Here is a 461373-nt window from a genome sequence, read left to right as displayed (position 1 = left end):
CACTTTTTCGGAGTAAGCCCGAGCCAGGCCAGCGCGTCGCGCCCGGCGGCGCGGCCGCTGCCGAAGCAGGCGGTGAGCAGGTAACCGCCGGTCGGCGCCTCCCAGTCGACCATTTCCCCCGCCACGAACACGCCGGGCAGCGCGCGCAGCATGGTGCTGTCCGGCGCCAGTGCGTCGAAGCGCACCCCGCCCGCGCTGCTGATCGCCTCGTCGATCGGGCGCGGGCGGCGCAGCACCAGCGGCAGCGCCTTGAGCGCGGCCGCCAGCCGGTCCGGATCGGCGTAATCCTGTTTCGACAGGCATTCGTGCAGCAGTCCGGCCTTGACACCCTTGATTCCCAGGCGGCCCTGCAGGTGGCTCGACATCGAGCGCGAGCCGCGCGGCCGCGCCACTTCGCGCGCGACCCGCGCGGGGTCGAGGTCGGGCAGCAGGTCGAGCCAGATGGTGGCGCTGCCGTCGCGGGCGATCTGGTCGCGCAGCGGCGCCGAGACGGCATACACCAGGCTGCCCTCGATTCCCGTTTGGGTGACCACGAACTGGCCCTGGCGCTTGTCGAGCGTGCCGTCAAGCCCGCGCCAGCCGATGGCGACCGTGGTCAGGGGCGCGCCCGCATGCCTGTCGCTGAAGTGCGCGCTCCAGTCGACGTCGAAGCCGCAGTTGGACGGTAGCAAGGGCGCCACCTCCACCGCCTTGTCGGCCAGCAGCGGCACCCAGGCGCCGTCCGAACCCAGCCTGGCCCAGCTGGCGCCGCCCAGGGCCAGCACGGTCGCATCGGCTTCTACCCCGATCTCGCCCTCGGGCGCGGCGATGCGCAGGCGCCCGTCCTGCCAGCCCAGCCAGCGATGCCGCATGTGAAAGCGCACCCCGGCTTCACGCAGCCGGTGCAGCCAGGCGCGCAACAGCGGCGCCGCCTTCATTTCGCACGGAAACACCCGCCCAGAACTGCCGACGAAGGTCTCGATGCCAAGGCCATGGATCCAGTCGCGCAGCGCCTGCGGCCCGAAATCGGCCAGCCAGCGCGCGACCTCGGGTTCGCGCGCACCGTAGCGCCGGAGGAAGGCCGGCAGCGGCTCGGAGTGCGTGATGTTCATGCCGCCCTTCCCGGCCAGCAGGAACTTGCGGCCGCTGGATGCCATGGCGTCGTAGACGTCCACCTGCACGCCGCCGGCGGCCAGGGTTTCGGCCGCCATCAGGCCGGCGGGGCCGCCGCCGATCACGGAGACGCGGTGGGGTTGGCTGGGCTGCTGGGTCATCGGGAATGGGTGCATGCGGCGAACGGGAAGGAGCGGCATTGTAGTCGAGTTTGCGCCCTGCATAAAAATGCAGGGACGATGTAAAGGGAGCTTGACATGTCTAGTTTCCTTGACTACGATGTCAAGCATACTTTACTTCACGGAGGATGTCATGCACGAAAAACGGGTCGGCAAGGCGTACATGCGCGAGCTGATGGGCGCGCTGGCGCTGTACACGGTGCTGCTGCTCGCCGCCATCCGCTGGGGGCGTCCGATGGGCGAGGGCCTGGGGCGCACCCTGGTCTTGCTGTCGCCGATGATCGGCTTTGCGCTGGCGCTGTGGGCCATCGCGCGTCACTTCGGCCGGATCGACGAATACGTGCGCATGCGCCTGCTGGAAAACGTCGCCCTGGCCGCCGCCATCACCGCCGGCCTGACCTTCAGTTACGGGTTCCTCGAGACCGCCGGCTACCCGAAACTGTCGATGTTCGTCGTGTGGTGCGTGCTGTGCGGCGCCACCGCCCTGGTGCAACTGGTGCGCAAGCTGCTCGACCGATGAACAACCACATCAGAACCCTGCGCGCCGGGCGCGGGTGGAGCCAGGCCGAGCTGGCCGAGATGCTCGACGTGTCGCGCCAGAGCGTCAACGCGATCGAGACCGGCCGCTACGACCCGAGCCTGCCCCTTGCTTTCGCCATTTCCAGACTGTTCCAGTTACCGATCGAATCGATCTTCACCCCCGACCAGGAGCCAGCATGAAAGCGTCCTCGAAGTTCGCCGCGGCATTTGCCGCAGCATTTGCCTCAGTATTCGCCGCAGCCCTTCCCGGCGCCGCCCCGGCCTTCGCCGCCGAGGCGGCGCCGCAGGGTCAGGCCCGGCAGGCGCCCAACCGCTTCGCCGCCGCGCCCGCGCCCGCCGAACGCTTCGAGATCGGGGGCATGCTGGTCGAGCGCCACGGCAGCGGCGCGCGCGCCCTGGTCCTGATCCCGGGCCTGTCCACCGGCGGCTGGGTGTGGCAGCAGATGGTGCGCGACTTCGCACCGACCCACAGCGTGTACGTGGTCACCCTGCCCGGCTTCGACGGCCGTCCGGCCGTCGACGGCGACCCGTTCGAGGCCAGTCGCGCCGCGCTGGCCGGCTTGATCTCCGCGCGCAAGCTGGCCAAGCCGGTGCTGGTCGGGCACAGCCTCGGCGGCACCCTGGCGCTCGCCCTGGCCGAGCAGCTCCCGGAGCGCATCGGCGGCGTGGTCAGCATCGACGGCCTGCCGGTCATGCCGCGCACCGAGGACACGCCCCCGGCACAGCGCGCGGCGCTGGCCGAATCGATGCGCCAGCGCATGGCGGCCATGAACGGCGCGGCCTTCGCCGCCCAGCAGCAGCAATACATGCGCAGCATCGGCATGGTCGACATGGGCCGCGCCGACGATGCGGCGCGGCTGACCGCGCGCAGCGATCCGGCTGCCGTCGCCGCCTATGTCGGCGCGGTGCTGGCGCGCGACCTGCGCCCGCAGCTGTCCGCCATTCGCGCGCCGGTGCTGGTGCTGGCGCCCTATTACGCGCCCGACGCCGCGGCCCTGAACAACATGCGCGCAGCCGACAAGCTTGCGTATTATCGGGAGCTGATGGCGGGAACGCCGCGCCTGGAGGTCGAAGCGATCGACAAGGCCCGCCATTTCGCCATGATCGACCAGCCGGAGGCGGTGGCGGATGCCGTCCGCCGTTTCCTCGAGCAGCTGTAGACCCTGGGAGCATGCGATGCAAAGACTGATCTACTGGAGCGGCCAGTACCTGCTGGCGGCAAGCTCGATGTTCGCCCTCCTGGCGTCCGTCGACGTGTTCCTGCGCGGCGAAGCCTTCGCGACCGGCTGGCGCGAATCGCTGGCCTGGTCGGTGGTGTCGGCCGCCATCTTCATCGGCTCGCGCTACTACCGCGCCGAACGCGGCGCCCGGTGCGCGATGTGCCGGCATCCGGACCCGAAAGGATAATCAAGCCTCCTCCAGACTGCATCAAGACGGCGTCGGGGCGGCGGGCCCATACTCCCGCCCTGACGTTGGACTATGTGCCAAATCTATAAGATTCTGCTTGACAATAGATATGGCAGGAATATTCTTGTACCCGCTACAACGAACGATGGCCTCCCGCTCGACGAGGCGGCCACGATTCGCGAAGGCAGTCCGTTTCAACATCTTGGAGGATGTGTATGTCGGTAATGAACAGGACAGCGATGTCCCGTAGGACGATGCTGGGCGCAATCGCGACCAGCCCCCTCTGGATGCAGTCCGCATGGGCGCAGCCAGACAACCTGAAGATCTCTCACCAGTTCCCCAGCGGCAGCATCGCCGAAGGCGATTTCCGTGACCGCTTGTGCCGCATGTTCGCGGCCGACGTCGAACGGCGCACCCGCGGCGGACTGAAATTCACGATCTATCCCGACTCGCGCCTGATGGCCCCGAACGCCCAGATCGGGGCGCTGCGCAGCGGCGGCCTGGACCTGGCCCTGGTGCCGCTGTCGTATGCCGGCGCGGAAGCCCCGGAAGCGAACATCGGCCTGATGCCGGGCCTGGTCACCTCCTACGAGCAAGGCTACGCGTGGAAGAACGCCCCGGTCGGGCGCGAGCTGACCCGCATCCTGCTCGAGCAGGGCCTGGTGGTGGTGAGCTGGATCTGGCAGGCCGGCGGCGTCGCCTCGCGCGGCAAGCCGATCCTGCACCCCGAAGACGTGGCGGGGCTGAAGGTGCGCGGCGGTTCGCACGAGATGGACCGGCTGCTGGCGGACGCCGGCGCCACCGTGGTCAACATGCCGTCCAACGAGATCCAGGCGGCCATGAAGAGCGGCGCGCTCGACGCGGCCCTGACCTCGTCGACCTCGCTGATTTCGTTCCGCCTGCAGGAAGCGAGCCGCGCCCTGACCACGGCGCGCGGCGGCGCCTACTGGTTCATGTTCGAGCCCCTGATGATGTCGCGCACCGTGTTCGACCGCATGAGCAAGCCACAGCAGGCCGCGATCATGGCGGTCGGCGCCGGGCTGGAAGCCTTCGCGCTGAACGCCGCCCGTGCGGACGACGCCAACGTGGCCGCCCTGTACCGGTCGACCGGCGCCCAGATTGTCGACATGAACGGCGACGCCCTGCGCCAGTGGCAGGCACTCGCGCGCACCAGCGCCTGGCGCGAGTACGGCGAACGCAGCGCCAACTGCGCCAGGCTGCTGGAACTGGCCGAGCAGTCGATCGCGATGATCTGAACGCGCTGCCCGCGGCGGTGATCGGGTCCGGCGGCCAGGCTCTCCCGCCGCCGGCCCTAGCCGCCCGTCACGGGCGGAAAGAAGGCCACCTCGACACCATCGCTCACCTCGGTGTCGGGCCCGCACATCACCTGCCGGCAGGCCGTGCGCACGGCGCGCTCCGGGCCCAGCGCCTCGGCCCACGCGCCGCCGCGGGCGACCAGCGCTGCGCGCACCGCGGCCACCGTCGTCACGTCTTCCGGCAACGCCAGGCTTTCCTGTCCGGTGCCGACCTGTTCGCGCACCGAGGCGAAATAGCGCAATGTAATCTTCATGGCAATCCTAATGCTGGAGTTCGGCGAAGGGAATGAAGCGCACCAGATCGCCTTCCTGGATGGGCTGACCCGGCGGATTGTCGACCAGCCCATCGCCCCAGACCGTCGAGGTCAGCACGCCCGAGCCCTGGTTCGGGAACAGGTCGAGCCCACCGTCCGCGTTGACCCGCACGCGCAGGAACTCGTTGCGGCGGTCGGCCTTCGGCAAGGCGAAGTCGGCGCGCATCATGTAGGCGCGCGGCGCCAGCTGGCCGCGCGCGCCCTGCAGGCGCAGCAGGAAAGGCCGCACGAACAGCAGGAAGGTGACGAAGCTCGACACCGGATTGCCCGGCAGGCCGATGAAGAACGCGGAGCCGCTCATGTGCTCGACTGCGTGTCCCAGGTCGCGCCGGACTTCGCCGAAGGCCAGCGGCTTGCCCGGCTTGACCGCGATCTGCCACAGGTCCAGGCGCCCTTCGGCCTCGACCGCGGGCTTGATATGGTCTTCTTCGCCGACCGAGACGCCGCCCGAGGTGATGATCAGGTCGTGATCGCGGGCCGCCTCGCGCAGCGTGGCGCGGGTGGCGTCCAGGGAATCGGGCACGATGCCGTAGTCGGTGAACGCGCAGCCGAAGTTCTCCAGCAGGCCGCGCAAGGTGAAGCGGTTCGAGTTGTAGATGGCGCCCGGCGCCAGCGGCTCGCCCGGCATGGCCAGCTCGTCGCCGGTGAAGAACACCGCGACGCGCAGCCGGCGCGCCACCTTCAGCGTGGCCAGGCCCACCGAGGCGGCCAGCCCCAGTTCCTGGCTGCGCAGGCGGGTGCCGGCCGGCAGGATCACCGCGCCGGCCGCGACATCCTCGCCGGTCCGGCGGATCCATTCGCCCGGACGCGGCGCATGGCGCACCGTGACGCTGTCGCCCAGCGCCTCGCACTGCTCCTGCATCACGACCGCATCGGCGCCCGGCGGAATCAGGGCGCCGGTGAAGATGCGGGCGGCGGTGCCGGGCGCCAGTGGCGCGCCGACACTGCCCGCCGGGATGCGCTGGGCCACGCGCAGGGTGGCGCCGCCGCTCGCGCAGTCCGCCGCGCGCACCGCGTAGCCGTCCATCTGGGTGTTGTCGGCGGAAGGCACGTCGATGCTGGCGCGCTGGTCTTCGGCCAGCACCCGGCCGTTCGCTTCCAGGGTCGGGACCGTTTCGACGTCCGTGACGGGGCGCGCCGCGTCGAGCAGTCGGGACAGCGCATCAGGCACGGAGAGCATCGGCGGCTTCATCGCGTGACCCTTCATAGTCCGGTGTGCTCCGCGATATAGGCCTTCATGGCGTCCACGTCGGGGCGCATGACGACGAAGCGCTGCGGCAGCGACTCGATGTCCTCGAAGCCGGCCGGACGCTCGGCGTCCGTGCCCAGCGCTTCCAGGATGGTCTCGTTGAACTTGGCGGCCAGCGCGGTTTCCAGCACGATCATCGGCACACCCGGCCGCATGTGTTCGCGTGCGACCTTGACGCCGTCGGCGGTGTGGGTGTCGATGGTGATGCCGTAGTCGTCGAACACGTCGCGGATGGTCGCCAGCCGATCCTGGTGGGTCGACTTGCCCGACGCGAAGCCGTACTGGCCCACCAGTTTCCACTCGTCGCCATCGCTGCCGGGCGCGCCCGACAGGTCGAAACCGCCATGGGTATCGACCTTGCGGAAGAGCAGACGGGTGCGCTCGGCGTCGCGGCCCACCAGCTCGTACACGAAGCGCTCGAAGTTCGAGGCCTTCGAGATGTCCATCGAGGGGCTGCTGGTGTGGTAGGTTTCAACAGGCTTGCGCACCCGGTACACGCCGGTGCGGAAGAATTCGTCGAGCACGTCGTTCTCGTTGGTGGCCGCCACCAGCTGGTCGATCGGCAGGCCCATCATGCGGGCGATGTGGCCGGCGCAGATGTTGCCGAAGTTCCCCGACGGGACGGTGAACGAGACTTTCTGGGTGTTGTCCGTCGTGGCCGCCAGGTAGCCGCGGAAGTAGTACACCACCTGGGCCACGACGCGCGCCCAGTTGATCGAGTTGACGGTGCCGATCTTGTGGCGGGCCTTGAACGCCAGGTCGTTCGAGACCGCCTTGACCAGGTCCTGGCAGTCGTCGAATACGCCTTCGACGGCGATGTTGAAGATGTTCGGGTCCTGCAGGCTGAACATCTGCGCGGTCTGGAAGGCGCTCATCTTCTTGTGCGGCGACAGCATGAACACGCGCACGCCGCGCTTGCCGCGCATCGCGTATTCGGCGGCGCTGCCGGTATCGCCCGAGGTGGCGCCGAAGATGTTCAGGGCGTCGTCGTTCTTCGCCAGCGCGTACTCGAACAGGTTGCCGAGCAACTGCATGGCCATGTCCTTGAAGGCCAGGGTCGGACCGTTCGACAGGGCCTGCAGGATCAGCTTGCCTCCTTCGTTCTCTTCGAGGACGCGCAGCGGGGTGATGTCGGCCGCCGCTTCGCCCGCGCGGGCGTTGCGGTAGACGTCAAGCGTGTAGGTCTTCGCGCACAGGGCGCGCAGGTCCTCGTCCGGGATGTCGGTGGCAAACTTGCGCAGGATTTCATAGGCCAGATCGGCATAGGAGAGCGTGCGCCAGGCGTCGAGTTCGGCGCCGCTGACCTGCGGGTATTGTTCCGGCAGATACAGGCCGCCGTCCGGGGCCAGGCCCGCCAGCAGGATGTCGGAAAAACGCTGGGGATTGCGTGCTGCGGACGCGCTCGTCGCGCGGGTGGAGACGTAATGCATACGGGTAGAGATCCGGTTGGGGCCAAAGTTGAACTTTTATTATAGCTCCCGAAGCGGATTGTATGCTGTGGTGTAAAAAAACGAGGGGCCGGGAAGCGCATGGCTCCCGGCCGGGTCCACTCAGCAGGCGGCGTGGTTGACGGTGACCACGTGGACAGCCAGTCCGCCCAGCGAGGTCTCCTTGTACTTCACCTGCATGTCGGCCCCGGTCTGGCGCATGGTCTCGATCACGTTGTCGAGGCTGACGAAGTGGGTGCCGTCGCCCTTGATCGCCAGCGAGGCCGCGGTGATCGCCTTGATCGCGCCCATGCCATTGCGCTCGATGCAGGGGATCTGCACCAGGCCGCCGATCGGGTCGCAGGTCATGCCGAGATGGTGCTCGATGCCGATCTCCGCCGCGTTCTCGATGCGCTCGTTGGAGCCGCCCAGTGCCGCCACCAGCCCGGCCGCCGCCATCGCGCAGGCCACCCCGACCTCGCCCTGGCAGCCGACCTCGGCGCCCGAGATCGAGGCGTTCTTCTTGCACAGCATGCCGATCGCGGCCGAGCTCAGGAGGAAGTCGCGAATGCCTTTTGCCGGGTCGCTCGGGCGGCAATCCTCCGCGTAGTAGCGCAGCACCGCCGGGATGATTCCCGCCGCGCCATTGGTCGGCGCCGTCACCACGCGCCCGCCGGCGGCGTTTTCTTCGTTCACGGCCATCGCATACAAGGTCACATGGTGCGTCGCATCATGCGGCAGCTCGTTGACGCGCTTGCCTTCGACGCAGTGCGCCTGCTTCCACAGCTTGGCGGCGCGGCGCTTGACGTTCAGGCCGCCCGGCAGCTGGCCGTCGGTGGCCAAGCCGTGGGCGATACAGTCGCGCATGACCTGCCAGATGCGGTCCAGGCCCGCGTCCAGCTCCGCCTCGCTCATGCGCGCCAGCTCGTTCGCGCGCAGCATGTGGGGAATCGAGAGGCCGTGCTCGCGGCCCTGCGCCAGCAATTCGCTCATGGTGCTGAACGGGTAAGGCACCTGCACCGAGGGCGCCTCGAGCGCGCGCTGCTGGCTCTCGCCGGCCGCGGTGATGAAGCCGCCGCCCACCGAGTAATAGATGCGCTCGATGATGCTGCCATCGCGCAGCTGCAGCACGAACTTCATGCCGTTCGGATGCTCCGGCAGGGTCGACTGCTTGTGCCACACCAGGCCGCTGCGGTACTGGAAGGGCACTTCCTGCGTGCCCAGCAGCTTCAGGCTGCCGTCCATCTCGGCTTCGGCCAGCCTGTCCTCGACGGTATCCGGATCGACGTCCTGTGGGGTTTCGCCCATCAGGCCCAGGATCACCGCCTTGTCGGTCGCGTGGCCGACGCCGGTCAGGGCCAGCGAACCGTACAGGTGCGCCTCGACACCGACCGCTTCGTCCAGCGCGCCGCACTCCAGCAGAAAGCGGCGCGCCGCCACCATCGGTCCCACGGTGTGGGAGCTCGACGGCCCGATACCGATCTTGAACAGATCAAAAACGCTCATGTCCATCGTTGTCTCGACTATTCTGGTTTTTTATTGTGTGTTGATGGGTACGGCGGGGCGAACTCAGGCTGCCACGCCCACGTCGATATTCTTCAGCATGCTGTCGACCATCTCGTCCAGCTTGACGCGCGCCTGCCAGCCCCAGTCCGCGCTGGCGCGGCTGTCGTCCAGGCTCTTCGGCCACGAGTCGGCGATCTGCTGGCGGCTGTCCGGCTTGTAGGCGATCTCGAATTCCGGCACCGCCTTCTGGATGGCGGCGGCCAGTTCGCGCGGGTTGAAGGACACGCCGGCCACGTTGTACGAGGAACGGATCGCGACCTTATCGGCGGGCGCGTCCATCAGTTCGATGGTGGCGCGGATCGCGTCCGGCATGTAGATCATCGGCAGCGTGGTTTCCGGGCCCAGGAAGCATTCGTAGGTCTCGCCCTTGAGCGCCGAGTGGAAGATGGCGATCGCGTAGTCGGTGGTGCCGCCGCCCGGAGGCGACTTGAAGCTGATGATGCCCGGGTAGCGGATCGAGCGCACATCCACGCCATACTTGCTGTGGTAGTACTCGCACAGGCGCTCGCCGGCCAGCTTGCTGATGCCGTAGATGGTGGTCGGATCCATGACCGTGTACTGCGCCGTGTTCTCGGCCGGGGTGTTCGGACCGAAGGCGGCGATCGACGAGGGCCAGAACACCTTCAGCGGCTTGCCGGCCTCGAGACGCTCGCGCGCCACCTCGAGGATGTTCAGCAGGCCATCCATGTTCAGGGTCCAGGCCTTGAGCGGCGCCTTTTCGCCGGTGGCCGACAACAGGGCGGCCAGCTGGTAGACCTGGGTGATGCCCTCGGCATCGATCAGTTGCGCGAGGCGATCCTTGTCCAGCACGTCGAGCTGGGTGTAGCGCGCGGCGCCGTAGACGTTGTTGGCGCCGATGTCCGAGGCCAGCACATTGTCCTGGCCGTGCTGCGCCGCCAGGGCGGTGACCAGCTCGCTGCCGATCTGGCCGTTGGCGCCGATGATGAGGATGCGTTCCATGTGTGTTCCGATCTTTCTTGTTATTCGATTCGATTAGGTGTTCTTCAGGATGCCCAGCTCGCGGCCGGCCTGCTCGAAGGCGCGCAGCACGGTGTCGAGCTGTTCGCGGGTGTGGGCGGCCGACAGCTGGACACGGACGCGTGCCTGGCCCATCGGCACCACCGGATAGAAGAAGCCCGACAGCAGTACGCCCAGTTCGAACATGCGGGCAGCGAATTTCTGGGCGACCGGCGCCTCGAACAGCATCACCGGCACCACCGGGTGGGTGCCCGGCTTGATGGTGAAGCCGATCCGCTCGATCTCCTGGCGGAAGTAGGCGGTGTTCTCCATCAGGCGGTCGCGCAGCTCGGTCGAGGCCGAGATGCGGTCCAGCACCGCCAGGCTGGCGCCGGCGATCATCGGCGCCAGGGTGTTCGAGAACAGGTAGGGACGCGACTTCTGGCGCAGGGTCTCGATGACTTCGCGGCGGCCCGAGGTGAAGCCGCCCATGGCGCCGCCCAGGGCCTTGCCCAGGGTGCCGGTGATGATGTCGATCTTGCCCATCACGCCGCAGTGCTCGTGGGTGCCGCGCCCGGTCTTGCCCATGAAGCCCGAGGCGTGCGACTCGTCGATCATGGTCAGGGCGCCGTATTGCTCGGCCAGCGCGACGATCTTGTCGAGCTGGGCGATGGTGCCGTCCATCGAGAACACGCCGTCGGTGACGATGATCTTGTGGCGCTTGCCGGCGTCACGTGCGGCGATCAGCTGCTTTTCCAGGTCGGCCATGTCGTTGTTGGCGTAGCGGTAGCGCGCGGCCTTGCACAGGCGTACGCCGTCGATGATCGAGGCGTGGTTCAGGGCGTCGGAGATGATCGCGTCGTTCTCGTCGAACAGCGGCTCGAACACGCCGCCGTTGGCATCGAAAGCCGCGGCGTACAGGATCGTGTCCTCGGTGCCGAGGAAGCTGGAGAGCTTCTGCTCCAGTTGCTTGTGCACGGTCTGGGTGCCGCAGATGAAACGCACCGACGACAGGCCGTAGCCGTATTTTTCCAGCGCCGCGGCCGCGGCCGTTGACGTCTGCTCGTCGCCGGACAGGCCCAGGTAGTTGTTGGCGCACATATTGATGAGCGTGCGGCCGTCCTGCGCGGTGACGATCGCGCCCTGGCGCGACGTGAGCACGCGCTCGGGCTTGAACAGTCCTTCGCTGCGCAGCGTCTCGAGTTTCGAATGGAGGCCGCTATAGAATGCTTGGTCGCTCATGTGTCCCTACTCCCTGGTGGTCTGGTCCAAGCATCGTGGCTTGACCGGCGGTTGGCGAATGTCGTATCGTTGGACTCGTTCGATTCATGAAACCGTGTTCGCTATGTCGAACGAAAATTCAATATATTGAATCTTACCCCCAGCTAATGAACTTGGCAAGCCGCAGGGCCTTACTTAAGCAATGACCAAAACTCTAACAAATAATGCCCCGCCCGAAGTTGGCGCCACGCTACAGCGCCTGCGTCTGGCGCGCGGCCTGACGCTGGAAGATCTGTCGCGTATCGCGGGGGTGTCCAAGTCGATGCTATCCCAGATCGAGCGCGAGAAGGCCAATCCGACCATCGCCATCACCTGGCGCCTGGCGAATGCGCTGGGCGTCGAGATCGGCGAACTGCTGTCGTCCGAAGTCCGGGCGGTGGAGCTGATCCGCGTGCTGGACGCACACGAGACCCCGACCCTGCCCGGCGCCCACGCCGGCTACTCGCTGCGCATCCTGGGGCCGATGGACCTGGCCGGCAAGTACGAGTGGTACGAACTGACGCTGGCGCCCGGAGGGGAACTGAAATCGCAGGCCCATGATCCGGGCACGAGCGAGCACCTGACGGTCATCAGCGGCGCGATCGAGCTCGAAGTCGGCAGCGAGCGGCGCCGCGTCAAGCATGGCGCCACGGCGCGCTATCCGGCCGACGTGGCGCACGCGATCCGCAATGCCGGCAAGGTGGAGGCCAGAGCCCTGATGGTGGTGGTACACCGCTGAGCGTCACCGGCGCCGCCCATCTGTCAGGTAAAAACAACAAGCCACACAAAGCCTGTGACAATTCTCCTTGGGAAACTTATCATTCCCAATTGAAAGTTTCAGTGGCACTGACCGTTCTGGTGCTGCCCACCGCATCCACCTCATGAACACTGTCAACGATCTCGCCGGGTGGCGCCAGCGCATTTTTTCATCCCTGCTGGCAGTCGTCCTGGTGGTCGGGGTGCTGGCCACCATCCCCCTGCTTCCTTACCTGATCGACCAGGGCATGTGGCCAGTCGTGGTGGCCGATATCGTCGCACTGGTATGGATCTTCGTCATCTGGCGCCTCGATCACATCGCCTACACGACCCGGGTGCTGAATTTCCTGGGCGTAGTCTACGCGCTCTCGATCATCCTGATGCTCTCGGTCGGCGCGGCCAGCCTCAGCTACCTGCTGGGGCCGCCGGTCATCGCGGCGGTCATGCTGAATACGCGTCCCGCCATGCTGGCGCTCGCTCTCGGTGTCGCCACCCTGCTTGCGCTGGCCGGAACCGGCCAGGTCAGCCTCGCCGTGCCCGGACTCGAGCAACAGCCGTTCAAGGGCGCGCTGGTGGCGACCATGAACATGGCCGGCCTCGGGACGATGCTGGTGCTGACCTGCAGCACCCTGGTCAAGGGCCTGTCGCGCTCGCTCACGGATGCGCGCGGAACCGCCGCTTCCCTCGCGCTCAGCGAAGCCAGTCTGCGGGAACTCAACAGCGAACTCGAACTGACCTCGGCGGCCGTGTCGCGCCTGAACGACCTCGTGGTCATCGCGCGCGCGGTGGGCGGCGACGCACCGACCCAGCCGATCACCTTCGCCAACGATGCCTTTTTGCGGCGCACCGGCTACGCGCGCAGCGAGATTGTCGGGCGCGGCCTGCGCACGCTGCTGGGCCCGGACAGCGAGCAGGCGGCGATCGAGAAGATCGATGCGGCCATGGCGCAGGTCCAGCCGTGCACCGCGGAACTGGTCGTCTATGCCAAGGACGAATCGCCGTTCTGGATCGAGCTCGACATGGTGCCGTTCTCGCGCAAGGGCGAGCGCGCCAGTCACTGGGTCGTGGTCGGGCGCGACATCACCGAGCGCCGCAACGCCGCCGACGCGATTCACCGGCTGGCCTACTACGACGTGCTGACCGGCCTGCCGAACCGTCGCCTGCTGATGGAGCGGCTGGCGAGCATGGTCGATACGGCGCACGCCGGACGCGGGCTCGGCGCAGTGTTGTACATCGACCTCGACGACTTCAAGAAGGTCAACGATGCGCGCGGCCACGCCACCGGCGACGCCCTGCTGGAACTGGTCGGCACGCGCCTGGCGCGCGTCGCGCGCGCGCACGATACCGTGGCGCGGCTCGGCGGTGACGAATTCGTCGTGCTGCTGGCCGGCCTCGGCACGGATGCGCCGGCGGCCACGCGCCACGCGCTGGCGCTGGCGCACGACCTGCGCGAGACGCTGACCAGGGCGGTCGAGATCGATGGGCAGACCTATTATGTATCGTCGAGCATCGGCATCGCGCTGCCCCTGCGTGCCGGCCAGACCGCGCCGGACCTGCTGCGCGAAGCCGACACCGCCATGTACCGTGCCAAGGCCGATGGCCGCAACGGCGTGGCGCTGTTCGAGACGTCGATGCTGGCCGTCGCCCAGCGCAAACTGGCGCTCGAACGCGACCTGGCGCTGGCGCTGGAAAATGGCGCGCTGGCGGTCCACCTGCAGTTGCAGGTGGACCACCGTGCAATGCCGTCGGGAGCGGAGGTGCTGCTGCGCTGGCAGCGCGCGGACGGCAGCTTCGTTGCGCCCGACGTGTTCATTCCGGTCGCCGAATCCAGCGGCCTGATCGTCCCGCTGGGGCGCTGGGTGCTGCGCGAGGCCTGCCGCGCCTGGCGTGTCCTGGATGCGGCAGGCCATGCGCTGCCGCTGTCCGTGAACGTCAGCCCGCTGCAGTTCAACCAGCCCGACTTCGTGGAGGATGTGCGCGCCGTGCTGCACGAGACCGGCGCGCCGCCGCAGCAGTTCATTTTCGAAGTGACCGAAGGCCTGCTGATCACGGACGTCGGCCAGACCATCGACCGCATGCGCGAACTCGCGGCGCTCGGCATCCGCTTCTCGATCGACGACTTCGGCACCGGCTACTCGAATCTCGCCTATCTGAAGAAGATGCCCCTGTATGAGTTAAAGATCGACAAGAGCTTCATGCGCGACACCCCGAACGACGCCAACGGCACCGCGATCGTGCAGTCGATCCTGGCGATGGCGAACCACCTTGGCTTGCGGGTGGTCGCCGAAGGTATCGAACAACCGGAACAGGCGCGCTTTCTGGCGGAACACGGCCAGCCCTGCATGCAAGGCTACCTGTTCCACCGGCCGGTGCCGCTCGGGCAACTGCTCGAGCGGCTGGCCGGCGCGCCTCAGGGCCTGGCGGCCTTCGCCGGCTGATCCATCTCCAGCTCGCGCGCCAGGAAGCCCCAGCGATCCGCCACTTCCTCGATCAGCTTGGTGGTCGGCTTGCCCGCGCCGTGGCCCGCCTTGGTGTCGATGCGGATCAGGATCGGGGCGGCGCCGGCCTGCGCCGCCTGGGCCGCCGCCGCGAACTTGAAGCTGTGTGCCGGGACCACACGGTCGTCGTGGTCGGCCGTGCTCACCATGGTGGCCGGATAGCAGGTGCCGGCCTTCAGGTTGTGCAGCGGCGAATACTTGACCAGGGCCTTGAACTCGTCCGGATTCTCCGACGAACCGTAGTCCGAGGTCCAGGCCCAGCCGATTGTGAACTTGTGGAAGCGTAGCATGTCCATGACGCCCACGGCGGGCAGCGCCGCGGCGAACAGCTCCGGACGCTGGGTCATGGCCGCGCCCACCAGCAGGCCGCCGTTGGAGCCGCCGCCGATCGCCAGCTTGCGCGGCGAGCTCACCTTGTTCGCCACCAGCCATTCGGCAGCGCCGATGAAGTCGTCGAACACGTTCTGCTTCCGCAGCTTGGTGCCGGCCTGGTGCCAGGCTTCGCCGTATTCGCCGCCGCCGCGCAGGTTGGCCACCACGTAGACGCCGCCCATCTCCATCCAGGCCAGGTTGGCCGGCGAGAAGCTCGGGGTCAGCGCGATGTTGAAGCCGCCGTAGCCGTACAGGTAGGTCGGGTTCTGGCCGTCCAGGGTCAAGCCTTTCTTCGACACGATGAACATCGGGACCCTGGTGCCGTCCTTGCTGGTGAAGAACTGCTGGCGGGTTTCGTAGTTTGCCGGGTCGAAGTCCACCTTCGGCTGGCGGAACACGGTGCTCTGGCCGGTCTCCAGGTTCAGGCGGTAGATGGTGGTCGGGGTGGTGAAGCCGGTGAAGGAGTAGAAGGTTTCGGCTTCATTGCGCTTGCCCGACAGGCCGCCCACGGTGCCGATGCCGGGCAGTTTCACTTCGCGCACGGGTTTGCCCTTCAGGTCGTGCACGCGCACGACGCTCCTGGCGTCCTTCAGGTACTCGAGCACGAGCTGGTCGTTGATGATGTCGGCGCCGGCCAGGGTGTCGCCGCTTTCGGCGACGATCTCCTTCCAGTTGGCTTCAAGCGGCTTGTCCACGTCGATCGCGACGATGCGCTTCTTCGGGGCCTTGCGGTCGGTGCTGAAGTAGAACACGCTGCCGATGTTGTCGATGAACTCGTAACCCGCGTCGAAGTTGTCGATCAGGTCGACCACCTTGGCATCGGGCCTGGACAGGTCCTTGTACGAAATGCGGTACTTCGGCGCGGTGCCTTTCGTGGTGGTGATGATCAGGTAGCGGCCATCGTCGGTGGTGCTGGCGCCGAAGCCCCATTCCTTCTGGTCCGGACGGTCGTACACCAGGGTGTCGGCGCTTTGCGGGGTGCCGATGCGGTGGTAGTACAGCTTCTGGAAGTAGTTCACGTCGGCCAGCTTGGTCGCTTCCTTCGGCTCGTCGTAGCGGCTGTAGAAGAAGCCCTTGCCGTCCTTGGTCCAGGCGGTGCTCGAGAACTTGACCCACTTGATGTGGTCCGGGAGGTCCTTGCCGGTCTCGATGTCGCGCACGCGGATCTCGTTCCAGTCCGAGCCCGAGGCGGCGGTGCTGTAGGCCAGCAGCTTGCCGTCCGGGCTGACTTCCATGCCGGCCAGGGCCACGGTGCCATCAACGGACATGGTGTTCGGGTCGAGCAGCACACGCGGCTGGCCGCCCAGGTCTTTCAGGGTGTACAGCACCGACTGGTTCTGCAGGCCGTCGTTGCGGGTGTAGAAGTAACGCCCGCCTTCCTTGCCCGGCACGCTGTAACGCTCGTAGTTCCACAACTGCGTCAGGCGCTCGCGGATCGCGGCGCGCTGCGGGATCTGGGCCAGGTAGGCCTGGGTCACCTGGTTCTGGGCGGTCACCCATTCCTTGGTCGCGGCGCTGTTCGCGTCCTCGAGCCAGCGATAGGGGTCGGCCACCGTGGTGCCGTGGTAGTTGTCGGTCTGGTCGACCTTCTTCGATACCGGGTAGGTGAGCGAAGGTCCGTTAGCCGGGCAGCTTTGTGCCAGCGCCGTGTTGGCGCCGAAGGCTGCGGCCAGCAGGGCGACGAGCGTTGCGTGTCTCAGGGTCATGTCGTTCTCGTTCGTTGTAATGATGGATGCGTCATGGGCGCGGTGTGCGCCGGCGGCCATCATAGCGCGAATTGCCGGGCTGGCAAATGCAGCGCGGCCCCGTCAATACGGAGAGGTGACGCGGGACGGCCGGCCTGCATTTGCGCCCCGGCCGGCCCCGCTGCGCCGGCATGGAGAACGACGGGTTCGCAGCCTAGGATGCCGAATCCTGGCGTGCCGCGCCCCGCCCCTGGGCCTGCCGCTGGCGCCGGGCCCGTACCCGGACGGCCAGCGCCCGCGCCCAGGGTCCGCCGCTTGCCCCCAGGCGCCTGGCGACGCCACTGCGCGCGCGGCGCTCTTCTTCCGTGCCAGGGCGGCCGTCTTGGCCGCCACTGGCGGCCAAGACCATCCACATGTAGGCGCGCAGCGGATCGCGCTCGACGCCGCGGCCGCTGCTCACCATGCCGCCCAGGTTGTACTGGGCCAATGCATGGCCCTGCTCGGCCGCCTGCCGGTACCAGTAGGTGGCGAGCATGTCGTCGGGGGGCACACCCTGGCCGTTGGCGTACAGGACGCCGAGGTTGTTCTGGGCGCTGGCGTCGCCCTGCTGGGCCGCGCGCCGGTACCATTCGGCGGCGCGGGCCTCGTCGCGCGGGACGCCGTCGCCCTTGGCATACATGACGCCCAGGCTGAACTGGGCGTTGGCCGCGCCCCCCTCGGCGGCGCGCAGGTAGCATTCGAGCGCGCGCGCGGGGTCGGGGCCGCTGCCGGACCCGACCCCGCGCCCGGTGGTGTACATGACGCCGGCGCAGTACTGTGCCTGGACATGTCCGCGCGCCGCGGCGCGCAGGAACCACTCGAGGGCGCGCTCGTCGTCGCCGGAGCCATGACCGGCTGCCAGCAGCGTGCCCAGCGCATACTGGGCCTCGGTGTCGTCCTGCACGGCGGCGCGCTGCAGCCAGGCGACGGCGCGCGCCGGGTCCGCCGGCACGCCCTGCCCGTTGGCATAGGCCAGGCCGAGAAAGCGCTGCGCGGCCGCGATGCCCTGCGCCGCGGCCTCGCGGAACCAGCAGAGCGCCTGCGCGTCGTCGGCCTCGACACCGTCGCCGCGGCGGTACATGAGGGCGAGATTGAGCTGGGCGGGGCCGTGGCCCTGGCGCGCGGCCTTGCGGAACCAGGCCATGGCCAGCGGATGGCTGACCGGCGCGCCCACGCCCAGCAGGTAGCATTCGCCGAGCAGGTTCTGGGCGCTGGCCAGCCCCTGTTCGGCGGCCCGGTAGAACCAGCCGAAGGCGGCCTCGTGCGACTGCGGCACGCCACGCCCCTTGCGGTAGAGCTGGCCCAGGTTCTGCTGGGCGGCCGGATCGCCCTGGGTGGCGGCGCGGCCGAACCAGCGCGCCGCCAGTTCGTCGCTGCGCGGCGCGCCGCGGCCGTTGCAGTACATGGCGCCGAGATGGTTCTGGGCGGCGGCCAGGCCCTTGCGGGCCGCCCGCTGCATCCATTTGAAGGCGCGCACCTCGTCGCGCTCGACGGCCTCGCCGTGTTTGTAGAGCAGCCCGAGGTTGAACTGTGCGTAGGGATCGCCGCGTTCGGCGGCGGGCAGGAACCACTGGAAGACTTCGACCCCATCACGGGCAGCATTCTGGCGATTCATTCCTACCCCCTCGCGGCCCACGGCAGCATTCGACAAGGCGGGCGCAGGATCGCCCGCCGTTGTTAAAATTTTAAGGAGAGCGACCCGCTTGTGGTTTGCGTCCGCACAATCGTGGGGACGCCCCGCGCCTACAAAGACGTGGTATTGGGGCGTATCGCCGCGCGCGGACCGGCGGCGTACACGAGCATGGCGAGCACGGCCAGGCACCAGACGATCAGCGCGCCCGACGGCAGGTCGAGCAGCACCGACATTACCAGGCCGAGGCCGTAGCCGCCGATCCCGACCAGGTAGGCGCAGGGCAGCTTGCGCCGCTCCGGGTAGTGGCGCACCGCCAGGCTGGGGACGATCAGGCTGGCGAACACAAGGTAGACGCCGACCAGCTGCACCGACGCGGTCACGGCCAGCGCAAACAGCAGGTAGAAGCCGAGCCGGCCCAGGCGCTCGCTGTACAGCGCCAGCAACACCAGGATCAGCACCGCGCCCAGGGCCGGCATGGCCAGCTGGCCATAGTTCACCCACAGGATTTGCCCGGCCAGCAGGTCCTGCATGTGCTCGCCGCCATGCGGGTTGTGCGCCACCAGCAGCAGGCCGGCAGTCGCGGCCAGCACGAACAGCACGCCGATCTGCGCTTCCTGGACATCGGGCCAGCGTTTCTCGGTCCAGGTCAGCAGCAAGGCGCCGAGCACGGCCGCCGCGCCGGCCGCCAGCTGCACGGTCCAGCCGGCCGGGTCGAGCCCGGCGGCGCCGGCCACGATCACGCCCAGCGCGGCGATCTGCGCGATCGCCAGATCGATGAAGACGATGCCGCGCCGCAGCACCTGGGCGCCGAGCGGGATGTGGGTGGCGAGCACCAGCAGGCCGGCAAGGAAGGCCGGCACCACGATCATGAAGTCGAAGCCTGCCATGCTTATTTCGCCGTTCCGCCGTTGGCTGCCGTCAGGCGCGCGATGGTGGCGTCGAACAGCGCGAACAGGTTGCCCGACTCGGCGTCGGCGCCGACGGTGTACGGCACCACGACCGCCGGGATGCCGGCCCGTCCGGACAGCCAGTTCGAGGCGCGCGGGTCCTGGTAGGCCGCGCGCAGCACCATCTTCGCCGGTTTACCCTGCAACTGCTGCAGCAGGCCGCCCAGGTGGGCCGCGCTCGGCTCGACGCCGGGCTTGGATTCCAGCGTGCCCACCGAGCGCATGCCCAGCCAGTTCAGCAGGTAGCTCATGTTCTTGTGGTGCTCGACCACGCCGGCGCCGCGCAGCGGCGCCCCGGCCAGCTCCCACTTGCGCATCGCCGCGTTCCAGCGCGCCGAGAAGTCGGCCTGGCGCGCCTGGTAGAAGGCGGCATTGGCGGGGTCGATCTCGCCCAGGCGCTTGGCCAGCGCGGTACTGACCAGGGCGATGTTATGCGGGTTCAGGTGCACGTGCGGATTGCCATAGGCGTGCACGTCGCCCTCGGCGCGGTCGAGCCGGCTCGGCACGTCCAGGCGCGGCACCATGCTGCCTGCCTCGAAATGGCCGGGACGGCCGCGCTCGATCTTGTCGTTGCCCGACTGCTGGACCAGCAGCGGCAGCCAGCCGGCTTCCAGGTCGAGGCCGGTGCACACCAGCAGGTCGGCGTTGCGGGTGCGGGCGATCAGGCCGGGGCGCGCTTCGACGTGGTGCGGATCCTGCAGCGCGGTGGTGGCGCTGGAGGCCTTGACCTTGTCGCCGCCCAGTTCCTGCACGAGCGCCTGCCATTCGGGTTCGCAGGCCAGCACGTTGATGGCGGCCTGGGCGCCGGTGGCGCACAGGAGGCCGGCAGCAGCGAGGATGCCGGCAAGGAGGGGTCGATGGATGCGGGTCATGGCTGGCTCCTCAGAAGTTGTGGGCGGCGTGGGCGCCGATACTCATGATGTATTGCAGGTAGAGCTGCTGGTCGCTGGCCTCGGGGCGCGACTTGTCGCGCGCGATCTGCAGCCGCAGGCGCGAGAACTCCGATGGGCTGTAGTCGACCATCAGGCTGGTGCGGCGCGGATCGTAGGCGGCCAGCGAAGCCAGGCCCGCCGCGCCCGGGATGCCCCCGTCGACCAGGTCGATGCGGGGGGTGCCGCTGGAGAGGCGGTCGTAGCGCAGGCCGGTGCGCCAGTTCGGGGCGAACTGGTAGACCCCCTGCAGGTACCAGCCCGACTGGCGACTGCGGTAGCCGCCCTGCTCGTCCATGACGGCCAGGCTTCCACGCTCGCGGCGCTGCATCCACTCGCCCTGCAGCTTGAAGTTGCGCTGGGTGGCATTGCCGTCCGGCGCCCATTTCCAGACCGCGTCCGCGATCACCACCTGCGAGCGGCCGCTGAAGGCGGCCGGGATGGCATCGTCATCGCCCGGCGCCGCGAGCCCGCGCTCGCTGGCCCGGGTGCGCAGATAGGACAGCCCGGCGCGCCAGCTCGAGGACACGCCGATGTCGCCGCCCGCGTGCGCGAACACGGTCGAGGCGCCCACGCCATTCTTGTTGCGGTCGTTGCCCGGGAAGTTGCGGCCGCTGGCCGCCTCCAGGCCGAATTCGAGGAAGGTGTCGAGCGGCGCCAGCCAACGGCCCTGGATACCGTCCGGCTTGTACTGGCCGCCGAAAAAGGCCTGGTAGGCGAACGGCGCATCCACGAAATCCCAGGTATGCGCGTGCTGGCTGTTGAGGTAACCGATGCCCGACATGAAGCGGCCCGCCTTGACGTTCAGTCCATTGCCGAGCGCGCGGGTGCGAATGTAGGCTTCCTCGACCTCGATCTCGTTCTCGCCGGTGATGGCGAAGGTGGCCTGGCCGGCGAAGTTCGGGTCGATGTTGGACGAGATGGTCATCTCGGATTCGCCCAGGTTGAAGCTGCGCGCGCCGGGGCCGACTTCGCCCTCGGGCGGCACGAAGCCCTGGAAACGGTAGTCGCCCGGGTCCTTCGACAGGTTCGACAGGGTGCCGCCGAGCACCAGCGAGATCGCCGGGTTGAAGGCATTCGCGCCGGTCGCCGCGACGGCCGGGGCGGCCGGCGCCGCAGCGGCCGCCGGCGGGGCGGTGTCGGCCGTCTGCACCGCGGCGGCGGCGTTCTGGGCCTGCGCCACGGCGGCCTGCGCTTCCTGCAGGCGCTGCTCGAGGGACGCCAGGCGGGCTTCGTAGCTGGCCTTCATTTCCTGGATCTGGGCGCGGATGGCGGCCAGTTCCCTGTCGTTGGCCGCAGGATCGGCGGCAGGGGTGGAAGGGGTGGAAGTGGCGGCGTGGGGGCCGGCACAGGCGGCAGCCAGCGCCGCCGTCAATACGGTCTTCTTCAACATGCGGATAGGTCCTGTTCGGATGGGGATGGACGAGCCGCGCCGGCAGCCAGGCTGCGCGACGGTCTCGATCGGGCCGGGTCTATCCGAGGACGGGGGGAGCGCGCGAGTCGAAGGCGCGCGCCTGCCGGATGTGCGACGCCTGCGCGCCGGCATCCAGGGCCGGCACGTCCGCCAGCGCGGGCGGCACCCACTGGCGCGGGGTAGTGGGAAGGGGGCTGGCCAGTTGCGCGAGGCCCAGGCACTGGGCGCAGCCGCGGTCTTGCGCGAAGGCGCTGGACAGCTCCGCGTCGTTCGGCGCGGTCTGGAAGACCGGGCCGCCGAGCTGGCTGGTCCAGTGGCTGAGCGCGTGCGCCATCGCCATCTGCTGCGACAGCAGCAGAACGAGCGACAGGAGCACGCGGGTCAGCATGCAGAACGCGGCACGGCGGATCATGATGCCCGCATTCTAATGCTTAAGTAACAGCTGTGTCAGCCTTTTTGCGCGCCGCACGGGCCGCCGGCGGTTCAGGCGGCGGCCCTGCGTTCGCGTTCCAGGCTCGCATACTTGTCCAGGAACACCGGGACCTTGGCCGCGGCCAGCTTGTTGACCGACACCAGCAGGTCCGGCGCGACCTGCGGCAGGCCATGGGTGCTGCCGAGGTGGCGCGCCGCGTGCAGCAGCACGTGGGCGGCGACTTCGGCATCGGCCTCGGCCCGGTGGGCGGCGCCGCGAAACGCGATGCCGAGGCGGCTCGACAGGTTGCCGAGCTTGTAGCTGGGCAGGCCCGGGAACAGGCGCCGCGACAGCTTCAGCGAGCACACCAGTCCACAATGCCCGGTCGGGCGCCCGATGCGCCAGCCCTCGGCCTTCAGGAACTTCTCGTCGAAGCTGGCGTTATGGGCCGACAGCATGTCGCCGCCGATGAAGTCGAGCAGCTCGGCCACCACCGTCTGGCTCGGCGGCGCGGTATCGACCATCTCCTGGGTGATGCCGGTCAGCCCGGTGATGAAGGACGGAACACGCACGCCGCAGTTCACCAGCGAGACGTAGCGCTCGCGGATCTCGCCGCCGACGATGCGCAGCGCCGCCACCTCGGTGATGCGGTCGCCCATCTCGGGCGACAGGCCGGTGGTCTCGAAGTCGAGCATCACGATCGGGCGTTCAAACACACTCATGTCTTGTCCTTGCTGGCGTCATGCGCCGAGGTTAACCGAACTTGCGCAGCGCGTCGAGCGCCAGGCCGGCGCCGATGCTGCCGAACAGGTCGCCCTCGACCTTTTGCGCGCGCGGCACCAGCGCCCCGATGCGCTCGCGCAGCAGCGACACGCCGCTCGAGCCGCCGGTGAAGAACACCGTGTCCACCGCATCCGGCGCCACGCCGGCGTCCGAAAACAGGCGCAGCACGGTGGCGCCGACCTGATCGACCAGTTGCGCGATCGCGGCCTCGAAGCCTTCGCGCGTGACCACCAGCGATTCCGGCGGTGCCAGGCGGTCGAGCTCCATGTTCACCGTCGGGCTGCCGGACAAGCCGATCTTGGCCGCTTCGACCTGGATCGCCAGCCAGTGCCCGGCGCGCTCGTCGATCAGGTTCTGCAGGCGCAGCAGCTTGCCCGGCTCGGCCGCATCGCGCACCAGGTCGGCCAGCTGGGCGATGTTCTTGCGGCTGTAAGCCTGGTTGATGGTATGCCAGGTGGCCAGGTTGAAGTAGTAGCTCGACGGGATCGCCGCGCCCGACAGCAGCGTGCTGCCGTAGCCGAGCAGCGGCATCACGCTCGCCAGGCTCAGGTACTTGTCGAAGTCGGTGCCGCCGATGTGCACGCCGCCGTTGGCCAGGATGTCGTCGCGCCGTTCGGTGCGGCCCGCGCGCTCGGGGCCGAGGCGCACCAGCGAGAAGTCGGAGGTGCCGCCGCCGATGTCGGCGATCAGGACCAGCTCCTCGCGCGCGATCCGCGACTCGTAATCGAAGGCGGCGGCGATCGGCTCGTACTGGAACGAGATCTCGCGGAATCCGACCGATCGCGCGACTTCTTCCAGCGTGTCCTGGGCGCGGCGGTCGGCCTGCGGGTCGTCGTCGATGAAGAACACCGGACGGCCGAACACGGCGCTGCCGAACTCGCGGCCCGCCTGGCCTTCGGCGCGGCGCTTGACCTCGCCGATGAACTGGCCCAGCAGGGCCTTGAACGGCAGCGCCCGCCCGCCCACCTCGGTCTGGCCGTCGATCAGGCTGGTGCCGAGCAGGCTTTTCAGGGAGCGCATCAGGCGCCCCTCGTAGCCTTCCAGGTATTCGGCCAGCGCGGCGCGGCCATACGTGACCTGCTCGTCGTCGGCGTTGAAGAACACGACCGAAGGCAGGGTCGCCTTGCCGTCTTCGAGGGAGAGCAAGGCCTTGGCGCCGGCCTGCGCGGCGGTGCCGGGCAACCAGCCGACGGTGGAATTGGACGTGCCGAAATCAAGGCCGCATGCGTTCGCCATAGGGAGCTTATCAATGGGAGGGGGCGGTATGGTAACAGATTACGGACGGCATGAAACATGCGGGCGATGCCTTTTTCCGACGTGTGGCAAACTGCTACACATTGGTATTGACAGCACCTCGGGATACGATGGCGACCACGGACACCCCGCCGTTCGACTGGCTGATGAAGCGTAACTGCTCGCTGACGCCACGCCAGGCACTGCTCGTCTATGCGCTGCTGAGCACGGCCACGCTCGCCATCGCGCTGGTGTTCACCCTGCGCGGCGCCTGGATGGTGCTCGCCTTTGCCCTCGTCGAAACCTCGGCGGTGGGCGCCGCCCTGCTCCACTACAGCCGGCACGCGCTCGACCACGAACGAATCCGGCTCGGCGACGGCTGCCTGCTGGTCGAGCGCGCGGACGGCGCGCGCCGCACCCAGTTCCGGCTCGATCCAGGCCATGCCCGGGTCAGCCTCGCGGACGCCGGCATGCGCACCCTGGTCCTGATCGAGGCGCGCGGCGAGCGGGTCGAGATCGGGCGCTATCTGACACCCTGCGCGCGTCTCGAACTGGTGCGTGCCCTGCGCGCCGCCCTGCGCGGCGCCTCCCTCCTCTATCCCGCCGCCCGGCATCCCCTGTAAGCAAGTTCTTACACAAGCACGGCAATTGTACCGATGTGGCGCGCGCCGCCAATGTGGATAATGCTGCAGTTAATTGCGTGACAACGAATGCAGCCGGATTGCAACGTACAACGCTGCCTATAACAATAAACAGGATTACCGATTACATGAGCATTACCCCCCAAGCCGGCGCCGTCGTGGTGCACGGCGGCGTCGGCGCGCCGACGGCCAACGAGGACGGCTGCGTGCTGGCAGCCCGGCGCGCGCTGGCGCAGCTGGAAGCCAACGGCGACGCCCTCGACGCCGCCATCATCGCGGTCACCACGCTCGAGGACGACGGCCGCTTCAACGCCGGCGCCGGCGCCACGCTCGGACTGGACGGCGAAACCATCGAGATGGATGCTTCGATCATGGACACCCGCGGGCGCCTCGGCGCGGTGGCCTGCGTACGCGACGTCAGGAGCCCGGTCAAGCTGGCGCGCGCGGTCGCCGATACCCCGCATGTGATGCTGGCCGGCGAAGGCGCGCAGCGCTTCGCCCGTTCGATCGGGATGCCCGGCGCCGCGCCGGTGTCGGAGCGCCAGCGCGCCGAACACCGCACCCTGATGGGGGAACTGGCGGGTTCGGTGCCGGTCATGCCGGGCATCGACAACCGCCTGTTCGATCGCTTCTGGAACTACAAGACTCCCCTGCGGCTGCCCAAGTCGAGCGCCTGCGACACCGTCGGCGCAGTGGTGCGCGGCGCCGACGGCCACTTCGCGGTGGCCTGCTCCACCGGCGGCTCGGCGCCGTCCCTGCTGGGACGCGTGGGCGACAGCCCGATCATCGGCAGCGGCTTCTACGCCGGCGCGCTGGGCGCGATCGCCGCCAGCGGCATCGGCGAGCACATCGTGCGTCACCTGCTGGCGCGCACCGTGTACGGCTGGATCGAGCAAGGCATGGCGCTCGAGGACGCGCTGCGGCGCGGCATCGGTCTGTTCGACGAGGGCGTGGGCGTGGGCCTGATCGGCGTCACCCGGCACGAATCCGCCGCCTGTTCCAACCAGGGCATGCCCTACACGAAAATGACCCAGCGATGAGCGAACAACTACGCAACGGCCACCTCGTCATCATCGGCGGCAGCGAGGACCGCAAGCACGACATGGAAATCCTGACCCGCTTCGTCGAACTGGCGGGCGGCAAGGATGCCCACATCGTGGTGATCACGGCCGCCAGCCAGGTCGCGGACCAGATGTGGGAGGTGTACGACCAGGCCTTCGGCACGCTCGGCGTGGAACGCCGCAGCCACCTCCTGATCCGCAGCCGCCAGGACGCCAACAGCGCGGAATTCGTGCGCCAGGTCGACGCCGCCACCGGCATCTTCATGACCGGCGGCGACCAGAAGCGCCTGCTGGCCCTGATCGGCGGCAGCGCGCTCGACGCCGCCATGCACGTCGCGCTGAAAGTGCGCGGCGCAACCATCGGCGGCACCAGCGCCGGCGCCTCGGCCATGTCGGGCCACATGCTGGCCCAGGGCCGCGCCGAGACCCTGCCCGAGAAGGGCTCGGTGAGCCTGGGCGCCGGCCTCGGCTTCCTGCACCGCGTGGTCATCGACCAGCACTTTTCGGAACGCCAGCGGTTGTCGCGCCTGTTGACCGTGGTGGCACAGAACCCCTACCTGCAAGGCATCGGCATCGACGAGGACACCGCGCTGGTGGTCGACATCGGCGTCGGCATCGAAGTGCTCGGCCAGGGCGCCGTCACCATCGTCGACGGCCGCGCCATGATCACCAACGTGGCCGACATCAAGGACCACATGACGCCGGAACTGATCGACGTGCGCCTGCACCTGCTCCCGGGCGGCAGCAGCTACCAGCTGCCCGGCGCGCACGCCGAACCCGGCCAGGGCCTGCCGCCCCCGCTGCTCGATTTTTTGGAAAATGTAACGAAACGGAACCCCATTTCATGAAAATCAAGGAAAAACGCCTGTTGCGCGGCCCCAATCTGTACGCTGCCAGCCCCTGCCTGATGGCGCTCATCGATGACGGCGCCGCCAAGGCGCCAGGTTTCGCGGCGCGCCTGTTCGCCCTGCTGCCGGAACTGACGCCCGACGCGGCCGTGCGCCTGGCCGACGACGCCCTGCTGGTCGAGGCGGTCGAACCGGTCGTGATGGAACTGCAGCGCCTGGCCGGCGCTCCCGGCGACTTCGGCGTCACCCTGGCGGTCGCCGGCGCGCCACGCAGCCGGCGCGTGGTCTGCGGCTATGCCACCGAGCAGGTGGCCGAGGCAGCCTTGCGCGTAGCCCTCGACCTGGTCCACGCAGCCGCCGACGAGCGTGCCTTCGACCTGGCCGGCGCCCTGGAGGGCCTGCGCGAGACCGTCGCGGACTACGCCATCGGCACCAGCACCAACGCCGTGGTCCAGGCCGCGCTGCGGCGCGGCATCCCGGCGCTGCGCCTGACCGATGACGCCAACCTGTTCCAGCTCGGCTGGGGCAGCCGCCAGAAGCGCCTGCAGGCGACCATCACCGGCGCCACCAATTCGATCGCGGTGGGCATCGCCAGCGACAAGCAGCTGACCAAGGCGCTGCTCGAGGTGGCCGGCGTCCCGGTACCCGGCGGGTCCACCGTGAGCACCGAGCAGGACGCGCTGCGCGCTGCCCGCCGCCTGTCCGGCCCGGTCACGGTCAAGCCGCTGGACGGCAACCAGGGCAAGGGCGTGACCACCAACTGCGCGACGCCCGACGAAGTCGCGCGCGCCTTCGCGCACGCCCGCAAGTACGGCCGCAAGATCATCGTGGAAGAACACCTGGAAGGCCGCGACTACCGGGTCCTGGTGACCGGCCGCAAGGTCGCGGCCGCCTCCTGGCGCCGCCCGCCCTGCGTGACCGGCGACGGCCGGTCGACCATTCGCGAGCTGGTCGAGATCGAAAACCGCAATCCGGCGCGCGGCGAAGGCCATACCAACATCCTGACCAAGATCCCGATGGATGCGCTGGCCGCGGAAACCCTTGCCAGGCAGGGCCATGACTTCGACACCGTGCTGCCGGGCGGCGTCATGGCCGACCTGCGCGGCAACGCCAACCTGTCCACCGGCGGGACCGCCGAGGACGTGACCGACCTGCTGCCGGAAGAAACCCGCGACATCTGCATCCGCGCCGCGCGCACCATCGGCCTGGACATCGCCGGCATCGACATCGTTTGCCAGGATATTTCGAAGCCCCTGCGCGAACAGGGCGGCGGCATCATCGAAGTCAACGCCGCGCCCGGCATCCGCATGCATCAGTACCCGAGCCGCGGCACCCCGGTCGACGCCGGCGCCGCCATCGTCGACGCCCTGTTCGGCGACTGCGACGGGCGCATCCCGACCGTGGCCATCACCGGCACCAACGGCAAGACCACCACTTCCCTGCTGATCGCCCACGCCACCCGCCTGGCCGGCCTGCATACCGGGGTCACCACCACCGAGGGAGTGTACATCGACGGCGTGCTCGCTACCCGCGGCGACTGCACCGGCTACCGCTCCGCGCGCAGCGTGCTTTCCAGCCCCGAGGTCGACTTCGCGGTGCTGGAGACGGCGCGCGGCGGCATTCTCAAGCGCGGCCTGGCCTACGACCGGGTCGACGTGTCGGTGGTGCTGAACGTTTCGAGCGACCACCTGGGCCTGGACGGCGTCGAGACACTCGACGACCTGGCGAAAGTCAAGGCGGTGGTGGCGGCACGCGCCTCGCGCGCGGTCGTGCTCAACGCCGAAGACGACTATTGCGTGGCGATGAGCACGGGCCTGCGCGAGGGCGTGGAAGTGATCTACTTCTCGCTCGATCCGGAAAACACCGTGCTGCTGCGCCATCTCGAAAACGGCGGCCGCGCGGTCTACCTGCAGGACCAGACCCTGGTGGTGGCCAACGGCGCCCGTCACGAAGCCTTGCTGGACGCGCGCGAGATGCCGGTCTCGCTGGGCGGCGCGGCGCGCTACAACATCGCCAACGCGCTGGCCGCTGCCGCGGCACTCAGCGCGCACGGTTTCGGCAACCCCGAGATCGCCGACGGCCTGCGCAGCTTCGTGTCCGACGCCAAGCACAATCCGATGCGCTCGAACGTGTTCGACGTGGACGGCGTGACCGTGATCGTCGACTACGCCCACAACTGCGCCGCCTATGCCGCGCTGGCCGAAAGCGCGCGCGCCATGACCGCCGGCCGCCTGGTGGGCGTGGTGGCGGCGCCGGGCGACCGCCGCGACGCCGACCTGATCGACATCGGCCGGATCTGCGCGGCCGGATTCGACGACCTGGTCGTGTACGAGACCGAGAACCGCGGCCGCCCCGACGGCGAGACCGCATCGTTGCTGGTGCGCGGCGCCAGGCTGGGCAAGCTGGGCGACGATTCGCTCACCGTGGTGCCGGCCTCCCACAAGGCGATCCGCCACGGCCTGTCGCTGTGCCGCCCGGGAGACGTGCTGGTATTCGGCTGCAGCAGCACGCTGTCGGAACTGCTCGACGCGATCCGCCCCGACAAACCGGAACTGGCGCGCAAGATCGAAGCGGAAGCGATCTGAGCGACTGTCATCCTTGACGCGAAAACGCCCCATCGGGGCGTTTTCGCTTAAGCCTTCCTTAAACAGCCGGGCAGGCGGGGACGAATCGGCGGATCTTTTGCATTTCGTTACAATTTGGCATTTTCATGTCAGTTCTCTACTGTTACCTTGCTCATCCGTAACCAGGTCCGCTCCTCACGACAGCGGACCGGCTCGAATATCGGAAGGAAAAGGTATGCAGAAAGTCGTCGCCGTACTCCTGGCCGGCATCGTTGCCGCCGGCACCGCATGCGCCGAACCGGTGCGCAGCGCGCCGCGGGCCTATGCAGGCGTGGGCGTCTCCGGTGTCGACTACGTCGGCGCCGCCACCCGGGCCAGCCCCAAGGTCTTCGCCGGATTCCAGCTCAGGCCGCAGCTCGCCATCGAAGGCGGCGCCCTGGACTTCAGGAACGGCTATGGCATGTACATTGCCGTGAAACCCAGCCTTCCCTTGAGCGAGAAGCTGTCGGTCTACGGCAAGGTCGGCGTGGCCCAGACCCGTCGCCCGTCCCTGCCCCCGGCGCCTTCCGCCGGCATCGGCAACAAGAGCAAGACCGGCGCCTACGGCGCCTTCGGCCTGCAGTATTCGATCAGCCCGAATACCGCCATCAGCGTCGAGTACGAGCGTCTTCCCAAAGAGAAGCCGGATGTCCTCAAGCCGAACGTCTGGACCCTGGCGCTGCAGTTCCTGTTCTGATCGATCCACGAAAAAAGCGGCCCGCGGGCCGCTCTTGATCACGCCGGCCCGGCTTACACCTGCGCCGCCACCAGGTCGGCACTTTCCGGATCGTCGACCCGCAACGCATCGACGAACACCTGCAGCGAAGAGCCGCAGGCGAACACCAGCACGTCGCCCGGACGGCACAGGCTCAGCCCGTGGCGGATCGCCTCGCCGACCTCGATCACCCGGTGCAGCGTGTCGCCCATGCCCGCCGCCTCCTGCGCGCCCTCGAGGATCAGGTCGACCGCCTCCCCCACTTCGCGCCCGCGGCTCTGGGACTCGTACACCACCAATTCGTCGAAGCGTTCGCCGCACACCCGTCCGACCTCGCGCAGGTCTTCGTCGCGGCGGTCGCCCGGCGCGGTGACGATCCCGACCAGCTGGGCCGGCAGCAGGGCGCGCGCCATCTCGGCCATGGCCTTGTAGGCCGCCGGATTGTGCGCGTAGTCGACGATCACGGTCACGCCGCGAATGTCGAACATGTTCGTGCGCAGCGGATTGGTGCGGCCGTTCGACACGAAGGTCGACAGGCCGGTGGCGATCTGGATGTTGGTGAAGCCGGTGGCCATCAGGGCCGCCGCGGCGGCCAGGCTGTTGGCGATGTTGAAGCGGGCGCGCCCGCCGAAGGCCACCGGCATGCTCTCGACCCGCAGCAGTTCCTGGTGCAGGTGGCCGTCCGCCACCACCACCGCATTGTCCTGCAGGTAGACGCCGCGCCCGCCTTCTTCCAGGTGGCTCAGGAACACCGGGTTTTCGGGGTCCATCGAGAAGTACACGATCTCCGCTTCCGGCTTGGCGCGGCGCCCCATGGCCACGCACAGCGGGTCCTCGGCATTGAGCACCAGCGCCCTGGCGGCGGCGCTGGCGACCACCGCTTTCACCTGGGCCAGGTCTTCCACCGTGTCGACACCGTCCAGGCCGAGGTGGTCGGCCGCGACGTTGAGCACCACGCCGACTTCGCAGCGGTCGAATGCCAGGCCGCGCTTGAGGATGCCGCCCCGTGCCGTCTCGAGCACCGCCACCTCGACGTCGGGCGAGCCGAGCACGGTGCGCGCCGACCAGTAGCCGGTGCAGTCGCCCTTGGCGACCTGCTTGCCGTCGATGAACACGCCTTCGGTGGTGGTCACGCCGGCGACCTTGCCGGCCATGCGCACCGTGTGTCCGATCAGCAGCGTGGTCGTGGTCTTGCCGTTGGTGCCGGTAATCGCGATCAGCGGAATGCGGCCGTCCGACTCGCCCATCAGTCCCTGCACGATGGCGTCGCCCGCGTCGACCGGCGCGCCTCTGCTCGGGTGCTCGTGCATGCGGATGCCGGGCGCCGCATTGACCTCGATGATCGCGCCGCCCTGGGCATCGAGTGGCAGCGCGATGTCGCGGCAGACGATGTCGATGCCGGCCACGTCCAGGCCGATCTTGCCCGCCGCCCGCACGCACAGCCTGCGGGTCGATTCGGGCAGCAAGGCGGTCACGTCCTCGGCGGTGCCGCCGGTGGACAGGTTGGCGTTCCCGCGCAGTTCGGCCGGGACCCCGACCGGGAGCACGCTGTCGAAGTCGAAGCCCTGCTTGCGCAGCACGTCCAGGGCATGCTCGTCGAGCGCGATCCTGGTGAGGATGTTGCTGTGGCCGGCGCCGCGCGCCGGCTGGTCGTTCTCGCGCGCGACCAGCTCGCGGACGGTGGCGACGCCGTCGCCCACCACATGGGCCGGTCGCCGCAAGGACGCCGCGGCCACCTTGCCGCCCGCCACCAGCACCCGGTAGTCGCGGCCCTCGACGAAGCGTTCGACGATCACGCGGCGGCCGTGCTGGCGCGCGAACGCGAAGGCGCGCGCCACCTCCTCCGGCGCGCGGCAGTCGACCGTGACGCCCTTGCCCTGGTTGCCGTCGAGCGGCTTGAGCGTCACCGCCCCCTGCATGCGGGCGGCCACGCGCTGCGCGTCATCCAGGGTGGTCACGACCGCGCCTTGGGGAACCGGCACCCCGGCTTCCGCCAGCAGGGTCTTGGTGAGCTGCTTGTCGCCCGCGATCTTGACCGCGATGAAGCTGGTGTCGCCGGTGGTGGTGGCCTGCAGGCGCTTCTGCTTCACGCCCCAGCCCAGCAGGAACAGGTTGGCGTCCTCGGTGATGCGCTGGGTCGGGATGCCGCGTTCGTGGGCCGCGGCCAGCACCGCCGCGGTGCTGGTGCCGATGGCATGGCGCGCGGCGACCGCGCCCAGCTGTTCCAGGCGCGGGGCCAGGTCGAAGGCTTCGCCGCGCGCCAGCGCGGTGACCAGGTCGACCGCCAGCTCGAAGGCCGGCTGTACCACTTTTTCGGACTGGTAGGCGCAGACGATACGGAATACGCCGGGACGGCCGGCGACCGGCCGGGTGCGGCCATAGCTCGCCGGCGACGCCGCCCCATGCGCGGCCCGGGCCTGCAGGTCGAGTGTGACCTGCTCGATCACCCGGCCGAGATAGGTACCCTCGCGCAGGCGCTGGGCGAAACCGCCGCGCTGGCCGAGCGGCAGCAGTTGGCCTGCCAGCGAAGGCAAGGCGCCGAGCAGGGCGTCGTTAAAACCGGGGATGTCTTTCGAAGAAATGCCGTACAGCTCCTGCAAGTCGATCACGCTCAGCAGGCAGGGGGAATCGGCGTGGACGTTCGGTCCGCGCAGGAAGCGTTGTTCCAGGATTTGCACGTAATGATCCTTGTTGTCGTAAGGGACGTGCCGGGTAGCAACCCGGCACGCGGAAATACCGTATGCGGCGCGCGGGCCGCCCGCGTCAGGCGTCGAACAGGCGGGTGTACATGCGGGTCGCCATCAGGCCCACCGCCGTGTGGTGGACCTCAGGCGACATCAGGCCGCCCAGCAGTTCCATCGCCTGCTGCTTGCCGGCGGCCGCCGCCACCTGCTCCTCGAGCAGCCGCAGTTCGTTGTCCGGCGCCTCCAGCCGCGGATGACGGCGGATCAGGCCGCGCTCCGGGAAGTGCGCACTGCGCTCGACCTGCGCGCCGAGATTGTCCAGGGTGCGCTGGCGCGCGCGCCAGGTCAGCACGCGCGGCCCCTCGGCGCGTCCGCCGTCCGGGGTCGAGGTGATCCAGTCGCGCAGCACCTGCTGCTCGTAGGCGCTGAAGACGCCGAACATCTCGGCCTTCTCGCCGTGCACCAGGCGCCAGAAGCGGCTGTTCTCGACCGCTTCGCCGCGCTTGATCCAGCCGGCCGTTTCCAGCGCGGACAGGAAGTCCGGGACCGCGGCCGGGTTGCCCAGCCAGTCGTTGACCGAACGGCCGGCCACGCGGCAGTAATCGGAGTGCATGTTCCGGCCGACGCTGCTCTTGGCCGCGAGGATGTCCACCAGCTCGGCCTGCAGGTCGAACTCGGCGATGCACGAGTTGGTGCCGGCACCGATGTCGTTCAGGCGATAGCCGTCCAGCACGCGGCGGTAGAAGGCCTCGCGGTCGCCCACCCGCGGCATCAGGTGCTGCAGGGCCTGCACCGCCTTCTGGGCGTGGCCGCTGGCGGCGTTGTCGACCGTGACGTGCAGCGTGAAATAGTAGGGATCGATCCCGAATTCGTTCAGCTCGTACGAGGTGATCAGCAGGTGCAGCGGCAGTTGCTCGTAGCCGAGGTTGTAGCCGATGACTTCCGGCAGGAAGTGCTCGGTATGGTGGCCGAGCGCCAGCTGGATCGCACCCTGCACGAAGTGCTCGTCGCTCAGGCTTTCCCAGCCTTCGCAGCCGTGGGTGGCCAGCAGCTTGCGATAGATCGTGACGTGGTTCTTGCTTGGCGCCCCCTCGCCCAGCTCCTCGATATAGGTCTTGATCAGCTCGTGGTAGGCCGGGTTGTCCCAGTGCTTCAGCAGGCCGTAGAGCCAGGCGCCGTCCACCAGCTTGGTGGGCGCGGCCGCCTTGATGAAGTACAGGGCATGGGCGCGGCACGAAAAGTAGCGGCGCGGGGCGCCGTTCTTGCGCGCGGCCAGGTATTCGCGGTATTGCTGGCCGACCGCGTCGGTGCGCTCCTCGACCCAGGCCGACAGTTCGGCCGGGTTGGCCGGCAGGTCGGCGGGAAGCGCCTGCACGGCGGCGATCTGGTCGGCGAGGTAGGCGCGGGCCGCGTCGGCGTGCGCGCCGGGGTGGTCGTACAGCGAAAAATACAGGCGCTTCGAACGCTCCCGGGTGGCGGAAGCGCTGGGCGCGGTGGCGGTGGCGGTGGCGGATTCGGCCAGCAGCATTGAATTCATGGTCTCGGATCGTATTATTAGTCTGGTAGGACGATGCCGACATTATCCGGGCCCGTCCAGTTCCGTAGAATCGGTAACGGCCCTGTGCGCATGTAAGAAAGGGATTACAAAATTACAATAGTGGGACAGGAATGGTTCATCCGTACGGTGCAGCATGCGGCAGTGCGCACCTGGCGCCGCGCCGATGCCCGGCGCCCCTAGAGGCGCGCCCCGAGCGCGGCGTCGGCCACCAGCAGGCCGCCGGACAGGCGCACCGGCACCGCGCCCCTTGCCAGCATGCGCGTGATGGCGCGGTCGCCGTCGCCCGGCGCCAGCTCGACCGCGCGCGTCGCCTCCAGCACCAGCAGCACCTCGAAGCCGGCCTCGATGCCGTCGAGCACGGTGTTGAGGACGCAGTAGTCGGTGGCCAGGCCGCAGACCGCCAGCCGGACGATCCCGTCGGCCAGCATGGCGCGCGCCAGGCCGGTGCCGCCGAAGGCCGAGTAGGCGTCCTCGGTCGCGCTGCCGGCCTTGGATATCACGATCGCCTCGTCCGGCAGGCGCAGCGCGGCGCTGAAGGCCGCGCCTGGGGAGTGCGCCACGCAGTGCGGCGGCCAGGGCCCGCCCTGCCCGGAGAACGAGCAGTGGTCCTCCGGGTGCCAGTCGCGCGAGGCGTAGATGGGCAGGCCGCGGCCGTGGTACAGGTCGACCAGCGCGTTGACCGGGGCGACGACCAGGTCGCCGCGCGGCACCGCCAGGCTGCCGCCGGGGAGGAAGTCGTTCTGCATGTCGACGATCAGCAGGGCGTCGCCCTTGCCGAGCACGATGGCGCTCATGGAAACGGTCTCCGTGAAAACTGAAAAGCCACCCATCGCGGGCAAGCGCGGGCAAGCTCGGGAGGCCAGCTTAACATGTCGCGCGGATTGGCCGCGCCCATGAAAAACGCCCGGCCACCTTGCGGTGCCGGGCGTGTCGACGCTGCCGTCGGCGTGGGCTTACTGCTTGTTCAGCAGCGAGCGCTGGCGCGCATACATGAAGTACACCACCAGGCCGATCGCAATCCAGACCACGAAGGCCACCCAGGTGTGCCAGCTCAGGAAGGACATCAGGGTCAGGCAGAACACCACGGCCAGCGCCGGGATCACCGGCACGCCCGGGCAGCGGAAGGCGCGCGGCAGGTCGGGACGCTTCTTGCGCAGGATGATCACGGCCACCGACACCAGCGAGAACGCGGCCAGGGTGCCGATGTTGACCAGTTCGGCCAGCACGCCGAGCGGGACCAGCGCGGCGAGGATGCCGAACACGATGCCGACCAGCCAGGTGGCGAAATACGGCGTGCCGTACTTCGGGTGCACTTCCGACAGCTTGGCCGGCAGCAGGCCGTCACGCGACATCGCGAACAGGATGCGGGTCTGGCCGTAGGCCATCACCAGCATCACGGTGCTCATGCCCAGGATCGCGGCCAGGTCGACGAAGCCGGCGACCCAGTCCTGCCCGGCGTACTGCAGGGCCAGCGACACCGGGTGGTCCACGCCCTTGAAGTTCATGAATGGCACGATGCCGGTCATGATGGCGGCAACGATCACGTACAGCACGGTGCAGACGGCCAGCGAGCCGAGGATGCCGATCGGCAGATCCTTGGACGGGTTCTTGACTTCCTCGGCCGCCGAGGTGACGGCGTCGAAGCCGATGAAGGCGAAGAACACCAGGGCGGCGGCGCTCATGACGCTACCGAAGCCGAAGGGCATGAAGGGCTGCCAGTTGTCGGGCTTGACGTAATTCACGCCGACCACGATGAACAGGATCACGACGCTGGTCTTGATGATCACCATGACGTTGTTCAGGCGCGCCGATTCGCGCACGCCCATCGACAGGATCCAGGTCAGCAACATCATGATCAGGAAGGCGGGCAGGTTGAACAGGGTGTCCACGCCCGGCTGGGCGCCCGGGGCCGCGCGCAGGGCCTCGGGCAGCACCAGGCCGAAGCCGCCCATCAGCGACTGGAAGTAGCCCGACCAGCCCACCGCGACGGTCGAGGTGGCGAGGCCATACTCGAGCAGCAGGTCCCAGCCGATCATCCAGGCGACGATCTCGCCCAGCGTGAAGTAGCTGTAGGTGTAGATCGAACCGGCCACCGGCACGCTCGAAGCGAATTCGGCGTAGCAGAGCGCGGCAAAGCCGCAGGCGAAGGCGGCGATGATGAAGGAGAGCGTCAGGGCCGGGCCGGCGGTGACGGCGCCGGTACCGGTGAGCACGAAGATACCGGTACCGATGATGGCGCCGATGCCCATCATGACCAGGTCGAGCGGACCCAGCACTTTCTTGAGGCCGCCCGGCTTCTGGGCCGCTGCGACCATCGTGTCGAGATTCTTGGTTCTGAAAAGACTCACTACTTGTTCTCCAATCAATAAATAGTATGGTTCCGCGTCTTTTATTGGCCGCTGCATGGTATGCCGCGGTAGCGCCTTGTCATCCGGTCGGTCGACCGCATGCCTGACCCGTGAACCGTCTGTCGCCTTGCTTGCCGCAGCCTGCTTTCTGCCGTTGACCGGTCTCTGCAAGCTACAGACCTGACATTATCACCAGATTGTTGTCCGGAATCAAAGTAAAGTGATGAAACTCGACTAATTCCTTTGCTTCAATCGAAAAACCACGGCCGTTGCGTATTTACCCGAGCCCGCTTCGACGCTTGCACCGATGCTTGATTTCCATAGATCAACGGAACATAATCGAAGTGTTGCCGCACGGAAGCGGCGTCGAGCCGCCGGCCTCCCTGCCGCCCCTGACCTCTTTGCAGCCAGCCGAGCACGATGACCATTCCCCAGGCATCCCGATCGTCCATGCCCGGCTGGCGCAAGGCCCTCGCGGCCTCGCTGCTGGCGCTGGCATCGGCGGGCGCGGTTCCGGATGCGATTGCCGCAGGCGAGGCTGCGGGACATGCGGACGCGGCGCAGCAACGCCTGCTGGAACTGGGCAAGCTGGCAGAACGCAGCAATCCCCGGGCGCGCAGCCTGCTGCTGGAGCAGGAAGCCGCCTTCACCGGAAACGCCCCCTATGCCGCGCAGGTCGGCTACCTGCGCCTGCTGCGGCGCATCCACAGCGATGCCGGCCAGCTGGGCGAGGCCTATGCGGTGGACGAGCGCATCATCGGCCTTGCCGCCGCCCGCCAGGACGCGCTGCAGGTGGCGCTGGCCAGCCTCGGACGGGTTCACAAGCGTCTCAACGACAACGACCCGGCCGCCGCGATGGCCCTGCTGGAATCCCTGAACAGCGAGTACCGCGCGCTGGGCAGTACCGAATTCGAGGCGAATGCGGAACTGGCCTATGGGGCGATCTACAACACCACCGGACAGCACGACCGGGCGCTCGGCCATTACCTGCGCGCCCTGGAACTGGTCCAGCGCCATCCGGCGCTGTGGAGTCCGCGCGAAGCCGACCTGCGCCTGGCGCTGGCGCGACTGTACGTCAACGGCGGCGACGCCGGCAAGGCGCTCGACACCACCCGTGCCTACCGCGCGGCCCATGCCGGCGCTGCGGACGAGGCCATTGCGCCGCGGGTCGAAGCCCTGATGCACTTCCTGGACGGACGCGCCTACGTCTTGCTCAAGCAATTGCCGCAGGCGCACGCCGCCTTCGACCGTGCGCTGGCGCTGGCGCGCAGGCACGACCTGCGCTGGATCGAGGCCAACGTGCTGGGCAACGTCTCGGATGCCTTCCTGAGGGGCCGGCGCTACCGGGAAGCCGAGCGCGCCGCGCGCTCCGCGGTCGCGCTGTCCGAACAGGTAAGCGACCAGAGCGTCATCCAGATGGTCTACGCCAACCTGGGCTTCGCCCTGTTCGGCCAGGGCCGCATGGCGGAAGGCACGGTCCATATCGACCGCACCACGCAGGAACTGCGCAAGGCCGGCGCCATGCTGGCGGTCTCGAACATCCTGGCCGAGAAGAGCGAGGCGCTGGAACACGCCGGCCTGCACCGCCAGGCGCTGCAGACCGTGCGCGAGCGCGAGCAGATCCAGGAGACGCTGGCGGTGGAGAGCCGCAACAAGGCCTTCGCCGCACTGCAGGAGCAATTCAACGCCAAGGAGCGTGCCGCCCAGATCGAGCGCCTGCGCCAGGAAAACGCCGTCAAGGACGCAGAGATCCACAACCGCAACCTGCGCCTGGCGCTGGCCTCGCTCGGCGCCTTGCTGGCCCTGGTGCTGTCCGGCTTCGTGTTCATGCTGTACCGGAAATCGCAGGCCAGCGGCCGCCGCCTGGCCGAACTCAACGCCGAACTGGCGCACCGTTCGGCCCACGACCCGCTCACCGGCCTGTACAACCGCCGCTCGTTCGTCGACCGGATGCGCGAGCGCCGGCCGGCCACCGGCGCCGGCGACTGCTTCACCCTGCTCGACATCGATCACTTCAAACGCATCAACGACCAGCATGGGCACGCCGCCGGCGACGCGGTGCTGGTCGAGGTGGGCCGCCGCCTGAACGAGGTCGTGCGCGAATCGGACATGGTGCTGCGCTGGGGTGGCGAGGAGTTCCTGGTGTATTCGCAAGGCGTCGACGACGCCCAGCGTCCCCTGCTGGTACAGCGCATCCTGAACGCGATCGCGGCGGCGCCGGTGGTGCTGGACGACGGCAGCGCGCTGCACGTGAGCGCCACCGCCGGCGCGGTCTCGCTGCAGCCCGGCGCGGGCGAAGCCTTCGGCTGGGAGCAGGCGATCGCACTGGCCGACCGCGCGCTCTACAAGGGCAAGGAAACCGGGCGCAACCGCGGCCTGATCGTGGAAGGCGTGGAAGGCGTGGAAGGTGTCGAGGGCGGCGCCGGCCGCGCCGCCGGCCAGGGCAGCGGCGAGCAAGGCAGGCTCCGGCTGCACCTGGTGCTGCCGGACATGCGCCTGCAAGCGGCCCAATAGGCCGGGCCGGCGCGGCCGGTCGCGGGCGCGCGACGATTCAGGCCAGGTTGCGGCCGTGCGCGGTGCGCCGCGCCATGCCGGTCACCGCCTGCAGCAGCACCGCCGGCCGCAGCGGCTTGGCCAGGTAGTCGTCGAATCCCGCTTCCAGCGCGCGCTGCTGGTCTTCGCGGCGCGAAAAGGCCGTCAGGGCGATCGCCGGCAACTGCGCCAGGGCGCTGCCGTGCCGGGCGCGGATGCGCCTGATCAGCTCGCAACCATCCACCACGGGCATGCCGATATCGCTGATCAGGAGGTCGGGCAGCTGGCGCTCGGCCAGGTGCAGCGCGTCTTCGGCGTTCATGGCGGTCAGGATCCGGGCGCCGGTCTCGGACAGCACCTGCCGCACCAGTTCGAGGCAGTCGGGTTCGTCGTCGACCACCAGCACCGCCAGGCCGGCCAGGCTGCCCGCGCGCGGCGCGCCGTCCTCGACCGGACCGCTGGCCGCCGGCGTCGGCGCCGGCACTGCGCCGTCCGGCCGGATCGGCAGGTGCACGGTGAAGGTGGCGCCGCGCCCGACCCCGCCGCTCGCCACCGTGATCGTGCCGCCCTGCAGCTCGACCAGCTGGCGCGCGATGGCCAGGCCCAGCCCCAGCCCGCCGTGGCGCCGCGCGGACGAGGAGTCGGCCTGGCGGAAGCGGTCGAACACGTAGGGCAGGAATTCGGGTTCGATCCCGATGCCGGAGTCGGCGACGTCGATCGCCACTGCCATGCCCTCGCGCCGCACGCTGACCGCGACACGCCCGCCCGGCTCGGTGAACTTGATTGCGTTCGAGACCAGGTTGGTCATCACCTGCTGCATGCGGCCCGGGTCGCCCAGCACCGGGCCGGCGTCGTAGTCGACCTCCGCCACCAGCCGGATCTGGCGGCCGATGGCCGCCGGGCGCGCGGTCTCCAGCGCGGCGTTGACGAACTCCGCCGGCGGCACCACTTTTGGTTCCACCCGGATCTTGCCGGCGATCAGGCGGCTCATGTCCAGCATGTCCTCGATCAGCTGCGACTGGGCGCGCGCGTTGCGTTCGATGGTTTCCAGGCCGCGGTGCAGCATCGCCTCGTCGCGCGCGCCCTGCAGCAGCAGTTGCGACCAGCCCAGCATGGCATTGAGCGGCGTGCGCAATTCGTGCGACAGGGTGGCCAGGAACTCGTCCTTCAGCTGGCTCAGGTGCTCGGCCTCGACCCGCGCCTTCTGTTCGCGCAGGTAGAGTTCCTGGCGCTCGGCCGCCGTCTCCAGCGAGGCCGCCAGGCTGCGGTTGCGCGCTGCGAGCCGCGCGTCGAACACCGCGGCCAGCAGCGCGATGCCGAGCACCGCGAAGGCTGCCACCGCGACCAGGATCGCCAGGTGGTCCTGGTTGACGCCATTGCCGGCCGCACGGCATACGCTGCCGGCCTCGATGCGGGCGGCAGCCATGCCGGTGTAGTGCATGCCGGCGATCGCAGCGCCCATGACGGTCGCGGCGCCCAGCTGGAGCAGGCGCGGGTGCCCCACCCTCTGGCTGAGCTTGAAGCCGATCCAGAGCGCGCCGGCCGAGGCGCCGATCGCGATCGCGACCGACAGCAGGAACAGCCAGGGATCATAGGTGACCGGCGGATCCATGCGCATGCCGGCCATGCCGGTGTAGTGCATCGCATTGATGCCGAGCCCCATCAGGAGCGCGCCCCAGGCCAGGTGGCGCCCGCTCGGCAGGCGGTGCCGTAGTTGCCACAGGGCCAGGCCGGAGACCAGCACCGGCAGCAGCCAGGAGACGAAGGTGATCACGGGGTCGTAGGCGAGCGGGAGCGGCAGGCGGAAGGCCAGCATGCCGATGAAGTGCATCGCCCAGATGCCGCTGCCCATCGCAAAGGCGCCGCCGGCCATCCAGGCGCGCCGGGCCAGGCCTTGCGCTTGCCTCACCCGCATCGCCAGGCTCAGGGCGGTGTAGGAGGCAAAGATCGCGGCCAGGATCGAGAGCAGCACCAGGCTTGGTTCGTAATGGCCGATCAACATGGGGTCGTGGATTCCTTGGTGTCCGCGGCAGGGCCCGGATGGCGCTGTCGGCTCTGCAGGGCCGGGCGCGGGCCATGCCGCCCGCGCGGTCGCTCCGTCAATTACTCTGGAGCAATTCTACAGGATCGGCGCCGGCCTGGCGCACGCGTGGGTCCGCCGTGCGAAGCGCGGATCGCGGCTCAGGCCGGGCCCGCGATCGGCGCGTCGCCGTGCACCAGCACGCGGTCGCGCCCGCCGCGCTTGGCGGCGTACAGGGCCTGGTCGGCGGCCTCGATCAGGGGCCCCGCTGCGTCCAGCCCTTCGTTGTCGAACGCCGCCACGCCAATGCTCAGGGTCACGTGGGGCCGCGCCGCCGCCGGCGCGTGCGGCAGCTTCAGGCCGGCCACGTGTTCGCGGATCGCATTGGCATGGGCGCGCGCCTGCCCCGCCGTGGTATCGGGCAGGATCGCCGCGAATTCTTCGCCGCCGTAGCGCGCCGCCACGTCGGCCGGGCGCTTGCACATGGCGGCCAGCGCCTGCGCCACCGTGGTCAGGCAGGCGTCGCCCTCCTGGTGGCCGAAGTGGTCGTTGTAGGCCTTGAAGGAATCGATGTCCATCAGCAGCAGCGACAGCGCGCTGCCGTTGCGCTGGGCGCGCCGCAGTTCACGCTCGAGCGCGACGTCGAAGTGGCGGCGGTTGGCGATCCCGGTCAGGCCGTCGACGTAGGAACGTGCGCGTAGCGCCTCGGCGTGGTCGAGCAGGCGCCGTTCGCGGTCGACGGTGCCGCTGACGTCGCGGATCTCGACCAGGCAGAAACGTTCGCCGTCTTCGCTGAAGGGCGTGACGCTGACCGCCTGTTCGATGCGGGCGCCGTCGAAGCTGCCGGCCTCGCGCAAGGGGAACGGCGCCCGGCCGGCGGACGCCGGGATGGTCGTGGCGATGTCCTCGGCAAGCGCCGCCAGCACTGCCGACTCGACCCGCGAGCCGCGCAATTCGGGGAACACCTCGAACAGCGGCCGCTCGCACACCCGGGCGGCGGCGTAGCCGGAGCGCGGCACCATCCAGCCGTTCCACAGTACGATCTCCTGGCCGGCGTCGAGCACGACCAGGCCGCAGTCGACCAGCTTGAGAACGCGCGCGGCAAAGGCGCCGGCGGCGCCGGCAGGTTCGGTGTTGGAGTTCATCGCCCGGCAAATATGATGTCAGAAAGAAACTACCAATCATACCCGAGTTTGCCCTGCCGATGGCCCCCGGCGGGTTCGCACCTGCCGGGGCGGCCGAACGGCGCTTGCCCCCCCCTCTCGAGGCAGGCCCTGCCGGCGCCTGCGTCAACGGCGCAATGTGCAAAAAGTGTGTGCGCGTGATTTTTCGTGAGCCTTGGCGCATGCCTTTCCAGCTACGATCAGGTCTTCGGTGCGGTCCGCAGGGCCGCCGGCGAGACTTGACATGGGCGAACGGAAGGAACAATCGATGGCTGGCAAAATGATGGACGAAGAATTCGGTGTCGACGCGGACGGTATCGGCGCGGTCGTGGAGGCGCCGTCGCAGCACGCGCCCTGGCCGGCAGCGCCGCACGAACTACGCCGCCTGCGTATCCGCAAACGCGAAAGCCAGGAGAAATTCTGGAGCCGCTTCGGGGTCACCCAGTCGAGCGGCAGCCGCTTCGAAACCGGCGTGCTGATCCCGCCGCCGGTCGCGATCCTCCTGCGCCTGTATGTCAACGGCGCCCTGAACGACGACGACCTGCACGGCTGAGACCACGGCTGAGACTACGGCTGAGACCCGCACGGCCGCGCCCGGCGCGCGCCCGCGCGCTTGCAAGACCGCGGCCACTCCGGCATTGCTTCCGGTTTTCTGAAGTAATGCTTCTGAATTCTTCGCTTTTCCCGGAACACCGGGTGCATTATCCTTATGCATGAGCAGACGCGGCCACGCAGCCGCGGGCTTGCACTCCTGCCGCTATCGATCAACGCACACCGGAACCATGAAACGTATCGTCCTCCTCGTCGCCACCAACCTCGCCATCATGCTGGTGCTGGGCATCTCGGCCAGCCTGTTGGGCGTCAACCGCTTCCTCGGCGCGAATGGCCTGGATCTCGGCGCGCTGCTGGCCTTTGCCGGCCTGATCGGTTTCGGCGGCGCCTTCATCTCGCTCCTGATCAGCAAACCGATGGCCAAGTGGTCGACCGGTGCGCGTGTGATCCGGCAGCCGTCGAACCAGACCGAAGCCTGGCTGCTGGCCACGGTCGCCGCCCAGGCCCGGCATGCCGGCATCGCCATGCCCGAGGTCGCGGTGTATGAGGGCGAACCAAACGCCTTCGCCACCGGCGCCTCGAAGAACGCCGCGCTGGTCGCGGTCTCCACGGGCCTGCTGTCGGCGATGAGGCAGGACGAAGTCGAAGCGGTGCTGGCGCATGAAGTCGCGCACATCGCCAACGGCGACATGGTCACGCTGACCCTGATCCAGGGCGTGGTGAATACCTTCGTGATCTTCCTGGCGCGCCTGGTCGCCTATGCGGTCGACAGCTTCCTGCGCAAGGACGAGGAGCACGCCAGCGGCCCAGGCATCGCCTATACCGTCACGGCGATCGCCTGCGACATCCTGTTCGGCATCCTGGCCAGCATCATCGTGGCCTGGTTCTCGCGCCAGCGCGAGTACCGCGCCGACCGCGGCGCCGCCACCATCCTGGGCACGCCGCGCCCGATGATCGATGCGCTGGCGCGCCTGGGCGGCTTCCAGCCGGGCGAACTGCCGAAGAACATGGCCGCGGCGGGCATTGCCGGCGGCCGCATGATGTCGCTGTTCAGCAGCCACCCGTCGTGCGAGGAGCGCATCGCCGCCCTCCGGCACGCCGCCGTGCCCGCCTAACCCCAGGAGCCCGGCCAGGATGCGCTACTCGTCTCTCGTGTTGCCGGTGCTGTTCGCGGCCGCGCTGGCGCTGCTGCTGCAGCACTTCCTCGGCTCGCTGGCCTGGGCCGGCCTGCTGGCGGTCATCACCTGGCCCTTGCACCAGCACCTGCAGGCACGCGGCCTGCCGCGCGCCGCCAGCGCGGGGCTGCTGGTCGCGTTGCTGATCCTGTGCTTCCTCGGCCCTTCGCTGCTGCTGGTGAAAGCGCTCGGCAACGAACTGGTCGGCCTGCAGCGTTTGCTGACCGAACTCAATGAAGTCGGCGTGCCGGCGCCGGCCTGGCTGGCCACCGTCCCCTTGGTGTCGGAACGCATCCTGGCCTGGTGGACCGAGCACCTCGCCGTACCCGGCGGACTGAACGCACTGATCCAGACCACCCTGGGCGACGTCATGCCGCACCTGACCGGCGCGGCGCGGTTCTGGGGTTCGGTGATCCTCGCCAATGCGCTATACCTGTTCCTCACCCTGCTGACCCTGTTCGTGCTCTACCTGCACGGCCCGGCGGTGGTGCATTACGTCGACAGCGCCGGCAGCCGCCTGCTGCCGGCCCAGTACGGCAAGCTGCGCCGCATCCTGCCGCTGTCGGTACGCGGCACCGCGCTCGGGCTGTGCTCGATCGCCCTGCTCGAAGGAATCGTGCTGGGCCTGGCGTATTACATCGCCGGCGCACCGGCACCCGCGATGCTGGGCGTGCTGACCGGCTACCTGGCCCTGATCCCCGGCGGCGCGCCGCTGTCCTTCACCATGGTTTCGCTGCTCCTGCTCGGCCAGGGCAATGCCGGCGCCGCGCTCGGCCTGTTCGTCTGGGGCGCGGTGGAACTGTTCATGGTCGACAAGTTCATCCGGCCCAAGCTGATCGGGCACCGGGTCAACCTGCCCTTCCTCGCCGTGCTGTTCGGCCTGCTCGGCGGCGTGTCGACACTCGGGGTGATCGGCCTGTTCGTGGGCCCCTTCATGATGGCCGTGCTGTTCAGCTGGTTGCGCGCGGAGCAGGATATCCCGGTCAAGCCGTAAAGGCGCAATCGTGCGTCAGGGAAATTGCACGTTCGTAATAATGCAATTTTTGGAGACGCCGATGAAACTCGCATCCCTGATCGCTGCCGCGGCCTGCCTGCTGGTGCCGCTCACCGGCCACGCCGGCGTCGTGTACCAATGGCGCCCGCTGGACGGGAACCCGCCGCTGGACTTCGCGCTGAAACTGGAATTCACCCGACAAGCCGTCGACAGCGGCAGCTTCAGCTTCCAACTGCCCTACATGGACAGCGCGCCCTCCTATCCGGAGCTGGGCCTGGTAGCGTTCCAGTACGCCTTCCCCGGCATGGGCATGCCGATGGATTACCGGCCGCAGGAGCAGCAGTTCCGGTCTGGCCTGGGCATGCTGGACATGGAACTGCGCTTCGAAGCCGGCGGCTACCTGAGCGGCTGGATCCACGCGAACGACCAGAACAGCCACATCATGCTGCAATCCTCGGGCGCGCTGTTCACGGTGCTGGACGCCAACAGCGACGAAGGCATGGAAGGCGCCGGCTGCGGCTGGACCACGGGCCTGCCGTGCAGCGGCGCGACCGGGTTCTTGCAGGGAGTGCAGCAGCAGAACGGGCAGGCGGTACCCGAACCGCGGACCCTGGCCCTGTTCGGCCTGGGGATCCTCGGTTTGTTCGGCAGCCGCCGCCTGCGCCGGGCCGTGGCGTCCTGAGCGCGCGATCGACGGCAAAAAGGCCCGCAACGTTTCCGCTGCGGGCCTTTTCATATTCTGGTGGGAAGTGCAAGTTTCGAACTTGCGACCCCTGCAGTGTGAATGCAGTGCTCTACCCCTGAGCTAACCTCCCGATGGCCTGTATTATGCCTTAATTATTGAGATTCATCAATATCCCGCGAAACGGCCAGCGAGGAAGATCCCGCCGCCGCACCCGCACGCCGCGAGCATCCTCGGGCAAGCCGCCGGCGCACGTCTGAGATAGATCAACTCGACAGGCAGCTCCCGGCGCATTCTGGGCAAAGATCAATCAATCGGGGGATGACCATGAAGATCCGCCAGCATGCATGCTTACTACCCTTGCTCGCCGCACTTGCCTGCCCCGCATTCGCGTCACCCGTCCCCGCGGCGCCCCCGGCCGCTCCCGCCTATTCGGTGACCTTCCTGCCGTCGGGCTTCACGGCCTCGGACATGAACAATGCCGGGCAGATCGTCGGCAATACGCAAGAGAACCAGGCCTGGATCTGGAGCGACGAGGGCATCGTCAACCTGAGCCTCCTCACGCCGGGCGTGCAGGCCACCGCGATCAATAATCGCGGCGAGGCGGCGGGCTACTTCAGCTATCCCGATGCGAGCGCTTTCATTTATTCCCAAGGGCAAATACGCGACATCGGGCGCCCGGATGGCCTGAATTACGCCATCCCGCATGCCATCAATGACCGGGGCGAAGTTGCCGGTACTGCCGGTAATTTTCCGGGAGACAGCTCACGCGCCTTCTTGTACAGCGGCGGCACCATGACGGCCATCGGGACCTTCGGCGGCGACCAGGGCGACGCCTACGGCTTGAACAAGCAAGGCCAGGTGGTGGGCGCCACCGCCCTGCCCGCAGTCGACGCGCCACGCGGCGAGCCGCGCGCCTTTCTCTACCGGGACGGCAGCTTGCGCCAGCTGTTCGGCCCCGGCGGCGAGCCGCTGGGCGTCGTGTACGACATCAACGATGCCGGCACGCTCGCGCTCAGTCCGGTCGGCACGGCGCGCGGGATCAACAATGACGGGAACATCGTGGGCAACTTCGGCCGCTTCGATTCGGACCTCACGCATGCATTCCTGTATGCCGATGGCAGCACCATCGACCTGAACGACCTGATCGTTCCCGAACCCGGCTGGACGGTGACCGAGGCCGAAGACATCAACGATGCCGGCCAGATCCTGGGCACGGCCTGCTTTGGCTCGACGCAAGACTGCCGCTCGATCCGGCTCGACCTGATCCCCGCCATCCCGGAGCCGCGCAGCGCGGCGATGCTGCTCGCCGGCCTCGCCGGCCTTGGCGCGCTGCGGCGCCTGCGCGGCCGGTCCGGGCCGGGCCGGTCCGGGCCGGCAGCATCCTGTTCCAGCTTGGCGGTCCCGGGCGGGTCATGGCGGACATGGTGCGCCGTCCCGCTCCAGGCTTGGTGGGCCGGGCGACTCCTTCGTGCGAAGGGAACGCCATCGGCATAGGGGACGGCCCTGAGGGCCGCTCCCCTGCCACACCACCCGGCATGCGGGTCCGCACCGGGCGGTTCGAGTAGTTGAGGTCAAGACAGGCGAGGTACACCGAGTCGGTCGAAATAGCCGATAGTCATCACTGTTTTGAGTAACCTATCGCTGTTGTGCCACCAGCGGCGGCTGTTCGCCGCTACGTGCCTCGCTGCCGACGGCCAAGCCCCAAGTTTAAGGAGCTCCCGATACATGGTGCTTCCGCGCTTCCAGTGCTTGAGCTGGATAGCCCGCAGCCTGTGCCGCAACCATTCATCGAGTCCGCGCCATACCTTTGGGGTTTGCGCCAACTGGAAGTACCCTTTCCAACCCAGCATATAGGAACGAAGTCCCTGCACCACATCCGGCATGCTACGCCCACCAGATCGGCGGGTTAGCTCCCTGATGCGTTGTTTAAACGCTTGCAACGGCTTTTCCGCCACCTTGCGTTTGACTTCGCCCCCACGCCCCACCCACAGGCTGTAGCCGAGGAACTTGCGGCCAAAGACGCTGGCCACGGCGCTCTTGCCTTCGTTGACCACGAGGTGCAGTCTGGCATAGCAGCGCCGCAGCAGCCTCATCACCCGCTGGCCCGCACGCACGCTACGAACATAGACGTTCGCGTCGTCGGCGTAGCGCGCAAAGCGATGGCCGCGCCGTTCCAGTTCCTTGTCCACTTCATCGAGCATGACGTTGGCAAGCAGCGGACTCAATGGACCGCCTTGCGGCGTTCCTTCGTTCCGTTCCTGTACTACACCATGCTCCATGATGCCGCTGTTCAGATAGGCACGGACCAGCCGGATCACTCCAGCGTCGTCGATGCGTTTCTTCAAGCGGTCGATCAGGATGTCATGGTTGACCCGGTCGAAGAACTTCGACAGGTCCACGTCCACCACGATTCTCAGCCCGGACTGGACGTATGCCTGAGCGGCTAATACCGCATCCTGCGCACGCCTGCCCGGTCGGAAGCCGTAGCTATGCTCGCTGAAAGTGGGATCAAGGATCGGTTGCAGCACCTGTAATAGTGCTTGCTGGATCAGCCGATCCGTCACCGTCGGGATGCCAAGCTCGCGCTCGCCACCGTCGGGCTTCGGAATCGTCACCCGACGTACCGGACTGGGCCGGTACGTCCCTGCCAACAGTTGTTCTCGTATGTGAGGCCACTCGGTTGCCAGCAGACGCGAGGTCTGGTCAATGTCCAGTCCATCCACGCCAGCCGCTCCCTTGTTGGCACGCACACGCTTGAACGCCCGCCGCAGGTTCTCTGTCGTCAGCGCCGCTTGCAGCAACGCTGACCCCGTGCCTCCGGTTGCATGCCGCGGGCAGAACGCTTCGTCGCTGAAAGCATCGAGCATGGCTTCACCTTGCCCTACGGCTTCCCGCCCCGCGTTTGCGGGCATCTGACGCTGTGCCTTCTGCATCGACATATCGGATTCACTCCTACTCGTTCGGTCCTTCGTCGGCGGAGTCGAGCCTTCCCAGCGCTACCTCCAACTACTATGACCTCTGCTGAGACCCCGCTCCGATTTTTTTTTCGTCGCCCTTTCAGGCACAAGGCGGGGCGTCCCCAGGTAAGGGCCGCACTCCTTCATCACACAACCGCCGCATCTACGCCACCTCTCCTTGACCACAAGAGCTTTGCGGTTCATGGCCCGCTCGCCCTGATCGGCAACGCCTTCTATGCGATTCGTGTTCCTCGGCTCATGATTTACGATCCACGCTTCCTTCCCACACTCGGTTACCCTCATGCAGTTGCGCTTCACTTCGCTCACTGTGGTCAGCTCGCGGCAGGACTTTCACCCGCAGGAGTGCGCCCATGCTGGGCGCACATCGGCATAGGGGACGGCCCTGAGGGCCGCTCCCCTGCCACACCACCCGGCATGCGGGTCCGCACCGGGCGGTTCGAGTAGTTGAGGTCAAGACAGGCGAGGTACACCGAGTCGGTCGAAATAGCCGATAGTCATCACTGTTTTGAGTAACCTATCGCTGTTGTGCCACCAGCGGCGGCTGTTCGCCGCTACGTGCCTCGCTGCCGACGGCCAAGCCCCAAGTTTAAGGAGCTCCCGATACATGGTGCTTCCGCGCTTCCAGTGCTTGAGCTGGATAGCCCGCAGCCTGTGCCGCAACCATTCATCGAGTCCGCGCCATACCTTTGGGGTTTGCGCCAACTGGAAGTACCCTTTCCAACCCAGCATATAGGAACGAAGTCCCTGCACCACATCCGGCATGCTACGCCCACCAGATCGGCGGGTTAGCTCCCTGATGCGTTGTTTAAACGCTTGCAACGGCTTTTCCGCCACCTTGCGTTTGACTTCGCCCCCACGCCCCACCCACAGGCTGTAGCCGAGGAACTTGCGGCCAAAGACGCTGGCCACGGCGCTCTTGCCTTCGTTGACCACGAGGTGCAGTCTGGCATAGCAGCGCCGCAGCAGCCTCATCACCCGCTGGCCCGCACGCACGCTACGAACATAGACGTTCGCGTCGTCGGCGTAGCGCGCAAAGCGATGGCCGCGCCGTTCCAGTTCCTTGTCCACTTCATCGAGCATGACGTTGGCAAGCAGCGGACTCAATGGACCGCCTTGCGGCGTTCCTTCGTTCCGTTCCTGTACTACACCATGCTCCATGATGCCGCTGTTCAGATAGGCACGGACCAGCCGGATCACTCCAGCGTCGTCGATGCGTTTCTTCAAGCGGTCGATCAGGATGTCATGGTTGACCCGGTCGAAGAACTTCGACAGGTCCACGTCCACCACGATTCTCAGCCCGGACTGGACGTATGCCTGAGCGGCTAATACCGCATCCTGCGCACGCCTGCCCGGTCGGAAGCCGTAGCTATGCTCGCTGAAAGTGGGATCAAGGATCGGTTGCACCACCTGTAATAGTGCTTGCTGGATCAGCCGATCCGTCACCGTCGGGATGCCAAGCTCGCGCTCGCCACCGTCGGGCTTCGGAATCGTCACCCGACGTACCGGACTGGGCCGGTACGTCCCTGCCAACAGTTGTTCTCGTATGTGAGGCCACTCGGTTGCCAGCAGACGCGAGGTCTGGTCAATGTCCAGTCCATCCACGCCAGCCGCTCCCTTGTTGGCACGCACACGCTTGAACGCCCGCCGCAGGTTCTCTGTCGTCAGCGCCGCTTGCAGCAACGCTGACCCCGTGCCTCCGGTTGCATGCCGCGGGCAGAACGCTTCGTCGCTGAAAGCATCGAGCATGGCTTCACCTTGCCCTACGGCTTCCCGCCCCGCGTTTGCGGGCATCTGACGCTGTGCCTTCTGCATCGACATATCGGATTCACTCCTACTCGTTCGGTCCTTCGTCGGCGGAGTCGAGCCTTCCCAGCGCTACCTCCAACTACTATGACCTCTGCTGAGACCCCGCTCCGATTTTTTTTTCGTCGCCCTTTCAGGCACAAGGCGGGGCGTCCCCAGGTAAGGGCCGCACTCCTTCATCACACAACCGCCGCATCTACGCCACCTCTCCTTGACCACAAGAGCTTTGCGGTTCATGGCCCGCTCGCCCTGATCGGCAACGCCTTCTATGCGATTCGTGTTCCTCGGCTCATGATTTACGATCCACGCTTCCTTCCCACACTCGGTTACCCTCATGCAGTTGCGCTTCACTTCGCTCACTGTGGTCAGCTCGCGGCAGGACTTTCACCCGCAGGAGTGCGCCCATGCTGGGCGCACCATGAAAAAAGGCCAGCAGATAGCTGGCCTTTCGAATCTGGTGGGAAGTGCAAGTTTCGAACTTGCGACCCCTGCAGTGTGAATGCAGTGCTCTACCCCTGAGCTAACCTCCCGAAGCGAGGCGTATTATGCCACAGAATCACCCCGCCGTCACCTCGGCGGGAGAATAATTCCGCCAGATGCAGCTGCCCTTCACATTCTTGTCCAGGCCGGCCAGCACGTCCGCATGCGCGGCGAGTTCCTCATCGTTTGCCGCGAGTACGATGATGTCGCCCAGCGGGCCGGCATCCTGCAGTTCGCCGCCAGCGCTCGCCTCTACCGCGACATCCATGGTCAGCGAGTTCTGCCCGCGCGTCATGGCCAGATACACGTCCGCCAGCAGTTCCGAGTCGAGCAATGCGCCGTGCAGCTTGCGGTGCGCGTTCGAGATGTCGTAGCGGTCGCATAAGGCGTCGAGCGAGTTGCGCTTGCCCGGATGGAGCTCCTTGGCCTGCACCAGGGTGTCGATCACGCCGGCACAGGAGTCGGTAAAGGGCGGCAGGCCGAGGCGCTGGAATTCGTGGTTCAGGAAGCCGAGGTCGAAGGGCGCATTGTGGATGATCAGCTCGGCACCCTGAACGAATGCGCGCAGCTCCTCGGCGATCTCATGGAATTTTGGCTTGTCGCTCAGGAACTCGGTCGTCAGGCCGTGCACCGCCAGCGCCGCTTCGTCCGAGTCGCGCTCCGGGTTGATATAGCAGTGAAAATTATTCCCGGTCAGCTTGCGGTTGAAGATCTCGACGCAGCCGACCTCGATGATGCGGTCGCCCGTGCGGGGATTCAGGCCGGTGGTTTCGGTATCGAGGACGATCTGGCGCATGGGACGTGACGATTGAGTTGAGGCGAGCCGAAGTATAGCAAACCCGCGCCGGCCCCGGCCGCGGCGCACGCAGTATGTCGCTTATCGGCGTACCGATGCCGCGCCGCGGTTCGCCAGCACGTCGGCGCGTTCGTTACCCGGATGGCCGTTATGGCCACGCACCCAGCGCCACTCGACCGCGTGCTGCTGCTGCGCCAGGTCGAGCGCCTTCCACAGGTCGTCGTTCTTCACCGGTTCCCTGGCCGAGGTCTTCCAGCCACGCGCCTTCCAGCCATGGATCCATTCGGAGATGCCCTTCTGCACGTACTGGCTGTCGGTGTGCAGCACGACCTCGCACGGACGGTTCAGTACGCCGAGCGCCTCGATCACGGCGCGCAGTTCCATGCGGTTGTTGGTGGTGTTCGGCTCGCCTCCGAAGATTTCTTTTTCGTGGCCGTTGGAGACCAGCAGCGCGCCCCAGCCGCCTGTGCCGGGATTGCCCTTGCAGGCGCCGTCGGTGAAGATTTCCACCTTGTTTGGATTGGTTTGTGCGTCGCTCATTCTCTGTTCGCCGCGGGCACAGCCTGTGCCCGCTTGTTCGTTTTCTTGTTCCATGCAGGTCCGATGATGTGCATGCCCTTGACCCGCTTGATGGCGTGGACCACGTACACGGCGCCCAGGTAGGGCCACCAGCGCCGGCCGGCCGACTCCATCATCGAGAACCGGCTCAACCAATGGGCTGTCCGGCACGGCGGCGCGTAGCAGCCGAAATGGCTGCGGCTGACGCCGAGATTCAGCAATTTTAACCAGTCCTTCAGGCGCGGCATAGAGATGAACTCGCCGGATGCGGGCAAATAGCCGTTGCGCGTGACCTTGCCCACGCCCTGGCGCATGCCCCACAGGCTGGCCGGGTTGAAACCGCAGATGATCACCTGCCCTTCCGGAATCAGGACCCGCTCGACCTCGCGCAGCACCTGGTGCGGCTCGGCCGCGAACTCGAGCACGTGCGGCAGCACCACCAGGTCGATGCTGTGCGAGGCGAAGGGCAGTTCCGCGAAGTCGAGCGCCACCGCGATCTGCTTGCCGCTGGCGGCGAACGCCAGCTCGTTGGCAGTCGAGGTGCGGGTGGCGGCCTGCCACTTGTTGGGCATGCGGCTGGCCGCCAGCGCGTCGAGCTGGGGCACGCCGATCTGGAGCGCGTTGAAACCGAAGATGTCGGCCGTCAGTTCGTCGAGGCAAGCCTGTTCGAAGGCGCGCACGTAGGCGCCCGCCGGCGATTGCAGCCAGTGGTCGAGCGCTATAATGGATTTTTCCGATGCCGCGCTGTCCATACCAGCCATTCTGCCTTTCTAATTTTCCACCACAATGTCCATCACGATCGCACCATGACAAGCAAACAGCCACGCGACCTGTCGGTCCTGACCGTTCCCGCATTTAACGACAATTACTTGTGGCTGATCCATGACGGCGTCCATGCGGCGGTGGTCGACCCGGGCGATGCCGGCCCGGTCCGCGCCGCACTCGCCGAACACCATCTTACCCTGACTGCCATTCTACTCACCCATCACCATGCTGACCACATTGGCGGCGTGCCGTCCCTGCTGGCGCAAGAAGGCGCAGGGCGGGCCCTGCCCGTGTTCGGGCCGCGCCATGACGGAATCGCCGGCATCACCCATGCGCTGGGCGAAGGCGAGCACCTGGTCGTGCCCGGACTGGACCTGGAGCTCGCGGTGCTCGATGTGCCGGGCCATACCCTGGGACACATTGCCTACGTGCGCCGCACGCCCGGCGCGCACTGGCTGTTCTGCGGCGACACCCTGTTCGCCGGCGGCTGCGGCCGCTTGTTCGAAGGCAGCCCGGCCCAGATGGCGGACTCGCTCGCCAAGCTGGCGGCGCTGCCGGACGATACGCTGGTGTACTGCGCACATGAATATACGGTGGCGAACCTGCGGTTTGCGCAGGCGGTCGAGCCGGACAACCAGGGCCTGGCCTTGCGCATGCAGGATGCGAGCACCAGGCGCGGCACGCATCTGCCGACGGTGCCGTCGACCATTGGGCTGGAGCGCGGGACCAATCCGTTCCTGCGTTACACCGAGCCGGCAATCGTGAAGAGCCTGGTGCAGGCCGGCAGGCTCCAGGAAGGCGCATCGCCGCTGGAGGCGTTCGCCGCGCTGCGCGCGTGGAAGAACGTGTTTTGACGCGCTGCCCTTGATGCGCGCAGGGTGGACCGGGCCACGAAAGGCGGCCCTGCCGTCCGCGCGTTCACATGATCAATGCAGACGCGGCATGGTTCGCACGGGCAAGTGGAGCGCGCGGTCGGCGAAGCCGGCTACGCGCCCCGGACCACCCTGCCAATCAGATTTCTTCGTACAGCGGCAGGGTCAGGAACTCGGCGAACGTCTCCGAGGTCGACATCTGCTCGAAGATCTCGGCAGCGCGCGCGTAGCTCGGGTTGTCGCCGTTGGGCGCGTCGAGCTTCACCTTGGCCAGCTCTTCCGGAATCATGGCGCGCACCATCTCGGCCGTCACCTTGCGGCCATCTTCCAGCACGCCTTTCGGCGAGCGGATCCACTGCCATACCTGCGAGCGGCTGATCTCGGCCGTCGCCGCATCTTCCATCAGGTTGTGGATCGGCACGCAGCCATTGCCGGCCAGCCAGGCGCCCAGGTAGTGGATGCCGACGTTGATGTTGTAGCGCAGGCCGGCTTCCGTGATCGGGGCTTCCGGCTTGAAGTCGAGCAGCTCGCGGGCGCTCACCTCCACGTCCGGGCGCTGCTTGTCGATCTGGTTGGGTTTGTCGCCCAGCACCTTCACGAATTCGGTCATGGCCAGGTCGACCAGGCCCGGGTGGGCCACCCAGCCGCCGTCGTAGCCATCCTGCGCGTCGCGCGCCTTGTCGCTGCGCACGCCGCCCATCGCCACCTCGTTTTTCTCCGGATCGCTCTTGATCGGGATCAGGGCCGACATGCCGCCGATGGCCGGCGCACCGCGCTTGTGGCAGGTCTTGAGCAGCAGTAGCGCGTAAGCCCGCATGAAGGGCGCGGTCATGGTCACCTTGGCGCGGTCGGCCAGGCAGAAGTCCTTGTCCAGCTTGAACTTCTTGATGCACGAGAAGATGTAGTCCCAACGGCCGGCGTTCAGGCCGGCGCTGTGCTCGCGCAGTTCGTACAGGATCTCGTCCATTTCGAAGGCGGCCAGGATGGTCTCGATCAGCACGGTCGCCCGGATGGTGCCGCGCGGCAGGCCGAGCTCTTCCTGGGTCATCACGAAGATGTCGTTCCACAGGCGCGCTTCCAGGTGCGATTCCATCTTCGGCAGGTAGAAATAGGGGCCGGCGCCACGCGCCAGCTGCTCTTTTGCGTTATGGAACATGAACAGCGCAAAATCGAAGATGCCGCCGGAGACGCGCTTGCCGTCCACCAGCACGTGCTTTTCGTCCAGGTGCCAGCCGCGCGGACGCACCACCAGGGTGGCCACCTTGTCGTTCAGGCGGTAGGTCTTGCCGTTCTGCTCGAGCGAAATGGTTCGGCGGACGGCATCGATCATGTTGCGCTGACCGGTGATCTGGTTGTCCCAGTTCGGCGTGTTCGAATCCTCGAAGTCGGTCATGTAGCTGTCGGCGCCGGAGTTGAGCGCATTGATGACCATCTTGCGCTCGACCGGGCCGGTGATTTCGACCCGGCGGCACGCCAATGCCGGCGGGATCGGGGCGATCTTCCAGTCTCCGCTGCGAATATGCGCGGTCTCTGGCAGGAAATCCGGGCGCTCGCCCGCATCCAGGCGGCGCGCGCGTTCTGCTCGGGCGGCCAGCAATTCCTGGCGGCGCGGCTCGAAGGCGCGCGACAGCCTGGCAACGAGTGCGAGGGCCTCCGGAGTGAGAATCTGCTCGTAGCCGGGTTTGATCTCGGCGGTGATCCGCATGCCGTCGGGGGTGGCGATCGTCATTGTTTAACTCCTGTAAGTGAAAAATCCGGTGCGCGCCGGCGCCCCAGGGGACGCCTTGGCGTTTGTCATGGCATCAAGTATATTCACTTCCAGATAGCTAAACGATACATTTTCTCACTACATCTGTGCGTTTTTGTATCAAATCGAGGAAGGAAGCGGATGGACAAGTTCAGGCAGATCTCGACCTTTGTCGAGGTGGTGGCGCGCGGCAGCCTGTCGGCGGCGGCGCGGGCGGAGGGCATCGCGCCGGCCATGATCGGCCGCCGTCTCGATGCGCTGGAAGCCCGGCTCGGCGTCAAGCTGCTGCAGCGGACCACCCGGCGCCTGGTGCTCACCGACGAAGGCGCCGTCTTTCTCGAGGATTGCCAACGCATCCTCACCGAACTCGAAGACGCGGAAGCGGCCGCGGCCGAGCGCAGCGCTCGCGCCACCGGCCATCTGTTGGTCTCGGCGCCGGCCGGCTTCGGGCGCCAGCACGTGGCGCCGCTGCTGCCCTCCTTCCTGGCCGAGCACCAGGAGCTGAGCGTCAACCTGAACCTGACCGACCGCCTGGTGGACGTGGTCGGCGAAGCTGTGGACGTGGCAATCCGCATCGCCAGCCTGAACGATTCCAGCCTGGTCGGCACCAAGCTGGCGGACAACCACCGCGTGGTGGTCGGCAGCCCCGCCTACCTGAAGCGCCACGGGACGCCGCGCAGCCTGGCCGACCTGGCCAGGCACAATTGCCTTGCCATCAGCAGCGAAGGCAGCCAGCGCGGCTGGACCTTTCTCGACAAGGGCAAGCCGGTCACCCTCAAGCTGGGCGGCAACATGGAATGCAATGATGGCGCGGTGCTGCACGCGTGGGCGCTGGCCGGCAAGGGATTGGCCTGGCGATCGATGTGGGAGGTCGGGGCCCAGATCGCGGCGGGGGAATTGTGCACGGTACTCGATGACTTTGCCGCGCCGGGCAATGACATCCATGCCGTCTTTGCGCAGCGCCAGCACCTGCCCTTGCGGATCCGTGCTTTCGTCGATTTCCTGCGGCGCAGCTATGCGCAACCGGACTACTGGCGGGTTTGAAGCCGATGCGGGCGGCCTGGGCCGGGAAGAGGCGTGCTGTACAGACAAAAATACAGGCAAAAAAAATCCCCGGCGATCCGGGGATTTTTTACCATCGCTGGAGAGCGATTACAGCGGCTGGATGTTCGCGGCCTGCTTGCCCTTCGGGCCGGTGGTCACGTCGAACGAAACGCGCTGGTTCTCTTGCAGCGATTTGAAGCCGTTGCTCTGGATAGCCGAGAAGTGAGCGAACAGATCTTCGCCGCCTTCGTCCGGGGTGATGAAGCCAAAGCCCTTCGAATCATTGAACCATTTTACGATGCCAGTTGCCATTACAATTTCCTATTTCAGTTAAGTGGACTTGCGTCCGTTTAAGATCGTTTGAAGAAGCAAGAAAGGAATGACAGACTAACTGCACTACTACCTACAACCCAACGATCCCGTATTATACCGAATAAAAACGGAGAGACACGCACTTCGCAAAATAAAAAAGCGGGTATCTGCAACATTCCCCATAAAAATTCCTGTGTTCAACTTTTATGGAGGTGTTTTTGAATCGGCACTGGACAAAATATAAGGCAAGGAGTCAGAGCAAATTTGCGCGGCATCAAACGATTCCACGATGATTTCTTGCGATCTGGCATTACTGCCGCGGCAAATGCGGGCTAGGCAACGCGCGACGCTCAGCCCAGGCCGCGTGGATCGCGGCGCGCGGCCTCGACGAACTGGCCGAGTTCGCCCACCCAGGCGGCCCAGTTGACGGCGGCGACGGCGTCGAAGGTTTGCAGCACGCGCAGGCGCTGCTCGAGCGCACGGGCATGCTGGCCGAGGCCGCGGTAGCCGAAGGTGACGGCCGAACCCGCCAGCGTATGCAGCATCGCCTGCAGTTCGTCGGCAGCCAGCGCCGGCGCCGCCGGATCGAGCCGCGCACCGAGCGCCCTCAGGCGCTCGAGAGTGGCCGGCAAGCCGCTGTCGAAGCTGGCGTTGGCCGAGGCCAGGCGCGAGAAGAACTGCTGGTCGGCGGCGTGCATGGTATCCCCTTCCGGTGCGCCTGCCTTACTTGGTGCCGAAGATGCGATCGCCCGCATCGCCCAGGCCCGGCACGATGTAGGCGTCTTCGTTCAGGTGCGAGTCGAGCGAGGCGACGAACACCTTCACGTCGGGATGCGACTTCTGGAACACCTCGATGCCTTCCGGCGCCGCCACCAGCGCCAGGAACAGGATCTGCTCGCTCGCCACGCCGCGTTTTTTCAGCACATCGACGGCATGCACCGCCGAGTTGCCGGTGGCGATCATCGGGTCGCACAGGATGAAGGTACGCTCGTTGGTATCCGGCAGGCGCACCAGGTACTCCACCGGCTCGTGGGTTTCCGGGTCGCGGAACACGCCGATGTGGCCGACGCGCGCCGAGGGCACCAGCTCCAGCAGGCCGTCGCTCATGCCGATGCCGGCACGCAGGATCGGCACGATCGCCAGCTTCTTGCCGGCGATGACCGGCGCCTCGACGGTCACCAGCGGCGTCTGCACGGTGCGGGTGGTCAGCGGCAGGTCGCGCGTGATTTCGTACCCCATCAAGAGCGTGATCTCGCGCAGCAGCTCGCGGAAGGTGCGCGTGGAGGTGTCGTGCTCGCGCATGTGCGACAGCTTGTGCTGGATGAGCGGGTGATTCAGGATGAAGAGATTGGGAAAGCGCGGGTCTTGTTTCATGGTCGGTATCAAACGAATGGGGTGTGAAGCATCGACCGCCATTATCCCAGCCGCGCCGCCGTTTGTCCTTTTTTTCTGCGCATTTCGACAAGAAATCGCCGGCCGCGCCGTTTTCAGTCCTGCAGCGCCCGCGCCAGGATCGCCGCGCAGTCGCTGCCCGCCGGCAGCCGGCCGAAGGCGCCGCCCGGCTCGCGCACGATACGCGAGGCGACGAAGGCCTCGGCCACGTAGCCGGGCGCATGGCGCAGCAGCAGCGCGCCCTGCACCGCCAGCACCAGGCGCTCCGCCAGCCGGCGCGCGCCGCCTTCATCCTGCACCAGCACCGGCAGCTCGTCCAGCAGGCGGCCGGCGAAGTCGGCGAAGCGCGCATCCAGCGCGGCCGCCGGCTGCAGCTCGGCGGCCAGTGCCGCCCGCGCCTCCGGCAGCGACTTGCCGAGCGCGCGCAGCACATCCAGGCACATGACGTTGCCCGAACCTTCCCAGATCGAGTTGACCGGAAATTCACGGTACAGGCGCGCCAGCGGGCCGTCCTCGACATAGCCGTTGCCGCCCATGACTTCCATGGCCTCGGCGCCGAAGGCCGGGCCGCGCTTGCAGATCCAGTACTTGCCGGCCGGGGTCAGGATCCGGCCCAGCAGGGCCTGGGCCGGATCGGCCGCCTCGTCGAAGCAGCGCGCCAGGCGCAGCGCGAAGGCGGTGGCGGCCTCGGACTCGAGCGCGAGGTCGGCCAGCACGTTGCGCATCAGGGGCTGCTCGCTGAGCAAGCGCCCGAAGGCGCTGCGCCCGCGCGCATGGTGCAGCGCATGGCACAGTGCGGCGCGCATGATGCCGGCGCTGCCCAGCACGCAATCGAGCCGGGTATGGCCGCCCATCTCCAGGATGGTCGGGATCCCGCGGCCGGGCGCTCCGATCATCCACCCGACCGCGTCCTGGAACTCGACCTCGGACGAGGCGTTGGAACGGTTGCCCAGCTTGTCCTTCAGGCGCTGCACCCGGATCGCGTTGCGGCTGCCGTCGGGCAGGAAGCGCGGAACGAAGAAGCAGCTCAGGCGCTCCGGCGCGACGGCAGCGGTGCCGAGGTCCTGCGTTTGCGCCAGGATCAGGTGCGCGTCCGCCTGCGGCACCGAAAAGAACCATTTGTGGCCGACGATGCGCCAGGCGCCCTCGCCGGCGGGTCCGAAGCGGGCCTGGGCCTCGGCCGCCGGCAGCGGCGCGGCGCGGGTGGTATTCGCACGCACGTCGCTGCCGCCCTGCTTCTCGGTCATGCCCATCCCGACCAGTGCGCCGCGCTTCTGCGCGAGCGGCAGCGAACGCGGATCGTACTCGTTCGACAGGATCTTCGGCAGCCATTCGGCCGCCAGCGCCGGCGCGCGGCGCAGGGCCGGCACCGACGCAAACGTCATCGTCACCGGGCACTGGGCGCCGTTCTCCACCTGCCCGAACAGCAGGTACCGGGCGGCGCGCGCCACCTGGGCGCCGGGCCGCGGCTCCGTCCACGGCGACGAGTGGGCGCCGGCCCCGATCATCAGGGCCATGAGCTGGTGCCAGGCCGGATGGAATTCGATCTCGTCGATGCGGTTCCCCATGCGGTCGTGACTCAGCAGGCGCGGTCCATGGACATTCGCGAGGCGCGCCAGTTCGAGGGTGTCCGCGCGGCCCAGCTCGGCCCCGAGCCTGTCCAGGCCGGCGAAGGCCCAGCCCCCACCCTCCCGTTCGAGGGCCTCGCTCAGGGCGGCGTCGCAGCGGAACAGATTCACGTCCGCAAACGGCGCGGCCTGGTTCAGCACTTCATGCGTGTCGAAAGGGTTCATTTTTTCGCTCTCACAACCGTGATGGACGTCGAGGTGCAGCAAAGATCCTGCCGGGTGTTGCAACTAAGCATCAACCTGCGACGCGAAGCCTCCAAGTCACAAGCACCAATTTGCTTCGGAGCAATAATCGGCGACAATGGTGAAATACGTATGACTTGTCTGGGCAGCAAGAACGCTAACGCAAAGGCCGAAGCAACGCAAGCCCGCTGCTCCAGCACAAATCTCTTGCAAAGACAGGAGGAACGGCGCCGGCGCTTGTGTTTTTTTAATGCCTTTCAGAATCTTTCAATGCTACAGTCGCCATTGGTTTGGTAGACTTGCATGGTTTACACGTGGCCTCGCAGCGCGTGCCAGCAACAAGAAGGCAGACATCCAAGAATGCACACCAGTTCCACCGCCGCCAAGGTCCAGCCGCGCAAGCAGCCGCCCACGCTGCTCGACAGCCTGCTCGACGCGGCCGGCGACATCGTGTTCCGTGTCACCCTGGGTGGCCAGATCCGTGCCGCCAGTCGCCGAGCGCTGACCCTCACCGGCGTCGAAGCCGGCGGCCGGCCGCTGGTATCGCTGGTCCACGATGTCGACCAGGCGGCGCTGCGCAATGCCATCGGCAGCGCCGGCGCCAGCGGCGACCCGGTGATCATCGAAGCACGCTTGCGCTGCAGCGAGCGCGACATCTGGTTCGAACTGCGCATCGCCCCGATCGCCTCCGGCGACGATGCCCCGCTGCTGGTGGTCGGCCGCGACATGTCGGCCCAGCACGCCACCGAGGAACGGCTGCGCCACATGGCCACCCACGACGCCCTCACCGAACTGCCGAACCGGCTGCTGCTGTCGGACCGCATTCGCATGGTGATCGCCAATGCGCGCCGCTCCGGGCAGGGCTTCGCGGTCGCCACCGTCGGCCTGGACGGCTTCAAGAAAGTCAACGACGGCCTCGGCCACGGGATCGGCGATGCGGTGCTGCGCATGGCCGCCGGACGCCTGCGCCGCACCCTGCGCGACAGCGACACCCTGGCCAGGGTCGGCGGCGACGAGTTCGTGGCGGTCCTGCCCGGCTCCGCCACCGAAGCGCAGATCAAGCTCGTCACCGGGCGCCTGATGGCGGCGCTGCAGTCGCCGTTCGAGATCGACGGCCACACGATCTACCTGGGCGGCTCGATCGGGGTCGCGCTCTATCCGGAACATGCCGAGGACGAAGTGCGCCTGGTGACCCTGGCCGACACCGCCATGTCGCGCGCGAAGGAAACCGGCAAGGCGCGCGCGGTCACCTACAGCCCGCGCGACCAGGGCCCGCCCGAGCACGACATCTCGCTCGAAGCGGCGATGTTCAACGCCGTGCGCGAGGGCGAATTCCAGCTCTACTACCAGCCGATCGTCAATGCGCGCAGCCGTACCATCGAGGGCTTCGAAACCCTGATGCGCTGGAAGCATCCGACGCTGGGCATGGTGCCGCCGGTGCGCTTCATCCCGATCGCCGAGACCAATGGCCTGATCAACCTGCTGGGCGCCTGGGCGCTGAAGGCGGCCTGCATGCAGATCCGCCAGTTCGAGGAAGTGGCCGGACGCGAGCTGTATATCTCGGTCAACATCAGTCCGCGCCAGTTCAGGAGCGACAAGTTCCTGACGGTGCTCGACGATGCGCTGGCGCTGTCCGGCACCGCGGGCAGCAAGCTGGTGCTCGAGATCACCGAAGGCACGCTGATGGTCGATCCGGCGCATGCCGAGTCGGTGCTGGGCAAGATGGCCGAGCGCGGCGCCCGCATCGCCATCGACGACTTCGGCACCGGCTATTCGAGCCTGGCGTACCTGAAGCGCTTCCCGATCTCGGTGCTGAAGGTCGACCGCGCATTCGTCAAGGACCTGCCGGACGCCGAAAAGGACGCCGCGATCTGCAACGCGGTACTCGACCTGGCCAAGCACCTCGGCCTGTCGGTGGTGGCCGAGGGCGTCGAAACCGAGGCGCAACTGGCCTGGCTCGACCAGTTGGGCTGCCATTACGTGCAAGGCTACCTGACCGGCAAACCCATGCCCGCCCATGTCGCGATCGCGGCCCTGACCGAAAACCTCTACACTGAATTACTCCCGGCCGACTCCCGGACGGTCACACCATGACGACACCATCCGACACCGTCCGCTCGCACCTGGCCGAAGCCACCCTTTCCCTGCTGTGGGAGCGTATCCGCCGGCAGGGTGACATGCCCGGCTTCACCAAGGCCATCAACGCCATCCTCGCCTCGATGCGCGGCGAGGACGAACGCGAGTTCTCGATGACCCAGACCGTGCTGTCGGACCCGGTCCTGACGCAGAAGGTGCTGCGCCTGGCCAACAGCGGCATGTACTCGGCCTTCGGCCAGCGCATCAACACGGTGTCGAAGGCGGTGCTGGTGCTCGGCACCGAAGCCATCGGCCACCTGGCGCTGGGCCTGAAGCTGATCGAGGAGCTGGCCAAGTCGACCCCGGACACCGAGACCGCCCACATCGAGATGGAAAAGGCGGTGCTGGCGGGGATGGTGGCCCAGCAGGTGGCGGCCAGCGCCGTGTCGCGCGACCCCGAGGAAGCGGTGGTCTGCTCGATCCTGCACTCGCTCGGCCGCATGATGATCACCTTCTACATGCCGGAGCGCTGGCTCCAGTTGCGCGAGGCGGCCGGCGAAGGCCGTGAAGAACGCGCGGCCGAAGCGCTGCTGGGCCTGCCGTTGGAGGCGATCGGGCGCGCCACCGCCGAACACTGGGGGCTGCCGCGCAACCTGATCGCCGGCATGCGCAGCGTCGAACCGGGCGAGCGCGGCGACGGCTTCAGCCACGACGACTGGCTGGCCGCGCTGGGCACCATGTCGACCCAGGCCGCCGAGGCCTTGTGGCATGACGAGGACGGTGCCGCCGCCCGGGTCGGCGCGCTGGCGGAGAGCTTCGCGCCGATGCTCGGCGTGGAAGCGGCTGGCCTGCTCGGTGCCATCGACAAGGCGCGCGCGACCGCCGCCTCCGACCTCAGCATCGCCCCGCTGGCCAAGCCGGCCGAGAAGCGCGCCAGGCTGGCGGCCGCGACCCGCAAGCGCATGGCCGGCAACAAGGTCATGATGAGCGGCGTGGCCGACATGCGCGACGCCGGCCTGAATGCGACGCCAGGCCAGATGATGTCGATGGCGCTCGAGACCATGCACAAGGGCCTGTCCTTCACCCGCTCCTTCGCGTTCCTCAGGAATCGCCGCGAAGGCCGCTATGCCGCGCGCCTGGGCCTGGGAGAAGACAGCAAGGCCCTGCTGCCGAACCTGGCGTTCGACGACGGCTACGAGCCCAACGTATTCCATGCCGCGCTGGGCAGCGACCGCGTGATCTTCATCGAGAATGCGCGCGACGCCAAGTTCGCGGCCAAGCTGCCGGGCTGGTGGAAAGACAGCCTGGGCCAGGCGCGCTGCTTCGTCGTGGTTCCGCTGTGCGCGCACGGGCAACCGGCCGGATTCATCTACGGCGAATGGGACGACAGCTTCCCCTCGGTGGTGTTGAGCCAGACCGAGTTCTCGCTGCTGAACGACCTGCGCGGGCTGGTGGTGCGCACGGTGGAGCGGCGCCACCAGGTGGAAGCGGTGGTGACGCGGGTGTAAGCGCCGCACAGCCCCGCCACCCTGACCCGATCCCGGCCTGCGCCGGGATCGGCGCATTTACCCCAGCTTCGGCGTCCCGACCTGAACATCGCCGCATTGCGCGCGATGCATCAGCGCATGGTCGATCAGCACCAGCGCCAGCATCGCCTCGGCGATCGGCGTCGCGCGGATGCCCACGCAGGGATCGTGCCGGCCGAAGGTCTCGACCATCACCGGCTTGCCGTCCCTGTCGATCGAGCGGCGCGGCGTACGGATCGACGAGGTTGGCTTGATCGCGATCGACACGGTGATATCCTGTCCGGTCGAGATCCCGCCCAGCACCCCACCCGCGTTGTTGCCGACGAAGCCGCCGGGAGTGAGTTCGTCACCGTGTTCCGATCCTTTTTGCGCCACCGACGCGAAGCCGGCACCGATCTCCACGCCCTTGACCGCGTTAATCCCCATCATCGCGTGGGCGATATCGGCATCGAGCTTGTCGTAGATCGGCTGGCCCCACCCTACCGGCACCCCGCGCGCCACCACGTCGATGCGCGCGCCGATCGAGTCGCCGGCGCGGCGCAGCTCGTCCATCGCGGCTTCCATGCGCGCCAGCAGCGCGGCGTCGGCGGTGGCGGCGAAGAAGGGATTGGCGTGCACGTGCTCGAAGGACTGGAACGGCACGGCGATGTCGCCCAGTTGGGCCATGCAGCCGAAGAATTCGGTGCCGTGTTGCTCGCGCAGCCATTTCCTGGCCACGGCGCCGGCGCCGACCACCGGCGCGGTCAGGCGCGCCGACGAGCGGCCGCCGCCGCGCGGGTCGCGCACGCCGTACTTGTGCCAGTAGGTATAGTCGGCGTGCCCCGGACGGAAGGAATCGAGGATGTTGCCGTAATCCTTGCTGCGCTGGTCCTCGTTCTGGATCAGCAGCGCGATCGGCGTGCCGGTGGTGACGCCCTGGTACACCCCCGACAGGATCTGCACCCGGTCCGCCTCCTGGCGCTGCGTGACGTGACGCGAGGTGCCCGGCTTGCGCCGGTCGAGTTCGGGCTGAATGTCGGCTTCGCTGAGGGCCATGCCGGGCGGGCAGCCGTCGATGACGCAGCCGATGGCCGGGCCGTGCGATTCGCCAAAAGTGGTTACGGAGAACAGCTTGCCAAAGGAGTTACCGGACATGTGGATCTGTGGTGAGAATAGTGGATTTGCCATTCTACCAGCCTGGCCGTCAAGACGAAGGACACCCCCACCGTCGCATTCTCGTCAAATAGTTGCCGTATGGATACATATTGCTCCTGGAACCCGGTTTTGCCCCTTACATATTGGCAATTCCATATATACTGGACACATCACAAGCCCGGCCAACCTGGAGATGTAGCGCATGTCTGTCCCGATGCCACCGACGGAAACGAGCGACGACCGCGACGACCTCGTCTTCGTCGACGAAGTCGAGGCGTCCGCGTCCGCGGCCTCCCGGGCCGCCTGGCGCATCCTGGTGGTGGATGACGATGCCGACGTGCATTCGACCACCACCTTCGCCCTGAAGAACGTCGAGATGCAGGGCCGTCCGCTCGAATTCCTGCATGCCTACTCGTCGCACGAGGCGCGCGCGCTGCTCGAACGCGAAACCGACATCGCCGTGCTGCTGCTGGACGTGGTGATGGAGCGCCCCGACGCCGGCCTGCAGCTGGTGCGCCAGATTCGCGAGGAGCTGGGCATGATCGAGCTGCGCATCATCCTGCGCACCGGCCAGCCGGGCTATGCGCCGGAACTCGACGCCATCCGCGGCTACGACATCAACGACTACCGCACCAAGTCCGAACTCACCCGCACCAAGCTGTACACCGCGGTGGCCGCGGCGGTGCGCTCCTACCAGCAACTGCGTGCCCTCGACGCCAGCCGCGCCGGCCTCGAACGCATCGTCTCGGCCGGCGCCCAGCTGATGGCCCTGCATGGGGTGCGCGACGTCGCGCAGGGGGTGCTGCAGCAGGCCGCGACCCTGCTCGGCCAGGCGCCGGCCGGCGTGCTGTGCGTGCGCGACAGCGGCCAGGGCAGGCCCGACGTCCTGCACGTGGTCGCCGCCGCGGGCGAGCATGCGGTTCTTGCGGGGGCCGAGTTGAGCCCGCAGCGCCATGCGCCGCTGGCGGCGCTGGCCGGACGCACCCTGGATACGTGCGCGAGCGCGGAGGCCGACGGCTGGCTGTCGCTGCACTTCCCGGGCAAGGCCGGGCGCGACTTCGCCGCCTGCATTCCGTTCGCGCGCAGCGTCGGCGACATCGAGCGCCGCCTGCTCGACGTGTTCGCCAGCGTGGTGGCGGTGGGCCTGGACAATGTGGAACTCGTCACGCACCTGAACCAGGCCGCCTTCCGCGACGGACTGACCGGCCTGCCGAACCGCACCCGCCTGATCGAGCTGCTCGACGCCATGCTCGCCGGCCCCGGACGCAGCGCGGCCACCCTGGCCCTGGTCGATCTCGATCACTTCGCCGAGACCAACGACGCGCTCGGCCACCATTTCGGCGACCTGCTGCTGGCGGCGGTCGGCAAGCGCCTCAAGTCGCGACTCGACCCGCAGCTCGAGGTGGCGCGCATCGGCGGCGACATCTTCTGCGTGCTGGGCGACGCAGCCGCGGTGCAGCCGGCCGCGATCCAGGCATTGTTCCGCGTTCCCTTCCACATCGACGGCCAGGATGTGCAGGTGTCGAGCACGCTCGGCCTGGTGCGACTCGGGGAGCACGACGGCAGCGGCGCGGATGCGCTCAAGGATGCCGACATCGCCCTCAAGCGCGCCAAGTCGCAGCAGCGCGCCGGCCACTTCTATTTCTCGCGCAGCATGGGCGTCGAGATTCGCGAGCGGGTACGCATGATGCACGCCTTGCGCAGCGGCTTCCAGCGTGGCGAACTGTTCCTGGCCTACCAGCCGCAGGTCGACCTGGCCTCGAACCGCGCCTTCGGGGCCGAGGCGCTGCTGCGCTGGCGCACCGAGGACGGCCGCCTGATCGGCCCGGACCGCTTCATTCCGATCGCCGAGTATTCGGGCCTGATCGTCGACATCGGCGAATGGGTGCTGCGCCAGGCGCTGGCCGAGCTGGTGCGCCTGCGCGCCGCCGGGCACCGCGCGTTCACGATGTCGGTGAACGTCTCGCAGGTGCAGTTCCGCCATCCGCAGTTCGTGGACATGCTGCGCCGTGCGCTGGACGCGACCCTCGCGCCGCCCGAATTCGTGGAGCTGGAGATCACCGAGTCGATGGCGATGGAAGACCCGGCGCTGCTGGTCGAGAAGCTGGCCCAGGTCAAGGGCACCGGCGTGTCGATCGCGATCGACGATTTCGGCACCGGCTTTTCTTCGCTGTCGCACCTGCAGCGCCTGCAGGTCGACCGTCTCAAGATCGACCGCACCTTCGTGACCGAGATCACCGGTTCGGCGCGCGGCAGCAGCATCGCGGAAATGGTGATCCAGCTGGGCCGCAACCTGGGCCTGTCGGTGATCGCCGAAGGGGTCGAGGACGAGCGCCAGGCACACATCCTGCGTTCGCTGGGCTGTCCGCTGGCGCAGGGCTTCCTGTTCTCGCGGCCGCTGGCGCCGGAAGCGCTGCTGGAATGGTTGGGGAACCAGGGGCTGACCGAAGCGGCTTGAACCGGGCGGCGTGATCCGCGCGGCGCGATCCAGGCCGAGGGCGGCCGGCTTTGCCGGCTGCGCGCCCCCCCTGCCCGATCAGTCTTCGGCGACCTGCTCGGCCGGCCAGTCGCGGATATACGCTTTCAGCATCCGGTTCTCGAAGCTCTGCGCTTCGAGCACCGCCTTGGCCACGTCGTAGAACGAGATCACGCCCAGCAGGGTGCGGGCATTCATCACCGGCAGGTAGCGTGCATGCTTTTCCAGCATGATGCGGCGCACCTCGTTGACTTCGGTGTCCGGGGTGACCGTGATCGGGCTGTCGTCCATGACCTTGCGCACGGTGCCGTTGCCGAGCGCCCCGCCCTGGGCATGCAGTTCCTTGATCACTTCGCGGAAGGTCAGCATGCCGACCAGGTCGCCGTATTCCATGACGACCAGCGAGCCGATGTCCTTTTCCGCCATGGTCGCAGCCGCCTGTAGCAGGGGCATGTCCGGCGTGACGGTATAGAGGATTTCGCCCTTCACCTGCAGGATCTCGGAGACTTTCATGGTGGCCACCCCGTCCGGTTGGTTTGTGAGTGCAGCAATATTTGTATAACGCATAACGCCGACTGTAGCCGATGCCCGGCAAAAAATCCAGCATTGCCCCCATCCCGTGCGGCGCAATGTTGCGAAAGCATAAATTGAGGCGCTGTCCGCGTTAACGATGGATGAGGCCTGAACTGCTGAGCCCCTCCTTGGTGACAGCGCCCGAATTAATGCTAGGATCGCGGCCATCGCGCCCGCATGGCGCATTTCGTGAAGCAGTCAAGAAGATGAGCGGTCCACACTATCCCGGCTTCGACACACTGGCCCTGCACGCCGGCAGCGCCCCCGACCCGGCCACCGGCGCACGCGCCACGCCGATCCATTTCACCTCCTCGTTCGCGTTCCGCGATTCGGACCATGCGGCGGCGCTGTTCAACATGGAGCGCGCCGGCCACGTCTATTCGCGCATCTCGAATCCGACCAACGCGGTGCTGGAGGAGCGCATCGCCGCGCTGGAAGGCGGGGTGGCGGGCATCGCCACCGCCAGCGGCCAGGCCGCGATGCACCTGGGCCTGGCCACCATCGCCGGCGCGGGCAGCCACATCGTCGCCTCCAGCGCGCTGTACGGCGGCGCCCACAACCTGCTGCACTACACCCTGAGCCGCTTCGGCATCGAGACCACGTTCGTCAACCCGCGCGAGCTCGACGCCTGGCGCGCCGCGATCCGCCCGAACACCAAGCTGCTGTTCGGCGAGACCCTCGGCAACCCGGGCCTGGACGTCCTGGATATCCCGCGCATCGCCGCCCTCGCGCACGAGCACGACCTGCCGCTGATGGTCGACGCCACCTTCACCACACCCTGGCTGCAGCGCCCCTTCGATCTCGGCGCCGACCTGCTGTTCCACTCGGCCACCAAGTTCCTGTGCGGTCACGGCACCGCGATCGGCGGCCTGCTGGTCGACGGCGGCACCTTCGACTGGGACGCCGCGCACGCGCGCAGCGGCCGCTTCCCGGAACTGTGCGAGCCCTACGAGGGCTTCCACGGCATGGTGTTCGCCGAAGAGTCGACCGTGGCCCCGTTCGCGCTGCGCGCGCGCCGCGAAGGCCTGCGCGATTTCGGCGCGGCGATGAGCCCGCACAATGCCTTCGCCATCCTGCAGGGCATCGAGACCCTCGGCCTGCGCATGGAGCGCCATGTCGCCAACACCCGGCGCGTGGTCGACTTCCTGGTGGCGCACCCGGCGGTCGAATCGGTGTCCTATCCCGAACTCGACACGCACCCCGACCACCTGCTCGCGCGCGCACTGCTGCCGAAGGGCTGCGGCGCCGTGTTCACCTTTACCCTGAAGGGCGACCGCGCCGCCGGCCGCCGCTTCGCCGACAGCCTGCAGGTGTTCTCGCACCTGGCCAACGTGGGCGATGCGAAGTCGCTGGTGATCCATCCGGCCTCGACGACGCATTTCCGCGTGCCCGCCGAGCAGCTGGCCGCGTCCGGCATCGGCGAAGGAACGATGCGCCTGTCGGTCGGACTGGAGGATCCGGACGACCTGATCGACGACCTGAAGCGCGGGCTCAAGATTGCCCTGAAAGGAGCCTGAGATGCAGTTCACTATCAACGGCGACAGCGCCTACGCCTACACCGGCGGCAAGCGCGTCGACCCGCGCCTGCCGGCGATCGTGCTGATCCATGGCGCGCAGAACGACCATTCGGTCTGGGCCCTGCAAAGCCGCTACCTGGCGCACCACGGCCACGCCGTGCTGGCGCTCGACCTGCCCGGTCATGGACGCAGCGGCGGCCCGGCCCTGGCCAGCGTGGAAGAGATGGCGGACTGGGTCCTGGCGGTGCTGGCGGCGGCCGGCGTGCGCCATGCCGTCCTGGCCGGCCACAGCATGGGGTCGCTGATCGCGCTCGAGGCCAGCCGGCGCGCCCCCGACACGGTCGCCGGCCTGGCCCTGCTCGGCACCACCTACCCGATGAAGGTGTCGGACGCCCTGCTCGAGACCGCGCGCAGCGACGAACAGGCCGCGATCGACATGGTCAACATCTGGTCGCACTCCTCGATCGCGCACAAGCCCTCCTGCCCCGGCCCGGGCTTTTCGGTGATGGGCGGCGCGCGGCGCCTGATGCAACGGATTTCGGCGCGCAACCCGGCGCAGCTGTTCCACACCGACTTCACCGCCTGCAACAGCTATGCGAACGGCGAAGTGGCCGCGCGCGCGGTGCGCTGCCCCACCCTGTTCGTGCTCGGCAGGCACGACATGATGACGCCGCCCCGTTCGACGAAACTGCTGCAGGGCGCCATCGGGCATGCCGAGATCGTCCACGTCGACGCCGGCCACCAGATGATGGCCGAGGCGCCCGACGCGGTGCTGGACGCCCTTGCCGCCTTCGCCGCATCGATTCCCCATCCGGCCGTCCAGGAGACGCCATGACGACCCGGTTCGCCAGCTTCGCGGAGTTCTATCCCTACTACCTGTCCCAGCACGCCGACCGGCGCTGCCGCCGCGCGCACTTCATCGGCACCTCGTCGGCGATCGCGGCGATCGCCCAGTACATCGACAGCCTGAACGCCTGGTGGCTGCTGTTCGCCCTCGTCAGCGGCTACGGCGGCGCCTGGATCGGGCACTTTTTCTACGAGAAGAACAGGCCGACCTCGTTCTCCCGGCCCTGGTGGTCGTTCCGCGCCGACTGGATCATGTACTGGCAGATGCTGACCGGCAAGCTCAGCTGGTAAGACCGGCTCTCAACGCGGCGCAGTCCCGGGCGCCGCCTCGCGGTCGTGACCCGATTCCATTGCCCGGGTCGACGCAGCGCTGGCGAAATGCTCGGCCAGGGTCTGCCCCAGCCCGCCTTCGACGGCGGCTTCGACCTGCCGCGCCAGCGTCGCGGCGTCGAGCGCGAGCGGGGTGGCCGGCGCCGCCTCGCCGGCCGCGCCGGCATCGAACACGAACAAGCGGTACACGTCGGCCAGTGTGAGCCTGCCGGGATCGGCCAGCAGCACCCAGTTCTCCCCGCTGCCGCGCCCGCCACGGCCCCAACGCGCCCGCGCCGGCAGCTCATCCTGCACCATCCCCGCCCAGCCGGCCGCCACCATTTTCTCGAGCAGCATCGTCATTTCGTCATGGCCGATGCGCGTATGCGCCTGGATCGCCGCCGAGGGGACCAGGGCCGACCCGGTCAGCTGCATGCTGTCATGCAGCACCTTCAGCACCCCCATCGCATCCACGAACGCGCTGCCCGGCGTCGGCTGGTGCTTCCAGCGCTCGTACTTCACCACCGGCAGCGCGGCGGTCAGCACGGCGCCCATCAGCGTGATCAGCCAGGACAGGTAGGTCCAGAGCAGGAACAGCGGCAGCGCGGCCAGGGCCCCGTAGATCATGGAGTAGGTCGGGAACTGGCGGATGTACAGGGCGAAGCCGCGTTTGGCGATCTCGAAGGCGACCGCCGCCGCCATTCCGCCCCACAGCGCGTCGCGCCAGTGGACGCGGCGGTTCGGCACCGCCATGTAGAGCATGGTATAGGCGCCCGTGGTCAGCGCGACCGACACCAGCGTGTAGAACAGCGCGCCGAAGAAGGGCAGCGATTCGGCCAGGCCGCCGGTGGCGCTGAACAGTTCGGTGGTGGCGCTGAGCGACAGGCCGAACAGGATCGGCCCGAGCGTGATCAGGGCCCAGTAGACCAGTACCCGCTGCGCCCAGGGGCGTGGGCGGCGCACGCCCCAGATCTGGTTGAAGGCGCGCTCGATCATGACCATCATGGTGGTGGTGGTCATCAAGAGCACCACGCCGCCCAGTGCCGACAAGCCCTTGGCCTTGCTGGCGAACTGGTTCAGGTTGGCGCTGATCGTATTGGCGATGGCCTTCGGCATCAGGGTCTGCACGAACCAGATGTCGAGCGTCGTGCGCAGCTGGTCGAACACCGGAAAGACGGTCAGGACCGCCAGCACGATGGTCAGCAAGGGCACCACGGCCAGGGTCGTGGTGAAGGTCAGGCTGCCCGCCACCTGCGGCAGCCTGACCTCGCGCAGGCGGCGGCGCGCGAAGCGCAGCAGATCGCCGGCTTCGTCCGGCGTCAGGCCGCGGGCGCGGTCCACGCCGGTAGCCAGCATGTCGCCCGCACTGCGCGACAGGGAATGTACGGTTCTGGAGAGCATGCGAGAGTACGATTCGCCCCATCAAAGGGCATGTCATTTGAGCAAAGCGCCCTATAATACCAACGATGAAGCCGACCCTGACTCTTCTTGTGTTGTACTACTCGCGCCACGGCGCCACCCGCAAACTGGCCGAACTGGTCGCCCAGGGCATCGAGAGCGTGCCCGGGACCGAGGCGCGCCTGCGCACCGTGCCCGCAGTCTCCACCGTCGCCGAGGCCACCGCGCCGGACATTCCGACCGAAGGCGCCCCCTACGTCGAACTGGACGACCTGCGCGAATGCACCGGCCTGGCGCTGGGCTCCCCTACCCGTTTCGGCAACATGGCGGCGAGCGTCAAGTACTTCCTCGACGGCACCGCCGCCGACTGGGTCAACGGCACGCTGTCGGGCAAGCCGGCGGTGGTGTTCACCTCCACCGGCAGCCTGCACGGCGGCCAGGAATCGACCTTGCTGTCGATGATGCTCCCATTATTACACCATGGCATGCTCGTGATGGGCTTGCCCTACTCGCACCCCGAACTCATGAACACCGCCAGCGGCGGCAGCCCCTACGGCGCCTCGCACTGGGCCGGCGCCGACGGCAAGCGCGGCCTCAGCGAGGACGAGCGCGTGCTCGCCGTCGCGCTGGGCAAACGCCTGGCGCTGGCGGCGCTCAAACTGCACGGAATGCAATGATGGATACCGCAAAAGTCTTTCATGCCGGCGCGATCGCGAGCCTGATCTGGCTGATCGGCTGGCTCGTGGCCTGGGAAGTGTTCGTGGCGCCGCTGCACCCGGGCGGCTCGCTGCTCGCGCTCAAGGCCTTGCCACTGCTGCTGCCGCTGCGCGGCGTGATAAAGCGCGACCTGTACACACTGCAATGGTCGTCGATGGTGATCCTGGTCTATTTTGCCGAGGGCGTGGTGCGGGCCTGGGCCGACACGGTCGAAGCCTCGCGCATCATGGCGCTCGGCGAAGTGGTGCTGGTGGTGGTCTACTACGCCTGCGCACTGCTGTTCCTGCATCCGTACAAGAAAGAAGCCAAGCGCCTGGCCAAGGAACTGCTCGACAAGGTCAAAGTGCCGCATGACTGAGCTGCCGTCCTCCGGCGACCTGCTGGCCCGGCTCGGCGCCATCGTCGGGCCGGGCCACCTGGTCACGGACGGCGCCGAGATGGCGCCCTTTCTTACCGACTGGCGCGGCCGCTTCACCGGGCGCGCGCGCGCCGTGGTGCTGCCCGCCGACGCGCCGGAAGTGGCGCGCGTGGTCGAGGCCTGCGCCGCGGCGCGCGTGCCCATCGTGCCGCAGGGCGGCCGCACCGGCCTGGTGCTCGGCAGCGTGCCGGATGCCAGCGGCGCCGCCGTCGTGCTGTCGCTGCGGCGCCTGAACCGCATCCGCCAGATCGATCCCGCCAACCGCACCATGACCGTCGACGCCGGCTGCATCCTGGCCGACGTCCAGCAGGCGGCCCTGGAAGCCGGCATGCTGTTCCCGCTCGCGCTGGCCAGCGAGGGCAGTTGCACCATTGGCGGCAATCTCGCCAGCAATGCCGGCGGCACCGCCGTGCTGCGCTACGGAAACGCACGCGAGCTTTGCCTGGGCCTGGAAGTGGTGACCGCCCAGGGCAAGCTGTGGGACGGCTTGCGCGGGCTGCGCAAGGACAACACGGGCTACGCCCTGCGCGAGCTGTTCATCGGCGCCGAAGGCACGCTCGGGGTCATCACCGCCGCCGTGCTCCAGCTCTACCCGCAGCCCAGGGCGGTCCTGACCGCGCTGGCGGCGCTGGACTCGCCGCAGGGCGCGCTGGCGCTGCTGGGGCTGATGCAGGAGCGCTGCGGCGCGGCCCTCACCGGCTTCGAGCTGATGTCCGACTTCTGCCTGCGCCTGGTCAACAGCCACTTTCCCGAGGTGCCGCGCCCGTTTGCCGCGCGCTACCCCCAGTATGCGCTGATCGAAGTGTCGAGCAATGAATCCGAAGACCATGCCGCCGACCTGGTCGAGTCCGCCATTGGCGCGGCGCTGGACGCCGGCATCGCGCTCGACGCCGTGCTGGCCAGCTCCGCAAGCCAGTCGATCGGCCTGTGGAAATTGCGCGAGCACATTCCGCTGGCGCAGGCCGCGGCCGGCAAGAACATCAAGCACGACATCTCGCTGCCGGTTTCGCACATTCCCGAATTCATCGAGCGCACCGATGCGGCGCTGCAGGCGGCTTTCCCCGGCTGCCAGGTCGTGTGCTTCGGGCATCTGGGCGATGGCAATTTGCACTACAACATCGCGCCACCGGAGAGCATTGCGCACGACAGTTTCCTGGCGCACCAGGACGCGGTGAACCGCATCGTGCACGACAGCGTCGCCTCCCTGCGCGGCTCGATCTCGGCCGAACACGGCATCGGCGCCCTCAAGCGCGACGAACTGGCGCGCTACAAGGACGCCGTCGAACTGGACATGATGCGTGCCCTCAAGGCCGCGCTGGACCCGCTCGGCATTATGAACCCTGGCAAAATTCTATGAACAGGGAGACAACATGCTGAAACAGATTTCCGTGATCCTGCTCTGCCTCGCGGGCCTTGGCCCCCTTGCCTGCCGGAGCGCAGCGGCGCAGACGGTCTACAAGTGCACCGAGGACGGCAAGATCAGCTACCACGACCGGCCCTGCGGCCCGCACGCGATACCGCTGGCGGTGCAGCCGCGCGACGTGGCCCCGGCCGAGGCGGTGGCGCGCCTGGAGCGCGAACGCGCGCTGCTGCAGGAAATCGAAGACGCGCGCACCGACCAGGACCGGCGCGACGCACGCCAGGCGCGCGAGAACGAACGTGCGCAGCGCGCCGCCGCCGCCCGGCAGCGCCGCTGCGACAAGCTGCGCCTGCAGCAGAAGTGGCTCGACGAAGACGCCGCGCGCGCAGGACGCGGTGGTGGCGACGCTGGCGACGGCGGCGCGCGGGCACGTACCAAGGCGAGGCGCCAGGCCGAGGTGCTGGCGGTGGAATGCCCGGCCTGAAGCCCGACTCCCCTGCGCGCTTCCCCACGCTGGCCCGCTGGCTGCTGTTCGGCGAGTGGCGCGCCCATCCGGTGCGCGCGCTGCTGGCGATCGCCGCCATCGCGGTCGGCGTCGCCATGGGCTTCGCCATCCACCTGATCAATGCCGCCGCCTTCAACGAATTCTCGGCGGCCGTCAAGAGCCTGTCGGGCCAGGCCGACCTGCAGGTCGCCGGACGCGAGCCCCTGTTCGACGAATCCGTTTACGGTCGCCTGGCGGCGCTGCCAGAGGTGGCGGTGGCGGCGCCGGTGCTGGAACTCTCGGCCGGCCTGGCGGACGACCGGGGCGCGCTGCGCATCGTCGGCATCGACGCCTTCCGCGCCGGCTTCATCTCGCCCGACCTGACCGGCGCGCCGCAAGAAGGCCGCCTGATGGACGTGCTGGCCGACGACGCGATCTTCCTGTCGCCGGCCGCGCAAAGCTGGCTCGGCAAGCGTGCGGGCGACAGCGTGGCGCTGCGCGCCGGCACCGGCGAGCTGCTGCTGCGCGTGGCCGGCCCGGTCCAGCGCGCCCGGGCCGGCCAGCGCATCGCCGTGATGGACATCGGCGCCATGCAGTGGCGCTTCCGGCAACTGGGGCGCCTCTCGCGCGTCGACCTGAAGCTGCGCGACGGCGTCGACCGCGCGGCCTTCCGGCGCTCGCTGACGGCGGACCTGGAGCGCGCCTTCCCGGGCCGCTTCACGGTGCGCCAGCCGGACGACGGCGACCAGGAACAACGCAACGCCAACCTGAGCCGGGCCTACCGCGTCAACCTGACCGTGCTGGCCCTGGTGGCCCTGTTCACCGGCGCCTTCCTGGTGTTCTCGACCCAGGCCTTGTCCGTGATGCGACGGCGCAGCCAGTTCGCGCTGCTGCGCGTGCTCGGGCTGGAGCGCGGCCACCTGCTGCGCCAGGTGCTGCTCGAGGGCGCCAGCCTGGGCCTGGCGGGCTCGCTGCTCGGGATCGTGGGCGGCTATGCGCTGGCCGCGCTGGCGCTGCGCTACTTCGGCGGCGACCTCGGCGCCGGCTACTTCCCGGGCATCCGCCCGCAGGTCCAGTTCACGCCGCTGGCCGCCGGCGTGTTCTTCGTGCTCGGCCTGGGGGTGGCGCTGCTCGGCTGCCTGGTCCCGGCCCTGGAGGCGGCGCGCGCGCGCCCGGCGGTGGCGATCAAGTCCGGCGCCGACGAAGCCGCGCTGGCGCGCCTGGCGCGAATATGGCCCTCGCTATCGTGCCTGGCGCTGGCGGGCATGCTGGCCTTCGCCCCGCCGCTATTCGAGCTGCCGCTGCTCGGCTACTGCTCGATCGCGCTGCTCCTGATCGGCGGCATCGGCCTGATGCCGCGCCTGGCGGCGGAATCGTTCCGGCGCATGGAGCGCGCGCTGCTGCGCCGGCGCCGGGTCCATCCCGTGCTCACGCTGGCCCTGGCGCGGCTGGCCAATGCGCCGGGCCAGGCCTCGATCGCGCTGGGCGGCGTGCTGGCCAGCTTCAGCCTGATGGTCGCGATGGGCATCATGGTGGCCAGCTTCCGGGTGTCGGTGGACGACTGGATGGGCCACATCCTGCCGGCCGACCTGTACGTCCGGACCACAAGCGGCGGCAACACCGGATTCCTCACTCCCGAGCAGCAGACCGCACTGCGCGCGCTGCCGGGCGTGGCCCAGGCCCACTTCCTGCGCACGCGCCCGGTATCGCTCCTGCCATCGCGCCCGAACGTGGTCGTGATCGCGCGCGATATCGACCCGCGCGACCCGGGCCGCTTGCTCTACCTGGTCGGCGACAGTGCGCCGGTCCCGTCCGGCGCCCGCCCCGCCTGGGTCTCGGAAGCACTGCTCGACCTGTATGGCGCGCGGGTCGGCGCCACGATCACGCTGCCGCTGGGCGGCGCCCGGACGCCCTTCTTCGTCGCCGGCGTGTGGCGCGACTACGCCAACCAGGCCGGTTCGGTCGTGATCCGCCTGCAGGACTACCGCGCCATCACCGGCGAGGCCGAGGTCACCGATGCCGCCCTGTTCGCGGCCCGCGGCAGCAGTGCGCAGCAGCTCGAGCAAGCCGTGCGCGCCCTTCCCTTCGGCAAGGCACTGCGGACCATGTCGGCCGGCGAGATCCGCGCCATGAGCCTGAAGATCTTCGACCGCAGCTTCGCGGTCACCTATCTGCTGGAGGCGATCGCCATCGCGATCGGCCTGTCGGGCGTGGCCGCCAGCTTTTCGGCGCAGACGCTGGCGCGCGCCAGGGAATTCGGCATGCTGCGCCACGTCGGCGTCACGCGCGGCCAGGTGCTGGGCATCCTCGCCTTCGAAGGCGGCTTGCTTACCCTGCTCGGCGTGGCCTGCGGCTTCGCGCTGGGGCTGGTCATCAGCCTGATCCTGGTTTATGTTGTGAATCCCCAGTCCTTCCACTGGACGATGCAACTGCATCTGCCCTGGACGCTGCTGGGGAGCGTCGCTTGCGTGCTGGTCGCCGCTTCGGTGGCGACCGCGCTGGTGTCGGGACGCTATGCGCTATCGGGTGGTCCGGTACGCGCGGTCAGGGAGGATTGGTAATGCGCGCTGCGCGATCGTGTCTGTGTTTGCTGTTCTTGCTGTCGTTGCTGTTGTGCCGGTCGGTCCATGCCGAACCGCCCGAGTTCGCCCCGGTGGTGCCCGGCACGACGCTGTCGTTCCCACGCGATTTCGGCGCCCATCCGGAGTTTCGCACCGAGTGGTGGTACGTCACCGGCTGGGTCGAGACGCCGGACGGCAAGCCGCTCGGCTTCCAGGTGACGTTTTTCCGCAGTCGCACCGAGCACGACCCGCGCAACCCGAGCGCCTTTGCGCCGCGCCAGCTGGTGATCGGCCACGCCGCCCTGTCCGACCCGGCGCTCGGACGCCTGGTGCACGACCAGCGCAGCGCGCGCGAAGGCTTCGGCCTGGCCTGGGCCCGCACCGGCAACACCGACCTGAAGCTGGACGACTGGCGCATGGTGCGCGAGGCCGCGGGCAAGGACGAAGGCAGCTACCGCGTGACGATCCGCTCGAGCGAACTGACGCTGGAACTGCGCCTGCAGCCAACCCAGGCGGTGCTGGTGCAGGGCGAAGGCGGCTATTCGCGCAAGGGCGGCAGCCCGCAGCATGCCAGCCACTATTACAGCGAACCGCAGCTCAAGGTGAGCGGCAAGGTGGGCCGCGCCGGCAGCACCCCGGTCGCCGTCACCGGCAGCGCCTGGCTCGATCACGAATGGTCGAGCGAAGCGCTGGAGCCGGACGCCACGGGCTGGGACTGGATCGGCGTGAACCTCGACGACGGCGGCGCGCTGATGGCTTTCCAGGTCCGCAGCAAGCAAGGTGGTAAACTATGGGCGCACGCGACCTTGCGCGACGCGGCGGGCAAGGTGACCCGCTACCCGCCCGACCAGGTCGGTTTCACGCCCACCGCGCGCTGGCGGTCGCCGCGCACCGGCGCCGAATATCCGGTGGCGACGACCGTCACCACGGGTGCGCAGCGCTGGCAGCTGACGCCGCTGCAGCAAGACCAGGAACTCGACTCGCGGCGCTCGACCGGCGCGGTGTACTGGGAAGGCGCGGTGACGGTCAGCCGCGCCGGCAAGCGGCTGGGCCGCGGCTACCTGGAAATGACCGGCTACGTGCGCCCGATGAAGCTTTGAATACCCAAGAAACAGCAATAAGAACCCCAACCGAGACGATGACCTCCCGCTCCACCGGCACCCCCGACACCGCCCCTACCGCAGACACCAAGCCATCCCGCCAAGGCAGCCTGGCGGCCCTGAAGGGCTTGCTCCCCTTCCTGCGGCCCTACCGCCGCCAGTTCGTCTTCGCCGGCATCGCCCTGCTGTTCGCAGCCGGCGCGACCCTGGCGATCCCGGCGGCCTTCAAGCAGATGATCGACCACGGTTTCGGGGGCGGCGCCGGCAGCCAGAGCATCCAGAACGTGAACGCCACCTTCCTGGCCCTGTTCGGCGTGGCCGCGGTGCTGGCCGTGGCCACCGCGGCGCGCTTCTTCATGGTGTCCTGGCTGGGCGAGCGCGTCACCGCCGACATCCGCGCCGCGGTCTATCGCCACGTGGTGCACCAGAGTCCCGAGTTCTTCGAGACCACCCGCACCGGCGAAGTACTGTCGCGCCTGACCACCGACACCACCCTGATCCAGAGCGTGGTGGGCACCAGCATCTCGCTGGCCCTGCGCAATACCCTGCTGTTCGCCGGCGGCCTGGTGATGCTGTTCGTGACCAGCCCCAAGCTCACCGCCATCATCCTCGGCCTGCTGGTGCTGGTGGTGCTGCCGATCGTGATGTTCGGGCGGCGCGTGCGCCAGCTCTCGCGCGACTCGCAGGACCGCATCGCCGACGCCTCGGCGCTGGCCGGCGAAATCCTCAACGCCATGCCCACCGTGCAGGCCTTCACCCACGAAGGAATCGAAGCCGGCCGCTTCCAGCACTCGGTCGACGGCGCCTTCCAGACCGCGATCCGGCGCATCCGGGCGCGCGCCACCCTGACCATGCTGGCCATCGTGCTGGTGTTCGGCGCCATCGTATTCGTGCTCTGGCTCGGCGCCCATGCGGTGCTTCGCGGGACCATGAGCGGCGGCGACCTCGGACAATTCATCCTGTACGCGGCGATCGTGGCCGGTTCGATCGGCGCGCTGTCGGAAGTGATGGGCGAAGCCCAGCGCGCCGCCGGCGCCACCGAACGCCTGCTGGAACTGCTGGCGGCCCGCTCCGACATCCAGGACCCGGCGCGTCCGCAGCCGCTCCCGCCACGCACCGGCAACGGCGCCCGCGTCAGCCTGCAGGACGTCAGCTTCAGCTACCCTTCGCGGCTCGATAGCGCGGCGCTGGCGCACCTCAAGCTCGACATCGCGGCCGGCGAAACCGTGGCCCTGGTCGGCCCCTCCGGCGCCGGCAAGACCACCCTGTTCCAGCTGCTGCTGCGCTTCTACGACCCGCAGGCCGGCAGCATCCGCCTGGAGGGCATCGACATCCGCGACCTGGCCCTGCACACGCTGCGCGACGCGATCGGCATCGTGCCCCAGGACACCATCATCTTCTCGAGCAGCGCGCTGGAGAACATCCGCTATGGCCGCCCCGAGGCCAGCGACGACGAAGTGATTGCGGCCGCGAAGATGGCCGCCGCCCACGAGTTCATCGAGCGCCTGCCGCAGGGCTACGGCTCGTTCCTGGGCGAGCGCGGCGTGCGCCTGTCGGGCGGCCAGCGCCAGCGCATCGCGATCGCCCGCGCCCTGCTCAAGAACCCGCCCCTGCTGCTGCTCGACGAAGCCACCAGCGCGCTGGACGCCGAGTCGGAGCGCCTGGTGCAGCGCGCGCTGGAGGCGGCGCTGGTGGGGCGCACCACCATCATCATCGCCCACCGCCTGGCCACCGTGCAGCGCGCCGACCGCATCGTCGTGCTGGACGATGGACGCGTGGCGGAGTCCGGCACGCACGCCTCGCTGGTGGCGCAGGGCGGCGTCTACGCCAAGCTGGCGGCCTTGCAGTTCCAGGCGCCGGTGCCGCTCGAGCAGCTATCCTGACCGGACCCATGCCGCGCGCGGCACGGCCTTGGTGTTGTGGCAACGCATCAAATTCGACAAATTTTTGACAACAGTTGTTGCCACAATGAAATAGTGAACGGTATGATCGGCTCCCCTCGACCCGTCACTATTTCATGAACAATAACAATCGCAAGGCCGCCGGCTGGACCCTCGGCACCCGCATCAGCGCCATCACCTTCGCCCTGATGGGCGCCACGATTGCCGCCCTGCTGGTGGTGATCACGATGGCGATTTCCTCGATGCTCGAAGAACGCGCCGCCCAGAGCGTGTCCAAGGAGCTGCGCAGCGTCGCCAACACGGTCGAGATGTACAACCGGGGTGCGAGCGCGCAGGCCCTCGGTTTCGGCAAAATCCTCAAGTCGGCGCTGAGCGGCAGCCTGGCGCTGGACCCGGCCGCGCCGGTCGAGATCGACGGCAAGGCCACGCCCGCTCTCCTGCTCGACGGCAGGCTGCTGAACCTCGATGCGGACGTGCCCGACCGCTTCAGCGCGCAGACCGGCGGGCTCGCCACCATTTTCGTCGCCGACGGCGACGATTTCACGAGCGTGAGCAGTTCGGTGAAGAAGGAGGGCGGCGCACGCGCCGTCGGCGCCGCCCTCGACCGCGCCAGCCCGGCCTACGCCGCCCTGCGCGCCGGGCGCGACTGGACCGGCCCGGCCTCCCTGTCCGGCAGGCAGACCATCGCCCATTACCAACTGCTGTCCGACGGCGCCGGCAAGGTGGTGGGGGCGCTGCAGGCGGCGGTCGACATCGGCGCCGACCTGGCCGTGCTGAAGGACCGCATCCGCGCCATGAGCGTGGGCGACACCGGCTACTTCTACGTGCTCGACGCAACGCCCGGCAAGGCGGCGGGCACGCTGATCGTGCACCCGGCCAAGGAGGGCAGCAACATCGCCGAGAGCAAGGACGCCGGCGGCCGCTTCTTCATCAAGGAGATCCTCGCGAAAAAGGACGGCAGCATCCGCTACGACTGGCAGAACCCGGGCGAAGCCGCGCCGCGCGAGAAGTTCGTGGTCTATACCCACATCGCGGACTGGAACTGGATCGTCGCCGGCGGCACCTACCTGGACGAGATCACGGCGGCTGCAAGCAGCCTGCGCAACCGCTTCATCGGCTTCGGCCTGCTGGCGCTGGGCGTGCTGGCCGGCGTGCTGTACGCAACCATGCGCGTCAAGGTCTCGCGTCCGCTGGCCGAAGTACGCGACGTGGCCCGGCGGATCGCCGAGGGCGACCTGAGCGCGAAGGTGGCGAGCACCCGCCGCGACGAGATCGGCCTGCTGAACGAGGCCATCAATACCATCGGCGCCGGCCTGTCCGCGGTGGTGGGCAAGGTGCGCGAAGGCGCCGAGCAGATCGCCAACGCCTCGCAGGAAATTTCGGCCGGCAACCTCGACCTGTGCCAGCGTACCGAGGAACAGGCCGCCAGCCTGGCCGGCACGGCCTCCATGATGGACCAGCTCACCGCCACCGTGCGCCGGAATGCCGACCATGCGCGCCAGGCCAACCAGCTCGCGCTCGGCGCCTCGACCGTCGCCGAGAAGAGCGGCGCCACCGTGGCCCAGGTGATCGAGCGCATGGACGCCATCACCCAGTCCTCGCGCAAGATCTCCGACATCACCGGCGTCATCGACGGCATCGCCTTCCAGACCAATATCCTGGCGCTGAACGCGGCCGTCGAAGCGGCGCGCGCCGGCGAACAGGGGCGCGGCTTCGCCGTCGTCGCCAGCGAGGTGCGCGGCCTGGCCCAGCGCTGCGCTGCGGCGGCCAGGGAAATCAAGGTCCTGATCGCCACCTCCAACGACGAGGTGGACGCCGGCAGCAAGCTGGTGGCCGAAGCGGGCCTGACCATGAACGAGGTGCTCTCCAGCGTGGCGCGCGTGACCGATATCATGTCCGACATCACCGCCGCCAGCCAGGAGCAGAGCAGCGGCATCGAGCACGTCAACCGCTCGGTCGGCGAGATGGACGAGGCGACCCAGCAGAACGCCGCCCTGGTCGAGCAGGCCAGCGCCGCCGCGCAGGCGATGCAGGACCAGGCCGCCGCGCTGGCGCGTGCCGTGCGCCTGTTCCGACTGGCCGATGCCGGCACCGCGATCGCGGCGCCGCAGGCGCCGGCGAGCCGCCTGGCGCTGGGCGCGCCCTGATGCTCGGGGCCTGGCTCGCACGGCAGGGGGTTTGGTGTACAGTGGCGGGCTTGCACGGGAGCCCCACTTGAACGACACCGCCTTGCAGCGCAGCTGCCACACCGTATTTCCCGGCCACCGCGCCCGGCCGCCGGCCGAACTGTTTGCCGCCATGGCGGCATGGTGCGAGGCGCGCGGCGTCGAGCACGACGTCTACTGCAGCGGCGCCCTGCTGCAGGAATTCGAGGCCAAGGTCGCGCGCCTGCTGGGCATGGAGGCCGCGGTGTTCTGCATCAGCGGCACCATGGCCCAGGTCACGGCCCTGCGCCTGGCCTGCCAGGACCGCGCACGCGACCTGGTCGCCCTGCATCCGACCTCGCACATCTTCGTGCACGAGCGCTCCAATTACCAGTTGCTGGGCCACTTCAAGGCGCTCCGGGCGGGCGACCCCTACCGTCCGTGGAGCGTGGCCGACCTGGCCGCGATTCCCGACCGCCTGGGCGCGGTGGGCCTGGAGCTGCCGCTGCGCGAGATCGGCGGCCAGCTGTCGCCCTGGGACGAGCTGGAAGCGATCAAGGCCCACTGCCGGGCGCGCGGCGCCCACCTGCACATGGACGGTGCGCGCCTGTGGGAAGCCGCCACCGGCTACGGCAAGCCGCTGCACGAGGTGGCGGCCGGCTTCGATTCGGTCTACGTCTCGCTCTACAAGGGCATCGGCGGCCTGGGCGGCGCCATGCTGGCCGGCACGCGCGAATTCGTGGACCGCGCGGCCGAGTGGTTCCGGCGCGAAGGCGGCAACGTGATCCACCGCTCGCCCTACGCGGTCGCGGCCGCGATGCAGTTCGACGCGCGCCTTGCGGCGATGCCGGACTACCTGCGCCGTACCCGGTTCCTGTACCAGGCGCTGGCCGCGCATCCGATCATCCGCGTCAACCCGGGCGCGCCGCAGGCCAATATGCTGCACCTGCACCTGCCGGTGACGCCGGAACGCGCGCTGGCGATCCGCCGCGCGCTGGCCGAGCAGCACGGCATCTGGATCTTCAACCGCATCGCCAGTGCCGCCCTCCCCGGCACCAGTTACTTCGAGCTGTACGTGGGAGACAACCTGGTGCGTGCGACGGACAAGCAGGTGCACGCGGCGCTCGCGCTGTTCGCGCGGGCCCTGGCCGCGCCGGGCGACCAGGGCCTGTCCGACTAATTTCCGCTCGCGACAAGGACATGCTCGTCATGGCCCGGTCGGCATCCCGTGCCCGCTGCAAGTCAGACCGCCCCTAGCCGGCGGCATCCGGCGGCAGGGCCGCGTACCACGCGGCGTAGGGCGTATTCTTCGCCATCCGCCGGTTGAAGTCGGGCGCGCCGTCGGTCCACCACACCGGGCCGCGCTCGCCCAGCCCCCGCTTGGCGGCATCGACCGCCGCGCGCGCGGCGCGCTCCGCGTCGGGGTCGCCCGCACGCCGGGCGGCGCCGACCTGCCGGCGCGCCGCCATCAGCGCGTCCACCAGCGCCTGCCGCTGCTGCGGCGCGAGCGCCGGATTACTGGTGCGCCAGAGGCGGCCGGCGACGACGAAGTAGCGGCCGTCCGGCGTGGCCGGATATGTCGTGGAAGTCGTCATGGGCCGACTATACCCGAGCACCGGGCGCGCCATCGCACGCCTGTGCCGGCGAACCGGCATGGCCGCTGCCCATCGGCGCGCTCTCGGTTACAATGTCAGACTGTCACCCATTGTCATTCGTAATGCGCCAATACCTCGATTTCATGCGCCATGTGCAAGAACATGGCGCGGTCAAGACCGACCGCACCGGTACCGGCACCCTGTCGGTGTTCGGCCACCAGATGCGTTTCGACCTGCAGCAGGGCTTCCCCCTGCTCACCACCAAGAAGGTCCATCTGAGGTCCATCATCCATGAGCTGATCTGGTTCCTGCAAGGCTCGACCAATATCGCCTACCTGAAGCAGAACGGGGTCAGCATCTGGGACGAATGGGCCGATGCCGACGGCAATCTCGGTCCGATCTACGGCTACCAGTGGCGCAGCTGGCCGACGCCCGATGGCGGCCATATCGACCAGATCACGCAGGTGCTGGACCAGATCCGCAACACGCCGGACTCGCGCCGCATGGTGGTATCAAGCTGGAACGTGGCCGACCTGCCCGACATGAAGCTGCCGCCCTGCCATGCCCTGTTCCAGTTCTACGTGGCCGACGGCAAGCTGTCCTGCCAGCTGTACCAGCGCAGCGCCGACATCTTCCTGGGCGTGCCCTTCAATATCGCCTCGTACGCGATCCTGACCCACATGATGGCGCAGCAGGCCGGGCTGGAAGTAGGAGAATTCATCTGGACCGGCGGCGACTGCCACCTGTACAGCAACCACCTGGAGCAGGTCGCGCTGCAGCTCTCGCGCACGCCGAAGGCGCTGCCGCGGCTGCGCATCAAGCGCAAGCCGGATTCGCTGTTCGACTACCGCTTCGAGGATTTCGAGGTGGTCGGCTACGATCCGGAACCCGCGATCAAGGCGCCGGTGGCCGTTTGAATGCTCTGCAAAAGCGCATATCGCTTGACATTGCGCTTACGAAGCGACAACATTTCGGATCGAGAATCATAAGCTCCACAGGATGGACAAACTAATGCGCCCCCACAACACTGAATTCGTCTGTTACATGGTGGCCCGTTGAAGCCGCAACTAACTCTGGTAGTAGCGTTCGACGCACAACGTGGTATTGGCATCAACAATCAGATGCCGTGGTATCTCCCGGAAGACTTAGCACACTTCAAACGCGTAACGATCGACCGCCCCATTTTGATGGGGCGAAGAACCTTCGATTCGCTAGGCAAACCATTGCCTAAGCGCCGAAACATCGTTATTACGAGAAATCCACATTGGTCACACGAGGGCGCAGAGGCAGCAGGCTCGTTAGAAGCAGCCTTCGAGATGCTCAATGGTCAAGATGCTAGCATCATCGGCGGCGGACAAATATTTGCCGAATCGATGGCGATTGCGGATCGGATGATCGTGACTGAGATTGACCATGTTTATGAATGCGACACATTTTTCCCAAAAATCGATCCGAATGAGTGGACCGAAACTGCCCGGGATCCCCATTTCTCCGAAAAGAACGGCTACAAGTACACTTTCGTGACCTATATCCGTAAGGAGCGCTGACCCGATGACGGACCAGGCGATTCGCACCCCCGGCACCCGGGGCGGGGACGGCTTCGCCGGCAAGGTGGCGGTGCTGATCGCCATCCTGGCCACGCTCGGCACCATGTTCGGCTTCATCGGCAGCGCCGCCCACAACAATGCCGCCCTGTACAAGAGTAATGCGGCGATCGACAAGACCAGCGCCGCCAATGCCTGGGGCCATTACCAGGCCAAGACCAGCCGCCAGAACCTGGCCGAGCTCGGCGCCAGCCTGCCGGGCGTGGACCAGACCCACTACCGCGAGGAAATCCAGCGCTACGGCATCGAGAAGGAAACGATCCGCAAGGAGGCCGAGCGCTTCGAGGCCGCCTCGGCCGAATGGAATGCCCGGTCCGAGCGGGAGCTGCACCGGCACCGCCAGTGGGCGGCCGCTTCGGTCGCCCAACAGGTCGCCATCTCGCTGGCCGCGATCACCCTGCTGGCGCGCCGCACCTGGCTGCTGACCCTGACCAGCGCCGTGGCCGCGTTCGGCATCACGCTCGCCTTTTTCGCGGCGATCCAGGCCGATCCGATGCCGTTCTCGGCCGGCCCCCTGGCGGCGGCAGTCGGTGCCGCTGCCCTGACCGAGGCCTTCCGGCGGGTCGGCCGCCGGCTGGGCAAGTAGCTGCGCCGGCGGGAGGGCGCCAGCTAGAGTGCGCCAACAATTGCGCGCACTGGTTACCCTTCGGATAGGGCTTGCGAATAAAGCCTTAAAAAAACTGCACCGGCGCGCGTAATTTCTGCGAAAATCCGTTTCCTCTTTTTCCCGGTGCCGTGGCCGGCGCACAAGCCCATCCGGGCTGCGCGCTTCCGCGGCGCTTCGCTTTGGAGCTGTCCATGAAATTTCGTTTCCCCATCGTCATCATCGACGAGGACTTCCGTTCCGAGAACACCTCCGGTCTCGGCATTCGCGCGCTTGCGGCCGCGATGGAGCAGGAAGGCATGGAGGTGCTCGGCCTGACCAGCTACGGCGACCTGTCCCAGTTCGCCCAGCAGCAGTCGCGCGCCTCCGCGTTCGTCCTGTCCATCGACGACGAGGAATTCGGCGGCGGCTCGGCCGAGGAAACCGATTTCGCGCTGACCCGCCTGCGCGCCTTCGTGCAGGAGATCCGTCACAAGAACGCGAACATCCCGATCTACATCTACGGCGAGACCCGCACCAGCCGCCATATCCCGAACGACATCCTGAAGGAGCTGCACGGCTTCATCCACATGTTCGAGGACACCCCGGAGTTCGTGGCGCGCCACATCATCCGCGAAGCGAAGGCCTACCTGGACAGCCTGGCGCCGCCCTTCTTCCGCGCGCTGGTCAACTACGCCTATGACGGCTCCTACTCGTGGCACTGCCCGGGCCACTCGGGCGGTGTCGCCTTTTTGAAGAGCCCGGTGGGCCAGATGTTCCACCAGTTCTTCGGCGAGAACATGTTGCGCGCCGACGTCTGCAACGCGGTCGAGGAACTCGGCCAGCTGCTCGACCACACCGGCCCGGTGGCCAAGTCCGAGCGCAACGCCGCCCGTATCTACAACGCCGACCACTGCTATTTCGTGACCAACGGCACCTCGACCTCGAACAAGATGGTCTGGCACAGCACAGTGGCGCCGGGCGACATCGTGGTGGTCGACCGCAACTGTCACAAGTCGATCCTGCACTCGATCATCATGTGCGGCGCGATTCCCGTATTCCTGATGCCGACCCGGAACAACCTCGGCATCATCGGCCCGATTCCGCTGGAAGAGTTCACCCCGGAGTCGATCGCCCGCAAGATCGAAGCCAATCCGTTCGCGCGCGAAGCCGTGAACAAGAAGCCGCGCATCCTCACCATCACCCAGTCGACCTACGACGGCGTGGTGTACAACGTCGAGACCCTGCGCGAAATGCTGGACGGTAAGATCGACACCCTGCACTTCGACGAAGCCTGGCTGCCGCACGCTGCCTTCCACAGCTTCTACCAGAACATGCACGCGATCGGCGAGAACCGCCCGCGCGCCAAGCAGTCGATGATCTTCTCGACCCAGTCGACCCACAAGTTGCTGGCCGGCCTGTCACAGGCCTCGCAGGTGCTGGTGCGCGAATCCGAGACCGTCAAGCTGGACCAGGACGCCTTCAACGAGGCCTACCTGATGCACACCTCGACCTCGCCCCAGTACTCGATCATCGCGTCCTGCGACGTCGCCGCCGCCATGATGGAAGCGCCGGGCGGCACCGCCCTGGTCGAGGAGTCGATCCTGGAAGCGCTGGACTTCCGCCGCGCCATGAAGAAGGTCGACGCCGAGTTCGGCGACGACTGGTGGTTCAAGGTCTGGGGCCCGGACGTGCCGTCGGAAGAAGGCATCGGCGAGCAGAAGGACTGGATGATCCATGCCGAGGACGACTGGCACGGCTTCGGCAAGCTGGCGCCGGGCTTCAACATGCTCGACCCGATCAAGTCGACCATCGTGACCCCGGGCCTGTCGCTGGACGGCCAGTTCGGCGAGACCGGCATCCCGGCCTCGATCGTCACCAAGTACCTGGCCGAGCACGGCGTGATCATCGAGAAGTGCGGCCTGTACTCCTTCTTCATCATGTTCACGATCGGCATCACCAAGGGCCGCTGGAACACCCTGGTGACGGCGCTGCAGCAGTTCAAGGACGACTACGACCGCAACAAGCCGATGTGGCAGGTGATGCCGCAGTTCGCCTCGGCCAACCCGCGCTACGAGACCCGCGGCCTGCGCGACCTGTGCACCGAGATCCACCGCTTCTACAAGCAGTACGACGTGGCGCGCCTGACCACCGAGATGTACCTGTCGGACATGGTCCCGGCCATGAAGCCGTCGGACGCCTTCGCCAAGATGGCGCACCGCCAGATCGAGCGCGTCGCCATCGACGAGCTGGAAGGCCGCATCACCGCGATCCTCTTGACGCCTTACCCGCCGGGCATCCCGCTCCTGATCCCGGGCGAGCGCTTCAACCGGACCATCGTCGACTACCTGCGCTTCGCACGCGACTTCAACGAGCGCTTCCCGGGCTTCGAGACCGACGTGCACGGGCTGGTCAAGCGCGAGGTGGACGGCAAGCGTGGCTACTTCGTGGATTGCGTGATGCAGGACGCGTAACCGGACGGCTTGAAGCACGAAAAAAAGGGGCGCAAGCCCCTTTTTTTACGTCCGATGCTAGCGGCGCTTGAGTTCGACCGGGGCCGGTGCTGCCGACGCGCGCGCGTCACGCAGCTCGCGCCGCGCATGGGTGATGACGCTGCAGGCGGCCGACAGCCCGAGCAGGCCCATGACGGTGGCCACCGCCAGGTCCGGCAGGCCGCTGCCGGTCTGGAACACGGCAAGCGCGGCCAGCATCACGGCCAGGTTGCCGATCGCATCGTTGCGGGTGCACAGCCACACCGAGCGCATGTTGGCGTCGCCCTTGCGGTAGGCGAACAGCAGCGCGGCGACGACGCAGTTGGCCGCCAGGGCCGAGAAGCCGATCCAGCCCATCGTATGCGCCTGCGGCACGGTGCCGGTGCGCAGGTGCCAGAAGGCGCTGGCGAGCACGAACAGCCCATAGCCGCCCATGGTCCCTCCCTTGACCAGTGCGGTGCGCGAGCGCCAGACCGGCGCCAGGGCCAGCACGAACAGGGAAATGCCGTAGTTGGCCGCGTCGCCCAGGAAGTCGACCGCGTCGGCCAGCAGCGAGACCGAACCCGCGCCAAGTCCGCCGACGATCTCGACGCAGAACATCAGCGCGTTGACCCACAGCGCGATCCACAGGATGCGCCGGTAACGGGGATCGACGGGCGGCTTACCGGAAGCGCAGCCGCCGCCGCAGCAGTCAGACATGGTTTAGCCTATCAACATGATTCATTTTTGACAGGCTAGCACGAAAAACTGAATCAGGTCTTTGGCAGCGTGACGCCAACCTGGCCCTGGTACTTGCCGCCGCGGTCCTTGTAGGAGGTCTCGCAGACTTCGTCGGATTCGAAAAACAGCACCTGGGCGCAGCCCTCGCCGGCGTAGATCTTGGCCGGCAGCGGGGTGGTGTTCGAGAACTCGAGGGTCACGTAGCCTTCCCATTCCGGCTCGAAGGGGGTGACGTTGACGATGATGCCGCAGCGTGCATAGGTCGACTTGCCGAGGCAGACGGTCAGCACGTTGCGCGGGATGCGGAAGTATTCGATGGTGCGGGCCAGCGCGAACGAATTCGGCGGAATGATGCAGACATCGCTCTTCACGTCGACGAAGGAATTCGAATCGAAGTTCTTGGGATCGACGATGGTGCTGTTAATGTTGGTGAACACCTTGAACTCGTCGGCACAGCGAATATCGTAACCGTACGACGAAGTACCGAAGGAAATGATTCGGCGACCATCCGATTCGCGCACCTGCTGCGGCGAGAAAGGTTCGATCATTCCGTGCTGTTCCGCCATGCGGCGGATCCATTTGTCGCTCTTGATAGCCATCGTGGACATTCCAAAAAATCAATCCTGCGATTTTACGCTAAACGGTGGCCGCCGGCACCGTCTCGAGATGGGGAAGCAGACGCCCGATCATGGCGTGGGTCAGCCGCGCGGTTTCCTCGGGCTTTTCCAGCGGATACAGGTGGCCGCCCTCGATCATCACCAGGTTCTCTCCGACCAGCCGGCGGGTGGCGTCCAGGCCGGCCTGGCGCAGCTCTTCCGAGGTGGTGCCGGCGATGAAGCCGATCGGCAGCGGAAAGGGCTCGCGCAGGATCGCGCCCATGTGGTGCGGCAGCGTGTTGTAGATGCGGGTTTCGACCTCGCGGTCGAAACGCAGCTGCACGCCCTCGGGGTGCGGGTGCAGGCCGTGCTCGAGGTAATCGTCGAGCGCGCCCGGCGCCCAGGCCTGGAACATCGGCTTGGCGATGAAGTGCTGGTAGGCCGCGGCCCGGTCCGGCCAGACGTTGCGGCGCCGCTCGGAAAACCGCGCCGGCGAAAAGCGCGATCCCAGGCCGCGCCGCTTCACCAGCTTCCACAGGAAGGCGCGCCAGCCGGCCACCACCGGCGAATCGAGCATCACCACGCAGCGCGCCAGGTCGGGGCGCTGCTTGGCCGCCATCATGCTCAGCATCCCGCCCAGCGAGTGTCCCACCAGGATCGGCGGCTCCGGGTACGCTTCCAGATGGTGGATGAGTTCATCCACCAGGGCGTGCCAGCCGTCGCCCACCGGGAAACGCGGATCGTGGCCGAACATGTCGTGGGCGCGCACCTCGTAGTGCTCGCCCAGGGCGTGCAGCAGACGCTTGTAGGTCCCGCCGGGGTAACTGTTCCCGTGGGAGAAATGCAGCAGGGGTTTGCTCATGGGCGCAGAATGACTGATGGCTTGAATGGCGAGGCCCCATTGTAATGAAATGGAAGCGCTGCGCGCCCTGTTTAGAGGGGAATGCCTACACCACCTGCGCCAGCCGCGCCTGCGGGCCGTCCACGGCGCGGCGCGGCCGGTGTAAAGTCAGGTAAATCCCGGCCCCGCCCGCCAGCCACGCGGGCCACGGTTTGCTATCCTGCGTGCCATGAACCATGTTTTGCTGATCGACGACGACGTCGAACTCGTCGGAATGTTTTCCGAATACCTCGAACGCGAAGGATTTCGCACCACCTGCGTCCACAACGGCCTCGACGGCGCCCGCGAGGCGCTGCGCGGCGACTACGCGATCGCCGTGCTGGATGTGATGATGCCGCGCACGAACGGCATCGACGCCCTGCGCCAGATCCGCGCGGACAGCCGCATCCCGGTCCTGATGCTGACCGCGCGCGGCGACGACGCCGACCGCATCCTGGGCCTGGAACTGGGCGCCGACGACTACGTCGCCAAGCCCTGCACGCCGCGCGAGCTGACCGCCCGCGTGCGCGCCATCCTGCGCCGCACCCAGGCCCCTGCAGGCGCCGGCCCTGCGGCCGTGCTCGCAATCGGCAAGCTCGGCATGTACCCGGAACAGCGCCGCGCGACCTGGGACGGCGCGCCGCTGGAACTGACCAGCACCGAATTCAACCTGCTCGAGGTGCTGGCCCGTCACGCCGGACGCGCCGTCAGCAAGAACGCGCTGTCGGAACAGGGCCTGGGCCGGCCGCTGGCGCGCTTCGACCGCAACATCGACGTTCACCTGAGCAGCCTGCGCCAGAAGCTCGGCCTGCTCGCGGACGGCCGCTCGCCGCTGCAGACGATCTACCGGCAGGGTTACCAGCTGATCCGGGAGTAGCATGGGTCGCCTGTTCTGGAAGTTCTTCCTGTGCATCCTGCTGGCCCAGCTGGCCGCCACCATCGGTATCGGCGGCGCCTTCTGGCTGCGCGACCGTGCCCGCAGCCAGGCGGCCGAACTCGATACCGGCCCGCCGGCCTACATCGCACTGGACGCCGCCGCGGCCACCCTCGAATACGGCGGCCTGGCCGCCCTGCGCGGCATGCTGGGCAAGCTGCAACGCCCCCAGGTCTTCGTCCAGGACAGCCAGGGCCGCGAACTGCTGGGCCGCCCGGTACCGGCCGAACTGCTGGCCGAAGTACGGCGCCAGCAGGCCTCCGGCGAAGCGCGCCGCGGGATGCGCGAGCTTGCCGGCCCCGGCGGCGAAACCTATACCGCCTTCGTACGCCGTCCTTCGCGCGGCATAGCGCCCGGCGCCGGCCCCGGCGGACAAGCCGGCACCGACCGCGCCGGCGCGCCCCCTCCCGGCGCGGGCCGCGGCAGGCGGGTCGGCCAGGCGGCCGGCATCGTGGCGGCCACGCTCGCCAGCCTGCTGTTCGCCGCCCTGCTGGCCTGGTACTTCTCGCGTCCGATCCGCGCGCTGCGCGGCGCCTTCGAGGCGGCGGCGGCCGGCGACCTGGCGCCGCGCTTCGCCGCGGCGGGCCGCGCCGGCGACGAGCTGAGCGACCTGGGACGCGATTTCGACCGCATGAGCGCGCAGCTGCGCGCCCTGATGGACGGCCAGCGCCGCCTGCTGCACGACGTCTCGCACGAGCTGCGCTCGCCGCTGGCGCGCCTGCAGGCAGCGGTTGGCCTGGCGCACCAGCAACCGGAGAAAATCGGCTCCTCGCTCGACCGCATCGAGCGCGAGAGCATACGCATGGACAAACTGGTGGGCGAACTGCTGACGCTGTCGCGCCTTGAAGCCGCGCGCCCACTGGGCCGGCGCGAGCAGCTCGACCTGAGCGAACTGGCCGACGAGATTGCCGCCGATGCGCGCTTTGAGGCCGGACCCGCGGCCGGACCCGCGGCCGGTCCCGAGGCCGGACCGGATGCGCCCCGCATCAGCGTCGAGGCGCCGGGCGCGATCTACGTGCAGGGCGACCCCGACCTGCTCTGGAGCGCGCTGGAGAATGTGGTGCGCAACGCGGTGCGCCACGGCGGCAGCGGCGGCGCGGTGCGGATCGTGCTGCATGCGGACGCCGAATGGGCCCACGTCGACGTGCTCGACCGCGGCCCCGGCATCGCGCCCGCCGACCTGGGCGCGGTATTCCAGCCCTTCTACCGCGCCAACGCCGGCAATGTCGACGGCCAGGGCCTGGGACTGGCGATCGCCCAGCGCGTGCTGGCGGCGCACGGCGGCAGCATCGCGGCAAGCAACCGCGACGAAGGCGGCCTGCAGGTGAGGCTCAGCCTGCCCCGGCACGCCTGAGCCCTAGCGGCCGTGCCAGTAGCGGCGCTGCTCGACGCGGTATTCGCTCAGCGCCAGCCCGGGGCCGAAGCGCAGCGTGACCGCGCCGGCCTGGTCGGTGCGCAGGCGGCGGATGCCCAGGCTGCCATAGCGCGCATAGACCTCCTGCTTCGGGTGGCGATAGCGGTTGCGATGGCCCACCTGGAAGATGCCGACCGTGGGCTCGACCGCCGCCAGGAAGGCTGCCGTGGACGAGGTGCCGCTGCCGTGGTGCGGCGCCAGCAGGACATCGGCGCGCAGGCGGCCGGCCGCCCGTTCCAGCAGTTGCGCCTCCTGCGCCGCTTCGATGTCGGCCGCCAGCAGCATGGCACGGCCGGCGGCGCTCACGCGCAGCACGCAACTGCGTGCATTCGCCTTCAGGCCCACCTCGGCATACGATTGCGCCGGCGGCCCCAGCATCTCGAAGCGCACGCCGTCCCAGCGCCAGGCCTGCCCCGCCGCGCAGCGGCTGTGGCGCCGCGCGGCGCGCACCGCCGGGTGGCCGCCGGGTAGCGAGGAATGCAGCTGCGCGACCTCGACGCCGGCCAGCACGGTGCGCGCGCCGCCGGCATGATCGACGTCGCTGTGCGAGATCACCAGGCCATCGAGCGCGCCGATACCGCGCCCGCGCAGGTAGGGCAGCAGGATGCGCCCGGCCGCGTCGGCGCCCGGCCCATATTGCGGCCCGGCGTCGTACAGCAGCCGGTGGCGCTGCGTCTCGACCAGCAGGGCCATGCCCTGCCCCACGTCGAAGGCGGTGACGGTGAAGCCGCCGGCCGCGGGCGCGCCGGGCAGCTGGGTCAGCATCGGCGCCCACGCCGCCAGGCCGGCCCAGCGCCGCGGCCAACCGCGCGGCGCCAGCATCCAGGCGGTGCCGGCCAGCGCCAGCGCGAACACCCAGGGCTGCGGCGCCGGCGCATGCAGGACCGCGAGCGGGCTGGCGGCCAGCACCGTCAGGCCCGCGGCCAGCCACTCGATCCCCAGGTGGGCCAGGCCCAGCACCCACCCGGCCAGCGGCGCCGGCAGCAAGGCGCCCAGCAGGGCCAGCGGCGTCACCACCAGGCTGACCACGGGAATCGCGACCGCATTCGCAAGCGGGCTGGCCAGCGATACCTGCGCGAACAGGAACATCGTCAGCGGGACCAGGCCGACGGTCACGGCGTACTGCGTGTGCGCCGCCGTCCCCAGGCTGCGGCGCCAGCCGGCCGGCCCCGGTATCCGTCCCATGTTCGCATACAGGATCACCGCCACCGCGCCGAAGGACAGCCAGAAACCGGCGCCCAGCACCGCCCAGGGATCGATCAGCAGCACGACCAGCAACGCCAGGCACAGCATGTGCGACAGCGTCACGACCCGCCCGCACCAGAGCGCGGCCGCCACCACCGCCAGCATGTAGAAGGTGCGCTGGGCCGGCACGCCGAAGCCGGCCAGCAGCACGTACAGCAAGCCCACCAGCGCACCGCCCAGGGCCGCCGCCTTCTGGGCCGGCAGGCGCAGCGGCAAGGCGGCGCCGTCGACGAAGCAGGAGCGGCGCCACAGGAAGGACACTCCCCACGCCGCCAGGCCCGCCAGCATCGTGATGTGCAGGCCCGAGATCGAGACCAGGTGGCTGATGCCGGTGCGGTTGAAGACGTCCCAATCCGACTGCGGGATGCCGCGCTGGTCGCCGATCACCAGCGCCACGATCACCCCGGCATAGCGCTTGCCCGCGAGCTGCGCGAACATGTGGCGGCGCAAGCCGGCCCGGGCCCGTTCGACCACGTGCGTGAAGCGCGGCACGAAGGCGTCGAGACGGCGGTTGCGCGCCCCGGCCGGCCGCACGTAGCCGGTGGCGCGCACGCCCTGCTCGAGCAGCCAGGCCTCGTGGTCGAAGCCGTAGGGGTTGGCATTGCCGTGCGGCCGCTGCAGGCGCACCAGCAGCTGCCAGCGTTCGCCGGGCTGCACGGCTTGCGCCGTCTCCTTGCCGCTGCCACGGCCGCCGTACCACGAGAGCGCAATGCGCCGCGGAACGGCGGCATCGGGCGTCAGTATGCTCTCGACGCGCAGGTTGAAGCGCGTGCCGCCCTCGAATTCGTGCGGCAGGCTGTCGACCGTGCCGACGATGGCGACGTCCTTGCCTTCCTGCTCGCGCGGCAGCGCGTCGGCCAGCGCCAGCTGCGCCATCCAGGCCGCCCACACCGCGCCGAGGATGGCGGCAGCGATCACGACCGCGATGTGGCGGCGCAGCGCGCACAGCGCCAGCGCGAGCACCAGCGCGCCAGCCAGCATGTGCGGCGCCGGCAAGTCCGCGCGCGTCTGCAGCCAGCATATCCCGGCAAGGAAAGCGAGGATGGCGCAGCGCATGGTGGCGGCGCTGGGCTACGCCGGCTGCGCGTCGCTGACGATCTGGCAGTCGCTGGACTGGTCGGCAATCAGGCGGGCCGGCGGCGAGCAGGCGCAGATGCACAGGTCCTCGCTCAGCGCACACTCCTTGCCTTCGGACTGCTCAAACAGGCGCGGCATGACGCACCCGATCACGCCCTCTTCGCCACATGCGCGACAATCGACCGGATCGCCCTCGCGCGCGAGCGCCACGCCATCAAGGCTGGTGAAGCTGCTGGAAGCCCTGACGATGCCGTCGGCGGTGGTCCTGGCGCCGTCGCGGATGGTATAGCGCTTGTGGCTCACGCGTGCTCTCCTTCAAGGGCAAGGGAAAGCTGGAATGTAGCTGAGCTGGGCTGGCTGGGTTTGCGGCTGCGCAGATCAATGAACATGAACTCGACATCCGGGTGACGTGGCAACCGGGCGAACATCATGATTTGCTCGCGCTGCTTCGCGCGAAGTGGATCGCGGACATAGACGCGATCCATGCAGAATCCCGGCTCGGTAGGAGTATGGTTTGCTGGGTTCGCTACAAGCTGATTAACCAGCGCGTGCAGGTCCTCGATGAAGTCGGGATCCCTGTCTTCAAAGAACAAGTCGATGCTGATGCCATGGCCGTGCACGAGGGCTTCCGTCGTGATGCCTTCATAGCGATAGCGCTCCACCCCACCCAGACCGTTGCCCTGAGTTCCTTCTTCCACCGTCCGGCTATGTATGAAGATCTTTCCAACGAGACCACTGCTGGTCTTGACCTCCCTTACTGCCTCCAGGTTTTTACTGCCACCGAGGTAGTCTGGCTTAGCCTTGATCTGCAGCTCACGGTCTGCAACACGCTTCAAAAAATCCTGCGCGGTTTCGCTGAACGGCGCGATATCGAAGCCATCGATGCGCGCCTGTCTCAGTTCAATCTCCGCCTCGTCCGGCACGTCAATCAAGAACCTGCCGACGCAAACTGTTTTCAGTTTGTTGGTGAGACGGGTTACCGCTTGCTTGTCGCGTTCGACGCCAATGCTCCACGCTCTCGCGAAACTCGCGATAACAACTAAGAATAGCGCTGTCACCAATCCGATCTTGAGCAAGGGTCTCCTGCTGACTCGTCAATGCTAAGTTGCAGACGACAGGAATTTTCCTGCGGCTGGCATAACTGAGACTTCACGTCTGTCGGGCTGGCGGCGAAAGATCGAGGGGACTAACGGCGCTGTCATGCTCTGTTCCACCAGGCGCGTCGGCGAGCCGTACCAGCCGCCATGTACTACGACGTTGAATTGCCTGCGGGGCATTTGATGAATGGCCAAAAATTCCCGGAGCGACAGTGAAAGTGGCCGGCGGAAGCAAGCTACCCTGGGCAAACCAGCGCGTTCCGTCTAGTGCATGAGATTCCTCACAACGCCACCACCCGCTGGCCGGACATGGGACGCCAGTAGAGGAAAAGCTGCCAATCGCGAGTCCATTATCATGACCGCTGTCGGACATAGCAATCGAGGCCGTCGTGCCATAAGCTGCCGATGCTTTCGCCAGTGGCAAAGGCGACGCCTGCCTTTTGCGCGCGCGGTGGTCGACCAATTTCCAGGCCGTCGGCGTCTTTGACTCGAAACTGGGCTGGAGGCCTCGCATCTTGTCCCATAAGGTCCGAGGAGGTAGCAACAACGCCTGCGGCATACGGTCCCCCTTCTTGAAGTATTGCCGACGCCCACCCATGATCCCGATGTTCTCGCGCCCGTCCATGCACTCCCACCAACCGCTCTCTGGACACGTATCTCTCGCAAGCGCTTGGCTTCCAATAGGAGTTCTCTTCGTATCGACCGACTGAACCGCCAAGCGCTCTGCGGGGCGTAAGCGAAAACTGGAAAGGACGGTATCCCAGAGGCAGGTTGCTGCATTCTCGGAAAGGGACGATGGCACTGGGCCGTGCTCGTTGTAACCGGTGTCCATTCTGAACACAATGTGTGGGGCCAACACATTATTCTCCGTCCCATTCACTTCCCACCAAAAGCTGTACACGACGGCATCGTTGTTCTCAACGAATCGCTCGACCAGTTCTTCTCCCTCGATGCCACCGATGGTCCGCTTGTCAGCACGCAAACGGGCTACACGGTTCTTTTCCTCAACGCTGAGCCGCGTATCCGACTCGGCCCCTCGCTCGAGAAGCCCTTGCCGGTCCGGCTCAGTGCCGGCTGCCAGCATGATTTTAAAAACAACATCCGGGCGATCCGGGAGCCACGCTGCCATCATGATTTCTTCGCGCTGTTCCGCACCTAGCGGATCGAGAAAATAAGCGCGGTCGATACAAAATCCTGGCTCGGCAGGAACCCGGTCATCCGGATTTGGAACCAACTGTGCGATCAATTTCGCAAGCTTGTCAATGGTCTCCGGATCATGATTGGGCGCAGAAAAATCAATGCTGATTCCATTGCCATGAACCAGCGCCTCAACCGAAACGCTTTCGTAACGGTAGCGCTCTACAGTCAAACCGTCTGAAGACTGTCCCTCACTCACATCCCTGCTGTGAACAAAAACTTGGCCCTTCATTCCATGATCGTTCTGCACCTCCCTGAATGATTCCAAGTTTTTATGACCGCCTGGTCTGTCTGGAGCGGCTTCCAGCTGCGTCTTACGCGCTACGACTCTCTTCTGAAACTCATCCTCGGTCTCGTCAAAGACGGCAATGTCAAATCCACCAACGCGCGGCTGGTGAAAAGCGTACTGTGCCTCTGCCGGCACATCGAGCAAAAACCTCCCGACGCAAACGGTCTTCATCTTCTCGGTCATTTTCGCCACCTCATGCTTGTCCCGTCTGGCGCCTGTGTCCCAGGTGCTCGCCAAACCCGCGATAACAACCCCGGCCAGCATAACTGCCAGCCCGGTCCGAAACAGGCGCCTCACGACGTCTCCTGGACAATCTTCGCGATCAGGCGAAGCGTCAACACAAGTATGTCGTTATTCTTATACGACTCTTGGTGGTCGAATCCCTGTGCTGCAAAAGCTTGTTTGACCTTTCCGGTGGGGCCGGCGCCGGACTGATGTGGCACAGTCCCGTCACCGCGTGTATCCTGCACATCTGGTTCAAACTTTAGCTCTGTCTTACCCTCGAGCATGACGCGTCGGCTCTTGCCGAAAGGCTGTTCAAGCATCTGCGCAGTAGAAATATTCGAGGTAGTGAGTGCCGTAGCCGAGTTGCCCCATTGCCGCGCAACCCATCGTACCTGCCCGAAAGACAACTTTCCGCGGTCGTCTCCATAGAAGACATAGGTGTTTGGATGATAGTAATCCCCGAGAGACCGGTGGAATTTCTCAGCCACGTCAATCGCATCCGTGATTGCTTTTAGCGCTAGCTTCTGCGTTTGGTATTTCTTCGCGGGGTCAGCGAAACGTGGGTCGATGAGCCGGTACCAGCGCCGCATATCACGGTACAAATCGTATGGGTTCGGTGCAATTGAATTTGGTAGCTTAAGGTAATCGGTCGCTACCTCTTCATGGGGCTTGATCAGCCCTTTCGCGTCATGATTTGGCGGATGTACTGGTCCATGCACTTTGACTACACGAACGTGGAGCCATGGCCCAGGATATAAATGGTTTGGAAGCAGTTCGAGTGCGCCAGGGGAAGTTGCGAGAACAGGCGTTGTCTTTTCAGGGGTATCACCGAGAATCTTTGCAGTGACATAGCCCTTAATGTCTTCCTGCACACCATTGCTCGGGCTAAATGACTCAGTTCCGCACGCCATCCTGCGGTATGCCGCCGGTGCGCCAAAGGCAGGCATCACACCATGGATCACTCCGGCAACTTTTTCAGGAATTCTTTTCGCGCAGGCTCTCGCGACTAGCCCACCCATCGAATGCGTCACAAGAATGACTTTCTCACACTGCCTCTTCGACTTGCGCCATGAGTCAATGATTTCTGTAATGCGTTGCTCAAGCAATTTCGACGAAATTTCGCAGTCGTCCAACCAGTTATATCCGACGCAATACACTGGATAGTATCGCTTCGCATGCTTCTCCAAATGCGCAACGGTCAGCGGTGACATATCGCGAACACCCCACTTGCGTGGGTCGTACCGCATGGCCTCTTTCCAGTGCGATTTGACGAAACGACGATCCGTCTTTTCATCGGTTTCAAAGGTCTGATTCAGCTGGGTTTGTAGTACGGATAGCAGTAGCCCATAGGACCCGGCGTGGACCTCGCCCCAACCACGTCCGCGCAGTTCGGCTTCAGTCAAGATATAGCCGTCTTCGCTTTCTGGTACGGTGATGAGGCCGCGCTCATCCACTTCCAAGGAAGCACGATCGAACAATTTTTGACGATCCCGCGGCGACAGCTTGTCCCAATTTTTTAATTCGCGCAGTGCGGATGGATTATCGTTTGGTGGACGCCATGCGATCGCTCCTGGAGACAAAATCTCGTTCCGCTCATCGTTCAGTCTTCCTAAACGGGGTTTGAGTTTGGCACGCAGATTGGTGCCCATTACACCGGGCACGACAATGACAGGAATGACAGAATTGGGGGGAATAAGCCCGAGGCCGCGAATCGTATATTCCGCGGAAGACATATAGGACTGCACCTCCCAACCACCATGCGGCAGGGGGACGAGCGAAGGCAAAGGCCTGGTCGGTTCACGCATGACGGTTCCCGACAGCTTAGTTAGACGATGGAAGAAGCTCGAATCGCACCGGGCCCAGCGTATCGCTCAGCACGAGCGCAGTACGGCCGTGTTCGTCGCTGACGCCCTCGACCGTCCTCCCATCGCTGAGGTGGGCAATATAATTCTGGAATGGAATTGGTTCCCGCGTTTGGAGATGGCGCAGGACAAGTCTTTCCGTTGTCTTCAGGGAGCTCCTGGCAAAGTCCGGCGCGCTCGGGTCGCCGCTGCCAGGTCCGCCGCGGGTGAGGCTGCTGGCCTTGATGACGTGGGCACCGGCGCTTTGCTGCGTGATCGTGTCATGCGCCCAGTCTGTCTTCGCGCCCTGCGAGATGATCCGGACCGTGGGCGCCTCGATGTGGATCGCTTCCGCCGAGATCAGGCTGATCTTGCCCGAGGACTTGATCTCGACGGCGCCCTGGTGGGCCTCGAGCAGGATATTGCCTTTCCCGGCCACGAGCTTGATGCCCAGGGCCTGGGCGAAGGCGCTGATGCCGCGCGCGGCGCGCAGGAAGATGTTGCGGCCCGCCGAGGTACGCGCGTCGCCCCCGCTGACCACGTCGACCTGGCTTTCGGAACCGAGCGCCACATTGTCCCCGCTGGCCAGCACGATGCCGGCCGGGGCGGTCACGGCCACCATCGGGTCGCCGCCCTTCTCGCCCGGGGCCACGTTGCTGCCCCCATCCCAGCGCCGCAGCTTGTCCGACAGGTCGGCCAGGCGTTTGCCGCTCGGTTCGTCCTCGGTATGCTGTTCCGCCAGCCTGGCGATTTCGTCCGCGATGCTCTGCATCAGTTCGGCCAAGCCGACCAGGCCGGCGCGCGCCAGATGGTTTCCCTGCGCCGCCGGCGCGGCTTCGGCGCTCAGGAGCACGCCTTCCTTGCCGCGGATCGCCACGCTGTGGTCGCTGCGCAGCTCGGCCCCCTCCCCGCGCGGCGCGGCCGTGCCATTCGCCTTGGGTTGCGTCAGCCAGCCCAGGTTGAGCTGTGCGGCGCCGTGGTCGCTCGCCAGCTGGGCGCTGATCTCGCCGCGGGTGTCGTCGAAGCACAGCTGGTTGCCGCGCGCGCCGCCGATCTCGCGGGTGCGGGTGCCGGACAGGTAACGATTGCCCGGCAGGGCGCCGGCGCTGCTCAGGGCGGGCGGCTCTCCGCGCTGGTTGAACACCTGCGCCAGGACCACCGGGCGGTCGGGGTCGCCGCCGAGAAAGGCCACCAGGACTTCGCTGCCGACGCGCGGCAGCGAGAGCGTGCCGCACTGCTGGTTGGCGCCGGGACCGGCCCCGGCCCAGTTGGAAGCCACCCGCACCCAGGCCGAATCGGCCGGGGTGTCCGAGGCTCCGGCGCCGTGCGCATGTTTGTGGTCGGCCGGCCGCATGCCCGGAAAGCGGATCTTCACCCGGCCCAGCGCGTCGCAATGCACCTCTTCGCCCGGCGGGCCGGTGACGATCGCGCTTTGCAGCTGCGGATGCGGCAGGTCGCTGCGCGGATCGAATGCCGGCACCAGCGGGATGCCGCGCCGTACCGCATCGAAGCGCATCTTGACGCGCACGCCGTCGCCGCCCACCGGGTGCGCGTTCGGCGCCAGCAGCGCGTCCTGCGGAAGGTAAGGTCCCATGAGGCGGCGCACCCGCGCCGACAGGTCGGCCGGCAGGTTGTTTTCCGCTTCCAGCCAGACGGCGGTGACGACGAAATCGCGCTCGGCTTCCGGGTGGCTGTCGATTTCGGGATGGCCTTCGAGGGTGAAGTATTCGCCGGCGCACAGGTCGCGCACGCTGCCTTCGCCGTGGAAGCACTTGGTGTCGAATTCGTGCCGGTTCATGCGCACCTGGCCGAGCCGCCAGTGATCTTCGACATCGTTGCCGGCGTGCGGCATCTCGACCAGGTAGTCGTCCAGCGTGGCGGCCAGCGCGTTGCCGCTGCGGCCCTGGTCGGCCATGCTGCGCGCGGTGGTGCTCATGAACTGGCTGCCCGACGGGTTGCGATAGTCCCAGCTGTGGCGCGTGATGCTGCCCGGCTGCAGGCGGCGCGCCGCGCACCAGGAAACGACCGTGTCGCGCTCTTCGGTGGCGTCATCGCGGTGGTAGCGCACGCATCCTGCGGCACTGCGCGGCAGGCAGGCCGGATCGGAGAACAGCACCAGCGTGTGCACCGGCGTATCGTCCGGCTCCTGTTCGGCGGCCCCGGCGCGGGCGCGGCCCGGCCGGAAATGCCAGGCGATGCCACGCCGCTTGAGCAGGCGGCGCACGAAGGCGGCGTCGGACTCGTTGTATTGCATGGTCTGCTCGCGCGGCGGGTACAGGCGCATGTCGAACAGCGGGTCGAGCTCGTAGTCGAAGGCGCTGGCCATGACGCCGTTGGCGTGGCGCCATTCGTCGAACAGCACCTGGACGATCTCGAGTTCGTTCTGGTAGCGGAACACGCGGCTGTTGACCCGCTTCTCCATCACGGACAGGGCATCGCGCAGCACCACCTGGTAGACCGCCAGGCCGCCGTCGTGGTCGCCGGCGCGCGCTTCGGCGACGATGCCGCAGATGCTGCGCAGCTGGCCACGATCGGTCACCAGCTGGAGTTCGGCCGGGAGGGCGATGAGTTCCTTGAGCGGGAGGCGCGGGGTATCGGCGACGCAGGTGACCAGGTATTCGAAACCGCCACAGACCGATTCGTGCCCCTGCACCCGCTGCGGCAGCAGCAGTTCGTCGGCCAGGTGGTCGGCATGGCCCAGGCGCAGCCGGATCGGCCGGTGGGCGGTCGTCAGCGATTTCTCGTGCCGCAGCATCTGCAGGAATTCGCTCGCGCTATCCATTCACTCTCCGTGGTATCGATGCTGCGATCGCAGCGAAGAATGCATATTGGCAGAAGGGTTTGCGCGCGGCATTGCGGCCCGTCACGGGGTCCCTGTTGAACTTCGCGCTACCGCCACGGTCACGAGCAGGCACCCCGGCCGCCGCGCCCGGGGCTTAGCAAGCAAACAAGCCAGGAAACCACCAAGCCGAGCGCTTTAGTGGCAATCCACTAACTGGCGGACTAGTTCGCTTACCGGCTAAGCCAGCGCATGGCCCGCCAGGCGCGGAATCGCCGCCAGCGTATTCCGGTGCACGGCCGCCCTCACCTCGTCCACGCCGATTCCGCGCAGTTCGGCCAGGGCGGCGCCGATTGCCGGCAGCTGCTCGGGCGTATTGCGCCCCGGGTGGATCCACGCGGGTGCGATGTCGGGCGAATCGGTCTCCAGCACGATGGCGTCCAGCGGCAGCCCGGTGGCCAGGCGCCGGATCTGCAGTGCCCGGGTGAAGGTCATGGCGCCGCCAAAACCCAGGTGGAAACCCAGGTCGATGAAGTTCTGCGCCTGCTGGAAGCTGCCGTTGAAGGCGTGTGCGATGCCGGCCGGTGGACGAATCTGGCGCAGGTGTTTCAGCACCTGGTCCTGCGAGCGGCGCACGTGCAGCATCACGGGCAGCCCGAAGTCGCGGGCGATGCGCAGCTGGGCGCGCAGGAAGCGTTCCTGCTTCTCGCGCATCGCCGGCTCGCACAGCATGGGAATGAAGAAATCGAGGCCGATCTCGCCGACCCCGACGAAGTTCGGGTCGCCCAGCGCCGCCTCCACCGCGGCGCGCAGTACTTCCAGGTCTTCGTCGCGCGCCTGCGGCACGCAGATCGGGTGGATGCCGAGCGCATACACCACGTTCGGCGCCTGCGCCGCCAGCTCGGCCACGGCCCCGAAATTGCCGCGTTCGACCGCCATCGCCACGATCTGCGACACGCCTGCCCGGCCGGCCTGCGCGGCGACCGTCAGCGACTGGCTCCCGAACTCATGGGCGTCGAGGTGGCAATGGGTATCGATCCACATACCGGGACTAGGCCTGCACCGCCTGCAAGCCGTGCTCGGTGAGGCGGAACACGCGGTCGCAGCGGCGCGCCAGTTCCATGTCGTGGGTGACGATGACGAACGCCGTGCCGAGGGTGCGCGACAGTTCCAGCATCAGGTCGAAGATCGACTGCGCGGTGCTGTGGTCGAGGTTCCCGGTCGGTTCGTCGGCCAGCACGCAGGCCGGTTCGGTGACCAGGGCACGCGCCAGCGCCACCCGCTGGCGTTCGCCGCCGGACAGTTCACCGGGACGGTGCACCACGCGCTTGCCCAGGCCGACGCGGCCCAGGATCGCCTCGGCCTTCTTCAATGCCGAATCGCGCGCCTCGCGCCGGATCATCAGCGGCATCAGGACATTGTCGAGCGCCGAGAATTCGGGCAGCAGGTGGTGGAACTGGTAGACGAAGCCGAGCGACGAGTTGCGCAGTTCGCCGCGCCGGGTTTCGGACAGGGTGGCGAAATCCTCGCCCAGCAGGGTCACGGCGCCGGTCGAGGGCGTATCCAGCCCGCCCAGCAGGTGCAGCAGCGTCGACTTGCCCGAGCCCGATGCGCCGACGATCGCCACCCGCTCGCCTCGGTAGATGGCGAAGTCGACGCCGTCCAGGACCTGGACGCTGTAGTCGCCCTGCTTGAAGGTCTTGCCCAGGCCGCGGCAGGACAGCACCGGCGCGCCGGACGTGTTGAGTGGTTTATTCATAACGCAGCGCCTCCGCAGGTTTTACGCGCGACGCCGCCCAGCTCGGGTACAGGGTCGCAGCAAACGCCAGCAGCACGGACACGCCGCCGATCTTGAAAACGTCCGGCCAGCGCAGGTCGGACGGCACCGCGCTGATCAGGTAGATATCTTTCGACAAGAACTGCACTCCCAGCAAATGTTCGATAAAGGGGACGATGACGTCGATGTTCAGCGCCACCAGCACGCCGCCGCCGACGCCCAGGATGGTGCCGAGGATGCCGACCAGGGCGCCCTGCACCATGAAGATCTTTTGAATCGAGCGCGGCGAGGCGCCCAGGGTGCGCAGGATCGCGATGTCGGCCTGCTTGTCGGTCACCGTCATCACCAGCGTGGACACCAGGTTGAAGGCGGCCACCGCGATGATCAGGGTGAGGATGATGAACATCATCTTCTTCTCGGTCTGTACGGCGGCGAACCAGTTGGCGTTGAGCTTGGACCAGTCGCGCATCTCCAGGTCGCCCGACATCGACTGCTTGAGTTCCGCGGCCACGCCGGGGGCCTGGTGCATGTCGGCGATGCGCAGGCGCAAGCCCATCGGCGCGCTCAGGCGCTCCATGCGCTCGGCATCTTCCACGTGGATGAAGGACAAGGCCGCGTCGAAGTCCATGTGGCCGGCCTCGAAGATGCCGGTCACCGTGAAGCTGCGGCTGCGCGGCAGCAGGCCGGCCGGGGTGATCTGCCCTTTCGCCAGCAGCATGGTGACCTTGTCGCCGATGCCCACGTTCAGCGCGCGCGCCAGCGCATGGCCCAGCACGATGTTGAAGGAGCCCGGCTTGAGCGAGTCCAGGCTGCCCTGGTGGATCTGCCTGGCGATGTCGGACACCTTCGGCTCCTCGGACGGCAGGATGCCGCGAATGACCGAAGGGCGCATCACGCCCTGGCCCTCGAGCAGGCCCTGGGTCTCGACGAAGGGCGCGACGCCGCGCACCGCCGGGTTGGCCAAGGCCTGCCGGCCGGCCGCGCGCCAGTCGGGCATGCTGCCGCTCTCGTCGAATACCTCGATGTGGGCCAGCACCGACAGCATGCGGTCGGTGACTTCCTTCTGGAAGCCGTTCATCACCGACAGGACGATGATCAGGGCGGCCACGCCGAGCGCGATGCCGGACACCGAGATCAGCGAGATGAAGGAAATGAAGCTGTTGCGGCCGCTGCGCTTGCCGGCGCGCGTATAGCGCAGGCCGACCAGCCATTCGTACGGCAAATTCCGGGTAAGTCTCATGCGCGTTGTCGTTGTTGCACGAGGCCGCAGTGTGCCATACCAGGCGCATCCGCGGCGACGAAGTTGGAAATGGGTTGGTCCATACGCCTCATTCGTACCTGAGCGCCTCGGCCGGCTTCACGCGCGCGGCCGACCAGCTCGGGTACAGGGTCGCCAGGAAGGCCAGCAGAACGGCCACGCCGCCGATCCAGCCGACGTCGCCCCAGCGCAGTTGCGACGGGATCTCGCTGATCAGGTACACCTCCTGCGACAGGAACTGTACCTGGAAGCTGCGCTCGATGAAGGGCACGATGACATCGATGTTGAGCGCCACCGCCACCCCCAGGCCCACGCCCAGCACGGCGCCGAGCACGCCGACCAGCGTGCCCTGCACCATGAAGATGGTCATGACCGAACGCGGCGAGGCGCCCAGGGTGCGCAGGATGGCGATGTCCGACTGCTTGTCGCGCACCGTCATGACCAGGGTCGACACCAGGTTGAAGGCCGCCACCGCCACGATCATGGTCAGGATGATGAACATCATGCGCTTCTGCGATTCCACGGCCGCGAACCAGATCGCGTTGACCTTCGACCAGTCGCGGACGTAGAGCTCGCCCGACATGCTGCGCTGCAGCTCGGCGGCTACCTGCGGGGCCCGTTGCATGTCGGCCAGGCGCAGCCGGATGCCGGCGGGCGCACCGACGCCGGCCAGCTGCTCGGCGTCCTGGATGTTGGCAAAGGCCAGGGTCGAGTCGAATTCGAAGTGCCCGGCCTCGAAGATGCCGGCCACGGTCAGTGGGCGGGTACGCGGCAGGGCGCCGCTGCCGCCGGACGCCATCTGCCCCGGCGCCTGTCCCTGCGGCGGAATCGAGGCCATCAGCAGCGTCACGCGGTCGCCCACCCCCACGTCGAGCGACTTGGCCAGCGCGCGCCCGATCACCACTTTGTAGGAGCCGGGCTGCAGGGCGTCGAAACGTCCTTCGCGCATCTGTTCGGCCACGCTCGATACCTTGACCTCCTGGGCCGGATCGATGCCGCGCAACAGCACCGGCTTCATGACGCCGTCGCTCAGCAGCATGGCCTGGGTCTCGGCGAAGGGTGCGGCGGCGCGCACTTCGGGGTTGCGCAAGGCTTCCTGGGCGGCATTGCGCCAGCCGGGCATCTCGCCGCGCACGTCGAACACCTCGACATGGGCCAGCACCGACAGCATGCGCGCGGTCACCTCTTTCTGGAACCCGTTCATCACCGACAGCACCACGATCAGGGCCGCGACGCCGAGCGCGATGCCCGCCACCGAGGCCATCGAGATGAAGGAGATGAAGCTGTTGCGCCCGCTGCGCTTGCCGGCGCGGGTGTAGCGCAGTCCGACCTGCCATTCGTAGGGCAGCTTGTGGGTGATGCTCATGAAATCAGTAAATGTGCATTATTGGTTTGCCAACTCGACAGTTTGCCAGACATCGGACTTTTATGGCGCAAAAGAAAGCAAGCCGCGCGCGGCGATGCTCGGGCACGGGGTCGGGCAAGGGGTCGGGCACGCTTGGGGCAAACACCGGGCGAACACCGGGCGAACCGGGTGCACGACCGTTCGCTCACTCCGGATTTGCCCTAGAATAGCGGTATGTCGCACATTACGCTTGTCCTGCCCCACCTGCTGCCGCTCCCCGAATTCGCGCCCGACCTGGTCCGCGCCCTGCAGGCTCCGGGGCTGGCCTCCCTGACCACCCGTACCAGTGCGCACGCGCGCAGCGCGGCGGTCGATACCAGCCACGCCCTGCCGCACGAGCAATGGCTGGTGCGCAGCCTCGGGCTGGCGCCGGATGGGCGGCCGGCCTTCGCGGCGGCCGCCATGCGCGGCTTCGGGCTCGATCCGGCCGACGGCACCTGGTTCATCGTCAACCCGGCCCACATCCAGATCGCGCGCAGCCATTCGATGATGGCCGACCTGCGCCATCTGGGCTTGCGCGCCGATGAAGGGCGCGCCCTGTACGAGGCCGCGCGCCCGCTGTGCGAGGAAGTCGGCCACCCGCTGCTGTATGGCGACGCCCAGACCTGGTTCCTGCGCGCCGACGACTGGACCGGCATCGAACCGGCCACCCCGGACGCCGTGGCCGGCATGGACCTGAGCGACTTCGTCCCGCGCGGCAAGCAGGCCTTGCCCTTGCGGCGGCTGCAGAACGAGGTGCAGATGCTGTGGCACAGCCACCCGGTGAATGCCGCGCGCGAAGAACACCGCCTGCCGGCCGTGAACACGTTCTGGCTGTGGGGCGCCGCCGGCGCTGCGCCGCGCGCCGCCGCGGCGCTGACCGGCATCGGGGTGCCGGGCTGGGTGCGCGGCCTGTCCAGCCGCACGCTCGATTCGCTCGAAGGTATCGACGCCGTGCTCGCGCAGGATGGCATCGTCATGGTCGGCAGCCTGGCCGAAGCGGCGATCGCCGCCGACTGGGGCACCTGGGTGCAGGGGGTCCAGCAACTGGAACACCAGCTGTTCGCGCCGCTGCACGCGGCGCTGGTGCAGGGACGCATCAAGGAGCTCAAGCTGGTGCTGAGCAGCCGCGAGGCCCTTGCCGAATTCACCACGACCGCCATGGCGCAGCGCAAGTTCTGGCGCCGGCCGACACTCGAACGACTTACCTGAATACGACCTTGAGCACCACCAATCACACCAAGACGCGCATCACCACCCGCCCCTGCCCCTGGCGCACCTCCGAGATGCTGCGACAGGGCGGCGTGCATCCGGTGCTGGCGCGCATCTACGCGGCGCGCGGCCTACTCGACGTGCGCGAGCTCTCGAGCGAGCTGGCGGCCCTGGTGCCGCCCAGCGGCCTGAAACACATCGACAGCGCCGCCGTATTCCTGGCCGACGCCATCGCGGCCGGCAAGCGCATGACCATCGTCGCCGACTACGACTGCGACGGCGCCACCGCCTGCGCGGTCGCGCTGCGCGGCCTGCGCATGATGGGGGCCGGCGTCGACTACATCGTGCCGAACCGCTTCGAATATGGCTATGGCCTCACGCCCGAGATCGTCGAACTGACCGCGCGGGAAAAATCGCCCGACATCATCATCACGGTCGACAACGGCATCGCCAGCATCGACGGCGTGCTGGAAGCCAACCGGCGCGGCATCGACGTGGTGGTCACCGACCACCACTTGCCGGGCGACGCGCTGCCGCCGGCGCGCGTGATCGTCAACCCGAACCAGCCCGAGTGCGGCTTCCCGAGCAAGCACCTGGCCGGCGTCGGCGTGGTGTTCTACGTGCTGCTGGCGCTGCGCGCCGAGCTGCGCCGGCGCGGCGTGTTCGACGCCCAGACCCAGCCCAAGCTCGACAGCCTGCTCGACCTGGTGGCGCTGGGCACGGTGGCCGACGTGGTGCGCCTGGATGCCAATAACCGGATCCTGGTCGCCCAGGGCATCAAGCGCATGCGCGCGGGCCGCATGCATGCCGGCGTGGCCGCCCTGTTCCGGGTGGCCGGCCGCGAGGCGCGCTCGGCTTCTCCGTTCGACCTCGGCTTCGCGCTGGGTCCGCGCCTGAACGCCGCCGGGCGCCTGGAAGACATGTCGCTCGGCATCGAATGCCTGGTGACCGACGACGTCGGCCGCGCCTGGGCGATCGCCCAGCAGCTCAACGAGATCAACCTCAAGCGGCGCGAGATCGAGGCCGAGATGCAGGACACCGCCCTGCTTCACCTGGACAGCTTCGAGCCCTCGGACGCAAGCACCATCAGCGTGTTCGACGCGGGCTGGCACCAGGGCGTGATCGGCATCGTCGCCTCGCGCCTGAAAGAAAAGTTCTACCGCCCGACGATCACTTTCGCGCCGGGCAGCGAAGGCTGGATCAAGGGCTCGGGCCGCTCGATCCCGGGCTTTCACCTGCGCGACGCGCTCGACCTGGTGTCCAAGCGCGTGCCGGGCCTGATCGACAAGTTCGGCGGCCACGCCATGGCGGCCGGCCTGAGCATCCGCGCCGAGCACTTCGACAGTTTCCAGCAGGCCTTCGAGGCGGTCGGCCAGGCCTGGCTGACCGAAGCGCAACTGGAGCGCATCATCGAGACCGACGGCCCGCTCGAGGACGAGTACTACTCGACCCAGTTCATCGAGCAGATGGACGGCCAGGTCTGGGGCCAGGGTTTCGCGCCGCCGGTGTTCTGCGACGAGTTCCGCGTGGTGAGCCAGCGCATTTTGAAGGAGCGCCACCTCAAGCTGTTATTGGAAAAGAACGGGCGCCGCTATGATGCGATCTGGTTCGGGCACACCGATAGCCTGCCGGAGCGGGCGCGCGTGGCCTTCCGGCTCGACGCCAACGAGTACAACGGCGTGACCAAGGTGCAGTTACTCGTCGAGCACGCAGAACCAGTCTAGGGTGGGCGGGTGGTGCCGAGCGATGCTCGGAACTGTCTCTACTTTTTCGGCTGTGGCGGCACGAAATCCGAGCCGCGGTCGAACACCACTTCCCACTGCCCCGGCGCCTTCAGGCGCCAGATCGAATTGAAGCGGCCGATGCGCTGGCCGGCTGCGTTGTAGACCGGCCCGCCGCTATAGGCCAGCGTGCCCGACTCCACCACTTCCACCTGTTCCGGCTCCCACGAGAACGGCGCCTGCGGCTTGTCGTAGAACTGGCGCCAGCCCCTGGCGATGGCCTGCTTGCCGCGCAGCGGGCCGTCGACCCCGAAGAAGATCGCCTCGTCCGCGATGAAGCGCGTGAAACCCTCGAAGTCGCGCGCCTTCATGGTGGCGGCGAAGGCGCGCTCGGATGCCATCACCTGCTGCTTCAACTCGCTGTTGGAATCGCGGGCAAGCGTCCCCGAACCGGCTGCCGTGGCGGCCAGCATCAGGCATGCGGAAATGAGAGAAAGCGAACGCAGACGCATCGTGAAAGCTCCCTGGGTGTTTTCTGTATGGCAAGACTGCGAATTCTGTCACGGGTCCACACCGCTGACAACCGGTCCTTGCAATCAATCCGAAATCGGAGTATAACGACTCCAGTTACGGAGATTCGCCATGAGCCTCGCCTACGCCTACCCAAAGAGCCGATTCGAACCGGCAGTACTGGTCGACCTGAATTCCCGGGCCGAGCGCGAGCGCCTGTCGCGCTCGGCCCTGCTCGGTTTTTTCAAGCTGGCAGCGAGCTGGGGCGTACGCGACGACGATGCGCGCGAACTGCTCGGCGGCCTGTCCTCATCCACCTGGTACGACTGGAAGAAGCATCCCGACCGGGTGCTGGAGGTCGACCGCATCACGCGCGTGTCCTACCTGCTCGGCATCTACAAGGCCCTGCACATCCTGTACGGCGACAAGCTCGCCGACCAATGGGTGCATCTTCCCAACACCAATCCGGTCTTCGCCGGCCGCACGCCGCTGGCCTATATGCTGGCCGGCGGCCTGATCGCCATGCAGACGGTACGCAAGCTCCTGGATGCGCGCCGCGGAGGTCTCTGACCTTGCCCCTGCACACCATCACCCTGTTGCGCCAGTACGATACCTGCCGCCTGATTCCCTCCCGCTTCGCCGACGTCGAGGATTCCGTGCTCGCCCCGCTGGCCGAGAACAATGAGGTCTTGCGCGACCTGTTCGACCTCGACAACGCGACCAACGAGCGCCTGCGCGGCGAATCCGGCATGCTGCCGGGCATCGGCATGGACGAACTGGTGTTCGGCGTACCCAACTTCCGCATCATCAATGCGGCCTACACCTATGCGCGCCCGGAAGGCAGCCGCTTCAACGACGGCGAACGCGGCGCCTGGTACTGCGCCTTCGCGGCCGAGACCGCGCTCAGCGAGGTCATCTTCCACAAGACCGTCGAATATGCCGAGATCCAGCGTTTCGACGACAGCGTGAGCTACCAGATGCTGCTGGCCGATTTCAGCGCCGGCTTTCACGACCTGCGCGGCCACGATGCCTACCAGTCCTGCCTCGATCCGGACAGCTACATCGCCTCGCAGGCCTTGGCGGCCGAGCTGCTGGAGCAGGGCTCGATGGGCGTCATCTACCCGAGCGTGCGCGATCCGAACGGCACCTGCCTGGCCTGCTTCCGTCCGGCACTGGTGGGCAATGTGCGCAAGGCCCAGACCTATCGGTTAACATGGGCGGGCTCGCCGCAACCGGCGGTCGAGATCCTCTAGATTTGTATAGCGTATGAAAACCAATCCCGAAAAAGACACCGAACTGCACGACAAGATCAACCGCGAAACCGGCCGCATCCAATGGAGCGAGCTGGCCCGCCATTTCGCCAGCGGTTCGGTGATCTACGTGAGCGAGGAACTCGACCTGATCGACGTCGCCCTGCGCGTCGCGCACGACGACAAGGAGCGCATCGCGCAGTGGATGGCGGCGGGCAGCGTCGCCAAGGTCAGCGACGTGCAGGCGGCAAGCTGGCTGGCAAGCGACGCGACCCTGTGGGCGTCGGTGGTGAGCCCCTTCGTGCTGGTGCAGCCGGAGAAGAAGCAGCTGCACTGAGCCCTGGCCCGGGCTAATCGGGCGCCCCGCTTCAAGAACCGGTCCTATAATTTCCCCGGGTTGAATTCTCAAGGGAGACTTGCTTCCCGCCTAGACGACCGGCACCGATTCCCGCAGCGCTATCGGAGGCGCCGCCCGTCTGGCGACCAGCGCTGGATTCGACTCACGGCGCCCGCAGCTGCCAGGCTGCTGATCACGAAGCGCGTCGATCGTTGAGGAGCTTACCTGCATGGCACGAGGATTCCATGGTGTGGCACGGCTGGCGCTGACGTGCGCGGCGCTGACCGGATTCGGTGTGGCGCTGTTCAATTATTTCACGCCGATGACCGGCGTCACCGGAACGATTGGCGCCCTGGTGGTCGTTGTGTCGACCCTGTTGCTGGCCTTGCTCGGCTTCGTCCTGATGCGCAGGCCTACCGGCAGCCCGCGGCCCGTGCTCATCCTCGCCCTGTTGATCGCGCTCGGCACGCTCGCGGCAGCCTGGCTGCTGCATGAATTCTGGTTGCTTGCCGCCATGGCGGTCGCCCTGCTGGCGCTGGCGGTCGATCTGGCGAGTGGCTCAGGCAGGCATCCGGTCAAGACCGTCGCCTCGCTGTTGCTCGTGCCGACCCTGTGCCTCGGCCTCTCCCTCGCCGCCATCGGCCGCCTGCCCGCTGCGACGGCGCAGGAGGACGTGGCCCGCGATCATGCTCACGACTCGCCGCGGCAACAGGCATTGGCACCGGCCAAGCCGGTCTGGAACAGCTTCCACGGCCAATCGGGCGCGCAGAAATACTCACCGCTGTCGCAGATCGACAGCGCGAACGTCGGCCGGCTGGCGCTGGCCTGGCAGTACCGTACCGGGGATGTCTCCGACGGCAGCGGTGACAAGCCGCCGACCGTCTGGTCGGCCACGCCTGTCTACGCCAACGAGACCCTGTACATCGGCACGCCCTTCTACCGGATCATCGCCCTCGATCCGGCGACCGGCAAGGAGCGTTGGCGCTTCGACACCCACTCGACCCTGAAGGCGCTCACGCAGCCCGCGCTGAAGACCCGCGGCGTCGCCTACTGGGAAGCCCGGCATCCGGTCGCAGGCCAGGCCTGCCAGAAGACCGTCTATGTCGGCTCGATGGATGCGAGGCTGTTTGCCGTCGATGCCGACACCGGAAAGCCCTGCCCCGACTTTGCCGACCACGGCGTGCTCAACGTCAACAAATGGAACGGCATCCATGATGCCTGGCCGCTGTCGGTGCTCCAGCCGCCCACCGTGGCGGGCGACCACCTGATCATCGGCTGGGCCGGCAAGGACTGGGCGCTGGCCGAGGCGCCGCCGGGCAGGGTCTTCTCGGTCAATGCGCGCACCGGCAAACTGGAGTGGGTGCTGAACCTCCTGCCCGACGATATCGTCAAGCACAGCGGCACTGCCAACGTCTGGACCGCGATGTCGGTCGACGAGCAGCTTGGGCTGGTCTACCTGCCGGTGTCGTCGCCGTCGCCCAACTACTGGGGTGGCAATCGCGCCGGACCCGCCCCGCTGGCGACCTCCACCACCGCTGTCGACATCGACACCGGCAAGGTGGTGTGGTCGCGCCAATGGGTACACCACGACCTGTGGGACTACGACATCAATTCGGCGCCGACGCTGATGGACATCACGGTCGACGGCAAGACCATCCCGGCCCTGATGCAGGCCACCAAGATGGGCTACCTGTTCGTCGTCGACCGCAAGACCGGCCAGGATGTCTGGCCGATCGAGGAGCGCCCGGTCCCAAGGGGCAAGGTGCCAGGCGAGGTGTACGCCGGCACCCAGCCAGTCCCTACCCGACCCGCGCCGCTGCTGGACCAGTCCCACAAGCCGAAGGTCTGGTGGCTTGCCGACATGGTCGGCTTCGGCCAGTGTTCGCGCCTGTTCGACGCGATGCGATACGACGGCATGTACACGCCGCCGACCGTCGGGGATGGGGGCACGCTGGGCTACCCGTTCAGCGCCGGCGCCGTTCAGTGGGGCGGCGTCGCTTTCGATCCGCGCAGCCAGACCGCGATCGTCAACACCTCGCATCTCGTGCAGCAACTCAAGCTGCTGCCGCGCGACACCTACGAGAACGTGGCCAAGGGCTCCGGCGCCGAGCAGGGCTACTATCCGCAGAAGGGTGCACCGTTCGGCGTCATGCTGAAAAACGCGGTCAACTGGCTCGGCATGCCATGCTGGGAACCACCCTACGGCGAACTTGTGTCGATCGACATGAAGACCGGCTCGATCAACTGGCGCCATCCCGTCGGCGCGTCCCAGCAGTACGGCTTCTACATGCCGGAGAGCTGGGGCTCGCCGACCATCGGCGGCCCGGCCGTCACCGCGGGTGGCCTGATCTTCATCGGTGCCTCGATGGATGCGAAGGTGCGGGCCTATTCGCTGGCGACGGGCAAGGAGTTGTGGTCCGACCTGGTCGCGGCGCCAGTGGTAGCGAATCCGGCGGTGTACGAACACAAGGGCCGTCAGTACGTCGCCTTCGTGGCCGGCGGCAATCCGATCATCAAGGACCAGGTGGGCGACCAGCTGGCGGTGTATGCACTGCCGGATTGAGCGCCAGCTCGCCGCACCACGCTGTTGCGCTCTTGCGCAATCGCTAGCGCTAGCGCATGCCCTGACCCCGGTGCGTCAACGCGTGCGCCGCCCTGCGAAAGTACTGCGCGGCCTGCGCCGGATCCTGCTCCATCATGCCCAGCTGCTGCCAGGCCTCCGGGTAATCCATCTGCGCCGCCTGCTCCAGCCAGCGGCGCGCGGCCGCCTCGTCCTTCGGCACGCCCTCGCCCTCCAGCAGCATGCTCGCCAGCAGGAACATCGCCTCCGGCGTCCCGCGCGCGGCGGCCACGCCCAGCCAGTGCGCGGCGAGCGGGGCGTCGCCGTTGGCCCGGTAGCTCTGGGCGCGGCGCAGGGCCACATCGCCCTCGTCGCCGTGCTGGGCCAGCGCCGGCTGGACCATCATGAGCGCGGCCAGCGCCGCCGCAAGCAGGCGCTTCATTGCGACAGGTCGATCGCGTACAGGGCCATGCCCTTGCCGCGTCCGTCGTCCGGCGCGAGCTGGCGCACATTGTGCAGCCCGGCCTCGTGCGCCAGGTCGATCATGCCGGGCGCCGACGAGAACACCACTGGACCGGCGGTCTTGACGGGCGCGAAGCGCCAGCTGCGCGCCGAGGCGTTGGCGGCGCGGGTCAGGCGCCTGGCGTCGCGAATGTAGCCGATCATCACCTCGCGGTTGTTGTCCGGCGAAGCGATCACGGTCTTGCTGCCGTCCAGGCCCGGGAAGTGGCCGCCGCCGCTGGCGCGGTAGTTGTTGGTCGCGACCAGGAATTCCTGCGCAGGCAGAACCGGCTGGCCGCGCCAGCTCAGCTTGCTGACGCGTTCGCCCGGCGCACGGGTGAGGTCGATCTGGTACGACACCTCGGGCGAGGTCACGGTGTCGAAGTTGTAGCTGGCCACCGCCAGGTTGACCAGCTGCTGCGGCTCGGTCTTGGCCGGGTCGATGGTGTTGAAGCGCTGCGCCGCCTTCTCCAGCCAGGCCTTCAGTTCGGCGCCGTTCACCTTCACCGCGTACAGCGCGTTCGGGTACAGGTACAGGTCGGCGGCATTGTTCAGCGCCAGGTCGCCCGCCTTCACGTCGGTATAGTCGGCCGGGCCGGCGATGCCGCTCTTGAACGGCGCCGTCACCGACAGCACCGGCAAGTCCTTGTACTGCGGCAGGTTGGCGGCCACGAAACGGCGCACGTACGCGGTCTGGGCCTGGTTGACCAGCTGCAGGGCCGAGATGTCGCCGACGTCGGCGAAATAGCTCGACATGCGGAACTCGGTCGCGCCGACCGGCGTCTTCACATAGCGGATGGTCGCTTCATGTTCTTCCTTCACCAGCGCCATCACGCCCGGGTCGGCGTCGACATACGACTTGGCGCCAGTCTGGGCGGCGCGCGCCTCGACCCGGGTCTTGTCCTGTTCCACGGTCCAGCGCTTGCCGTCGTGCTTCAGGTGCAGCTGGACGACGCCCAGGTGCTTGCCCCACAGGTTGGCCATCACCGTGGGCACTCCGTGCACCAGGCCCCTGGCCTTGTCGACACCCGGCAGATTGAACTGGGGCGCGCTGCTGTCCGCACTCGGGAACAACTGGTGCGCGTGGCCCAGCAGCATGGCGTCGATGCCGGCCACCTTGGCCAGGTGCCAGTTGGCGTTTTCCATCGCCGGCGAGTACGGCGCGCCATCGAGGCCGCCATGCGAGATCGCGATCACCAGGTCGGCGCCCTTGCGCTTCATCTCCGGCACGTACTTTTGCGCGGCCTCCACCACGCCGGTGGTGAACACGCGCCCTTCCAGCCAGCGCTTGTCCCATTCCATGATGGTCGGCGGCGTGAAGCCGATGATCCCGACCCGCACGGTCGCCTTCACCGCCTTGCCGGTGGCGTCGCGCGCCTCGACCTGCTTGTCGATGATGGCGTAGGGGCTGAACAGCGGTTGCTTCGTTCTGGCGCTGTAGACGTTGGCCAGCACCATCGGGAAGGCCGGGCCGGCGCAGCGCTTCGGCTGCTCGGTGCCGGCGCCGCGGAAGCGGCTGCCGGTGACCTGGCCGAGGTAGTCCAGGCCGTAGTTGAATTCGTGGTTGCCGATCCCGGCGCCGTCGTAGCGCAGCCGGTTCATGATCTTGTAGATGCCGAGCGTCTGCCCGCAGTCCACGCGCCTGACCTGGGCCTGGTAGTCGGCCAGCGCCGTGCCCTGGATGGTGTCGCCATTGTCGAGCAGGAGCGTGTTCGGGAATTCCTGGCGCGCCTGCCGAATGAGCGTGGCGGTGCGGTCCAGGCCGTGCGAGGGTTCGGGCGCCAGCTTGTAGTAGTCGTAGCCGACCAGGTTCGAATGCAGGTCGGTCGTCTCCAGCACGGCCAGCAGGGCGGTGGTGCCGGCGGCAGGCGGCTTGGCCGCGAAGGACGGCGCGGTGAACAGCGCCGGGGCGAGCGCGATGCAAATTTGGTAACGCAAGTGGATGGCCATGGGCGAGGAAGGGAACGGAACCGGGGGATGATATGCCAGCCCGGGGCGCCGGAGCAAGAACTGGACGCTGAAGGCGCGGCCCGGACGCCGGCACGCGCCGGCCTGGGGTATAATCGAAGGTTCGATTCAACCTATCAAGAGACTGCCCAGACCATGGAAGCTGAACGCATCAACGCCATCTCCGCCCTGCTGAACGACCTGACCAGCCGTGAAGCCGAACTTCGGAGGTATCTTTGACTTCGATCGCAAGTCGGAGAAACTAGAACAGGTCAACCAGGAACTCGAAGACCCCGCCGTCTGGAACGACCAGAAGCGGGCGCAGGACCTCGGCAAGGAAAAGAAGGCGCTGGAAGCGGTCGTGCTGACGCTCGAGAAAGCGAAGTCCGACCTGCTTGATTCCACCGACCTGTTCGAGATGGCCAAGGAAGAAGGCGACCACGGCACCCTGGAGTCGATCGGCAGCGACGCCGAAGCGATCCAGAAGACCATCGAGGCGATGGAATTCCGCCGGATGTTCAGCAACCCGATGGACCACGCCAACTGCTTCATCGACATCCAGGCCGGCGCCGGCGGCACCGAAGCCCAGGACTGGGCCTCGATGCTGCTGCGCCAGTACCTGCGCTATTGCGAACGCAAGGGCTTCAAGGCCGAGATCCTGGAACAGTCCGAGGGCGAGGTCGCGGGCATCAAGACCGCCACCATCAAGGTCGACGGCGAATACGCCTATGGCCACCTGCGCACCGAGACCGGCGTGCACCGCCTGGTGCGCAAGTCGCCGTTCGACTCGGCCAACGGGCGCCATACCTCGTTCACCTCGCTGTTCGTGTACCCGGAAGTGGACGATTCGATCGAGATCGAGATCAACCCGGCCGACGTGCGCATCGATACCTACCGCGCATCCGGCGCCGGCGGCCAGCACATCAACAAGACCGACTCCGCGGTGCGCCTGACGCACGGCCCGTCGGGCATCGTGGTGCAGTGCCAGAACGACCGCTCGCAGCATCGCAACAAGGCCGAGGCATGGGACATGCTGCGCGCCAAGCTGTACGAGCTCGAGCTGCGCAACCGCATGAGCGAGCAGCAGAAGCTCGAAGACTCCAAGACCGACGTCGGCTGGGGCCACCAGATCCGCTCGTACGTGCTGGACCAGTCGCGCATCAAGGACCTGCGTACCGGCTTCGAGACCGGCAACACCAAGAACGTGCTGGACGGCGACCTGGACGACTTCATCTCGGCTTCGCTGAAGCAGGGCGTATAAATGACGCGTGCCCAACAGGCCTTCGTGTTCGACATGGACGGCACCATCGTCGACAACATGGCCTTCCACACGGATTCGTGGATCACCTTCTTCGCGCGCCGCGGCCAGTCACTCGACCCGGACGAATTCTTCCGGGCCACGGCCGGCCGCCAGGGTGGCGAGATCATGCGCGCCTACCTGGGCGAGGGGCTCGGCGATGAGGAAGTCGCCCAGCTCAACCACGAGAAGGAATCGGTCTACCGCGAGCTGTACGGGCCGCACCGCAAGCCGGTCGACGGCTTCGAGGAACTGCTCGCACAGGCCAAGGCGCACGGCGTGAAGCTGGCGGTCGGCACCGCGGCGCCGCCGGCCAACGTCGCGTTCACCCTCGACGGCCTGGATTTGCGCCGCCATTTCGATGCGATCGTCGGCGCCGGCGATGTCGCGCGCGGCAAGCCGCACCCGGACGTGTTCCTGAAGGCGGCGCAGCTGTGTGGCGCGGCGCCTGCCGACTGCATCGTGTTCGAGGACGCGCCGTTGGGCGTGGAAGCGGCGCGCCGCGCCGGCATGCGCTGCATCGTCCTGACCACCACCCTGCCCGCTGCCGCGTTTGCCGAATTCGACAACGTCATCGCCATCGTGCGCGACTTCTCGGAACTCAAGGCCGAACTGCTGTTCGCCTGAGCTCATCAAAACAAGCCAACAAGAACTGCCTATCCAATCATGACTACGGAAAATCAAGACCAGTCGCCCGTCGCGGCGCATGACGAAAACAAGATCATGGCCGAGCGCCGCGCCAAGCTGGCCGCGCTGCGCCAGCAGGGCAACCCCTTCCCGAACGACTTCGTCCCGCAGCACAAGGCGGCCGACCTGGTCGAGACCTACGGCGGCAAGAGCCGCGAGGAGCTGGAAGCCGAACCGGTGAACGTGGTGCTGGCCGGGCGCATGATGCTGCGCCGCGAAGCCGGCAAGAAGGCCGCCTTTGCCACCCTGCAGGACAGCTCGGGCCCGGCGGCGTCGGGCCGCATCCAGATCTACGTCACGCTCGACAATGCCGGCCTGGAAGCGATGGAAGCCCTGCACCACTACGACCTGGGCGACATCCTGGGCGTCGAAGGCGTTCTTTTCAAGACCAAGACCGATGAATTGACGGTCAAGGTCAGCAAGCTGCGCCTGATCGCGAAATCGCTGCGCCCGCTGCCGGACAAGTTCCACGGCCTGGCCGACCAGGAGACCAAGTACCGCCAGCGCTACGTCGACCTGATCATGAACGAAGAGACGCGCCGCACCTTCAAGGCGCGTACCGCCGCGATGTCCTCGATGCGCCGCTTCATGGAAGAACACGGCTTCATGGAAGTCGAGACCCCGATGCTGCACCCGATCCCGGGCGGCGCCGCGGCCAAGCCCTTCGTTACCCACCACAACGCGCTGGACATGGAAATGTACCTGCGCATCGCGCCCGAGCTGTACCTGAAGCGCCTGGTGGTGGGCGGCTTCGACCGCGTGTTCGAGATCAACCGCAACTTCCGCAACGAAGGCGTGTCGGTCCGTCACAACCCGGAATTCACGATGATGGAATTCTACGCGGCCTACACCGACTACAAGTGGATCATGGACTTCACCGAGGGGGTGATCCGCCAGGCCGCGGTCGACGCCCACGGCAGCGCCGTGTTGAGCTATGGCGGCCGCGAGCTGGACCTGTCCAAGCCCTTCCAGCGCCTGACCATCGTCGAAGCGATCGACAAGTACGCGCCGGGCTACACGCCCGAGCAGCTGAACTCGATGGACTTCCTGAAGCAGGAACTCCTGAAGTTCGGCGTCAAGCCTTTTGCCACCTCCGGCCTGGGCGCGCTGCAACTGGCCCTGTTCGAAGAGACCGCCGAAGCGCTGCTGTGGGAGCCGACCTTCATCATCGACTACCCGGTGGAAGTCTCGCCGCTGGCCCGCGCCTCGGACGCGCGCGAAGGCATCACCGAGCGCTTCGAACTGTTCATGGTCGGCCGCGAGATCGCCAACGGCTTCTCGGAGCTGAACGATCCGGAAGACCAGGCTGCGCGCTTCCTGTCGCAGGTGGCCGCCAAGGACGCGGGTGACGACGAGGCGATGTTCTACGACGCCGACTACATCCGCGCGCTGGAATACGGCATGCCACCGGCCGGCGGCTGCGGCATCGGCATCGACCGCCTGATGATGCTGATCACCGATTCGCCCAACATCCGCGACGTGCTGCTGTTCCCGCACCTGCGCAAGGAAGACTGAGCGTTGACATGCTCGAGAAAAAAGCGGCCTCGGCCGCTTTTTTTGTAGGGTGGTCGGCTTCGCCGACCGCGCGTTCAACGCATGTTCGAATAAACGCGCTGTCACATCGCACGCAAGATCTGGACGCGCGGACGGCAGAGCCGTCCACCCTACGGATTCATTGAACGATGGTGTAGCAAGGCGTATAGGCCTTGCCCGGCAACTTCATGCGGCTATGCTCCACGAACGAGGCCAGCAGCGCATCCATCGGCTCCATGATCGCGCTCTCGCCCTGGATCTCGTACTTGCCGTATTGCTCGATCGCGCGGATCCCCTCTTCCTTCACGTTGCCGGCCACGATGCCCGAGAAGGCCCGGCGCAGGTGCGCCGCCAGCATGTGCGATTCCTGGCCGCGGTGCAGTTTCAGGTTGCGCATGTTCTCGTGGGTCGGACGGAAGGGCTTCTGGAATTCCGGGTCGATCTTGAGGCGCCAGTTGAAGTAGTAGGCGTCGCTGTGCGCCTTGCGGAATTCGCGCACTTCCTTGATGCCCGCATACATTTCCTTGGCCACCGCTTCCGGATCGTCGATGATGATCTTGTAGCGCTTCTGGGCTTGCGCTCCCAGGGTCAGGCCGATGAACTGGTCGATCTGCTCGAAATAGGCGCGCGCCGTGGCCGGGCCGGTGAAGATCAGCGGGAACGGCACTTCGGCGTTCTCGGGATGCAGCAGGATACCCAGGATGTACAGGATTTCCTCGGCGGTGCCGGCGCCGCCCGGGAACACGATGATGCCGTGGCCGGTGCGCACGAAGGCTTCCAGGCGCTTCTCGATGTCCGGCATGATCACCAGGTCGCTGACGATCGGGTTGGGCGACTCGGCCGCGATGATGCCCGGCTCCGAAATGCCGAGATAGCGCCCGCCGGCGATGCGCTGCTTGGAATGGCCGATCGCGGCGCCCTTCATCGGGCCCTTCATCGCGCCCGGTCCGCAGCCGGTGCAGATGTCCAGCTCGCGCAGGCCGAGCGCGTAGCCGACTTCCTTGGTGTAGGTGTACTCGACCCGGTTGATCGAGTGCCCGCCCCAGCACACGACCAGGTTCGGATTGCGCTGCGCCTGCAGCACGTTGGCGTTGCGCAGGATATGGAACACCGCGTCGGTTATGCCTTCCGGGCGGTTCAAATCGAATTTGGGGTTGTCGGTGACTTCGAAATGCACGTAGACGATATCGCGCAGCACCGAGAACAGGTGCTCGTGGATACCGCGGATCATCTTGCCGTCGACGAAGGCAATCGCGGGGGCGCTGCGGATGTCGAGCTTGATGCCACGCTCGCGCTGCAGGATGCTGATCTCGAAATCGCGGTAGCGTTCCAGCAGTTCCTTGCCGTCGTCGATCGAGCTGCCGGTATTGAGCACGGCCAGCGCGCATTTACGGAATATGTCGTACAGGCCGCTCTTGCTGGTGTCGAGCAGCTTGGCGACTTCGGCTTTCGACAGGACTTCGAGGCGGCCTTCCGGAGAAATAAGGACATCGACAACTTCATGGGTCATGGTTTTGTTTTCCCTTTCAATCGGTAATACGTATTGGCCTGTTTGCCAATATACGCCAAAGTGCAACATTTTGCGCCCCGATTCGGGCATGCCACGCGCTGCCGCGCCGCTCGCGCCAACGTCAATACCACAAGCCGAAAAAGTTCGCTTGCGATGAGCGATTTACACTAAAATGCGTGCCTAATGGAATTTCCGGCATACAGATATTCCAATAAAAACCATCGATTCAAACACTATCTTCGGGAGGAACCGCATGAGCGGTGCAGCTACTTCAGCCAAGGGAGACGTTCCGGAATTCAGGCAGATCATGGGCCATCCAGCACCGCTGTGGATGCTCTTCATGACCGAATTCTGGGAGCGCTTCGCTTTCTACGGCATTCGTTGGGCCCTGGTGCTCTACATCGTCGCCCAGTTCTACGGCGGTGACGCGGTCGGCCAGGCGGACGCCAACCTGACCTACGGTTCCTACCTCGCACTGGTGTATGCCGGCGCAGTCTTCGGGGGCTACATCGCCGACCGCGTGATCGGCTACCAGCGCTCGATCCTGGTCGGCGCCGTCTTCATGGCGGCAGGCCTGTTCATGATCACGCTGCCCAACCAGGACATCTTCAAGCTCGGACTGGCGACCATCATCGTCGGCAACGGCATGTTCAAGCCGAACATCTCGGCCATGGTCGGCCAGCTGTATTCGCTGCACGACACGCGCCGCGATTCGGGCTTCACCATCTTCTACATGGGCATCAATGCCGGCGCATTCTTCGCGCCGATCGTGACCGGCGAACTGGCGCAGTGGCTCAGCGATGGCACCGTGCCCGCCTACAAGGCGGTGTTCTTCGCATCCGGCCTCGGCATGCTGTTCGCCCTGGTGTGGTTCTACATCGGCCGCAAGCAGCTCAAAGGCATCGGCGCGCCGGTCGGCGAGCTGGCCAGTCCGAAGCGCCTGATCGGCGTGGTGATCGGCTCGCTGCTGGTGATCCCCGGCGTCTACCTGCTGCTGCAGGCCGGCGCCGGCAGCCTGCAGGCGGTGCTGAGCGTCCTGTTCGTCGTCCTGGCCCTGATGCTGATCATCGAAGGCATCCGCGAAGGCAAGGTCGCGCGCGACAAGACCATCGCCATGATGATCATCTTCTTCTTCAACGTCCTGTTCTGGTGCTTCTTCGAACAGGCCGGCAGCTCGTTCACCTTCCTGGCCGACCAGATCGTGAACCGCAACATCCTCGGATGGGAGATGCCGGTCGCGTACTTCCAGTCCGTGAATTCGGTGGCGATCATCGTGTTCGCGCCGATCATCGCCGCGATCTGGGTCACCCTCGGCAAGCGCGACGCCAACCCATCGATCCCGCGCAAGTTCGGCCTCGGCATCATCTTCAACGGCCTGGCCTTCGGCCTGCTGATGTACGCGCTGTCGAACCTGATCGACCCGGTCGGCCAGATTCCGGCCTGGACCCTGCTAGCCGTGTACACCATCCAGTCGATCGGTGAACTGTGCCTGTCGCCGATCGGCCTGTCGATGGTCACCAAGCTGGCCCCGACCCGCCTGGTGGGCCTGGGCATGGGCGGCTGGTTCCTGTCGACCGGTATCGGCAACAACCTGTCCGGCATCTTCGCCTCGCACGTGTCGGGCGAGACCGGCATGTCGGTGACCTCGGCGCTGGACGGCTACACCTTCGGCTTCTGGATCCTGCTGGGCGGCGGCGTGCTGCTGTTCCTGCTGGCCCCGCTCATCCAGAAGCTGATGCACGGCGTGAAGTAAACGTCGAACCCTCAGCCTCGAACGCTTCATGTGCAACGGCGGCCCGCGGGCCGCCGTTTTCATTTGCAGGAACGGCTCAGCGCCGGTCCAGGGTCGACTCCATCTCGGCCATCTCCGCCACCATCCAGTCGCGAAAGCGCCGCACCTTGAGCATGTGCTCCTTGCGCGGGTTGGCCAGGAAGCGATAACCGCTTTCGAAACGCGCGCTGCGGCAGGCGATCTGGCGCAGCGCGCCGGCCTGGATATCCTCGAAGGCGATCCCGTAGGGCACCAGCGCCACGCCATGCCCCGCCACCGCCGCCTGCACCAGCACACCCCAGTGCGTGTACGCGCGCGAGAAGTCGTACTTGCCCTTCAGCGCCCGGTTCACGTTCAGCAACTGCAGCCAGGCTTCCGGCGACTGGACCACCAGCAGGTGATGCTGCGGCAGGTCCGCCAGGCCCAGGGCCTGCTGGTCCGGCGCCAGCAGTTCCGGGCTGTACACCGGCACCAGGCGTTCGCGGAACAGCACCGCCGGATCGCCGTCGGCGACCGGACCGTAGCGGATCGCGACGTCGGTGCTGTCGGCCTGCAGGTCCACCGGCGCGTCGTTGGAGTCGATCCGGATGTCCAGTTCCGGATACAGCTTGGTGAAGCGGTGCATGCGCGGCACCAGCCACTTGATCGCGAACGAGTGCGTGGTCGAGATGCGCAGCACCGCTTCCTCGTCGCCGCGCTGCAGTGCGGCGACCTTGGCCCGCAGCTCGGCCAGCATGCGGCCGGTGGCGACGGCCAGCTCCTGGCCCTTCTCGGTCAGCGAGATATGGCGCGGATGGCGCACGAACAGCGCGAAGCCGACATTCTCCTCGAGCTGCTTCACCTGCAGGCTCACCGCCGCCGGCGTCTTGTGCAGCTCGCGCGCGGCCAGCTTGAAGCTGCCCCAGCGCGCGGCGCACTCGAAGTCGATCAATCCGGACAGGCTGCGCAAGGGTTTCATGCCGCCTCCATGCGTAAGTTTTTCTTATTCAACGTCTGTACTTTTTCTCGGTTGATGGATTTTGCTGCTTTGCAGAAAATATACTCGATCCACTAAGGAAAAGTCATGGCAAAGAATGTGTTGGTGATCGGCGGAACCCGGTATTTCGGCAAACTCCTGGTCCAGCGCCTGCTGCGTGCAGGCCACCGCGTGAGCATTGCCACCCGGGGCTATGCGCCGGATCCTTTCGGCGAACGCTTCGGCGGGCGGTTCTCGCGCATCCGCGTCGACCGCCGCAACGAGCATGCGATGCGCAATGCATTTCGCGGCCAGGCGTTCGACCTCGTGTTCGACCAGATGTGCTATTCGCCGCTGGACGCCGCGATCTCGACCCGCGTCTTCGCCGGCAAGGTGGGGCGCTACGTGATGACCTCGACCATCGACGCCTACCGCCAGGTGGCGGCGCGCGCGCTAGCCTTGCGCGAAAGCGACCTGCCCGTGCAGGCGCAGCGCATCGATACCGCCTACCCCTGGCACGACCCGGCGCGCGCCGTCGAGTGCTACGTGGCGGGCAAGGTCCAGGCCGAGGCCTACCTGGAGCGTGACGGCAGCCTGCCGCTGGCGACCGTGCGCCTGGCCCACGTGCTGGGCGGCCCCGAGGATTTCACCGGGCGCCTGGCGCACTATGTCGACCTGGTGCGCATGCGCGGCACGCTGCGCTATGCGAACGCCGCCGCCCGGGTCTCGTTCATGGAAGCCCAGGAAGCGGCCGACTTCCTGCTGTGGGCCGGCATGCAGGATTTCCGCGGCCCGGTCAATGCGGCATCCGATGGCGCGCTGTCGGCGGTCGACCTGCACGCGCGCGTGGCCGCGGTGCTCGACGAGCCGCCGCGCAGCGCGAAAGTGCCGGCGCAAGCGCCGGGCGTGCTCTCGCCCTTCGACTTCGCCGCGCCCCTGGCGCTCGACACCGCGCGCGCCAAGGCGCTCGGCTACCGCTTCGGCCATACCGACGACTGGCTGGACGACGCGATCCGGCATCACGACCTGGCCTTCGTCTGAACCAGGATGGACAAGAAAATGGCCCGGAATCGCATTGAATCCCGGGCCATTCTGGTGTTACGCCTTCGTGCTTACTTCTTTATCTTCTCGCGCGCCACCCAGTACAGCAGCAGGACGATCGCGGCATACGGGATCAGGGTCAGCAGGTTCGAATCCGGCCCGGCGAAGAACGGGTTCGAGGCCTCGGCCCAGCGCGCCACGCGGGTGTCGAAGTCGGTCAGCACGCCGGCCGTGATGGCGATGATGATGCCGGCCAGCGCGCCGCCCGCGATGTAGCCCGAGGCCAGCAGCGTGCCCGAACTGCGGTCGCCGGCGGCCTGGCGCTCTTCCTCGTTCAGGTCCTGGTACTGGGGCAGCCGGTTGTTGCGGCGGTCCGCCACCCAGCGCACCATGCCGCCCACCGCGATCGGCAAGGTCGACACCAGCGGCAGGTAGACGCCCACCGAGAAGGCCAGCGCGTGCACGCCGGCCATCTCCAGCACCACCGAGATCATCACGCCGAACAGCACCAGGGTCCAGGGCAGCTGCTGGTCGAGGATGCCCTTGATGATGTAGGACATCAAGACCGCCTTGGGCGCGTCGTACTTCTTCACTTCGGTGCCGTCCGGGCGCAGCTTGTGGGTGCCGTTGATGCCCGGGTCGACCAGGTAGGCCAGCTGGCCGCCGTCGGCCACCAGGTACTTGCCGGCCGGGCCGCCGTCGAGGTCGGTCTTCTGCCATACCTTGTAGGTCTTGCCGTCGGTTTCCGCCTGCGGGCCCTGCAGCTGCGCGGTATCGGTCAGTTGCGCGTACTGTTGCGCGTCCAGGCGCAGGCCAGGGGCGACCTGGGCCGCCGGCACGTACACGGTGCCCGCTTCGTTCAGCTTGAGCAGGATCGGGCCGAGGATCAGGGCCGAGGCCAGGGCGCCGCACAGGATCGCGTACTGCTGCAGGCGCGGAGTCGAGCCGACCAGGTAGCCGGTCTTCAGGTCTTGCGAGGTGGTGCCGGCATTGCTGGCGGCGATGCAGACGATGGCGCCGACCGACAGCGCGGTGACGTAGTAGCGCCCCCCGGTCCAGCCCATCAGCAGGAAGATCAGGCAAGTGAACAGCAGCGTGGCCACCGCCATGCCCGAGATCGGGTTCGACGAGGAGCCGACTTCGCCGGTCAGGCGCGAAGACACGGTGGCGAACAGGAAACCGAACACCAGGATCAGCAGCGCGCCCAGCAGGTTCATGTGCAGGGGCGTGGCCACCGTGATCACCGCGATGATGGCCAGGCAGCCGATCATGACCCATTTGAGCGGAATGTCCTGCTCGGTGCGCGGGACCTTGCGCGCCGCGGCCTTGCCGTCCGCGCCTTTGCCGGCCGCACCCTTGCCGAAGCCCGACAGGCCGGCGCTGAGGCCCTTCCAGATGGTCGGCAACGAGCGCACCAGCGAGATCAGCCCGCCCGCAGCGACCGCGCCCGCGCCGATATAGAGCACGTAGGCGTTGCGGATGTCGTCCGGTCCCATGTCGCGGATCAGGGTGGTCGCCGGCGCCAGCGGCACCGTGAGCAGTTCGCCGAAGAAGCTGATCATCGGGATCAGGAGCAGGTAGGACAGCACCCCGCCGGCCGCCATCGTGAAGGCGATGCGCGGGCCGATGATGTAGCCGACGCCGAGCAGCTCGGGCGAGACTTCGGCGCCGGCCGAGCCGCCCTTGAGCGGATAGCCGAATTCGAAGTTCACGTAGTCGCGCCAGCCCTTGAGGGACACGCTCAGGGTCTTGTACAGCAGGCCGATGCCGAAGCCGCCGAAGATCAGCATGGCGCGCCGGCGCGCGTCGCGGGCGGCGTCGGAGCCGTCTTCGCGCGCTTCGCCGGCGGCGGCGCGCGAGGTCTCGGTGGCGGCGGCCTTGAGCACCTCGGCGCAGGCCGTGCCTTCCGGGTATTTCAGTTCGCGGTGGGCCTCGACGATCATGGTGCGGCGCATCGGGATCATCATCAGGATGCCCAGCAGGCCGCCCAGCACGCCCACCAGCATCACGCGCGAGATCTCCAGGTCGAAGCCGAGGATCATGATGGCCGGCATGGTCACGCCCAGGCCGAAGGCCAGCGATTCGCCGGCCGAACCGGCGGTCTGGGTGATGCTGTTCTCGAGGATGGTCGATTCGCGCGCCCCGAACTTCTTCGCGGTGTGGAACAGGGTGATGGCGATGACCGCCACCGGGATCGAGGCGCTGACGGTGAGGCCGACCTTCAGCACCAGGTACAGCGAGGAGGCGCCGAACACCATGCCCAGCACCGTGCCCATGATGAGGGCGCGCAGCGTCATTTCGGGCAATTCCGCGTTGGCGGGGATGTAGGGCTTGAAGCCGGTCGCGCTGGAATCGGCGGGCGAATCGTAAGGCATGGAGGGTCCTTTGAGATGCATACTTTGGCAGAGCTTAAGGCGAGACTATCGCATATGCCGAAATGGAAGGAAAGCAGTTTGGGGGGTTAGAATGCGCGGATACGATGCGCCGCATGCGCCGTCAATACCGCAATCCATCGAGAGTAAGGCAGTGACCCAGTCCAACCAGCCCGCCAAGCGCCCGCGCCGCCTGCGCATGTTCCTGTTCTTCACGCTCGCCGCACTGGTCGCCCTGGCGGCCGGCGTCGCCATCTACGCCATGACGGTGATCCTGCCGAACGTGCCCAGGATCGACGCCGTGCTCGACTACCAGCCCAAGATCCCGCTGCGCGTATATACGGCCGACCAGCACCTGATCGGCGAATTCGGCGTCGAGCGGCGCGACTTCGTCACCATCGACAAGATCCCCGACCGCATGAAGCAGGCCCTGCTCGCCATCGAGGATGCGCATTTCTACCAGCACCAGGGCATCGACTGGCGCGGCGCCGCGCGCGCGGTCGTCAACAACCTGCGCGAAGGCTTCGGCGCCGGCGGCGCCTCGACCATCACGATGCAGGTGGCGCGCAACTTCTTCCTGTCGAAGGACAAGGTCCTGTCGCGCAAGCTGACCGAGATCGCCCTCGCCTACCGCATCGAAGACGCCTTGAGCAAGGACCAGATCCTCGAGCTCTACATGAACCAGGTCTACCTCGGCAACCGCTCCTACGGTTTTTCGAGCGCCGCGCGCAGCTACTTCGGCAAGTCGCTCGACCAACTGACGCTGGCCGAGACCGCGATGTTGGCCGGCCTGCCGCAGAACCCGTCGCGCCACAACCCGATCGCCAACCCGAAACGCGCGCAGCAGCGCCAGCACACCGTGCTCAGGCGGCTCCACGAGCTCGGACAGATCGGCGAAGCGGAATACCGCCAGGCCCTGGCCGAACCGCTGCGCATCCGGCGCGGCGGCCAGGTCTTCGATACCAAGGCCGACTACGTGGCGGAACTGGCGCGCCAGGCCGTCTTTGCGCAGTTCGGCGAGCAGGCCTACGAACGCGGCATCGTGGTCACCACCACCATCCTCAAGGCGGAACAGGACGCCGCCTATGAATCGGTGCGCCGTAACGTGCTCGATTACGACCAGCGCCACGGCTACCGCGGTCCGGAAGCGCGCATCGCCCTGCCGCAGGACCCGGCCGAGCGCGACGAAGCCGTCATCGAAGCCCTGCAGAAGCGTCCCGCCAGCGAGGGCCTGGTGCCGGCCGTCGTGCTGGCCGCTTCGGCGCGACAGGTGCGCGTCGAGACGGCCGGCGGCGACGACATCACCATCGAGGGCGCCGGCCTGAAGTTCGCCGCGCGCGGCCTGGCGGCCAATGCGAAGGACGCCTTGCGCATCGCGCCCGGCGCCGTGGTGCGCATCAGCCGGCGCGGCACGGACGGACAGGACGGCTGGGCCATCGTCCAGCTGCCGCAGGTGGCGGCGGCCTTCGTGGCGATCGACGCCGACACCGGCGCCTACCACGCGCTGGTGGGCGGCTTCGACTACAACCTGCAGAAGTTCAACCACGTCACCCAGGCCTGGCGCCAGCCGGGATCCGCGATCAAGCCGTTCGTCTATTCGGCGGCGCTCGAGAAGGGATATTCGCCGGGCACCCGCATCCTCGACGAGCCGCTCGACATGCCGGGCGAAAACGCCGGCGCGACCTGGTCGCCCCAGAACGACGATGGCGCGTTCGACGGGCCGATCACGATGCGCTACTCGCTGGCGCACTCGAAGAACGTCACCACCGTGCGCCTGATCCGCGCCCTCGGCGTCGACTACGCCCACGACTACCTGGACCGCTTCGGCTTCGATCTGGCGCGCCATCCGAAGAACCTGACACTGGCGCTGGGCACGGGCGCGGTCACGCCGCTGCAGATGGCGGGCGCCTATGCGGTGTTCGCCAACGGCGGCTACCGCGTCAAGCCCTACCTGATCGCCCAGATCCGCGATGGCAACGGCGTCATCATCCAGGACAACAAACCGCCCGCGCGCCAGGACAGCGATCGCGTGCTGGACGCGCGCAACGCGTTCGTGCTCGATTCCATGCTGCGCGACGTCACCCGCTACGGCACCGGCGCGGCTTCGGTGAAGCAGCTCGGCCGCATCGACATCGCCGGCAAGACCGGCACCACCAGCGACGCCATCGACGGCTGGTTCGCCGGCTACGGCGGCAAGGTGGTGGCGGTGGCCTGGATGGGCTACGACGAACCGCGCTCTCTGGGCGGGCGCGAGTTCGGCGCCACGCTGGCGCTGCCGATCTGGATCGATTACATGCGGGTGGCGCTCGGCCCGGTGCCGCCGCAGGAAGAGCAGCTGGAGCCGGAAGGCGTCGTGCGCGAGTATGACGACTGGGTGTTCGAGGAGTACATGGACCGCCCCGACCTGCGCTTGATCGACATCGACCCCTGGCAGGACATGCCCCCGGTGCAGGTCGAACCGGTCGAGGGCGACCCGGCCTTGGCGCCGCCGCCACCGCCACCGCCGCCGCCGCCGCCTTCCTCGGTCTGGTTCTGATCCGGCAGGGCCTCAGTCGGCGCTGTCGATGATCCAGTCCGACAGCTTGCCGTTGGCCTGGCGCGGCAAGGCGGCGCCGAACGACCAGGCCATCGGCCGCTCGGGGGCCGGCAGGCGCTCGCCGATCCATGCACCCAGTTCCGCGCGCAGTGCCGCGGCCGCCGCGCCACCCTCGGCCGGCACGTCGCCGCGGGGCACCACGAAGGCCTTCAGGCGCACGCCTTCGTCGGGCCGCATGGGGCGCACCACGACATCCTCGACCTGCGGGTGGGTGCGCAGTACGTCCGCGACGTAGGCGGGGAAGACATTGACGCCGCCGACCTGCACCGCGTGGTCGATCCGGCCGGCAGGACGGAACCGGTCGGGGGCGCTCCAGGCCAGCCGGTCCTGCAAGGGATAGGCGGCGCGGCTGCCATCGGCGTGACGCCGCACCAGGCTGCAGGCTTGCGCGCCCGCTTCCCAGTACCGGAACAGCTGGTAGTCGGCCGCCGGGTCGTCGCGCCAGCCGACGCCGGCCGTTTCCGAGCTGCCGTAGACCTGCACCAGCCGCGCCACGCCGGCCGCGCGCACGGCGTGCGCCACCTCGTCCGGGCACGGCGCCGTCGAGCTGACGCCGGTCAGGTGCGCGGCCAGGCCGCCCGGCGCGCACGCCGCCAGCGGGGCGAAGGCGCGCCAGAAATCGGGGAACCCCACCACCAGGTCGCCCGGCTGAAGCCGGCCTGCCACCGCCCCGGGCGTCATGCCGCGCAGGTCGACCACCGCGTCGTGGCCAGGCCCGAACCCGAGCGCGTGCGGCAGCAAGACCGTGAACAGGAAGCCGTAAATATGGTGCGATGGAACCAGGCTGACGATCCGGCGCGTGCCGGGAACCAGGGCCGCCAGCGCCTCCGCCTCCTGCCACAGCGCGCCCAGCGCGTGGCTGCAGGTCTTGGGCGCACCCGAACTACCGGAGGTGCGGAAGCGCATCACGCCGCTGCCCTGGTCGAGCCCGGACGCCGCCGCCGCGAGCCAGGCGTTCAGGCGCGGGGCGGCCAGCACCCGTTCCTGGCCGATGCAGCCGATGCCGAGCACCTGTTCCATTGCGGTTGCCAGGCCCAGCAGTTCGAGCGAATCGGCGCCGAGCTCGGCCGCGAGATCGAGGCCGGGCGGCCATGGCAGCGGGCGGCGGGCCAGCCCGGGGCGCATCAGCGCCAGTTCGCCGGCGAGCAGGTCGGACAGGACACGCAACAGGGTCGGGCGGTGCGACCACCAGCGCAGGTCGCGGTCGGGTGCAAGAGTTGTACTGACAGTCATGAGGAGCATCGCGGAAACAGGCGCTGATGGTGCCGGTGCCGCCGGACGCTGTCAAGCCTGCGGAAAAAACATGCCGAATGTGCTATTCGACAACGCAAAGTGTCAAGGAATAAGCGCGCACAATTGACAAGCGTACTGGCGGCATGTCAACATCAATTTCCTCAAATCAACTTACGCGCATCGACGCCGGATCCCGTACCATGACCGCCCCTACCCTGTCGTTTTCGACCGCCGACCTGGCTTCGCATCTCGACGCCTGCTCCCCGGAGCAGCTCGACCAGCTCGACTTTGGTGTGATCGGTTTCGATACCGACAATAATGTGCAGCGCTACAACGCCTTCGAATCGCAGGCCGCCGGGCTGTCGCCGCAGCGCGTGCTCGGCCAGCCGCTGTTCACCAACGTGGCGCCCTGCCTGAACAACTTCATGGTTGCGCAGCGTTTCGAGGATGCGCTGGACGAAGGCGGCGCGCTGGACGACACCATCGATTATGTCCTGACCCTGCGCATGCGTCCGGTCAAGGTGGCCCTGCGCCTCCTGGCCAGCCCGAACGGCGCGAGCCGCTACGTGCTGGTCCAGCGCCAGCCGCGCTGAGCCCCGTGAGCGCGAAGGCCGACGTGAAGGCAAGCGAGCAGGTGGACGAGATCGGGCAACTGCGCGCCGAGCACGAAGCGCTGATGCAGTTCCTGTACCTGGCGCCGGTCGGCCTGGTGCAGGCCGACATCGACGGACGCATCGTGATGATGAATCCGATCTCGGCCCAGCTCCTGATGCCGCTGTCGCGCGACGCCAACCTGGACAACCTGTTCACCGCGCTCGAGAACGTGGCGCCCGAACTGCGTCACCTGTGCGGCGCCTACGCGCGCCCGTCCGGCAAGATCTGCGACGGTCTGCATGTGCACCTGAACGCCGGCGCCGCCGCCCGCAAGGCGCCGCAGATCCTGGCGCTCACCCTGCTCAAGCTCGACGCCCGCCGCATCATGGCGGTGATCGACGACGTCACCCTCCAGGTGCGGCGCGAGCGCCAGCTGCGCCAGAACGATGCGTGGTTCAACGCCATCCTGACCGGCATCACCGACTACGCCCTCGCCGGCCTGGACGCGCGCGGCACGATCACCGAGTGGAACCCGAGCATCGGCCGCGTCACCGGCTTCGGCCAGGAAGCCGTGGGCCAGCCGTATTCCATCTTCTACCCGCCGGACGCGATCACGCCCGAACACGTGCTGGACCGCCTGGGCGACGCCGAGCGCGACGGCTGGAGCCTGGACGAAGGCAAGCGCGTGCGCGCCGACGGCAGCGCTTTCTGGGGCAGCGTCCTGATCGCTCCGCTGAACGAACGGGCCGCCGAGGAAGCGCGCGGAGCGGCCGGCTGCGCCGAACCGGAAGGTCCGGCCTATTGCCTGATCCTGCGCGACATCACCGACAAGCGCGAAGCCAGCGATCGGCGCCGCCGCGAAGCCTTCGGCGACTACCTGACCGGCCTGGCCAACCGCCGCGCCTTCTTCGAAGCGGCCGAGCAGGAGCTGGGGCGCAGCAGGATGCTGCCGCGCCCGACCGCCGTCATCGCGTTCGACGCCGACCACTTCAAGGCCATCAACGATCGCCACGGTCACCCGGGCGGGGACGCCGTGCTGCAGCACCTGGCCGCGCTGCTGGGCGAGACCTTCCGCGAGGTCGACGTGGTCGCCCGCATAGGCGGCGAGGAGTTCGCGGTGCTGCTGCCGTCCACCGACCTGCCGCGCGCGGCGGTGGTGGCCGAACGCCTGCGCGCCGCGGTGGCATCGGAAGTCGTCCACTTCGACGGCGAACGGATCCGCTACACCGTCAGCGCCGGCGTGGCCAGCCTCGACGATGGCATGGGCGGCATCGACCTGCTGTTGCGGCACGCCGACCAGGCCCTGTACGCGGCCAAGCGCGCCGGCCGCAACCGCGTCGAACGCTGGCGTCCCGAACTGGCATCCAGCCCTGTCCACCAACCGGAAGCAAACGAAGGAGAACCCGATGTCGCCTGATCCAAGCGACGCCTACGAAGCGCTGGTGCAGTTCCTGTACCGCGCACCGATCGGGCTGGCCCAGATCGCATCCGACGGCACGGTCGACATGCTCAATCCGATGGCCTCGAACCTCCTGATGCCGGTGGCCCGCGGCGCCGGCCTGGACAACCTGTTCGACGTGCTGGCGCCGATCGCGCCGCAGTTGCCGCAGCTTGCCGCCGAGTTCGTCGAGACCTCGGGCGTCGTGTGCGAAGGGCTGCGCGCCACCCTGCCGCCGACGCTGACCGCGCCCGGCAGCCCGCAGGTGCTGGCCATCAGCCTGATGAAGCTCGACAGCGAGCGCCTGATGGCGGTGGTCACCGACGCCACGCTCGAGGTCCAGCGCGAGCAGGAAACCCTGCTGCGCCGGCTGCGCAACGCCGCCCGGACCGATGCGCTCACCCGCATGCCGAACCGCGAGGCGGTGCGCGAACAGCTCCAGCACCTGGTCGCGCGGCCGCTCTCGAGCGGTGAGTTTGCCGTGCTGTTCATGAATTGCGACCGCTTTCGCCGCATCAACGACACCCTGGGCCAGGCCGCCGGCGACGAGCTGCTGGTGCAGATCGCCGACCGCATCCGCGGTGCGCTGCGCCCGCCGAGCGACCACATCGACACCGTCGCGGCAAGCGGCCAGCTGGCCGCGCGCGTGGGTGGCGACGAATTCGTGGTGGTGCTGGACGGAATGCGCAAGCGCGACGACGCCGAGCGCGTCGCGGTCCGTATCCTCGACGCGCTGGCCCGGCCCTACCGGGTGCAGGGCCACGAAGTCGTGTGCGGCACCAGCCTGGGACTGGTGTGGGGCGCCGATGCCGTGCATGGCGGCGCGCGCGACGCCGACGAGATCCTGCGCGACGCCGGCATCGCCATGGTCGAGGCCAAGCGCGCCGGCGGCGCGCGCCAACTGGTGTTCGAGACCAGCATGCGCGAACGCGCGGCACGCCGTGCCGACATCGAAGCCGAGCTGCGCCAGGCGCTGATCGAGGAACAGCTGTTCGTCGTATACCAGCCGGTGGTCGGCCTGCTGCCCGACGGCGGCACCGACCACGCCGCCGGCGTCGAGGCGCTGGTGCGCTGGCGCCATCCGGTGCGCGGCATCGTGCCGCCGGTCGAATTCATTACCGTCGCCGAAGAGTGCGGTCTGATCGGCGCGCTCGGTGACTTCGTGCTCGAGCGTTCCTGCCGCGACTTCATGGAATGGCGCGCGCGGCTGGGAGACGGCGCGCCGCGCCTGATCGCGGTCAACCTGTCGCGCGCCCAGCTCGGCCAGCCCGGCTGGATCGACAGCGTGCGCCGCGTGCTGCAGCTCACCGGCATCCGCCCGGACCAGCTGCAGCTCGAAGTCACCGAAAGCCTGGCGGCACAGGACCAGGGCATCCAGCAGCGCCTGCACGAACTCAAGGCCATGGGCATCCAGCTTGCGCTCGACGATTTCGGCACCGGTTATTCTTCGCTGTCGAGCCTGCACCTGCTGCCGGTGGACACGGTCAAGATCGACCGCTCCTTCGTTTGCCAGGCAGATACCAGTCACCACCACCGCGTGCTGATCGAGGCCACCGTCAAGGTGGCGCAGAGCCTGGGCATGAAGACCGTCGCCGAAGGGATCGAGACCGAGTCGCAGGCCGACATCGTGCGCGCCCAGCACTGCGCCAAGGGCCAGGGTTACTTCTATAGCCGTCCTCTGCCGTCCGACGAGCTGCTGGCGTGGCTGGCAAGCCACGAACAGGTCACGACCTGAGCCGCTCGGCGGCAATCCCCCGCTTGCGCCGACGACGCCGCTTCCGTATGCGGTGGCCGGGCCGCGCGCGCGCCGCGCAGTATGTACGCACCCTCCTACACCGACTGACGCTTTGTTCCTATTTCACGCACGCCACGCACCTCGCATGATGATCCGACCCATCCACACCGAGGAGAATACGAATGAACAAGCTCAACACCGTTTTATTGGGCGGCATCATGGCGCTGTCGCTGGCAGCCTGCAACACCACCGGTACCGATACCGAGTCCAGCATGTCCGGCTCCAGCGCCGGCTCGTCGATGGACGCGGGCAGCATGGGCACCACCGGCACCGGCAGCTCGAGCGCTTCCGGCAACATCGGTACCAGCACCACCAGCGGCTCCGGCCAGAGCGGCATGAATACCGGCACCACCAATCCGCCGGCCACGACCACGCCGCCGCCCTCGGGCAACGGCCAGTAAGCGGCCCGCCCTCCGGCGCATGCCTTGCTGCGCGCCGCCAGCCTGATCCTGCCGACCATGCATGACTGGCTTGCGCGCCTGTTCGGCAATCGATCGCGTCCGCGGACCACGGCGCCTCTTCCCGCGTCGGATCAGGCAAGACCAGGCGTCGCCACCGCGGCCCCCGCCCCCGACCTGGAGCAGGACCCGGACCTGGATCTGGACCTGGCGTTCTATCGCTGGCTCGGGGGCGTCACCGCACATGCCGGCGCCGCACCCGAGCGATTGATCCTGGACGAACTGGCGCGGCTTGCGCGCCAGCCCGACGCCGCCGCCGAGCTGGTGCCGCGCGTGCCCGCCGTGATCCCGCAACTGCTGCGCAGCCTGCGCGACGACGCCATGTCGGCGACCGAACTCGCGCGCCAGGTCGCGCAGGACGTGACCCTGGTCGCCGAAGTCATCCGCGAGGTCAACAGCCCCTATTACCGGCCCAGCGCGCCGGTCCGCAACATCGAAGGCGCGCTGATGCTGCTCGGCCAGAACGGCTTGCGGATGCTGCTGGCGCGCGTGGCCTTCCGTCCGGTGATCAGCGCCCAGGCCGGCCGACTGGCGCGCCAGGCCGCGCCCCAGGTCTGGAGTCAGTCCGAGAAATGCGCCCTGGCCGCCGCGCTGGCGGCGCCGGCACTGGGAGCGAACCCGTTCGAAGCCTACCTCGCGGGACTCATGCAGAACGTCGGGCTGATCGTCGCCTTCCGCCTGGCCGACCAGGTCGCCGGTGCCGCCCCGCTGCCCTCGTCGGACGGCTTCGCGCAGGCGCTGCTCGACGGCGCCCGCACGCTGTCGGCGCGGATCGCGCTGCTGTGGGACTTGCCACCGGCGGTCGGCCAGGCTATTGAGCAGGCCGGCCAGGCGGATCCGACGCCGCTGGCGGCGGCGCTGCACGAGGGCGACCGGCTGGCCAAGCTGCGGGTGCTGGCCGACGCCGGCGCCGAAGACGCGCAGGCGCTGGCGGCGACGCTGGCCGGCAGCCGGCGGCGCATCTACGACCAGTTGCAGACCTGAGGGGCACCTGAGGGGCCACCCCGCCCGGGTCGGGAAAATGCCGCGTTGTCGATCGCACGCCTGGCCTGGCCGTTCGGGCGGCATGCGCGTGCGCGCCGCACACGACCGAGGCGTCCCGCCCGGCGTGGACATGGCCATTCGACTATAATTGGCAGTCACCGTTGCGAACGTCCCTGCGCGCTCAATGCCTTTCGATCTCAAGAAAAACCTCCCCAAGCCCGGTACCCGATTTTCCCTGCCGGCCATGCATGGTTCGGGCGACGCCTATGCGCTCGCCAGCGCCGCACTTGCCCTGAAGGCCAGGCAGCAGATGCTCACCGTCGTCGTGGCCAATGCCAGCGACGGCCAGCGCCTGCTCGACGAGATTCCCTGGTTCGCCGACGGCAAACTGGCCTGCCACCTGCTGCCGGACTGGGAGACCCTGCCCTACGACGCGTTCTCGCCGCACCAGGACCTGGTCTCGGAACGCCTGGCGACCCTGCACGAGATCCGCAACGGCCAGTGCGACGTGCTGCTGGTGCCGGCCACCACGGCACTGGTGCGGCTGGCCCCGCCCTCGTTCCTGGCGGCCTACACCTTCTTCTTCCGGCAGGGCGAGCGCCTGGACGAAGGCAAGCTGAAGGCCCAGCTGACACTGGCCGGTTACACCCATGTGTCGCAGGTGATGTCGCCGGGCGAATACTCGGTGCGTGGCGGCCTGATCGACCTGTTCCCGATGGGCTCCGCCCTGCCTTACCGCCTCGACCTGTTCGGCGACGAGATCGAGTCGATCCGCACCTTCGACGCCGACACCCAGCGCTCGCTGTACCCGGTGAGAGAGGTGCGCCTGCTGCCGGGGCGCGAGTTCCCGATGGACGAGGCCGCGCGCACCGCCTTCCGCGGCCGCTGGCGCGAGCGCTTCGAGGGCGACCCGTCGCGCTCGCCCATCTACCGCGACATCGGCAACGGCATCGCCGCGGCCGGCATCGAGTACTACCTGCCGCTGTTCTTCGACGAGACGGCCACGCTGTTCGACTACCTGCCGCAAGACGCCGCCCTGGCCCTGGTGGGCGACATCGAAGCGGCCATCCAGCGCTTCTGGCTCGACACCGAATCGCGCTACAAATTCCTCAAGAGCGACCGCGAGCGTCCGATCCTCGAGCCGCGCGAACTGTTCCTCGGCGCCGAGGCTTTCTTCACCTGCGCCAAGCCGCACGGCCGCTGGACCATCGGCAGGGATCCGTCGCTACCGGCCTCCGAGCTGTCGGCGCCGATCCCGGACATCGCGGTCAACCGCCGCCTGGACGACCCGCTGACGAACCTGCGCGCCTACCTGGCGCACCAGGACGCGCGCGTGATGATCTGCGCCGATTCGGCCGGCCGCCGCGAAACCCTGCAGCAGTACTTCCACGAGTACCGGCTCGAGCCGGCGCCGGTGGAGGGCTTCGAAGGATTCCGCGCGAGCCCCGCCAGGCTGGCGCTCGGCGTGGCGCCGCTGCAGGCCGGGTTCGAACTGAGCGAGGACGGCGCCGGCCACCTGGTCTTCATCACCGAAACCGAGCTGTATGCGGGTTCGGGGCGCCGCGCAGGCAAAAAGAAGCAGGAAGCCACCAGCCAGGTCGAATCGATGGTGCGCGACCTGTCCGAGCTGAAGATCGGCGACCCGGTGGTCCACATCAACCATGGCATCGGCCGCTACATGGGCCTGGAGAGCCTCGACCTGGGCGAAGGCGAGACCGAGTTCCTGCACCTGGAATACGCCAAGGAGACCAAGCTGTATGTTCCCGTGTCCCAGTTGCACGTCATCTCGCGCTACTCCGGCACCTCGCCCGAGGACGCGCCGCTGCACGCGCTCGGTTCGGGACAGTGGGACAAGGCCAAGCGCAAGGCTGCCGAGCAGGTGCGCGACACCGCCGCCGAACTCCTCAACCTGTACGCGCGCCGTGCGGCGCGCCAGGGCCACGCCTTCGAATACTCCAGCATCGACTACGAGAACTTCGCCGGCAGCTTCGGCTTCGACGAGACCCCGGACCAGGCCGAGGCGATCCACAATGTCATCAAGGACATGACCTCGGGCCGCCCCATGGACCGCCTGGTGTGCGGCGACGTCGGCTTCGGCAAGACCGAGGTGGCCTTGCGCGCGGCCTTCATCGCGGTCATGGGCGGCAAGCAGGTCGCGATCCTGGCGCCCACCACACTGCTGGCCGAGCAGCACGCCCAGACCTTCGCCGACCGCTTCGCCGACTGGCCGGTGAAGATCGCCGAGCTGTCGCGCTTCCGGACCGGCAAGGAAATCAACAACGCCATCAAGGGCATGGCCGACGGCACGCTCGACATCGTGATCGGCACCCACAAGCTGCTCTCGCCGGACGTCAAGTTCACGCGCCTGGGCCTGGTGATCATCGACGAGGAGCACCGCTTCGGCGTGCGCCAGAAGGAAGCACTGAAGGCGCTGCGCGCCGAGGTCGACGTGCTGACCCTGACCGCGACCCCGATCCCGCGCACCCTCGGCATGGCGCTCGAGGGCCTGCGCGACTTCTCGATCATCGCCACCGCGCCGCAGAAACGCCTGGCGATCAAGACCTTTGTGCGCAGCGAGGACGCTTCCGTGATCCGCGAGGCCGTTCTCCGCGAACTGAAACGCGGCGGCCAGATCTACTTCCTGCACAACGAGGTCGAGACCATCGAGAACCGCCGCGCCATGCTGCAGGAGCTGTTGCCGGAAGCGCGCATCGGCGTGGCCCACGGCCAGATGCACGAGCGCGACCTTGAAAAAGTGATGCGCGACTTCGTGGCGCAGCGCTTCAACATCCTGCTGTGCACCACCATCATCGAGACCGGCATCGACGTGCCGACCGCGAACACCATCATCATGCACCGCGCCGACCGCTTCGGCCTGGCCCAGCTGCACCAGCTGCGCGGCCGCGTGGGCCGTTCGCACCACCAGGCCTATGCCTACCTCCTGGTGAGCGACGTCAGCGGCCTGACCAAGCAGGCGCAACGCCGCCTGGACGCGATCCAAGCGATGGAGGAATTGGGCAGCGGCTTCTACCTGGCCATGCACGACCTGGAAATCCGCGGCGCCGGCGAAGTGCTGGGCGAGAACCAGTCGGGCGAGATGCTCGAAGTCGGCTTCCAGCTGTATTCCGACATGCTCAATGAAGCGGTGCGTTCGCTCAAGGCCGGCAAGGAACCCGACCTGGCCGCGCCATTGTCGACCACCACCGAGATCAACCTGCACGTGCCGGCCCTGCTGCCCTCCGATTACTGCGGCGACGTGCACGAGCGCCTGTCGATCTACAAGCGCCTGGCCAACTGCGAAAGCCAGGACAAGATCGACGCCATGCAGGAAGAACTGATCGACCGCTTCGGCAAGCCCACCGAGCCGGTGAAGGCGCTGATCGAGACCCACCGCCTGCGCATTGCCGCCAAGTCGGTCGGCATCGTCAAGATCGACGCGCATGACGAGGCGGCCAACCTGCAGTTCATGGAAAAGCCGCCGATCGACCCGATCAAGATCATCACCCTGATCCAGAAGAACCGCCACATCAAGCTGGCCGGCCAGGACAAGCTGCGCATCAGCGCCAGCATGCCCGACCTGGCGGCGCGCGTGACGCAGCTGAAACAGACCATCAAACTACTGCTCGCTTGAGCCTTCACCCATGTCCATGAACCTGGTGCTCCAGGGGCCGCAGGCCTCGCTTGATTCGCTCGATCGACTCGCCGCGCTCGCCGGCGCCGCCCGCGTGGTGCGCCTCGGCCACCACGCCCTGCGCTGCGAGGATGTGCCGTTCTCGGCCGAACTGAAGGCCCGCATCGATGCCGCCGCTTTCGACGCGCAAGTCGATGCCTGCTTCATCGAGGCCGGCCGCACGCTGCGTGACTTCGGCCTGGTGGCGATGGACATGGACTCGACCCTGATCACCATCGAATGCATCGACGAGATCGCCGACATGCAGGGCCTGAAGCCCCAGGTGGCCGAGATCACCGAGGCCGCCATGCGCGGCGAACTCGATTTCGCCGCCAGCCTGACGCGCCGCGTGGCCCTGCTCGAAGGGCTCGACGCCGGCGCCCTGCAGCGCGTCTACGACGAACGCCTGCGCATCTCGCCGGGCGGCGAGGCGATGCTGCAAGCGGTGCAGGCGGCCGGCCTGAAGACGCTGCTGGTATCGGGCGGCTTCAGCTTCTTCACCGAGCGCCTGCAACAGCGCCTGTCGCTCGACGTCACCCACGCCAACCTGCTGGAAGTGGCGAACGGCAAGCTGACCGGCCGCGTGCTGGGCGGCATTGTCGACGCGGAAGAAAAGAGGCGCACCGTGGAGCGTGTGTGCGCGCAATTCGGCCTCGCACCGCGCCAGGCCATCGTGATGGGCGACGGCGCCAACGACCTGCGGATGATGGGCATCGCCGGCCTGTCGGTGGCCTTCCGCGCCAAGCCGGTGGTGCGCGCCCAGGCGTCGGTGGCGCTGAATTTCTCCGGCCTCGATGGCTTGCTCAATATCCTCCAGTAACTTGTTGCTGCGCCCGTGTTTGAAAGCACAATGCACAGCGCCGCGCCTGGATTGACGGGCGCTATGCGAAATTTGATGCTCGGGCGAACCATCAATTTTTCCCAAAGTTTCATCTGTTCCAAAAGTTCGGTGCTGAAGTGCGACGCAGCGCAAAAGCCGTGACACGCACGATTGGATGAGCAGCGCGGCTGGTCTATGGTTGATGCTGCGGCCGCGCCGCGGCTGCACCTCATCGACAGGAGCATGCCATGTCTATTCCGGCCTTCCGCACGTCGCACCCGCCCCTTTCCCCTTCTCATGATCTAACGAGCAAAGTCGCAGTACCCACCCGGGGTCGGCGGCGCTTCCTGCGCGGACTTCCCGCCCTCGCCGGCGCGCTCGCCCTGGCGCCGCACGCCGCCTCCGCCCAGTCATGGCGCGGCGAGGGCTGGTGCGCGACCTGGGGCTGCGCCCCGGCCGGGCCGCCGCCCGCGGCCGGCACCATGAGTTTGGGCGGACAGACGCTGCGCATGATCGTGCGTACCAGCATCGGCGGCAATCGCGTACGCGTGCGCCTGACCAACGAGATGGGCAGCACGCCGCTGGTCATCGGGTCGGCCCAGGTGGGCCTGCGCAGCAGCGGCCAGGCCGTCGTGGCCGGCTCCAGCCACGCGCTGAGCTTCGGCGGACGCAGTTCGGTCACGATCCAGCCAGGCTCGCCGACCGTGTCGGACCCGGTGTACTTCCAGGTGCCGCCCTTCGCCGACCTGGCGATCAGCCTGTATTTCCCGGGCACCGCCACGGCCACCACGATCCACCGCGATTCCTGGCAGACCAACTACGTGTCGACCTCGGGCAACTTCACGGCGAATACCACGTTCAGCCTGTCGCGCAGCATCGCCTCCTGGCCTTTCCTGAGCGAAGTGGACGTCGACGGTGGCGCGCCCTGCGTGGTCGTCATCGGCGACTCGCTCACCGACGGCCAGGGCAGCACCGGGAACCAGAACCGGCGCTGGCCGGACTATCTGGCGCGCCGGCTGCAGGCCGAACTGGGTACGGCTGGCCGCATCGGCGTCGTCAACCGCGGCATCGCCGGCAACCGTCTTCTGCTGGACGACGCCAATGCCCTGCTGGCCGGCCGCGACGTGCTGGAACGCTTCGACCGCGACGTGCTGGCGACGCCAGGCATCCGCGCCGTGATCGTGGCGATCGGCATCAACGACATCGTGTACGCGTCCGGCGCCACGCTGAGCGACATGCGCGACGACCTGGTGGCCGGCTACCGCCAGCTGATCGCGCGGGCGCATGGCCGCGGCATCCCGGTGCTGGGCGCGACGCTGCCGCCGATGGCGGGCTTCGTGTATTACACGGCGGCGCGCGAATCGGTCCGCCAGGCCACCAACAACTGGCTGCGCACCGCGGACGAGTTCGATGCGCTGATCGACTGGGACCGGGTGCTGCGCGACCCGGCCTCGCCGACGCGGATCAACCCGGCCTATAACAGCCGGGACTGGCTGCATCCGAACGATGCGGGTTACCAGGCGCTGGCGCAAGCGGTTCCGCTGGGAGAACTGAGCGCGCTGCTGGTCTAGGCGCCGGGTCGGCGAAGCTGCGCGACCCATATGTCTGACGGACTCTGAACCCCGGCAGGCCGCGATGGCCTGCCATGCCGCCTGGCAAAACCGAGTCGACGCTGCCTCTTTGAACTGGATCGTCGAGCCGGACTGGCGGCAGGGGGCAAGGCCCCCCCATGCGACGGTCGTGGCCAGGTTTGAACGACTCCACAGCCGCTTGGAACATCCGGAAACCGGATGCGCTTGCGCATTGCCGTGCGAGCGCGACACAGACGCCGCGCCAGAAGTCGGTTCCGCCAGAGACGTTTTCTCATTAAAATGCTCGGCTCTTCAGGAGAACTATGACACGGCATATTCCTTACCTAGACGGCTGGCGCGGACTGGCCATCGCCTGTCTGTTGGCCGGGCACTTTTTCCCGATTCCCGGCATGAATTTGGGGACGATCGGCGTTGCGCTGTTTTTCGTCCTGTCCGGACTATTGATGAGCCGAGTGCTGTTCCTTCAGAACATGAATATCGGCGTGTTTTATCGCAGACGCATCGCCCGGGTCTTCCCCTCGGTGGCCGTTTACCTGACTGCGGTGACAGGTCTGTATCTTGCAATGGGCCTGGAATTCGACGCTGCTGAGTTGCTGACGGCTCTCACTTTCACCAACAACTATTTCGTGACGGACCACTGGACCATGCCATTCGGGCACATCTGGTCCCTGAGTGTCGAAGAACACTCGTACGTGATCCTGTCCCTGGCAGCGCTTTGGTGCAGATCGAAAGGCGGCAGGGGAATTGCCGCTGTCGGGCTGATTCTTGCGTTCAGCCTTGCATCCATCGCCATCTATGCGATTTTCTTCGACGAGGGCTCGTCCCATTTCACCTTGAGAACGGAGGTAGCCTCGTTCGGCATATTCGCTTCAGGATTCCTGATGCTCTTGTCCGCGCACCGGCGCATCCGCCTCGAGAACGAATGGATTGCGCCGCTCGCCCTGGCCGTCGGTATCGGGTGTCACTGGTGGAGCATCCCCGCTGCGGTGAAAATCGGTATCGGGTGGGGAGCCCTGGCGATATCGATCAATACGATGCAGTATGCCGTGACCCGGTTCGCTCGCTTCTTCGAACTCGTGTGGCTGCGAAAACTGGGACTGTATTCGTTCTCCCTATATCTCTGGCAACAGCCGTTTTATCAGCTTTACCGCCATCATGGGTTGCACCCTGGCCTTGGACTGATGCTGTCCCTGGGCGCCGGATACGCCGCTTTTCACCTGGTCGAACATCCCTTGCGCAGCTACCTGAACACCCATTGGCGGGCGCAGCCCGCTACGGCTGTCACACCCGATTGTCGGATAGCTCGTCCAGACGGTGCCCGCGCGGATGGCGTCAAGGCCACGCATCCACGAGACCTGGGGCCTTGTCGGGCTGAAGGACTGTAACAAGCTGTAATACCCTGCGGCACGTGGACCAGGTTTTCTTATGATGCTTGAATCAGGAGGAGCGCCATGAAGAAACTTATCATTGTGACCGCATCGCTGGCCATGCTGGCCGGCTGCGCAGCGCCGGGGCCGAACTATTACGGCAGCCAGGCCTATCCCGGCTCGGGCGACCAGGGCCAGTGGCAGGTGGTATCGGTAACGCCGGTGCCGCTCGGTACCGGCGCGCGCGCCGCCGCCGACGGCTCGGCCGGCGCCACCACCTACAGCGCGGCGCCGGTGGTGGTGCAGCAACGCCCGGTATATGTGCAGCAGCCGGTGTATGGACCGCCACCGGTCTATGTGCAGGAACCGGTGTACCAGCCACGCTACTACTACCCGCCGGTCTCGATCGGGCTGGGCTTCAACTTCGGGCGCGGCTGGGGCCACCACCGCGGCTGGGGAGGCCATGTCGGCACACGCTTTCCGTATCGCCACCGTCGCTAGGCCGCCCGCGGCGAAAACGACGAGGCCGGCATCGCTGCCGGCCTTTTTTACACCCGTCGCCGGGCTGGCGCGGATCAGTGGCCGTGGTGCTGCTTCTCGTACTCGTCGGCCTCGGCCTTGGTGGCGTGGACGATGCCGTCCGGATGTTCCGGCGGGGTGTACAGGGTGTACAGGCGCATCGGCTCGGACTGCGAGGTATTGATGACGTTGTGCTCGGTGCCGGCCGGGATCACGACCGCGACCCCGTCTTCCAGCTTGTGTTCTTCGCCGTCCAGGATGGCCACGCCCTCGCCCGCTTCGACACGGATGAACTGGTCATGGCCTTCGTGGTGTTCCATGCCGATTTCCTCGCCCGGCTGCAGGGTCATGATGACGAGCTGGCTGCGGGCGGTGGTGTAAAGCACTTCGCGGAAATTGTTGCCCTCGAGGGTCTTCTGTTCGATGTTGATGCTGTAGCCGGACATTGCTGTTCTCCCGAAACGAAACACGCGGCTGTTGCCGCCTCGACCACATTGTATAAGAGTTAAGCGAAACGCGCGCGCAGTGCCGCCGTCTAGCGCGAACCGAACAGGTCGTGCGCGTCCAGCAGCGCATAGGCAATCTCGGGCCGCTCGCCCAGGCGGCGGCGCAGCGCGGCCGGCACCGACTGGCGCGCCTTCTTGCACAGGCCCGGTTTCTCTTCCAGCACCACGATGATGCCGCGCACCGTGCGCACCTCGTTCGGGCCCGGCTCGACGCGTAGTTCGGTGCCCAGGTTCTTGCGGATCAGCGCCTGCACGTGCCGCAGGTCTTCGTAGCTGTCGATGCGCGCGATGCGCTCGACCAGCTTCTGCTCCTGCTGGCGGGTCAGCGCGAGCGGCCGGTGGTCGGCCTGCGGGTCGGCCATGACACGCTCGCGCTCGCACACGCAGGCGCCCGGGGGGCACTCGGTGCGAATCGGAAAAGGAAACGGCGAAAGGGGTTCGCTCACGCTGTCACGCCAGGGAGTCAGGGGTCGGCGGCAATTCTACATCAGCCGGCGCAGCCGCCACGCCCTCCAGCATGGCGCACATGCGCGCATGGTGCGAGCCCTTCCAGTACACCCGGCCGCAGGCGTCGCAGGTGGTGAATGCGGTGTGGGTGGCGGCCACGCGCGGCGGCAGGCGCGCCAGCACCTCGGCTTTCGCAACCGGACGCAGCGGCAGGTTGCAGTGCAGGCACAGTGTGAACGGCCGCATCGCCGCGCCCAGGCGCAGGCGCGCGAACAGCTCGCGCAGTTGCTCGGCAGGGTCGATGGCATGCAGGTAGCAGCCCAGCTCGACGGTCCGGCGCTTGAGCAGCTCGCGGTCGCGGGTGAGCAGCACCCGCCCTTCCTGTTGCGCGATGCGGGCGATCTCGTCGTCGTGGTAATGGTTGGCGTACAGCGTGTCGTAGCCGGCCATGCGCAGCAGCCGCGCCAGCCCGCCCAGGTGGGCGTCGGCGACAAACCGGGCAGGTCCCGGCGGCCACGCGCGCAGGCGCTGCAGCGGGCGGACGTCGAGCAGGCCGAAGGCCGGATAGACCGCGACCCGGTCGTTCTCGCGCAGCAGATGTTCGAAGCCGCTCGAGGCGCCGTTCACCAGCACCAGCTCGACCTCGGTGTGGGGCACGCCCAGCGCCTCGATCATGTGCTTGACGCTCGCTGCGCGCGCGCAGGACATGCTGAACTCGCGGCCGCGCCGGGCGCGCGGCAGGAACTCGCCCAAGCCGTCGTAGAAGCGGAAGCTGGCCGTCACCATGGTGGCGCCAGTATCGCAGCTTCGTCGAGCGCGCGCGCGCCAGGACCGTGCAGCAGCTGCAGCGCGTTCGGCACCGCCTCGAACGCGGCCGTATTGTCGAAGATGCACCAGCAGTCGCGCCCGGCTGCGGTGGACTGCGCCAGTACCCGGCGCACCGATTCGACGTACTCCGGCGAGTAAGGCGAGTAGTAGATGCGTGGCGCGCCGTGCAAGCGCACGTAGACCGTCTCCAAGCTGGTCGGCACGTGCGGGCCCGGCTGGCCGGCGGCCGGGTCGGCGATCACGCGCGCGACCCGGCTTTCCGTCAACAGCGCGGTGGCGGCCTCCGAGAACCAGCTCGGATGGCGCGCCTCGAAGGCCAGCGCGCAGCCGAACACGTCATGCAGGCGGCCGAACAAGGCCCGCGCCGACGCATCGACGAAACCGAACTTCGGCGGCAGCTGCACCAGCACGCAGCCCAGCTTCGTGCCCAGCTCGCCGGCCTCGGCGGCAAACTGCAGCAAGTGCCCTTCCACGTTCTCCATGCGCGCATCGTGCGTGATGGCGCGCGGCAGCTTCACCGAGAAACGGAAATCGGCGGGCACGCAGGCCGCCCACTTGGCATAGGTTGCCGCCCGGTGCGGACGGTAGAAGGACGAGTTGATTTCCACCGCGGGGAACACGGCGGCGTAGCGCTCCAGGTGGCTGCCGGCGACGGGAAAGTGCGCGGCCTCGGCCTTCGGCAGGCTCCAGCCCGCGCACCCGACCAGCAGGCGGCCGGGTGCGCCGGGGAGATTGCCGGGGTGATTGCTAGCATCATCGCTCATCGGTCATCGGTCTGGCGAAAAGTACAATATCTTGATTCTACGGAATGCCCGCCGGCGGCGGCGCAGCACTGGGCCGCGCCTGCGGGTCGGCGCTGATCGGCTTACAATGGACGGGTACCCGTTGAATGGAGGAGAACCCGATGAGCGACCCGATCCACGTCGTCTGCCCGCACTGCGATGCCGTCAACCGGCTCGACCAGGCGCGCCTGCGCGACGCGCCGGTATGCGGCAAATGTTCGCAGGCCCTGTTCGCCGGCCGCCCGCTGGAGGTCGACAGCGCGCGTTTCAGCAAGCACGTGGCGCGCAACGACATCCCGGTGCTGGTCGATTTCTGGGCCGAGTGGTGCGGCCCCTGCAAGATGATGGCGCCCCACTTCGCGCAGGCGGCGCAGCGGCTCGAGCCGGCGGTGCGCCTGCTCAAGGTCGACACCGAACGCAGCCAGGACCTGGCGGCGCAATTCAGCATCCGCAGCATTCCGACCCTGGCCCTGTTCCGCGGCGGTCGGGAGATTGCACGCCAGGCCGGCGCCATGGATGCGGGCCGCCTGGTGGCCTGGGTCGAATCGCAGCTGGGACCGCGTTGACGAGCCGGACTTGAAGAACCCGGGTCCGGCCTCATGTTGACAATACGGCAGCACACGCTGCTACAATGCGTCGCGTACGGGGCGTTCCCGTGTTCTCATCGAGGAGAAAACTGATGTCGCAAGACCTGGTAATGGATCGCGGGACCGAAGACGCCAAGCAGTTCGCGCGCATCCTGTATGTCGCCCACGCCCTGACCTTCCTGTTCTCGGCCGGCATGCTGTCGATCCTGGTGCTGATCGTCAACTACGTGAAGCGTCCGGAGACCCAGGGCACCATCGTCTATTCGCACCACAGCTGGATGATCCGCTCGTTCTGGTGGTACCTGGCATGGTCGATCGTGGCGTGGGTGATCGCGGTCACCATCATCGGCATTCCGGTTGCCCTGCTGGTGTGGGGCGTGGCCTGGCTGTGGGCGGCCTACCGCATCATCCGCGGCTTCCTGGACCTGAACAGCAACCGGGCGATGCCGGGCTGAGGCCGGCGGGCGCGCCGCCCGTCCGCGTCGAGGCCAGGCAAGGCCAGCCAAGGCCAGCAAGGACAAAGGGACGTTCGCAGCGATGCGACCGTCCCTTTTGCCATACGGCGCGCGCCTTGCTACCTGATTCTTCAGCGGTTCATTCGCGTAGCCGTGGTGGACGCCGACCACGAACGCCCTGCCGTCGCCGGCCGGGCCGACCACACCACGGTTCACCCTAGAGCTTCGTGAGCGCCTGCTCGATGTCGGCGAGCAGGTCGGCCGTGTCTTCCAGGCCGATATTGAAGCGCACCAGCACGCCCTCTTCCTGCCAGTGGCTGCGGATCGCGCGGATCCGGTAAGGCATCACCAGGCTGTTCGGGCCGCCCCAGCTGTAGCCGATGCCGAACAGGCGCAGTGCATCGACGAAGCGGTCGGTCTGTTGTTCGGTATAACGTGGGTCGAACAGCACCGAGAACAGGCCGCCCGCGCCCTTGAAATCGCGTTTCCAATGGGCGTGGCCCGGGCAGTCCTCGAAGGCCGGGTGCAGCACCCTGGCGATTTCGGGGCGGGCCTTGAGCCAGGCCGCCACCGTGCGCGCGCCCGCGTCATGGGCCTCGAAACGCAGCTTCATGCTGGGCAGCCCGCGCATCACCAGGTAGGCGTCGTCGGCGCCCACGCCCAGGCCCAGGCGCATGTGGGCCTGCGCCAGCCGCTCGTTCAGTGCGCGATCCCGGGTGATCACGGCGCCCATCAACAGGTCGGCGCCGCCCGACTGGTACTTGGTCAGTGCGTGCATGACGATGTCGGCGCCGACATCGAAGCCGCGCAGCGCCAGGCCGGCCGACCAGGTGTTGTCGAGCGCGACCGGCACGCCCTTGTCCTTCGCCGCCTGGCAGATCGCGGGCAGGTCCGCCACTTCCATCGATACCGAACCGGGCGCCTCGGCCCAGACCAGCTTCGTGTTCGGCTGGATCAGCTCGGCAATGCCGCTACCGATCATCGGATCGTAGAAACGCGCGCTCACGCCGAAATCCCGCGCCAGCCAGCGGCCCAGTTCGCGGTTGGGGTTGTAGACGTTCTCGGGCAGCAGCACGTCGTCGCCGCTTGCCAGCAACGCGAAGTTGACCATCGCGATCGCCGCCAGGCCCGAGGGCGCGAGCAGGCAGTGCCGGCCGCCCTCGATCTGCGCCAGGCGCGCTTCCAGCGTGAAGGTGGTGGGGGTGCCGTGCAGTCCGTAGGTGTAGCCCGTCTTGTCCTTCCACTGCCCCGCGCGCATCGCGGCCACGTTCTCGAACAGGACCGTGGAGGCGCGGTGCACGGCCGGGGGAAAGGCATCGAAGCCGGCCGGCGCCTCGTAGTCGCTGTGGATCAGGGAGGTCTGGACCGTCTTCGTCATGTGCATGCGCTTTCTCGAAAAACTCAGGCCACGGTGGCCCACAGGTCGTGGGCGTCGGCCTTGGTGATCACCACGTCGATGAACTGGCCCACGGCCGGCTTGGCCTTGCCCGGCACCAGGGCGCGCCTGATGTGCACCACACCGTCGATTTCCGGGGCATCGGCCGCACTGCGCCCGATCGCCTCGCGCGGGCCGACCTCGTCGACCAGCACGCGCATGGTCTTGCCGACCTTGGCCTGCATGCGCTTGAGCGAAATCTCTTCCTGCAGCAGCATGACGCGCGCGCGGCGTTCCTCGCGGACGCTTTCCGGCACCGGGTTGTCCAGCGCGTTGGCGGTCGCGCCCTCGACCGGCGAATAGGCGAAGCAGCCCAGGCGGTCGATCTGCGCCTCGCGCAGGAAGTCCAGCAGGTATTCGAATTCTTCTTCGGTCTCGCCCGGGAAGCCGGCAATGAAGGTCGAGCGGATGGTCAGGTCCGGATTCATCTTGCGCCATGCCAGGATGCGGTCGAGGTTCTTCTCGCCGCTGGCCGGGCGCTTCATGCGCTTCAGGACATCCGGGTGCGCGTGCTGCATCGGGATGTCGAGGTAAGGCAGCACGTGGCCGTCGCCCATCAGCGGAATCACCGCGTCGACGTGCGGATACGGGTAGACGTAGTGCATGCGCACCCAGGCGTCGTACTGGCGCGCCATCTTGCCCAGTTCCTCGGTCAGCTGGGTCATGTGGGTCCGGACCGGGCGGCCGTTCCAGAACCCGAGGCGGAACTTGACGTCGACGCCGTAGGCGCTGGTGTCCTGCGAAATGACGAGCAGTTCCTTGACGCCGGCCTTGAACAGGTTCTCGGCTTCCTGCAGCACCTCGTGGATCGGGCGCGATACCAGGTCGCCGCGCATCGACGGGATGATGCAGAAGCTGCAGCGGTGGTTGCAGCCTTCCGAGATCTTCAGGTAGGCGTAGTGCTTCGGGGTCAGCTTGACGCCGTGGTCGGGCACCAGGTCGATGAAGGGATCGTGCGGCTTGGGCAGGTGCAGGTGGACCGATTCCATCACCTCGGTGACGGCGTGCGGGCCGGTCACGGCCAGCACCTTCGGGTGCACCTTGGTGATGATGTCGTCGCCCGCGGCATCCTTCTTGGCGCCCAGGCAGCCGGTGACGATGACCTTGCCGTTCTCGGCCAGCGCTTCGCCGATCGCGTCGAGCGATTCCTGCACCGCGGCGTCGATGAAGCCGCAGGTGTTGACGATCACGAGATCGGCGCCGTCATAGGAATTGGCGGTCTGGTAGCCCTCGGCGCGCAGCTGGGTCAGGATCTGCTCGGAATCGACCAGCGCCTTCGGACAGCCGAGCGACACGAAGCCGACTTTCGGCGCGACCAGGCCGGCGGCCGGGCTCGGAATGACGAGCGATGGGACGGGATCGGCGACGGCTGCGGCGGTATCGGCGGAGGCGACAGGAATACGGCGAAGTTCGGTCATGGGCGGACGACAAGGAATCTGGGCAATCCGCGATTGTACCCGAACCGGGTGTGCCGGTGGAACCGAGGGAGCGACTTGCCGGCCCGGGGCTGGGCCGGCGCGTGTCTCGGAAAAACGACTGCTTGCTTGAATGCTTACTTCTTGTCGGTCGGCGGGGTCATGCCCGGGAACGGGAAGGCGCCGAACATCGCCTTGCTCTGGCTCTGCATCTGCTCCTGCATCTGCAGGAACAGGTTCTTCGACTGGTCGATGTAGTTGTTCATCATGCCCTGCATCATCGGGCCCTGGACGTTCATGAACTGGGTCCACATCTCTGGACTGAACGGCTTGCCTTCGAGGGCGCCGGCCGCGTTACTGGTGAACTTGTTCTGGATATCGGTGAAGGCCTGCACGTTCTTTTCCAGGTAGGAGCCCATCATGCCCTGCATCGCATGGCCGTAGTAACGGATGATCTGGGCCAGCACCGAGCTGGAGAACATGGGAACGCCGTTGGCTTCTTCTTCCAGGATGATCTGGAGCAAAATGCTGCGGGTCAGGTCTTCGTTGCTCTTGGCGTCCACCACGGTAAATTCGTCGGCATCGAGCACCAACTGCTTCACGTCGGTCAGGGTGATGTAGGAACTGGTCTGGGTATCGTACAGACGGCGGTTCGGATATTTCTTGATCAGGCGTTCAGCACTCTTCTTTGCACTACTCATTTCATGTCTCATCGTTGTGCGTTGCGGCAGCGTCGGCCGCACGCTATTCTTCTTGATTGGTCACCAAAAAAACCGGCCGCTGGGCCGTTCCCTCCAGCAGTGCGATCGCATTGCCTTGCCTTGCCTTGCGGGACGGACAAGCCCACACCTTACCACGAGCCGCGCGCAGGTGCAGCAATTATTAGACTACAAACTTCCGTGGTGAATTTGATATGACCGGAGGGTAGAACCGGTAGGGTGGACAGGTTTTCTGCCCACGCGTTCAGCTGACGGATACTTTGCCGAAGTGCATCGACTGTCTGAACGCGTGGGCGGAACACCCGCCCACCCTACGGACGACGCGCGCGGCTTATTCCGCGCGCGCCTTGACGTAGCGGCCCGGCGCCGGCTCGATCGCACGGTACTTCCCGTTGCCGAACGCCGTCGGCGCCGGCTGGTCCGCCCCGCCGTTCTCGGCCAGGAAGCTGGCCCATTCCGGCCACCAGCTGCCCTTCTGTTCCAGCGCGCCGGCGAACCAGGCCTCGGCCGTCTTCGGGCGCGACTTGCCGCCCTTGTCGTTGGTCCAGTAGCTGCGCTTGTTCTTCGAGGTCGGGTTGATCACGCCCGCGATGTGGCCGGAGGCGCCCAGCACGTAGCGGTTGGCCTTCGGGTTCCCGGGGTTGAGCAGGTTCATCGAGGCGAACGCCGCTTCCCAGGGCACGATGTGGTCTTCCTTCGAGCCGTACAGGAAGACCGGGCAGTCGATCTTGCCCAGGTCCACCGGCACCCCGCACACGCTGAGCGCGCCCGGCACTTTCAGCTTGTTCTCCAGGTAGGTATTGCGCAGGTACCAGCAGAACATCGGGCCCGGCAGGTTGGTGCTGTCGGCGTTCCAGTACAGCAGGTCGAAGGCCGGCGGCTCCTTGCCCTTGAGGTAGTTCTGCTGCACGTAGTTCCACACCAGGTCGTTCGGGCGCAGGGCCGAGAAGGTGGTGGCCAGGTCGCGGCCCGGCATCAGCCCCCCGCCGCCGAGGCTCTGCTCGCGCAGCGCCACCTGGGTTTCGTCGACGAAGACCTCGAGCACGCCGGTGTCCTGGAAGTCGAGCAGCGTGGTCAGGAGCGACAGGCTGGCGGCCGGCTGCTGGCCGCGCGCCGCCAGCACCGCGAGCGCGGTGGCGGCGATGGTGCCGCCCACGCAGAAACCGAACACATGGCTCTTGTCCTGCCCGCTGATCTCGCGCACCACCTCGATCGCCTTGATCGCCCCGAGTTCGACGTAATCGTCCCAGCGCACATTGCCCATTGCGCGGTCGGGATTGCGCCAGGAAACCATGAACACGGTATTGCCCTGCTCCACCACGTAGCGCACCAGCGAGTTCTCCGGCTGCAGGTCGAGGATGTAGAACTTGTTGATGCAGGGCGGAATCATCAGGAGCGGCACCGCCTTCACGCTCGGGGTCGCCGGGGTGTACTGGATCAGCTGGAACAGCTCGTTCTCGAACACCACCTGGCCCGGCGTGCCGCCCACGTTGCGGCCGACTTCGAAGGCCGACTCGTCGGACTGCGAGATGCGGCCCTTCTGCAGATCGGCCAGCATGTTGGCCAGGCCCTTGGCCAGGCTTTCGCCCTTGGTCTCGATCAGCTTCTTCTGCGCTTCCGGGTTGGTGGCGAAGAAATTGGCCGGCGACATGGCATCGACCATCTGCTGGACCGCGAAGCGGATCTTCTGGCGCTCGCGCGGCGCCGCCTCGACGGCGTCGGCCAGGGCCAGCAGAAATTCGGCATTGAGCAGGTAGGACGCGGCCGAGAAGGCGGACATCGGGTTCTCGCGCCACTCGGTGCTGGAAAAGCGCCGGTCGTGGAGTTCCGGCGACTTGCCGCTGACGAAGTCCTGCCACAGCTGGCCGGCCTTCCTGAGGTAATCGCCGCGCAGGCTTTCCAGCCTGGCCGGGGCAATGCCGGCGCCGACGTCCTTGAGGATGCCGGCCAGGGGGTTGGCGCCGGCTTGCGGCATCATGGCCGGCATCGTCATCCAGCCCTGCCAGATGCTCGGGTCGGTGAACTGGGTCATCCAGGAGGCGGCAAAAGCTTGGGGGTCAGGCATGTTCATGTCAGCATCCGTTGTTTAGAATCGGGGTCTACAACCTTGGAGAAAAGCATGTGGATCGTCGCCGTTGCCTGGATTTACGTGGTCGCCCTGATGGCAGCGACCGAACCGACCATCGTGCACGGCCTGATGACGTTCATGTTCTATTGCGCCCTGCCATTATCCATTGTTTTCTATCTGACAGGGTCAAAACGGCGACGCGCGCGCCGCGCAGCGCAGGCGCGCAGCAAGGCTGCCGGGGCGCCCGCGGGGGAGCCCGCAGCGAAGCCGGCCCCGGGCGGCGATGGTGTGGAACAGCGGTGAAGCAACTCGGCATTGTGATCCGCCGCCACAGCGCTTATTTGATCCAGATCAGACTCGCCTGGCGGCCGGTGACCCGGTCGCGCCGGTACGAATAGAAGCGCTGGGGCGCCGAGAAGGTGCACATGCCGCCGCCATGCACGCGGGTGATCCCCTCGCGTGCCAGCATCAACCGCGCCAGCGCGAAGATATCGGCCCAAAATTTTACCGGTTGGTCAAATTTCGGTCTGAACGCGGCCAGGGTCGCCGCGCCCGGCAACGCGGCCATGAAGGCCGCGCGCACATCCTCGCCCACTTCGAAGGCGTCCGGCCCGATTGCCGGCCCCATCCAGGCCGTGATCTCGCCCGCGCCGGCGGCGCGCATGGCGCGCACGGTCTGGCCCAGCACGCCGCCGGCCAGTCCGCGCCAGCCGGCGTGGGCCGCGCCCACCACCTTGCCGTCGAGATCGGCAAACAGCACCGGCAGGCAGTCGGCCGTCAGGATCGCGCACACGGGGCCGGCCCGCGTGGCGATGCTGGCGTCGCCGGTACGCACCGGCTGGTCGGGGCCGACGCTGCCGGCATCGACCACATCGGCGCCATGCACCTGGGCGATCCAGGCCGGACGGCCCGGCAAATACGCCTGCAGGCGCGCGCGGTTGCGCCGCACGGCCTCGGGATCGTCGCCGCAATGCATGCCCAGGTTCAGGCCGCCACCACCCTTGCCGTCGTCGTAGGCCCCCTGACTACAGCCGCCATCGCGGCCGGTCGCCAGCGCGCCGACTTGCGCGGGCAGGTCCGGCCAGTCCGGCCATACCAGGGCGGCGGCGTCCATCATGCCGCGCTGCCGTCGCCGTCGTCGTCATCGCCGGGCTCGGCGATGCCGGCCCTGGCGATCAGCTCGGCGAAGTCGGCGGCCAGCGGCACCGTCCATTCGCAGGGCTCGCCCGTGCCCGGGTGCACCAGGCCGAGACGGCGGGCCTGCAGGGCCTGGCGGTGGAACACCGGCACCAGGTGCTGCTTGCCATAGACCGAATCGCCCACCAGCGCAAAGCCCAGGTGCTGCATGTGCACACGAATCTGGTGGGTGCGGCCGGTCTCCAGGCTGCAGCGCACCAGCGACACCGGGCGGCGGTCCAGGGTACCGACGGCGACGCGCTTGAAGTGGGTGATGGCCGGCTTGGCGAAGGGGCTCGACGAGACCGCCATCTTGACCCGGTCCTTCGGATGGCGTCCCATCGGCGAATCGATGGTGCCGCGCGCTTGCGGCGTGCCCCACACCAGCGCGAAGTATTCGCGCTTGACGGTGCGCGCCTGCAGTTGGCGCACCAGGTCGGTCTGGGCGGCCAGGGTCTTGCCGACCACCATCAGGCCGCTGGTGTCCTTGTCGAGACGGTGCACGATGCCGGCGCGCGGCACGCCCACCAGTTGCGGGCAATGGTGCAGCAAGCCGTTGAGCAAGGTGCCCGACCAGTTGCCGGCGCCCGGGTGGACCACCAGCCCGGCCGGCTTGTTGACGACCAGGATGTCCTCGTCTTCGTGGACGATTTCCAGCGCCATGGGCTCGGGCGTGAAGGCGGTGTCTTCCGGCGCGGCCTGGGGTTCGATGAGCACGGTCTCGTCGCCGTAGGCGGTGTCCTTGCCGCGCGCCGGCTTGCCGTCGACCTTGACGAAGCCGCCTTCGAACCAGAGCTGCAGGCGGCTGCGCGAGAACTGCGGCACCAGGCCGGCGATCACCTTGTCGAGGCGCTGGCCGCAGGCCTCGGGGTCCAGGTGCAGGGTGATCGGCGACAGGTCGGTCTTGGCGTCGAGCTCGAACCCGGCCTCCATATCGTCATCTAAATCGGAGTCGAGAGGCATTTCCGCCGAATTCGGCGCAGGAGTTAATATCACGTGAGTCCCATCGGCTATAATCAGCCGTTCGTTGAATCTAGGTAAAACTTTCTTGCAAAGAGCTATGCAAAAAAAATTGTCTGTGTTGGTCGCCGCTTGCGCGTTCGTCGGTCTGTCCGCTTGCAGCATCTTGCCGAAAGCCGGCGACGACACCAAAAATTGGTCAGCGGAGAAATTATACGCTGAGGCACGCGATGAGATGAACGGCGGCCACTATGAAGCGGCGATCAAGCTGTTCGAACGGCTCGAATCGAACTATCCGTTCGGCACCTATGCCGCGCAAGCGCAGATGGAAATTGCGTACGCCCATTACAAGGCCCAGGACCAGGCCGAGGCGCTGGCCGCGGTCGAGCGTTTCATCAAGCTGCACCCGAATCATCCGCAGGTCGACTACATGTATTACCTGCGCGGCCTGATCAACTTCAACGACCAACTCGGTTTCCTGAGCTTCATCTATTCGCAGGACCCGACCGAACGCGACCCGCGGGCCACCCGCGAAGCCTTTGCCGCGTTCAAGGTCCTGGTCGACAAGTTCCCGAACAGCAAGTACCGCGACGATGCGGTCGCGCGCATGAACTACCTGGTCAATGCCATGGCCCAGTACGAAGTGCACGTGGCGAATTATTACTACCGCCGCGGCGCCTACCTGGCGGCGCTGAACCGCGCCCAGTTGGCGGTGCAGGACTACACCGACGCCCCGGCGCGCGAAGAAGCGCTGTACCTCATGATGCGCAGCTACGACAAGCTCGGCATGCCGGTGCTGCGCGACGATACCCAGCGCGTGCTGGTGCTGAACTACCCGAACAGCCGCTTCCTGAACCCGGACGCCCAGGGCGACGCCCCATGGTGGCGCTTCTGGTCGAAGTCGGGCCCGAAGGCCGCACCGAAAGACGCGCTGTAAGTGCCGCAGGCGGCGCGGCATGGCCGCGCCGCGCCATCGTCCGGCTTGTCGCCTCAGGCGGCCAGTTTGCGGCGGAACACCCAGTTGTGCTGGCTTGATGCCGCCGCATCGTAGGCGTAGCCGTCGACGTCGAAGTCCTTGAGCCGCTCCGGATCGCGGATCGCGTGCTGCGCCGCGTAGCGCGCCATCATGCCGCGGGCGCGCTTGGCAAAGAACGAGATGATCTTGTACTTGCCGTTTTTCCAGTCTTCGAACTGCGGCGTGATCACCGGCGCGGCCAGCAGTGTCGGCTTCACCGACTTGAAGTATTCCTCCGACGCCAGGTTGACCAGGGCCGGCGCTTTCAGCTCCAGGAGCTGGGCATTGAGCGCGTCGGTCACGCGCTCGCCCCAGAAGGCATACAGGTTGTTGCCGCGGCCGTTCTTCAGGCGCGTGCCCATTTCCAGGCGGTACGGGTGCATGCGGTCCAGCGGCCGCAGCAGACCGTACAGGCCCGACAGGATGCGCAGGTGGCGCTGGGCATAGGCAAGGGCCTCCGGCGCCAGCGTGCGCGCATCCAGGCCGGCATACACGTCGCCGTTGAACGACATGATCGCCTGGCGCGCCTCGGCGTGGTCTTCGCTCCAGTGCGCATAACGCGACACGTTGAGCATGGCCAGGCTGTCCGACAGGTCCATCAGCTCGGCGACCTGGCCTGGCGAATAGGTCCGCAGCACCGCGATCAGTTCGGCGGCGCGCGGGATGAAGTCCGGGGTGGTGTGCGTGGTGGTGGTGCTGGGGGATTCGAGGTCGAGGGATTTGGCGGGCGACAGGACAATCAGCATCGTTTCAGACAGCTTTGCAAAGTTAACTACAGAAAAATTTCCCGCATGATACCCGCTTTTACCCCGGACCCCGGCAAACCCGTCGTCATCGACACCAATGTCTGCCTCGACCTGTTCGTGTTCCGCGACCCGCGCTGGGCGCCGCTGCTGGCGGCGCTGGAATCGGGCGAGCTTGCCGCCGTGACGCGCGCCGATTGCCGCGACGAATACCGCGTGGTCCTGCACTACCCGCATCTGCCGCTCGACGAGGCCACCCGCGCCGAGGCCGCGGCGCGTTTCGACGCCCTGCTGACGGTAGTCGCCCCGGATCCGAAGCAGGTCCGCCTGCCGGTCTGCACCGACCGCGACGACCAGAAGTTCCTGGAGATCGCGCGCGACGCCGGCGCCGATGTCCTGATCACCAAGGACAAGGCCCTGCTCAAGCTGGGCCGGCGCACCGCGCGAGAAGGGCTGTTCAGGATCATGGTTCCCGAAGCCTGGCTCAAGGCCATGCAAGCGCCGCGCTAGAATGCAGCACCGAAGCATCCATTGAAACCATGAGCACTCCCGCATTGCGCACCCGCCTGCCCGCCGTGGGCACCACCATCTTCACCCGGATGTCGCAACTCGCCCTCGAGCACGGCGCCGTCAACCTGGGCCAGGGCTTTCCCGATTTCGGCTGCGATCCCCGACTGGTCGAACTGGTCGACGAGGCCATGCGCGCCGGCCACAACCAGTATCCCCCCATGAGCGGCGTGCCGGCCCTGCGCGCGGCGATCGCCGCCAAGATCGCCGCGCTCTACGGCCGCAGCTACGACGACGCCACCGAGATCACGGTCACCAGCGGCGCCTCGCAGGCGATCCAGTCGGCCATCCTGTGCAGCGTGCACCCGGGCGACGAGGTAATCGTGATCGAGCCGGCCTACGACTGCTACCTGCCCGCGATCGCGCTGGCGGGCGGGGTGCCGGTGCCGGTGCCGATGCGGGTCGACGAGCACGGCTACAGCGTGCCCTGGGAACGGGTGGCGGCCGCCGTCACGCCGCGCACCCGCATGATCGTGGTGAACTCGCCGCACAACCCGACCGGCTCGATCCTGCGCGCCGCCGACCTGGACGCGCTGGCCGCGATCGTCGACGGCAGCGAGATCCTGATCCTGTCGGACGAGGTGTACGAGCACATGGTCTTCGACGGCGAAGCGCACGCCTCGGTGGCGCGCGAGCCGCGGCTGGCCGAGCGCGCCTTCCTGATCTCGAGCTTCGGCAAGACCTACCACGTGACCGGCTGGAAGGTGGGCTATGTCGCCGCCCCGGCGCCGCTCATGGCGGAGTTCCGCAAGGTCCACCAGTACAATGTGTTCACGGTGAACACGCCGATGCAGCACGCGATCGCCGCCTACATGGCCGACCCGCGGCCCTGTCTCGAACTGCCGGCCTTCTACCAGAAAAAGCGCGACCTGTTCCGCGACGGCCTGGCCGGCTCGCGTTTCACGCTGCTGCCGGCGGACGGCACCTACTTCCAGTGCGTGCGCTATGGCGCGATCTCGGCGCTGCCGGAGGCGGAATTCGCCGAGTGGCTGACGGTGGAGGCGAAGGTGGCGGCGATTCCGGTGTCGGCCTTCTACAGCCGGCCGACCGAGTCGGGCGTGGTGCGTTTCTGCTTCGCGAAGCGGGACGAGACGCTGGAACAGGCGCTGGAGACCCTGCGCCGGCTGTGAACGCGGCTGCCGCGACGGGACCGGGCCCGCCGCGGACGCATCATCGCATCATCGCGCCAGCTGCTTGAGCTTGCGCTCGACGAAGCCCTGCAAGTCCGCGGACAGGCTGCCGCTGTCGAGCGCCCGCTGGTAGGCCGCGGCCGCTTCCTGCGAACGCTTCTCGGCTTGCAGGGAAATGCCCAGGCCCATCCACCACACCCCGTTCCGGGGCGCGAGCCGCAGCGCCGCCAGGTACTGCTCGACCGCTTCGCCGTGACGCTCCTCGCGCTGCAGCGCGCCGGCCAGGAAACCGCGGTAGTCGGCATTGCCCGACGCATACGGCAAGCTGCGCAGCAGGGTGTCCAGGCCCGGACTGCCACGCTCGAGCTGCAGGCGGGCCAACAGCATGGCCATCGCAGGTTGGGCCGGATCCAGCGCGAGCGCGGCGCCCAGTTGCCGGATTGCCTCATCCGGACGCTTCGCTTCGATCAACAGGCTGACCAGGGTCTGGCGCGCGCTTTCGTGACGCGGGTTGGCGCGCAGGGCCTGCTCCAGGCCGGCGATCGCCTCGCTCACCCGGCCGTCGTCGAGGCTGGCGAGCGCGCGCCGGTAGGCGTTGTCGGCACGCTGCACATCGGTCACGCTGCGTCCCTTCGCCGGCTTGCCGGCCGCCGGCGTTGCGGCGACCTTGGGCTGGACCTTGGGCTGGACCTTGGGCTGGACCTTGGGCTGGACCTGGGGCTGGACCCTGGGCGCAGGCGCGCGGGCGGGCCGGCGCGCCGGTTCGGCCGCTGCGGTGCGCGCGGTGAGCGGCGCAGTGATCGGTGCGGTGAGCGGCGCAGTGAGCGGCTCTGCCAGCGGCTCGGACTCGGCCGCAAGCTGCGGCGCGGGCGGCGGCGCGGACGGTGTCTGCGCCGCGTCCGGCTGCGTGGCCGCTTCCTCGGAAAGGGCTGGCGCCGGCGCTGGCGCAAGCACGGGCGCCTGCGCGGCCGCGGGCGTCTCAAGCGTTTGCGGCGCGCCCGCCAGTCCTCCGCCGGCAATGCTCACCGGTACTTCGGCTGGCGCAGCCGGGGCCGGGGCCGGACCCCGCTCCATCTTCCACGCCAGGTAGCCGGCCCCACCCAGCATCACGGCCAGCGCGCCGAGCAGGCCAGCGCGCAGCCACGGGAAGGCGCGCTCCGGCGGCGGCACCGGTTTGATTTCGGGCGACACCGCGGCCGGACCGGGCTGGCCGCCGCGCGCGTCGAGGTCCTGCAGCATCTTGTTGATGAGGCTCATCGTACGAAGGCCCACGCCATGCCGGCCACGGCGCCCGCCAGCGCGCCTCCGACCGCCAACCCGGGCCACATGCGCCGCTTCGCACCGACCGTATCCAGCGCCGCAGTGATGACATGGGCGCTGCTCACCTGCTGCTTGCCCTGCCCGAAGGCCAGCATCAGCGACTTGTGCGCCAGGATGTTCACCAGGCGCGGCACCCCGCCGCTGCTCTTGTACAGCCGCCGGATCGCGGCGTGCGAGAACAGCCGCGCGCCGCTGAAGCCGGCCACGCGCAGGCGGTGCGCCACGTAGTAATCCAGGTCGTCGCGGCCGAGCGGCCCCAGGTGATAGTGAAAGGTAATGCGCTGGGCCAGCTGACGGATCTGCTCGAGCGCCAGCTTGCGGTTCAGTTCCGGCTGTCCGAACAGCACGATCTGCAGCAGCTTGCGCTTCTCGGTTTCCAGGTTGGTCAGCAGGCGCAGCGCCTCCAGGCTTTCCACCGGAATCGCCTGCGCCTCGTCCAGGCACAACACGACCTGCAGGCCGCGCCCGGCGAGCTCGAGCAGACGATGGTTGATCGCCTTGAGCAGCTGGTGCTGGTCGACATCGCGTTCGAGTTCGACTTCCAGCTCGTCGGCCAGGGCCAGCATCAGGGTACGCGGCTCCAGGTAGGGATTCGGGATGTAGGCGGTGACGACACCCTCGCCGAGGGTCGCCATGAACTTGCGGCACAGCAGCGTCTTGCCGGTGCCGACTTCGCCGGTGATCTTGATGAAGCCTTCGCCGCCGCGCGCCGCCACCAGCAGGGTGTTGAGCGCCTCCTGCGAGCGCGGACTACCGAAGAAGAAGCTGGTGTCCGGCGTGATCCCGAACGGCAGTTCGCGCAGGCCGAAATGTGCCGCGTACATTACCTGCGCTCCGAGCGCGTGATGCCCTGCCCCGCCGGGTTCAGGCGATCGATGCGGCGCGTGGTGTCGAGCAGGTCCTGGCTCCAGTCGTTGGCGCCCTCGACGATCGTCGGCTTGATCAGCACCACCAGTTCGCGCTTCTGGTTGACCCGGTTCTTGTTGCGGAACAGGGCCCCCAGCACCGGCAGCCTGTCGGCGCCGGGCAGCTGGTCGGTGTCGCCGCTCGAGGCCTGGCGCATCAGGCCGCCGATCGCGACCACGCGGCCGTTCTGCCCGCGCACGATGCTGTCCAGTTCCGACGTGCTCGATGCCGCCAGGGGCAGGTTCAGGGTGCCGGCGCTGCCCAGGTCGACGCCCTTGTTCACGGTCGTCACCTGGCTCACCGACGGGTGCACGTGCAGCAGGATGTTGCCCTTGTCGTCGATCTGCGGCGTCACGTCCAGCACCACGCCCGAGAAGAAGGGCTGCAGGGTGACGCTCGGCGTGATGGTGTTGCCGGTCGTGGTGCTGTTGGTGGTGGTGGTCACGCCGGTGACGAAGAACTCGTCGGTACCGATCTTGAGCACGGCCTTCTGGTTGTTCACCGCCGCGATGCGCGGGCTGGACAGCACGTGGACCGTGCCCTGCGACTCCAGGAAGGAAATCAGGGCCGCGAAGTTATTGGTCTGGAAGGCGAAACCGAACAGCGATCCGGCCGCCGTGGCGGCCTGCGACAGCGAGAATCCGGTGCTGGCCTGCAGGCCGCTGCCGTTGGCGATGACGGCCGGCTGCCCGCCTTCGTACGGCAGCGGCGCCAGGTTGGCGCCCGGCGAGATCATGCCGCCCGAGACGCGATTGGCGTGCGAACTGCGGAACGAAGCGAACGTGGCCCAGTTGATGCCGCTCTGGAAGCGGTCGTTCAGCTCGACCTCCAGGATCTTCGCCTCCAGGATGACCTGGCGGTCCACCGACAGTTGGGTCGCCTTCAGGTACATGTCGACATTGCGCAGCTCGTCGGGCATGGCGCGGATCACCAGCACGCCGGACTGCGGGCTGACCACCACGCTGCGCCCGCCCTCCTTCGAGCCGACGATGGCGTCGATCGCGGCCTTCAGGTCGGCCCAGAAATCGTTCAGCGAGGTCGTGCTGACGTCGGTGCTCTCCAGCTGTACCGCGTTGCCGCCGTTCTGGTTGCCGCCGTTGTTCGGCCCGTTCTGGTTGTTCTGGACGTTCTGGTTGTTCTGGTTGTTGCCGTCGTTGCCATTGCGGTTGGCGTCGGCCACCGACGTCGAGCTCACGCGCAGGTTCGAGCTGCCGCGACGCTGGGCCGTCAGGTAGTTCACATGAAACATCCGCGTCTGCATCGTCAAGGGACGAATCGTGATGCGGGCGCCGTCGATCTTGTAGTCGTAGCCGTACATTTCCTTGACCGCTTCGAGGGTCTCGGCCAGGGTCACGTCCTTCAGGTTGGCGCTGATGCTGCCGCTGACCTCGGGGTGCACCAGCATGTTGTAGCGGGTGCCGGCCACGATCGAGCGGAAGAACTGCTGCGCCGGGACGTTGTTGAACGACACATTGAAGCGTTCCTCGAGCGCCGGCCGGGCCTTGGGCAGCTGGGTGGCCAGGGCGCTCGCCGGCGGCAGCAAGGCCTTGGCGACGGCGTCGTCCAGCGCCGGGGCCGCAGCCGGCTGGCTGTTGGCGTTTGCCAGTTCGCGCCCGATCGCGTCATAGGTGTCGGTGTTGCGGGCGGTCTGGCAAGCGGCCAGCAGCATGGCAAAGGCAGGGATCAGGAAGGATGTCCGCATGGTGTCTCCGTCAGTTGGCGCGCGCGATGCCGCTGCCCGCCGGTTCGGCCGGCGCCGGTTCCAGGCGCAGCACCTGGCGCTCGCGTCCGCGTACCAGCACGACCTCGGACGGGCGCATGCGCGCCACGCGCGCGCCCTTGAACATGTCGCCGAGGCGGACGGTCTCGCCATCGATCACGGCCACCTGGCGTCCACCCGCGCGCGGCGCGATCAGTACCGATTGCAGGCGCGGCAAGCCATCTCCGGCGCTGCCGGTCGCATCGAGCGGGGCGCCCAGCGACGCCGGCGGGCGGGTCGGATCGGGCAATGCCTGCGCGAAGGCGGGCCGGGCGAAGGGCGTGGTCAGCATCAGGGCTGCCAGGGCGGTTGCGGTCAGTGTCTTCACAGCTTCATCCAATTCCGGTCCAGGCTCAGGGTGTAGAGCGTCAGCGTCAGGCGGGAGGCCGGATATTCCTCCACCTCGAGTTGCGCCTTGCCCCAGAACAGCCGGGTCGGCATCGCTTCGAGCGCGCTCATGTAGTCGACCATGTCGAGATAGTTGCCGCGCACGGTGACTTCGACACCGTGGCGATACAGCAGGTCGGCCGCTTTGCCGGCAGCGGCCGGCGGCAGGCTGCCGGAATCGGCCGGCGCCACCGCGGCGGCGGCGGGGTCCGGCGGCGCTCCGGCGCCCTGGCCGGCGACGGTCTCCACCGGCAGGGTACGCATCGATACCAGTTGCAGGCGGCCGTTGGCGCGCAGGATCGCATCGACCAGCGGCGCCATGCGCTCCGGTGCGACCAGGCCGTCCTGCATCGCCAGCAAGGCGTCGCCGATGGTCGCCGACTCCTGCTCGACCCGCGCCAGGCGCGCGCGCGCGGCCGCATCCGGATCGACCTGGTAGGCCGCGACCTTGGCCACGATCTCGGCGTCGATGCCCATCATGTCGTTGCGTTGCTGGAGGATCTGTTCGAGCAGCGCTTCCTGCTCGCGGTAGATCGGCGCAAGCGCCAGCTGGTAGCCGGCAAAGGCGCACACCGCCACCGCCGCGGCAAACCCCAGCGCCTGTTCGCGCAGGGTCAGCGCGTCGATACGCGCGGCAAGCTGACGCAGGCGCTGCTTCATGGCTGCGGCGCCTCCGCCACGGACTGCAGGCTGAACTCGACGTAGGGCGCCGGCGCGGGCAGCGCCTTGCCGTCGGCGCCGGTCACCTGGACCGGCTCGGCCTGGCCGATCTGCAGGCTTGCAAAGGACTTGCCCTGCATCAGCGGCTCCTGGGTCAGGCGATTGATATAGGCGGGCACCAGCTTCGGATCGAGCGTCCGACCCCTGATGCCGATATTGCTGCCGGCGACCGTCACGCCGGTCAGCCACAGGCCGGGCACACCCTGGCGCGCCAGGGCCCGGAAGTAGCCGGCGTAACCATTGACGTCGCCCAGCTCGCCACGCTCGAGTACGCCGGATACGTGGCGCAGGGCGGCCAGGCGCACGTCGGCCTGCGCGATCTCGGCGTCCAGCTCCGCGCTCTTGGTACGCGGGGCGAACTCGGTAGTCACCGTCGCCAGGCGCGCCTGCTTGCGCGCCAGGCTGTCGGCCCCGGACTCGGCCTCTTGCCGCATGCGGGTGGTGCGCATGTCCAGGCCGACGGCCAGCACCGCCATCCCGGCCGCCAGCACCAGCAGGGCAAGGCCCATCATCGGCGCGCTCAGCAACTTCTTCTGGGGTTGGAAGGCCGGGTTGAACAGGTTGATCTGCTGCGGCGGCGGCATCGTCGACAGGTCGCTCATGCGCTCCGCTCCGTCCGCAATGCCGCGCCGAGGGCCAGGAAGAAACGCTGCTGCAGCGCCTTGTCGGCCAGCTCGGGCGTGCGTGCCAGGTCGAACACCGTGCCCAGGTCGAGGCTGTCGACCGGCATGTAGAGGTTACTCGAGAGATATTCCTCCAGGCCCTCGACGGTCGATGGCGCCAGGACCAGCTTCGACACGCTGACAAAGGAAAACTGGCGCTCGAAGTGATCCAGCGAACGCTGCAATTCCAGGGTGATGCGGTCGAAGCCCGCGTGCTTGCGCTCGTGGTCGGTATCGAGCAGCTGGTCGAGGGTGAGATCGAACCGGCGCGACAGGTAGAGCTGGCCGCGGTACGAGACCGTCAGCAAGCCGCCGTCGTCGCCGAACGAGAGCATGGCGACGCCGCGCCCTTCCGGTTCGAGCATGGCCGAGATGTTGCGTTGGGCCATTTCGGGGATATCGATCACCTGCAGCTCGACCTTGGCGTCGAGGAACAGCTTCTGGCGCGGGCGGATCACGCTATTGCGCGCGGCGACGGCGAATACCGACTGCTGGGCGCGTCCTTGCGCGGCGGCGTCCAGCGGGATGTCGAGCACGTCGACCGTGGCATCGGTCACCGGGAAATCGAGAATGTCTTTCAGGCGCCACTTGATCGCCGTACGCAGTTCTTCCTGCGGCACATTGGGCGCCTCGACACTGATCACCTGGTACTCGCCGCCACCGAGCAGGGTCGCGCAGCGATACTGCTCGGCATGGCCCTCGCGTCCGGCCTTTTCCAGCACGCCGGCATCGGGCTGCCCCGGAAGGAAATGCGCAAAGCGGACCAGCGGCTTGTCCTGGCCGGGCTTGACGCACGCGGCAGCCAGTCCATCGCGCTGCACGGCAATGGCCAACCACCCATCCTTCTTCTTGGCTTTTCTAAAAAAACGCATCAAGCAGCATCAGTCCTGTCGTCGCGGCAACGAAAATCATGCAAAGACTTGATTATATTCAAGAGTTGCCCAGCTGGACCAAAAAAAGGCGGGGCAAACGATGAAAATGCGGCTTTTATCGCGCTTCGAATCGGATTCTGTTGTCAGTACATCTCACGGACATAGATCACGGGGCTGCGGTAAGCGCCGATCGTGACCTGGCCGAAGGTGCTCGGCAGCCAGTCGACTCCCACCAGCCGGATCCGCACCCGCCCGGATTGCCCCGCCCCCACCGGCGCCAGCACCAGGCGCGCAGCCCCGTCGCTCAGTGCCAGCGGGCCGGCGCCGGCCGCCTTGACCACTGCCGTATTGCAGTTGTCGGGCGCCACCGCGCCCTTCAGGAGGAGCGTATTGCGGCAGTCGGTGAACCGGGCCTGGCCGGCGTCCAGCAGGCTGGCATGCGAGAACGCGGTATTGTTTTCCCAGTTGCGTCCGTTCCAGTACTGCGCCTGCAGCGGTACCGGCGTGCGCAGCAGTTCCGACCCGATCAGGCTCGCGATCGACAGGCGGCCGTTGACGACCATGACGCCGCCCTCCTCCGACTGCGTCGCGTCGCTTTGCACGGTGCTGATCGTGAGCGGGCTTCCCAGGCGATTGTCCGGGGCGGTGGCGCGCAGGTAAACGGCGGTCGGCGCCAGCCAGGCGCTGCGGGCGGCGCCGGCGTCGTACGGCGTTCCCAGGCCGAACTTCATGGACCGGGTGCTGGCATTGGCGGCGCTGCCCACGGCGGCCGCCAGTCCCGGCGTGATCCGCCCGGCGAACGGGGCGCCGGTGCCGGGGGCGTCCACCGCCGCCAGCGTCAGTGCCGGCACCAGCGACGGGAAGCGGGTGTGGTCGAAGTTGGCGAGCCTGCGGCCGCTTTCATCGTGCGCGGCAACGGTGACGTCGAAGGGCTGGTTCGCGTACACCGCTCCCTTCACCTTGGCCAGTCCGACGATCGGACAGTTCATCCGCGTCAGGCAGGGGAAGCCGGCCAGGTCGCCGTCTTCCGGCCCCGGGCCGGTATAGGTCGAGAAATAGGCCGGATAGACGCGCCCCACCGTTTGGGTGCCGACTGCGCCGGCGCTCGCCCCCAGGTAAAGGCCGTCCTCGAGGCCGACCGTCAGGGCGAAGCTGCCGATGTCGCTCCAGTAGAACGCGTTGCCGGTGTAGGCGCCGCGGTCCGGATAGCTGCCTTCCAGCGGCGGGTTCTCGGCGGCCGTGGCGGTGCCGGCCGGCGTATCGATGCGGGCGATGCTGTTGACCAGCAGCGCGCGGCGCCCACCCTCTTCCCGGCCGAAGTTCGGCACGGCGTGACGATCCCGCACCCCGGCCGCGTTGGTGTACACGGCCGACAGCGCCTCGACCCCGATCGTGAACCTCTCGCCGGCGCGCACGAAGCCCTGCTGCGCCAGGCCGACCGCGCCCGGGTTGGCCTGGCCCTGGGCGTTCCGGATGGTCAGGCGGAACGACTCGGGCACCGAGACGAACTGCACGAAGTCGACGATGCCGGTGTCGGTCCGCGCGTACAGCTTGATCGCGCCCACGTCGCCGTAGCGGAAACTGAGCTTCATCGAGATCTCGTTCGGGGCGAAGTTGGCATTGACGCGCTTCCAGGCCGAGGTCGAGGTGCCGACCGTGGCGTCGTTCCCGCACAGCGCAAGCTCGACGCCGCCGTAATACGCCTTGATCTTGTCGTCGGCGTAGCTGGACGGATTGACGCAGCCGAGCGCCAGGTCGAGTTTCACGGTCGACGACTGCGAGCTGCTCAAGGCCTTGGCCTTGTTGGCGCCATCGACGGTGGTCAGGAAGATCGTCGCCGTGCTCCCGGCCACCACCGGGCCGGCGAACAGCGGACAGATGCCTGGGCCGGGGCCGGGCGCCACCAATTCCCCGGCGCCGCATGCGCGCTCCGTGTATTCGTACGAGATCCCTCCCGCGCCGCCGACGGTCGCCGTATCGCTGGCCTGGTCGTTGGCGGTGGCGGGATCGTTATTCCCCGTCACGGTCACCGTGGTCGTCTTGCTGCCGCTTGCGCCGGAGGCCACCACCGCATTCAGGGTCAGCACCGCCTTGCCGCCCTTGTTGATGGCGCCGGTGTAGGTGCAGGTCGCGCTGCCGCCCGAGCCGCTGCAATTCCAGTTGGCGCCACTGAACGAGGCGTAGGACATCCCGCTCGGCAAGCTCAGGGTGAGCCTGGTCGGACCCGGTTCGACGCCAGGCCCATTGTTCGTGACCGTCACGGTGTAGCTGGCGGACGAGTTGGCGCGCAATTCGTTATTGCGCACCAGCGCGACCGACAGGTCGGCCGCCGGCGAACTGGGCACGGCCAGCACCGCCGTGTTGAGCAGCACCAGGTCGCCCCCGGTACGAAACACGGCCGCGACCGAGCTCAGTCCCGCCGGCCAGCCGGTGAGGCTGTAGGTGTCGTAATCGATGCCCTTGGAATACAGGTCGGCATTGACGCTGCTCCTGGAGTTGAAATTATTGCCTGAGGGTGCATAGACGGACTGGTTCAGCGCCACGTTATGGAAGCTCAGCGACTCGCCGCCTTGCGCGATGTCCGAGTCACCTTCCCAGACCAGGTGGCCGAACCTGCCCACGGCCGACGGCGTGACATTCGGCGGCACCTCGAAGTTGCTCATGACGAGCCGCTGCTCGCTGTTGAGCAAGGCGCGGAAACCCTCGTAGAGGTTGAGGGTGCGGTAGATCTCGTCGCGATGCGAGTACACCACCACCAGCGCGAAGCCGCCCAGCACGGCGCTGCGGCTGCACCAGGGATTGCCTGTCGCGACCTGCAGGCCCGAGAATCGATAGGTCCCCGCGCCCTTGTCTCTGACCTGCGCGGTGACGTCGGCGGCGACCGAGAAATAGTCGAAGCCGCCGCCGATCGTGGCCGAGGTGTAGCTGCGGCCGGCGTCGCCCGTCACCGCCCTGCCGTTCATGATGACCGAACTGTCCGTCGCCCCCGACCCGGCCCAGTACAGGTGCGCCGACACCACCGTCGCATCCGTCGGCAGGCTCAGGCTGGCGCTCTGGGTCACGTTGTCCGCACTCACCGCGCAAGGACTCGCGTTCGAGGCGCGGTCGCGGATGGTGACCTGGGTCCCGGCGAAATTCACATTGCCCGAAAAGCTCTTGTACAGGTAGACCGGGGTGTCGGCCGAGGCCCGGGGCGCCGCGCCCAGGGTCGAGATAAGCGTCGCGATCAGGGTCGCCGCGAGCGCCGGGCGGGCAAGCAGCCTCATAGCAGCACCTCCAGCCGGCGCCGCACGAAATCGGGGCCGCCGCCCAGGGCGGCGCTGGTGCAGACGCCGCCGACCGGCGCGTTGCAGGCGACCGCCACGATGCGCCAGCGCGTGGTGTTCGCAGTGCTGCCGGCGGCATCAAGCGGTCCGTCGACCTGGGTGCAGGTGACGCTCACCGTGAAGCGCGCCAGCGCGCTGTCGGCCGGCAGCGCGAAGCTCTGGTTCGGGCAGGCATTGTTGCGCAGGCGCTGGTACAAGCCCCATTCGATACCGGCCCGCGCGGCCTGGTAGGCGCGCGCGCCGTCCAGGTCCAGGCTGGAGCTGGCCTGCTGTACGCTGGAGATGCGGACGGCGGCCACGGCCAGGCCCGCCAGCACGACCAGCAGGAAGATGGCGGTGACGAGTCCGACACCGGCACAACGGCGCACACGGCGCGGATGGAATGGGTTGGTCTTCATGGCGTATTGTCGACATGCACCTGGTGTACCAGGCGCAACACGCTGTTCACGCCGCCGCTGCGCACGCGCAGCGGCAGGTTCAGGACGATCAGGCCGCTGCGCCGGCTGGCGTCGCTTCCGTACTGGAAGATGCCGCCGCAGGCATCCACGCGGGTGGCGATACTCGCCTGGCGCGCGCCGCCCTGGGGCGGCGCGGATTGCAGCGCGGCGATCGGGTAATCCCAGTGGCGCACCAGCGCCAGGCCGCCGTCGGCCATGGGCGCGCAACGGTAGGTCACCGGCGTGGTCACCACCTGGAAGCGCCGGCCCGGCGAGGGCATGGGCACCGACTGGCGCGCGAAGGGGTTGTCCTCGAGCGTCACCAGGGGAATGTCCGGGTTGCCCAGGTCGACCCCGCTCACGCGGGCGATGTTGATGTCGAAGCCATTGGCGGCGTCGATCCCGCCCCGGTAGCGATAGGCGTCCGAGGGCGGGATGCCCTCCCCCAGGTTGTACACCACGATGTAGTTCCCGACCTGGATCGGCTGCATGGTGCCGCCGATGACCGCGAACTGGCGCTGGCCGGGGTCGTCGAAGTCGAGCGGCGGCAGGCCGGGCACGTCGTCCTCGACCGCGAGGTAGCGCCCCCCGGTCGAGGTGAGCAGGAATTCGATGGCGCTGCCGTCGCCGCTGACGCGGACGCTGTTGGGCAGGGCCAGGCGCAGGTCGCGCGCGATGCGGCGCAGCGCCAGGTCGGCTTCGTCCGAGGCCGCCGCGCGCTCCGCGCTGTCGACGTAGCCCTGGACCGGCGCGCGGATGAACACGGCGACGATGGCGCCGATGATGCCGATGATGACGATCACCAGGATCGCCTCGACCAGCGTGAAGCCGCCTGCGCGGCGGGCCCGGGTCGGCGCGCGCAGCGGCATCATGGGAAATTCGGCGCGTAGCGCGTGCGGTAGCCGTCGAGCACCACGGCCTCGCCGCCGTAGCGCACTTCGACCCGGATGCGCAGCGCGTCGGCGTCGGCCGCGCCGGCGTTGGGAACGGCGATGCCGCCGAGCGCTTGCGGCGTCACCGTGACCGTGGCGCTGTAGCCGCCCAGGTTCATCGGCGTGCCGTTGGCGTCGGCCAGCCGGCCCTGGGCGTCGTTGAAGCTGTTCGCGGCCTTGCCGGCTGCGCTCACGTAGTCGTTGATGTTGTCGTAGGGGCGGCTGCCTCCCGCCTCCGGCCCCCAGTTCTCGGGCACGTCGCATTCGGCGCTGCCCGTCACCGTGTCGTCGCCGGCCCGGCCGGCGCTGGGGTCGCAGAACGTGAAACGCGCCAGGCGGACTTCCTCGAGCAGGCCTTCGGCGATCATCAGGGCCTGCTTGCGGCGCAGCGGGTCCGCACTTGCCTTGGTGGTGAGGCTGAGGACACCGATGATGCCGGCCAGCGCCACCCCGACGATCAGGATGAACATGATCAGTTCGATCAGGGTCAGGCCGGACTGGCGTCCGGCGCGCGGCGGCCTAGCGTACATAGCCGGTTTCCGGCTCGACCGACACGCTGTGGCGCTCGCCCTGGCCGGTGACGGTCATGGCGAGGCCGCCGAAGCTGCCGCTGGTGGCGATTGGACGCCCGAGGGCGTCGAAACCGAATTCGGTCATCGGGACCGACAGCGAGATCTGCACGCCATCGGGCAGGCCGAGGCAGTACCAGCGCTCGTCGCCGCACCGGGTGGCGGACGCCGGGTCGCCCACGTTGCCGCCGGGGGCGACGACGCGGCCGAGGAGAGGACAGCCGCCGTGCGGCTGCGTGGCGCACAGCGCGACGCGCTGGCCGCCGAGCAGGACGTAGACCGGGGAATTGCGCGCGATGGCCAGCTTCTGGCCGTAGCGCAGCAGCGCCCGGGTCTGGTCGGCGAAGGCGGCGGCGTCGAAGCCGCCGCGGTCGAAGAAGCGCCCCGCCGCGATGGCGCCGAGGATGCCGATGAGGACCATCACGATGACCAGTTCGACCATCGTGAAGCCGCGCGCCCGGCGTGCCGGACGCGAGCGGAATCGGTTCGAAAGGAGGATCAAACGGGCTCGATCGGGATTTCGCCGGGCATGACGCGGTGGGACAGCCATGCCGTTGGCAACTAGCTGGCCAGGATTACTCGCACTTGGTCACGTCGAGCTTGACGAGCGGCGCCACGGCGGCGGTCGCGGGCGTGTAGGTCACCTTGCAGGTCTGCCTTGCCGCGGTCGGGATCTTGAGCGGGGAAATCGTCAGCACACCACCTGCGGTGCTGATGGTGTAGTCCTCCGCCTTCAGGCCGGCGGCAGTGGCGAAGGCGGCCGATGCGCTCGGATAGCCGTTGGTGATGGCGACGGTGGTGCCTTCGACCTTGATGCTGTTCACGCTCGAATCCAGCAGCCACTTGGCATGGAAGACCGCCGCCGAGGAATTGAGCGAACCCTGGGCGGCCTTGAGCGACGCGGCGCGCGCATCGGCGCCGAGGCTGGCGAACTTCGGCAGCGCGGTAGCGGCCAGGATGCCCAGGATGACGATCACGACGATCAGTTCGATCAGGGTGAAGCCGCCCTGCGCGCTTTTGCTGGAATAATTTTTCATGTAGTTCTCTCCGAAGAAATGGCGCGGGTTCGGCCCGCAGTCTCAAGGTTGGGTTCCGGCCCCGACTTCGTCGATGACCAGGGCCCCGTGGTATCCGCTCCGCGCATCGCTGGCGGCCGGGTTATTTGAACGGGACAATTCTACCTTGAACTTCAGCAATTTAGATGTCCCAGAAGAAAAAGTGTCGCTACTTAACAAATAATTGACGGTGCGATCGGTCCGGTCGAAAAACCAGCCGCCGCGGCGCAGCGTCGCCAGGTCCGGCGAGCTGTACTCGCCGAGATAGTTGGCGGGCAGCCTGGCGAGCCAGGTCATCGGATTCTGTTGCGCCAGGGCCTCGAGCGCCTCTTGCCCCTCGGTCATGCCGAGTTGCGTCGCGCGCGCCGCCAGCGCGGTGCGCAAAGCCCCGACCACGTGGTAGGCAAGGGTGCGCTCCGATGCCGTGCGCCACTCGAGCAGCCGGCCCAGCAGCATACCCGCCAACAATGCGACCACGACGGCGCACACGGCAAATTCGAAGCGGGTCGCCCCACGGGCGCGGGCCGGCAGCATCCTCAGCCTCCGTGCAGGGCAGCCTTGCCCAGGTCCCAGATCGGCAGGAAGATGCCGAGCGCCAGCACCAGCACCATCACGCCCAGGAAGGTGATCAGGATCGGTTCGATCTGGCTCGACAGCGTCTTGAGCTCGTAGTCGACCTCGCGCTCGTACATCTGCGCGATCTCGTCCATCAGCTCGTCGAGCGAGCCGGATTCCTCGCCTACCGCGATCATCTGCAGCACGATCGGGGTGAACACATTGGCGGCGGTCGAGGTGCGCAGGATGCTCTCGCCGCGTTCCACGCCGTCGCGCATGCCTTCGATGCGCGCGCTCAGGTAGGCGTTGTCGGCGGTCTGCGAGACCACCGTCAGCGCCTGCACGATCGGCACCCCGCTGCGGGTCGAGAGCGCGAAACTGCGCGCGAAGCGCGCCATGGTCGCCTTGTGGATGATCTTGCCCGCGATCGGCAGACGCAGTTTATGCCTGTCCCAGGCCATCCTTCCCCCGGGCGTGCCGACCCAGGCGCGAAAGCCGAACACGGCCCCTAGCGCCATGGCCAGCATGGCGGGCCAGTAGGCGACCGTGAAGTTCGAGCTCGCCAGCAGGAGCCGGGTCATCAAGGGCAGCTCGGCATTGAAGGTCTTGAACACCGAGGCGAACTGGGGAATCACGAACACGTTGACGATGACCATGGCGATCGCCATCGCGATCACCACGAAGCTCGGATAGCGCAGCGCGGTCTTGACCCGCTCGCGCATGTCGCGGTCGAACTCGAGGTGGTCGAACAAGCGCAGGAAGACCTCTTCCAGGCGGCCGGTCATCTCCCCCACCCTCACCATCGACAGGTAGAAGGTGTTGAAGACCTTCGGATGGCGCCCCATCGCGCTCGACAGCTCGCGGCCGGCGTCGAGCGACTCGCGCAGGTCCTTGATCACCTTGCCGAAGGATTTGTTGATGCTCGATTCCTGCAGGCCGGCCAGGCCGCGCATGATCGGCACCCCGGACTTGAGCAGGGTATAGATCTGGCGGCTGAACAGCTGCACGTCGATCGAGGTGATCTTCTTTTCGTTCAGGCGCGCCAGCAGTCCATCGGCGCCTTCTTTCGCGCCCGGTCCCTTGCGGCTGGGGTTGATCTCGACCGGCGTGGCGCCGCTGCCGAACAGCTGGTCGGCGATGGCGCCGCTGTCGGCGCCTTCCAGGATGCCCTGCAGCAGTTCGCCGGCGGCGTTGCGCGCCTTGTAGGAAAAATAGGGCATCAGTCGTCTTGCTGGTTGCTGATCCGCATCGCCTCGGCGATGGTGGTACGGCCCTGCACCGCCAGGCTCACGCCGTGCCGGCGCAAGGTCTCGCCGCCCATCTCGGCGTGCGCCACCTTCAGGAAGTGGGCCGGGTCCGGATGGTTGGCGGCATCGGTGACGGCGCGCGTCATCTCGAGCAGCTCGTAGACGCCGGTACGGCCGCGGAAACCGGTGCCGTTACAGTGCGAGCAGCCCTTTCCGTGGAAGAACGGGGTGCTGGCCGCATGCTCGCCCAGCTCGGCGCGCAGCCAGTTCACCTCGGCCGGCGTCGGCCGGCAGGGCGTGGCGCAGCTTTCGCAGATCACGCGCACCAGGCGCTGGGCCAGCACCGCCTGCAGCGAACCGCCCACCATGTAGCGCGGCACCCCCATGTCCATCAGGCGCAGCGGGGTCGAGGCGGCGTCGTTGGTGTGCAGGGTCGACAGCACCAGGTGGCCGGTCATCGCGGCGCGCAGGCCGATCTGGGCGGTTTCCTGGTCGCGCATCTCGCCGACCAGCACGATGTCCGGGTCCTGGCGCAGCGCGGAGCGCAGCACGCGCGCGAACGAGAGCTCGATCTTGTCGTTCACCTGCACCTGGTTGATGCCTTTCAGGCGGTATTCGACCGGGTCCTCGACCGTGATCAGCTTCTTCTCGACCGAGTTCAGCTCGGCCAGCGCGCTGTACAGGGTGGTGGTCTTGCCGCTGCCGGTGGGGCCGGTCACCAGCACCAGGCCGTTCGGCCGCTGCACCAGGGCGCGGAAGCGCTCGACGATGCGGGGCGGCATGCCGATCGCGTCCAGGCGCAGCGTGGTGCCGCCCTGGTTCAGCAGACGCATGACCACCGACTCGCCGTACTGGGTCGGCATGGTCGAGATACGCACGTCGATGCGCTGGTTGCGCACCTTGACCGCGAAGCGGCCGTCCTGCGGCAGGCGCTTCTCGGAGATGTCGAGATCGGCCATGAGCTTGAGGCGCAGCGCCAGCGGGGTGGCCACCTTGATGTCGGCCTCGGTCTGCAGGTGCAGCACGCCGTCGATCCGGAAGCGGATCTGCAGGCGCCCGTCCTGCGGCTCGATGTGGATGTCCGAGGCGCGCACCTGGGCCGCGTCGTCGAACACCGACTGCAGCAGCTTGACGATCGGCGCCTCTTCCAGGCCGGGGTTGGCGGCCAGCGCCCCGAAGTCGATCGAGGTGTCGCCCAGGTCCTGCTCGACCTCGCGCGCGAAATCGGTGATCTGGTCGGTGCGGCGGTAGATGCGGTCGATCGCGCCCAGAACCTCGGTCTCGTTGACCACCGCCAGCTCGACGGTCTTCTTGAGCAGGCGCGCGATCTCGTCGTAGCCGAACAGGTCGGTCGGGTCGGAGACCCCCACCAGCAGGGTCTCGCGGCGATCTTCCAGCACCAGCGCGCGGAAGCGCCGCGCGGCGGTTTCCGGCAGCAGGCGCACCAGCTCGGCGTTGATGTTGTAGAACTTGAGGTTGATGTACGGAATGTTCATCTGGCGCGCCAGCGCGCCGGAAATCTGCTCTTCGGTGACGAAGCCGCTTTCGACGAACACCCGCCCCAGCTTGCGCCCGGTGCGCTTCTGGTCCGCCAGCGCCTGGTTCAGCTGCTCTTCCGACAGCAGCTTCTGCTGGATCAGCACCTCGCCCAGACGAATTTTTTCCGGCCTTGCCATGAACATCCCTTTTTTTTATCTTGCAACGAACATTTTATGCCAGATCAGCCGGAAATTGACTGCTGGAATTAACTGCCAGAGGGCAAAGTGTCGCCGTTTCGCCTCGCCGGCATGGCATCGCGTGTAAGATGGCCAACAAAACCGAGGAGGAGTCCCGATGGATGCAAGCCACCCGGGGGCGCTGCGCCGCCGCATCTACCTGATGCGGCACGGCAGCGTCACCTATTTCGACGACGCCGGCCGCCCTTTCCTGCCCGAGTCGGTGGCCCTGAACCCGGCCGGCCAGGCCCAGGCCGATTGCGCCGGCCACGCCTTTCGCGCGGCCGGGGTGCGCTTCGACCGCGTCATCACCTCGACCCTGCCGCGCACGGTGGAGACCGCGCGCCGGGTGCTGGCCGCGAGCGGCCAGGACATCGCCAGCGAGGCATGGCCGGAACTGCATGAAATCCGCGGCGGGCGCCTGTCCGCCATTCCGGTGCAGGACCTGCGGCGCGCCTTCACCGGCGCCTTCGAAGGCATGGTCGACGAAGACCAGCGCTTCCTGGGCGGCGAATCGGTCGGCGACATGATGGACCGGGTCCATCCGGCCATCGCACGCCTGCGCGCCGCGAGCGACTGGGAGACCGTGCTGCTGGTGCTGCACGGCGGCGTCAACTGCGCGATCCTGTCGCTGGCGCTGGCCGGGCAAAGCCGTGGGCGGCGCCCGTTCCTGGGCGGCCTGTCGCAGGCCGCGGGCTGCATCAACGCGCTCGACGTGGGGACGGCGCCGCACGACTGGGTGGTGCGCTTCGTCAACTATGTACCGCCCGGCCCGCTGCAGCCCGAGGCCCGCGCCACCACCATGGAACAGCTGTTCGACCAATACCGGCGGGGACGCTGAGACCGATGCGTCCGCCGGACGCCCTCACCCGCAAAGAAATAGCACGCTCGTGCGTTTGCGGTCTAGAATAGACGATCAACATCATCAGGGAGACGCGATGTACGAAGAAATGATGGGCACCAAGGAGGTGTCGGAACGCCAGCGCTTCGACACCGAAGCCCTGGGCGCCTGGCTCGCCGCAAACGTCGAGGGCTACCCCAGCGGCCCGCTCGCCGTCGAGCAGTTCAAGGGCGGCCAGTCCAACCCGACCTTCCGCCTGAGCGTGGGGGGCAGCCGTTACGTCCTGCGCACCAAGCCCGGCCCGGCCGCGAAACTGCTGCCCTCGGCCCATGCCATCGACCGCGAGTTCCGCGTCATGTCGGCGCTGCACGGCGCCGGCTTCCCGGTGCCGCGCCAGTACGCCCTGTGCCTGGACGAGGCCATCATCGGCCGCGCCTTCTACGTAATGGAATGCGTCGAGGGCCGGGTGCTGTGGGACCAGTCGCTGCCCGGCATGTCGCCGCAGGAGCGCGCCGCCATCTACGACGAGCAGAACCGCGTGATCGCGCGGCTGCACACGATCGACCATGCGCGCATCGGGCTGGGCGACTACGGCAAGCCGGGCAATTACTTTGCCCGCCAGATCGAGCGCTGGACCAGGCAGTACCAGGCTTCCGTCACCGAACCGATCCCGGAAATGGAGCGCCTGATCGAGTGGCTGCCGCAGCACATCCCGCCCGGCGACGACACCGCCATCGTGCATGGCGACTACCGCCTGGACAACATGATCTTCCACCCCACCGAGCCGCGCATCCTGGCGGTGCTGGACTGGGAGCTGTCGACCCTCGGCCATCCGGCCGCCGATTTTTCCTACCACTGCATGAGCTGGCACATTCCGCCGGGGCGCTTCCGCGGCATCGCCGGCCTGGACCTGGCCGCGCTCGGCATTCCGTCGATGGAGGAATACGTGGCGCGCTATGGCGAACGCACCGGCAGGCATATCCCGCTGGAAGACTTCGACTTCTACCTGGCCTACAACATGTTCCGCCTGGCCGGCATCATGCAGGGAATCATGAAGCGCTACGTCGACGGCACCGCCGCGAGCGCGCAAGCCCTGGAGAACGGCAAGGCGGCGCGGCCGATGGCCGAGATGGCCTGGCAGTTCGCTACCCGCAGCCGCGCTTGATCCTGTCTCCCACCACCCGCACAACAAGGATACCCCATGGATTTCGCCTATTCGGAGCGCTGCCAGGAACTGCAGGCGCGCCTGCTCGCCTTCATGGCCGATCACATCTACCCCAACGAACACGCGTTCGAGCAAGAGATCGCGGCCAATGCGCGCGAGCGCGGAACCCGCTGGCTGCCGCTCGAACTGATCGAAGGCCTCAAGCCGCTGGCGCGCGAGGCCGGCCTGTGGAATTTGTTCCTGCCGCGCTCGCGCCGCGCGCCGGAAGGCCTGTCGAACCTGGATTACGCGCCGCTGTGCGAGATCATGGGCCGGGTGCCCTGGGCGCCTGAGGTGTTCAACTGCTCGGCGCCCGACACCGGCAACATGGAGACGCTGGAGCGCTACGCTTCGGAAGACATCAAGCGCGACTGGCTCGAGCCGCTGCTGCGCGGCGAGATCCGCTCGGCCTTCGCCATGACCGAACCGGAGGTCGCCTCCTCGGACGCGACCAACATCGCCACCCGCATCGAGCGCGACGGCGACGACTACCTCATCAACGGCCGCAAGTGGTGGATTTCCGGCGCCGGCGACCCGCGCTGCAAGGTTTTCATCGTGATGGGCAAGACCGATCCGCAAGCCGCGCGCCACCAGCAGCAATCGATGATCGTGGTGCCGGCAGACACCCCGGGCATCACGATCGTGCGCCCGTTGCCGGTGTTCGGCTACGACGACGCGCCGCACGGCCACTGCGAGATCCTGTTCGAGAATGTGCGGGTGCCGGCGGCCAATCTGCTGCTGGGTGAAGGACGCGGCTTCGAGATCGCCCAGGGCCGCCTGGGACCGGGCCGCATCCACCATTGCATGCGCGCGATCGGCGTGGCCGAGCGCGCGCTGGAACTGATGTGCCGGCGGCTGGAAAGCCGCGTCGCCTTCGGCCGCAAGCTGTCCGAGCAGGGCGTCTGGCGCGAACGCATCGCCGAAAGCCGCATCCGGATCGACACCGCGCGCCTGCTGACCCTGAAAACCGCCTACATGATGGACACGGTCGGGAACAAGGTGGCGCAGGCCGAGATCGCGATGATCAAGGTGCTGGCCCCGACCGTGGCCCAGGACGTGCTGGACTGGGCGATCCAGGCCCACGGCGCGGCCGGGGTGTCGGACGCATTCCCGCTGGCCTACCAGTGGGCCGCCAACCGTACGCTGCGCCTGGCGGACGGTCCGGACGAGGTGCACCGCAATGCACTGGCCAAGCTGGAACTGGCCAAGTACGCATCGCGTTGAAACGTAGGGTGGTCGGCAGCGCCGACCACCCGACAAAAACTCAGGCGTAGGCGCGCACCAGGAATTCAGCCGCACACACCGGCTTGCCGTCTCCCCCTTCCGGCTCGACGCTCACATTCCATGTGAGCTGCACCCCGCCAGCGATCGGATCGCAGGCCGCCAGCGTCCAGCGTCCGCGCACCCGCCTGCCGGCCGGCAGCGGCCCCGGGAAACGCACCCGGTTCAGCCCATAGTTCAGCCCCATGCGCATGCCGTCGATGCGCAGCGCGCTCTCCAGCATCGCGGGCAGCAGCGACAGGGTCAGGAAGCCGTGCGCCACCGGCGCCCCGAAGGGCGATTCGCGTGCGCAGCGCTGCGGGTCGACGTGGATCCACTGCCGGTCTTCGGTGGCCTCGGCAAAGGCATCGATGCGCTCCTGGCCGACGGCGAACCAGTCCGAGATTGCCACCTCGGTCCCGACCAGCCGCGGCAGCTCGGCGAATGCGATCTGTTCAGGCATCGAGGCCTCCCGCGGGACGCTTCCCGAACATGCCCATGCCCTCGATGGTGCAGATGTCCTGGCCGTGCTGGTTGATGGCGATCCAGGTCGACCACACGACGCCGCGGTCGGGCTTGGAGTTCGAGGCCTTGACCGCGGTGGTGAGGTAGCGCACCCGGATGGTGTCGCCGGCGCGCAGCGGCAGCAGCCAGCGCACGCCGTCCAGGCCGGGCGAACCCATGCTCGACGCCGAGCACATCATCCCATCGACCACCATGCGCATCATCAGGCTGCAGGTGTGCCAGCCGCTGGCGATCACCCCGCCATAGATCGAGGGGCCGGCGGCCTCGCGGTCGACGTGAAAGGGCTGCGGGTCGAACTGCCGCGCGAAGGCGATGATCTCCTCCTCGCTCACCGTGCGCTCGCCCAGGTCGATCTCCTGGCCCGGGTGAAAATCTTCGAAATACCAATGACGCGTCATGTTCGCTCCTTCACGCGGCCTGCTGGAAGCCCGGCTGCGCCATGAAGCGCGCCAGGTGGTGGTCGCGGTCGCCCAGGGTCAGCTCGATCATCGACAGGCGCTTGAAGTAGTGCGCGGCCGCCAGTTCGTCGGTGACGCCCATGCCGCCGTGCAGTTGCACCGCCCCCTGCCCGATGAAGCGCGCCGCCTGGCCGACGCGGTACTTGGCCGCGGAGACCACCCGGCGGCGCTCCGCCGCATCGGCGCCGTCGAGCTTCACGGCGGCCAGCATCGCCATCGAGCGCGCCTGCTCCAGGTGGATGAACATATCCGCCATCCGGTGCTGCAGGGCCTGGAACTTGCCGATCGGGACACCGAACTGCTGGCGCGTCTTGAGGTAGTCGAGCGTGGCCTCGAACAGCGCTTCCATCGCGCCCAGGGCTTCGGCGCACAGCAGGCCGGCGCCGTAGTCCGCCGCGGCGTCCAGGATGTCCCAGCCGGCGCCGGCCGCGCCGATCAGGGCCGAGGCCGGCAGCGCCACGCCGTCCAGGCGCAGGGTGGCCGCGCGCTGCCCGTCAAGGCTGCGGTAGCCCGTCACCTGCACGCCGGGCGCATCGTGCGGCAGCGCGAACAGGCTGATCCCGGCCTCGTCGCGCTGGCCGCCGGCACTGCGCGCCGACACGATCAGCACGCCGGCATCCTGCCCGTACACCACCGCGACTTTCTCGCCGCTCAGGCGCCAGCCCTCGCCCGCCTGCTCGGCGCGCAGCGCGATGTCGTGCAAGGCATGGCGCGCCTGGCGCTCGCCCAGCGCGCAGGCCAGTTTCAGGTCGCCGGCCGCCACCCGCTCGAGCAGCGCCGCATGGCCGCCGCCCAACTTGAGGAACTGCGCGCCCAGCACGGTGGCGAAATACGGTTCCAGCACCAATCCTCGGCCGAGCTCGCGCATGACGACGAACAGGTCGACGGCGCCGCCGTCGAAACCGCCCTGCGCTTCCGGCACCGGCAGCGCCGTCATGCCCAGTTCGGCCAGCGTGGCCCAGGCCTGGCTGGCGCTGCCCGCTTCGGATCGGAGCATGGCGCGGCGCTGTTCGAAGCTGTAGTCGCGCGCGATCCAGCGCTTGAGCGCATCGGCGAACTGGACCTGTTCGGGGTTGAAGTCGACATTCATCGGGATTCTCCTTACAGCCCCAGGATCATCTGGGAAATGATGTTGCGCTGGATCTCGTTCGAGCCCCCGTAGATGGAGGTCTTGCGGTAGTTGAAGTAGTAGGACGCGAGCGGCGCGGCATCGTCGTCGCCGCCGATGCCGTGCTCCTGCTCGCCCTCCAGGTAGGCCGCATCGAAGGCCAGGGCGAGCGGGCCGGCCGCTTCCAGCATCAGTTCGGTGAGTGCCTGCTGGATATCGGTGCCGCGCACCTTGAGTACCGATGCTTCCGGGCCCGGCGCCGCTTTTGCACCTTCCCTGGCCTGGGCCAGTACGCGCAGCACCGTCGTCTCGAGGGCCATCAGTTCGATCTCCAGGTCGGCGACCTTGGCGGCGAACAGCGGGTCTTCCAGCAAGGGGCGGCCGTTGTTCTGCTCGCGCCGCGCCAGGCGCTTCAGGAAGGCCAGTTCGCGCTTGCTGCGCCCGACGGCCGCGATGCCGGTGCGCTCATGGCCCAGCAGGTACTTGGCATAGGTCCAGCCGCGGTTTTCCTGGCCCACCAGGTTGGCGGCGGGTACCCGCACGTTGTCGAAGAAGACTTCGTTCACCTCGTGGTCTTCGTCGAGCATGATGATCGGCCGCACCGTCACGCCCGGCGCGTGCATGTCGATCAGCAGGAAGGAAATGCCCTCCTGCTTGCGCACGGACGGATCGGTGCGCACCAGGCAGAAGATCATGTCGGCGTGCTGGGCCAGCGTGGTCCAGGTCTTCTGGCCGTTGACGATGTAGTGTTCGCCGTCCGCGTCGACCCCGCGTACGGCGCTGGTCTTGAGCGAAGCCAGGTCGGAGCCCGCACCGGGTTCCGAATAGCCCTGGCACCACCAGTCCTCGCAGGACAGGATGCGCGGCAAGAAGTGGTCTTTCTGCTGCTGGTTGCCGAAGGCCATGATGACCGGGGCGACCATGTCGATACCGAAAGGCATCACACGCGGCGTGCCGGCGCGGGCGCATTCCTCCTCGAAGATGTGGCGTTGCACCGGGCTCCAGCCCGTGCCGCCGAACTCGACCGGCCAACCGGGCGCCACCCAGCCCTGTTTGGCGAGGATCTTGTGCCAGCGAACGAAATCGTCCTTGCTCAGCCGCAGGTGCTTGAGCACCTTGGCCTGCAAATCCTTGGGCAGATGGGAATCGAGGAAGGCGCGGACCTGGTCGCGAAAGGCCAGGTCCTCGTCCGAGTAGTGCAGGTCCATGTGGTCTCCTTGTGATTGCCGCCTTAAAAAGCACGGTCGTTCACAAGGATTGTACCCGACAGTTTTGCCGCCTGCTCGGGATTTGCAAGCGCGCATGCAGGGCGCATGGCGCGCCCTGCCGTGGTGATCAGCGCTGGCGGCGGCGGCCGATGGCGCCGGCGCCCACCATGCCCAGCAGCATCAGTGCAATGCTCGACGGTTCCGGCACTTCGGCTGCCGGCGCGACCACTTGACCGATCGGCACGCCGTTGTCGCCAGGCGTGGTCGATTCGATCGGGAGGAACACTGGCGGCGTCTGGCCATTGCCGTTGGATGCGCCGCCGCTCGATCCGTTGCCGCTCGAACCGTTGCCGCCCGAAGCGGCGCCGGTGTTGCCCGACATGCCGCCCGAACCGCCGGTGGAGCCGGTCTGGTTGCCGCCGCCCGACATCACCGGGGCCTTGGCCATCCCGTCCGAAATCACCGCGCCATCGACCGAACCGACGACCGACTTGCCCGGGCCCAAGGTCGCGGCAAGGATGCCGTGACCGGAAGCCAGCAGGTAGTTCGCCTCGATACCGTGCTGGAAGAACAAGGTGGTCTGGCCATTGACGTTGCCGACGTTGCCAGACACCTTACCCATCAACACGTCCATCAGGTTGGCGTCGGCGCCGGCGCTACGGCCCACACCGCCCACCAGGTTGAGATTGCCTTGCAGGACGCCCGAACCGAGCACGTCGGTACCGTTACCGGCGGTCCATCCGGAGACGAAATTTGCCTGGGTTGTCGGCTGGGAAGGGATGGTGTCCGCATGGGCAGCACCTGCACTGGCGAGCAACGCAGCGATCACGAGGCGGCGAATTGTCATGGCGATAACTCCTAAGGTGATATGAAATTGTTGTTTTTACAACCGTGGAGTTATGCTATCACAACTATAAAAAAGACAATGTTTTAGGCGAACTCAACCGTGCGCGGGGTATGAAACTAAGAAATTTACTCAGAATGAAGTAGGAATGATCCTACTGGAGGACTGGAGAAGACCGGGAATCCCGGGTTCGGAGCTTGTATTTTAAATAATTTGCGCCGGTGGAGCCGCACAGGACGGCAGGCGCCGTCGCGACTTGCCGGGCATGAGGATTGAACTGCCGAGCTGCTTGCCGGTCGAACGGCTGGTCGCGGCGCCAAACGACATGGCCGGGCCGTGCATCTGCACGACCCGGCCATTCAGGCGCCCGGCGCCATGGGCGCCCCCAGACTTAATCGCCGCTGCGTGGCGTCGCCATGTACGGCATGGCGCGCGAGGCCATCCGGGTATCGGTACGCAACATGCCCACTTCGTCGGCCAGGATATTGGCCGCTTCCTGCAGCAGGATGTCCTTGGCGTCCTTGGCCGCCTTTTCGGCCGCCAGCTCCGCCGCCAGGTCGCGCTCGTCGTATTGCAGGCCATCGTCCTGGCGCGGCGCGCCGCGCACCGACGTCACCGCCTTGGCCGGCTTGGTCGGCGCCGGCACCTTGCCGCGCGCTTCCTTGCCCGCCGGACCGGCAGCCGGCTCGTCGGTACTGATGCCGCTGGCGCCTGCGAGGCGCGCTTCGCGCAGCTTGGCGCGGGCCTCCTGGGCGTCGCGCTCCTTGCGGCGCACGGTCTCGTTCAGCGAGATCGCGTTTTCCTTGCGGATCTTCAGCACCTCGGCGATGTCTTCCTGCAGGAACTGGAATTCCTTGTCCTTGGCGATGCGGGCCTCGTGACGCTTCTGCAGCGGACCGATCAGCTCCTTGAGGTCGCCGGCAGGCGCGTAGTTGGCCGGCTTGATGGCCACCCACGGCAGCGCGTTGTCATACGAGGATTCGCCGAAGCTGTCGAGGTCGGCCAGGACCGGCAACTTGATGTCGGGCGTCACGCCGCGCAGCTGGGTGGTGCCGCCGTTGATGCGGAAGAACTGGGCGATGGTCATCTTCAGTTCGCCGTAGCGCACCTTCTCGGCCGGCGAGAAGCGATCCAGGTCGATCAGGGTCTGGACGGTGCCCTTGCCGAAACTCGGCTCGCCGATCACCAGGCCGCGGCCATAATCCTGCACCGCCGCGGCGAAGATCTCCGATGCCGATGCCGACCCACGGTTGATCAGCACGCCCATCGGGCCGTCCCAGGCCAGGCCGGCCTGCTGGTCGGATTCGACTTCGATGCGGCCCTGCGCGTCGCGCTGCTGCACCACCGGCCCCTTGTCGATGAACAGGCCGGTGAGTTCGATGGCTTCGGTCAGCGAACCGCCACCGTTGTTACGCAGGTCGATCAGGACGTTGTCCACCTTCTCTTTCTTGAGTTCGGCAAGGATGCGGGCCACGTCGCGGGTGGCGCTGCGGTAGTCCTTGTCGCCGCGGCGGCGGGCCTCGAAGTCGAGGTAGAAGGTCGGCAGCGAGATCACGCCGACGCGGCGCTTGACGCCGCCATCCTTGACTTCGATGATCGATTTCTTGGCGGCCTGCTCTTCCATGCTGATCTTCTTGCGCACCATGCTCACGGTGACATGCTTGGCGTCGGGCCCGGCGTCGCCCGGCAGCACGTCGAGGCGCACGGTGCTGCCTTTTTCGCCGCGCACCAGCTGGACCACGTCGTCGATGCGCCAGCCCAGTACGTCCGTGAACGCACCGTTGCCCTGCGCCACGCCGACGATGCGGTCGCCCACCTTCAGCTTGCCCGACAGCGCGGCCGGGCTGCCCGGGACGATTTCGCGGATGACCGTGTATTCGTCGCGCGACTGCAGCACCGCGCCGATGCCTTCCAGCGACAGGCGCATGGCGATGTCGAAGTTGTCGGCCGAACGCGGGCCGAGGTAGTTGGTGTGCGGCTCGATTGCGGTCGCGTACGCGTTCATGAACATCTGGAACACGTCTTCGTTGTTCAGCTTGCGGATACGGCCGACATAGTTGTCGTAGCGCTTGTCGAGGGTCTCGCGGATGGCCTTCTCGTCCTTGCCGGCCAGCTTCAGGCGCAGCCAGTCGTTCTTGACACGCTTGCGCCAGAGTTCGCGGATCTCGTCCTCGCTCTTGGCCCAGGGCGATTTTTCGCGGTCGAGCTCGATCGACTCGTCGAGGGCGAAGTCGGGACGGGTCTTGAGCAGCTGGCGCGCGTAGTTCATGCGCTCGGTGAAGCGCTGCTGGTAGAGGTTGTAGATGGCAAACGGAACGGTGAGGTTCTCGCTGTTGATCGCATCGTCCATCTTGGTGCGCATCGGGGCGAAGCCGTCGACGTCGGCCTGGGTGAAGTACAGCTTCTCGCTGTCGAGCGTTTCAAAGTACTTGTCGAAGATCTTGACCGACATGGCGTCGTCGAGCGGCACCGCCTTGTAGTGATAGCGGCCGAGCACGCGCGAGGCCCACAGCGCCGCCTGGGTCTGCTCGGCGAGCGGCTTGAGCTGCAGGTTGGCGGCGGCCGAGCCGGCGCCGGCGCCGACTGCCTTGGCCGGCGCGAGGGCGGCAAGCGCAGGCACTTTTTCGGGCTGGGCAGTCACCACGTGGGCGGACATCGCGAAGGCCATTGCGGCCATGATCAGGTGGTGCTTCTTCATTCGTCGTCTCTCCGAAACGGAAATTCTGTGCTTCAGCGCGACCGCGAGGCAGGCCGGTCAATACGCCCTTTGCGGGCCATTCTACAGGAAGCTGGGGGAAGGCAGAGCCGGCATCTGCGCATTTTCGCCCGACAATTAAGGCTGGCATAAGCCAGGCGTTCACCCTTTGACAAGCTGGAGCAGTTCGACGCGGTAAAAGGTGATCAGGCCGGCAAGCAGGAGCACCGGGATCCAGGGCCAGGAGCGCGCGGTCAGGCGCCAGTCCACCGGCGAGGGCCAGAACGACAGGAATTGCGGAGCCAGCAACAAGGCCAGCGCCAGGTCGAGCGGCTCGAACACCAGGCCATGGCGGGTGCGCCACCAGGCGGCGGCAAACGGCAGTGCGAGCACCAGCAGCGGCGCCAGCGCGCTCGGCGCGGCGTTGTACCAGCGCAGGTTGGCGAAGGTGACCGAGCCGAGCTCCCAGTTGTGGCCCTTGCCGCTGCCGCGGGCTTGTTTGATGCGCTTCGGAATCACGCTCAGGCCGACCGGTTCGGCATTGGTCAGCAGGCCGACCGAGAAATGCGCCAGCTCGTGGCACAGGGTGCCGGCGGCGGTAAATACGAAAAAGAGCGGATGCGCACCCGCGCCGATCCACAGCAGCAGCGCCAGCGCCGCCGAGGGCAGCAGGTACAGGAGGATGTCGCTCATCCGGATCAGCTGCGCCTCAGTCCTGCCGCGCCGCTCAGCGGGCGTAGAAGCAGCGGCCGCAGGCCTGGCGGTAGCTTTCGTTGCCGCCGATGCTGACCTGTTCGCCCTCGCGGATGCGGCGGCCCTCGCAATCGACCCGGATGTTCATGGTCGCCTTCTTGCCGCAGCTGCAGATGTTCTTGATTTCCTCGATGTCGTCGGCCAGGGCCAGCAGGTAGGCCGAACCCGGGAACGGTTGGCCGCGGAAATCGCTGCGCAAGCCGTAGCAGATGACCGGAATGCCGCGCACCTGGGCCACCTGGTGCAATTGTCCAACCTGGACGGTGGTCAGGAACTGGGCCTCGTCGACCAGGATGCAGGCCACCGGCGGTGCGCTGGCAAGAAAATCGGTCTGGCTATCGAACAGGTCGACCTGGCGCTGCGGGCCCAGGCGCGAGGTGATCCTGCCGACGCCGTAACGGTCGTCGATCGCCGCCGTGTAGAGCTTGACCTGCTGGCCCTGCTCTTCGTAGTTGTGCGCCACCTGCAACAGGGAGGTCGATTTGCCGGCGTTCATCGCCGAATACCTGAAATAGAGTTTTGCCACGGCACTGCCCTGAACTGCGGTTGTCGACACGGGTCGAGATGAAGAATTGCAGGATTATAACAAGCACCCCGCCCACGGCACCAGCGCCCCGGCGCCCCTCAGCCCGGGTGCGGGCGCGCCGGATTGCCGGCCACACGCGCGCCGTCCGGCACGTCGTGCGTGACCACGCTGCCGGCGCCGACCACGGCCTCGTCGCCGATGCGCACGCCCGGCAGGATGATGGCGCCGCCGCCGATCCAGGCGTTGCGGCCGATCGTGACCGGGCGCCCGGATTCCAGGCCGCTGCGGCGCAGTTCCGGGTCGAGCGGATGCTCGGCGGTGTAGATCTGCACCGCCGGACCGATGCGGGTATCGTCGCCGATCGTCACCGGCGCCACATCGAGGACGATGCAGTTGAAATTGACGAATACGCGGCTGCCAAGCCGGATGTTCCAGCCGTAGTCGCAATGGAAGGGCGGGCGCACGATGCTGCCCTCGCCCAGCGCCCCCAGGCGCTCGGCCAGCAGGGTGCGCCACACCGACGCGGGCTGTCCCAGTGCGGCGTTGTAGCGCGCCAGCCAGGCCGCGGCGAGGCTTTGCTCGGCCACCAGTTCGGGGTCGCTCGCGTGGTAGGGTTCGCCCGCCAGCATCCTGTGCCGCTCGCTCATGCGCATGTCGGTTCTTCCTACATTCCCGGGTGGTACTTGCGCTCCAGCTGCTGCTCGATGTCTTCCTTGTAGAACAGCACGTCCTTGAACTCGCCGCGGCTGTACATTTCCGCCTGGTCGGCAAAGTGCTTCGAGGCCGGGTTGTTGCTGTTGCCACCCGCAAGGATACTCTTGGCGCGCACGCGCGGGCCGAATTCCACCACCGCGACGAAGCTGTTGCCACGGTCGCCGTAGATGCGCTTGGTCTTTTGCTTGGCCACCATACCGAACGAGGCCAGCGAACCCCAGTTGGCCGACGCGAAGCCCACCGGCCAGCTCGGCTTGCCGTCGTCGTACTGCTGCTCGACCTCGCCGCTGGCGCGCTGGAAGCGGTTGATCTCGCCCCACGGGGTCTGCCAGCTGCCGAAGTCGGCGTCGAGCTTGCTCGATGCCCGCTGCAGCGACGCCAGGCGCTCGTCCGCATTCAGGCTGCCGGTGATGAAATCGACCACCGGCGTGCCCTGGGCGCGGGCGCGCGGCGCATGCTGGGCCACCATGTCCTGGGCCCAGTAGATGGCCAGCGAGGTCGGCTTGGAGTCCACGCCGGAGCGCAGGTCCCAGCCGCGCAGGCTGGCCACCTGGGCCGCCAGGGCCGCCTTGCGCGGGTCGCCCGCCGCCAGGGCGTCGTAGTCCTGCAGCAGCTGCGGCAGCAGCGGCTCGAAGGCGGTCAGGTAGCTGTCGTAGGCGGCCGCGATCAGGCTGTCGAGGGTGAAGCCGCGGGCATCCTTCAGGACCCGCTCGGCGTGGCGGCCGCGCGCGTTCTCCGGCAGCGACCACATGTAGGCCGGATAGTCCTGGCGCTTCGGGCTGCTCGCGCCGGAAGCGCTGAACGGCCAGTTGTTGGTATTCGAGATGTAGCCGCTGGCCGGGTTGAACAGCGTGATGGTGTCCGGGATGGCGTGCAGGCCCTGCCATTCGGTGGCGGGCGTGCTGCCGTCCACCGGCCTGGACCAGTCGAAGCGCGGGTCGCGCTTCGGAATGAAGTTGCCGTGGAAGTAGGCGATGTTGCCCTGCGCGTCGGCATACACCGTATTGTTCGACGAGTTGGTGCGCAGTTGCATCGCCTTGTAGAAGGCGGCGTAGTCGCGCGCCTTGGTGCGGGTGTAGGACTGCGTAAGCGCCTTGAGCGGCTCGTCCATCATCTTCACGGCCACCCACTTGCCGCCCTGCTCGCGCACCACCGGGCCGTGGTGGGTGAAGTAGGCCGTGACCGTGCGGCTGGCCATGGCGCCGGACGGGGTCTTGTAGGGCAGCGTGATCGGCCTTGCCCGCATCGGCCGCAAGCCATCGCCGTACCGGTAGAAGAATTTGCCGTCCCGCTCGACCACGGTCTCGAGGTATTCGTCGATGACGTCGCCGCCGCCCGAGGTATGCATCCAGCCGGCCTTGTCGTTGAAACCCTGGTAGATGAAGAACTGGCCCCAGGTCACGGCGCCGTAGGCATTCAGGCCCTGCTCGCTGACCATGTGCACTTCGGGCCGGAAGTAGAACGAGGTGTGCGGGTTAATCAGCAGCAGCGCATTCCCGGAACGCGACAGCCTGGGCGCGATTGCGAAGCCGTTCGAGCCGCGCGGCTCGGCATCGAAACCCTTGTCCAGGGCCGCCACCTTGTCTGCCATCGTTGCCTGGGGGCGCTTGCCGTAGAAGCGCGCCAGGTCCTTCAGGTCGATCGATTCGATATCGCCGCCGATGCTGCCCTCGCTGAAGCTCAGCGCCATCCAGGGCTCGAAACGGGTGATCAGCTTCGGCTTCACTTCCGGGTGGGTATGCAGGTAGTAGTTCAGGCCGTCGGCAAAGCCGACCATCAGCGCTTTCAGCCAGGCCGGGCTGGCGGCGTACTTGGCCTGCATGTCGGAAGGCTGGATGTACATCTTCATGCGCAGGTCGCGCCAGAGTTCCTGCTCGCCCTCGACCTCGGCCAGGCGGCCCATCGCATTGATGTAGTTGAGCTCGACCCGGTTGAAGTCGTCCTCGGCCTGCGCGTACAGCAGGCCGAACACGGCATCGGCGTCGCTCTTGCCGAACACGTGCGGGATGCCCCACTTGTCGCGCATGATCGTCACCCGCTGCGCCGTCTTCTTCCAGCGCGCCAGGTCGGACGCGGCCGGGGCCTGCCGGTCAGCCTGCGCCTGCGCCGGCGGCGCCGGTGCGGCGATGGCCGGTGCGGCGCCGAGAGCGCAGGCCAGGAAGGCCGGCAGGAGGATGCGGGTGCTCGTCATGCGATGTCTCCTTGTGCTGGTACTTGGGTAGCTGTTGATCGTGCTTACTGGGTGACGCCGGCGTGGACCAGGCGCTGCTTGAGCACTTCGTTCTCGGTCAACAAGGTCGCCACGCGGTCCTTCAGCGAGGCGATCTCGGCGCGCGCCGCCGCCAGCTCGTCGGCCGGGTCGCCCGCGACCGTCTCTTTCTTCGGGCGGGTGGCCATCTTCTGCTCGCGCACCTGGCGCGCGGCCTGCTGCAATTCCTTGCGTCCGCCGGCGACAGCGGCCTTCTGTACCTCTTCCGGCAGCTGGGCCACGTTGGCGGCCGCATTGATCGAGATCGCGCCGGTGCGCACCGCCTCGCGCAGCTCGGGCGTGGCGGCCTTCTGGATGCGTTCGATCTGGCTGATGGTATTGGCCGACACGCGCGCGGCCTTGGCCACGTCTTCGCGGGTGTTCCAGGGCGGCGGCGGGCGCGAATCGAGGTCGTCGGCTTCCGGCTCGGGCGGCGCCGATGCCAGCGCCTCGGCCATGCGGGCGGTGACGATCTCTTTCTTCTTGAGCGCCAGCACGCCGCGCTGGAAGTCCGACACGCTGCGGCGCGCCAGGTGGTTGTCGATCATCCACAGCATCACGTCGTCGATCGACGCGAAGTTGTTGTTGTGCACGGTACGGAAAGGAATCCCGTGCTTCTGGCAGATCTCGTAGCGGTTATGGCCGTCGATCAGGGTGTCGCGCCACAGCACCAGCGCGTCGCGGCAGCCCTCGGCCAGCAGGCTGCGCTCGAGCGCGGCGTATTCGATGTCGGTCAGTGGGTCGACGAAGGCGCGCAGTTCGTCATTGATAGTGATGTTCAATTCTTGTCCTCATGCTACGGCGGGAAGGGGGTACGCCGCCGTTCGGCATGCTACACCATACCGGCGGCACGACCAATGGATGAGTGCATGGATCGAAGCCCGGCACGCTCGGCTGCCCTGCGTTTGCTCATCCGCTGGGCTGCGCTTGCGCAGGCCATTCTTGTCAAAAAGGTATTTACTGAATACTAAGCTTGTCTGATTGATCAGCCACGCCAGGCAGCGCGTCTCGACCGAACCGTCATGCAAGGAGTTGGATCATGCCCAATCAATGCACTGCACCGTATCGTCACCTCGCCAGGATGGCCGCCACCGTCCTGCTCGTCGTTCCCGCCCTGGTCGGATGCGCGACCGGCCGTGGTCCCTCCTCGGCGGCGCCGGACCTGGCCGGCTGGGCGGAGCCTTGCGCCGAACAGCGGAGCAAGATCAGGCTCGAGCGACTCGACAAGCACGCGATGCAGGCCGCCATGGCGGACGGCATCAGCACCGGCCTGGCAATCTCGAGCGGCGCGCTCGAGCTGAATCCGCTGATCGCGACCTCGCCGGCCGGGCTGATTGCGCTCACCGGCGCCAAGATCGGCCTGGTGAAACTCGCCGACAAGCTGCCGGAAGACGAGAAACGGCTGGTCATCAAGACCTCGGGCGCGCTGTGGAGTGGCGCCGCCGTCAACAACCCGGCGGTCTTGCTGTCGGCCTCGCCGCCGGTCGCGATCGCCGCCGGTGTGGTGGCCGGCGTGCTGTGGTGGCGCCATAGCACCCGGGTGTACGAGGGGGCGGATCGGGAGATCGCGGCGCGCAGCGAAGCGCCGCCGGCAAATCCGCACAGGGGCACGGTAGCGGTGGTCGCGGCGGCGCACTGACGAAGCAGCGACACTGGACACCTGGGCCGACATAGCCATCGCGGAAACAGCAGGATAGCAGGGGGATGACTGCCTTGATTTCGGCACATGCCGCAGGGGGCATGCACCTTGTGCCCGGAGCCGGTAGCGTTAACTCTGCAAATTCAACAGGTTGCAGAGGGAGCTGCCAAAAAAATGCCAGAAAATTCCGCCACCGATTTGGCCTATTGGGAGGCGCTTTATCAGCGCGAGCGCTACAGGGAGCCGATCAGGGAATTAAGCGCCGGAGTCGACCGGCACTTCCAGTGGGATTGCGCCAATAGCACTCAGAAGATTCCCATCAAATGGCTTGAGCATTATGCACGATGCTTTCACTTTAGCGACGATGAAATTCGGGCAGCGCGCACGGCCTCGAGTATGCCGCAGGCGAGCGGGGTCTATTTTCTATTCCGCGGCGACGTGTGCATCTACGTTGGACAGAGCCAAAACTTCGCTGCTCGAGCTGAGCAGCATGAACGCAATGGGTTCGAGTGGACTTCGCACACGTACATCGAAGTGCCGAAGTTTCACGCGCCGGCGGTCGAGGCCTACTACATTCGTCGCCTGAGTCCTCCGCTGAACGGCTACATTCCGCGGCTGAGCACCTACTTCGACATCGTTAAGAAGCTCGGCTTGGACCGAGCCTCCTGATCAGGCCTGCAAGCTTTCCGCCCACCGGACTACCTCGCGGGCCTTGTAGAGCGGATGCCCGGTGCCGTTCGCCGTCTGGATGCGGATCGGCTTCGGGAAGCTCGGCAAACATAGAATCTTGTCTCGCACTGTGCTATGGGACCGCTTCAGGTAGGCCGCGATGTGCGACGCATCCCAGAGGTCGAACTCGATCGGGATCACCTTCTCGCTGAGCTTCTGCAGGATCGCGCTCAAGATTTCCTTCTCACTCATTGCCTTTCTCCTTTCCTATCACTTCCGTATTCTCGTGCACACACCCCGCGCATCGCGGATCCGGCGTTGTCTTCGTATATTGGCACTCGGTCGTCATCAAGAACGGCACGGCGACCATGCGCCGGCGACCGGCCGCGGCTTGTTGTGGCAGCCGTTGAGGGTCATGCCTGGCCTCCCTTGCCGCACCGCTCCCAAATACGCCCGAACCAGAAGCCGATGCCGAAGATCGCGAACACGATGCCGCCGATGAACAGCGATTCCATTACGCGCTCCCTTCTGCTGCATTGCCTGGATGAGCAACCATTGCGGCGTCGATCATCATGCGCAAGCCGAGCAATTCGTCTTCCTCAGTCGGCTCGTCGCGTCCACTATGTTTCGCAAAATGGATGGCGTATTGGTGCTTATCCCACTTGACGCCGACGAACCCGTCAATATCGCGCATGAGGAACTGAAGACGCGCCGCATCCCGCGCTTCCTCTCCCTGCCGCTCATCGCGCTTGGCCCACACGACATGCTCGTAGGGCACGTCTTTGCGCGTGTTGTCTACCCACTTGCCGTCGATGACACGCTCGCGGCTGATGGTAAGAGGCCGAGTGCGGCAGCGGCGCTCCCCAACGAAGTCCACATGGAATGCGGCATGGATCGGGGCGCTCTGGTCGAGCGTCAGCAGGTTGCGCACCATGTCGCCCACGGTCTTGATCGGTCCCCATCCCTCTCCCTGCCTTTGTGTTGAGGGAGAAGAACGGCGAGCCATCTTGAAGCCGGTCCAGTAATCCTCGATTGCCTCGGCTAAGTAACGCCCATCGGGCCAGCGGTCCAGTGCGTCACGCGGGGCATCAAGTTTGCGGATTTCGGCTTCAAACTCGGCGCGCAGCTCGCGCTCTTGGTGGTCATCCATTGGCAGACTCCTGTGCTACGCGCTCGAAGTGGAAGACCACAGCGGCGCCGGTTTCAACGATCAGCCCGTACGACTTGGCGAGCCGGTAGATGGGGTGGTATTGGTTCAGCGAATTCACATGCCCAGCGAGCCAGTTGCGCCAACCTTCCAACGTCATGCTGTGCTTGCTGATGTTGCATGGAGCGCATGCCGGCATGAAGTTGTCTAGGCGGTTGCTCTCGGGCCGATGGAATTCCCCGCTGGCGATCAAGCCCTTGCCGCTTACGAACTTCAACTTGCGTTCGCAGGGCTCGAAGTGATCCGCATGGAACCGCTCACCAAGCTCGCAGCCGCAGTAGGCGCACCGGCCGCCGAACTTGGCGCGCAGATCGGTGCGCTGCGCCTTCGTCAGCCTCATTTCCACTCTCCCTTATTAGATGCAGCAAGAGCAGCGCGCTCGACCGTGAAGCCGTCAGGGTTGATTCCAGCGTCGAGGCAAATCTTGTGCGCGCTGTTGCTACCTGTGGCGAACAGCTCGGACGCAAATTCCCTGTTCGTCATAGTCCTGACAAGTCGGATGGGCTGCTCGGTGATGCGTCGCGCGTTCGCCATGAGGTACCAGTCCTCACGGTGGCCGTGCGCATCATCCTTTGCAGGCAGAGCGCAGCAGGATGCAATGGCAGCGCGGGCGTAGTCCTGCATCTGCGCTTTGCTAAACGCTGGGTAGCTATGATCGGCGTAGGTGCAGGCTGGGCGTGGCAGTTCCGGCAGTTCTGGCAATGCCTGTACTGGCTCATTCGGTGCAGCAGGGGATTGTGCTGCGCCCCCGGCGAACGACAGAATGCACCAGCCGTCAGCGAGGCCGTAGCCGGTCTGGATGTGGCTGACCGTGCGCGTGGTGGTGCGGCCAGTGTATTCAAGCGGCGCGCCTGCCTTGATTTCCGCCCCGGTGTGCGTGGTTTCGCGCAGCAGCAGCGTGTCGCCAACGGCAAAGCCACGATCATCGAAGCGGATTTCGTGGGTCTTCGCGCCAGCCAGGACAGCGGCAAATACTGCTGGGTCGGTTTTGAGTTCGTGCATGGCGTGTCCGGTCAGTTCGCTATTCAGTGTGCTAGTCATGCTGCGCCGCCTTTCTTCCTGCATTGTTCATATGCGCGCTTTGCCTGCGCTTTCTTTTTGGCTTCATCGCGGCTGTTTGCCTCAACCTGCCACACTTCGCACGCGGCATAGTCGGGATCGTTCGGCTTGCCGCCCGTGCTCCACTCCCCGCTTGGGAATCGCGCTACTGTCCAGAGCATCACGCGCCCTCCCTGGTGGGCTGGATAGGGGCAGATGCAGACTTGAGGGCGGTGTCGATGTGAGCGACAAGATCCTCATACGAGACAAATTTGCTGTTGCGCGCTTTGCCGGCGTAGAACTGGATCGCCAGCGCGCGGAACTCGGGCGTGTCTATGCTCGGCACTTCCTTGGGGGAGTGCTGGGCGAGCGTGGCGCGTAGTTCGTCCATCACGTCGATCAGCGCGCATTTGACTTGCAAGTCGCGCTCGCCTTCGATCTGCTTCTGCATGGCCTTCACTTGCTCTACGATGCAGGCCCGCGCAGGCACCACCCAAAACGGGAACGGTTCGCCATCAGCACACATCGCGTGGGCAGTCTCTTCATCTCGGAACGCAACAGATGTGTGCTCGCCATTCACGACGGCAACAGCCACCCATCCATCAGGCTTGCTCGGCACTTCTGCACCGGAATGAGTGGCAAGAGCTGCGCGCCACGAGTCCAGCATGCAGTTCGCTTCCTTGGCGTAGTATGCGAATTCGCCCTCTGCGTAGAAGCCGCTGAACGTGTCGTCAGGGTAGCCGGCACGCTTCATCGCCGCCTCAAACATCGCCCGCTCGTCGCCCACCACTCCCGCTACTGGCTTGGCCTGTGCTCGGGTGAGTTCGTACTGCATCGCGCTCAAGACGTTGGCGGTCGCTCCGTCGTCGCGCGCCAAATCGAAGTCTTCGCCCTTCAAGCTGCTCGACAAGAGTCCGAGATAGAACTCGCGCGCACCGGTGACGATCTTGCGCACCACTGCTTCCGGCACTCCTGCTGCATTGTTCTTGGTGTCCATGTCTTATCCTTTCTTTGCGAGAGCTGCGCGGTCGAGACGTTCAATGTCGGCTAGGATGAGTGCGCCAGCCCGCACGAGGTTGCTACGGCGGTCACGCGGCTTCCACCAACTTGCATCCCAAGGCCAGAAGCGCAGGTAATCGCCCACGTTGCCAACCGGCTCGGTGTGTAGGGCATAGCACGCTGCTGCCGCTGCCATTTGACCCGCGCTGTGCTCATCATCGTGATCTGGCGTCCAGCCTTCGACTTCGATCTGGCGGCGGCGCTCGGCCAGCACATCAATCGCGGCCTGCTCCTGCTGCTGTACTGGATGCGCGTACGGAAGCATTGCCTCGATCTGCTCAGTGGTCGCCGCATCAGGGTCGCACAGCACATCGAGAATATGAGCAGGGCAACCAGCCGCGCCTGCGATCTGATACGCATACGCGATAATCGTCAGCAGCTTCTCCGGGTCTGGATGTGATGGAGATGCGGCAGTAGGGGCAGATTGGGACTTGAGATCGAGAACTGCGCGAGCGATTCCCGGCTCTCCTTTTTCTGTAACGAGTTTTGCGGCTGCATCGAGCGCTTGATTTTTCACGCTCTCAAAGGTCACGGATGGTTGATGTTTTAGCTTGCGAATTTCTCGCGCCGCGACGCCTCCAACCATGTAGACGCTAGCCGCTTCCTCCAGTGCTGCATCGCGTGCCTCGTCGGGCTGGCTGATAGTGGTGGCGAGAGCCGAGAGCTGGTCGGCGTGCTCCAGTGCCAAGTCGGCGGCGTCATGGCGCGCGTCGCGGTGACCTTCCTTGTAAAGCAAGCGGCTGGCTTCGTTTGGGAACGAGTCATCCTTGCGGCGGCAGGGGATGTTCATAATCGCGCTCGGCAGGTCCAGCACTGAGGCGGGCTTGCTGGTAGTAGGAGCGGCAGACTTGAGGACTTCGCCCACCAACGCGTCCGACAGGTCGTAGACGCGCTGCTCACCCAAACTGGTAGCGCTGGTGATGATCGAAACGAACTTCATTTTCAGCGCGCGGGCGTCGGGCAGTGCAGCAGGGGCGGCACGGGTGTAGACAGGCTGGCACTTGCCGTTGTTGCCCTTGGCGATTTCCCGCGCCGCCAGTTCCGTGCGGTAGATGTTCCCCGATTTATTGCCTGCGTAAGTCACTAGCCACGCTACCGGCTTCGCCTCTTCTGCTGGTGCTGCGCTGAGAAGGGCGGCGACGTCGTTGTAGCCCACCCATGGGCCTTCGCGCGTCGGGCGCATGCCTTCGTCGCTCATGTACCAGCGGGTCAGGCTCGTCAGGTCTGCCGATGCCTTATTTACAGAGCCGGATTCGCTCCAGTCGAGCGGCTGGTCGGGGAGCTTGTCGGTAATGCGGCGATCTTGGGTCATGCTGCCTCCTTGTGTTCTTGGTTTGCGGGGCCGAACAGGGCCGCGATAAGTGGGTCTCGTGGGATGCCGATCTGTACTGCCTTGTGGATGCCGCGCTTCGGAGCGATCATTTCGTCCAAGCCCGGGTCGTGCGACGGCAGCGCAGGGTCGGCGCCCAGGGCCCACAACGCCGGCCTGATGCCCGGCTCGCTGACGACGCGGATCATGCGCAGGTTCACGTGCATGTGCGTCAGATAGGTGCGCAGCGTGGCGCGGTTGCCTGGCAGGCCTTCGAACAGGTCGCCGACCGGCTTCGGGCCGTCCTGCAGGCGTGCTTCATACGTCTCGATTGCGGTGTCGCGCGCGGCGATCTGCTCGAAGCGGCTTGGGCGATATCCGGCGGCGGATGGGCGTCCTTTGGTATTCATGCTGCAGCCCCTTCCCTCTTCTCAAACTCGACGCCCTGATGAGCACCGAAGGCAAAAATAAGTTCGATCAACTCCGAAAACTCGGCCTTGCTGTACGTCCTGGTGCGCTCGCCGAACACGACGAAGCCACCGTCAAGCCCGGGCGCCGAGCGCTGTTTACGCAGGGATGCGGTGAGCAGGTCCTTCCAGTCGTCGGCCGACAGCTTCACGCCGTACCACACAACCTGGTCGGCTAGCTTCTGCAGCAGTGGCCACATGAGGGCGTTCTGCTCCAGGCTGCGGGTCGGCTCGGCCACGGTGACGCAGTAGCCGGCCGGCGCCGCGGCGATGCACTGGATTGCGTTCTGGCGAGCCTGGTCGTGGGCGAGGATGAACGTGCGTTTCATGGTCAGAGCGGGACGTCGTCCAGTTGAACTGCGGCGCCGCCGTTGGTCTTCTCGAAGTAAGGCGCGCCGTTGAGCTCCAGGTGCAGCGAGTCAAAGCCGGTCTTTATCTCGTCGAGCTTGTAGCTCTCGACTTCACGCCAGGCCGTCGTCTGGAAGTGCTTCTTCAGCAGGGCGATGACCTTTTCCTTGCCATCCTGCGAGCGGCCCGAGATTCCGTGCTCGGTCATCAGGTTCTGGATTTTCTCCAGGTAGATTTGCCGCTGCTCTTCGCGGTACTTCCAGTCGTGCGCGCTGCCGAGCTCCGGAATGATCCCGTCGCTGTTGCGGCTGGTGTCGACGCCCAGCTGCGCGCCGCCCAGGTTCAGCAGCTCGATGTGCGGCAGGAAGTCGCGGAAGGTCGGGTTGACGAACTCGCTCCCGTCGATGACGTTGAAGCGCTCCTTCAGGATGTAGGCCCGGCGGATCTGGCGCTTGGTCTCGAACTCCATCTGGCGCTCCATCAACACGAGGATGGACGGCTCGTAGCCGGTCTCGGTCTCGGCCTTCATCTTCACGCCGGTCTTCTCAAGCTCCTTCTTGCCGTTCTCTTCGTTCTGGAAGAAGTCGTACTCATAGCCCATGCGGCCGCACATGATGATGTGCAGGGCCGAGTTCACGTAGACGTCGGTGAAACGGCGCCATTCACTCTTGAGGAAGGCCCAATCTTGAAACTCGAGGCCGCGGCGACGGTTGCGCTTGCGGGCGTACGACTCCGTGAACTCCGTCCAGAAGTGCGTGATCGAGTCAATTAGCAGCAGGCTGCCGTTGCGCTCCGCCTCCTGCACCGCCGGCACCAGGTCAGCAAAGGCGCGGGTCTTCGCCTGCATCATCTTGATGCCCGCCTGATCGAACAGCGGCTTCACGTAGTCGCTGCCGGTCTCGGTGTCGAGGAAGTACACCGGCTTGTTGGCGTACTCGATGCCCCGCTCCTGCAGGTACTGAATCAGGCCGATGGCGACGTTTGCCGAGGTGTGAGTCTTGCCCGAGCCAGCCAGGCCCATAAAGCCAGCCTTCATGTAGGCTTGGGTATGTTCTGCTGGTTTGAAGAGGCTTTTCATTTGCTGCTCCAATTAATTTCAGTTCGGGTCCCAATGTCATCCAGGCTCGCGCCCAGAATCAGCAGGCCCATGATGATGACGAGTGCGGTGGCGAGGCGGCGGATCATCCCGGCAGCCCTCCAACGATCGCGCTCACGGCGCCGGCGACCCAGAACAGCACGCCGACAGCCTTCCATGCAGCGGCGCGGATTTCGTGCTCGCTCATTTCGACACCATCACGGTTACCGCCAGCGCGCCGCCGTCATACGCGGCATCCATCAGCGAATCGCGATTACCGATGGCGGTGTAAGTCGCGGTGCCGGTGGGGTACTTGGCTTTGATGAGGAAGGTCATGCGGCCACCTCTTCGGAATACTTGACGCCACAGAACGGGCAGAACGTGAAAATCATGTTCTGGGTCTGCTTCTTCGCTTTCGTGCCGCCCTTCTTCAAAGGGAATGCCGCCTCAGCCGAAATCGTCATGCAACCTTTTTGCTCGAGCTTGTCGCCGAGGATCAGCGCGTAGCCAGTCAGCGAGACCTGATGGCCAGTGGCCTCCGGGCTCATTTCCTTGAAGCGGTTCAGCAGCTTTTCCTCGATGTCCTTTTTGCAGTTGCAGGCCATGCTTTTCTCCGTGTAGTTGTTGTGTGGTGGCCGAAGCCCCTACTTCGTCGCGGTGCAGGCGCTGGGCCAGCGGTCACCACACGACTGGCGACTGGCGGTTGGCCGGTCAGTCCAACTTATTGCGAGGTCACTTACCGCTTTCACCCCCTCCGCTACAAGCCCCTGATGCGGGGCACGCTTTGGGCGGCGCAACCAATCGCCAGTCGTGTGGCGCCGGTCTTTCCCGGCCTGTCAGGGCATGCTCAGTTCCCACTGTCCCTACTGTCTCGGCCGGGCCTGCCAACCGACGCTTTACCGGGCGCCGGGCACGTGCTGCAACTTCTGCATCGCCAGCCTGTGAACGTCGGACTCACTTGGCTGGTACGTCTCGTCGTCCCACTCTTCCCTCAGCTCCGTCTCTGCAGCTGCGCAGGCTTCGTCGTAGGCTCGGTCAGCAAGGTCCTGCTGTCGCAGTCGGCGCTGTACGAGGTGATCGTCGTAGTCCGAGAAGCGCATTTCGAGGGCATGGGTTAGCGCGTCAGCGCTTTGGGGCGGCTTTGTCGCAGCCGGGTGTTGCCCCGTTGTCGAGGGTTACAGCTGGGTGGAAGTTGTCATGCGTCAGGCGCTGCTGATCGAACCATTGCGAATCGCGCAGTGCGCCATCTTCACCACAGCGTGGCGCGAGAAGGACTTGGTTGCAGCCAGTGAGGTACTGGACATAGCCAGTAGCTACGCCCATGAAGCCGGTGATCTTGTCGCGGTAGGTGTGTCCAAGTTGAATCATTTAGTTCTCCAGTCGGGGCTCGTGGGTGAGTTCGGTTGCGTGCTCTTAACTACAACTTCAGGTTACAGCAAGCGAACTCATCTTGCAAGAAAAAGTTGTAACGAAAGTTGTAACCGTGGTGCAGATGTCTTACGATGAGTTGGCCAGGCTGGATCTGGCGGCGCGGCGCCGGCGCACGGGCGTAAAAAAGCCCGCGAGTGCGGGCGTGGAGGATGGGATGGAACTACAGGATCAAACGGCCTTGAAGCCGGTGGCGTTGAGGTTGGAGGCTGACTTCAGCGACTACCGAAGAGACCTCGCCAGGATCTTCTCACTTCTTAAATCCAGGGATACCCGAGAGCGCATCGATAGTCGCCTGCTGGACCGACTCGATGAGGCGATGACGGGTCTCGGCGGTGACGAACTGTTCGAGCTTGTCAGTGCGTCCGCACCCGACACAGGTCACCTCACTATCAAGGTTCAAATCGGCGGGGTGCTTAAAGACCTTGCCGCCGCACTGCGGGCATTGGGTTTTGAGTTCCATGATGCGCCTATCAGTCCTATTCGCATCGTGCCTGAATTTACAAATTCTGAAGTCGAATCTCGGTTTGCGCACCTAAAACCAAATCGCAACGCTTGACGCCGCTAGCACTAGAAACGAAAAGCCGGCTAACCACGATAAATACGACGGGTGATCCATCACCCCAGCGGAGATGATCTGGGAAACAGAGCTCATCTTGACGCATAGGGAGCTCCGCAAAGGAGTCCGGCAGGTAGTCTGGCGGGCTTCCTTTTATCCCCAACTCGGCTAGGTCATTGGCGAAATTCAGTATTACCGGGAAATCTCTCATGTGATCTTTCATGGTTGGTGGAACTAATGAGTCTGCATAGAGCCGTCAATCACCTAATCATCATCCTGCGGCAGATCGAGGCGCGGGTGGTCAAGCCTGAAGCGCGGCACCGCACCTTCCACATTCAGTGTCGTCGCCGCCGCCCATGCTGCGGCACTTGGGGCAGATAGAGACCGCTGAAGGCGCATTAGCGACCTTGGGTGCTGGCTTCTCGTCCAGGAAATCAAGCAGCCCCTCACCCTCTCGCAACTGGACGGGCGCCGGCGCCAGCGCGGCCGGGCGCATCGAGGCGAAGCCGGTGAGGATCGCGCCCACAACGGCTAAAACGCCAGAGAAGATGAGAAGGTTTTGGCGCTGCGCCATCCTGTCGATGTTCGCCACATCAGCAGCCGGGGTGCGAATTCCGTAGCCGAAATCCTGGGCTGGCACATGAACGCTGACGTCCATATTCAGCGCGTAACCGCCAAGCAGCAGGCCGGCCACCAAGATCGCAATTCCTAGTTCTTTCATTCCCTACCTCCTTTTTTCAGGCGGCATCCGAGCGCGCCGTTTCGCTTTTATAACCCGCCAGTACCACTTCTATCGCGCACGCGGCCGATAACTGTGATGTGCTCATTTGCCGCCTCGGCAGGCACTTCCTCGTCCTTATATGCCGGATTAACGCTGCGTAAAATAAGCGTTCCGTCCAGGCGTCGGCTAAGGTATTTGACGCGCAATTGGTCTCCGTATCGCAGCGCATAAAGCCGGCCGTCAATTACCTGCGTTTCATCAAGATTCACCAGGATGGTGTCGCGCGCGAATAGCAGTGGCTCCATGCTGTCACCGGACACCCGGAAACGACGGACACGATCTGGATTAATTCCGTATTTCTGGAACCAGCTGCGCCGGTAAGTGGCCGGCTCGTTATCGTCCATGATCTCGTAGTGCACGCGCCCGTTGCCGGCGGAAAACTCCACTCTATGCTCAGGAACCATAACCACATCATCAGGGATGGGGTCGTCCGGGTGCCGGGCGACCACGGTCGGGGCCCCGACCTCAGTCCCAAATTTCAATAACGAAGGTGTCACGCCGAGGAACTGCGCTGCAAGCTCAAGGTTCTTCCCGCGCGGCTCGGCCTGGCCGGCAATCCACTTCTGCACCGCTTGCGGCGACACGCCGACGAAGCGCGCCATCTCCGACTGATTGCCGCCGTTCTTCTCCTGCAGGTAGTTCTGAATTCGTGTTGCCATAGTTTCCATCCATCCATCTTACAAGCAATCGTTGTAACGCTCACTGCAAATTTTAGTTGTAGCAGAGTCCGCTTTACTGTAACCTAGGGTTGTAGACAACAACTTAGGCCAGATCATGGAAACCGGAATTGCGAAAGCTATACGGCTTGCAGGAAGTCAGACCGCGCTTGGAAACATGCTGGGCCTGACGCCGCAAGCCATTCAGAAATGGGCGACTCAAGGATTTGTTCCAGCCGATCGCTGCCGCGAGGTGGAAGAGAAGCTCGGCGGCCAGGTCACTCGATACGAGCTCAATGCTTCGGTGTTCGGCGACGCGCCGCCGATAGCGCGGAGCCCAAGGCGTCGAAATGTCGGCGTGTAGTTCGAAATATCCATAGCACGAACAGTAATTGACCCGGAGATAAAAAGCATGCGCAACGATTCGCACAACACCCTGATCGGCACCATCCGCGCTGCCGTAGTCGAATGGCGTAAGCGGGAAGGCTGGAGCCGCGAGAGCGTCGTCCAAGAAATCGTTGCCAAGCACGAAGAGATCGACGGCCCGACCATCACCGATATCACCTTCGATCCGAACACCCGTGACGCGTTCCAGCGCCTGAAAGTCAACGCCGACCGCGTCTTCCGCTGGCTGGACGACGAGAGCAAGGACACCAACCTGCTGCCGGTGAACTTCCTGCCGTCGATCCTGGCCGCGCTGCCGATCGATCTGCGCCTGCAAGTTGTCGGCGGACTGATCCGGCCGTTGGGCCTCGAAGTCCGCAGCTCGGAGCACGCCGAGACCCCAGCGTTCAACCCGATGGTTCACGCGAGCAGCATCATCAAAGAAGGCTCCGAAGCTGCGCAAGCGGTTCTCAAGGTCGGCGCCGGCGCATCCCAGGATGTCATCGAGCAGGCCTGTAAGGAACTGGCTGACGTCCGTGAGGCGGCATTCGAGACCGAGCGCGCCCTGCGTGCTGGTGCGGCGAGGGCTTGAACATGGCTGAACAGATCGTCTCCCGCGAAACCATGCGCCAGCGCGGCGCCGACGCATTCAACGCCGGCCGCACTCGTGACTCGCACAACATGAACTGGCACTCGCCTGCCCTGCCCGATTGGCTGGCCGGGTACGACGCTGCTGCGGGCATCTGGCACCGCGCCACGAACAAGCAGGCCGTCGTGGTCATGGTGGAGGCTGCCGAGGTATGACCACCAACATCCTTTCCCCGAGCTGGGAAGGCGACACCGCCGAGCCAATCGACCTCGTCGCCCTGCGCATCAAGGCTGTCCAGGCGCCCGTCTTCGGCGAGTGCGACGGCTGCCTGTTCGCCGGCCAGCGCTCGAGCGTCTGCTACGCCGCGGCTGGCATCGCCGTGCTTGCCGGCGATCCGGACTGCGACCAGGTGCTGACCGGGCCGCGCCGCACGGTGATCTACGTGATCGATAAATCGGACCCCCGGCAGATTCCGCTGATTGAGAAGGGGCACTGATACATGGCACGCGCACGCAACATTAAACCCGGCTTCTTCACGAACGAGGAGCTTGTCGAACTGCCCTTCTCTACCCGCCTGCTATTCATCGGCCTGTGGACCTTGGCCGACCGTGAAGGTCGCCTGGAGGACAAGCCCAAGCGCATCAAGATGAACCTGTTCCCTGCTGACAGTGTGGACGTCGATGCCGCCCTGGGCGAGCTGCAGGCATCCGGCTTCCTGAAACGATACGAAGTTGATGGCGCCCGGTTTATTCAGGTGCTGGCATTCAGGAAGCATCAGAATCCGCACAGGGACGAGAAGGCTAGTCTCATCCCTGCACCAGATGGGCACGGTGCAAGCACGGTGCAAGCACCGGGCAAGGATGATGGCAATCCGGCTGATTCTCCGATTCCTGATTCTCCGAACCCTGATACCCCCAACAACGACAACACCGGCGCTGCCGCGCCCGTCGAAGTCGCCGCCTTGCCTGACGACCTGGGCGACCTGGACGCCCCGAGCGCCGCGCCGCTGCCACCACAGCAAGCTCCGGTCGAGCCGCCGAGCCCTGCTCTCGCCTTGACGCTGATCCTCCGGCCGCTGGGCGTCACGGCCCTGTCGACGCATCCGACCGTGATCGCCTGGGCTGACGCCGGGGTCAAGGCCGAGACGCTGACCGAGGCGGTGCGCATGGCCCGCGAGCACAAGCCGACCGGCTCGATTCCGCCGAACTACCTGGCCCCGATCGTCGACAAGCTGCTCAACCCAGGCGCCGCTGCCCCTTCCGGACGGGGCGCCGCGCCGGTCAACGAAAAGTTCAACTTCTCGCACCTGGACCGCTCTGGCGACCGGGCCGCGATGGAGGCAAGCATGGCCCGCCACGGCATCACCACCCCTGGTCCCGATGAGGAAATCGACATATGAGCGACGACACCCTGCAACCCGTTGGCGGCCTGCTGGCCGGCTTCGGCCCGCGCCTGGCGATGGTCGTCGGCACATGCCCGCAGCACGGCGAGGCCGAAGCCCTGACCCGCGTCGGCGCCGAATGGCAGTGCCCGCAGTGCCTGGAGATGGCGATGGCGGCCGACACCCGCGCGAAGTGGCTGCAGACTCGGGCCGCGGACCTGATGGCGACCGCTTCGATCCCGGCCAAATACGTCGGCCAGCGCTTCATCGCCAGCACCGATGAGCAACGCGCCGTCCTGCGCACCGTGCAGCTGTACCGCGACTTCATCCTCAAGGAGCTCGCCTGGGCCGCGCTGATCATGGTCGGCACCACTGGCACCGGCAAGACCCTGCTCGCCTGCCAGCTCGCGCAGTCGCTGATCTCCAAGGCCTCGCGCTCGATCCGCTACATCACCGCCGCCGGCATGATCAGCGAGATCCAGGCCACCTACGGCCGCGAGGGCAAGAGTGAGGAAGCCGAGATCATGCGGTTTGCTCAGTACGACGTCCTGATCCTCGACGAGATCGACGCCATCCGGGCCACCGAGAACGCCAACCTGCTGCTGACCGAGATCATCAACCGCCGCTACAACGAGGCCAAGCCGGTGATCGTGATCAGCAACCAGCCATTCGACAACCTGGCGCGCTACGTGGGCGAGCGGGTGCACAGCCGGCTGCACGAGCATGCCTTCGTGTGCGACTTCCGCTGGGCTGACGCGCGGCGCGCCGGCGGTGCGCAGCCAGCGCTGCAGGTGGTGCGATGAACAACAAAAAACGACAAGGAGGAATCATGAAAACGAACCGCGAGAAATACGACCACTACTGCAGCCTGATCGCCGCGCGCGACGCCGAGGCAATCGAGGCCCTGCTGCCTGATGGCGTGCCGGCACAAATCTTCATCATCGAACAATACGAAGCCAAGCCGATTGCTGTCACGGGCGTGCGCCGCTGTCGTCCGCGCCTCTACGTCAAGTCGGAGCCGAGCCGCATCACGAGGGGCGACGTCGAGGCAGCGAAGGCGGCCGCCGAAGGCTGGGTCGCTCCGACCCTGGACGAGATCTTCGTCGACTACAACTATAAGCAGACCTACGGCACCGTCAGCGGCGCATACCCCTACCCGAAGATCGGCGCGGAAATCACTCTGGCCTGGAGCGCCGAAAGCCTCGCGCCTGAGATCGAGCGCCGCCGCGCCCTCTACGCGCCGCGCGACGGGCACAAGCCGTGCGCGTACTGCCGCACGCAGACACCAGAAGCGAAGCTCGTCAGTGGCACGATCCATTACCGCGATCGCGGCGGCCTGGCGCGCAAAACGTGCCTGTACTGCAGTCCGACCTGCCACGGCTACGACCAATGCGGACACGAGGGCTGACCATGACCCGCCACCATCCCCACTGCGTCATGTGCTCCCGCTTCTCCATCGTCGGCCGCAGCGAGGAAGCCGCCCAGGGCCGCGGCTACTGCGTCGACCGGGACGAGGTCAAGGCTTGGGATGGGCAGGCTTGTGTGCTGTTCCTGCGGGCCAGGGATGAGGCGCCTAGGCGGGCGTTTGCGGAGAATCGCATGAACAACAAAAAGGAAACCGAGACAGCATGAAAGCAATCGACCTGTTCGCCGGCGCCGGCGGATTCAGCACCGGCGCGAAGATGGCCGGCATCGAAGTCGTGTGGGCGGCGAACCACTGGCCGGCGGCCGTGGCGATCCATGCGCAGAACCATCCAGGCGCCGAACACGCATGCCAGGACCTGCAGCAGGCAAACTGGATGGAGGTGCCCGCGCATGACCTGCTGATGGCCTCTCCCTGCTGCCAGGGCCACAGCAAGGCGCGCGGTAAGGCCAATGGCAACCCTCAGCACGATGCCAGCCGCTCGACCGCCTGGGCTGTCGTGTCGGCCGCCGAGTATCACCGCCCGGCGCTGGCAGTCATCGAGAACGTGCCCGAGTTCACCCGCTGGGCCTTGTACCCGGCCTGGTGCGCCGCCATGGATGCGCTCGGGTACGCGCTGACGCCGATGATCGTCGACGCCGCCGACCACGGCGCGCCGCAGCACCGCGAGCGCCTGTTCATTGTTGCCGTCCGCGCCAAGCACCCGCTAATGATCCAACTCGAGCAGCGCGCCCACGTGCCGGCCGCCAGCTTCATCGACTTCGGCGCCGGTAATTGGCAGCCGATCGAGAAGCCGGGCCGCGCCGCCAATACCCTTGCGCGCATCGCCGCCGGCCGCGCCGCGCATGGCGATCGCTTCATCAGCAGCTACTACGGCGGCACCAAGGGCGGCCGATCGATCCAGCGCCCGGTTGGCACGATCACCACCAAGGACCGCCACGCGATCATCGACGGCGACCGCATGCGCATGTTCTCCGCCCAGGAATGCCGGGCCGCGATGGGCTTCCCGGCCGACTACATTCTGCCGACCAAGCACGACCAGGCGGTGCACATGCTGGGCAACGCCGTCTGTCCGCCGGCAGCGCGTGACGTTATCGCCGCAATGCTGGAGGCCGCATGACCCTGACCCGCAGCTCCCCCATCGCCCGCACCAGCACCCTCAAGCCCGCACGCACCCGCAAGTGCGCCGTCAAGGGCTGCGGCAACCGCTTCCAGCCGCGCAGCATGACCCACAAGGCCTGTTCGCCGACTTGCGCCGAAGTGGTCGCCGTAGCCGAACGGAAGCGCCTGGCCGCCAAGTTGGTCGCCGCCGACCGCGCCGACACCCGCGCCAAGCTGGCGAAGTTCAAGCGCCGGCCGCAGTACGTCGCCGAGGCGCAAGAGGCCTTTAACGCCTACATTCGCGAGCGAGACCGCGACCAGCCCTGTATCTGTTGCGGCTCGTTCGCGGCGGCCGGCGAAGGCTCATTGGTAGGCGGCGGCTGGGATGCCGGCCACTACATCAGCCGCGGCCACGCCTCGCACCTCCGCTTCGACGAGCGCAACGTGCACAAGCAGCGCAAGGGCTGCAACAAGCCGGGCGGCACCACGCGCGCAAAGTACCGCGCCGGCCTGGTCGGGCGCTATGGCGAGCAATATGTCGCCGACCTGGAGGCGCTCGAGTACGCGCCGCCGAGCCGGGATCTGACCGTCGAGGAACTGGTGCGGATCAAGGAGACCTACCGCGCCAAGCTGCGCGAACTGAAGAGGGAGGCGGCGTGAGCTCTACCGCGAACCTGATGCTGGGCGACTGCTTGGACCGTATGCGGGAGATCCCGAGCGGTACCGTTGACCTTATCCTGGCCGACCTGCCCTACGGAACAACCTGCTGCGCCTGGGATTCGGTGATCCCGCTCGCACCGCTGTGGGAGCAGTACTGCCGCGTCCTGAAGCCGCGCGGCGCTGTCGTGCTGACCGCCGCACAACCATTCACCAGCGCGCTCGTGATGAGCAAGCCGGATTGGTTCCTGTACGACTGGGTTTGGGAGAAAGGCAACGCCACCGGCTTCCTGAATGCGAAGAAGGCGCCGCTGCGTGCGCACGAATCAGTACTCGTGTTTGCGCCGGGCCAGCCCACCTACAACCCGCAGTTCACGCACGGCCACGCGCGCAAGAAGACTTCGCGTCGGACAGTCGACAGCGAGTGCTACGGCAAGGCGCTGAAGCTGGCCGAGTACGACTCGACCAGCCGGTACCCGCGCAGCGTTCAATTCTTCTCGAGTGACAAGCAGCGCGGCAACTACCACCCGACGCAGAAGCCGCTCAAGCTCATGGAGTACTTGGTGCGCACTTACTCGAATCCGGACGACCACGTGCTGGACAACGCCATGGGGAGCGGTACCACTGGCGTGGCCTGTCGCAACACCGGTCGTGCATTCACTGGCATTGAAATGGACCCGGAGCACTTCGGTACCGCCCAGCGCCGGATATTCCTGCCACTGGAGCTAGCAGCATGACCCACGCCGCCCAGCTTGCCGCCTGGCTCAACGAGCACATGCCCGAGCTCGCCGCCGACCTGGCCGGCATGACGCCCGCAGATGGCCGCGCTCGGCTCAACGCTCTGACCGGCGCCGGCGTGCGCAGCTGCGACACGAAAGAGGATGCGGCAGGCCGGTTTCTGGCTGCTTTGGTCGACTTGGCTGCCGCATGACCGAACATCGTTTATCGCAGCGTCGGGACGCGCCGTAGTTAAGTCGTTCTGTGGTGTGGCTCGACTCAATAATATTTCCAGATTACAGTTTATTTTCGGCAAAAATTAGGCCCAATATGGTACGCTAGCCCGGTCGTCTAACGGAGAAAGTCATGGGGTTCGCAGATCGCTATATCCACGCATTGAGCGCGTCGAACCTCCTGGACGACGCCCAGCACCAACAAGCCGAGCCGCTCATTGCCGCTGCCCTGGCCGACCTCACCGGCGGCTCCGGCAGCGTGTTCGGCTCGATGCTCGCACGCGCCAAGTTGGCCGGCGTGCCGCGTCAGGCAATCGAGAGCGGAACGTATGGTCTCGGCGCCCTGCTCCGCGTCTGGACCGAGGAGGTCACCAAGAAGGGTCTCTCGCGCGGCTGGCTCAAGATCAAGCACGAATGGGACATCAAGGCGGCGCACGCGATGTACGCCAAGATCGCCCGCGTCAGCCTGGCGCACTGGCTGGCCGGCGGCTGCGAGGTCTGCAACGGGACGAAGATCAACGACGGGCGCGCATGCACCCATTGCCACGGCACCGGCCGCGAGCCGATCAAAGGTGGCGCGATCGAGGTGGAGCTGATCAAAGGCATGGAGAGCGAGCTGGAATGCATGTTCCAGTCGCACAGCGCCCGGGCCGGCGCGAAGATGCGCACGGCGGCTTAGTTATTTGCTCAGCGGTATTGCGCAGCCCTGCGAACACCCGTAAACTGTAGTTCTTAATTCCCTCGATCCACGTAATGCGCGCTTCGGCGCCACCGTCACCCGAGGCAGGCGAACACCCAGCACCCTTGCTGACCGTGCTCGCCTGTCGCAAGCCCGCACCGAAAGGTAGCGGGCTTTTTCACTTCCGCAGCACCCGAAGCGCAGCGCCCTGGCACCGCTGCAAAACGAAGCCGTGCGCCCTGTCAGCCACGACCTTTACTTGTCAAACCCTGCCTCATGGGAAGCTTCGCGCCTCACCGGCGTAACCGGTGACCACACGCATGCTGATTGGCTGCTGGGGGCTCCCGGTGGAGCGCACCAGTCGGCAGCCGTGTGGCGAAATGCGGAGAGGGGCTGTTGCCCTGCAAAGTACCGCCTTAGGCGTCGCCGGGTGTAGCACCGGCCGCCACAACCTGTCTCCAATGCCATCCTGATCGATCGGCATCTTCGCCCCGGTAGCTCAACGCTGCCGGGGCTTCTTTTATTCGAGGTCCCGCATGGCTCAGCTCAGCATCACCCTGCATGTCCGCCCACGCTGGTGGTTCGGCCCGGCGCTCAAGCTGCTGCTCGTCGTGCATCACTTCACCGGATGGGCGCCAAGCACGCAGACCATCCGCAGGCTGACCAACCTGGGCGTGCGGGTCGAGGTCTGAGATGGGCGCCCCTGAACACGACTGCTACCGCCATCAGATCATCCGCGCTGTCACAGGCAACCGCCCAGCGATGGTGTACAGCGTGACCGACAACGCCGCACTGCAGCGCATCTGCGAGCGCCTGGTCGAGGCTGAGCGCGCCATGGAGATCCTGCAGCACAAGGGATACGGAAGGCCGGGCGCAGGCATGCTGCTGCATGAGCTGGCGGCGTTGGTCCCGGAGAAGGCATGAAGCTCACCACCCTGAAATCGAAGCTGCGCACCGTAGGCCCGCGACTCTCTGCCCTGCCCGTCGCTACCGGCACTGTGGAGCGCAAGCGAGCAGTGAAGTAAATGATGCACTGTATGCAAATACAGTGGGGTAGAATTGACGAGCCCGGCAGGTGCGCTAACACCGGCCGGGCTCTAACCAATCTGACCTCAGGAGTCATCATGGCTGACGCCGATACTACCGTATTCCGCACCTGCACGCGCTGCAAAGTTTCCAAGCCAGCAACAGCCGAGTTCTTCCACGCATATAAACGCAGTCCAGATGGCCGACGCGCTATATGCCGCATATGCCGCGCCGAGGATCATGCCGAGCACCGCGACGAGCGGCTGCCTCAGCGACGAGCGCACTACCAGGCAAACAAAGAGCGGCTGTGCGCGACTGTCCGCGCATATTACGTCGAGAACGCAGAGGCACAGCGGCAGCGCGCATTAGAGCGGCACTTCAGAAATCACGAAGATCGCCTTGAGAAGATGCGTGAGTACCGAGCAGCGAATGTGGATGCGCTGAATGAGCGTCGGCGCCCCAAGGCAAGAGCCGCGTTCCATGCGCGCTATGGCACCGATCTGGAGTTCACCCTCAAGCATCGGGTCCGCGCCCTACTCCGCGTCACCCTGCAGAAGGGCCGGAGCGGCAAGCGCATGGCAGAGTTGCTTGGCTACACAGCCGATGATCTTCGCATGCACCTTGAGCGACAGTTCACCAAGGGCATGAGCTGGGAGTGGTTCATGGCGGGCGAGATCCACATTGACCACATCATTCCTGTAGCGTCGTTCGGCATCATTGAGGAGGACTCGGATGCCTTCAGGCAATGTTGGGCGCTGCCCAACCTGCGGCCCGCATGGGCCAAGGACAACATAAGCAGGCAGGATAAGGTGTTGACCCTGCTATAGACGGAGAGTTGCATGGCGTGGGGCACGAAGAGCCGGCACGAGCGCGGCTACGACAGCGCCTGGGTCAAGGTGCGCAACGAGGTGATGAGGCGCGACTGTGGGCTGTGCCAGCCCTGCCAGCGCGCCGGCCGCCTAGGAACCAACGCGCACGCTGTCGATCACATAGTCAGCAAGGCCAAAGCCAGCCGGCTTGGCTGGCTTCGCGCCAAGACCGATCATCCATCGAACTTGGAAGCGATCTGCGAATCCTGCCACTCAGTGAAGACTGAGGTCGAGCAGGGTAAGCGGAAGCGCCCTCGGAAGACGGTCGGCGAGGACGGCTGGCCCGTCTAGCCCCCACCCCCCATCAAATGTCCGCAAGGCAACAATCGAAGGGACCGCCCGTCCCGTCTTTACGCACATCCGCGAATTGAGACTTTTTTTCTAGGACTGAAATCATGGCCGGACGCCGCCCTACACCGACCGCGCTGAAGCTGGTCAAGGGCAATCCCGGCAAGCGCGCGACCAACAAGAAGGAGCCCAAGCCGGCGCGCCAGATTCCATCCTGCCCCGCGCATCTAGCTGATGAGGCAAAGGTGGCATGGGGGCGTCTGGTTGTCCTTCTTGACAGAATGGGCGTGCTAACCGAGGCCGACAGCTTCGCGCTTGAGCGCCTATGCGACTGCTACGCCGATATCTTGGCGTGCCGCGATCTGATCGAGCGCGACGGCCGCACCTACACGACTCAGTCGGAGGGCGGCACCCTGATTAAAACGAATCCGGCCGTGAATCAGCTCCGAGCGGCCGACGCGCAATTCAAGAGCTACCTGGTCGAGTTCGGCCTCACGCCGGCGGCGCGCACGAAGGTGAATGCGAAAGAGCCCGATGACGACGACAAAGACAAGAAAGACCCGATCGGGGAGTACTTCGGCTGACCCGGTAACTCAGTACGCCCAGGAGGTTGTTGACGGCACTCGGATTGCCGGCCCTCATGTGCGAGCACAGTGCGCGCGCCACCTGGAAGACCTGAGGGAGGGTCCGAAGCGCGGACTGGTGTGGGATCTGGCGGCGGCGCTGAAGGCAATCGGCTTCTACCAGGATGTCCTGAAGCTGAACGGCGGCGACTTCGAAGGCCTGCCGTTCATCCTCCTGCCCTGGCAGAAGTTCGTAGTGGGCAGCATCTTCGGCTGGAAGGGCTCGGACGGCTACCGGCGCTTCCGTGTCGCCTACGTGGAGACTGCGAAAGGCAGCGGCAAGTCGCCGCTAGCCGCTGGATTCGGGATGAAGGGGCTGGTGGCCGATGGCGAAGCGCGTGCCGAGATCTACTCGGCTGCGACGAAGAAGGATCAGGCAATGATCCTGTTCCGCGACGCTGTGGCCATGCACGACCAGTCGCCGGAGTTGTCCAGGCGCCTGACCAAGAGTGGCACTGGCGAGAAGGCCTGGAACCTCGCATACCTGCAGACCGGCTCATTCTTCCGTCCGATCAGTAGTGATGACGGCCAGTCGGGGCCACGGCCGCACGTGGCGCTTGTGGATGAGTACCACGAGCACAAGACGGCGACTGTGCTCGAGATGCTGCGCGCCGGTACGAAGAGCCGGCGCCAGGCGCTGATCTTCATCATCACGAACGCCGGCGCAAGCCGAAAGTCGCCCTGCTGGAATTCGCACGAGTACGCCGCAAAGGTCGCGTCCGGGGAGTTGATCGACGACGCTTTCTTCCCCTATATCTGCGCACTTGATGAGGGCGACGACCCGTTCGAGAGCGAAGATTGCTGGCCGAAGGCGAATCCAAGCCTTCAGGACGCGAACCTGCCCGGATACAAGTACATCCGCGAGCAAGTGACCGAAGCTCGAGGCATGCCGTCGAAGGAATCGCTGGTGCGCCGGCTGAACTTCTGCCAGTGGACGGACGCGGAGTCGCCCTGGATTAGCCACGAGATTTGGAAGGCGGCGAAGCTCGACTACGACGTCGAGGATTTGCGAGGGCGTCGCGCAATCGCCGCGCTCGACCTGGCCAGCACGACCGACCTTACCGGCTTGGTCTTCCTGGTCGAACCGGTCGCGGATGGTGAGCCATGGAAGCTGGTCCCATACCCCTACCTGCCCGACGCTGATCTGCAGCGCCGCGCGGATCAGGACCGAGTGCCGTATGTGCAATGGAAGGCCGAGGGCCTGCTACACACCACTCCAGGCCGGGCGATCAGTAAGCGGATCATCCTGCAGAAGCTGTCTGGCATGTGCGACTTCTTCGAGATCATCGGCTGCGCCTACGACCGCTGGCGGATCGAGGACTTGCAGCAGATGGCTGCCGACGACGGTATCAGCCTTCCGGAAATGACGCCCTTCGGCCAAGGCTACAAGGATATGAGCCCGGCCATCGAGCAGTTCGAAACGATGCTGCTCAACGGCGAGCTGGCGCACAACGGGCACAAGGTGCTGACGATGTGCGCCGGCAACGCAGTGACCGACCAGGATGCCGCCGGCAATCGGAAGTTGGACAAGGAAAAGGCTACGGGCCGGATCGACTTGATCATTGCGGCCGTGATGGCCGCAGGCCTGGTCAATTCCATAGCGGCGCCCGTTGAATCCGCCTACAACGACCGCGGCATCTTAATGTTTTAAGGAACCCCATGGAACTATTCGACGCTCTAACCGCCACATCGCACTGGCGGGAAGCGGAGTCGCGTCCAGCGGCGGTACGAAAGGCGGGCGGCCAGGCGTTCGCGTCGCTGACCAGCGCCGACTTGATGGAATACATGCGCGGCGGCGAGACCGCGAGCGGCGAGTATGTCACGGCGTCAAATTCGCTGGAGAACATGGCGATCCTGCGCTGCGTAAGCCTGATTTCCGAGTCGATCGGCATGCTGCCGCTGAACCTGACGGCCCGGGGCGACGAGAAAGCCTACGCGACCGAGCACCCGCTGTATCGCGTGCTGAAAAGCCGCCCGAACGAGTTCCAGGGCGCCTACAAATTCAAGAGCACGATGCAGTTACGCGCCCTGCTCAAGGGGAACGCCTACGCGCGCGTGATCTGGCGCGGCAACACCGTAGTCCGGCTCATCCCGCTGGACTCCGACAAGGTGACGCCGAAGATGAACGACGACTTCACCGTGCGCTACGAATACCGGCGCCCGGACGGCGGAATCGTCGCGTTACCGGCTCGCGAGATCCTTCACCTGGCTGACCTGGCTGACGACGAGCACGGCCTTGTCGGGCTGTCGCGCGTAAAAAAGGCGAAGGAATCGATCGGCTTGGCCCTGCAGGCGCAGAAAGCAGCCGCTCGCATCTTCAAGAACGGCGTCATGGCCGGCGGCGCCCTGTCCTACCCGAGCAAGCTCAACGACCAGCAGATCAAAAACATCCGCGACAGCCTGGAAGAGCGGTATTCGGGTCAGGAGAACGCCCACAAGTGGATGGTTCTGGAAGACGGAATCAAGGCCGATAAATGGGCGAACACCGCTGATGACTCGCAGCTGCTGGAGGGTCGGAATCACCAGATCGAGGAAATCGCCCGCGCTTTCGGCGTGCCGCGCCCCCTGCTGATGATGGACGACACCTCCTGGGGCTCCGGCATCGAGCAGTTGGGCATCTTCTTCGTTCAGTACGGCCTGCAGCACTGGTTCAACATTTGGGAAGACGAGATTGCACTCAAGCTCCTGAGCGAACGCGAGCGCGATCTGTACTACGCCAAGTTCAACGAGCGCGCCCTCCTCCGCGGCACGCTAAAAGACCAAGCTGACTTCTTCGCGAAGGCGCTGGGCTCCGGTGGCAGCCAGCCCTGGATGAAGGCGAACGAGGTCCGCGACCTCCAAGAACTACCGAAAAGCAGCGAGTCGGTTGCCGAGTCGCTCGAAAGCACCCTCACGAGGAAAGCGAATGTCCCTGATCAAACTACCTGAAATCAAGGCTGATGCCCGCATCGCCACCGCGCAGTTCGATCTGCGCCAGGATGCGCTCGACGCCTGGGAGCCCGGCGTGCGCGCCGCGGCGGGCGATGAGGCCAAGACGATCAGCATGTACGCGCCGATCGGCCAAACCTGGGACGGCGAAGGTGTCACCGCTCGCCGCATTGGCGCCGCGCTGCGCGCCATTGGCGACAGCGAGGTGACGGTCAACCTGAATTCCCCGGGCGGCGACTTCTTCGAAGGCGTGGCGATCTACAACCTGCTGCGCGCCCATTCGAAGAAAGTCACGGTCAACGTCATGGGTATTGCCGCTTCGGCCGCTTCCGTGATCGCCATGGCCGGCGACGAGATCAACATGGGCGAAGGGACGCACCTGATGATCCACAACGCCTGGGTGGTCGCCGCCGGCAACCGGCATGACATGGCTGAAGCTGCCGCCTACCTTGAGCCGTTCGACAACGCTATGCGCGACCTCTACGCGGAGCGCACCGGCATGGACGCCAAGGAAATCGCGAAGATGATGGACGACGAAACCTACATCAACGCATCCGACGCTGTCGCCAAGGGCTTCGCCACCGGCAAGCTCGATCGTGCGGCGATCACCAAGGACGCAAAGGCGGCGCAGCACATGAAGGTGCTGGCCACCGTCGAGTCCTCGCTGGCGAAGTCCGGCCTTTCCCGGGCCGCGCGCCGCGAGACGCTCAACGCACTATTCAACGGCAAGCCGGGCGCTGCCGGAGAACCCGATGCCACGCCGGGCGCTGGCAGCGACACCCAAGTTGAAGCCTCGCTTCAGAACCTCCTGAATACTCTGAAAGGGTAAAGCAATGAAAAACAATCGCATCATGCTGGCGAAGGCTGCTGAACTGGCCGTCGCAGCAAAGCCGGCGCCGCGCGGCATTGTCAGTGGCGTGCGCGCCGATGGCGGCAACGTCACCCAGCTCGTCGCCTCGCTGCAGCAGGCGTTCGCCACCTTCAAGGACGAGCACACCAAGCAGCTCGCCGACCTGAAGGCCGGCATCAACGACCCACTCCAGGCGAGCAAAGTCGAGAAGATCAACGCTGACATCGCGAACCTGCAGGCCGCGATTGACGCCAGCAACACCAAAATGGCCGCAATGGAAATGGGCTCTGGTGGCGGGCGCCAGGTCAAGGACAAGGAATACAGCGACGCGTTCCAGGCACACATGCGCCGTGGCGACGTGCAAGCGGCCCTGAACAAGGGCGTCGCCGAAGACGGCGGCTTCACCTCGCCGGTGGAATGGGACCGCACGGTCACCGACAAGCTCGTGATCGTGTCGCCGATGCGTTCGCTGTGCAGCGTTCAGAAAGTGGGCGGCACCGGCTACGAGAAGCTGGTCAACAAGCGTGGCACCACCTCCGGCTGGGTCGGCGAGGAAGACGTCCGCGGCGAAACCGAAACCTCGAAGCTTGCCAAACAGGGCTACAGCTGGGGCGAGATTTACGCGAACCCCTCGGCCACCCAGCAGATGCTGGATGACAGCGAGATCGACATCGAGCAGTGGCTGGCCGGCGAAGTCGACGTCGAGTTCGCCTACCAGGAAGGTAAGGCATTCGTCTCGGGCGACGGCACCAAGAAGCCACGCGGCCTGCTGACCTATGCTGCCGGCGGCGCCGGCCTGCACCCGCTGGGCGGCATTGAAGTCATCGGCTCGGGCGCCGTCGGCAGCATCACCGGCGACTCGATCCTCGACCTGGTCTATGCCCTGCCCGAGACCTTCACCGGCAACGCCAAGTTCGCCATGAACCGCAACACGATGCTGCGCATCCGCAAGCTGAAGGATTCGGACGGCAACTACCTGTGGCAGCCGTCGCTGCAGGCCGGACAGCCGTCGACCCTGGCCGGCTACGCGATCGCCGACATCCCGGACATGCCGGGCGTCGCCGCCAACGCCCTGTCGATCGCCTTCGGCGACTTCAAGCGCGCGTACAAGATCCTGGACCGCGTGGGTGTGCGCGTGCTCCGAGACCCATACACGAAAAAACCTTACGTAATGTTTTATACAACTAAACGGGTGGGTGGTGGTTTGGAAAATCCCGAATGCATGAAGTTTATGCGGATCGCAGCCGCCTAAGCGATGTAGGCAAACTCAGCATTGTCGGCCTTTGTGATGTAAAGTAAAGGCTGACAATGCGAGGGCTGAATGGCGGGAATTTGTTCGATCGAAGACTGCGGGATGCCTTTTCTAGCAAGAGGTTATTGCTCCGCTCATTACACTCGCTTTAGGAAGCACGGCGATCCTCTTGCCGGCGGACCGATGAAGCCAAAAGCTTCGGAGCGTCGGCCGGTCGGCTCCCCCTGCAGGCATCCAGGATGCGATGGAGTCACCGAGCCCGGCTCGGCTTTCGGCTTGTGTGGCGCGCACTATATGCGTCGCAAGAGTGGCCGCGATATGGATGCGCCGGTAGCGCGAGTTCGCACGAAAGCAAAGCGGATCGATCGACTCGGCTACGTATGTTGGTCCGATCCATCGCACCCGCAGGCAAGAGGCTCAGGTCAGGTGCATGAACATCGCGCTGTAATGGCTGAAATGCTCGGGCGTGACCTTCTCCCTGGTGAAAACGTCCACCATATAAATGGGGTCAGGTCAGATAACCGCCCCGAGAATCTCGAGCTCTGGGTGACCATGCAGCCTGCCGGCCAGCGTCCGGCGGACTTAGTCGCGTGGGCCAAAGAGATTTTGGCTCGCTACGGCTAGCCAAAGCGAAGTACAACAAGTCACATGAGGCCACCTTCGGGTGGCCTTTTTCATTTGGAGTAACGATGAAACTCACCAAGCCATTCCTGGGCGTGCCTGACGGCGAGATCTACCCGGTCCAGTACGAGGCCGGCGACGAATGCCCGCCCGAGCTGGAGACTGCGGCTATCGCGCTGGGCGCCGCGGATGCGCCGGAAGGCGCCGAGCCGGCCAAACCCACCCGCGCCAAGAAATAACCGATCCGGCCGCCGTCACCTACGCCGAATCGCTGAAGTAATCCCCTGCCGCTCGCCGAGTGCCGGCGGCCTCACCGAATACCGAAAGGCAGCACATGCCCACACTCCAGAAGTTCCAAGATTTCGCCGAGCAGGTGCTGCGCGGTAAGCACGACTTCGGCGCGCACGTGCTCAAGGTCGCGCTGACCAATACGGCGCCGGTCGCAACGAATGCCGTCCTGGCTGACATCACCCAGGTAGCGGCCGGCGGTGGCTACGTGGCGGGCGGCTACGCGCTCGACTCGGTCACCCTGACCGAAGCCGGCGGCACGGCCAAGGTCACGATTGCCGACGAAGTGATCACCGCTACCGGAGGCTCGATCGGCCCGTTCCGCTATGCGGTCGTCTACAACGACACCGCTACCGGCAAGCCCCTGGTCGGCTTCGTTGACCGTGGTGACAGCATCACGCTGCTCGACGGCGAGTCCGTCACCGTCGACTTCGATGCGGCCGCCGGCGTGCTGACATTGGCCTGACCATGAGCATCCGCGACCGCATCCTGGCGCGCCCGGAACTGGCTGACCTGCGCGCCGCGCGCGATCTGGACGGCCTGGCCGCCGCGCTCAACGCAAGCGCGCCGCTCGTCTCGAAGCAGCGCTTCATCACCGCTCGAGCGGTTCTGACGCAGTGCCAGGACGGCGCGGCGATCCTGACAGCGCTCGAAACCGCGGCGCCGCAAAACGTCGCTGTCGCCTATGCGCTGCGCTTCCTCGGGCAAGATGCCGGGCTGGACATCGGCGATCCCGGGGCGCATGCCCTGCTGGATCAGCTTGCCCTTGCCGGCATCCTGAGTGAAGCGCACATCGAGCAGCTCAAGGCCCTGGCCCGCAAGCCCGATCTGGTGACTCGACTCGATGTCGAGACCGCCATGTACAACCCTGATGGAACCGAGAAATGACCGCACCTACCCGCTCGACTGTAACGATCCTGGCCGCAGCGGCATCGACTGGCGGGACCAAGGCCGCACCGGCGACCACGGGCGCGTGGGTGGATGTGCGCACGTTCAATGGCGGCGATATCGCCTGGAGTGTGAAGAACGGCAGCAGCGCCCCCGGCGTGCAGGGCCAGTTCACGCTGCAGGTTTCCGACGCAAACGATGGAACCAACATCTCAGACTTGTGGAGTGGCGGCGGCGATGTGACCGCAAACAGCGAAACCACTGGCCTGATCGATCTTCCCAGCGCCGCATCCTACGTCCGCATGATCTGCTACGGAAACACGACGAACCCTGTCACGTTTAAAGCCGTTCTGTTCGCCAAGGGGTAATCATGCGTGTCATGCGCTATCAGCCGCAAGGTCGTGTACGCATCAACACGCGCAATCCCCTGACGCTCGGGCTCGTGCTTTCGATGCAGGCCGGCGCGGGCGTGCGCGATGTGATCTCCGGGCAGGGCATGTCCGGCCGCGGGTCGGCTCAGTCGATCAAGGCGTTTGACGGCGGCCTGGCCTACGACAATCGTGCCGTAAACTCGGCTGCATTCGTGAGTGCCGCCGGGCTGTCTGGCGCGCTCGTCGGTGACCAAACTGTCGTCTTCGACCTGGTGCTGTCGGGGGCATATTCTGGCAATGCGCCGGCCATTGGCGGCCTCTGGCGAACGACGACGCAAAACGATTCATGGCTGACCCTTGATCGAACATCGGTCGATGGGCTGACGTTGAATTTCAGGATTGGCGGGGTAAGCTCATCCAGGACATTTGCGATTGGCGCCTCATCGCTGTACGGCAAGCGCATCATCATTGCCGCGTCGATCTACCGTGGCGAAGGGCGAATCGTTCGCTTGCGCGTCGCCGCCGACGGGCAAGTGCTGCTCGATCTGGAGGCCTCGTACAGCGCATCTGGTGACGCGAATGTAACGCCGACTGGGACCGAGTACGTTTCGATCGGTTCGGAATCGATTGAAAATGCGACACGGAATCCGAACTGCATTATCTATAGTCAGCATCACTTCTCGCGCGTACTCGACGCGCGAGAAGTCGCCTCACTTTCGGCTGCCCAATGGCAGCTATTCGCCGCTCCGAATGGTGGCGAGGTAGGTGCGCCAACGGCTCCTGGTGGCTCGGCGCTGATTGTGACCCCAGCCGCCCTGCTGCTCGGCGGCGGCGAAGTGGCAATGCGCGTGTCGCGCCGCGTCGGCGTTCAGGCGGCGGCTATGGCGGTCAGTGGTGGCAGTGTCACTCTGCGGGCCGCCAGACAGCTTGGTGTTCAGCCAGGCGCGCTGATGCTGACTGGCGGTGGCGCGGGACTGAAGGCGGCGCGCCTTATTTCGGCTACCGCTGCTGGCCTGACGCTGCAGACCGGCGCCGCGCAGCTGCGCGCATCGCGCCGCCTCACCGTTGCCCCTGTCGACATGGCTGTGACGGCCGGAACGCTCCAGTTCCAGTACGCGCCTGCGCCGGCGGCAGGCAGTTACGCGATTGCCGTGTCACCGGCTGCGCTTTCGCTCAGCGGGGGCAACGTAGAAATGCGCGTCACCAGGCGGATTCCGGTTGCGGGTGCCGGGCTGGCGATCTCGAGTGGCGAGGCGCGACTACTTGCCGGGCGCCGAATTCTAGTCGCTCCAGCGATGCTCGAGTGCGCGGTCGGGGAAGTCATCTTGCGCGCCGATCGGCGCCTGCAGGTCACCCCCGCGCAACTGGTGGCCGCCGGCGGCGCGGTGGTGCTCCGCTACAGCCAGCAAATCGAATACGCCCGTGCGCCGGACGGCTTCGGCTACCCGCCGCAGCGCGTCGAGATCCAGGCTCGGCCAGCCCAGCTTGGCGGCTCGCGTCCCGCTTCTATCCAAAGGAACAACAGATGACAACGAAACAGGTATCGGTGCCCGCTGGCCTGCCGGTGCCCCTGGCCGCCGCCATCAACAAGGCGCGCGCCGACGGCGCCGACATGGAGGCCGAAGTCGAGCTCGAGGTGCGCGGCATCGCCGGCCAGGTCGAGCACGAGATCGGCCGCGCGCTGTGCGAGCAGACTTGGCGCGTCACGCTGGACCGCTTCCCTGATGCGATCAAGCTGCCCATGGCCGCGCCGCTGATCGCCGTGGAAAGCGTCAAGTTCATCGACGCCGACGGCGTGCAGCGGATCCTCGACCCGCAAGACTACTTCGTGGACAGCGCAAGCGAGCCCGCCTACGTGATGCCGGCGCCGGGCCGGGCCTGGCCGGCGACCGCCGTGCGCGCGAATGCCGTCGAGGTGCAGTACCGGTGCGGCTATGGCGCCGACTACACCGCGGTGCCGCCGGCGATCCAGAGCTACATTCTGGGGCGCTTGGAGGCGATCTATTCGCAGGGCGAGAGCGGGAACGCCAAGTTTCTGGGCGGCCTACTTGACGCGTTCAGGGTGTACTGATGGCGGCGCCCGTACGACTCAACGAGCGCGCGACCATTCAGGAGCGCACCACTGGCCGCGATCCCGAATACGGCACCGAGGTTGACACCTGGGTGGCTGTGCATGACCGCATCTGGTGCGAGGCGCAGGACGTACTGCCCAGCCGCGGCGAGACCGTCGAGCAGGGTCGCCAGGTGGCCACGATGCGCACTCGCCTCCGGATCCGCAAGCAGATCGCGATCGCGCCGGAAATGCGCGTCATCCTGCACGGCAAGGGCGATCGCGTCATGCAGGTGATCTCGGGCCCGGCGTACTTGGACGACAAAACCCACGTGGAATGCATGCTGGAAGGGTATAGCGATGGCTGACGAAACGATCGCGGGCGGCCGGGCGCTGGATGCGCTCCTGCAGACCTTGCCGGTGAAGGTCGAGAAGAACATTCTCCGCGCCGCCATGCGCGCCGGCGCTGCCGTGTTCCGCGAGCAGGCGAAGGCCAATGTTCCGGTCGACTCCGGCGCGCTCCGCCGCAGCCTGAAGGTGTCGGTCAACACGAAGCGCGGGAAAGTTACGGCAAAACTCAAGGCAGGCGGGAGGCTCGCGCCGCACGCGCACCTGGTTGAGTTCGGTACGAAGCCGCACAAGATCAAGCCAAAGAAGCAGCAAGCGTTGGCGTTTGGCGGGCACGTGGCTCGCGAGGTTGACCACCCAGGCGCCAGGCCCCAGCCATTCATGCGCCCGGCTTTCGATGGCCGCTCGACAGCTGCTATTGCCGCTGTCGGCGCCAAAATACGTGAGCGCCTGACGAGTGAAGGCATTGACGTGCCAGCACCGGAGGAGCCATGAGCGCTGTAAAAGCCGTAATCGCCCTGCTCAAGGCCGACGATCGCGTGGCCGCCCTTTTCGGCGACCGCGTGTCTGCCGGCGACGTGCCGCAGGGGGCCGCACTGCCCGCGATCGGCGTGCGCGAGATCAGCAGTGTCCCGGTCGGCGCCATTGACGCTCAGGCCGCGAACTCACTCGTCACGAGCCGCGTACAAGTTACCGCCCATGTGAAGACGTACCCCGAGCTCGCCGGAGCACTGCGCGCTGCGCGCCAGGCCTGCAACTTCGAGCGCGGCTTAATCGCGGACGTTGACGTCGCCAGCGTCGTGCGCGACATCATAGGCCCGGACCTCCAGTACGAGAGCGGGCACGCTAAAAGCATCGACTTCACGGTCACGCACCACGAGCCGAATTAAACAGCAGCACTCTTCAACCCAGCCCGCACAGCATTCCGCTTGCGGGCTTTTTTATTGCCCAAAGGAGAAGTATGGGAACCGCAAGCGGAGTTTTCAAGCAGGTCGCCTACAAGCCGGAGACCGCCTACGGCGTTATGCCGACGGCGAGCGCTGCGCAGGCCATGCGCCGCGTCACCTCGTCGCTCAACATGTCGAAGGACACCTACCAGTCGAACGAGATCCGCCCCGACTTCCAGGTCGGCGACATGCGGCACGGCCTGCGCAAGGTCGGCGGACAGATCAGCGGCGAGATGTCGGCGAAGACTTGGGCCGACTTCATCGCGGCTGCACTGAAGAAGGACTTCGCGGCCGGCGCTACCGTCGCCAGCGCGTCGATCACCGTCGGCGGCACCGCCGGCGCCTGGACCCTCACCCGCGCGGCCGGCTCGTTCCTGACCGACGGCGTGAAAGTTGGCGATGTTGTTCGCCTGACCGCCGGGGCGTTCAATGTCGCGAACCTGAACAAGAACATCCAGGTCACCGCGCTGACGGCGACCGTGGCTACTGGCGTCGTGCTGAATGGCTCCGCGCTCGTCACTGAAGGGCCGATCGCATCCGCTGCTCTGTCGGTTGTCGGAAAGAAGACGCTGGTCCCGCAGGCCGGCCATACCGACAAGTCATTCTCGATCGAGCACTGGCACCCGGACGTTCCGGCCGGCGAGGTCTACACCGGCTGCAAGGTGACGAAAATCTCGATCAACCTGCCAGCCACTGGCATGGCGACCATCGCCGTCGAGTTCGGCGGCAAGGATGTCACCGGCAGCGCGGCGCAATACTTCACCAACCCGACACCGGTCACCGTTACCGGCACCATGGCGGCCGTCAATGGCGTGGTCAAGGTGGGTGGCGTCAGCGGCGGCACGATCACGAGCGCGAGCCTGGAGATAAGCTGCGCGCAGTCGAGCGAGCCCGGCATCGGTTCGAACACTGCCGACCAGGTCGCCACCGGCCGCGTCATCGTCACCGGCCAGATCACCGCCAAGTTCGACACGACCGCCCTGCGCGACGCGTTCTACAACGAGACCGAAGTGTCGGCCTACCTGGCTTTCACTGCGGACAACTCGGCGAATTCGGACTTCCTGGCCTTCAGCATGGGTCGCCTGAAGCTCAACGGCGCCGACAAGGACGACGGCGAGAAGATCCTGATCCAGACCATCCCGTTCCAAGCACTGCTCAACGGTGCCGGCGGCGCGTCTGCATCCACCGACATGACCACCATCGCCGTGCAGGACAGCGCGGCCTAACCCCTTCGCCGCCACGTGCGGCAACCCTGGCACCGACTGGTCGCCGTCTCCTTTCGCGGGAGCGGCGGCCGGCACGGGCATTTTTCCTCCACGCGAAAGAGAGAACCTGTATGAACCTGAATACCGCCCAGCCTTCCGACCTGATCAACAAACTGGTGTCCTCGCTGGATATCGACGCCTTCGACGACGTCCCGACCGGCAAGTTGATCCTGGTGAATCCGGTCACCAAGGAGAAGACCAGTACCTTCATGGAGCTGGCCAGCCCGGAGCACGAAGCCCGCAAGCGCATCGACCTGGCTCGCACTCGCCGCCTGCGCGCGGAGTTCGCCGCCAACGGCAAGCTCGAGTCGCGCGACCCACTGGAGGACATCGAGGACGAGACCGACTACCTGGTGGCCTCGGTCCTGAGCTGGAACGTCACCCGTGGCGGCCAGTCGGTCGAATGCACCGCGGCGAACGTCCGCGCGCTGCTGGCCGACCCGAAGAAGCAGTGGGTCCGCGCCCAGGTCCGCGAAGGCGTGCACAAGACCGAGCTTTTTATCGCCGACTCCGCGAAAGCCTGACGGAGTGCTGCCGCGCCGAGCATGAACTGGCGGCGCGGCAGGGCGACGGCGCAACACTGCGCACGCATCTTCAGCGTCTGGCGAAGAACACCGGCGAGGTCGACCCGCTGCTCAAGATCGAATGGCCTCGGGTTGGCCTGCCCCTCTGGGATGCCTTCAGGCGCATGGGGCGCTCGTCGACTGTGAATGGGCCTGGCCCGATCCAGCCGGAGAACATCCTGGCGTACCAGCAGCTCTACCGCGTCCGGTTCACGGACTGGGAGCTGGAAGTAATCGAGGCCTTCGACGCGATCGCGATGGAGGCCATGAGCAAGAAGAACTGAGGGCGGCTGCGATCGCCCTCTTCCATTTGGAGAAGACATGATCGTCGGCGATATGGAGATCCGCCTTCGGGCAGACATCGCGCGCCTGCAGCGCGATATGAACGACGCGCGCCGCGTGGTTACCGCGGCTACGGCCGGCATGGAGCGTGCTGCCCGGGCTGCAAAATCTGCCCTCGGCGGTATCGCATCCGCTCTGGGCGGGCGCGAGCTGATCCAGATGACCGACGAGTACACGAAATTTACCGCGCAGCTCAAGCTGGCGACTCAGTCGCAGCGTGAGTACGCGGCCGCCTACGCCGACGTCAAGCGGATCTCGACGCAATCGACTCAGGGCCTGGGTGAAACTGGCGTGCTGTACGCCCGCATCGCCAACGGTACGCGCGAACTCGGCGTGGCACAAAAGCAGGTTGCGGCCATTACCGAGACGGTCAACTTGGCCCTGATGGTTTCCGGCGCTACTGCGTCCGAATCAGCCTCTGCCCAGCTGCAGTTGTCCCAGGCCTTCGCGTCGGGCACCCTGCGCGGGGAAGAATTCAACGCCGTCAACGAAGCCGCGCCGCGTCTGATGCTAGCCCTCGCTGATGGCATCGGCGTACCTGTGGGCGCGCTGAAGAAAATGGCTGAGGAAGGCGAAATCACGTCCAAGATCATGTCGGACGTGCTGCCGAACGCCCTGGTGGGCCTGCGTAAAGAGGCCAAGGAGATCCAAACCATCGCTGGCGCCTTCACGGTCCTGAAGAACAATGCCATGGAGTTCGTTGGGGTCCAGGCGCAGGCAAATGGTGTCGTCGCGGCTGCGGCCGGCGGGCTCACACTCCTGGCTAACAACCTGGCCTTGGTGGCCGGCTCCGTGATGACACTTGGCGCCGCGAGGCTGGGTAGCGTCATCGGGGAGTGGGTGGCGAGCACTTATCGCCAGATCACCGCCGCCAGCGCCCTGCGCGCGGCCAACATTGCATCGGCTGAGGCCGAAGTCGCCGCCACCGGCGCGAAGCTTGCGCAGCTAAGCACTACTCGAGCAATGATCGTAGTGGCGCGCGAAGAGGCTATGGCGAAGCTGGTCGGATCGAACGCAAACATCACCGCAGCGCGCACCGCAATGACCGCGGCGCAAGCTGCAGGCGCACAAAGTTTCGCCTTGCGGACTCTGCGCCTCGCTACCGCTGAATTAGCCGTAGCCGAAGCCCAGCGCGCCGCCATGGTCGCTGAACTTGCCATTCTTGGCCGCCAGCAAGCGGCTGTCTCGGCGCAGATCACTGCCGCCACCGCGGCGCAGACCGCCGCCCAGGCTGGCTTGAACGCAGCGACCACCGCCGGCGTCGGCGCCGCCAGCCTGGCTTCGCGTGCTCTCGGCTTTCTTGGTGGCCCGATCGGCGCCGTGATCACCTTGCTTGGCATTGGCGCCATGGCCTGGTCGACGTGGAAGAGCAAGGCGGTCGAGTCCGAGAAGGAAGTCGCACGCACCCTGGCTGAAGAGACTGAGGACTACATCGCCAACCTGCAGCGTCAGATCGACAAGCTGAACGAGCGCAACGAGCTCGCCGGCAAGCGCATGACATCGGGCGCCGAGCCGACCACCGACTACGAGAAGCGCCGCGAAGCGATCATGGCTGAGATCAACCGAATCTCGAAGGATGCGGACCTGGGTGCTGATGCCAAAACAGAGCAACTGCGCGTCTGGGGCGGCCGGCTGAACCAGCTCACCACTGACATGGAGCGGCTGAGCACCGCCCAGCAGAAAAACAAGGACATCAGCTTCGATTCGAAGTATTCCGACTGGCTGGGCAAGAATGGCAACGCCGCTCAAAAGGAGGCGTATGAGCTCGAGGAGCTGCGAAAGGAATACGGACGCGTCACGCCCGAAATGGAGAAGTTCGTCAAGGCCAAATATGCTGACAAGGGCGCCGCCGCCAGCATCAAGCAAGAAGCGACCGCCTACCAGAGCCTGGTTACGTCGATCGACGAGAAGCTTGCTGCCACCGCGCTTGAGCTTCAGGGCTACGACAAGTTGTCGGACTCGCAAAAAATGGCGATCAAGCTGGATGCCGAGATCAAAAACGGCAAAAGCAAGCTGAGCGTGGAGCACGTAAAGGAGGCTCGCGCCAAGATCGAGCAGATCGCGGCGCAAGAGGATTTGCTCGAAGTCCAGAAGCAAGCCGCGAAGTGGGCGGAAGCCGAGTCGAAGAACGACGCCGACCACTACACGAATCTGCGCGCCGGAACCGCTGCGATCGACGACCGCATCAAGCAGATGCAACGCGAGATCGACCTGCACGGCATGTCTGCATCGGCTGCTGTCGACGCCGAGCGCGCGAAGCTGGAGGCGAAGCTGGCCGCCGGTCCAGCAACTTACGCCGAGCTGGCCGCGCTGGATGCGCAGATCGAGAAGCTGGGTCAACTGGCCGAGCTCACCCGCAAAAAGGAGACGCTCGACGCCGGCTCGAAAGCAGCGCAGCAGGCTGCTGAAGACTGGAAGCGCTCCGCCGAATCCATCGAGCAGTCCCTGACCGACGCCCTGCTCCGCGGCTTCGAGTCGGGCAAGTCGTTCGGCCGCAACCTGGTCGATACGCTGAAAAACATGTTCAGCACGCTGGTGCTGCGCCCGGTGGTTCAGGGTGTTGTCCAGTCAGGCATGAGCATGGGCGGCAGCGCCCTCGGCATGGTTGGGACCGGTACCGGCGCCGCTAATGGTGCATCGTCGATGCTAAGCACGATGGGGAGTGCAGGCTCCATCTACGGCGCATACCAGTCTAGCGCGCTGGGCCAGTTCATGAGCGGCATGTCAGGTTCGGCCAGCTATGCGTCGCAAGCGCTCGGCGCGCCGATGACCAGTGCGGCACAGGCGGGCAGTGCGACCGCATCCGGCCTTGGTGCCGGCGGCGCTACCCCATGGCTTGGGATGGCCGGTGGCGGCCTGGCTGCTTACCAGGTGGGCGAGAAGTACGGCGCCGTGGCTGGCGGCCTGGCCGGCGCCGGCACGATCGCGGCGGGCGGTGCGCTGACTGGCGCAATGGGCGGCGCTGGAGCCATGGCCGGTGCTACCGCTGCGCTCGCAGCGGTCCCGGTCTGGGGCTGGATCGCCATCGCGGCGCTCTCGATCCTGGGCGGCATGCAGAAAGGCCCAGAGAAGAGCACGCACCTGACCTTCGGCAGCAACAACGCCGCTGGTAACATCTCGATCAACGAGCGTGGTAACGAGGGCAAGATCGGCCAGTCCTACATCGATGGCTCGAGCACCGGTGCGTTCGGCAGCTTCGGCGTGGTCTCGTCCTTCTGGATGAATGCCGCGCAGCCGGCGGTGCAGGATTTCATCAAGAGTGTGACTGCGACCGATGATGCCCTGTCCAAGTTCATGAGCGAGACCGAGAAAGCGGCAGTGAAAACCACCCTCACGGCGCAGCGCACGGTGTCGAACTCAGGTCCAGAGGGTAGCGACCCGAACGGCCTGGGGGGGCTCGACAAGGTCTTCAGCGAGCGCATCAAGACCATCTTCAACACGCTGGAACCGGGTCTGGATACTGTGCTGGCCGGCTTCAAGGGCAACTCCCAGCAGCTCGGCGCCGAGGCAGAGGCGCTGCTGCAGTACCGCACCACTCTGGCCCAAACGGGGGAGGCGCTGTTTGGCGCCAAGGTCACGCTGCAGGAGCTGGCGGCGCTCGCGCAACCGACTGAGGCGGTGTCGACCGCGATCGGCAGGATTACCAGCCAGTTCGAACTGACCAACGCCGTCGCAGCATCGCTCGGCAAGACCACGGCCGAGGCCTTCGGCGCCGCCGGTCTTGCGTCACTGGGCGCCCGCGAGAAGTTCGTCAGCGCAGCCGGAGGGTTCTATGCCCTGGCTGCCAATGCCGAGGGCTTCGCGCGCGACTTCCTGACCGAGGCAGAACGCAACGCGCCTGTGCTGAAGATGGTGACGGCACGGATGGAGGCGCTCGGCTTCGCTGGCTTGGAAACCCGAGAGGAGTTCAAGCAGGTGGTGATGGGCCTCGACCTGGCTACCGATGGTGGAGTGAAGATGTATGCCGAGCTGATGAATGTCGCAGCAGCATTCGCTCAGGTGCACCCAGCCATTGAACAGACTTCGAGCGCCGCCGACAATGCGGCCAAGGTACTGCAGGAGCGGGCTGCCCTGCAGGATCAGCTCGACCAACTCACCATGACGTCAGCCCAACTGCTGGAAAAACAGCGCAACGCCCTCGATGAGAGCAACCGCGCGCTGTTTGACCAGATCGAGGGCATCAAGGCCCAGGCAGCAGCGGTCCAAGCAACCAAGGATCGCGCAGCCAACCTGCTGTCAGGCGTCGATTCGATGTTCTCGGCGCTACAGTCCGTGGTCACCCGCGAGAAGGCCCTCCTGCAGGATTCGGTGAACGCGCATCGCGCGCTGTTGTCGGCCCTGCGAGGCGCGCTGGACAGCATGAGCGTTTCCGGCCGTGAGCTGGAAGACCGCCAGAACGCCCGCGCCCAGGTGCAGACCGCGTTGGCAATCGCCAAAGCCGGCGGCGTGCTGCCGAACGCTGACAGCCTGAAGGGCGCCCTGTCCGTGCTGAGCAAGGACGCTTCGTCCATGTTCGCTACCCAGCAGGACTACCTGCGCGATTTCTACTCGACCCAGAACGACATCGCGGCCCTCGCCGGGCTGACCGATGACGCCCTGAGCGTGGAAGAGAAGTCGCTCGCAGCACTGGACGGCATCCTGGCGAACGCCGAGCAGCAGATCAGCGCGCTCAAGGGCATCGACATGTCGGTGTTCTCGGTGGCGGAAGCGGTCAGCGGGCTTGCTCGAGCGATGGGCGCGGCGAAAGCTGACCCTGTGGCCAGCGCTGGCGGCAGCATCGCCAGCCTGTACAAGGAGCTGCTGGGCCGTCCGGCTGACAGCGCAGGCCTCGACTACTGGCAGAACGCGGTGGCCGGCGGCATGTCGCTCGACCAGGTGCGCAAGCTGATCATGCAGAGCGGCGAGTTCAAGGGCATTCCGGGCTTCGCTTCGGGCGGCCTGTTCGGCGGTGGCCTGCGGATCGTCGGCGAGAACGGTCCGGAACTGGAGGCCACCGGGCCGTCGCGCATCTGGAGCGCATCGCAGACCAGCAGCCTTCTGGCGCGCATGTCCAGTCCATCGGACAACAGTGTCGTGCTGGTCGCGGCCGTCGAGCGCCTTACTGCTGAGAACCGGGAAATGCGGCGTGAACTGAACGATGCGCTGTACGCCATCGCCAAGAACACGATGAACACCGCTGACCACCTGGACGCCGCCGTAAATGGTGACGTTCCACTTGCCACGAAAGTGATACCAGCATGATTGTTGTTGATCCTGTAACGATGGGAGATGCAGCCTTCGCGCGCGCCAGCTCGGCCACGTATTGGGACCGGGATGGCGTGCTGCGGACGGCAGGCCCGAATGAGCTGCGGGTGACGTATGACCCGACCGACTTGAGCAAGCCGCCGTATGCGCTGGTGGAAGCGGCTGCAACGAACATCCTGAGCCGCTCAAACCAGTTCAGTTTTTCCAACGTATGGAAGGCTGGCACGAACGGCGCACTGTCCGAGGGCACTGTTGCGTGGGTGGACGGATCAATGACCGCCTCGGCGTACACCCACGCGACGAGCACTGGTAATTTCGCCTACCTGTCGCAGATCGCCGCCGACCCTGCTGACGCTTCGCTCGATTGGGTTTATTCCTTGTGGGTCAAGGTGCCTAGCGGTACGGCTACGATCAACCTTGCGATCAGCAATGTCAGCTTGGCGACCAAAGTCGGCGCGGTCGAGGCGGTAGGCACGACTTGGCGGCGGTTGTCGTTCGCGCTCGCGGCGGGGCAGCTTGCCAACACCGGGCTGATCGGCGTCGGCTTGTTCGGCACGCCCGGGCAGGTTTACCACATCTACGGTGCGCAGCTTGAGCGGGGAAATCGTCCATCGTTCTGCATCCCGACGTTCGCCTCGGCGGTCACCCGCGCCGCTGATGTCATCAGCTCGACCGCTGGCCTGCTGTATTCCAACGTGGCCGAACCTGAGCCGCTGTGGGCGGCCGGCACCTACGCGCTTGGCGCCAAGGTCCGCGACGCCGCGCACGTGGCCTACGAGTCTCTGGCGGCGGCCAATACGGCCCCGCTGACGGATGCGTCGAAGTGGCTCAAGCTCGGCGCCACGAACCGCTATGCAATGTTCGACGACCGGAACAACACGCAGACCAGCAACGCGGAGGAGGTCACGGTCGTGCTCTCGCCGCGCGCGATCGCTCAAGGCCTGTTGCTGGGCAACCTCGACGCGACCGAGATCGGCATTTCCGTGGTAGTGCCGAACTTCGGCGTGGTCTACCGCGAGACCGCAAGCCTCGTCGTGTCGACTTCGAATAGTAGCTTTTTTCGCTGGGGCTTCAACCGCATTCGGCGTAGGACACTGTTCCTGTCGCTGAGCCTGCCGATCTTCTTCAATGGCGTGGTCACGGTCAGCATTCGGAAGCCCGGTGGCATCGCCAGGTGCGGCATGTGCCTGATCGGACCTATCGTCGAGCCAGGCCCGACCCTGATCGGCCTGTCCACCGAGATCAAGGACTACTCGACCACCTTGTTCAATACGGATGGCAGTAGCTCCACAGTCGAGCGAGGCTACCGGAAGTTGATGTCCATGGACGTGTCGATTGATACCGAGAAAATCGTCGAAGCGGAAGAGCAGATGATCGCCTGGAAGCAGAAGACGGTGGCCTGGATCGGCGCGGCCAGCCGGCCCGACACGGTCCTGGTCGGCCGCTACAGCAGTTTCAAAAAAGTGATCGAGTCCTACCCTCGGTCGAAGATGGCTTTGCAAATTGAAGGGGTGCTTTCGTGACAATTACCGCTCTGACCGACCTGAGCAAGTTGCCGAACCAGTCGCAAGATCAGGCGACATTCGATGCTAACTGGGCCTATGTGCTTGAGACCATGGTGCTGCGAGCGAATCAGGAAAACGCGCTTGCTGCGATCATGAGCTCAGCGGGGTCCGGCAGCGCTTTCTCGCTGCAGTACAAGTTCGACGCTGGCACTGCAACGACCGACCCTACCGCCGGTTGGATGCGCCTCGCAACCGCGACGCAGAACCTGGCGAACGCCGTTGTGCTCGACGAGATCGGCGCGGATGGCGTCAACAACTCTGTGATCCTCGACCTTTTCGACTCGTCCACGAGTACGATCAAAGGGCATCTTCTGCTGCGTAACGCGGCCGATCCGTCTAAATGGCTGCTCTTGGCAGTTACGGGTCGCGCGGCGACGACTGGTTATCGAACCTTCTACACCACCCCTGTGGCGAGCAGCGTAGCAAACCCGTTCGCTCAAGCCGGCTTGGTCGTGGTTTCGTTCTCGCGCACCGGAGACAAGGGCGACACCGGAGCAGCCGCCGACCTCAAGGCCCCGACGATTTACGTTCGTGATGAAAAGAGCGTCGGGACGACAGGCGGGCTGTTTACCAATGCCGGATCGACGCCGAACGTGCGAGTTTTAAACGCGGTTAAGCGAAACGACATCAGCGGAGCGTCGCTTGCCGCCAACCGCGTTACCGTGCCAGCAGGGACCTACAACGTCTTCGCCCGAGCACCGGCCTACAACACAACAGCACATCGCATCGCCCTTTGGAATGTGACTGCAAACAGCCTGTTTGAGATAGGAACCAGCGAGTATGCGGGCTCCGTTCAAACAGACTCGATAATCCAAACGCGCAACACAGTGCTGAGTGTCGCAACCACTTTTGAACTTCAGCATTTTGTTTCGGCCAGTGGCGGCTCGCACGGACAAGGTTATCCGTCGGGTCTCGTGTACAACGAAGTTTATGCCGAACTCACTTTCGAGAAAGTCGCATAGTGGAAAACCTCAACACCCCCAACACCCCGGACGCACCGCCGCAACCACTTCGCTACGTCACCTTCGCCGCTGACGGCACGCTCGACGGCTGCTACCTGCAAGTGCCGCCCGAGGAGCACGCCGACCGCATGCTGGTCATCGACGAAACGCTCGCGCCGGCATGGGTCAACTACCGCGCTACCGAGGCGCGTGACGGGCTGGAGCTGTTGCCGCCGGCTGAGCCTGCGCCGCCGGCGGTGCCGCAGACCGTCACCCGCCGCCAGGCCCGGCAAGCCCTGCTCTTGGAGGGCCTGCTCGACGACGTGCCGATCGCAATCGCAGCCATCCCCGACGAGACCGCGCGCCGCATGGCTGAAATCGAATGGGCCGACTCGCTGGAGTTCGTCCGCACGCGGCCGCTCGTCATCCAGATCGGCGCCGCGCTGGGCTTGGACGAAGCGGCACTCGACGCACTTTTCATTCACGCAGCAACTCTCTAGGAGGCGGTATGGGCAAACTCGGCAGGATCTGGCAGAACTTCATCTTCATCCTGATCTCGATCGATCAGACGCTGGGCATGGTGCTCGGCTTCATCATGCATCCGGCCAGCGCCGAACTGTGGCCAGACGAAACGCTCTCGGCGCGCTGCGGTCGGCTCGGCCACCGCTACCCCTACAAGTTCTGGCGCGTCGTCATCGATGCGCTGTTCTACTGGCAGGGCCCCGGTCATTGCGTCAACGCTCACAAGAAGGAGCTGACGCGATACCACTTTCCGCCGTCGATGAGAAACGACGCAGCCACCACCGAAGCCCGCCCCGAGCGGGTTTTTTAACGCCTATCGAAAGGCACCCATGAGCAAAATCTCTGCGCCCGAAGTGGGCAGCTACGCCGGCGGCGTCGTGTCGGTCGGCGCGTCCCTTACCCTCACCGAAGTCGGCATCATCGTCGGTATCGTGACCGCGCTGCTGACGTTCGGGCTGAACGCCTGGTACACGTCCAAGAAGAACGCCCGCGAGCAGAAGCTGGCCGATCTGGATCAGCGCGAACGCGAAGTGCGCCTGGCGCAGCTGGAGGGCGCCAAGTGAACCCGACCCAGCGTAAAGGGCTCGGCGCCCTGGTCGGCGCCGTCGCCGCAGCCGCCCTGCTGGCATTTACGCCGGCATGGGAGGGAACCGAGCTGACCACTTACCGGGACCTGGGCGGGACGCTGACCTACTGCACCGGGGCGACGGAGGATGCGCAGTTTGGCAAGGCCTACACGCCGGCGCAGTGCCGCGCGCAGCTCGACCGGGACCTGGAGTGGCACGCCGCCGGCATCGCGCGCTGCATCCCCATGGACCGACTGACGGACGGCCAGAAGGTGGCCTTCGTGGATGCGGCGTACAACATCGGCGTCGCCGCGTTCTGCCGCTCGAGCATGGCGCGCCGGGCCGCCGCCGGCAACATGGCCGGCGCCTGCGATGCGCTGCTCATGTGGAACAAGGTCGGCGGCAAGGAGGTGCGCGGCCTGACCCGCCGGCGCCAGGCAGAGCGCGAACTGTGCCGGCGGGGTCTGCCATGACTGCCCTGGAACGACTGGCCGGCGCAACGATGCTGCTCGTGATCACCCTGCTGGGCGCGTGGTTCGGCTTGCGCCACTACGGCGCCGAGCGCTACCAGGCCGGCCACGACGCCGCTGTCGCCGCTGGCCGGGCTGAGCTCGACCGCCAGACCGCGGCTTACCGCAAAACCGAAGCCGACCTGCGCGCCCAGCTGCGCGACAAGGACGCCGTGGCATTTACCAAGGAGAAGGAATATGCAACGAATCTCGAAGCTGCTCAGCGTCGCGTGCGCGCTGGCGTTGACCGGCTGCGCTGCCCAACAGGGGCAGTACCAGGCGCCGCCCCGGCCGGTGATCGACCCGCTGCCGGCGGACCTCAGGCTGACAGCGAAGGACCGAGCATTGTGCCCGAGACTGCTGCTGATCTTCTCGGCATCGCCGCAGACGTTGGCGGACTCGTGCGGCGATACGAGCGCGTCGTCGAACGCTTCGAAGCCTGTCAGGCGGTGAGCGCAAAGTAGCGGCGCGGGCCAGGGCGGCGCAGGATCAGGGCTACGCGCGCCGGCGGCTAGGATGCAGCAGCACCCGGCGGGCAAAGTCGAGCGGCAGCCCGAGTTGGAAGAGCGCGCGGGCGCCGGCGAAGACGCCGTGCGATGCGGCGATGTTCAGGGCCGCGTCAACGCGCGCGGCTGTCAGGCGGTCAGTTCGGGTATGCATCGGGCGATGGTAACAGGGCCGGCGCCGGGCCGGATGAGCGGGATCAGTCAAGCCGCGATGCGATGTCCTCAGCCGTCGCATTGTAGTAGGTGCGCAGCTGGTTGATGTTTGTGTGGCCGACCATCCTGGCAAGGTCCAAGACGTCGAGCTTCTGGGCGAGGCGAGTGATTGCCTCGTGCCGGGTGTCGTGGAACGTCAGCCCTTCAATGCCGGCGTTCTTCTTGGCTTTGCGAAACAGTGCATCAAGGATCGCCGGCGTGAGATCGAAGCCGCCCGGCACCAGCTTCCAGAGCTCGAGCGCGTATGCCGACAGCGGCACATCCCGCGGGCGCCCGTTCTTCGTCATGTGCAGACGCGCCACCCTGCCGTGCACATCACCCTTGCTGAGCGCGCAGATTTCGCCAGCCCGCATGGCGGTCTCAATCGCAAACAGGAAGGCGACCGCGATCCGCTGCTGCTTGGTGGCCGGCGCGGTCGGCTTCTGTCGGTCCCAGCCGAGCTGCAGGCACAGCGCGTCGATCTCGGTGTCGCTGATCCGCCTGTCGCGGTGCGGCGGATCCTTCGGCCGCTCGACGTCTTTGGTCGGGCTCTCCTTCAACCATCCCCATTCCCGCCGGGCAACCGTAAAGACATGCGACAGCAGGTTCATGTCGCGGTTGACGGTCGAGCCCTTCACCTCCTGCAGGCGCCCGTCGCGCCACGCCGCAATGTCCGCCGGCTTGACCTCGGCAATCTTCTTGTCGGCCAGCGCCGTGGTGCTGAACCAGGCCAGGCGCTTCGACTCGTTCGCATAGCTGCGCTTCTTCTTCGACACCTCAAGCTCGTAGCGCTCAAAGGCATCGCGCAAGGTCTTGCTAGTCGGCGCCAACTTCCCTTCTTTGATCTGGATACGCTGCTCTGCCTCCCAGGCCAGCGCGGCAGCCTTGGTGTTGAATGTCCCCGAGACTCGCTGTCCGCGCACCATGATTCGGTGCCGCCAGACGCTGCCTTCCTTCTTCGGCGCTGCCATTTTTGCCAATCCCTTTGGTAATTTTTGGCAAATGGTATCAGAAAGGAAGCGCGAAAAACAAAAAGGCATCGCCGCGTTGTTGGCGGGATGCCTTGCAAATCAAAGACTAAGCGAGAAAAACAAGAAAGCAACACTTGACAGTGGTGCCCGGAGCCGGGATCGAACCGGCACGCCCTTTCGAGCACGGGATTTTAAGTCCCGGGTGTCTACCAGTTTCACCATCCGGGCAGCGGGCGAGATTCTAGCATACCGTCGGCCTTGTTGGATTGGAACGGCAACTTTGCAATCTCAGCAATGAACCGGTAGCAAAAAAGGCGCTGTTACCTTTATCTATTGATGACCCCGATTGCGATGCGTAAGAACTGTTCCGCAGTAATTAACTGTGTTCCGTCGAGCGCCCGGTGCCAGCCCAGGTAATTCGGCAGATAGCGCGATGCCACGCCGCGAAAGCGGGCCAGCCAGTCGCGCAGACGCTGATGGAAAGCGTTGACGTTCTGGACGTGGATGGCGATGGCGGCGTGGCGGCGCACCCGCACGCCGGCGCGCAGGTTGACCGCCTGGTGGGCGATCCCATTTTTGCGTGAGAACGCCCGGTAGGCGGCATTGGCGTCGCTGACCAGGAGTGCTTGCCGGTCGAGCCTGGGCAGCAGGTGGCGTTCCAGGTGCGCCGTCTTCAAGGCCCCGCGCCCGACCAATGCGCCGATGGTCTGCCTGGCGCGGTCGCGTGCCACCAGGATGCAGTCGAGCTCGTTCGAGACGCCGCGTTTGCGTGCCGCGCCGCCACGCTTTCTCGGCGCCCGGTCCAGCTTGCGCGCGCCCTTTTGCGATTCCAGGATGAACATTTCATCGGCCTCGACGATGCCGCTCAGTTGCTCTGGTTGGTCGTGCTTGACCCGGTCGACGAAGCGGTGGCGCCAGCGAAACGCGGTGTTGCGGTGCACGCCGACGTCGAGGGCGGCGCGGCGCACCGATGTGGCCCCGATCAATGCGTCCAGGTAGTCGAGCCATTTTTCGCGCAGCCGCAGCCGCGCAAAAGGCGTGCCGCTCAGGTCGTTGAAGCTGCGGCCGCATTCCCGGCAGCGGTAGCGCTGCAGGCCATTGGCATGGCCGTGCCGGTAGCAGCGCGTGCAGGCGCAGCGCGGACATGCGCGTTGGGGTGCGCGGATCTGCTCGATGAGGGCGACGATCCGGTCCAGCCCCGCAGCCGGATGCAATGCCGCCAGTGTTTGTTGGCGCTGCGCCCCGTTCAGCGCGGGCAGCCGCGCGAACCATTTCTTGAAGCTGGGTGTTTTCACGGCCGCTTCCTGTCGATGGAGACAGGTGTTCGACCAGGAAGATGCTCAGCAGTTCACGCCTCATCCATAGTTAACGCTGACAGAGCCAAAAAAATGCCGCTGCCCCATCGAGGCAGCGGCCAAGAACTCAGTGAAGACTGAGCTGGAGACACGCGGAGAGAGGTGGAACTATCCACCAGAGACATAAACAAGATAGGTCCGCCGGGCGAAGCTACAAGCGCCGATTTGTCTCGCGAGTTTGTCAGTGTGATCGCACAAACGTGCGGAAAGATGCAGGGATGGCCGCTCAGCGCAGCGATTCGTAGGCCACGGCCAGGCACACCAGCGCAACCAGCACCAGCACGCCGTAGACGACAATGCGCATCGAGGTCGCCAGCTCGGCCACCGCGCGGTTGGCTTTGCTGTCCAGCTTGCCTTTGCGGCGCGCCGCGTTCAGCAGCATCGACACGAAAACGAACAGGGTCGCCAGGATCAGGAGGATCTTCATGCGGAGAGGTTCCGGATCAGGTACGCGCAGTCACCAGGGCCAGCGCCACCAGCGCCATGATCGACGACACCCCGGTCGCCATGCCCAGCCACAGCATGCGGGTGCGCGCCAGTTCCATCTTGGCGATCAGCTGGGCGTTCTGTTCGGCCAGGTTGGCGATGATCTCGGAAGCCTGCAGCATCTGGGTGCGCAGTTCATACAGGGTCGCTTCGTTCTTGTCGACGCGCAGGATCAGGTTGCCGAACAGGTCTTCCTGCGGCGCGTCCTCGGCGAGCGGCCCGGGCGCCATCCCAGGCGCGGCGCCGGACCGGCGCGCCACCGTGTCCCACAGCCGGCGCGCCCCGCTCGCCACCTGCGGCGCCGCATTGATCACCTCGCTCCACGGCACGGTTTTCAGGACGCTCCACCAGCCAGATGCCATACCAGTTCTCCTATCGGTTCGATTCATCCGCGAGCATACCACTGCGCGACCGGGGTACGCGAACTCATCGGGAACGCTAGCGTGCCGCATGTCCTGCCGCGCTGCGCTAACATCACGTCATGTGCGGACGATTCGACCAGAGCCAGACGGCTCGCTACTACGCCCAGGTGATCGGCTGGACCGACGCGGTCTACGACAGCGAGTCCACGCCTGCCTGGAACGTCTCGCCCGGCAGCTACCGTCCGGTGATGCACCTGCAGGACGGCGAACGGCGCATCGACGACGTGTTCTGGAGTTACCGCGCGCGCTGGGCCGAGGGCAAGCTGCCGGTCATGGTCAACGCGCGCATGGACAAGCTCACCAACCGCTACTGGAAGCCGCTGCTCAAGAACGGTCGCGCCATCGTCCCGGCCCAGGGCTGGTACGAGTGGACCGGCGAAAAGGGCAAGAAGCAGCCCTGGCACATCCATCGCAAGGACGGCGCGCCGCTGTTCTTCCTGGCGCTGGCGAATTTCGGCAGCTTGACCGGGCACGACGCCGATAACCGGGCCGAAGCCGGCTTCGTGCTGGTCACCGACGCCGCCGACAACGGCATGCTCGATATCCACGACCGTCGCCCGGTGGTGCTCGAGGCGGCCGATGCCGAACTATGGCTCGACCCCGCGCTCTCGCCCGAGGAAGCGCTCGACCTGGCGCGGCGCGCCGCCCTGCCCTCCGACGCCTTCGACTGGTACAAGGTCACCAACGCGGTCAACCGCCCGGGCGCGCAAGATCCGCAAATGGCCCTGCCCCTGGCCGACTGAGTTTCCACCGATTTTCCGGCAGGCGTAAAAAAACCCGCAGGCTTGCACCTGCGGGTTTTGCCTGTCCCGGCCGGAACGTCTTAGTGCTGGTAAGCGCCCAGGTCGAAACCGGTGCTCGCATTCCGCACGCGGCCGTCGATGTCGGTCGTCGGTGCATAGGTCGCGATGCCGCGGCCGATGGCCGGCGAGCTGGTGCTCAGCTTGAAGTTCGGCGTCGCGGCGGTGCGCGAGTAGCCGACGAACAGCGGGTTCGAGCTGATGGTGTTGGTGTAGGTGTTGCCGTTCAGCAGGCGGTAGTTGTATTTCGGGTTCTGGAACACCAGGTTGTTCTTGTAGGTGTTCGCGGTGCCGGTCTTGCCCTGCTCCGAGATGCCGTACTGGTTGTCGTACACGATGTTGTTGTGCACGTGGACGTTGTTGGCACCGGCCGAGGTGAAGTAGTAATCGCCGCCGCCGACGATGATGCCGAACACCGACGAGCTCACCGTGTTGTTGATGATCTTGAGGTTGTTTGCATCATGCCACAGGTGGATCGCCGCCGAACCGACGCGGTACACCACGTTGTTCTTGATGGTGCCCGAAGTCGAGTGATAGATGCCCTGGACATAGGTGCAGCCGGCCGGGCCGATGTCGTGCACGACGTTGCCGATCACGTCGCCCATCACACCCTTGTAGTAGCTGTCCACGCCGATCGCCGAACCGCCCGCGCTGCTGCACGGGATGGTGGTGGCGGTGTGGTGCACGTGGTTAGCCTGGATCACGTTGTAGGAACCGCCGGTGTAGATGCCGAGGGTCCACTTGGTGCCCGAGCCGATCTTGCTGCCGTCGACTTCGAAGCCGATGATGCTGACGTAGTTGCCGCGGTTGTCCCAGGCGGTCTTGTTGGTCGAATTGCTTGGGGGGACGATCTTGGCGCCCCACTTGGTGGTCGAGACCCAGTAGATGCGGCCGGTCGCGGTGCCGCTGCCGGTGGTCTTGAAACCGCCGGCGTAGGTGCCCGGGGCGACCCACACGGTGGTGCTCGGCTTGGTGGCGACCTGGGCGGCGCGCGCCAGGGTCTTGAACGGGCTGGCCTTGCTGCCGTTGGCCGAATCCGAACCGGTCGGCGACACATAGTAGTTATAGGTCGTGGTCGGGATGGTCGGCAGGCCGCCGGTGCCGGCCGGACCCGTATTGGTGTTGCGCTTGATGTATTCGTCGCTTGCCTTGAGCTGGCCGGCGATGTAGTCCATGCTGATACCGCGGTCCAGCAGGCTTGCCCACCATTCCAGGCCGGCAGCATCCGGCTCACGGCCCAGCAGCTGCAGGTACAGCTGGCGGATCTGTTCCTTCTGTGCGGTGGTCGCGCTTTCCAGGGCCACGGGAGCGGCCGAGGTGGCGGCGACGGCGTTGGCCGTGCCGAAGGCGCCCAGCAGGGCGGCGGCGGTACCGCAGAGGACAGCGTGGTGACGGATGTGCGAAGCGAAAGCGAAAGTCTTGTTCATCTGTGTTTTTCCTGTGTGCCCGAAGTGAGTGGGCGTGGAATGACGGGCAAAAAGTGCCCCATGCGCCGGAAAGTCCGGTGCAGGCGGCCACCTGCAAAAGGGCGGTGGCGTCTTCCTGGTTGCTTGTTCAGGCGCACGTGACCGTGCGCCCTCGGGGTGCACAGGCGGAGGCCGCCTGCACGGGATGGAACTGCTGGTTACTGCTGGGTGCTGCTGGGTGCTGCTGGTTATTCCTGGTTGCTGCTGGATCAGTGCTGGTACGCGCCCAGGTCGTAGCCGGTGGCTGCATTCCGCACACGGCCGTCGATGTCGGTCGTCGGTGCATAGGTCGCGATGCCGCGGCCGATGGCCGGCGAGCTGGTGCTCAGCTTGAAGTTCGGCGTCGCGGCGGTGCGCGAGTAGCCGACGAACAGCGGGTTCGAGCTGATGGTGTTGGTCGCTTTCAGGCCGTTACGGAGCGAGATGTTGTAGGTCGGGTTCTGGAACACCAGGTTGTTCTTGTAGGTATTCGAGGTGCCGGTCTTGCCCTGCTCCGAGATGCCGTACTTGTTGTCGAACACGATGTTGTTGTGCACATGGACGTTGTTGGCGCCGGCCGAGGTGAAGTAGTAGTCGCCGCCGCCGACGATGATGCCGAACACCGAGGAGCTCACCGTGTTGTTGACGATCTTGAGGTCGTTCGCGTCGTGCCACAGGTGGATCGCCGCCGAACCGACGCGGTACACCACGTTGTTCTTGATGGTGCCCGAGGTCGAGTGGTAGATGCCCTGGACATAGCTGCAGCCGGCCGGGCCGATGTCGTGCACGACGTTGCCGATCACGTCGCCCTTGACGCCCTTGAAGTAGCTGTCCACGCCGATCGCCGAACCGCCCGCGCTGCTGCACGGGATGGTGGTGGCGGTGTGGTGGACGTGGTTGCCTTCGATGACGTTGTAGGAACCGCCGGTATAGATGCCGAGGGTCCACTTGGTGCCCGCGCCGATCTTGCTGCCGTCGACCTCGAAACCGATGATGCTCACGTAGTTGCCGCGATTGTCCCAGGCGGTCTTGTTGGTCGAATTGCTAGGCGGGACGATCTTGGCGCCCCACTTGGTGGTCGAGACCCAGTAGATGCGGCCGGTCGCGGTGCCGTTGCCGGTGGTCTTGAAACCGCCGGCGTAGGTGCCCGGGGCCACCCACACGGTGGTGCTGGCGCGGGTGGCTGCCTTGGCGGCACGCGCCAGGGTCTTGAACGGTGCAGCCTTGGTACCGGCCGCGGTGTCCGAGCCGGCGGGCGACACGTAGTAGTTATAGGTGGTGGCAGGCGTTGCGGCGGCGGCGCTGCCGAAGGCGCCCAGCAGGGCGGCGGCAGTGGCGCAGAGGGCGGCGTTAAGGCGGAAGTTCGAAGCGAAAGTCGTGGTCATTGATGGTTTTCCTGTGTGCCCGGCTGGGTGGGCGAAGAACGGCGGCAAAGAAAGCCGCGGTGCACCGGAAATCCGGTAGCGCCGGCTACCTATGAAAGAGCGGTGGCATCGTCCTGGTTGCTGAATCAGGCACACACGCTTGTGAGCCTATGGGAGCACGGGCGCTGGCAGGCGCCGGTGCGGGATGGAACTACTTGTTACTGCGTGATGGGGCCGCCCTGTTGTCCGGTCTGCGCCGGCTGCTGCTCGCTGCCGTAGCCGCTCAGTTCGAACTCCGCTGTCGTCGTCGAGTCTGTCGCCTGCCCAGGGGCGCCGGCGGCGTTGATGGCGGGTGCCGGTTCAGTGCCTGCCGCGGCCCCTGCGTCGATGCTTGCCACAGGCGCCGTCTCGGCGATTGCTTCGACTGCAGCGGCGGCTGCGACGGGACGCGCAGCGGCTACGGCGCCGGCATCGGTGCTCACGCCGGCGGCGGTCGCCGACAGCTGATCACCGCCCCCGTCGATGTTGCCGCCGCAAGCGGTCAGCAGGACGGCGGCGCCGCAGCACAGCAGGGACGGGATGCGGAATGTCGATGCAAAAGCCTTGAATTGTTTCATGAAGGTTACAAGCCTCATCAAGTGAATGTAACCCTTTGAGCTAAGGAAACTGCCTAAGTTCAACTTTTTTGAAAAAAAATTTTCTGGGAGTAACAATCATTCAAGATCAATTTCCCTTGGGAAATCAAACACTTGCATGAGCTAGATCGAACATGCGCACGCAACCAAAGCCCGGTGTGAACGGTCTTACCAACTGGCTACCAACCGAAGGGACGTGTTAAATGGGCGAGTACATGCAAGTTCGGGCCATGCTGCAAGAAGGCGAGGCCTACGCGGGACTGATCCTGGGCAAGGAAGAAGATCCCGATTACCACCTGGTGCTGTTGCCGGGCGAGGCGGTCGACGTCAGCTGGACAACGGCGGTCGAATGGGCAGTCTCATGCGGGGGCGTGCTGCCGACGCGGCGCGAGCTCGCCTTGCTGTTCGCAAACCAGCGCGAGGTATTCGATCGCAACTGGTACTGGTCGAGCGAGCCGCACGAGACGCGCACCCAGTTGGTCTGGGGGCAGAACTTTGCCAGCGGCATCCAGACCATCTACGGCCGCCCCTACCGTGGCCATGCGCGGGCGATACGACGCATCCCCGTACCCTGAAATGCGACGCGGCCCCGTTTGGCTGCCGGGGCCGCGGACGCTCAAGGGATGAGCTTGGATGAAGGGCGGCCGAGCGGCGGCTGAGCGGCAAATGAGCGGCAAATGAGCGGCGGAGAAGCGCTACTATACTAGTGCGTCCGCCGGCAGACCTGCCGTGTCGATCAGCGCTCCGGTACCTTGGCGCGGCCGATCGGCTGCTCGATGTTCGCCAGGAACCAACTGGTCGCCGCCATCAGCGCCACGTGGCGGCGCAGGTGGTCGGGATCGACCTTGTCCAGCGTATCGGCCGGGGTGTGGTGGTAATTGAAATAGGCGGACGTGTCAATCAGCGGCGCGAAGCTCGGCACGCCTGCACGTTCCAGGCCCGACAGATCGCCGGTCGAGAGCGCATCCTCGCGGCGGAACACGCCGGCCCCGATCGGCTGCAGCGCGGCCTGCAAGGGGGCGAACAGCTTGCTCGAAGCCGCCGGCACGCTGGCGCGCAGGCCGAAGGGCCGGCCGGCGCCATTGTCGCTTTCGATCGCACCGATGTGCTTCTCGGCATTGGCCTGCTCGGCGGCCAGGTAGCCGCGCGCCCCGCGGGTGCCGTTCTCTTCGTTCATCCAGGCAATCATGCGGATGGTGCGGCGCGGTTGGTAATCGAGCTTCTTGAGGGTCGCGAGCACGGCCATGGCACTGGCGACGCCGGTGGCGTCGTCGTGCGCGCCGGTGGCCAGGTCCCACGAATCCAGGTGCCCCGACACGACCACGATCTCGTCCGCCTTGTCGGTGCCCGGCAGGTCGGCGATCACGTTGTAGCTGTCGGCGTCCGGCAGGTTCTGCGGCGTCAGCACCAGCTTCATGCCGAGCGGGCCGCGCCTGGCCAGGCGGCTCATCAGCATCGCGTCTTCCGCAGTGACGGCCGCGGCCGGAATGCGTGCCGTGTCCAGCAAGCCGGTGTTGCCGGTGTGCGGGATACGGTAGTCCGCGCCGCCCACCGAGCGCACCAGCACCGCGGCTGCGCCCAGTTCGGCCGCCAGGCGCGGGCCGTCGCGGCGGTAGGCCGAGCCCTGGCCATAGGCCGCGCCGGCCAGCCCGCCTTCGGCCATGTGCTGGTCGAAGGCCACGTCGAACAGCACGATCTTGCCCTTGACTTCGGCCCCGCGCGCCTTCAGCGCATCGAAACTGTTTACCACCAGCACCGGCGCGGTCAGGCCGGCGGCCGGGGTCGCGCCGGAACCGCCGAGCGCGGTCAGGACCACGCGCTGGGTGATGCCGTCCGGACGGCCGGCATAGTCGACCAGTTCGCCGGTCTCGGCGCCGCGTACCCAGTGCGGCACTTTCACCGGCTGGAGGGTCACTTTCGCACCGAGCTTGCGCATCGCTTCGGCCACCTGGGTCACCGCCGCCGCCGCACCCGGCGAACCGGACAGGCGGGGGCCGATCAGGTCGGTCATGTCCGCAAGGCGCTCCCAGGCGTAATCGCTCTGCATCGCCGTGTCGCGGATCCTGGCGAGCGCCGCCGGGTCGTTGCCGGGACTGGCGGCCAGCGCCGCGCTGCTGAGCACCGACGTGGCAAGGCCAGCGGCAAGAACGGTGAGGACAGGGAAGCTGCGGCGGCTGCGGTTCATGCGTCGAATCCTGGTAAGTTCCGGGGATGTCAACGATAGCGCATCCGGCAAGTTTTTGCAGTGAAATATTGACGTCTTTACACGTGCCTTGCACCCCTGGCTGGTACGCGTGCCGCGCAGGCCTGCCCCTCCCCCCCCCTGTCCCGGTCGGGCAGCAGACTCAGGCGGGGACCAGACGGAGCAAGGTGATTTCGGAAGGGGCGCCAAAGCGCTTCGGCGGCCCCCAGTAGCCCGTGCCGCGGCTGATGTACACCCACATGTCGCGCACCCGGTGAAGACCGGAAACAAAAGGCTGCTGCAGCGGCACGAACAGGTTCCAGGGGAAGAACTGGCCGCCATGGGTATGGCCCGACAGTTGCAAGTGGAAGCCCGCCTCCGCCGCCGCCGGCGCACTGCGCGGCTGGTGCGCCAGCAGGATGCGCACGTCGGCCGCGTCGCGCGACGCGCCGGCCGCTGTGCGCGGGTCGCTCTTGTGCGCCGGGTGGAAATGGTGGGCGGTGTAATCGGCGACGCCGGCGATCATCACGGTGGCGTCGTGGCGGCGCCGCAGGACATGCTGGTTCAGCAGGACGATGACGCCCAGGCGGCGCACCTCGGCAATCCACTCCTCGGCGCCGGAATAGTATTCATGGTTGCCGGTCACGAAGAACACGCCGTCCGGCGCGGCCAGGCGGGCCAGGGGCTGGGTATGCCGGCTCAGGCGGTGCACGCTGCCGTCCACCAGGTCGCCGGTAATGGCGATCGCGTCCGCGCCGAGCTCGTTGACCCGGTTGACGATGGCGTTCAGGTAAGGCCGCTTGATGGTCGGCCCGACGTGGATGTCAGAGACCTGGGCGATCGCGTAGCCGTGCAGGCTCGGGGGCAGCCCGGCGATCGGCACCTCCACCTGCTTCACCCGGGCCAGGCGGCGCGCATTGACGAAGCCGAGCGCGGTGACGGCCAGTGCCACCACGGGCACCGCCACGGCGCTGGCGCGGACCACGTCGGCACCGGGCAGCCCCGCCAGGCGCAGCGCCAGCAAGACCAGGTCGCGCGCCAGCGTGCTCACCAGCAGCGACGAGAAGAAGCCCATCGAGAGCAGCCCCAGCCAGCCGACCAGTTCGGACCAGCGGCGCCGGCGCAGCGAGGCCGACATCAGCCCGACCGGCACCAGCACGGTGAGCACGACCAGCACCAGCACGGCGGCCACATTGAACAGGACGCCCATCGCCATGTCCGGCAGCAGGCGCATGCCGATATAGATTTGTAACAGGATCAGCAGGAACAGGATGGTGGCGAAGGATCGGTTCACGGAAGGCGGCGGGAGCGGAAACGGTAACATTTGTTAGATGGGGCGGCCGCGCCCCTCTGCAAGGGCCGCTTGCGATGTTACCGGTGCATGTCCGTTTGTAATAATCTGTATGAACGGATGGCAGCGCGATTCCCGCGGTCTATAGTGCATTCCATGCCTGGCGTCGACCTGATCATCCTGATCTCCGCACAGGCAAAAGGAAAAGCCATGTTGAAATCTAAAATTGTTGGTGCGGTGGTCCTGGCCGCGGTTGCCGTCTCCCCGGCGGCAATGGCGGACGACCGTGGTACGAATACCGCCATCGGCGCCGTCCTCGGCGCGGCGATCGGCGCCAGCGCCGGCGGCTCGGGCGGCGCCCTGGTGGGCGGTGTGCTGGGTGCGGCCGTGGGCAACTCGATATCGTCCCGCGACGACCGCCGCTACGCCGACAACCGCTACTACGACAGCCGCTACTACGACCGCCGCGGCCATGGCTACGGCCAGGTCCAGCCGCGCGCGGTGTACGTCCAGCCGCGTCCTGTGTACGTGCAGCCGCGTCCGGTGTACGTGCAGCCGCGCCCGGTGTACGTCGAGCGCCGCGACTGGGACCGCCATGATCGCCGCGACTGGGATCGCGACGACCGACGCGACCGCCATGACCGCCATGACCGGGACCGTAATGACCGCTGGGACCGCCACGGCCGCTGAGCACATCCTTCCACGCCGCGCCCTGCGCGGCTTTCCTGTCCTTTCCCTTCCCCCCAGCTAGGCCTCTCCGAAGACGCATCGCGTCGTTCGTGAGAGGCAAGCATGGTCCAGCAAGGCACAATCGTTTCCCTGGCGGGCGGCCAGTACCGTCTGCGTGAGCAACTGGGCGGTTCGGCCTACGGCCTCGTATGGCGCGCCGACACGCCGCGCGGCAGCGTCGCGCTCAAGCTGGTCAACACCATCCAGATGGCGCGCGCGCCACGCGCACTGCGGCAGCACTGGATCGACGCCGCCCGCGCCGAAGCGGCATTCCTGGCGCGGCTGGCGCCCTGGGACGGCCGCCACATCGTGCGCCTGCTCGACAGCGGCAGCCACGAGGGCTTGCCGGCGATGGCGCTGGAACTGCTCGACGGCGACCTCGCCGGCCACCTGAAAGCCGAGCGTGCCGCCGGGAGCGCCCCGGACGCCATGCAGGCGCTCGACTGGGTCGCGCAGGTCAACCAGGCCCTGGCCAAGGTGCATGCGGCGGGCTTTCGCTACCTCGACCTCAAGCCCGGCAACCTGCTGCTCGAGCGCCGCACGGGCGGCCTGAAGCTGGCCGACTTCGGCACCAGCCGCGCGCGCCCCGAGGCCCCCGACCGCGCCTATGCCGGCACTGCCGGCTGGCAGGCGCCCGAGCAGTTCTTCGCGGACCCGCGCGGCGTCTACCTGACCGACCCGCGCAGCGACTATTTCGCCCTCGGCGCCCTGCTCTACTGGCTGGTGTGCGGCCGCAAGCTGCGCTATGGCGCCGCCTGTGGCCAGGCCTTCGCCGCCCATGGCCGCGAAGGCGCCGCCGTCCTGCGGCGCTCATCCGGCGGCATTCCGGCCACCCTGCACCCGGACGAGGGAGCCAGGTTTGCGCAGGCCTTCGGCGCCGCCGGTGCGCAGGCGGCCGCCCTGCTGCGCGCCCTGCTCGCCCCCCTGCCGGAGGGCCGGCCGGGGCATGCGCTGGCGATCAGCCGCATGCTGTGCGCCCTGCGCGCCGGCGCCGGCCACGCAGCGTGGCGGAGGGCGGCGTGATTCCGCGCCGGGGCGCCGCCGCGCTGGCGCTGGCGCTGCTGTGCGCGCTGCAGCTGCTCGCCACGCTGCGCGCGCCGCCACGCTACCTGCCGGCGGCGCTCACGCTGCGCGTCGCGCCGGGGGAGTCGGTGTCCCTGGGCCGCGCCGAACTGGCCGCGCCGCGCGCCGCGGCGCGGCAGTTCACGGTCGGGCGCGATGCCGCGGGCCGCTGGTGGCTGCGCAACACCAGTCCCGCGCAGGACGCCGTGCTGGTGCGCGCCGACGAGCGCCTGCACAGCGGCAGTGTGGTGCTGGCCGCGGGCCAGCGCCTGCAGGCCGGCGCAACGGTCTTCGACGTGCTCGCCGCAGGCGAAGACCGCACCCGGCTGCGCGACGGCCGCCACGACTGGGAATACGACGGCGCCTTGCTGCTGCGCGACGGGCGCGCGCAGCCGGCCTGCCCCGACGCGGGCACGGCGGCGCGCCTGAGCGGCTGGTGGAACCGCTTCGCTCCCGGCTTCCTGCGCTTCCAGCGTCCGCTCGTCTTCGGCGGCCATCTCGACTGCGGCAACCGCCTCGCCGTGGCCGGCCTCGAGACCGGCAAGCTGATACTGGCGCGCAGCGCCTCCGGCACCCTGGCCCTGAAGGTGCGCGGGGCGCAACCGGTGCTGCTGCAAGACCAGGGCAGCTGGGTCGATGCCGCGCGCCGTGCGCATCCGCTCGCCGGCGTGAGCGCGATCGCGGTCGGGCGTACCCGCTTCGCCGTCTCCAGCGAGGGCGACTCGCTGCGGCTGCGGCCGAGCCGCCAGGTCGCGTTGTTTGCGCAGCCCAAGGCGGAACTGCCGGCGGGCGTACAGTGGCAGTGGGCGCAGCGCGCGCTGTGGCGCCTCCCGGCCCCGTCGGCGGCGGCCTGCTGCGCCGCGCTCGGGGTGTTCCTGCTGGCCGGCGCCGCGGGCCTGCGGATCGGCGGGGCGGTGCGCGACGCGGCCGGCCTGGCCAGGCTCCTGGCCTCGTGCCTGATCCCGGCGCTGGCGCTGATGCTGTTGCCGATGCAGCGCAGCGGCGTCCTGTCGGGCTCCGGCTGGACCCTGCTGCTGGCCTGGGCCGCGCTCTGGCATGCCTTGCTGTGGCCGCGGCGGCCGTCCTGGCTCGGGGTGGTCGCGGTGCTGCTGCTGGGCGCCGGCCTGCTGGTCCAGCTCGAGCTGGGCCTGGGCGCGCACGATACCGCATGGCTGCGCCACGTCGACACCAGCGGCATCCTGCTGGCCGCCGGGCTTCCGCTCGGCCTGCTGCTGCTGGACGGCGCGGCGCGCGGCGCCCTGTCGCGCCCCGCCGCCGAGTGGCTGCTGGTCGTGCTGGCGCTGGTTGCGCTGGCCGGCCTGCTGCTGCAGGTGATGTTCGGCGACGAAACCGGCGTGTTCGATATCCAGCCGGTGGAGTTCGCCAAGCTCGCCCTGGCGGCCCTGAGCGCCCATTGCCTGGCGCTGGCGACCGGCACCGACGCCATCCGCGCCCGCCGCGGCTGGCGCGACGGCTTGCGCATGCTGGCGCCGGCCCTGCTGTTCGTCCTGCTGCTGGCAGTGGCGCTGGTGCAGGTCGACGACTATTCGCCCCTGATCCTGCTGCTGGTCTGGGCCGCGGTCACGCTGCTGGCCTGGTGCCTGGCCAGCGGCCGCCGCCGCCAGGCCGCCTGCGTGGCCGGCCTGTGCTGCGTCTTCCTCGGCGCAGCGGCCGCCCTGCAATCGACCGGCGCCGCCTTGAATGGCGGCTTCTACGCCGAACGCTTCCAGGTCTGGGCCGACCCGGGCGCCCATCCGCACACCGGACAGCAGATGCTGCTCGGCGCGCGCGCGGTCGCCGCCGGCGGCTGGCTCGGCGCCGACGGCCTGCTCGGCGCCGCTTCCCTGGGCGGTCCCGCCGGCGACGCGCTGCACATCCCCGCGGTGCAGGACGACTTCGCCCCGTCCTTCCTGATCAACCGCCACGGCCTGCTCGGCGGCCTGCTGCTGTGGGCGCTGCAGGCGGCCCTGCTGGCGGCGCTGCTGCATGCCGCCGCCAGCGCGTGGCGGGCGGCCTGCGGCGCCGGCGATTTCCGGCGCGCCTGGCTGGGCCGTTTCCAGTGTTTTCTGCTGAGCGGCGGGGCCGCCTTCCTGGGCGGGCACTTCCTGCTGTCCTGGGGCACCAACCTGGCGCTGTTCCCGATCATGGGCCAGCCGATGAGCTTCCTGTCGGCCGGCGGCTCGCACCTGCTGTTTTTCATCTGCCCCCTGCTAGCGTTCGGCATGGCGAGCGTTCAATCTTTCGAGGAGATGTCATCATGCCGGTCTATGTCCAACACGAAGTCCTGGCCAAGGTAGAGGACGTGTTCAATGCCGAGGCGCTATGGCAGGCGCCCGGCCTGGCGCTGTTCGCGCGCCGCCCGCTGCTGCGCGACCTGCTGGAGCGCGCGCCGCGCGAGCTGCGCGGGCGCGCCGCCACCCGTTGTTTCTCGCACGTCACCCTGATGCTGCCGCAGGACGAGGTCGACGACGACCGCCACCTGACCCGCGGGGCGCGCGTGCGCGACCTGGCGCAGTCGCTGGCCGCCCTGCACCAGAAGGATTTCGGCGACCTGCTGGGCGGCGACGAGGTGCGCTACCACGTGGTCGGCATGGACGCGGTGGCGCCGGGCGAAGTGAAAGTCAAGTTCGGCCACGCCGTCTACCTGCCGGCGCCGGGCGAGCAGTTGCTGTACACGGTCACGGCCTCGCGCGACAGCGCCATCTGGCAGCCGGTGTGCGCGGTCTACCCGAACCAGCGCCTGACCCTGGTCGGCCAGGACGAGGCCGGCGCCACCTTCGCGGTGCCGGGCTGGCCCTTCGGCGCCGACGCCGGCATCCTCCTGGTCAACGATGGCGCCGACACGCCGATCGAAGTGCAGGTGCGCCCGAAGGACGCCCTCGACTGCACGTTCGACGCGGCCAGCGGCTACTACGTCATCCGCGGCAAGTCCACGGCCGGCGACGGCAGCGGCCAGCGCCTGCTGCTGAAGATCAGCCGCGCCGGTGCGCCGGCGCCCGCCGCACTACCCGATTCCGCGGCGCCGCGCGCGCCCGCGGTTTGGAAACCGCGCGCAGCGACCGCCGACGTTGCCGCCGACTTTGCTGCCGGCGCTGCTGCCGGCGCTGCTGCCGACGGCGAGATGACGGCAATGCCGCTGGCCGCCGCGCCGGCCGCCGCCCACGCGCAGACCGAGAACGACGCCACCTATGCGCCGGTGGCGCGCCACCGCATCACCCTGGCCGCGCTGGCGCTGCCGCGCCTGAGCCGCTACCGCGACACCGGTGCCCAATCGCTCGAGATCGGCCTCGGCGCCGGCCTGGCGCCGATGGCGCCGGGAAAGGACAGCCTGATCCGCTTCCTGGTGGACGATGCCGACGACGTGCATGCGATCACCGCGGCCGGCCGCCAGCGGGTGAGCGTCCCCGCGCGCTTTGCGCCGCTCGACGACGCCAGCATCGGGCTGCACGCGGTGCCGCTGCAGATGGCCGACCGCTACGCGGCCTTGCTGGCGCTGCCGCAAGGACCGGTGCAGCCGGCGCTCGCCGGTACCCGCCACGTGTTCGGACGCGGCATGCCGGCCCTGGCCGCGCTGCGGGTGCTCGATGTTCCGGCCTGCCTGCGCCATGCCGACGGCAGCGCGGCGGCCAGCGCCGACCGCCTCGGTCTGTCGCGCCAGGCTTTCGGCTGGGAAGCCGGCAGCGACGGCCTGCGCGTGGTGCGCCTGTCCGAGACCCAGGCCCTGTATCACCTCGACGCCGACCTGCGGCTGGTGGCGCAGGTGGACGGCGCCACCGAGGAGCAGCCCTACCTGGTCCCGCCCGGCCACCACCTGGTCGCCGGCCACTACGTGCTGCGCTTCGACGCCTGAGGCCCGACATGCCGTCCGTGACCGCGATTGCCGCCTACGGCGCCGGCCTGCTGCTCACCCTGTGCCTGGCGGCCTGGCTCAGCCCGCGCGCCTGGTGGCGCCGGGCGAACCTGCGCGCCGCCGCCGTGCTGATCGGCGGTACCGCGCTGCTCGGCGGATCGCTGCATGCCCTGTTCGCAGCCGGGTCCGCAGGGCGGACCGCCGCGCCGGCGGCGAGGCTGGCCGCGGCCGGCACGCCGGTACCGGGCACACCGGCGGCGGGCGCAATGTACCGCGTCCGCGACCACCTGAACCTGCGCGCGGATACCGGCGTCGATGCGCGCCGGTTGGCGGTGGTGCCGGCCGGCACGCAGGTGACGGCCAGCGGCCGGCGCCGGGGCGACTGGTGGCAGGTCAGCGCCGTGGTGAACGGCCGCCGCCTGGACGGCTGGGCCAGCAGCCTGTGGCTGCGCCGGACCGACGAAGGCGTCGAGTAAGGGAACGATAGCGCGGCGCAAGCCGGAACACCCGCGCCCATCAGCGCTTCGACAAAGCCTGTTCAGGTGTAAAGTACCGGGATTGCCATTCTCATCCTGCCCATGCCTCCTGCCGTGTCCGACATCCTGTCCGGGTTCCAGTTCGCGCCCTTCCATGACGTGGCCGTCGCCAGCCGGCGCGGCAGCGGTCCCGTGCAGCGCACCGAGAACCAGGACAATTTCGTCGTCATCGACTATGCCGGCCAAGCCTGCCACCTGCTGGGCCAGGCGCTGCGCCGCGTCTCCGTGCGCGGCTGGCCGCCCGGCCACGGCCGGCTGGCGGTCCTGGACGGAATGGGCGGGCACGGCCACGGACGCGAGGCGGCCGAGGCGGTGGCGAGCGGGCTGCTCGCCATCCCGCCCTGCCATTCGGCGGCCGAACTGGGGCGCCGCCTCGACCTGCTGCACGCCGAACTGCAGCGCCATTTCGCTGCCGAGGCGGGGGCCCGTCCGGGAACCACGCTGACCATGCTGGAGCTGCCGCCGGGCGCGCCGCCGCTGCTCTACCATGTGGGCGACTCGCGGCTCTACGAAATCGGCCCCGAGCGCGCCATGCCGCTCACGGTCGACCATGTTCCCGCCACCGCCGCGGCGCTGGCCGGCCGCCTTGACGAGCAGGGCTGGTGGCGCCAGGTGCACGGCGCGCACGCACCGCAGATCGCCCAGGCCTTCATTCTCGGCAATGCCTTCAGCAAGCCGGCGCAGCTGTCGGACCCCTTGTTCGAACTGACGCCGCTGAACCTGCCTTCCTGGCTGCGCGCCCTGCCCGACCGGCGCGTCCTGACCCTGCGCGAGGACGCCGTCTACCTGCTGGCAAGCGATGGCTTCTGGTCCTGCGCCGCACCCGAGCGCTTCGTGGCCACCTGGCCCGCGCTGCTGGCCGGCGCCCCCAGCGCACAGGACATGGTCGCGCGCCTGTTCGGGGCACTCGAAGCGACACCGCCCGAGGGGCTGCACGCCGACAACCTGACCGCGCTGGTGCTGCGGCCCTTGCGCGCCCGGGCCGACCGCCATGCGGACGAGACGGCCTTGCCGGACGGCGCGCCAGAGTAAGGAAGCAGAAGTTCCCAGCAGAAAATAATGTTGCCAATCAATGAATGCGGCGCGCCGCTGGGCTGAAAAAGCGCGTAAGCTTTGCAATGTTGTCGAATTCCACCGAATCAGCCACCGCGCCATGAACCGCTGCTGCAATCCAGAGCACCCGCACTGCACCGTCTGGGTCATGCCCGGCGAGGACCTGTGCGCGCACGGCCATGCGCAGCCGACGCCTGCCCCGGCCTCCCCTGCCGCTACCGGCGGTCTGCCGGCCAGCCTCGAGATCATCAGCGCGCTGCGCGCGCAGCATGGCGCTGTTCCGGACATGGCGCCGGCGCCGCGTGACGGCGGCGCGCCCTTGCAGCGTCCCCAACTGCACATCAGCGGCTTCGACCCGCGCGCGGCCGGCGGACGCCAGGCCATCAAGCTCGAGCTGCGCGGCATGCCGATGGATTGCGCCGCCGAAGTACGGATGCTGGTGCGCTCCGGCCTGCGCCTGCGCGAGGGCGAACGCTACGCCTTCCAGCGCACCTCGCGCGGCGAATGGCGTCCGGTGTTCCTGGAATTCTCTTCGCGCGGGCTGGAACACGGCCAATACCGCATCGACATCGAGCTGCACAGCCGCCATCCGCAGCGCCTGGGACCGGCGCGCACCTGGACCTGCTCGCCGGTGATCCTGGTGCCGCGCCCCGACGCCAGCCTGGGCGAAATCCACCAGACCTTCCTGGCCACCTGCAAGAACGTGCGGGTGACCGCCGACGACGCCGGCATCGCGCGCGTGCAGGCGCCGGGCGGCGGGCGCCTCGACATCGACGTGGTGGCGCGCAACGCCTCGATCGCCCACCTCGACCTGCGCGATCCGATCGACGCCGGCGGCAAGCTCGACCTCGGGTTCTCGACCATCGCCTGGGACGAAGACCTGATCGAGATCGACGTCCCCCTGGCCGCCGCCGGCCACCCCTGTCCGGCCAGCAGCGCCTGCCTGGTGCATGCCGACCCGGATGCGTCGGCGCAGCGCCACCTGCGCCTGTTCGCGCTCGACGAGTGCGTGCTGGGCCGCTTCGAATCCAGCGCGCCCGAAGCCGACCTGCTGCTGGCCCACTACGGCGAGCACGGCCAGGATCACGGCGGCCTCACGCGCCGCCTGTCCGGCCGCCACGCGCTGGTCCGCCAGGGCCGGCATGGCGTCGAGATCGAGGACGTATCGCGCTACGGCGTGCTGCTCGACGGCGTATGGCCGGGCAAGCACACCCCGGTGACGCTGCGGCTCGGCATGCGCATTGCGCTCACCGCCAGCATCCGCGGCGTGGTCGAACTGGAAGTGACGGCCCTGCTGGCGCACGGCGTGATCCTGCACCGCGTGGATGGCGGCGCGCGGGCGGAAGCCTTCTATATCCTGACGCCGGAGACCGCGCCCGCGCGGCCCGACATGGCGGCCCAGGCGCGCGCGGCGGGCATGCCGCTGCTGTTCCACCGCGATGGCGGCTTCTGGCATCTGGATCCGGCCACCGGCCTCGAGACGCCGCTGGCGCCGGGCGCGCCGCTGGACCGGCTGGCCGGCATGGGCCGGCTACTGCGATTCACGGCCCATCCGTACCCGGAAACGCGCGCGCAAACGCCCCGCGCCGGCGAGCGCCGGCGAGCGCAGCCTGCCGCCTGGCTGGATGCCTGAAGCCCGGGCTTCAGCCACCCGGCGGACGCAGTACCAGGAAGATCAGTGCGGTACCCGCCAGCAAGGCCGCTTGCAGGCCAAAGACGATGACGGGAATCAGCAGGTGGTCTGGAATTTTCATCGCGCGTCCTTTCGTTTGCGTGACTTAAAACCCATTCGGGATGCCCAGTCTACGCGCGCCGATTGCGACCCCGCGCTACTTAGCCGCGGATAAATTTCCTGCGTTATCCGCGCCTTGTTCAGCGCCTTGTTTGCTCCCCGTTCACATGGCGTCCGCGTGGCGCCGACAGCCTGCATCCCGGCCGTTCAGATAAGTAAATATTTCCGTTTACTTATCCGGTCGACACCCCTACACTTCCGGTATTCGCCGATGACCACACCAGGAGTCGCATGCAACATCGTCTGCTGATCGGTAGTGCATGTCTGCTCGCGCTGCTCTCGACCATCGGCGCCTCGCTGGCCTATCCGCTGCTGCCGCCGCTGTTCTCTGGCACGCCGAACGCGCTCAACGCCTTCCTCGGCCTGCCGCCAAAGCTACTGTTCGGAATCGCGCTGATGGTCAACCCGGCCGGCATGCTGCTCGGCAGCGCCGTGCTCGGTTCGATCTCGGATGCGCTCGGCCGGCGCCGCATGCTGCTCTTGAGCACGCTCGGCGCCGCTGCCGGGCACCTGCTGACGGCGTATGCGCTGCTGGCGCAGTCCTATCCGCTGCTGGTCGCGGCGCGCTTCTTCACCGGTATCCTGGAAGGAAACGGCGCCATCCTGCGCGCGCTGCTGGCCGAGCGCATCGACGGGTCGCTGCGCAAGCACGCCCTGTCCTGGCTCAACGGCGCCTCCAACCTGGGCTGGCTGGCCGGTCCGCTGCTGTCCGGCCTGAGCGCCGGCTACAGCATCACGCTGCCCTTTTGTATCGCCGCCGGCGGCCTGCTGCTGGGCGCCGTGCTGGCGCTGCTGGCCCTCCCGCCGGAAGCGCTCCCCCGCGCCGCCCGCAGCTGGTGGTCGCTGGCCCGCGAACGCCACGCCTTCACCCTGCTGCGCCACGGGCCGCTGCAGACCCTGTTCCTGATCCACCTCGCCTATTCCTGCGGCGTCGCCGGCTTCTACGAATTCTTCCCCCTGTGGCTGGTGGAAGTGGGCGGCTACGACGCGGCCGGCATTGCCCTCGTCAACATGGCGATGTGCGGCGTGATGACGGTGACCGCCCTGTTCGCGGGCCGCACCCACCCGGTCGATCCGCGCCTGCGCGTGAGCGGCCAGGCCGGCGCGGTGGCGCTGGCGATCCTGTCCGTCGGGATCGGCAACCTGGGGATCGGCATGGCGGCCATCATCGTGTTCGGCCTGCCGCACGCCTTCTACAACGCCACCCTGCAGGGCTGGGTGGCCGAGCATTTTGCCGCGCACGGGCAAGGCGCGGTGATGGGACTGCTGTCCACCACCTTCTGCCTGGCCAACATCGTCATGGCGCTCGGCGGCGCCCTGCTGGCGCTGGCCGACACCCGGCTGGCGCTGGTCGCCGGCGGCCTGCTGGCGGCCTGGGCGGCATTCTCGATGCGCCGCTGGAGCCGCCAGGGCGACTCGATCCACCAGGAATTCGCATGAACACGGCCGAACAGGTTTTACTGCTGCTGAAGACCCGCGGCCCGCAGACCGCCCAGGGCCTCGCCGCCATCCTTCACCTCAGCTCGATGGGCGTGCGGCGCCAGCTCGAAGCCGCCGAGGACAAGGGACTGGTCGGCTACCTCGACAGGCCGGGCAAGGTGGGCCGCCCGGTGCGGCTGTGGCAGCTCACCGGACTGGGACACGCGCGCTTTCCCGACCGCCACGCCGCGCTCACGGTAGACCTGATCGGCCAGGTACGCGCGCTGTTCGGCGAAGCCGCCATCGACCAGCTGATCGACGCCCGGGAAGCGGCCAGCGAAGCGGCCTACCGGGCCGCGATCGACCCTGGCGCACCGCTGGCCCGGCGCGCCGCCGCACTGGCCCTGCTGCGCGAGGCGGAAGGCTACATGGCCGAGACCGAGGTGGCGCCCGACGGCAGCGTGCTGCTGGTCGAGAACCACTGCCCGATCTGCACCGCCGCGCGCGCCTGCCAACATTTCTGCCGTTCGGAACTGGACGTGTTCCGGCGCGTGCTGGGGCCGGACGTGCAGGTCGAGCGGGTCGAGCACGGGTTGGCCGGGGCGCGCCGCTGTGCGTATCGCATCGTCCCCATCATCGCGCACGCACCGCCTGCTCGATAAACCGCGCCGCCTCCGCGGCGCCGCACTCCCCCGACAGCTGTTCGCCGATGGCGGCTGCCCGTCGCCGCATGCCCGGGTCGTCGACGGCCTTGAACGCTGCCGCCAGGATCGCGCTGCCGAGGCGCCTGCGGGGAATCGGCGCGGGACCGGCGCCGAGCGCCGCGACCCGCCGGCCCCAGAACGGCTGGTCGCCGAAGAAGGGGCAGACAATGGTCGGCAGTCCGGCCCGCAGCGAGGCCGCCGTGGTGCCTGCGCCACCATGGTGCAGGGCCGCGCTGACGTGCCTGAACAGATGCGCGTGCGGCGCCGCCGCGATCACGTGGACATGCTCGGGCGCCTGCGCGACCTGCAATGCACCGCCGCCGGTGGCCAGCACGCCGCGTTTGCCCGCCATCGCCAGCGCCTCGATGACCTGCCGGGCCAGGGCGCCGGCATCGATCGCGGGCATGCTGCCAAAACCCACATACACCGGCGCAGCGCCCCGGCCGAGGAAGGCGTCCAGCCCCGCGGGCATGGTCCAGTGGCCTTCGTCGAGGAAGCAGTAGCCGGCTACGCACACCGAACTGTCCCAGTCCGCCGGCCTGGGCAGCACGCTCGGGCTATACGCGTAGAGCGTGGCGAGCGGTCGCCGGCGCGCCCTGCCGCCGCCGAGACCGAGCACCTCGCGCCGCCACCGGCCGAGCAGCCTGCCGAACAGCAGGTCCCCGCCATGCATCGAGAACCAATGGCTCATCCTGTTGAGCGGTCCCAGCGTCGATACCGGGAACAGCGGGCTCGGAAAGGCCGACGTGGGGGTAAAACCCGGCAAGGGAGAGGCCAGCATGGCGGGGATGGCAAGGCGCTCCGCCATGTGACGCGAGGCGAGCGATTTCGGGTGGTAGACGATCAGGTCGGGCGTGAATGCGGATACCGCCTGCCACTCGGCGTCGAACAGCCGCCGCATGAGCGGCTGCACCTGCTTCAGGAGTTTGCAGGCCGCGCCGATGCCCCGGACGCCCTGCATCGCGGCGGCCGCCTCGGGCGCGTCCAGCAGCGCCAGGAACTGCGCCGGCAATGGGGCGAAGCCGACGCCCCGGCTTGTCGCCAGGTCGTGAAACTGCGCCGGACCGGCGAGCTGCACCCGGTGCCCGCGCTGCGACAGTTCGAGCGCCAGCGCCAGGAAGGGCTGGACGTCGCCGCGGCTTCCCAGGGTCTGGATGCAGATCCTCATCCGACGCCCGACAGCGCAGGCTCAGTCGCGCCCGCGCTCGCCCGACGGCTCCTGCTTCCAGGCGGCCGGCCAGGCCGGCAGCGGAATGCGCTCGTCGTCGCCCGGCACCGGCACGAAGGCGTTCGCTTCCCAGTCGCGCGCGGCCTGCTCGATGCGCTCGCGGCTGGAGGACACGAAATTCCAGAAGATGTAGCGGCGTCCGTCCAGCGGCGCGCCGCCGACCAGCACGAAGCGTGCGCCCGCGCTTGAGGACACCCGTGCCGGGGCGCCCGGTTCCAGCATCGCCATGGTGTCGGCCGGGACCGCTTCGCCGTCGACCTCGATCGCGCCGATCGGCGCGTACACCGCGCATTCCTCGGGCAGGCCGTCGAGCGCGATCGATCCGCCCGGCGCCAGCTGCACGTCGAGGTACAGGGTGGGCCCGAAGGCCGGCACCGGCGAGCTGCGCCCGAACGCCGTACCGACCAGCACGCGCACGCTGGCGCCCTGCAACGCGACTTCCGGAATCTGGTCCGCCGGCGTATGCGAGAAGGCGGCCGGCGCCTCCTCGTGCTCGCGCGGCAGCGCCGCCCACAGCTGCAGCCCGTGGGTACGGCGCACCTGCCCCAGCAGGTCTTCGGGGGTGCGCTCGGAATGCACGATGCCGCTACCGGCCGTCATCCAGTTGATCGCGCCGGGCTCGATCCGCTGCTCGGTACCCAGGCTGTCGCGGTGTTGAATCGCGCCTTCGAACAGGTAAGTGACGGTGGCCAGGCCGATGTGCGGGTGCGGACGCACGTCGTGGCGCGCACCGGGCTGCGCTTTCACCGGCCCCATGTGGTCGAAGAACAGGAACGGGCCGACCGACTGGCGCGCGGCCGCCGGCAGGATGCGCCTGACCGTGAAGCCGCCGCCGAGGTCCTTGTCGTGCGATTTGAACAGGTGGGCGATGGCCATGGCGAGGTCTCCGTGCCGGGATAATTGTCTTACTGTACACCATTCTCACTCAGCGAAGTTCGCGCACCACGCGCAAGCCGACGATGTCGTTCGACAGCACGCTGGAGAAGCCGTTGCGCAGCGCCGAACGGAGGTAGCGCGGATTGTACAGCCAGCAACCGCCGCGCAGGATGCGGCGGGCCTGGTCGCCGCCGGCCTCCCAGGCGCTGCCGTCCAGCGGCGCGCCTTCGTAATTGTCGTGGACCGCGTCCTGCACCCATTCCCACACATTGCCGTGCATGTCGTACAGGCCCCAGGGATTGGCCGGGAACATGCCGCACGGGGTGGTGCCGCCGTGGAAGGCGCCGTACGGGCTGCCGTTGTAGCTGAAGCGGCCGTCGTAGTTGGCCTGCCCGGGACCGATGCTGTCGCCGACACTGAAGGCGCCGCGGGTGCCGGCACGGCAGGCATACTCCCATTCGGCCTCGCTCGGCAGGCGGTAGCGCTGGCCGGTGGCATCCGACAGCCACTGCACGTAGCGCTGCGCGTCGTGCCAGGTGACGCCCACCACCGGGTGCGCATCGGTCTGCGGAAAGCCCGGCTCGAGCCAGCTCAGCTCGCCCGTCGGCTCCCAGCCGGTGGCCTGCACGAACGCCCGCCACTCGCCCCGTGTTACCGGATAGCGGCCCAGCGCGAAGGGCCGCTCGATGCCGACCCAGCGCTGCGGCGTCTCGCGCTCGAGCCATTTCCGCTGCGCGCCGGCCGCCATCGCGATCTTGCGCTCGTGCTCGTGGGAGCCCATCTGGAAGCGCCCGGCCGGGACCGGGACCAGCGCCGGACCGCTGCCGGCGCCATCCAGGAACGCATCGCGCAGCACGCCATCGCCATCGACATCGCCATCGACATCGCCATCGACATCGACATTGCCATCGCCATCGGCCACCGGCGCGGCCGGGCCGGGCATCAGCTGCCGCAGCTCGGACGCGCTGCGCGCCGCCTGCAAGGCGCGCGCCCGCTTCTGTTCGGCCAGGTAGGCTGCCGCGGCCTTGCGCCGCGCAGCCTCGCGCTGCGCTTCCTCCTGCGCCAGGGCGGCCTTGGCGGCTTCTTCCTCGCGCCGGGCCAGCAACTGCCGGCGCAGCGCCTCCTTGCGCGCCGCCCGCGCCTGCTCCTGGGCCGCGCGCTCGAGGCGCTGCTGCTCGCGCCGCTGGCGCTCGACCTGGGCGCGCGCCGCCGCCCTGGCCTGTTCCTCGGCTGCGCGGCGTGCCGCCTGCTCGCCCTCGCGGCGAAGGGCATCGCGGCGCGCGACGGCTTCCTGTGCCGCGATCTCTTCCGGCGACGGGCCCGCCGCATCGCGCAAGCCCGCCAGCAGCGCGCGCACGCTGGCCGGGCGCGCCGCCGGATCGTGCGCGAAGCCGGCGCGCAAGGCCTCCCATTGCTGCGGGTTCAAGGCGGTTGGCGCCGGCGCGGGATCGGCCGGCAGCGCGCCCTCGAGCATCTGGTAGATCATCATCGACACCGCGTACACGTCCAGCGTGGGCGCCGGCTGGCGCTGCGGCTGGCCGGCTTCGGGGGCGCGGTAGCCGCTCGTGCCCGATGCGCCCGGCGCATCGAGCGCCCCGCCGGGTGCAGGCCTGCCGCCCACGCCCCGGCCCGCCGAACGGGCGCGCGCCGCGATGCCGAAGTCGAGCAGCTTCACCTCGCCGCCCCGGGTAAGGAACACGTTGGCCGGCTTGATGTCGCGGTGGACCAGGCCGTGCCTGTCCCAGGCATGCTCGAGCGCGGCGGCCACCGGTTCGAGCAGCGCCAGCACCCGCGCCAAAGGCAGGCGGCCCGCGCGCGCCAGCAGGCTGTCCAGGTCTTCGCCCTCGAGGCATTCCATGATGATGAAGTAGCTCGCGGTGGCCGGATCCTGGGCCCATTCGTAGACGCGCACGATATGCTCGTGGGCCAGGCGGCGGGCCCGGGTGGCTTCCTGGATCAGGAGCTTGGCCTGGACCGCCGACTGGGTCAGCTGCGGCGGCAGGATCTTCAGCGCCACCTGGGCGCTGTGGCCCAGTTCGGCGTGCGTGGCCAGATCGGTGGCCTGCCAGACCTGGCCCATGCCGCCGAGCGCGATCAGGCGTTCGAGCCGGTAGCGCCGGTTCTGCGGACCGAGCTCCTGGCCCGCCACCAGGCCGATCTCGGTGCCGGGCCGGACCGGTCCGGCAGGCGCCGCGTCGACACCAGGATCGGCCAGGCCCGCGGCCGATGGTTGCGCAGGCAGGTAGGCGGCATCGAGGATCGCGTTCTTGCGCAGGTCGAACTCGGCGCGGCTCAGCAGGCCGTCCTCGTGCAGGGCACGCAGTTCACGGATCTTGTCGATGGCGGTCTGCATCGGGTCCGTCAATGGGGCACGGCGGCGCCGCACGCGGTGCAGAAGCGGTCCTCGCTGCGCGCCGGATGGCCGTTGGCGCAGCGGCGTGCGGCCGGGGCCGCACCGCTGTTGCCGATGCTGCTGGCGATGCTGTGGCCGAAGCGGGCCTGGGCCGCCAGCAGTTCGGCCTGGTGGCGGCGGTCCCGGTCCACTTCGGCTTCGCGCCGGGCCTGCTCGTCGCGCACCATCTGCAGCGCTTCGGCTGTGCTCAGCTTGCCTGCGCCGACCATGCCCGCCAGCGCGGCCAGCTGGTCGGCGTCCATCGTCGCGTGCACGCGGGTCTTCATGAAGTCGTTCAGGGCCGCCGCGTTCGGCGCCGCGCTCAATGCCAGTTTGGCCGTGTCGTCCATCGCCGCGAAGGCTTCCAGACGGCGCACTTCGAGCGCATGGCGGCGCTCCTCGGCATCGAGCTGCACGTCCTGCCGGGCGCGCTCCTGGCGCGCCTCGAGCTCGATGGTGCGTGCCAGCTTGTCCTGCTGCGCCGCGTTGCGGGTGGCGTCGATGCGCTGGCGCGCCTGTTCGTCTTCCCATTCCTGCAGGCGTTCGGCCTCGCGCCGGCGCGCGGCGTTGGCCAGCGCCAGCGACTGGTGGCGGGCCAGGTGTTCTTCTTCGTCGATTGCGCGCGCGCGGCGCGCGCAATCGGCTTCGCCGGCGCGCAGGCGCACCAGTTCTTCCTGCCGGCGCGCGCCGTCCTCGATCAGGGCGGCCTGCTCGAGCTTGTTGCGGATCTGCTGCTGCAGCAGACCCTGCGCGAAGCGCTGGCGCGCGATGGCCTGCGCCTGGCGCGCCTCTTGCTGCGCCACGTCGAGTTCGCTGCGCATGCGCAGCTGGGCCAGCGCGCGCAGGTGCTGCCATTCGCGCGCCTCGTCCTGGCGCTGCGCGCCCTTCCGGGCCATTTCGTGCTCCAGCTCGGCCAGCACGTCGCCGGCGCCCCGTTCCAGCGCCTGCTTGCGCGAACTGGCGTCGAGGATGCGCGCGTACAGTTCGATCTGGCGGGCCCGTACCGCGTGGGCGCGGTCGGCGCCGCTCAGGGACAGCTCGGCGCGCGCGATCGCGTCGTCCTGGCGCAGTTCGCGTTCGCGCTGGCGTACCCGCGCCGCCTGCTCGGCGCGCCGCAGGCGCTGCCATTCCTCCGCGTCGTACAGCTCGTCGAGGTGCTGCGCATGCGCGATCTGCACGTGGCGCTCGTCGGCGGCCAGCCACAGGCTGCCGACCCGCGCGCGGTTGGCGTCGAATTTGTCGTGGCGCAGCTCGACCGTGTCGACCTTCACCACCGCCAGCCCGTATTCGGCCAGCAGCAGCCCGAGGCCGCCCTGCAGGCGCTGGTCGAGCTGCTCGCGCAGCGCGCGGTCGCCGGCCATGTCGCGGATCGAACGTGCGCCGACGAATTCCTCGGCCAGCTGGCGCACCGGCGCCGCCAGCAGTTCGCGCAGCTCGCTGGTGCCGATCGTGCCCGGCATCGTCATGAAATGGCGCGCGAAGGCGGGCACGTTCTCGATGCGCAGGCTGACCGTCAGGCGCGCGCTCACCGCCAGCTGCTCGCTGGTACGCACTTCGTCGAAGCGGAACTCGACCGGCAGCGCGGCCGTGCGGGTCACCAGGATCTCGGCGTGCTGGTCGCGCAGCAGATGGTTCAGGCGCGTGAAGAAGCCCTCGATCTCGTACTCGCCCTGCGGCACCTCGGTGGCCTGCTCGCCCTGCAGGATGTAGGCGCGCGCCGTGGCCGGTACGCGCAGGGTCTTGACGAACACCCCCGACAGCGCGCGCACGCCGAAGAACACCGCCAGCTCGTCCGGGCCGGCGACCCAGCGGTTGTCGCGCAATAGCGGGACATTGCGGGGCGCGCCCAGGATCAGGCCGCAGCCGGCGCAATAGCGCGCATCGCCGCCGTGCTTGCGCTCGCAGCGCGGGCAGCTGGCGCCGCCCAATCCGAACATCTGGAACATATCCGACTCCGTTTCATCCTGTGCAACACACCCTGTACAACACATGGCCCAGCGATTCTAGCGCAGCCGGGCCGGATTCAAATGATCCCGATCCTGTCCACGCAGGCCAGGCTCGCGCCGCAGGCCCGGATCGCCTCGCGCCAGCCCGGCGGCAGCCGCGCTTCCCAGGCACGCGGCACCAGGATGCGGTCGCCCGGCGCCGCCAGCCGCGCCAGCAGCGCGCACTTCGGCGCGATCCCTTCCACGGTCTCGACCGCCCCCGTATGCCAGGCCGACGACTGGCCGCTGGCCAGCACCCGTCCGCGCGGCAGGAACTCGCGCCCGCGCGCCATGCGGTCGGCCATCACCAGCGCCAGCTCGAACGAGCCGCCCTGGAAACGCGCTTCGCCGAACCGCACCGTGCTGCGCCACTGCCCGCTACCGCGGCCGTCGAAATGGCGCGCCCCGGCCAGCACCGTGCGCACGCGGGCCTGGAGCGCGGCGTCGACGCCGGGCGCGGCGATGCTCGCTTCTTCGTCGCCCTCGTGCGGCGCCGGGCGCACGCTGACCTCGACCCAGCACAGGCTGTCGTCCTGGCCGCCACTGAGCAGCGGAAACCAGGCGCGCGCGGTGGACACCCCCGCCGCCGGATCGGGATGGCCGCTCAGGGCGCCCAGGTGCGGCAGGCCGTCCGGGCCGCCGGCCAGCACCCCGACCGGCACCTGCCGCAGCTGGTGGCCGTCGATGCGACCGAGCTGCCAGGCGTCGGACCAGCCGTTCGCCACCGGCACCGGCGGCTGCGAATGCAAGTGCGATTCCGCGTGCGGGTGCGGGTGCGGGTGCGGGTGCGGGTGCGGCGGCAAGACGCCGCGCACCAGCCGGTCGGCCAGCACGCAGGCCAGTTCCCAGTCGCGGCTGCCCGGCAAGGGCGCGCGGTCGAGGCTGAGCAGCACCTGCTCGCGGCTGTCGACACGCGGCTCGGTGTGGCGCGCCAGGCGCACCACCTCTTGCATGCGCCGCGCCAGCTCGGGCGCATCCGGCACGCTGCACTTGACGTCGGCGCGGCCGCCGCGCGGGCGCACGGTGGCGGTCACGGTGAGCAGCGAACCGTCCGGCGCGATGCTGCGGCAGCGGATCGGCGCACCGGGGACGGACGCGTTCATGCCTCCTCCCCTGCCGTCTCGCGCCGCGCGGCGCAAGCGCATTCGAGGTTGGCGACGATGCGGTCGAGCTCCTCGAGCAGGAGCGGCAGCATCGCGGCATCGCTCAGCTTCAAGCGCGCCAGCAGCGCCCATGCCTCGTCGAGCGCGCCTGCCGCGCGGCGGCTGTGGCGGGCGCGGCGCAGTTGCGCGGCGCCCGCCAGCGGCCGGCCCGGCGCCGCCAGCCCCAGGCTGGGCATGGTGCCCACCGCCAGGCTGACCAGGTCGAGCCGGCGCAGCAGTTCCTGGTGGCGGCGAAAATCCGCGCCGTCGGCCGGCAGCACCGCCAGCCGCAGGCCGCACATCAGGCCCGGCAGTTCGAGGAACAGGCGCCGCAGCGCGCGCGCGTCTTCCGGCGCCGCATCGAAGGCTTGCGGCGCCGTCGCCGCGGCGGCCGGCGGCCGCGCCGCCTCCCTGGCTTCCGGTGCTCCCTGTGTTGCCTGCGCTTCCAGCTGCGCCGTCAAGCACGCCGCCAGGCCGCGCGTGGCGCCCAGGTCGGCCGGCACGCAATCGTCCACCATCACGCCGAAGCGGGTGTACAGCAGCTGGTTGAAGCCGGTGCGAAAGACATTCCACTCCTCGAAACTGGTGCAGGGCGGCAGTTCCAGGTTGCCCTGGGCCAGCTCGCGCTGCAGGGCCGCCTCGAGCGCGGCCACGAAGCCATCCAGCGCCACCCGTTCGCCGCCTTCGCTGGCGAGGAACAGGTCGAAGCGCTGCTGCGGCTCGCGCGGGTCGGGCGTGTCGATGGCAAAGCTCACCCGCAGGCCGATCTCGGGCGCGGCGGCGAAGGGCAGCAGCGCGCAGGCGTAGGGGCCCGGATCGACGCACCATGCGCTCTCGCCGTCCAGCGGCGCGACGCGCGCGCCCTCGCTCTGGCGCCGCGTGTGCCCTTGCGCGTTGGCCAGCACGGCGAAGCGCCCGGCCGGCACCGTGCAGCCCTTGGCCAGCGGCAGCGCGATGAAGTCCGCGCCCAGACCGGCAAGGCGCGGCGGCGGCTGGCGGAACGGCCGGGTGAACAGGTCCAGCATGCTAGACACCGTCCGCCTCCACCGGCTCGACCACGAAGCGGGCGCCATGGCGCTGGAAGTGCGGCCCCGCCGCATCCTCGAATGGCCAGCGGCCCTCGCACTCGCCGTCGCTGTCCAGGACGCCTGCGAGGACCGTCGCGCCGGCGCCGTCGCGCACCCGCAGGGCCTGCCCGCCGCGCAGCAGGCCGGCCGCCAGCGGCGACTCCGGGTCGAGCTGCAGGATCACCCGGTCTCCGACCACGTGCAGGCGCCAGGCGCCGTCGTCCGTGACCAGGGGCGCGAAGGCCATGCCGCTGTCGGCGGCGCGCAGCATGCCGGCGCTGCCGGCCCAGCGGCGCGGGGCGGGCAGCGCCGGCATGCTGCGCGCCGCCTGCGCCAGGCAGCGCAGCCGGCGCGCCGTCAGCGGCGAAGCCTGCAGCGCCGCCCGTTCGCCCGCCGTCAGCGGGCGGCTGCCGTCGAGCGCCGCCAGCAGGGTCGCGTCGTCCAGCACCAGCCGGTCGCCTTCGACCCGGCGCCGCGCCAGCAGCCCTGCCTGCAGCTTGCGATCCAGTTCCGTCATGCTCATCGCGTTTCCTCCTTCATGCCTGCCGCCGCGCCCAGCCTGGCGATCGCCGCGTCGCGCCGTTTGCGCAAGGTCGGCAGCGAGATCCCGTCCAGCAGCGCCAGTTGCTGCATGGTCGGCAGCTCGCCGGTGGCCGGGTCGAGCCATTCGATTGGATAGCTGTCGTCGTGAGGCCCGAGCAGCTTGAGGTAGACCGCCAGCCGCACCGGCACCGAATCGGCCTCCATGATGCGTAGCGCCCAGCTGCCGCGCTCCTGTGCCGCCGCCGCCACCTGAAGGTAGCGGGGGGACAGTGAAACGCGCGCGGCCACGGCTTCGTCGAGCAGCGGCGGCGGCGCGGGGGCTTCCTGCGCATGGGCATCGGCCACGGCCGGGCCGTCTTCCAGGTCGAGCGCGTCCTGGCGCGCCTCCAGGATCCGGTCCGGACCGGGCGTGCCGGCCTGTTCGGACTCGCCCAGCACACGCCAGTAATCGAGCATCCAGGCGCCGGCATCGTCGGCATCCTGCAGCCAGTCGCGGTCGCCATTGGCGGACAGGGTTTGGTACTCGCCGATCTCGCGCAGCATCGCGCCGATCTTCTCCGGATGCTCCTTCAGGCCGGCGAAGCGCTTGGAGCGGGTGTGCAAGGGTCCGGGGCTGCCGCCAAAGCGCTCCAGGCTCGCGCTCCAGCGCAGGATCCATTCGGGCCGGCAGTCGGCCACGCTGCGCAGCTGGCGCGCTTCGATCGGCTCGGCCTCCAGCGTGCGCCCCAGGATGGCGCCGACCTGCTCACGGTGCTCGCGCCAGGCCCCGAACAGGCGCGCCACCTCGCCATAGGCGGTGTCGAGCATCCGGTAGGCGTACATGCGGTTGGGGCTGCACGGGCGGCCGCAGGCGGCCTGGTAGTTGTCGCTGTCGACCTTGTCGCGCAGGACGGCGTACAGGTCGTTGAATTTCTTGCGCAGCAAGGCGTCGCCACCGGGCGCGGCCCAGAAATCCGGCAGGCGCGCATGCTCGCCCGCCACCGCGTGGCGCAAGGCATGCCAGTCGGCCGGACGGGCCTGCAGTTCGTACACCAGGCTCAGGCCGAGCTCGAAAACGCTGTCGCCATAGCTGTTGCCGGGCATGGCGCCGCGTCCGCCGCAGTCGTGCAGCGCCCGCGCGACCGCGTCCACGTAGTCCGCCAGCAGTGCGTCGTCGGCCGCCAGCAGCCGGGCCGGTCCGAGGCGGGCGAGCGCCCGCAGCGAGCATTGCCCCAGCAACTTGCGGACCTGCTCCCAACCGTGCTCCTGGTACCGGGTTCCCGGCAAACGCATACCTTCCTCATCCTCGATGGCCATCCGCACGAAGGCGGATTGTCAACAGATGATGCCATACAAACACAATATCGCGGCGCGCAGATTGGGGGGGCAAGAGGGGGTGGCGCGATGCCGAGCGAGCGCCCTGCTATTCCGACGGCCGCCCTTGCCGATCTTGCATGCCGCGCAACACGGCGGCCAGGATAGGCGCGGCGTGGCCCCCGCCGGTCGACTGCGAGCGGCTGACGAAGGCGGCGAAGGCGAGCCGGCGTGTCTGGCCCGGCAGGCTGCCCGGCTCCAGCCAGCCCATGAACCAGACCGTCGCCATGCCATCCTGGCCGACCGGGGCCGTGCCGGTCTTGCCGAACAGCCCGGCGCGCAGGCGGTCGAACTCGCGACCGCGGAAGGCCCCGGCCGCCGTGCCGCCGTCCACCACGCCTTTCATGCCGGCGCGGATGCGGTCCAGGCGCACGCCGAGCGGGCCGCCCGGCGCCGGGCCGGCCTGCGCCGCGCGCCCGTCCAGTTCCAGCAACAGGCGCGGCCTCACGGGACGGCCCTGGCCGACCGCCGCCGCGACCAGCGCCATTTGCAGCGGGGTCGCCTGCATGCGCAGGCCGATCGCCATCTGGCGCACTTCGTGGCGGGTCGCGATCGGGTCCAGCATCGACGGGGTGGCCTGGAGCGCGTCCCAGGCCGACCAGCGGAAATCTTCCGGCAGCAGGCCGCCGTCGAGACGCAGGGGCGCGCCGAAACCGAGCCTGCGCGCCATCCCGGCCACCGGGCGCGCGGCGTCGAGCGCGCCCGGTTCGATCTCGCGCAGGCCGGGCATGCCGCCCTGCGCCGCCCCGCCCAGGCTGCGGTCGCCCAGCTCGGCCGTCCAGGCGAACCAGGTGTTGACGCTGTGGGTCAGCGCCTGCGCCACGCCGAGGCGCCCGGCGACGGCGCGGGCCCCGGCCAACTGCTCGCGGAAGTTGGTGATGCGGGCGCCGCCCTCCACCGGATAGGCCGGCGCTCCGGTGCGGAAACCATAGCCGGCGGCGCGCGCCACGCCGTCGATCTCGGCCAAGGGCAGGCCGCCCAGCAGCCGGTCCAGCCGGGCGTCCTCGCGCGCCACCGCCTCCAGGCCGAGCGCGGTGATCACCTTGAAGGTCGAGCCGGGCGCGCGCTCGGCACCGCCATCATGCTGAAAGGCCGGCAACCGCAAGGGACTGCGCGCCGGATCGGCGCGGTCGAAGTCGCGCACTTCCGGCCAGCGTGCCGGTTCGGCCTTGCCGACGCCGCCGCCGGCGGCGGCCAGGATGTCGCCGTTGGCGGCGTCGAGCAGCACCAGGCCGGCCTGCCGTTCGGGCGGGGCGGCTTGTCCGCCGAGGCAGCGCTTGCCGTCCCATTGCCCTTCGCGCAGGCCGATGCATTCCAGCGCCGCCTGCGCCGCCGCCTGCAGCTCCAGGTCCAGGCTGAGCCGGGCCGCGTGGGCGCTGCCCGGCAGCCGCGCCAGCATGCCGGCAACACTCGACGCATGCTCGCGGTGCACGCCCAGCAGCGGACCGAGTCCGGCCGCCAGCGCCGCGGCGCTGGCCCTGCCGTCCGCCCACAGGGCCTGGCCATCGCGTCCGCCGAGCCGGACTTCGGCCAGCGCCGGCCGCAGCGGCGACTGCGCCGCCGGCAGCGCACGCCATGCCAGCCGGCCGTTCTCGACCCGCACGTGACGGTAGGCGGCGTCTTCGGCGCCGGCAAGTCGCGCCAGGTCGAGCGGCGCGGCCTCGAGCACGATGCGGCGCGCGCCGGGTTGCGGTATCAGCCGCACCCGCTGGACGGCATCGCGCGCACGGCAGGCGCGGCCGTCGCATGCCGGGACGATGTTGGCGGAGGCGCCTGTCACACGGCGCAGGCGCCCGACCAGCAGCAGTTCGACCGGCGCCGCCGCATCCAGCGCCAGCGTCGCGCTGTGTGCGGCACTCTCCGCCGCCCCGCCGCCGTCCCAGGCGGCGACGCGCCGCCACGGTTCCCAAGCCTCGGGCAGGCGCGCGAACAGGCGCATCGCGGCGACCGGCAGGCCCTCGTCCTGCGCTACCGGGACGCCGCCGACGCTGGCTTGCCACTGCCCGGGGCTGCCGGGCCGCACGCGCCAGGCCAGCAGGCGGCGCTCGCTGTTGAAGACCCGCAACTGTTCGCGCACGAAGGCGCCGTCGGCCCGGTAATACAGGCGCTCGAGCAGCTTGCGCTGGTCCTGGTCCGGGCGCAGCTGCTCCCAGCCCGGCAAGGGCGCGCGCTGCCCCGGCGCGGCCGCGTTCCAGGCGGCCAGGTCGCGCGGCGCCAGCTCGACCAGCCCATGCGCCCCCAGGCGCACCAGTCCGCGCGCCTGCAATCGTTCGAACAGCAAGGCATCTTCCAGCCCGCGCGCGGCGGCGGCCGGCACGCGGTACTCGCCCGGCGCCAGCGGCAGCGCCGGGAACGCGGCGCCGGGGCCGAAGGCCTGCACCAGCCCGGCGCCAGGCCGGCCCGGCACGGCGCGCTGCAGCAGCAGTTCGCCGGCCTGCGGACAGGTGCTGCTCGCACGCCGGGTGAAGCGCAGCGCAGCGTCCTGCCACACCAGCCAGCCAGCCCTGGCGAACAGGCCTTCGGCGCTGGCGCCGCGCACCACGCCGCCATCGCCGACCCACGCCGCTTTGCCGGCGCCCGCGTCCCAATGCAGGCGCAGCGCGCCGCCGGCTCCAGCGTCGGCGCGCAGCTGCATGCGCGGCATGGCGGACCCGGGCGCGGCCAGCAGCACGCTGCCGGCTGCTCCCTGCGCCGCCACCTCCGGGAACGGGTAGCCGATCCGCAGCGGTGCAGGCTGGCGGCACAGGTCGATCCGCACCGGCGCCGCCAGGCGCATGCCGGACGCCACCACCAGCGCCGCGGGGCCATGCCGGACCACCTCGATGCCCGCCTCGCGCGGCACCCGCACGGTCACCCCGCCGAGCAGCGGCCGGAGCGCCGACAAGCCTGCCGCTTGCGCCGATCCCGCGCCTGCGCCGGCCCCGGACAGCGAACGCGCCGCCAGCGCCAGCACCACGGCGCCGAGCGCCGCCGCAGCGCAGGCCAGCAGCAGCCACGGGTCGACCCCTGCCCGGCCCACGGGCGCCGGGCGCGCACCGATGCGCAGGTTGCGCGCGCGCCGCCGCGCCGTCCTGCCGGCGGCGAAGCTCCCCATCAGTAACGCTAGCCTGGCTGTCATCGGTCTCTGTCCATTCGCGCGGCCCCGGGTGGCCGCCCCGCCCATGCCTAGCGGGGGGGCGCTGAAACCCGTCGACAAGGCCGCGGCGGGCGCAGGTTCGCGCAGGCTTTTCGACAGGTCATTCCGCGTTTTCCGCGTCTCGTCGCATCCTGCTCGCAGCCAGGGCGGGCCTGGCCTACAGTGCACACATCGACAACCCACCTGCAAGGAGAAACACCATGAACATCATGAAACATATGGAAGCCGTGTTCGTCGTCGCCATGAGCCTGGCGGTAGGGGGCAGCTACCTGGTCGACGCCATCCCGGAAGCCCAGGCGCGCAGCTACGCCGCCGCCGACGCCATGGTGGCCAGCGGCGACAGGATGGCGGTCGTGACGGTCAGCGCCAAGCGCCTGCCGGCCGAAGAGAAGGCGGCCGCCGGGGCGCGCGGATGAGTACCGCGGGCCTGCCCGTTGTCGCAGCGCGGCGACGGCGGGCGGCCCCGGGTGCAGCCATTTGTATCACGCTACTGCGCAGTTCGCCGTCGCTTCTGTTTCAGTTGTAAGCATCTGCTTCAAACCGCCCTGCGGTCCACCTGCGGCGATATAGTGGGTCATCCGTTTTTGGATCTGGAGACCGACATGAAACCCACGCTCACCCTCGCTGCCCTGATCGCCATTGGCGCCGCCTTCGCGCCTGTGCCGTCGATGGCGCAGACCGACTTCCAACTGTATATCGGCTCGGCTCCGCCGGCGCCCATCTACGAACGCGTGCCGGGCGCGCGCCACGGCCATGTCTGGGCTCCGGGTTACTGGGCATGGCGCGGCCACCGCCACGCCTGGGTGCCGGGCCACTGGATCGCCGCCCGTCCTGGCTACGTCTACGCGCCGCCGCGCTGGCAGCAGCGCCAGGGTGGCTGGGCCATGGAACCGGCACGCTGGACCCGCTACAGCCCGGACCGCGACCGCGACGGCGTGCCCGACCGCTTCGAACGCCGCGGCTACGCCCCGGTCCATGCCGGCGGCTACCGCGATGGACGCGAATACGGACGCGAATACGGACACGGCTACCGTGACCGCGACCGCGACGGCATCCCGGACCGCTACGAGCGCCGCGGACACGGCCGGGCCCACGATACCGACCGCGACGGGGTGCCGAACCGCTACGACCGCGATATCGACGGCGACGGCGTACCGAACCGTTACGACGGGCGGCCGGGCAATCCCTACCGCCGTTGATAGCGAGCTGCCGGAAACGGAAACGGGCGCCTGCGGGCGCCTTTTTGTTATTCTTGCGCCATGCCTGACCAAAACGCCGACCACGCCGCCGACCACGCCACCCTGCTCGCCGCCGCCTTCAAGGGCGAACTCGCCGCCAGCCGCAGGCTGGCCGCCCGCACCGGCATGCCCGAAGCCGAGGCGCTGCGCGCCACGCTGACGCTGCACGCGGGCGCGGCCGGGCTGGACCGGCTGCTGGCGGCGCGCGCGGCCGAGCGCCTGCGCGGCGAACACGGCGCCGCAGCGCGCCGTGCGCTGGCGGCCGCGGCCCTGGCGCGGCGGGTGCGCCAGCCTGCCGCCCCCGCGTGGCGCGCCTGGTTCGACGGTTCCGCGCGGCCCAATCCCGGACGCTGCGGCATCGGCGCCGTGCTGGAAGGGCCTGGCGGCGTGCGCATCGAACTGTCGCGCACGGCCGGACACGGCAACAGCAGCGAAGCGGAATACCAGGCCTTGATCGCGGTGCTCGAAGCGGCCGTACGGCATGGCGCGCAGGCGCCCGCGATCCACGGCGACAGCCAGGTCGTGATCGACGACGTCCACGCGCCCGGCAGCGCCAGCGCACCTGTGCTGCGCGCCTACCGCGAACGGGCGCGCGCCCTGCTCGCGTGCCTGCCGGGCGCCACCCTGCGCTGGATCCCGCGCCACAAGAATGCCCAGGCGGACGCGCTGTCGCAGCGCGCCGTGCCACCCGAGCCACCCTCCACCGATGAAGCGCTGCATGAATGAACTGAAGAACGAGCTGAAGAACGAGCCGAAGAACGTGCCGAAGAACGCGCCGAAGAACGTGCCGAAGACTGATCTCGCCAGCTGGCGGCCGCGCCTGGCCGCCATGGCCGCCATGGCCGCCAGCGACGCCGACGGCGCCCAGGATGGCGCCCACGACGGCACCCACCTCGAGCGCGTCTGGCGCAATGCCCAGGCACTCCTGGCCCAGCACCCGGAAGCCGACGCCCTGGTGGTGATGGCGGCCTGCTACCTGCACGACCTGGTCAACCTGCCGAAGAACGACCCCGCGCGCGACCAGGCCTCGCGCCGTTCCGCCCAGCTGGCCCGCCACCAGCTGGCGTGGATGCATTTCCCGCCCGATCGCCTGGACGCGGTGGCGCACGCCATCGAAGCGCACAGCTTCTCGGCGGCTATTCCGGCCGAGTCGCTGGAAGCGAAGATCGTGCAGGATGCCGACCGCCTCGACGGCCTCGGCGCAGTCGGGCTGGCGCGCATGTTCTATATCGCCGGGCGCATGGGCAGCGGCCTGGCGCACCCGCAAGACCCGCTGGGACTGGCGCGCGAATTCGACGACCGCAGCTATGCGCTCGACCACATCATGGTCAAGCTGGCCAGGCTGCCCGACATGATGCAGACCGCGGGCGGGCGCGCGCTGGCCGATGAGCGGCTGGCGAGCCTGATGGCGTTTCGCGCGGCGTTCGCGGCCGAGAGCGGGGCCGCCTGAGCGCCTGTCATTTTTCCTGATCGGTGCTTGCCCGATCGGCGCTTTCCCAATGTTAAGATAGATGCACGTCGTCCCTTCGAGGCATCCATGACCAGCTCGACCGCGCCCCAGCCCACCACCGCGCCGGCCAGTACCGGCAAGCTGAATTTCGTGCTGGTCTGCATCTTCATCGACATGCTGGGCATCGGCCTGATCGTTCCGGTGATGCCGCTGCTGGTCGGGCAGTTCGTTCCGGGCCGCGACGACCAGGCCCTGTGGTTCGGGGTATTGGCCGCCACCTTCGGGGTGCTGCAGTTCCTGTTCATGCCGGCGCTGGGCGCGCTCAGCGACCGCATCGGCCGCCGCCCGGTCCTGCTGTACTCGATGGCGGGCATGTGCATCAACTTCCTGGTCACGGCCTGGGCGCCGACGCTGCTCTGGCTGTTCGTCGGCCGCATCATCGGCGGCATGTCCTCGGCCAGCATGTCGGTGGCCGCGGCCTACGCCTCGGATATCTCCACCAGGGACAACCGCGCGAAAAGCTTCGGCAAGATCGGCGCCGCCTTCGGCCTGGGTTTCATTTGCGGCCCCATGCTGGGCGGCCTGCTCGGCAACAACGACTTGCGGCTGCCCTTCTACGTGGCCGCGCTGCTCGGCGCCGCGAATGTCGTGTATGGTTACTTCATGGTGCCGGAATCGCTGCCGGCCGGGCAACGCCCGCCCTTCGCCTGGGCGCGCCTGAATCCGCTGGCGGCCCTGCTGCGCCTGGTGCGGCGCACCGACATCCGCGGCCTGGTCCTGGTCATCGCCCTGGTCACCTTCGGCCAGATGATGCTGCAGTCGACCTGGGTGCTGTACACGACCTTCCGCTTCGACTGGACCCCGCGCGACAACGGCATCGGCATGCTGTGCGTCGGCCTGGTGTCGGCGCTGGTGCAGGCCGGGCTGCTGGCGATGCTGATCCGGCGCTTCGGGGAAGTGCGGCTGGCCCTGATGGGCATCACCTCGGGCGCCTTCGCCTTCCTCGGCTACGGCCTGGCGACGCAGGGCTGGATGATGTACGCCCTGATCTTCGCCAACGTGCTGGGCTTCGCCGCCGCCCCGGCGCTGCAGGCCATCGTGTCCAAGGCCACCCCGGCCAACCAGCAGGGTGAGCTCATGGGTTCGCTGCAGTCGATCGCCAGCCTGGGGGTGATCGTCTCGCCGCTGATCGGCACCGCGATCCTCGCCGGCGTCAGCCACCTGCCGCGCGGCGACTGGCGCATGGGCAGCCACTTCCTGCTGTGCGCGGCGATGCAGGCGGCGGCGATCCTGGCGGCCTGGCATTACTTCCGCACCCATCGCGTGCATGACAGTCATGGCGAGGCCCGGAGCGTGAAGGCCTGAAGCCTGATAGCAGCTAGAACTTCATCTCGAGCGTGGTGCGCAGCTTGACGCCGCCCGGATAAACCCAACGGCGCTTTTCCAGGCCGGCCACCGGGTCGAAGTAACTCGGCTCGAAGGCATTGTCTTCGCCGAGCAGGTTCGATAGCGCAACGCGCAGCACCGTCTTCGGATCGACGGTCCAGGCCGCGTAGGCATCCAGGTCGGTGCGGGCCACCGTATAGAAACCGCGGTTCGCCGCCACCCGCACATAGCCGCCGCGCCGGTGCGCCACGCTGGCACCCGCGGCCAGCGCGCCCGACTTGTAGTCGAGGCCGAGGTTGGCCGTGAGCGGGGTCTGCTGCTCCATGCGGTTGTGCGGGCCGGGCACCGACGCTACCCGCGACCAGTTGCGGCTGACGCTGGCGCGCAGGTCGAGCGCCGGGCCGGCGGCGAACAGCGACTTGAGCGGAAACCTGGTCTCGACCTCGAGGCTGCGCAGCAGCGCGCGGTCATCGTTGACCGGGGTGAAGATCCAGCGCAGGCCATCGAAGTAGATGCGGTTGCTGGTGTAGTCGTCGATGCGGCGCAGCGCGCCGCTCACCGAGACCATCGCCCCTTCGGCCCAGTAGTGTTCGTAGGCCGCGTCGATGCCCCAGGCCAGTTCCGGCTTCAGCTCGGGATTGCCCTGGTAATCGGCCTCGGTGGCGCTGTTGTTTTCCCATTCCGCACGCTGCGGCACGATGGCGCCCAGGTCGGGGGCCTTGTAGGTGCGGCTGACGGCCAGGCGCAGCCCGTCGCTCTGCTTGCCGTCCTTGCCTGCAAACTTGTACAGGGTCTGCAGGATCGGGCTCAACACGCTCGAGCGCACCCGGGTCGGCACGACCGCATCGCCCGTCACGCGGGTGCGCACCCCTTCCCAGCGCGCGCCCAGGTAGAGCGACCACTGCGGATCGATGGTCCATTCGTCCTGCAGGTAGAGCGCCGCGCGGCCGACATTGGCGCGAAAGCCTTCATCGAGCAGGTAGCCGGGCGCAAACACCCGGATCCGGTCGCGTTCGACGCGGATCTCCGAACTCCGGTCGACGCGCAGGTCCCAGCCCAACGCCAGCAGATGGCCGCCGTCGAAGCCGCGCGAAGCCTTTCCCAGCGAGTTCAGGCCGCGCGCGTGGGTGTCGGACAGCGTGCTGCCCTCGGTCTCGGGCGCGCCGCCGGCGTCGCGGCCGCTGCGCCGCACGAAGCGCTTGTGCGAGGCCCATTCGGCGCCGAGCTTGACGTCGAGTCTGAGGCCGGAGGCGGTGCTGCGGGCCCAGTTCAGGCTCGATGTCAGCGTCCGGTCGTCCATTTCGCCGAAGGTGTCCAGGTCGGGCGTCTGGGGCGGGCGCCCCGCCAGGGTCGTGACCACGGGATGGCCGTGGTTGCGGAAACTGCTGCTGGTGAACAGCGCCTCCCATCCCAGGGTGTCGCCCTTGTCGAGGGTCCAGTTCAGGCGCGGGCTCAGGTTCAGCCGGTTCATGCGGCCGTTCTCGGTAGCATGAACGGTGCGGAACATGTCCACCATGCCGCCGGGCCGGGTGTTCTCCTCGAAGCCGCCCCATTCGCGCGACATGCTGTCGTGGTTGCCGCTGGCGGAAAACGCCCATGAGGAATCGTCGTCGCGGCCGGCCAGCTCGGTGCTGAAGCTCGGGCCGTGGAAGTCGCCGGCGAGCAGGTAGCCCAGCTTGGCCTCGCGCTGCGGCTTGCTCACCTTCTTGCGCAGCACGATGTTGATGGTGCCGGCCACCGACTCGGCGGAAAACTCGGCGCTCGCCACGCGCAGCACCTCGATCCGCTCGATCATGTCGGGCGAGAGGGTATCGAGCGCGAAGCCGGCCGGGGTGCGTTCGCCGTTCACCAACACCCGGGTGTAGCCGCCGCCCAGCCCGCGCATCCGGACCTGGGTGCTGCGGCCCGCCCCGCCCGTAACCGTCACGCCCGGAATGCGCTTGAGCGCGTCGGCCACGCTGCTGTCGCCGTAGCGCAGCAGTTCCTCGCGCTTGACGACGATGCGCGCTGCGGTGTCGTCACGGCGCGCGTCATAGCCGGCCCCTTTGATTTCCACCTGCTGGATGGGTGCGCCGGCGTCGGACTGCTGGGCGAAGGTCTGGGCGCTGAGCCCGGCGGCGAGGACGAGCAGGTGGCGGGGGCGCAGCATGTTCATATTCCAGTCTCCAGAAGTTTTTGTTCGATTAATTTGAACAACTATATTCCAGATAATAGCAATGTGTAAAGCACACCAGGCATATTTGATTGCTAGTGCATAGCAATTATGAATGCCTTAAAAAGGAAGTACATATTACGGCCAGACCAATGATCCCGAAGCGAATCGCGTATGTATGTAGCAACTATTTTCCACGCATACGCCTTCCGTAAGGGCACTGGAGTACACTGCAGCCAGCACGGGCGACAAACAAGCATTGCCGCACGTAATCATCGTTATAATGCGCGACCGATTGCAACCCTAAGAGGCCTAATAAAGTGTCCCGGATAAAAGTTCTGCCCCAATATGTGATGCCGAAAACGGCGCTGACCAATCTCGCCGGCCGCGTCGCCGGCGCCAAGGGCGGCGCGATGACCACGCGCCTGATTCGCTGGTTCGTCGGCAAGTACGGCGTCAACATGGACGAGGCGGCGAATCCGGACATCGCGAGCTACAGCAGCTTCAACGAGTTCTTCACCCGCCCGCTGCGGGCCGACGCGCGCCCGCTGGCCCAGGCCGATTTCGTGTGCCCGGTGGACGGCGCGATCAGCCAGTTCGGCGACATCGACGAACACCACATCTTCCAGGCCAAGGGCCACCAGTTCACGTCGAGCGAATTGGTGGGCGGCGATGACGCGCTGGCCGAGCATTTCCGGCACGGCCATTTCGCCAACCTCTACCTGAGCCCGAAGGACTACCACCGCATCCACATGCCCTGCGACGGCCGCCTGACCCGCATGATCTACGTGCCGGGCAAGCTGTTCTCGGTGAACCCGACCACGGCGCGCGGCGTGCCCGGCCTGTTCGCCCGCAACGAGCGCGTGGTCTGCGTGTTCGAGTCGGACGAACACGGCCCCTTCGTGATGACCCTGGTGGGGGCGACCATCGTCGGCAGCATGGCGACCAGCTGGCACGGCGTGGTCAACCCGCCGCGCATGCCGCGCATCTGCGAGTGGCACTACGGTACCGACTCGAACCAGCAGCAGGTAGCGCTCAAGAAAGGCGAAGAGATGGGCCGCTTCCTGCTCGGCTCGACCGTCGTCATGCTGTTCAAGAAGGGCGCGATCTCGTTCAACGGGCAGTGGGCGCCGGAACGCCCGGTGCGCCTGGGCGAGACGATGGGGAATCGTCCGCGCTGACGCCAGGTCGGCGGGCGCCGCCCTGGCCCCGCTCCTTGCACATCTCTTCCATCAAATCCAGGAAGGCCCGGGTCTTGGCCGGCATCAGCCGGCGGCCCGGAAACACCGCCCAGCCGCTCGCGGCCGGCAAATCCCACTCCGGCAGCACCCTGACCAGTTCGCCAGTGCGCAGGTAGGGCTGGGCGAAGGTCAGCGAACTGCCGGCAATGCCGGCCCCGCGCGCCGCGATCCTGGCCAGCAGTTCGGGCGAATTGGCCGTCAGGCGGCCCTGCAGCTGGCGTTCCCAGCGTAGCTTGCCCCGGCTGAGCACCCAGGGCACCGCGCCGCCGTTGCGGCTGAGCAGGCACAAGAGCTCGTGCCGCGGCAGGTCGTCGGGATGCTCGGGCAAGCCGTGGCGCGCCAGGTAGGCGGGCGCGGCGTACAGGCCGAAATATTCCATATTGATGGGCCGTGCATTGAGCGAGGCATCGTCCGGCAGGTCGCCCATGCGGATGGCGATGTCGAAGTTCTCGGCGATCAGGTCGACCCGGCGCGGCGACAGGTCCATTTCCAGCATGACATTGGGGTAGCGCTCGATGAAGCGTGCGATCACCTCGTGCATGCCGATATTCGCGAAGTCGCCCGGCACCGACAGGCGCAGCTTGCCGCTCGGCGCGGCCTGGCGATGCTGCGCCAGCGCGGCGGCCGCCTCCACCTCTTCCACCACCTTGCGCGCATGCTCGAGCAGGCTGGCGCCGAATTCGGTCAGCATCAGCTTGCGCGTGGTCCGGGCAAGCAGGCGCTCGCCCAGCTTCTGTTCCAGCAGCGCGATGCGGCGCGAAACGGTCGACTTCGGCAGTTGCACGCGCTCGGCGGCGCGGCTGAAGCTGCCCGCCTCGACGATCCGGGCGAACAGTAGCAGGTCATTCGGCTCGACGTCCATGATTGTTCCACCAGTAGAATAATGTAATCCATTCTACTGTCTTCCCGCACGATTTTGGAACCATTACAGTGTGTCCATCAACCACTTTATTTGAACAAGGGACAGCATATGAACATCCTGCACATCACCTCCAGCGTCCGCGGCAAGGATTCGGAATCGACCCGCGTCACCCAGCTGATTGTCGATAAACTGCTGTCGTCGAACCCGGACGCCACGCTGGTGCGGCGCGACTTCGGCGCCCAGCCGCACCCGCTGCTGGACGGCGCCGCCGTCGGCGCCCTGTTCACCCCGGCCGGGCAGCGCAGCGTCGAACAGTCGGCCCGGGTGGCCCTGGACGACGCCCTGATCGCCGAAGCCCAGGCCGCCGACGTGATCGTGATCGGCGCGCCGATGTACAACTTCGGCATGCCGGTGCAGCTGAAGAACTGGTTCGACGCGATCGCCCGCTCCGGCGTGACCTTCCGCTATACCGAGACCGGTCCGGAAGGCCTGCTGAAGAACAAGAAGGTGTACGTGGCCACCGCCCGCGGCGGCATCTACCCGGCGGACGCGGACCCGCAAGTGCCGCACATCCGCATGCTGCTCAACTTCCTGGGCATGAGCGACCACACCTTCATCTACTCGTCGGGCCTGAACATGGGTCCGGAAGCGGCGGCCAAGGGCCAGCAGGAAGCCGACGCCGCGGTGGAAGCCGCGCTGGCATGATCGCGCTGGCCGCAGGCGGCGCCAGCCAACCCATCACCAAGCAACGCATGAGCAAGCAGCACATGAGCAGCAGCACATGAGCAAGCAGCACATGAGCGAGCAGCACAAGGAGGACAGCATGACCCAAGCAGCCAAACCTGCGACGCGCACGCAGCTAACGCTATCGCGCGGCGTCGAGCGCCTGGTCCAGGGCCAGTTCGTGATGGACGGCGCGGGCGTGAAGATCAATCGCGTGCTGACCGGTTCGCTGCAGCGCCGCCTCGACCCTTTCCTGATGCTGGACGCCTTCGGCAGCGACCAGGCCGGCGACTACATCGCCGGCTTTCCGGAGCACCCGCACCGCGGCTTCGAGACCGTCACCTACATGCTCCATGGCCGCATGCGCCACCGCGACAGCGCCGGCAACGAAGGCCTGGTGACCAACGGCGGCGTGCAGTGGATGACGGCCGGCCGCGGGGTGATCCACTCCGAGATGCCGGAACAGGACGCGGGCCTGATGGAAGGCTTCCAGCTGTGGCTCAACCTGCCGGCCAGGGACAAGTTGATGGCGCCGTGGTACCGCGACATCCCCACCGAGGAAGTGCCGCGTTTCACCAATGAAGACGGCGTGACGGTGCAGGTGATCGCGGGCGAAACGCATGGCGTGGCCGGTGCGGTACAGCGCGAACACACGCTGCCGCTGTACCTCGACATCGCCATCCCGGCCGGCGTCACGTTCGAGCAGCCGATCCCGCAGGGCCACAACGCCTTCCTCTACGTCTATCGCGGCGACGCGGTGGTCGAGGGCAAGGGCGTGGGCAAGACCCGGATGGCGGTGCTGGACAATGCGGCGGGCGCCGATGGCGTGCGCATCAAGGCGGTCGAGCCGACCAAATTGATCCTGCTGGCAGGGCGGCCGCTGAACGAGCCGATCGCGCAGCACGGACCCTTCGTGATGAACACCACCGAAGAGCTGTACCAGGCCTTCGACGACTTCCGCGCGGGCCGTTTTGCAGCCTGACATCGGCGCCTGATACACTGACGGGATGACGCAAGCTCATCCCGCGCAGTTTCAAACCGATTCCGCATGCCCCTGATCGACACCGTACTGGACCTGCTCGGACGCGCCAGCCGCGCGCTCGGCTTCGAGACCGCGGACGCCTTCCCGCCCGGTCACGCCTATGCGCGCACGCGCTGGAACAAGGCTTATTTCGACATCCCTTCCGACTGCAAGCCCGAGGCCATCGAGCAGCGCATGTGCGAGGCCATCGCCAACACGCCCGCCCTGTTCGGCGCAATCGAAAACCCGACCCCGCGCATGCAGCGCACCCTGCTCGGCATCATCGAAGCGCGCCTGCGCCGCGGCCAGGGCGCGCCCGGCGACCTGGCGCAACTGCTGGTGGCGGCCTACCGCAGCCCGCACACCATCGAGGCCGTGCCCGGCCTGCGCCAGGCGATCCGCGCTACGTCCGGGTATGAACCGCATGTGCAGGCCAACGCCATCCTCGCCTTCCTGGCCGATGCGCCGGCGGCCTTCGGGGTCATCGAAGCGCGGAACTAAAGAAGCACGTCGGCTGGTCGAACAGCGCTTGAACGCGCGGCCGGGAGACCCGCCCACCCTACGAATCTCAGTCGGGTCCAGCTACACGACAAGCTGTCGCGCCTCCGGCCGAACGGAATGCGATGGCACGTAGCGCTCGCGCAGCCGCATGAAGGGTGTTTCCACGAACCGGTACAGCAGCCAGCCGGTCAGCACCGACAGCGCCAGCAGCGCCACGATCGTCAGCGGGTGTTCGGCGCCATAGCCCTGCCCTTGCATCCACCCGGCCGCCATCACGCTGACCGGCTTGTGCAGCAGGTAGATCGCGTACGACCACAGCGCCAGCGGCCCGGCGCCGGGCACGCGCAGCGAGCGCAACACCGAGCCCGTCGCCACCGCCGAGACGATCAGCATGGAAAAACCGAGCGCCATCAGGGGAAAGCCGAACACGGTGATGCCGTAGCCATAGCGCTGCTCGACGAAGCACCAGAAGGCTACCGCGCACACGAGCAGTCCGCCCAGGCCCATCAGGTTGCCGTGCCGGGTCAGCCGGCCCCAGGCGCCGGGATGGTGGTTGCGCAGCAGCGCCAGCGCCACGCCGGCCAGCAACTCGTCGACCCTGCATAAGCTAGAGTAATAAATGTACTTGAAATAGAAGTAAAGCTGATAGTCCTGCCCTGCCATCTCCTGCCACAGGTCGGCCCGGACCAGCATGCCGGCAAGGAATGCCAGCGCGATCGCGACCCAGGCCAGGCGCAGCGAGGCGGCAAACCGCGCGCCACACCAGGCGCCGAACAGCGCCAGGGCCGGCAGCAACAGGTAGAACTGTTCCTCGATCGCCAGCGACCAGGAGTGCGAGAAGGCGCTGCCGGGTTCCAGCGCGAAGTTCTGGACGAAGCTTGCGTACTTCCACAGCGGCAGCAGCGGCGCATCGGCGCGGAAGGCCGGCCACAGATAGTACAGGGCCAGCACCACCCAGTAGTTCGGCAGGGTGCGCAGCAGGCGGCGCGCGTAGAAGCGCCGCAGCGAGAAGCCGTCCGGACGCGCCAGCGCCGCGAAGATCTGGTTGCCGATCAGGTAGCCCGACAGCGCGAAGAACAGGTCGACCCCGACCCAGCCGACCTCGCCCACCCAGCCGAAGGTCGGCGCATCGCTCACGAACAGCACGTAGTGGTGCAGCACCACCAGCGTGACGGCGAGGGCGCGCAAGGTGTCGAGGCCGTGGATGCGGAGGGTGGACGTGGACATGCCGGTTCCAGAGGGACGAAATGGCGGATCATGCCACGCCGGCCGCATTTTCTCAATTTGCCGATAGAATATCGGCACCCGCGTTTCGCCAACCCTTTTACCCCGGATCCGCATCGCAATGACTTCCCCGAGCACCTACCAGTTCAAGTCCGTCAACTACACCGGCCTCCAGCCCGGTCCGCGCCTCATCATCATGGGCGCGACCCATGGCAACGAAATCTGCGGCACGGTCGGCATCCGCCGCGTGATGGAAGAAATCGACAGCGGCCAGCTGCACATCGCGGCCGGCAGCGTGAGCTTCGTGCCGGTGGTGAACCCCAAGGCCTACGAGCAGAACACCCGCAACGGCGACCGCAACCTGAACCGCAACCTGTTCCCGAAAGACGACCCGCAGGACTTCGAGGACCACATCGCCAACTGGCTGTGCCCCCTGCTGGCCCGGCACGACGTGCTGCTCGACCTGCACTCCTTCAATGCGGTGGGCGGCGAGCCTTTCGTGATGGTCGGTCCGCTGAACAACGACGGTGCGCTGCAGCCTTTCAAGCATGCGGAAAAAGAACGCGCGTGGGCGCGCCGCCTGGGCGTGAAACGTTTTGTCGACGGCTGGCTGGCCGCCTACGGCGACGGCGTCAAGCGCCGCAGCCGCAATGTGGATGAATTGGAAACCGTGCTGCGCTACGGCGTCGGCACCACCGAATACATGCGCACCACCGGCGGCTATGCGCTGACCCTGGAGTGCGGCCAGCACCTCGACCCGACCTCGCCCGACGTCGCCTACCGCGCCATCATGAATACGCTGGCGCACCTGGGGCTGATCGACGCGCCGGACCCGGCGCCGGTGCCGTTCGAGGACATGGAAGCGCTGTCGATGGTGGTGGTGCACGACAAGCTGCACGCCGACGACCGGTTCTCGCGCGCCTGGGCCAGCTTCGACCCGGTGCACGAAGGCGACGAGATCGGCGTGCGCGCCGACGGCAGCAAGGTGCTGGCCGAATTCAGCGGCCGCATCCTGTTCCCGGACGTGAAGGCCGCGGCGAATTCGGAGTGGTACTACCTGACCCGCCCCAACCCGTCCTTCGGCCGGGAATAAGGGAGTAAGGGAGCAAGGACTCAGGCGGGCGACAGGAACTTGAGCGCGATGATGCCGCCGGCGATCATCGCGATCGCTCCCAGGCGCAGTGCGCCGGCCGGTTCGTTGAGCAGCACCATGCCGGCGATCGCGGTGCCGACCGTGCCGATGCCGGTCCAGATCGCGTAGGCGGTGCCGAGCGGCAGCTGGCGCAGGGCCAGGCCCAGCATGCCTATGCTGCCGAGCATCGCCAGCAGGGTCCACAAGGATGGCATCAGCCTGGTGAAGCCCTGCGTGTACTTGAGGCCGACCGCCCACACTACCTCCAGCAGTCCCGCGATGAACAGATATACCCAACTCATTGTGACTCCCCGTCATACCCAAAGGCGCCGAGTATACCGGTAGCCAGCAGGATTTCCGGATATATCGTAAGATGACGATATTCGGATCGAAAAAAACCGATAGATGTTGTAGATAAGGGAAGAACGCATGGACATCGACGCGATCCACAAGGCCCTGGCCAACCCGGTGCGGCGCCAGATCCTGCACTGGCTGAAGGAGCCGCAGCGGCACTTCGCCGAGCAGGAATACCCGCTCGAGCTGGGCGTGTGCTGCAAGCTGATCGACCAGCGCACAGGCCTGTCGCAGTCGACCGTGTCGGCCCACCTGGCGACCCTGCACAAGGCGGGGCTGGTGAGCACGCGGCGCGTCGGCCAGTTCATCTTCTTCCAGCGCAACGAGGAAGTGATCCAGACCTTCCTCGATCAACTGAACGACGGACTTTAGGAGTACCTCATTTGAACACCAAGACCACGATGTTTGACCCGATCAAGCTGGGCGCACTCGAACTGCCGAACCGCATCATCATGGCGCCGCTGACCCGCTCGCGCGCCACCGGCCCGGGCCGCGTGCCGAACGCGATGATGGCCGAATACTATGTGCAGCGCGCCTCGGCCGGCCTGATCCTGTCGGAAGCCACCGCCGTCACGCCGATGGGCGTGGGCTACGCCGATACCCCCGGCATCTGGTCGGACGAGCAGGTGGAAGGCTGGAAGACCGTCACCGAGGCCGTGCACCAGGCCGGCGGGCGCATCTTCCTGCAGCTGTGGCACGTGGGCCGCATTTCGGACCCGGTCTTCCTCGACGGCCAGCTGCCGGTGGCGCCCTCGAGCGTCGCGGCCAAGGGCCACGTCAGCCTGGTGCGCCCGAAGCGCGACTACCCTACCCCGCGCGCGCTGGAAACCCACGAGATCCCGGCGATCGTCGCGGCCTACCGCAAGGGCGCCGAAAACGCCAAGCGGGCCGGCTTCGACGGCGTCGAGATCCACGGCGCCAACGGCTACCTGCTCGACCAGTTCCTGCAGGATTCCACCAACCAGCGCAGCGACCAGTACGGCGGCCCGGTGGAGAACCGCGCGCGCCTGATGCTCGAAGTGACCGACGCCTGCATCGAAGTCTGGGGCGCCGACCGCGTCGGCATGCACCTGGCGCCGCGCCGCGATGCGCACGACATGGGCGACACCAACCCGCGCGACACCTTCGGCTACGTGGCGCGTGAACTCGGCAAGCGCGGCATCGCCTTCATCTGCGCCCGCGAAGCCATCGGCGACGACAGCCTGCGCGCGTACCTGAAGAAGGAATTCGGCGGCGTCTACATCGCCAACGAGAAGCTGAGCAAGGAAAGCGCCGAGGCGCTGATACAGTCGGGCGAAGCCGATGCGGTGGCCTTCGGCGTGTGGTTCATCGCCAATCCGGACCTGCCGCGGCGCCTGCAGCAGGATGCGCCGCTGAACACGCCGAAGCCGGAGCTGTTCTATGCGCCGGGCGCCGAAGGGTATATCGACTACCCGGCGCTGAACTAAGCCAGCGGTACGCGAAGGAATGGGTCCCGGCCTGCGCCGGGCCCCCATTCCCGCACCGGGCGGCACTTCCTCCTTGCACCACGAACCCGTACATACGTTCTACAATCGCATATGTATGTGGTGTAAATGACACCTTGCTCATGCTATTCTTGCGCGAATATTTCTAAATGCGCACCGAGCCTGCGCTGTCCCAGGAGACCACGTGAAACACATCGCCCCCCGCGTAATGGCCGTCGCCATCGCTTCCGCCTTCGTCCTCAACACCGTCAGCGCCGCGCCGGCCCAGGGTGGCAATGCGCGCGCCGAGAACGCCTACCTGTCGCAGGCGGACGCCATGGCCCGTTCCGCGCGCGTGTCGAACGTGGACTACGTGCTCGACTTCACGCTGACCGGCAAGGAGAACTTTGCCGGCACCACCACGGTGGAGTTCGACCTCAAGGATAATGATGCGCCCCTGACCATCGACCTGGACAAGGCAAGCATCAATTCGCTCACCGTCAACGGCAAGCAGGTCACGCCGCGCTACAACAACTGGTTCATCACCCTGGCGCCGGAAGACCTGGTCAAGGGCCGCAACACCGTCACCGTCGGCTACGAGCGTGCCCACAGCACCAACGGCGAAGGCCTGCACCGCATGGTCGACCCGGTCGACGGCCGCGTCTACACCTACTCGCACTTCGAGCCGGCTGCCGCGCACCAGATGTTCGCCGTGTTCGACCAGCCGGACCTGAAGGCCACCTATACCGTCACCGTCAATGCGCCGGACGGCTGGCACGTGATCACCAGCACCCGCGAATCCGGAATCGTGGACGCGGCCGGCGGCAAGCGCTGGACCTTCCCGAAGAGCAAGAAGCTCAGCCCCTACAACTTCTCGCTGCACGCCGGCCCCTACCAGGTGTGGGAAGACAAGAGCGGCAAGTACCCGATGCGCCTGTTCGCGCGCCAGTCGGTGGCTTCGCAGGTGACCCCGGCCGACTGGTTCCGCTACACCAAGGCCGGCCTCGGCTTCTTCGACGAGTATTTCGGCATTCCCTACCAGTTCGAGAAATACGACCAGCTGCTGGTGCCGGACTTCCTGTACGGCGCCATGGAAAACGCGGCGGCGATCACGTTCGCCGAAGGCGGCTTCCTGTACAAGTCCGAGATGACTCCGGCGCAGAAAGCCAGCCTGGCCGAAGTCATCATGCACGAAATGGCGCACCAGTGGTTCGGCGACCTGGTCACCATGAAGTGGTGGAACGGCCTGTGGCTGAACGAGAGCTTCGCCTCCTTCATGGCGACCCTCGCCACCGCCGAAGCCACCGAGTTCAAGGATGCCTGGCAGTCCTTCTACCAGCAGGACAAGCAGGGCGCCTACATCCAGGACCAGAAGGTCTCGACCCACCCGATCGAAGTGCCGGTGCCGTCCTCGGCCAACGCGTTCGACAACATCGACGCGATCACCTACTCGAAGGGCGCCTCGACCCTGAAGCAGCTGCGCCACATGCTGGGCGAGGAAGTCTTCCGCAAGGGCGTCCATAACTACCTGACCAAATACGCCTGGCAGAACGCCAAGCTCGAGGACTTCATCGGCAGCCTGGGCCAGGCCGCCGGCCGCGACCTCTCGAAGTGGACCAAGGACTGGCTGTACCAGGCCGGCGTGAACACCATCAGCGCCAACTACAGCTGCAGCGCCGGCAAGGACGGCAAGATCACCGCCTTCTCGCTGGCGCAGAGCGCACCGAGCAAGGATCTCCCGACCCTGCGCGAACAGCGTGTGCAGGTCGCCGCCTTCAAGCTGGATAACGGTAAGCTGGTGCTGGCCAAGAACGTGCCGGTCACCTACGCGGGTGCGAAGACCAATGTGCCGGCCATGGTGGGCGCGGCCTGCCCGGACCTGGTGTACCCGAACTACCAGGACTGGGGCTTCGTGAAGGTCAATCTCGACAAGCGTTCCTTCGAGACCGCCCGCAGCGCCCTGGCCAGCGTGGAAGACCCGCTGCTGCGCGCGATGCTGTGGCAGGCGCTGTGGGACGGCGTGCGCGACGCCAAGCTGCCGCTGAACGAGTTCATCGAGGTCGCCCTGGCCAATGCGCCGCAGGAGAAGGATTACACCTTGCTGGGCGACGTGCTGGGCAAGGTCGGCATGGCGAAATACTATCTCGAGGCGATGGGCCTCGATAACGCGTACGCGAAGCAGACCAAGAAGGCGCTGGAAGACATGGCCTGGCAAGGCGTGGTCGCACACAAGGGCAACGACAACTTCCAGCGCCGCTGGTTCAGCACCTACCTGGGCCTGGCAAGCAGCCCGGAAGCGCTGGGGCGCCTGGCCGGCATGCTGGAAGGTAAAGGTACCGAAGGCCTGAACATCGGCCAGGATCAGCGCTGGGCCATCATCAATCGCCTGAGCCGCAATGACTACCAGGGCGCGGCAAGCATGCTGGCAGCCGAGCAGGCGCGCGACAAATCGGATACCGGCCAGGCCGCCGCGCTGGCCGCGACCGTCGTGCGTCCGGATCCGCAAGTGAAGGCCGAGTGGCTGGGCACGGTGCAGGACCTGAAGACCAAGCTGCCGTTCTCGCGCATCCGCACCGCGATGGGCGCCATGTACCCGGTCGAACAGCGCAAGCTGGCCGAGCAGACCGCCGGCGAGCGCCTGGCGAAGCTGCCGGCGCTCGACAAGGTGACCGGCCCGGTCTACATGCGCAGCTACGCCAACACGATGATCCCGTCGAGCTGCACCCCAGCCAGCGTCCAGCGCCTGCAGCGCGCCGCCGACAGCATGAAGGACCTGTCGGCCGGCACCCGCCGCGCGCTGCTCGACACCTTGCAGGAAGACCAGCGCTGCGTGGCGATCAAGGCGGCGTTGAGCGTACCGAAGTCCTGATCCCGGGTGCACGCGGGTCTTGCGCGCCGCACGCCCGGCTGGCCCCTGCTGGCCACGCTGGGCGTGCACCTGCTGCTGGCCTGGAGCTGGCGGATCGCGCATCCGCCGGCGCCGGGCCCGGGCGGGGAACGGGTCATCGACCTGGTTCCCGTGCCGCCGCTTCGATCGGAACCGCCGTCCTCCCGTTCCAGCGCTGCCGTGTCGCGCTCCCGTAGTACGGCCGTGGTAGGCGACACGGCGCACAATACAGCGCACAATACGGCGCACAACACGGCGCGCAACGCGGGGCACAACACGGCGCCCGAACCGGCCCTCATGGTCCTGTCCCCGGAGGCGCCGTCCACTGTCGCCGATCCCTTCGCCATCACGGCGCCCCAGGCAGCAACCGACACGGCGCTCGATGCGATGGTCGGCCGCGCCAGGCGTGACGCCCTCCTCATCGATCGCGAGATGCGCAAAGGAAGATCCGGCGTGCCGGCGGTCGCCGACACCTCGGGGGGACGTTTCCGGCAAGCGCTCGAGGGCGCCCACAAGGACCGCAGCCTGGGAGTCACCAGCGAAACCTATACCGCACCCGACGGCCAGGTCATCTACCGTTTCCGCCGCGGCGGCAAGTTCAAGTGCCGCAGCGGCGGCAGCGTCGGGCCGAAGATCGGCGGCGCCGTCGGCGGCGGCGAGGTGCTGTTCGACGTGCAGGGAGGGGGCGGACGCGCGGGCCAGGTGAGCTGCCCCGGCCACGCCGACTGGAAGCCGGACTAAGTACTCGCCCAAAAATACATGTGCTTTTGGCTGCCATGAGCGGCGCGCTGCTGCGTTGGCTCCTGCTTGCAGTGCTCGCACTGCGGCGCACTCGCCGCCTTGCATCGCATCGGCAAGCCGCACCTCCGGTTCCGTTTGCCAAAACTCACATTTATTTCTTGTCGAGTACTTAGCGCTCCCGCATGGGGCGACGGGGAATCGGCCCGCCCCTCACTTTTCCTTCGGCGACTGCGGCGCCGGCGCGCACAGCTCCGTCACCCGGCGCCAGGCCCCGGTGCCTTCGCAGACCACGGGCGGGCGGCCCTGCAGCAGCTTGCCCAGGTCGACCGGCTTGCCCTCGTTGACGATCACGCCGCGGTTGACCGGAATACACATCGCGTCGTGCCAGGCCGCCGCATAGCCCTGCGGCGTCGGCAAGGGTCCGCGTGCGCGCACCGCGGCCGACTCGCAGGCCTTCCTGGTCTTGTAAGTTCCGCGCAGGCTAGTACTCTCCAACATTACATCGCCGTTCTGCTGCAGGTAGAGCAGCAGGATCATCGTAAACATCCCTTCTCCTTTGCGCTGCCCGGCGCCTTCTCCCACCCGCCTGAGCTTGTTCAAACGTCCAGCCCGGCCCGCACGTTAGCCTGAGGGTCAACGAAAGGACCCCTCATGTTCAAGCTCGTTACCTGGAATATCCAATCCGGCCGCAGCCCGGACGGCAAAACCGACCTCGACCGTATCATCGCATGCCTCGATCGGTTTTGCAGTTTTGACATGCTTTGTGTACAAGAAGTTTCAAACGGCTATACCCCCGCGGGCGAGGACCAGTTCGCCATGCTGCGCGAACGGCTGCCGGGTTATGCGGGCTTTGCCGCCCTCGCCTGCGACACCCTCGGCGAGCGTGCCGGTGCGGATGGGCAAGGGGGCGCGCGCCGCCACTTCGGCATGATGGTGTTCTCGCGCCATCCGGTGCTGCAGGCGCTGCGCCATTCGCTGCCCTGGCCGGCCGAGGCCGACGTCATGAGCATGCCGCGCAGCGCGCTCGAACTGACCGTGGCGGCGCCCGGCGGCCTGCTGCGCGTCACCACCGTCCACCTGGAATATTTTTCGCAGCGCCAGCGCATGGCCCAGGTCGAACGCCTGCGCGAACTGCACCGCGAAGCCAGCCTGCACGCGCTCTGTCCGCCGCCCGCCGGCAACGGCCCCTTCGGCCTGCCCCCGCGCGCCATGCCGGCGCTGCTCGCGGGCGACTTCAACATGCTGCCCGGCTCGCCCGAGCACCAGCGCCTGCTGGCGCCCTTCGGCGACGGCGTCCAGCCCTGGCGCGACTGCTGGCAGCTGGCCCAGCCGGGCCGGCGCCACGCGCCCACGGTCGGCCTGCACGACCCCAGCCCGGGCGCCGGCGCCCCGTTCACCTTCGATTACGTGTTTGCCAGCGCCGACCTGGCCGGGCACGTGCAGCGGGTGCGGGTGGACGCGAGCGAACAGGGTTCCGACCACCAGGCATTGCTGGTCGAGCTCGACTGGGGCAACTGAAGCGTCAAGACAGCACCCGCTGCGGCGCGCCGTACAATAGCGGCTTTCGCCGACTCGATCACGAGGCCACCTTGGACTGGGATTACCCGCACCCCTTCACCTTGCACGTCACGCCGGAGGCCGCCGACATCGACGGCCTGAACCATACCAACAATGCGGTCTACGTGCGCTGGTGCGAGCAGGCCGGCTGGGCCCATTCGCAGCAGCTCGGCCTGACGCTGGACGACTACCGCCGCCTCGACCGCGCGATGGCGATCCGGCGCGGCGAATACGACTACCTGCTGCCGACCCTGCCCGGCGAGGCGCTTACCCTGGCCACCTGGCTGGTGGCCGGCGACGGCAGGCTGTCGATGGCGCGCCGTTTCCAGCTGGTGCGCGACCGCGATGGCGCCACCGTGCTGCGCGGACGCTGGGACCTGGTCTGCATCGAGATCAGCAGCGGGCGGCCACGCCGCATGCCCGCCGAATTCATCGATACCTATATGCCGGTGGTAACACAGGCGCTGTAAACCTCAAGGCGGCACGCCGTGTTGCGCGCCCTCAAAGTACACATTGAGGCAACCGGCCCCCTTCCCGCTTGTGCCGGGCCAAACTGGCCCCGTCACGTCCGCTGCCCCGAGGGAGAGATGCACCACCACCTGTCCACCGCCCGCTCCGCGGGCCGTCCGCTGTTCGCTTTCCTGTCCACGACGCCCGCCGCGCGGTTTGCTCCGCTGCGTGCCCCGCTGTGTGCCCCGCTGTGTGCCCTCCTGTGCCTGGCGGTCGTGCTCTCCGGCTGCCGGCTGCGCGAGACCGGGCAGGAAGACCTGGTGATCCCGGAGCTGGTGCGCACCCACCTGTACGTGGCGCCGTCCGGCTCGGACAGCAACCCCGGGACCCGCGACGAACCCTTCCGCACGCTCACGCGCGCGGCGCAGGCGGTCACGCCCGGCACCACGGTGCACGTGGCGCCGGGCACGTATTTCGGCGGCGTACGCACCAACACCCACGGCACCGCGGAAGCGCGCATCGTGTTCGAGTCCACCGAACGCGGCGGCGCGCGGCTGGTGCCGCCGCTCGATTCGCGCCAGCCGGCAGCCTGGGACAACCGCGCCAACTACCTCGACATCATCGGCTTCGAAATCGACGGCAGCCAGTACCAGAGCGGCATGAAGTGGCTCAGCGGCATCTACAACGGCGGCTCCCACAACGGCGTGCACTACAACCACATCCACCATGTCGGCAACGACGTACCTTGCGAAGCCAAGGGCGGCGCCGGGATCGGCATCGACAGCTACTACAAGGGCATCGACGCCGAAGTGGTCGGCAACCAGGTGCACGACATCGGCCCACCGGAATGCCGCTACATGCACGGCATCTACATCAGCACCACGGCGAGCGTGCGCGACAACCTCATCTACCGCGCTTCCGGGGCCGGCATCCACCTGTGGCACGACGCCAGGCAGGTGACCATCCGCGGCAACACGGTGGTGGGCTCCGGCACCGGCATCGTGGTCGGCGGCGGCGACTTCTATCACAGCAAGGGGCCGAACGACCATACGCACACATCGAACAACATCGTCTACGACAACGGCTACGGCATCCTCGAGCAGGGCGCGACCGGCACCAACATCAGCTACCGCAACAACCTGGTGTTCCAGAACGCCGGCGGCGACTGGAAGCTGTCTTCCGGACGGGCGCATACCGGCACCATCGCCGCCGCGCCATTGTTTGCCGACTACAGCCGCACGCTGCCCGCGCCGGACTTCCGCCTGCAGCCCGGCTCGCCGGCGATCGGCAAGGGCCTGGCCGGCAATGCCGTGGCGCTGCGCGCGCGGCGCCGGATCGATATCGGCGCGGTGCCCTACACCGAGGCGGAACCTGCGGGCGTGCCCTCGCCGGGCGCCAGATAAGCGGCGACAAGCCCGGCCGAGCGCGGCCCGGCCCAGCGCGGCCCGGCCGAGCGCAGCCTGGTTTCAGAGGATCTCGTGCACCAGCGCGAACGGCCGGCACAGGCGCACGCCTTTCGGCGTGCGCACAAACGGACGGTTGATCAGGACCGGATGCGCGACCATCGCGTCGAGCAGCGCGTCGTCGTCCACGCCCGGCTGGTCCAGCCCGAGTTCGCCATACAGCGCCTCCTTGCTGCGCACCGCCTCGCGCACGCCCAGGCCGGCGGCGGCGATCATGGCCTGCAATTGCTCTCGCGATGGCGGCGTGGACAGGTAGTCCACCACCTGCGGCTCGTGGCCGGCCTCGCGGATCGCCGCCAGGGTATTACGCGAAGTGCCGCAGCGCGGGTTATGGTAAATCGTGATATCCATGTGATGAAAGCTCGCTAATATTGCTGAAAATGGTGCGGCATCATAACCACACCTCATGAAGGGCGCCAACTTTTTTGCTTGTTCCCCGCTTCCGCTCGCTATAGAATGCCTCGCTTATTTTTCCGTCAGAACACAAAAAAAAACTGCCGGGAACTACGACTTTGTACAGCGACGGAGAATCGATGAGCGAGTACCTGCTGCGTCCCGCGGCACTTCCCACCTGGGGCCAGCGCACTGCGCTTCGCCTGCTGAACCTGGCCGGCTGGCAAGTGCACTTCAAGCCTCTGCCGGGGCCGCACGGCATCGCCGTGGTCTATCCGCACACCTCGAACTGGGATTTTCCGATCGGCCTGCTGGGCAAGTGGGCGGTCGGCCTCAAGTTCCGCTGGCTGGCCAAGGATTCGCTGTTCCGCGGCCTCATGGGCCGCATCATGCGCTACTGGGGCGGCATCGCGGTCGACCGCCGCGCCTCGATGGGGGCCACCCGCAAGCTGGCCCAGGACATGCTGGCCGCACCCTGGTGCTGGATCGGGATCACGCCGGAGGGCACGCGCAGCTATCGCCCGCACTGGAAGAGCGGTTTCTACCACCTTGCCACCACCGCCGGGGTGCCGCTGCTGCTGGTCTACATCGACTACGGCGCCAAGGTGCTGAGCGTCGTCGACACCCTGGTCCCGAGCGGCGACGCCGAACAGGACATGGCGGCCATCGCCGCGGTCTACGCGGGCCGCCAGGCGCGCTACCCGGACCAGGCCGCGCCGATCAAGCTGGCGCCGCCGCGCGACCCGGCCGAGCCGCAGCGGCGCCGCGCCTGAACCAGCAGAATCAGCAGAATCAGCAGAATCAGCCTGCCAGTGCGCTCCAGGCCATCGCGGAGCTCAGGAACAGCCGGCCGTCGAGCGCCTCCAGCAGGGTGCTGTGCTTCAGGCGGTCCATCACCGGCCCCTTGACCTCGGCCAGGTGCAGCAGCACGCCGCGCTGGCGCAGCGAGGAATTCAGCTCTCCCAGCCCGAACAGGGCCGAGGTATCGATCGCATTCACCGCCGACATCACCAGCACCAGGTGGCGCGTGTCGGGACGCGCCGCGAGTTCGTCCTCGATGCGCTGGTTGACCGCTTCGACGTTCCCGAAGAACAAACCGGCGTCCACGCGCAGCATGAGCAGGCCGGGCGCGGTCTCGGCCGGATAGCGGTCGACGTTGCGGAAATGCTCGGTGCCGGCGATGCGGCCGAGCACCGCGATATGCGGGCGGCTGGCGCGCCAGATCAATACGCCCATCGACAACGCCACGCCCACCACCACCCCCGCCTCGACCCCCAGCGCCAGCACCCCGGCGGCGGTGGCCAGCAGCGCGATGGCGTCGGCGCGGTCGTAGCGCCAGGCGGTGTGCAGCAGCGACAGGTCGAGCATGCCGAGCACCGCCACGATGATGGTCGCCGCCAGCACCGGCAGCGGCAACAGCGCCAGCCAGCCGGTGGGCGCCACCAGCGCCACGGCCAGCAGCACGGCCGTGATGACGCCCGCCAGCTGGCTGTTGGCGCCGGCCGCGAAGTTGACCGCCGAACGCGAGATGCTGCCGGTGACCGGGAAGCCGCCGCTCAGGGCGCTGCCGAGATTGGCCGCGCCCAAGCCCAGCAGCTCACGGTTGCTGCCCAGCTTTTCGCCGCGCTTGAGCGCCAGCGTCTGCGCGCCCGACATGCTGATCAGGAACACCATGAAACCGATCAGGAGCGCCGGTTGCAGCAGCGCCTGCCAGTGGGCGCTGGAGGTCGCGAGGTTCAGCCCCGGCAGCCCGGCCGGCACGGCGCCGGTGGTGGCCACGCCCAGCGCGTCCAGGCGCAGCGCCGGCACCAGCGCGATGCCGGCGAGTACCACCAGCATGGGCGCGAGCTTGGTGCCGATGTCGGCCGCCACCGGCGACAGCCCGGCGCGCACCAGGCTGCGCGCCATGAACTGGCGCGCCCATACCAAGAGGGCCAGCGCGCCCAGGCCCAGCGCCGCGCTCGGCGGGTGCCAGGCGGGCGGCATGGCGCCCAACAGCGGGCGCACCTGGCCCCAGGCGATCAGGAGCGCCGAACCGATGGTGAAGCCGCTCATCACCGGGCGCGAGAAGAAATTGGCGAGGAAGCCGATGCGCAGCAGGCCGCAGGCCAGCAGCACCGCGCCCGACAGCAGCGCCAGTTGCGCCGCCAGCACCCCGTACAGGGCGCTGCCGGGGGTGGCCAGCGGCGCCAGCGTGGACGCCGTCATCAGCGAGATGATCGCCATCGGGCCGACCGACTGGGTGCTGCTGGTGCCGAACAGCGCGTACAGCAGCGGCGGCACGATGCTGGCGTAGATCCCGGCCACCGGCGGCAGGCCCGCCACCAGGGCATAGGCCATGCCCTGCGGGATCATCATCATCGCCACCACGATACCGGCGCTGATGTCGCCCGGTAGCATCGAACGCCGGTAGTGCTGCAGCCACTGAAGCATAAGGTATTGCCTGAGAGGAAAGCCGCTAGCCTATCACAGCGGCAGGACGGCGCGCAGCCACATAGCCGCGCAGCCGCGTGCTCAGCGCATCGCCAGCTCGACGCAGTTGCGCCCTGCCCGCTTGGCGCGGGCCAGGGCGGCATTCACCCGCACCGCCAGCGAATCGCCGGTTTCGAGTTCGCCCAGCTGGGCCACGCCGAGGCTGATGGTCAGGTGGTCGCAGCCCGGGATCTCCACCGCCTCGATCGCCGCGCGCAGCTTCTCGGCCAGCTTCAAGCCTTCGATGGCGCTGGTGTGCGGCGCAATCACCTGGAATTCCTCGCCGCCGGAGCGCACCAGCACATCGCTCGAGCGCAGCACGGCGCGCACGGTATCGGCTACCGACCGCAGCGCCATGTCGCCGACCGGGTGGCCATAGGTATCGTTGATGTTGCGGAAGCGGTCGATGTCGAAGGCGATCAGCGCCAGCGGCAGGCGGTAGCGGCGCGCACGCTTGACTTCCTGTTCGAGCAGCTGCTCGCCATGGCGGCGGTTGGCCACGCCGGTCAGCGCGTCCAGGGTGGCCAGCTGGGTGACCCGGGCCAGCAGGGCTTCGCTCTCGTGCACCAGGGCGGCCATGCGCAGGCCGAAGGCGGCCAGTTGCGCCAGGTCGTCGAGCGCCGCGAACCCGGCCCGCGAGAACGGATGCGCCGCATCGAACATCAGGCACAGCGCGCCGGCGGTGGGCCGGCGCGCGTCCGGGCCGACGGCGGGGATCGGCAGGCCGAGCACCATCTGCACGCCCTTTCCACGCAGCGCCTCGGCCAGCGCCGGCTCGCCGGCCTTGTCCGGCGTATCGAGCAGCGCAAGTTCGCCGGTGGCCGCCGCCAGCAGGCCGGGGAAGGCGTGGCGCAGCGGCGCGTGCAGCAGGTCGTCCGCCCGTCCCAGGAGCGCGGCCAGGTCGAGGCCCGCCGGCGCCGGCCGGCTGTCGTGCCAGGCTTGCAGGCGCAGGTCGCCGCCCCCTTCCGCGGATGCATGCAGCTGGAACATCGCCGCGTGCACCACGCCCGGCCAGCCCAGCAGGGCCGCGCACAGGCGCTCGCCGAAACGGGTGCTGTCGTCGGCCTCGGCCAGCGCTCCCTGCGCCGCGGCGCGCACCGCCAGCAGCGCCGCCAGTTCGGTCCCGGCCGGGCCGGGCGCCGGCGCCGGCGCGCGCTCCTGCTCCAGGCGCGCGGCCAGTTCGGCGCGCAGTGCGCCGGATGCGAGCGGCCCGACCAGGTAGTCCAGCGGGCCATGCGCCATCAGCGCCGGCAGCCAGCGAGCGTTGGCGAACGGGCACAGGACCAGCACCTGGCCGCCCCCGCACCGCGCCACCAGCTGGCCGAGGCGAGGCAGGTCGATCCCGATCTCGAAGCGCTCGAGGTCGAGCACCAGCAGGTCGGCCGGCTGTTGCGCCAGCAGGGCGCCGGCCTCGTCGGCGCCGTCGGCCAGCCGCAGGTCGCCGAACAGGTCGGCGCAGGCGCGCGCGAATTCGGCGCGGCGCGGCCCCACCGGATTGACGAACAAGCCGCTGCGGCCCCGGCGCGCGCCTTCCTGCTGAGACATCCCTTCCTCCTTGTATTCCCCACCAGCACATGCTGAAGACGGGATGGAAAGTTTGCCATAAAGCACCGGACCTAGATAGAGAAGAATTGTCTCGAGTGTGTGGGAGCGCACCGTCGCGCACGCACGCCCCAATGAATACTCTTCCTGGTCGATTGAACGTTCACGGGAGTAGGCAATGGCAAACCAGGATGAAGCGGCAAACAAGCAGAAGGCGATTCAGAACCGCCAGGACCAGCGCGACGGCAGCATGCAGAAGGGCGAGAGCGACAATCACGACGAGGCGGTGCAGACCGGGGTCCGGCAGCCGGCCCCGCCGATGCCTGCGCAGCACCTCGCCAAGCCGGGCCTCGAAGCCCGGATGGAGCTCAAGCCCCGGTTCATGGCTGAACAGTACAAGGGCAGTGGCAAGCTCGATGGCATGACGGCGATCGTCACCGGCGCCGATTCGGGCATCGGGCGCGCGGTCGCGGTGCTGTTCGCGCGCGAGGGCGCCGACGTGGCCGTGATGTACCTGAACGAGCATGAAGACGCCGCCGAGACCAGGCGCTGCGTCGAGGCCGAGGGCCGGCGCTGCCTGACCATCGCGGGCGACGTCAAGGATCCGGGGTTCTGCAAGGATGCGGTCGAGAAAGTGGTCGCCGAATTCGGCCACCTCGACGTGCTGGTGAACAACGCCGCCTTCCAGGAACATGCCGGCTCGCTGCTGGACATCACGGAAGAGCGCCTGGACGAGACCTTCCGCACCAATATCTACGGCTACTTCCACATGGCGCGCGCGGCCCTGCCCCACCTCAAGCAGGGCTCGTCGATCATCAACACCGGTTCGGTGACCGGCCTGAAAGGATCGAAGAATCTGCTCGACTACTCCGCCACCAAGGGCGCGATCCACGCCTTCACGATGTCGCTCGCGGCCAGCGTGATCGAGCAGGGCATCCGCGTCAACTGCGTGGCGCCGGGCCCGGTCTGGACGCCGCTGAACCCGGCCGACCAGTCGCCCGAGGATATCCAGGAGTTCGGCGCCAGCACCACCTTCAAGCGCCCCGCCCAGCCGGAGGAACTGTCGCCGGCCTACGTGTTCCTGGCGTCGCCGGTGTGCTCGGGCTACATCACGGGCGTGATCCTGCCGGTCACCGGCAAGGTCGGCGAATAAGGACCCGCGGACGAGGTCCATCACCTGGAAGGAGAAATCCATGCCGCGCAGCATGTGGAAGGGTGCGATCAGCTTCGGGCTGGTGCACATCCCTGTCGATATGTACACGGCGGTCGACAGCAAAGGGCTCGACCTGACCATGCTCGACCGGCGCGACTTCTCGCCGGTCGGGTTCAAGCGCTACAACAAAGGCAACGGCAAGGAAGTCTCCTGGGACGACATCGTCAAGGGCTACGAGTACACCAGCGGCGAGTACGTCGTGCTGTCGGAAGAAGACCTGCGGCGCGCCAACCCGGAGGCGACCCAGACCATCGACATCCTGGCCTTCGTGGATGCCGAGGACGTGTCGCTGCTCTACTTCGAACAGCCCTACTACCTGGCGCCCGGCAAGGGCGGCGAGAAGGTCTACGCGCTGCTGCGCGAGACCTTGCGCAAGGCGGGCAAGATCGGCATCGCGCGCGTCGTCATCCGCGTCAAGCAGCACCTCGCGGCGCTGGTGTGCGTGGGCGACGCCATCGTCATGAACACGCTGCGCTACGCCGACGAGATCCGCGACGCGGGCGAGCTCAAGATCCCCGCGGCCGACGACAAGAAGGCCGCGATCACCGACAAGGAACTCAAGATGGCAATGGCACTCGTACAGGGCATGGCCGAGGACTGGGACCCCGAGCAGTACCACGACAGCTACCGCGAGGACGTCATGGCCCTGATCGAGAAGAAGGTCAAGGCGCACCAGACCAAGACCATCACCCAGCCCGAACCGGGCGAGGCCAGGCGCGAGAGCGGCAAGGTGATCGACCTGGTCTCGCTGTTGCAGGCCAGCCTGGGCAAGAAAGCTTCCAGGCCCGCGGCCGACGACGACGATGACGACGAACCGCCGCCGTCAAGGAAGCGCCGCCCCGCCGCCGAGGACGACGACGAGCAGGAAGCGCCGCCGCCGCGCGCGCGCAAGACGGCCTCGCACGGCAGCGACCGGGTGGCCGCCAGCGGCGCCGCGCCGAAGCGCACCGCTTCGAAGAGCGCGCCGAAAGCCGCTGCCAAGCCGGCCGCCAGGAAGACCGCCGCCAGGAAGACCTCCACCGCATCCGGCGGCGCCCCATCGACGGCCCCCGCGCGCCGCAGGAAGGCGGCGTGACGGATGGATGAATTGATCGATTTCCTCCAGTGGCCGGCGATGCTGGTCACGCTGTATGCGGCCTACCTGATCGGCTCCAAGCGCGCCGAGCGGCGCGTGTTCGGCTTCAGCATGTTCATCCTCAGCAACGTGCTGTGGATCGTGTGGGGTGTCCACGACCAGGCCTGGGCGCTGATCGTCCTGCAGGCGGCGCTGATGGCGATGAACGTGCGGGGCATCTTCAAGAACGAGTCGTCCTAGTGTCCTGAATGCGAGATACCTCGAATAAATCCGGGGAAAATCCGGGACACTGGCCGGCGCTTGCCGCGCGCCCTGGCCGCCACCCGCTTGGCGTGCGTGCGATTCCGCCCGCCTGAGCGATACTTGGCATATCCCGACTACGCCCGATCCGACCATGCCAGACAGCGCCATGCCCTTCCTCGTGCTCACCCGCGCCGGTTTCGACGATATCGCCGCCCGCGTCGACCTCGGCAAGGCCGCGCTCTTCCTCAATCCCGGCCTGCTCTCGGAAGCGGACATCGCCAGCCTGCGCGAGACCGGCGCTTCGGTGCACGTCATGGCAACGCCGGTCGACCCGCGCCAGCCCGGCCAGATCAGGCAAACCCTGCAGGCCCTGCAAGCGACCCGCGATCCGCTCGGCAACGTCTGGGTCGAACGCGGCGCAGCGCGCTCGGCCACGGCGGCCACGGCGGCCACGGCGGCCGATACGCTGCGACCGGCCAGTGCGCCGACGACCCCTGCCATGCCCCTGGGCCGGCGCCTGGCGCGCAGCGCCGGGGCCCTGGCCAGCCTGGCCTGGCGCCGGCTGCGCGCCCCCGAGCGTGGACGGCGCCTGATGGCGGCGCCCTACCTCGGCTTCGGCAATGCCGGCCGCATCTGGCTCAAGGGCCGGCTGCTGGACGAAGCCGACTTTCGCGAACAGAGCGGCGCCGACAGCGGCTGGCAGAACCTGCTGGCCCTGTACCAGCGCCTGGAATCGGACGAAGTGGCCGATGCGCGCGTGCTGGCCCATTTCGGCGGCGCCACCCATGAGACGCGATCCGACCGCGGCGGCTACTTTTCCTTCGACTTCGCGTCCGGCACGCCGCTCGCGGAAGGCTGGCACCGGGTCGAGCTCGAATTTCCGGACAACCTGCAGCCGGACGGCGCGCCGCTGCGCGCCAGCGCCGACATCAAGGTGCCGGCCACCGGCGCCCGCTTCGGCATCATCAGCGACATCGACGATACCGTCCTGTGGACCAACGTCACCAACAAGCTGAACATGGCGCTGATGCTGGCCCGCAGCAACCACCACACGCGCAAGCCGTTCAAGGGCGTGGCCGGCTTCTACCGCGCGCTGCGCGACGGCCTGGGGGGCAACGAGGACAATCCCCTGTTCTACGTCTCGAGCAGTCCCTGGCACCTGTACGGGCCGCTGGTCGACTTCCTCAAGCTGCAGGGTATCCCGGTCGGCCCCCTGCTGCTGCGCGAACTGAGCGTGCGCCAGGTGCTCAAGCTCACCGAGCACGGCAACCACAAGCTGGAACAGATCGAGCGCATCCTGGATTTCTATCCCGGCATGCAATTCGTGCTGATCGGCGACAGCGGCGAGCAGGATCCGGAAATCTATGCCGAAGTCGTGCGCCGCCATCCGCATGCGGTGAAGATGATCTACATCCGCAACGTCAATCCCGATCCCTCGCGCATCGACGCCCTCGACCGCCTGATCGAGGAAGTCCGCAGCACCGGCGCCCAGCTGGTGCTCTCGCCCGACAGCGTGTTCGCCGCTTCCCATGCGGCGGCTGAGGGCCTGATCGCGGTCGACCGGCTGGCGTCGATCCGCGCCGACGAGCGCGAGGACGATGGCGCGCCGCCCCTGACGTCGGGATTATCAAAACCTATTACTCCGATCTAATTAATCAAATTTATTAATAATCAAGCCGGCCATAGAATCTCCTCATCAATTACCCATGAGGAGATTCCCGCATGACCCATACGCGCCTGACCACTGCCTCCGGCATCCCGGTCGCCGACAACCAGAACTCGCTCAGCGCGGGGCCGCGCGGCCCCTTGCTGCTGCAGGACTTCCACCTGATCGAGAAACTGCAGCACTTCAACCGCGAGCGCATTCCCGAGCGCGTGGTCCACGCCAAGGGCTCGGGCGCCCATGGAAGCTTCACCGTCACCGGCGACCTGCGCGCCCATACCAAGGCGAAATTGTTCGCGGAGATCGGCAAGACCACCCCGGTATTCCTGCGCTTCTCGACCGTCGGCGGCGAGAAAGGCAGCGCCGACACGGAACGCGATCCAAGGGGTTTCGCGCTGCGCTTCTATACCGAAGAAGGCAACTGGGACCTGGTCGGCAACAACACCCCGGTGTTCTTCCTCAAGGACCCGATCAAGTTCCCGGACTTCATCCACACCCAGAAGCGCGACCCGCAAACCAACCTGAAGTCGGCCAACATGATGTTCGACTTCTGGAGCAGGGCCCCGGAAAGCCTGCACCAGGTGACCATCCTGTTTTCAGATCGCGGCATCCCGGATGGCTACCGCCACATGGACGGTTTCGGCAGCCACACGTACAGCCTGATCAACGAGGCGGGCGAGCGCGTCTACGTGAAGTGGCATTTCAAGACCCGCCAGGGCATCCGCAACCTCGGCGCTTCCGATGCGGCCCGGATCGCCGGCACCGATCCGGACTACGCCCAGCGCGACCTGTTCCAGGCCATCGCGGGCGGGGACTTCCCGCAGTGGGATGTCAAGGTGCAGATCGCGACGGCCGCGCAACTCGACGACTGGGAGCGGCGCACCGGCTGGAACCCCTTCGACCTGACCAAGGTCTGGCCGCACGGCGACTTCCCGATGCTGCAGGTCGGCGTACTCGAACTGAACCGTAATCCGGACAATTACCACGCCGAAGTCGAGCAGGCCGCGTTTTCACCGGCCAACGTGGTGCCGGGCATGGGCTACTCGCCGGACAAGATGCTGCAGGGCCGCCTGTTCGCCTACCACGACGCCCAGCTGTACCGGGTCGGCACCAACCACCAGCACCTGCCGGTGAACGCCCCGCGCTGCCCTTTCCACAACCAGCAGCGCGACGGCGCGATGGCGATCGCCAACGGCGGCGCCGCGCGCAACTATGCCACCATCGACGGTGAAGGCCGCGGCGCGCTGGGCATGGGGCATGGCGAGCCGGAGCTGCCGATCACCGGGGACGCGGGCCGCTACGATTTCCGCGGCATGGAAGACGACACCACCCAGGCCGGCAATTTGTTCCGCCTGATGACGCCTTCGGCGCGGCAGGACCTGTGCGACAACCTGGCCGCGCCGCTCAGCGGGGTGGACGAGGACATCCTGCGGCGCCAGCTGCGCCAGTTCGACCGGGCGGATCCGGCCTACGGGCGTGGCGTCAGGGCTGCGCTGAAGGCGCGGGGCCGTCACATCGACTGAGGCAGGCGCTGCTGGCCGTGTGCGTCGGGAGCGCCGCCGGCAGCCGCTCACGCATCGAAACCCAGCAACTTCATCGCCTTGCTCAGGCCCTTGGCCGCCCTGGCATACCCGGCCCAGGGCGCGTTGCCCTGGTCCAGCCGGGTGTGCACGTTGGCCACCGTCCACTGCGCGCTCGACTTCAGCTGGTCGAGTTCGTCCCAGGCCAGGGGCACCGAAATCCCCATGCCCGGCCTGGCGCGTGCGCCCCAGGCGCAGATGGTGGTGGCGCCGCGGCCGTTGCGCAGGTAGTCGATGAAGATCTTGCCGACCCGGTTTTTGGGGCCGCTTTTGGCGGCGAAGCGGTCGGGCAGGGTCTCGGCCAGGTGCCGCACGATGGCTTGCGAGAAGGCCTTGACCGACTCCCAGCCGTACTCCGGTTTGACCGGCACCACCACGTGCAGCCCCTTGCCGCCGCTGGTCTTGAGAAAGCAAGGGAGGCCCAGCTCGTCGAGGAAGGCGTGCATGATCCGGGCCGCTTCCTGCATCGCGGGCCAGGCCACGCCCTCGCCCGGGTCGAGGTCGAACACCATGCGGTCGGGCTTGTCGTAGTGTTTCGCCACCGCGTTCTGGGTGTGCAGCTCGATCGCGTTCCACTGTGCCACCGACAGGATGCCCTCGACGCTGACGATCTCCAGCATCGGCGGGTTGTCCGGATCGAGTGCCGGGTCCATCCGCTTCACGCCCGGGAGTTTCTTGACGTCGGCGTGTTTCTGGAACACCAGTTCGGCGTCGATCCCGCTCGGCGCGCGCACCAGGGTGAGCGGCCGGCGCTTGAGGTGTTCCATCATCAGCTCGCCCACCAGGGCGTAGTAGCGGATCATGTCGAGCTTGGTGATGCCGGTGGACGGGTCGATCACCCGCTCAGGGTGGGTCACGCGCAGTGTCTCGGGCAGCTTGCCGTGCAGGCCGGCCGGCGGCGGCGATGCCGGCGCGTCGGCGCGGACCGGCCGCTGCCTGCCCACCTCGCTGTCCTCGATGTGGCGCGGTTCCTCGCGCGTGATGCCGCGCGCCGGCTTGTCCTGGCGCAGGCCCTGAAATACTGGATGGCGTACCGACCCGGTGCTGGTCCATTCCGAGAAGCTCACCTCGGCCACCAGCACCGGCTTGACCCAGTGGTGCTGGCGCCCCGGCACCGCGCGCGGCGCGAACGGGCTCCGGTCGGACCGCAGCGCTTCCAGGCGCTCCTTGATGTCCGTCAGCGAGGCATGGTTGAAACCCGAGCCGACGTTGCCGGCATAGCGCAGCACCCCTTCGCGGTCGTAGGTGCCGAGCAGCAGCGAGCCGATGCCCTTGCGCGAGCCCTTGGGGTCGGTGAAGCCGCCGATCACGAATTCCTGGCGCAGTCCGCACTTGAGCTTGATCCAGTCGGGCGAGCGGCGCGACACGTAGCGCGAATCGCGGCGCTTGCCGATCACGCCTTCCAGGCCGATCTTGCAGGCGGCGACCACCAGCTCCTCGGGATTGGCGCCGAATTCGCCCGAGAAGCGCACCTTGTCGGACTTGGCTTTCTTGAGGATCTGCTCGAGCGCGGCGCGGCGTTCGACCAGGGGCACGTCGCGCAGGTCGTAGCCCTTGCAGTAGGGTGCATCGAACAGGAAGTACGCGATGTCGTCGGTGCGCACGCCGTCGAAGGCCTGCTGCAGCAGGCCGAAGTTCGGCTTGCCGTGCTCGTCGTGGACCACGATCTCGCCGTCGTACCAGCCGTCCGGCAGTTTCATGCGCACCAGCTCGTCGTGCAGCGGCTTGAGCTTGTCGGTCCAGTCATTGGCATTGCGCGTGATCAGGCGCACCGCGCCGTCCTCGACCCGCGCCAGCATGCGGTAACCGTCGAACTTGACTTCGAACACCCAATTTTCGGGATCGGGCGGCGCGGCGTCGACCAGGGTCGCCAGCTCGGGGGTGAACGCCTCGGGCAAGGCGGCCTGCTCCACGCCCTCCGGCAGGCCGGCCGGGCTCGCCTTCCTGCCGCGCGCCGCTTTCGCCGCGGGCTTGGCGGCAGCCTTGGCGGCAGGCTTGGTGGCCGCCTTGGTGGCCGCCTTGGCGGCAGGCTTGGTGGCGGTGTGGGCCGCACGCCGTTTCGCAGCAGGCTTGCGCGCACGCTTCGGCATCGGCAATGCCTTGACGCTGTCCGGCAGCTCGTCGATCACCGAGAATTCTTCCGCAGGGCGGGCGTACTCGTCGTTTTCCTTGATCAGGAGCCAGGCTTCCTGCTTGTCGCCGGCACGGCCCTTCATGCGCACCAGTACCCAGCGCCCGCGCATCTTGTGGCCATGGATCTCGAACTTCAGGTTGCCTTTGCGATAGCCCTCGTGCGGGTCGCCGACCGGCTCCCAGGTGCCCTTGTCCCAGATGATGACTTTACCCGCCCCATATTGTTTGGGTGGAATGGTGCCTTCAAAATCCGAATACGAAATCGGATGATCCTCGACGTGCACGGCCATGCGCTTGTCGTGGGTGTCGTAGCTCGGCCCCTTGGGCACGGCCCAGCTCTTCATCGCGCCGTCGAGTTCCAGGCGAAAATCGTAGTGCAGGCGGCTCGCCCAATGCTTCTGGATGACGAAAGTCAGCGCCTCCGTGCCGGGCGCGCCGCCTTCGGCGGGCTCGGACGTGATATCGAAATTGCGCTTGGCCTTGTACAGTTTGAGCGCGTCTGGCATGTGGCACCTCCCGGCTATCGGCGTGCGGCCAGTGTAGGACCGTGCTGGCCGGCCCGACTGTACGGCAGCTAACCGTATCATCCGACTTGTAACCGGATGTAAAGCCCGTCAACGCGGGCTCGCGCGGCGGCGTTGAATGCCCAGTGACATGGGGATGCCCGGCGACGGGGTCCCGGTTTCCAACCCGAACCAGGAAAGCACCATGCGCAAGATCCTTGCTACCCTGATCGCCGGACTGTTCGTCGGCTCCGCGTTCGCCCAGACGCCGGATGCCAAAGCCCCGAAGGAAGTGGCCAGGGCCGAGGCCAGGCACGACAGGCAGCATGCGAAAACGGATGCCAGGCCGGAGAAAGCCGAGGCGAAGCCGGACGCGGCCAGCAGCAAGGCCAAGGCTGACGAGGCCGACGCCAGGGCCGCACGCGAAGCCGACCAGGCCGAGGCCAGCAAGGACAAAACCAGCACCAGTATCATCAGCACCAGCAGCGCCAGCAGCACCCATCAATAATACGCCGCCCAGGCCCCCCATATCGCAAAGGACAGGTTCGCCCTGTCCTTTGTCGTTCCAGCCGCGCTGGCGGCTACAATGCGCTTTTGTCCCGCCGCGAGCACGCCATGCACCGAATCGTCTTCCTCGACCGCGACAGCCTCCAGGCCCGGCTTCGCCCACCCGCATTCGCGCACCGCTGGCAGGACCATCCCGGCACCAGCGAGGACCAGGTGGTCGCGCGCCTGGCCGGCGCCAGCGTGGCCGTTACCAACAAGGTGCCCTTGCGCGCCGCCGCGATCGCGCGCCTGCCCGACCTGAAAATGGTGGCGGTCGCCGCCACCGGCACCGACCACGTCGACCTCGCGGCCTGCCGCACGCGCGGCATCGTGGTATCGAACATCCGCGACTATTCGCTGGTGTCGGTGCCCGAGCACTGCTTCGCGCTGCTGCTTGCGCTGCGCCGCAACCTGCGGGCCTATTGTGCCGACGTGGAAGCCGGGCGCTGGGAGGCCTCGAGCCGCTTTTGCCTGCTCGACCACCCGATCGGCGACCTGGCCGGCAGCCGCCTGGGCATCGTCGGCTATGGCGCGCTGGGCAAGCGCGTCGCCCAGCTCGGGCGCGCCTTCGGCATGGAGGTCGCGGCCACCTCGCGCTCGCCCATCGAGGACGCCGGCGTGCCGCAACTGCCGCTCGACCGACTGCTGGCCACATCCGACGTCGTCAGCCTGCACCTGCCGCTGACGGACCAGACCCGGCACCTGATCGGCGCGCGCGAACTCGGCCTGATGCGGCGGCACGCCCTGTTGATCAACACCGCGCGCGGCGGACTGGTGGACGAGGCGGCGCTGGCCGAGGCCTTGCGAGGCGGCCGCATCGGCGGCGCCGGCTTCGACGTCCTCGGCCAGGAGCCGCCACTGCCCGACAATCCGCTGCTGCGGCTGCGCCTGCCGAATTTCATCCTGACTCCGCACGTGGCCTGGGCCAGCGCCGGCGCGATGCAGACCCTGGCCGACATGCTGGTCGATAACATCGACGCCTGGGCCGCGGGCCGCCCGCAGAACATCGCCGGCTGAGCGTCGCGCCGCGCGTCGCTACTTGCCGCCGGCCGGCGCCGGCGGCTGCGCATCGGGCCCGGCCGCCTGCGGCTCGGGGGCGCGCAAGGGCAGCTCGAGGATGAAGGCCGCACCCTGCCCCGGCTGGCTCTCGGCCCGCACCGACCCGCCCAGCAGCGTGGCGACGATGTTCCAGCTGATGTTCAGCCCCAGTCCGGTGCCGCCCTGTCCCATGCGGGTGGTGAAGAACGGATCGAAGATGCGCGCCAGGTGCTCCGGCGCGATGCCGCGCCCGTCATCGCGGAATTCAATGCGCACGCTGCCGCCCTCGACGGGGGTGGCCGACAGCAGCATGCCCCCGCCCGGTCCGGCGAAGGCATGCAGCAAGGCGTTGTTGACGAAGTTGATCAGGACCTGTCCCAGCGGCCCCGGGAAGCTGTCCATCACGATCCCCGGCGGCACCGCGAGTTCCAGCCGGTGGCCGGCCAGGCGTACCTTGTTCATCATGGTCGCGGCGATTTCCTGGCAGGCCTGGGCCAGGTCGAAGCGGCGCCGCTGCGCGCTGGCCTGGTCGACCGACACCTGGCGGAAGCTGTTGACCAGGTCCGCCGCATTGTGCAGGCTGCGCATGATCAGCCCGGCGGCCTCGCGCGCGGCCGCCACATAGTCGACCAGGTCGGAACGGCGCAGGCTGGCATTGTCGAAGCGCGCCGCGATGTCGCTGGTCTTTTCCTGCAGCGTGCTGGCCATCAGGAGGCTGTTGCCGATCGGGGTGTTCAGCTCGTGGGCGACGCCGGCCACCAGCGAACCGAGCGAGGCCAGCTTTTCCTGGGCCGCAAGCTGGGCCTGGGTCTCCTTGAGCTGGTGGTAGGCGCTGGCATTGTCGATCGCGACGCCGGCATAGGCGGCCAGGGTTTCCAGCATGTCGAGGTGCACCTGCCCGTAGGCCTGGGCGGCCGGGCTCTGCACCGTCAGCGCGCCCAGCACCCGTTCGCCCACCACCACCGGCACCATCAGCAGCGAGCGCGGCGCCATGCCGGCGCGCCAGGCGCAGGGCAGCGCCAGTTCGAACGCGCGCTCCGAGGGCAACGCCGGCAGGTAGTCCAGCAAGGCGTGCGGCAGCGCATGCCGCGGCTGCCCGGCCAGCACCTCGCGTCCGCGCACGATGGCCCAGGCGGCCAGGTGGCGGTCGGGGTCTTCCGCCAGTTCGAACGCGGGGCGCCGCTCGCCGTCCGCCACCGCATACGCGTACTCGAGCATGCCGCGCTCCGGGTGGCGCAGCACCACCGCGAACAGGGTCGCGTCCATCAGGGCATGCACCTGCTCGTACAGCGTGCGCATGATGGCCTCGCGGTCGAGGTTGGCGGTCAGGGCGCGTCCGACATCCGACAGCAGCGCGATGTTGCGGTGCGCCTGCTCCACCACTTCCTTCTGTTCCTCGACCTCGCGCTTGCGCCGCTCGGCCGACTCCTTCTGGCGCCGCAGCTCGGTGGTGCGCGCGCCGACCTCCTGCTCCAGCAACAGCTTCTGTGCGACCAGGGCGCGGATCCGCAGCCGGTAGCCGGCAGTGAACAGCGCCAGCGTGGCCAGCACGGCCAGGGTGCGGAACCACCAGGTCTTCCAGAACGGCGGGGTGATCGTGATGTGCAGCACGGCCGGCTGCGCGCTCCAGACGCCGTCCTTGTTGCTGGCGCGCACCCGGAACACATAGCTTCCCGGGTCGAGGTTGGTGTAGGTCGCGTAGCGCCGGCGGGCGTCGGCGTCGACCCAGCCCTGGTCGAAGCCTTCCAGCTGGTAGGCGTAGCGGTTGCCGTCCGGGTCGGCGTAGTGCAGCGCGGCGAATTCGAGGGCGAACACCGAATCGCGGTACGACAGTGTCAGCTCGGACTGCCGGTGCAGGTCGGGCGCGGCGCGCGAGCGGTTCAGCACCAGGAAGTCGGTGATCACGACTTCGGGCGCATACGGATTGTCGCGCACGCCATCCGGCATGAACGAGCTCAGGCCGTTGACGCCGCCGAACCAGAACTGGCCATCGCTGCTGCGCATGGCGGCGCCGACGAAATAGGAGCCGTCCACCAGGCCATCCTTGGCGGTATAGCTCTTGGTGGCCCCGGAGCGTGGGTCGATGCGCGTGATGCCGGTGGTCGTGCTGGCCCAGATGAAGCCATGCTCGTCCTCGATCATCGCCCCGATCGGCCGCGCCTCCGGCCCGCTGCCGAACGGATAGAAACGGAAGCGCACCCGGCCCTTCTCCCGTTGCATGCGGTGCAGGCCGCCCGCCGTACCGACCCACAGCTCGCCACGCGCCGACTCCAGCAAGTAATAGACGCGGCTGTGGCGCAGGCTGTGCGGATCGGCCGGGTCGTGCCGGAAGTGGGCGAAGCGTCCGCTCGCCGGGTCGAAGCGTTCCAGGCCGGTCTCGGTGCCGATCCAGACCATGCCCTGGCGGTCTTCCAGCGCCGTGAAGCCGTAGTTCTCTCCCAGGCTGCCGGGGTCGGCGTCGTCGTGGCGCCAGAGGCGCATCCGGTCATCAAGAGGCCCGCGCCCGGGCGCCAGCGCCGCCAGGCCGCCGCGCGTGACGATCCACAGCGTGCCGCTGCGCCCGGCGTGGATCGCCTGCACGTAGTTGACGCCGGGATTGGTCCCGAGCGCGCGGCGGCCGAAGCGCCCGGCCGCATCGCGCCAGGCCAGGCCGGTCGGGGTGCCGATCCAGGTGCGGCCGCCGGCGTGCGCCAGCGCGGTGACCACCTCGCCCGGCAGCTCGCCGCTGCCGACGCGTTCGACCTGTTCGCCGGGCCGCGTCATGCGCATCAGGCCGTCGCCGGTGGTGCCGATCCAGACACTGCCGTCCGGATCCTCCGCGATCGCGCGCACCTTGGCGCGTCCCAGGCCATCGTTGCCGCCATAGCGCACGAAGCCGCCGCTGGCCAGGTCGGTGCGGTTGACGCCGCCGAACTGCGTGCCTGCCCACAGGGTGCCGGTCCGGTCCACCAGCATGGCGCTGACCTGGTTGTCCGACAGCGAATGCTGGTCGGCCGGATCATTGCGGTAGCTGAGGAAGCGTCCGGTGGCCGGGTCCAGCCACTTCAGGCCGTCCATGTCGGTGCCCACCCACAGGGTGCTGCCGCCGTCGTGATACAGGGCATTCACGCGCGACTCGCCGAGACCGTCCTGGCTGCCGACGCGGCGGCGCTGGGGCTGGGCGAACGGCGTCCCGTCGCCCAGGCGCCACGCCTCCAGTCCCGCCGCGGTGCCGATCCACAGGGTATCGCGCGGCCCCATCGAGAGCGCCAGCACGGTGTTGCGCTGCGGGTCGCGCGGGTCGACGTCGTGATGCTCGAAGCGCTCCGCGCCCGCGGGCAAGCGGTCCAGGCCAGCCGCGGTACCGATCCACAGGTTGCCATGCCCGTCGAGGGCCAGCGCGCTGACGCGGTTGTCGCGCAAGGTCGCCGGGTCGGCCGGGTCGTGGCGGTAACTGCGCAGGCGGCCGGTGACGGGGTCGAGGAACTGCAGGCCGTCGCCGGTGGCCAGCCACAATCCGCCGCCGGGCGCGGGCTGGATCGCCAGTACCGCGCGGTTGCCGGCATAGGCGCGGCCCGCGTTGGGGCCGGCGGCGCGCCGGTCCGGCGCGTCCGGGGCCCTGTAGCGCACGAAGCTGCCGCTGGCGTGGTCGAAGCGGGTCAGTCCGCCCTTGGTGCCGAACCACAGTCGCCCCTGCCCGTCCTCGTACGAGGCCAGCACATAGTTGTCGGGAATGCTGTCGGCCTTGGCCGGGTCGTTGCGGTAGACGGTGAAGCGGTAGCCGTCGAAGCGGTTCAGCCCGGCCTGGGTGCCGAACCACATGAAGCCGCGCCGGTCCTGCAGGATGGTCAGCACCGATTGCTGCGACATCCCCTGCTCGATCGACAGGCGCTCGAAGCGCAGGCTGCGCGGCGCGCCCAGGGCGGCACCGGCCCAGGTCGACAGCAATATCAGGGCGCACAGGGCAAGGCGCGATCCCGGCTTCCAGGCAAACATACGAGTCCTCGATGATCCAACCCGGCTAATCTACCAGAGCTCGTTGGCCTGCGGAAAAAAATGAGACTTCCGCAAACCGGGACGCGCTGCTATAATGCGTGCATCGGGCGGCTGTAGCTCAGCTGGATAGAGTACTTGGCTACGAACCAAGGGGTCGTGGGTTCGATTCCTGCCAGCCGCACCAGAATACGAGGGACCAGATTGAAGAATCTGGTCCCTTTTTTCGTTATGGGCGCACATTGGTGTGGCAGATTCGGCGGCAGATTCGGCGGCAGATGCGGCGGCAGATTCGCCGGCAAATCCGGCAGTCAATCCGGCGACACGCCAATGAGATTTTGCCAATGCGCGAAGCCCTGCTATAATGCGTGCATCGGGCGGCTGTAGCTCAGCTGGATAGAGTACTTGGCTACGAACCAAGGGGTCGTGGGTTCGATTCCTGCCAGCCGCACCAGAATACGAGGGACCAGATTGAAGAATCTGGTCCCTTTTTTCGTTGCGGGCGCGCACGGGCGGAGGCAGCGCGAACGCCATCTCCTGCAGGGCGCCGATGAGGTTTTGCCAATGCGCGAACGGCCTGCTATAATGCGTGCATCGGGCGGCTGTAGCTCAGCTGGATAGAGTACTTGGCTACGAACCAAGGGGTCGTGGGTTCGATTCCTGCCAGCCGCACCAGAATACGAGGGACCAGATTGAAGAATCTGGTCCCTTTTTTCGTTGCGTCGGTTTTTGCTCCGCCGCTGCTCCGCCCGCCTTGGCGTGGGGCCGGGACAAGCAGGGCCAGCCCCTCCCCCTGTCGGTTCGGGTGGCGCTCCGGTATCATGCTGGGATGAATGAGATTTCCCTCCCCCCGTTTATCATCGGCGTCGCCGGCGGCAGCGGCAGTGGCAAGTCGACGGTGTCCCAGCAGGTGCTGGCGTCGTTCGGCGCCGACATGGTCTCGGTCGTGATGCAGGACGACTACTACCGCGACCAGTCCGGACTGTCCCCCGAAGTGCGCCGCAAGCAGAACTACGACCACCCGCAGGCCTTCGACTGGCCGCTGCTGGTGCAGCACGTCCAGGCCCTGCGCGATGGCCAGCCGATCGAGATGCCCGAGTACGACTTCACGATCGACAACCGCTCCAACAAGACCATCCCGGTGAAACCGGCTCCGGTGGTCGTGATCGAAGGCCTGTTTGCCCTGTACGATCCGGACTTGCGCAACATGATGTCGCTGAAGATCTTTGTCGACACCGCAGCGGACGTCCGCTTCATCCGCCGCATGCAAAGGGATATCGCCGAACGCGGCCGCTCACTGGAAAGCATCGTGGACCAGTACCTGGGAACGGTGCGCCCGATGCACAAGCAATTCATCGAACCGACCAAGCGCTACGCCGACGTCATCTTGCCGCACGGCGCCAACGATCCGGCCGTCGACGTGATTACCACCAAGGTGGCGAGCGTCATCGGCCGGCTGAAGCGTCCCTGATCCCCGCTCGTCCGGCATGCACGGCCGAGCCGCCCCCGGGGACGTGCGCGTCGCCGGCCCGGCGTTACGGCAAATCGCCGGCTCAGGCGCATTTCCTCGACCAGGCGATCCGGCAACGCCTGGTTTGCCGCTGCGCAGTACATCCCTGGCCATCATCGCGATCCCTGTCCCATCCTCCCCCCTGGGACGCATCCTGGGGGACATCTCTATTTAGCGCGGCGGGACATGACTACTTGGTGCTGACAGGGAGCGATCGACGGGGGTTTGCCAATCCGGCCGGTACTGCTATAATGCGTGCCTCGGGCGGCTGTAGCTCAGCTGGATAGAGTACTTGGCTACGAACCAAGGGGTCGTGGGTTCGATTCCTGCCAGCCGCACCAAATTTTCTTTAATGGCTCAGAAGCGATTCTGGGCCATTTTTCTTTTCTCCAAGCCCCCCCCCGGTATTGTCCTGTTCAAGTAGTCGCATTCTCTTGCGCCTGGCGCGTCGGCGCCGCGCCGATTGCCATCCACGCTGTGATTGGCTCGGCAAAAAACACCTAAAACCCATCAACTTCTACGCTTCAATCATTAAACCGGGCTGAAATCGCACGGGCTCGACGCCAGAAACGCCCTTCCGTCCTTGTAGGACTGTACTGACGCTTTTTCGGCAACCCGGCGAAAATTTTCTACTCATCAAGCATATTGGGTCGGGCTTCCCTATGAAGCGGCCGCTTCAAGCATATCCCCTTGGAAATCTTTTGATTGTTGGAACGAATTCGATGAATTGCCCGTTCAATCACACTTCCGCGTGCTTTTTTTTATCCCTTTGATAGCATGAAGTTCCCCGATACTTGAAACCCAGGCTGCAGGACGCGGCTGATTCTAATGCGAGGAAATAGAAATGAAAAAATCTCTGATTGCTGCAATGGTGATTGCTTCCGCTTCGTTCGGTTCGTCGGCCGTAATGGCCCAGGACATGATTGGCGATACGCCACAGGCCCTGGAACTGATCGATAACAGCGCCTTCTTCGGCGATACCTTCGCCGCTGACAACGAAGGCAATACCTTCCAAGATCAGTTCACCTTCACCGTCGACGGTGACATGGGCATGAATCTTGATGCGATCATCTCGTCGATCAGCCGCGGCGCCGACACCGGCCTGGACATCACCGGCCTGGCCCTGTACGGCGAAGACGACTCCCTGATCACCAACGGCACCATGCTGCAAAGCGGCGCGATCGATGTCTGGAGCATCACCTCCGACAACCTGATGGCCGGTAACTACTACCTGCAAGTCAGCGGTAACCTGGTGTCGGATGCCGGCGCCTCGTTCGGCGGCGCAGTGATGCTGGCGCCGGTTCCGGAGCCGGAAACCTACGGCATGATGCTGGGCGGCCTCGGCGTCCTGGGCTTCCTGGCTCGCCGCCGCAAGGCCAAGCAGGCCTGATACCGTCCCGGTACGGCACAGCGACGGAAGCGCACCAGCGCTTCCGTTTTTTTTTGCGCTGCCACGGTGCGTGATGGCGCTGTCACCCTTGCTTGTCGATGACGCCGCTCGCGACGCGCCGCCCGGTGCGCGAAGCCATGTTGTCGTGAACACGCGCGACAGGCGGCATTGGCGTCACCGACCAGGAGCTCGCCGGGCAAGCCGAGGCAGCGGGCGCAGCCCGGGTCGCGCCGCCTTCCCGGGCGCGCTGCCGCCGCCTTCCCGGCTGCTCAGGTCCGCAGCTTCTTGATGATGCTGCGGTTGCCCAGGATTTCCTCGATCTGTTCGAAGCGCACCGGCTTGACCATGTGGTGGTCGAAACCGGCTTCGAAGGCCAGTTGGCGGTCCTTTTCCTGGCCCCAGCCGGTGACCGCGATCAGCACCGTCATCGGACCGCAGGCCAGCTTGCGGATGCCCCGCGCCAGGTCGTAGCCCGACATGTGCGGCAGGCCGATGTCCAGGAAGGCATAGTCCGGGCAGAAGCGCGCCGCCGCGGCCAGCGCGTCCGGTCCGTTGTGGGTGATCACCACACTGTGGCCCATGGCCGTGAGCAGCGCACCGATGCTGTTGACGAAATCGACGTTGTCGTCGGCCAGCAGGATCCGATAGCTCTCGGTGCTGATGAAGGCGGCCGGCGTCGGCTTGGCGATCGGTTCCGGATCGACCACGATCGGCAGGCGCACCACGAAGCGGCTGCCGTGGCCCAGCCCTTCGCTGCGGGCCTCGATGGTGCCGCCATGCAGTTCCACCAGTTTGCGCGCGAGCGACAGGCCCACGCCCAGGCCGGCGACGCTGCGCTCGAGGGTCGAGTCGACCTGCACGAACATGTCGAACACGGTATCGAGCATCTCGGGCGCGATGCCGATGCCGTTGTCGGCCACTTCCAGCACCAGGGTGCGGTCTTCCACGCTCGCCCTCAGGCTCACACGTCCCCCGCGGTTGGTGTACTTGGCGGCGTTGTTCAGGAGATTGGACAGCACCTGGGCCAGCCGGGTGGCGTCGCCGTGCAGGAATACCGGGCGGTCCGGCAGGTCGATGGCCAGCTCGTGACCGTGCAGTTCTATATAGGAGCGCACCACTTCCAGCGCGTCGTTGACGACCGCCTTCAGCTCGACCCGGCCCATCTTGATGGTGAACTTGCCGGTGTTGATGCGCGAGACGTCCAGCAGGTCGTCCACCAGGCGCACCATCTGGCGCAGCTGGCGTTCCATGATGTCGGTGGCGCGCTGCGTGGCCTGGGCGTCGCCGCTGCGGATGCGCAGGATGTCCAGGCCGGTCCGGATCGGCGCCAGCGGATTGCGCAGCTCGTGCGCCAGCGTCGCCAGGAATTCGTCCTTGCGCCGGTCGGCCACGATCAGGGCCTGTTCGGCGCGCTCGCGCACCGTCATTTCGCGCTCCAGCGTGCGGTTGGCCGCCTGCAAAGCGTCGGAACGGCGCCCGATCTCGGCCAGCATGTCGTTGAAGGCCTCGACCAGCACGCCGATCTCGCCCTTCTCGTTGCCCGGGACCCGCAGGGTGAAGTCGCGCCGCAGCATCACCTGGCGCGCGACATCGGTCACCGCCTCCAGCGGACGCGTGATCGAGGCCTGCAGGCGCGAAGCCACCAGCGCCGCGATCACCAGCGCGCCCAGCATCACGCCGCCGAGGATGGCGCCGTAGCTGAGCACGCGGTCGAGCAGCCCGTAGCGCGAGCGTAGGTAGACGGTGCCGAGCGGCTCGCCGTTCTCGACGATCGGGCGGAACACCACCAGGTCGCCGCGTTCCAGGCGATAGCCGGCCGCTTCCGGACTTGCCGGGAACACCGCTTCGGTACCGGCCTTGGCCCAGGTGGCGAAGCGTTGCCCGCTGTTGGTATAGATGGCGCCGGCCAGGATCTGCGGCCGTACCCGCAGCACCCCCAGGCTGCGGGTGGCGGCGGCGGCATCGTTGAACGACACCGCCGGCGCGGCGACGCTGGCGACGATGTCGGCCTGGGTGCTCAGGTCGTCCACCCAGACGCGCTGGAAGGTACGCACGTCCACCAGGATCATGGCGATGGCGGCCGACAGCAGCGCGACGATCGTGGTCGCCACCGCCATCAGGATCAGCTTGCTACGAACCGAACCGGTATCGTGGACCCCCATCATGCCCCTCCCTTCTGGATCCGGTTGGCGACGGTCAGCAGGCGCGAACTGAGCTTGACGTTCTTCCTTTCGGCGGCATCGAGCGACACGTCGAAGCGCACGCGTTCATCGACGATGCGGAAGTTGATCACGCTGCCATGGCGCAGGCAGCCTTCGCACTCGGTCACGGTGAGCCAGGCGCCGGACGCGGCGCGCAGCACACGGGCGGCGCGTTCGGTGTCATTGCCGGCTACGAACAGCAGGTGCACCGGCGGCACGGCTTCGTGCTCGTTGACCCGCCGCACCGCGATCGGACGCCCCGCGACCATCCGCCCGGCGGCGATGCGCGCCAGTTCGGCGGCCATGTTCTCGGCGCCGACCACGCCGATCGTCAGCGGCCCGGCCGGATCGGAAAAGGCTTCCGGCGGGAATTCCGCATAGCCCAGGAACTTGTACAGGAAGGCCGCCTTGACCCGGCGCTCGAGCGCGAGCCCGCCGGCATCGGCCATGGCGCGCGGCGCGGTGCCGGCCGCCGCCAGCAGCAGCGGCAATGCGACCGTCCTGCAGGCCAGGCGGCGTCGCGGTCGATCGGGAGGGTGTGTCTTCATTCTTGTCATGGGCCTTCAAAAACGCAGCGTTGCGCTGGCGAACACACCGCGTTCGGCCAGGTAGCGCATGCCCGCCGCCCCGAGCCCGGGATGGCCGGCTTGCGGCAGGTTACGGCCCGCGAGGGCCGGTTCGAGGCCGGGGCGCGCCTGCCACGCGATCCTGACGTCGAGTTCATGATAGCCCGGCTGCGCGGGCGCGTGGCTGCCTGGGCGGCAAGCGGCGGGTCGGACTGGGCGGACGCAGGCCCGCTACCTGTGTGCAGCGAAAGCAGTGCCGCACAAACGCAGGCAAGCGGGGAAGGTTTTGACATAGTTGCCATCCTAGAACATTTTCTGTCATGCACCAAGTGCGCACGATTGCTGCGCGGCCGGCGTCGCGCGCATGCCACGGCCCTGTTGACAAGCCAGGACTCATCAATATTCCTGATGACCGCCATTGGAAATATAAATTGGACCAATTTGCGGCAATGCAGCATGATGCTTCTGTCTCCTCTATTCTCCTCCAAGGAAATAGATTCAGCCCGCTTCCCGTAAGCGGGCTTTTTTTTGTCCCGGCCATGCAGGCCGCACGGATCGTCAGGGCAGCAAGGCGGCATTTGGTGTAGGATGGCCGCCATGTTTTCGTTCCTACAACATTTCTCCCATGCCTGAATTCGATCCGCGCAGTGCCAACGACCCACGCAACGCTGCCTCCTACGATTGGACCGGGTCGAGCCTGGGCGAACCGTCCGGCTGGCCGGTCCCGCTGCGCGTGGCTGCCGACCTGCTGCTCAATACGCCCGTGCCCGGCTTGCTCGTATGGGGGCGCGAGACGGTCCTGGTCTTCAACGAAGCCTACGCCGTGCTGGCCGGCCTCGGCTGCGGCAGGGTGCCCGGCGGCTCGGTGCCCTCGGTACTGCCGCCGCCGCTGTCCGGCGCCGGCGGCGCACTGCAGCAGGCCTGGTCCGGACAGCCCGGCGTGGTCGAGCATGCCGTCCTGCACTTCCGTCACGCGGACGGCCCGCGCGAGCATTGCGTCGACCTGCGCCTGACCCCGGTGGCCGACGGCGCCGGCGGCGTTGGGGGCGTGCACATCCTGCTGGCGCCGCCCGCTACTACCCCGCTGCTTGCCGAACAGGATGCACCGGATGCCGGGCTGCGCATCCTGGTGGTCGAAGACAACCTCGATTCGCAGTACCTGGTGTGCGAAATGCTCAAGGCCTTCGGCCACGAGGCGGACGGCGTGGCCCATCCCGACGAGGCCCTGGCGCTGCTGGGAAAGCAGCGCTACCACGTGCTGTTCTCGGACGTCAGCCTGCCGGGCATGTCGGGCGTCGACCTGGCGCGGCGCGCCCTCGCCGACTACCCCGCGCTGAAAGTGATCTTCGCATCCGGCTACGGCGACTCGCTGTTGCGCCACCTCGAATTTCCGTACCTGTCGCTCCAGAAGCCCTACGAACTGGACCAGCTGCAGGACGCCCTGGCAAAGGTGTCGCAGCGCGCGGCGAACGGAAGGTGATCCCGGTTGTCCGACCCGACAGGTCCCGGCTGGGCTACAATGGGCCCTCATTGGTCGCGCCGGGCCCGGCGCAGCCGTGCGCCCGCCGTCTGCCACCATGCCAGCGATGATGATACCGACTGAACCAATCGGCAGCATTCCCCGCCCGCCCGAGCTGGTCGCCGCAATCCGCGGCGGCGCCGGAGCCAGCCAGCTCGCGCCCCTGCTCGACGCGGCGGTGCGCACGACCGTAGCCGCCTTCGAGGCCAGCGGATCGCCCGTGATCAGCGACGGCGAACAAGGCAAGCTCGACAATTTTTGGTGCTACCCGGTGCGTGGGGCGGCCAATACCGCGCCGGACGGCTTCCGGATTCCCGTCTCGCCCCGCGGCAAGGGTAGGCCGCAGCGCATGCCGCGCCTGACCCGCGGCCCGTTCCGCTATCAGCGCTACGCCGACGAATACGTGCGCGCGGCGCAGCGTTACGCCTGCCAACCGGTTAAGCAGGCGATCATCTCGCCATCGGCCCTGTCGCTGCTCTACCCGCCCGACGGCCTGCCGGGCTACCCGCGCGAACAATTCCTGGACGACCTGGTGCGCGAGCACGAGACCGAGATCCGGCGCTGCCTCGAGGCGGGCGCCCACAAGGTGCAAGTCGATTTTGCCGAAGGTCCGCTGGCCATGCGGCTCGACCCGAGCGGCGCCCTGCTGGCCAGCTTCGTCCACCTGAACAACATGGCCCTGGCCCGCTTTTCGAGCGCCGAGCGCGCCCTGATCGGCGTGCACGTGTCGGCCGCCGGGGTGTGGCTCGACGGCGCCGATGCGGCCGAGGCCGGCCATGTCGACTACGCCGAGCTGTTACCGGCACTGTTCGAGATCCGCGCCGGCAGCTTCTATATCGCCATGGCCGGCCAGCCCGAGCCCGAGCGCGTACTGCGCAACGCGCGCGACTACGCGCGCCCGGACCAGCGCGTGTTCGTCGGCGTGACCGACCCGCTCGATCCCCGCATCGAAAGCGCCGAACAGGTGCGCGACCGGGTCTTGCTGGCTGCGCGCTACCTGGATCCGCAGCGGCTCGGCACCACCGACGATGCCGGTTTCGCCCCCTTCTTCGACGACGACGGCGTCGGCCGGCCCACCGCGTTCGCCAAGCTGCGCGCGCGGGTCGAGGGCACGCGCCTCGCCGCTGCGCTCCTGGTGGGGGCCGCATGAGCGACGAACGCGAACTCGAGATGATGCGCACGGCGGCCTTGCGCAATGCGCAGAGCGTGCTTGCCGCACGCCAGCGCGCCGAAGAAGAGCTGATGGCCGCGCAGGAGGCGCTGCGGCGCGCCAGCGAGCGCATGGAAAACATGCTCGAGAGCCTGTCGGACGGTTTCTGCGCGGTCGACCGCGACTGGCGCATCACGTATATCAATGGCCGCGCGCTCGACATGATCGCGCCGCTCGAGAAGCACCGCGCCGGCCTGCTCGGCAAGAACCTGTGGGAAGAGTTCGAGGACCTGCACGGCACCTCGGTCGCCCAGGATTGTCTGCGCGCCATGGAGCAGCGCGAGACCGTGGTGCGCGATTTCTATTACGCCCGCCTGCAGTGCTGGCTCGAGATGCGCCTGCACCCCTCGCCGGACGGGCTGACCCTGTACTTCCAGGACATCACCCAGCGCAAGCTGGACCAGCAGGCCCTGGTCGAGAACAACAACCGCCTGCAGGTGGCGCTGGCCGCCGGCCGCCTGGGCGACTGGCGCTGGGACGCCGCACGCGACCGGGTGATCCTGGGGCCGCGCGCGGCCGGCATCCTCGGCCTGCCGGCCGAGACGCCGCTGCCCTGGCCGCAGCTGCGCACCCGCCTGCACCCCGCGCACCGCACCCAGGTGCGGCGCGCCGTGCTCAAGGCCTTCAAGGCGCGCGCCGACCTGAACATCGAATGCCGGGTGCTGACCAGCCCCGGCGGCGATGCGGACGAGGCCGCCCAAGCGGCGCCGCGCTGGGTCGCATTGGTCGGCCGTCCCGACTATGCCGAGCGCAAGGGCCAGGAAACCCTGGTCGGCATGACCGGCGTGGTCCAGGACATCAGCGCCAGGAAAAGCGCCGAAGACACCTTGCGCCAGAGCGAGGAGCTGCTGCGCGCGCTGGCCAATACCATTCCGCAACTGGCCTGGATGGCCGGCACCGACGGCGCCATCGTCTGGTTCAACGACCGCTGGTATGCCTATACCGGGCGCACGCCGGAGCAAAGTGTCGGCTGGGGCTGGGAAGACGTGATCGAGCCGGATACCGTGCCGGCCGTGATGGCGCGCTGGCACGAGACCATCCGCAGCGGCGAACCCTTCGAAATGGAATTCCCCTTGCGCGGCGCCGACGGTAACTACCGCTGGTACCTGACGCGCCTGAGCGCGGTGCGCGACGCCGACGGCCGCGTGGTGCACTGGTTCGGCACCAATACCGATGTCGACCAGGTCAAGCGCGTCGAGCAGGCGCTGCGCGACGAGTCGCACGTGCTCGAACTGCTCAACAATACCGGCAGCGTGCTGGCCTCGACCCGCGACCTGCGTTCGCTGCTGCGCGCCGCCACCGAAGCGGCGCTGGGGGTCAGCGGCGCGCGCTGCGGCGCCTTCATCCACTACGGCGCCGAAGGCGACGGCACCCTGTTCTCGACGGCCACCGTGGCGGGTGGGGTCGCGCACGAATTCCAGAGCTTCGACGCGGCGCGCACGACTGCGCTGTACCCGCCCGCACTGCGCGGCGAGCGCCTGGTGCGGATCGACGACATCACCCGCGACCCGCAGCATGCCGACCTGGCGCCCGCATTCGGCCTGCCGGCCGGCCAGCCCTGCCTGCGTGCCTACATGGCGGTGCCGGTGGCGCCGCGCTCGGGCGAACTGCTCGGCACCATGTTCTTCGGCCACCCCGAACCGGGCGTGTTTACCGAGCGCAGCGAGCGTATCGTGCGCGGCATCGCCGCCCAGGCCGCGATCGCGGTCGAGAACACCCGCCTGTACGAGGCCACCCGCCGCGCCGCCGAAGAACGCAAGCTGCTGCTCGAAAACGAGCGCGAGGCCCGCGCCGAGGCCGAGCGCAGCAGCCAGATGAAGGACGAATTCCTGGCCACCCTGTCGCACGAGCTGCGCACGCCGCTGTCGGCCATCCTCGGCTGGTCGCAGGTGCTGCGCCGCGGCAGCCGCGACGGCGCCGACCTGCAGCGCGGCCTGCAGACCATCGAACGCAACGCGCGCGCCCAGGCCCAGCTGATCGAGGATCTGCTCGACATGAGCCGCATCACCTCGGGCAAGGTACTGCTCGACATGCAGGCGACCGCTCCCGCCGCCTTCATCGACGCCGCCATCGAGACCGTGCGCCCGGCGGCCGACGCCAAGCACATCACCATCGACAAGCACTATGCGGCGCCGGGCGCGCTGGTGGCCGGCGACACCGGCAGGTTGCAGCAGGTAATCTGGAACCTGCTGTCGAACGCGATCAAGTTCACGCCGCGCGACGGCAAGGTGAGCGTGGAAGTGCGCGAGCGCGAGGGCGAAGGCGGCAAGGTGGTGGCGATCACGGTACACGACAACGGCGCCGGCATCCGGCCCGAATTCATCACGCACGTCTTCGAGCGCTTCCGCCAGGAAGACGCCTCCATGACCCGGCGCCATGGCGGCCTGGGACTGGGCCTGTCGATCGTCAAGCACCTTGTCGAGCAGCACGGCGGCACGGTGCGGGCCGACAGTCCCGGCGAGGGCCTGGGGGCCAGCTTCACCATCGAACTGCCGCGCGCCGAGGCGCCGGCGGATGCGGGCCGCGCCGGACGGGTCACGCCCGCCCACACGCCGGCGCCGGAAGCGCCGGACGCCGCGGTGCGCGACCTGAACGGCTTGACGGTGCTGGTCGTGGACGACGCCCGCGATGGACGTGAACTGATTGCGCGCATCCTGACCGACTGCCACGCCCGGGTGCGGGTTGCGGCCAGCGCGCGCGAAGCCTTCGACGCCATGCGCACCGACCGGCCGGACGTGCTGATCAGCGACCTCGGCATGCCCGAGGTCGACGGATTCGAGCTGATCGCCTGGGTGCGGGCGCTGCCGCGCGAAGCCGGCGGCCAGTTGCCGGCGATCGCGCTGACCGCCTTCGCCCGGCCGGAAGACCGCCTGAAGGCGCTCGAAGCAGGATTTTCAACCCATATTTCGAAGCCGGTGGAACCGGGCGAACTGATTGCCGCAGTGGCCTCCGTGGCCGTTCCGGCCACGCCGATGACGGCGGCGAGTACGCGAGGACACGGTCGTGGATGATCCTACCGCGACACGCGGCGCTGTCCTACAAGAAATTTTATGGGCTTTGTTAGACTATGAAGAGATGGGATGTATCCATTCCAAAAGGAAATGGGTGCATTGCCGACAGCATACAAGAGAACAAGCATGCCGAGCAGACAAGACATTTTGAACGCGAAGATCCTGGTGGTGGACGACTCGCCCGACAATATCGAGCTGATGGAAGAGATATTGCGCGAGGAAGGCTACACTTGCGTCAGTTCGACGATGCTGCCTGAACAGGTATGCCCGCTGCACCGCGAGCACAACTACGACCTGATCCTGCTCGACCTGCAGATGCCCGGCCTGAACGGCTTCCAGGTCATGAAGGGGCTGAAGGAAATCGAACAGGGAGGCTACCTGCCGGTACTGGCCCTGACGGCCCAGCCGAGCTTCAAGATCGCCGCCCTGGAAGCGGGTGCGCGCGACTTCATCAGCAAACCGTTCGACCTGCTCGAGGTGCACAAGCGCATCCATAACATGCTCGAAGTGCGCCTGCTCTACAAGGAACTGGCGCAGTACAGCCGCGCGCAACAGGAATTGGCCCTGCATGACGCCCTCACCGGCCTGCCCAACCGCCGCCTGCTCGAGGACCGCATCGAGACCGCCCTGCAGCACGCCAACCGCAGCCACACCAAGGCCGCGATCATGTACCTCGACCTGGACGGCTTCAAGGCGATCAACGACACCTATGGCCACGCCTATGGCGACGACATCCTGAAGATGGTGTCGCAGCGCCTGCTGGCGAGCTCGCGCAAGGAAGACACCGTGGCGCGCCTCGGCGGCGACGAGTTCATGGTGGTGCTGGGCGAAATCCACAGCCTGGCCGACGCCCAGGGACCGGCGGCCAAATTGGTCGAAGCGGTGTCCGAGCCCTATTTCGTCAACGACCTGACCCTGCGCCTGTCGACCTCGATCGGCATCAGCATCTATCCGGACGACGCCGAATCGGTGGACGCCCTGATCAGCATCGCTGACTACGCCCTGTACGAAGCCAAGCGCGCCGGCAAGAACCGCTTCTGCTCGCCGGCAGCCAATCGCCAGACAACGGCAAAGACGCCGGCCGCGGCGCCCGCAGTGGAACCTGCAGTCCACCGCTGATCCCCCTCCACTCTGCTGGCCGGAATGGTGCCGCTGGCATCGTTCCGGCTGTCTTGTTCAGGCCGGGCTCATCCTGCTTGGCCTGGCTCCCCGGCTCCCGCCAAGATCGACGCCCACCCATTACCTTGCTCCGCTGATTGGGCACCGGTGCAGGCGCGCAGGCGGCGTGCCGGAATGAATGGGCGCTGTCACCTTTACATGTTGATGACGCCGATTGCGACGCGTAAGAACTGTTCCGCAGCAATTACGCGTGCGCCGTCGAGCGCGCGGTGCCAGCCCAGGTAGTTCGGCAGGTAGCGCGATGCCACGCCGCGGAAGCGGGCCAGCCAGTCGCGCAGACGCTGATGGAAGGCGTTGACATTCTGGACGTGGAGGGCGCCGCCAGCCTGGCGGCGCACCCGCACGCCGGCGCGCAGGTTGACCGCCTGGTGGGCGATCCCATGTTTGCGTGAAAACGCCCGGTAGGCAGCGTTGGCGTCGCTGACCAGGAGTGCTTGCCGGTCGAGCCTGGGCAGCAGGTGGCGTTCCAGGTGCACCGTCTTCAAGGCCCCGCGCCCGACCAGCGCGCCGATGGTCTGCCTGGCGCGGTCGCGTGCCACCAGGATGCAGTCGAGCTCGCTCGAGATGCCGCGTTTGCGCGCCGCGCCGCCACGCTTTCTCGGCGCCCGGTCCAGCTTGCGCGCGCCCTTTTGCGATTCCAGGATGAACATTTCATCGGCCTCGACGATGCCGCTCAGTTGCTCTGGTTGGTCGTGCTTGACCCGGTCGACGAAGCGGTGGCGCCAGCGAAACGCGGTGTTGCGGTGCACGCCCACGTCAAGGGCGGCGCGGCGTACCGATGTGGCCGCGATCAATGCGTCCAGGTAGTCGAGCCATTTTTCGCGCAGGCGCAGCCGCGCGAAAGGCGTGCCGCTCAGGTCGTTGAAGCTGCGGCCGCATTCCCGGCAGCGGTAGCGCTGCAGGCCGTTGGTATGGCCGTGCCGATGGCAGCGCGGGCAGGCGCAGCGCGGACAGGCGCGTTGGGGTGCGCGGATCTGCTCGATCAGGGCGACGATCCGGTCCAGCCCGGCGGCCGGCTGCAATGCCGCCAGTGTTTGTTGGCGCTGCGCCCCGTTCAGCGCGGGGAGTCGTGCGAACCATTTTTTGAAGCCGGGTGTTTTCATGGCCGCTTCCTGTCGATGGAGACAGGTGTTCGACCAGGGAGGAGCTCAGCAGTTCACGCCTCATCCATAGTTAACGCTGACAGAGCCGAATGAATGGCGCTGTCACCTTTACATGTTGATGACGCCGATTGCGACGCGTAAGAACTGTTCCGCAGCAATTACGCGTGCGCAGTCGAGCGCGCGGTGCCAGCCCAGGTAGTTCGGCAGGTAGCGCGATGCCACGCCGCGGAAGCGGGCCAGCCAGTCGCGCAGACGCTGATGGAAGGCGTTGACATTCTGGACGTGGAGGGCGCCGCCAGCCTGGCGGCGCACCCGCACGCCCGCGCGCAGGTTGACCGCCTGGTGGGCGATCCCATGTTTGCGTGAAAACGCCCGGTAGGCAGCGTTGGCGTCGCTGACCAGGAGTGCTTGCCGATCGAGCCTGGGCAGCAGGTGGCGTTCCAGGTGCACAGCCCTCAAGGCCCCGCGCCCGACCAGCGCGCCGATGGTCTGCCTGGCGCGGTCGCGCGCGACCAGGATGCAGTCGAGCTCGCTCGAGATGCCGCGTTTGCGCGCCGCCCCGCCCCGCTTTCTCGGCGGCCGGTCCAGCTTGCGCGCGCCTTTTTGCGATTCCAGGATGAACATTTCATCGGCCTCGACGATGCCGCTCAATTGCTCTGGCTGGCTGTGCTTGACCCGGTCGACGAAGCGGTGGCGCCAGCGAAACGCGGTGTTGCGGTGCACGCCGACGTCAAGGGCGGCACGCCGCACCGATTTGGCCGCGATCAATGCGTCCAGGTAGTCGAGCCATTTTTCGCGCAGGCGCAGCCGCGCGAAAGGCGTGCCGCTCAGGTCGTTGAAGCTGCGGCCGCATTCCCTGCAGCGGTAGCGCTGCAGGCCATTGGCATGGCCGTGCCGGTGGCAGCGCTGGGAGGCGCAGCGCGGACACGCGCGTTGGGGTGCGCGGATCTGCTCGATGAGGGCGACGATCCGGTCCAGCCCCGCGGCCGGCTGCAATGCCGCCAGTGTTTGTTGGCGCTGCGCCCCGTTCAGCGCGGGGAGTCGTGCGAACCATTTTTTGAAGCCGGGTGTTTTCATGGCCGCTTCCCGTCGATGGAGACAGGTGTTCGACCAGGGAGGAGCTCAGCAGTTCACGCCTCATCCATAGTTAACGCTGACAGAGCCGAATGAATACGGGCCACGTGCAGCCTGCGCCGCCCGTGGCCCGTCCGGTGTGCCGGGAATGCGCTCGGCGCGCTCAGCGATTCCCGCCCTCGTCCTTCTGCAGATATCGCGTGTTGATTTCGGCCGAACGCAGCACCTCCTCGTTGTGCGCCTCGATCGACTGGGCAGCCTGGTGATCGCGGCTGGCGTCCACCTTGTCCGGCGCCACTTCGATGCGGGTGATGCTGGACTGGACCGCGACCGGATCGCTCGCCGGGAAGGTCATTTCGACGGCGTCGTCGAGCAGTTCTTCTTCCGCCATCTCCTTGCCGGACACATTCTCGCAGCCGGCGAGGGCCTTGATGGCCACTGCGTAATTCACGACCTGCAGGCCGGCCAGGTCGCCGATGGTACGCACCCCGATGGCGGCGAAGGCGTTCGCTTGCTGTTCGCCGACGCCATTCAAGGCGGTCAGTGGCGAATCGACGAGTTCGATGAACGATTTGCCGTGATAATTCTGTTTGACGATAGAGTCGATATTCATTGTGTGTCCTTTCCTATAGGCAGCCCCGTCCCCATGGATACGGTTGAACTGGACGGTTCCACTATCGCACAGGCGCCCGGCGCCGTATGTGCGTCACCGTACATCGTCACCATGCGCACGATTGAGGTTTTGCCTGTTTGCACTTAATTGGCGCGTGATATCATTCCACGTTATTACGGCGATTTTCTTCGAAGCAATAATTTTCCTTGGAATGCTGTTTCTTGGAAGAAGTACCTTTTGAGGAAAAGGTATCGGAACCATCGTGGCCCACACAGACAAACCCAAGATCCTGGTCGTCAATGACGACGCCGCCAGCCTGTTAGCGCTGACGAGTCTGCTCGACCAGTGGGCGGATGAAAGCAATTACGTCGTGCATTCCGCCCGCTCCGGGCAGGAAGCGCTGCGCCAGGTGCTGCTCCACGATTTCGCCGTGATCCTGCTGGACGTGAACATGCCCGGCATGGACGGCTTCGAGACTGCCGAGGCGATCCACCAGCGCGCGCGCTCGGCCGACATTCCGATCATCTTCGTCACCGCCTTCCTGGCCGACGAGATCGATCGCCTCAAAGCCTACCAGCGCGGCGCCGCCGACTTCCTGTTTACCCCGGTGATTCCGCAAATCCTGCATGCCAAGGTGTCGGTGTTCGTGGCGCTCGCCATGAAGAACGAGCAACTCAAGCGCCAGGCCGAAAAACTCTCGCAGCGCACCACCGAACTGACCGCCACCAACCGCCGCCTGGTGCGCGAGATGGAAGAGCGCCGCGACGCCGAACGCAAGAGCCACGCCAAGGACGAATTCCTCGCCATGCTCGGTCACGAACTGCGCAACCCGCTGTCGGCGATCAGCAGCGCTTCCTCGCTGATCGGGATGGCCGGCGCGAATACCGAGACGGTCGCGCGCGCCAAGCAGATCATCCAGCGCCAGAGCCAGCACCTGTCGCGCATCGTCGACGACCTGCTCGACCTGTCGCGCGCGATGTCAGGCAAGATCTTATTGGCGTGCAAGCCGATCGACTTGTCGAACCTGGTGTCGGGCTGCCTGGAAACCTTCCGCGCCACCGGGCGCACCGCCGGCTACCGCTTCAGCGTCGACCTGGCCCCGAACTGGGTCGACGGCGACCCGACCCGGCTCGAACAGATCACCTCGAACCTGCTGGACAACGCACTCAAGTACACCCCCGCCGGCGGCAGCATCGACATCGGCCTGGCCCAATCGGGCCAGGACGTCGTGCTGACGGTACGCGACAGCGGCGTCGGCATCCCGGAAGAACTGCTGCCGCACGTGTTCGACGTGTTCGTGCAGGGCGCGATCTCGATCGACCGCTCCCAGGGCGGCCTGGGCATCGGACTGTCGCTGGTGCGGCGCCTGGTGGAACTGCATGGAGGCAGCGTCAGCGCGCACAGCGCCGGCAGCGGCAGCGGCAGCACCTTCATGATCCGCCTGCCGCGCACCGAACCGGTGTCGGCCGGCCCGGCCGGGAACGGACAGCACGACGGCGACGGCACCAAGCCCTCGGTGCTGCTCATCGAAGACAACGAAGACGGTCGCGAGATGATGGCGACCATGCTGGCCGCGCATGGCTTCCCGGTCGCCACGGCCGCCGACGGCCTGCAGGGCGTGGCGGCGGCGCTGGCCGGCAAGCCGGCCGCGGCCCTGGTGGACATCGGCCTGCCCGGCATCGACGGCTACGAGGTGGCGCGCCGCCTGCGGCGCGATCCGAGCACGCGCGGAATCCGGCTGATCGCGCTGACCGGCTACGGACTCGCGGAAGACCAGCGCCGGGTGCTCGAGGCAGGCTTCGACCAGCACCTGGTCAAGCCGGTAGGCATGGAACAGTTACTGGAAGCGCTGGCGCCCGCCAGCCTGCAGGCCGCCGACGCGGCCTGAGCAGCCGGCCTGCGCCGGCAAGCCCTTACTGCAGCTCCGCCGCGCGCGCGGCCATTTCCTGTCCCAGTGCCTGCAGATCCAGCTTCAGTTCCTTCATCTTCGGGAACATTTCCTGCTCTTCTTCCTCGACGTGGTGGTCGACCAGTTCGCCCAGCACCTTCACCTTGGCGTCGTACAGGTCGTCGCCCGGGTCCATTTCCTGGACCTGGGCAATCAGGTCCTTGGCCGACGCATGTTCGACCACGGCTTCGTCGACCATGTCTTCGGTGTCCTGGCTGGCTTCACGGATCGCCGGATACAGGATTTCTTCCTCGATCGTGGTGTGCATGATGAGCGCCTGACAGATTTCGTCGGCAAGTTTCTTCTTGCTGACCTTGGCGCGGTCGGTCATGTTCTCGAACTTCTCGAACATTGCGTGGACTTCACGGTGCTGCGTGGTCAAGAGCGTGATGGCATCCTGCGTTTTGTTTGCGGTCGTCATTGTTGTACCCCGTTGTTAGATGCGTCTATTGATAAAGTGGCATCCGCCACGCCCCAAGCTTCGCCGGAATCCGCCGCCACGACTGTACGGCAGCGCACGCTGCCTTCCGGCCCTGTCCGTGCAATGCACTGGGCTTGCGCGCCGCCGGCGCGCCAACTGTTGTATGATTTGGGAAACATTCAACCGAGCCTACGATGACCGAACCGGCACATCCGCAGTCCGGCACGGCCGCTGTCGCATCGACAGTGCCGGGCGCGGACCGCAGCGCTGAACTCACCGAGATGCTGGGCTACCTCGCCGCCTGCTGGGACGAGGAACGCCGGCTGCTGGCGCGCCAGCTCCACGACAGCCTCGGCTCGTCGATGACCGCGCTGACCATGCACCTGGCCCTGCTCTCGCAACACATTCCGGCCGAGAACCAGTCGATGCGCGACCGCAGCGCGCAGATGAAGCAGTTGCTCGCGAATATCATCGAGACCAACCGCAAGATGCAGCTCGAGCTGTGGAACGACAAGCTCGAGTTCCTTGGGCTGAAGGCCGCGCTGGCCGAGCTGGTGGCCAATTTCGGCGCCGCCCACGACATCAAGGCGCGCGCCAGCCTGCCCGACGACGACGCATCCTATACACGCACCCAGGGCGTGGTGCTGCTGCGCTGCGCCGAGGAAGGCCTGCGCAACGCGCTCGCGCATGCACGCGCGACCGAAGTCGACCTGATCCTGGACGACGATGGCGACCAGGTGATGCTGACCGTGCGCGACAACGGCAGCGGCCCGGCGCGGGACGGCAAGGGCTGCCAGGCGCTCGAATCGACCACCTGCCACGGCCTGCGCCTGCTGCGCGAGCGGGCCCGTTTCCTGGGCGGGGAGCTGGAGTTCGGCGGGCACGAGAGCGGCGGCGCCGTGCTGCGCATGACGCTGCCGAGGCAGGCGCCGGCGCCCTGACAGGGATGTCCGCAGGGCCCGCGAAGCGCCCCGCCCCTGCCGATCCATGGCGCCGGTTCAGTGGAGCTTGACCAGCGGCGTGGCGCGCCGCACCAGGAAGCGCGCCAGCGCCAGCACGCCGGTACGCATGGTGCCGAGCACGGCGCGGTGGTGCATCAGGTGCAGGCTGGTGTACATCAGGCGCGCCATCGTGCCCTGCACGAACCAGCTGGCGCCGCGCAATGAACCCATCAGGCTGCCCACGCTGGTGTCGCGGCCCACCGACACCAGCGAACCGTAGTCGCGGTATTCATAGGGGCGCGCCGCGGGCGGGAGCCCCCTGGCCTGGCGCAGGAAAGCCGCGACCAGGTAGTCGGCCTGCTGGTGCGCTGCCTGGGCGCGCGGCGGCACCGCGTTGCCCTTGCCGTCGATGCAGGCGGCGCAGTCGCCCAGCGCATGGATGTCGGACACACCCTTCACACGCAGCTGCGCGTCCACCTCGACCTGCCCGCCCTTCGCGGTCGGCAGGCCGAGCCTGGCCAGCAGGTCGGGCGCCTTGATGCCCGCGGCCCAGACGCACAGCTTGGCGGGATACACATTGCCGTCCTTGTCGATCACCCTGTCGCGCTCGATGCGCGTGACCCGGCAGTCGGTCACCACGCGAATGCCGCGCTTGGCCAGCAGCTCGCCGGCCGCGCTGGACACCTTTTCCGGCAGCGGCGCCAGCACCCGCGGCGCACCCTCGAGAATCGTGATGCGCACGTCGCGCCCGACGTCGAGCTGGTCGAAACCGTAGGTGACGTAGGCGCCGGAAGCTTCGCGCAGCTCGGCCGCCAGTTCGACGCCGGTGGCGCCGCCGCCGATGATCACGACGTCCAGCCCGGTGCCCTTGCCTTCCTCGTGATCCTGCTCGGCGGCCAGCATCAGGCGCAGCATGCGCAGGCGGAAGCGCTCGGCGTCTTCGGTGGCGTTCAGGGAAATGGTGTGCTCCTCGGCGCCCGGCACGCCGAAGTAGTTCGAGGTGCTGCCGATCGCCAGCACCAGCGCGCCGTAGGCGAGGCGGCGCTCCGGCAGCACCTCGTCGTTGTCGCTGGCGGACAGCACCGCGCCCACGGTAATGGCCTTGGCACCGGCGTCGAGCGCGGTCATCGGTCCTAGCACGAAGTTGAAGCCGTTGTCGTGCGCCAGCATCTGGTAGGACAGGCCTTCCTGGTGGATGTCGAGGGTGCCGGCCGCCACTTCGTGCAGCGAGGGCTTCCAGATGTGGTACAGCCGGCTGTCGACCAGCGTCACCTTCGACGGCCCCAGCTTGCGGCCCAGTTTGCAGGCCAGTTCCAGGCCGCCCGCACCGCCACCCACGATCACGAATTCGCTACGCAAAGTAAGCTCCTCTCATGGCGCCCGTCCAGCAATGCCGGCACATGGGCGATGTGGCAATCTTACTACGTCGAGGCAAAGCGCGTAGCCGCCAGGACGGCCCGGCGCGGGCCGCGCCGGCGCCGCCAACGGTGCGCCCCCTGGCGCCGGTGTAGCATGGCCGGACATCGACCATCGGAACAGGAAAGGACAACACGTGAGCCAGCGCTACCGACCGATCACGCGCCTGGGCCTCGGCGGCACCGGGCTGGGCGACATGTACCACACCACCGGCGACGAGGCGGCCCGCACCACCGTCGACACGGCATGGGAAGCGGGCATCCGCTACTTCGACACCGCGCCGCACTACGGCACCGGCCTGTCCGAGCACCGTTTCGGCCATGCCCTGCGCACCCGGCCGCGGCGCGACTACACGCTGTCGACCAAGGTCGGGCGCCTGCTGCTGCCCGACCCGGCCGGCGATATCGCCCCGCCTTTCGTGTCCTCGCTGCCGTTCCGGCGCCTGACCGACTACACGGCCGGCGGCGCCCGCCGCTCGGTCGAGGACAGCCTGCAGCGCCTGGCCATTGGGGCAATCGACATCGTCTACGTGCACGACCTCTCGCCCGACCACCTGGGGGACGGATTCGAGCGCCAGTACCGGATCGCGGCCGGCCGCGGCGGCGCCTTCGAGGAGCTGGTGCGGATGCGCGAGGAAGGCCTGATCGCGGCCTGGGGACTCGGGGTGAACACGGTCGAGCCCTGCCTGCGCGCGCTGCGCGATTCGGATCCCGACATCTTCCTGCTGGCCGGCCGCTACACCCTGATGGAAACCACGCCGCTGGAGAGCCTGTTTCCGCTGTGCGGCGAGCGCGGCGCCGGCGTGGTGCTGGGCGGGCCGTTCAATTCCGGCTTCCTGGCCGGCGGCGACCACTACGACTACGTGCCGGCCAGGCCGCAGCACCACGAACGGCGCGAGCGGCTACGCCAGGTGGCGGCGCGCCACGGGGTCGACCTGCCCGCGGCCGCGCTGCAGTTCGGCACCGCCCATCCGGTGGTGGTGGCGACCATCCCCGGGGCCAGCAGCACCCGGCACCTGCGCCGCAATGCGGAGTTGATGGCAATACGGATTCCGGCAGCCTTCTGGCAGGAACTCGTCGCCGAGGGCCTGCTGCCGGCAGAGGCGCCCGTGCCCGGCTGAGCGGGGGCGCGCCGGTGCCCTTAGTGGTGGCCGCCGCCGTGGCCGCCGCCGTGGCCGCCGCCATGTCCATGACCCTTGCCATGACCCTTGCCATGGCCGCCGCCGTGTCCATGTCCCTTGCCGTGGCCGCCGCCGTGGTCCCGCTCCTCGTAGTGCACCCGGACCGGCGCACGCTCGTGGTGGCGCTCGCGGTAGTGGACTTCACGGTAGCGCGGCGCATACACGTCGCTGTACCAGCGGTCCTGTACGAACAGCACCGGCTGGCCGCAGGCGCCGTACTTGCGGCAATGCTTCGCCCAGTGCTTGCGGTGGCCCGGCGGCACCCGCAGGTACACCGGTTGGGCGCGCACGCGCTGGTAGCGCTCGACGATGATCGGCTGCGCCACGTACACCGGCGGCGGGCCGAACTCGCCGATGTCCAGGCGGCCGTAGAAGCCGGGCTGGCCGACGCTGATGCTGACATTGGTCTGGGCCATGGCCGGGAAGGAAGCGATCGCCAGGGCTGCGCAAAGGATCAGGGCTTTCATGGGATGCCTCTACAGTTTGTCGATGGCATGACTTTACCATTCGCAAACCTGTTCCCGGGTGCGCCGCCGTCCACTCTTACACTCTGTGCATGCTTTCACATCTGCTTACATCTACATGTTCCGGAACAGCGTCATGAAAGGCTGGCTGACCGCCAGGGTCTCGGGCCGGTTCTTCAGGCGCAGGGTGCCGCGTCCGCTCTCGTCGCGGGTGACGCCGGCCACCGCGCGCAGGTTGACGATGGTCGAGCGGTGCACCTGCTTGAACATGCATGGGTCGAGCACCTCCAGCAAATCGCGGATGGGTTTGCGCAGCAGCGCTTCTCCTTCGGGCGTCATGACCACCGTATATTTGCTGTCGGCCTGGAAGTAGGCGACGTCGTCGACCAGGATCAGGCGCGTTTCCTGTCCCCGGCTGGCGGTCAGCCAGACCAGCGGCGGCGCCTTCGGCTGCGGCGGCGCGACCGCCTGCAGCTGGCGCAGCATGGCCTGCAAGCGGGAAACATCCTGGTCGCCGCGCCGCAGGCGCGCCTGTACCCGTCCCACCGTGCCGGCCAGGCGCTCGCGCGCCACCGGCTTGAGCAGGTAGTCCACCGCGCCGCGCTCGAAGGCATCGATCGCGTACTGGTCGTAGGCGGTGACGAACACCACTTCGGTCGTGCTGCCCGCGTCGATCAGGCTGGAGGCGACTTCCAGTCCGCTCAGGCCCGGCATGCGGATATCGAGGAAGGCCACCTGCGGACGATGTTCGACGATGGCTTCCAGCGCGCTGCCGCCGTCCTCGCAGCTGGCCACGACGTCCAGTTCCGGCCATGCCTGCACGAGCAGCTGGACCAGCGATTCGCGCAGCAGGGCTTCGTCCTCGGCGACCACGCAGCTGACGCGCTCATTCATGGCAGGCTCCCGCGGCCTGGACGGCCCCGCCCGGGGCGGCGGCGCCGTTGCCGGCATGCGGCACGGTGATGGTGGCCGCCACGCCGCTCGGGAAGTTGGCCACGATCGAGAACGCGGCCGAATTGCCGTAGGCCAGGCGCAGGCGTTCGCGCACGTTGCGCAGGCCGACCCCGGTCCCGCCGCCCTCGAGCGTGAAGCCGCGGCCGTCGTCGGCGACGGTCACCGCCACCGCCGAATGGTCCCCCTGCGCCACTTGCCGCGCCAGGATCCAGACCGTGCCGCCGCCCGGTTTCGGCTCCAGCCCGTGCTTGATGGCGTTCTCGACCAGGGTCTGCAGCATCATCGTCGGGAACAGCACGCCGCGCAGCGCGTCCGGCACGTCCACCTGCAGCTGCAGGCGCGGGCCCATGCGGATCTTGAGGATGTCGAGGTAGGCCCGGGCACGCTCCAGTTCCTCGCCGATGGTCGAGGGCGCGTCTTCGGTGCGCGGCAGCGAGTGGCGCAGGTACTGGATCAGGTTGCCGAGCATCTCGTCGGCGCGCGCCGGGTCGGTGCGGGTCAGTACCTGGGCGCTGGCCAGGGTGTTGTACAGGAAGTGCGGCTCGACCTGGGCGTGCAGCAGGTTCAGCTTGGCCACCGTGAGCTCCTTCTCGGTGGCGGTTTCGCGTACCTTGGCTGCCTCGCCGCGGCGGCGCGCGGCCACCCGGCGCGTGACGGCGCGCACGATGGCCTCGGCATTTTCCAGGTTGGTGCCATGGTCGACCAGGAACAGGTCGGTCCAGGCCGCCGGCTCCGGCTCGCAGATCAGGGTCACGCTGCCGGCGTCGTCGCCGTTCGGGGTGACGGTGGCCAGGATCTGGTTGCGATGCGCGCCGAAACGGTCGAGCGCCCAGCCGGCCGTCCCGCCCTCGGCCTGGCTGCGGCCGCTGTTGCCTCCGTAGGGATCGATGCGCGCGACCTTGGCGCGCACCTGCAGGCTGTCGCGGGCCGAGTCGACGATCTCGATGCCCGGCAGTTCGCGGATGGCGGCGTCGATCAGGTCGAAGGCCTCGCCGGCCTCGAACGGGATCTCGATCTGGCGCCGCTGGCGGTTCGACAGCGTGCCGCCGTTGACGGCCCCGGCCACCAGGCGCACCCGGCGGATGTGCGAGAACACGCCGGACGCCACCCAGGTGCCGAGCAGCAGCGCCACCACGGCGAACCAGCCGCCGGGATCGCGGTCGAGCGGCTCGAAAATGGTCTCGTTGAGAAGGATGCACACGAACAGGTAGCAGCCGAGCCAGGCCAGCAGCAGTCGTCCAAGGTGAAGGATGCTTGCGATCATGATGTTCTTTCAGTAGTCAGGGCAGCACCAGATTAATGCGGGTCGCGATTGCCAACCAGCATTATGCGACGGAGACGGGATGGCGGCGACAAAACCGGGGACGGGCGGCTTCAATCATTCGTTGCGCATTGCCCTCATTTTTTCCCGGCCGCCGCCGTTTTTCTCGCCGCTGACCGGCTCTGCGGCTACAATCTTGCGCTGATTCAACACTACAAGGTTTTCCAGCATGGCACTCAAGCACACCCTCTTGCTCCTGGCCGCCACCGCCGCGAGCGCCTCGGCCCAGGACCGGATCGGCGCCGCCGTGACCGCCGACCTCGGCACCACCGGCGCCGGTTTCCACCTGGTGGTCCCGATGGAGAGCACGCTGAACGGCCGCTTCGGCGCCAACTACTTCAAGCACGATTTCGAGAAGCGCTCGGGCCTGGTCGACTACCAGCTCGACGGCAAGCTGGCGAGCTTCGATGTGCTGTTCGACTGGTACGTGGTCCCGCACAGCAAGTTCCGCCTGACCGGGGGCGTGCTGTACAACGGCACCCGCTTCAACGCGGTCGGCGTGCCGGGCGCCGGCGGCAGCTTCAGCTTCAACGGCACCACCTATTCGACCACCGACATCGGCATCCTGAAGGGCGAGGTGACGTTCCGCCGCGCGGCGCCCTACCTCGGCATCGGCTGGGGCAATGCCCTCACCCCGGACAAGCGCTGGAACTTCGGCGCCGACATCGGCGCCTTCTGGCAAGGCAAGGCCCGGGTCAACCTGATTGCCTACGGCTGCACCACCTCGAACGCCGTGTGCGGCCAGCTGGCCAAGGACGTCGCGGTCGAGGAATTGCGCCTGCAGGACGACGCCTCGGACTTCACGGTCTATCCGGTGCTGCGCGCCAGCATCTCCTACAGTTTCTGATTCGGCGCGCGTATGCACGCCGCGCGCGCTGGGGTATGATGGACATGCTTATCAAGGAGCCATCATGCCACCGCGCCGCATCCTGCCGATCGCGCTCGTTCTTGCCTGCCTGCTGATGGGCGGCTGCAAGGACCAGCGCGAGCCGGCCAAGCCGATCATCGACCTGTCCGCGATCGTCGTCTCGGCCTGAGCGGCGGCTTTCGCTTCGCGTTGCCGGGCCCGGCAGGGTAAACTACGGCTGGTACATTCGCCGTTTAATTTCCTTGCCGTCAGGTTTCCATGCCCTTCGCTTCCCTCGGACTGATCGAACCGATCGTCCAGACCCTCGCTTCGCTCGACTACACCACCCCGACCGCCGTGCAGCGGGAGGCGATTCCTGCCGTGCTGTCCGGCAAGGACGTCATGGCTGCGGCCCAGACCGGCACCGGCAAGACCGCCGGCTTTGCCCTGCCCATCCTGCAGCGCCTGTTCAAGCGCGACAAGCCGGTCGGCAGCAATGCGGTGCGGGCCCTGGTGCTGGTGCCGACCCGCGAGCTGGCGGAACAGGTGCACGAGAGCTTCCGCGCCTATGGCGCCGGACTGAACCTGCGCACCATGGTCGCCTACGGCGGGGTCAGCATCAATCCGCAAATGATGAACCTGCGCAAGGGCGTCGACGTGCTGGTGGCGACCCCGGGCCGCCTGCTCGACCTGCACCGCCAGAACGCGGTGAAATTCAACGAGGTGATCAGCCTGGTGCTGGACGAGGCCGACCGCATGCTCGACCTCGGCTTCTCGAAGGAACTCGACCAGGTGTTCGCGGCCCTGCCGAAAAAGCGCCAGACCCTGCTGTTCTCGGCCACCTTCTCGGACCAGATCCGCGCCATGGCCAACCGCCTGCTGCGCGAGCCGGTGCGGATCGAGGCGAGCCCGCGCAACAGCACGGTGTCCGCGATCCGGCAGTGGCTGGTGCCGGTCGATAAGAAACGCAAGCCGGAACTGTTCCTGCACCTGCTCAAGAAACACGGCTGGACCCAGGTGCTGGCCTTCGCCAGGACCCGCAAGGGCGTGGACGAGCTGGTCGGCCTGCTGGACGCCAAGCGCATCCCGGCCGACGCGATCCACGGCGACAAGCCGCAGCCGGCGCGCCTGCGCGCGCTGGAGCGCTTCAAGCTGGGCGAGGTCAGGGTGCTGGTGGCGACCGACGTCGCCGCGCGCGGCCTCGACATCGACGACCTGCCGGTGGTGGTGAACGTCGACCTGCCGATCGTGGCCGAGGACTACGTGCACCGCACCGGACGCACCGGCCGCGCCGGCGCCGCGGGCGAGGCGGTGTCGCTGGTGGCGGCCGACGAGGTGGAATTCCTGGCGGCGATCGAGGCGCTGACCCGCCAGACGCTGGAGCGGGTGGAGGAAAGCGGCTTCGAACCGGACCACCGCGTGCCCGAGACCACGGCGGGCGGACAGATCGTCAAGAAGCCGAAGAAGCCCAAGAAGGCGAAGGGCGAGGCGAAGGTGGTGCAGGAGGATGTGCGCTTCAGGCGGTGAAATATTCTTTCACTTAGCGGCTTAAAACGAAATAATATGTCGTAGGGTGGGCGGGAGACCCGTAATCTGGTCCACTGGACCAGATTACCCCTACAACACCAAACGCATCTCGCGCATGCCTTCCAGGCCGGTCGACTTCACCGTGAAGCCCAGGCTCCTGGCCAACCCGGTGATCCGGGAATTCTGCGGCAGCGCCTCGCCCACGATCTCGCGCGTGCCGCGCGCACGGCAGTAGTCGATCAGCTTTTGCATCATGATCTTGCCCAGTCCCAGGCCCTTCAGGTCGGAGCGCACCGTCACCGCGAATTCGGCCGTGATGTTGTCGGGGTCGGCCACCACCCGCCCCACCGCCAGCGTCTCGGCCAGGCCCTGGGCGTTCGGCCTGGTGGCGATGAAGGCCATCTCGCGGTCGTAGTCGATCTGGGTGAAGCGCGCCAGCTGCGACGGCTGCAGTTCGCGGATGCGCACGAACATCCGGTAGCGTACGTCGTCGGGCGTGAGCGCATCGAAGAAGGCCAGGTGGGCCGGCCCGTCCTCGGGGCGGATCGGCCGCAGCAGCAGCGGCGCGCCCTGCCAGTCGATGGTCTGTTCCAGCTCGCGCGGATAGGGGCGGATCGCGAGCCGGTCGAGCGTGCTGCCGGAACGGTCGGCCAGCGCCAGGCGCATGCGCGCGTCCAGCACCACCGTGCCACGGCTGTCGGCCAGCAGCGGATTCAGGTCGAGCTCGACGATTTCGGGAATGTCGGACACCATGCGCGAGACCTGCACCAGCGACGCCAGCACCGCGTCCATGTTCACCGCCGGCCGGTTGCGGTAGCCTGCCAGCAGCTTGGCCACCCGGGTGCGGTCGACCAGGTCGCGCGCCAGCACCAGGTTCAGCGGCGGCAGGCCGACCGCGTGGTCGTCGGTGACCGCCACCGACACCCCGCCCTGCCCGAACACGATCACCGGGCCGAACACGGCATCCAGGGCGCTGCCCGCGATCAGCTCGTGCGCATTGCTGCGCCGGACCATGGCCTGCACCGAATAACCGTCGAACCTGGCCTGCGGGAAGCGTTCGGCGAGGCGAGCGCGCATGCGGGTGGCCGCCGCGCGCACGCCCTCTTCGCTGTCGAGGTCGAGCGTCACCCCGCCGACATCCGACTTGTGCATCACGTCCGGGCTCAGGATCTTGACCGCCACCGGAAAGCCGATCCGCCGCGCGGCGCTCACCGCCTCGTCGACGGTCGCGGCCTGGCGCGTCTCGACCACCGACATGCCGTAGGTGCGCAAAATGGCCTTGGTCTCGGGGTCGGACAACAGGTAGCGCCCGCCCGCGATGGCCTCGCGCACCAGCGCGCGCGCCGCCGCGCGGTCGGGCGCGACCGTGCCGGCCATCGAGGGCGGTACTTCCATCAAGAGGTTCTGGTTGCGCCGGTAGTGCACCAGCTGCAGGAAGCCGGCCACCGCGTCCTCGGGCGTGCGGAAGGCCGGCAGGCGCGCGCCGGAGGCGATCGCGCGCGCCTCCTGCACCGCGGCCCCGCCCAGCCAGCACGAGAGCAGGGTCTTGGAGGCGCTGCGCGCCAGCGGCGCGATGGCGTCGGCCACGTCGCGGCTGGCAACCGTGGCGGTGGGCGACTGGATCGCCAGCACCGCATCGACCCCGGGGTCCTGCAGCAGGATCTCGAGGCTTTCGCGGTACAGCCCCGGCGCGGCGCGGCCGCCCAGGTCGACCACGTTGCCGCGCCGCCAGCCGGGCGCCAGCAGCGCATCGAGGCGCGCCTGCGTGGCCTCGGACAGCGGCGCCTCGACTCCGCCCCCGTAGGCCAGCGCATCGCGCGCCAGCACCCCGGGGCCGGCGCCGTTGCTGACGATGGCCAGCCGCTCGCCGTGCAAGGGGCGCGCATAGGCCAGGGTCTCGGCGGCCGAGAACAGCTGGTCGGTGGTGTACACACGCAGCATGCCGGCGCGCCGGATGGCGGCGTCGAACACGTCGTCGCGCCGCGCCAGCGCCCCGCTTTCGCTCGCCGCGCTCGGGGGCGGATCGTCTTCGCGCCCGGCGCGCAGCACCAGCACCGGCTTGCTGCGTGCCGCCGCGCGCGCGGCCGACATGAACTTGCGCGCATAGCGCAGGTCGTGCAGGTACAGCAGGATCGCGCCGGTCGCGCCGTCGCTGGCGAGGTAATCCAGCACGTCGCCCAGGTCGACGTCGGCGGCGTCGCCCAGGGCGATGAAGTGCGAGAAGCCGATCCCGCGCGTGCGTGCCCAGTCGAGCAGTCCGACCATCAGCGCCCCCGACTGCGACACGAAGGCGATCCGGCCCGGCAGCGCGCCGCTGCTGGCGATGCTGGCGTTCAGTCCCAGGCCAGGCGCCAGCAGGCCGGCGCTGTTCGGGCCGAGCAGGCGCAGCAGATAGGGATGGGCGGCGTCGAGCATCGCCTGGCGCAGGCCGCGGCCGGCGCCGGTCCCGCCCTGCCCGGCCATCCCGCTGCTCAGGACCAGCGCCGCGCGGGTGCCGCGCTCGCCCAGCTGGCGCACGATGGCGGGAACGGTCGCCGGCGGCGTGCAGATCACGGCCAGCGCCGGCGCCTGCGGCAGCGCCGCGACGCTCGGATGGCAGGGCCGTCCGGCCAGTTGTCCGTACTTGGGATTGACGGCGAACACCTCGCCCTGGAAGCCGCCGGCCAGCAGGTTGTGCAGCAGCGTCGCGCCCAGGCTGCCCGGCCGCTCGGACGCCCCGATCAGCGCCACCGACTTCGGGGCGAACAGGTACTCGAGATTGCGTACGCTCATGCCGGCGACCTTTCCTGGGGGATGATGGCGGACGCGCTTGCGCCCCTCGCGGCAAGGATAGCGTCCCTGCGCCAGGCGGCGCGCACCGGACCGGCTAGCCGCGGCGTAGCGCCGGCAGCGCGCGCAGCGCCGGCGAGCGGGCACGCAGTTCGCGCATGACCCCGTCCGCCATGATGCGGGCATGGACGGCCAGCGTCGGCGCATCGATGCCGGCCCCGAGCACCCGGGCCCGAAACACGCGCGCCTCTTCCAGTTCGTGCAGCGCCACGCTGGCCAGCAGCGCCGGCGAGGATGGCGGCGGCACCGCGTAGAACCGGAGCCGGAAGTCGCGGTCGAGCAGCATGGTGCCCGCCATGAAGCGGTCGAGGCCGACATCGAACAGCACATGGACGATCACCTCGGCCGCGCGGCCGGCGAGTTCTTGCTGGTTTTTCCTGCGGCGCGGGCCGAACAGGCGAAACGACATCTGCATGCTTCCTCCCAGTCGATGGCTCCGGCATACTATCAGTAGCATGCACACGTGACAACATCGGCGTTTCCTCGATCGCCGCGCCCCTACAGTTTCCCCAGCAAGTCGATGAGCTGCTGTGGCGCCACCGGCTTGGTCAGGTGTTCGTCGAAGCCCGCCGCCAGCGAGGCCGCCCGGTCCTCCTGGCGGCCCCGTCCCGTTACCGCAACCAGGAAGGGCCGCGGCGTGCGCCGCGCCAGGATCGCGGCCACTTCCAGGCCGTCGATCTCGGGCATGCCCAGATCGAGCACCACGATCTCGGCCGGATGCCGGTCGTACAGCCGCAGGGCCGCGGCGCCGTCGTGCGCCACGTCCACCGTGGCACCCGCCGAGCGCAGCAGCCAGGCCAGCGATTCGGCGGCGTCGACGTTGTCGTCGGCCACCAGCACGTGCCTGCACAGGCGCTGGCCGCCGCTCCCGCGCTGCTCGCTGCTGTCGCCGGCAGCGGGCGGCTGGATCGCCGGCAGCAGCACCGTGAAGCGCGAACCCTGTCCCTGGCCGGCGCTGTGCGCCTCGATCCGGCCGCCGTGCAGCGCCACCAGTCCCTTGGCCAGCGACAGGCCGATCCCGAGCCCGCCCTGGGCCAGGTGACTGGCGCTGCCGACCTGCACGAAAGGATCGAACACCCGGTCCAGCATGTCGGGATCGATGCCGATGCCGTTGTCGCTCACCCGTATCCGCGCTTCGCCGCCCGCTTCGCTGCCCGCCATGCGCAGGCCGATCTCGATCTTCCCGGCCGGCGGGGTGTACTTGGCGGCATTGTTGATCAGGTTGGCCAGCACCTGGGTCAGGCGCAGCGCGTCGGCGTCGACCCACACCGGCTCGTCGCACAGGTCGAGCTCGACCTGGTGGCGCCCGGCCTCGATCAGGGGCATGCTGGTCTGCAGGGTGTCGCGCAGCAGGCGCCCCAGCTCGACCGGCGCCCGGTGCAGTTCGATCTTGCCGCGGCTGATGCGGGTCACGTCGAGCAGGTCGTCGAGCAGCCTGGCCATCTGCGCGGTCTGGCGCCCCACCATGGCCGCTATCCAGTCGATCCGGTCCTGGGCCAGGCCCTTGCCGCGCAGGAGCGAGGCCGCATTCGCGATCGGCGCCAGCGGGTTGCGCAGCTCGTGCGCCAGGGTGGCGATGTAGACATCCTTGCGGCGATCGGCCTCCTTCAGCCCCTCCATCGCTTCCTCGCGCTCGCTGACGTCGAGCACCAGCGAGAACACCCGGTCGATGCCGCCATCCTCGTCGTGCAGCACCGAGTTGTACCACTCGCAGCGCAGGGTGCGGCCGTCGCGCGTGCGGTTGCGGTTGCTCGACTTGACGTAGCGCGTGGCCGACTCGAGCAGGCGCCCGATCGCGCCCGCCACCTTGCCGGCGTCTTCTTCGTGGATCATCGGCAGCGCGTCGATGCGCCGCCCCACGGCTTCCTGCGCGCTCCAGCCGAACAGCTCCTCGGCGCGCCGGTTCCACAGGCGGATCACGAAATCGCGGTCCCATTCGATCACGGCCAGCGGCGTGTTCTCGATCAGGTAGCGGGTCTGGTCGAGCGCGCGCGCCAGTGCCGCGCCGGCCTCGGTGCGCTCGGTGATGTCGTCCAGCACGACCACCGCCGCCGCCAGGTCGGCCGCGCCGTCGCGCAGGGGCGCGCCGCTGACCGTGTAGACCCGCCGTCCGTCCGGCGTCACGCTCTCGAGCACGGCGTCGCGGAAGGCTTCGCCGGCGATCGCGCGCCGCACCGGCGCGCCGATCAGCGACAGCATCGCCGCCGGGCCGGGCGTGCCGTCCTTCCCCGCGTGTTCGAAGCGCGCCGCCATGTGCTCGGCCTGGTCGTTGGCCATCACGCAGCGGCCATTGCGGTCGACGATCAGCACGCCGTCGGGCAGCTGGCGCAGCACCGATCCGAGCAGGCTTTGCCACTGCGCCCGGGAGCGCGTCTCGATCATTTCTTCGAAGGTATCGCGCAGGCGCCCATGCAGGGCGATGTTGTCGATGGCGACCGCCCCCAGCACGAACAGCGAGGCCGCCAGCCCGTACAGGCGCCCGGCATAGAAACCGAGGTCGAAGCGCCCGCCGTTGAGCAGGCAGGCCAGCATCACCTCGAACACGCAGGCCGCCATCGCGATGGTGAGCCAGACGTCGAGCACGGTGCGCGGGCGCTTGCAGGCGGTCTTCCACAGGGCGAACAGCGACAGCGCGAGCACGGCGGCGGCGATCCAGCGGTAGGCCGGGCGGAAGCGGTGGCCGTCCATCAGTTCCGGCAGGTAGGCCGCCCCGCTGGTGCAGAGCAGCACCAGCAGCGCCACGAACAGGGCGGTCAGCAGTGCGCCGGCGCGCAGGAAGTGGGTGGGCAGCGGGCGCCGGTAGCTGCGTGCATAGCCGAGCACGAACAAGGGGAACAGCACGTGCCAGATCATGAACAGCCAGGCCGTGGTCTGGTTGTTCCCGCCCAGGACGCCAAGGACCGAGAACAGCCCCGGGAAGGTCAGCATGTGGGCCAGTGCGATCAGGGCGGTGAACAGGTAGCCCAGCGTGAGGATGCCGAGCGACCAGGAGCGGCTGGTCTGCACATGGCCCAGCAGGAGGATGCCGGTGAGCAGGTTGCTGCCGATGAGCACCGACTGGACCATCGGGATGAATGCGGGCGCCGCCGGCAGCGCGGTGTGCGCGAACGGCGCCAGTAGCGAGAACAGCACGGCCAGCACGGCCAGTGTCACCAGGACATTCCGCAGCTGCGCCCCGGAGGGAGGGTGTTTCGCCAAATCTGCCGGTTCTGCTAAAACACCATATCGCATGTGTCATCCCAGAGGAATGCTGTTCGGGTCGGGGTGCTCTGCCGTGCGTCCTGCCTTAGTCAACGTACATAAAAATAGTATCTCATCCGACGAATTTGAGCATCTTGTTTTTTTGCTATCTCAGGACCGGGCGCTGACCGGGTAGCCGGCGGCGTCGATCGCCGCGACGATCGGCGCCAGCTCGGCCTTGCTGTCGATGCTCACGCGCTTGGTCGGGAGGTCGATCCGGACCTCGGCGGCCGGGTCGACGCCCTGCACCGCCGCCGTCACCCTGCCGACGCAATGTCCGCAGCTCATGTCTTCCACAGTCAGTTGATACATGGTGTGTGCTCCTGGTTGAATGGGCGCTTCGGCCCGGTAAGAAAGCGTTTGTGGCGTGGATGCCGCCGGCGCCGGCGCCGGGCTTTGCACCGGCCGCCAGGCGCGCAGCAGCAGCGCATTGGCCACCACGCTGACCGAGCTGAGCGCCATCGCCGCGCCGGCCAGCACCGGATTCAGGAAGCCGAAGGCCGCCAGCGGGATGCCGACCACGTTGTAGGCGAAGGCCCAGCCGAGGTTCTGGCGGATCTTGGCATAGGTGCGCTGCGAGATCGCGACCGCATCGGCCACCAGGCCGGGGTCGCTGCGCATCAGGGTGATGCCGGCGGTCTGCATGGCAATCTCGAGGCCGCTGGCCATGGCGAATCCGACGTCGGCCGCGGCCAGCGCCGGCGCATCGTTGATGCCGTCGCCGACCATCGCCACCCTGCGTCCCGCTTGCCTCAGTTCGCCGACCACGCGCGCCTTGTCGCCCGGCAGCACCCCGGCATGGAAGCGCGCGATCCCGGCCTGGGCCGCGACCGCGCGCGCCGCGCCCTCGCTGTCGCCGGTCAGCATGACCGACTCGATGCCCATGGCTGCCAGGCGCGCTACCGCTGCGCCGGCGCCCGGCTTGATGGTGTCGCCGAAGGCCAGCAGTCCGGCCACCTCGAGCTTGCCGGCGCGCCGCACGGCCAGCCACGACACCGTGCGTCCGCGCGCTTCGTGCGCCGCGGCCCGCGCCGCCAGGCCGGCCATGTCGGCGCCCTGCTCCCGCATCAGGCGCGCGGTGCCGAGCAATACCGTGAGCTCGCCGACCTCGGCCTGTACCCCGCGTCCCGGCAGCGCCCCGGCCGCGCTCGCCGGAAGCGGCGCGATGCCGCGCGCGCGGGCGGCATCGAGCACCGCGTCCGCCAGCGGATGGCTGCTGGCCTGCTGCACGGCCGCGGCCAGTGCGAGCAGCCGCGCGTCGTCCCCGCCCCGGACCGCCGCGTCGAGCGCCATCAGCCGGGGCTTGCCCTCGGTCAGGGTGCCGGTCTTGTCGAACACCGCCACCTCGAGCGCGTGCGCGGTTTCCAGCGCTTCGGCGTCCTTGATCAGGATGCCGTGGCGCGCGGCCACGCCGGTGCCGACCATGATCGCGGCCGGCGTGGCCAGGCCCAGCGCGCAGGGGCAGGCGATCACCTGCACCGCCACCGCATTGAGCAGGGCGGCCTGCCAGTCGCCGGTGGCCAGGCCCCAGCCGAGCAGGGTCAGGAGCGACACCAGCAGCACCGCCGGCACGAACACCGCGCTGACCCGGTCCACCAGGCGCTGGATCGGCGCCTTGACCGCCTGCGCATCCTCGACCATGCGGATGATCTGCGACAGCATCGTCTCGGCGCCGACCGCGCTGGCGCGCACCAGCAGCAGGCCGTCGGCGTTCACCGCGCCGCCCGCCACGCGCTCGCCCGGGCCCTTGGCCACCGGCAGGCTTTCGCCGGTCAGCAGGGATTCGTCGAGGTGGCTGCGGCCCTCTTCGACCGTGCCGTCGGCCGGCACCCGTTCGCCGGGACGCACCACCATCAGGTCGCCGACACGCAGCTCGGCCAGCGCAATGCGCAGGTCCTGGCCGCCGCGCCGCACCAGCGCGTCGTTGCTGCGCAGCGCTTCCAGCGCGCCGATCGCGGCCAGCGCCTGGTGCCTGGCCCTCCCCTCCAGCCATTTGCCGAGCAGGACCAGGGTGATGACGACCGCCGAGGACTCGAAATACAGGTGCGGCGCGGCGCCGTGGCCGGAGCCGTGCCCACCGCGCAGCAACAGGTAGAGCGACAGGCCGTAGGCGGCGCTGGTGCCGATCGCGACCAGCAGGTCCATGTTGCCGCTGCCGGCCCGCAGCGCCTTCCAGCCGGCGCGGTAGAAGCGCGCGCCCAGCCAGAACTGCACCGGAGTGGCGAGCGCCAGCTGCAGCCAGCCCGGCAGCATCCAGTCCAGGCCGACGGCCTGGCCCAGCATCGGCGCCACCAGCGGGATGCTCAGCAGCGCGGCGGCGGCCACCGGCCACCAGGCCGGCAGCATCCCTGGCTCCGCGGCCTGGCCCGCTGCCGGCGCCGCCGCGCCGGGCGCCGCGGCCTCGTGCGCGTCGTAGCCGGCAGCGCGCACGGCCGCCAGCAGCTCATGCACGTCGGCCTGGCCGTGAACCGTCGCCTTCTCGGTGGCGATATTCACCGTGGCATCGGCCACGCCCGGCACCTTGTGCAAGGCTTTCTCGACCCGCGCCACACAGGAAGCGCAGGTCATGCCGTCGATGCGCAGCACCGTTCCGGCCTGGGTGTTGGTCTTGGTATCCATCTTCCCTCCTTCTGCCATGCATACCTGAAGGATATTCCTTCCCACGATGGGAAGGTCAAGCGGCTTTTATTGCCCGTTCCGCCGCCCGATTGGCGAAACGGGCGAGGATGGATACCTCTCTGGAAGACCGGCGTGGCCACGAAGACAGTGGCGCCGGGCGCTGGCGCCGCCGGAGTTCGGCCTGTATGCCGGCCCGCCAGGCGATACGCCAGGCCCGAATCGACCGGCTCAGTACGGACGGCGCGCCGAGCACACCCGGCCGCGCCCGGCCTTCTTGGCCTGGTACATGAAGTGGTCGGCTTCCTTCAGCAGCTCGTCGGGCGTGCGCACCGGGCTGCCGGTGTCGAGCGCGATGCCGACGCTGGCGCGCACGCGCACCGCGCGGCCCGGCAGCTCGACCGGCTCGGCAATGCTATTAATCAGCTTCTCGGCCACCATGTGGGCGTCGTCGAAGGTGTCGGCCATGTCTTCCAGCAGCACCGTGAACTCGTCGCCCGCCAGCCGGTACACGCTGTCGGTCTTGCGCACCACGGCGCGCAGGCGCTCGCCGATCACGCCCAGCAGGATGTCGCCGGCCTCGTGGCCCTGCGAATCGTTGACGGCCTTGAAGCCGTCCAGGTCGATGAACAGCATGCCCACCGTCTTGCCGCTGCGGCGCGCGCGCGCCTGCGCCATCGGGATCGATTCGAGCAGCGCGCGCCGGTTCAGCAGCCCGGTCAGCTGGTCGTGGCGGTTCTCGTAGTCGCGCCTGGCCTGCTCCTGCTTGCGCGCGCTGATATCGTGCAGGAAGGCGCTGAACATGGTGCGGCCGTTGAGCTCGAGCGCCCGGATGCGCACCTCGACCGTCAGCGTGCTGCCGTCGCGCCGCAGCGCCGGCAATTCCAGGCGCTGGTCGACCGCGCCCGCGATACGCGTGGCGAGGAAGCGCTCCATGCCCTGCACATGGTGTTCGCGGTACTCTTCCGGAATGATCAGTTCTTCGAGCTTGCGCCCCAGGGCCTCGTGGCGTGGCCAGCCGAAGGTTGCCTCGGCCTGGCGGTTCCAGTCCCTGACGGTTCCCGCCTCGTCCAGGCTGATGTAGGCATCGTTCGCGTTTTCCACCACGCTGCGGATTTCCGCTTCGCGCGCGCGCAGCGCCGCCTCGGTGGCGCGCTGGCGCTCGACGGCCTCGGTGAGCAAGCGGTTGGCTTCCACCAGCTCGGCGGTGCGCGCATCGACCCGCTGCTCCAGTTCGGCGTTGAGTGCGGCCAGTTCCGCCTGGGCCGCCTTTTCCGCCCCGATGTCCTTGATCACCGACACGTAGTACTCGACCTCCCCGCTCGGGTTGCGCTTGGGCGACACATTCAGGTTGATCCAGACCTGGCTGCCGTCCTTGCGGATGTAGCGCTTCTCGAGCTGGAACTGGTCGATCTCGCCGCGCACCATCGCTTCCAGCTGGTCGACGTCGGCCGCCAGGTCGTCCGGGTGGGTGATCTGCTGGAAGGTCAGGCGCCACAGTTCTTCTTCGCTATAGCCGACGATGTCGCACAGGGTCTTGTTGACGCTGATCCAGCCGCCATCCGGCGCCACCAGCGCGATGCCGACGCTGGCGATGTCGAAGATGCTGCGAAAGCGCGCCTCGCTGGCGCCCAGCACCTGGCTCGAACGCGCCAGCTCGTCGCGCGCCACCGCCAGGCGTTCGCGGTACTGCACTTCCTTGGTGAGGATCGCGGCCAGGTCGGCCAGCACCTGCGCCTCTTCCTCGCCCAGCGTGCGCGGCCTGGTGTCGAGCGCGCACAGCGTCCCGATCGCCAGGCCCGCCGTGGTGCGGATCGGCACCCCCGCATAGAAGCGGATTTCGGGCGGACCGTTCACCAGCGGGTTGTCGCTGAAGCGCCCGTCCTGGCGCGCGTCGTTGACCACCAGCGGCGCGCTCATGCCGATCGCATGCGCGCAGAAGGCGTGCTCGCGCGGCGTCTCCTCGAGCATGACGCCGACGCGCGACTTGAACCACTGGCGATCGGCATCGACCAGCGAGAACATCGCCATCGGCACATCCAGCACACGGCTGACCAGGCGGGTGACCCGGTCGAATACCGGTTCGGGCGGCGTATCTAGCAGGCAAAGGGCGTCGAGCATCGACAGGCGGTCAAGTTCGTCTGGTGGCAGTGGGGCAGCGGGCATACACATCCGTGGGTTGAAGTGACGGCAAGGCTGCCGTCCAGACCGAACTGTATCAGATACTCAATTTCCAGCACAAAATGTTAGTGTTGTGTACACAACAATGTGTCGCAATCGAGAGAATCTGTGACTTGACCGGCAAGTCACTTGTCATGATCGCCAGACAGCGCCGCGTTCGGGCTCGCTCGTCGGTGGCGCGCAACGCTTCGCCGATCGCCTGGAAATTGCCGCCAGCGTGAGATGGATGCTGGGGCACCGCGCCTACAGGCAGGGAGGGTCTCCGCTCCTGTAGCCCAGGGTTTCGGCAGTGACGATCGTTAGCGACGTCGGCAGGCTCAAAGGAAGGTCGATGATCGAGAACAGAGACTGGTATTCGACCGGGGTACAGACTCCTTCGCTCTGCCCTTCCTGGCAGATCCGGGCCTGGACGGCACGGATGCAGGTGTCACCCGCGCTGTGGGGATCGTTCATGCAGTTGAGCCTGTTTCTTGCGGGGCAACTTGGCATGGCGCTGGAGGGAATCAGCTCCATCTCGTAGTAATTCGCCCGCAGCTTGAGGTACTCGAACCGGATATTCCGGTAGGTGATCGGGCTGCCGAAAGGCAGTGCGCCCGATACCTCGTTGAAGACCGCACGCTTGCGCGCAAGATCGAGTGCGGCGCTGTCCTTGAACGAAATGTTCGCCGCCGCGCGCGCCGCACTCCGGGTGACTTCGGGCAGTGTATTCATCATGTACATCGCACGGGCCAGCTCCAGGATGCCGAGGACGACGATGAGAAAGGCGACCACCACGAGTCCGAATTCGACCGCCGCAACGCCCTTCTGCTTTCCCTTGCGCTTGATGTGACGGGGCTTAGTTGCCGACATAATGGCTTCTCGCAGTCGCGGTAATCGGAAAGCTGATCTTGTCTTCGGAACCGGTCAGGAATGACGAGAGCCCGGTAAGGATGGGGTCCTCGACGTCCATCTTGATTGCGACAGAAATCATGGTCGGAGCGGATCCTCGCGCAGATGAACAGCCAATGTTGTCGCAATAAATAAATACTTCAGGCAAAGCCGCACCACCAGGATTGAGCTCCTCCGTTTCTTTATATGCCAGACTCATCGCCGTCATAACGATGCATGGTCCTCTGAAAAAGGCCACCGAACACTGTGTTTTCAGTTCTGTCGGGCTCGCTCCGGCAACGAACCTGGCTGCATCCTGCGCGGCCTTCTCGGCAACCGTATAGTGCCAATAGAAGCGCCCGAAGAACACTGCCCCGACGAGCAAGGGGACGAGTACGGTCATCATCAGGATGATGAATTCCACGGCCACCGCGCCGTGCTCCTTGCGCCTGGACCCCGGCAGCAATCTGTTCATCGGTACACCTCCACCGGACCGCCAACTTCCTCTTGTAAGCTCGCACCGGCGAACTCGGCATAGATGCCGTTCGCATTCGCCGGCACGGTCATGAAGAAACGGCCTACCGCGAGCACTTTCCCCGCCGGGCCGGCAGCCGGGCAATCGAGCAGCGGCACGTTCAGCACCCGTCTGTAACGCACGCCCGGGTAATTGGTGGCCGGGTCCAGGACCGACGCAAAATACGGCGCGAGCTGCAGCCCGGTCTTCGAATCTGTCGGATAGGTTTTCAGTCCCGGGCCAGTACTGTACAAGGACTTCCATACGGTGCCGCTCGCTTCGAACGGCGTATACCCTGCTGGAGGTTCGGCCTGCCCCGGTGCATAGGCCGACCACGGAACCGGACGGGCAAAGGCCCATAGCGGCCCGTAATCCTTCGGATTTCGATCGTGGGGATCCAGGTCGGCCACGGTCTGCAGCCTGCTTGCCGACGCCGCCGCAGCCGCCACCTGCTCGTTCGGGGTATCCATCCAGGCGAGGTTCGTATACGTGTACTGCCTGATGTTGGTATCCGGCGGCGCTGCCGTCGGACTGCATTTCCCGGTGCCGGAATAAACATTGAAGCGCGAGTTCAGCTGATTGACGAAGTCGGCGATCGGAAAGCCATCTTTCACATTCAGGGTCTCGCCGACCACCTTCGGCAGTTCCACGGTGCCGGTACAGACATAGGGCCCCACATTCCGTGTCGAAAAATCGGCACTCTTCGGAGGCAGGCTGATCGGATCGACCACATAATTCACCGCAGTGGACGTATGCGGACTCAGTTTCAGCAGGTTATAGCTGACCCCGCGCCGGAAACCATACTCGGTAAGTTCCGACAATCCATCCGCCGTCACCCTTTCCACGAACGGCTGATCGGGATCCCGCGACATCGCGCAGATTGCAAGCGGCAGCAGTTTCAGGCGCTGTCTTCCGGCGACCGCCGTATGCGACACCGTCATCGAGGTCATGCTGCTCAGGACGCGCATGAACAGCAGATCGACCCGTCCGTAAGCGGCATTCAGGCCATCGGTATCGACTCTGACATACGCCAGTCCGGCCGGAGCCGCCCTGGCCGTGGTGGCGTCGCGCCAGTCTCCGTCCGGAGAAGTGGCGAAGCTGATTGCTGCGTCGGAAAAACTCATGGTCTTTTCGTAGGCGTAGCGGGGCTTCGACGAACTGTCGCCCCCGCTTTCGAGCACGTCGCGCGCCGCCGCGAGCGCCTCGTCGATACCGTTGCTGCTTCCATCGAGTTTTTTTGCTGCAGAAATAGCGATACCATCGGCCACAGCCTGCATTTCCGCCTTGCGGTTATAAAAGCGCCCCAACTCAAGCGCCAGGGCAATGAAGCCGATGATCACGGGAAGCAGAAACGCAAGCATGATGCCGATGACGCCAGCCTGCCGACGCAGTGCAAAGGCATGGCGGTTTCGCGGTATCGTCGACCGTGCCGCTTGCGGTCCGGCGGGCGCGGGCGCCTGGGCTGCTTCCCTCATTGGCTTTCCTTATGGCAGGGATGCGAGATATTGCGACCTCGCAATTAGCGATAAGAAAATATTAGGACGCGCATGTCCCGAGGCTTTGAGCCGCAACAAGCCGGAGCCGGCCTGTTCCATGGCACCCGCGCGGGTTGAGGCCGATGGATGATGATCTTGCGTCAGCTCAAGCTCAGGTTGCAGGGTTCGCCCAATCGCCACGGGCTATTGGGCGATGTTCGACAGTCCGACGCGGCGGCGAAGGCCGCCCGGTCGTCGCCCAGGTCGAGCAGGACACTGCAGACTGGGGCGCGGACACACAGGAATTTTAGCTAGCGTTTGATCTGCGTCACCCGTTTCTGTGACATGGCATCCTGTCGGCGCTAGAGTTGAGGTGCCGGGCCGCCTTTCTTTCCAGAGCCCGACCACGCCCAAGAGGAGGATCTGCCATGTTCAAGACCATCATTGTCCATGTCGACGAGAGCAAGCTGACCGATGCCCGCCTGCGCGCCGCTGCCTGGCTTGCCAATGCGCACGAGGCGCACCTGGTCGGCTGCGCCGCCACCGGCATGTCCTGGCCTGCCTACGCCATGCTGACCGGCTCGATGGCGGTGACGCCGATCAGCGAATTCGATTCCCTGCGCAAGCTCGCCCGCGACAGTCTGCAAGGCTTCGCCGAGCGCGCGCGCCAGCTGGGCGTCGCCTCGTTCGAGGAACGCATGGTCGAGGACGAGAACCGCGACGCCCTGCTGCTGCAGGCGCGCTATGCCGACCTGGTGGTCACCGGCCAGGACGCCGGCGACGCCACCACGGTGCGCGGGCTGCCGCAGTACCTGGCGATGCACGGTGTGCGCCCGGTGCTGGTGGTGCCGCCTTCCTACGCCGACGAGCCGATCGCCGACAGCGTCGTGGTCGGTTGGGACGGCAGCGCCCAGGCGATCCGCGCCATCGCCGGCGCGATGCCGGTCCTGACACGCGCCCAGACCGTGCGCCTGGCGCTGGTCAACCCCGACCTGGAAACCGGCCTGCACGGCGAAGAACCGGGCGCCGACATGGCGCTCTACCTGGCGCGCCACGGCGTGCGGGTCGAGGTGGTCGTGGAGCGTACCCAGGCCTCGGCCGGCGACGCCCTGATCGGCATCGCCCGCACCGCCGGCGCCGGCCTGCTGGTCACCGGCGCCTTCGGTCACAGCCGCTACCGCCAGATCGTGCTGGGCGGCGTCACCCGCGCGCTGCTGGACCGCGCGCCGTTGCCGGTGATGGTGGCGCATTGAGTTGAGCGACCAATGGGGGCTTTGCTCGTCTCCGCAAGTTACAAATAAAAAAGCCACCCGATGGGTGGCTTCGGCACTTGCATCTCCGTGCAGGCAGGGATTCGCCCACGTCCCGCGGGCCGCGGTCGCGCGAGTACGCGCGACCCTTCGAATCTCTCGCCTTGGCGACACCCGCAAAGCGCGACAGGGCAAAGCCGACCAATGGGAGGCGTTGCGCTCGTCTCCGCAAGTTACAAATAAAAAAGCCACCCGATGGGTGGCTTCTTTATTTGCAACTTGGCGGAGACGGTGGGATTCGAACCCACGATACGGGTATAAGCCGTATGCTTCCTTAGCAGGGAAGTGCCTTCGGCCACTCGGCCACGTCTCCCATCAGCGCCAACTAACTTGTCAGTCAGCGCTGAGTGCAGGCATCTTAAGGGCTGGGGTTCGTTGCGTCAAGGACGCACGCCCAAAAATTTTGAAAATTGTTAAGCTTGCTCGAGGTTAAAAGCTTTGTGCAGGGCGCGCACTGCCAGCTCCATGTATTTCTCATCGATCAGCACCGAAATCTTGATCTCCGAGGTCGAAATCATGAGGATATTGATGCCCTCTTCCGACAGGGTGCGGAACATCTGCGAGGCCACGCCGACGTGGCTGCGCATGCCGACGCCGACCGCCGATACCTTCGACACTTTCGCGTCGCCCAGGATCTTGGCGGCGCCCAGCGACTCGCGCTGCGATTCCAGCACCGCCATCGCCTTGACGTAGTCGTTGCGCGAGACGGTGAAGGTGAAGTCGGTCTTGCCGTCCACCGACTGATTCTGGATGATCATGTCCACTTCGACGTTGGCGTCGGCGATCGGCCCCAGAATGTGGAAGGCGACGCCCGGCTTGTCCGGCACGCCCAGGACGGTGATCTTGGCTTCATCGCGATTGAAGGCGATACCGGAGATGACGGCTTGTTCCATGTTGCTTTCTTCCTCAAACGAAATCAGGGTGCCGGACTGCGCTTCTTCGTCCAGCGGCATCAGGGGGTCGGTCAGCGACGACAGCACGCGCGTCGGGACCTGGTAGTTACCTGCGAATTCGACCGAACGCGTCTGCAGCACTTTCGAGCCCAGCGACGCCAGTTCGAGCATTTCCTCGAAGGTGATCTTGGTCAGGCGGCGCGCCTCGTCCACCACGCGCGGATCGGTCGTGTAGACGCCGTCGACGTCGGTGTAGATCAGGCACTCGTCGGCCTTGAGTGCGGCCGCGATCGCCACCGCCGAGGTGTCGGAACCGCCCCGGCCCAGCGTCGAGATATTGCCCTCATCGTCCATGCCCTGGAAACCCGTGATGATGACGATCTTGCCGGCTTCCAGGTCGCCGCGCACGCGGGTGTCGTCGATCGACTGGATGCGCGCCTTGGTGAACGAGGAGTCGGTGCGAATGCCCGCCTGCCAGCCGGTGTAGGACACCGCGTCCTTCCCGGTCGCCAGCAGCGCCATCGCCAGCAGGCCGACCGAAACCTGCTCGCCGGTCGAGGCAATCATGTCCAGTTCGCGCGGATCCGGCTGCGGCATGATTTCCTTGGCCAGCGAAATCAGGCGGTTGGTTTCACCGGACATTGCGGAAGGCACGACCACGATCTGGTGGCCGGCATCATGCCACTTCGCCACACGGGCCGCGACATTCTTGATACGGTCCGTCGAGCCCATCGACGTTCCGCCATATTTGTGGACAATTAAAGCCATATCAGGAAGGGTTCCAGCTTGTTGAAAGATCAAAGGGAGATCTTTACTCTAGCATGCTGCAGCGCAGTATCACAAGCCGGCTTGGGAGAAAAAGCTATACGAAAAGAAAATAAAGTAATACCTTTTTCGTATAGAAACTCCTTACCCGCCCTGGAGCGGGTCGGCCACCCAGCGCAGTGCGATGCATGCGCCCTGCCCTTGCCGCAGATGGCGGCAATCCATGCCGATGCCGGCGGCAAACAGGAGCTCCCGCTCGGCCCAGATCACCGGGGCGCGTTCGCGCTCCCAGGCCGGCACGCCCAGCGCCTGGTAATGCGCCTTCAGGCCGCGGGTCGGGCGGTTGGCGGCCGGCTTGAGGCGTTCACCGCCCTTGCGAAAGTCGATCGTCAAGGGCCGGCTGCGCAGCCAGGCCGGATCGAAGCCCTGCGCCGCCTGCTCGAAGTGCAGCACCCCGCCGTAGGCCGGAAACGCCAGCGCAGCCTCGCCGCGCCACAGGAAGCCTTCGCCTTCCTTGACGAGCACGCCTTCGTCGTCCGGGTCGCGCATGCCGGCCAGCTCAGGCAGCTTCGGCGTGATATGGAGCCTGCCGCGATGGCGGCGGATATGGCAGGCCGGATGCGTCATCTTCAGCTGGGCATCCTCGCGCGCCGAGAACAGCTGGGACAGCATTTCGCCCAGCCAGGCGGTCGATGGCATGGCCAGCCCGCGGCTGGCAAACAGGTGGCGCAGCATGTTGTCGGCGCGGTCGCGGCTGAGTTGCTGCACGCGCGCGAGAACGACCGCTTCGCCGTCGAGGCAGGCGGCCAGGTCCTGGGCCGCCACTTCGTCCAGGATGCGCTGGGCCGACTGTACGTGGGCAGCGCCGCGCGCCAGGCGCTGCTGGAAACCCGGGAAGCTGGCGGCCAGGGCCGGCATCACCGCGTGCCGCAGCGCATTGCGCGCATGGCGCGGGTCGCTGTTCGACTCGTCCTCGACCCAGGCCAGGCCTTCGGCGCGCGCGAAATCCTCGAGCTGGGCGCGCGCGCAGGGCAGCAGCGGCCGCGCCATCACCAGCGCCGCGTCGCCCAGCAGGCCGGGTGCGCGGTTTGCCGCGTCCATGCCCGACAGGCCGGCCGGGCCGGAACCGCGCAGCAGTTGCAGCAGGACCGTCTCGGCCTGGTCGTCGAGGTGGTGGGCGGTGAGCAGCAATGGCACGCCGTGCTGCACGCACATGTCGCCGAGCGCGCGGTAGCGCAGCTTGCGCGCCGCCGCCTCGAGCCCGTCCCTGCCCTTCACGACCGCGACGCGGCGATGGTCGAAGGCGACGCCGAGCGCCGCGCAGGCTTGCTCGCAGTGGGCCAGCCAGGCATCGGCGTTGGGGCTCAGCCCGTGGTGGACGTGGAAGGCATGCAGGGGAATGTCCTGCCCTGCCCAGGCGTGCGCAAGCCGCAGCAGCGCCATCGAATCGAGACCGCCGCTGCAGGCGATCGCGATCGAGGTGGGGGAATAGCTTGCGCGCAGGCCATCCATGGCCTGCGCAAAGACTGCCGGAAGGTTCACGCCGGGACGGCGCCCGGCCTTGGTGGAGCTCACTCTTCGCGCGGCAGCGTTTCCTTGAACTTGCCGTAGCTCATCAGCTTCGCGTGACGGGCTTCGAGCAGGTCCTTGGTCTTCATGCCCTGGAACTGGCGCAGGGTGTCGGCCAGCGCGCGCTTGAGCAACTGCGCCATCTGCTTCGGATCGCGGTGGGCGCCGCCCAGCGGTTCGTTGACGATCTTGTCGATCAGGCCCATCGCCTTCAGGCGGTGCGCGGTCAGGCCGAGTGCGTCGGCGGCGTCGCTGGCGCGCTCCGAGGTCTTCCACAGGATCGAGGCGCAGCCCTCCGGCGAGATCACCGAGTAGGTCGAATACTGCAGCATCAGCACGGCATCGCCGACGGCAATGGCCAGTGCCCCGCCCGAACCGCCTTCACCGATGATGGTGGCGATCAGGGGCACCTTGAGCTCGGCCATGACGTACAGGTTGTGGCCGATCGCTTCGGACTGGCCGCGCTCTTCGGCGTCGATGCCCGGGAAGGCGCCCGGGGTGTCCACGAAAGTGAAGATCGGCAGGTTGAATTTCTCGGCCAGCTTCATCAGGCGCATGGCCTTGCGGTAGCCTTCCGGGCGCGGCATGCCGAAGTTGCGCATCGCGCGCTCCTTGGTGTCGCGACCCTTCTGGTGGCCGATGACCATGCAGGCCTGGCCGTTGAAGCGGGCCAGGCCGCCGATGATCGACTGGTCGTCGGCGAAGCTGCGGTCGCCGTGCAGTTCGTGGAAATCGGTGAAGATCGCGTTCACGTAGTCCATGGTGTACGGACGCTGCGGGTGGCGCGCGATCTGCGACACCTGCCACGGGGTCAGCTTGGCGTAGATGTCCTTGGTCAGCTGCTGGCTTTTCTTGGCCAGGCGGTCGATCTCTTCGGAGATGTCGACGGCGGAGTCGTCCTGCACGAAGCGCAGCTCTTCAATCTTGGAGTCCAGCTCGGCGATTGGCTGCTCAAAATTGAGGAAAGTTGTTTTAGTCATTGTACCTCCGGATTATTTGGTGGCCGCAGCGTTTCCGTTCGCGCAGCATGCACCGGGTCTCGCGGACCCCTGTTTTGGGCGTTATTCTACCGTACCCGAACCGAGTGATCGATCAAAGAGCGATCAAGGCAGCGGATCGAGGCTTCGCCATAAATACCAGGTTGCCACCGTTCGCCAGGGCTCCCAGTTGGCTGCCACCTCGCGTGCATCGCTGCGGGAAACGGGTTCGCCAGAGAAGTAATTCTGGCTGATACCCTGGATCAGGCCGGGATCGTCGAGCGGCAACACGTTTGGACGGAGCAGATTAAATATCAAAAACATCTCCGCTGTCCAGCGGCTGATGCCGCGGATCCGGACCAGCTCGGCGATGACGGCCTCGTCCGCCATCCGCGACCACTGGTCGGCATGGACGCGCTTGGCCTTGAAGCTGTCGGCCAGGTCGAGGATGTATTCGGTCTTGCGCTTGGACAGTCCGCAGCCGGCCAGCTCGACGGCGCCGGCCTTGAGCACCTGGCTCGGCGAGAGCCTGGGGCAGATCGCCAGCAACTTGCCCCAGGCCGCGTCGGCCGCCTTCGGCGTCACCTGCTGGCCCACGATCGAACGCGCCAGCGTGGTGAACGGGTCGGGATGGCCGCGCAGGTGCAGGTCGCCGAACTGCGGGATGAGCTTGGCCATGATGCGGTCGCGCCCCATGAGCTCGGCCTTCGCTTCCGCCCAGTAGGCGGGAACGGAAAGCTCGTCCTGTGGCGTGTCGTGGGCGACCTGCGCGTCCTGCATGCCGGAGGCGGCGGACTTGTCCTTGTCGGCCGCCATTATGCGCGGCGCCAGGTCGTCGTTCCGTCCGGCTTGTCTTCCAGGATGATCCCGGCGGCAGTCAGTTCGGCGCGGATGGCATCCGCTTCGGCAAAATTGCGGTCTTTCTTGGCGGCGGCGCGGCGCGCGATGGCCTCATCGATATTCGCGTCGCCACCCGGCTCACCGCCCTGCAGGTAGGCCTGCGGCGCACGCTCGAGCAGGCCCAGCACGCCGGCCAGGGCCTTCAGCTGGCGCGCGGCCACGATCGATTTGCTGCGGTTGACTTCGCCGGCCAGGTCGAACAGCTCGGCCACCGCCAGCGGCGTGTTGAAATCGTCGTCCATCGCCTCGCGGAACCGGACGGCATGGGCCTCGTCCCAGTCCACGGCAGGGGCATCAAGCCCGATGTCGACCGTCGAGAGTGCGGTGTACAGGCGGGTCAGCGCAGCCTTGGCGTCGTCGACGTGGACGTCCGAATAGTTCAGCGGGCTGCGGTAGTGCGCGCGCAGGATGAAGAAGCGGATGACTTCGGCATCGTACTGCTTGAGCACGTCGCGGATGGTGAAGAAATTGCCCAGCGACTTGGACATCTTCTCGTTGTCCACGCGCACGAAGCCGTTGTGGATCCAGTAGTTGACCATCTTGCCGCCGAACGCGCCTTCGGACTGGGCGATCTCGTTCTCGTGGTGCGGGAACTGCAGGTCGGCGCCGCCGCCGTGGATGTCGAAGTGCTGGCCCAGGGTGGCGCAGGACATGGCCGAGCACTCGATGTGCCAGCCCGGACGACCCTTGCCCCATTTGGAGTCCCACTTGGCTTCCAGGGGTTCGGACTCCTTGGCGGCCTTCCACAGCACGAAGTCGAGCGGGTCGCGCTTGCCGCCGCTAACGTCGACGCGCTCGCCGGCGCGCAGGTCGTCGAGCGACTTGCCGGACAGCTTGCCGTAGCCTTCGAAGCCGCGCACGGCATAGTTGACGTCGCCGTCATCGCTCTTGTAGGCCAGGCCTTTCGACTCGAGCTGCTCGATGATCGACAGCATCTGCGGCACGTACTCGGTGGCGCGCGGCTCCACGCTCGGCGGCAGGATGTTCAGCGCGGCGATGTCTTCATGCTGGTATTGCAGGTTGCGCGCCACCAGCTGGCCGATGGTCTCGCCGTTCTCGACCGCGCGGCGGATGATCTTGTCGTCGATGTCGGTGATGTTGCGGACATACCTGACCTCGTAGCCCGAGGCCAGCAACCAGCGATAGATCACGTCGAAGGCCATCATCATCCGCGCGTGCCCGACATGGCAGTAGTCGTAGACGGTCATGCCGCACACATACATGCCGACCTTGCCGGCTTCCATCGGGACAAATACCTGCTTGTCACGCGCGAGCGTGTTGTAAATCTTGAGTTGGCTCATGGGTGTATTCTGGTGAGGGAGAGGATCGGGGCGGAGACGGCGGTGCACGGTAGTGCAGGCACGGCGGGTGTGCGTCCAGATCGTCTGAATCCTCTGGTGTTGTTCTTCTTTGATAGAATGGGACGTTCTGCGCAAAGTATAGCATTGTTAAAATCCCGGCTGGCCGCATATGGTTCAGCTTTATTTTTCGGGAAAAGACTTGACACCGCCTTGCGCGGTGTCCACCAGAGGAGAGCCTAGACAATGACCACTTCGATCCGCCGCTCGCTGCTCAAGGGCATCACCCTGGGCGCCGGCGCCCTGCTCCTGTCCGGCGCCGCGCTGGCCGCGCCGCAGGAAACGCCGGTCGACGCTGCCGCCGTTGCCGTCCCTGCCGCCCCTGTCATGCAGGGCCCGCAAGTGGCCATCAAGACCTCGATGGGCGCCATCGTCGTCCAGCTCGACGAGGAGCGGGCGCCGAAGACCGTGACCAACTTCATGCAGTACGTCAAGCAAGGCTTCTACAAGGGCACGATCTTCCACCGCGTGATCGACGGCTTCATGATCCAGGCCGGCGGCATGAACGAGAAGTTCGAGGGCCGCAAGACCAACAAGCCGGTCAAGAACGAATCGGACAACGGCCTGTCGAACCAGCCGTACACCATCGCGATGGCGCGCGAAGACCACCCGGATTCGGCCACCTCCCAGTTCTTCATCAACGTGGCCGACAATTCGGGCATCGATTACCCGAACTACAAGGGCTCGGGCTACACCGTCTTCGGCAAGGTCGTGAAGGGCCAGGAAGTCGTCGACAAGATCAAGGGCGTGCTGGTGGACGACGTACGCGGCATGCAGAACGTGCCGGTGACCCCGATCTTCATTCAATCCGTGACCGTGCTCAAGGGCGACAAGCTTGTAAAATAGCGGATGTGCAATCTTCGATTTCGACACACACCTTTTAACAATAACCAAGGACAGGACAGCACATGACCAGCGTTCGCATGACCACCAACAAGGGCAACATCACCATCGAACTCGACGCCGATAAAGCGCCGAAAACCGTTGCCAACTTTGTCGACTACGTCAACAAGGGTCATTTCACCAACACCATCTTCCACCGCGTGATCAAGGACTTCATGATCCAGGGCGGCGGCTTCGAACCGGGCATGCAGCAGAAGCCGACCGACGCGACCGTCGAGAACGAAGCCAAGAACGGCCTGAAAAACGACAAGTACACCATCGCCATGGCGCGCACCTCGGCGCCGCACTCGGCCTCGGCACAGTTCTTCATCAACACCAAGGACAACGCCTTCCTGAACTACCCGGGCCAGGACGGCTGGGGCTATGCCGTGTTCGGCAAGGTCACCGAAGGCCAGGACGTGGTCGACCAGATCAACGACGTGAAGACCAGCCGCAGCGGCATGCACTCCGACGTGCCGGTCGACCCGGTCATCATCGAGAAGGCCGAAATCGTCTGATGCCGCACGTGCGCCGGGGGCGGCAAGTCCCATCGATCCAATGAGCACCCTCCCGTCCTCGGCGCCCCCGCCGTATGCGCTCTTCATCTCGGACCTGCACCTGCAGGCCGCACATCCGCGCACGGCCGAAGCCTTCCTGGCTTTCCTGGCCGGGCGCGCGATACATGCCGAGCGGCTCTACCTGCTCGGCGATATCTTCGAATACTGGGCCGGCGACGACGATCTTGCCGAGCCATTCCACCAGCAAGTCATCGCTGCCATCCGCGCCGTGAGCGATGCGGGCACCGCCGTTTACTGGCTGGCCGGCAACCGCGATTTTCTCGTCGGGCCCGGCTTTGCCGAGGCGGCCGGGCTCAGCCTGCTGGAAGAACCCCATCTCATCACGGCCGGCGGCAGGCGCATCGCCCTGGTGCACGGCGACGCCCAGTGCACTGCCGACCTCAAGTACATGGCCTTCCGCGCCCAGGTCCGCGACCGCGAATGGCAGGGGCAATTCCTCGGCATGCCGCTGGCGCAGCGCAAGGCGATCATCGCCGGCCTGCGCGAAGGCAGCCGCGAGGCCCAGGCCGGCAAGTCCTGCGAGATCATGGATGTGGCGCCCGGGGCCGTGCAGGCGCTGTTCGACGCCACCGATGCCAGCGTGATCATTCATGGGCACACGCACCGGCCGGCCGTGCACGAGACCGACGGCAAGCTGCGTTACGTGTTGCCGGACTGGGAGCTCGATGTCGAGCCGCGCCGTGGCGGGTGGATCGCGCTTGGCCATGATGGCAGCATCACCCAGCACGGTTTATCGTAGGGTGGGCGGGTCCCCCGCCCGCGCGTTCAACTCCCGCTTGCGCAGACGTCGCGGCTGTTCCTGAACTGCTTGAACGCGTGGGCAGGAAACCTGCCCACCCTACCGGACCGCATCCAATAATTCGGGGTGCTTCCCCAGCATCCGCAACAGCTTCACCAAGGCCACCGGCGCACGCGCCTCACCGGCTTCGTAGCGCGCAAAGTCGCCGGCCTCGTCCGCGAGCAGCGCATCTGCCTTTTCCCGGGTCAAGCCCAGCCCCTTGCGCAGCGCGCCGAGGGCCTGGCCTTCCTGCGCATCCACCTGCCTGCGAAAGGCCGTCACCAGTTCGCCGTAGTGATCGTGCTCGCCATGGGCAAACATCACCTCCTTGCACCCGGCACACTGCTCGACCACGAGCTCGGGAATCGTCGTGGTCTGCCCCTGGTAGGTGTACTGCATTTCCCTGACCGCATGCGCGAGTGGCGAGACACCACAGTTCGGGCACTTCAGCATCGCTTCCTCCTGTTATCCGTCCCCCATCCTATCAAAGTGCGCGATGAGGCCGCGCCCGACTTTTGTTCAATATGTATGTTTACATTTATCAAGCCACTGTTATACTTCACTACAACACCACCTCAATGCAACAGCCAACACGGCGACAACAAGGGAGACCAACCATGAACCAGGCAGCACCACAAGGGAGGACTGAACATGACAGTCGGCTGGAATGACAACGCACCCATTTACCGCCAGCTCAAGGAGCGGGTGGTGGGCATGATGCTCGACGGTATTCTGAAAGCCGGCGACGCCCTGCCCTCGGTCCGCCAGATCGCGGCCGAATATCAGCTCAATCCGATCACCGTATCGAAGGCTTACCAGGAACTGGTCGACGAGAACTTAGTGGAAAAGCGAAGGGGAATTGGCATGTACGTTACCGAAGGAGCAAGCGAGAAACTCTTGGCCACCGAACGCGAGCGTTTCGTCCGCGAAGAATGGCCCGCCATGGTCGAGCGCATCCGCCGCCTCGGCCTGAATGTCGAGGAACTGCTGCAGGCGTCGGGCAAGCACGCGCCGGGAGGTTCAGCATGAATGCCGTCCTTTCCGCACGCGGCCTGAGCAAGCGTTACGGCAAGCGTACCGCCGTCGACGGCATCGACTTCGAGGTGCCCGCCGGCCGCATCGTCGGCCTGATCGGCCCCAACGGCTCGGGCAAGACCACCACGCTCAAGGCCGCCCTCGGCCTGATTCCCTTCGACGGCCAGCTGTCGGTGCTGGGTTTCGACCCGCGTACCCAGCGCGACGACCTGATGAAGGAAGTCTGCTTCATCGCCGACGTCGCGATCCTGCCGCGCTGGCTGCGCGTGAAGGATGCGGTCGACTTCGTGGAAGGCGTGCATCCGCGCTTCAACCGCGCCAAGGCCGAGCGCTACATCGCCAATACCAGGCTGACGCCCGGCATGAAGGTCAAGGAAATGTCGAAGGGCATGATCGTCCAGCTGCACCTGGCGCTGGTGATGGCGATCGACGCCCGGCTGCTGGTGCTGGACGAGCCGACCCTCGGACTGGACATCCTCTACCGCAAGCAGTTCTACCAGAACCTGCTGGAAGACTATTTTGACGAGCAAAAGACCATCGTCATCACCACCCACCAGGTGGAAGAGGTCGAGCACATCCTGACCGACCTGATGTTCATCCGCGAAGGCAGGATCGTGCTGGCCGCCTCGATGGAAGAAATCGGCGAGCGCTATACCGAGGTGATGGTCGCGGCCGACAAGCTCGGCGCCGCCAACGCGCTGGCGCCGATCGACAAGCGCACCGTGTTCGGCAAGTCGGTGATGCTGTTCGACTCGGCCGCACCGGGCAGCGTGTCGCGCACCCAGCTCGCCCAGCTCGGCGAGACCCGCAACCCCAGCGTTGCCGACCTGTTCGTCGCAACCATGAAAGGAAGCTACGCATGAAAACGATGAAATGGCTGCTCCGGCGCGAGTTCTGGGAGCACAAGGGAGCCTTCTTCTGGGCGCCGGTCGCGGTGGCGGCGGCGATGATCCTGCTGGTGGGCGGCGGCTTCATGTACGCGATGGCCTTCGGCGGACATGAAGCCGTCCAGATCAACGGCCACGACGTGGTCTCGATCCAGGGCATTCCGCCGGCGCTGCGCTACAAGATCGCCAATATCGCGGCCTCGGGCTACATGGGCCTGGCGGCGCCGCTGTTCCTGGTGCTGACCGTGGTGGTGTTCTTCTACTGCCTGTCGGCGCTGCACGACGACCGCCGCGACCGCAGCATCCTGTTCTGGAAGTCGCTGCCGCTGTCGGACCGCGACACCGTGCTGTCGAAAGTGCTCACCGCCCTGGTGGTGGCGCCCTTGGTCACGATCGCGATCGGCACCGCCACTTCGCTGCTGCTGCTGGTGCTCGGCATGATCAGCGCCACCGGCAAGGGCTTCAACCTGTTCGCCCCGGTGCTGATGGAACCGAACCTGTACCTGAGCCCGCTGTACCTGCTGGCCTTCCTGCCGCTGTACATCATCTGGGCCCTGCCGACCGTCGGCTGGCTGCTGATGGTGTCGAGCTGGGCGCGCTCCAAGGTCTTCCTGTGGGCGGTGGGCACGCCGCTGATCGTGGTGCTGGTGCTGAAGTGGTTCAACTTCATCGTCGGCCACGTGTCGGACACCATCTTCGACATCGACTGGTTCGTGGGCGAAGTCGTGATGCGCGGCCTGGCCGGACTGGTGCCCGGGATCTGGCTGTCGCACAGCGACATCGAGGTCATCAACCAGCAAGTCGGCCTGGACCCGGTCCAGCTGCTCGGCCTGTCGTATTCCACGCTGGCCCATCCGGGCACCTGGATCGCCGCGGCGGTCGGCGCCGGCATGATCTACGCCGCGATTCGCCTGCGCCGCTGGCGCGATGAAGGCTGAGCGGATGCGCGCCCTGCCCATCCTGTTGCTCGGGAGCGCGCTCCTCTGCGGCGCCAGCGCCGCCGCGGAGGACAAGCCGGTCCGCGAGCTCGAGCCCGTGCATGTGAACGCCATGCGCAATCCGGAGGTCCGCAAGTACAAGGTCATCCTGGCCGGCCTGGACGCCTTCGACCGGCACCACGGCCTGGCGCCCGCGGCCGAGCGCCTGCGCTTCCAGCTCACGGCGCGCAAGAAGGACGAGGCCAAGGAGCCGCTGGCGGCGCGCCTGGTCGGCGACGGCGGCTTCAGGCTGCCGGTCGCCATCGATGCCGACCTGCGTTTCGTGGTGCCGCGCAGCGAGGCCGCCGAGGACGCGGACAGCGAGCTGGAACTGAACCGCAAGCGCCGCGTCTACCGTACCGAGCCCGACATCCGCACGCCGGGCCTGCCGCCCAACCAGCGGCGCCTGGGCGACCTGCGGCTGGAATGCAAGGTGACGGTCGCGATGGCCAAGGCGGAGATCCCGACCTTCTGGGTCTTGAGCATCAACACCATCCTGCTGCGCACCGACTGGTGCGGCTTCTTTGGCGATCCGGAGGATTTTCGATGGGAAGGCGCCAGCAAGAATGCGCACTTCCCCTTCCGCAGCGAGCGGCCGCTGTCAGGGGCGGTGCTGATTGACGGGAACCGCTCGGCCAAGCTGGAAGTCAATGGGGAGACTTACCACGTACCGATCGGGAATGCCAACTGGGGCGACGAGGCGCGGATCGAACTGAGCTATGCAGAGACGGCAGCCCCGGCAGCCCCGGCAGCCCCGCCGGCTACTGGAACTGCTGGCGAAACGCCTCGAACTGCGCCTTGAGGTCCTCGAGTTCGCCGCGCAGGGCCGCGACTTCCTGTTCCAGCTGGCCGACGCGGCTCGCGCCCCCTCCACCGAGGCCGGCGCCGGCGGCGGGCGGCTCGTAGGCGGCCAGTTCACCGCCCAGCAGGTGGCCGTAGCGCGCCTCCTTGGTGCCGGGGGCGCGGTCGAGCCTGGCCACCAGCGGCGGGTACTTATCGATCAGGAACTGCAGCACGGACTCGACTTCGGGCACGCTCTTGAACTCGAACAGGCGGCCGCTGCGGGTGCGGATCTCGCCGGCGGTCTGCAGGCCGCGCAGCATCAGGATGCTGAGCACGGCCACCTTGTCCTGCTCCAGCGTCCATTTGATGCGCATCCGGTGCTCGTATTTCACGACGCGGGCGCCGGCCTGCGAGATGGCGCCGACCAGCTTTTTCTCGATCAGGCGCTGCAGGGTATCCTGGACCGCCTCGTCGCTCAGCTGCATGATCGGGTCGCGGCTCGACAGCTGGTTGCAGCCGTTGACGATCGCGTTCACCGACATCGGGTAGTTATCGGGCGTCAGCGCCTCTTTTTCCGCCAGCACCGCGAGCACGCGGATCTCGGTCGGGTCCAGCATGGCGGCATTCGCAGGCGCGCCAGAGGTCTCGGGGGTCTCGGTGGTCTCGGGCGCGCCCGTCACGTCATTCGTCATTCTTTCCTCAATCGACCAGTCGGTTCAGTTGTTCTTGATCGAGTTTATCACCCTCGGCCAGCTTCGGGCAGCACAGGCCGGCTTCACGCATGGTGTTGGTAAGCCGCTCGATCTGCTCGTCCTGGCGCGCCACGTGGTCGACCAGCGCGCGCAGGGCTTTCGACAGCGGGTCGTCGCCGTTGGCCGTGACGCCGTAGGCGGCGAACAGCTGGGCGCTGCGAGACTGGTCTTCCTTGCGGATGATGTGGGCCGGGTTGCCGACCGCGGTGGCCCCGCTCGGGACCGGCTTGATGACCACGGCGTTGGAGCCGACCTTGGCATAGTCGCCGACCGTGAAGGCGCCCAGCACCTGGGCGCCGGCGCCGACGATGACGCCGCGTTCGAGCGTGGGGTGGCGCTTGGTGCCGGCCACCAGGGTGGTGCCGCCCAGCGTCACACCCTGGTAGATGGTGCAGTCGTCGCCGACCACCGCGGTTTCACCGATGACCACGCCGAAACCGTGGTCGATGAAGACCCGGCGGCCGATGGTCGCGCCGGGGTGGATCTCGATGCCGGTGACGATGCGGGCGACATAGGAAATGAAGCGGCCGACCCACTTCAGCTTGCGCTTCCAGCAGGCGTGCGCCCAGCGGTGCATGATCACGGCGTGCAGGCCGGGATAGCAGGTCAGGACTTCCCAGCCGTTGCGCGCGGCGGGGTCGCGCTGGATGATGCTCTGGATATCGTCGCGTAAATGAGAAAACATGATAGGGATGATCGCCAACCAGCTTGGATGGTAGCGTATGTCGCGGGGGTTTGCTTGGGTGGTGCCGGGAAGCCTGCGCGCATGGGCGCACAAGCAAATGGGGGGAACCATGCCGACGGCATCGTTCCCCCCATGTGCGCAAGCCGGCTTAGACTTCGCGCGCGATCCGCTGGCGGCGCGCCTCGTACAGGCAGACGCCCGACGCGACCGACACGTTCAGGCTCTCGACCGAGCCGAACATGGGAATATTGACCAGCAGGTCGCAGGTTTCGCGCGTCAGGCGGCGCATGCCCTCGCCTTCCGACCCCATCACCAGCGCGGTCGGGCCGGTGAAATCGGCTTCGTACAGGCCCTTGTCGGCGTCGTCAGATGTGCCGATCAGCCAGATGCCGCGGTCCTTCAGCTCGCGCATGGTGCGCGCCAGGTTGGTGACGGTGATGTAGGGCACGGTCTCGGCCGCGCCGCTGGCCACCTTGGCGGCGGTTGCGTTCAGGCCCACCGCGCGGTCTTTCGGGACGATGACCGCATGCGCGCCGACGCCGTCGGCCACGCGCAGGCAGGCGCCCAGGTTGTGCGGATCGGTGATGCCGTCGAGGATCAAGAGCAGCGGCGGACCCTCGATGGCGTCGAGCAGCTCGTCCAGGTTGCGCGCCAGCGCCAGCTGGCTGGCGAAGGCGATCACGCCCTGGTGGCGGCGGGTGCCGGTGATCTTGTCGAGACGGCCGGCGTCGACCGGCATCACGCGCACGCCGGCCTCTTTTGCGCTGGCGATCAAGGCCTTCATGCGAGCATCATTGCGCTCGGCATCGACGAAGATCTCTTCCACCGATTGGGCCTCGTGACGCAAGCGCGAGGTCACGGCGTGGAACCCGAATAACATTTTATTTTTCATGTATTACTGTTTCTTCCTGCTGGTTTTGGACGCGGGGGTCTTTGCTCCCGCCTTGCTTGTCGGTGCGCTCTTGGTCGCACGCTTGGTGGGTGTGTTAGCGGCGGGCTTGCCGGCATTCCCTGGCGCGCTATCGGCCACGGGCTTGGCGGCGGGCTTTGCAGCCGACTTTGCAGCCGATTTTGCAGCCGACTTGCGGGCGCTGCGCGGCGGCGGGACGAAGACGACGTCCTCGTCCTGCGCATCCTGCGCGTGCTGCCCGTCCTGCGCGTGCTGCCCGCCCTGCTCCTCCTGCTCTTCCGTGCTGGTGTAGCGCGACGGCTCCACCGGCGCCGGTGCGGACTCGCCCCTGGCCTTGCGCTTCCTCGGCGGCTTCGGCTCGCGCGCCTCGATCGCGGCCTGGCGCGCCCGCTCGAGCGGCGCCGGGACGGCTTCCTGCGTGTCGGCGGCCAACACCAGATCGATCTTGCGCGCCTCGAGGTCCACCTTCGCGACCTTGACCTTGACCTTGCTGGTCAGCTTGTAGGTCTGGCCGCTACGCTCGCCGCGCAGCTCGTGGCGCGCTTCGTCGTACTGGAAGTAGTCGGTGCCCAGGCCGCTGATGTGCACCAGGCCCTCGACGTAGAGCTGGTCGAGCGTGACGAAGATGCCGAACGGGGTCACGCCGGACACGGTGCCGGTGAAGTCCTCGCCGAGTTTATCCTGCATGAAGTAGCACTTCAGCCAGTTCTCGACATCGCGCGAGGCTTCGTCGGCGCGGCGCTCGTTGGCCGAGCAGTGCACGCCCAGCGCGTCCCAGATGGTGAGGTCTTTCTCGTTCTTCTGGGTGCCGGCGGCCTTGTCCTTCGCGGCCTGCTTGCGCGCCGAATTCGAGATGGTCGTGTTCAGCTTGCCCAGCTCGATGCCCTTCGGCTCGTACTTCTTGCCGAGCAGGATGGCCTTGATCGCGCGGTGGGTCAGCAGATCGGGATAGCGGCGGATCGGGCTGGTGAAGTGGGCGTAGGCCTCGTAGGCCAGGCCGAAGTGGCCGACGTTGTCCGGGCTGTAGACGGCCTGCTGCATCGAGCGCAGCAGCATGGTCTGCAGCAGGCCGGCGTCCGGGCGCTCCTTGATCTTCTGCATCACTTCGGCGTAGTCGCGCGCGCTCGGCTTGGCGCCGCCGCCCAGGTTCAGGCCGACCAGCTTCAGGAAGGTGCGCAGCTGCAGCAGTTTTTCCTCGGTCGGGGTCGCGTGGACGCGGAAGGTGCCCGGGTGCTTGTGGCGAATCAGCAAGTCGGCCGCGCACACGTTGGCGGCCAGCATGCACTCCTCGATCAGGCGGTGCGCATCGTTGCGGGTGCGCGGGATGATCTTCTCGATCTTGCCCACGGCGTTGCAGACGATGTAGGTCTCGGTGGTCTCGAAATCGATCGCACCGCGTTCCTGGCGTGCCTTGAGCAGCGCGCGGAACGCCTCGTTCAGGTGCAGCAGGTGCGGCACGATGCCGGGGCGGCGCTGCGCTTCCGGACCGGCCGTGTTGCCGAGGATCTCGGCCACTTCGTTATAGGTCAGGCGCGCGGCCGAGTGCATCACGGCCGGGTAGAACTGGTAGGCCGTCACTTCGCCGTCCGCGGTGACCACCATGTCGCACACCAGGGTGCAGCGGTCCACCGCCGGGTTCAGCGAACACAGGCCGTTGGACAATTTCTCGGGCAGCATCGGGATCACGCGGCGCGGGAAGTAGACCGAGGTGCTGCGTTCGATCGCATCCTCGTCGAGCGCGTCGTTCGGCTTGACGTAGTGGCTGACGTCGGCGATGGCGACCAGCAGGCGGTAGCCGCGGGCGGCGCCGATCTTCACCGGCTCGCAGTAGACCGCGTCGTCGAAGTCGCGCGCGTCTTCGCCGTCGATCGTCACCAGCGGCACGTCGCGCAGGTCGACGCGGTCGCGCAGGTCGGCATCGACCACTTCGTTCGGCAGGCGGTTGGCCTGCTTCAGCGCGGCAGCGGAAAACACGTGCGGCACGCCGAACTTGCGCACCGCGATTTCGATTTCCATGCCCGGGTCGTCCAGTTCGCCGAGCACCTCGACGATCCTGCCGGTAGGCTGCTGGAAGCGCGCGGGCTGCTCGATCAGTTCGACGCTGACCACCTGCCCCGCCTTGGCCTTGCCCGGCCCGCCCGCCACCAGCACGTCCTGGCTGATGCGGATGTCTTCCGGCGAGACGATCCAGACCCCGCCTTCGTTCATCAGGCGGCCGATCAGGTGGGTATTGGCGCGCTCGACCACTTCGACGATGGTCCCTTCCGGACGGCCGCGACGGTCGGTGCCGGTGACGCGTGCGCGCACGCGGTCGCCGTTGAGCACCTTGCTCATTTCCTTATCGTTCAGGAACAGGTCGTCGCCGCTCTCATCCGGAATGACGAAGCCGTAGCCGTCGCGGTGTGCGCTGACGCGCCCGGTGACGAAACCGGACTGGTCGGCCAACACATAGGCGCCGCCGGCATCGGCGCGGATCTGACCGTCGCGCTCCATGGCGTTCAGACGGCGGCCGAGCACTTCCTGCGCGGCGGGCTTGACCTTCAGTGCGCGCGCCAGGTCGCTTGCGGCGAGCGGGCCCTTGGCACTGCGGAAGGCGGCGAGGAGTTCCTCGCGGCTTGGAATGGTATGAGTAGGTTGCTTCAAATCGTTTTCTTGTTTCTCTTAATGAATCGGCACCGCCGGTGCGGTCACCCGGATTGATTGACACCTTGACAGGCGTAGTGTAACGGAGAGCCGCCGGATTCGCCTAACGCGCGCTGCAAAGTGTGCTCGCAGCATCCCGATGGAAAACCCGCCGTGGGGCTTTTGACTTTTGCAATCCATCCGCTATAATCTCGGTCTCTTCAGCAACGCAGCTCGCTGCAGCGGGAGAGAAGCAGTAGCGGTGAGTCCGTTCGACGCTGCGGTCAACGAAAGTTGATCTGGCGAAAAATGACAAAGCCTGCTATTGTAGCAGAGTTAGTTCAGTGCCCACGTGGCGGAATTGGTAGACGCGCATGGTTCAGGTCCATGTGCCGCGAGGTGTGGGGGTTCGAGTCCCTCCGTGGGCACCACTCTACTGGAAGTGATCCGCAGTAATCGAAGTAAACGCAGTACAGATGCCCACGTGGCGGAATTGGTAGACGCGCATGGTTCAGGTCCATGTGCCGCGAGGTGTGGGGGTTCGAGTCCCTCCGTGGGCACCACTCTACTGGCAGTGATCCGCAGTAATAGAAACGCAGTAATAGAAATAAACGCAGTACAGATGCCCACGTGGCGGAATTGGTAGACGCGCATGGTTCAGGTCCATGTGCCGCGAGGTGTGGGGGTTCGAGTCCCTCCGTGGGCACCACTCTACTGGAAGTGATCCGCAGTAATAGAAGTAACAGCAGTAACAGCAGTACATATGCCCACGTGGCGGAATTGGTAGACGCGCATGGTTCAGGTCCATGTGCCGCGAGGTGTGGGGGTTCGAGTCCCTCCGTGGGCACCAAACTCTACCGGACGAAAGTCCCGCAAGACGCCGTAAGCTTTGAAAAAGGCTTACGGCGTTTTGCGTTTTATGCCATGCACTTGGACAGCCACGGCGAATCTGCCTAGACTGCGCCCATGTCCCTCTTCGATTTCCTTCGCAGGCCCCCTTCGCCCCGCGGCTATGCCGCGCTGCTGCTGAAGAAGCTGGCCATCCACCATCCCGGCGAGGCGGTCCGCTTCGACGAGGAAGGTTTCCGGCTGCTGCTGGGCGCCGACGGGGGCCATGCCATCAACCTGCATACGCTGTACGCCGAATACTGCGCGGCCGGCAAGCCGGAACGCGCGCGCCAGCTCGAGCGCGTGCTGTCGCTGATCGAGCGCAGCGAGCTTCCCGCCAGCTTCGCCGATGTGCGCGCGCGCCTGATGCCGGTGCTGCGCGGACGCGGCTTGGCCGAATACCTGCGCCTGATGGCGCTGGACAAGGATCCGCAGGCCGCGTCGGCCTTCCTGTTCCGGCCCTTCAGCAGCGACACCATCCTGACCCTGATGGTCGACAGCGAACAGTCGATGCAATCCTTCCGCTCCGACCAGCTGGCGCAATGGGGCGTCTCCAGCGACGAGGCGCTGGCCGCCGCCATGGACAACCTGCGCGACGCCACGGTCGACCGCTTCATCCAGGTCGAGCGCGGCGTGTTCGCGGGCGACTGGGGCGACGCCTACGATTCATCGCGGCTGCTGCTGCCCGACCTGGCGCATCGCATCGCCGGCGCCAATCCGCTGGCGATGGTGCCGGCGCGCGGCACCCTGCTGCTCGCCTCGGGCAAGGACATCGAGGCCGTGCGCGCGATGGTGGCGCTGGCCCGGCGCATCGCCGACACCGAGACGCGGCCGGTGTCGGCGCTGATGTACCGCTACGAGAACGGACGCGCCGTCGCCCACGTGCCGGACGATGCGTCCGTGCGCAGCGGGCTCGAAAGCCTGGGGCGGCAATACCTGTTCGGTGACTACGCCGCGCAGAAGGAGACCCTGGACGCGCTGTATGAGAAAAGCGGGACCGACGTCTTCGTGGCCAGTTACAAGGTGATGCGCGATCCTGCGCGGGACATCGAGTACAGCATGTGCAGCTGGACGCGCGGCGTCGACGCCCTGCTGCCGCGCACCGACCGCGTGGCGCTGGTCGACCTCGACGGCGACCAGATGCAGGAACTGATCATCGTGTCCTGGGACGCGCTGCAGGCCGCCTTCGGGCAGCTGATCCAGGCGCTGCCCGATGCCTGGCCGCAGCGCTACCGCGTCACCGGTTTTCCCGACCTGGAACGCGCGCGCGCCATCGCACTGCCCGCACAGCCCTAGGACGCGCCGCTAGCCGCCAGGTCGTCGAGGATCGGGCAGCTCGAGCGCGCATCGCCATGGCAGGACGCCGCCAGCGCCTCCAGCGTGCGGCGCATCGCTTCCATCTCGGCGATCTTCTTGTCCAGTTCCGCGATGTGGGCGCGCGCCAGGGCGCGCACGTCGGCGCTGGCCCGGTCCTGGTCCCGCCACAGGCTCAGGAGCTTGCCGATCTGCTCGAGCGAAAAGCCGAGCGCGCGGGCGCGCTGCACGAACTGCAGCACCCGCACGTCTTCCTGGCTGTAGACGCGGTAGCCGGCTTCGGTGCGCCTGGCCGCGCCGATGAGCCCGATCGATTCGTAATGGCGGATCATCTTGGCCGAGACGCCGGAGGCGCTGGCCGCCTCGCCGATGTTCAGATGCCTTGCAACTGCGTGCATGTGTCGTCTCCTGTTGTATCCAGGTGCAGGATATACCTTCCCACAGTAGCAAGGTCAAGACATGCTTGACTTGGCGCAAGGGTACGGTAAGCTCGGCAGGACATGAAACCTCTCGCCTTCCTTCTTGCGCTCGGGCTCGCCAGCCAGGCCGCCCTCGGCGCGCCGGCCCCGTATTTCCAGTGGCGTAGCAAGCTCAACGGCGCCCTCGCCTGCTCCCAGACCCCGCTAGGTCCGGGTTGGGAAAAATTCGCCGGACCCTACCGGGACGCGCGTTGCGAAAAACTCATTGTTGCTAAATAATGGGGTGGCAAGGCGCATCCCATCTATTCCAATACTGAGGAGACACCGATGTTCACGAGTCCGGAGCAATTCGCCAACGCGACCAAGACCCTGTTCGACCTGCAGATGCAAACCTTCAACACCCTTGCCGACAAGACGGTGAAGGGCGTGGAGCAAGTGGTGGCGCTGAACATGAATGCAGCAAAGAGCTCGATGGAAGGCTCGATCGCCGCCGGCCAGCAAATGGCCGCGGGCCTGGCCGCGGGCCTGTCGGCTCCTGGCGACCCGAAGGCCGCGATCGCGGCCCTGCATGCGCGCATGCAGCCTGGCGCCGCCGGCGCCGCGGCATACCGTGAGCAGCTCAAGTCGATCATCGACGAGATGCACCAGGAATTCCGCCAGGCCGCCGACACCCACGTGGCGGAAGCCAAGAGCACCCTGTCGGCGCTGATCTACGACGTGACCCAGAACGTCAAGCCGGGCTCGGAGAACGCCGTCGAGATCATCAAGACCGCGATCGACAATGCCTTCAAGGGTTACGAACAGGTGACCCAGGCCACGCGCCAGGCGGTGCAGACCGTCGAAGCGCAGATCGCCAAGGCCAGCTCGATGGTCCAGCCGGGCGCGCAAAAACCGGCTGAGTAGTCAGCCGGTCCCATGAAAGAAAATTTCACTCGAGTTACTTTGGTGAAATTTTCTTTCAACCCCCTTCCGTTTCGATTCCCAACAGCTCCTCCAGCCGCGCCAGCGAGGCATCGTCCTTGATGACCGAGCGCAGCCATGCGTGCAGCGGCTGCTCGCCCCAGCGCGCCGCCTTCTCCGCCAGATAGGCGACCGGGCTGTGCGGCTCGGTGCGCCGGAAGAACTCGGCCACCCCGCGCAGCTGCGCCAGCGCCTGTTCGCGGCTTTGCAGCTCACCCTCGTGCGTCATCACCCGGACCCGCGTCGGGGCAGCGGATGCCGGCACCGTCGGCACCGCGGGCCCCGATGCTGCCGCGCCCTGGGCCGCCTGCGCCGACCGCGCCGGCGGCGGCGCCACCAGGTCGGCGAAGTCGCGCAGCGCCGCGCGGCCGGCGCCGAAACTCGGCCCGTCCGCGCCGAGCCGGTCGTCGACCACGCGCTCCAGCTCGGCCAGCGCGGCCAGGCATTCCTGCGCGCTATCAAGCAGCGCCTGGCGCGCGGCCGGCGTCGATTTGGCGCGCGCCGTTTCCAGCTCCGCCACCGCCTCCGGACCGCGGGTGCGCGCCGCCTCCCAGGCCATCATGCTGACTCCTTCGGCCACCGGCGCTTCTTTCACCAGCGGCGCCAGGCGGGCGGCGATCCAGGCCAGGTTGCCGATGCGGCGCTCATGGCCATCCTCGTCGGGCAAGGGGTGGACTTCGAGCCAGTAGCGTTCGCACAGGGCGGCCAGCAGGCGCAGGCTGCCGGCCAGGCCGGCCAGCCGATCGGTCTTGGCCATCGCCTCGGCCAGCCAGACCGCCAGCTGCAGGTCCTTGCTGCGGGTCTCGATCAGCTCCGCGCAGCGCCTGGACACGAACTTCCAGTCGGCTTCCTTGAGCGTGGTGACCCAGGCGCCCTGTTCGATCGACGGGTCGTCGGCCTGGCGCGCGCGGTTGATGGCGTCGAACTCGGGCGAGAAGGCCAGGTCGTCGCCGCAGGGCCGGTCCGCACTGATCGGGGCCAGCAGCTTGTCCAGCTGAATGTCGATATCGCGCATGGGTGCTCCTCACTCGATCGCGTACTTGAACTTGCCGGCCCTGGTCGCGCCCACCTTGACCCGGGTGATCGCGCCGCCCTCGGCCATCCGCGCCAGCACGCTGTCGGCGATCTCGGGCAGCAGGGTGCCGTTCAGGATGTTGTCGACGTTGCGCGCGCCCGAGTCGACCTCGGTGCAGCGGCTGAGCACCGCCGCCACCAGCGCATCGTCGTACTCGAAGCGGGCGCGGTGGTTGTCCATGATGCGCGCCCTGATGCGGTCCAGTTTCAGGCGAATGATCCTGGTCAGCACCTCGTCGCGAATCGGGTAGAACGGCACCACGCTCAAGCGGCCCAGGAAGGCCGGCTTGAGGTGCTTCATCAGCTGCGGGCGGATCAGTTCCGCCAGCTGGTCCGGGGCCGGGACCTCGTCCAGCGGCTTGTTCAGGCAGGCCTGCATCATCTGGCTCGAGCCCACGTTCGAGGTCAGGATGATGATGGTGTTGCGAAAGTCGATCTGGCGACCCTCCGCATCGTCCAGCACGCCCTTGTCGAAGACCTGGAAGAACAGCTCGAGCACGTCGGCATGCGCCTTCTCCACTTCGTCCAGCAGCACCACGCTGTAGGGATTGCGGCGCACCGCCTCGGTCAGCACGCCGCCCTCGCCATAGCCCACGTAACCGGGCGGCGAGCCTTTCAGGCCCGACACGCTGTGCGCCTCCTGGTATTCGCTCATGTTGATGGTGACCAGCTTGCGCTCGCCGCCGTACAGGATGTCGGCCAGCGCCAGCGCGGTCTCGGTCTTGCCCACGCCCGAGGTGCCGACGAACAGGAACACGCCCTTCGGCTTGTTCGGGTCATCCAGGTTGGCGCGCGCGGTGCGCACCCGCTGGGCCACGGCCTGGCTGGCATGCGACTGGCCCAGGATCCGCTCGTCCAGCAGCGACTGCAGCTTGATCACGGTATGCAGTTCGTCCTTCACCATGCGGCCGAGCGGAATGCCGGTCCAGCTGGCGACGATCTCGGCCACCGTGTGGCCGTCCACCTGTACCGGCACCAGCGGCGACTCGCCCTGCAAGGCCCGCAGCCGGTCGACGCGGACGCGCAGTTCGCCGGCGTCCTGGGTGCGGCCGTCCTCGAGCGCGGCGCGCATCTCGCCGATCTCGGCGGCGAGCTTCTGCTCTTCGTCCCAGCGCCGCTGCAGGCCGATGCGCTCGTCGTCGAGGGCGCCGCGGCGCTGGCGCAGTTCGAGGAGCTTGTCTTCGTGGCCGGCGCCGGCGTTGGCCTCGCGCTGCAGCGCGGCCATCTGGGCGTCGATGCGCTCGATGCCGCGGCTGCAGTCTTCCAGCGCCGCCGGGGTGGCGCTCTGGCCCAGCGCGACCTTGGCGCAGGCGGTGTCCAGCACGCTGATCGCCTTGTCGGGAAGCTGGCGCCCGCTGATGTAGCGGTGCGACAGGCGCACCGCCTCGCTCACCGCGTCGTCGTAGATGCGCACCCCGAAATGGCTCTCCATCAGCGGCGCCATGGCGCGCAGCATGGCGCAGGCGGTGGCCTCGTCCGGCTCCTCGACCTTGATCACCTGGAAGCGGCGCGCCAGCGCGGCATCCTTTTCGAAGTATTTCTTGTATTCGCCCCAGGTGGTGGCGGCGATGGTGCGCAGCTCGCCGCGCGCCAGCGCCGGCTTGAGCAGGTTGGCCGCGTCGTTCTGGCCGGCGGCGCCGCCGGCGCCGATCATGGTGTGCGCCTCGTCGATGAACAGGATGATCGCGTGCGGGCTCTTCTTCACCTCGTCGATCACGTTCTTCAGGCGATTCTCGAACTCGCCCTTGACGCTGGCCCCGGCCTGCAGCAGGCCCATGTCGAGGGTATGGATCTCGACGCCGGTCAAGACCTCGGGCACGTCGCCACGTGCGATGCGCAGCGCCAGGCCCTCCACCACGGCGGTCTTGCCGACGCCCGCCTCGCCGGTCAGGATCGGGTTGTTCTGGCGGCGCCGCATCAGGATGTCGATCGCCTGCCGGATCTCCGGATCGCGTCCGATCACCGGGTCGACCCGGCCGTCGCGTGCGCGCTGGGTCAGGCAGGTGGTGTACTGGTCGAGCGCCGGCGTGGCGCGCGCCGGGCCGGCCGCGATCTCGTCCGCGGCGTCGCCCGGCGCTTCAAGCTGCTCGACCGCCGCCGGCTGCGCTTCCTGCGAGCCGCGCGTCAGCTTGTGCAGGTCGTGCTTCAGGCGGTCCACCGGGAACTTGCGGAACAGGGGCGAGGCGCGCAAGGCCAGTTGCGACAGCGAGGGCTCGGTCAGCAGCGCCAGCAACAGGTGGCCGCTGCGGATCTGGTTCGGCTGGCCGTCGGCGGGCGTCGCCAGCGAGGCGATCAGCCAGGCATGCTCGAACAGCAGCGGCAGGTGGCGCGAGAACACCGGCGTGCGGGCGCTGCCGGTGGCGAAGCGGTCGATCTCGTGGCGCAGGTCGGTTTCCAGGCCCGTCAGGCTGATGTCGCATGCCTGCGCGATCACGCACAGGTCGCTGCCCGGCTGCTCGATCAGGCCCAGGAACAGGTGCTCGACCTCGACTTCGTACTGCCCCAGGCCGACGCAGATCGAGGCGGCGCGCGTGGCGGCGGCGCGCGTGGTGTCGTTCAGCTTGCCGATCAGGGTCTTGAGATTGATGTCCATCGTGTCGCGTCCTCGTGGTTGAAAAGGAAAAGGCGGCGGCCCGGGGCGTCTAGGCGCGCGGCCGGACCGTGCGCCTGACGGCGTAATGCAGCGACGAAGGCTGCAGCACCGCATTGAAGTGGACCGGCTCGCTGCTGTCGGGCAGGCCAAGGCGGGCATGGATGATGAAGTTGAGGCGATTGACGCTACCCTGCGCCAGTTCGAGGGTGGCGCTGACCTCGCGCAGGCGCGGTTCGTGGGCCGCGATGGCGTCCTGGATGCTGGCGCAGACCGCGGCGCGGTCGACGCTGCTGCTCAGGCAGTAGCCGGCGAAGTCGAGCAGGCCGTAGTGCAGCAGCGAGCCGCGCGCTTCCGGGTAGCCGTTCAGGATCGCCGGGTCGAAGGCCAGGCGCGTGTTGAGCAGCGCTTCCAGGTCGCGCGCCACGCTGTCCTTGAGCTGCTCGCCCGTGAACGCGGTGCCGGCGCCGGCGTCCGGGCGTTCGTCCATGAGGCGGTCCAGCAGGCCGGGCTGGTAGCCCTTCATGCGTCCTCCAGGGTATTGAAAAACGGCGCGGCGCCGCGTGTCGAGCCGCGTGCGCCGCGCACGAGCGGGCCGCCTGGCCGGTGCGCCGGCCGGCGACCCCGGTGGAGCTCAGACGACCTTGTTGGCCGCCAGATCCCAGCCGCCCGAGGTGTTGCCGCCCGAGCCGCCGCCGATTTTCTGCTGGGTGTACTTCCATTTGATCTTCGAGAACTTCAGCCTGACCTCTTCCTGGATGATCGAGCCTTCCGCCACGCTCGGCTTGACGCCGCCGATCAGCACGTTCTCCAGCTCGATCTCGAAGTACTTGATGCGCTCGCCCTGGCCGTCGGCGCGCATGAATTCCAGCTTGGCCTTCGGGATCGTCTTGCCGGCCGAGCAGGTCTGCAGCAGGATCGGCGAAGCCAGGTCGGCCAGCTTCTTCAGGCTGATTTCCTCATGTTCGCAGCGCTCGGCGGTGTGGCCGCCGCCGGTCGATGCGGTGGCCGAACGTGGCTGCTTCACGCCCCAGTCCACGGCCAGGCACTCGATCCAGTCCTTGTGCTTGTCGTCCATCGATTCGCCCTTGATCCCGTCGATCTGCAGGTATACGTCAATTGCCATGTTCTACTCCATTCAGGTTGAAAAGGACTGCTTAGCTATTGGTCGACTGCGGCAACTCCGCGACCAGTCGGAGCGAAACGGACAGCTCGTCGAGCTGGAAATGCGGGCGCAGGAAGGACACCGCCCGGTACACCCCCGGGCGCCCCGGCACCTCGGACACCTGCACGCTGGCTTCGCGCAGCGGGAACTGGGCCTTCTGGTCCTGGCTGGCGTTGTCGTCGAGGAGCACATATTGGGTTAACCAACGATTGAGGTAATCCTCTACATTCGAGGCGGCGGCGAAGCTGCCGATCTTGTCGCGCATCATGGCCTTCATGTAGTGGGCGATGCGCGAGACCGCGAAGATGTACTGCAGCTGCGAGGACAGCACGGCATTGGCGTTGGCCGCCTCGTTGTTGTACTTCTTGGCCTTCTGGGCCGACTGGGCGCCGAAGAAGGCCGCATACGAGGTGTTCTTGCAGTGGACCAGCGAGATGAAGCCGAGGTCGGACAGCTCCTTCTCGCGGCGGTCGGTGATGGCCAGTTCGGTCGGGCACTTGAGCGCCACCTCGCCCTCGTCGGTCTTGAAGGTGTGGGCCGGCAGGTTTTCCACCAGGCCGCCGCCCTCGACGCCGCGGATCGCCGCGCACCAGCCGTAGTCCTCGAAGGCCTTGGTCAGCTTGGAGGCGAAGGCATAGGCGGCGTTGCACCACAGGTACTTCTGGTGGTCGCTGCCGTCCACGTCCTCGACATAGTTGAAGCCCTCGGTGCTCATGCCGTCCATCGGGTTGTACGGCAGGCGGCCCAGGAAGCGCGGCAGCGTCAGGCCGACATAGCGGGCATCCTCGGATTCGCGGAAGGCCTTCCACTTCGCGTATTCGACGGTGTCGAAGACTTTGGCCAGGTCGCGCGGCTTGCCCAGGTCGCCGAAGCTGTCGATGCCGAACAGTTCCGGCGCGCTCGATGTGATGAAGGGTGCATGGCTGGCGGCGGCCACGTGCGACATCTGCTCGAGAAAATAGATGTCCTCGGGCTGGCGCGAGATCTCGAAGTCGCCGATCAGGGTGCCGTAGGGGGCGCCGCCGAAGCTGCCGAATTCTTCCTCGTAGACCTTCTTGAACATGCTGCTCTGGTCGAATTCCAGCGCCGACTGGAAGTCTTTCACCAGCTCGCGCTTGCTGGCGTTGAGCATGCGGATCTGCAGGTTGGCGGAGGTGGCGCTGTTCCTCACCAGGTAATGCAGGCCGGTCCAGCTGCGCTCCAGCTTCTGGAATTCGGGCGCGTGCATCACGCTTGATAATTGCTGGGAAATCATGCGGTCCAGCTCCGCCAGGCGCGCATCGATCATGGCCGACAGATTGTTCGACATGACCATGGTGCCCTGCATCACCTGGGTCACCAATTCCGAGATGATGTCGCGCGCGCGCTCGTGCTCGCTGCTGGATTTCGCCACCCGGCTCTGCTCGACGATCTGGTCGAGCAGCGAGGCGTCGAGCTCCACTGCCGGCGCCGCCTTGGCGGTATCGAGGACGGCCGCCATCATGCCTCCCCTTCGGCTTTGTCCTGCTTCTTCAGGCTGGCCAGCTTCTCGGTATTGCCCAGCACTTCGCTGAGAATGTCCTCGAGCTTGTCGTTGCCGGCCAGCTTGTTGCGCAGGTCGGCCAGCTTGGTGCGCGCCTCCAGCAGGCCGTTCAGCGGCGCCACCTGGCGCACCACCGACTCGGGGCGGAAGTCGTCCATCTCCTTGAACTGCAGCTGGACCGCGAACTGGCCGCCCTCCGGCGACAGGTGGTTGTCGACCCGGAAGCTCGCCACGGGCGCCACGGCCCCCAGCACCTCGTCGAAATTGCTGGCGTCGACGTTGACGAACTTCTTGTCCTTGAGGCGCTTCTTTTCCTGCGCCGGGTCGTTGCCGAAGTCGCCCACCACGCCGACGACGAAGGGCAATTCCTTGTTTTCGATGGCGTCGCCGATTTCGACGTCATACGTCATCTGCACGCGTGGCGCGCGCACCTTTTGCAAGCGCTTCTGCACGCTTTCATTCTTGGCCATAACGACTCCAGGTTGCGGGGGGATGGAACAGCCGGCGGCGCCGGCCGCGTGGTGTCACTTCAGTCCGGCGAACGGATCGCTGTTGGCGGCGGCCGGCTTGCGCGCCGCCGAGGTGCTGCGCGCGCGCGTCGGCGGGGGCGGCTTGGGCGCGTCGGCCCGCTTGAACAGGACCGGTTCGCCCAGCGTGGTGCGCAGCAGCTTGGCCAGGTCCTGGGCCTCGCTCTTGACGTCGCCGTTCAGGTTGTTCAGGCGGGTCAGGTCGGCCAGCGCCTCGCTCGCGACCCGCAGGCCGCTGACGGCGACGATGCTGTTCGCCAGCGCGTCGTCCGGGTCGCGCTCGAGCGCCTCGTGGGCGTTGGTGATCGCCTCGCCGTAGACACCGGCATTGAAACGGATCTGCGCCATCTTGACCCAGGGCCGCTTGTCGACCGGGTGGCCGTCGGCCGCGGCCTTGAGCATGGCGTAGGCCTTCTCTTCCTGCTTGGCCGCGATGGCGGCATCGGCCTCGGTGAAGACCTGTTCGGCCACCGCCGCGGTCGACTTGACCGGCGCGGCGGGTGGTGCGCTGGCGCACCCGGCCAGGGCGGCGACTCCCACAATCAAGGGCATCAATCGTTTGTGCATCATGCTGGTTTCTCCACGACAGTTAAGCCAGCCACCATTATTCGCATGAGCGTTATTGTGAAATTGCGCACTGTCAACCAAAGCAGCGTTCGCCTCCTTTCCGATGTTCTCGTCTTGCGCTTGCGCGTGATCACGGCAGGCCTGCACCAGTCCGGTTCAATCCGTGCTTGACCCTGAAAATAATGAGTAAAGGAAATCGCGATGAGAACAAGTTCGTTCCTTGCGGCCGTGCTGGCAGCCTGCGCCCTGGCCGGTTGCGGCAGCAACGGGCTCGCGACAACGGCGCTGGAGGCCACCGGCCTGCGCAAGCCACCCGAACTGCCGGAGGCCTTGAGGCCGCCGCGCACCGTGGCGCTGCGCCTGCATGCCTCGCCCAGGCTCAACCTCGACGGGCGCGGCCAGCCGATCGCCCTCGCGGTACGCCTGTACAAACTGCGCCGCAAGGATGCCTTCGAACGGGCGCCCTACGCCGCCTTCCTCGATCCGCAGGCCGAGCGTGCGAGCCTGGGCAGCGACCTGATCGAGGTGCGCGAGATCATGCTGGTGCCCGGGCAACGCTACGAGGTCAGCGAAAAACTCGGGCGCGAGGCCGGGCACCTGGCGCTGGTGGCCCTGTTCCAGCGTCCCGCCGAAGGGCGCTGGCGTGCCAGCGTGGCGGCGGCCGATGCCGAGCGCGAGGGTGTGAACATCGGCCTGCATGCCTGTGCCCTCACCGTCGGCGGCAGCAGCACGGCGGCGAAGCTTTCTTCTGTGCGCTGTCAATGAACCCGGCGTTGTTTCCGCCAAGCTAGGAATTTCTGGAGCCGGAGGCGAAGTCGATGAGCATGCCAGCGAAGCTACTGTGGGGCGAGGGACTCTTCTTGCGGCCCCAGCATTTCCAGCAGCAGGACCGCTACCACGAGGCGCGCCTGAACCAGACCGCCTGCGCCCTCCACCCCTACGCCTGGGGCGTGCGCAAGCTGGTGGTCGACTACGACGCGCTGCGCCACGACGTCCTGCGGGTCGAGGAGCTGTCCCTGCTGTTCCCCGACGGCGAGGTCTACCGCGCCCCCGACGGCGATCCGCTGCCGCTGCAGGTGCGCCTGGGCGACCTGCCCGCCGGGGTGCAGACGGTGACCTTCCATGCGGCCCTGCCGGCGCTCAAGGCCTGGGGCGACAACCATGCCTCCGAGGCCGCGCCGGACGCCAGTGCGGGGCGCGATGCGCGCTACACCAGCCACGAACGCGAGACCCAGGACCTGTACACGCGCGCCGCCGAAGCCCCGATCACCTACCTGCGCAAGTCGCTGCGCCTGGTGGCCGATACCGAGCCGCTGGAAGCCTACGACAGCTTCCCGCTGCTGCGGCTGCGCCGGGTGCCCACCGGCGGCTTCGAGGCCGATCCTTCCTTCGTGCCGCCCAGCCTGTCGGTCGATGCCGCGCCCGGCCTGCACCTGAACCTGGCGCGGCTGATGGAAAAGCTGCTGGCCAAGGTCAATGCCCTGTACGGCCACATGCGCGAACCGAGCAAGAACGTGATCGAGATCCGCGGCGGCGACGTCTCGGCCTTCTGGCTGCTGCACACGGCCAGCACCGGCTACGCCGCGCTGTCGCACTACCTCGGCCACCGCGACCTGCACCCGGAGCGCCTGTTCGGCGAGCTCTTGGCCCTGGCCGGCGGCCTGATGACCTACTCGCGCAGCTACCGGCTGGAAGACCTGCCGGCCTACGTGCACGCCGATCCCGGACCGCAATTCGCGCGCCTGGACGGCATCATCCGCGACCTGCTCGACACCGTGATCTCGTCGCGCTATTTCACGATCGCCCTGAACCGCGAGCGCCCTTCCTACTACCTGGGCGCGCTCGATTCGGGACGGATCAACCTGCAGACCACGCTCTACCTGGCGGTGGCGGCCGACATGCCGGCGTTGCAGCTGGTGGACGTGGTGCCCCTGCAGTTCAAGGTGGGCGCGCCGGAAGACGTCGACAAGTTCGTGCTGTCGGCCCTGCCCGGCGTGAAGCTGGTGCACGCGCCGCAAGTGCCGGCGGCGGTGCCGGTGCGGCCCGATACCTATTACTTCATCCTGGAGAACCGTGGCATGCTGTATGAAACGATGCTGAAATCGCAGGCGATCTCGATCTATGTCCCGAACGGGATTCGCGACCTGCGCCTCGAACTGATCGCGGTGGCGGCATGAACGCCTTCGTCGAACGGCGCGCGGCGCCGCAAGCCGGCCAGAAGGCGGAGCGTCCGCCGCAGCGCCTGGTGGACATCATGTACGAAGGCTTCTATGCCTTGTTCCTGCTGAAGAATGGCTGCGGCCCGCAGGACAAGGTGGCCTTTTCCGACAACATGACCGGCTTCCTGGCCGACGTCGACCGCAACGCCAAGGCGCTCGGCATCTCGGCCGAGGACGTGACCGCGGCCAAGTACGCGTTCTGCTCGGCGGTGGACGAGATCATCCTGCGCTCCACCTACGAGGTGCGCGACGCCTGGGAAACCCGGCCCCTGCAGCTGCGCGTGTTCGGCGACCAGCTGGCGGGCGAGCACTTCTTCCACCGCCTGGAAGACCTGCGCGCCAAGGGCCAGGTGCACGTGGAGGCGCTCGAAGTCTTCCATATGTGCCTGCTGCTCGGCTTCCAGGGCCGGTACGCGCTCGACGGACGCGACAAGCTCGATTACCTGGTGGCGCGCCTGGGCGACGAGATCGCCCGCATGCGCGGCCGCACGCGCGGCTTCGCCCCGCACGCCGAGCGGCCCGACCAGGTCGTCAACCGGCTGCAGAGCGACCTGTCGCTGTGGGTGCTGGGAGCGGTGTTCATGGTGGCGGGGCTGGGGGCCTACCTGGGCTTTCGTACCGCCCTGTCGAACGAGACCGGAACCCAGATGGCGCAGTACAACGACCTGGTGAAGCTGCCGCCGAAGGCGGCGCATGTGACGATCAGCCTGCCCTAGTATTGAAGTAGGCCCCGGCCGGCGCCGGGGCCTGGGCTTGCGCCCAGGTCTACTGGATCACCTTGAACTCGATCCGGCGATTCCTCGCCTTCCCTTCCGGCGTGCGGTTGTCGGCCACCGGCCGGTCCGGGCCCTCGCCCGACACCGCGATCGATTCCGCCGGAATGCCTTTCGCGACGATATAGGCCTTGACCGCCTCCGCGCGGGCCTGGCTAAGCGACAGGTTGCCGGCGCGCGAGCCGGCGTTGTCGGTGTGGCCGATCACCTCGACCTTCGAGCCCTCGAGCTTCTGCATCGCGGCGCTCATCTGGTCCAGCACCTGCATGCCGGCCTCGGTCAGGGCCGCCTTGCCCGATTCGAATTCGATGATGCGGTCGGCCAGCGCCGCGTCGAGCACGCTTTGCTGCGACGCCGCGACCCGCAACCCGTTGTTGACGGTGTAGGTCGGGTTCAGGCTGGCGGCGATATTGCCGGCGATCTTCTGGCGCTGTTCCTCGTTGGCGACGTCGCCGCGCAGGCTGACATGACTGCCATCGACCTTCAGCTGGCCACTCTTGATGAGCTTCAGGTCGGGGTTGATCAGCCTGGCCACGTACTCGTTCCAGTTGGCCGGCGCAGCCACCGTGCCGACCGAGAGCTGGTCGACCACGCGCGAGGCGCCGTAGACGATGCGCAGGCGGTCGAGCAGCGCGGCGCGGGTGGCCTCGTCGGCCACGGTGCCGCTGACGACGACCGGCGCCTCCGGCTGGGCGTGGGCGGCGCCGGCCAGCGCGGCAAGCAGCATGCATACGGATAAATGCGCGGATGGTGTCAGGGATCGTCTCACGTCGCGGCTCCAATGAAGGTCTTCATGAACATGTCACGCGCCAGTCCGAGCGGCAGGTCGGACTGCGCCAGGTAGCTGGCCAGCGAGCGCACGTCGGTATCGATGTAGAGCTGCTCGTCGATCCAGCCGGTGTCGCCCAGGCGCACCTGCTGCTCGGCGCCGACCAAGGGGTCGACCAGCGCCTGCAGGGTCTCGGCCAGGGCCGCGCAGAAGCCCACCACCAGCACCGGCCGTCCCTCCTGGCGCGTGATGAAGATGGCCAGGTCGAAGCTGGCGCGGCGCAGGAAGGGCGCGGCGAGCTGCAGCCAGAAGGCCGCCACCGCGTAGCGCGCGCCGGCGTCGTGCGGCAGCGGCAGCACCAGGCTCTTGTGCAGTTCGGCCGGCTGGCTATGCATCACCGGCTGCAGCAGCAGGCCCAGGGCCAGCACCATCCGCGCGAGCTGGCGTTCCCCCAGGAGTGCGCCGAGCGAGCCGACGGTGCCGTTGGCCAGCAGGTGCGACAGGGTCGGTTCGGCCTCGCCCAGCGCCACCGTGGCATCCGCGATCGATTGCAGGTGCGGGCCGGGATCGGCGTCGCACAGCACCCGGGGACAGAGCGCCTCGAGAAACGTCCATAGCGGCGCGAAGGCCAGCGGGCAGCGGGTCACGAAGGCGACCGGGTCCGACACGGCATAGGTACGCGCGGCCAGGAAGGGAAAGCGCCGCCCCGACTGGTCGTGGCTGGCCAGCAGGTGGCCGGCGATGGCATGGCGGCGCGCCGGGCCCACCAGCGCAAAACTGACCGGGGGCATGGCGTCATAGTTGATGCGCCAGCGCGCATCCGAGGGCAGCAGGGTCATCACCTGGGCCAGCCAGCGGTCCAGCATCGCGATGGCGGCCGGGTCGTCGGCCAGCTTGACGAAGTCGGCGCGTGCCGGGATCTTGCCGAAGTAGCCGATCCGTTCGGAAGCCGGGCCGCGCATCACTGGTCTCCGGAAGCCGCGGCCAGCGCCGGCTGGGTCAAGGCTTCCCCGGGGGCGCGGCCGACGATGGCGGTCGGCAGCTTCAGGCCGCGGAAACCCTGGCCCTGTTCGCCGTCGCCGTTGGCGGCCGCGCTGCTGACGATCTTCAGGTCCACCGTCACCGCCACGTTCCCCGCGCTCCAGCGCAGCTCGAACACGCCGCCGTCCTTCCTCTTCTTCTGGGCGGCATCGATCATGCGCTTCAAGCCGCCCTGCCCGGGTTCGTTGAACAGCTCGACGCTGCGGCCGTCGAAGGTCACGGCCGAGATCCGCACGCCGGCCACGCCCTGCGGGCCCGGGTGCACCATGTTGGTCCAGGTGGGCAGGGTGTTCTTGTAGCGCAGCTGCTGGCCGTCGATGTCGAGGGTGTACTCGAGGGTGCCGGGAGCCGCCTGCGGCAGGATCTGGAACACCGTCTGCGGCCCGCCGTCGGCGGCCACGCCATTCGCCGACAGCGGCGCGATCCAGCCCGGGAAGCCGGATATCACCTGCGGCGCCAGGGTGATGCCGACGTCGGCCCAGGTGCGCGCGGCCAGCACCCCGCCGCGGTTGACGACCAGCGGTCCCATCGCCGTGTTGACGAACTTGGCGACCTGGCCTTCGGGCCCGAAGATCTGTCCGATCTCGCCTGCCGTGGCTTCGACGCTGGAACCGGCGGCGAACGGGTACTTGGTCGCCAGCGTGCGCTGGAAGGGTTCGACGACCTGCAGCTGCCAGGTCTTGTTGATCTCGGCCTCGGACGGCAGCACGATCATGGCGAAGGTCTGGATCAGGGGACGCACCAGCAGAGGGCGCAGCGCCGCCTTCTGGGTGTCGCTCATCCCGGTCAGCATCTGTTCGTCGACGTAGCGCAGCGCGTCGGCCAGCTCGGAACCGTTGCCTTCCAGGGTCTGCTGCATGAACTGCTTGGCGCCGGGGCCGGGGTCGCCCTGGTTCTTCAGGGTGTTCAGGCGGGTACGCAGCTTCGACAGCGCATCCAGGTAGCCACTCATCAGGGAGGCGTCCTTTTCCTTGACCCCGACCAGGCGCGCCACGCCGAGAAATTCGCGGCCGATCGGGCCGGCGCCGGCGCCGCCCTGGGCGCCCAGCAGCGCGGCCGGGTCGACCGCATTGGCCAGGGTGCGCGCGTCGGACGGCGCACGCCGCAGGATCACTTCCTTGAACCAGTCGGCGAAGCTGCGCTCGGTCTTGCTCATCCCCGTCCCGGCGGCGCCCGGATTGTCCCACACGGTCTCGTCGTAGATCATGCGCAGCAGCTTGGCGATCGGCGAGGCCTGCGGATCGCCCAGGCGGTTCATGGCCTGCACGCTGCCGTCGAAGCCCTTCAGGTCGGCGATCGCCACGCCCTGCACGAACTTCAGCCACTCGCGCGCATACTCGGCCTTGTACAGCTCGATCAGGGCCTTCTGGATCTGTTCCGGACTGCCTTCCAGGGTCAGGTCGTCCTTGGACACGGTCTTGAGCACCCAGTCGGCGCTTTGCGCCTCGCTGCTGGATGCGTCGCGGATCGCACCGAGCACGTACTTGTTCCAGGCATCGCGGGTGAAGGCGCCGCTGACCGCGTGGCTGCCGGCCACCAGGCCGCTGTCCTGCTCGCCAACGATGCGCGCCACCGTCACCGCCGGGAAGCGGGTCGCGGCGCGGGTCTTGATGTCGTTGTAGACCCGCTCGCGCGCCGGGGTGCCGCGCACCACCCGGCGCAGGTGCTCGCGGGTGTTGTCGAGCAGGCCCAGTTTGAGGGTCATCTGCGGCCAGGCGGGGTCCTGCACCTGCGACAGGTGGAAGGTCAGCAGGCGCTCGGCGCTGCGGATCATCTGCTCGCGCGGCATGTTGCCGCGGTTGGCTTCCAGCCAGGTGCGCCAGTAGCGGGTAAGCTGGTCGTTCAGGTGGCCCGGCTCGGCGCGGCTCTTGTCACCCAGCATGAGGTAGGTCTTGAGGGCGTTATACGCATCGGCCACGCTGGTGGCGGAGACGCTCTGGTACTGGCTGCTTGCCGGCTGCGCCGACACCAGGTGGGGGCTGGCCGCATCGGGGGCGGCGCCAGGGGTGAGCTGGGCCGCATTGGCGTTGACCTCGGCCAGCATGCCCTCCAGCGCCGCCGTCACCGGCTCCACCATCACCGCGCGCACCCCGGCGAAGTATTCGTCGCGCAGCTTGCGCTCCAGCGCCTCGCCCTGGTACAGGCCGAAGCCGAGCGCCCACGGGGTCTCCTTGCGGTACTTGTCGAGCTGCTCGATGCGGTCCTGCAGGATGTCGAGCGCCTCCAGCCGCGACTGCAGGTCGACTCGGCCGGCCTGGAGTTTGGCCACCTTGTCGAGATCGGACTGGACATTGGCCACCAGCTGGCGGTTGCCCATGTAGGACCAGCTCCAGCCGCCCAGCGCGCAGCCGAGCAGGATGGTGGCGCCGAAGAAGGCGGCCACCTTCCAGCGCGCGGCAAGCGGATTGGTATAGCGCCTGACCAGGTCCTTGTCGGCGAAGATCACCTTGCGGAACAGCTCGAGCAGGAAGTAGCCGGACTGCTCGGCCACTTCGCCGCCCTTCTGCTCCCGCAGGGCCAGGTCGAAGCGGCTGGCCACGCGCTTGCTGGACAGGTCCTGCACGCTGCCTTCCTGCAGCGCGCTGGTGAAGTAGAAGCCGCGGAACACCGGCTTGAACTGGTAAGTGTTTTCTTCGAACAGGGTCGACAGGAAGGCGCGCAGCGGCGTCTTGATGGCGGCGAATTCGAGCGGGAAGGTGAACACCCCCGGGCGCATCTGCGTGCTGCGGTTGGCGCCCATGTTCGCCAGGCTCATCTCCTTGAGGCCGTCGTACAGCTCGTCGAAATGCTCGTCGAAGAAGCCCAGTACGTCCTGCGGCGCGCTGCGGCGGTTGTAGCGCAGCGTGGCGCCCCAGATGCGGTCGCGCTCGGCGCGCTCGGTGTCGGCGAAGAAGTCGGTAAAACCGGCCACCAGGTCGGCCTTGGTGAAGACCACGTACACCGGCGCATGCACGCCCAGGCGCTCGGTCAGCTCCTGCACACGGGTGCGCAGGCTCTTGGCCAGTTCGTGCGAGGCGCTGGTCGGCCCCGCCACCAGTTCGGCCACGCTCACCGCGATCAGGATGCCGTTGATGGGCGCCTTGCCACGGTGTTTCTTCAGCAAATCGAGGAAGCTGAACCACTCGGCACGGTCGCTTTCCTGGACCTTGTCCTGCACCGAGTAGCGGCCGGCGGTGTCGAGCAGGATGCCGTCGGTGGTGAAGAACCAGTCGCAGTTGCGGGTGCCGCCCACGCCCTGCAGGGCCTTGCTCCCCGGGATCGGGAAAGTCAGTCCGGAACGGGCGATCGCGCTGCTCTTCCCGGCCGCGGGATTGCCGATGATCATGTACCACGGCAGCTCGTAGAGGGCTGCGGCGCCGCGCGTCAGCCCCAGCTTCGAGGTCTTGATGGTGGCGATCGCCTCCAGCATGTTCTTGCGCAGCACGGCCATTTCGCCGGCCGCGCCATCGCCCGCATGCACGAGCGCCTCGCCGCCGGGGATGATGGCCTCGCCCAGTTGCCGGGCCGCGCGGCCACGGAGGTGGCGCCGGATCGCCCACCAGATGCCCCAGCAGGCGAGTAGTACGAGCCCTGCAATGAGGGCCCAGATGGGGTCGATGCCGATCAGGTCGGCGCCGATGAAGAGGCAAGCCGCTAGTGCAGCGATGCCGATCGCGACCAGCACTCGGCTGTCGGTCAGGAACTGCCAGATTCGTGCCATGGCGGGAGCAGGATGGTGGGTTATAGGAATGTTCTAAAGGAAATGCTCGCACGGCACTGCAGGGCAACACTTGCGACGCCTCAAGGGTTGCCCGGTCGGGTGCGCGCCGCGGACCCGGGCCGCCTCCTAGCGCTGCATGACGCCGCGCATCCGTAGTTCGGTGTGGCCAAAATCCATCATCTTCCAGCGCCCACCCCAGGTCAGCCCGAGCGATTCGGCCACCTCGCCATACAGCTGGTAGCCACGCATCGCCCAGGGGTCCTTTTCGGAGATCACCAGCTTGCCGTCGCGCCAGAACGCGCAATCGGCGGCCAGGCCGTATTGGTGCCAGCTCTGGAAGGCGCGAGCATTGGTAACGTGGCTGCCGGCCTGGGCCAGCTCGTCCTGGCGCGCCGGACTGCGGTAGCCTTCGAGCAGGGCCATCTCGTAGCCGTGTCTTTCCTTCATGATCTTGAAGGCCAGTAGCAGGCGCTGGCTGAAGTCGGGGTGCAGCAGGCCCCAGTTGCGGCTGGCGTTCACCAGCAGCGGCCGCACCAGCGCGACTTCGGCGGTGGTGAAGGCCATCGGCGGCAGCGCCACCGGCGGCACCAGGCGCTCGCCCTGCAGCAGCGCGGCCACCTGGGCGTCCGGCGCGATGGTTCCGCCCTCGTAGACCGGCAGCATGGCCGGACTGCTCAGGGCCAGCGCCAGCAGCGAGGGAACCAGCACGGCCGGCACGCCGATCGCACAGGCGATGCGGTGGCGTTGCACGAATCGGACGATGTTGGCGCGGATATCGCGCCGGTTCCGGCCGCCGATGCCGCCGCCCAGCGCGCCGCTCATCGTGCTTGCATAGCGGCTGCCCGCGATCTGCCAGCCGACGGCGCGCCGGGACAGGCGCTGGCGCAAGGCGAACAGGCTGCGGGCGACCAATGCCCGGCCGGCCGGGAACAGGGCCAGCCAGATCGCAGCGGTCGCCAGACAAAAGTACAGAAGGGCGAGAAAAATCAGCATCGCTTCCTCCAAGATTGTTTCTAATCAGAATTGGGAGAACCAATCTTAGGAGTAATGCAGTGCGGCCTACAGACGAAAATCAATCCGCGTCCATCCGTCCGAACCTGATGTCGCCGCGGCGTCCCAGGATCAGCGGCGAGGACAGCATCCTGGCGATGCTCGAGCGTGAGCCCGCGCACAAGCGCGCCGGTGGCGCATCGGGCGCACGGCGCGCCTGGTTCGGCGCCGGCGCCGGCCTGGCGCTGGTGCTGACCGGGGCGCTGGTCTGGCTGGCGGCGAACAACGACGGCACGCGGCGGGTGGAGCCGGAGTCGGTGCTGGCGTCGGTGCCGGCATCGGCGGCCGACACCGGATCGACGCTCGTCGCGCCTGCCGCGCTCCATCAGGTCGCGATGGCGTCCGCCGAAAGCGCCCGGCAGGCCCCCCCGGGGAGCGCGGCGGTCATCGTGGACCAGCCGCCGCCGGGCGAGGCACCGCCGCTGCGCCTGCTCAAACCCGGCCCTGGCAAGATCGCCGCCGGACAGCCGGCGGCGGCGCTCCGCATTCCCGTACCCGCTGCCGCGCCGCGCCGCACGCCCGCCGTTGCCGTGGCGGCGAAACCGGCTGCGGCCGTGCGTCCCGCGGCGGCCCCGTCCAGACCCAGGCCGGCGACGCTGGCGAAGAACGCGGTTCGTCCGGTCCCGCCGAAGAGCGCCCGCGGCGGCGGCCCGGCCCGGAAAGCTGACGGGCCGGTCGATGCCGACGTGGCGCTCATCTCGGCCGTCATCGTGCATGCCAACGGCCACGCGCCGGAAGGCTCGCAGATGACCGAGCTGCTGTGTCCGAACGGCGCCTGCCAGGCCAAACCGGCGCGCGAATAAACTGCCGGAACGTGGCAAAAAACCTGCACGGGCCACGAAAAGCCGGCTTCCTTCTGGGCTATTGAGGTCGTGAAGAGGTATACTGTACATAAGCACAGTATGGCCTCACGACATGATCAAGGTTCTGGAAAACGAGTTTTATTATCTGGACAATTTCCAGAAGGTCCTTGACTGGATTGGCGAGCGGTATCGCGACCTGCTGGTCGACGAGGAGCTCGCCTTCCTTGCCGCCTTCCCCACGCTCCCGCTGAACGCGCGCGCGCTGTTCGTGCGCATGGTCATGCGCAAAGGGAACATATTTCGCGCCAGCAAGCTGAGCTATGCGGAAATCGGCTGCCCGGTCGAGGCATCGCGGCTGCTGCTCGGCACCGGCTGGGTCGAAGCCGACCCGCTGCTCTCGCTCGACGAGCTGTTCGAACTGCTGTCCAAGCCGGAGATCGCGGACGCCTTCCGCGACCAGCTGCAGCAGAAAAACGCGCGCAAGGCCGATCAGCTGGAAGCGCTGCGCCAGGCATGCGGCGACCCCCGCCCGTTCTCCGGCTGGTACCGGGGCTGCGCCGACCTTGCCCTGCGCATCCTGGTCAAGCCGCTGTGCGACCGGCTGCGCCTGCTTTTCTTCGGCAACCTGCGCCAGGACTGGACCGAGTTCGTACTGTCCGACCTCGGCATGTTCCGCTTCGAGCAAGTCGAGATCTCGCAGGCCTCGCGCGGTTTTCGTTCGCGCGACGACGTCGACCATTACATCCTGCTGCACGCCTGCAAGGAGCGCTTCTACGCCGGAGAGCCGCTCGACGCGGTGCTGCACGACCTGCCCTCGCATGTGTTCGACAACGACTGGCTGGTGGGCCGGCGCGAGAAGCTGCTGTTCCAGATCGGCCAGGGCTACGAGAAGCTCAAGGAGTGGGACCAGGCCCATGCCGTCTACGCGCGCTGCCGCTTCCCCGGTGCGCGCGGGCGCGCCATCCGGGTGCTGGAAAAGCACGAGCGCTTCGACGAAGCCTGGGCCCTCTTGCAGCAGGCCCAGGCCGCCCCGGAAAGCGAAGCCGAACGCCAGCACCTGCTGCGCATCGCGCCGCGCCTGGGGCGCCGCCTCGGGCATGCGCGCCTGCCGGCACGCCGCGCCGCCCCGGTCGACCGGCTCGATCTGCGCCTGCCGATGCCGGTCGGCGAATGGTGGGTCGAAGGCGTGGTGCGCGAGCACCTGGAAAGCAGCGAGGCGCCGGTGTTCTACGTCGAGAACGCGCTCGCCAATTCCCTGTTCGGCCTGCTGTGCTGGCGCGCCGTGTTCGCGGCGATTCCGGGGGCCTTTTTCCACCCCTTCCACCGCGGGCCGGCCGACCTGCACAGCCCCGACTTCTCCCAGCGCCGCCAGGCCGAGTTCGCGGCCTGCCTGGCGCGGCTGGACGACGGCAGCTACCGCGACGCCATCCGCGCCACCTACCGCGACAAGGCGGGCATCGCCTCGCCCTTCGTGTATTGGGGCGCGCTGAGCGAGGAGTTGCTGGAACTGGCGCTGGCCTGCATACCGCCCAGCCACCTGCGCAAGTGGTGCGAACGCATCCTGGCCGACGTCAAGGCCAACCACACCGGATTTCCCGACCTGATCCAGTTCTGGCCGCTCGAGCGCCGCTATACCATGATCGAAGTGAAAGGCCCGGGCGACCGCCTGCAGGACAACCAGCTGCGCTGGATCGACTACTGCGCCGCGCACGACATGCCGGTGTCGGTGTGCTACCTGCAGTGGGAGCAGGCGGCTTGACGGCAGCCGGCGGCAAGGGCGTCGCGGCCTATACCGTGGCGGTACGCGCCCTGTGCGAGTTCACCGCCAAGCAGGGCGACCTCGACCTGCGCTTCACGCCCTCGCCCACCGCCCAGGAAGGCATCGCCGGCCATGCCGTGGTCACCGGCCGGCGCGGCGCCAGCTACCGCACCGAGGTGGCGCTCGAAGGCAGCTGGGGCGACCTCCGGGTGCGTGGGCGCGCCGACGGCTACGACCCGGACCAGCACCTGATCGAAGAGATCAAGACCCACCGCGGCAGGTTTTCCGCGATCCCCGACAACCACCGCCACCTGCACTGGGCCCAGCTGCGGGTGTATGGCCACCTGCTGTGCCGCCAGCTGGGGCTGGAACAGGTCGACCTGGCCCTGGTCTACTACGACATCGGCAGCGGCCAGGAAACCGTGCTGCGCGAAACCCGCGATGCGGCGGCGCTCGCCGACCTGTTCATCGAACTGTGCGAACGATTCTCTGCCTGGGCCGCGAGCGAAGCGGCGCACCGGGCGGCACGCGACACGGCCCTTGCGGCCCTGCGCTTCCCGCATGCCGACTTCCGCCCGGGCCAGCGCCAGCTCGCCGAAAACGTCTACCGCGCCACTACCCGCGGCCGCTGCCTGCTGGCGCAGGCGCCGACCGGCATCGGCAAGACAGTGGGCAGCCTGTTCCCGGTCTTGCGGGCGATGCCGCAAGAGAAGCTCGACAAGCTGTTCTTCCTGGCCGCGAAGACGCCGGGCCGGCGCCTGGCGCTGGACGCCGCCGCCAGCCTCGGCGCCGGCAGCACCATTGCGCTGCGCGTGCTGGAGCTGACGGCGCGCGACAAGGCCTGCGAACATCCGGACAAGGCCTGCCAGGGGGACTCCTGTCCGCTGGCGAAGGGTTTCTACGACCGCCTGCCGGCCGCGCGCGCCGCCGCCGCCGCAACCGCCACCAGCACGCTGCTGGACCGCGAGGCGCTGCGCCAGATCGGCCTGGCCCACGATGTCTGCCCCTATTACCTGGGCAGCGAAATGGCGCGCTGGGCCGACATGGTGGTGGGCGACTACAACTATTATTTCGACGGCAGCGCCATGCTGTACGCGCTGGCGCTGGAACGGGGCTGGAACACCAGCGTGTTGGTGGACGAGGCGCACAACATGGTGGCGCGCGCCCGTTCCATGTACAGCGCCGCGCTGGCGCGCCCTGGCCTGCGTGCGGCGCGCGCGCACGCGCCGGACGTCGTGAAAAAAGCGCTGGAGCGGGTCGGCCGCGCCTGGACCGGCGTCGACAAGGATGCGCCGGCGCCCTACCAGGTGCTGGCCGAGCCGCCGGGCAAGCTGCTCGACGCCCTGCAGAACGCCACCTCCACGGTCAACGATTTCCTGGCCGAGTTCCCCGGCCCGCTCGACCCGGACCTGCAGCGTTTCCACTTCGATGCCCTGGCGTTCATCCGGCTGGCCGAATCCTTCGGCGGGCACTCGCTGTGCGACCTGGGCCGCGATGGCGTGCGGGATTCGGCGATCAGCATCCGCAACGTGGTGCCCGCGCCCTTCCTGGCCCCGCGCTTCGCGCTGGCGCGCTCGGTGACCCTGTTCTCGGCCACGCTCGGCCCCTGGCACTATTTCTGCGACCTGCTCGGCATGCCGCAAGACACCGCCTGGGCCGACGTCGCCTCCCCGTTCAGCGCCAGCCAGCTCGAGGTCCATGTCGCCAGCGGCATCTCGACCCGCTACCAGCAGCGCGCCGCTTCCTTGGCGCCGATCGCCGACCTGGTCGCGCGCCAGTACCAGGAACGGCCCGGCAACTACCTGGCCTTCTTCAGCAGCTTCGACTACCTGGAGCAGGTGCTGGCGCAGCTGCAGCAGCGCCACCCGGAAGTGCCCGCATGGCGCCAGGAACGCCGCATGAGCGAAGCCGAGCGCGGCGCCTTCCTGGAGCGCTTCGCACCCGGCGGACGCGGCGTCGGCTTCGCGGTGCTGGGCGGCTCCTTCGGCGAAGGCATCGACCTGCCGGGCGAACGCCTGATCGGGGCCTTCGTGGCCACCCTCGGCCTGCCGCAGGTGAACCCGGTGAACGAACAACTGCGCGAGCGCATGCAGGCGATGTTCGGCGCGGGCTACGACTACACCTACCTGTATCCCGGCATGCAGAAGGTGGTGCAGGCCGCCGGGCGCGTGATCCGCACCGAGCTTGATCGCGGCGTGGTCTGGCTGATCGACGACCGCTTCGGCCGGCCCGAGGTGCGCGCCCTGCTGCCGGCCTGGTGGGACGTCGACCAGGCCGCGCGCGGCGGCGGCGCCTAGCTACGCCCCCTAGCGCATCATCTCGCGTACCCTCTGGTAGCCGCTGCGGCTGATCGGCAGCCTGGTCCCGTCCTTCAGCACGGCGCAGTAGTTGTCCTTGCTCGCGGGCTCGATGCGCGCGATCGCCCCGGCATTCACGATGTACGAGCGATGGATACGAATGAACACCTGCGGATCGAGCTGCGCTTCCAGCTCGGACAAGCGCTGGTGCTTGAGCCAGGCCTTGCCGCTTGCGGTCACCTGGACATAGTCGTCCTGGGCCTCGATGTAGTCGATGTCGGCGCTCGGCACCACGTGCACCCGCGCCCCGTCCTTGATCAGGACGCGCTCCAGGCAACCGCGCCGCCGGGCGGCGTCCGCCACCACGGCGTCGAGCTGCGCCGCTTGCGCCGCCGGTGGCCGCCGCGAGCGCGCATGGTCGAGCGCCTGGGCCAGCCGCTCGCGGCTGAAGGGCTTGAGCAGGTAGTCGATCGCATGCACCTCGAAGGCCTTCAGCGCGAACCGGTCGTAGGCGGTGGCGAATACATAGTGGGGCGCGGTAACCGATTTGGTCCCCGCCAGTTCGACCACCTCGAAGCCGTCCAGCTTCGGCATCTGGATGTCGAGGAAGACCAGTTCGGGATCGAGCTCGCCGATGGCCTTCACGGCCTCGAAGCCGTTGGCGCATTCGCCCACGACCTCGATGTCCGGGTGAGCGTCCAGGTATTCGCGCAGCAGCGCCCGCGCCAGGTATTCGTCGTCGACGATCAGCACCCGCATCTTTTCTTCTCCCATCCTGCTAGTACGCCCCGGTCTCGGCGGGCAGCACGAGCTCCACCCGGAAGGTTTTGGCGTCGTTCGCCCAATGCACGCTGGCCTCCCTGCCGTAGGCCGCGGCCAGGCGCTGGCGTACGTTCACCAGTCCGATGCCGCTGCCGGATCCGGACGGCGCCGCATCCGGCTCGGCGTCGTTCTCGACCCGGATCCGCAGCAGCGAGCCGGCACGCTCGGCGGCAAGCCTGATGGTGCCGCCCTCGATCAGCTGCCCGATCCCGTGCTTGACCGCGTTTTCCACCAGCGGCTGCAGGATCATCGGCGGCAGCAGGCAGGCGCCGGCGCCCTCGCCCACGCTGTACTCGAAGGCCAGGCGCGGGCCGAAGCGGACCTGCTCGATCGCCAGGAAGCCCTCGACCAGCGCCACCTCGTCGCGCAGGTTCGCCTTGCGGTGCGCCTCCAGCCCGAGCGTCTGGCGGAAGAACGCGGCCAGCTGCAGGCTCATGTCGCGCGCCCGGCCCGGATCGATCGCCGTCAGCGCGCTGATCGAGTTCAGGCTGTTGAACAGGAAGTGCGGGTCCACCTGCGTGCGCAACATGCGCAGCTCGGCGTCCTGCGCCAACAGGCGCGCTTCGAGTGCGCTGGTTTCGGCCCGGCGCGCCCGTTCGAACTCCAGCGCAAGGTAATGCGCCACCGCCGTCATCCAGTACAGCAGCACCCCGATCCCGAACATCACGGCGACGAACGGACGCGTGAACGGCAGCGCATCGTCTTCGCCCAGCAGCAGACTGCACAGGGCAGCCCAGCCGCTCGCGGCCGCGCACCACAGCAGTGCCGCGCTCGCGCCGCTGAAGGCAAACACCGCCAGCACCGCACCCAGCCCGCGCTGCGCCAGCGGATAGGCGCGGCACAGGTAGTAGGCGGAAAAGCCGCAGGCGCTGGCATAGAACAGCGTCAGCGGCAGGGCGAACAGCAGGCTGGCGCCGGGAGCGGCATCGGTGGTCGCGACGATCAGCCCGACCAGCAGCAGCCCCAGCATCAGCCAGGCCAGCAGGTAGAGTGCGATGCTGCGCCGCGCCCAGAATCCGCCGTTCATCGCCGCCCTGCCATCTGGCGAGCCATCAGTTGCGTACCTCGACGCCACCCATGATCGCGTAGCCGCGCACGACCAGGCGCTTGCTGTTGTCCGGCGGCGCGACGGTCTTTTCCTCGAAGCCGCCCATGATCGGGGTCCCCTGCAGGACCACCGTCCAGTCGGGTGGAACCTTCAGGGTCACGCCGCCCCAGAAGGCGAACACGTTGACCACCGCCTCGCCCCGGATCGAGGCATTGCGCAGGTCGAGGGCGCAGCCCCCCATCACCGCCGTGATTTCGCCGCCGCGGAAGTTCGGGGTCAGGACACGGCGTTCGAAACCGCCCAGGATCGCAGTGATGTCGACCACGCCGTCACCGCCGGCCTCGTTCTCGCCCTTGACGCCGTCGATGGCGACCATGCGGCGCCCGGTACGGGCCTTGTACAGCGTGTAGATGCCGAAACCGATGAAGAACAACGGCCACAGGGTGCGCCAGTCGAAGTCGATGATGTCCATCCGGTCCAGCGTCATCAGCACGCCGACGCCGATGAAGACGAGGCCGACCAGTTGGCCGCCGCGGGTCTGCGTGTCGCACAGCTTGACGGCCCCGACGATGATGAAGACCATCGGCCAGAAGGCCAGCACCCGCCGGGTTTCGATGATGTCGAGGTTATCCAGCAGGAACAGCAGGCCCATCAGGATCACGAGCAGGCCGAGCACGACCTGGCTGCTGACCGACCGGGCTTTCGGGTGGATCGCCTCCTTGGCGTGGATGTCATTGTTCATGCTTGTTCTCCGAATCGTTGAGCGCGGGCTGCTGGGCAAAGCGGCGGGCAACCAGGGGCTCGAATACCAGCTTGAGGCCCCAGGCCAGGATGAACAGCGGCCAGCTGTTGCGGAAGGTCAGCCCGAAGATGTGCTCGAGGCAGGCGAACAGCCACAGGCCGATGAAGACGGTCCACAGGCCGTTCCCGAATTCACGCGGGCTCGGGTAGCCGATGGTCTGGTTGATGCCGATCACGACCAGCAGCAGCGGCCAGTAGTGCCAGTAGTCGTAGGCGTCGAGGTAAGCGAGGCGGTCGAGCAGGATGATCGTGCCGACGAAGATCAGCATCAGGCCCCAGAGCACCTGTTTGCGCAAGCGGTAGGCTTCTTCGGTATGCATGGTGCGCGGCTCCGTGTGTGTGTTTGGTATGGACACACGATACCGAAGGCGCGGAGCTTGCGAAAGGGCCTTTCGGCGAACGGCGGCGCGGGAGCGGTGAATGGCGAAAAAATCGGCGGACGGCGGAGCGCGGACGAAAAAAAGCCCGCCTTGAAGGCGGGCCATGCGGGCAGCGTCAGCTGGAGTGACGCGGTGCTCAGGCCGGGGCCGAGAGGTCCATCGGCGGGCGGCCCTTGACCTGGTTGCGGTACTTGGCACGGGCCTCGGCCATTTTCACGGCCTCGCGCGCGAGGTTGGTGCGGCGGATCTCGAGTCGTTCCTTCTTGCCGCGGTGTTGTGCCTCGTGTTTGTTGCCGATACTCTTGGTCATGAACGTCTCCTGGGTGGCACCGTCTGCACGGTGGAGGACCACGCCTTCCTGGCGCGGCATTTAGGAGCGGTTGGCGCCCATCTTGAGATCGGACGGCATCAGCATGCCCCAGCCCAGTTGGCGGCGAATCTCCTCCGGCGTCGGCGGCGGCGCGCTTGCCCGCGCGCGGCGCTCGAGGTATTCGCGCACCAGGTGCTTGGGTGGCTGCTTGATCTCGGACATGGCGACCTCCACTTCCGTTGAGGGCCGTCGCATGCAGCGCCGGCCCGGATCTGGTGCCGGTCCTCGAGGCGACCGGCTAACCTGTTGAGCTGTCGGGCGCCGCGCGTTTTATCGCACAGCTTCCTCACTCAGACGGTTCCCATGATAACGATGGGTTCCCTGCACGACCGTTAGGTGGCGCACATTTTTCGATAGGTGCTCTCCTACAAGGCGGCGGGCCACTGCGGAAACCGGGCGCGGCACACGAAAAAAAGGGGAGCCGAAGCTCCCCTGGAAACGCTGCTATGCGACGATCAGAACTTGTACTTCAGGTTCACGTAGTACTGGCGGCCGCCGACGTCCAGCTTCTGTTGCTCTTCCTCGCTGTAGCGATAGTAGGCGCGCTTGACGTTGGTGAGGTTGGTCGCGTCGAACGACAGCACCAGGCTCGGGCTCAGGTTGTAGCTGAGGTTGAGGGCCAGGGTCGTGACCGGGGCGGCGAAGGTCGGCGCAACCGGCATCAGGATGCCGTTGACGGTCGACAGGCCCTGGCTGTTGGCGGTTGGCGCCGGCGCAGTCGAGGTGTTGACATACTCGCTGCGGTAGTTGGCCACCAGGCGCGCCGACAGCTTGTCGTCCTCGTAGTAGGTACCCAGGTTGGCGGTGTACTCCGAAGCGCCGACCATCGGACGGCCGTCGTCGACCTTGGTCTTGGCCTTGCTGACGTTCGAGGTGAAGCCGAAGCCGGTATTGCCGAACGGCTGCTCGTACATCAGCTCGATGCCGGCGATGCGCGCGCCCTGCTGCGACGCGGTGTTCACGGCGAAGGTCTTGATCTGCGAGTCACGCGGATCGAGCAGTTCGACCGTGGTCTTGCCCGCGGTGCCGGTCTTCGGATAGCCGTTGATGTCCGAGTAGTACAGGTTCACGCCCACCATCGCGCGGCGCGCGAAGTACCACGACCAGGACAGGTCCAGGTTCTTGGCGGTCAGCGGTTCCATCTCCGGATTCGGACCGGTCACCTGGCACACACCGTCGGTACAGGCCGGCGAGCCGTAGCCGGCGCCCAGGATGTTGTAGTTCTGGCGCGAGATGGTCTTGCTGGCGCCGAAGCGCAGGATCTGCTCCTTGTTCAGTTCGTAACGCAGGTTCAGGCTCGGCAGCAGGTTGTTGAAGGTGGTGTCGCGCTCCTTCTTGTAGTACATCACGCCTGCCAGCGGGTTGAACGGCACGCCGTCGTAGTACTGGACGCCGTCGCTGGCGGTGGTGATCGCACCCGGCACCGCGGTGCAGGTGGTCGCCGGCTTGCCCGGCTCGGTGCGCGGGCAGGTGCCGATCGGCAGCGGGACCGGGATCATCGCGTTGACCTGGGTGCGCACGAAGCGCAGGCCGAGGTTGCCCGACCAGCGTTCGGCTTCCAGGTTGGCCTGGACGTAGGCGGCGCTCTGGCGCTCACGCATGTCGAGTTCGGTCGAGACGCGGCGCTCCCACTCCGAGTTGGTCGGCTTGTAGTTGGCCGCGAAGTAGGCCTTGAGCGCTTCCGGGGTCAGGGTCCAGCTGGTGTTGTCCCAGCCGGCCGGGCCATCCAGGCCGGCGCCGAAGTCGGCCGGAATCGGCTGGAAGTTGAACGCGCCGGTCGGTGCATTGGCGTTCAGGTCGCCGGTGCGCAGTTGCGGGAAGCGGCGCGCGCTCTCGCGGCGGTGGTCGGCATGGCGCGCACCGACGAAGACCGAACGCAGCACGCCCATGTCGGTGCGGTATTCGGCATCCAGGTTGAGGCTGTTTTCGCGGTCGGTGGTGGTCACGCCGGAGGCGGCGCGGCCGGTCAGCACGTAGCCGCTGCCGTCGGCATTGCGGCCGGGGACGTTGGGGCCGGTGCCGTAGTACTGGACGAAGGGGGCGTCGTACAGGCTGCCCAGCTGGTAGGACACGCCGGTACCGTAGCGGGTGTAGGTCAGGCCCTGGTCGAGCGCGGTTTCGCCGACGCCCTTGGTGGACGAGAGCAGCGCCTTGACGGTCAGGTCCTGGTTGACGCGGTACTTGACGTCGAGGTCGAGGAAGGCACTGGTGGCGCGCGCGCCATCGCGGTAGGCGCCTTCGGTCTCGCCGATGTACTGCGGGGTGGTGCCGGCCGGGTAGACGATGTCGGCCGCCTTCAGCACCTTCAGCTCGTGGCCGTAGATGGTGCGCTCGGTGGTGATGATCGGGTTCCTGATCTGGGCGTAGACGCGCTGGCCGTTCGAATCGGTCGGCGCGGCGCCGCCCTGCGGGCCGCCACGGCCGCGCAGCATGCTGAACATGGCGCCGGCGTTCAGGCGGCCGAAGTTGTTGGCCTTCATCTCCGAATGGAAGCCGGTCATGACCATGTCCAGGTCCTGGTTCGGCTTGAACTGCAGCGAGAACATGCCGCCCTTGCGGTCACGCACGCTTTCCACGTATTCGGTGCTCATCGAGCCGGGGAGGCGCACACCGTTCAGGTCCGCCGCCGTGTAGCCGGTGCCGGCCAGCGATTCGTCGGTGATGCCCAGCATGGTCGAGGTGTCGATCACGTCCCAGCCGCTGCCGCCGCTGTAGGCGAAGCGCGAGGCCGAGTCGCGGCGCACGTGGCGCTTCTGGGCGAAGCCCTGCACGATGAAGCCGACGGTGCCGGCTTCGTTCTTCCAGTTGACCGAGGCGTTGACGTCGTGCGCCGCCTTGCCCGGCAGGTCCGCGTACACGGCGCCCAGGTTGACGATGCCGCTCACGCGCTCTTTCTGCTGCAGCGGCTTGCGGGTGCTGACGTTGATGGTGCCGGCCATGCCGCCGTCGACCAGGCTGGCTTCGGAGGTCTTGTACACCACGGCCTGGTTCAGGACCGAGGACGGCATCAGCGACAGGCTGGTCGAGCGGCTGCTCGAGAGCTGGTCGCCGAAATACCAGTCGCCGCCCGAGACGGTGTGGCCGTTGAACAGGATCAGGGTGTGGTCCGGATTGGTGCCGCGCATCGCGACTTTCTCGGCCTCGTCGTAATCGGTACGCACCGCCACGCCCGACAGGCGCTGCAGCGAATCGGCCAGGTTCCGGTCCGGCATCTTGCCGACGTCTTCGGCGGTAATCACCTCGACGTTCGCGCTGGCGTTCTTTTTGACGGACAGCGACTGTGCCATCGAGGCGCGGATACCGGTGACCTCGACGGTCTGGATCTGTCCCGCGGGGGCGTCCTGCGCCATGGCCGGCACGGCTGCCAGGCTCCAGACCGCCATCGATACGGCCGCTGCCAGCGGCTTCTGCTTGAACATCATGTCTCTCCTGAGTTTATCGCTATTGGTATGCAACTGGTAGGCACCATTTTTGCCATGGTCGGAGTATTGATGATGTCAAGCTTGATGAATAATCACTTGTTTTCACAGTTATATAACTTGGAGGAATGTACATATTCGAGACTTGCAAAAGTTATGGCCAGTAAACAAAATTTCATTCCCATTTCCACGCATGCGCGCGTAGCGTGGTCACCTCTCCAACAGCCCCTCGTTGCCGCCTGCCGCCCATGTCCACTACCGTCCGCCTCAGCTGCCTGCTGTTCGCCGGCGCCGCCCTTGCCGGCTGCGCCAGTGCTCCCCGCCATGCCCAGCTCCCCGCTGCGCCAGCCCCGCTCGCCACCGTGCTCCAGAAGCAGATTTACCAGATGAGTCCAGAGGAGGCGGGACGCTACATCGCCCACGTCCACGCCGCCGAGCCCGACCTGCGCAAGCGCATCGCTGCGATCGGCCGAAAAAACCTCGGCCAGCCCTACTCGCTGCACCTGCTGGGCGAGTTTCCGTATGAAATACACGACAATCTGCCGTTGTTCAGCCTGAAAGAAAGCGACTGCGTCGTGTTCGCGGAACATACCTACGCGATGGCGCTGTCGCAATCCTGGGAGGAGTTCTTCTGGATGCTGCAACGGATCCGCTACCGCGACGGCGTGATCGGCGTCGCCACCCGCAACCACTACACCGAGATGGACTGGAACGTGGCCAACCGCTGGCTGGTGACCGATGTCAGCGCAGAGCTGGCCGGCCCGGACGGGCCCGCGTACGCGATGACGGTCGACCGCGCCCGCTTCCTGCGCACCCGCCACAACACCACCCGCGACATTCCCGTGGAAAGCAGCCGCCAGGCCTACGTACCGAAGGAACAGGTGGCGGCCATCGCCGGCCGGTTGCAGGAAGGCGATTTCGTGAACGTGATCTCGACCCGCAACGGTGAATACTGGGCCTCGCACGTCGGCCTGGTGGTACTGGGGCCGGACGGCGAACGTCGCCTGTTGCACTCGCAGGCGCCGCAGGTGCGCGAGGAGAGCTTCGACTCCTTCATCGCACGCGCGCTCGAACGGGAAGCGCGCAACGCCGCCGCCGGCAAACCGGGCCAGGTGCTGGCCGGTTTCAAATTCCTTCGCCTGAACGAGCAGATCACGGTTCCGCCGATGGCGCCGCAGCCGCGTCCGGGTCGCCCGAACGCCTGAACTGCCGCGCCGCCGGACGGCGCGCGCTCCCCCTCCCTTCTCGCGGCGCCGCACCGGCGGCGCTGCGATTCCCGCCGCGTTGCCTGCGTTTCGCCGGGGCCGGGCCATGGCCTGCTCATCAGCAACTCCTCATCGGCAACTCCTCATCAGCTACTGCTCATCAGTTGCTGCTCATCAGTTCCGCTCATCAATTAAATAATCAATGGAAATGAAATAAGCGATTTATTTCCTTATTTCATTTCCTGGAATTATTTTTCAAGCATTTCAAAATGATTCACTTGCTGCCGTTGAGTGAGGTCAAACTCCGTAAGTAGTGGTCGCCAGATAATAATTTTACAAAACTACTTCCCTCATTTACCGAATAACGACAGGCCCCTCCAAGTCATCTTTTTATGCATTACCGCGCTCGAATTCGCCGTCAAGGCTTTCTCACTCATTCCTAACCAGCAGCGGATTGCCATGTCTAAATTCAGCTCCAATTTGTTCGGCCAGCTTTGCGTACGAATGGTGTCGATGAGCCGCACCAGCAAAATTGCCCTGATGGTAGGGGCCGACCTGCTGGCATTACCGGTCTGCTTTCTTATCGCGATGATATTGCGCGGCGGCGATTTGCAACTCGCAAGGAATTTCGGCCCGGCCTCGTATGCGCTGGTGGCCGTGGTCACGATCGCCGCATTTTCGGTATCCGATTTATACCGGGCGGTCATCCGCTTTATCGACCAGCGCTTATTGAGTTTTACCGGTGCGGCGCTCGCTTTCGCCATATTGTGCGTCTATGTCGTATTAATCATCATGAATGAGCCGCGCTTCCCGCGCAGTGCGCTCGCCATTTACTGGTTCGTGGTGTTTTCCTATGTCGTCATCTCCCGCATCGGCCTGCGCAACCTGCTGCGCGCCCATGGCGGAAGGCGCGCAAGCCGCTCGGACGCGGTCGCCGTGTATGGCGCCGGCGAGGCGGGCGCGCGCCTGGTCCAGGCGATGCGCCACAGCGACGAATACCGCCCGGTCTGCTTCTTCGACGACAAGCGGGTCCTGAACGAGCGCACCATCGCCGGCCTGCGCGTGTTCAATACCACCCGCCTGGCCGAGCTGGTCGCCGCCCAGGGCATCCGCACCATCGTGATCGCCCTGCCCTCGGTCTCGCCGGAGCGCCTGCGCGACATCATGCAACGCCTGGGCCAGGCCGGCGTACCGGTCAAGCTGCTGAGCCGCCTGGTCGACCTCGCCGACGACCGGCCCCCGGCGCGTGACTCGATCCGCGAGCTCAAGTTCGAGGACCTGCTGGGGCGCCCGCCGGTACCGCCGCGGCTCGACCTGTTCGCCCGCTGCGTCCGCGGCAAGAGCGTGCTCGTCACCGGCGCCGGGGGATCGATCGGCAGCGAGTTGTGCCGCCAGATCGTCACCCTGACGCCGACCGAACTGCACCTGCTCGACCACTCCGAGTACGCGCTCTACACGGTGCGCCAGGAACTGACCGCACGCTTTCCCGGCCTCGCCATCCACGCCCACCTGGGCTCGGTCTGCAACAACGACCTGGTCGACCGCATCCTGCGCGAGGGCAAGGTCAACACCATCTACCATGCCGCCGCCTACAAGCATGTCCCGCTGGTCGAGGCCAATATCGTCGAGGGCCTGCGCAACAACGTGCTGGGCGCCCAGGTAGTGGCCAGCGCCGCCGCCCGCCACCAGATCGAGACCTGCGTGCTGATCTCCAGCGACAAGGCGGTGCGGCCCACCAACATCATGGGCGCCAGCAAGCGGATCGCCGAGCTGATCTTCCAGGCCGCCGCAGTGCGGCACGGCGCCCACACGACCTTCTGCATGGTCCGCTTCGGCAATGTGCTGGGCTCGTCGGGTTCGGTGATCCCCCTGTTCCAGCGCCAGATCGCCCGTGGCGGCCCCCTCACCATCACCCACCCCGAGGTGTCGCGCTACTTCATGCTGATCGCCGAGGCCGCCCAGCTGGTGATCCAGGCCGGCGCCATGGCCAAGGGCGGCGACGTGTTCGTGCTCGACATGGGCGAGCCGGTCAAGATCGTCGACCTGGCGCGCACCATGATCGCCATGTCGGGACTGACCGAACGCACCCTGCAGAATCCGCGCGGCGACATCGAGGTCCAGTTCGTCGGTCTGTTCCCCGGCGAAAAGCTGCACGAGGAACTGCTGACCGAGGGCACCGTCTTCCCCAGCGAACACCCGCGCATCATGCGGATGAAAGAAAGCGCGTTGCGCCCGAGCGTGCTGGAAACCTGCATCACCTGCCTGATGATGGCCTGCGAGACCCACGAACGCGGCACGATCGAATCGATGGTCAAGGCCATCGTCGCCGAGTACGTCCCGACCTCGCCGGTGGCGGCGCCGCCCCTGGTGGCCGATACCCAGGCCCCGAGCCTGATCAAGAAGTTCGTGCCGTTCCGGATCTAGCCCTGCATTCACACCGCATCTTCACTGCCACTGACCGACGAGGAAACACATGCGCGACGAGAACACCTCCCCACACCTGGAGCAGCTGCTGGCCAAGCTGCAGGACCGCACCGCCGTCATCGGCATTGTCGGGCTCGGCTACGTCGGCCTGCCGCTGACGCTCTGCTATGCGGCGCAGGGCTTCAAGGTGCTCGGCATCGACATCGATACCGACAAGGTCGAGCGCCTGAACCGCGGGGAGAGCTACATCAAGCACATCGATGCGAAAGCGATCGGCTCGGCGCGCGAACTGGGCTTTGAAGCCACCGCCGACTTCACCCGTACCGGCGAAGCGGACGCCCTGATCATCTGCGTGCCGACGCCGCTGAACGCCTTCCGCGAGCCGGACCTGTCCTATGTGCTGGGCACCGTCGGCGCCCTGCTGCCCCATGTGCGCGAAGGCCAGGTGGTGTCGCTCGAGAGCACGACCTACCCCGGCACCACCGAAGAAGAACTGCGTCCGCGGCTGGAATCGCGCGGCTTCACTGTCGGGCGCGACCTGTTCCTGGTGTTCTCGCCCGAGCGCGAAGACCCGGGCAATCCGCACTTCCAGACCCGCACCATCCCCAAGGTCTGCGGCGGCACCACCCCGGCCTGCCTCGAGGCCGGCCTGGCCCTGTACCGGGCGGCGGTGGACCGCGTGGTGCCGGTCAGCTCGACCCGCGCCGCCGAGCTCACCAAGCTGCTCGAGAATATCCACCGCGCGGTCAACATCGGCCTGGTCAACGAGATGAAGATCATCGCCGACAAGATGGGCATCGACATCCATGAGGTGATCCGCGCGGCCGCCACCAAGCCCTTCGGCTTCACGCCCTACTACCCCGGGCCCGGCCTGGGCGGCCACTGCATCCCGATCGACCCCTTCTACCTTACCTGGAAGGCGCGCGAATACGGCGTGCACACCCGCTTCATCGAGCTGGCCGGCGAAATCAACAGCGACATGCCGCACTGGGTGATCGGCAAGGTGGCCGACGCACTCAACGAGCGCGGCCGCTCGATCATGGGCAGCCGCGTGCTGGTGCTCGGCATTGCCTACAAGAAAGATGTCGAGGACATGCGCGAGTCGCCCTCGGTCGCGTTGATGGAGATCCTGCGCCGCAAGGGCGCCACGGTCGACTACGCCGACCCGCATGTGCCGGTGTTTCCGCGCATGCGCGAACACCGCTTCGACCTGTCCAGCGTGCCGCTGACCCCGAACGTGATCGCCTCCTACGACGTCGTCCTGCTGGCCACGGCGCATAGCGCCTTCGATTACGAGCTGGTGCGCCAATACGCCAACCTCATCATCGACACCCGTGGCGTCTACGCCGAGCGCCTGCCGAATGTCGTCAAGGCCTGAGACCGAACAGCGAGCACGGCCGTCAACGCGCCAGGCAGCCCCATGTCACCACAAGCAAAGCCATAACAGTCCGAACCCACCGGAGAACACGATGCGTTCCTACCCCCCTGCCATCCTCGACCGCAAAATCCGCTTCGCCATGGTTGGCTGCGGCCGCATTGCAAAAAACCACATGAATGCCATCCGCGAGCACCACGACCGCTGCGAGCTGGTCGGGGTCTGCGATATCGACCCGCGCGCGCTCGACGCCGCCGCCGGCGCCACCGGAGCACGCACCTGGCGCAGCCTCGATCGCATGCTGGCCGAATGCGATGCCGACGCCTTCGTGCTCTGCACGCCGTCGGGACTGCATCCGCAGCAGGCGATCCAGGTGGCGCGCGCCGGGCGCCACGTGATCACCGAAAAACCGATGGCCACCCGTTGGGAAGACGGCAAGGCCATGGTGGCGGCGGCCGACGCCGCCGGAGTACGCATGTTCGTGGTCAAGCAAAACCGCCGCAACGCCACCTTGCAGCTGCTCAAGAGCGCGGTCGAAAAGAAGCGTTTCGGGCGCATCTACATGGTCAACCTGAACGTGTTCTGGACCCGTCCTGATGAGTACTACAACAGCGCCAAGTGGCGCGGCACCTGGGAGTTCGACGGCGGCGCCTTCATGAACCAGGCCAGCCACTATGTCGACCTGATCGACTGGATCGTGGGACCGGTGGAAAGCCTGCAGGCCTACACCGCCACCCTGGCGCGCGACATCGAAGTCGAAGATACCGGCGTCATCAGCCTGCGCTGGCGCAACGGCGCGCTGGGGTCGATGAACGTCACCATGCTGACCTACCCGCGCAACATGGAAGGCTCGATCACCATTCTCGGCGAGCACGGTACCGCCCGTATCGGCGGGGTCGCCGTCAACGAAGTCCAGCAGTGGGAATTCGCCACGCCGGACCAGGACGACGAGCGCATCAAGGAAGCCAGTTACCAGACCACCTCGGTCTACGGTTTCGGCCACCCGCTTTACTACGACAACGTCATCAAGGTGCTGCGCGGCGAAGCCGAACCGGAAACCGACGGGCGCGAAGGCCTGAAGTCGCTCGAAGTACTGGTCGCCGCCTACCGCTCGGCACGCGACGGCAAGCGCATCGCTCTGCCGCTGGAGTACTGAACATGGCCATCGTCATCCATTCCAGCGCCATCGTCGACCAGGGCGCCGCCCTCGGCGACGGCACCCGCGTATGGCACTTCGCCCACGTCTGCGCCGGCGCCCGCATCGGCAACGACTGCTCGCTGGGCCAGAACGTCTATGTGGGCAACGATGTCGTGCTGGGCAACCAGGTAAAGGTCCAGAACAATGTCTCGATCTACGACGCGGTGACCCTCGAAGACGAAGTGTTCTGCGGCCCGAGCATGGTGTTTACCAATGTCTACAACCCGCGCGCGGCGGTGACCCGCAAGCACGAGTACCGGCGCACGCTGGTGCGGCGCGGCGCCACCATCGGCGCCAATGCCACCATCGTCTGCGGCGTCACGGTCGGCGAATACGCCTTTGTGGCCGCCGGTGCGGTGGTCAACCGCGACGTCCCCGCCTTCGCCCTGGTCGCCGGCGTGCCGGCGCGCCAGATCGGCTGGATCAGCCGCTTCGGCGAGCGCCTCGACCTTCCCTTGCCCGGCGCCCCGGCCCATCCGGGCAAGACCGAAGGAGAAGCGCGCTGCCCCCATACCGGCGATTTGTATGTGCTGCACGATGGCGCCTGCCGCCTCGAGCGCGCCGCCTCCCAACCCTGACGAGGATCCCCATGGATTTCATCGACCTCAAATCGCAGTACCTCGCTTCCCGTGACCTGATCAACGCCCGCATCCAGGCCGTCCTCGACCACGGCCAGTACATCATGGGCCCCGAAGTGGCCGAACTCGAAGGCAGGCTGGCCGCCTATACCGGTGCCCGCCATTGCATCACGGTGTCGTCCGGCACCGAAGCGCTGGTGATTGCGCTGATGGCGCTCGGCATCAAGCCGGGCGACGAAGTCATCACCACGCCCTTCTCTTTCATCGCCACCGCCGAGGCGATCGTGCTGCTGGGCGCCACGCCGGTCTTCGTCGACGTCGAGGCCGGCACCTGCAACCTCGACCATCGCCTGGTCGAGGCGCGCATCACGCCGCGCACACGCGCCATCATTCCGGTGTCCCTGTACGGGCAGCCATCCGACATGGACGAGATCAACGCCGTCGCGGAGCGCCATGGCCTGGCCGTGATCGAAGACGCCGCCCAGAGTTTCGGCGCCACCTACCGTGGCCGCAAGAGCTGCAACCTGTCGACCATCGGCTGCACCAGCTTTTTCCCCAGCAAGCCGCTCGGCTGCTACGGCGACGGCGGCGCGTTGTTCACCAGCGATGAGGCCCTGGCCGGCGCCATGCGCGAAATCCGCGTGCACGGCCAGTCGCGCCGCTACGTGCACACCCGCATCGGGGTCGGCGGCCGCATGGACACCCTGCAGTGCGCGGTCGTACTGGCCAAGCTCGATCGCTTCGAATGGGAGGTCGAGCAGCGCCAGCGCGCCGCCGCCTGCTACGACGACCTGCTCGGCGGCGCGCTGGGTGAGGTCCTGGAGCCGATCGGCTGCCGCCCGGATCGCACCAGCGTCTACGCCCAGTACACGGTCCGGGTCCCCCAGCGCGAGCGGCTGCAGGAAGCCCTGCGGGCGGCCGGCATTCCGACCGCCGTCCATTACCCGGTCCCGATCGACCAGCAACCCGCCTATGCCCAGTGGGCCAGCCCGGGAGGCTGTCCGGTGGCCGCCAGCCTGGCACACGAGGTGCTCAGCCTGCCGATGGGCCCCTACCTGGACCGTCCCAGCGCGCATCGCGTGGCACAGGCGCTGGTCCAGGCGCTCCAGGTCCCGGGGCTGGCCGGCGACAAGGCAGCCTGAGGCCGGCAGCATGAGCTTGCGCTCCATGCCGGTGGCGCCATACTGGCGCAACGTGGCCACGGTGCTCGGCGGCGCCGTGGGCGCCCAGGCGCTGCCGCTGCTCGCCGCCCCGCTGCTGACGCGGATGTGCAGCCCGGGCGAACTGGGTGCCTACAGCGTCTGGCTCGGCATCGTCGCGATCGCGGCGATCGGCGCCACCCTGCGCATGGAAGCGGCGATGATCCTCGACCACGAACCCGAGCGCCAGCGCGCCTGCTTCCGCGTCGTGTTCTACAGCGCCACCGTCACCGCGCTCGCGCTGACGCTGCTGGCCGCGGGCGCCCGGCTGGCCGGGGTCGACGCCGCCGCCAGGCTGTCCTGGACCGCCCTGTTCACCCTCGGCCTCGGCACCTGGCTCACCGGCTGCATGCAAACCACGCTGGCCTTCGCCACCTCGCACAACGCCTTCGGCAAGGCGGCGCGCGCCAAGGTCACTACGGCCGCCATCATCGTTGCCTCCCAGTTGGCCCTGCTGTACGCCGGACTGGGCGGGGTCGGCCTCGTGCTGGGCCACCTGATCGGAACAACCACCGGCTTCGTCACCGCACGCTTGCTGCTGCACCCGCCCCGTGCCCCGATCGGCTGGCGGCTCGATGCCGAGCAGCGCGCGCACCTGGTCCGCCACCAGAAATTCTGGCGCTATTCCCTGCCCTCGAACCTGCTCAACGGGGCCGTCAGCCAATTGCCGCTGTTTCTGATCGGCATGCGCCACGGCGCACTGGCGGCCGGCCTGTTCGCGCTCACCCAACGCGTGCTGTCGGCCCCGGTATCACTGATCGCCGCATCCGTACTGGAAGTGTTCAAGCGCGAATCCGTACGCGAATTCAAGGAGCACGGCAACTGCAGCCGCACCTACCGCCACACCTTCAAGGCCCTGGCGCTGCTCGGCACCGGCCCGGCCCTGGTCCTGCTGCTGTTCGCGCCACAGCTGTTCGCCCTGGTGTTCGGCGAGCGCTGGTGCGCCGCCGGCGAACTCGCACAGCTGATGGCGCCGCTGTTCCTGATGAATTTCATTGCCAGCCCGCTCAGCTACGTGTTCTTCGTTGCCGGGCGCCAGCAGGCCGATCTCTGGTGGCAGGTCGCGCTGTTCGCGATGACGCTCGCGGCTTTCCTGGCGCCGGGCAGCGTCGTCCAGAACGTGCTGTGGTACGTGATCGGGTATTGCTGCCTCTACCTGGTATACCTGCACATGTCCTGGCAATGCTCGCGCACGGTATTGGCGGCCGCATGAAAACCCGGCGCGAAGCGGGATGGGAGCGGCGCGACCAGCTGGTGCTGATCGGCTGCTTCTTCATGCTCTTTCCCGGCTTCTTCTTCTACCACACGCTGCTCGGCACCGGCATGACCGGTGCATTCCTGGGCGGCTATTTCGCACCAGTGGCATTGGCCTTCGCGGGCCCGATGGGCCTGATCTACCTGTCGCGCGTCCGGCGCGACCCGCGCCGGCTGACGATGGTCGATCTCCATTACGGCCTGTTCTTTGCCTATTTCCTGACCGTGGTCGTGGTCAACGGCGCGGCCGGCGCCAATCGCGTGATCGTGGGCCACCATATTCTCGGCGTGCTGTTCATGGTGCTGGTTTTCATCCTGTTCAGCTTCATCGATTTCGAGAGCCGCCGCTTCCGCGTCGTCGGCCTGCTCAGCCTGGCTGCGATGTCCACCATCGCGTTTTCGAATTCCGTCGACGGCGTGTTCTATCTGGGCGCCCTGGGCATCGCCAAGGACGCCGACGCACTTGCCACCTACCAGGGTTTCTCGCGCTCCTATCTGTTCACCTACCTGGCGGTCGTCAGCTTTACCCGCAGCCTGCCGCTGCGCGTGCTCGTGCACGCGCTGGGCGCTGCCACCCTGTTCGTGAATACCGCACGCAGCGAGTTTGCGGCGCTGCTGTTCGCGATCCCGCTGATCGAGTTCTACTATTCCCGCCACAAGCTATATTTTCTGCTGGCAGCCGCCATGCTGGCCGCGCTGGTGGCCATGTATTTCGACCAGATCCTGGCGGCGCTTCCCTCCAACCGCATCCTCGAACTGCTCGACCTGTCGCATTCGACCTCGGCCAACAAGCGCCACCAGCTGACCGTGCATGCCTGGCAGACCGTGGTCGCCCATCCATTGTTCGGAGACTATGCCAGCTACAAACCCGGCTATTACTCGCACAACGTGCTCTCTGCCTGGGTCGACCTCGGCCTGTTCGGCATGGCCTATCTGGCGGCGCTGGCGGTGCTGCCGATCACGCCGATGTTCTTCCACGAGTATTTCGCGGCACGCGCCCGCGGCCTGTTCATGTGCGCGTTCGCCTTCGCCTGCGTCACCATCCTGCTGCTGCTGACGTCCCACTACTTTACCGACATGCTGCTCAGCGCCACCCTCGGCGCCTGCGCGCGTTATTCGTACGAGAGGAAACATGGCCCGCATAGTGCACCTGAGCTCGGCACATCCGCGATTCGACACACGGATTTTCGTGAAGCAGTGCCGCAGCCTCGCCAGCCACGGGCATGACGTGGCCCTGGTGGTGGCGGACGGCCTCGGCGATGGCTGCCACGACGGCGTCCGGATCGTCGACGTCGGCCTTCCATCCGGCCGGCGCCAGCGCATGCTGCACGGCACCCGCCGGGTTGGTCGGGCGGCCCTGGCGCTCGATGCCGACGTGTACCAACTGCACGACCCCGAACTGATTCCCGTGGGGCTGAGGCTAGCCTTTGCCGGGCGCAAGGTGGTGTTCGACGCCCACGAAGACGTCCCCTCCCAGCTGCTCGACAAGCCCTACCTGTCGCCGCGCAGCGCCCGCCTGCTGTCGCGCGCCTACCGACGCTTCGAGCGTGCCGCCCTGGGCCGCTTCGACGGCGTGCTGGCGGCGACGCCACTGATCCGCAGCCGGCTGTCCGAGCACAATCCGCTGACTGTGGACGTCAACAATTATCCGCGCGCCGAAGAATTCGCGGCCGCGCCTCCCGCGGCACAGCCGCGAGACAGTTTCTGCTACGTCGGCAGCATCTCGGCGATCCGGGGGGTGCGCGAACTGGTCAAGGCCTGCGCACTGCTGCGCACGCCCGCACGGCTGGCGCTGGCGGGCAGCTTCGCCGAGGCGGACCTGGAAGCCGAGGTCAGGCGCCAGCCCGGCTGGCGCCGCGTCGACGCGCTCGGCCACCTCGACCGCGCCGGGGTTGCCGGCGTGATGACGCGTGCTTTTGCCGGACTCGTGACCCTGCAGCCAACCGCCAGCTATCGCGAAGCGTTGCCGGTCAAGATGTTCGAATACATGGCTGCAGGCATTCCCGTGATCGCCTCGGATTTTCCGCTCTGGCGCGACATTGTCGAAGGCAGCCGTTGCGGCCTGTGCGTCGACCCGCGCGACCCGGCGGCGATTGCCGCGGCCATCGACCACCTCGCCGCCCATCCGCACCAGGCACGCGAGATGGGGGCCAACGGCCGTCGCGCCGTCCGCGAGCGCTACAACTGGGAACACGAGGCCGACAAGCTGATTGCGTTTTATGCCGATGTACTGGCGGCTCGTCCAAACAGCAATACCGTGTTCGGAAAACGGCACTTTGCACGTTCGCTCCACTCAATCGATTGAGTTCGATGGCCAGATTTACGTTACTTCAAATGGTATCGGTGCCATCCGCCGTATTGTCTAGTTATCAAAGAAATATGAGATCAGCCATGTTCTTGCAACACTACAATACGTTTCTCGAAGTGATCAAATTGCCGCGGGCGCAGCTGAATTTTTCACAGCGGATCGATCCGGTCGATATCAAGGCAACCTATCGCATTTACACGAAACCGCATCCCCGGTTCAAGATCATTCGCCATAAATCGATTGGGGCCGCCCTGATCGACCTGGCGGAATTTCCGGACCGCGAAGCCTATCTGGAACATATCAAAGGCAAAAATCAGGGCGCTTATCACGCCAAGCGGGCGCGCAGTCGCGGTTACGTCGTGCGCGACATCGACCGCAACGATTACGTCGACGATATTCACGGCATCCACACCAGCCTCGATGTCCGCCAGGGCCGAAAGATCGACCAGAAATATCTGGAGAAGCAGGAACGCTTCGACAAGCAGGAGCATTTCCGCTATTGGGGTGTCCTGAATCCAGAAGGCAAGCTCGTCGCTTATGCCACCCTGGGCATTTACGGGAATTTCGCCTCGTTTTCCCAAATGATGGGAATCCGCAATAACGACGGCATCATGCACCTGCTCCTGAGCGAGGCGGTCTGCCAACTCATCGACGCCGGCAAGGTCCGCTACGTCATGTACGACACCTTTTTCGGGGCCCAGCCCGGGCTTCGGAACTTCAAGACCATTCTGGGCTTTCGCCCCTATCGCGCCAGCTACACGCTGCAATGAACGCCATGCTCAACCGTGTCTATGCCGACTACCTGATGCCAAGCCGGCTCGGCGAATATGAAGCCCTGGTGCGCGAGGTGGCCGCGGCCGGCTACGCCCAGCTGTCGGTGCGCGATTTCTTTCGGCAGGTCCATGGCGGTGGGCCACCGCCCGACAAGACCTTCGTGCACCGGCACGACATCGACAGCGACCTGCGCACGGCCAAGAAGATGTTCGCCATCGAGTCGCGCCACGGCGTACGTGCAAGCTATTACTTCCGCCTTTGTACACTGGACTTCGGCTTCATGCGCGAGATCGAAGCCGCCGGCAGCGAAGCCAGCTACCACTACGAAGAAGTCGCCGATTTCGCCAAGCGCCAGCGACTGCGCAGTGCCGACGCCGTGCGCCGGCGGTTTCCCGAAATCCGCGAGCTGTTTGCCCGCAACGTCGGCCGGATCGTCGAAGGCCTCGGATTGCCGCTCACGACGGTGGCCAGCCACGGCGACTTCGCCAACCGCCGCCTGAAGGTGATCAATCACGAACTGCTGCGCGACGATGCGCTGCGCCGGCGCTGCGGCATCGAATGCGAATCCTACGATGCGGAGCTGCTGCGCTGCTTCGACATCTACATCAGCGACCGCAAGTACCCGGTCTACTACTACCCGCTCTCCCCCTTCGACGCGCTCGGCACCTACCGACACATCTGCCTGCTGACCCATCCGGTGCAATGGGAAACCAACTGGGTCGAGAGCACGCGCTGCAACGTGCGGCGCCTGGTCGAAGAAGTCGCATGGCGCGCCTGAGGCGCCGATCATCATGAACATCCTCCTGATCAACCACTACGCCGGCTCCGTCCACCACGGCATGGAATACCGGCCCTATTACCTCGCACGCGAGTGGGTACGACTCGGGCACCGGGTGCGGATCGTCGCGGCCAGCCAGGCGCACGTGCGCGCCCGGGCGCCCGACATGGGCGGCCTGTCGCGGCGCGACGAGACCATCGACGGCATCGAGTACACCTGGTTTGCCACGCCTGCCTACCGGGGTAACGGACTGGCGCGGGTACGCAACATGGCGGCCTTCGTGCTGCGCCTGTTCCGCGAAGCGCGTACGCTGGTGCGCGAAGTGGCGCCGCAGGTGGTGATCGCGTCCAGCACCTATCCGCTCGACATCTGGCCGGCGCACCGGATCGCGCGCCTGGCCGGAGCCCGCCTGCTGCACGAGGTACACGACCTGTGGCCGCTGTCGCCCATGGAACTGGGTGGCTTTTCACGCCACCACCCGTTCATCCGGCTGCTGCAGGCTGCCGAAGACTATGCCTGCCGCCATGCCGATACCATCGTGTCGATCCTGCCCAAGGTGCGCGAGCACCTGGAAGCGCGCGGGATGGCGCCGCACAAGCTTCACCTGATCCCGAACGGCACCGATCCCGCGGAGTGGCTGGTAGCGCCGCCGACATTGCCCGAAGCCCTTGACGCCCTGCTCGCCGGCCTGCGTGCCCAGGGCCTTGCCGTGGTCGGGTATGCCGGCAGTCACGGCCTGTCCAATGCGCTCGACACGCTGCTCGACGCCGCCAGGCTCATGAAAGGCAGGCCGCTGGCCTTCCTGCTGGTGGGGGACGGTCCCGAAAAGGCCCGCCTGGAGCGGCGCGCGCGCGCGCTCGGCCTCGATCGCGGCCAGGCGCAGGTGTATTTCGCGCCGCCCATCCCGAAGGCGCAGATCCCGGCCCTGATGGCCCGGCTCGACATTGCCTACCTGGGCTGGCAACGCCAGCCGCTGTACCGCTTCGGCATCTCGCCGAACAAGCTGCTCGACTACATGATGGGAGGCTGCCCGGTCCTGCATGCGGTGGAGGCAGGCAATGACCCGGTGCTGGAAGCGGGTTGCGGCCTGACCGTGGCGCCCGAAGATCCCGCGGCCATCGCGCGCGGGCTGGAAGCGCTGCTGGCCATGTCCAGGAGCGAGCGCCGCGCGCTGGGCGAGCGCGGACGCGCCTATGCACTATCCAACCTTACCTATCCCGTCCTTGGACAACGATTCCTGACCACTTTCGCACACGAGGCTTCCCATGGCTGAACAGGCACAGGCCAGCGCCCAGTTGAACACTGACCCGCTGGACAACATTCCACGGACCTTCCTGCCCTTTGCGCTGCCCGACATCGGCGACGAGGAAATCCGCGCCGTCGAGGTTTGCCTGCGATCCGGCTGGGTGACCACCGGACCGACGACGCGCCGCTTCGAACAGGAATTCCGCGCCTACCTGGGCGACGACGTGGAAGCGATCTCGGTCAATTCCGCCACCGCGGGCCTGCACCTGGCGCTCGAATGCCTGGGCATCGGCCCCGGCGACGAAGTGATCGTTCCCACCATGACCTTCACCGCCACCGCCGAAGTCGTGCGCTATCTCGGCGCCCGGCCGGTCTTCGTCGATATCGATCCCACGACCCTGAACATCTCGCCGTCGGCCGTGGCTGCGGCCATCACGCCGCGTACCCGCGCCGTGATGCCGGTACACTACGCCGGACTGGCTTGCGACATGGACGCCATCCTGGCGCTGGCCAGGCGCCATGGCCTGCGCGTCATCGAAGACGCGGCGCACGCCTTTCCCACCCGGCTCGATGGCAAGCTCGTTGGCACGCTCGGCAGCGACATCACCGTGTTCAGCTTTTACGCGAACAAGACCATGACCACCGGCGAAGGCGGCATGATCGTCACGCGCAACGCCGAGCTGGGCGACCGGATGCGTTGCATGCGCCTGCATGGCATCAGCCGGGATGCCTTCGACCGCTATACCTCGCGCGTCCCGGCCTGGTTCTACGAAGTCATCGCCGCCGGCTTCAAGTACAACCTCACCGACATCGCCGCCGCCATCGGCATCGAACAACTGCGCAAGATCGACCGCTTCCAGCAGCGCCGTGCCTGGATGGCACAGCGCTATGACGAAGGCCTGGCCGGGCTGCCGCTACAGCTGCCGGCACATCCCGCTTTCGGCAGCACCCACGCCTGGCACCTGTACGTGGTGCGCCTGCAGGACGGGGCACCGATCGGCCGCGACGAGTTGATCAACGCGCTGGCGGAACGCGGCATCGGCACCAGCGTGCACTTCATCCCCTTGCATCGCCAGCCCTACTGGCGCGAGAGCTGCGGCTTGAATCCGGACGCCTTCCCGGTCGCCGAAGCCAGCTACGCGACGATGCTCACCTTGCCGCTATATACCCGCATGCTCGATGCCGACCAGGACCGCGTGATCGCGGCACTGCACGAGTTGCTGTCATGAGCAAGCGCGTCTTCGACCTGCTGGGTGCGACGGCGGGCCTGGTCCTGCTGGCGCCCATCCTGCTCGTGATCGCGTTCTGGATCAGGCTCGATTCGCCTGGCCCGGTGCTGTACCGCCAACAGCGGGTCGGACGCGGCGGCCGCTTGTTCACGATCTACAAGTTCCGCACGATGCAGCAGCGCACACTGGACGGCCCGCAGCTGACGGTCGGCGCCGACCCGCGCGTCACCCACGCCGGCCGCTTCCTGCGCCATTACAAGCTCGACGAGCTGCCCCAGTTGTGGAACGTCGTCCAAGGTTGCATGAGCCTGGTAGGGCCGCGCCCCGAGGTTCCGCGCTATGTCGACTGCTATCCGCCAGAACAGCGGCGCGTGGTGCTGTCGGTCGCGCCCGGCATTACCGACTGGGCTGCGATCCGCTACAAGGACGAGAACGCGATCCTGGCACGCGCTGCCGATCCCGAGCGTGCTTACGTGGAAGCCGTGCTGCCGGTCAAGCTCGATTACTACGTGCGCTATGTGAAAGAACGTAGTTTCTGGGGCGACGTACGGATCCTGGCGCACACGCTCGCCGCCATCGTGCGTTGACGGACGGGCACGCGATGCAACTGCTGCACCTTGGCGACCTCGAGCTCACCCTGCCGCTGGCCGCCGCGGCCGGGGCGTGGCTGCTGGCGGCCCGCGCGTGGCGCGCAGCAGTCGCCTGGACAATCCTGTACGCCGGCGCCATGGCGCTGGTGGGCGGCAGCAAGATCGCGTATCTCGGCTGGGGTACCGATATCGGCCCGCTCGACTTCAAGGCCTTCAGCGGTCACGCCGCCGGCGTCACAGCGGTCTACCCGGTGCTCGGCTACCTGCTGTGCCGTCCGATCGGACGCGGCTATGCGCTGGCGGCCGTCGGCGCCGGCCTGGCGCTCGGGCTCGCGATGACCGTCGCGCTGGTGGGGCAAGGCGAGCATGCGCTTGCGGAAGCGATTACCGGTTGGATACTCGGCGCCTGCGCCAGCGTCGGCACCCTTTATCAGGCCGAACCAGGCGGCATCGCGCCTGGTCCGGCGTCCGCTGCCTGCGCAGTAGCGACATTCCTCGCATCGGCCTCGTTGATGCAATCGGCGCATGTGGGTTACTGGATGATCAGGCTTGCCCTGGCGCTGTCCGGCAACGCGCATCCCTATTCCTGGGACACATGCGGCTAGCGATTTTCCACCAATGGAGAGACACATGGTTTCATTCCCCTCGATACATTGGCAAGCACGGGCGCCGCTGGGCGAGAATGCAGTACAGTCCCTCTTGATTTCGGCGCTGCGCGGCCTTGCGGCCCTGCAGGTTGCTGCATCGCACCTGCGTGCCGAAATCTACCCCGGCCTGCGCACGCTCGAAGAGCCTTCGCTGGCCTACCTGGGCCTGGCCTTCCTCACCGGCTTCGCCCACCAGGCGGTGGTCGTGTTCTTCCTGATCAGCGGCTGGCTGGTGGGCGGCAGCCTGATGAACCGCTTCGGCAAGCCACAGGCACTGGCCCATTATGCGATCGACCGCTTCACACGGCTGTGGACGGTGCTGGTCCCCACCCTGCTGCTGACCCTGGCCGTCGGCCTGATCATCGGCGCTGCGGCGACCGGACCGATGGACTTCGATCCGGCCAACGAGTTCTCGGCGGCATCCTTCGCCGGCAACCTGTTCGGCCTGCAGACGGTCACCGTGCCCGACTTCGGCGGCAACTATCCCCTGTGGAGCCTGGCACACGAAACCTGGTACTACATCCAGTTTCCCCTGCTATTGCTGGTGCTCGCCGGCGGCGGCGTCCTGCGCCGCGCCGCCGCGGCCGCTGCGCTGGTCCTGCTGCTGTCGACGCTGCGTGACATGATCTCGCTGTATTTCATCATCTGGCTGCTCGGGGCTGCCTTCTCGCGGATTCGCATCGATTGCGGCAAGCTGTGCCGCTCGCTGCTGCTGCTGCTGACGATGGCGCTGTTCGTGTATTACCGGCTGCGCGGGAACAACGACGACCTCGTTCCCGGCTCGTTTGTGCAGGACATCATCTGCAGCCTCCCCTTCCTGCTCCTGCTGGCCTCGCTGCACAACGAAGTGGACCCGACGGCCCCGGGCTATGTGCGGGCCAACCGGATCGCCGTCTTCTTCTCGGAGTTCTCGTTCTCGCTGTACGTCCTGCATGTCCCTGTCATCGAGTTCATGCGCTTCCTCGGCCGACAATTCCTCGGCCGCGACCGCCTTGACCCGACTGTGGCGACTGATTTCCTGTGGTATTTCACTGTCCTCGGTGCGATCGTGGTGTTCTCGTATGTGTTCTACCTCCTGTTCGAGCGTCACACCATCCGGATCCGAAACGCCCTGAAGGCTTGGCTGCTGGCACCGCGTACCAAGCCGGTTCGCGTTGCACTGTCGCCGGACTGACGTATCCGATAACGCAGCTTCTGCGGACTGGCAGTGGCTCCTTGGTGGGCCCGCCGGTCCGCTGCTGCTTGTCCAATCAAGATCGCGGCTGGCGGCGGGTGCGCGGCCCGCGCCCCTTAGCGGATCGCTCTGTAGCGCGCCGATGACGATGCGCGAAGGTATGCGCTCTGGATCGAACCGGCATCCATCAGGAGGCGGCCATGATCGCGTTGTCGGTAACGACGACGGTTATGGCCGCCCCGCCTCTGGCTCGACAAGGCTTGTTCGGTCGTGCCTGGCAACGAAGCTCCGCAGCTGGCCTGGACTGGACGACGAAACCGTCGCCGCCTTCGTCCGACCTGCTTGAAGCGTCCAGAAGCGCCATGCTCTTACCGAAGCGAGCGCAAGCAAGCAAGCAATCAATCAATGATGCGGCACAACGAAGGCCAGCTCGGCATGCACGTGGGCCAGCTCGCAGACACGTGGGCCGACTCGCGCAGGAAGTGCGAAACGGTACTCGATCAATCCGGGAACGGCAGAGCTGGACACGCCGCGGCCCTGCGCCTGCCGCTGGTCTCCGTGCGCCATGCGACCGGCGCCGGCACGCGCCAGGATGGGGACCCAGGAAGGAAACCCCGAGAATATCCGTGTGTCGCGCGTTTGATGAGCATGCGCGCGCTTAGACGCACCTGGCAGCGGCGCGGTCTCGCGCACGGTGCTGTGCCGGCCGCGCGGCGATATCGACCGGCTACACATCGGGGGCGTGCTGCCGCTGCCGGGTCCACCGATCCCTTCTGATGCAAACCGCGACTCAGGCCACGTAGGCCAGTTGCGGTCCGCCGCCGTATTGAGAACGGTAATCTCCCAGCCGAAGGGCCATGTCGTTGAACAGCACGCCGCGCGGCGAAATCCCGGCGTGGTTCAGGCGCTTGATCGATTCATTGATCTGCCCTTCCGTCGTCACCGCGGAGCGGGTGACCAGGAACACGGCACCGGCGTGGGCGCCGATGATCAGGGCATCGGCGACGGCAAGCAGCGGAGGAGGATCGATCAGCACCAGATCGTAGAGCGGGCTGACCGTCTCGAGCAGCGTACCGAAGTTCAGGTGCAGCAGGAATTCGGCCCGGTTGGTCGGCAATTCGCCGGTCGGGATGAAGTCGAGCCGGTCCAGCACGTTACGGTGGATGACTTCGTCGACCGTGGCGCCGCCGGCGATCGCGCGCGACAAGCCTTTGCCGCGCTCCACACCGAAATAGCGATGCAGGTGCCCGTTGCGCATGTCGGCATCGATCAGCAGCACGCGCTTGCCGCTGGCAGCCATCACGGCCGCGAAGTTGGCGGCGATGAAGGACTTGCCGAGGTCGCGGGTGGGGCCGGCCATCATGACGACGTTGTTCTTGAAGTGCGGCATGGAGAACTGCAGCGCTGCGCGGAAGCTGCGCAGGCTCTCGACCGCAGGATCTTCCGGCAGGATCTGCGCCAGCAGCGGCAGCACGCCATCGGGCTTGGACTTGCGCATCAGCTTGTCCTGGTTGCCGCTGTGCGGGATGGACGCGTACACGACCCGCGCGCGCAGCATCCGCTCGATCTTCTGGGGATCGTCGATTCCGCCGCGCATGGCCTTGCGGGTAAAAGCGATCAGCGTCCCCAGGAACAGGCCGGTGACCACCGCCATCGCGACGATCAGCGGCCGGTTCGGCTTGATCGGCTTCTCCGGTGCGATCGGCGCGTCGACCAGGCGCACGTTGCTGACCCGCCCGACGGAGATCAGGCGCAGCTGCTGCGCGGTGTTCGACAAGGCCGTGTACAGGTCGGTGTTGACCTTGATGTCGCGCGTCAGGCGCGCTTCGTCCTGTTCCATCACCGGCAGGGTGCGGATGCGGCTGGCGATGGCTTCGATTTCGTCGTCGACTTCCTTGCGCTGGCGATTGATCGCCATTACCACCGGATGGTCTTCGGTGAACCGCGCCAGCAGCTCGGTCTTTTTCTGCATCAGTTCCATGCGGCGGGTATGGGCCGCCGCTGCCTGTGCCAGGCTCATGCGCGCTTCCTCGCGCAGGTCGACGGTGCCGTGCGCGTTGCGGAACTGGTTGTAGCGGTCTTCGGATTGCTCCAGCTGGCGCTTGAGGATCGGCAGTTGCTGGTTCAGGAAGGCAAGCGACTTCTCGGCTTCCTCGGTCTTGCGCGCCAGGTTCTGGCGCATGTATTCGCGACCGATCTCGCTCAGGAGGCTGTTGATGCGGGCGGAACTCTCGCCCTGCAGCTTGACCTCGATGACGCCGGACTGCTTGCCCTGCTCGGTGATCACCATCGCACTCTGGATGGCCTGGATGGTGCCCAGGCGCGACTTGCGCTTGATGCGGAAGCGCGCGCCCGGATTGGCGTACAAGCGGTCGACCTTGATTTCGAGCAGGCCGTCCGGAAGCGGGACCCGATAGCGCTGGCCGACGGTGCCGTCGAAGGCCAGGCGCTGGCCGCCGCCGGAGAAGCGATAGCGGTTGCCGGCACGCGCGGTCAGCACGAATTCGCGGTTGAGCCAGGAATCGGGCACCTCGAACACCGACACGTCGGCTTTCTCTCCGCCCCACACGTATCCGCCATAGCCGAACAGACCGGGGTTGGACAGGTTGCCGGCGTTCTGGTTGGCGAACCAGAAGCCCGCCACCGGGAAGTACTTCGGCTGGACCTCGATATAGAGCTGGAGGTTGTCCACCGCGCGCGACACCACCATGCGGGAACGCAGCAGCTCCATCTCGGCGATGGCGGCCTTCTTGGTTTCGAACAGCGACGAGGCTTCGCTCAGGATGTTCTTGGACGCGTTCGGGCTTTCCTCTTCGACGTGGATCATGAGGTTGGCCTCGTAGACCGGCTTGGCCACCAGCGCATACAGCACCGCCACCACGGTGATGAAGGCCGTGATGCTGCCGATCAGCCAGCGGCTGTCGTACAAGGTGTTGAAGTAGCCTTTCAGGTCGACGGTGGGTTCTTCCGGCAGGGGCTCCGGAGGCCGTGGATCGAACGGCACCGACAGCACGGGCGGACTGTGCGAGAGATGGGTCAGCGGATGGGCGTCGGCTGGATTGCTCATGGTGGCGGACCTCGTCAGGAGAGAGATGCTCAGGATCAGGTATCAGGGCGGGTGCTCAGGGACGGGTAGTGACGCCGACTGCGGACGTCAGCGCTCCCGGGAACAGCAGGCTCAGGTGACGGTTCCAGTTGGCCAGCGGCGAAGCGGCGACATACACCACGTCTTTCGGCCGCAGTTCGAACGACTCGGCGATCGCCAGCGCTCCGCTCACGCGGGCGTCGAGCTGGAATACGCGGGTACGCTCGGGGGTCTTGCGCACCACGTAGATCTGGCGCGCATCGCCACTCAGGGGACTGACGCCACCGCTCTCGCCCAGCGCCTCGTTGAGGGTGAGGCGGCCATTGTGCATGGTGAGTGCGCGTGGCGTGACCACCTCGCCGGACACGAATACCTTGCTTTCGTCACGCGAATGCACGCGCACCACGTCGCCGTGCCTGAGCAGCACGGTGCCCGGGTTGACGCCCTTCTGCACCAGGTCGCGCAAGTTGATCATGTAGCGGCCGGAGCCCCGTTCGATCAAGATGCGACTTTGGTCGGCAGTGGGCAGCATGCCGCCGGCGCGGTTCAGCGCCTCGACCAGGGTCATGGGGATATCGTTGATCGCCTGCAGGCCCGGCGCCTTGACTTCGCCGTCGATGTAGACCCGCTTGCTGCGGTAGGACTGCACCCGCAGCGTGAGGCTGGGCTGGGTAATGTAGCGCGCCAGCTTCTTGGTCAGGAGCGCCCTGGCCTGCTCTTCGGTCTGGCCCTCGACGTGCAGCAGGCCGATCAGCGGAAACTGGATGCGTCCCAGATGGTCGACGGCGAAACCCGGCTGGACGGCGTTGGGCGGGGCCGTGCCGCTGTCGACGGCCGCGGTGGCGGCGGTCATGCCGCTGCCGGCGAGTTCGGGATGGTCCCAGACCACGATCGACAGCACGTCGCCGTGGCCGATGGTGTAGGGGGCCGGGTTGCTCACGATCAGCGGCGACAGGTCTTGCCGCGACTGCTCGGCCAGCATGCGCCGCTCGATTTCGATCAGCTGCTCGGTGATCATTTCGGTGGGCGGGGCATCGCCGCCGCCATCCTTGCCGCTACCGGAAAACTGCAGCCCGGTGGCACAGCCCGCCAGAACGCCGGATAGCGACAGGGCCAGCACCAGCGGCCGGCAGACAGATATTGCAACTGAACAAAACGAAGCCATGATTGTTGCCTATCAAAAATAGTCGTCTTACTGGAACGGTTCAGTTCAGCGTAAGGCGTCCATCGGGCTTGGCTTTGCAGTTGATCAAACAGCGGCTGCGGTACGGCTCAGCGCATTTCCTCCAGTAACTTCAGGCCGTCCGCAAAGCGCCAGACGCGGCGGATCTCGATGATGTCGAAGCGTGCCGCGACGTTCGGCGGGAAGGCGGCGTAGCGGGCGTTGAGCTGGACGAAGCGGCGTACCGCGTCGTCCATGTCGGCACGGCCGCTCGATCGGACAATGGTGACGTCGTCGACGCTGCCGTCGCTTCGGAGCGACAGACTGACCAATGGATCGATACGAACCTCGCGCAAGGCAAACTGCGCGCCGCCGAGAACCGCCGTGCGTTCCAGCTTCTGGCGCACGCTGTCGACGTACAGGCGCAAGGGCACGTCACGTTCGCCGCCATCGGCCAGCGCCCGGCGCCCGCCGGCAGCGTCGCTGGCGGGTCGGGTCGGGGGCGGCGCCACGTTCGGGATGGTCAGCCCGCGCAGCAGTTCGCGCGCCCGGCTCGCCAGGGCGCCGCTCGGAACGCCGCTGCCCGGCCTGGTCCCATCCCCGCTTCCGTTGCCCGGGATGCCCGCGCCGGGTCCGCCCGATCCCGGGTTGCCGCTCCCCGGCAGCGCCCGGGCCTGCAGGCGCTCGTCGGCGCGCCGCTCCGCCTCTTCCGCACGCTCGCGCGCCAGCCGTTGCGCGCGGGCCTGCTCGTCGGCGGCTTGCCGCTGTGCCAGCTCCTCGGCACGCCGGCGTTCGCGTTCCTGCGCCAGGCGCCGCTCGGCCTCTTCGGCTGCGCGGCGCTCGGCGGCGAGGCGTTCGGCCAGCACGCGCTCGGCCGCACGCTGCTGCTCGGCCTGGCGCGCCTGCGCTGCTTCGCTTTCGCGCAGCTGGGCCAGGCGCTGCTGCTCGGCTTCGGCGCGGCGGCGCTCGTCAAGCCGTTGCTGCGCGATCCGCGCCTCCTCCGCCGCCAACTGTTCGGCCAGGCGCTGCTCGGCAGCGCGCCGCTCGGCCTCCTGGCGTTCGCGCTCGACCAGCTGTTGCTGCGCCAGCTCGCGCGCCGCCAACTCCTGTTCGGCGAACTTTTGCTCCGCCTGCTGCCGTTCGAGCCGCTGTCGCTCCTCTGCCTGCAAGGCGGCCTCGCGCTGGGCAAGGGCATCGCGTTCCCGCCGGGTGACGAGTTCCTGTTCCTCGCGCAGCAGGCGCGCAGTCTCGGCCTCGAGGCGTTGCTGCGCTTCGGCGCTTGCGATCCGGTCGGTTTCTTCCTGGCGCTGGCGCTCGGCCTCGGCGACCTGCTGGTCGGCGCGCGCCGCAATGGCGACTTCATCGGGATCAGGCTGGATGTCGGCATCGCTGCTGACCGCGCTCGGGACGAGCTCGGGCTCGATCTCGGCCGGCGGAGGCGCGACGGCAAAGGGGGCATCTGGCTGGGCCAGCGATGCGATGACGGGCGCCGCCACCGGGGCACGGCGTTTCGGCTTCGGACCCCGGACCGGTTTGGCCGCAGGCTTCGGCTGCACCGACTGCGCCGTCTCGACCTGCTGCGGGCGCGGGTCGACCAGGCGCAAGCCCCTGGCCGGCGCCGCGGACGGCGTCGGCAGCGGCAGCGGCGGCAGCGGCAAGGCCGGGGCGTCCACAGGGGCTGGCACGGGGTCGGGTGCGGGTGACGGCACCGGCGGCGCCAGCGTGACCTGGATCGGCCCCGCCTGCCCGCTATCGAAGCCCGGAACACCGAATTGCAGGGACAACAGCAGGCCATGCAGCAGTGCCGATATCGCGATGCCGGTGACGAGCCTCCGGTCACGCTGGGCCAGGGTATCGTTCGGACTGGAGTGGTGCACTCGGGACATGCCTTGGGCCTGGAAGCAATTCTTGTCAGGCTGGCATCATAGCGTTTACTCAGCGGTATGGCGAGCGCGCACGATTGAGCGGGTCGCGCCGGCGACGACACCCCGGAACGGACGGCGCGGCCACCTGCCTTTTACCGCTGTGTCCGGCCAAACGAATAGGTGTCGCCGTGCGCGAGGTAGACCACGTCCTTCTCGAGGCCGGCCGCCTCGACCTCGCGCGCGAAGTCCGCGAGCGGCGACTTGAACACATCGTAGTCGTTGTAGTGGATCGGCACGGTCTTCCCCGGCCGCACGATCTGCATCATGCGCACCCCGTCCTTGCCGTCCATCGTCAGCTTCACCACGCCGAGGATGCGGGTGCCGCCCAGGTGCAGCAGCGCCAGGTCGATGTTCGGAAAGCGCTGCGGGATCGCGCGGATGTCGTCGTACACCAGCGTGTCGCCACTGATGTACATGCGGTAATCGGGCGCCGCCGGATCGGCGCCGAAATCGAGCACGGAACCCATTACCGTCGGCAGCAGGACGGCCACGCCGGCCGGGCCGTGGCGCGCCGGCGTGGCCGTCAGGCGCAGGCGGGCGGCGCCCTTGGCGACTTCGAGCCGGTCCCAGCTGCTCAGGCCGATGGTGCGGGTGAATCCCAGGCGCTTGAGCCGTTCGCTCCCCTCCTTGGTGGTGACGATCGGCGTGGCGCGGTTGAGCTTTTCCTGTACCAGCTGGTCGAAATGGTCGCCATGGAAATGGGAAAGCACGACCAGGTCGATCCGCGGCAGTTGTTCGAACTCGATGGCCGGATCGGTCGTGCGTTCCGACGTCAAGCCATACCCGAGGTGCACGTGCTCGCCCTTGTGCAGGAAGTTCGGGTCGGTCAGGATCGTGAAGCCCTGGTAGCGGATGATCACCGTGGCGGTACCGATGAACTGCACGCTGCCCGCGCCCGGATCCTGGGCCTGGTCGCTGTCTTGCGCCAGCTGCAACATGAATGTTTCCTCCGGTGCCGGCGCGGCCGGCGCGTCGGCCGCACGGACGGTGGGAGCCAATGCGTACACCAGCGCCAGCAGGCAGGAGAAACGGATGCAGGGCTGGAACAGTCGTGCGAAGGGCATGGGCAGTCTCCGAAAGCGCGCACGCAGGGGAAGTGCGCGGAGCCGGAACGTTAACACGGCAGCGCTGCGGACGCCGTTCGCCTGCCGGGACGCGCGCGCCCCGGATTACAGCTTCGCGACCAGGCCGGCCAGCTGCTGGCGTGCCTTGGGCCACTCGGTATCGGCCAAGGCCAGTGCGCATTGCGTGCAGGGCTCGAAAGGATTGCAGTCATGGTCGAGCGCGACGTAGTTGGTGCCGGTCACGGTCTTGCCCAGGTAGCTGTCGACGCGGCCGCCGGCCACGCCAGCGGCGCCGGCGGCATCGCCGCCCTGCGCGGCCCATTTGGCAAAAGCGGCGGTAGCGACGCCGTCCGGCACGTACCAGCGGCGTTTGGTGGGATTCCAGCGGGCGCCGAGCGCCTTGGCTTCGTCCTTCTCGGCGTAGGGAACAGTCAGGAAAAGCATGCGGTCCGAAATAGTGGTGAGGGAGAGCCACGACAGGCCCGTCCGGACCGTGATCTTACTGCACCGGACGGCATTCGCGAAATACATGCCTTGCGATGGCGTGCGGATCGCCGACGAGGAGTGGCCTGCCCAGCTGGGTTCGAACCAGCGACCCTCAGCTTAGAAGGCTGATGCTCTATCCAACTGAGCTATGGGCAGATGAAGATGGCGTAGACGGTCCGGATTACCGGGCCGCAGAAACGAAACGGGCTGTCGATCGACAGCCCGCAGAAGAAGCGGTGGTCGGAGTACAAGGATTCGAACCTTGGACCCCCTGGTCCCAAACCAGGTGCGCTACCGGGCTGCGCTACACTCCGATTGGGGCCGATCATACTCCCGCAACGGGTGCGCGTCAAATCGCGCACCCATGCCCTGCGTCAGGCGGCCAGCTTGTCGGCGATGCGGCGCGCCATGCTCTCGGCCAGTTCGGCCTCCTTGGCCTCGACCATGACGCGGATCAGGGGCTCGGTGCCCGATGCCCGGATCAAGACCCGGCCCGCGTCGCCCAGTTCGCGCTCGACCGCTTCCTTCTCGGCCACCAGGGCCTGGTCGCTGGTCCAGTCGAAACCCGGCGTGACGCGCTTGTTGATCAGGGTCTGCGGATAGAGCGTGAGCTCGCTGCAGCATTCGGCCAGCGACATGTTGCTGCGCTTGAGCGCCGACAGCACCTGCAGCGCCGAGACGATGCCGTCGCCGGTGCTGTGCTTGTCCAGGGCCAGCAGGTGGCCCGAGCTCTCGCCGCCGAACAGCCAGCCGCGCTCCTGCATCACTTCCAGCACATAGCGATCGCCCACCTTGGCACGCGCGAAGCCGACACCCATCTGCTTGAAGGCCACTTCCAGCGCCATGTTGGTCATGAGGGTGCCGACCGCGCCGGCCACCGGGCCGGTCGCCATGCGGTCGCGCACCATCAGGTACAGCAATTCGTCGCCGTTGTAGACGCGTCCGCCCGCGTCGACCATGATCAGGCGGTCGGCGTCGCCGTCCAGCGCAATGCCGAGGTCGGCCTTGTTGGCCACGACCGCTTCCGACAAGGCCTTCGGCGCGGTAGCGCCGACGCCGGCATTGATGTTGAAACCGTCCGGCTGGGCGCCGATCGAGACCACTTCGGCGCCGAGTTCGTGGAACACGTGCGGTGCGATGTTGTAGGCCGCACCATGGGCGCTGTCGACCACGATCTTCAGGCCGCGCAGGTCGAGTTCGTTCGGGAAGGTGCTCTTGCAGAATTCGATGTAGCGGCCCTGGGCATCGCGCAGGCGCGACGCGCGGCCCAGCTTGTCGGAAGGCACACAGCCCATCGGCTCGTCGATGGCTTCTTCGATTTCCAGTTCGACCGCGTCGGGCAGCTTGGTGCCGTGTCGGGAGAAGAACTTGATGCCGTTGTCCTGGAAAGGATTGTGCGAAGCCGAGATCACCACGCCGGCTTGCAGGCGCAGGGCGCGGGTCAGGTAGGCAATGGCCGGGGTCGGCATCGGGCCGGCCAGCATCACGTCCACGCCGGCGGCGGAGAAGCCCGCCTCCAGCGCGGCTTCCAGCATGTAACCCGAAATGCGGGTGTCCTTGCCGATCAGGACGACCGGGCGGCCGCTGCTCGACTTGGCGCCTTTGGCGAGCACCGTGCCGGCGGCATAGCCGAGGCGCATCACGAAGTCAGGCGTAATCGGCGCTGCGCCGACCAGACCACGAACACCATCCGTACCGAAATATTTTCGTGCCATTCTTCTTCTACTCTCTTTTCCGTGATTAATCGTTGTTGGCTGCGTGCCATACCTTCAAGGCATCAACCGTATCCGCCACATCATGCACACGCACGATTCTAGCGCCATGCGCTACCGCAGCCAATGCCGCTCCAATACTTCCGGCAACTCTTTGCTCGACCGGACGTCCCGTCACTGCGCCGATCATCGACTTGCGCGACATCCCGGCCAGCACCGGCAGGCCCAGCGCGTCACGGATGCGCGCGAGCTGGCGCAGCAGCGCGAAATTGTGCTCGACCGTCTTGCCGAAGCCGAAACCCGGGTCGATGCAGATGCGTTCCCGTTCGATCCCGGCGGCCACCATCGCGTCCACCCGCCGATTCAGGAAGTCGACGACCTCGCCCACCACGTCGCCGTAGCTGGGCGCCTGCTGCATGGTCTGCGGGGTCGCCTGCATGTGCATCACGCACAGGCCGCAATCGCTGTCGCGCACCGCCTCGATGGCGCCGGGCGCGCGAAAACCGTTGATGTCGTTGATCATGTCGGCGCCGGCGATGATCGCCTCACGCATGACTTCCGGCTTGCAGGTGTCGACCGACAGGGCGCAATCGAGCGTGCGCAGCGCATACAGTGCCGGCATCACGCGCGCCAGCTCTTCCGCCAGCGCGACGCCGGGCGAGCCCGGCCGGGTCGATTCGCCACCGATGTCGATCATGCCGGCCCCGTCGCGGATCATCTCCTCGGCGTGCGAGAGCGCGAACTCGAGGCCCTGGTAGCGGCCGCCGTCGGAAAAGGAATCGGGGGTCAGGTTCAGGATACCCATCACGACCGGATGGGCGGCGCCTGGACCGTCCAGCGCGAAGCTGTACTGGCCGCATTGCAGGTTCTGGGGCATGGCGTGGAAGCGCTGGGATGGTGAAGCGTTAACGAGCAAAAGGCATCCACCGGGATGCCTTTGCTCGACTAGAAGAGGCGATCAGGCCGCAAATCAAGCAGGCGCGGTGGCGTTCGGCGCCACGCCGCCCGAGCCGCCGTCACCCGGCGGGGTGCGCTTGGTCAGGATGCTGGAAGTCGGCTGGCGCGGCTCGCGGCCCGCCATGATGTCGTTGATCTGCTCGGCGTCGATGGTTTCCCAGTCGAGCAGTGCTTTCGTCATCATTTCGACCTTGTCGCGGTTCTCTTCCAGCAGGCGGCGCGACAGTGCGTACTGGGTGTCGAGGATGGCGCGGATCTCGGCGTCGACCTTCTGCTGCGTCGCTTCCGAGATGGTCTTGGTGGCGCCGCCGAAGAAGCCTTCGTTCTCGCTGTCTTCGTAGACCATCACGCCCATGCTCTCGGACATGCCGAAGCGCGTGACCATCGAACGGGCCAGCTTGGTCGCGCGGGCGAAGTCGTTCGAAGCGCCGGTGGACATCTGGCCGACAAAGATCTCTTCAGCAATGCGGCCGCCGAACAGGATCGAGATCTCTTCCAGCATCTTGTCCTTGTAGCCCGACAGGTTGTCGTGCTCGGGCAGCTGCCAGGTCAGGCCGAGGGCATAGCCGCGCGGCATGATCGTGACCTTGTGCACCGGATCGGCCTTCGGCAGCAGCTTGGCGACCACCGCGTGGCCCGATTCGTGATAGGCCGTGTTGCGGCGCTCTTCCTCGCGGATGATCATCGACTTGCGTTCCGGACCCATGTAGATCTTGTCCTTGGCGTCTTCGAAGTCGATCATCTCGACCAGGCGCTTGCTGCGGCGCGCGGCGAACAGCGCGGCCTCATTGACCAGGTTGGCCAGGTCGGCGCCCGAGAAGCCCGGGGTGCCGCGCGCCAGGATGTCGGCCTTGACGTCGGTACCGATCGGCACCTTGCGCATGTGCACGTTCAGGATCTGCTCGCGGCCGCGGATGTCCGGCAGGCCCACCATCACCTGGCGGTCGAAGCGGCCCGGACGCAGCAGCGCCTTGTCGAGCACGTCGGCGCGGTTGGTCGCGGCGATCACGATCACGCCCGAGGAGGCCTCGAATCCGTCCATTTCGACCAGCAACTGGTTCAGGGTCTGTTCGCGCTCGTCGTTGCCGCCGCCCATGCCGGCGCCGCGGTGGCGGCCGACGGCGTCGATCTCGTCGATGAAGATGATGCAAGGCGAGTGTTTCTTGGCGTTCTCGAACATGTCGCGCACGCGGGATGCACCCACGCCGACGAACATCTCGACGAAGTCGGAACCGGAGATCGAGAAGAACGGCACCTTGGCTTCGCCGGCGATGGCGCGCGCCAGCAGGGTCTTACCGGTACCCGGAGGACCGACCATCAGCACGCCGCGCGGGATCCGGCCGCCCAGTTTCTGGAACTTGGTCGGGTCCTTCAGGAAGTCGACGATTTCCGAGACTTCTTCTTTCGCTTCGTCGCAACCGGCGACGTCGGCGAAGGTGACGGTGTTGTTGGTTTCATCGAGCATGCGCGCCTTCGACTTGCCGAAGGAGAAAGCGCCGCCCTTGCCGCCGCCCTGCATCTGGCGCATGAAGAACACCCACACGCCGATCAGGAGCAGCATCGGGAACCAGGAGATGAAGACCTGCTGCAGGAACGATGGTTCCTCTGGCGGCTTCACGTCGAAACGCACGCCGTTCTCGCGCAGGTCGCCGATCAGGCCACGGTCGAGGATGGTCGCGGTGGCGCGCACCTTGGTGTCGTCCTGGCGGGTCGCGGTGATGTTCGAGCCTTCGATCACGACGTCCTTGATGCGACGCGCCTTCACCTCATCGAGAAGCTCGGAATAAGCGATGGTCTTGCTGCCGCCGGCGACGCTGTGGTTGTCGAACTGCTTGAACAGCATGAACAACAGCAGCGCAACGACCACCCAGATGGCGGATTTGGAAAACATATTATTCACGAAAACTCCTCCGATGCGGATTGCATCTCTACCGATATCAGTATGACGATTTTAACCGCAATAAGCCGACGCTGCCACGCAACGTACGGCAATAGTGCTGAAATGCCAATTTTACATGTCCAGCCGGCGGCGACGTTCGCGCAACCAGCCTCACGCGGGTGATGTGCGGTTGCCGCGCCGAATATCAAGGGCAAAACAGCATCCAGCCCTGTATTTCACGCCACTGGATTCTTCAGACCGCGTCCAAGCAGGAAAATTTCCGAGGATTTGTCCCGGCTTGCCTTCGGTTTGACCTGCTTGACGGTCTTGAACTCGGTACGAAACTTTTCCAGTATCTGGGTAAATCCCATATCTTTAAAGCACTTCACCAGCAGAGCGCCGCCCGGTTTCATGTGCAGTTGAGAAAACTCAATGGCCAGGTCGATCAAGTGTTCCATTCGCGCCGCATCGGCAGTGGGAATACCCGACAGATTCGGCGCCATGTCGGACAGCACGAGGTCGACCTTGCGGCCTTGCAACAGTTCGTCGAGTTGACCCAGCACCTCTTCTTCGCGGAAATCACCGAGGATGGTCTGCACATCGGCGATCGGCTCCATCGGCAGCATGTCGAGCCCGATGATGGTGCCGTGGATGCGGCCGCCGTCCGCGCCGGCCAGCTTGCGGCGGGTGTACTGGGCCCAGCTGCCCGGGGTACAGCCGAGGTCGACGATCACCTGGCCCGGCTTGATCAGCTTTTCGCTTTCGTCGATTTCCTTGAGCTTGTAGGCGGCGCGGGCACGGTAGCCCTCTTTCTGGGCCAGTTTGACGTAAGGGTCGTTAATATGGTCATGCAACCAGTTTTTGTTTAATTTGTTCTTGGCCATTCGCGTAGAATACTGCTTTTAAAGGTACTTCCAAAACTTATTATGCTTAAACTCACTCCGGCCGAGCGCAGCGCCCTGCGCGCCGAGGCCCACGGACTCAATCCAGTCGTCATGATCGGCGAATCCGGCCTGACCGAATCGGTCATGAAGGAAATCGCCGCCAGCCTCGACGCGCACGGCCTGATCAAGGTGCGCGTGTTCGGCGACGACCGCGAAGCCCGTATCGCCATGTACGAGCAGGTCTGCGAAGAACTCGACGCGGCGCCGGTCCAGCACATCGGCAAGCTGCTGGTGCTCTACCGCCCGAAGAAGGAAACCGTCAAGGAACGCAGCAGCAAGGCCGGCAAGGGCATGCGCGAAGTCACCATCGTCAAGGCCAGCGCCAGCGGCACCAAGAAGCCGAGCGTCACCAAGGTCATGATCAAGGGAAACGAACGTGTGACCGCGGGCGGCAACATCAAGCGCGCCAAGCCGCGTCAGACTTCTACCAAGAAGAATTCACTGAACAAGTGATCAAGACCGGGGAGACCCGGTTTTTTTCGCCCTTTATCCAGCATCAGTCTTCCAAGCTGAGGGGCGTAGGGTGGGCAGGTCTCCTGCCCACGCGTTCAGCTCACGCAAGAATTGACGAAAAATGCTTCCGGTATTGACAAGTTGCCTGAACGCGCGGGCGGAGGATCCGCCCACCCTACAAAATCTGGATCAACGGCTCTTCAGCACCAGCATCGCAGCGAGAATACTCTCGATCACGTGAAACAGCTGCGACACCCCATGCATCACGGCGAACCGGGTCCAGTATGGCGAGGCCCTCACCCCTTCCGGGCCGGCCAGTTCGCGCATCTGCGCCATGGCCGGCTGCAGCCCGGCCCACATGACCAGCGCACAGGCCAGCATGGCCAGCACCAGCAGGTTCAGCGAGCGCCGGCGCCGCGGGTCGAGGTCGGGCGACAGGCGTACCAGCACCAGAACCAGCGCGGCGCAGCCGAGCGACACCCAGCCGAGGCGATCGAGGAGCACGGCCACGACGTCGCCCGCCACCGTGCTCGGCACCGCCGCGAACACGGCCGGCGCGGCGATGTAGCCGAGCGCCCACAGCGCGCCGGCCCACAACACGGCCGCCAGCAGCCGCGCGGCGGCCAGGCGACTTCCGGCGGGACTGGCGGAGGACGACGGCGCTGCCGTCCGGCTGGTGGTCATCAGACGTAGCGGACTTCGAGGATTTCGTATTCGCGCGGACCCGACGGGGCCTGCACTTCGACCACGTCGCCGGCGTACTTGCCGATCAGGGCGCGGGCGATCGGCGAGGTCACCGACACCTTGTTCAGTTTCAGGTCGGCTTCATCGAGGCCGACGATCTGGTAGCTGACCTTCTGGCCGTTGTCCAGGTCTTCCAGGTCGACGGTCGACGCGAAGACGACGCGGCCTTCCGCGTCCAGCGTGGCCGGGTCGATGATCTGCGCGGCGCTCAGCTTGCCTTCGAGTTCCGCGATGCGGCCTTCGACGAAGGCCTGGCGCTCCTTGGCGGCATCGTATTCTGCATTTTCGGACAGGTCGCCGTGCGAACGCGCCTCGGCGATCGCGTCGATCACATTACGGCGCTCCTTGGTCTTGAGCTGGTGCAGCTCTTCCTTCAGGAGTTCAGCGCCGTATTTGGTCAGTGGTACGGTAGTGTTCATGTCGCTCTATCTGTTGGTGATTGGACGCACCAAGTGAAAACCACAGAGGCGCGCGGCGCCTGGGCCGCGCGAGCTCTGTGGTCGTTTGGTACTACTCAGTTCTTACACTGATGCTTAGTTTAAGGTTTTATGGAGACCTTGTAAATCGTAGACGCGCAGGTCTTCCAGGTGGCGCATGCCCTCGATCGCGGCTTCCGCGCCGGCGATGGTCGTGTAGGTGACCACGCGCGACTGCAGGGCCGAGGTACGGATGGTGGCCGAGTCCTTGATCGCCGAACGCTTCTCTTCCACGGTGTTGACCACCATGACGATCTCGCGGTTCTTGATCATGTCGACCACGTGCGGACGTCCCTCCAGCACCTTGTTCACCGAACGCACCGGGATGCCGGCCGCCTCGATGACCGCGGCGGTGCCCTTGGTCGCCACCAGGTCGAAGCCCAGCGCCACCAGTTCGCGCGCCACGCCGACGGTACGCGGCTTGTCCGCGCCCTTCACCGACAGGAACACGGCACCCTTGGTCGGCAGGATGATGCCGGCCGCCAGCTGCGACTTCACGAAGGCTTCGCCGAAGGTCATGCCGACACCCATCACCTCGCCGGTCGACTTCATTTCCGGTCCCAGGATGGTGTCGACGCCCGGGAACTTCACGAACGGGAACACGACTTCCTTGACGCTGTAGAACGGCGGCGTCACCTCGTGCGTGACGCCCTGGCTGGCGAGGGTCTGGCCGACCATGCAGCGTGCGGCGATTTTCGCCAGCTGCAGGCCGGTCGCCTTGGAGACGAAGGGCACGGTACGCGAGGCGCGCGGATTCACTTCCAGCACGAACACGGTGTCGACCGTCTTGCCGTCCTCTTCCGTTTGCTGGATGGCGAACTGCACGTTCATCAGGCCGACCACGTTCAGGGCCTTGGCCATCAGCGAGGTCTGGTGCTTGAGTTCAGCGATGGTCTCTTGCGACAGCGAGTACGGCGGCAGCGAGCAGGCCGAGTCGCCCGAGTGCACGCCGGCCTGTTCGATGTGTTCCATGACGCCGCCGATGAAGGTGGCTTCGCCGTCCGAGATGCAGTCGACGTCGACTTCGATGGCGTCGTTCAGGAAGCGGTCCAGCAGCACCGGCGAATCGTGCGAGACCTTGACCGCTTCGCGCATGTAGCGTTCGAGGTCGCGCTGCTCGTGGACGATTTCCATCGCGCGGCCGCCCAGCACGTAGGACGGGCGCACCACCAACGGGTAGCCGATTTCGTCGGCCAGCGCGAGCGCGTCGGCCTCGGTACGGGCGGTACGGTTCGGCGGCTGGCGCAGGCCGAGCTTCTGCAGCAGCTGCTGGAAGCGCTCGCGGTCTTCGGCGGCGTCGATCATGTCCGGCGAGGTGCCGATGATCGGCACGCCGTTGGCTTCCAGATCCAGCGCGAGTTTCAGTGGCGTCTGGCCGCCGTACTGCACGATCACCCCAATCGGCTTCTCCAGCTCGACGATCTCCAGCACGTCTTCCAGGGTCAGCGACTCGAAGTACAGGCGGTCCGAGGTGTCGTAGTCGGTCGAGACCGTCTCCGGATTGCAGTTGACCATGATGGTCTCGTAGCCGTCTTCGCGCATGGCGAGGGCCGCGTGCACGCAGCAGTAGTCGAACTCGATGCCCTGGCCGATGCGGTTCGGGCCACCGCCGAGCACCATGATCTTCTTCTTGTCGGTCGGATTGGACTCGCACTCCTCGTCGTAGGTCGAGTACATGTAGGCCGTGTCGGTCGCGAACTCGGCGGCGCAGGTGTCGACCCGCTTGTAGACCGGACGGATGCCCAGCGCGTGGCGGCGCGCGCGTACGGCTTCCGGCGTGGTCTGCATCAGGAAGGCCAGGCGGCGGTCCGAGAAGCCCTTCTGCTTGAGCTTGTACAGCAGCGGCTTGTCCAGGCTGTCGAGCTTCTGGTGATCCAGCCACAGCTCGATGTCGACGATTTCCTTGATCTGCACCAGGAACCACGGATCGATCTTGGTCAGGTTGTGCACCTCTTCCAGGGTAAAGCCCTGGGCAAACGCATCACCCACGTACCAGATGCGCTCCGGACCCGGCTCGCCGAGTTCCTCTTCGATCTTCTCGCGGTCGCGGGTCTTCTCGTTCAGGCCGTCGACGCCCACTTCCAGGCCGCGCAGGGCCTTCTGGAAGGATTCCTGGAAGGTGCGGCCCATGGCCATCACCTCGCCCACCGATTTCATCTGGGTGGTCAGGTGCTTGTCCGCGGTCGGGAATTTCTCGAAGGTGAAGCGCGGGATCTTGGTGACCACGTAGTCGATCGAGGGCTCGAAGGACGCCGGCGTGGCGCCGCCGGTGATCTCGTTGCGCAGCTCGTCGAGCGTGAAACCGACCGCCAGCTTGGCCGCCACTTTCGCGATCGGGAAGCCGGTGGCCTTCGAGGCCAGCGCCGACGAACGCGACACGCGCGGGTTCATCTCGATGACGATCATGCGGCCGTCCTTCGGGTTGATCGCGAACTGCACGTTCGAGCCGCCGGTGTCGACGCCGATCTCGCGCAGCACGTTGATCGACGCGTTGCGCATGATCTGGTATTCCTTGTCGGTCAGCGTTTGCGCCGGCGCGACGGTGATCGAGTCGCCGGTGTGCACGCCCATCGGATCCAGGTTCTCGATCGAGCAGATGATGATGCAGTTGTCCTTCTTGTCGCGGACCACCTCCATCTCGTACTCTTTCCAGCCGAGCAGGGACTCTTCGATCAGGAGCTCGCTGGTCGGCGAGGCTTCCAGGCCGCGCTTGCAGATCTGCTCGAATTCTTCCTCGTTGTAGGCGATGCCGCCGCCGCTGCCGCCCATCGTGAAGGACGGACGGATGATGGTCGGGAAGCCCAGCTCGCGCTGCACCGCCCACGACTCTTCCATCGAGTGCGCCACGCCCGAGCGCGCCGAACCGAGGCCGATCTTGGTCATCGCGTCCTTGAACTTGGCGCGGTCCTCGGCCTTGTCGATCGCTTCCGGGGTCGCGCCGATCAGCTCGACATTGTATTTTTCCAGCACGCCGTTGTGGTGCAGGTCGAGCGCGCAGTTCAGCGCGGTCTGGCCGCCCATGGTCGGCAGGATCGCGTCCGGGCGCTCCTTGTCGATGATGCGCTCGACGACCTTCCAGGTGATCGGCTCGATGTAGGTGACGTCCGCCGTTTCCGGGTCGGTCATGATGGTCGCCGGGTTCGAGTTGACCAGGATGACCTTGTAGCCTTCCTCGCGCAGGGCCTTGCAGGCCTGGGCGCCCGAGTAATCGAATTCGACCGCCTGGCCGATGACGATCGGACCCGCGCCGATGATCAGGATGCTTTTGATATCACTACGCTTAGGCATTTACTTTTCCTTCTGCATTGTCTTTTTCTCCGCTCTTTTGCATCAGGCCGATGAAGCGGTCGAACAGGTAGGCGACGTCGGTCGGGCCGGGCGAGGCTTCCGGGTGGCCCTGGAAGCAGAACGCCGGTTTGTCCGTGCGCTCGAAACCCTGCAGCGAACCGTCGAACAGCGACACGTGGGTGACGCGGCAGTTGGCCGGCAGGGTCTGCGGGTCGACCGCGAAGCCGTGGTTCTGCGAGGTGATCAGGACCTTCTTCGAATCGAGGTCCTGCACCGGGTGGTTGGCGCCGTGGTGGCCGAACTTCATCTTCATGGTCCTGGCGCCGGATGCCAGCGCCATGATCTGGTGGCCGAGGCAGATGCCGAAGGTCGGGATGCCCTTCTCGATCAGCTCCGCGCTTGCCTTGATCGCGTAGTCGCAGGGTTCCGGATCGCCCGGGCCGTTGGCCAGGAAAATGCCGTCAGGATTGAGCGCCAGGGCATCGGCGGCAGTCGCCTGCGCCGGCAGCACGGTCACCTTGCAGCCGCGCTCGGCCAGCATGCGCAGGATGTTGCGCTTGACGCCATAGTCGAAGGCGACCACGTGGTACTTGGGATTGTCCTGCTTGCCGAAACCTTCGCCCAGCTTCCACTCGGTTTCCACGAATTCGTAGGGCTCTTTCACCGAGACGACCTTGGCCAGGTCCATGCCGGCCAGGCCCGGGAAGGAGCGCGCCAGTTCCAGCGCCTGCGCTTCCGACGGCTCCTTGCCCTGGATGCCGGTGACGATGGCGCCGCTCTGGGCGCCCTTCTCGCGCAGGATACGGGTCAGCTTGCGGGTGTCGATGCCGGCGATGGCGACCACGTTTTCCTGCTTCAGGTAGTCCGACAGCGACTGGGTGGAACGGAAATTCGATGCCAGCAGCGGCAGGTCACGGATGATCAGGCCGGCGGCGTGGACCTTCGAGGCCTCGACGTCGGCCGGGTTGACGCCGTAGTTGCCGATGTGCGGGTACGTCAGGGTAACGATCTGACGTGAATAGCTGGGGTCGGTGAGAATTTCCTGGTAGCCCGTAATCGCGGTGTTGAACACCACTTCGCCGGTCGTGTGACCGGTGGCACCAATGGAAACTCCTTTGAAAATCGTTCCGTCAGCGAGGGCCAGGATGGCCGGGACGGCTGGGCCAGAAAAAAATGGCGGCAAGGGTAACTCCCAATAAAGTTACCGTAGCTGCGCCACGTCAGACCGACATCCAACAAACCCGGGCGGACGTGCCGATGCCGGTAGCTGGATATCTAGTTGAATGAGGGATGGTGGGTGTTCGCTACGGCAAAGGTGTGAATGGTTAAACTTCCGAATTATAGCGCGGAACAGGCCTATTCGGCAATGCAGCAATTCGACAAAAGTGGCGCCGATTTTGCCCAAACCTGCGGGGAAGCGGCGCGCAAACCGCTGTTTTGCTGCTTTTGCGAAATAAAAAAAAAGGCACCCGGAGGTGCCTTCCCGTGACGGCGCGCCGACGGCCCGGCTGTCATGCGGCGCTCAGGGCGGCGATGCCGGCCCTGGCAACCTGCGCATCCTCGTTCGACTTGACGCCCGAGACCCCGACCGCGCCGATCACGTGGCCATCGACGATCACCGGCACCCCGCCTTCCAGCATGCCTTCGAGTTCCGGCGCCGACAGGAAGGACACGCGGCCGTTGTTGATCACGTCTTCATAGAGCTTCGACTCGCGGCGGCCGAGCGCGGCCGTCCTGGCCTTGGCGGGCGCGATGTACGACGAAGCCGGCGCGGCGCCGTCGAGGCGCTGGAAGTGCAGCAGGTGGCCGCCGTCGTCGACGATGGCGACCGACACGGCCCAGTTGTTCCTCAAGGCTTCGGCTTCGGACGCCGCTGCGATCTTCTTGACGTCCGCCAACGCGAGATACGGTTTGGTTTGCATGTGAGCTCCTTTATTGTGCTTGCTGCCTGGCCTTGAGCTTGGCCTTGATCTGCGGCATGACGGCTGCGGCCGCCTGCTCGCCGGCCAGGATCGCCAGGTTGCGGCTGTTGAAGTCGGCGCTGCCCATGTTCCCGAGCTTCGGGGTGATGACGATGTCGGCTTCCTTCAGTTCGAAGTGGTTCAGGCGCTGGCCCATGATGCTGAAGGTCTGCATCAGGACGTCGAGTGAACTGGCCGTGGCCGCGCCCTCGGTGGCGCTGGAAATGTTGACGGCGATGATGAACTCGGCGCCCAGGTCCTTGGTGAACTTGACCGGCACCGGCGCCACCAGGCCGCCGTCGACATAGGTATTGTCGCCGATCTTCACCGGCTGGAACACACTCGGCACGCTTGATGAGGCGCGCACGGCCATGCCCGTATTGCCCCTGCTAAAGAGAATCGGCTGTCCGGTCCTGAGGTTGGTGGCGACGGCGCCGAAGCGGCGGGCCAGGCGCTCCATCGGCACGCCGCCGACGGCCTTGTTCACGTAATTCTGCAGCGCCTCGCCTTTCAGCACGCCGGTCGAGGTGCCGAACAGCGGCAAGGCCCAGTCGGAAATCGTGGCCTCGTCCATGGCCAGCGCGGTCTTCTGCAGGGTAAACCCGTTCATGCCGGACGCATACAGCGCCCCGACCACCGAGCCGGCGCTGGTGCCGACCACGATCTCGGGGACGATGCCCTGGGCTTCCAGCGCCTTGATGACGCCGATGTGGGAAAAGCCACGGGCGGCGCCGCCACCGAGGGCCAGGCCGACCTTGACTTTGCGCGGCGGCGCGGGCGGGGCGACCTGCTGGGCGACGGGGGTTGCGGGAGGCTGGGTCGGGGTGCTGCCGCAGGCGGACAGGAGCAACGCGGCGCAGGCGATCAGGGAGCGACGACGAGAGAACATAGAGGGTGCCGAAAAGAACGAAGTACGATTGTACCGCGACCACGGCAATGAGGGTCGGCGTCGAATTGTTGAACAATATGCTTGTGGAAAGCAGCGCGCGGGGCGAGTCCAGTTACCCGGGCATGTCACGATCGTTCCCGGCAATTCGACTCTGCCCCCCTTTATTTCCCGACCCTATTTGTCTGGGCCTGGCCCGGCAAGGACGTATTCGGCAACACCGCCGTAAAGCTGCTCCCCTGCCCCGGCACCGACGAGATCATCAGCCGCCCGCCATGACGCAGCAGCACGTGCTTGACGATCGCCAGCCCCAGGCCGGTCCCCTGGGTCTCGCGCGAACGGCTCTTGTCGACCCGGTAGAAGCGCTCGGTCAGGCGCGCGATGTGGATCGGCTCGATCCCGATGCCGCAGTCCGTCACCGAGAAGCGCAGGTCGCCGTCGCCGCGCTTCCAGGACAGGCGGATCGTGCCGCCGTCCGGCGAGTAGCGCACCGCGTTCGAGGCCAGGTTGGCGAAAGCGCTGCGCAGTTCTTCCTGGCTGCCCATCACATCCGGTCCGTCGAGCTCGACCTCGACCTGGTGCCGGCCGTTGGACAAGGCCCTGGCTTCCAGCGCCACCGATTCCACCATCGCCTTGATGTCGACCCGCTCGCGCTTGAGCGGGAACTCGTCCGACTCCAGGCGCGACAGGGTCAGCATGTCGCCGATCAGGCGCTGCATGCGCTGCGCCTGCTCCGTCATCAGTTGCAGGTGGGCGGTGCGGGTGGCCACGTCCAGGCCGGGGTCGGACAGCGCGATCTCGAGGAAGCCGACGATCACGGTGAGCGGCGTGCGCAGTTCATGCGAGGCATTGGCGATGAAGTCGCGCCGCATCGCTTCGATCCGTTCGGTATCGGTGGCGTCGTGCGTCACCAGGATCTGGCGCCGGTTTTCAAACGGAATGATGCGGCATTCGAGCTTGCGGCCGCGGAAGGACAGCGTCAGCGGCTGCTCGTAGCGGCCCAGGATCACGTAGTCGATGAACTCGGGGTGGCGCACCAGGTTGGTCACGCGCAGGCCCTTGTCGCGCGCCATGGTCAGGCCCAGGTGGCGCTCGGCCGCCTCGTTGCACCATTCGAGGAACAGGACGTCGTCCATGATCGCCACGCCTTCCGGCAACAGCTGCATCGCCTCGCGAAAACGCGCGAGCCACTCGGCCATCTCGGCCTGGTGGCGCTCGTCCTCGCGGCGCAGCCGGTAGATCCGCGCGAATACGTCGGTCCAGGCGCCCCAGCCGTCCGGCAGGCGGCTCGAGTGCGGGTCGTTCAGCCATTCGCCGAGTTCGTGCAGGTAGCGCAACTGGACGAACAGCGCGATCACGGTCGCCGCCAGCGCGAACATCAGCGCCTCGGGCAGGCTCGACATCCACCAGACCAGGCCGGCAGCGGCGAACACCAGCGCCAGCCGCAGGATCGCCGGCACCCAGAACAGCACCTTCGGGCTCATCGAGCGCATGCGTCCCCGCTCACTTCTCGGAGAGCATGTAGCCGACGCTGCGCACGGTGCGGATCAGCCCATCGGCGCTTCTGAGCGCCTTGCGCAACCGCAGCACGTGCACGTCCACCGTGCGCTCCTCGATCACGGCATGGTCGCCCCACACCTTGTCGAGCAGCTGGGCGCGCGAGAACACCCGCTCGCGGTGGGCCATCAGGAACTTGAGCAGCTTGTATTCGGCATTGCCGATCTCGATCTGCCCGTTCTCGACCGTCACGGTGCAGCTGTTCGGGTCGAGCACCACGCTGCCGGCGCGCAGCGGCGCCTCGGCCAGGTGCGGGCTCTTGCGACGCAGCAACGCACGGGCGCGGGCCAGCAGTTCGCGCGGCGAGAACGGCTTGGTGACGTAATCGTCGGCGCCGGTGTTCAGGCCGGCGATCTTGTCCTCTTCCATGCTCTTGGCGGTCAGCATGATGACCGGGATGTCCTGGAAGTCGCGGTCGCCGCGCAGGCGCGACAGCAGCCGCAGGCCGCTCTGGTCGGGCAGCATCCAGTCCAGCAGCACCAGGTCGGGCTTGCCGTGGGTGATGCTGTCCCAGGCGCCGCCCACCGTGTCGGCGGTGCGGATGTCCCAGCCGGCTTCGCGCAGCGAGTACTTCACCAGTTCGACGATCGCGGGTTCGTCTTCGACCACCAGGACGCGCGTGTTGTCCGCCATGCCTAGAAGCCCGCCTGCTCGGTCGCGACCGGCTTGCTGTGGCGGATGTCGCGGCCTTCGACCACGTAGATCACGTACTCGGCGATGTTCTTGGCGTGGTCGCCGATGCGTTCGATCGCCTTGGCCACCCACAGCGTGTCCAGCGCCGAGGAGATCGTGCGCGGGTCTTCCATCATGAAGGTGATCAGGTTGCGCAGGATGCTGCGGAATTCGTGGTCGACCACTTCGTCGGCCGCGATCAGCTCCAGTGCCTGGCGGCCATCGAGGCGGGCAAACGCGTCCAGCGCATCGTGCAGCAGGTCGCAGGTCGCCTTGGCGATGGTGCGCACCATGTCGTAGTGGGCGAAAGGCGCGGCGCCGCGCTCGTGCAGGCTCTTGGCGGTGCGTGCGATCTTCGCGGCCTCGTCGCCGATGCGTTCCAGGTCGGTGATGACCTTGATGGTGGCCATCACGGTGCGCAGGTCGTTCGCGGTGGGCTGGCGCCGCACGATCAGGTGGCTGCAGGCGTCGTCGAGCTGTACTTCGAGCTGGTTCACGGCCTGGTCGTCGGCGATCACGCGGTCGGCGCGGGCACTGTCCCCCGCCCGGAAGCATTCCAGCGCTTCATCGAACGCGGTTTCCACCATGCCGCCCATCAAGAGGACCTTGGAACGAATCGCTTCCAGCTCCTGGTCATACTGCTTGGATGAATGCTCGCCCGTCATAAAAACTCTCCTAATACGATGATATTGTTATCGTCACAGGGCCGAAGCCATCAGCCAAAGCGGCCGGTGATGTAATCCTGGGTCTCTTTCTTCGCCGGATTCATGAAAATCTGGTCGGTCTCGCCGAACTCGACCAGTTCGCCAAGGTACATGTAGGCGGTGTAGTCGGAGCAGCGCGCGGCCTGCTGCATGTTGTGGGTCACGATGGTGATCGTGTAGTCCTGTTTCAGCTCGCTGATCAGCTCCTCGATCTTGGCAGTCGAGATCGGGTCCAGCGCCGAAGTCGGCTCGTCGAGCAGCAGCACGTCGGGCTTGACCGCCACGCCGCGCGCGATGCACAGGCGCTGCTGCTGGCCGCCGGACAGCGACAGGCCGCTCTTGTTCAGCTTGTCCTTGGCTTCTTCCCACAGGGCCGCCTTCTTCAGGGCCCATTCCACGCGCTCGTCCATCTCGCCTTTCGAGAGGTTCTCGTACAGGCGCACGCCGAAGGCGATATTGTCGTAGATCGACATCGGGAACGGGGTCGGCTTCTGGAACACCATGCCGACCTTGGCGCGCAGCATGTTCACGTCCACGCCTGGCTCCAGGATGTTGCGGCCGCGGTACTGGATCGAACCCTCGGCGCGCTGGCCCGGATACAGGTCGTACATGCGGTTCAGGGTGCGCAGCAGGGTCGACTTGCCGCAGCCCGACGGGCCGATGAAGGCCGTCACCTGCTTGTCGTGGATGTCGAGCGACACGTTCTTCAGGCTCTGCGTCTTCCCGTAGAAGAAGTTCAGGCCCTGGATTTCGATCGTCTTGCTCTTGGCGGCAGCGGCGGCCATGGTGGGCATAGTTTGGTTCATCACGTAGTAAGGAATGGGTTTAACGCGGAGTCTTCTGGCTGAACATGGTGCGCGAGACGATGTTCAGGGCCAGCACGGTAAAGGTCACCAGCAGCGCGCCGCCCCAGGCCAGCGAGCGCCAGTCGTCGTAGGGGCTCATGGCGAACTGGTAGATCACCACCGGCAGGTTGGCCATCGGCGCGTTCATGTCGGCGCTGAAGAACTGGTTGTTCAGCGCGGTGAACAGCAGCGGCGCGGTTTCGCCGGACACGCGCGCCACCGCCAGCAGCACGCCGGTGACGACGCCGGCCTTCACGGCGCGCAGGCGCACCGTCATCGCCACCTTCCAGTGCGGCGCGCCGAGCGCGTAGGCCGCCTCCAGCAGGCTGTTGGGCACCAGGCGCAGCATGTTGTCGGTGGTGCGCACCACCACCGGCACCGCGATCAGGGACAGCGCGATCGAGCCGGCGTAGCCCGAGAAATGCTGGACCTTGGCGACATAGATCGCATAGACGAACAGGCCGATCACGATCGACGGGGCCGACAGCATGATGTCGGTGACGAAGCGCGTCACTTGCGCGAACTTGTTGTTCTCGCCGTACTCGGCCAGGTAGATGCCGGCCAGGATGCCGATCGGGGTGCTGACCAGGGTCGACAGGCCGACCATCATCAGGCTGCCGAGGATGGCGTTGCGCAGGCCACCGCCCTCGCTGCCGGGCGCCGGGGTGTCGGCCGAGAACATCGCGCCGGAGAGCGCGCCGACGCCGTTGATCAGGAGCGTCGCCAGGATCCAGGCCAGGAAGGCCAGGCCGATGCCCATGGCCAGCACCGACAGGACGATGCCGGCGCGGTGCGCCAGCAGGCGCTTGCGGTACACAGGGTTCTTGGGGGTGGCGTGCATCATTTGCTTCCTTCCTTGCGGGACATCCCGACCAGCATCAGTTTGGCTGCCGACAGCACGATGAAGGTGATGGCGAACAGGATCAGGGCCAGCGCGAACAGCGAGGACACGTGCAGCGGCGAGGCGGCTTCGGCGAATTCGTTGGCCAGGGTCGAGGAAATCGAATTACCGGCCGAGAACAGCGACCAGGACAGGTCGTGGGCATTGCCGATGACGAAGGTCACCGCCATGGTCTCGCCCAGCGCGCGGCCCAGGCCGAGCATGACGCCGCCGACCACGCCGTTGCGGGTGTAGGGCAGCACCACCTTGCGCACCACTTCCCACTTGGTGCAGCCCAGGCCGTAGGCCGATTCCTTGAGCACGGTCGGGACGATCTCGAACACGTCGCGCATCACCGAGGCGATGAAGGGAATGATCATGATGGCCAGGATCAGACCCGCGGTCAGGATGCCGATGCCCATGGTCGGTCCCTGGAACAGCTGGCCGATCACCGGCAGCTGGCCGATGGTGGACTTGAGCAGCGGCTGGACGTGGTCGGCGAACAGCGGCGCGAACACGAACAGGCCCCACATGCCGTAGATGATGGACGGCACACCGGCCAGCAGTTCGACCGCAGTACCCATCGGGCGGCGCAGCCATGCCGGGCAGATCTCGGTGAGGAACAGCGCGATGCCGAAGCTGATCGGAAATGCCACCGCCAGTGCGATGATCGAGGTGGCGAGCGTGCCCCAGATCGCGATCAGCGCGCCGAACTGGTCGTTCACCGGATCCCATTCGACGCGGGTGATGAAGGCCGCGCCAAACTCGCGGAAGGCCGGCGCCGCGCCGATGGCGAGCGAGACGATGATCCCGACCAGCACCAGCAGCACCGAGGCCGCGAACAGCAGCGTGATCTTGTGGAAGAGGAAGTCCTGGAGACGCTGCTTGCGCATGGTCTTGCGCAGGGCGTCGGACTGATGGGCCGCCTCTACCACAGCCGGATCGGCCATGTCATTCAGCGCGAGGGAGGGTTGTACGCTCATAGCTTTTTGTCAGACTTTCCGGCAAACGGAGGGGGGCCGGCATCGGCGCCTCCCTCCTTCGCGCTTCGATGGGTGATTACCAGACCGCCTTGCCGGCAGCGTCCTTCAGGTTGGCGCGCCAGGCGTCCTGCACCAGCTTGGTGACGGTGTCGGGCATCGGCACATAGTCCAGTTCGGCCGCGGCGGCGTCGCCGTTCTTGTAGGCCCAGTCGAAGAATTTCAGCACTTCCTTGCCCTTGGCGGCGTTCGCCTGGCTCTTGTGCATCAGGATGTAGCTGGCGCCGGTGATCGGCCAGCTGGCCTTGCCCGCCTGGTTGGTCAGCACCACGGCGAAGCCCGGGGTCCCGGCCCAGTTGGCGCCGCTTGCTGCGGCCTTGAAGGCCGCGTCGTCCGGCTGCAGGAAGACGCCGTCCTTGTTCTGCAGCTGGGTGTGCTGCATGCGGTTCTTCTTGGCATAGGCCCACTCGACGTAGCCGATCGCGCCCTTGATGCGCTGCACGTTGGCGGCCACGCCTTCGTTGCCCTTGCCGCCCACGCCCACCGGCCATTTCACGGCGGTGCCGGCGCCGACCTTCGATTTCCAGGTGGGATTGGTCTGGGCCAGGTAATCGGTGAACAGGAAAGAGGTGCCCGAGCTGTCGGCGCGGTGCACGACGGTGATGTCGGCGCCCGGCAGCTTCACGCCCGGGTTCAGCGCGGCGATCTGCGGCGCGTTCCACTTGGTGATCTTGCCCAGGAAGATGTCGGCCAGCACGGCGCCGGTCAGCTTGAGCTGGCCCGGGGCGGTGCCCGGCAGGTTCACGATCGGGACCACGCCGCCCATGATGGCCGGAAACTGGAACAGGCCGGCGGCATTCAGCTCGGCGGCCGGCAGCGGCATGTCGGAAGCGCCGAAGTCGACGGTCCTGGCCTTGATCTGCTTGATGCCGGCGCCCGAACCGACCGACTGGTAGTTCAGGCCGTTGCCCGAAGCCTTCTTGTACAGCTCGGCCCATTTCGCGTAGATCGGATACGGAAAGGTGGCGCCGGCGCCGGTGATATTGGCGGCCTGGGCGCTGGCGACCAGGCTGGAAGCGGCGATGGCGACAGAGACGAACAGTTGCTTCATGCGCATGATGGATCCTTTATAGAGGTCCGGGACGGGCCCGTTTCATTGACGCTGCAAAGTTTACTGGCCGATTATGACAAGTTGATGACAGATGTAATAATTGGCGGATCGGCAGGGAAGGCAGCTGCCGCGCCTTGCGGATTTTCGCACTTCATGGGCCCGGATGGAACGGCCTGATCCCATATAAAAAAATTCACGCGCGACGCCTCCCGCGAGCTTGTAAATACGGCGCCCTCTGCTAAGCTGAAAGTGTAGTTTTCATAGGGAGGGGACGCTGAAAGGCGTTTGTTGTCATGTTGAGTATCATGGTGTTTGCAATCCTCAGCGGTCTGGCCGGACTAGTTGCTTTTGAAATCTTTCAGGAAATCAAAGGCAGCAGGGATGGCTTGTACGATCACTATCACGAATAGTGTAGGCCCGGTTGCCGGGCCATGTCACACAAAAGTAAAAAGCGGCGAGGCCCGATGGGCGCTCGCCGCTTTGCTGCATGGCATGTCGATGGACATGCCGATGCCGATCACGAATCAGCGCAGGAAGCGCGCCACCGCCGTCATCGCGGCCAGCTCCAGGTTCACGAACTGGAAGCCGACCTTGAATTCACCATTGCTAAAAATGCAATACAGGGCCTTGGCGCGCGCGCTGATCGGCACGATCTTGCCGTCGACCAGCAGGTCGAAGCTGAGCTGGACGGCCTGCCCGGCCAGCAGCGGGTCCGGCAGGTTGATGCTGACGCCATTGGCGCCGAGGTCGCTGGTGCGGCCGCTGAGGGGCGCCGCGCCTTCGATGGCCACGCGCGCACGCGTGCGCAGGACCTTGCGTTCGGATTTTCTTTGTTCTGTAAACACGTCGGACCGGTGAGAGATTAACTGGGGAAACGGATGAGCCAGACAGTATTATAGAAGTTCAATCAAGCTCGCGCAGCTTGGTGAAGGCTTCGTCGATCCGTTCCACCGCCACGATGCTCATGCCCTCGATCTTCTGCTTGGGCACGTTGGCCTTCGGGATCACGGCGATCGAGAAGCCGAGCTTGGCCGCTTCGCGCAGGCGCTCCTGCCCGCGCGGCGCCGGACGGATCTCGCCGGCCAGGCCGACCTCGCCGAACACCACCAGGCCGCGCGGCAGCGGCTTGTTGCGCATCGACGAGTTAATCGCCAGCAGTACCGCCAGGTCGGCCGCCGGTTCGGTGATCTTGACCCCGCCGACCGCGTTGATGAACACGTCCTGGTCGAACGCGGCGATGCCGGCATGGCGGTGCAGCACCGCCAGCAGCATCGCCAGGCGATTCTGTTCCAGCCCGACCGACAGGCGGCGCGCGTTCGGCAGGTGGCTGGCGTCGACCAGGGCCTGGATCTCGACCAGCAGCGGACGCGTGCCCTCCTGGGTCACCATCACGCACGACCCCGGCACCTGGCTGTCGTGCTGCGACAGGAACAGTGCCGACGGGTTCGACACGCCCTTCAGGCCCTTCTCGGTCATGGCGAACACGCCCAGCTCGTTGACCGCGCCGAAGCGGTTCTTGATGGCGCGCACCAGGCGGAAGCTGCTTTGCGTGTCGCCTTCGAAGTACAGCACGGTGTCGACGATGTGCTCGAGCACGCGCGGGCCGGCCAGCGCGCCCTCTTTCGTGACGTGGCCGACCAGGATGATGGTGACGCCGGTCTGCTTGGCCACGCGGGTGAGCTGGGCCGCGCACTCGCGCACCTGGGCCACCGAGCCCGGGGCCGAGGTCAGCGCGTCCGAATACAGGGTCTGGATCGAGTCGATCACCGCCACTTCGGGCTTCAGGTCGGCCAGCGTGCCCAGGATCTTCTCCAACTGGATCTCGGCCTGGAGCTTGAGCTCGGCCGAGTCGACCGACAGGCGGCGTGCGCGCAGCGCGATCTGGGCGCCCGATTCCTCGCCGCTGACATATAAAGTATTGCGGGTCGCGGCCAGGTTGGCCAGCGCCTGCAGCAGCAGGGTCGACTTGCCGATACCGGGGTCGCCGCCGATCAGCACCACGCCGCCGGCCACCAGGCCGCCGCCCAGCACGCGGTCGAATTCCTCGATGCCGGTGCCGAAGCGCGGCACGTCGAGGGCGTCGATGTCCTTCAGGGACAGCACCGGCGCGGTCTGGGCCAGGGCCTTGTGCGCCGTCTGCGACATGCGGTTCACGCCGGGCGCATCCTGCACGGTTTCGACCATCGTGTTCCAGGCCTTGCAGTCCGGGCACTGGCCGGACCAGCGGCTGGCGGTGGCGCCGCACTCGCTGCAGACAAAAGAGGTTCGTGCCTTAGCCATCGCTTCCCATTCTTCCTTCGTGCACGCGCACCCGCCCCGCGAGTGCGCACATCAGTTCATAGCCGATCGTCCCGGCGGCCTGGGCCACCTCGTCGATCGGCAATCCGTCGCCCCACAGCGTCACCTTGCTGCCCACATGGGCATTCGCGACCGGCGTGAGGTCGACCGTCATCATGTCCATCGAGACCCGGCCCACCAGGCGGGTGGCGACGCCGTCGACGATCACCGGGGTGCCGTGCGGCGCGTGGCGCGGGTAGCCGTCGGCATAGCCGCAGGCCACCACCCCCACCGTCATCGGGCCGCTCGCCTCGAAGCGGCTGCCGTAGCCCACGGTGTCGCCGGCCTCGACGCGCTGGATGCCGATGATCTCCGAGCGCAGCGTCATGGTCGGGCGCAGGCCGTAATCGAGCGCGGAGCGTCCCCCCGGGGTGCCGCCATAGAGCATGATGCCCGGGCGTACCCAGTCGTTCCTGAGGGTTTCTCCCAGCTCCGCCCCGTGCAGCACGCCGCCGGAGTTCGACAGGCTGCGCTCGCCCGGCAGTTCGCCGGCGCCGAACTGGAAGCGGCGCACCTGCTCGCTCATGGTCAGGCGCGGGTGTTCCAGCTCGTCGGCATTCGCGAAATGCGTCATGTGGGTGATGTGACGCACGTCCGGAATGGCGCGCAGGCGGCGGTAGGCCGCCTCGTACTCGTCCGGACGGAAGCCGAGGCGGTTCATCCCGGTATTCATCTTCAGGTGCACGTCGATCGGACGGAAGTGCCGGGTGTATTCCAGCATCTTGATCTGCTCGATGTTATGCACCGTGCTATCGATGTTGTGCTCGGCCAGCAGCGGCACGTCCTGGGGCTCGAAGATCCCCTCGAGCAGCAGGATCGGCTTGATCCAGCCGTTCTGGCGCAGCCACAGGGCGCCTTCGGTCTCGACCAGGGCCAGGCCGTCGGCCTGGGCAAAGCCGCGCATGCCGTGTTCCAGGCCGTGCCCATAGGCGTTGGCCTTGACCACGGCCCAGATCTTCGCGAGCGGCGCCGCGCTCCGTGCCCGCTGCAGGTTGTGCTGCATCGAGTCGAGGTGGATGGTGGCGGTAATCGGACGGGGCATGGAAAAACCTGCCTTTCTGGTGTGCTCGACAGAAGCCGGCTATTTTACCGGAGCGGGCGCGCACGCGCTTTTGACAGGGCGTGTTTTCTTTTGGCCGCGATGGCATTCATGGTATAAAGCAACTCGGACCAGTTTTTACTCTTTTCGAATGAACCGTGGTTTTTATACCATCATGGCGGCGCAGTTCTTCTCGTCGCTGGCAGACAATGCGCTCCTGTTTGTTGCGATCAGTCTGCTGACGTCGATGAACGCCCCGGCTTCGCTGACACCCCTGCTGAAGCTGTCATTCGTGCTCTTCTATGTGTTGCTGGCCGCCTTCGTGGGCGCCTTCGCCGATTCGCTGCCCAAGGGCCGCGTGATGTTCATCGCCAACCTGATCAAGATCGCCGGCTGCGCCCTGATGTTCCTGACCGTGCACCCGCTGCTGGCCTATGCCGTGGTCGGCTTCGGCGCGGCCGTGTATTCGCCCGCCAAGTACGGCATCCTGACCGAACTGCTGCCGCCCGAGAAGCTGGTGCCGGCCAACGGCTGGATCGAGGGCCTGACCGTGATGTCGATCATCCTGGGCACCGTCGCCGGGGGCGCCCTGGTGAGCGAGCGCGGGGCCGCATTCCTGCTCGGCCTGGACTTGCCGGGCATCGACACCGGCGCCCAGGCGGCGATGGCGGTGGTGGTGGGCGTCTACGTCATGGCCTCCCTGTTCAACCTGCGCATCCCCGACACCGGCGCGCGCTACGAACACCAGGAGCGCAATCCGGCCAAGCTGATCGCCGATTTCGCCAACTGCTCGGCCACCCTGTGGCGCGACAAACTGGGGCAGATCTCGCTGGCCGTGACCACCCTGTTCTGGGGCGCCGGCGCGACCCTGCAGTTCATCGTGCTGAAATGGGCCGAACGCTCGCTGCACATGCCGCTCGACAAAGCCACCAACCTGATCGGCATCGTGGCGATCGGCGTGGCGCTGGGCGCGGCCATGGCGGCGCGCATGATCCCGCTGCGCAAGTCGCTCACCGTGATCCCGCTCGGGATCATCATGGGCCTGGTCGTGTGCAGCATGGTGTTCGTGACCTCGGTGAACCTGGCCTACCCGCTGCTGACCCTGATCGGCTTCCTGTCGGGCTTCTTCGTGGTGCCGATGAACGCCCTGCTTCAGCACCGCGGCCACGTCCTGATGAGCGCCGGCCACTCGATCGCGGTCCAGAACTTCAACGAGAACCTGTCGATCCTGACCATGCTGGCCCTGTACGCCATCATGATCACGCTGAACCTCGACCTGGACATCATCATCGTGATGTTCGGGCTGTCGGTGGCGGGCATCATGTACTTCATCGGCCGCCGCCACGCGGCCAACCAGCGCGAGCACGACTCGCTGGCGCTGATCGGCGAAGGCAAGCACTGATACGCCTTGCGTATCACAGAGGAAAAATAGATTGGTTTGACGTATCACTGCAGGGTGGACGGCTATGCCGTCCACCCTACTCAACAGCCTTTACCATCCTGCGGGCCGCGGCGCGCTCGCGCCAGTCGTTGGGCACGATGAAGCCGCGCTCGATCTCCTCGATCAGTCCGGGCGTGTGCCGCACCACCGCCACCAGCACCGGCGTCGACGAGGTCTCGAACTGCGCCGACAGCTCCGCATGCAGCTGGGCGCGGTCCAGCATCCAGGTGGCCGAGGCGGCGCGAAATGGCGCCAGCCACTGCAGGCGAGGCAGCATCAGGAATTCTTCTCCGGCCAGGCCGTCGATCTCGTCCAGCGCGCACCAGAAGCCGCGGCAGTGGCCGGCGGCGATGCCGCGCATCCGCGGCCAGCTGCCGGCAGGATAGAACAGCCAGCCCTTGACCAGCGCCCGCGCCCTGGCCACGGGTCGCGGCAGCAGCGCCTGCGCGGCCGGATGCTGGCCCAGGCTGAGCTGGCGCTCGAAGACCTTGCGCATCTTGAGGCCCAGGCTGTCGGCCAGGTTGGGCCCGACCAGTGCATTCAGCTGCCAATCCTGCTGCTGCCCGCCCTCCCCGTCCAGCAGATAGAACTTGGTGGCGAACTCGATGTGCTCGAGCCCGGCCGGCCCATCGTCCAGCAGGAAGTCGAATTCACCGATGGTGTCGTTGGCGCTGGCGCGCACCTGCAGTCCGTACGCGACCAGGCGCCCCTGCCGGGCAAAATAGAAGGCCAGCAGCTTTTCGGCATACAGGCCGAGGCGGGTGTGCACCTTGGCGCCCAGGGCGTCGTCCAGCGCGGTGGGGTCGTGGTCGAGCTGCGCCAGCCAGTCGGCGAGCGCCGGCCCGACCGGGTCGAGGGTGGCGACGCGGCCGGCCCACAGCGGATCCTGCGCATCGAGCAGGTCGGGCGCGTCGAGCAGCCAGGCCAGCGCCCGCACCCGGGCCCGCCGCAGGTGGCCCCAGCGGCGGTGGAAGCCTTGCTGGTAGCTCTCAGCCGGCGCGTCCATGGCGCTCGTGCGCGGATCTGGCGCGGCACAGGTCGGCCCAGGCCAGCGCCTTGTCGTCGCCGCGGCGCAGCAGTTCGGCCGGATGCAGGGTCGCGACCAGCGGCACCGCGCCCAGGCGGTGCACGGCGCCGCGCGCGCCGGCCAGCGGCTCCGAGAGCGGCTTGCCGAGCAGGCCGTCGGCCGCCACCTGGCCCAGGGTCAGCACCAGGCCGGCCCCCGACAGTTCGCGCTCGCGCTCCAGGAAGGGGCGGCAGGCCGCCGCTTCTTCAGGGGTCGGTGCGCGGTCGCCGCCCTTCGCGTTCGCCGGACGGCACTTGACCAGGGTGGTCACGTAGACATCGGTCTCGCGCGACATGCCGACCGCCGCCAGCATGTTGTCGAGCAGCTTGCCCGGCTCGCCGGTCAGCGGCTGGCCGGCGCTTTCGTCCAGCGCACTGGCGGTGCCGGCCGCGACCAGCCAGCGCGCCTGGCGCGCGCCCGCGCCCGGCACCGGCTTGCGTCCGGCGCTGCAGGCGCTGCAGTGCTTGCAGGCGGCGATCGCCTGGCGCAGGGCGGCCCAGTCGAGCGTCGACACATCGATACGTTCCGGCTCGGCGGCGGCTTCCCAGGCGCGATCCTGGCTGACGGGCGGCGTCCAGGCGGGACGCGCGGCCGGCTCCGCGACCTGGCGCGGCATCGGCGGCGGCGCCAGCGGCTGCGGCTGCGCGGCCAGCTGCGCGCCGACGGGTTCGGCCTCAGCCTCGAGCGCGGTGTCGACTGCCGGTTCGGGCGCCGCGCGCAGGCGCCATAGCGGGCCGATGCCCATCTCGGCCAGGAAGGCCGCGTCGCGCGCCCCGATGCGCTTCGGTGCGTCGTTCACAAGTCGATCCTCATCACGATGGCGTCCTCGCGCTGGCCGCCGTGCGCCGGGTAATATCCCTTGCGCCGGCCGATTTCCTGAAACCCGTAGCGGCGGTAGACCGCCAGCGCGCGTTCGTTGGACGGGCGCACCTCGAGCAGGATCGAGGCCATGCCCTGCGCGCGGGCGCGGGCGCCGATGCGGTCCAGCAGGTGCCGTCCCAGCCCCTGGCCCTGACGGCCGGCGGCCACCGCGACGTCGAGCAGGTGGGCCTCGTCGACCGCGTACATCAACACATAATAGCCGGCCAGGACGCCGCCCGCGGGTCCGGCGGCCTCGCGCGCGGTCCAGGCATCGTAGCCGCTGGCCAGCGAATCGGTAAAATTCGCGCGACTCCAGGGGTAGGGAAACACGCTGCATTCGAGCGCATGGACCTCGTCCACGTCGCCCGGCCGCATCGGCGCGAAGGCCAGGCCGAAGCTGTCCTGCACGAGCGTCATGCCCCGGCCTTCACTGCGAGGTTCGCCGCATTGATGGCCTGGCGTTCGGCGCTGGTGTACGCGACCTTGTTGCGCAGGTAGAGCGGCTGGGCCTGGGCCGCCGGCACGCCCAGGCCGGCGGCCAGGGCCGGCGCGCCCAGCAGCGCCAGTTCGCGCGCGTGCGGCAGGATGTCGTCCAGCGCGCCAAGGGCGAACGGCTTGCCGGCGAAGGCATCCGGATAGGCGGCGAAACCGTTGCCGCAGGCCGCCAGGCCTTCTGCCGGAACCGGCTCCAGGTCTTGCGGCGCGCACAGCGCGGGGGCGGCGACCTCGATCCAGGCGCCGCGCGTGGCGTCGTGACGGTACTGGGCCCAGTAGACCTCGCCCATGCGCGCGTCCAGCACGGCCAGCACCTCGGTGGCGCCGGTGCGGGCGCGGCAGGTTTCGGCCATCGCTTCGAGCGTCACCAGCGGCAGCACCGGCAGGCCGGCGCCGAAGGCCAGGCCCTGGGCCACGCCGCAGGCCGTACGCACGCCGGTGAACGAGCCCGGACCAGCCCCGAAGGCGATGGCGTCGCAGTCCGCCAGGGCGATGCCGGCTTCGCGCAGCAGTTCCTGCACCATCGGCAGGACCGATTGCGAATGGGTGCGCACGCCGGACGTGGAACGGGCGATGACGTGATCGCCGTCGAGCAGCGCGCAGGAGGCGAGCTCGGACGAGGTTTCAATAGCGAGAATCTTGGACATGGCGTTATTTTACCCCCTCGACCGGCCACAGGCCACGGCGCCGGCCGCCGCACGGCGCGGAAACACACGGTACAATCCGGCTCATGCAAAGCCTGACCCTGGATTCCGACAACCGCGCGGCCGTTGCCGCCGCCTTCGAGAGCGACGCCCTGGTCGTCGCCTGCCTGTGCGCCGCCTGGTGCGGCACCTGCTCGTCCTACCGCGCCACCTTCGAGGAACTGGCCCTGCGCCACCCCGACAAGACCTTCGTCTGGATCGACATCGAAGACCAGGCCGACATCGTCGGCGACCTGGACGTCGACAACTTCCCGACCCTGCTGGTGCAGCGCGGCGACACCGTGGCCTTCTTCGGCACCATGCTGCCCGACGGCGCCGTGGCCGACCGCCTGGTGCATGCCCAGGCCGCCGTCGCGCCCGAGGAACTGGCGCGCCTGGCGACCTCCAGCGAAGAGCGGCGCGCCTGGCAGCGCGACTGCAACCTGCGGACTTTGCTGGCGGCGTAGGGTGGGCGGCTCTGCCGCCCACCCTACTCCTGCGCCAGGCGCAGCGGCAGGCTGCGCAGCCGCTGTCCGGTGAGCTTGAACACGGCCGCCGCCACCGCCGGCGCGATCGGCGGCACCGCCGGCTCGCCCACGCCTTCCGGATGCGCGCTGCTGGGCATCACGATGGTCTCCACGGGCGGCGCTTCGTTCATGCGCAGCACCGGATAATCGCCGAAGTTCGACTGCTGCACCCGGCCCTCCTTGAACGTGATCTCGCCGTACAGGGCCGCCGACAGCCCGAACAGCACGCCGGATTCCACCTGCTGCGCCACGATGTTCGGGTTCACCACCAGCCCGCAGTCGATCGCGCACACCACGCGGTGCACGCGGATCTGCCCGCCTTCCACGGAGACTTCGGCCACCTGGGCCACGGTGCTGCCGAAGGAGCGGTGCAGCGCCACGCCATGCGCCCGCCCTGCCGGCGGCTGGCCGGCGCGCGCCACCGCGGCCTCCAGCGCCGCCAGCGCGCGCGGATGCCCGCGCAGCAGCGCGCGCCGGAACGCCACGCCATCGCGCCGCGCGGCATGGGCCAGCTCGTCGATGAAGCCCTCCTTGAAGAAGGCATTGTGCGAATGGCCCACCGAACGCCAGTAGCCGAGCGGAACCGGGCTGTCGACGATCACGTGGGCGATGCGCTGGTTGGCGATCGCATACTGCATGTCGTACTCGCCCTCGGCCGTGGTCTTGTCCGGCCCCACGCCCGGCAGCCCGAGATTGCGTGGGAAGTACTGGTGGCCGATGGCGCCGCTGGCCGACTTGTTGTCCCAGGCCAGGATGTTGCCCTGGGCGTCGAGGTGGGCGCGAAAGCGCGCCAGCGCGGCGGGGCGATAGACGTCGTGGGTGGTGTCGTCCTCGCGGCTCCAGATCAGCTGCACCGGGCGCCCGCCGGCCGCCATCGCCACCGTCACCGCCTGCGCCACCATGTCGGTTTCCAGCCGCCGGCCGAAGCCGCCGCCCAGCAGCATCACCTCGATCGCCACGTGCTCGCGGTCGATGCCGGCCACGCGCGCGGCCACGTCCACGGCGACGCTCGGCACCTGGGTCGAGGCCCACAGGCGCAGCTTGCCGTCCGCGAACCGGGCGGTGCAATTGAGCGGCTCCATCGCCGCATGCGCCAGGAAGGGCGCGCGGTACTCGGCCGTCACCGTGACCGCGGCGCCGGCCACGTCCTGGGTGCCGGTTTCGTGGTAGACGTAGCCGCTTTCCTGGTCGAGGGCGCGCGTGAATTCCTCGAACACCGACTCGGTGGAGAGGCCGGCGCCGGCGCCCGCCTCCCATTCGAGCACCAGCGCCTGCACCGCCTGGTGCGCCTGCCACCAGCTGGTGGCGAGCACCGCGGCGCCGGCGCCGAATCCGTCGTCCGCGCCCGGCAGCCCCGCCATCGGCACCACCTGCAACACCCCCGGCATCGCGCGCGCCGCGCCTGCATCGAAGCCGGTCATCCGGGCGCCGGGCACGGGCGCCATCTTGACCGCGGCGTAGACCATGCCCGGCACGCGCGCGTCGATGCCGAAGCGCGCGGCGCCGTTCACCTTGGACGCGCTGTCCAGGCGCGGCAGCGGCTTGCCGATCAGCCGGAATTCGCCCGGCTCCTTCAGCCGCACGTCGCTGCCGTCGATGCCGGCGCCGACCCGCGCCGCCCGCGCCGCGAGCGCGCCATAGCCTGCCCGACGGCCGTCCGGATGCAGCACGAAGCCATCCTCGGTGCGCAGGCGCGCCACCGGCGCCTGCCACTCCTCGGCCGCGGCCTTGACCAGCATGGCGCGCGCCACCGCGCCCGCCTCGCGCATCGGCATCCAGGCATCCTTGACGCTGGTGGAGCCGCCGGTGAACATGATGCCCAGCTCGCGGCCCAGCTTGGCCATCAGCCACTGGGCGCCCTGGCGCGCGCTGCCGGTGTCGTCGGGGTGGAAAGGCAGGTTTTCGCGCAGCACGGTGAGGTTGGCGAAGATCTTGTCGATCGGCGCCTGGGCGATGCGCACCGCGGCCAGCGGCACGTCCAGTTCCTCGGCCACCAGCATCGGCAGCGCGGTGTGCACGCCCTGTCCCATCTCGCTGCGCGGCACCACCACCGAGACCGCGCCGTCGGGCGCGATCGCGATCCAGCCGTTCAGCGCCACCGTGTCGCCGCCGAGCGCGAGCGGACTTGCCGTATGCAGGCGCTGGCGCGGCGGCTGCACGCCCCAGCCCACCAGCAGGGCGCCCCCGGCGAGCACGCCGCCCAGCAGGAATCCGCGCCGGCCCAGGCCGCGCCGGGCGCCGCGCGGGGATCCACCGTCCTCAGGTTTCGCTTGCTCGGGGTGCACGGGGCGCGTTCGTTTCATCATGACCTTGTTGTTGGTTCTGCTTCCAGCGCGACAGTATATCTTCCGGCGCCACCGGGCGGCTGTAGAGGTAGCCCTGCGCCAGGCGGCAGCCATGCTGCAGCAGGAAGGCGGCCTGTTCTTCGTTCTCCACGCCTTCGGCCACCACCGCCAGGTTCATGCTCTTGCCGAGCTGGATGATCGCGACCGCGATCGCGGCATCGTTGCCGTCGAGCGCGATGTCCTGGATGAAGCTGCGGTCGATCTTCAGGGTCTGGACCGGCAACTGGCTGAGGTAGGCCAGCGAAGAATAACCGGTGCCGAAGTCGTCGATCGCCAGCCCGACCCCGACCGCGCGCAAATCGTTGATGTACTCGAGCGCGTCGCCGGTATGCATGATCACCGACTCGGTCACTTCCAGCTGCAGGCGCGCCGCCTCGAGCCCGCTGTCGCGCAGGGCCGCGGCGACCAGCGGCGCCACGCTGCCGCGCTCGAACTGGCGCACCGACAGGTTGACCGCCATCTTCGGCACCCGCAGGCCGGCCTGGTCCCAGCGGCGCATCTGGTGGCAGGCCTCGACCAGCACCCACTGGCCCAGCTGGCTGACGAAGCCCATGTCCTCGGCTACCGGGATGAAACGCGCCGGCGGCACCGCGCCCAGTTCCGGGCTGTCCCAGCGCACCAGCGCCTCGACCCCGACCAGGCGGCCGCTGTCGATGTCGACCTGCGGCTGGTAGTGGAGGAAGATCTCCTGCTTGTCGATCGCGCGGCGCAGCAGCGCCTCCAGGCGCAGGCGCTCCACGCCCTCGCCGCCCATCGACGGCGCATAGAACTGGTAGCCGTTGCGGCCGCGCGCCTTGGCCTGGTACATCGCGACGTCGGCGTTACGCACCAGCATGTTCAAATCCTGGGCGTCCTGCGGGAACAGGCTGATGCCGACGCTGCAGGTAGCGAACAGCTCATGGCCGGACACGGTGAACGGCTGCTCGAACAGCAGCATCAGCTTCTCGGCCACCTGCACCGCACCGAAGGCCCCCTTGACATCCTCCAGCAGCACGATGAACTCGTCGCCGCCCAGGCGCGCCAGCGTATCGCCCTCGCGCAGGCAGCGGGCCAGCGCGCCTGCCACCTGCTTGAGCAGTTCGTCGCCCACGTGGTGACCCAGGGTGTCGTTGACGTTCTTGAAGCGGTCCAGGTCGATGAACAGCACCGCCAGCTGCTCGCTTTCGCGCGCGG

413 protein-coding genes, 14 tRNA genes and 2 pseudogenes (3 of these 429 only partly in view) are annotated in these 461373 nt (G+C 67.1%); 210 read left to right on the top strand and 219 right to left on the bottom strand.

All coding sequences use genetic code 11. The features are described 5' to 3' along the window. Positions 1–16: the final stretch of a DUF2807 domain-containing protein gene (locus IM543_12290; GenBank protein QOY92417.1), read on the top strand. 791 nt of this gene lie to the left of the window's left edge; only the last 16 of its 807 coding nucleotides appear in the window; its start codon lies beyond the left edge, outside the window; it ends in the stop codon at positions 14–16. Here IM543_12290 and IM543_12285 read toward each other — a convergent pair. Further along, positions 1–1253, bottom strand: the 5' portion of a protein-coding gene (locus IM543_12285; GenBank protein QOY96654.1) for a TIGR03862 family flavoprotein. The gene continues 1 nt to the left of window position 1, outside the view; 1253 of the gene's 1254 nt are visible here — the first part of the coding sequence; the start codon lies at positions 1251–1253; its stop codon straddles the left edge of the window (only 2 of its three bases are visible, at positions 1–2). The two genes, IM543_12290 and IM543_12285, sit on opposite strands and share 17 nt — an antisense overlap. 151 nt (positions 1254–1404) lie before the next feature. Between IM543_12285 and IM543_12280 the strand changes: the two genes are divergently transcribed. From IM543_12280 to dctP, 5 genes are all read left to right on the top strand, one after another. Then, the gene (locus tag IM543_12280) at positions 1405–1791 is read left to right on the top strand and encodes a hypothetical protein (GenBank protein ID QOY92416.1); all 387 of its coding nucleotides are present in this window, start codon (positions 1405–1407) and stop codon (positions 1789–1791) included. After that, complete coding sequence (locus tag IM543_12275) at positions 1788–1991, top strand: helix-turn-helix transcriptional regulator (protein QOY92415.1); 204 nt, start codon at positions 1788–1790, stop codon at positions 1989–1991. The genes IM543_12280 and IM543_12275 overlap by 4 nt, the downstream gene beginning before the upstream one ends. Next, entirely contained in the window at positions 1988–2971 is a 984-nt protein-coding gene (locus IM543_12270) for an alpha/beta hydrolase (GenBank protein QOY92414.1), read from the top strand. Before IM543_12275 ends, IM543_12270 begins: the two co-directional genes overlap by 4 nt. A gap of 16 nt (positions 2972–2987) precedes the next feature. Then, positions 2988–3218 carry a hypothetical protein gene (locus tag IM543_12265; protein ID QOY92413.1) on the top strand — a complete coding sequence of 77 codons (231 nt, stop codon included), beginning with the start codon at positions 2988–2990 and terminating at the stop codon, positions 3216–3218. Positions 3219–3505: 287 nt separating this feature from the next. Further along, positions 3506–4474 carry a TRAP transporter substrate-binding protein DctP gene (dctP, locus tag IM543_12260; GenBank protein ID QOY96653.1) on the top strand — a complete coding sequence of 323 codons (969 nt, stop codon included), beginning with the start codon at positions 3506–3508 and terminating at the stop codon, positions 4472–4474. Positions 4475–4530: 56 nt separating this feature from the next. Here the strand turns inward: dctP and moaD are convergent, their stop codons facing one another. From moaD to IM543_12230, 6 genes are all read right to left on the bottom strand, one after another. Beyond that, a complete protein-coding gene (gene moaD, locus IM543_12255) occupies positions 4531–4788 on the bottom strand; it encodes a molybdopterin converting factor subunit 1 (protein ID QOY92412.1) in 258 nt (85 codons plus the stop codon). A 7-nt stretch (positions 4789–4795) separates the two neighbouring features. Next, entirely contained in the window at positions 4796–6028 is a 1233-nt protein-coding gene (locus IM543_12250) for a molybdopterin molybdotransferase MoeA (GenBank protein QOY92411.1), read from the bottom strand. Positions 6029–6051: 23 nt separating this feature from the next. After that, positions 6052–7527: a threonine synthase gene (locus IM543_12245; protein QOY92410.1), complete on the bottom strand. Its 1476-nt coding sequence runs from the start codon at positions 7525–7527 to the stop codon at positions 6052–6054. Positions 7528–7647: 120 nt separating this feature from the next. Beyond that, on the bottom strand, positions 7648–9036 hold the full coding sequence (locus IM543_12240) for an L-serine ammonia-lyase (GenBank protein ID QOY92409.1): 1389 nt from the start codon (positions 9034–9036) through the stop codon (positions 7648–7650). A gap of 57 nt (positions 9037–9093) precedes the next feature. Then, entirely contained in the window at positions 9094–10050 is a 957-nt protein-coding gene (locus IM543_12235; protein QOY92408.1) for an NAD-dependent epimerase/dehydratase family protein, read from the bottom strand. Between the two features lie 33 nt (positions 10051–10083). After that, positions 10084–11289 carry a glycine C-acetyltransferase gene (locus tag IM543_12230; protein QOY92407.1) on the bottom strand — a complete coding sequence of 402 codons (1206 nt, stop codon included), beginning with the start codon at positions 11287–11289 and terminating at the stop codon, positions 10084–10086. 181 nt (positions 11290–11470) lie between these two features. On the opposite strand from IM543_12230, the gene IM543_12225 reads away from it, so the two are divergent. Both IM543_12225 and IM543_12220 read left to right on the top strand, forming a co-directional pair. Next, entirely contained in the window at positions 11471–12046 is a 576-nt protein-coding gene (locus tag IM543_12225) for a helix-turn-helix transcriptional regulator (GenBank protein ID QOY92406.1), read from the top strand. Between the two features lie 142 nt (positions 12047–12188). Next, positions 12189–14501 carry an EAL domain-containing protein gene (locus IM543_12220; protein ID QOY92405.1) on the top strand — a complete coding sequence of 771 codons (2313 nt, stop codon included), beginning with the start codon at positions 12189–12191 and terminating at the stop codon, positions 14499–14501. Here the strand turns inward: IM543_12220 and IM543_12215 are convergent. The 8 genes from IM543_12215 to IM543_12180 all read right to left on the bottom strand — a co-directional run bounded on the left by IM543_12215 (position 14474) and on the right by IM543_12180 (position 24011). Further along, positions 14474–16639 (bottom strand): S9 family peptidase, encoded by a 2166-nt coding sequence (locus IM543_12215; protein ID QOY92404.1) that lies wholly within the window; start codon positions 16637–16639, stop codon positions 14474–14476. The genes IM543_12220 and IM543_12215 overlap by 28 nt on opposite strands. A gap of 193 nt (positions 16640–16832) precedes the next feature. Next, on the bottom strand, positions 16833–18272 hold the full coding sequence (locus tag IM543_12210; protein ID QOY92403.1) for an SEL1-like repeat protein: 1440 nt from the start codon (positions 18270–18272) through the stop codon (positions 16833–16835). 128 nt (positions 18273–18400) lie between these two features. After that, positions 18401–19177 carry a metal ABC transporter permease gene (locus tag IM543_12205; GenBank protein ID QOY92402.1) on the bottom strand — a complete coding sequence of 259 codons (777 nt, stop codon included), beginning with the start codon at positions 19175–19177 and terminating at the stop codon, positions 18401–18403. A gap of 2 nt (positions 19178–19179) precedes the next feature. Next, entirely contained in the window at positions 19180–20109 is a 930-nt protein-coding gene (locus IM543_12200) for a zinc ABC transporter substrate-binding protein (GenBank protein ID QOY92401.1), read from the bottom strand. 10 nt (positions 20110–20119) lie between these two features. Beyond that, the gene (locus IM543_12195) at positions 20120–21559 is read right to left on the bottom strand and encodes a hypothetical protein (GenBank protein ID QOY92400.1); all 1440 of its coding nucleotides are present in this window, start codon (positions 21557–21559) and stop codon (positions 20120–20122) included. A 79-nt stretch (positions 21560–21638) separates the two neighbouring features. Beyond that, positions 21639–21992 carry a hypothetical protein gene (locus tag IM543_12190; protein QOY92399.1) on the bottom strand — a complete coding sequence of 118 codons (354 nt, stop codon included), beginning with the start codon at positions 21990–21992 and terminating at the stop codon, positions 21639–21641. Positions 21993–22063: 71 nt separating this feature from the next. Further along, the gene (locus IM543_12185; GenBank protein ID QOY92398.1) at positions 22064–22714 is read right to left on the bottom strand and encodes a 3'-5' exonuclease; all 651 of its coding nucleotides are present in this window, start codon (positions 22712–22714) and stop codon (positions 22064–22066) included. Between the two features lie 31 nt (positions 22715–22745). Next, complete coding sequence (locus IM543_12180) at positions 22746–24011, bottom strand: Hsp70 family protein (GenBank protein QOY92397.1); 1266 nt, start codon at positions 24009–24011, stop codon at positions 22746–22748. Between the two features lie 164 nt (positions 24012–24175). On the opposite strand from IM543_12180, the gene IM543_12175 reads away from it, so the two are divergent. The 5 genes from IM543_12175 (at position 24176) to IM543_12155 (ending at position 29858) form a co-directional block, all read left to right on the top strand. Further along, positions 24176–24631, top strand: coding sequence for a DUF2244 domain-containing protein (locus IM543_12175; protein QOY92396.1), 456 nt, complete (start codon positions 24176–24178; stop codon positions 24629–24631). 146 nt (positions 24632–24777) lie between these two features. Further along, positions 24778–25689 (top strand): isoaspartyl peptidase/L-asparaginase, encoded by a 912-nt coding sequence (locus IM543_12170; protein QOY92395.1) that lies wholly within the window; start codon positions 24778–24780, stop codon positions 25687–25689. Beyond that, a complete protein-coding gene (locus IM543_12165; protein QOY92394.1) occupies positions 25686–26558 on the top strand; it encodes a cyanophycinase in 873 nt (290 codons plus the stop codon). The genes IM543_12170 and IM543_12165 overlap by 4 nt, the downstream gene beginning before the upstream one ends. Beyond that, positions 26555–29143 (top strand): cyanophycin synthetase, encoded by a 2589-nt coding sequence (gene cphA, locus IM543_12160; GenBank protein ID QOY92393.1) that lies wholly within the window; start codon positions 26555–26557, stop codon positions 29141–29143. Before IM543_12165 ends, cphA (IM543_12160) begins: the two co-directional genes overlap by 4 nt. Positions 29144–29357: 214 nt before the next feature. Then, positions 29358–29858, top strand: a complete 501-nt coding sequence (locus tag IM543_12155; protein QOY92392.1) for a porin family protein — start codon at positions 29358–29360, stop codon at positions 29856–29858. Positions 29859–29911: 53 nt separating this feature from the next. Here the strand turns inward: IM543_12155 and cphA (IM543_12150) are convergent, their stop codons facing one another. The 4 genes from cphA (IM543_12150) to IM543_12135 form a co-directional block, all read right to left on the bottom strand. Further along, positions 29912–32554: a cyanophycin synthetase gene (cphA, locus tag IM543_12150; GenBank protein QOY92391.1), complete on the bottom strand. Its 2643-nt coding sequence runs from the start codon at positions 32552–32554 to the stop codon at positions 29912–29914. A gap of 85 nt (positions 32555–32639) precedes the next feature. Further along, positions 32640–34097: an iron-containing redox enzyme family protein gene (locus IM543_12145; GenBank protein ID QOY92390.1), complete on the bottom strand. Its 1458-nt coding sequence runs from the start codon at positions 34095–34097 to the stop codon at positions 32640–32642. A gap of 197 nt (positions 34098–34294) precedes the next feature. After that, positions 34295–34912, bottom strand: a complete 618-nt coding sequence (locus tag IM543_12140) for an isochorismatase family protein (GenBank protein QOY92389.1) — start codon at positions 34910–34912, stop codon at positions 34295–34297. 159 nt (positions 34913–35071) lie between these two features. Next, positions 35072–36433, bottom strand: coding sequence for an amino acid permease (locus tag IM543_12135; protein ID QOY96652.1), 1362 nt, complete (start codon positions 36431–36433; stop codon positions 35072–35074). A gap of 483 nt (positions 36434–36916) precedes the next feature. Between IM543_12135 and IM543_12130 the strand changes: the two genes are divergently transcribed. Further along, a complete protein-coding gene (locus tag IM543_12130; GenBank protein QOY96651.1) occupies positions 36917–38980 on the top strand; it encodes a diguanylate cyclase in 2064 nt (687 codons plus the stop codon). 37 nt (positions 38981–39017) lie between these two features. Here the strand turns inward: IM543_12130 and IM543_12125 are convergent, their stop codons facing one another. Together IM543_12125 and IM543_12120 are read right to left on the bottom strand one after the other, a co-directional pair. Beyond that, positions 39018–41000 carry a response regulator gene (locus tag IM543_12125; protein QOY92388.1) on the bottom strand — a complete coding sequence of 661 codons (1983 nt, stop codon included), beginning with the start codon at positions 40998–41000 and terminating at the stop codon, positions 39018–39020. A gap of 179 nt (positions 41001–41179) precedes the next feature. After that, positions 41180–42163, bottom strand: a complete 984-nt coding sequence (locus IM543_12120; protein ID QOY92387.1) for a sensor domain-containing diguanylate cyclase — start codon at positions 42161–42163, stop codon at positions 41180–41182. A 286-nt stretch (positions 42164–42449) separates the two neighbouring features. On the opposite strand from IM543_12120, the gene IM543_12115 reads away from it, so the two are divergent. The 4 genes from IM543_12115 (at position 42450) to IM543_12100 (ending at position 45584) form a co-directional block, all read left to right on the top strand. Beyond that, positions 42450–42734 (top strand): helix-turn-helix domain-containing protein, encoded by a 285-nt coding sequence (locus IM543_12115; protein ID QOY96835.1) that lies wholly within the window; start codon positions 42450–42452, stop codon positions 42732–42734. Between the two features lie 229 nt (positions 42735–42963). Further along, complete coding sequence (gene htpX / locus IM543_12110) at positions 42964–43848, top strand: protease HtpX (GenBank protein ID QOY92386.1); 885 nt, start codon at positions 42964–42966, stop codon at positions 43846–43848. A gap of 19 nt (positions 43849–43867) precedes the next feature. After that, positions 43868–44902, top strand: coding sequence for an AI-2E family transporter (locus IM543_12105; protein ID QOY92385.1), 1035 nt, complete (start codon positions 43868–43870; stop codon positions 44900–44902). A gap of 61 nt (positions 44903–44963) precedes the next feature. Then, positions 44964–45584, top strand: coding sequence for a PEP-CTERM sorting domain-containing protein (locus IM543_12100; GenBank protein ID QOY92384.1), 621 nt, complete (start codon positions 44964–44966; stop codon positions 45582–45584). Between the two features lie 58 nt (positions 45585–45642). Here the strand turns inward: IM543_12100 and IM543_12095 are convergent. Further along, positions 45643–45717 (bottom strand) — tRNA-Val (locus IM543_12095). Between the two features lie 194 nt (positions 45718–45911). Here IM543_12095 and IM543_12090 point away from each other — a divergent pair. Continuing rightward, a complete protein-coding gene (locus tag IM543_12090; protein QOY92383.1) occupies positions 45912–47081 on the top strand; it encodes a hypothetical protein in 1170 nt (389 codons plus the stop codon). A 77-nt stretch (positions 47082–47158) separates the two neighbouring features. Here the strand turns inward: IM543_12090 and ltrA (IM543_12085) are convergent, their stop codons facing one another. From ltrA (IM543_12085) to IM543_12060, 6 genes are all read right to left on the bottom strand, one after another. Next, entirely contained in the window at positions 47159–48526 is a 1368-nt protein-coding gene (ltrA, locus tag IM543_12085) for a group II intron reverse transcriptase/maturase (protein QOY92382.1), read from the bottom strand. 489 nt (positions 48527–49015) lie between these two features. Further along, positions 49016–50383: a group II intron reverse transcriptase/maturase gene (gene ltrA, locus IM543_12080; GenBank protein ID QOY92381.1), complete on the bottom strand. Its 1368-nt coding sequence runs from the start codon at positions 50381–50383 to the stop codon at positions 49016–49018. Positions 50384–50823: 440 nt separating this feature from the next. Continuing rightward, a tRNA-Val gene (locus IM543_12075) sits at positions 50824–50898 on the bottom strand. A 26-nt stretch (positions 50899–50924) separates the two neighbouring features. Next, entirely contained in the window at positions 50925–51644 is a 720-nt protein-coding gene (gene dnaQ, locus IM543_12070) for a DNA polymerase III subunit epsilon (GenBank protein ID QOY92380.1), read from the bottom strand. A gap of 81 nt (positions 51645–51725) precedes the next feature. Then, positions 51726–52184: a ribonuclease HI gene (gene rnhA, locus IM543_12065; protein ID QOY92379.1), complete on the bottom strand. Its 459-nt coding sequence runs from the start codon at positions 52182–52184 to the stop codon at positions 51726–51728. Then, entirely contained in the window at positions 52181–52954 is a 774-nt protein-coding gene (locus tag IM543_12060; GenBank protein QOY96650.1) for a class I SAM-dependent methyltransferase, read from the bottom strand. The genes rnhA and IM543_12060 overlap by 4 nt, the downstream gene beginning before the upstream one ends. Before the next feature lie 54 nt (positions 52955–53008). Between IM543_12060 and gloB the strand changes: the two genes are divergently transcribed. After that, a complete protein-coding gene (gloB, locus tag IM543_12055) occupies positions 53009–53821 on the top strand; it encodes a hydroxyacylglutathione hydrolase (GenBank protein QOY92378.1) in 813 nt (270 codons plus the stop codon). 157 nt (positions 53822–53978) lie between these two features. On the opposite strand, the gene IM543_12050 is transcribed toward gloB, so the two are convergent. Continuing rightward, entirely contained in the window at positions 53979–55568 is a 1590-nt protein-coding gene (locus tag IM543_12050) for a malate synthase A (protein QOY92377.1), read from the bottom strand. A gap of 159 nt (positions 55569–55727) precedes the next feature. Between IM543_12050 and IM543_12045 the strand changes: the two genes are divergently transcribed. Next, positions 55728–56630, top strand: coding sequence for a LysR family transcriptional regulator (locus IM543_12045; GenBank protein ID QOY92376.1), 903 nt, complete (start codon positions 55728–55730; stop codon positions 56628–56630). 108 nt (positions 56631–56738) lie between these two features. On the opposite strand, the gene IM543_12040 is transcribed toward IM543_12045, so the two are convergent. The 4 genes from IM543_12040 to IM543_12025 form a co-directional block, all read right to left on the bottom strand. Continuing rightward, a complete protein-coding gene (locus tag IM543_12040; GenBank protein ID QOY92375.1) occupies positions 56739–56942 on the bottom strand; it encodes a cold-shock protein in 204 nt (67 codons plus the stop codon). A 350-nt stretch (positions 56943–57292) separates the two neighbouring features. Continuing rightward, on the bottom strand, positions 57293–57640 hold the full coding sequence (locus IM543_12035; protein QOY92374.1) for an Hpt domain-containing protein: 348 nt from the start codon (positions 57638–57640) through the stop codon (positions 57293–57295). A 25-nt stretch (positions 57641–57665) separates the two neighbouring features. After that, entirely contained in the window at positions 57666–58316 is a 651-nt protein-coding gene (gene upp / locus IM543_12030; GenBank protein ID QOY92373.1) for a uracil phosphoribosyltransferase, read from the bottom strand. Positions 58317–58429: 113 nt separating this feature from the next. Then, entirely contained in the window at positions 58430–60127 is a 1698-nt protein-coding gene (locus IM543_12025; protein ID QOY92372.1) for an isovaleryl-CoA dehydrogenase, read from the bottom strand. A gap of 378 nt (positions 60128–60505) precedes the next feature. On the opposite strand from IM543_12025, the gene IM543_12020 reads away from it, so the two are divergent. After that, entirely contained in the window at positions 60506–62239 is a 1734-nt protein-coding gene (locus IM543_12020) for an EAL domain-containing protein (protein ID QOY92371.1), read from the top strand. A gap of 83 nt (positions 62240–62322) precedes the next feature. Beyond that, positions 62323–63729 carry an HDOD domain-containing protein gene (locus IM543_12015; protein QOY96649.1) on the top strand — a complete coding sequence of 469 codons (1407 nt, stop codon included), beginning with the start codon at positions 62323–62325 and terminating at the stop codon, positions 63727–63729. A gap of 57 nt (positions 63730–63786) precedes the next feature. On the opposite strand, the gene aroC is transcribed toward IM543_12015, so the two are convergent. Then, complete coding sequence (gene aroC / locus IM543_12010) at positions 63787–64881, bottom strand: chorismate synthase (GenBank protein ID QOY92370.1); 1095 nt, start codon at positions 64879–64881, stop codon at positions 63787–63789. A gap of 202 nt (positions 64882–65083) precedes the next feature. On the opposite strand from aroC, the gene IM543_12005 reads away from it, so the two are divergent. Further along, positions 65084–67339: an EAL domain-containing protein gene (locus IM543_12005; protein ID QOY92369.1), complete on the top strand. Its 2256-nt coding sequence runs from the start codon at positions 65084–65086 to the stop codon at positions 67337–67339. 78 nt (positions 67340–67417) lie between these two features. On the opposite strand, the gene IM543_12000 is transcribed toward IM543_12005, so the two are convergent. Continuing rightward, positions 67418–67870, bottom strand: a complete 453-nt coding sequence (locus tag IM543_12000; GenBank protein ID QOY92368.1) for a CBS domain-containing protein — start codon at positions 67868–67870, stop codon at positions 67418–67420. A gap of 266 nt (positions 67871–68136) precedes the next feature. Between IM543_12000 and IM543_11995 the strand changes: the two genes are divergently transcribed. Genes IM543_11995 through IM543_11985 form a run of 3 tightly spaced genes read left to right on the top strand, consistent with a single transcriptional unit; the run spans position 68137 to position 70584 of the window. Continuing rightward, positions 68137–69447, top strand: coding sequence for an O-acetylhomoserine aminocarboxypropyltransferase (locus tag IM543_11995; GenBank protein QOY92367.1), 1311 nt, complete (start codon positions 68137–68139; stop codon positions 69445–69447). Position 69448: 1 nt separating this feature from the next. Next, complete coding sequence (locus IM543_11990; protein ID QOY92366.1) at positions 69449–70282, top strand: alpha/beta hydrolase; 834 nt, start codon at positions 69449–69451, stop codon at positions 70280–70282. After that, positions 70279–70584, top strand: coding sequence for a DUF962 domain-containing protein (locus tag IM543_11985; protein QOY92365.1), 306 nt, complete (start codon positions 70279–70281; stop codon positions 70582–70584). Before IM543_11990 ends, IM543_11985 begins: the two co-directional genes overlap by 4 nt. A 9-nt stretch (positions 70585–70593) precedes the next feature. Here the strand turns inward: IM543_11985 and IM543_11980 are convergent, their stop codons facing one another. Beyond that, positions 70594–71958, bottom strand: a complete 1365-nt coding sequence (locus IM543_11980; GenBank protein ID QOY96648.1) for a YihY family inner membrane protein — start codon at positions 71956–71958, stop codon at positions 70594–70596. A gap of 110 nt (positions 71959–72068) precedes the next feature. Between IM543_11980 and wrbA the strand changes: the two genes are divergently transcribed. The 9 genes from wrbA (at position 72069) to IM543_11935 (ending at position 83865) form a co-directional block, all read left to right on the top strand. Next, positions 72069–72677 carry an NAD(P)H:quinone oxidoreductase gene (gene wrbA / locus IM543_11975; GenBank protein QOY92364.1) on the top strand — a complete coding sequence of 203 codons (609 nt, stop codon included), beginning with the start codon at positions 72069–72071 and terminating at the stop codon, positions 72675–72677. Next, positions 72674–73075: a DUF2069 domain-containing protein gene (locus IM543_11970; protein ID QOY92363.1), complete on the top strand. Its 402-nt coding sequence runs from the start codon at positions 72674–72676 to the stop codon at positions 73073–73075. The genes wrbA and IM543_11970 overlap by 4 nt, the downstream gene beginning before the upstream one ends. Beyond that, a complete protein-coding gene (locus tag IM543_11965) occupies positions 73068–74492 on the top strand; it encodes an FAD-binding oxidoreductase (GenBank protein QOY92362.1) in 1425 nt (474 codons plus the stop codon). Before IM543_11970 ends, IM543_11965 begins: the two co-directional genes overlap by 8 nt. Positions 74493–74505: 13 nt before the next feature. Then, positions 74506–74979 carry a DUF4124 domain-containing protein gene (locus IM543_11960; GenBank protein QOY92361.1) on the top strand — a complete coding sequence of 158 codons (474 nt, stop codon included), beginning with the start codon at positions 74506–74508 and terminating at the stop codon, positions 74977–74979. Further along, complete coding sequence (locus IM543_11955; protein QOY92360.1) at positions 74967–77540, top strand: FtsX-like permease family protein; 2574 nt, start codon at positions 74967–74969, stop codon at positions 77538–77540. The genes IM543_11960 and IM543_11955 overlap by 13 nt, the downstream gene beginning before the upstream one ends. Continuing rightward, entirely contained in the window at positions 77540–78640 is a 1101-nt protein-coding gene (locus IM543_11950) for a carotenoid 1,2-hydratase (protein ID QOY92359.1), read from the top strand. Before IM543_11955 ends, IM543_11950 begins: the two co-directional genes overlap by 1 nt. 38 nt (positions 78641–78678) lie before the next feature. Continuing rightward, positions 78679–80523 carry an ATP-binding cassette domain-containing protein gene (locus IM543_11945; protein QOY92358.1) on the top strand — a complete coding sequence of 615 codons (1845 nt, stop codon included), beginning with the start codon at positions 78679–78681 and terminating at the stop codon, positions 80521–80523. A gap of 134 nt (positions 80524–80657) precedes the next feature. Beyond that, entirely contained in the window at positions 80658–82688 is a 2031-nt protein-coding gene (locus IM543_11940) for a Cache 3/Cache 2 fusion domain-containing protein (GenBank protein ID QOY92357.1), read from the top strand. Between the two features lie 67 nt (positions 82689–82755). Beyond that, positions 82756–83865, top strand: a complete 1110-nt coding sequence (locus tag IM543_11935) for an aminotransferase class I/II-fold pyridoxal phosphate-dependent enzyme (GenBank protein ID QOY92356.1) — start codon at positions 82756–82758, stop codon at positions 83863–83865. A 73-nt stretch (positions 83866–83938) separates the two neighbouring features. Here the strand turns inward: IM543_11935 and IM543_11930 are convergent, their stop codons facing one another. Beyond that, positions 83939–84280 carry a hypothetical protein gene (locus IM543_11930; protein ID QOY92355.1) on the bottom strand — a complete coding sequence of 114 codons (342 nt, stop codon included), beginning with the start codon at positions 84278–84280 and terminating at the stop codon, positions 83939–83941. Between the two features lie 122 nt (positions 84281–84402). Here IM543_11930 and IM543_11925 point away from each other — a divergent pair, with 122 nt between their 5' ends. The 4 genes from IM543_11925 to IM543_11910 all read left to right on the top strand — a co-directional run bounded on the left by IM543_11925 (position 84403) and on the right by IM543_11910 (position 88941). Continuing rightward, complete coding sequence (locus tag IM543_11925) at positions 84403–85197, top strand: thymidylate synthase (GenBank protein QOY92354.1); 795 nt, start codon at positions 84403–84405, stop codon at positions 85195–85197. Positions 85198–85335: 138 nt separating this feature from the next. After that, positions 85336–85827, top strand: coding sequence for a dihydrofolate reductase (locus IM543_11920; GenBank protein ID QOY92353.1), 492 nt, complete (start codon positions 85336–85338; stop codon positions 85825–85827). 4 nt (positions 85828–85831) lie between these two features. Then, the gene (locus IM543_11915; protein ID QOY92352.1) at positions 85832–86470 is read left to right on the top strand and encodes a DUF4337 domain-containing protein; all 639 of its coding nucleotides are present in this window, start codon (positions 85832–85834) and stop codon (positions 86468–86470) included. A 212-nt stretch (positions 86471–86682) separates the two neighbouring features. Further along, the gene (locus IM543_11910; GenBank protein QOY92351.1) at positions 86683–88941 is read left to right on the top strand and encodes an arginine/lysine/ornithine decarboxylase; all 2259 of its coding nucleotides are present in this window, start codon (positions 86683–86685) and stop codon (positions 88939–88941) included. A 57-nt stretch (positions 88942–88998) separates the two neighbouring features. On the opposite strand, the gene IM543_11905 is transcribed toward IM543_11910, so the two are convergent. The 3 genes from IM543_11905 to IM543_11895 are packed head-to-tail and all read right to left on the bottom strand — an operon-like array spanning position 88999 to position 91137. Beyond that, the gene (locus tag IM543_11905; protein ID QOY92350.1) at positions 88999–89658 is read right to left on the bottom strand and encodes a cation transporter; all 660 of its coding nucleotides are present in this window, start codon (positions 89656–89658) and stop codon (positions 88999–89001) included. A gap of 53 nt (positions 89659–89711) precedes the next feature. Then, positions 89712–90278, bottom strand: a complete 567-nt coding sequence (locus IM543_11900; protein ID QOY92349.1) for a dCTP deaminase — start codon at positions 90276–90278, stop codon at positions 89712–89714. 37 nt (positions 90279–90315) lie between these two features. After that, positions 90316–91137, bottom strand: a complete 822-nt coding sequence (locus tag IM543_11895) for an alpha/beta hydrolase (protein QOY92348.1) — start codon at positions 91135–91137, stop codon at positions 90316–90318. 208 nt (positions 91138–91345) lie between these two features. Here IM543_11895 and IM543_11890 point away from each other — a divergent pair, with 208 nt between their 5' ends. Next, on the top strand, positions 91346–92032 hold the full coding sequence (locus IM543_11890; protein QOY92347.1) for a response regulator transcription factor: 687 nt from the start codon (positions 91346–91348) through the stop codon (positions 92030–92032). Between the two features lies 1 nt (position 92033). Beyond that, the gene (locus tag IM543_11885; protein ID QOY92346.1) at positions 92034–93443 is read left to right on the top strand and encodes a HAMP domain-containing protein; all 1410 of its coding nucleotides are present in this window, start codon (positions 92034–92036) and stop codon (positions 93441–93443) included. Between the two features lie 3 nt (positions 93444–93446). Here the strand turns inward: IM543_11885 and IM543_11880 are convergent, their stop codons facing one another. From IM543_11880 to IM543_11835, 10 genes are all read right to left on the bottom strand, one after another. Next, a complete protein-coding gene (locus IM543_11880) occupies positions 93447–95804 on the bottom strand; it encodes a DNA internalization-related competence protein ComEC/Rec2 (GenBank protein ID QOY92345.1) in 2358 nt (785 codons plus the stop codon). A 15-nt stretch (positions 95805–95819) separates the two neighbouring features. Then, a complete protein-coding gene (locus IM543_11875; GenBank protein ID QOY92344.1) occupies positions 95820–96128 on the bottom strand; it encodes a PAAR domain-containing protein in 309 nt (102 codons plus the stop codon). Further along, positions 96125–96901 carry a hypothetical protein gene (locus IM543_11870; GenBank protein ID QOY92343.1) on the bottom strand — a complete coding sequence of 259 codons (777 nt, stop codon included), beginning with the start codon at positions 96899–96901 and terminating at the stop codon, positions 96125–96127. The genes IM543_11875 and IM543_11870 overlap by 4 nt, the downstream gene beginning before the upstream one ends. A 73-nt stretch (positions 96902–96974) precedes the next feature. Then, positions 96975–98705: a hypothetical protein gene (locus IM543_11865; protein ID QOY92342.1), complete on the bottom strand. Its 1731-nt coding sequence runs from the start codon at positions 98703–98705 to the stop codon at positions 96975–96977. Further along, positions 98702–100438, bottom strand: a complete 1737-nt coding sequence (locus IM543_11860) for an alpha/beta hydrolase (protein ID QOY92341.1) — start codon at positions 100436–100438, stop codon at positions 98702–98704. The genes IM543_11865 and IM543_11860 overlap by 4 nt, the downstream gene beginning before the upstream one ends. Before the next feature lie 16 nt (positions 100439–100454). Then, on the bottom strand, positions 100455–103256 hold the full coding sequence (locus IM543_11855) for a type VI secretion system tip protein VgrG (protein ID QOY96443.1): 2802 nt from the start codon (positions 103254–103256) through the stop codon (positions 100455–100457). 237 nt (positions 103257–103493) lie between these two features. Then, positions 103494–104297 carry a TatD family hydrolase gene (locus tag IM543_11850; protein ID QOY96442.1) on the bottom strand — a complete coding sequence of 268 codons (804 nt, stop codon included), beginning with the start codon at positions 104295–104297 and terminating at the stop codon, positions 103494–103496. 7 nt (positions 104298–104304) lie between these two features. Continuing rightward, positions 104305–105012: a lipoprotein-releasing ABC transporter ATP-binding protein LolD gene (gene lolD, locus IM543_11845; protein QOY96441.1), complete on the bottom strand. Its 708-nt coding sequence runs from the start codon at positions 105010–105012 to the stop codon at positions 104305–104307. Continuing rightward, positions 105005–106270 carry a lipoprotein-releasing ABC transporter permease subunit gene (locus IM543_11840; GenBank protein QOY96440.1) on the bottom strand — a complete coding sequence of 422 codons (1266 nt, stop codon included), beginning with the start codon at positions 106268–106270 and terminating at the stop codon, positions 105005–105007. The genes lolD and IM543_11840 overlap by 8 nt, the downstream gene beginning before the upstream one ends. Before the next feature lie 88 nt (positions 106271–106358). After that, positions 106359–107654, bottom strand: coding sequence for a lipoprotein-releasing ABC transporter permease subunit (locus IM543_11835; GenBank protein QOY96439.1), 1296 nt, complete (start codon positions 107652–107654; stop codon positions 106359–106361). Between the two features lie 213 nt (positions 107655–107867). Between IM543_11835 and IM543_11830 the strand changes: the two genes are divergently transcribed. After that, positions 107868–108884 (top strand): hypothetical protein, encoded by a 1017-nt coding sequence (locus tag IM543_11830; protein ID QOY96438.1) that lies wholly within the window; start codon positions 107868–107870, stop codon positions 108882–108884. Positions 108885–108958: 74 nt separating this feature from the next. Next, the gene (recJ, locus tag IM543_11825) at positions 108959–110608 is read left to right on the top strand and encodes a single-stranded-DNA-specific exonuclease RecJ (GenBank protein QOY96647.1); all 1650 of its coding nucleotides are present in this window, start codon (positions 108959–108961) and stop codon (positions 110606–110608) included. Between the two features lie 38 nt (positions 110609–110646). Here the strand turns inward: recJ and IM543_11820 are convergent, their stop codons facing one another. Next, positions 110647–111117 carry a nuclear transport factor 2 family protein gene (locus tag IM543_11820; GenBank protein ID QOY96437.1) on the bottom strand — a complete coding sequence of 157 codons (471 nt, stop codon included), beginning with the start codon at positions 111115–111117 and terminating at the stop codon, positions 110647–110649. 130 nt (positions 111118–111247) lie between these two features. On the opposite strand from IM543_11820, the gene IM543_11815 reads away from it, so the two are divergent. The 4 genes from IM543_11815 (at position 111248) to IM543_11800 (ending at position 115265) form a co-directional block, all read left to right on the top strand. Beyond that, positions 111248–111685, top strand: a complete 438-nt coding sequence (locus IM543_11815) for a DUF2384 domain-containing protein (GenBank protein QOY96436.1) — start codon at positions 111248–111250, stop codon at positions 111683–111685. Next, positions 111682–112368 carry an RES family NAD+ phosphorylase gene (locus IM543_11810; protein QOY96646.1) on the top strand — a complete coding sequence of 229 codons (687 nt, stop codon included), beginning with the start codon at positions 111682–111684 and terminating at the stop codon, positions 112366–112368. The genes IM543_11815 and IM543_11810 overlap by 4 nt, the downstream gene beginning before the upstream one ends. A gap of 13 nt (positions 112369–112381) precedes the next feature. Beyond that, positions 112382–112702 carry a DUF2288 domain-containing protein gene (locus IM543_11805; protein ID QOY96435.1) on the top strand — a complete coding sequence of 107 codons (321 nt, stop codon included), beginning with the start codon at positions 112382–112384 and terminating at the stop codon, positions 112700–112702. 514 nt (positions 112703–113216) lie between these two features. Further along, entirely contained in the window at positions 113217–115265 is a 2049-nt protein-coding gene (locus IM543_11800; GenBank protein QOY96645.1) for a pyrroloquinoline quinone-dependent dehydrogenase, read from the top strand. Positions 115266–115314: 49 nt separating this feature from the next. On the opposite strand, the gene IM543_11795 is transcribed toward IM543_11800, so the two are convergent. Together IM543_11795 and IM543_11790 are read right to left on the bottom strand one after the other, a co-directional pair. Further along, positions 115315–115704, bottom strand: a complete 390-nt coding sequence (locus IM543_11795) for a sel1 repeat family protein (protein QOY96434.1) — start codon at positions 115702–115704, stop codon at positions 115315–115317. Continuing rightward, positions 115701–117713, bottom strand: a complete 2013-nt coding sequence (locus tag IM543_11790; protein QOY96433.1) for a bifunctional 2',3'-cyclic-nucleotide 2'-phosphodiesterase/3'-nucleotidase — start codon at positions 117711–117713, stop codon at positions 115701–115703. Before IM543_11790 ends, IM543_11795 begins: the two co-directional genes overlap by 4 nt. 153 nt (positions 117714–117866) lie before the next feature. On the opposite strand from IM543_11790, the gene prfB reads away from it, so the two are divergent. The 3 genes from prfB (at position 117867) to lysS (ending at position 121209) form a co-directional block, all read left to right on the top strand. Continuing rightward, positions 117867–118971, top strand: a protein-coding gene (gene prfB / locus IM543_11785; GenBank protein ID QOY96432.1) for a peptide chain release factor 2 whose coding sequence is annotated in 2 segments (ribosomal slippage) — positions 117867–117947 and positions 117949–118971 — 1104 coding nt in all. Because the reading frame shifts where the segments join, the coding sequence is not laid out codon by codon here. Continuing rightward, complete coding sequence (locus IM543_11780) at positions 118972–119634, top strand: HAD family phosphatase (GenBank protein ID QOY96431.1); 663 nt, start codon at positions 118972–118974, stop codon at positions 119632–119634. Between the two features lie 39 nt (positions 119635–119673). Beyond that, complete coding sequence (lysS, locus tag IM543_11775; protein QOY96430.1) at positions 119674–121209, top strand: lysine--tRNA ligase; 1536 nt, start codon at positions 119674–119676, stop codon at positions 121207–121209. A 157-nt stretch (positions 121210–121366) separates the two neighbouring features. Here the strand turns inward: lysS and IM543_11770 are convergent, their stop codons facing one another. After that, positions 121367–122737, bottom strand: a complete 1371-nt coding sequence (locus IM543_11770) for an LOG family protein (GenBank protein QOY96429.1) — start codon at positions 122735–122737, stop codon at positions 121367–121369. A gap of 253 nt (positions 122738–122990) precedes the next feature. Between IM543_11770 and IM543_11765 the strand changes: the two genes are divergently transcribed. Beyond that, on the top strand, positions 122991–124490 hold the full coding sequence (locus IM543_11765; GenBank protein QOY96428.1) for an MFS transporter: 1500 nt from the start codon (positions 122991–122993) through the stop codon (positions 124488–124490). A gap of 76 nt (positions 124491–124566) precedes the next feature. Here IM543_11765 and IM543_11760 read toward each other — a convergent pair whose 3' ends face one another. Beyond that, on the bottom strand, positions 124567–125466 hold the full coding sequence (locus IM543_11760; GenBank protein QOY96427.1) for a LysR family transcriptional regulator: 900 nt from the start codon (positions 125464–125466) through the stop codon (positions 124567–124569). Positions 125467–125571: 105 nt separating this feature from the next. On the opposite strand from IM543_11760, the gene IM543_11755 reads away from it, so the two are divergent. Next, positions 125572–126504 (top strand): NAD-dependent epimerase/dehydratase family protein, encoded by a 933-nt coding sequence (locus IM543_11755; GenBank protein ID QOY96426.1) that lies wholly within the window; start codon positions 125572–125574, stop codon positions 126502–126504. 71 nt (positions 126505–126575) lie between these two features. On the opposite strand, the gene IM543_11750 is transcribed toward IM543_11755, so the two are convergent. Continuing rightward, positions 126576–128879, bottom strand: coding sequence for an oligopeptide transporter, OPT family (locus IM543_11750; GenBank protein QOY96425.1), 2304 nt, complete (start codon positions 128877–128879; stop codon positions 126576–126578). 259 nt (positions 128880–129138) lie between these two features. On the opposite strand from IM543_11750, the gene IM543_11745 reads away from it, so the two are divergent. Continuing rightward, a complete protein-coding gene (locus IM543_11745) occupies positions 129139–131412 on the top strand; it encodes a PBP1A family penicillin-binding protein (GenBank protein ID QOY96644.1) in 2274 nt (757 codons plus the stop codon). Positions 131413–131424: 12 nt separating this feature from the next. Here IM543_11745 and IM543_11740 read toward each other — a convergent pair whose 3' ends face one another. Beyond that, a complete protein-coding gene (locus IM543_11740; protein ID QOY96424.1) occupies positions 131425–132705 on the bottom strand; it encodes an AMP-binding protein in 1281 nt (426 codons plus the stop codon). A 200-nt stretch (positions 132706–132905) separates the two neighbouring features. Between IM543_11740 and IM543_11735 the strand changes: the two genes are divergently transcribed. The 10 genes from IM543_11735 (at position 132906) to IM543_11690 (ending at position 145924) form a co-directional block, all read left to right on the top strand. Continuing rightward, positions 132906–133298 carry a PAS domain-containing protein gene (locus tag IM543_11735; GenBank protein ID QOY96423.1) on the top strand — a complete coding sequence of 131 codons (393 nt, stop codon included), beginning with the start codon at positions 132906–132908 and terminating at the stop codon, positions 133296–133298. A gap of 83 nt (positions 133299–133381) precedes the next feature. Next, positions 133382–134716 (top strand): GGDEF domain-containing protein, encoded by a 1335-nt coding sequence (locus IM543_11730; protein ID QOY96643.1) that lies wholly within the window; start codon positions 133382–133384, stop codon positions 134714–134716. Then, the gene (locus IM543_11725; protein QOY96422.1) at positions 134706–136472 is read left to right on the top strand and encodes a bifunctional diguanylate cyclase/phosphodiesterase; all 1767 of its coding nucleotides are present in this window, start codon (positions 134706–134708) and stop codon (positions 136470–136472) included. Before IM543_11730 ends, IM543_11725 begins: the two co-directional genes overlap by 11 nt. A gap of 182 nt (positions 136473–136654) precedes the next feature. Beyond that, complete coding sequence (locus IM543_11720) at positions 136655–136933, top strand: hypothetical protein (GenBank protein ID QOY96421.1); 279 nt, start codon at positions 136655–136657, stop codon at positions 136931–136933. 57 nt (positions 136934–136990) lie between these two features. Next, the gene (locus tag IM543_11715; GenBank protein QOY96642.1) at positions 136991–137974 is read left to right on the top strand and encodes an HDOD domain-containing protein; all 984 of its coding nucleotides are present in this window, start codon (positions 136991–136993) and stop codon (positions 137972–137974) included. Positions 137975–138158: 184 nt separating this feature from the next. Continuing rightward, positions 138159–141605, top strand: coding sequence for a transcription-repair coupling factor (mfd, locus tag IM543_11710; GenBank protein ID QOY96420.1), 3447 nt, complete (start codon positions 138159–138161; stop codon positions 141603–141605). 16 nt (positions 141606–141621) lie between these two features. Further along, positions 141622–142464 (top strand): phosphoserine phosphatase SerB, encoded by an 843-nt coding sequence (gene serB, locus IM543_11705; GenBank protein QOY96641.1) that lies wholly within the window; start codon positions 141622–141624, stop codon positions 142462–142464. 248 nt (positions 142465–142712) lie between these two features. Then, the gene (locus tag IM543_11700; GenBank protein QOY96419.1) at positions 142713–144035 is read left to right on the top strand and encodes an SGNH/GDSL hydrolase family protein; all 1323 of its coding nucleotides are present in this window, start codon (positions 142713–142715) and stop codon (positions 144033–144035) included. Positions 144036–144358: 323 nt separating this feature from the next. Then, the gene (locus IM543_11695) at positions 144359–145441 is read left to right on the top strand and encodes an acyltransferase (protein QOY96418.1); all 1083 of its coding nucleotides are present in this window, start codon (positions 144359–144361) and stop codon (positions 145439–145441) included. A gap of 66 nt (positions 145442–145507) precedes the next feature. Next, on the top strand, positions 145508–145924 hold the full coding sequence (locus IM543_11690) for a hypothetical protein (GenBank protein QOY96417.1): 417 nt from the start codon (positions 145508–145510) through the stop codon (positions 145922–145924). Positions 145925–145998: 74 nt separating this feature from the next. Here IM543_11690 and IM543_11685 read toward each other — a convergent pair whose 3' ends face one another. The 4 genes from IM543_11685 to IM543_11670 form a co-directional block, all read right to left on the bottom strand. Next, entirely contained in the window at positions 145999–146388 is a 390-nt protein-coding gene (locus IM543_11685; GenBank protein ID QOY96416.1) for a cupin domain-containing protein, read from the bottom strand. 89 nt (positions 146389–146477) lie between these two features. Further along, complete coding sequence (locus IM543_11680; GenBank protein ID QOY96415.1) at positions 146478–146894, bottom strand: hypothetical protein; 417 nt, start codon at positions 146892–146894, stop codon at positions 146478–146480. A 4-nt stretch (positions 146895–146898) separates the two neighbouring features. Next, complete coding sequence (locus IM543_11675) at positions 146899–147681, bottom strand: Mut7-C ubiquitin/RNAse domain-containing protein (GenBank protein ID QOY96414.1); 783 nt, start codon at positions 147679–147681, stop codon at positions 146899–146901. Then, positions 147675–148487, bottom strand: a complete 813-nt coding sequence (locus IM543_11670; protein QOY96413.1) for a DUF72 domain-containing protein — start codon at positions 148485–148487, stop codon at positions 147675–147677. Before IM543_11670 ends, IM543_11675 begins: the two co-directional genes overlap by 7 nt. Before the next feature lie 140 nt (positions 148488–148627). On the opposite strand from IM543_11670, the gene trxC reads away from it, so the two are divergent. Both trxC and IM543_11660 read left to right on the top strand, forming a co-directional pair. Next, positions 148628–149071 carry a thioredoxin TrxC gene (gene trxC / locus IM543_11665; GenBank protein QOY96412.1) on the top strand — a complete coding sequence of 148 codons (444 nt, stop codon included), beginning with the start codon at positions 148628–148630 and terminating at the stop codon, positions 149069–149071. Between the two features lie 113 nt (positions 149072–149184). Beyond that, the gene (locus IM543_11660) at positions 149185–149547 is read left to right on the top strand and encodes a hypothetical protein (GenBank protein QOY96411.1); all 363 of its coding nucleotides are present in this window, start codon (positions 149185–149187) and stop codon (positions 149545–149547) included. 217 nt (positions 149548–149764) lie between these two features. Here the strand turns inward: IM543_11660 and IM543_11655 are convergent, their stop codons facing one another. The 4 genes from IM543_11655 to phaC all read right to left on the bottom strand — a co-directional run bounded on the left by IM543_11655 (position 149765) and on the right by phaC (position 155187). Then, positions 149765–150931 carry a cystathionine beta-lyase gene (locus IM543_11655; GenBank protein ID QOY96410.1) on the bottom strand — a complete coding sequence of 389 codons (1167 nt, stop codon included), beginning with the start codon at positions 150929–150931 and terminating at the stop codon, positions 149765–149767. Positions 150932–150948: 17 nt separating this feature from the next. Then, positions 150949–152301 carry a 30S ribosomal protein S12 methylthiotransferase RimO gene (gene rimO, locus IM543_11650; protein ID QOY96640.1) on the bottom strand — a complete coding sequence of 451 codons (1353 nt, stop codon included), beginning with the start codon at positions 152299–152301 and terminating at the stop codon, positions 150949–150951. 233 nt (positions 152302–152534) lie between these two features. Next, entirely contained in the window at positions 152535–153098 is a 564-nt protein-coding gene (gene phaR, locus IM543_11645; GenBank protein ID QOY96409.1) for a polyhydroxyalkanoate synthesis repressor PhaR, read from the bottom strand. A 349-nt stretch (positions 153099–153447) separates the two neighbouring features. Next, complete coding sequence (gene phaC / locus IM543_11640) at positions 153448–155187, bottom strand: class I poly(R)-hydroxyalkanoic acid synthase (protein QOY96408.1); 1740 nt, start codon at positions 155185–155187, stop codon at positions 153448–153450. A gap of 48 nt (positions 155188–155235) precedes the next feature. Between phaC and IM543_11635 the strand changes: the two genes are divergently transcribed. After that, positions 155236–155487: a hypothetical protein gene (locus IM543_11635; protein ID QOY96843.1), complete on the top strand. Its 252-nt coding sequence runs from the start codon at positions 155236–155238 to the stop codon at positions 155485–155487. A 34-nt stretch (positions 155488–155521) separates the two neighbouring features. Here IM543_11635 and pgeF read toward each other — a convergent pair whose 3' ends face one another. Both pgeF and IM543_11625 read right to left on the bottom strand, forming a co-directional pair. Beyond that, the gene (gene pgeF / locus IM543_11630; protein QOY96639.1) at positions 155522–156298 is read right to left on the bottom strand and encodes a peptidoglycan editing factor PgeF; all 777 of its coding nucleotides are present in this window, start codon (positions 156296–156298) and stop codon (positions 155522–155524) included. Then, complete coding sequence (locus IM543_11625; protein QOY96407.1) at positions 156298–157323, bottom strand: RluA family pseudouridine synthase; 1026 nt, start codon at positions 157321–157323, stop codon at positions 156298–156300. Before IM543_11625 ends, pgeF begins: the two co-directional genes overlap by 1 nt. 97 nt (positions 157324–157420) lie before the next feature. Between IM543_11625 and IM543_11620 the strand changes: the two genes are divergently transcribed. After that, positions 157421–158257, top strand: coding sequence for an outer membrane protein assembly factor BamD (locus tag IM543_11620; protein ID QOY96406.1), 837 nt, complete (start codon positions 157421–157423; stop codon positions 158255–158257). 53 nt (positions 158258–158310) lie between these two features. Here the strand turns inward: IM543_11620 and yaaA are convergent, their stop codons facing one another. After that, the gene (yaaA, locus tag IM543_11615) at positions 158311–159081 is read right to left on the bottom strand and encodes a peroxide stress protein YaaA (GenBank protein QOY96405.1); all 771 of its coding nucleotides are present in this window, start codon (positions 159079–159081) and stop codon (positions 158311–158313) included. A 45-nt stretch (positions 159082–159126) separates the two neighbouring features. Here yaaA and IM543_11610 point away from each other — a divergent pair, with 45 nt between their 5' ends. Both IM543_11610 and IM543_11605 read left to right on the top strand, forming a co-directional pair. Continuing rightward, a complete protein-coding gene (locus IM543_11610) occupies positions 159127–159588 on the top strand; it encodes a putative toxin-antitoxin system toxin component, PIN family (protein ID QOY96404.1) in 462 nt (153 codons plus the stop codon). Positions 159589–159617: 29 nt separating this feature from the next. Then, positions 159618–160775, top strand: coding sequence for a methionine aminotransferase (locus IM543_11605; protein ID QOY96403.1), 1158 nt, complete (start codon positions 159618–159620; stop codon positions 160773–160775). Between the two features lie 48 nt (positions 160776–160823). On the opposite strand, the gene IM543_11600 is transcribed toward IM543_11605, so the two are convergent. From IM543_11600 to tadA, 16 genes are all read right to left on the bottom strand, one after another. Then, the gene (locus tag IM543_11600; GenBank protein ID QOY96402.1) at positions 160824–162032 is read right to left on the bottom strand and encodes a tetratricopeptide repeat protein; all 1209 of its coding nucleotides are present in this window, start codon (positions 162030–162032) and stop codon (positions 160824–160826) included. Further along, complete coding sequence (locus tag IM543_11595; protein QOY96401.1) at positions 162029–162919, bottom strand: AAA family ATPase; 891 nt, start codon at positions 162917–162919, stop codon at positions 162029–162031. Before IM543_11595 ends, IM543_11600 begins: the two co-directional genes overlap by 4 nt. Continuing rightward, entirely contained in the window at positions 162919–164703 is a 1785-nt protein-coding gene (mshL, locus tag IM543_11590) for a pilus (MSHA type) biogenesis protein MshL (protein ID QOY96400.1), read from the bottom strand. Before mshL ends, IM543_11595 begins: the two co-directional genes overlap by 1 nt. A gap of 10 nt (positions 164704–164713) precedes the next feature. Continuing rightward, complete coding sequence (locus tag IM543_11585; protein QOY96638.1) at positions 164714–165052, bottom strand: hypothetical protein; 339 nt, start codon at positions 165050–165052, stop codon at positions 164714–164716. A gap of 32 nt (positions 165053–165084) precedes the next feature. Next, complete coding sequence (locus tag IM543_11580) at positions 165085–165807, bottom strand: hypothetical protein (GenBank protein ID QOY96399.1); 723 nt, start codon at positions 165805–165807, stop codon at positions 165085–165087. After that, positions 165804–166451: a PilN domain-containing protein gene (locus tag IM543_11575; protein QOY96637.1), complete on the bottom strand. Its 648-nt coding sequence runs from the start codon at positions 166449–166451 to the stop codon at positions 165804–165806. The genes IM543_11580 and IM543_11575 overlap by 4 nt, the downstream gene beginning before the upstream one ends. Before the next feature lie 14 nt (positions 166452–166465). Then, on the bottom strand, positions 166466–167401 hold the full coding sequence (locus IM543_11570; GenBank protein QOY96398.1) for an agglutinin biogenesis protein MshI: 936 nt from the start codon (positions 167399–167401) through the stop codon (positions 166466–166468). Positions 167402–167544: 143 nt separating this feature from the next. Beyond that, positions 167545–170667, bottom strand: coding sequence for a hypothetical protein (locus IM543_11565; GenBank protein ID QOY96397.1), 3123 nt, complete (start codon positions 170665–170667; stop codon positions 167545–167547). Then, on the bottom strand, positions 170664–171125 hold the full coding sequence (locus IM543_11560; protein ID QOY96396.1) for a pilus assembly PilX N-terminal domain-containing protein: 462 nt from the start codon (positions 171123–171125) through the stop codon (positions 170664–170666). Before IM543_11560 ends, IM543_11565 begins: the two co-directional genes overlap by 4 nt. Next, positions 171122–172036 carry a prepilin-type N-terminal cleavage/methylation domain-containing protein gene (locus IM543_11555; protein ID QOY96395.1) on the bottom strand — a complete coding sequence of 305 codons (915 nt, stop codon included), beginning with the start codon at positions 172034–172036 and terminating at the stop codon, positions 171122–171124. Before IM543_11555 ends, IM543_11560 begins: the two co-directional genes overlap by 4 nt. Further along, positions 172033–172626: a type II secretion system protein gene (locus tag IM543_11550; GenBank protein QOY96394.1), complete on the bottom strand. Its 594-nt coding sequence runs from the start codon at positions 172624–172626 to the stop codon at positions 172033–172035. Before IM543_11550 ends, IM543_11555 begins: the two co-directional genes overlap by 4 nt. Beyond that, positions 172616–173215 carry a type II secretion system protein gene (locus tag IM543_11545; protein QOY96393.1) on the bottom strand — a complete coding sequence of 200 codons (600 nt, stop codon included), beginning with the start codon at positions 173213–173215 and terminating at the stop codon, positions 172616–172618. Before IM543_11545 ends, IM543_11550 begins: the two co-directional genes overlap by 11 nt. A 25-nt stretch (positions 173216–173240) precedes the next feature. Continuing rightward, on the bottom strand, positions 173241–173702 hold the full coding sequence (locus IM543_11540) for a type II secretion system protein (GenBank protein ID QOY96392.1): 462 nt from the start codon (positions 173700–173702) through the stop codon (positions 173241–173243). Positions 173703–173744: 42 nt separating this feature from the next. Continuing rightward, positions 173745–174254 carry a hypothetical protein gene (locus IM543_11535; GenBank protein ID QOY96391.1) on the bottom strand — a complete coding sequence of 170 codons (510 nt, stop codon included), beginning with the start codon at positions 174252–174254 and terminating at the stop codon, positions 173745–173747. A gap of 2 nt (positions 174255–174256) precedes the next feature. Further along, entirely contained in the window at positions 174257–175495 is a 1239-nt protein-coding gene (locus tag IM543_11530) for a type II secretion system F family protein (GenBank protein ID QOY96390.1), read from the bottom strand. Next, complete coding sequence (gene tadA / locus IM543_11525) at positions 175495–177198, bottom strand: Flp pilus assembly complex ATPase component TadA (GenBank protein QOY96389.1); 1704 nt, start codon at positions 177196–177198, stop codon at positions 175495–175497. The genes IM543_11530 and tadA overlap by 1 nt, the downstream gene beginning before the upstream one ends. Before the next feature lie 202 nt (positions 177199–177400). On the opposite strand from tadA, the gene IM543_11520 reads away from it, so the two are divergent. The 3 genes from IM543_11520 (at position 177401) to IM543_11510 (ending at position 180506) form a co-directional block, all read left to right on the top strand. Next, a complete protein-coding gene (locus IM543_11520; protein QOY96636.1) occupies positions 177401–178078 on the top strand; it encodes a histidine phosphatase family protein in 678 nt (225 codons plus the stop codon). Positions 178079–178175: 97 nt separating this feature from the next. Beyond that, positions 178176–179243 carry a phosphotransferase gene (locus tag IM543_11515; protein ID QOY96388.1) on the top strand — a complete coding sequence of 356 codons (1068 nt, stop codon included), beginning with the start codon at positions 178176–178178 and terminating at the stop codon, positions 179241–179243. Positions 179244–179279: 36 nt separating this feature from the next. Continuing rightward, entirely contained in the window at positions 179280–180506 is a 1227-nt protein-coding gene (locus tag IM543_11510) for an acyl-CoA dehydrogenase family protein (protein ID QOY96387.1), read from the top strand. A 40-nt stretch (positions 180507–180546) separates the two neighbouring features. Here IM543_11510 and IM543_11505 read toward each other — a convergent pair whose 3' ends face one another. The 11 genes from IM543_11505 to IM543_11455 all read right to left on the bottom strand — a co-directional run bounded on the left by IM543_11505 (position 180547) and on the right by IM543_11455 (position 192403). Continuing rightward, the gene (locus IM543_11505; protein ID QOY96386.1) at positions 180547–181005 is read right to left on the bottom strand and encodes a MaoC family dehydratase; all 459 of its coding nucleotides are present in this window, start codon (positions 181003–181005) and stop codon (positions 180547–180549) included. After that, complete coding sequence (locus IM543_11500; protein QOY96385.1) at positions 180998–181465, bottom strand: MaoC family dehydratase; 468 nt, start codon at positions 181463–181465, stop codon at positions 180998–181000. The genes IM543_11505 and IM543_11500 overlap by 8 nt, the downstream gene beginning before the upstream one ends. A 10-nt stretch (positions 181466–181475) precedes the next feature. Beyond that, positions 181476–182615, bottom strand: a complete 1140-nt coding sequence (locus IM543_11495) for an acyl-CoA dehydrogenase family protein (GenBank protein QOY96384.1) — start codon at positions 182613–182615, stop codon at positions 181476–181478. 11 nt (positions 182616–182626) lie between these two features. Further along, positions 182627–183841, bottom strand: a complete 1215-nt coding sequence (locus tag IM543_11490) for an acyl-CoA dehydrogenase family protein (GenBank protein ID QOY96383.1) — start codon at positions 183839–183841, stop codon at positions 182627–182629. Between the two features lie 127 nt (positions 183842–183968). Next, the gene (locus tag IM543_11485; GenBank protein QOY96382.1) at positions 183969–184688 is read right to left on the bottom strand and encodes a PEP-CTERM sorting domain-containing protein; all 720 of its coding nucleotides are present in this window, start codon (positions 184686–184688) and stop codon (positions 183969–183971) included. Between the two features lie 388 nt (positions 184689–185076). Beyond that, positions 185077–187383, bottom strand: coding sequence for a carboxy terminal-processing peptidase (locus IM543_11480; protein QOY96381.1), 2307 nt, complete (start codon positions 187381–187383; stop codon positions 185077–185079). A 159-nt stretch (positions 187384–187542) separates the two neighbouring features. Further along, positions 187543–188073 (bottom strand): hypothetical protein, encoded by a 531-nt coding sequence (locus IM543_11475; protein QOY96380.1) that lies wholly within the window; start codon positions 188071–188073, stop codon positions 187543–187545. A 34-nt stretch (positions 188074–188107) separates the two neighbouring features. Beyond that, complete coding sequence (locus tag IM543_11470; protein QOY96379.1) at positions 188108–188659, bottom strand: thymidine kinase; 552 nt, start codon at positions 188657–188659, stop codon at positions 188108–188110. A gap of 98 nt (positions 188660–188757) precedes the next feature. Next, the gene (locus tag IM543_11465; protein QOY96378.1) at positions 188758–189312 is read right to left on the bottom strand and encodes a sugar O-acetyltransferase; all 555 of its coding nucleotides are present in this window, start codon (positions 189310–189312) and stop codon (positions 188758–188760) included. Between the two features lie 11 nt (positions 189313–189323). After that, positions 189324–191564 carry a penicillin acylase family protein gene (locus tag IM543_11460; protein QOY96377.1) on the bottom strand — a complete coding sequence of 747 codons (2241 nt, stop codon included), beginning with the start codon at positions 191562–191564 and terminating at the stop codon, positions 189324–189326. A gap of 44 nt (positions 191565–191608) precedes the next feature. Next, a complete protein-coding gene (locus tag IM543_11455) occupies positions 191609–192403 on the bottom strand; it encodes a hypothetical protein (GenBank protein QOY96376.1) in 795 nt (264 codons plus the stop codon). Between the two features lie 257 nt (positions 192404–192660). On the opposite strand from IM543_11455, the gene IM543_11450 reads away from it, so the two are divergent. Further along, positions 192661–193260 (top strand): hypothetical protein, encoded by a 600-nt coding sequence (locus IM543_11450; protein QOY96375.1) that lies wholly within the window; start codon positions 192661–192663, stop codon positions 193258–193260. A gap of 87 nt (positions 193261–193347) precedes the next feature. Then, positions 193348–193929 (top strand): hypothetical protein, encoded by a 582-nt coding sequence (locus IM543_11445; protein ID QOY96374.1) that lies wholly within the window; start codon positions 193348–193350, stop codon positions 193927–193929. Here the strand turns inward: IM543_11445 and IM543_11440 are convergent, their stop codons facing one another. The 11 genes from IM543_11440 to IM543_11390 all read right to left on the bottom strand — a co-directional run bounded on the left by IM543_11440 (position 193930) and on the right by IM543_11390 (position 201800). Continuing rightward, a complete protein-coding gene (locus IM543_11440) occupies positions 193930–194181 on the bottom strand; it encodes a hypothetical protein (protein QOY96373.1) in 252 nt (83 codons plus the stop codon). It lies immediately after the preceding gene. Positions 194182–194443: 262 nt separating this feature from the next. Further along, positions 194444–195079, bottom strand: coding sequence for a hypothetical protein (locus IM543_11435; protein QOY96372.1), 636 nt, complete (start codon positions 195077–195079; stop codon positions 194444–194446). Next, positions 195072–195476: an HNH endonuclease gene (locus tag IM543_11430; protein ID QOY96371.1), complete on the bottom strand. Its 405-nt coding sequence runs from the start codon at positions 195474–195476 to the stop codon at positions 195072–195074. Before IM543_11430 ends, IM543_11435 begins: the two co-directional genes overlap by 8 nt. Further along, on the bottom strand, positions 195473–196138 hold the full coding sequence (locus IM543_11425) for a DUF3850 domain-containing protein (GenBank protein ID QOY96635.1): 666 nt from the start codon (positions 196136–196138) through the stop codon (positions 195473–195475). The genes IM543_11430 and IM543_11425 overlap by 4 nt, the downstream gene beginning before the upstream one ends. Positions 196139–196355: 217 nt before the next feature. Next, entirely contained in the window at positions 196356–197171 is an 816-nt protein-coding gene (locus tag IM543_11420) for a hypothetical protein (protein QOY96370.1), read from the bottom strand. A gap of 3 nt (positions 197172–197174) precedes the next feature. Further along, positions 197175–198545 (bottom strand): hypothetical protein, encoded by a 1371-nt coding sequence (locus IM543_11415; GenBank protein QOY96369.1) that lies wholly within the window; start codon positions 198543–198545, stop codon positions 197175–197177. After that, complete coding sequence (locus IM543_11410) at positions 198542–198952, bottom strand: hypothetical protein (protein QOY96368.1); 411 nt, start codon at positions 198950–198952, stop codon at positions 198542–198544. The genes IM543_11415 and IM543_11410 overlap by 4 nt, the downstream gene beginning before the upstream one ends. Continuing rightward, positions 198949–199338, bottom strand: a complete 390-nt coding sequence (locus IM543_11405; GenBank protein ID QOY96367.1) for a recombination protein NinB — start codon at positions 199336–199338, stop codon at positions 198949–198951. Before IM543_11405 ends, IM543_11410 begins: the two co-directional genes overlap by 4 nt. Before the next feature lie 2 nt (positions 199339–199340). Then, complete coding sequence (locus IM543_11400) at positions 199341–200393, bottom strand: AAA family ATPase (GenBank protein ID QOY96366.1); 1053 nt, start codon at positions 200391–200393, stop codon at positions 199341–199343. Between the two features lie 371 nt (positions 200394–200764). Beyond that, complete coding sequence (locus IM543_11395) at positions 200765–201037, bottom strand: hypothetical protein (protein QOY96365.1); 273 nt, start codon at positions 201035–201037, stop codon at positions 200765–200767. Between the two features lie 517 nt (positions 201038–201554). Further along, complete coding sequence (locus tag IM543_11390; GenBank protein QOY96364.1) at positions 201555–201800, bottom strand: hypothetical protein; 246 nt, start codon at positions 201798–201800, stop codon at positions 201555–201557. Positions 201801–201882: 82 nt separating this feature from the next. Here IM543_11390 and IM543_11385 point away from each other — a divergent pair, with 82 nt between their 5' ends. Then, positions 201883–202419: a hypothetical protein gene (locus IM543_11385; GenBank protein QOY96363.1), complete on the top strand. Its 537-nt coding sequence runs from the start codon at positions 201883–201885 to the stop codon at positions 202417–202419. Between the two features lie 301 nt (positions 202420–202720). Here IM543_11385 and IM543_11380 read toward each other — a convergent pair whose 3' ends face one another. Beyond that, positions 202721–203140, bottom strand: coding sequence for a hypothetical protein (locus IM543_11380; GenBank protein ID QOY96362.1), 420 nt, complete (start codon positions 203138–203140; stop codon positions 202721–202723). A 47-nt stretch (positions 203141–203187) separates the two neighbouring features. Beyond that, on the bottom strand, positions 203188–203859 hold the full coding sequence (locus IM543_11375; GenBank protein QOY96361.1) for a helix-turn-helix transcriptional regulator: 672 nt from the start codon (positions 203857–203859) through the stop codon (positions 203188–203190). Positions 203860–203974: 115 nt separating this feature from the next. Between IM543_11375 and IM543_11370 the strand changes: the two genes are divergently transcribed. From IM543_11370 to IM543_11160, 43 genes are all read left to right on the top strand, one after another. Next, positions 203975–204220, top strand: coding sequence for a helix-turn-helix domain-containing protein (locus IM543_11370; GenBank protein ID QOY96360.1), 246 nt, complete (start codon positions 203975–203977; stop codon positions 204218–204220). 48 nt (positions 204221–204268) lie between these two features. Next, entirely contained in the window at positions 204269–204832 is a 564-nt protein-coding gene (locus tag IM543_11365; protein ID QOY96359.1) for a hypothetical protein, read from the top strand. Between the two features lie 2 nt (positions 204833–204834). Further along, on the top strand, positions 204835–205044 hold the full coding sequence (locus IM543_11360) for a hypothetical protein (GenBank protein QOY96358.1): 210 nt from the start codon (positions 204835–204837) through the stop codon (positions 205042–205044). Continuing rightward, positions 205041–205325, top strand: a complete 285-nt coding sequence (locus tag IM543_11355; protein ID QOY96357.1) for a hypothetical protein — start codon at positions 205041–205043, stop codon at positions 205323–205325. The genes IM543_11360 and IM543_11355 overlap by 4 nt, the downstream gene beginning before the upstream one ends. 3 nt (positions 205326–205328) lie before the next feature. Next, positions 205329–206228 carry a hypothetical protein gene (locus IM543_11350; GenBank protein QOY96356.1) on the top strand — a complete coding sequence of 300 codons (900 nt, stop codon included), beginning with the start codon at positions 205329–205331 and terminating at the stop codon, positions 206226–206228. Then, positions 206225–207013 carry an ATP-binding protein gene (locus IM543_11345; GenBank protein ID QOY96355.1) on the top strand — a complete coding sequence of 263 codons (789 nt, stop codon included), beginning with the start codon at positions 206225–206227 and terminating at the stop codon, positions 207011–207013. Before IM543_11350 ends, IM543_11345 begins: the two co-directional genes overlap by 4 nt. Positions 207014–207039: 26 nt before the next feature. Further along, positions 207040–207618, top strand: coding sequence for a hypothetical protein (locus tag IM543_11340; protein QOY96354.1), 579 nt, complete (start codon positions 207040–207042; stop codon positions 207616–207618). Between the two features lie 2 nt (positions 207619–207620). Then, complete coding sequence (locus IM543_11335) at positions 207621–207842, top strand: hypothetical protein (GenBank protein QOY96353.1); 222 nt, start codon at positions 207621–207623, stop codon at positions 207840–207842. Further along, positions 207839–208753 carry a DNA cytosine methyltransferase gene (locus IM543_11330; GenBank protein ID QOY96352.1) on the top strand — a complete coding sequence of 305 codons (915 nt, stop codon included), beginning with the start codon at positions 207839–207841 and terminating at the stop codon, positions 208751–208753. Before IM543_11335 ends, IM543_11330 begins: the two co-directional genes overlap by 4 nt. Beyond that, on the top strand, positions 208750–209394 hold the full coding sequence (locus IM543_11325; GenBank protein QOY96351.1) for a recombination protein NinG: 645 nt from the start codon (positions 208750–208752) through the stop codon (positions 209392–209394). The genes IM543_11330 and IM543_11325 overlap by 4 nt, the downstream gene beginning before the upstream one ends. A 17-nt stretch (positions 209395–209411) precedes the next feature. Further along, positions 209412–210128 carry a site-specific DNA-methyltransferase gene (locus IM543_11320; GenBank protein QOY96634.1) on the top strand — a complete coding sequence of 239 codons (717 nt, stop codon included), beginning with the start codon at positions 209412–209414 and terminating at the stop codon, positions 210126–210128. Beyond that, positions 210125–210322, top strand: a complete 198-nt coding sequence (locus IM543_11315; protein ID QOY96350.1) for a hypothetical protein — start codon at positions 210125–210127, stop codon at positions 210320–210322. Before IM543_11320 ends, IM543_11315 begins: the two co-directional genes overlap by 4 nt. 152 nt (positions 210323–210474) lie before the next feature. Next, entirely contained in the window at positions 210475–211020 is a 546-nt protein-coding gene (locus tag IM543_11310; protein QOY96349.1) for a hypothetical protein, read from the top strand. A gap of 536 nt (positions 211021–211556) precedes the next feature. Beyond that, the gene (locus IM543_11305; GenBank protein QOY96348.1) at positions 211557–211712 is read left to right on the top strand and encodes a hypothetical protein; all 156 of its coding nucleotides are present in this window, start codon (positions 211557–211559) and stop codon (positions 211710–211712) included. A 1-nt stretch (position 211713) separates the two neighbouring features. After that, complete coding sequence (locus IM543_11300) at positions 211714–211944, top strand: hypothetical protein (GenBank protein ID QOY96347.1); 231 nt, start codon at positions 211714–211716, stop codon at positions 211942–211944. Between the two features lie 200 nt (positions 211945–212144). Next, on the top strand, positions 212145–212873 hold the full coding sequence (locus tag IM543_11295) for a hypothetical protein (GenBank protein QOY96346.1): 729 nt from the start codon (positions 212145–212147) through the stop codon (positions 212871–212873). Positions 212874–212885: 12 nt separating this feature from the next. Continuing rightward, positions 212886–213206 (top strand): HNH endonuclease, encoded by a 321-nt coding sequence (locus IM543_11290; GenBank protein ID QOY96345.1) that lies wholly within the window; start codon positions 212886–212888, stop codon positions 213204–213206. A 104-nt stretch (positions 213207–213310) separates the two neighbouring features. Continuing rightward, positions 213311–213787 (top strand): phage terminase small subunit P27 family, encoded by a 477-nt coding sequence (locus IM543_11285; GenBank protein QOY96344.1) that lies wholly within the window; start codon positions 213311–213313, stop codon positions 213785–213787. Then, positions 213738–215477, top strand: a complete 1740-nt coding sequence (locus tag IM543_11280; protein ID QOY96343.1) for a terminase large subunit — start codon at positions 213738–213740, stop codon at positions 215475–215477. The genes IM543_11285 and IM543_11280 overlap by 50 nt, the downstream gene beginning before the upstream one ends. A gap of 8 nt (positions 215478–215485) precedes the next feature. Further along, positions 215486–216754, top strand: coding sequence for a phage portal protein (locus tag IM543_11275; GenBank protein QOY96342.1), 1269 nt, complete (start codon positions 215486–215488; stop codon positions 216752–216754). Next, entirely contained in the window at positions 216732–217583 is an 852-nt protein-coding gene (locus IM543_11270; protein QOY96341.1) for a Clp protease ClpP, read from the top strand. The genes IM543_11275 and IM543_11270 overlap by 23 nt, the downstream gene beginning before the upstream one ends. A gap of 4 nt (positions 217584–217587) precedes the next feature. After that, a complete protein-coding gene (locus IM543_11265; protein QOY96340.1) occupies positions 217588–218856 on the top strand; it encodes a phage major capsid protein in 1269 nt (422 codons plus the stop codon). Positions 218857–219174: 318 nt separating this feature from the next. Further along, positions 219175–219480: an HNH endonuclease gene (locus IM543_11260; GenBank protein ID QOY96633.1), complete on the top strand. Its 306-nt coding sequence runs from the start codon at positions 219175–219177 to the stop codon at positions 219478–219480. Positions 219481–219545: 65 nt separating this feature from the next. After that, positions 219546–219716 carry a hypothetical protein gene (locus IM543_11255; GenBank protein ID QOY96339.1) on the top strand — a complete coding sequence of 57 codons (171 nt, stop codon included), beginning with the start codon at positions 219546–219548 and terminating at the stop codon, positions 219714–219716. A gap of 95 nt (positions 219717–219811) precedes the next feature. Beyond that, entirely contained in the window at positions 219812–220231 is a 420-nt protein-coding gene (locus tag IM543_11250; protein ID QOY96338.1) for a hypothetical protein, read from the top strand. A gap of 2 nt (positions 220232–220233) precedes the next feature. Continuing rightward, positions 220234–220653 (top strand): hypothetical protein, encoded by a 420-nt coding sequence (locus IM543_11245; GenBank protein QOY96337.1) that lies wholly within the window; start codon positions 220234–220236, stop codon positions 220651–220653. After that, positions 220650–221021, top strand: a complete 372-nt coding sequence (locus IM543_11240) for a hypothetical protein (GenBank protein ID QOY96336.1) — start codon at positions 220650–220652, stop codon at positions 221019–221021. The genes IM543_11245 and IM543_11240 overlap by 4 nt, the downstream gene beginning before the upstream one ends. Before the next feature lie 2 nt (positions 221022–221023). After that, entirely contained in the window at positions 221024–222553 is a 1530-nt protein-coding gene (locus tag IM543_11235; GenBank protein QOY96335.1) for a hypothetical protein, read from the top strand. After that, on the top strand, positions 222550–223095 hold the full coding sequence (locus IM543_11230; protein QOY96334.1) for a hypothetical protein: 546 nt from the start codon (positions 222550–222552) through the stop codon (positions 223093–223095). The genes IM543_11235 and IM543_11230 overlap by 4 nt, the downstream gene beginning before the upstream one ends. After that, a complete protein-coding gene (locus IM543_11225; protein ID QOY96333.1) occupies positions 223095–223442 on the top strand; it encodes a phage head closure protein in 348 nt (115 codons plus the stop codon). Before IM543_11230 ends, IM543_11225 begins: the two co-directional genes overlap by 1 nt. Next, positions 223435–223917 (top strand): HK97 gp10 family phage protein, encoded by a 483-nt coding sequence (locus tag IM543_11220; GenBank protein QOY96332.1) that lies wholly within the window; start codon positions 223435–223437, stop codon positions 223915–223917. The genes IM543_11225 and IM543_11220 overlap by 8 nt, the downstream gene beginning before the upstream one ends. Beyond that, the gene (locus IM543_11215; protein ID QOY96331.1) at positions 223914–224312 is read left to right on the top strand and encodes a DUF3168 domain-containing protein; all 399 of its coding nucleotides are present in this window, start codon (positions 223914–223916) and stop codon (positions 224310–224312) included. Before IM543_11220 ends, IM543_11215 begins: the two co-directional genes overlap by 4 nt. Positions 224313–224383: 71 nt before the next feature. Continuing rightward, positions 224384–225595: a hypothetical protein gene (locus IM543_11210; GenBank protein QOY96330.1), complete on the top strand. Its 1212-nt coding sequence runs from the start codon at positions 224384–224386 to the stop codon at positions 225593–225595. 110 nt (positions 225596–225705) lie between these two features. Further along, complete coding sequence (locus IM543_11205) at positions 225706–226158, top strand: hypothetical protein (protein ID QOY96329.1); 453 nt, start codon at positions 225706–225708, stop codon at positions 226156–226158. Then, positions 226086–226481, top strand: coding sequence for a hypothetical protein (locus IM543_11200; GenBank protein ID QOY96328.1), 396 nt, complete (start codon positions 226086–226088; stop codon positions 226479–226481). Before IM543_11205 ends, IM543_11200 begins: the two co-directional genes overlap by 73 nt. A 37-nt stretch (positions 226482–226518) precedes the next feature. Then, the gene (locus tag IM543_11195; GenBank protein QOY96327.1) at positions 226519–231780 is read left to right on the top strand and encodes a tape measure protein; all 5262 of its coding nucleotides are present in this window, start codon (positions 226519–226521) and stop codon (positions 231778–231780) included. Then, a complete protein-coding gene (locus IM543_11190; protein QOY96326.1) occupies positions 231777–233306 on the top strand; it encodes a hypothetical protein in 1530 nt (509 codons plus the stop codon). The genes IM543_11195 and IM543_11190 overlap by 4 nt, the downstream gene beginning before the upstream one ends. Then, positions 233303–234310, top strand: a complete 1008-nt coding sequence (locus IM543_11185; GenBank protein ID QOY96325.1) for a hypothetical protein — start codon at positions 233303–233305, stop codon at positions 234308–234310. The genes IM543_11190 and IM543_11185 overlap by 4 nt, the downstream gene beginning before the upstream one ends. After that, complete coding sequence (locus tag IM543_11180) at positions 234310–234789, top strand: hypothetical protein (protein ID QOY96324.1); 480 nt, start codon at positions 234310–234312, stop codon at positions 234787–234789. The genes IM543_11185 and IM543_11180 overlap by 1 nt, the downstream gene beginning before the upstream one ends. 8 nt (positions 234790–234797) lie before the next feature. Continuing rightward, positions 234798–235121: a hypothetical protein gene (locus tag IM543_11175; protein QOY96323.1), complete on the top strand. Its 324-nt coding sequence runs from the start codon at positions 234798–234800 to the stop codon at positions 235119–235121. Positions 235122–235140: 19 nt separating this feature from the next. Beyond that, positions 235141–235374, top strand: coding sequence for a holin (locus IM543_11170; protein QOY96322.1), 234 nt, complete (start codon positions 235141–235143; stop codon positions 235372–235374). Then, entirely contained in the window at positions 235371–235850 is a 480-nt protein-coding gene (locus IM543_11165; protein ID QOY96321.1) for a lysozyme, read from the top strand. The genes IM543_11170 and IM543_11165 overlap by 4 nt, the downstream gene beginning before the upstream one ends. Beyond that, positions 235847–236350, top strand: a complete 504-nt coding sequence (locus IM543_11160; protein ID QOY96320.1) for a hypothetical protein — start codon at positions 235847–235849, stop codon at positions 236348–236350. The genes IM543_11165 and IM543_11160 overlap by 4 nt, the downstream gene beginning before the upstream one ends. Positions 236351–236381: 31 nt before the next feature. On the opposite strand, the gene IM543_11155 is transcribed toward IM543_11160, so the two are convergent. The 6 genes from IM543_11155 to IM543_11130 all read right to left on the bottom strand — a co-directional run bounded on the left by IM543_11155 (position 236382) and on the right by IM543_11130 (position 239734). Continuing rightward, positions 236382–236546 carry a hypothetical protein gene (locus tag IM543_11155; protein ID QOY96319.1) on the bottom strand — a complete coding sequence of 55 codons (165 nt, stop codon included), beginning with the start codon at positions 236544–236546 and terminating at the stop codon, positions 236382–236384. Between the two features lie 43 nt (positions 236547–236589). After that, positions 236590–237555: a site-specific integrase gene (locus IM543_11150; protein ID QOY96318.1), complete on the bottom strand. Its 966-nt coding sequence runs from the start codon at positions 237553–237555 to the stop codon at positions 236590–236592. Between the two features lie 141 nt (positions 237556–237696). Next, positions 237697–237783: transfer RNA gene (locus tag IM543_11145), tRNA-Leu, on the bottom strand. Between the two features lie 98 nt (positions 237784–237881). Further along, entirely contained in the window at positions 237882–238850 is a 969-nt protein-coding gene (locus IM543_11140) for an IS1595 family transposase (GenBank protein ID QOY96317.1), read from the bottom strand. A 286-nt stretch (positions 238851–239136) separates the two neighbouring features. Next, positions 239137–239337: a hypothetical protein gene (locus IM543_11135; protein QOY96316.1), complete on the bottom strand. Its 201-nt coding sequence runs from the start codon at positions 239335–239337 to the stop codon at positions 239137–239139. Positions 239338–239353: 16 nt separating this feature from the next. Next, the gene (locus IM543_11130) at positions 239354–239734 is read right to left on the bottom strand and encodes a hypothetical protein (protein QOY96632.1); all 381 of its coding nucleotides are present in this window, start codon (positions 239732–239734) and stop codon (positions 239354–239356) included. A 143-nt stretch (positions 239735–239877) separates the two neighbouring features. On the opposite strand from IM543_11130, the gene IM543_11125 reads away from it, so the two are divergent. Next, the gene (locus IM543_11125; protein QOY96315.1) at positions 239878–240561 is read left to right on the top strand and encodes an SOS response-associated peptidase family protein; all 684 of its coding nucleotides are present in this window, start codon (positions 239878–239880) and stop codon (positions 240559–240561) included. A gap of 80 nt (positions 240562–240641) precedes the next feature. Here the strand turns inward: IM543_11125 and IM543_11120 are convergent, their stop codons facing one another. The 3 genes from IM543_11120 to IM543_11110 form a co-directional block, all read right to left on the bottom strand. Then, positions 240642–241793, bottom strand: coding sequence for a DUF1565 domain-containing protein (locus IM543_11120; protein ID QOY96631.1), 1152 nt, complete (start codon positions 241791–241793; stop codon positions 240642–240644). A 500-nt stretch (positions 241794–242293) separates the two neighbouring features. Then, positions 242294–243448, bottom strand: coding sequence for a right-handed parallel beta-helix repeat-containing protein (locus IM543_11115; GenBank protein QOY96314.1), 1155 nt, complete (start codon positions 243446–243448; stop codon positions 242294–242296). 197 nt (positions 243449–243645) lie between these two features. Further along, positions 243646–244044: a hypothetical protein gene (locus IM543_11110; GenBank protein QOY96313.1), complete on the bottom strand. Its 399-nt coding sequence runs from the start codon at positions 244042–244044 to the stop codon at positions 243646–243648. A 221-nt stretch (positions 244045–244265) separates the two neighbouring features. Between IM543_11110 and IM543_11105 the strand changes: the two genes are divergently transcribed. After that, positions 244266–244637: a DUF1566 domain-containing protein gene (locus IM543_11105; GenBank protein ID QOY96312.1), complete on the top strand. Its 372-nt coding sequence runs from the start codon at positions 244266–244268 to the stop codon at positions 244635–244637. Positions 244638–244798: 161 nt separating this feature from the next. Here IM543_11105 and IM543_11100 read toward each other — a convergent pair whose 3' ends face one another. Next, positions 244799–246247, bottom strand: coding sequence for a M20/M25/M40 family metallo-hydrolase (locus tag IM543_11100; protein QOY96311.1), 1449 nt, complete (start codon positions 246245–246247; stop codon positions 244799–244801). Between the two features lie 160 nt (positions 246248–246407). Further along, the gene (locus IM543_11095) at positions 246408–247478 is read right to left on the bottom strand and encodes a metallophosphoesterase (protein QOY96630.1); all 1071 of its coding nucleotides are present in this window, start codon (positions 247476–247478) and stop codon (positions 246408–246410) included. Between the two features lie 267 nt (positions 247479–247745). Between IM543_11095 and IM543_11090 the strand changes: the two genes are divergently transcribed. The 9 genes and pseudogenes from IM543_11090 (at position 247746) to IM543_11050 (ending at position 258638) form a co-directional block, all read left to right on the top strand. Further along, entirely contained in the window at positions 247746–248225 is a 480-nt protein-coding gene (locus IM543_11090) for a PXPV repeat protein (protein ID QOY96310.1), read from the top strand. A 102-nt stretch (positions 248226–248327) separates the two neighbouring features. Further along, positions 248328–249287, top strand: coding sequence for a serine/threonine protein kinase (locus tag IM543_11085; protein ID QOY96309.1), 960 nt, complete (start codon positions 248328–248330; stop codon positions 249285–249287). Beyond that, positions 249284–251623 carry an FtsW/RodA/SpoVE family cell cycle protein gene (locus IM543_11080; GenBank protein ID QOY96308.1) on the top strand — a complete coding sequence of 780 codons (2340 nt, stop codon included), beginning with the start codon at positions 249284–249286 and terminating at the stop codon, positions 251621–251623. Before IM543_11085 ends, IM543_11080 begins: the two co-directional genes overlap by 4 nt. Continuing rightward, complete coding sequence (locus IM543_11075; protein QOY96307.1) at positions 251584–253176, top strand: hypothetical protein; 1593 nt, start codon at positions 251584–251586, stop codon at positions 253174–253176. The genes IM543_11080 and IM543_11075 overlap by 40 nt, the downstream gene beginning before the upstream one ends. 8 nt (positions 253177–253184) lie before the next feature. Next, positions 253185–253652, top strand: coding sequence for an SH3 domain-containing protein (locus IM543_11070; GenBank protein ID QOY96306.1), 468 nt, complete (start codon positions 253185–253187; stop codon positions 253650–253652). A 102-nt stretch (positions 253653–253754) separates the two neighbouring features. Then, positions 253755–254744: a protein phosphatase gene (locus IM543_11065; GenBank protein QOY96305.1), complete on the top strand. Its 990-nt coding sequence runs from the start codon at positions 253755–253757 to the stop codon at positions 254742–254744. 121 nt (positions 254745–254865) lie between these two features. Continuing rightward, a pseudogene (locus IM543_11060) lies at positions 254866–256329 on the top strand (FHA domain-containing protein). A gap of 459 nt (positions 256330–256788) precedes the next feature. After that, the gene (locus IM543_11055) at positions 256789–257997 is read left to right on the top strand and encodes an MFS transporter (protein QOY96304.1); all 1209 of its coding nucleotides are present in this window, start codon (positions 256789–256791) and stop codon (positions 257995–257997) included. Beyond that, positions 257994–258638, top strand: a complete 645-nt coding sequence (locus tag IM543_11050; GenBank protein ID QOY96303.1) for a MarR family transcriptional regulator — start codon at positions 257994–257996, stop codon at positions 258636–258638. The genes IM543_11055 and IM543_11050 overlap by 4 nt, the downstream gene beginning before the upstream one ends. Here the strand turns inward: IM543_11050 and IM543_11045 are convergent. The 9 genes from IM543_11045 to IM543_11005 all read right to left on the bottom strand — a co-directional run bounded on the left by IM543_11045 (position 258610) and on the right by IM543_11005 (position 272384). Then, complete coding sequence (locus tag IM543_11045) at positions 258610–259848, bottom strand: glycosyltransferase family 1 protein (protein QOY96302.1); 1239 nt, start codon at positions 259846–259848, stop codon at positions 258610–258612. The two genes, IM543_11050 and IM543_11045, sit on opposite strands and share 29 nt — an antisense overlap. A gap of 21 nt (positions 259849–259869) precedes the next feature. Next, on the bottom strand, positions 259870–260784 hold the full coding sequence (locus IM543_11040) for a pirin family protein (protein QOY96301.1): 915 nt from the start codon (positions 260782–260784) through the stop codon (positions 259870–259872). Between the two features lie 49 nt (positions 260785–260833). Continuing rightward, positions 260834–263137, bottom strand: a complete 2304-nt coding sequence (locus tag IM543_11035) for an SUMF1/EgtB/PvdO family nonheme iron enzyme (protein QOY96300.1) — start codon at positions 263135–263137, stop codon at positions 260834–260836. Positions 263138–263145: 8 nt separating this feature from the next. Further along, entirely contained in the window at positions 263146–265122 is a 1977-nt protein-coding gene (locus IM543_11030; protein QOY96299.1) for a hypothetical protein, read from the bottom strand. A gap of 77 nt (positions 265123–265199) precedes the next feature. Continuing rightward, positions 265200–266264, bottom strand: coding sequence for a hypothetical protein (locus IM543_11025; protein ID QOY96298.1), 1065 nt, complete (start codon positions 266262–266264; stop codon positions 265200–265202). Next, the gene (locus tag IM543_11020) at positions 266261–267328 is read right to left on the bottom strand and encodes a hypothetical protein (GenBank protein QOY96629.1); all 1068 of its coding nucleotides are present in this window, start codon (positions 267326–267328) and stop codon (positions 266261–266263) included. Before IM543_11020 ends, IM543_11025 begins: the two co-directional genes overlap by 4 nt. 1 nt (position 267329) lies before the next feature. Continuing rightward, positions 267330–267893 (bottom strand): hypothetical protein, encoded by a 564-nt coding sequence (locus IM543_11015; GenBank protein ID QOY96297.1) that lies wholly within the window; start codon positions 267891–267893, stop codon positions 267330–267332. Then, complete coding sequence (locus IM543_11010) at positions 267890–269185, bottom strand: hypothetical protein (protein ID QOY96296.1); 1296 nt, start codon at positions 269183–269185, stop codon at positions 267890–267892. The genes IM543_11015 and IM543_11010 overlap by 4 nt, the downstream gene beginning before the upstream one ends. A gap of 130 nt (positions 269186–269315) precedes the next feature. Then, entirely contained in the window at positions 269316–272384 is a 3069-nt protein-coding gene (locus IM543_11005; GenBank protein ID QOY96295.1) for a hypothetical protein, read from the bottom strand. 218 nt (positions 272385–272602) lie between these two features. On the opposite strand from IM543_11005, the gene IM543_11000 reads away from it, so the two are divergent. The 5 genes from IM543_11000 to IM543_10980 all read left to right on the top strand — a co-directional run bounded on the left by IM543_11000 (position 272603) and on the right by IM543_10980 (position 276455). Beyond that, positions 272603–272818, top strand: coding sequence for a hypothetical protein (locus IM543_11000; protein ID QOY96294.1), 216 nt, complete (start codon positions 272603–272605; stop codon positions 272816–272818). Between the two features lie 186 nt (positions 272819–273004). Beyond that, positions 273005–273601, top strand: coding sequence for a YXWGXW repeat-containing protein (locus tag IM543_10995; GenBank protein ID QOY96293.1), 597 nt, complete (start codon positions 273005–273007; stop codon positions 273599–273601). A gap of 60 nt (positions 273602–273661) precedes the next feature. Next, a complete protein-coding gene (locus IM543_10990; protein ID QOY96292.1) occupies positions 273662–274366 on the top strand; it encodes a ribonuclease HI family protein in 705 nt (234 codons plus the stop codon). Beyond that, positions 274359–275090, top strand: coding sequence for an HD domain-containing protein (locus tag IM543_10985; protein ID QOY96291.1), 732 nt, complete (start codon positions 274359–274361; stop codon positions 275088–275090). The genes IM543_10990 and IM543_10985 overlap by 8 nt, the downstream gene beginning before the upstream one ends. 87 nt (positions 275091–275177) lie before the next feature. Next, complete coding sequence (locus tag IM543_10980; GenBank protein ID QOY96290.1) at positions 275178–276455, top strand: TCR/Tet family MFS transporter; 1278 nt, start codon at positions 275178–275180, stop codon at positions 276453–276455. A gap of 13 nt (positions 276456–276468) precedes the next feature. Here the strand turns inward: IM543_10980 and IM543_10975 are convergent, their stop codons facing one another. Further along, complete coding sequence (locus tag IM543_10975; GenBank protein QOY96289.1) at positions 276469–278625, bottom strand: TonB-dependent receptor; 2157 nt, start codon at positions 278623–278625, stop codon at positions 276469–276471. 356 nt (positions 278626–278981) lie between these two features. Between IM543_10975 and psd the strand changes: the two genes are divergently transcribed. Beyond that, complete coding sequence (gene psd, locus IM543_10970; GenBank protein ID QOY96288.1) at positions 278982–279809, top strand: phosphatidylserine decarboxylase; 828 nt, start codon at positions 278982–278984, stop codon at positions 279807–279809. On the opposite strand, the gene IM543_10965 is transcribed toward psd, so the two are convergent. After that, positions 279742–280731, bottom strand: coding sequence for a LysR family transcriptional regulator (locus tag IM543_10965; protein ID QOY96287.1), 990 nt, complete (start codon positions 280729–280731; stop codon positions 279742–279744). The two genes, psd and IM543_10965, sit on opposite strands and share 68 nt — an antisense overlap. A 108-nt stretch (positions 280732–280839) precedes the next feature. On the opposite strand from IM543_10965, the gene IM543_10960 reads away from it, so the two are divergent. The 3 genes from IM543_10960 (at position 280840) to IM543_10950 (ending at position 282976) form a co-directional block, all read left to right on the top strand. Next, complete coding sequence (locus tag IM543_10960; protein ID QOY96286.1) at positions 280840–281436, top strand: NAD(P)H-dependent oxidoreductase; 597 nt, start codon at positions 280840–280842, stop codon at positions 281434–281436. A gap of 118 nt (positions 281437–281554) precedes the next feature. Further along, the gene (locus tag IM543_10955; GenBank protein QOY96628.1) at positions 281555–282436 is read left to right on the top strand and encodes a pirin family protein; all 882 of its coding nucleotides are present in this window, start codon (positions 281555–281557) and stop codon (positions 282434–282436) included. Between the two features lie 66 nt (positions 282437–282502). After that, on the top strand, positions 282503–282976 hold the full coding sequence (locus IM543_10950) for a hypothetical protein (protein QOY96285.1): 474 nt from the start codon (positions 282503–282505) through the stop codon (positions 282974–282976). 81 nt (positions 282977–283057) lie between these two features. On the opposite strand, the gene IM543_10945 is transcribed toward IM543_10950, so the two are convergent. Beyond that, positions 283058–284203, bottom strand: coding sequence for an acyltransferase (locus tag IM543_10945; protein QOY96284.1), 1146 nt, complete (start codon positions 284201–284203; stop codon positions 283058–283060). A 118-nt stretch (positions 284204–284321) separates the two neighbouring features. On the opposite strand from IM543_10945, the gene IM543_10940 reads away from it, so the two are divergent. Then, a complete protein-coding gene (locus tag IM543_10940; protein QOY96283.1) occupies positions 284322–285293 on the top strand; it encodes a succinylglutamate desuccinylase/aspartoacylase family protein in 972 nt (323 codons plus the stop codon). A 20-nt stretch (positions 285294–285313) separates the two neighbouring features. Here IM543_10940 and sugE read toward each other — a convergent pair whose 3' ends face one another. Then, positions 285314–285634, bottom strand: a complete 321-nt coding sequence (gene sugE, locus IM543_10935; GenBank protein QOY96282.1) for a quaternary ammonium compound efflux SMR transporter SugE — start codon at positions 285632–285634, stop codon at positions 285314–285316. Between the two features lie 127 nt (positions 285635–285761). On the opposite strand from sugE, the gene IM543_10930 reads away from it, so the two are divergent. From IM543_10930 to IM543_10915, 4 genes are all read left to right on the top strand, one after another. Beyond that, positions 285762–286058 carry a helix-turn-helix transcriptional regulator gene (locus IM543_10930; GenBank protein ID QOY96281.1) on the top strand — a complete coding sequence of 99 codons (297 nt, stop codon included), beginning with the start codon at positions 285762–285764 and terminating at the stop codon, positions 286056–286058. Positions 286059–286087: 29 nt separating this feature from the next. Beyond that, positions 286088–287134, top strand: coding sequence for an alkene reductase (locus IM543_10925; GenBank protein QOY96627.1), 1047 nt, complete (start codon positions 286088–286090; stop codon positions 287132–287134). Positions 287135–287360: 226 nt separating this feature from the next. Then, the gene (gene pepN / locus IM543_10920) at positions 287361–290000 is read left to right on the top strand and encodes an aminopeptidase N (GenBank protein QOY96626.1); all 2640 of its coding nucleotides are present in this window, start codon (positions 287361–287363) and stop codon (positions 289998–290000) included. A gap of 6 nt (positions 290001–290006) precedes the next feature. Next, positions 290007–290759 (top strand): hypothetical protein, encoded by a 753-nt coding sequence (locus IM543_10915; protein QOY96280.1) that lies wholly within the window; start codon positions 290007–290009, stop codon positions 290757–290759. Between the two features lie 210 nt (positions 290760–290969). Here IM543_10915 and IM543_10910 read toward each other — a convergent pair whose 3' ends face one another. Continuing rightward, positions 290970–291305: a hypothetical protein gene (locus tag IM543_10910; protein ID QOY96279.1), complete on the bottom strand. Its 336-nt coding sequence runs from the start codon at positions 291303–291305 to the stop codon at positions 290970–290972. Positions 291306–291515: 210 nt separating this feature from the next. Here IM543_10910 and IM543_10905 point away from each other — a divergent pair, with 210 nt between their 5' ends. From IM543_10905 to IM543_10895, 3 genes are all read left to right on the top strand, one after another. Then, positions 291516–292277: an endonuclease gene (locus IM543_10905; protein QOY96278.1), complete on the top strand. Its 762-nt coding sequence runs from the start codon at positions 291516–291518 to the stop codon at positions 292275–292277. 71 nt (positions 292278–292348) lie between these two features. Next, entirely contained in the window at positions 292349–292786 is a 438-nt protein-coding gene (locus tag IM543_10900) for an acyl-CoA thioesterase (protein QOY96277.1), read from the top strand. Between the two features lie 117 nt (positions 292787–292903). Next, positions 292904–294169 carry a DUF1565 domain-containing protein gene (locus IM543_10895; GenBank protein QOY96276.1) on the top strand — a complete coding sequence of 422 codons (1266 nt, stop codon included), beginning with the start codon at positions 292904–292906 and terminating at the stop codon, positions 294167–294169. A 63-nt stretch (positions 294170–294232) separates the two neighbouring features. Here IM543_10895 and arsC read toward each other — a convergent pair whose 3' ends face one another. Further along, positions 294233–294580, bottom strand: coding sequence for an arsenate reductase (glutaredoxin) (gene arsC / locus IM543_10890; GenBank protein QOY96275.1), 348 nt, complete (start codon positions 294578–294580; stop codon positions 294233–294235). 182 nt (positions 294581–294762) lie between these two features. Here arsC and IM543_10885 point away from each other — a divergent pair, with 182 nt between their 5' ends. Beyond that, positions 294763–295395, top strand: a complete 633-nt coding sequence (locus IM543_10885; GenBank protein QOY96274.1) for a 1-acyl-sn-glycerol-3-phosphate acyltransferase — start codon at positions 294763–294765, stop codon at positions 295393–295395. Between the two features lie 28 nt (positions 295396–295423). Here the strand turns inward: IM543_10885 and sulP are convergent, their stop codons facing one another. Both sulP and IM543_10875 read right to left on the bottom strand, forming a co-directional pair. Beyond that, on the bottom strand, positions 295424–297055 hold the full coding sequence (gene sulP, locus IM543_10880; GenBank protein ID QOY96273.1) for a sulfate permease: 1632 nt from the start codon (positions 297053–297055) through the stop codon (positions 295424–295426). Positions 297056–297136: 81 nt separating this feature from the next. Continuing rightward, positions 297137–298639, bottom strand: a complete 1503-nt coding sequence (locus IM543_10875) for a GGDEF domain-containing protein (protein ID QOY96272.1) — start codon at positions 298637–298639, stop codon at positions 297137–297139. A 175-nt stretch (positions 298640–298814) separates the two neighbouring features. Between IM543_10875 and IM543_10870 the strand changes: the two genes are divergently transcribed. From IM543_10870 to IM543_10850, 5 genes are all read left to right on the top strand, one after another. Beyond that, positions 298815–299789: an SDR family oxidoreductase gene (locus tag IM543_10870; protein QOY96271.1), complete on the top strand. Its 975-nt coding sequence runs from the start codon at positions 298815–298817 to the stop codon at positions 299787–299789. A 40-nt stretch (positions 299790–299829) separates the two neighbouring features. Then, entirely contained in the window at positions 299830–300924 is a 1095-nt protein-coding gene (locus tag IM543_10865) for a Ku protein (protein ID QOY96270.1), read from the top strand. A gap of 3 nt (positions 300925–300927) precedes the next feature. Beyond that, a complete protein-coding gene (locus IM543_10860) occupies positions 300928–301164 on the top strand; it encodes a hypothetical protein (protein ID QOY96269.1) in 237 nt (78 codons plus the stop codon). Positions 301165–301318: 154 nt separating this feature from the next. Next, a complete protein-coding gene (locus IM543_10855) occupies positions 301319–302818 on the top strand; it encodes a DUF2183 domain-containing protein (GenBank protein QOY96268.1) in 1500 nt (499 codons plus the stop codon). Between the two features lie 71 nt (positions 302819–302889). Beyond that, the gene (locus IM543_10850) at positions 302890–304353 is read left to right on the top strand and encodes a catalase (GenBank protein QOY96267.1); all 1464 of its coding nucleotides are present in this window, start codon (positions 302890–302892) and stop codon (positions 304351–304353) included. A 47-nt stretch (positions 304354–304400) separates the two neighbouring features. Here the strand turns inward: IM543_10850 and ligD are convergent, their stop codons facing one another. After that, positions 304401–307049 carry a DNA ligase D gene (ligD, locus tag IM543_10845; protein ID QOY96266.1) on the bottom strand — a complete coding sequence of 883 codons (2649 nt, stop codon included), beginning with the start codon at positions 307047–307049 and terminating at the stop codon, positions 304401–304403. A 202-nt stretch (positions 307050–307251) separates the two neighbouring features. Here ligD and IM543_10840 point away from each other — a divergent pair, with 202 nt between their 5' ends. Both IM543_10840 and IM543_10835 read left to right on the top strand, forming a co-directional pair. Further along, the gene (locus tag IM543_10840; GenBank protein QOY96265.1) at positions 307252–307554 is read left to right on the top strand and encodes a hypothetical protein; all 303 of its coding nucleotides are present in this window, start codon (positions 307252–307254) and stop codon (positions 307552–307554) included. Positions 307555–307661: 107 nt separating this feature from the next. Then, positions 307662–308609 carry a D-2-hydroxyacid dehydrogenase gene (locus IM543_10835; GenBank protein QOY96264.1) on the top strand — a complete coding sequence of 316 codons (948 nt, stop codon included), beginning with the start codon at positions 307662–307664 and terminating at the stop codon, positions 308607–308609. A gap of 18 nt (positions 308610–308627) precedes the next feature. On the opposite strand, the gene IM543_10830 is transcribed toward IM543_10835, so the two are convergent. Next, a complete protein-coding gene (locus tag IM543_10830) occupies positions 308628–312605 on the bottom strand; it encodes a GAF domain-containing protein (protein ID QOY96263.1) in 3978 nt (1325 codons plus the stop codon). 107 nt (positions 312606–312712) lie between these two features. Here IM543_10830 and IM543_10825 point away from each other — a divergent pair. The 6 genes from IM543_10825 (at position 312713) to IM543_10800 (ending at position 315502) form a co-directional block, all read left to right on the top strand. Continuing rightward, positions 312713–312789: transfer RNA gene (locus IM543_10825), tRNA-Arg, on the top strand. A gap of 190 nt (positions 312790–312979) precedes the next feature. Further along, positions 312980–313056, top strand: a tRNA-Arg gene (locus tag IM543_10820). Positions 313057–313200: 144 nt separating this feature from the next. Beyond that, positions 313201–313277: transfer RNA gene (locus IM543_10815), tRNA-Arg, on the top strand. Positions 313278–313431: 154 nt separating this feature from the next. After that, positions 313432–314073 (top strand): uridine kinase, encoded by a 642-nt coding sequence (udk, locus tag IM543_10810; GenBank protein QOY96262.1) that lies wholly within the window; start codon positions 313432–313434, stop codon positions 314071–314073. 303 nt (positions 314074–314376) lie between these two features. Next, a tRNA-Arg gene (locus IM543_10805) sits at positions 314377–314453 on the top strand. A gap of 503 nt (positions 314454–314956) precedes the next feature. Further along, complete coding sequence (locus IM543_10800) at positions 314957–315502, top strand: FxDxF family PEP-CTERM protein (protein QOY96261.1); 546 nt, start codon at positions 314957–314959, stop codon at positions 315500–315502. 269 nt (positions 315503–315771) lie between these two features. Here the strand turns inward: IM543_10800 and IM543_10795 are convergent, their stop codons facing one another. Next, complete coding sequence (locus tag IM543_10795) at positions 315772–317667, bottom strand: response regulator (protein ID QOY96260.1); 1896 nt, start codon at positions 317665–317667, stop codon at positions 315772–315774. Then, positions 317664–318251, bottom strand: coding sequence for a YfiR family protein (locus tag IM543_10790; GenBank protein QOY96259.1), 588 nt, complete (start codon positions 318249–318251; stop codon positions 317664–317666). The genes IM543_10795 and IM543_10790 overlap by 4 nt, the downstream gene beginning before the upstream one ends. 643 nt (positions 318252–318894) lie before the next feature. Between IM543_10790 and IM543_10785 the strand changes: the two genes are divergently transcribed. The 4 genes from IM543_10785 to IM543_10770 all read left to right on the top strand — a co-directional run bounded on the left by IM543_10785 (position 318895) and on the right by IM543_10770 (position 325128). Then, the gene (locus tag IM543_10785) at positions 318895–319749 is read left to right on the top strand and encodes a response regulator (GenBank protein ID QOY96258.1); all 855 of its coding nucleotides are present in this window, start codon (positions 318895–318897) and stop codon (positions 319747–319749) included. A gap of 106 nt (positions 319750–319855) precedes the next feature. Next, positions 319856–320938: a 5-methyltetrahydropteroyltriglutamate--homocysteine methyltransferase gene (locus IM543_10780; protein ID QOY96257.1), complete on the top strand. Its 1083-nt coding sequence runs from the start codon at positions 319856–319858 to the stop codon at positions 320936–320938. Next, positions 320935–324009, top strand: coding sequence for a PAS domain-containing protein (locus IM543_10775; protein ID QOY96256.1), 3075 nt, complete (start codon positions 320935–320937; stop codon positions 324007–324009). The genes IM543_10780 and IM543_10775 overlap by 4 nt, the downstream gene beginning before the upstream one ends. Positions 324010–324135: 126 nt before the next feature. Continuing rightward, positions 324136–325128: a diguanylate cyclase gene (locus IM543_10770; GenBank protein QOY96255.1), complete on the top strand. Its 993-nt coding sequence runs from the start codon at positions 324136–324138 to the stop codon at positions 325126–325128. 194 nt (positions 325129–325322) lie between these two features. Here the strand turns inward: IM543_10770 and IM543_10765 are convergent, their stop codons facing one another. The 3 genes and pseudogenes from IM543_10765 to IM543_10755 form a co-directional block, all read right to left on the bottom strand. Further along, positions 325323–326291, bottom strand: a complete 969-nt coding sequence (locus IM543_10765) for an IS1595 family transposase (protein QOY96254.1) — start codon at positions 326289–326291, stop codon at positions 325323–325325. A gap of 108 nt (positions 326292–326399) precedes the next feature. Continuing rightward, entirely contained in the window at positions 326400–327368 is a 969-nt protein-coding gene (locus IM543_10760) for an IS1595 family transposase (GenBank protein ID QOY96253.1), read from the bottom strand. Positions 327369–327618: 250 nt separating this feature from the next. Continuing rightward, positions 327619–327978, bottom strand: a pseudogene (locus tag IM543_10755) (hypothetical protein). Positions 327979–328240: 262 nt separating this feature from the next. Between IM543_10755 and IM543_10750 the strand changes: the two are divergent. After that, on the top strand, positions 328241–329866 hold the full coding sequence (locus IM543_10750; GenBank protein ID QOY96252.1) for a response regulator: 1626 nt from the start codon (positions 328241–328243) through the stop codon (positions 329864–329866). Positions 329867–329891: 25 nt separating this feature from the next. On the opposite strand, the gene IM543_10745 is transcribed toward IM543_10750, so the two are convergent. Beyond that, positions 329892–330347 (bottom strand): hemerythrin domain-containing protein, encoded by a 456-nt coding sequence (locus tag IM543_10745; GenBank protein QOY96251.1) that lies wholly within the window; start codon positions 330345–330347, stop codon positions 329892–329894. Positions 330348–330541: 194 nt separating this feature from the next. Between IM543_10745 and IM543_10740 the strand changes: the two genes are divergently transcribed. Continuing rightward, positions 330542–331288 (top strand): histidine kinase, encoded by a 747-nt coding sequence (locus IM543_10740; GenBank protein QOY96250.1) that lies wholly within the window; start codon positions 330542–330544, stop codon positions 331286–331288. 57 nt (positions 331289–331345) lie between these two features. Here IM543_10740 and IM543_10735 read toward each other — a convergent pair whose 3' ends face one another. Further along, the gene (locus IM543_10735; protein QOY96249.1) at positions 331346–332647 is read right to left on the bottom strand and encodes an NAD(P)/FAD-dependent oxidoreductase; all 1302 of its coding nucleotides are present in this window, start codon (positions 332645–332647) and stop codon (positions 331346–331348) included. 193 nt (positions 332648–332840) lie between these two features. Between IM543_10735 and IM543_10730 the strand changes: the two genes are divergently transcribed. Continuing rightward, complete coding sequence (locus IM543_10730) at positions 332841–333824, top strand: aldo/keto reductase (protein QOY96248.1); 984 nt, start codon at positions 332841–332843, stop codon at positions 333822–333824. Between the two features lie 20 nt (positions 333825–333844). Here the strand turns inward: IM543_10730 and IM543_10725 are convergent, their stop codons facing one another. The 3 genes from IM543_10725 to IM543_10715 all read right to left on the bottom strand — a co-directional run bounded on the left by IM543_10725 (position 333845) and on the right by IM543_10715 (position 336566). Then, positions 333845–334351: a hypothetical protein gene (locus IM543_10725; protein ID QOY96247.1), complete on the bottom strand. Its 507-nt coding sequence runs from the start codon at positions 334349–334351 to the stop codon at positions 333845–333847. Positions 334352–334462: 111 nt separating this feature from the next. Then, the gene (locus IM543_10720; GenBank protein QOY96246.1) at positions 334463–335242 is read right to left on the bottom strand and encodes a response regulator transcription factor; all 780 of its coding nucleotides are present in this window, start codon (positions 335240–335242) and stop codon (positions 334463–334465) included. After that, positions 335235–336566: a histidine kinase gene (locus tag IM543_10715; protein QOY96245.1), complete on the bottom strand. Its 1332-nt coding sequence runs from the start codon at positions 336564–336566 to the stop codon at positions 335235–335237. The genes IM543_10720 and IM543_10715 overlap by 8 nt, the downstream gene beginning before the upstream one ends. 226 nt (positions 336567–336792) lie before the next feature. Here IM543_10715 and IM543_10710 point away from each other — a divergent pair, with 226 nt between their 5' ends. Then, entirely contained in the window at positions 336793–337470 is a 678-nt protein-coding gene (locus tag IM543_10710) for a hypothetical protein (GenBank protein QOY96244.1), read from the top strand. A 279-nt stretch (positions 337471–337749) separates the two neighbouring features. After that, positions 337750–338997, top strand: a complete 1248-nt coding sequence (locus tag IM543_10705) for a DEAD/DEAH box helicase (protein QOY96243.1) — start codon at positions 337750–337752, stop codon at positions 338995–338997. 90 nt (positions 338998–339087) lie between these two features. Here IM543_10705 and IM543_10700 read toward each other — a convergent pair whose 3' ends face one another. The 8 genes from IM543_10700 to IM543_10665 all read right to left on the bottom strand — a co-directional run bounded on the left by IM543_10700 (position 339088) and on the right by IM543_10665 (position 352719). Further along, a complete protein-coding gene (locus tag IM543_10700; GenBank protein QOY96242.1) occupies positions 339088–341769 on the bottom strand; it encodes a bifunctional acetate--CoA ligase family protein/GNAT family N-acetyltransferase in 2682 nt (893 codons plus the stop codon). 94 nt (positions 341770–341863) lie between these two features. Next, complete coding sequence (locus tag IM543_10695) at positions 341864–342241, bottom strand: hypothetical protein (protein ID QOY96241.1); 378 nt, start codon at positions 342239–342241, stop codon at positions 341864–341866. Positions 342242–342324: 83 nt separating this feature from the next. Next, positions 342325–344979: a PAS domain-containing protein gene (locus tag IM543_10690; protein QOY96240.1), complete on the bottom strand. Its 2655-nt coding sequence runs from the start codon at positions 344977–344979 to the stop codon at positions 342325–342327. 198 nt (positions 344980–345177) lie between these two features. Continuing rightward, entirely contained in the window at positions 345178–347685 is a 2508-nt protein-coding gene (locus IM543_10685) for a heavy metal translocating P-type ATPase (GenBank protein ID QOY96239.1), read from the bottom strand. Between the two features lie 228 nt (positions 347686–347913). Continuing rightward, positions 347914–349848, bottom strand: coding sequence for a PAS domain S-box protein (locus tag IM543_10680; protein QOY96238.1), 1935 nt, complete (start codon positions 349846–349848; stop codon positions 347914–347916). 258 nt (positions 349849–350106) lie between these two features. Beyond that, on the bottom strand, positions 350107–350712 hold the full coding sequence (locus tag IM543_10675; GenBank protein ID QOY96237.1) for a pilus assembly protein: 606 nt from the start codon (positions 350710–350712) through the stop codon (positions 350107–350109). After that, positions 350699–351205, bottom strand: coding sequence for a pilus assembly protein (locus IM543_10670; GenBank protein ID QOY96236.1), 507 nt, complete (start codon positions 351203–351205; stop codon positions 350699–350701). Before IM543_10670 ends, IM543_10675 begins: the two co-directional genes overlap by 14 nt. Further along, entirely contained in the window at positions 351202–352719 is a 1518-nt protein-coding gene (locus IM543_10665; GenBank protein QOY96235.1) for a pilus assembly protein TadE, read from the bottom strand. The genes IM543_10670 and IM543_10665 overlap by 4 nt, the downstream gene beginning before the upstream one ends. A gap of 428 nt (positions 352720–353147) precedes the next feature. On the opposite strand from IM543_10665, the gene IM543_10660 reads away from it, so the two are divergent. Then, complete coding sequence (locus IM543_10660) at positions 353148–353972, top strand: universal stress protein (GenBank protein QOY96234.1); 825 nt, start codon at positions 353148–353150, stop codon at positions 353970–353972. Between the two features lie 277 nt (positions 353973–354249). Here IM543_10660 and IM543_10655 read toward each other — a convergent pair. The 6 genes from IM543_10655 to IM543_10630 form a co-directional block, all read right to left on the bottom strand. Next, a tRNA-Ser gene (locus IM543_10655) sits at positions 354250–354342 on the bottom strand. A gap of 100 nt (positions 354343–354442) precedes the next feature. Continuing rightward, on the bottom strand, positions 354443–355690 hold the full coding sequence (locus tag IM543_10650; GenBank protein ID QOY96233.1) for an aspartate kinase: 1248 nt from the start codon (positions 355688–355690) through the stop codon (positions 354443–354445). Between the two features lie 141 nt (positions 355691–355831). Then, a complete protein-coding gene (tilS, locus tag IM543_10645) occupies positions 355832–357199 on the bottom strand; it encodes a tRNA lysidine(34) synthetase TilS (GenBank protein QOY96625.1) in 1368 nt (455 codons plus the stop codon). 59 nt (positions 357200–357258) lie between these two features. Beyond that, positions 357259–358236 carry an acetyl-CoA carboxylase carboxyltransferase subunit alpha gene (locus IM543_10640; GenBank protein QOY96232.1) on the bottom strand — a complete coding sequence of 326 codons (978 nt, stop codon included), beginning with the start codon at positions 358234–358236 and terminating at the stop codon, positions 357259–357261. Positions 358237–358359: 123 nt separating this feature from the next. Continuing rightward, on the bottom strand, positions 358360–359049 hold the full coding sequence (locus IM543_10635; GenBank protein ID QOY96231.1) for a DNA-3-methyladenine glycosylase 2 family protein: 690 nt from the start codon (positions 359047–359049) through the stop codon (positions 358360–358362). After that, complete coding sequence (locus IM543_10630) at positions 359049–360434, bottom strand: cysteine--tRNA ligase (protein ID QOY96230.1); 1386 nt, start codon at positions 360432–360434, stop codon at positions 359049–359051. Before IM543_10630 ends, IM543_10635 begins: the two co-directional genes overlap by 1 nt. A 243-nt stretch (positions 360435–360677) precedes the next feature. On the opposite strand from IM543_10630, the gene IM543_10625 reads away from it, so the two are divergent. The 3 genes from IM543_10625 to IM543_10615 all read left to right on the top strand — a co-directional run bounded on the left by IM543_10625 (position 360678) and on the right by IM543_10615 (position 362690). Further along, entirely contained in the window at positions 360678–361337 is a 660-nt protein-coding gene (locus tag IM543_10625) for a peptidylprolyl isomerase (GenBank protein QOY96229.1), read from the top strand. A 62-nt stretch (positions 361338–361399) separates the two neighbouring features. Continuing rightward, positions 361400–361891: a peptidyl-prolyl cis-trans isomerase gene (locus tag IM543_10620; GenBank protein QOY96228.1), complete on the top strand. Its 492-nt coding sequence runs from the start codon at positions 361400–361402 to the stop codon at positions 361889–361891. A gap of 40 nt (positions 361892–361931) precedes the next feature. Further along, entirely contained in the window at positions 361932–362690 is a 759-nt protein-coding gene (locus IM543_10615; protein QOY96227.1) for a UDP-2,3-diacylglucosamine diphosphatase, read from the top strand. Positions 362691–362789: 99 nt separating this feature from the next. Here the strand turns inward: IM543_10615 and IM543_10610 are convergent, their stop codons facing one another. Then, positions 362790–363182 (bottom strand): type II toxin-antitoxin system MqsA family antitoxin, encoded by a 393-nt coding sequence (locus IM543_10610; protein QOY96226.1) that lies wholly within the window; start codon positions 363180–363182, stop codon positions 362790–362792. A 192-nt stretch (positions 363183–363374) separates the two neighbouring features. Here IM543_10610 and IM543_10605 point away from each other — a divergent pair, with 192 nt between their 5' ends. Genes IM543_10605 through IM543_10590 form a run of 4 tightly spaced genes read left to right on the top strand, consistent with a single transcriptional unit; the run spans position 363375 to position 366430 of the window. Then, the gene (locus tag IM543_10605) at positions 363375–363758 is read left to right on the top strand and encodes a GntR family transcriptional regulator (GenBank protein ID QOY96624.1); all 384 of its coding nucleotides are present in this window, start codon (positions 363375–363377) and stop codon (positions 363756–363758) included. Continuing rightward, entirely contained in the window at positions 363755–364627 is an 873-nt protein-coding gene (locus IM543_10600; protein ID QOY96225.1) for an ABC transporter ATP-binding protein, read from the top strand. The genes IM543_10605 and IM543_10600 overlap by 4 nt, the downstream gene beginning before the upstream one ends. Then, positions 364624–365589 (top strand): hypothetical protein, encoded by a 966-nt coding sequence (locus IM543_10595; GenBank protein QOY96224.1) that lies wholly within the window; start codon positions 364624–364626, stop codon positions 365587–365589. The genes IM543_10600 and IM543_10595 overlap by 4 nt, the downstream gene beginning before the upstream one ends. 4 nt (positions 365590–365593) lie before the next feature. After that, entirely contained in the window at positions 365594–366430 is an 837-nt protein-coding gene (locus tag IM543_10590) for a hypothetical protein (GenBank protein QOY96223.1), read from the top strand. Here IM543_10590 and IM543_10585 read toward each other — a convergent pair. From IM543_10585 to rnr, 4 genes are all read right to left on the bottom strand, one after another. Continuing rightward, the gene (locus tag IM543_10585) at positions 366390–367103 is read right to left on the bottom strand and encodes a YceH family protein (GenBank protein ID QOY96222.1); all 714 of its coding nucleotides are present in this window, start codon (positions 367101–367103) and stop codon (positions 366390–366392) included. The two genes, IM543_10590 and IM543_10585, sit on opposite strands and share 41 nt — an antisense overlap. A 7-nt stretch (positions 367104–367110) precedes the next feature. Then, positions 367111–367848, bottom strand: a complete 738-nt coding sequence (gene cysE / locus IM543_10580) for a serine O-acetyltransferase (protein ID QOY96221.1) — start codon at positions 367846–367848, stop codon at positions 367111–367113. A 148-nt stretch (positions 367849–367996) separates the two neighbouring features. Beyond that, on the bottom strand, positions 367997–368740 hold the full coding sequence (rlmB, locus tag IM543_10575; GenBank protein ID QOY96220.1) for a 23S rRNA (guanosine(2251)-2'-O)-methyltransferase RlmB: 744 nt from the start codon (positions 368738–368740) through the stop codon (positions 367997–367999). A 3-nt stretch (positions 368741–368743) separates the two neighbouring features. Further along, positions 368744–371401: a ribonuclease R gene (gene rnr, locus IM543_10570; GenBank protein ID QOY96219.1), complete on the bottom strand. Its 2658-nt coding sequence runs from the start codon at positions 371399–371401 to the stop codon at positions 368744–368746. 325 nt (positions 371402–371726) lie between these two features. On the opposite strand from rnr, the gene IM543_10565 reads away from it, so the two are divergent. The 5 genes from IM543_10565 to IM543_10545 all read left to right on the top strand — a co-directional run bounded on the left by IM543_10565 (position 371727) and on the right by IM543_10545 (position 373564). Then, positions 371727–371811, top strand: a tRNA-Leu gene (locus tag IM543_10565). A gap of 47 nt (positions 371812–371858) precedes the next feature. After that, positions 371859–371943, top strand: a tRNA-Leu gene (locus tag IM543_10560). Between the two features lie 61 nt (positions 371944–372004). Beyond that, positions 372005–372089 (top strand) — tRNA-Leu (locus IM543_10555). 56 nt (positions 372090–372145) lie between these two features. Then, a tRNA-Leu gene (locus tag IM543_10550) sits at positions 372146–372230 on the top strand. A gap of 116 nt (positions 372231–372346) precedes the next feature. After that, entirely contained in the window at positions 372347–373564 is a 1218-nt protein-coding gene (locus IM543_10545) for a hypothetical protein (protein ID QOY96218.1), read from the top strand. On the opposite strand, the gene cueR is transcribed toward IM543_10545, so the two are convergent. Then, positions 373561–373959: a Cu(I)-responsive transcriptional regulator gene (gene cueR / locus IM543_10540; GenBank protein QOY96623.1), complete on the bottom strand. Its 399-nt coding sequence runs from the start codon at positions 373957–373959 to the stop codon at positions 373561–373563. The two genes, IM543_10545 and cueR, sit on opposite strands and share 4 nt — an antisense overlap. Positions 373960–374082: 123 nt before the next feature. On the opposite strand from cueR, the gene IM543_10535 reads away from it, so the two are divergent. Further along, a complete protein-coding gene (locus tag IM543_10535) occupies positions 374083–374280 on the top strand; it encodes a hypothetical protein (protein QOY96217.1) in 198 nt (65 codons plus the stop codon). 48 nt (positions 374281–374328) lie between these two features. Continuing rightward, positions 374329–374904 (top strand): TIGR01841 family phasin, encoded by a 576-nt coding sequence (phaP, locus tag IM543_10530; protein ID QOY96216.1) that lies wholly within the window; start codon positions 374329–374331, stop codon positions 374902–374904. Between the two features lie 55 nt (positions 374905–374959). Here phaP and tssA read toward each other — a convergent pair whose 3' ends face one another. The 7 genes from tssA to IM543_10495 all read right to left on the bottom strand — a co-directional run bounded on the left by tssA (position 374960) and on the right by IM543_10495 (position 382409). Continuing rightward, on the bottom strand, positions 374960–375976 hold the full coding sequence (tssA, locus tag IM543_10525; protein QOY96215.1) for a type VI secretion system protein TssA: 1017 nt from the start codon (positions 375974–375976) through the stop codon (positions 374960–374962). A gap of 9 nt (positions 375977–375985) precedes the next feature. Continuing rightward, complete coding sequence (gene tssH / locus IM543_10520; protein QOY96214.1) at positions 375986–378628, bottom strand: type VI secretion system ATPase TssH; 2643 nt, start codon at positions 378626–378628, stop codon at positions 375986–375988. Positions 378629–378677: 49 nt separating this feature from the next. Then, positions 378678–379151, bottom strand: coding sequence for a type VI secretion system baseplate subunit TssE (gene tssE / locus IM543_10515; protein ID QOY96213.1), 474 nt, complete (start codon positions 379149–379151; stop codon positions 378678–378680). 108 nt (positions 379152–379259) lie between these two features. Next, positions 379260–379751: a type VI secretion system tube protein Hcp gene (locus IM543_10510; GenBank protein ID QOY96212.1), complete on the bottom strand. Its 492-nt coding sequence runs from the start codon at positions 379749–379751 to the stop codon at positions 379260–379262. Positions 379752–379782: 31 nt separating this feature from the next. Continuing rightward, positions 379783–381270, bottom strand: a complete 1488-nt coding sequence (gene tssC / locus IM543_10505; GenBank protein QOY96622.1) for a type VI secretion system contractile sheath large subunit — start codon at positions 381268–381270, stop codon at positions 379783–379785. Next, positions 381270–381782, bottom strand: coding sequence for a type VI secretion system contractile sheath small subunit (gene tssB, locus IM543_10500; protein QOY96211.1), 513 nt, complete (start codon positions 381780–381782; stop codon positions 381270–381272). Before tssB ends, tssC begins: the two co-directional genes overlap by 1 nt. Before the next feature lie 54 nt (positions 381783–381836). Further along, the gene (locus IM543_10495; GenBank protein ID QOY96210.1) at positions 381837–382409 is read right to left on the bottom strand and encodes a hypothetical protein; all 573 of its coding nucleotides are present in this window, start codon (positions 382407–382409) and stop codon (positions 381837–381839) included. 198 nt (positions 382410–382607) lie between these two features. On the opposite strand from IM543_10495, the gene tssJ reads away from it, so the two are divergent. From tssJ to IM543_10480, 3 genes are read left to right on the top strand one after another with little or no spacing between them, the layout of a single operon-like run. Further along, positions 382608–383171, top strand: a complete 564-nt coding sequence (gene tssJ / locus IM543_10490; GenBank protein ID QOY96209.1) for a type VI secretion system lipoprotein TssJ — start codon at positions 382608–382610, stop codon at positions 383169–383171. A 53-nt stretch (positions 383172–383224) separates the two neighbouring features. Continuing rightward, positions 383225–384583 (top strand): type VI secretion system baseplate subunit TssK, encoded by a 1359-nt coding sequence (tssK, locus tag IM543_10485; protein ID QOY96208.1) that lies wholly within the window; start codon positions 383225–383227, stop codon positions 384581–384583. Continuing rightward, positions 384580–385341: a DotU family type IV/VI secretion system protein gene (locus IM543_10480; GenBank protein QOY96207.1), complete on the top strand. Its 762-nt coding sequence runs from the start codon at positions 384580–384582 to the stop codon at positions 385339–385341. The genes tssK and IM543_10480 overlap by 4 nt, the downstream gene beginning before the upstream one ends. 49 nt (positions 385342–385390) lie before the next feature. Here IM543_10480 and IM543_10475 read toward each other — a convergent pair whose 3' ends face one another. The 4 genes from IM543_10475 to IM543_10460 form a co-directional block, all read right to left on the bottom strand. Beyond that, positions 385391–386125: an OmpA family protein gene (locus IM543_10475; GenBank protein ID QOY96621.1), complete on the bottom strand. Its 735-nt coding sequence runs from the start codon at positions 386123–386125 to the stop codon at positions 385391–385393. Between the two features lie 38 nt (positions 386126–386163). Next, positions 386164–387129 carry a type VI secretion system-associated protein TagF gene (gene tagF, locus IM543_10470; GenBank protein ID QOY96206.1) on the bottom strand — a complete coding sequence of 322 codons (966 nt, stop codon included), beginning with the start codon at positions 387127–387129 and terminating at the stop codon, positions 386164–386166. Next, the gene (gene tssM / locus IM543_10465; GenBank protein ID QOY96205.1) at positions 387129–390908 is read right to left on the bottom strand and encodes a type VI secretion system membrane subunit TssM; all 3780 of its coding nucleotides are present in this window, start codon (positions 390906–390908) and stop codon (positions 387129–387131) included. Before tssM ends, tagF begins: the two co-directional genes overlap by 1 nt. Before the next feature lie 126 nt (positions 390909–391034). Then, positions 391035–391901, bottom strand: a complete 867-nt coding sequence (locus IM543_10460; protein ID QOY96204.1) for a M15 family metallopeptidase — start codon at positions 391899–391901, stop codon at positions 391035–391037. A 59-nt stretch (positions 391902–391960) separates the two neighbouring features. On the opposite strand from IM543_10460, the gene IM543_10455 reads away from it, so the two are divergent. From IM543_10455 to IM543_10445, 3 genes are all read left to right on the top strand, one after another. Then, entirely contained in the window at positions 391961–392761 is an 801-nt protein-coding gene (locus tag IM543_10455; GenBank protein QOY96203.1) for a hypothetical protein, read from the top strand. A gap of 112 nt (positions 392762–392873) precedes the next feature. Next, entirely contained in the window at positions 392874–394520 is a 1647-nt protein-coding gene (locus IM543_10450; GenBank protein QOY96202.1) for a VRR-NUC domain-containing protein, read from the top strand. Further along, on the top strand, positions 394517–396817 hold the full coding sequence (locus tag IM543_10445) for an ATP-dependent DNA helicase (protein QOY96201.1): 2301 nt from the start codon (positions 394517–394519) through the stop codon (positions 396815–396817). Before IM543_10450 ends, IM543_10445 begins: the two co-directional genes overlap by 4 nt. Before the next feature lie 9 nt (positions 396818–396826). Here the strand turns inward: IM543_10445 and IM543_10440 are convergent, their stop codons facing one another. The 7 genes from IM543_10440 to IM543_10410 form a co-directional block, all read right to left on the bottom strand. After that, positions 396827–397576, bottom strand: a complete 750-nt coding sequence (locus tag IM543_10440) for a response regulator transcription factor (GenBank protein ID QOY96200.1) — start codon at positions 397574–397576, stop codon at positions 396827–396829. A gap of 19 nt (positions 397577–397595) precedes the next feature. Beyond that, positions 397596–398666 carry a histidine kinase gene (locus IM543_10435; protein QOY96199.1) on the bottom strand — a complete coding sequence of 357 codons (1071 nt, stop codon included), beginning with the start codon at positions 398664–398666 and terminating at the stop codon, positions 397596–397598. A 25-nt stretch (positions 398667–398691) separates the two neighbouring features. Further along, on the bottom strand, positions 398692–399429 hold the full coding sequence (locus tag IM543_10430) for a hypothetical protein (GenBank protein ID QOY96198.1): 738 nt from the start codon (positions 399427–399429) through the stop codon (positions 398692–398694). Further along, the gene (locus tag IM543_10425) at positions 399419–399808 is read right to left on the bottom strand and encodes a hypothetical protein (protein ID QOY96197.1); all 390 of its coding nucleotides are present in this window, start codon (positions 399806–399808) and stop codon (positions 399419–399421) included. The genes IM543_10430 and IM543_10425 overlap by 11 nt, the downstream gene beginning before the upstream one ends. Before the next feature lie 196 nt (positions 399809–400004). After that, the gene (locus tag IM543_10420; protein QOY96196.1) at positions 400005–400178 is read right to left on the bottom strand and encodes a hypothetical protein; all 174 of its coding nucleotides are present in this window, start codon (positions 400176–400178) and stop codon (positions 400005–400007) included. Positions 400179–400238: 60 nt separating this feature from the next. After that, positions 400239–400400 carry a hypothetical protein gene (locus tag IM543_10415; protein QOY96195.1) on the bottom strand — a complete coding sequence of 54 codons (162 nt, stop codon included), beginning with the start codon at positions 400398–400400 and terminating at the stop codon, positions 400239–400241. A 293-nt stretch (positions 400401–400693) separates the two neighbouring features. Next, the gene (locus tag IM543_10410) at positions 400694–403657 is read right to left on the bottom strand and encodes a TonB-dependent receptor (GenBank protein ID QOY96620.1); all 2964 of its coding nucleotides are present in this window, start codon (positions 403655–403657) and stop codon (positions 400694–400696) included. Between the two features lie 248 nt (positions 403658–403905). Here IM543_10410 and IM543_10405 point away from each other — a divergent pair, with 248 nt between their 5' ends. The 16 genes from IM543_10405 (at position 403906) to IM543_10330 (ending at position 421635) form a co-directional block, all read left to right on the top strand. Next, a complete protein-coding gene (locus IM543_10405; GenBank protein QOY96194.1) occupies positions 403906–404862 on the top strand; it encodes a DUF1460 domain-containing protein in 957 nt (318 codons plus the stop codon). Between the two features lie 513 nt (positions 404863–405375). Then, on the top strand, positions 405376–407286 hold the full coding sequence (locus tag IM543_10400; GenBank protein ID QOY96193.1) for a polysaccharide biosynthesis protein: 1911 nt from the start codon (positions 405376–405378) through the stop codon (positions 407284–407286). 49 nt (positions 407287–407335) lie between these two features. After that, positions 407336–408664, top strand: coding sequence for a nucleotide sugar dehydrogenase (locus tag IM543_10395; protein QOY96192.1), 1329 nt, complete (start codon positions 407336–407338; stop codon positions 408662–408664). Between the two features lie 91 nt (positions 408665–408755). Continuing rightward, complete coding sequence (locus IM543_10390) at positions 408756–409817, top strand: Gfo/Idh/MocA family oxidoreductase (GenBank protein QOY96191.1); 1062 nt, start codon at positions 408756–408758, stop codon at positions 409815–409817. Between the two features lie 2 nt (positions 409818–409819). Further along, entirely contained in the window at positions 409820–410437 is a 618-nt protein-coding gene (locus tag IM543_10385) for an N-acetyltransferase (GenBank protein QOY96190.1), read from the top strand. 11 nt (positions 410438–410448) lie between these two features. Beyond that, a complete protein-coding gene (locus tag IM543_10380) occupies positions 410449–411579 on the top strand; it encodes a DegT/DnrJ/EryC1/StrS family aminotransferase (protein QOY96189.1) in 1131 nt (376 codons plus the stop codon). A gap of 16 nt (positions 411580–411595) precedes the next feature. Continuing rightward, a complete protein-coding gene (locus tag IM543_10375) occupies positions 411596–412849 on the top strand; it encodes an oligosaccharide flippase family protein (GenBank protein ID QOY96619.1) in 1254 nt (417 codons plus the stop codon). Continuing rightward, entirely contained in the window at positions 412846–414117 is a 1272-nt protein-coding gene (locus IM543_10370; GenBank protein ID QOY96188.1) for a hypothetical protein, read from the top strand. Before IM543_10375 ends, IM543_10370 begins: the two co-directional genes overlap by 4 nt. Further along, complete coding sequence (locus IM543_10365) at positions 414023–415195, top strand: glycosyltransferase (GenBank protein QOY96187.1); 1173 nt, start codon at positions 414023–414025, stop codon at positions 415193–415195. Before IM543_10370 ends, IM543_10365 begins: the two co-directional genes overlap by 95 nt. Before the next feature lie 86 nt (positions 415196–415281). Further along, positions 415282–415968, top strand: a complete 687-nt coding sequence (locus tag IM543_10360; GenBank protein ID QOY96186.1) for a hypothetical protein — start codon at positions 415282–415284, stop codon at positions 415966–415968. Beyond that, positions 415965–416750: a hypothetical protein gene (locus IM543_10355; protein ID QOY96185.1), complete on the top strand. Its 786-nt coding sequence runs from the start codon at positions 415965–415967 to the stop codon at positions 416748–416750. Before IM543_10360 ends, IM543_10355 begins: the two co-directional genes overlap by 4 nt. A gap of 13 nt (positions 416751–416763) precedes the next feature. Continuing rightward, entirely contained in the window at positions 416764–418023 is a 1260-nt protein-coding gene (locus tag IM543_10350; protein QOY96184.1) for a glycosyltransferase family 4 protein, read from the top strand. After that, positions 418016–419224 carry a DegT/DnrJ/EryC1/StrS family aminotransferase gene (locus IM543_10345; GenBank protein ID QOY96183.1) on the top strand — a complete coding sequence of 403 codons (1209 nt, stop codon included), beginning with the start codon at positions 418016–418018 and terminating at the stop codon, positions 419222–419224. Before IM543_10350 ends, IM543_10345 begins: the two co-directional genes overlap by 8 nt. Next, positions 419221–419811: a sugar transferase gene (locus tag IM543_10340; GenBank protein ID QOY96182.1), complete on the top strand. Its 591-nt coding sequence runs from the start codon at positions 419221–419223 to the stop codon at positions 419809–419811. The genes IM543_10345 and IM543_10340 overlap by 4 nt, the downstream gene beginning before the upstream one ends. Before the next feature lie 14 nt (positions 419812–419825). Further along, complete coding sequence (locus tag IM543_10335) at positions 419826–420419, top strand: phosphoesterase (protein QOY96181.1); 594 nt, start codon at positions 419826–419828, stop codon at positions 420417–420419. A 25-nt stretch (positions 420420–420444) separates the two neighbouring features. Next, positions 420445–421635 carry an acyltransferase gene (locus IM543_10330; protein QOY96180.1) on the top strand — a complete coding sequence of 397 codons (1191 nt, stop codon included), beginning with the start codon at positions 420445–420447 and terminating at the stop codon, positions 421633–421635. A gap of 790 nt (positions 421636–422425) precedes the next feature. Here IM543_10330 and IM543_10325 read toward each other — a convergent pair. From IM543_10325 to IM543_10275, 11 genes are all read right to left on the bottom strand, one after another. Then, complete coding sequence (locus tag IM543_10325) at positions 422426–424702, bottom strand: polysaccharide biosynthesis tyrosine autokinase (GenBank protein ID QOY96179.1); 2277 nt, start codon at positions 424700–424702, stop codon at positions 422426–422428. A 55-nt stretch (positions 424703–424757) separates the two neighbouring features. Next, positions 424758–425885: a polysaccharide biosynthesis/export family protein gene (locus IM543_10320; GenBank protein QOY96178.1), complete on the bottom strand. Its 1128-nt coding sequence runs from the start codon at positions 425883–425885 to the stop codon at positions 424758–424760. A gap of 107 nt (positions 425886–425992) precedes the next feature. After that, entirely contained in the window at positions 425993–427768 is a 1776-nt protein-coding gene (locus IM543_10315) for an energy transducer TonB (protein QOY96177.1), read from the bottom strand. A 131-nt stretch (positions 427769–427899) separates the two neighbouring features. After that, entirely contained in the window at positions 427900–428871 is a 972-nt protein-coding gene (locus IM543_10310; protein QOY96176.1) for an MBL fold metallo-hydrolase, read from the bottom strand. Positions 428872–428976: 105 nt separating this feature from the next. Beyond that, a complete protein-coding gene (locus IM543_10305; protein QOY96175.1) occupies positions 428977–429315 on the bottom strand; it encodes a hypothetical protein in 339 nt (112 codons plus the stop codon). 121 nt (positions 429316–429436) lie between these two features. After that, positions 429437–429513, bottom strand: a tRNA-Arg gene (locus IM543_10300). Between the two features lie 81 nt (positions 429514–429594). Continuing rightward, positions 429595–429671 (bottom strand) — tRNA-Pro (locus tag IM543_10295). Between the two features lie 60 nt (positions 429672–429731). Next, the gene (gene glmM, locus IM543_10290) at positions 429732–431072 is read right to left on the bottom strand and encodes a phosphoglucosamine mutase (GenBank protein ID QOY96174.1); all 1341 of its coding nucleotides are present in this window, start codon (positions 431070–431072) and stop codon (positions 429732–429734) included. A 25-nt stretch (positions 431073–431097) separates the two neighbouring features. Further along, complete coding sequence (gene folP, locus IM543_10285; GenBank protein ID QOY96173.1) at positions 431098–431946, bottom strand: dihydropteroate synthase; 849 nt, start codon at positions 431944–431946, stop codon at positions 431098–431100. Between the two features lie 93 nt (positions 431947–432039). Continuing rightward, positions 432040–433926 carry an ATP-dependent zinc metalloprotease FtsH gene (gene ftsH / locus IM543_10280; protein ID QOY96172.1) on the bottom strand — a complete coding sequence of 629 codons (1887 nt, stop codon included), beginning with the start codon at positions 433924–433926 and terminating at the stop codon, positions 432040–432042. Between the two features lie 215 nt (positions 433927–434141). Beyond that, positions 434142–434789, bottom strand: coding sequence for an RlmE family RNA methyltransferase (locus IM543_10275; protein QOY96171.1), 648 nt, complete (start codon positions 434787–434789; stop codon positions 434142–434144). A 42-nt stretch (positions 434790–434831) separates the two neighbouring features. Between IM543_10275 and yhbY the strand changes: the two genes are divergently transcribed. After that, positions 434832–435302: a ribosome assembly RNA-binding protein YhbY gene (gene yhbY, locus IM543_10270; GenBank protein QOY96170.1), complete on the top strand. Its 471-nt coding sequence runs from the start codon at positions 434832–434834 to the stop codon at positions 435300–435302. A 189-nt stretch (positions 435303–435491) separates the two neighbouring features. Here the strand turns inward: yhbY and IM543_10265 are convergent, their stop codons facing one another. The 16 genes from IM543_10265 to alr all read right to left on the bottom strand — a co-directional run bounded on the left by IM543_10265 (position 435492) and on the right by alr (position 452785). Further along, on the bottom strand, positions 435492–435986 hold the full coding sequence (locus IM543_10265; protein ID QOY96169.1) for a DUF4149 domain-containing protein: 495 nt from the start codon (positions 435984–435986) through the stop codon (positions 435492–435494). After that, complete coding sequence (gene greA / locus IM543_10260; protein QOY96168.1) at positions 435986–436465, bottom strand: transcription elongation factor GreA; 480 nt, start codon at positions 436463–436465, stop codon at positions 435986–435988. Before greA ends, IM543_10265 begins: the two co-directional genes overlap by 1 nt. Positions 436466–436579: 114 nt before the next feature. Next, positions 436580–439810 (bottom strand): carbamoyl-phosphate synthase large subunit, encoded by a 3231-nt coding sequence (gene carB, locus IM543_10255; GenBank protein QOY96167.1) that lies wholly within the window; start codon positions 439808–439810, stop codon positions 436580–436582. Further along, positions 439803–440993 carry a glutamine-hydrolyzing carbamoyl-phosphate synthase small subunit gene (carA, locus tag IM543_10250; protein QOY96166.1) on the bottom strand — a complete coding sequence of 397 codons (1191 nt, stop codon included), beginning with the start codon at positions 440991–440993 and terminating at the stop codon, positions 439803–439805. Before carA ends, carB begins: the two co-directional genes overlap by 8 nt. 328 nt (positions 440994–441321) lie before the next feature. Then, positions 441322–441732, bottom strand: a complete 411-nt coding sequence (locus tag IM543_10245; GenBank protein ID QOY96165.1) for a heme-binding protein — start codon at positions 441730–441732, stop codon at positions 441322–441324. A gap of 10 nt (positions 441733–441742) precedes the next feature. After that, a complete protein-coding gene (locus IM543_10240; protein QOY96164.1) occupies positions 441743–442660 on the bottom strand; it encodes a patatin-like phospholipase family protein in 918 nt (305 codons plus the stop codon). A 161-nt stretch (positions 442661–442821) separates the two neighbouring features. Further along, positions 442822–444141, bottom strand: coding sequence for a phosphate regulon sensor histidine kinase PhoR (phoR, locus tag IM543_10235; protein QOY96618.1), 1320 nt, complete (start codon positions 444139–444141; stop codon positions 442822–442824). 19 nt (positions 444142–444160) lie between these two features. Beyond that, positions 444161–444847: a response regulator gene (locus IM543_10230; GenBank protein QOY96163.1), complete on the bottom strand. Its 687-nt coding sequence runs from the start codon at positions 444845–444847 to the stop codon at positions 444161–444163. A 2-nt stretch (positions 444848–444849) separates the two neighbouring features. Then, entirely contained in the window at positions 444850–445551 is a 702-nt protein-coding gene (gene phoU / locus IM543_10225; protein ID QOY96162.1) for a phosphate signaling complex protein PhoU, read from the bottom strand. A 50-nt stretch (positions 445552–445601) separates the two neighbouring features. Further along, a complete protein-coding gene (gene pstB, locus IM543_10220; GenBank protein ID QOY96161.1) occupies positions 445602–446384 on the bottom strand; it encodes a phosphate ABC transporter ATP-binding protein PstB in 783 nt (260 codons plus the stop codon). A gap of 31 nt (positions 446385–446415) precedes the next feature. Continuing rightward, positions 446416–447276 carry a phosphate ABC transporter permease PstA gene (pstA, locus tag IM543_10215; GenBank protein ID QOY96617.1) on the bottom strand — a complete coding sequence of 287 codons (861 nt, stop codon included), beginning with the start codon at positions 447274–447276 and terminating at the stop codon, positions 446416–446418. Beyond that, positions 447276–448265: a phosphate ABC transporter permease subunit PstC gene (gene pstC / locus IM543_10210; protein ID QOY96616.1), complete on the bottom strand. Its 990-nt coding sequence runs from the start codon at positions 448263–448265 to the stop codon at positions 447276–447278. The genes pstA and pstC overlap by 1 nt, the downstream gene beginning before the upstream one ends. Before the next feature lie 109 nt (positions 448266–448374). Further along, complete coding sequence (pstS, locus tag IM543_10205) at positions 448375–449412, bottom strand: phosphate ABC transporter substrate-binding protein PstS (protein QOY96160.1); 1038 nt, start codon at positions 449410–449412, stop codon at positions 448375–448377. Between the two features lie 518 nt (positions 449413–449930). Then, the gene (locus tag IM543_10200) at positions 449931–450251 is read right to left on the bottom strand and encodes a PilZ domain-containing protein (GenBank protein QOY96159.1); all 321 of its coding nucleotides are present in this window, start codon (positions 450249–450251) and stop codon (positions 449931–449933) included. Positions 450252–450309: 58 nt separating this feature from the next. Further along, positions 450310–451686, bottom strand: a complete 1377-nt coding sequence (radA, locus tag IM543_10195; GenBank protein ID QOY96158.1) for a DNA repair protein RadA — start codon at positions 451684–451686, stop codon at positions 450310–450312. Then, positions 451679–452785 carry an alanine racemase gene (gene alr / locus IM543_10190; GenBank protein ID QOY96157.1) on the bottom strand — a complete coding sequence of 369 codons (1107 nt, stop codon included), beginning with the start codon at positions 452783–452785 and terminating at the stop codon, positions 451679–451681. Before alr ends, radA begins: the two co-directional genes overlap by 8 nt. Before the next feature lie 148 nt (positions 452786–452933). Here alr and lplT point away from each other — a divergent pair, with 148 nt between their 5' ends. Beyond that, positions 452934–454184, top strand: coding sequence for a lysophospholipid transporter LplT (gene lplT / locus IM543_10185; protein ID QOY96156.1), 1251 nt, complete (start codon positions 452934–452936; stop codon positions 454182–454184). A gap of 76 nt (positions 454185–454260) precedes the next feature. Here lplT and IM543_10180 read toward each other — a convergent pair whose 3' ends face one another. From IM543_10180 to tsaB, 4 genes are read right to left on the bottom strand one after another with little or no spacing between them, the layout of a single operon-like run. Continuing rightward, complete coding sequence (locus IM543_10180; protein QOY96155.1) at positions 454261–455229, bottom strand: DUF1853 family protein; 969 nt, start codon at positions 455227–455229, stop codon at positions 454261–454263. Next, positions 455213–456034: a uracil-DNA glycosylase gene (locus IM543_10175; GenBank protein QOY96615.1), complete on the bottom strand. Its 822-nt coding sequence runs from the start codon at positions 456032–456034 to the stop codon at positions 455213–455215. The genes IM543_10180 and IM543_10175 overlap by 17 nt, the downstream gene beginning before the upstream one ends. 50 nt (positions 456035–456084) lie before the next feature. Continuing rightward, a complete protein-coding gene (gene rimI / locus IM543_10170) occupies positions 456085–456567 on the bottom strand; it encodes a ribosomal protein S18-alanine N-acetyltransferase (protein QOY96154.1) in 483 nt (160 codons plus the stop codon). Continuing rightward, positions 456564–457292 (bottom strand): tRNA (adenosine(37)-N6)-threonylcarbamoyltransferase complex dimerization subunit type 1 TsaB, encoded by a 729-nt coding sequence (tsaB, locus tag IM543_10165; protein QOY96153.1) that lies wholly within the window; start codon positions 457290–457292, stop codon positions 456564–456566. Before tsaB ends, rimI begins: the two co-directional genes overlap by 4 nt. 83 nt (positions 457293–457375) lie before the next feature. Between tsaB and IM543_10160 the strand changes: the two genes are divergently transcribed. Then, positions 457376–457795 (top strand): thioredoxin family protein, encoded by a 420-nt coding sequence (locus IM543_10160; GenBank protein ID QOY96152.1) that lies wholly within the window; start codon positions 457376–457378, stop codon positions 457793–457795. 23 nt (positions 457796–457818) lie between these two features. Here the strand turns inward: IM543_10160 and IM543_10155 are convergent, their stop codons facing one another. Both IM543_10155 and IM543_10150 read right to left on the bottom strand, forming a co-directional pair. After that, positions 457819–460158, bottom strand: a complete 2340-nt coding sequence (locus tag IM543_10155) for a xanthine dehydrogenase family protein molybdopterin-binding subunit (protein QOY96614.1) — start codon at positions 460156–460158, stop codon at positions 457819–457821. Beyond that, positions 460115–461373: the 3' end of an EAL domain-containing protein gene (locus IM543_10150; protein QOY96151.1), read on the bottom strand. 1924 nt of this gene lie beyond the right edge of the window; 1259 of the gene's 3183 nt are visible here — the last part of the coding sequence; its start codon lies off the right edge, out of view; the stop codon is at positions 460115–460117. The genes IM543_10155 and IM543_10150 overlap by 44 nt, the downstream gene beginning before the upstream one ends.

It is taken from the genome of Massilia sp. UMI-21 (assembly GCA_015277795.1).
Taxonomy (GTDB): domain Bacteria; phylum Pseudomonadota; class Gammaproteobacteria; order Burkholderiales; family Burkholderiaceae_D; genus Telluria.
This window is presented reverse-complemented; position numbering and strand designations above follow the sequence as displayed.

Bases quoted from the DNA above. Each gene is read 5' to 3' on its own strand.
- IM543_11040 (QOY96301.1), bottom strand. From the start codon at position 260,784: ATGGCCATCGCCCACCTGTTCAAATCGCACGACAAGGACCTCGGCGGC.
- wrbA (QOY92364.1), top strand. From the start codon at position 72,069: ATGAAGCCGACCCTGACTCTTCTTGTGTTGTACTACTCGCGCCACGGC.
- IM543_10790 (QOY96259.1), bottom strand. From the start codon at position 318,251: ATGAAGACACACCCTCCCGATCGACCGCGACGCCGCCTGGCCTGCAGG.
- IM543_11050 (QOY96303.1), top strand. From the start codon at position 257,994: ATGAACACGGCCGAACAGGTTTTACTGCTGCTGAAGACCCGCGGCCCG.
- IM543_11460 (QOY96377.1), bottom strand. From the start codon at position 191,564: ATGACGAGCACCCGCATCCTCCTGCCGGCCTTCCTGGCCTGCGCTCTC.
- IM543_11365 (QOY96359.1), top strand. From the start codon at position 204,269: ATGCGCAACGATTCGCACAACACCCTGATCGGCACCATCCGCGCTGCC.
- IM543_11105 (QOY96312.1), top strand. From the start codon at position 244,266: ATGGGCGAGTACATGCAAGTTCGGGCCATGCTGCAAGAAGGCGAGGCC.
- IM543_12050 (QOY92377.1), bottom strand. From the start codon at position 55,568: ATGACGATCGCCACCCCCGACGGCATGCGGATCACCGCCGAGATCAAA.
- IM543_11070 (QOY96306.1), top strand. From the start codon at position 253,185: ATGCCGTCCGTGACCGCGATTGCCGCCTACGGCGCCGGCCTGCTGCTC.
- IM543_12165 (QOY92394.1), top strand. From the start codon at position 25,686: ATGAGCGAACAACTACGCAACGGCCACCTCGTCATCATCGGCGGCAGC.
- IM543_10415 (QOY96195.1), bottom strand. From the start codon at position 400,400: ATGTCCGAGATCAAGCAGCCACCCAAGCACCTGGTGCGCGAATACCTC.
- IM543_11255 (QOY96339.1), top strand. From the start codon at position 219,546: ATGAAACTCACCAAGCCATTCCTGGGCGTGCCTGACGGCGAGATCTAC.
- IM543_11955 (QOY92360.1), top strand. From the start codon at position 74,967: ATGCCCGGCCTGAAGCCCGACTCCCCTGCGCGCTTCCCCACGCTGGCC.
- IM543_12130 (QOY96651.1), top strand. From the start codon at position 36,917: ATGCCCGGCTGGCGCAAGGCCCTCGCGGCCTCGCTGCTGGCGCTGGCA.
- IM543_11505 (QOY96386.1), bottom strand. From the start codon at position 181,005: ATGCCTGAACAGATCGCATTCGCCGAGCTGCCGCGGCTGGTCGGGACC.
- IM543_11500 (QOY96385.1), bottom strand. From the start codon at position 181,465: ATGACGCGTCATTGGTATTTCGAAGATTTTCACCCGGGCCAGGAGATC.
- IM543_10650 (QOY96233.1), bottom strand. From the start codon at position 355,690: ATGGCTTTAATTGTCCACAAATATGGCGGAACGTCGATGGGCTCGACG.
- tsaB (QOY96153.1), bottom strand. From the start codon at position 457,292: ATGTCCAAGATTCTCGCTATTGAAACCTCGTCCGAGCTCGCCTCCTGC.
- IM543_11010 (QOY96296.1), bottom strand. From the start codon at position 269,185: ATGCGTTTGCCGGGAACCCGGTACCAGGAGCACGGTTGGGAGCAGGTC.
- IM543_11435 (QOY96372.1), bottom strand. From the start codon at position 195,079: ATGGATGACCACCAAGAGCGCGAGCTGCGCGCCGAGTTTGAAGCCGAA.
- IM543_10990 (QOY96292.1), top strand. From the start codon at position 273,662: ATGCCTGACCAAAACGCCGACCACGCCGCCGACCACGCCACCCTGCTC.
- IM543_11120 (QOY96631.1), bottom strand. From the start codon at position 241,793: ATGGACTACATCGCCGGCCAGCTCAAGGCAAGCGACGAATACATCAAG.
- pepN (QOY96626.1), top strand. From the start codon at position 287,361: ATGGCCGTCGCCATCGCTTCCGCCTTCGTCCTCAACACCGTCAGCGCC.
- sulP (QOY96273.1), bottom strand. From the start codon at position 297,055: ATGCTTCAGTGGCTGCAGCACTACCGGCGTTCGATGCTACCGGGCGAC.
- IM543_12235 (QOY92408.1), bottom strand. From the start codon at position 10,050: ATGGAACGCATCCTCATCATCGGCGCCAACGGCCAGATCGGCAGCGAG.
- IM543_12230 (QOY92407.1), bottom strand. From the start codon at position 11,289: ATGAGCGACCAAGCATTCTATAGCGGCCTCCATTCGAAACTCGAGACG.
- IM543_11700 (QOY96419.1), top strand. From the start codon at position 142,713: ATGTCTATTCCGGCCTTCCGCACGTCGCACCCGCCCCTTTCCCCTTCT.
- IM543_11930 (QOY92355.1), bottom strand. From the start codon at position 84,280: ATGACGACTTCCACGACATATCCGGCCACGCCGGACGGCCGCTACTTC.
- IM543_11475 (QOY96380.1), bottom strand. From the start codon at position 188,073: ATGAGCGACATCCTCCTGTACCTGCTGCCCTCGGCGGCGCTGGCGCTG.
- IM543_10510 (QOY96212.1), bottom strand. From the start codon at position 379,751: ATGGCAATTGACGTATACCTGCAGATCGACGGGATCAAGGGCGAATCG.
- IM543_11345 (QOY96355.1), top strand. From the start codon at position 206,225: ATGAGCGACGACACCCTGCAACCCGTTGGCGGCCTGCTGGCCGGCTTC.
- IM543_12280 (QOY92416.1), top strand. From the start codon at position 1,405: ATGCACGAAAAACGGGTCGGCAAGGCGTACATGCGCGAGCTGATGGGC.
- IM543_11980 (QOY96648.1), bottom strand. From the start codon at position 71,958: ATGCTGGCTACCGGCGTGGACCGCGCCCGCGGCCTGACGCCGGACGAA.
- IM543_10995 (QOY96293.1), top strand. From the start codon at position 273,005: ATGAAACCCACGCTCACCCTCGCTGCCCTGATCGCCATTGGCGCCGCC.
- IM543_10460 (QOY96204.1), bottom strand. From the start codon at position 391,901: ATGCTGATTTTTCTCGCCCTTCTGTACTTTTGTCTGGCGACCGCTGCG.
- IM543_12105 (QOY92385.1), top strand. From the start codon at position 43,868: ATGCGCTACTCGTCTCTCGTGTTGCCGGTGCTGTTCGCGGCCGCGCTG.
- IM543_11240 (QOY96336.1), top strand. From the start codon at position 220,650: ATGACCGCACCTACCCGCTCGACTGTAACGATCCTGGCCGCAGCGGCA.
- IM543_10630 (QOY96230.1), bottom strand. From the start codon at position 360,434: ATGAGCCAACTCAAGATTTACAACACGCTCGCGCGTGACAAGCAGGTA.
- IM543_11480 (QOY96381.1), bottom strand. From the start codon at position 187,383: ATGAAGAAGCACCACCTGATCATGGCCGCAATGGCCTTCGCGATGTCC.
- IM543_11465 (QOY96378.1), bottom strand. From the start codon at position 189,312: ATGCGCATGAGCGAGCGGCACAGGATGCTGGCGGGCGAACCCTACCAC.
- IM543_11620 (QOY96406.1), top strand. From the start codon at position 157,421: ATGCAAAAAAAATTGTCTGTGTTGGTCGCCGCTTGCGCGTTCGTCGGT.
- IM543_10245 (QOY96165.1), bottom strand. From the start codon at position 441,732: ATGCAAACCAAACCGTATCTCGCGTTGGCGGACGTCAAGAAGATCGCA.
- tssH (QOY96214.1), bottom strand. From the start codon at position 378,628: ATGGACATCAATCTCAAGACCCTGATCGGCAAGCTGAACGACACCACG.
- IM543_11285 (QOY96344.1), top strand. From the start codon at position 213,311: ATGGCCGGACGCCGCCCTACACCGACCGCGCTGAAGCTGGTCAAGGGC.
- IM543_12100 (QOY92384.1), top strand. From the start codon at position 44,964: ATGAAACTCGCATCCCTGATCGCTGCCGCGGCCTGCCTGCTGGTGCCG.
- rlmB (QOY96220.1), bottom strand. From the start codon at position 368,740: ATGAAAAATAAAATGTTATTCGGGTTCCACGCCGTGACCTCGCGCTTG.
- IM543_12145 (QOY92390.1), bottom strand. From the start codon at position 34,097: ATGAATTCAATGCTGCTGGCCGAATCCGCCACCGCCACCGCCACCGCG.
- pstS (QOY96160.1), bottom strand. From the start codon at position 449,412: ATGCGCATGAAGCAACTGTTCGTCTCTGTCGCCATCGCCGCTTCCAGC.
- IM543_10740 (QOY96250.1), top strand. From the start codon at position 330,542: ATGACCGAACCGGCACATCCGCAGTCCGGCACGGCCGCTGTCGCATCG.
- psd (QOY96288.1), top strand. From the start codon at position 278,982: ATGCCGAAAACGGCGCTGACCAATCTCGCCGGCCGCGTCGCCGGCGCC.
- IM543_10405 (QOY96194.1), top strand. From the start codon at position 403,906: ATGTCCACTACCGTCCGCCTCAGCTGCCTGCTGTTCGCCGGCGCCGCC.
- IM543_11580 (QOY96399.1), bottom strand. From the start codon at position 165,807: ATGAAGCAGCGCCTGCGTCAGCTTGCCGCGCGTATCGACGCGCTGACC.
- IM543_12275 (QOY92415.1), top strand. From the start codon at position 1,788: ATGAACAACCACATCAGAACCCTGCGCGCCGGGCGCGGGTGGAGCCAG.
- IM543_11855 (QOY96443.1), bottom strand. From the start codon at position 103,256: ATGGATAGCGCGAGCGAATTCCTGCAGATGCTGCGGCACGAGAAATCG.
- IM543_11340 (QOY96354.1), top strand. From the start codon at position 207,040: ATGAAAACGAACCGCGAGAAATACGACCACTACTGCAGCCTGATCGCC.
- IM543_10675 (QOY96237.1), bottom strand. From the start codon at position 350,712: ATGTCGGCAACTAAGCCCCGTCACATCAAGCGCAAGGGAAAGCAGAAG.
- IM543_11535 (QOY96391.1), bottom strand. From the start codon at position 174,254: ATGCTGCCGGCCCGCGCCCGTGGGGCGACCCGCTTCGAATTTGCCGTG.
- IM543_10940 (QOY96283.1), top strand. From the start codon at position 284,322: ATGACTTCCCCGAGCACCTACCAGTTCAAGTCCGTCAACTACACCGGC.
- trxC (QOY96412.1), top strand. From the start codon at position 148,628: ATGAGCGACCCGATCCACGTCGTCTGCCCGCACTGCGATGCCGTCAAC.
- IM543_11055 (QOY96304.1), top strand. From the start codon at position 256,789: ATGCAACATCGTCTGCTGATCGGTAGTGCATGTCTGCTCGCGCTGCTC.
- pgeF (QOY96639.1), bottom strand. From the start codon at position 156,298: ATGGACGCCGCCGCCCTGGTATGGCCGGACTGGCCGGACCTGCCCGCG.
- IM543_10610 (QOY96226.1), bottom strand. From the start codon at position 363,182: ATGCTGAAGTGCCCGAACTGTGGTGTCTCGCCACTCGCGCATGCGGTC.
- IM543_11715 (QOY96642.1), top strand. From the start codon at position 136,991: ATGCATGACTGGCTTGCGCGCCTGTTCGGCAATCGATCGCGTCCGCGG.
- IM543_10315 (QOY96177.1), bottom strand. From the start codon at position 427,768: ATGTCCCGAGTGCACCACTCCAGTCCGAACGATACCCTGGCCCAGCGT.
- IM543_12025 (QOY92372.1), bottom strand. From the start codon at position 60,127: ATGAACCCTTTCGACACGCATGAAGTGCTGAACCAGGCCGCGCCGTTT.
- IM543_11335 (QOY96353.1), top strand. From the start codon at position 207,621: ATGACCCGCCACCATCCCCACTGCGTCATGTGCTCCCGCTTCTCCATC.
- IM543_10620 (QOY96228.1), top strand. From the start codon at position 361,400: ATGACCAGCGTTCGCATGACCACCAACAAGGGCAACATCACCATCGAA.
- IM543_11610 (QOY96404.1), top strand. From the start codon at position 159,127: ATGATACCCGCTTTTACCCCGGACCCCGGCAAACCCGTCGTCATCGAC.
- IM543_10905 (QOY96278.1), top strand. From the start codon at position 291,516: ATGCTTTGTGTACAAGAAGTTTCAAACGGCTATACCCCCGCGGGCGAG.
- IM543_11260 (QOY96633.1), top strand. From the start codon at position 219,175: ATGGATGCGCCGGTAGCGCGAGTTCGCACGAAAGCAAAGCGGATCGAT.
- IM543_11555 (QOY96395.1), bottom strand. From the start codon at position 172,036: ATGATGCCGCTGCGCGCGCCGACCCGGGCCCGCCGCGCAGGCGGCTTC.
- IM543_10585 (QOY96222.1), bottom strand. From the start codon at position 367,103: ATGACGAATGACGTGACGGGCGCGCCCGAGACCACCGAGACCCCCGAG.
- IM543_11150 (QOY96318.1), bottom strand. From the start codon at position 237,555: ATGGCAGCGCCGAAGAAGGAAGGCAGCGTCTGGCGGCACCGAATCATG.
- ltrA (QOY92382.1), bottom strand. From the start codon at position 48,526: ATGTCGATGCAGAAGGCACAGCGTCAGATGCCCGCAAACGCGGGGCGG.
- lplT (QOY96156.1), top strand. From the start codon at position 452,934: ATGAACCGTGGTTTTTATACCATCATGGCGGCGCAGTTCTTCTCGTCG.
- IM543_10160 (QOY96152.1), top strand. From the start codon at position 457,376: ATGCAAAGCCTGACCCTGGATTCCGACAACCGCGCGGCCGTTGCCGCC.
- IM543_10425 (QOY96197.1), bottom strand. From the start codon at position 399,808: ATGCATACCGAAGAAGCCTACCGCTTGCGCAAACAGGTGCTCTGGGGC.
- IM543_11425 (QOY96635.1), bottom strand. From the start codon at position 196,138: ATGCACGAACTCAAAACCGACCCAGCAGTATTTGCCGCTGTCCTGGCT.
- IM543_10395 (QOY96192.1), top strand. From the start codon at position 407,336: ATGCGCGACGAGAACACCTCCCCACACCTGGAGCAGCTGCTGGCCAAG.
- IM543_11270 (QOY96341.1), top strand. From the start codon at position 216,732: ATGTCCCTGATCAAACTACCTGAAATCAAGGCTGATGCCCGCATCGCC.
- IM543_11720 (QOY96421.1), top strand. From the start codon at position 136,655: ATGAACAAGCTCAACACCGTTTTATTGGGCGGCATCATGGCGCTGTCG.
- IM543_11095 (QOY96630.1), bottom strand. From the start codon at position 247,478: ATGCGCCTGCTGCCGGACATGGCGATGGGCGTCCTGTTCAATGTGGCC.
- IM543_10720 (QOY96246.1), bottom strand. From the start codon at position 335,242: ATGAATGAGCGCGTCAGCTGCGTGGTCGCCGAGGACGAAGCCCTGCTG.
- IM543_10335 (QOY96181.1), top strand. From the start codon at position 419,826: ATGCAACTGCTGCACCTTGGCGACCTCGAGCTCACCCTGCCGCTGGCC.
- IM543_11090 (QOY96310.1), top strand. From the start codon at position 247,746: ATGTTGAAATCTAAAATTGTTGGTGCGGTGGTCCTGGCCGCGGTTGCC.
- IM543_10430 (QOY96198.1), bottom strand. From the start codon at position 399,429: ATGAACAATGACATCCACGCCAAGGAGGCGATCCACCCGAAAGCCCGG.
- IM543_10420 (QOY96196.1), bottom strand. From the start codon at position 400,178: ATGACCAAGAGTATCGGCAACAAACACGAGGCACAACACCGCGGCAAG.
- IM543_11635 (QOY96843.1), top strand. From the start codon at position 155,236: ATGTGGATCGTCGCCGTTGCCTGGATTTACGTGGTCGCCCTGATGGCA.
- IM543_11415 (QOY96369.1), bottom strand. From the start codon at position 198,545: ATGACCCAAGATCGCCGCATTACCGACAAGCTCCCCGACCAGCCGCTC.
- glmM (QOY96174.1), bottom strand. From the start codon at position 431,072: ATGGCACGAAAATATTTCGGTACGGATGGTGTTCGTGGTCTGGTCGGC.
- IM543_10835 (QOY96264.1), top strand. From the start codon at position 307,662: ATGCACCGAATCGTCTTCCTCGACCGCGACAGCCTCCAGGCCCGGCTT.
- IM543_11110 (QOY96313.1), bottom strand. From the start codon at position 244,044: ATGAAACAATTCAAGGCTTTTGCATCGACATTCCGCATCCCGTCCCTG.
- IM543_11310 (QOY96349.1), top strand. From the start codon at position 210,475: ATGGGGTTCGCAGATCGCTATATCCACGCATTGAGCGCGTCGAACCTC.
- IM543_11450 (QOY96375.1), top strand. From the start codon at position 192,661: ATGCCCAATCAATGCACTGCACCGTATCGTCACCTCGCCAGGATGGCC.
- IM543_11025 (QOY96298.1), bottom strand. From the start codon at position 266,264: ATGAACGCGTCCGTCCCCGGTGCGCCGATCCGCTGCCGCAGCATCGCG.
- IM543_12115 (QOY96835.1), top strand. From the start codon at position 42,450: ATGGCTGGCAAAATGATGGACGAAGAATTCGGTGTCGACGCGGACGGT.
- IM543_10305 (QOY96175.1), bottom strand. From the start codon at position 429,315: ATGCTTTTCCTGACTGTTCCCTACGCCGAGAAGGACGAAGCCAAGGCG.
- IM543_12245 (QOY92410.1), bottom strand. From the start codon at position 7,527: ATGCATTACGTCTCCACCCGCGCGACGAGCGCGTCCGCAGCACGCAAT.
- phaP (QOY96216.1), top strand. From the start codon at position 374,329: ATGTTCACGAGTCCGGAGCAATTCGCCAACGCGACCAAGACCCTGTTC.
- IM543_11755 (QOY96426.1), top strand. From the start codon at position 125,572: ATGGCAAAGAATGTGTTGGTGATCGGCGGAACCCGGTATTTCGGCAAA.
- upp (QOY92373.1), bottom strand. From the start codon at position 58,316: ATGAAACAAGACCCGCGCTTTCCCAATCTCTTCATCCTGAATCACCCG.
- IM543_11230 (QOY96334.1), top strand. From the start codon at position 222,550: ATGACAACGAAACAGGTATCGGTGCCCGCTGGCCTGCCGGTGCCCCTG.
- IM543_10780 (QOY96257.1), top strand. From the start codon at position 319,856: ATGATGATACCGACTGAACCAATCGGCAGCATTCCCCGCCCGCCCGAG.
- IM543_10495 (QOY96210.1), bottom strand. From the start codon at position 382,409: ATGATGCACAAACGATTGATGCCCTTGATTGTGGGAGTCGCCGCCCTG.
- tssE (QOY96213.1), bottom strand. From the start codon at position 379,151: ATGAAGGGCTACCAGCCCGGCCTGCTGGACCGCCTCATGGACGAACGC.
- IM543_10440 (QOY96200.1), bottom strand. From the start codon at position 397,576: ATGCGGGTGCTGATCGTCGACGACGAATACCTGGCGCGGGCGCTGCTG.
- IM543_10875 (QOY96272.1), bottom strand. From the start codon at position 298,639: ATGTCTCAGCAGGAAGGCGCGCGCCGGGGCCGCAGCGGCTTGTTCGTC.
- IM543_11730 (QOY96643.1), top strand. From the start codon at position 133,382: ATGCAGTTCCTGTACCTGGCGCCGGTCGGCCTGGTGCAGGCCGACATC.
- IM543_11585 (QOY96638.1), bottom strand. From the start codon at position 165,052: ATGCTGACCACGCCCTTCGCCCGGCCCGCCTTCGCGCAGGCATTGCCC.
- IM543_11890 (QOY92347.1), top strand. From the start codon at position 91,346: ATGAACCATGTTTTGCTGATCGACGACGACGTCGAACTCGTCGGAATG.
- IM543_11560 (QOY96396.1), bottom strand. From the start codon at position 171,125: ATGAAGACCAACCCATTCCATCCGCGCCGTGTGCGCCGTTGTGCCGGT.
- IM543_10230 (QOY96163.1), bottom strand. From the start codon at position 444,847: ATGGCGGACAACACGCGCGTCCTGGTGGTCGAAGACGAACCCGCGATC.
- IM543_11410 (QOY96368.1), bottom strand. From the start codon at position 198,952: ATGAATACCAAAGGACGCCCATCCGCCGCCGGATATCGCCCAAGCCGC.
- IM543_11175 (QOY96323.1), top strand. From the start codon at position 234,798: ATGGGCAAACTCGGCAGGATCTGGCAGAACTTCATCTTCATCCTGATC.
- IM543_10475 (QOY96621.1), bottom strand. From the start codon at position 386,125: ATGCTGCTTGCCGCGCTGGCCGGCGCCGCCCACGCCCAGCCGGAGGCG.
- IM543_10910 (QOY96279.1), bottom strand. From the start codon at position 291,305: ATGTTTACGATGATCCTGCTGCTCTACCTGCAGCAGAACGGCGATGTA.
- IM543_11190 (QOY96326.1), top strand. From the start codon at position 231,777: ATGATTGTTGTTGATCCTGTAACGATGGGAGATGCAGCCTTCGCGCGC.
- IM543_10680 (QOY96238.1), bottom strand. From the start codon at position 349,848: ATGCCCGCTGCCCCACTGCCACCAGACGAACTTGACCGCCTGTCGATG.
- IM543_12135 (QOY96652.1), bottom strand. From the start codon at position 36,433: ATGGTCGCAGCGGCCCAGAAGCCGGGCGGCCTCAAGAAAGTGCTGGGT.
- IM543_11940 (QOY92357.1), top strand. From the start codon at position 80,658: ATGAACAATAACAATCGCAAGGCCGCCGGCTGGACCCTCGGCACCCGC.
- IM543_11390 (QOY96364.1), bottom strand. From the start codon at position 201,800: ATGATTCAACTTGGACACACCTACCGCGACAAGATCACCGGCTTCATG.
- IM543_10275 (QOY96171.1), bottom strand. From the start codon at position 434,789: ATGGCCAAGAACAAATTAAACAAAAACTGGTTGCATGACCATATTAAC.
- recJ (QOY96647.1), top strand. From the start codon at position 108,959: ATGCTGCGACAGGGCGGCGTGCATCCGGTGCTGGCGCGCATCTACGCG.
- IM543_12035 (QOY92374.1), bottom strand. From the start codon at position 57,640: ATGCACGCCGCCGACCAGCAGTTCTTCTCGCGCCTGGCCTCGGCCAAC.
- IM543_11295 (QOY96346.1), top strand. From the start codon at position 212,145: ATGGCTGACGCCGATACTACCGTATTCCGCACCTGCACGCGCTGCAAA.
- IM543_11595 (QOY96401.1), bottom strand. From the start codon at position 162,919: ATGTACGCGGCACATTTCGGCCTGCGCGAACTGCCGTTCGGGATCACG.
- IM543_11370 (QOY96360.1), top strand. From the start codon at position 203,975: ATGGAAACCGGAATTGCGAAAGCTATACGGCTTGCAGGAAGTCAGACC.
- dctP (QOY96653.1), top strand. From the start codon at position 3,506: ATGCAGTCCGCATGGGCGCAGCCAGACAACCTGAAGATCTCTCACCAG.
- IM543_11795 (QOY96434.1), bottom strand. From the start codon at position 115,704: ATGAAGCGCCTGCTTGCGGCGGCGCTGGCCGCGCTCATGATGGTCCAG.
- IM543_11100 (QOY96311.1), bottom strand. From the start codon at position 246,247: ATGAACCGCAGCCGCCGCAGCTTCCCTGTCCTCACCGTTCTTGCCGCT.
- IM543_10795 (QOY96260.1), bottom strand. From the start codon at position 317,667: ATGATGGGGGTCCACGATACCGGTTCGGTTCGTAGCAAGCTGATCCTG.
- IM543_12210 (QOY92403.1), bottom strand. From the start codon at position 18,272: ATGAATCGCCAGAATGCTGCCCGTGATGGGGTCGAAGTCTTCCAGTGG.
- IM543_11000 (QOY96294.1), top strand. From the start codon at position 272,603: ATGAACATCATGAAACATATGGAAGCCGTGTTCGTCGTCGCCATGAGC.
- pstB (QOY96161.1), bottom strand. From the start codon at position 446,384: ATGCCCACCATGGCCGCCGCTGCCGCCAAGAGCAAGACGATCGAAATC.
- IM543_11170 (QOY96322.1), top strand. From the start codon at position 235,141: ATGAGCAAAATCTCTGCGCCCGAAGTGGGCAGCTACGCCGGCGGCGTC.
- IM543_12205 (QOY92402.1), bottom strand. From the start codon at position 19,177: ATGGCAGGCTTCGACTTCATGATCGTGGTGCCGGCCTTCCTTGCCGGC.
- IM543_12060 (QOY96650.1), bottom strand. From the start codon at position 52,954: ATGGACAGCGCGGCATCGGAAAAATCCATTATAGCGCTCGACCACTGG.
- IM543_11575 (QOY96637.1), bottom strand. From the start codon at position 166,451: ATGCCGCCGCCGCAGCAGATCAACCTGTTCAACCCGGCCTTCCAACCC.
- IM543_11850 (QOY96442.1), bottom strand. From the start codon at position 104,297: ATGTGGATCGATACCCATTGCCACCTCGACGCCCATGAGTTCGGGAGC.
- IM543_11815 (QOY96436.1), top strand. From the start codon at position 111,248: ATGAGCCTCGCCTACGCCTACCCAAAGAGCCGATTCGAACCGGCAGTA.
- yaaA (QOY96405.1), bottom strand. From the start codon at position 159,081: ATGCTGATTGTCCTGTCGCCCGCCAAATCCCTCGACCTCGAATCCCCC.
- IM543_11225 (QOY96333.1), top strand. From the start codon at position 223,095: ATGGCGGCGCCCGTACGACTCAACGAGCGCGCGACCATTCAGGAGCGC.
- IM543_11350 (QOY96356.1), top strand. From the start codon at position 205,329: ATGGCACGCGCACGCAACATTAAACCCGGCTTCTTCACGAACGAGGAG.
- tssA (QOY96215.1), bottom strand. From the start codon at position 375,976: ATGCGCGATATCGACATTCAGCTGGACAAGCTGCTGGCCCCGATCAGT.
- IM543_12215 (QOY92404.1), bottom strand. From the start codon at position 16,639: ATGACCCTGAGACACGCAACGCTCGTCGCCCTGCTGGCCGCAGCCTTC.
- IM543_10615 (QOY96227.1), top strand. From the start codon at position 361,932: ATGAGCACCCTCCCGTCCTCGGCGCCCCCGCCGTATGCGCTCTTCATC.
- rimI (QOY96154.1), bottom strand. From the start codon at position 456,567: ATGACGCTCGTGCAGGACAGCTTCGGCCTGGCCTTCGCGCCGATGCGG.
- phaR (QOY96409.1), bottom strand. From the start codon at position 153,098: ATGAGTAGTGCAAAGAAGAGTGCTGAACGCCTGATCAAGAAATATCCG.
- IM543_11250 (QOY96338.1), top strand. From the start codon at position 219,812: ATGCCCACACTCCAGAAGTTCCAAGATTTCGCCGAGCAGGTGCTGCGC.
- IM543_10330 (QOY96180.1), top strand. From the start codon at position 420,445: ATGGTTTCATTCCCCTCGATACATTGGCAAGCACGGGCGCCGCTGGGC.
- tssM (QOY96205.1), bottom strand. From the start codon at position 390,908: ATGGCACGAATCTGGCAGTTCCTGACCGACAGCCGAGTGCTGGTCGCG.
- phoR (QOY96618.1), bottom strand. From the start codon at position 444,141: ATGAGCCCGAAGGTGCTGTTCTGGGTGCCGGCGATCCTGCGGCTGGCG.
- IM543_11115 (QOY96314.1), bottom strand. From the start codon at position 243,448: ATGACCACGACTTTCGCTTCGAACTTCCGCCTTAACGCCGCCCTCTGC.
- IM543_10980 (QOY96290.1), top strand. From the start codon at position 275,178: ATGACCAGCTCGACCGCGCCCCAGCCCACCACCGCGCCGGCCAGTACC.
- IM543_11360 (QOY96358.1), top strand. From the start codon at position 204,835: ATGGCTGAACAGATCGTCTCCCGCGAAACCATGCGCCAGCGCGGCGCC.
- IM543_11725 (QOY96422.1), top strand. From the start codon at position 134,706: ATGTCGCCTGATCCAAGCGACGCCTACGAAGCGCTGGTGCAGTTCCTG.
- IM543_11035 (QOY96300.1), bottom strand. From the start codon at position 263,137: ATGCAGACCGCCATCGACAAGATCCGTGAACTGCGTGCCCTGCACGAG.
- IM543_10800 (QOY96261.1), top strand. From the start codon at position 314,957: ATGAAAAAATCTCTGATTGCTGCAATGGTGATTGCTTCCGCTTCGTTC.
- IM543_10865 (QOY96270.1), top strand. From the start codon at position 299,830: ATGCCGCGCAGCATGTGGAAGGGTGCGATCAGCTTCGGGCTGGTGCAC.
- IM543_10345 (QOY96183.1), top strand. From the start codon at position 418,016: ATGGCTGAACAGGCACAGGCCAGCGCCCAGTTGAACACTGACCCGCTG.
- IM543_11515 (QOY96388.1), top strand. From the start codon at position 178,176: ATGTACGAAGAAATGATGGGCACCAAGGAGGTGTCGGAACGCCAGCGC.
- sugE (QOY96282.1), bottom strand. From the start codon at position 285,634: ATGAGTTGGGTATATCTGTTCATCGCGGGACTGCTGGAGGTAGTGTGG.
- IM543_10840 (QOY96265.1), top strand. From the start codon at position 307,252: ATGCGCAAGATCCTTGCTACCCTGATCGCCGGACTGTTCGTCGGCTCC.
- IM543_11800 (QOY96645.1), top strand. From the start codon at position 113,217: ATGGCGGTCGCCCTGCTGGCGCTGGCGGTCGATCTGGCGAGTGGCTCA.
- IM543_12000 (QOY92368.1), bottom strand. From the start codon at position 67,870: ATGAAAGTCTCCGAGATCCTGCAGGTGAAGGGCGAAATCCTCTATACC.
- IM543_10685 (QOY96239.1), bottom strand. From the start codon at position 347,685: ATGGATACCAAGACCAACACCCAGGCCGGAACGGTGCTGCGCATCGAC.
- IM543_11895 (QOY92348.1), bottom strand. From the start codon at position 91,137: ATGAGCAAACCCCTGCTGCATTTCTCCCACGGGAACAGTTACCCCGGC.
- IM543_10870 (QOY96271.1), top strand. From the start codon at position 298,815: ATGGCAAACCAGGATGAAGCGGCAAACAAGCAGAAGGCGATTCAGAAC.
- IM543_11355 (QOY96357.1), top strand. From the start codon at position 205,041: ATGACCACCAACATCCTTTCCCCGAGCTGGGAAGGCGACACCGCCGAG.
- moaD (QOY92412.1), bottom strand. From the start codon at position 4,788: ATGAAGATTACATTGCGCTATTTCGCCTCGGTGCGCGAACAGGTCGGC.
- IM543_11445 (QOY96374.1), top strand. From the start codon at position 193,348: ATGCCGCAGGGGGCATGCACCTTGTGCCCGGAGCCGGTAGCGTTAACT.
- pstC (QOY96616.1), bottom strand. From the start codon at position 448,265: ATGGCCGATCCGGCTGTGGTAGAGGCGGCCCATCAGTCCGACGCCCTG.
- IM543_10355 (QOY96185.1), top strand. From the start codon at position 415,965: ATGAACGCCATGCTCAACCGTGTCTATGCCGACTACCTGATGCCAAGC.
- IM543_10545 (QOY96218.1), top strand. From the start codon at position 372,347: ATGTCCCTCTTCGATTTCCTTCGCAGGCCCCCTTCGCCCCGCGGCTAT.
- IM543_11085 (QOY96309.1), top strand. From the start codon at position 248,328: ATGGTCCAGCAAGGCACAATCGTTTCCCTGGCGGGCGGCCAGTACCGT.
- IM543_11915 (QOY92352.1), top strand. From the start codon at position 85,832: ATGACGGACCAGGCGATTCGCACCCCCGGCACCCGGGGCGGGGACGGC.
- IM543_11840 (QOY96440.1), bottom strand. From the start codon at position 106,270: ATGAGACTTACCCGGAATTTGCCGTACGAATGGCTGGTCGGCCTGCGC.
- htpX (QOY92386.1), top strand. From the start codon at position 42,964: ATGAAACGTATCGTCCTCCTCGTCGCCACCAACCTCGCCATCATGCTG.
- IM543_12195 (QOY92400.1), bottom strand. From the start codon at position 21,559: ATGTTGAAGAAGACCGTATTGACGGCGGCGCTGGCTGCCGCCTGTGCC.
- IM543_10640 (QOY96232.1), bottom strand. From the start codon at position 358,236: ATGACTAAAACAACTTTCCTCAATTTTGAGCAGCCAATCGCCGAGCTG.
- IM543_10785 (QOY96258.1), top strand. From the start codon at position 318,895: ATGCCTGAATTCGATCCGCGCAGTGCCAACGACCCACGCAACGCTGCC.
- IM543_12090 (QOY92383.1), top strand. From the start codon at position 45,912: ATGAAGATCCGCCAGCATGCATGCTTACTACCCTTGCTCGCCGCACTT.
- IM543_11375 (QOY96361.1), bottom strand. From the start codon at position 203,859: ATGGCAACACGAATTCAGAACTACCTGCAGGAGAAGAACGGCGGCAAT.
- gloB (QOY92378.1), top strand. From the start codon at position 53,009: ATGACAAGCAAACAGCCACGCGACCTGTCGGTCCTGACCGTTCCCGCA.
- IM543_10770 (QOY96255.1), top strand. From the start codon at position 324,136: ATGCCGAGCAGACAAGACATTTTGAACGCGAAGATCCTGGTGGTGGAC.
- IM543_11215 (QOY96331.1), top strand. From the start codon at position 223,914: ATGAGCGCTGTAAAAGCCGTAATCGCCCTGCTCAAGGCCGACGATCGC.
- IM543_10435 (QOY96199.1), bottom strand. From the start codon at position 398,666: ATGAACGGCGGATTCTGGGCGCGGCGCAGCATCGCACTCTACCTGCTG.
- IM543_11765 (QOY96428.1), top strand. From the start codon at position 122,991: ATGAGCGGTGCAGCTACTTCAGCCAAGGGAGACGTTCCGGAATTCAGG.
- carB (QOY96167.1), bottom strand. From the start codon at position 439,810: ATGCCTAAGCGTAGTGATATCAAAAGCATCCTGATCATCGGCGCGGGT.
- IM543_10855 (QOY96268.1), top strand. From the start codon at position 301,319: ATGCCAGACAGCGCCATGCCCTTCCTCGTGCTCACCCGCGCCGGTTTC.
- IM543_11675 (QOY96414.1), bottom strand. From the start codon at position 147,681: ATGGTGACGGCCAGCTTCCGCTTCTACGACGGCTTGGGCGAGTTCCTG.
- cphA (QOY92393.1), top strand. From the start codon at position 26,555: ATGAAAATCAAGGAAAAACGCCTGTTGCGCGGCCCCAATCTGTACGCT.
- IM543_11430 (QOY96371.1), bottom strand. From the start codon at position 195,476: ATGAGGCTGACGAAGGCGCAGCGCACCGATCTGCGCGCCAAGTTCGGC.
- IM543_11005 (QOY96295.1), bottom strand. From the start codon at position 272,384: ATGACAGCCAGGCTAGCGTTACTGATGGGGAGCTTCGCCGCCGGCAGG.
- IM543_10175 (QOY96615.1), bottom strand. From the start codon at position 456,034: ATGGGCATCGGCCCGCTATGGCGCCTGCGCGCGGCGCCCGAACCGGCA.
- IM543_11020 (QOY96629.1), bottom strand. From the start codon at position 267,328: ATGCTGGACCTGTTCACCCGGCCGTTCCGCCAGCCGCCGCCGCGCCTT.
- IM543_11900 (QOY92349.1), bottom strand. From the start codon at position 90,278: ATGGCTATCAAGAGCGACAAATGGATCCGCCGCATGGCGGAACAGCAC.
- IM543_11275 (QOY96342.1), top strand. From the start codon at position 215,486: ATGGAACTATTCGACGCTCTAACCGCCACATCGCACTGGCGGGAAGCG.
- IM543_11380 (QOY96362.1), bottom strand. From the start codon at position 203,140: ATGAAAGAACTAGGAATTGCGATCTTGGTGGCCGGCCTGCTGCTTGGC.
- IM543_12015 (QOY96649.1), top strand. From the start codon at position 62,323: ATGCCCGGCTTCACCAAGGCCATCAACGCCATCCTCGCCTCGATGCGC.
- IM543_11540 (QOY96392.1), bottom strand. From the start codon at position 173,702: ATGAAAAATTATTCCAGCAAAAGCGCGCAGGGCGGCTTCACCCTGATC.
- IM543_11690 (QOY96417.1), top strand. From the start codon at position 145,508: ATGAAGAAACTTATCATTGTGACCGCATCGCTGGCCATGCTGGCCGGC.
- IM543_11530 (QOY96390.1), bottom strand. From the start codon at position 175,495: ATGCCCTATTTTTCCTACAAGGCGCGCAACGCCGCCGGCGAACTGCTG.
- IM543_10945 (QOY96284.1), bottom strand. From the start codon at position 284,203: ATGTCCACGTCCACCCTCCGCATCCACGGCCTCGACACCTTGCGCGCC.
- IM543_10950 (QOY96285.1), top strand. From the start codon at position 282,503: ATGCCCCTGATCGACACCGTACTGGACCTGCTCGGACGCGCCAGCCGC.
- mshL (QOY96400.1), bottom strand. From the start codon at position 164,703: ATGCGGACATCCTTCCTGATCCCTGCCTTTGCCATGCTGCTGGCCGCT.
- IM543_12225 (QOY92406.1), top strand. From the start codon at position 11,471: ATGACCAAAACTCTAACAAATAATGCCCCGCCCGAAGTTGGCGCCACG.
- dnaQ (QOY92380.1), bottom strand. From the start codon at position 51,644: ATGCGCCAGATCGTCCTCGATACCGAAACCACCGGCCTGAATCCCCGC.
- IM543_11205 (QOY96329.1), top strand. From the start codon at position 225,706: ATGAACCTGAATACCGCCCAGCCTTCCGACCTGATCAACAAACTGGTG.
- IM543_11315 (QOY96350.1), top strand. From the start codon at position 210,125: ATGACCCACGCCGCCCAGCTTGCCGCCTGGCTCAACGAGCACATGCCC.
- IM543_10265 (QOY96169.1), bottom strand. From the start codon at position 435,986: ATGACCACCAGCCGGACGGCAGCGCCGTCGTCCTCCGCCAGTCCCGCC.
- IM543_10180 (QOY96155.1), bottom strand. From the start codon at position 455,229: ATGGACGCGCCGGCTGAGAGCTACCAGCAAGGCTTCCACCGCCGCTGG.
- IM543_11740 (QOY96424.1), bottom strand. From the start codon at position 132,705: ATGACTGTCAGTACAACTCTTGCACCCGACCGCGACCTGCGCTGGTGG.
- IM543_10240 (QOY96164.1), bottom strand. From the start codon at position 442,660: ATGTTCTCTCGTCGTCGCTCCCTGATCGCCTGCGCCGCGTTGCTCCTG.
- IM543_12175 (QOY92396.1), top strand. From the start codon at position 24,176: ATGAAGCGTAACTGCTCGCTGACGCCACGCCAGGCACTGCTCGTCTAT.
- IM543_12020 (QOY92371.1), top strand. From the start codon at position 60,506: ATGCACACCAGTTCCACCGCCGCCAAGGTCCAGCCGCGCAAGCAGCCG.
- IM543_11670 (QOY96413.1), bottom strand. From the start codon at position 148,487: ATGAGCGATGATGCTAGCAATCACCCCGGCAATCTCCCCGGCGCACCC.
- IM543_11490 (QOY96383.1), bottom strand. From the start codon at position 183,841: ATGGACCTGCACTACTCGGACGAGGACCTGGCCTTTCGCGACCAGGTC.
- tssJ (QOY96209.1), top strand. From the start codon at position 382,608: ATGAGAACAAGTTCGTTCCTTGCGGCCGTGCTGGCAGCCTGCGCCCTG.
- IM543_11655 (QOY96410.1), bottom strand. From the start codon at position 150,931: ATGCACATGACGAAGACGGTCCAGACCTCCCTGATCCACAGCGACTAC.
- IM543_11745 (QOY96644.1), top strand. From the start codon at position 129,139: ATGACGGTGATCCTGCCGAACGTGCCCAGGATCGACGCCGTGCTCGAC.
- IM543_10670 (QOY96236.1), bottom strand. From the start codon at position 351,205: ATGAACAGATTGCTGCCGGGGTCCAGGCGCAAGGAGCACGGCGCGGTG.
- IM543_11965 (QOY92362.1), top strand. From the start codon at position 73,068: ATGACTGAGCTGCCGTCCTCCGGCGACCTGCTGGCCCGGCTCGGCGCC.
- IM543_12185 (QOY92398.1), bottom strand. From the start codon at position 22,714: ATGAGTGTGTTTGAACGCCCGATCGTGATGCTCGACTTCGAGACCACC.
- arsC (QOY96275.1), bottom strand. From the start codon at position 294,580: ATGGATATCACGATTTACCATAACCCGCGCTGCGGCACTTCGCGTAAT.
- phoU (QOY96162.1), bottom strand. From the start codon at position 445,551: ATGACGGGCGAGCATTCATCCAAGCAGTATGACCAGGAGCTGGAAGCG.
- cysE (QOY96221.1), bottom strand. From the start codon at position 367,848: ATGTTTTCTCATTTACGCGACGATATCCAGAGCATCATCCAGCGCGAC.
- IM543_10600 (QOY96225.1), top strand. From the start codon at position 363,755: ATGAATGCCGTCCTTTCCGCACGCGGCCTGAGCAAGCGTTACGGCAAG.
- mfd (QOY96420.1), top strand. From the start codon at position 138,159: ATGCCTTTCGATCTCAAGAAAAACCTCCCCAAGCCCGGTACCCGATTT.
- IM543_10960 (QOY96286.1), top strand. From the start codon at position 280,840: ATGAACATCCTGCACATCACCTCCAGCGTCCGCGGCAAGGATTCGGAA.
- radA (QOY96158.1), bottom strand. From the start codon at position 451,686: ATGGCTAAGGCACGAACCTCTTTTGTCTGCAGCGAGTGCGGCGCCACC.
- IM543_11820 (QOY96437.1), bottom strand. From the start codon at position 111,117: ATGCGTCTGCGTTCGCTTTCTCTCATTTCCGCATGCCTGATGCTGGCC.
- IM543_10700 (QOY96242.1), bottom strand. From the start codon at position 341,769: ATGAGCGTACGCAATCTCGAGTACCTGTTCGCCCCGAAGTCGGTGGCG.
- IM543_10410 (QOY96620.1), bottom strand. From the start codon at position 403,657: ATGTTCAAGCAGAAGCCGCTGGCAGCGGCCGTATCGATGGCGGTCTGG.
- IM543_10590 (QOY96223.1), top strand. From the start codon at position 365,594: ATGCGCGCCCTGCCCATCCTGTTGCTCGGGAGCGCGCTCCTCTGCGGC.
- IM543_11970 (QOY92363.1), top strand. From the start codon at position 72,674: ATGATGGATACCGCAAAAGTCTTTCATGCCGGCGCGATCGCGAGCCTG.
- IM543_10930 (QOY96281.1), top strand. From the start codon at position 285,762: ATGGACATCGACGCGATCCACAAGGCCCTGGCCAACCCGGTGCGGCGC.
- IM543_11265 (QOY96340.1), top strand. From the start codon at position 217,588: ATGAAAAACAATCGCATCATGCTGGCGAAGGCTGCTGAACTGGCCGTC.
- IM543_11395 (QOY96365.1), bottom strand. From the start codon at position 201,037: ATGGCCTGCAACTGCAAAAAGGACATCGAGGAAAAGCTGCTGAACCGC.
- IM543_12220 (QOY92405.1), top strand. From the start codon at position 12,189: ATGAACACTGTCAACGATCTCGCCGGGTGGCGCCAGCGCATTTTTTCA.
- IM543_11300 (QOY96347.1), top strand. From the start codon at position 211,714: ATGGGCGCCCCTGAACACGACTGCTACCGCCATCAGATCATCCGCGCT.
- serB (QOY96641.1), top strand. From the start codon at position 141,622: ATGAACCTGGTGCTCCAGGGGCCGCAGGCCTCGCTTGATTCGCTCGAT.
- IM543_11600 (QOY96402.1), bottom strand. From the start codon at position 162,032: ATGAGCCTCATCAACAAGATGCTGCAGGACCTCGACGCGCGCGGCGGC.
- IM543_11985 (QOY92365.1), top strand. From the start codon at position 70,279: ATGACGACCCGGTTCGCCAGCTTCGCGGAGTTCTATCCCTACTACCTG.
- IM543_10480 (QOY96207.1), top strand. From the start codon at position 384,580: ATGAACGCCTTCGTCGAACGGCGCGCGGCGCCGCAAGCCGGCCAGAAG.
- IM543_10765 (QOY96254.1), bottom strand. From the start codon at position 326,291: ATGAAAACACCCGGCTTCAAAAAATGGTTCGCACGACTCCCCGCGCTG.
- IM543_11960 (QOY92361.1), top strand. From the start codon at position 74,506: ATGCTGAAACAGATTTCCGTGATCCTGCTCTGCCTCGCGGGCCTTGGC.
- IM543_11945 (QOY92358.1), top strand. From the start codon at position 78,679: ATGACCTCCCGCTCCACCGGCACCCCCGACACCGCCCCTACCGCAGAC.
- IM543_12200 (QOY92401.1), bottom strand. From the start codon at position 20,109: ATGACCCGCATCCATCGACCCCTCCTTGCCGGCATCCTCGCTGCTGCC.
- IM543_10635 (QOY96231.1), bottom strand. From the start codon at position 359,049: ATGGCGGCCGACAAGGACAAGTCCGCCGCCTCCGGCATGCAGGACGCG.
- IM543_11280 (QOY96343.1), top strand. From the start codon at position 213,738: ATGACGACGACAAAGACAAGAAAGACCCGATCGGGGAGTACTTCGGCT.
- IM543_10385 (QOY96190.1), top strand. From the start codon at position 409,820: ATGGCCATCGTCATCCATTCCAGCGCCATCGTCGACCAGGGCGCCGCC.
- IM543_11030 (QOY96299.1), bottom strand. From the start codon at position 265,122: ATGTTCCAGATGTTCGGATTGGGCGGCGCCAGCTGCCCGCGCTGCGAG.
- IM543_11220 (QOY96332.1), top strand. From the start codon at position 223,435: ATGGCTGACGAAACGATCGCGGGCGGCCGGGCGCTGGATGCGCTCCTG.
- IM543_10450 (QOY96202.1), top strand. From the start codon at position 392,874: ATGATCAAGGTTCTGGAAAACGAGTTTTATTATCTGGACAATTTCCAG.
- IM543_11770 (QOY96429.1), bottom strand. From the start codon at position 122,737: ATGACCCATGAAGTTGTCGATGTCCTTATTTCTCCGGAAGGCCGCCTC.
- IM543_12045 (QOY92376.1), top strand. From the start codon at position 55,728: ATGGACAAGTTCAGGCAGATCTCGACCTTTGTCGAGGTGGTGGCGCGC.
- pstA (QOY96617.1), bottom strand. From the start codon at position 447,276: ATGCACGCCACCCCCAAGAACCCTGTGTACCGCAAGCGCCTGCTGGCG.
- ligD (QOY96266.1), bottom strand. From the start codon at position 307,049: ATGCCAGACGCGCTCAAACTGTACAAGGCCAAGCGCAATTTCGATATC.
- aroC (QOY92370.1), bottom strand. From the start codon at position 64,881: ATGTCCGGTAACTCCTTTGGCAAGCTGTTCTCCGTAACCACTTTTGGC.
- IM543_10965 (QOY96287.1), bottom strand. From the start codon at position 280,731: ATGGACGTCGAGCCGAATGACCTGCTACTGTTCGCCCGGATCGTCGAG.
- IM543_11235 (QOY96335.1), top strand. From the start codon at position 221,024: ATGCGTGTCATGCGCTATCAGCCGCAAGGTCGTGTACGCATCAACACG.
- IM543_11485 (QOY96382.1), bottom strand. From the start codon at position 184,688: ATGACAATTCGCCGCCTCGTGATCGCTGCGTTGCTCGCCAGTGCAGGT.
- IM543_11330 (QOY96352.1), top strand. From the start codon at position 207,839: ATGAAAGCAATCGACCTGTTCGCCGGCGCCGGCGGATTCAGCACCGGC.
- IM543_10665 (QOY96235.1), bottom strand. From the start codon at position 352,719: ATGAGGGAAGCAGCCCAGGCGCCCGCGCCCGCCGGACCGCAAGCGGCA.
- IM543_10320 (QOY96178.1), bottom strand. From the start codon at position 425,885: ATGGCTTCGTTTTGTTCAGTTGCAATATCTGTCTGCCGGCCGCTGGTG.
- IM543_11760 (QOY96427.1), bottom strand. From the start codon at position 125,466: ATGAAACCCTTGCGCAGCCTGTCCGGATTGATCGACTTCGAGTGCGCC.
- IM543_11125 (QOY96315.1), top strand. From the start codon at position 239,878: ATGTGCGGACGATTCGACCAGAGCCAGACGGCTCGCTACTACGCCCAG.
- IM543_11790 (QOY96433.1), bottom strand. From the start codon at position 117,713: ATGGCCATCCACTTGCGTTACCAAATTTGCATCGCGCTCGCCCCGGCG.
- IM543_10715 (QOY96245.1), bottom strand. From the start codon at position 336,566: ATGATCGCAAGCATCCTTCACCTTGGACGACTGCTGCTGGCCTGGCTC.
- IM543_10710 (QOY96244.1), top strand. From the start codon at position 336,793: ATGGCACTCAAGCACACCCTCTTGCTCCTGGCCGCCACCGCCGCGAGC.
- IM543_11325 (QOY96351.1), top strand. From the start codon at position 208,750: ATGACCCTGACCCGCAGCTCCCCCATCGCCCGCACCAGCACCCTCAAG.
- IM543_11155 (QOY96319.1), bottom strand. From the start codon at position 236,546: ATGCATACCCGAACTGACCGCCTGACAGCCGCGCGCGTTGACGCGGCC.
- IM543_10830 (QOY96263.1), bottom strand. From the start codon at position 312,605: ATGTTTGCCTGGAAGCCGGGATCGCGCCTTGCCCTGTGCGCCCTGATA.
- IM543_11245 (QOY96337.1), top strand. From the start codon at position 220,234: ATGAGCATCCGCGACCGCATCCTGGCGCGCCCGGAACTGGCTGACCTG.
- IM543_11910 (QOY92351.1), top strand. From the start codon at position 86,683: ATGAAATTTCGTTTCCCCATCGTCATCATCGACGAGGACTTCCGTTCC.
- IM543_12120 (QOY92387.1), bottom strand. From the start codon at position 42,163: ATGAACTCCAACACCGAACCTGCCGGCGCCGCCGGCGCCTTTGCCGCG.
- IM543_12170 (QOY92395.1), top strand. From the start codon at position 24,778: ATGAGCATTACCCCCCAAGCCGGCGCCGTCGTGGTGCACGGCGGCGTC.
- IM543_11780 (QOY96431.1), top strand. From the start codon at position 118,972: ATGACGCGTGCCCAACAGGCCTTCGTGTTCGACATGGACGGCACCATC.
- IM543_11625 (QOY96407.1), bottom strand. From the start codon at position 157,323: ATGCCTCTCGACTCCGATTTAGATGACGATATGGAGGCCGGGTTCGAG.
- IM543_11195 (QOY96327.1), top strand. From the start codon at position 226,519: ATGATCGTCGGCGATATGGAGATCCGCCTTCGGGCAGACATCGCGCGC.
- IM543_11925 (QOY92354.1), top strand. From the start codon at position 84,403: ATGCGCCAATACCTCGATTTCATGCGCCATGTGCAAGAACATGGCGCG.
- IM543_10885 (QOY96274.1), top strand. From the start codon at position 294,763: ATGAGCGAGTACCTGCTGCGTCCCGCGGCACTTCCCACCTGGGGCCAG.
- IM543_11685 (QOY96416.1), bottom strand. From the start codon at position 146,388: ATGTCCGGCTACAGCATCAACATCGAACAGAAGACCCTCGAGGGCAAC.
- tssC (QOY96622.1), bottom strand. From the start codon at position 381,270: ATGGCGGCCGTCCTCGATACCGCCAAGGCGGCGCCGGCAGTGGAGCTC.
- IM543_11550 (QOY96394.1), bottom strand. From the start codon at position 172,626: ATGTACGCTAGGCCGCCGCGCGCCGGACGCCAGTCCGGCCTGACCCTG.
- IM543_10695 (QOY96241.1), bottom strand. From the start codon at position 342,241: ATGCAGATGTCGTTTCGCCTGTTCGGCCCGCGCCGCAGGAAAAACCAG.
- IM543_11750 (QOY96425.1), bottom strand. From the start codon at position 128,879: ATGCCTTACGATTCGCCCGCCGATTCCAGCGCGACCGGCTTCAAGCCC.
- IM543_10745 (QOY96251.1), bottom strand. From the start codon at position 330,347: ATGACGACCGCAAACAAAACGCAGGATGCCATCACGCTCTTGACCACG.
- greA (QOY96168.1), bottom strand. From the start codon at position 436,465: ATGAACACTACCGTACCACTGACCAAATACGGCGCTGAACTCCTGAAG.
- IM543_12140 (QOY92389.1), bottom strand. From the start codon at position 34,912: ATGAGCGCCATCGTGCTCGGCAAGGGCGACGCCCTGCTGATCGTCGAC.
- IM543_10955 (QOY96628.1), top strand. From the start codon at position 281,555: ATGACCCAAGCAGCCAAACCTGCGACGCGCACGCAGCTAACGCTATCG.
- IM543_10400 (QOY96193.1), top strand. From the start codon at position 405,376: ATGAGCCGCACCAGCAAAATTGCCCTGATGGTAGGGGCCGACCTGCTG.
- lysS (QOY96430.1), top strand. From the start codon at position 119,674: ATGACTACGGAAAATCAAGACCAGTCGCCCGTCGCGGCGCATGACGAA.
- lolD (QOY96441.1), bottom strand. From the start codon at position 105,012: ATGAATAAACCACTCAACACGTCCGGCGCGCCGGTGCTGTCCTGCCGC.
- IM543_10340 (QOY96182.1), top strand. From the start codon at position 419,221: ATGAGCAAGCGCGTCTTCGACCTGCTGGGTGCGACGGCGGGCCTGGTC.
- IM543_11570 (QOY96398.1), bottom strand. From the start codon at position 167,401: ATGCGTTTTTTTAGAAAAGCCAAGAAGAAGGATGGGTGGTTGGCCATT.
- tilS (QOY96625.1), bottom strand. From the start codon at position 357,199: ATGGATGGCCTGCGCGCAAGCTATTCCCCCACCTCGATCGCGATCGCC.
- folP (QOY96173.1), bottom strand. From the start codon at position 431,946: ATGCCCCAGAACCTGCAATGCGGCCAGTACAGCTTCGCGCTGGACGGT.
- IM543_12180 (QOY92397.1), bottom strand. From the start codon at position 24,011: ATGGCGAACGCATGCGGCCTTGATTTCGGCACGTCCAATTCCACCGTC.
- IM543_10725 (QOY96247.1), bottom strand. From the start codon at position 334,351: ATGAAAGCCCTGATCCTTTGCGCAGCCCTGGCGATCGCTTCCTTCCCG.
- IM543_11405 (QOY96367.1), bottom strand. From the start codon at position 199,338: ATGAAACGCACGTTCATCCTCGCCCACGACCAGGCTCGCCAGAACGCA.
- IM543_10350 (QOY96184.1), top strand. From the start codon at position 416,764: ATGAACATCCTCCTGATCAACCACTACGCCGGCTCCGTCCACCACGGC.
- phaC (QOY96408.1), bottom strand. From the start codon at position 155,187: ATGAACATGCCTGACCCCCAAGCTTTTGCCGCCTCCTGGATGACCCAG.
- IM543_11885 (QOY92346.1), top strand. From the start codon at position 92,034: ATGGGTCGCCTGTTCTGGAAGTTCTTCCTGTGCATCCTGCTGGCCCAG.
- IM543_11860 (QOY92341.1), bottom strand. From the start codon at position 100,438: ATGCGTGAACCGACCAGGCCTTTGCCTTCGCTCGTCCCCCTGCCGCAT.
- IM543_11545 (QOY96393.1), bottom strand. From the start codon at position 173,215: ATGGCTGTCCCACCGCGTCATGCCCGGCGAAATCCCGATCGAGCCCGT.
- IM543_10535 (QOY96217.1), top strand. From the start codon at position 374,083: ATGAAACCTCTCGCCTTCCTTCTTGCGCTCGGGCTCGCCAGCCAGGCC.
- IM543_11400 (QOY96366.1), bottom strand. From the start codon at position 200,393: ATGAAGGCTGGCTTTATGGGCCTGGCTGGCTCGGGCAAGACTCACACC.
- IM543_12005 (QOY92369.1), top strand. From the start codon at position 65,084: ATGTCTGTCCCGATGCCACCGACGGAAACGAGCGACGACCGCGACGAC.
- alr (QOY96157.1), bottom strand. From the start codon at position 452,785: ATGCCCCGTCCGATTACCGCCACCATCCACCTCGACTCGATGCAGCAC.
- IM543_11495 (QOY96384.1), bottom strand. From the start codon at position 182,615: ATGAATGTCGACTTCAACCCCGAACAGGTCCAGTTCGCCGATGCGCTC.
- IM543_10925 (QOY96627.1), top strand. From the start codon at position 286,088: ATGTTTGACCCGATCAAGCTGGGCGCACTCGAACTGCCGAACCGCATC.
- yhbY (QOY96170.1), top strand. From the start codon at position 434,832: ATGCTTAAACTCACTCCGGCCGAGCGCAGCGCCCTGCGCGCCGAGGCC.
- tagF (QOY96206.1), bottom strand. From the start codon at position 387,129: ATGCGCGGCCCGGCTTCCGAACGGATCGGCTACTTCGGCAAGATCCCG.
- IM543_11695 (QOY96418.1), top strand. From the start codon at position 144,359: ATGACACGGCATATTCCTTACCTAGACGGCTGGCGCGGACTGGCCATC.
- IM543_12040 (QOY92375.1), bottom strand. From the start codon at position 56,942: ATGGCAACTGGCATCGTAAAATGGTTCAATGATTCGAAGGGCTTTGGC.
- IM543_12190 (QOY92399.1), bottom strand. From the start codon at position 21,992: ATGATCCGCCGTGCCGCGTTCTGCATGCTGACCCGCGTGCTCCTGTCG.
- tadA (QOY96389.1), bottom strand. From the start codon at position 177,198: ATGGCAAGGCCGGAAAAAATTCGTCTGGGCGAGGTGCTGATCCAGCAG.
- IM543_12265 (QOY92413.1), top strand. From the start codon at position 2,988: ATGCAAAGACTGATCTACTGGAGCGGCCAGTACCTGCTGGCGGCAAGC.
- IM543_11830 (QOY96438.1), top strand. From the start codon at position 107,868: ATGTCGCACATTACGCTTGTCCTGCCCCACCTGCTGCCGCTCCCCGAA.
- IM543_11320 (QOY96634.1), top strand. From the start codon at position 209,412: ATGCTGGGCGACTGCTTGGACCGTATGCGGGAGATCCCGAGCGGTACC.
- IM543_11045 (QOY96302.1), bottom strand. From the start codon at position 259,848: ATGAGGATCTGCATCCAGACCCTGGGAAGCCGCGGCGACGTCCAGCCC.
- IM543_10660 (QOY96234.1), top strand. From the start codon at position 353,148: ATGTTCAAGACCATCATTGTCCATGTCGACGAGAGCAAGCTGACCGAT.
- IM543_11290 (QOY96345.1), top strand. From the start codon at position 212,886: ATGGCGTGGGGCACGAAGAGCCGGCACGAGCGCGGCTACGACAGCGCC.
- IM543_10895 (QOY96276.1), top strand. From the start codon at position 292,904: ATGCACCACCACCTGTCCACCGCCCGCTCCGCGGGCCGTCCGCTGTTC.
- IM543_11075 (QOY96307.1), top strand. From the start codon at position 251,584: ATGCCGGTCTATGTCCAACACGAAGTCCTGGCCAAGGTAGAGGACGTG.
- ltrA (QOY92381.1), bottom strand. From the start codon at position 50,383: ATGTCGATGCAGAAGGCACAGCGTCAGATGCCCGCAAACGCGGGGCGG.
- IM543_10310 (QOY96176.1), bottom strand. From the start codon at position 428,871: ATGCCCTTCGCACGACTGTTCCAGCCCTGCATCCGTTTCTCCTGCCTG.
- IM543_10390 (QOY96191.1), top strand. From the start codon at position 408,756: ATGCGTTCCTACCCCCCTGCCATCCTCGACCGCAAAATCCGCTTCGCC.
- IM543_12155 (QOY92392.1), top strand. From the start codon at position 29,358: ATGCAGAAAGTCGTCGCCGTACTCCTGGCCGGCATCGTTGCCGCCGGC.
- IM543_10155 (QOY96614.1), bottom strand. From the start codon at position 460,158: ATGAAACGAACGCGCCCCGTGCACCCCGAGCAAGCGAAACCTGAGGAC.
- IM543_12125 (QOY92388.1), bottom strand. From the start codon at position 41,000: ATGTTGATCGGCCATTACGAACCAAGCCTGGTGCTGCTCTCGATCCTG.
- IM543_10860 (QOY96269.1), top strand. From the start codon at position 300,928: ATGGATGAATTGATCGATTTCCTCCAGTGGCCGGCGATGCTGGTCACG.
- IM543_11950 (QOY92359.1), top strand. From the start codon at position 77,540: ATGCGCGCTGCGCGATCGTGTCTGTGTTTGCTGTTCTTGCTGTCGTTG.
- IM543_11420 (QOY96370.1), bottom strand. From the start codon at position 197,171: ATGGACACCAAGAACAATGCAGCAGGAGTGCCGGAAGCAGTGGTGCGC.
- IM543_11210 (QOY96330.1), top strand. From the start codon at position 224,384: ATGGGAACCGCAAGCGGAGTTTTCAAGCAGGTCGCCTACAAGCCGGAG.
- tssK (QOY96208.1), top strand. From the start codon at position 383,225: ATGAGCATGCCAGCGAAGCTACTGTGGGGCGAGGGACTCTTCTTGCGG.
- IM543_11440 (QOY96373.1), bottom strand. From the start codon at position 194,181: ATGAGTGAGAAGGAAATCTTGAGCGCGATCCTGCAGAAGCTCAGCGAG.
- IM543_11995 (QOY92367.1), top strand. From the start codon at position 68,137: ATGAGCGGTCCACACTATCCCGGCTTCGACACACTGGCCCTGCACGCC.
- IM543_12250 (QOY92411.1), bottom strand. From the start codon at position 6,028: ATGCTCTCCGTGCCTGATGCGCTGTCCCGACTGCTCGACGCGGCGCGC.
- IM543_10365 (QOY96187.1), top strand. From the start codon at position 414,023: ATGGCCCGCATAGTGCACCTGAGCTCGGCACATCCGCGATTCGACACA.
- IM543_10975 (QOY96289.1), bottom strand. From the start codon at position 278,625: ATGCTGCGCCCCCGCCACCTGCTCGTCCTCGCCGCCGGGCTCAGCGCC.
- IM543_12240 (QOY92409.1), bottom strand. From the start codon at position 9,036: ATGGACATGAGCGTTTTTGATCTGTTCAAGATCGGTATCGGGCCGTCG.
- IM543_11065 (QOY96305.1), top strand. From the start codon at position 253,755: ATGCCTCCTGCCGTGTCCGACATCCTGTCCGGGTTCCAGTTCGCGCCC.
- IM543_10985 (QOY96291.1), top strand. From the start codon at position 274,359: ATGAATGAACTGAAGAACGAGCTGAAGAACGAGCCGAAGAACGTGCCG.
- IM543_10705 (QOY96243.1), top strand. From the start codon at position 337,750: ATGCCCTTCGCTTCCCTCGGACTGATCGAACCGATCGTCCAGACCCTC.
- IM543_11605 (QOY96403.1), top strand. From the start codon at position 159,618: ATGAGCACTCCCGCATTGCGCACCCGCCTGCCCGCCGTGGGCACCACC.
- IM543_11160 (QOY96320.1), top strand. From the start codon at position 235,847: ATGACTGCCCTGGAACGACTGGCCGGCGCAACGATGCTGCTCGTGATC.
- IM543_11905 (QOY92350.1), bottom strand. From the start codon at position 89,658: ATGTCTGACTGCTGCGGCGGCGGCTGCGCTTCCGGTAAGCCGCCCGTC.
- tssB (QOY96211.1), bottom strand. From the start codon at position 381,782: ATGGCCAAGAATGAAAGCGTGCAGAAGCGCTTGCAAAAGGTGCGCGCG.
- IM543_11135 (QOY96316.1), bottom strand. From the start codon at position 239,337: ATGAAGATCCTCCTGATCCTGGCGACCCTGTTCGTTTTCGTGTCGATG.
- IM543_12270 (QOY92414.1), top strand. From the start codon at position 1,988: ATGAAAGCGTCCTCGAAGTTCGCCGCGGCATTTGCCGCAGCATTTGCC.
- IM543_11805 (QOY96435.1), top strand. From the start codon at position 112,382: ATGAAAACCAATCCCGAAAAAGACACCGAACTGCACGACAAGATCAAC.
- IM543_11990 (QOY92366.1), top strand. From the start codon at position 69,449: ATGCAGTTCACTATCAACGGCGACAGCGCCTACGCCTACACCGGCGGC.
- IM543_11835 (QOY96439.1), bottom strand. From the start codon at position 107,654: ATGAGCATCACCCACAAGCTGCCCTACGAATGGCAGGTCGGACTGCGC.
- IM543_10370 (QOY96188.1), top strand. From the start codon at position 412,846: ATGAAAACCCGGCGCGAAGCGGGATGGGAGCGGCGCGACCAGCTGGTG.
- IM543_10380 (QOY96189.1), top strand. From the start codon at position 410,449: ATGGATTTCATCGACCTCAAATCGCAGTACCTCGCTTCCCGTGACCTG.
- IM543_11880 (QOY92345.1), bottom strand. From the start codon at position 95,804: ATGCGCTGCGCCATCCTCGCTTTCCTTGCCGGGATATGCTGGCTGCAG.
- rnhA (QOY92379.1), bottom strand. From the start codon at position 52,184: ATGAGCGACGCACAAACCAATCCAAACAAGGTGGAAATCTTCACCGAC.
- IM543_10775 (QOY96256.1), top strand. From the start codon at position 320,935: ATGAGCGACGAACGCGAACTCGAGATGATGCGCACGGCGGCCTTGCGC.
- IM543_11660 (QOY96411.1), top strand. From the start codon at position 149,185: ATGTCGCAAGACCTGGTAATGGATCGCGGGACCGAAGACGCCAAGCAG.
- IM543_10325 (QOY96179.1), bottom strand. From the start codon at position 424,702: ATGAGCAATCCAGCCGACGCCCATCCGCTGACCCATCTCTCGCACAGT.
- IM543_11735 (QOY96423.1), top strand. From the start codon at position 132,906: ATGACCGCCCCTACCCTGTCGTTTTCGACCGCCGACCTGGCTTCGCAT.
- IM543_10760 (QOY96253.1), bottom strand. From the start codon at position 327,368: ATGAAAACACCCGGCTTCAAAAAATGGTTCGCACGACTCCCCGCGCTG.
- IM543_10850 (QOY96267.1), top strand. From the start codon at position 302,890: ATGACCCATACGCGCCTGACCACTGCCTCCGGCATCCCGGTCGCCGAC.
- IM543_11510 (QOY96387.1), top strand. From the start codon at position 179,280: ATGGATTTCGCCTATTCGGAGCGCTGCCAGGAACTGCAGGCGCGCCTG.
- IM543_10595 (QOY96224.1), top strand. From the start codon at position 364,624: ATGAAAACGATGAAATGGCTGCTCCGGCGCGAGTTCTGGGAGCACAAG.
- IM543_10360 (QOY96186.1), top strand. From the start codon at position 415,282: ATGTTCTTGCAACACTACAATACGTTTCTCGAAGTGATCAAATTGCCG.
- IM543_11520 (QOY96636.1), top strand. From the start codon at position 177,401: ATGCGGCACGGCAGCGTCACCTATTTCGACGACGCCGGCCGCCCTTTC.
- IM543_11565 (QOY96397.1), bottom strand. From the start codon at position 170,667: ATGAGGCTGCTTGCCCGCCCGGCGCTCGCGGCGACCCTGATCGCGACG.
- IM543_11305 (QOY96348.1), top strand. From the start codon at position 211,557: ATGGCTCAGCTCAGCATCACCCTGCATGTCCGCCCACGCTGGTGGTTC.
- IM543_11015 (QOY96297.1), bottom strand. From the start codon at position 267,893: ATGAGCATGACGGAACTGGATCGCAAGCTGCAGGCAGGGCTGCTGGCG.
- udk (QOY96262.1), top strand. From the start codon at position 313,432: ATGAATGAGATTTCCCTCCCCCCGTTTATCATCGGCGTCGCCGGCGGC.
- IM543_10625 (QOY96229.1), top strand. From the start codon at position 360,678: ATGACCACTTCGATCCGCCGCTCGCTGCTCAAGGGCATCACCCTGGGC.